The organism is Mesobacillus sp. LC4, from assembly GCF_053543455.1.
The window spans coordinates 1-461373 of sequence record NZ_JBGCUB010000001.1 but is presented as its reverse complement, the minus strand read 5'-3'; the positions used below and the strand labels follow the sequence as shown (position 1 = coordinate 461373).

General features: G+C 43.4%; 456 protein-coding genes, 2 tRNA genes, 1 other RNA gene, 7 pseudogenes, 3 riboswitches and 8 other annotated features (1 of these 477 only partly in view). Of the genes and pseudogenes, 75 read left to right on the top strand and 391 right to left on the bottom strand.

What is annotated here, in order from left to right:
* On the bottom strand, nt 1-215 hold the start of the coding sequence (locus tag AB5I83_RS02330) for a helix-turn-helix domain-containing protein (protein ID WP_448972535.1). The gene continues 832 nt to the left of window position 1, outside the view; the window shows 215 of its 1047 coding nt (coding positions 1-215); its start codon is at nt 213-215; the stop codon falls past the left edge of the window.
* Nucleotides 216-508: 293 nt separating this feature from the next.
* Between AB5I83_RS02330 and AB5I83_RS02325 the strand changes: the two genes are divergently transcribed.
* Nucleotides 509-757 (top strand): ferredoxin, encoded by a 249-nt coding sequence (locus AB5I83_RS02325; protein WP_023627496.1) that lies wholly within the window; start codon nt 509-511, stop codon nt 755-757.
* Between the two features lie 177 nt (nt 758-934).
* Here AB5I83_RS02325 and AB5I83_RS02320 read toward each other — a convergent pair whose 3' ends face one another.
* Complete coding sequence (locus tag AB5I83_RS02320; RefSeq protein WP_448972533.1) at nt 935-1516, bottom strand: ECF transporter S component; 582 nt, start codon at nt 1514-1516, stop codon at nt 935-937.
* Nucleotides 1517-1681: 165 nt separating this feature from the next.
* A riboswitch (FMN riboswitch) is annotated at nt 1682-1814 on the bottom strand.
* A 295-nt stretch (nt 1815-2109) separates the two neighbouring features.
* Between AB5I83_RS02320 and serA the strand changes: the two genes are divergently transcribed.
* Complete coding sequence (gene serA, locus AB5I83_RS02315) at nt 2110-3684, top strand: phosphoglycerate dehydrogenase (RefSeq protein ID WP_448972531.1); 1575 nt, start codon at nt 2110-2112, stop codon at nt 3682-3684.
* Between the two features lie 80 nt (nt 3685-3764).
* Here serA and AB5I83_RS02310 read toward each other — a convergent pair whose 3' ends face one another.
* From AB5I83_RS02310 to AB5I83_RS02230, 17 genes are all read right to left on the bottom strand, one after another.
* The gene (locus AB5I83_RS02310) at nt 3765-4577 is read right to left on the bottom strand and encodes a histidinol-phosphatase (protein ID WP_448972529.1); all 813 of its coding nucleotides are present in this window, start codon (nt 4575-4577) and stop codon (nt 3765-3767) included.
* A gap of 67 nt (nt 4578-4644) precedes the next feature.
* On the bottom strand, nt 4645-5607 hold the full coding sequence (locus AB5I83_RS02305; RefSeq protein ID WP_448972527.1) for a peptidoglycan DD-metalloendopeptidase family protein: 963 nt from the start codon (nt 5605-5607) through the stop codon (nt 4645-4647).
* Between the two features lie 211 nt (nt 5608-5818).
* The gene (locus AB5I83_RS02300) at nt 5819-7054 is read right to left on the bottom strand and encodes a hypothetical protein (RefSeq protein WP_448972525.1); all 1236 of its coding nucleotides are present in this window, start codon (nt 7052-7054) and stop codon (nt 5819-5821) included.
* Nucleotides 7029-7580 carry an RNA polymerase sigma factor SigX gene (gene sigX, locus AB5I83_RS02295; protein ID WP_448972523.1) on the bottom strand — a complete coding sequence of 184 codons (552 nt, stop codon included), beginning with the start codon at nt 7578-7580 and terminating at the stop codon, nt 7029-7031. The genes AB5I83_RS02300 and sigX overlap by 26 nt, the downstream gene beginning before the upstream one ends.
* 673 nt (nt 7581-8253) lie before the next feature.
* Nucleotides 8254-10041, bottom strand: a complete 1788-nt coding sequence (locus tag AB5I83_RS02290; RefSeq protein WP_167831412.1) for an ATP-binding protein — start codon at nt 10039-10041, stop codon at nt 8254-8256.
* Complete coding sequence (locus tag AB5I83_RS02285; RefSeq protein ID WP_448972521.1) at nt 10038-10754, bottom strand: response regulator; 717 nt, start codon at nt 10752-10754, stop codon at nt 10038-10040. The genes AB5I83_RS02290 and AB5I83_RS02285 overlap by 4 nt, the downstream gene beginning before the upstream one ends.
* Before the next feature lie 112 nt (nt 10755-10866).
* Nucleotides 10867-12054: a c-type cytochrome biogenesis protein CcsB gene (gene ccsB / locus AB5I83_RS02280; protein ID WP_448972519.1), complete on the bottom strand. Its 1188-nt coding sequence runs from the start codon at nt 12052-12054 to the stop codon at nt 10867-10869.
* Nucleotides 12055-12067: 13 nt separating this feature from the next.
* Entirely contained in the window at nt 12068-13693 is a 1626-nt protein-coding gene (gene resB, locus AB5I83_RS02275; protein WP_448972518.1) for a cytochrome c biogenesis protein ResB, read from the bottom strand.
* Between the two features lie 30 nt (nt 13694-13723).
* Nucleotides 13724-14245: a thiol-disulfide oxidoreductase ResA gene (resA, locus tag AB5I83_RS02270; RefSeq protein ID WP_448972516.1), complete on the bottom strand. Its 522-nt coding sequence runs from the start codon at nt 14243-14245 to the stop codon at nt 13724-13726.
* Between the two features lie 63 nt (nt 14246-14308).
* On the bottom strand, nt 14309-15034 hold the full coding sequence (gene rluB, locus AB5I83_RS02265; protein WP_448972514.1) for a 23S rRNA pseudouridine(2605) synthase RluB: 726 nt from the start codon (nt 15032-15034) through the stop codon (nt 14309-14311).
* A gap of 504 nt (nt 15035-15538) precedes the next feature.
* On the bottom strand, nt 15539-16072 hold the full coding sequence (locus tag AB5I83_RS02260; RefSeq protein ID WP_167831417.1) for a spore maturation protein: 534 nt from the start codon (nt 16070-16072) through the stop codon (nt 15539-15541).
* A 5-nt stretch (nt 16073-16077) separates the two neighbouring features.
* Nucleotides 16078-16665: a nucleoside recognition domain-containing protein gene (locus tag AB5I83_RS02255; protein WP_448972512.1), complete on the bottom strand. Its 588-nt coding sequence runs from the start codon at nt 16663-16665 to the stop codon at nt 16078-16080.
* The gene (locus AB5I83_RS02250) at nt 16658-17794 is read right to left on the bottom strand and encodes a D-alanyl-D-alanine carboxypeptidase family protein (protein WP_448972510.1); all 1137 of its coding nucleotides are present in this window, start codon (nt 17792-17794) and stop codon (nt 16658-16660) included. Before AB5I83_RS02250 ends, AB5I83_RS02255 begins: the two co-directional genes overlap by 8 nt.
* A 170-nt stretch (nt 17795-17964) precedes the next feature.
* A complete protein-coding gene (locus AB5I83_RS02245) occupies nt 17965-18453 on the bottom strand; it encodes a YpuI family protein (RefSeq protein ID WP_167831420.1) in 489 nt (162 codons plus the stop codon).
* Nucleotides 18454-18613: 160 nt separating this feature from the next.
* Nucleotides 18614-19033 carry a hypothetical protein gene (locus AB5I83_RS02240; protein WP_448972508.1) on the bottom strand — a complete coding sequence of 140 codons (420 nt, stop codon included), beginning with the start codon at nt 19031-19033 and terminating at the stop codon, nt 18614-18616.
* A 146-nt stretch (nt 19034-19179) separates the two neighbouring features.
* Nucleotides 19180-19770 (bottom strand): SMC-Scp complex subunit ScpB, encoded by a 591-nt coding sequence (gene scpB, locus AB5I83_RS02235; RefSeq protein ID WP_448972506.1) that lies wholly within the window; start codon nt 19768-19770, stop codon nt 19180-19182.
* 4 nt (nt 19771-19774) lie between these two features.
* Nucleotides 19775-20518 (bottom strand): segregation/condensation protein A, encoded by a 744-nt coding sequence (locus AB5I83_RS02230; protein WP_448973869.1) that lies wholly within the window; start codon nt 20516-20518, stop codon nt 19775-19777.
* A gap of 199 nt (nt 20519-20717) precedes the next feature.
* Here AB5I83_RS02230 and AB5I83_RS02225 point away from each other — a divergent pair, with 199 nt between their 5' ends.
* Together AB5I83_RS02225 and AB5I83_RS02220 are read left to right on the top strand one after the other, a co-directional pair.
* Nucleotides 20718-20813, top strand: coding sequence for a YjcZ family sporulation protein (locus tag AB5I83_RS02225; protein ID WP_079509612.1), 96 nt, complete (start codon nt 20718-20720; stop codon nt 20811-20813).
* Between the two features lie 133 nt (nt 20814-20946).
* Nucleotides 20947-21480, top strand: coding sequence for a DUF309 domain-containing protein (locus tag AB5I83_RS02220; protein WP_448972504.1), 534 nt, complete (start codon nt 20947-20949; stop codon nt 21478-21480).
* Nucleotides 21481-21493: 13 nt separating this feature from the next.
* Here the strand turns inward: AB5I83_RS02220 and AB5I83_RS02215 are convergent, their stop codons facing one another.
* From AB5I83_RS02215 to AB5I83_RS02120, 20 genes are all read right to left on the bottom strand, one after another.
* Complete coding sequence (locus AB5I83_RS02215; RefSeq protein ID WP_448972502.1) at nt 21494-21871, bottom strand: GNAT family N-acetyltransferase; 378 nt, start codon at nt 21869-21871, stop codon at nt 21494-21496.
* A gap of 433 nt (nt 21872-22304) precedes the next feature.
* A complete protein-coding gene (gene lysA / locus AB5I83_RS02210; protein WP_448972500.1) occupies nt 22305-23624 on the bottom strand; it encodes a diaminopimelate decarboxylase in 1320 nt (439 codons plus the stop codon).
* A 216-nt stretch (nt 23625-23840) separates the two neighbouring features.
* Nucleotides 23841-25319, bottom strand: a complete 1479-nt coding sequence (locus AB5I83_RS02205; RefSeq protein WP_448972498.1) for a spore germination protein — start codon at nt 25317-25319, stop codon at nt 23841-23843.
* Entirely contained in the window at nt 25303-25881 is a 579-nt protein-coding gene (locus AB5I83_RS02200) for a stage V sporulation protein AE (RefSeq protein ID WP_448972496.1), read from the bottom strand. Before AB5I83_RS02200 ends, AB5I83_RS02205 begins: the two co-directional genes overlap by 17 nt.
* A gap of 105 nt (nt 25882-25986) precedes the next feature.
* Nucleotides 25987-26409: a stage V sporulation protein AB gene (locus AB5I83_RS02195; RefSeq protein ID WP_448972494.1), complete on the bottom strand. Its 423-nt coding sequence runs from the start codon at nt 26407-26409 to the stop codon at nt 25987-25989.
* Nucleotides 26399-27016: a stage V sporulation protein AA gene (locus AB5I83_RS02190; protein WP_448972492.1), complete on the bottom strand. Its 618-nt coding sequence runs from the start codon at nt 27014-27016 to the stop codon at nt 26399-26401. The genes AB5I83_RS02195 and AB5I83_RS02190 overlap by 11 nt, the downstream gene beginning before the upstream one ends.
* A 118-nt stretch (nt 27017-27134) precedes the next feature.
* Nucleotides 27135-27359: a hypothetical protein gene (locus tag AB5I83_RS02185; protein WP_448972490.1), complete on the bottom strand. Its 225-nt coding sequence runs from the start codon at nt 27357-27359 to the stop codon at nt 27135-27137.
* A 6-nt stretch (nt 27360-27365) separates the two neighbouring features.
* The gene (gene sigF, locus AB5I83_RS02180) at nt 27366-28124 is read right to left on the bottom strand and encodes an RNA polymerase sporulation sigma factor SigF (protein ID WP_167831430.1); all 759 of its coding nucleotides are present in this window, start codon (nt 28122-28124) and stop codon (nt 27366-27368) included.
* Between the two features lie 13 nt (nt 28125-28137).
* Nucleotides 28138-28578, bottom strand: coding sequence for an anti-sigma F factor (spoIIAB, locus tag AB5I83_RS02175; RefSeq protein WP_226085269.1), 441 nt, complete (start codon nt 28576-28578; stop codon nt 28138-28140).
* 3 nt (nt 28579-28581) lie between these two features.
* Nucleotides 28582-28932, bottom strand: coding sequence for an anti-sigma F factor antagonist (spoIIAA, locus tag AB5I83_RS02170; protein ID WP_167831432.1), 351 nt, complete (start codon nt 28930-28932; stop codon nt 28582-28584).
* 142 nt (nt 28933-29074) lie between these two features.
* Entirely contained in the window at nt 29075-30247 is a 1173-nt protein-coding gene (locus tag AB5I83_RS02165) for a D-alanyl-D-alanine carboxypeptidase family protein (protein ID WP_448973867.1), read from the bottom strand.
* 141 nt (nt 30248-30388) lie between these two features.
* Nucleotides 30389-31693: a pyrimidine-nucleoside phosphorylase gene (locus AB5I83_RS02160; protein ID WP_448972488.1), complete on the bottom strand. Its 1305-nt coding sequence runs from the start codon at nt 31691-31693 to the stop codon at nt 30389-30391.
* A gap of 45 nt (nt 31694-31738) precedes the next feature.
* A complete protein-coding gene (locus AB5I83_RS02155; RefSeq protein WP_448972486.1) occupies nt 31739-32557 on the bottom strand; it encodes a purine-nucleoside phosphorylase in 819 nt (272 codons plus the stop codon).
* A gap of 12 nt (nt 32558-32569) precedes the next feature.
* Nucleotides 32570-33751, bottom strand: coding sequence for a phosphopentomutase (gene deoB / locus AB5I83_RS02150; protein ID WP_448972484.1), 1182 nt, complete (start codon nt 33749-33751; stop codon nt 32570-32572).
* A gap of 266 nt (nt 33752-34017) precedes the next feature.
* A complete protein-coding gene (gene xerD / locus AB5I83_RS02145) occupies nt 34018-34911 on the bottom strand; it encodes a site-specific tyrosine recombinase XerD (RefSeq protein ID WP_448972483.1) in 894 nt (297 codons plus the stop codon).
* A 5-nt stretch (nt 34912-34916) separates the two neighbouring features.
* Entirely contained in the window at nt 34917-35144 is a 228-nt protein-coding gene (locus tag AB5I83_RS02140) for a YqzK family protein (protein WP_167831437.1), read from the bottom strand.
* A gap of 183 nt (nt 35145-35327) precedes the next feature.
* A complete protein-coding gene (gene fur, locus AB5I83_RS02135; protein ID WP_167831438.1) occupies nt 35328-35789 on the bottom strand; it encodes a ferric iron uptake transcriptional regulator in 462 nt (153 codons plus the stop codon).
* Nucleotides 35790-35904: 115 nt separating this feature from the next.
* On the bottom strand, nt 35905-36546 hold the full coding sequence (gene spoIIM, locus AB5I83_RS02130) for a stage II sporulation protein M (protein WP_448972480.1): 642 nt from the start codon (nt 36544-36546) through the stop codon (nt 35905-35907).
* A 251-nt stretch (nt 36547-36797) separates the two neighbouring features.
* On the bottom strand, nt 36798-37961 hold the full coding sequence (locus tag AB5I83_RS02125; protein ID WP_448972478.1) for an endonuclease Q family protein: 1164 nt from the start codon (nt 37959-37961) through the stop codon (nt 36798-36800).
* Entirely contained in the window at nt 37962-38513 is a 552-nt protein-coding gene (locus tag AB5I83_RS02120; protein ID WP_226642380.1) for an NUDIX hydrolase, read from the bottom strand. It lies immediately after the preceding gene.
* A 75-nt stretch (nt 38514-38588) separates the two neighbouring features.
* On the opposite strand from AB5I83_RS02120, the gene mciZ reads away from it, so the two are divergent.
* Both mciZ and AB5I83_RS02110 read left to right on the top strand, forming a co-directional pair.
* Nucleotides 38589-38735 carry a Z-ring formation inhibitor MciZ gene (gene mciZ / locus AB5I83_RS02115; protein ID WP_167831442.1) on the top strand — a complete coding sequence of 49 codons (147 nt, stop codon included), beginning with the start codon at nt 38589-38591 and terminating at the stop codon, nt 38733-38735.
* A 60-nt stretch (nt 38736-38795) separates the two neighbouring features.
* Nucleotides 38796-39707 carry an aldo/keto reductase gene (locus AB5I83_RS02110; protein WP_448972476.1) on the top strand — a complete coding sequence of 304 codons (912 nt, stop codon included), beginning with the start codon at nt 38796-38798 and terminating at the stop codon, nt 39705-39707.
* 59 nt (nt 39708-39766) lie between these two features.
* Here the strand turns inward: AB5I83_RS02110 and AB5I83_RS02105 are convergent, their stop codons facing one another.
* From AB5I83_RS02105 to AB5I83_RS02080, 6 genes are all read right to left on the bottom strand, one after another.
* Nucleotides 39767-40501 carry a hypothetical protein gene (locus AB5I83_RS02105; protein WP_448972474.1) on the bottom strand — a complete coding sequence of 245 codons (735 nt, stop codon included), beginning with the start codon at nt 40499-40501 and terminating at the stop codon, nt 39767-39769.
* 79 nt (nt 40502-40580) lie between these two features.
* Complete coding sequence (locus AB5I83_RS02100) at nt 40581-41108, bottom strand: GrpB family protein (protein ID WP_448972472.1); 528 nt, start codon at nt 41106-41108, stop codon at nt 40581-40583.
* Nucleotides 41105-41353, bottom strand: coding sequence for a YqkE family protein (locus AB5I83_RS02095; RefSeq protein WP_167831445.1), 249 nt, complete (start codon nt 41351-41353; stop codon nt 41105-41107). Before AB5I83_RS02095 ends, AB5I83_RS02100 begins: the two co-directional genes overlap by 4 nt.
* Nucleotides 41354-41699: 346 nt before the next feature.
* Nucleotides 41700-42368 (bottom strand): CoA transferase subunit B, encoded by a 669-nt coding sequence (locus AB5I83_RS02090; RefSeq protein ID WP_448972470.1) that lies wholly within the window; start codon nt 42366-42368, stop codon nt 41700-41702.
* Nucleotides 42369-42397: 29 nt separating this feature from the next.
* Nucleotides 42398-43087: a CoA transferase subunit A gene (locus AB5I83_RS02085; protein ID WP_226085277.1), complete on the bottom strand. Its 690-nt coding sequence runs from the start codon at nt 43085-43087 to the stop codon at nt 42398-42400.
* Between the two features lie 90 nt (nt 43088-43177).
* Nucleotides 43178-44365 carry an acetyl-CoA C-acetyltransferase gene (locus AB5I83_RS02080; RefSeq protein ID WP_448972468.1) on the bottom strand — a complete coding sequence of 396 codons (1188 nt, stop codon included), beginning with the start codon at nt 44363-44365 and terminating at the stop codon, nt 43178-43180.
* A gap of 150 nt (nt 44366-44515) precedes the next feature.
* On the opposite strand from AB5I83_RS02080, the gene AB5I83_RS02075 reads away from it, so the two are divergent.
* The 3 genes from AB5I83_RS02075 to AB5I83_RS02065 all read left to right on the top strand — a co-directional run bounded on the left by AB5I83_RS02075 (nt 44516) and on the right by AB5I83_RS02065 (nt 46652).
* A complete protein-coding gene (locus tag AB5I83_RS02075; RefSeq protein WP_448972467.1) occupies nt 44516-45418 on the top strand; it encodes a hydroxymethylglutaryl-CoA lyase in 903 nt (300 codons plus the stop codon).
* Between the two features lie 72 nt (nt 45419-45490).
* Nucleotides 45491-45622 carry a hypothetical protein gene (locus tag AB5I83_RS02070; protein WP_448972465.1) on the top strand — a complete coding sequence of 44 codons (132 nt, stop codon included), beginning with the start codon at nt 45491-45493 and terminating at the stop codon, nt 45620-45622.
* Between the two features lie 94 nt (nt 45623-45716).
* The gene (locus AB5I83_RS02065) at nt 45717-46652 is read left to right on the top strand and encodes an alpha/beta hydrolase (RefSeq protein ID WP_448972463.1); all 936 of its coding nucleotides are present in this window, start codon (nt 45717-45719) and stop codon (nt 46650-46652) included.
* A 422-nt stretch (nt 46653-47074) separates the two neighbouring features.
* On the opposite strand, the gene AB5I83_RS02060 is transcribed toward AB5I83_RS02065, so the two are convergent.
* A complete protein-coding gene (locus AB5I83_RS02060) occupies nt 47075-47620 on the bottom strand; it encodes a hypothetical protein (protein ID WP_448972461.1) in 546 nt (181 codons plus the stop codon).
* An 85-nt stretch (nt 47621-47705) separates the two neighbouring features.
* Nucleotides 47706-48035 carry an iron-sulfur cluster biosynthesis family protein gene (locus AB5I83_RS02055; protein WP_226642396.1) on the bottom strand — a complete coding sequence of 110 codons (330 nt, stop codon included), beginning with the start codon at nt 48033-48035 and terminating at the stop codon, nt 47706-47708.
* 112 nt (nt 48036-48147) lie between these two features.
* Here AB5I83_RS02055 and AB5I83_RS02050 point away from each other — a divergent pair, with 112 nt between their 5' ends.
* Nucleotides 48148-48396: a CDGSH iron-sulfur domain-containing protein gene (locus AB5I83_RS02050; protein WP_448973865.1), complete on the top strand. Its 249-nt coding sequence runs from the start codon at nt 48148-48150 to the stop codon at nt 48394-48396.
* 100 nt (nt 48397-48496) lie between these two features.
* Here AB5I83_RS02050 and AB5I83_RS02045 read toward each other — a convergent pair whose 3' ends face one another.
* Nucleotides 48497-48835: a YolD-like family protein gene (locus AB5I83_RS02045; protein WP_448972459.1), complete on the bottom strand. Its 339-nt coding sequence runs from the start codon at nt 48833-48835 to the stop codon at nt 48497-48499.
* Between the two features lie 21 nt (nt 48836-48856).
* Complete coding sequence (locus AB5I83_RS02040; protein ID WP_448972457.1) at nt 48857-50116, bottom strand: Y-family DNA polymerase; 1260 nt, start codon at nt 50114-50116, stop codon at nt 48857-48859.
* 226 nt (nt 50117-50342) lie between these two features.
* On the opposite strand from AB5I83_RS02040, the gene AB5I83_RS02035 reads away from it, so the two are divergent.
* Nucleotides 50343-50534, top strand: coding sequence for a YqzH family protein (locus tag AB5I83_RS02035; RefSeq protein WP_448972456.1), 192 nt, complete (start codon nt 50343-50345; stop codon nt 50532-50534).
* Nucleotides 50535-50584: 50 nt separating this feature from the next.
* Here the strand turns inward: AB5I83_RS02035 and AB5I83_RS02030 are convergent, their stop codons facing one another.
* The 4 genes from AB5I83_RS02030 to AB5I83_RS02015 form a co-directional block, all read right to left on the bottom strand.
* Nucleotides 50585-51934, bottom strand: a complete 1350-nt coding sequence (locus AB5I83_RS02030) for a DUF4179 domain-containing protein (RefSeq protein ID WP_448972454.1) — start codon at nt 51932-51934, stop codon at nt 50585-50587.
* Nucleotides 51927-52448: a sigma-70 family RNA polymerase sigma factor gene (locus AB5I83_RS02025; RefSeq protein ID WP_448972452.1), complete on the bottom strand. Its 522-nt coding sequence runs from the start codon at nt 52446-52448 to the stop codon at nt 51927-51929. Before AB5I83_RS02025 ends, AB5I83_RS02030 begins: the two co-directional genes overlap by 8 nt.
* Before the next feature lie 134 nt (nt 52449-52582).
* The gene (locus AB5I83_RS02020; protein ID WP_448972450.1) at nt 52583-53374 is read right to left on the bottom strand and encodes an SDR family NAD(P)-dependent oxidoreductase; all 792 of its coding nucleotides are present in this window, start codon (nt 53372-53374) and stop codon (nt 52583-52585) included.
* An 11-nt stretch (nt 53375-53385) separates the two neighbouring features.
* Nucleotides 53386-54351, bottom strand: coding sequence for an MBL fold metallo-hydrolase (locus AB5I83_RS02015; RefSeq protein ID WP_448972448.1), 966 nt, complete (start codon nt 54349-54351; stop codon nt 53386-53388).
* 535 nt (nt 54352-54886) lie between these two features.
* On the opposite strand from AB5I83_RS02015, the gene proC reads away from it, so the two are divergent.
* The 3 genes from proC to namA all read left to right on the top strand — a co-directional run bounded on the left by proC (nt 54887) and on the right by namA (nt 58041).
* On the top strand, nt 54887-55732 hold the full coding sequence (proC, locus tag AB5I83_RS02010; RefSeq protein ID WP_448972446.1) for a pyrroline-5-carboxylate reductase: 846 nt from the start codon (nt 54887-54889) through the stop codon (nt 55730-55732).
* Between the two features lie 57 nt (nt 55733-55789).
* Complete coding sequence (locus AB5I83_RS02005) at nt 55790-56938, top strand: glycosyltransferase (RefSeq protein WP_448972444.1); 1149 nt, start codon at nt 55790-55792, stop codon at nt 56936-56938.
* An 80-nt stretch (nt 56939-57018) separates the two neighbouring features.
* On the top strand, nt 57019-58041 hold the full coding sequence (namA, locus tag AB5I83_RS02000; RefSeq protein WP_448972442.1) for an NADPH dehydrogenase NamA: 1023 nt from the start codon (nt 57019-57021) through the stop codon (nt 58039-58041).
* 227 nt (nt 58042-58268) lie between these two features.
* Here the strand turns inward: namA and AB5I83_RS01995 are convergent, their stop codons facing one another.
* The 4 genes from AB5I83_RS01995 to rnz all read right to left on the bottom strand — a co-directional run bounded on the left by AB5I83_RS01995 (nt 58269) and on the right by rnz (nt 61236).
* On the bottom strand, nt 58269-58889 hold the full coding sequence (locus AB5I83_RS01995) for a class I SAM-dependent methyltransferase (protein WP_448972440.1): 621 nt from the start codon (nt 58887-58889) through the stop codon (nt 58269-58271).
* A gap of 206 nt (nt 58890-59095) precedes the next feature.
* Nucleotides 59096-59380, bottom strand: coding sequence for a hypothetical protein (locus tag AB5I83_RS01990; protein ID WP_448972438.1), 285 nt, complete (start codon nt 59378-59380; stop codon nt 59096-59098).
* A 360-nt stretch (nt 59381-59740) separates the two neighbouring features.
* A complete protein-coding gene (locus AB5I83_RS01985) occupies nt 59741-60289 on the bottom strand; it encodes a histidine phosphatase family protein (protein WP_448972436.1) in 549 nt (182 codons plus the stop codon).
* A 17-nt stretch (nt 60290-60306) separates the two neighbouring features.
* Nucleotides 60307-61236, bottom strand: a complete 930-nt coding sequence (gene rnz / locus AB5I83_RS01980) for a ribonuclease Z (protein WP_448972434.1) — start codon at nt 61234-61236, stop codon at nt 60307-60309.
* A 257-nt stretch (nt 61237-61493) separates the two neighbouring features.
* Here rnz and zwf point away from each other — a divergent pair, with 257 nt between their 5' ends.
* Nucleotides 61494-62999, top strand: a complete 1506-nt coding sequence (gene zwf, locus AB5I83_RS01975; protein ID WP_448972432.1) for a glucose-6-phosphate dehydrogenase — start codon at nt 61494-61496, stop codon at nt 62997-62999.
* Between the two features lie 148 nt (nt 63000-63147).
* Here the strand turns inward: zwf and AB5I83_RS01970 are convergent, their stop codons facing one another.
* On the bottom strand, nt 63148-63354 hold the full coding sequence (locus AB5I83_RS01970) for a zinc ribbon domain-containing protein (protein WP_167831468.1): 207 nt from the start codon (nt 63352-63354) through the stop codon (nt 63148-63150).
* 188 nt (nt 63355-63542) lie between these two features.
* On the opposite strand from AB5I83_RS01970, the gene AB5I83_RS01965 reads away from it, so the two are divergent.
* Entirely contained in the window at nt 63543-64277 is a 735-nt protein-coding gene (locus AB5I83_RS01965) for a YwaF family protein (protein WP_448972430.1), read from the top strand.
* A 72-nt stretch (nt 64278-64349) separates the two neighbouring features.
* Here the strand turns inward: AB5I83_RS01965 and AB5I83_RS01960 are convergent, their stop codons facing one another.
* The 3 genes from AB5I83_RS01960 to AB5I83_RS01950 form a co-directional block, all read right to left on the bottom strand.
* Nucleotides 64350-65096: an alpha/beta hydrolase gene (locus AB5I83_RS01960; protein WP_448972428.1), complete on the bottom strand. Its 747-nt coding sequence runs from the start codon at nt 65094-65096 to the stop codon at nt 64350-64352.
* Between the two features lie 133 nt (nt 65097-65229).
* Nucleotides 65230-66639, bottom strand: coding sequence for an NADP-dependent phosphogluconate dehydrogenase (gndA, locus tag AB5I83_RS01955; RefSeq protein ID WP_448972426.1), 1410 nt, complete (start codon nt 66637-66639; stop codon nt 65230-65232).
* Between the two features lie 130 nt (nt 66640-66769).
* Nucleotides 66770-68050, bottom strand: a complete 1281-nt coding sequence (locus AB5I83_RS01950) for a DNA polymerase IV (RefSeq protein ID WP_448972424.1) — start codon at nt 68048-68050, stop codon at nt 66770-66772.
* Between the two features lie 190 nt (nt 68051-68240).
* On the opposite strand from AB5I83_RS01950, the gene AB5I83_RS01945 reads away from it, so the two are divergent.
* The gene (locus AB5I83_RS01945) at nt 68241-69953 is read left to right on the top strand and encodes a methyl-accepting chemotaxis protein (protein ID WP_448972422.1); all 1713 of its coding nucleotides are present in this window, start codon (nt 68241-68243) and stop codon (nt 69951-69953) included.
* A 53-nt stretch (nt 69954-70006) separates the two neighbouring features.
* On the opposite strand, the gene AB5I83_RS01940 is transcribed toward AB5I83_RS01945, so the two are convergent.
* The 4 genes from AB5I83_RS01940 to mce form a co-directional block, all read right to left on the bottom strand.
* Nucleotides 70007-70489 carry a chemotaxis protein CheW gene (locus AB5I83_RS01940; protein ID WP_448972420.1) on the bottom strand — a complete coding sequence of 161 codons (483 nt, stop codon included), beginning with the start codon at nt 70487-70489 and terminating at the stop codon, nt 70007-70009.
* Between the two features lie 448 nt (nt 70490-70937).
* Nucleotides 70938-72059, bottom strand: a complete 1122-nt coding sequence (locus AB5I83_RS01935; RefSeq protein ID WP_448972418.1) for a tripeptidase T — start codon at nt 72057-72059, stop codon at nt 70938-70940.
* A 74-nt stretch (nt 72060-72133) separates the two neighbouring features.
* Complete coding sequence (locus AB5I83_RS01930; protein WP_167831475.1) at nt 72134-73684, bottom strand: acyl-CoA carboxylase subunit beta; 1551 nt, start codon at nt 73682-73684, stop codon at nt 72134-72136.
* Between the two features lie 2 nt (nt 73685-73686).
* Nucleotides 73687-74100, bottom strand: coding sequence for a methylmalonyl-CoA epimerase (gene mce, locus AB5I83_RS01925; RefSeq protein WP_448972416.1), 414 nt, complete (start codon nt 74098-74100; stop codon nt 73687-73689).
* A 263-nt stretch (nt 74101-74363) separates the two neighbouring features.
* Between mce and prli42 the strand changes: the two genes are divergently transcribed.
* Entirely contained in the window at nt 74364-74459 is a 96-nt protein-coding gene (gene prli42, locus AB5I83_RS01920) for a stressosome-associated protein Prli42 (protein ID WP_167831477.1), read from the top strand.
* Nucleotides 74460-74502: 43 nt separating this feature from the next.
* Here prli42 and AB5I83_RS01915 read toward each other — a convergent pair whose 3' ends face one another.
* From AB5I83_RS01915 to AB5I83_RS01830, 18 genes and pseudogenes are all read right to left on the bottom strand, one after another.
* The gene (locus AB5I83_RS01915; protein WP_448972414.1) at nt 74503-75018 is read right to left on the bottom strand and encodes a L,D-transpeptidase; all 516 of its coding nucleotides are present in this window, start codon (nt 75016-75018) and stop codon (nt 74503-74505) included.
* Between the two features lie 26 nt (nt 75019-75044).
* Nucleotides 75045-76049, bottom strand: coding sequence for an aromatic acid exporter family protein (locus tag AB5I83_RS01910; RefSeq protein WP_448972412.1), 1005 nt, complete (start codon nt 76047-76049; stop codon nt 75045-75047).
* Nucleotides 76050-76360: 311 nt separating this feature from the next.
* Complete coding sequence (locus AB5I83_RS01905) at nt 76361-77083, bottom strand: amino acid ABC transporter ATP-binding protein (protein ID WP_448972410.1); 723 nt, start codon at nt 77081-77083, stop codon at nt 76361-76363.
* The gene (locus AB5I83_RS01900; RefSeq protein ID WP_226642440.1) at nt 77076-77735 is read right to left on the bottom strand and encodes an amino acid ABC transporter permease; all 660 of its coding nucleotides are present in this window, start codon (nt 77733-77735) and stop codon (nt 77076-77078) included. The genes AB5I83_RS01905 and AB5I83_RS01900 overlap by 8 nt, the downstream gene beginning before the upstream one ends.
* An 82-nt stretch (nt 77736-77817) precedes the next feature.
* Nucleotides 77818-78609 (bottom strand): transporter substrate-binding domain-containing protein, encoded by a 792-nt coding sequence (locus AB5I83_RS01895; RefSeq protein ID WP_448972408.1) that lies wholly within the window; start codon nt 78607-78609, stop codon nt 77818-77820.
* Between the two features lie 218 nt (nt 78610-78827).
* Nucleotides 78828-79265: a BrxA/BrxB family bacilliredoxin gene (locus AB5I83_RS01890; protein WP_448972406.1), complete on the bottom strand. Its 438-nt coding sequence runs from the start codon at nt 79263-79265 to the stop codon at nt 78828-78830.
* Nucleotides 79266-79478: 213 nt separating this feature from the next.
* Nucleotides 79479-80606 (bottom strand): methylmalonyl Co-A mutase-associated GTPase MeaB, encoded by a 1128-nt coding sequence (gene meaB / locus AB5I83_RS01885; RefSeq protein WP_448972404.1) that lies wholly within the window; start codon nt 80604-80606, stop codon nt 79479-79481.
* The gene (scpA, locus tag AB5I83_RS01880; protein WP_448972402.1) at nt 80606-82837 is read right to left on the bottom strand and encodes a methylmalonyl-CoA mutase; all 2232 of its coding nucleotides are present in this window, start codon (nt 82835-82837) and stop codon (nt 80606-80608) included. Before scpA ends, meaB begins: the two co-directional genes overlap by 1 nt.
* Entirely contained in the window at nt 82773-84728 is a 1956-nt protein-coding gene (locus tag AB5I83_RS01875) for a methylmalonyl-CoA mutase family protein (protein WP_448972400.1), read from the bottom strand. The genes scpA and AB5I83_RS01875 overlap by 65 nt, the downstream gene beginning before the upstream one ends.
* Before the next feature lie 195 nt (nt 84729-84923).
* Nucleotides 84924-85898: pseudogene (locus AB5I83_RS01870) on the bottom strand (dihydrolipoamide acetyltransferase family protein); the annotation flags it as partial.
* Nucleotides 85899-86069: 171 nt separating this feature from the next.
* Nucleotides 86070-86171 (bottom strand): annotated as a pseudogene (locus AB5I83_RS01865) (biotin/lipoyl-containing protein); the annotation flags it as partial.
* 114 nt (nt 86172-86285) lie between these two features.
* Nucleotides 86286-87269: an alpha-ketoacid dehydrogenase subunit beta gene (locus tag AB5I83_RS01860; protein WP_144476445.1), complete on the bottom strand. Its 984-nt coding sequence runs from the start codon at nt 87267-87269 to the stop codon at nt 86286-86288.
* A 12-nt stretch (nt 87270-87281) separates the two neighbouring features.
* On the bottom strand, nt 87282-88277 hold the full coding sequence (locus AB5I83_RS01855) for a thiamine pyrophosphate-dependent dehydrogenase E1 component subunit alpha (RefSeq protein WP_448972398.1): 996 nt from the start codon (nt 88275-88277) through the stop codon (nt 87282-87284).
* A gap of 69 nt (nt 88278-88346) precedes the next feature.
* The gene (gene lpdA / locus AB5I83_RS01850) at nt 88347-89768 is read right to left on the bottom strand and encodes a dihydrolipoyl dehydrogenase (protein WP_448972396.1); all 1422 of its coding nucleotides are present in this window, start codon (nt 89766-89768) and stop codon (nt 88347-88349) included.
* A 77-nt stretch (nt 89769-89845) separates the two neighbouring features.
* Nucleotides 89846-90931 (bottom strand): butyrate kinase, encoded by a 1086-nt coding sequence (gene buk / locus AB5I83_RS01845; protein ID WP_448972395.1) that lies wholly within the window; start codon nt 90929-90931, stop codon nt 89846-89848.
* A 209-nt stretch (nt 90932-91140) separates the two neighbouring features.
* Entirely contained in the window at nt 91141-92235 is a 1095-nt protein-coding gene (gene bcd, locus AB5I83_RS01840) for a branched-chain amino acid dehydrogenase (RefSeq protein WP_448972393.1), read from the bottom strand.
* A gap of 28 nt (nt 92236-92263) precedes the next feature.
* Nucleotides 92264-93169 carry a phosphate butyryltransferase gene (gene yqiS, locus AB5I83_RS01835; RefSeq protein WP_448972391.1) on the bottom strand — a complete coding sequence of 302 codons (906 nt, stop codon included), beginning with the start codon at nt 93167-93169 and terminating at the stop codon, nt 92264-92266.
* A 134-nt stretch (nt 93170-93303) separates the two neighbouring features.
* On the bottom strand, nt 93304-95364 hold the full coding sequence (locus AB5I83_RS01830) for a sigma 54-interacting transcriptional regulator (RefSeq protein ID WP_448972389.1): 2061 nt from the start codon (nt 95362-95364) through the stop codon (nt 93304-93306).
* 213 nt (nt 95365-95577) lie between these two features.
* Here AB5I83_RS01830 and AB5I83_RS01825 point away from each other — a divergent pair, with 213 nt between their 5' ends.
* Complete coding sequence (locus tag AB5I83_RS01825) at nt 95578-95841, top strand: DUF2627 domain-containing protein (protein ID WP_448972387.1); 264 nt, start codon at nt 95578-95580, stop codon at nt 95839-95841.
* A gap of 76 nt (nt 95842-95917) precedes the next feature.
* On the opposite strand, the gene AB5I83_RS01820 is transcribed toward AB5I83_RS01825, so the two are convergent.
* Entirely contained in the window at nt 95918-96652 is a 735-nt protein-coding gene (locus AB5I83_RS01820) for a glycerophosphodiester phosphodiesterase (RefSeq protein ID WP_448972385.1), read from the bottom strand.
* A gap of 41 nt (nt 96653-96693) precedes the next feature.
* On the opposite strand from AB5I83_RS01820, the gene AB5I83_RS01815 reads away from it, so the two are divergent.
* Nucleotides 96694-96834, top strand: a complete 141-nt coding sequence (locus tag AB5I83_RS01815; RefSeq protein ID WP_167831497.1) for a YycC family protein — start codon at nt 96694-96696, stop codon at nt 96832-96834.
* Nucleotides 96835-97035: 201 nt separating this feature from the next.
* Here AB5I83_RS01815 and spo0A read toward each other — a convergent pair whose 3' ends face one another.
* The 14 genes from spo0A to accB form a co-directional block, all read right to left on the bottom strand.
* Nucleotides 97036-97833 carry a sporulation transcription factor Spo0A gene (gene spo0A, locus AB5I83_RS01810; protein ID WP_448972383.1) on the bottom strand — a complete coding sequence of 266 codons (798 nt, stop codon included), beginning with the start codon at nt 97831-97833 and terminating at the stop codon, nt 97036-97038.
* Between the two features lie 320 nt (nt 97834-98153).
* A complete protein-coding gene (gene spoIVB, locus AB5I83_RS01805; RefSeq protein ID WP_448972381.1) occupies nt 98154-99440 on the bottom strand; it encodes a SpoIVB peptidase in 1287 nt (428 codons plus the stop codon).
* 124 nt (nt 99441-99564) lie between these two features.
* Complete coding sequence (recN, locus tag AB5I83_RS01800) at nt 99565-101256, bottom strand: DNA repair protein RecN (protein ID WP_448972379.1); 1692 nt, start codon at nt 101254-101256, stop codon at nt 99565-99567.
* A gap of 16 nt (nt 101257-101272) precedes the next feature.
* On the bottom strand, nt 101273-101722 hold the full coding sequence (ahrC, locus tag AB5I83_RS01795; RefSeq protein WP_041967930.1) for a transcriptional regulator AhrC/ArgR: 450 nt from the start codon (nt 101720-101722) through the stop codon (nt 101273-101275).
* Between the two features lie 196 nt (nt 101723-101918).
* Nucleotides 101919-102767 (bottom strand): TlyA family RNA methyltransferase, encoded by an 849-nt coding sequence (locus AB5I83_RS01790; protein WP_448972377.1) that lies wholly within the window; start codon nt 102765-102767, stop codon nt 101919-101921.
* 3 nt (nt 102768-102770) lie between these two features.
* Nucleotides 102771-104663, bottom strand: a complete 1893-nt coding sequence (gene dxs / locus AB5I83_RS01785; RefSeq protein WP_448972375.1) for a 1-deoxy-D-xylulose-5-phosphate synthase — start codon at nt 104661-104663, stop codon at nt 102771-102773.
* A 344-nt stretch (nt 104664-105007) separates the two neighbouring features.
* On the bottom strand, nt 105008-105901 hold the full coding sequence (locus AB5I83_RS01780; RefSeq protein WP_448972373.1) for a polyprenyl synthetase family protein: 894 nt from the start codon (nt 105899-105901) through the stop codon (nt 105008-105010).
* Between the two features lie 2 nt (nt 105902-105903).
* A complete protein-coding gene (locus AB5I83_RS01775) occupies nt 105904-106137 on the bottom strand; it encodes an exodeoxyribonuclease VII small subunit (RefSeq protein ID WP_167831504.1) in 234 nt (77 codons plus the stop codon).
* Nucleotides 106127-107485 carry an exodeoxyribonuclease VII large subunit gene (gene xseA, locus AB5I83_RS01770; RefSeq protein ID WP_448972371.1) on the bottom strand — a complete coding sequence of 453 codons (1359 nt, stop codon included), beginning with the start codon at nt 107483-107485 and terminating at the stop codon, nt 106127-106129. The genes AB5I83_RS01775 and xseA overlap by 11 nt, the downstream gene beginning before the upstream one ends.
* Before the next feature lie 139 nt (nt 107486-107624).
* Nucleotides 107625-108497 (bottom strand): bifunctional methylenetetrahydrofolate dehydrogenase/methenyltetrahydrofolate cyclohydrolase FolD, encoded by an 873-nt coding sequence (gene folD, locus AB5I83_RS01765; protein ID WP_448972369.1) that lies wholly within the window; start codon nt 108495-108497, stop codon nt 107625-107627.
* Between the two features lie 54 nt (nt 108498-108551).
* Nucleotides 108552-108944 carry a transcription antitermination factor NusB gene (gene nusB, locus AB5I83_RS01760; RefSeq protein ID WP_226085316.1) on the bottom strand — a complete coding sequence of 131 codons (393 nt, stop codon included), beginning with the start codon at nt 108942-108944 and terminating at the stop codon, nt 108552-108554.
* Nucleotides 108945-109984: 1040 nt separating this feature from the next.
* Nucleotides 109985-110395 carry an Asp23/Gls24 family envelope stress response protein gene (locus AB5I83_RS01755; RefSeq protein WP_167831508.1) on the bottom strand — a complete coding sequence of 137 codons (411 nt, stop codon included), beginning with the start codon at nt 110393-110395 and terminating at the stop codon, nt 109985-109987.
* Nucleotides 110396-110410: 15 nt separating this feature from the next.
* Nucleotides 110411-111766, bottom strand: coding sequence for an acetyl-CoA carboxylase biotin carboxylase subunit (gene accC / locus AB5I83_RS01750; RefSeq protein WP_167831509.1), 1356 nt, complete (start codon nt 111764-111766; stop codon nt 110411-110413).
* A 12-nt stretch (nt 111767-111778) separates the two neighbouring features.
* Nucleotides 111779-112285: an acetyl-CoA carboxylase biotin carboxyl carrier protein gene (gene accB / locus AB5I83_RS01745; RefSeq protein WP_167831510.1), complete on the bottom strand. Its 507-nt coding sequence runs from the start codon at nt 112283-112285 to the stop codon at nt 111779-111781.
* Nucleotides 112286-112492: 207 nt separating this feature from the next.
* On the opposite strand from accB, the gene AB5I83_RS01740 reads away from it, so the two are divergent.
* Nucleotides 112493-113974 carry a methyl-accepting chemotaxis protein gene (locus AB5I83_RS01740; protein ID WP_448972366.1) on the top strand — a complete coding sequence of 494 codons (1482 nt, stop codon included), beginning with the start codon at nt 112493-112495 and terminating at the stop codon, nt 113972-113974.
* Between the two features lie 37 nt (nt 113975-114011).
* Here AB5I83_RS01740 and AB5I83_RS01735 read toward each other — a convergent pair whose 3' ends face one another.
* From AB5I83_RS01735 to spoIIIAA, 8 genes are read right to left on the bottom strand one after another with little or no spacing between them, the layout of a single operon-like run.
* Nucleotides 114012-114557, bottom strand: a complete 546-nt coding sequence (locus AB5I83_RS01735; protein WP_448972364.1) for a SpoIIIAH-like family protein — start codon at nt 114555-114557, stop codon at nt 114012-114014.
* 3 nt (nt 114558-114560) lie between these two features.
* Nucleotides 114561-115220 (bottom strand): stage III sporulation protein AG, encoded by a 660-nt coding sequence (gene spoIIIAG, locus AB5I83_RS01730; RefSeq protein ID WP_448972362.1) that lies wholly within the window; start codon nt 115218-115220, stop codon nt 114561-114563.
* Entirely contained in the window at nt 115210-115839 is a 630-nt protein-coding gene (spoIIIAF, locus tag AB5I83_RS01725; RefSeq protein WP_167831514.1) for a stage III sporulation protein AF, read from the bottom strand. The genes spoIIIAG and spoIIIAF overlap by 11 nt, the downstream gene beginning before the upstream one ends.
* A gap of 13 nt (nt 115840-115852) precedes the next feature.
* Nucleotides 115853-117052: a stage III sporulation protein AE gene (gene spoIIIAE, locus AB5I83_RS01720; protein ID WP_448972360.1), complete on the bottom strand. Its 1200-nt coding sequence runs from the start codon at nt 117050-117052 to the stop codon at nt 115853-115855.
* Between the two features lie 29 nt (nt 117053-117081).
* Nucleotides 117082-117471, bottom strand: a complete 390-nt coding sequence (gene spoIIIAD, locus AB5I83_RS01715; RefSeq protein WP_173401223.1) for a stage III sporulation protein AD — start codon at nt 117469-117471, stop codon at nt 117082-117084.
* Nucleotides 117472-117485: 14 nt separating this feature from the next.
* Nucleotides 117486-117692 (bottom strand): stage III sporulation protein AC, encoded by a 207-nt coding sequence (spoIIIAC, locus tag AB5I83_RS01710; protein ID WP_009794945.1) that lies wholly within the window; start codon nt 117690-117692, stop codon nt 117486-117488.
* Between the two features lie 19 nt (nt 117693-117711).
* Nucleotides 117712-118227, bottom strand: a complete 516-nt coding sequence (gene spoIIIAB, locus AB5I83_RS01705) for a stage III sporulation protein SpoIIIAB (RefSeq protein WP_167831516.1) — start codon at nt 118225-118227, stop codon at nt 117712-117714.
* A gap of 2 nt (nt 118228-118229) precedes the next feature.
* On the bottom strand, nt 118230-119153 hold the full coding sequence (gene spoIIIAA, locus AB5I83_RS01700) for a stage III sporulation protein AA (RefSeq protein WP_448973862.1): 924 nt from the start codon (nt 119151-119153) through the stop codon (nt 118230-118232).
* Between the two features lie 210 nt (nt 119154-119363).
* On the opposite strand from spoIIIAA, the gene AB5I83_RS01695 reads away from it, so the two are divergent.
* The 3 genes from AB5I83_RS01695 to AB5I83_RS01685 all read left to right on the top strand — a co-directional run bounded on the left by AB5I83_RS01695 (nt 119364) and on the right by AB5I83_RS01685 (nt 120795).
* Complete coding sequence (locus tag AB5I83_RS01695; RefSeq protein WP_167831517.1) at nt 119364-119516, top strand: hypothetical protein; 153 nt, start codon at nt 119364-119366, stop codon at nt 119514-119516.
* Between the two features lie 112 nt (nt 119517-119628).
* Nucleotides 119629-120297 carry an SIMPL domain-containing protein gene (locus AB5I83_RS01690; protein ID WP_448972357.1) on the top strand — a complete coding sequence of 223 codons (669 nt, stop codon included), beginning with the start codon at nt 119629-119631 and terminating at the stop codon, nt 120295-120297.
* A 135-nt stretch (nt 120298-120432) separates the two neighbouring features.
* The gene (locus tag AB5I83_RS01685; RefSeq protein WP_167831519.1) at nt 120433-120795 is read left to right on the top strand and encodes a rhodanese-like domain-containing protein; all 363 of its coding nucleotides are present in this window, start codon (nt 120433-120435) and stop codon (nt 120793-120795) included.
* 457 nt (nt 120796-121252) lie between these two features.
* Here AB5I83_RS01685 and efp read toward each other — a convergent pair whose 3' ends face one another.
* From efp to AB5I83_RS01665, 4 genes are all read right to left on the bottom strand, one after another.
* Nucleotides 121253-121810, bottom strand: a complete 558-nt coding sequence (efp, locus tag AB5I83_RS01680; RefSeq protein ID WP_226085323.1) for an elongation factor P — start codon at nt 121808-121810, stop codon at nt 121253-121255.
* Nucleotides 121811-121831: 21 nt separating this feature from the next.
* Nucleotides 121832-122893, bottom strand: a complete 1062-nt coding sequence (gene pepQ, locus AB5I83_RS01675; RefSeq protein ID WP_226085324.1) for a Xaa-Pro dipeptidase — start codon at nt 122891-122893, stop codon at nt 121832-121834.
* A gap of 3 nt (nt 122894-122896) precedes the next feature.
* Nucleotides 122897-123343: a type II 3-dehydroquinate dehydratase gene (aroQ, locus tag AB5I83_RS01670; protein WP_226642486.1), complete on the bottom strand. Its 447-nt coding sequence runs from the start codon at nt 123341-123343 to the stop codon at nt 122897-122899.
* A gap of 77 nt (nt 123344-123420) precedes the next feature.
* Nucleotides 123421-123936, bottom strand: coding sequence for a YqhR family membrane protein (locus AB5I83_RS01665; protein ID WP_167831523.1), 516 nt, complete (start codon nt 123934-123936; stop codon nt 123421-123423).
* A 295-nt stretch (nt 123937-124231) separates the two neighbouring features.
* On the opposite strand from AB5I83_RS01665, the gene AB5I83_RS01660 reads away from it, so the two are divergent.
* A complete protein-coding gene (locus AB5I83_RS01660; protein WP_226642488.1) occupies nt 124232-124603 on the top strand; it encodes an SA1362 family protein in 372 nt (123 codons plus the stop codon).
* A 114-nt stretch (nt 124604-124717) separates the two neighbouring features.
* On the opposite strand, the gene AB5I83_RS01655 is transcribed toward AB5I83_RS01660, so the two are convergent.
* From AB5I83_RS01655 to AB5I83_RS01630, 6 genes and pseudogenes are all read right to left on the bottom strand, one after another.
* The gene (locus tag AB5I83_RS01655; protein ID WP_448972353.1) at nt 124718-125602 is read right to left on the bottom strand and encodes a patatin-like phospholipase family protein; all 885 of its coding nucleotides are present in this window, start codon (nt 125600-125602) and stop codon (nt 124718-124720) included.
* Nucleotides 125603-125695: 93 nt separating this feature from the next.
* A complete protein-coding gene (gene splB, locus AB5I83_RS01650; protein WP_448972351.1) occupies nt 125696-126721 on the bottom strand; it encodes a spore photoproduct lyase in 1026 nt (341 codons plus the stop codon).
* 221 nt (nt 126722-126942) lie between these two features.
* A pseudogene (locus tag AB5I83_RS01645) lies at nt 126943-128691 on the bottom strand (vitamin B12-dependent ribonucleotide reductase); the annotation flags it as partial.
* Nucleotides 128692-129104: 413 nt separating this feature from the next.
* A complete protein-coding gene (locus AB5I83_RS01640; protein ID WP_448972349.1) occupies nt 129105-129977 on the bottom strand; it encodes an LAGLIDADG family homing endonuclease in 873 nt (290 codons plus the stop codon).
* A 223-nt stretch (nt 129978-130200) separates the two neighbouring features.
* A pseudogene (locus AB5I83_RS01635) lies at nt 130201-130989 on the bottom strand (ribonucleotide reductase N-terminal alpha domain-containing protein); the annotation flags it as partial.
* A 353-nt stretch (nt 130990-131342) separates the two neighbouring features.
* On the bottom strand, nt 131343-132179 hold the full coding sequence (locus AB5I83_RS01630; protein ID WP_448972347.1) for a lipoate--protein ligase family protein: 837 nt from the start codon (nt 132177-132179) through the stop codon (nt 131343-131345).
* A 234-nt stretch (nt 132180-132413) separates the two neighbouring features.
* On the opposite strand from AB5I83_RS01630, the gene AB5I83_RS01625 reads away from it, so the two are divergent.
* On the top strand, nt 132414-132734 hold the full coding sequence (locus tag AB5I83_RS01625) for a rhodanese-like domain-containing protein (protein WP_167831691.1): 321 nt from the start codon (nt 132414-132416) through the stop codon (nt 132732-132734).
* A gap of 793 nt (nt 132735-133527) precedes the next feature.
* Here the strand turns inward: AB5I83_RS01625 and gcvPB are convergent.
* From gcvPB to gcvT, 3 genes are read right to left on the bottom strand one after another with little or no spacing between them, the layout of a single operon-like run.
* A complete protein-coding gene (gene gcvPB / locus AB5I83_RS01620) occupies nt 133528-134991 on the bottom strand; it encodes an aminomethyl-transferring glycine dehydrogenase subunit GcvPB (RefSeq protein ID WP_167831531.1) in 1464 nt (487 codons plus the stop codon).
* Nucleotides 134984-136330, bottom strand: coding sequence for an aminomethyl-transferring glycine dehydrogenase subunit GcvPA (gene gcvPA / locus AB5I83_RS01615; RefSeq protein ID WP_448972345.1), 1347 nt, complete (start codon nt 136328-136330; stop codon nt 134984-134986). Before gcvPA ends, gcvPB begins: the two co-directional genes overlap by 8 nt.
* A 22-nt stretch (nt 136331-136352) precedes the next feature.
* Nucleotides 136353-137459, bottom strand: coding sequence for a glycine cleavage system aminomethyltransferase GcvT (gcvT, locus tag AB5I83_RS01610; RefSeq protein ID WP_448972343.1), 1107 nt, complete (start codon nt 137457-137459; stop codon nt 136353-136355).
* Nucleotides 137460-137656: 197 nt separating this feature from the next.
* A riboswitch (glycine riboswitch) is annotated at nt 137657-137745 on the bottom strand.
* Between the two features lie 174 nt (nt 137746-137919).
* Here gcvT and AB5I83_RS01605 point away from each other — a divergent pair.
* Together AB5I83_RS01605 and AB5I83_RS01600 are read left to right on the top strand one after the other, a co-directional pair.
* A complete protein-coding gene (locus AB5I83_RS01605) occupies nt 137920-139608 on the top strand; it encodes a DEAD/DEAH box helicase (RefSeq protein WP_448972341.1) in 1689 nt (562 codons plus the stop codon).
* Entirely contained in the window at nt 139586-140374 is a 789-nt protein-coding gene (locus tag AB5I83_RS01600; protein ID WP_448972339.1) for a YqhG family protein, read from the top strand. Before AB5I83_RS01605 ends, AB5I83_RS01600 begins: the two co-directional genes overlap by 23 nt.
* 52 nt (nt 140375-140426) lie before the next feature.
* Here the strand turns inward: AB5I83_RS01600 and AB5I83_RS01595 are convergent, their stop codons facing one another.
* From AB5I83_RS01595 to comGA, 9 genes are read right to left on the bottom strand one after another with little or no spacing between them, the layout of a single operon-like run.
* Nucleotides 140427-140609, bottom strand: coding sequence for a YqzE family protein (locus tag AB5I83_RS01595; RefSeq protein ID WP_167831536.1), 183 nt, complete (start codon nt 140607-140609; stop codon nt 140427-140429).
* A gap of 41 nt (nt 140610-140650) precedes the next feature.
* Entirely contained in the window at nt 140651-141151 is a 501-nt protein-coding gene (locus AB5I83_RS01590; protein ID WP_448972337.1) for a shikimate kinase, read from the bottom strand.
* A gap of 16 nt (nt 141152-141167) precedes the next feature.
* Nucleotides 141168-141479 (bottom strand): competence type IV pilus minor pilin ComGG, encoded by a 312-nt coding sequence (comGG, locus tag AB5I83_RS01585; RefSeq protein WP_448972335.1) that lies wholly within the window; start codon nt 141477-141479, stop codon nt 141168-141170.
* 59 nt (nt 141480-141538) lie between these two features.
* Entirely contained in the window at nt 141539-142015 is a 477-nt protein-coding gene (comGF, locus tag AB5I83_RS01580) for a competence type IV pilus minor pilin ComGF (protein WP_448972333.1), read from the bottom strand.
* Entirely contained in the window at nt 141966-142301 is a 336-nt protein-coding gene (locus AB5I83_RS01575) for a hypothetical protein (RefSeq protein ID WP_448972332.1), read from the bottom strand. Before AB5I83_RS01575 ends, comGF begins: the two co-directional genes overlap by 50 nt.
* Complete coding sequence (comGD, locus tag AB5I83_RS01570; RefSeq protein WP_448972330.1) at nt 142285-142725, bottom strand: competence type IV pilus minor pilin ComGD; 441 nt, start codon at nt 142723-142725, stop codon at nt 142285-142287. Before comGD ends, AB5I83_RS01575 begins: the two co-directional genes overlap by 17 nt.
* Nucleotides 142722-143048 (bottom strand): competence type IV pilus major pilin ComGC, encoded by a 327-nt coding sequence (gene comGC / locus AB5I83_RS01565; protein WP_448973860.1) that lies wholly within the window; start codon nt 143046-143048, stop codon nt 142722-142724. Before comGC ends, comGD begins: the two co-directional genes overlap by 4 nt.
* A 35-nt stretch (nt 143049-143083) precedes the next feature.
* On the bottom strand, nt 143084-144115 hold the full coding sequence (gene comGB, locus AB5I83_RS01560; protein ID WP_448972328.1) for a competence type IV pilus assembly protein ComGB: 1032 nt from the start codon (nt 144113-144115) through the stop codon (nt 143084-143086).
* A complete protein-coding gene (gene comGA, locus AB5I83_RS01555; RefSeq protein WP_448972326.1) occupies nt 144102-145178 on the bottom strand; it encodes a competence type IV pilus ATPase ComGA in 1077 nt (358 codons plus the stop codon). The genes comGB and comGA overlap by 14 nt, the downstream gene beginning before the upstream one ends.
* A 135-nt stretch (nt 145179-145313) precedes the next feature.
* Here comGA and AB5I83_RS01550 point away from each other — a divergent pair.
* A tRNA-Gln gene (locus AB5I83_RS01550) sits at nt 145314-145385 on the top strand.
* A 36-nt stretch (nt 145386-145421) separates the two neighbouring features.
* Here the strand turns inward: AB5I83_RS01550 and AB5I83_RS01545 are convergent.
* Nucleotides 145422-145775 (bottom strand): Spx/MgsR family RNA polymerase-binding regulatory protein, encoded by a 354-nt coding sequence (locus tag AB5I83_RS01545; RefSeq protein ID WP_226085337.1) that lies wholly within the window; start codon nt 145773-145775, stop codon nt 145422-145424.
* A 193-nt stretch (nt 145776-145968) separates the two neighbouring features.
* Here AB5I83_RS01545 and AB5I83_RS01540 point away from each other — a divergent pair, with 193 nt between their 5' ends.
* Nucleotides 145969-146670, top strand: coding sequence for a helix-turn-helix transcriptional regulator (locus AB5I83_RS01540; protein ID WP_448972324.1), 702 nt, complete (start codon nt 145969-145971; stop codon nt 146668-146670).
* 79 nt (nt 146671-146749) lie between these two features.
* Nucleotides 146750-146995 carry a DUF2626 domain-containing protein gene (locus AB5I83_RS01535; RefSeq protein ID WP_023627332.1) on the top strand — a complete coding sequence of 82 codons (246 nt, stop codon included), beginning with the start codon at nt 146750-146752 and terminating at the stop codon, nt 146993-146995.
* A 56-nt stretch (nt 146996-147051) separates the two neighbouring features.
* Here the strand turns inward: AB5I83_RS01535 and AB5I83_RS01530 are convergent, their stop codons facing one another.
* A complete protein-coding gene (locus tag AB5I83_RS01530; protein ID WP_448972322.1) occupies nt 147052-148140 on the bottom strand; it encodes a class I SAM-dependent methyltransferase in 1089 nt (362 codons plus the stop codon).
* 168 nt (nt 148141-148308) lie between these two features.
* Nucleotides 148309-148944 (bottom strand): MBL fold metallo-hydrolase, encoded by a 636-nt coding sequence (locus AB5I83_RS01525; protein WP_448972320.1) that lies wholly within the window; start codon nt 148942-148944, stop codon nt 148309-148311.
* A 184-nt stretch (nt 148945-149128) separates the two neighbouring features.
* Between AB5I83_RS01525 and AB5I83_RS01520 the strand changes: the two genes are divergently transcribed.
* Together AB5I83_RS01520 and AB5I83_RS01515 are read left to right on the top strand one after the other, a co-directional pair.
* Nucleotides 149129-149608 (top strand): hypothetical protein, encoded by a 480-nt coding sequence (locus AB5I83_RS01520; protein ID WP_448972319.1) that lies wholly within the window; start codon nt 149129-149131, stop codon nt 149606-149608.
* A 111-nt stretch (nt 149609-149719) separates the two neighbouring features.
* Nucleotides 149720-149893, top strand: a complete 174-nt coding sequence (locus AB5I83_RS01515) for a DUF2759 domain-containing protein (RefSeq protein WP_448972317.1) — start codon at nt 149720-149722, stop codon at nt 149891-149893.
* Nucleotides 149894-149940: 47 nt separating this feature from the next.
* Here the strand turns inward: AB5I83_RS01515 and AB5I83_RS01510 are convergent, their stop codons facing one another.
* From AB5I83_RS01510 to AB5I83_RS01485, 6 genes are all read right to left on the bottom strand, one after another.
* Nucleotides 149941-150258, bottom strand: a complete 318-nt coding sequence (locus AB5I83_RS01510) for an MTH1187 family thiamine-binding protein (protein ID WP_448973858.1) — start codon at nt 150256-150258, stop codon at nt 149941-149943.
* A 24-nt stretch (nt 150259-150282) separates the two neighbouring features.
* Complete coding sequence (locus AB5I83_RS01505) at nt 150283-151443, bottom strand: YqgU-like beta propeller domain-containing protein (RefSeq protein WP_448972315.1); 1161 nt, start codon at nt 151441-151443, stop codon at nt 150283-150285.
* Nucleotides 151444-151691: 248 nt separating this feature from the next.
* Nucleotides 151692-153581 carry an LTA synthase family protein gene (locus AB5I83_RS01500; RefSeq protein WP_448972313.1) on the bottom strand — a complete coding sequence of 630 codons (1890 nt, stop codon included), beginning with the start codon at nt 153579-153581 and terminating at the stop codon, nt 151692-151694.
* Nucleotides 153582-153854: 273 nt separating this feature from the next.
* Nucleotides 153855-154832, bottom strand: coding sequence for an ROK family glucokinase (locus tag AB5I83_RS01495; RefSeq protein WP_448972311.1), 978 nt, complete (start codon nt 154830-154832; stop codon nt 153855-153857).
* Between the two features lie 16 nt (nt 154833-154848).
* On the bottom strand, nt 154849-155055 hold the full coding sequence (locus AB5I83_RS01490; RefSeq protein ID WP_226085342.1) for a YqgQ family protein: 207 nt from the start codon (nt 155053-155055) through the stop codon (nt 154849-154851).
* A 792-nt stretch (nt 155056-155847) separates the two neighbouring features.
* Nucleotides 155848-157308 (bottom strand): spore germination protein, encoded by a 1461-nt coding sequence (locus AB5I83_RS01485; RefSeq protein ID WP_448972309.1) that lies wholly within the window; start codon nt 157306-157308, stop codon nt 155848-155850.
* 261 nt (nt 157309-157569) lie between these two features.
* On the opposite strand from AB5I83_RS01485, the gene AB5I83_RS01480 reads away from it, so the two are divergent.
* Nucleotides 157570-158451 (top strand): hypothetical protein, encoded by an 882-nt coding sequence (locus tag AB5I83_RS01480; protein WP_448972308.1) that lies wholly within the window; start codon nt 157570-157572, stop codon nt 158449-158451.
* Here AB5I83_RS01480 and AB5I83_RS01475 read toward each other — a convergent pair.
* The 9 genes from AB5I83_RS01475 to AB5I83_RS01435 form a co-directional block, all read right to left on the bottom strand.
* Nucleotides 158423-159970, bottom strand: coding sequence for a rhomboid family intramembrane serine protease (locus tag AB5I83_RS01475; RefSeq protein WP_448972306.1), 1548 nt, complete (start codon nt 159968-159970; stop codon nt 158423-158425). The two genes, AB5I83_RS01480 and AB5I83_RS01475, sit on opposite strands and share 29 nt — an antisense overlap.
* A 138-nt stretch (nt 159971-160108) precedes the next feature.
* Entirely contained in the window at nt 160109-160306 is a 198-nt protein-coding gene (locus tag AB5I83_RS01470) for a hypothetical protein (RefSeq protein ID WP_448972304.1), read from the bottom strand.
* Nucleotides 160307-160461: 155 nt separating this feature from the next.
* A complete protein-coding gene (locus tag AB5I83_RS01465) occupies nt 160462-161406 on the bottom strand; it encodes an L-lactate dehydrogenase (protein WP_448972302.1) in 945 nt (314 codons plus the stop codon).
* 129 nt (nt 161407-161535) lie between these two features.
* Nucleotides 161536-162324 carry a DUF92 domain-containing protein gene (locus AB5I83_RS01460; protein ID WP_448972300.1) on the bottom strand — a complete coding sequence of 263 codons (789 nt, stop codon included), beginning with the start codon at nt 162322-162324 and terminating at the stop codon, nt 161536-161538.
* Nucleotides 162314-162883: a 5-formyltetrahydrofolate cyclo-ligase gene (locus tag AB5I83_RS01455; RefSeq protein ID WP_448972298.1), complete on the bottom strand. Its 570-nt coding sequence runs from the start codon at nt 162881-162883 to the stop codon at nt 162314-162316. The genes AB5I83_RS01460 and AB5I83_RS01455 overlap by 11 nt, the downstream gene beginning before the upstream one ends.
* Before the next feature lie 158 nt (nt 162884-163041).
* Nucleotides 163042-163191, bottom strand: coding sequence for a 50S ribosomal protein L33 (gene rpmG / locus AB5I83_RS01450; RefSeq protein ID WP_084221782.1), 150 nt, complete (start codon nt 163189-163191; stop codon nt 163042-163044).
* Nucleotides 163192-163247: 56 nt separating this feature from the next.
* Nucleotides 163248-163880 carry a hypothetical protein gene (locus tag AB5I83_RS01445; RefSeq protein WP_448972296.1) on the bottom strand — a complete coding sequence of 211 codons (633 nt, stop codon included), beginning with the start codon at nt 163878-163880 and terminating at the stop codon, nt 163248-163250.
* Entirely contained in the window at nt 163877-165088 is a 1212-nt protein-coding gene (locus tag AB5I83_RS01440; RefSeq protein WP_448972294.1) for a glycosyltransferase family 4 protein, read from the bottom strand. The genes AB5I83_RS01445 and AB5I83_RS01440 overlap by 4 nt, the downstream gene beginning before the upstream one ends.
* On the bottom strand, nt 165085-165528 hold the full coding sequence (locus tag AB5I83_RS01435; RefSeq protein WP_448972292.1) for a DUF4912 domain-containing protein: 444 nt from the start codon (nt 165526-165528) through the stop codon (nt 165085-165087). Before AB5I83_RS01435 ends, AB5I83_RS01440 begins: the two co-directional genes overlap by 4 nt.
* A gap of 329 nt (nt 165529-165857) precedes the next feature.
* On the opposite strand from AB5I83_RS01435, the gene AB5I83_RS01430 reads away from it, so the two are divergent.
* Both AB5I83_RS01430 and AB5I83_RS01425 read left to right on the top strand, forming a co-directional pair.
* Entirely contained in the window at nt 165858-166232 is a 375-nt protein-coding gene (locus tag AB5I83_RS01430) for a hypothetical protein (RefSeq protein ID WP_167831563.1), read from the top strand.
* Nucleotides 166229-166705, top strand: a complete 477-nt coding sequence (locus tag AB5I83_RS01425) for a hypothetical protein (protein ID WP_448972290.1) — start codon at nt 166229-166231, stop codon at nt 166703-166705. Before AB5I83_RS01430 ends, AB5I83_RS01425 begins: the two co-directional genes overlap by 4 nt.
* Nucleotides 166706-166779: 74 nt before the next feature.
* On the opposite strand, the gene phoU is transcribed toward AB5I83_RS01425, so the two are convergent.
* From phoU to AB5I83_RS01385, 8 genes are all read right to left on the bottom strand, one after another.
* Entirely contained in the window at nt 166780-167439 is a 660-nt protein-coding gene (phoU, locus tag AB5I83_RS01420; protein ID WP_167831565.1) for a phosphate signaling complex protein PhoU, read from the bottom strand.
* A gap of 33 nt (nt 167440-167472) precedes the next feature.
* On the bottom strand, nt 167473-168243 hold the full coding sequence (gene pstB, locus AB5I83_RS01415; protein ID WP_448973856.1) for a phosphate ABC transporter ATP-binding protein PstB: 771 nt from the start codon (nt 168241-168243) through the stop codon (nt 167473-167475).
* 66 nt (nt 168244-168309) lie between these two features.
* Complete coding sequence (gene pstA, locus AB5I83_RS01410) at nt 168310-169194, bottom strand: phosphate ABC transporter permease PstA (RefSeq protein ID WP_448972288.1); 885 nt, start codon at nt 169192-169194, stop codon at nt 168310-168312.
* A 1-nt stretch (nt 169195) separates the two neighbouring features.
* A complete protein-coding gene (gene pstC, locus AB5I83_RS01405) occupies nt 169196-170170 on the bottom strand; it encodes a phosphate ABC transporter permease subunit PstC (RefSeq protein ID WP_448972286.1) in 975 nt (324 codons plus the stop codon).
* A gap of 113 nt (nt 170171-170283) precedes the next feature.
* Nucleotides 170284-171237 (bottom strand): PstS family phosphate ABC transporter substrate-binding protein, encoded by a 954-nt coding sequence (locus AB5I83_RS01400; RefSeq protein WP_226085351.1) that lies wholly within the window; start codon nt 171235-171237, stop codon nt 170284-170286.
* Between the two features lie 223 nt (nt 171238-171460).
* A complete protein-coding gene (locus tag AB5I83_RS01395; RefSeq protein ID WP_448972284.1) occupies nt 171461-173638 on the bottom strand; it encodes a peptidoglycan D,D-transpeptidase FtsI family protein in 2178 nt (725 codons plus the stop codon).
* A gap of 139 nt (nt 173639-173777) precedes the next feature.
* Nucleotides 173778-174998: an MFS transporter gene (locus AB5I83_RS01390; RefSeq protein ID WP_448972282.1), complete on the bottom strand. Its 1221-nt coding sequence runs from the start codon at nt 174996-174998 to the stop codon at nt 173778-173780.
* 143 nt (nt 174999-175141) lie between these two features.
* On the bottom strand, nt 175142-175750 hold the full coding sequence (locus AB5I83_RS01385) for a superoxide dismutase (RefSeq protein ID WP_167831572.1): 609 nt from the start codon (nt 175748-175750) through the stop codon (nt 175142-175144).
* Between the two features lie 421 nt (nt 175751-176171).
* Between AB5I83_RS01385 and AB5I83_RS01380 the strand changes: the two genes are divergently transcribed.
* A complete protein-coding gene (locus AB5I83_RS01380) occupies nt 176172-176864 on the top strand; it encodes a Crp/Fnr family transcriptional regulator (protein WP_448972280.1) in 693 nt (230 codons plus the stop codon).
* Nucleotides 176865-177601: 737 nt separating this feature from the next.
* On the opposite strand, the gene AB5I83_RS01375 is transcribed toward AB5I83_RS01380, so the two are convergent.
* The gene (locus AB5I83_RS01375) at nt 177602-178081 is read right to left on the bottom strand and encodes a DUF456 domain-containing protein (protein ID WP_448972278.1); all 480 of its coding nucleotides are present in this window, start codon (nt 178079-178081) and stop codon (nt 177602-177604) included.
* A gap of 63 nt (nt 178082-178144) precedes the next feature.
* Nucleotides 178145-179776, bottom strand: coding sequence for a Na/Pi cotransporter family protein (locus AB5I83_RS01370; protein ID WP_226085355.1), 1632 nt, complete (start codon nt 179774-179776; stop codon nt 178145-178147).
* 219 nt (nt 179777-179995) lie between these two features.
* Here AB5I83_RS01370 and AB5I83_RS01365 point away from each other — a divergent pair, with 219 nt between their 5' ends.
* The 3 genes from AB5I83_RS01365 (at nt 179996) to ispG (ending at nt 182553) form a co-directional block, all read left to right on the top strand.
* Complete coding sequence (locus AB5I83_RS01365) at nt 179996-180772, top strand: DUF1189 domain-containing protein (protein ID WP_448972276.1); 777 nt, start codon at nt 179996-179998, stop codon at nt 180770-180772.
* A gap of 215 nt (nt 180773-180987) precedes the next feature.
* The gene (locus AB5I83_RS01360) at nt 180988-181338 is read left to right on the top strand and encodes a hypothetical protein (RefSeq protein WP_448972274.1); all 351 of its coding nucleotides are present in this window, start codon (nt 180988-180990) and stop codon (nt 181336-181338) included.
* A gap of 126 nt (nt 181339-181464) precedes the next feature.
* A complete protein-coding gene (gene ispG, locus AB5I83_RS01355; RefSeq protein WP_226087921.1) occupies nt 181465-182553 on the top strand; it encodes a flavodoxin-dependent (E)-4-hydroxy-3-methylbut-2-enyl-diphosphate synthase in 1089 nt (362 codons plus the stop codon).
* 61 nt (nt 182554-182614) lie between these two features.
* On the opposite strand, the gene AB5I83_RS01350 is transcribed toward ispG, so the two are convergent.
* Nucleotides 182615-183160, bottom strand: a complete 546-nt coding sequence (locus AB5I83_RS01350; protein WP_413231353.1) for a DUF4190 domain-containing protein — start codon at nt 183158-183160, stop codon at nt 182615-182617.
* 160 nt (nt 183161-183320) lie between these two features.
* Here AB5I83_RS01350 and AB5I83_RS01345 point away from each other — a divergent pair, with 160 nt between their 5' ends.
* Nucleotides 183321-183890, top strand: coding sequence for a 5' nucleotidase, NT5C type (locus AB5I83_RS01345; RefSeq protein WP_167831579.1), 570 nt, complete (start codon nt 183321-183323; stop codon nt 183888-183890).
* Nucleotides 183891-183937: 47 nt separating this feature from the next.
* On the opposite strand, the gene AB5I83_RS01340 is transcribed toward AB5I83_RS01345, so the two are convergent.
* The 3 genes from AB5I83_RS01340 to AB5I83_RS01330 are packed head-to-tail and all read right to left on the bottom strand — an operon-like array spanning nt 183938 to nt 185990.
* On the bottom strand, nt 183938-184351 hold the full coding sequence (locus AB5I83_RS01340; RefSeq protein WP_214778268.1) for a Fur family transcriptional regulator: 414 nt from the start codon (nt 184349-184351) through the stop codon (nt 183938-183940).
* A gap of 12 nt (nt 184352-184363) precedes the next feature.
* Complete coding sequence (locus AB5I83_RS01335; RefSeq protein WP_226085359.1) at nt 184364-185206, bottom strand: metal ABC transporter permease; 843 nt, start codon at nt 185204-185206, stop codon at nt 184364-184366.
* Nucleotides 185199-185990 (bottom strand): metal ABC transporter ATP-binding protein, encoded by a 792-nt coding sequence (locus AB5I83_RS01330; RefSeq protein ID WP_448972270.1) that lies wholly within the window; start codon nt 185988-185990, stop codon nt 185199-185201. The genes AB5I83_RS01335 and AB5I83_RS01330 overlap by 8 nt, the downstream gene beginning before the upstream one ends.
* Before the next feature lie 145 nt (nt 185991-186135).
* On the opposite strand from AB5I83_RS01330, the gene AB5I83_RS01325 reads away from it, so the two are divergent.
* The gene (locus tag AB5I83_RS01325) at nt 186136-186390 is read left to right on the top strand and encodes a DUF2624 domain-containing protein (RefSeq protein ID WP_102263613.1); all 255 of its coding nucleotides are present in this window, start codon (nt 186136-186138) and stop codon (nt 186388-186390) included.
* 236 nt (nt 186391-186626) lie between these two features.
* Here the strand turns inward: AB5I83_RS01325 and AB5I83_RS01320 are convergent, their stop codons facing one another.
* Complete coding sequence (locus AB5I83_RS01320) at nt 186627-187517, bottom strand: deoxyribonuclease IV (RefSeq protein ID WP_167831583.1); 891 nt, start codon at nt 187515-187517, stop codon at nt 186627-186629.
* Between the two features lie 22 nt (nt 187518-187539).
* Nucleotides 187540-188856 carry a DEAD/DEAH box helicase gene (locus AB5I83_RS01315; protein WP_448972268.1) on the bottom strand — a complete coding sequence of 439 codons (1317 nt, stop codon included), beginning with the start codon at nt 188854-188856 and terminating at the stop codon, nt 187540-187542.
* A 325-nt stretch (nt 188857-189181) separates the two neighbouring features.
* On the opposite strand from AB5I83_RS01315, the gene vrrA reads away from it, so the two are divergent.
* Both vrrA and AB5I83_RS01305 read left to right on the top strand, forming a co-directional pair.
* Complete coding sequence (gene vrrA, locus AB5I83_RS01310) at nt 189182-189748, top strand: VrrA/YqfQ family protein (protein ID WP_448972266.1); 567 nt, start codon at nt 189182-189184, stop codon at nt 189746-189748.
* 110 nt (nt 189749-189858) lie between these two features.
* Nucleotides 189859-190812, top strand: coding sequence for a 4-hydroxy-3-methylbut-2-enyl diphosphate reductase (locus AB5I83_RS01305; protein WP_448972264.1), 954 nt, complete (start codon nt 189859-189861; stop codon nt 190810-190812).
* A 201-nt stretch (nt 190813-191013) separates the two neighbouring features.
* On the opposite strand, the gene AB5I83_RS01300 is transcribed toward AB5I83_RS01305, so the two are convergent.
* The 15 genes from AB5I83_RS01300 to era form a co-directional block, all read right to left on the bottom strand.
* Entirely contained in the window at nt 191014-192129 is a 1116-nt protein-coding gene (locus tag AB5I83_RS01300) for a Nif3-like dinuclear metal center hexameric protein (protein ID WP_448972262.1), read from the bottom strand.
* Nucleotides 192126-192836 (bottom strand): tRNA (adenine(22)-N(1))-methyltransferase, encoded by a 711-nt coding sequence (locus tag AB5I83_RS01295; protein ID WP_448972261.1) that lies wholly within the window; start codon nt 192834-192836, stop codon nt 192126-192128. Before AB5I83_RS01295 ends, AB5I83_RS01300 begins: the two co-directional genes overlap by 4 nt.
* A gap of 123 nt (nt 192837-192959) precedes the next feature.
* Complete coding sequence (cccA, locus tag AB5I83_RS01290; RefSeq protein ID WP_448973854.1) at nt 192960-193322, bottom strand: cytochrome c550; 363 nt, start codon at nt 193320-193322, stop codon at nt 192960-192962.
* 185 nt (nt 193323-193507) lie between these two features.
* Nucleotides 193508-194647: an acyl-CoA dehydrogenase family protein gene (locus AB5I83_RS01285; RefSeq protein ID WP_448972259.1), complete on the bottom strand. Its 1140-nt coding sequence runs from the start codon at nt 194645-194647 to the stop codon at nt 193508-193510.
* 98 nt (nt 194648-194745) lie between these two features.
* On the bottom strand, nt 194746-195186 hold the full coding sequence (locus tag AB5I83_RS01280) for a hypothetical protein (RefSeq protein ID WP_448972257.1): 441 nt from the start codon (nt 195184-195186) through the stop codon (nt 194746-194748).
* A 200-nt stretch (nt 195187-195386) separates the two neighbouring features.
* Nucleotides 195387-196517 carry an RNA polymerase sigma factor RpoD gene (gene rpoD, locus AB5I83_RS01275; RefSeq protein ID WP_102263622.1) on the bottom strand — a complete coding sequence of 377 codons (1131 nt, stop codon included), beginning with the start codon at nt 196515-196517 and terminating at the stop codon, nt 195387-195389.
* A gap of 44 nt (nt 196518-196561) precedes the next feature.
* Entirely contained in the window at nt 196562-198367 is a 1806-nt protein-coding gene (gene dnaG, locus AB5I83_RS01270) for a DNA primase (RefSeq protein ID WP_448972255.1), read from the bottom strand.
* Between the two features lie 15 nt (nt 198368-198382).
* Nucleotides 198383-198790 (bottom strand): DUF188 domain-containing protein, encoded by a 408-nt coding sequence (locus tag AB5I83_RS01265; RefSeq protein ID WP_448973852.1) that lies wholly within the window; start codon nt 198788-198790, stop codon nt 198383-198385.
* A gap of 339 nt (nt 198791-199129) precedes the next feature.
* Nucleotides 199130-199948, bottom strand: a complete 819-nt coding sequence (locus AB5I83_RS01260; RefSeq protein WP_167831592.1) for a pyruvate, water dikinase regulatory protein — start codon at nt 199946-199948, stop codon at nt 199130-199132.
* A 29-nt stretch (nt 199949-199977) separates the two neighbouring features.
* On the bottom strand, nt 199978-200607 hold the full coding sequence (locus tag AB5I83_RS01255; protein WP_167831593.1) for a helix-turn-helix transcriptional regulator: 630 nt from the start codon (nt 200605-200607) through the stop codon (nt 199978-199980).
* 265 nt (nt 200608-200872) lie between these two features.
* The gene (gene glyS / locus AB5I83_RS01250) at nt 200873-202948 is read right to left on the bottom strand and encodes a glycine--tRNA ligase subunit beta (protein ID WP_448972253.1); all 2076 of its coding nucleotides are present in this window, start codon (nt 202946-202948) and stop codon (nt 200873-200875) included.
* The gene (gene glyQ, locus AB5I83_RS01245) at nt 202941-203831 is read right to left on the bottom strand and encodes a glycine--tRNA ligase subunit alpha (RefSeq protein ID WP_311071749.1); all 891 of its coding nucleotides are present in this window, start codon (nt 203829-203831) and stop codon (nt 202941-202943) included. The genes glyS and glyQ overlap by 8 nt, the downstream gene beginning before the upstream one ends.
* A 105-nt stretch (nt 203832-203936) precedes the next feature.
* Nucleotides 203937-204108, bottom strand: a binding site (T-box leader).
* 110 nt (nt 204109-204218) lie between these two features.
* Entirely contained in the window at nt 204219-204971 is a 753-nt protein-coding gene (gene recO / locus AB5I83_RS01240; RefSeq protein WP_448972251.1) for a DNA repair protein RecO, read from the bottom strand.
* A 31-nt stretch (nt 204972-205002) separates the two neighbouring features.
* On the bottom strand, nt 205003-205146 hold the full coding sequence (locus AB5I83_RS01235; protein WP_023627269.1) for a YqzL family protein: 144 nt from the start codon (nt 205144-205146) through the stop codon (nt 205003-205005).
* Between the two features lie 170 nt (nt 205147-205316).
* Nucleotides 205317-206246, bottom strand: coding sequence for a GTPase Era (gene era, locus AB5I83_RS01230; protein ID WP_167831597.1), 930 nt, complete (start codon nt 206244-206246; stop codon nt 205317-205319).
* A gap of 227 nt (nt 206247-206473) precedes the next feature.
* Between era and AB5I83_RS01225 the strand changes: the two genes are divergently transcribed.
* The gene (locus AB5I83_RS01225) at nt 206474-206680 is read left to right on the top strand and encodes a hypothetical protein (protein ID WP_448972249.1); all 207 of its coding nucleotides are present in this window, start codon (nt 206474-206476) and stop codon (nt 206678-206680) included.
* A gap of 361 nt (nt 206681-207041) precedes the next feature.
* Here AB5I83_RS01225 and AB5I83_RS01220 read toward each other — a convergent pair whose 3' ends face one another.
* The 11 genes from AB5I83_RS01220 to rpsU all read right to left on the bottom strand — a co-directional run bounded on the left by AB5I83_RS01220 (nt 207042) and on the right by rpsU (nt 217400).
* Complete coding sequence (locus AB5I83_RS01220; RefSeq protein WP_448972247.1) at nt 207042-207422, bottom strand: diacylglycerol kinase family protein; 381 nt, start codon at nt 207420-207422, stop codon at nt 207042-207044.
* Nucleotides 207412-207882 (bottom strand): rRNA maturation RNase YbeY, encoded by a 471-nt coding sequence (ybeY, locus tag AB5I83_RS01215; RefSeq protein WP_448972245.1) that lies wholly within the window; start codon nt 207880-207882, stop codon nt 207412-207414. The genes AB5I83_RS01220 and ybeY overlap by 11 nt, the downstream gene beginning before the upstream one ends.
* Nucleotides 207879-210062, bottom strand: coding sequence for an HD family phosphohydrolase (locus AB5I83_RS01210; protein WP_448972244.1), 2184 nt, complete (start codon nt 210060-210062; stop codon nt 207879-207881). The genes ybeY and AB5I83_RS01210 overlap by 4 nt, the downstream gene beginning before the upstream one ends.
* Nucleotides 210063-210688: 626 nt before the next feature.
* Entirely contained in the window at nt 210689-211648 is a 960-nt protein-coding gene (locus AB5I83_RS01205; RefSeq protein ID WP_448972242.1) for a PhoH family protein, read from the bottom strand.
* The gene (yqfD, locus tag AB5I83_RS01200; RefSeq protein ID WP_448972240.1) at nt 211599-212837 is read right to left on the bottom strand and encodes a sporulation protein YqfD; all 1239 of its coding nucleotides are present in this window, start codon (nt 212835-212837) and stop codon (nt 211599-211601) included. Before yqfD ends, AB5I83_RS01205 begins: the two co-directional genes overlap by 50 nt.
* Nucleotides 212838-212852: 15 nt before the next feature.
* Nucleotides 212853-213137 carry a sporulation protein YqfC gene (gene yqfC, locus AB5I83_RS01195; RefSeq protein ID WP_167831603.1) on the bottom strand — a complete coding sequence of 95 codons (285 nt, stop codon included), beginning with the start codon at nt 213135-213137 and terminating at the stop codon, nt 212853-212855.
* 117 nt (nt 213138-213254) lie between these two features.
* Nucleotides 213255-213827, bottom strand: coding sequence for a hypothetical protein (locus AB5I83_RS01190; protein WP_448972238.1), 573 nt, complete (start codon nt 213825-213827; stop codon nt 213255-213257).
* A 34-nt stretch (nt 213828-213861) separates the two neighbouring features.
* Nucleotides 213862-214857, bottom strand: a complete 996-nt coding sequence (floA, locus tag AB5I83_RS01185) for a flotillin-like protein FloA (RefSeq protein ID WP_167831605.1) — start codon at nt 214855-214857, stop codon at nt 213862-213864.
* Between the two features lie 133 nt (nt 214858-214990).
* Nucleotides 214991-216304 carry an NfeD family protein gene (locus AB5I83_RS01180; RefSeq protein ID WP_448973850.1) on the bottom strand — a complete coding sequence of 438 codons (1314 nt, stop codon included), beginning with the start codon at nt 216302-216304 and terminating at the stop codon, nt 214991-214993.
* Nucleotides 216305-216763: 459 nt separating this feature from the next.
* Nucleotides 216764-217210 carry a GatB/YqeY domain-containing protein gene (locus AB5I83_RS01175; RefSeq protein ID WP_226646731.1) on the bottom strand — a complete coding sequence of 149 codons (447 nt, stop codon included), beginning with the start codon at nt 217208-217210 and terminating at the stop codon, nt 216764-216766.
* A 16-nt stretch (nt 217211-217226) separates the two neighbouring features.
* Nucleotides 217227-217400: a 30S ribosomal protein S21 gene (gene rpsU, locus AB5I83_RS01170; protein WP_015595024.1), complete on the bottom strand. Its 174-nt coding sequence runs from the start codon at nt 217398-217400 to the stop codon at nt 217227-217229.
* Nucleotides 217401-217610: 210 nt separating this feature from the next.
* Between rpsU and AB5I83_RS01165 the strand changes: the two genes are divergently transcribed.
* Nucleotides 217611-218543 (top strand): Na/Pi symporter, encoded by a 933-nt coding sequence (locus AB5I83_RS01165; RefSeq protein ID WP_448972236.1) that lies wholly within the window; start codon nt 217611-217613, stop codon nt 218541-218543.
* Between the two features lie 193 nt (nt 218544-218736).
* On the opposite strand, the gene mtaB is transcribed toward AB5I83_RS01165, so the two are convergent.
* The 9 genes from mtaB to lepA all read right to left on the bottom strand — a co-directional run bounded on the left by mtaB (nt 218737) and on the right by lepA (nt 230405).
* On the bottom strand, nt 218737-220089 hold the full coding sequence (gene mtaB / locus AB5I83_RS01160; protein ID WP_448972234.1) for a tRNA (N(6)-L-threonylcarbamoyladenosine(37)-C(2))-methylthiotransferase MtaB: 1353 nt from the start codon (nt 220087-220089) through the stop codon (nt 218737-218739).
* 5 nt (nt 220090-220094) lie between these two features.
* Nucleotides 220095-220844, bottom strand: a complete 750-nt coding sequence (locus AB5I83_RS01155) for a 16S rRNA (uracil(1498)-N(3))-methyltransferase (RefSeq protein ID WP_448973848.1) — start codon at nt 220842-220844, stop codon at nt 220095-220097.
* 152 nt (nt 220845-220996) lie between these two features.
* The gene (gene prmA, locus AB5I83_RS01150; protein WP_167831610.1) at nt 220997-221935 is read right to left on the bottom strand and encodes a 50S ribosomal protein L11 methyltransferase; all 939 of its coding nucleotides are present in this window, start codon (nt 221933-221935) and stop codon (nt 220997-220999) included.
* A gap of 19 nt (nt 221936-221954) precedes the next feature.
* A complete protein-coding gene (dnaJ, locus tag AB5I83_RS01145; RefSeq protein ID WP_448972232.1) occupies nt 221955-223082 on the bottom strand; it encodes a molecular chaperone DnaJ in 1128 nt (375 codons plus the stop codon).
* Nucleotides 223083-223605: 523 nt separating this feature from the next.
* Complete coding sequence (gene dnaK, locus AB5I83_RS01140) at nt 223606-225438, bottom strand: molecular chaperone DnaK (RefSeq protein WP_448972230.1); 1833 nt, start codon at nt 225436-225438, stop codon at nt 223606-223608.
* Nucleotides 225439-225473: 35 nt separating this feature from the next.
* A complete protein-coding gene (grpE, locus tag AB5I83_RS01135; RefSeq protein ID WP_448972228.1) occupies nt 225474-226061 on the bottom strand; it encodes a nucleotide exchange factor GrpE in 588 nt (195 codons plus the stop codon).
* Between the two features lie 162 nt (nt 226062-226223).
* Nucleotides 226224-227255, bottom strand: coding sequence for a heat-inducible transcriptional repressor HrcA (gene hrcA, locus AB5I83_RS01130; protein WP_226087924.1), 1032 nt, complete (start codon nt 227253-227255; stop codon nt 226224-226226).
* A 76-nt stretch (nt 227256-227331) separates the two neighbouring features.
* Nucleotides 227332-228474 (bottom strand): radical SAM family heme chaperone HemW, encoded by a 1143-nt coding sequence (hemW, locus tag AB5I83_RS01125; RefSeq protein WP_448972226.1) that lies wholly within the window; start codon nt 228472-228474, stop codon nt 227332-227334.
* A gap of 95 nt (nt 228475-228569) precedes the next feature.
* On the bottom strand, nt 228570-230405 hold the full coding sequence (gene lepA / locus AB5I83_RS01120; RefSeq protein WP_448972224.1) for a translation elongation factor 4: 1836 nt from the start codon (nt 230403-230405) through the stop codon (nt 228570-228572).
* 289 nt (nt 230406-230694) lie between these two features.
* On the opposite strand from lepA, the gene AB5I83_RS01115 reads away from it, so the two are divergent.
* On the top strand, nt 230695-231504 hold the full coding sequence (locus tag AB5I83_RS01115; protein WP_448972222.1) for an NERD domain-containing protein: 810 nt from the start codon (nt 230695-230697) through the stop codon (nt 231502-231504).
* Between the two features lie 700 nt (nt 231505-232204).
* Here AB5I83_RS01115 and AB5I83_RS01110 read toward each other — a convergent pair.
* From AB5I83_RS01110 to gpr, 3 genes are all read right to left on the bottom strand, one after another.
* A complete protein-coding gene (locus AB5I83_RS01110) occupies nt 232205-232537 on the bottom strand; it encodes a YqxA family protein (RefSeq protein ID WP_448972221.1) in 333 nt (110 codons plus the stop codon).
* A gap of 21 nt (nt 232538-232558) precedes the next feature.
* Nucleotides 232559-233764, bottom strand: coding sequence for a stage II sporulation protein P (spoIIP, locus tag AB5I83_RS01105; RefSeq protein WP_448972219.1), 1206 nt, complete (start codon nt 233762-233764; stop codon nt 232559-232561).
* Nucleotides 233765-233872: 108 nt separating this feature from the next.
* The gene (gene gpr, locus AB5I83_RS01100) at nt 233873-234997 is read right to left on the bottom strand and encodes a GPR endopeptidase (RefSeq protein WP_448972217.1); all 1125 of its coding nucleotides are present in this window, start codon (nt 234995-234997) and stop codon (nt 233873-233875) included.
* 223 nt (nt 234998-235220) lie between these two features.
* Here gpr and rpsT point away from each other — a divergent pair, with 223 nt between their 5' ends.
* Entirely contained in the window at nt 235221-235481 is a 261-nt protein-coding gene (rpsT, locus tag AB5I83_RS01095) for a 30S ribosomal protein S20 (RefSeq protein ID WP_167831619.1), read from the top strand.
* A 71-nt stretch (nt 235482-235552) separates the two neighbouring features.
* Here rpsT and holA read toward each other — a convergent pair whose 3' ends face one another.
* The gene (holA, locus tag AB5I83_RS01090) at nt 235553-236575 is read right to left on the bottom strand and encodes a DNA polymerase III subunit delta (protein WP_448972215.1); all 1023 of its coding nucleotides are present in this window, start codon (nt 236573-236575) and stop codon (nt 235553-235555) included.
* Between the two features lie 351 nt (nt 236576-236926).
* Here holA and AB5I83_RS01085 point away from each other — a divergent pair, with 351 nt between their 5' ends.
* A complete protein-coding gene (locus tag AB5I83_RS01085) occupies nt 236927-237061 on the top strand; it encodes a YqzM family protein (protein WP_167831621.1) in 135 nt (44 codons plus the stop codon).
* A gap of 107 nt (nt 237062-237168) precedes the next feature.
* Here AB5I83_RS01085 and AB5I83_RS01080 read toward each other — a convergent pair whose 3' ends face one another.
* The 3 genes from AB5I83_RS01080 to AB5I83_RS01070 all read right to left on the bottom strand — a co-directional run bounded on the left by AB5I83_RS01080 (nt 237169) and on the right by AB5I83_RS01070 (nt 240677).
* Nucleotides 237169-239514, bottom strand: a complete 2346-nt coding sequence (locus AB5I83_RS01080; RefSeq protein ID WP_448972213.1) for a DNA internalization-related competence protein ComEC/Rec2 — start codon at nt 239512-239514, stop codon at nt 237169-237171.
* Nucleotides 239515-239534: 20 nt separating this feature from the next.
* Nucleotides 239535-239948: a deoxycytidylate deaminase gene (locus tag AB5I83_RS01075; protein WP_448972211.1), complete on the bottom strand. Its 414-nt coding sequence runs from the start codon at nt 239946-239948 to the stop codon at nt 239535-239537.
* A 111-nt stretch (nt 239949-240059) separates the two neighbouring features.
* Nucleotides 240060-240677, bottom strand: a complete 618-nt coding sequence (locus AB5I83_RS01070; protein WP_448972209.1) for a helix-hairpin-helix domain-containing protein — start codon at nt 240675-240677, stop codon at nt 240060-240062.
* Between the two features lie 88 nt (nt 240678-240765).
* Here AB5I83_RS01070 and comER point away from each other — a divergent pair, with 88 nt between their 5' ends.
* Nucleotides 240766-241587: a late competence protein ComER gene (comER, locus tag AB5I83_RS01065; protein WP_448972207.1), complete on the top strand. Its 822-nt coding sequence runs from the start codon at nt 240766-240768 to the stop codon at nt 241585-241587.
* 91 nt (nt 241588-241678) lie between these two features.
* Here comER and AB5I83_RS01060 read toward each other — a convergent pair whose 3' ends face one another.
* The 8 genes and pseudogenes from AB5I83_RS01060 to AB5I83_RS01025 form a co-directional block, all read right to left on the bottom strand.
* Nucleotides 241679-242425: a class I SAM-dependent DNA methyltransferase gene (locus tag AB5I83_RS01060; protein WP_448972205.1), complete on the bottom strand. Its 747-nt coding sequence runs from the start codon at nt 242423-242425 to the stop codon at nt 241679-241681.
* A complete protein-coding gene (gene rsfS / locus AB5I83_RS01055) occupies nt 242425-242778 on the bottom strand; it encodes a ribosome silencing factor (protein WP_448972203.1) in 354 nt (117 codons plus the stop codon). The genes AB5I83_RS01060 and rsfS overlap by 1 nt, the downstream gene beginning before the upstream one ends.
* A gap of 4 nt (nt 242779-242782) precedes the next feature.
* Nucleotides 242783-243349 carry a bis(5'-nucleosyl)-tetraphosphatase (symmetrical) YqeK gene (gene yqeK / locus AB5I83_RS01050; protein ID WP_448972201.1) on the bottom strand — a complete coding sequence of 189 codons (567 nt, stop codon included), beginning with the start codon at nt 243347-243349 and terminating at the stop codon, nt 242783-242785.
* Nucleotides 243339-243908, bottom strand: a complete 570-nt coding sequence (locus AB5I83_RS01045) for a nicotinate-nucleotide adenylyltransferase (protein ID WP_226646701.1) — start codon at nt 243906-243908, stop codon at nt 243339-243341. The genes yqeK and AB5I83_RS01045 overlap by 11 nt, the downstream gene beginning before the upstream one ends.
* A gap of 18 nt (nt 243909-243926) precedes the next feature.
* A pseudogene (gene yhbY / locus AB5I83_RS01040) lies at nt 243927-244220 on the bottom strand (ribosome assembly RNA-binding protein YhbY).
* 3 nt (nt 244221-244223) lie between these two features.
* Nucleotides 244224-245054, bottom strand: a complete 831-nt coding sequence (gene aroE / locus AB5I83_RS01035) for a shikimate dehydrogenase (RefSeq protein WP_448972199.1) — start codon at nt 245052-245054, stop codon at nt 244224-244226.
* Nucleotides 245055-245088: 34 nt separating this feature from the next.
* Nucleotides 245089-246192: a ribosome biogenesis GTPase YqeH gene (yqeH, locus tag AB5I83_RS01030; protein WP_448972197.1), complete on the bottom strand. Its 1104-nt coding sequence runs from the start codon at nt 246190-246192 to the stop codon at nt 245089-245091.
* Nucleotides 246193-246195: 3 nt separating this feature from the next.
* Nucleotides 246196-246717, bottom strand: coding sequence for a YqeG family HAD IIIA-type phosphatase (locus AB5I83_RS01025; RefSeq protein ID WP_448972195.1), 522 nt, complete (start codon nt 246715-246717; stop codon nt 246196-246198).
* A gap of 421 nt (nt 246718-247138) precedes the next feature.
* On the opposite strand from AB5I83_RS01025, the gene sda reads away from it, so the two are divergent.
* Nucleotides 247139-247279, top strand: coding sequence for a sporulation histidine kinase inhibitor Sda (sda, locus tag AB5I83_RS01020; protein ID WP_102265137.1), 141 nt, complete (start codon nt 247139-247141; stop codon nt 247277-247279).
* A gap of 85 nt (nt 247280-247364) precedes the next feature.
* Here the strand turns inward: sda and AB5I83_RS01015 are convergent, their stop codons facing one another.
* Nucleotides 247365-248153, bottom strand: coding sequence for a phosphatidylserine decarboxylase (locus AB5I83_RS01015; protein WP_448972193.1), 789 nt, complete (start codon nt 248151-248153; stop codon nt 247365-247367).
* 190 nt (nt 248154-248343) lie between these two features.
* Here AB5I83_RS01015 and pssA point away from each other — a divergent pair, with 190 nt between their 5' ends.
* On the top strand, nt 248344-248883 hold the full coding sequence (pssA, locus tag AB5I83_RS01010; RefSeq protein WP_448972191.1) for a CDP-diacylglycerol--serine O-phosphatidyltransferase: 540 nt from the start codon (nt 248344-248346) through the stop codon (nt 248881-248883).
* Nucleotides 248884-248964: 81 nt separating this feature from the next.
* Here the strand turns inward: pssA and AB5I83_RS01005 are convergent, their stop codons facing one another.
* Together AB5I83_RS01005 and AB5I83_RS01000 are read right to left on the bottom strand one after the other, a co-directional pair.
* A complete protein-coding gene (locus AB5I83_RS01005) occupies nt 248965-250746 on the bottom strand; it encodes a M3 family oligoendopeptidase (protein WP_448972189.1) in 1782 nt (593 codons plus the stop codon).
* A 204-nt stretch (nt 250747-250950) separates the two neighbouring features.
* On the bottom strand, nt 250951-251097 hold the full coding sequence (locus AB5I83_RS01000; protein WP_167831637.1) for a hypothetical protein: 147 nt from the start codon (nt 251095-251097) through the stop codon (nt 250951-250953).
* Between the two features lie 175 nt (nt 251098-251272).
* Between AB5I83_RS01000 and AB5I83_RS00995 the strand changes: the two genes are divergently transcribed.
* Nucleotides 251273-251944 carry a response regulator transcription factor gene (locus AB5I83_RS00995; RefSeq protein ID WP_448972187.1) on the top strand — a complete coding sequence of 224 codons (672 nt, stop codon included), beginning with the start codon at nt 251273-251275 and terminating at the stop codon, nt 251942-251944.
* Between the two features lie 91 nt (nt 251945-252035).
* Nucleotides 252036-252392, top strand: a complete 357-nt coding sequence (locus AB5I83_RS00990) for a group I truncated hemoglobin (RefSeq protein ID WP_167831639.1) — start codon at nt 252036-252038, stop codon at nt 252390-252392.
* Nucleotides 252393-252498: 106 nt separating this feature from the next.
* On the opposite strand, the gene AB5I83_RS00985 is transcribed toward AB5I83_RS00990, so the two are convergent.
* The 4 genes from AB5I83_RS00985 to AB5I83_RS00970 form a co-directional block, all read right to left on the bottom strand.
* A complete protein-coding gene (locus AB5I83_RS00985; RefSeq protein ID WP_448972184.1) occupies nt 252499-253059 on the bottom strand; it encodes a DUF1641 domain-containing protein in 561 nt (186 codons plus the stop codon).
* Nucleotides 253060-253073: 14 nt separating this feature from the next.
* Nucleotides 253074-254210 carry an NAD(P)/FAD-dependent oxidoreductase gene (locus AB5I83_RS00980; protein WP_448972182.1) on the bottom strand — a complete coding sequence of 379 codons (1137 nt, stop codon included), beginning with the start codon at nt 254208-254210 and terminating at the stop codon, nt 253074-253076.
* 62 nt (nt 254211-254272) lie between these two features.
* The gene (locus tag AB5I83_RS00975) at nt 254273-254512 is read right to left on the bottom strand and encodes a sulfurtransferase TusA family protein (RefSeq protein ID WP_023627220.1); all 240 of its coding nucleotides are present in this window, start codon (nt 254510-254512) and stop codon (nt 254273-254275) included.
* A 120-nt stretch (nt 254513-254632) separates the two neighbouring features.
* A complete protein-coding gene (locus AB5I83_RS00970; RefSeq protein ID WP_448972181.1) occupies nt 254633-255034 on the bottom strand; it encodes a DsrE/DsrF/DrsH-like family protein in 402 nt (133 codons plus the stop codon).
* 269 nt (nt 255035-255303) lie between these two features.
* Between AB5I83_RS00970 and sigK the strand changes: the two genes are divergently transcribed.
* Entirely contained in the window at nt 255304-256026 is a 723-nt protein-coding gene (gene sigK / locus AB5I83_RS00965; RefSeq protein ID WP_023627218.1) for an RNA polymerase sporulation sigma factor SigK, read from the top strand.
* Between the two features lie 444 nt (nt 256027-256470).
* Here the strand turns inward: sigK and AB5I83_RS00960 are convergent, their stop codons facing one another.
* The 4 genes from AB5I83_RS00960 to AB5I83_RS00945 all read right to left on the bottom strand — a co-directional run bounded on the left by AB5I83_RS00960 (nt 256471) and on the right by AB5I83_RS00945 (nt 259791).
* Nucleotides 256471-256812, bottom strand: coding sequence for a YrzI family small protein (locus AB5I83_RS00960; RefSeq protein ID WP_448972180.1), 342 nt, complete (start codon nt 256810-256812; stop codon nt 256471-256473).
* Nucleotides 256813-256961: 149 nt separating this feature from the next.
* A complete protein-coding gene (locus AB5I83_RS00955; protein ID WP_448972179.1) occupies nt 256962-257219 on the bottom strand; it encodes a YrhC family protein in 258 nt (85 codons plus the stop codon).
* 488 nt (nt 257220-257707) lie between these two features.
* On the bottom strand, nt 257708-258412 hold the full coding sequence (locus AB5I83_RS00950) for a 5'-methylthioadenosine/adenosylhomocysteine nucleosidase (RefSeq protein WP_448972178.1): 705 nt from the start codon (nt 258410-258412) through the stop codon (nt 257708-257710).
* Between the two features lie 83 nt (nt 258413-258495).
* Nucleotides 258496-259791, bottom strand: a complete 1296-nt coding sequence (locus AB5I83_RS00945) for an amidohydrolase family protein (protein ID WP_448972177.1) — start codon at nt 259789-259791, stop codon at nt 258496-258498.
* A 161-nt stretch (nt 259792-259952) separates the two neighbouring features.
* Between AB5I83_RS00945 and AB5I83_RS00940 the strand changes: the two genes are divergently transcribed.
* A complete protein-coding gene (locus AB5I83_RS00940) occupies nt 259953-260159 on the top strand; it encodes a YrzA family protein (RefSeq protein WP_167831645.1) in 207 nt (68 codons plus the stop codon).
* A 30-nt stretch (nt 260160-260189) separates the two neighbouring features.
* Here the strand turns inward: AB5I83_RS00940 and AB5I83_RS00935 are convergent, their stop codons facing one another.
* From AB5I83_RS00935 to cymR, 21 genes are all read right to left on the bottom strand, one after another.
* Nucleotides 260190-260876: a DUF1510 family protein gene (locus AB5I83_RS00935; protein ID WP_448972176.1), complete on the bottom strand. Its 687-nt coding sequence runs from the start codon at nt 260874-260876 to the stop codon at nt 260190-260192.
* An 85-nt stretch (nt 260877-260961) separates the two neighbouring features.
* Nucleotides 260962-262743: a peptidoglycan D,D-transpeptidase FtsI family protein gene (locus AB5I83_RS00930; protein ID WP_448972175.1), complete on the bottom strand. Its 1782-nt coding sequence runs from the start codon at nt 262741-262743 to the stop codon at nt 260962-260964.
* A 55-nt stretch (nt 262744-262798) separates the two neighbouring features.
* On the bottom strand, nt 262799-263275 hold the full coding sequence (gene greA, locus AB5I83_RS00925) for a transcription elongation factor GreA (RefSeq protein ID WP_041967730.1): 477 nt from the start codon (nt 263273-263275) through the stop codon (nt 262799-262801).
* A gap of 205 nt (nt 263276-263480) precedes the next feature.
* On the bottom strand, nt 263481-264116 hold the full coding sequence (gene udk, locus AB5I83_RS00920; protein ID WP_448972174.1) for a uridine kinase: 636 nt from the start codon (nt 264114-264116) through the stop codon (nt 263481-263483).
* Between the two features lie 4 nt (nt 264117-264120).
* Nucleotides 264121-265389: a peptidase U32 family protein gene (locus tag AB5I83_RS00915; protein ID WP_448972173.1), complete on the bottom strand. Its 1269-nt coding sequence runs from the start codon at nt 265387-265389 to the stop codon at nt 264121-264123.
* 27 nt (nt 265390-265416) lie between these two features.
* Nucleotides 265417-266346 (bottom strand): peptidase U32 family protein, encoded by a 930-nt coding sequence (locus AB5I83_RS00910; RefSeq protein WP_448972172.1) that lies wholly within the window; start codon nt 266344-266346, stop codon nt 265417-265419.
* 5 nt (nt 266347-266351) lie between these two features.
* Nucleotides 266352-266990, bottom strand: coding sequence for an O-methyltransferase (locus AB5I83_RS00905; RefSeq protein ID WP_448972171.1), 639 nt, complete (start codon nt 266988-266990; stop codon nt 266352-266354).
* Nucleotides 266991-267298: 308 nt separating this feature from the next.
* A complete protein-coding gene (gene mltG, locus AB5I83_RS00900) occupies nt 267299-268441 on the bottom strand; it encodes an endolytic transglycosylase MltG (protein ID WP_448972170.1) in 1143 nt (380 codons plus the stop codon).
* Between the two features lie 475 nt (nt 268442-268916).
* Nucleotides 268917-269204, bottom strand: coding sequence for a DUF1292 domain-containing protein (locus tag AB5I83_RS00895; protein WP_167831652.1), 288 nt, complete (start codon nt 269202-269204; stop codon nt 268917-268919).
* Nucleotides 269205-269219: 15 nt separating this feature from the next.
* Complete coding sequence (ruvX, locus tag AB5I83_RS00890; protein WP_209437884.1) at nt 269220-269636, bottom strand: Holliday junction resolvase RuvX; 417 nt, start codon at nt 269634-269636, stop codon at nt 269220-269222.
* 1 nt (nt 269637) lies between these two features.
* Nucleotides 269638-269907 carry an IreB family regulatory phosphoprotein gene (locus AB5I83_RS00885; protein ID WP_448972169.1) on the bottom strand — a complete coding sequence of 90 codons (270 nt, stop codon included), beginning with the start codon at nt 269905-269907 and terminating at the stop codon, nt 269638-269640.
* A gap of 79 nt (nt 269908-269986) precedes the next feature.
* A complete protein-coding gene (gene alaS / locus AB5I83_RS00880) occupies nt 269987-272620 on the bottom strand; it encodes an alanine--tRNA ligase (RefSeq protein ID WP_448972168.1) in 2634 nt (877 codons plus the stop codon).
* Between the two features lie 75 nt (nt 272621-272695).
* Nucleotides 272696-272907 (bottom strand) — a binding site (T-box leader).
* Nucleotides 272908-272971: 64 nt separating this feature from the next.
* The gene (locus AB5I83_RS00875; protein ID WP_448973846.1) at nt 272972-274051 is read right to left on the bottom strand and encodes an AI-2E family transporter; all 1080 of its coding nucleotides are present in this window, start codon (nt 274049-274051) and stop codon (nt 272972-272974) included.
* A gap of 168 nt (nt 274052-274219) precedes the next feature.
* Nucleotides 274220-274345: a YrzQ family protein gene (locus AB5I83_RS00870; protein WP_448973844.1), complete on the bottom strand. Its 126-nt coding sequence runs from the start codon at nt 274343-274345 to the stop codon at nt 274220-274222.
* A 33-nt stretch (nt 274346-274378) separates the two neighbouring features.
* Complete coding sequence (locus tag AB5I83_RS00865; protein ID WP_102263688.1) at nt 274379-274570, bottom strand: hypothetical protein; 192 nt, start codon at nt 274568-274570, stop codon at nt 274379-274381.
* A gap of 9 nt (nt 274571-274579) precedes the next feature.
* Nucleotides 274580-275056, bottom strand: a complete 477-nt coding sequence (locus AB5I83_RS00860) for a PRC-barrel domain-containing protein (RefSeq protein WP_167831655.1) — start codon at nt 275054-275056, stop codon at nt 274580-274582.
* A 108-nt stretch (nt 275057-275164) separates the two neighbouring features.
* Nucleotides 275165-277630: an SF1B family DNA helicase RecD2 gene (gene recD2, locus AB5I83_RS00855; protein WP_448972167.1), complete on the bottom strand. Its 2466-nt coding sequence runs from the start codon at nt 277628-277630 to the stop codon at nt 275165-275167.
* Nucleotides 277631-277662: 32 nt separating this feature from the next.
* Nucleotides 277663-278322 (bottom strand): tetratricopeptide repeat protein, encoded by a 660-nt coding sequence (locus tag AB5I83_RS00850; protein ID WP_448972166.1) that lies wholly within the window; start codon nt 278320-278322, stop codon nt 277663-277665.
* A 148-nt stretch (nt 278323-278470) separates the two neighbouring features.
* Nucleotides 278471-279586, bottom strand: coding sequence for a tRNA 2-thiouridine(34) synthase MnmA (gene mnmA / locus AB5I83_RS00845; protein WP_448972165.1), 1116 nt, complete (start codon nt 279584-279586; stop codon nt 278471-278473).
* A gap of 43 nt (nt 279587-279629) precedes the next feature.
* Nucleotides 279630-280784: a cysteine desulfurase family protein gene (locus tag AB5I83_RS00840; RefSeq protein ID WP_448972164.1), complete on the bottom strand. Its 1155-nt coding sequence runs from the start codon at nt 280782-280784 to the stop codon at nt 279630-279632.
* Between the two features lie 77 nt (nt 280785-280861).
* Nucleotides 280862-281284 (bottom strand): cysteine metabolism transcriptional regulator CymR, encoded by a 423-nt coding sequence (gene cymR / locus AB5I83_RS00835; protein WP_167831660.1) that lies wholly within the window; start codon nt 281282-281284, stop codon nt 280862-280864.
* A 210-nt stretch (nt 281285-281494) separates the two neighbouring features.
* Here cymR and AB5I83_RS00830 point away from each other — a divergent pair, with 210 nt between their 5' ends.
* Nucleotides 281495-282769 (top strand): replication-associated recombination protein A, encoded by a 1275-nt coding sequence (locus tag AB5I83_RS00830; protein WP_448972163.1) that lies wholly within the window; start codon nt 281495-281497, stop codon nt 282767-282769.
* A 34-nt stretch (nt 282770-282803) separates the two neighbouring features.
* On the opposite strand, the gene AB5I83_RS00825 is transcribed toward AB5I83_RS00830, so the two are convergent.
* The 4 genes from AB5I83_RS00825 to hisS all read right to left on the bottom strand — a co-directional run bounded on the left by AB5I83_RS00825 (nt 282804) and on the right by hisS (nt 287609).
* On the bottom strand, nt 282804-283565 hold the full coding sequence (locus AB5I83_RS00825; RefSeq protein ID WP_448972162.1) for a tRNA threonylcarbamoyladenosine dehydratase: 762 nt from the start codon (nt 283563-283565) through the stop codon (nt 282804-282806).
* A 727-nt stretch (nt 283566-284292) separates the two neighbouring features.
* A non-coding RNA gene (gene ssrS / locus AB5I83_RS00820) (6S RNA) lies at nt 284293-284480 on the bottom strand.
* 65 nt (nt 284481-284545) lie between these two features.
* On the bottom strand, nt 284546-286318 hold the full coding sequence (gene aspS / locus AB5I83_RS00815; RefSeq protein ID WP_448972161.1) for an aspartate--tRNA ligase: 1773 nt from the start codon (nt 286316-286318) through the stop codon (nt 284546-284548).
* A gap of 13 nt (nt 286319-286331) precedes the next feature.
* The gene (hisS, locus tag AB5I83_RS00810) at nt 286332-287609 is read right to left on the bottom strand and encodes a histidine--tRNA ligase (RefSeq protein ID WP_448972160.1); all 1278 of its coding nucleotides are present in this window, start codon (nt 287607-287609) and stop codon (nt 286332-286334) included.
* A gap of 177 nt (nt 287610-287786) precedes the next feature.
* Nucleotides 287787-288024, bottom strand: a binding site (T-box leader).
* Between the two features lie 425 nt (nt 288025-288449).
* Between hisS and AB5I83_RS00805 the strand changes: the two genes are divergently transcribed.
* Nucleotides 288450-290219 (top strand): SH3 domain-containing protein, encoded by a 1770-nt coding sequence (locus AB5I83_RS00805; RefSeq protein WP_448972159.1) that lies wholly within the window; start codon nt 288450-288452, stop codon nt 290217-290219.
* 540 nt (nt 290220-290759) lie between these two features.
* Here AB5I83_RS00805 and dtd read toward each other — a convergent pair.
* The 8 genes from dtd to AB5I83_RS00765 form a co-directional block, all read right to left on the bottom strand.
* Nucleotides 290760-291200 carry a D-aminoacyl-tRNA deacylase gene (gene dtd / locus AB5I83_RS00800; RefSeq protein ID WP_448972158.1) on the bottom strand — a complete coding sequence of 147 codons (441 nt, stop codon included), beginning with the start codon at nt 291198-291200 and terminating at the stop codon, nt 290760-290762.
* Between the two features lie 34 nt (nt 291201-291234).
* Nucleotides 291235-293427, bottom strand: a complete 2193-nt coding sequence (locus tag AB5I83_RS00795) for a RelA/SpoT family protein (protein ID WP_448972157.1) — start codon at nt 293425-293427, stop codon at nt 291235-291237.
* A 304-nt stretch (nt 293428-293731) separates the two neighbouring features.
* On the bottom strand, nt 293732-294244 hold the full coding sequence (locus AB5I83_RS00790) for an adenine phosphoribosyltransferase (protein WP_448972156.1): 513 nt from the start codon (nt 294242-294244) through the stop codon (nt 293732-293734).
* Entirely contained in the window at nt 294235-296601 is a 2367-nt protein-coding gene (gene recJ / locus AB5I83_RS00785; protein ID WP_448972155.1) for a single-stranded-DNA-specific exonuclease RecJ, read from the bottom strand. Before recJ ends, AB5I83_RS00790 begins: the two co-directional genes overlap by 10 nt.
* 153 nt (nt 296602-296754) lie before the next feature.
* A complete protein-coding gene (locus AB5I83_RS00780; RefSeq protein ID WP_448972154.1) occupies nt 296755-297069 on the bottom strand; it encodes a LapA family protein in 315 nt (104 codons plus the stop codon).
* 20 nt (nt 297070-297089) lie between these two features.
* Nucleotides 297090-297971 carry a cation diffusion facilitator family transporter gene (locus AB5I83_RS00775; RefSeq protein ID WP_448973842.1) on the bottom strand — a complete coding sequence of 294 codons (882 nt, stop codon included), beginning with the start codon at nt 297969-297971 and terminating at the stop codon, nt 297090-297092.
* A gap of 204 nt (nt 297972-298175) precedes the next feature.
* Nucleotides 298176-300446, bottom strand: a complete 2271-nt coding sequence (secDF, locus tag AB5I83_RS00770) for a protein translocase subunit SecDF (RefSeq protein WP_448972153.1) — start codon at nt 300444-300446, stop codon at nt 298176-298178.
* Nucleotides 300447-300629: 183 nt separating this feature from the next.
* Complete coding sequence (locus AB5I83_RS00765; protein WP_448972152.1) at nt 300630-300926, bottom strand: post-transcriptional regulator; 297 nt, start codon at nt 300924-300926, stop codon at nt 300630-300632.
* A gap of 123 nt (nt 300927-301049) precedes the next feature.
* On the opposite strand from AB5I83_RS00765, the gene spoVB reads away from it, so the two are divergent.
* On the top strand, nt 301050-302603 hold the full coding sequence (gene spoVB, locus AB5I83_RS00760; protein WP_448972151.1) for a stage V sporulation protein B: 1554 nt from the start codon (nt 301050-301052) through the stop codon (nt 302601-302603).
* A gap of 32 nt (nt 302604-302635) precedes the next feature.
* Here the strand turns inward: spoVB and AB5I83_RS00755 are convergent, their stop codons facing one another.
* Entirely contained in the window at nt 302636-303298 is a 663-nt protein-coding gene (locus AB5I83_RS00755; RefSeq protein WP_448972150.1) for a DUF421 domain-containing protein, read from the bottom strand.
* A gap of 187 nt (nt 303299-303485) precedes the next feature.
* On the opposite strand from AB5I83_RS00755, the gene AB5I83_RS00750 reads away from it, so the two are divergent.
* Nucleotides 303486-303872 (top strand): TIGR04086 family membrane protein, encoded by a 387-nt coding sequence (locus tag AB5I83_RS00750; protein ID WP_448972149.1) that lies wholly within the window; start codon nt 303486-303488, stop codon nt 303870-303872.
* Nucleotides 303873-304105: 233 nt separating this feature from the next.
* Here AB5I83_RS00750 and yajC read toward each other — a convergent pair whose 3' ends face one another.
* The 13 genes and pseudogenes from yajC to nadB all read right to left on the bottom strand — a co-directional run bounded on the left by yajC (nt 304106) and on the right by nadB (nt 316944).
* The gene (gene yajC / locus AB5I83_RS00745) at nt 304106-304381 is read right to left on the bottom strand and encodes a preprotein translocase subunit YajC (protein WP_167832838.1); all 276 of its coding nucleotides are present in this window, start codon (nt 304379-304381) and stop codon (nt 304106-304108) included.
* Nucleotides 304382-304452: 71 nt separating this feature from the next.
* Nucleotides 304453-305592: a tRNA guanosine(34) transglycosylase Tgt gene (tgt, locus tag AB5I83_RS00740; protein WP_448972148.1), complete on the bottom strand. Its 1140-nt coding sequence runs from the start codon at nt 305590-305592 to the stop codon at nt 304453-304455.
* Between the two features lie 59 nt (nt 305593-305651).
* Nucleotides 305652-306680 (bottom strand): tRNA preQ1(34) S-adenosylmethionine ribosyltransferase-isomerase QueA, encoded by a 1029-nt coding sequence (queA, locus tag AB5I83_RS00735; RefSeq protein ID WP_226646625.1) that lies wholly within the window; start codon nt 306678-306680, stop codon nt 305652-305654.
* Nucleotides 306681-306724: 44 nt separating this feature from the next.
* Nucleotides 306725-306931, bottom strand: a complete 207-nt coding sequence (locus tag AB5I83_RS00730; RefSeq protein WP_448972147.1) for a DUF2905 domain-containing protein — start codon at nt 306929-306931, stop codon at nt 306725-306727.
* Nucleotides 306928-307929 (bottom strand): Holliday junction branch migration DNA helicase RuvB, encoded by a 1002-nt coding sequence (gene ruvB / locus AB5I83_RS00725; protein ID WP_448972146.1) that lies wholly within the window; start codon nt 307927-307929, stop codon nt 306928-306930. The genes AB5I83_RS00730 and ruvB overlap by 4 nt, the downstream gene beginning before the upstream one ends.
* Before the next feature lie 66 nt (nt 307930-307995).
* The gene (gene ruvA, locus AB5I83_RS00720) at nt 307996-308604 is read right to left on the bottom strand and encodes a Holliday junction branch migration protein RuvA (protein ID WP_226085419.1); all 609 of its coding nucleotides are present in this window, start codon (nt 308602-308604) and stop codon (nt 307996-307998) included.
* Nucleotides 308605-308752: 148 nt separating this feature from the next.
* Nucleotides 308753-309310: a BofC C-terminal domain-containing protein gene (locus AB5I83_RS00715; RefSeq protein WP_448972145.1), complete on the bottom strand. Its 558-nt coding sequence runs from the start codon at nt 309308-309310 to the stop codon at nt 308753-308755.
* Between the two features lie 130 nt (nt 309311-309440).
* Nucleotides 309441-310151, bottom strand: coding sequence for a YhcN/YlaJ family sporulation lipoprotein (locus AB5I83_RS00710; protein ID WP_448972144.1), 711 nt, complete (start codon nt 310149-310151; stop codon nt 309441-309443).
* A 104-nt stretch (nt 310152-310255) separates the two neighbouring features.
* The gene (locus AB5I83_RS00705; RefSeq protein ID WP_448972143.1) at nt 310256-311236 is read right to left on the bottom strand and encodes a phosphotransferase; all 981 of its coding nucleotides are present in this window, start codon (nt 311234-311236) and stop codon (nt 310256-310258) included.
* Nucleotides 311237-313090: 1854 nt separating this feature from the next.
* Nucleotides 313091-313238: pseudogene (safA, locus tag AB5I83_RS00700) on the bottom strand (SafA/ExsA family spore coat assembly protein); the annotation flags it as partial.
* Nucleotides 313239-313405: 167 nt separating this feature from the next.
* Nucleotides 313406-314512 carry a quinolinate synthase NadA gene (gene nadA / locus AB5I83_RS00695; RefSeq protein ID WP_448972142.1) on the bottom strand — a complete coding sequence of 369 codons (1107 nt, stop codon included), beginning with the start codon at nt 314510-314512 and terminating at the stop codon, nt 313406-313408.
* Nucleotides 314484-315365: a carboxylating nicotinate-nucleotide diphosphorylase gene (nadC, locus tag AB5I83_RS00690; protein ID WP_448972141.1), complete on the bottom strand. Its 882-nt coding sequence runs from the start codon at nt 315363-315365 to the stop codon at nt 314484-314486. The genes nadA and nadC overlap by 29 nt, the downstream gene beginning before the upstream one ends.
* Entirely contained in the window at nt 315334-316944 is a 1611-nt protein-coding gene (nadB, locus tag AB5I83_RS00685) for an L-aspartate oxidase (protein WP_448972140.1), read from the bottom strand. The genes nadC and nadB overlap by 32 nt, the downstream gene beginning before the upstream one ends.
* Before the next feature lie 653 nt (nt 316945-317597).
* Between nadB and AB5I83_RS00680 the strand changes: the two genes are divergently transcribed.
* Together AB5I83_RS00680 and AB5I83_RS00675 are read left to right on the top strand one after the other, a co-directional pair.
* Nucleotides 317598-318737, top strand: coding sequence for an IscS subfamily cysteine desulfurase (locus AB5I83_RS00680; RefSeq protein WP_448972139.1), 1140 nt, complete (start codon nt 317598-317600; stop codon nt 318735-318737).
* 57 nt (nt 318738-318794) lie between these two features.
* A complete protein-coding gene (locus AB5I83_RS00675) occupies nt 318795-319334 on the top strand; it encodes a transcription repressor NadR (protein ID WP_167832826.1) in 540 nt (179 codons plus the stop codon).
* A gap of 37 nt (nt 319335-319371) precedes the next feature.
* Here the strand turns inward: AB5I83_RS00675 and pheA are convergent, their stop codons facing one another.
* The 28 genes from pheA to AB5I83_RS00535 form a co-directional block, all read right to left on the bottom strand.
* Nucleotides 319372-320214: a prephenate dehydratase gene (pheA, locus tag AB5I83_RS00670; protein WP_448972138.1), complete on the bottom strand. Its 843-nt coding sequence runs from the start codon at nt 320212-320214 to the stop codon at nt 319372-319374.
* Between the two features lie 30 nt (nt 320215-320244).
* Entirely contained in the window at nt 320245-320697 is a 453-nt protein-coding gene (locus AB5I83_RS00665; RefSeq protein ID WP_167832824.1) for an ACT domain-containing protein, read from the bottom strand.
* A 130-nt stretch (nt 320698-320827) separates the two neighbouring features.
* Nucleotides 320828-322120, bottom strand: a complete 1293-nt coding sequence (obgE, locus tag AB5I83_RS00660) for a GTPase ObgE (RefSeq protein ID WP_167832823.1) — start codon at nt 322118-322120, stop codon at nt 320828-320830.
* 48 nt (nt 322121-322168) lie between these two features.
* Nucleotides 322169-322708: a Spo0B C-terminal domain-containing protein gene (locus AB5I83_RS00655; protein ID WP_167832822.1), complete on the bottom strand. Its 540-nt coding sequence runs from the start codon at nt 322706-322708 to the stop codon at nt 322169-322171.
* Between the two features lie 177 nt (nt 322709-322885).
* Entirely contained in the window at nt 322886-323176 is a 291-nt protein-coding gene (gene rpmA / locus AB5I83_RS00650) for a 50S ribosomal protein L27 (protein ID WP_023627149.1), read from the bottom strand.
* A gap of 12 nt (nt 323177-323188) precedes the next feature.
* Nucleotides 323189-323521 carry a ribosomal-processing cysteine protease Prp gene (locus tag AB5I83_RS00645; protein WP_448972137.1) on the bottom strand — a complete coding sequence of 111 codons (333 nt, stop codon included), beginning with the start codon at nt 323519-323521 and terminating at the stop codon, nt 323189-323191.
* A 15-nt stretch (nt 323522-323536) separates the two neighbouring features.
* A complete protein-coding gene (rplU, locus tag AB5I83_RS00640) occupies nt 323537-323845 on the bottom strand; it encodes a 50S ribosomal protein L21 (RefSeq protein ID WP_023627147.1) in 309 nt (102 codons plus the stop codon).
* 15 nt (nt 323846-323860) lie between these two features.
* Nucleotides 323861-323938 (bottom strand) — a sequence feature (ribosomal protein L21 leader region).
* Between the two features lie 89 nt (nt 323939-324027).
* Nucleotides 324028-325482, bottom strand: a complete 1455-nt coding sequence (locus tag AB5I83_RS00635; RefSeq protein WP_448972136.1) for an Rne/Rng family ribonuclease — start codon at nt 325480-325482, stop codon at nt 324028-324030.
* Nucleotides 325483-325545: 63 nt separating this feature from the next.
* Nucleotides 325546-326412: a M50 family metallopeptidase gene (locus tag AB5I83_RS00630; protein ID WP_448972135.1), complete on the bottom strand. Its 867-nt coding sequence runs from the start codon at nt 326410-326412 to the stop codon at nt 325546-325548.
* Nucleotides 326405-327184 carry a M23 family metallopeptidase gene (locus tag AB5I83_RS00625; RefSeq protein WP_226085429.1) on the bottom strand — a complete coding sequence of 260 codons (780 nt, stop codon included), beginning with the start codon at nt 327182-327184 and terminating at the stop codon, nt 326405-326407. The genes AB5I83_RS00630 and AB5I83_RS00625 overlap by 8 nt, the downstream gene beginning before the upstream one ends.
* 409 nt (nt 327185-327593) lie before the next feature.
* Complete coding sequence (gene minD, locus AB5I83_RS00620) at nt 327594-328397, bottom strand: septum site-determining protein MinD (protein ID WP_448972134.1); 804 nt, start codon at nt 328395-328397, stop codon at nt 327594-327596.
* The gene (minC, locus tag AB5I83_RS00615) at nt 328398-329078 is read right to left on the bottom strand and encodes a septum site-determining protein MinC (protein WP_226085430.1); all 681 of its coding nucleotides are present in this window, start codon (nt 329076-329078) and stop codon (nt 328398-328400) included. It lies immediately after the preceding gene.
* 264 nt (nt 329079-329342) lie between these two features.
* Nucleotides 329343-329861 (bottom strand): rod shape-determining protein MreD, encoded by a 519-nt coding sequence (mreD, locus tag AB5I83_RS00610; RefSeq protein ID WP_226085431.1) that lies wholly within the window; start codon nt 329859-329861, stop codon nt 329343-329345.
* Nucleotides 329858-330748, bottom strand: a complete 891-nt coding sequence (gene mreC / locus AB5I83_RS00605) for a rod shape-determining protein MreC (protein WP_448972133.1) — start codon at nt 330746-330748, stop codon at nt 329858-329860. The genes mreD and mreC overlap by 4 nt, the downstream gene beginning before the upstream one ends.
* Nucleotides 330749-330822: 74 nt before the next feature.
* On the bottom strand, nt 330823-331845 hold the full coding sequence (locus tag AB5I83_RS00600) for a rod shape-determining protein (RefSeq protein WP_167832813.1): 1023 nt from the start codon (nt 331843-331845) through the stop codon (nt 330823-330825).
* Between the two features lie 158 nt (nt 331846-332003).
* Nucleotides 332004-332675 carry a RadC family protein gene (gene radC / locus AB5I83_RS00595; RefSeq protein WP_226087927.1) on the bottom strand — a complete coding sequence of 224 codons (672 nt, stop codon included), beginning with the start codon at nt 332673-332675 and terminating at the stop codon, nt 332004-332006.
* An 83-nt stretch (nt 332676-332758) separates the two neighbouring features.
* Nucleotides 332759-333331 (bottom strand): Maf family protein, encoded by a 573-nt coding sequence (locus tag AB5I83_RS00590; protein ID WP_448972132.1) that lies wholly within the window; start codon nt 333329-333331, stop codon nt 332759-332761.
* A gap of 172 nt (nt 333332-333503) precedes the next feature.
* The gene (locus AB5I83_RS00585; protein ID WP_448972131.1) at nt 333504-334625 is read right to left on the bottom strand and encodes an SPOR domain-containing protein; all 1122 of its coding nucleotides are present in this window, start codon (nt 334623-334625) and stop codon (nt 333504-333506) included.
* Between the two features lie 117 nt (nt 334626-334742).
* Complete coding sequence (locus tag AB5I83_RS00580) at nt 334743-335522, bottom strand: pilus assembly protein PilO (protein ID WP_448972130.1); 780 nt, start codon at nt 335520-335522, stop codon at nt 334743-334745.
* Nucleotides 335519-336157, bottom strand: coding sequence for a PilN domain-containing protein (locus AB5I83_RS00575; RefSeq protein WP_448972129.1), 639 nt, complete (start codon nt 336155-336157; stop codon nt 335519-335521). The genes AB5I83_RS00580 and AB5I83_RS00575 overlap by 4 nt, the downstream gene beginning before the upstream one ends.
* Entirely contained in the window at nt 336158-337150 is a 993-nt protein-coding gene (gene pilM / locus AB5I83_RS00570) for a type IV pilus biogenesis protein PilM (RefSeq protein ID WP_448972128.1), read from the bottom strand.
* An 18-nt stretch (nt 337151-337168) separates the two neighbouring features.
* A complete protein-coding gene (locus tag AB5I83_RS00565; RefSeq protein WP_448972127.1) occupies nt 337169-337921 on the bottom strand; it encodes a prepilin peptidase in 753 nt (250 codons plus the stop codon).
* 18 nt (nt 337922-337939) lie between these two features.
* Nucleotides 337940-338356, bottom strand: a complete 417-nt coding sequence (locus AB5I83_RS00560) for a prepilin-type N-terminal cleavage/methylation domain-containing protein (protein ID WP_448972126.1) — start codon at nt 338354-338356, stop codon at nt 337940-337942.
* A gap of 125 nt (nt 338357-338481) precedes the next feature.
* Nucleotides 338482-339687 carry a type II secretion system F family protein gene (locus AB5I83_RS00555; RefSeq protein WP_448972125.1) on the bottom strand — a complete coding sequence of 402 codons (1206 nt, stop codon included), beginning with the start codon at nt 339685-339687 and terminating at the stop codon, nt 338482-338484.
* A gap of 1 nt (nt 339688) precedes the next feature.
* Nucleotides 339689-340729: a type IV pilus twitching motility protein PilT gene (locus AB5I83_RS00550; protein WP_448972124.1), complete on the bottom strand. Its 1041-nt coding sequence runs from the start codon at nt 340727-340729 to the stop codon at nt 339689-339691.
* Nucleotides 340730-340742: 13 nt separating this feature from the next.
* Nucleotides 340743-342407 carry a GspE/PulE family protein gene (locus tag AB5I83_RS00545; protein WP_448972123.1) on the bottom strand — a complete coding sequence of 555 codons (1665 nt, stop codon included), beginning with the start codon at nt 342405-342407 and terminating at the stop codon, nt 340743-340745.
* Between the two features lie 24 nt (nt 342408-342431).
* A complete protein-coding gene (locus tag AB5I83_RS00540; protein WP_448972122.1) occupies nt 342432-343781 on the bottom strand; it encodes a VanW family protein in 1350 nt (449 codons plus the stop codon).
* A 35-nt stretch (nt 343782-343816) separates the two neighbouring features.
* On the bottom strand, nt 343817-344365 hold the full coding sequence (locus AB5I83_RS00535; protein WP_448972121.1) for a hypothetical protein: 549 nt from the start codon (nt 344363-344365) through the stop codon (nt 343817-343819).
* A 144-nt stretch (nt 344366-344509) separates the two neighbouring features.
* Here AB5I83_RS00535 and AB5I83_RS00530 point away from each other — a divergent pair, with 144 nt between their 5' ends.
* From AB5I83_RS00530 to AB5I83_RS00520, 3 genes are read left to right on the top strand one after another with little or no spacing between them, the layout of a single operon-like run.
* On the top strand, nt 344510-344926 hold the full coding sequence (locus AB5I83_RS00530) for a type IV pilus modification PilV family protein (protein ID WP_448972120.1): 417 nt from the start codon (nt 344510-344512) through the stop codon (nt 344924-344926).
* Nucleotides 344927-344930: 4 nt separating this feature from the next.
* Nucleotides 344931-345359, top strand: a complete 429-nt coding sequence (locus AB5I83_RS00525) for a PilW family protein (RefSeq protein WP_448972119.1) — start codon at nt 344931-344933, stop codon at nt 345357-345359.
* 15 nt (nt 345360-345374) lie between these two features.
* Nucleotides 345375-346322, top strand: a complete 948-nt coding sequence (locus AB5I83_RS00520) for a hypothetical protein (protein WP_448972118.1) — start codon at nt 345375-345377, stop codon at nt 346320-346322.
* Between the two features lie 36 nt (nt 346323-346358).
* On the opposite strand, the gene AB5I83_RS00515 is transcribed toward AB5I83_RS00520, so the two are convergent.
* The 3 genes from AB5I83_RS00515 to AB5I83_RS00505 form a co-directional block, all read right to left on the bottom strand.
* Nucleotides 346359-348074 carry a sensor domain-containing diguanylate cyclase gene (locus AB5I83_RS00515; RefSeq protein ID WP_448972117.1) on the bottom strand — a complete coding sequence of 572 codons (1716 nt, stop codon included), beginning with the start codon at nt 348072-348074 and terminating at the stop codon, nt 346359-346361.
* Between the two features lie 84 nt (nt 348075-348158).
* Nucleotides 348159-349472 (bottom strand): bifunctional folylpolyglutamate synthase/dihydrofolate synthase, encoded by a 1314-nt coding sequence (locus AB5I83_RS00510; protein WP_448972116.1) that lies wholly within the window; start codon nt 349470-349472, stop codon nt 348159-348161.
* 63 nt (nt 349473-349535) lie between these two features.
* Entirely contained in the window at nt 349536-352178 is a 2643-nt protein-coding gene (locus AB5I83_RS00505) for a valine--tRNA ligase (protein ID WP_448972115.1), read from the bottom strand.
* Between the two features lie 45 nt (nt 352179-352223).
* Nucleotides 352224-352468 (bottom strand) — a binding site (T-box leader).
* Between the two features lie 179 nt (nt 352469-352647).
* Here AB5I83_RS00505 and AB5I83_RS00500 point away from each other — a divergent pair.
* Nucleotides 352648-352842, top strand: coding sequence for a hypothetical protein (locus AB5I83_RS00500; protein ID WP_448972114.1), 195 nt, complete (start codon nt 352648-352650; stop codon nt 352840-352842).
* Nucleotides 352843-352860: 18 nt separating this feature from the next.
* Here the strand turns inward: AB5I83_RS00500 and ysxE are convergent, their stop codons facing one another.
* From ysxE to hemA, 8 genes are all read right to left on the bottom strand, one after another.
* Nucleotides 352861-353898 carry a spore coat protein YsxE gene (ysxE, locus tag AB5I83_RS00495; RefSeq protein ID WP_448972113.1) on the bottom strand — a complete coding sequence of 346 codons (1038 nt, stop codon included), beginning with the start codon at nt 353896-353898 and terminating at the stop codon, nt 352861-352863.
* A gap of 318 nt (nt 353899-354216) precedes the next feature.
* Nucleotides 354217-355374, bottom strand: coding sequence for a stage VI sporulation protein D (spoVID, locus tag AB5I83_RS00490; RefSeq protein ID WP_448972112.1), 1158 nt, complete (start codon nt 355372-355374; stop codon nt 354217-354219).
* 523 nt (nt 355375-355897) lie between these two features.
* Complete coding sequence (gene hemL, locus AB5I83_RS00485) at nt 355898-357190, bottom strand: glutamate-1-semialdehyde 2,1-aminomutase (RefSeq protein WP_448972111.1); 1293 nt, start codon at nt 357188-357190, stop codon at nt 355898-355900.
* A 69-nt stretch (nt 357191-357259) separates the two neighbouring features.
* Nucleotides 357260-358240: a porphobilinogen synthase gene (hemB, locus tag AB5I83_RS00480; protein ID WP_448972110.1), complete on the bottom strand. Its 981-nt coding sequence runs from the start codon at nt 358238-358240 to the stop codon at nt 357260-357262.
* 3 nt (nt 358241-358243) lie between these two features.
* Nucleotides 358244-359020 (bottom strand): uroporphyrinogen-III synthase, encoded by a 777-nt coding sequence (locus AB5I83_RS00475; RefSeq protein WP_448972109.1) that lies wholly within the window; start codon nt 359018-359020, stop codon nt 358244-358246.
* Entirely contained in the window at nt 359017-359952 is a 936-nt protein-coding gene (hemC, locus tag AB5I83_RS00470; protein ID WP_448972108.1) for a hydroxymethylbilane synthase, read from the bottom strand. The genes AB5I83_RS00475 and hemC overlap by 4 nt, the downstream gene beginning before the upstream one ends.
* Before the next feature lie 12 nt (nt 359953-359964).
* Complete coding sequence (locus AB5I83_RS00465) at nt 359965-360798, bottom strand: cytochrome C assembly family protein (protein ID WP_448972107.1); 834 nt, start codon at nt 360796-360798, stop codon at nt 359965-359967.
* Nucleotides 360799-360812: 14 nt separating this feature from the next.
* On the bottom strand, nt 360813-362159 hold the full coding sequence (gene hemA, locus AB5I83_RS00460; RefSeq protein WP_167832788.1) for a glutamyl-tRNA reductase: 1347 nt from the start codon (nt 362157-362159) through the stop codon (nt 360813-360815).
* Nucleotides 362160-362419: 260 nt separating this feature from the next.
* On the opposite strand from hemA, the gene AB5I83_RS00455 reads away from it, so the two are divergent.
* Nucleotides 362420-362905 carry a LiaI-LiaF-like domain-containing protein gene (locus tag AB5I83_RS00455; RefSeq protein WP_448972106.1) on the top strand — a complete coding sequence of 162 codons (486 nt, stop codon included), beginning with the start codon at nt 362420-362422 and terminating at the stop codon, nt 362903-362905.
* A gap of 56 nt (nt 362906-362961) precedes the next feature.
* On the opposite strand, the gene yihA is transcribed toward AB5I83_RS00455, so the two are convergent.
* The 28 genes from yihA to AB5I83_RS00315 form a co-directional block, all read right to left on the bottom strand.
* Nucleotides 362962-363546, bottom strand: a complete 585-nt coding sequence (gene yihA / locus AB5I83_RS00450) for a ribosome biogenesis GTP-binding protein YihA/YsxC (RefSeq protein WP_167832786.1) — start codon at nt 363544-363546, stop codon at nt 362962-362964.
* On the bottom strand, nt 363543-365870 hold the full coding sequence (gene lon, locus AB5I83_RS00445; RefSeq protein WP_448972105.1) for an endopeptidase La: 2328 nt from the start codon (nt 365868-365870) through the stop codon (nt 363543-363545). The genes yihA and lon overlap by 4 nt, the downstream gene beginning before the upstream one ends.
* A 473-nt stretch (nt 365871-366343) precedes the next feature.
* Nucleotides 366344-368011, bottom strand: coding sequence for an ATP-dependent protease LonB (gene lonB, locus AB5I83_RS00440; RefSeq protein WP_226085444.1), 1668 nt, complete (start codon nt 368009-368011; stop codon nt 366344-366346).
* Nucleotides 368012-368764: 753 nt separating this feature from the next.
* Complete coding sequence (gene clpX / locus AB5I83_RS00435; RefSeq protein WP_226646536.1) at nt 368765-370027, bottom strand: ATP-dependent protease ATP-binding subunit ClpX; 1263 nt, start codon at nt 370025-370027, stop codon at nt 368765-368767.
* Between the two features lie 475 nt (nt 370028-370502).
* Nucleotides 370503-371792, bottom strand: a complete 1290-nt coding sequence (gene tig, locus AB5I83_RS00430) for a trigger factor (protein WP_448972104.1) — start codon at nt 371790-371792, stop codon at nt 370503-370505.
* A 157-nt stretch (nt 371793-371949) separates the two neighbouring features.
* Entirely contained in the window at nt 371950-372972 is a 1023-nt protein-coding gene (locus AB5I83_RS00425) for a tetratricopeptide repeat protein (RefSeq protein WP_448972103.1), read from the bottom strand.
* A gap of 141 nt (nt 372973-373113) precedes the next feature.
* Nucleotides 373114-373710: a 3-isopropylmalate dehydratase small subunit gene (gene leuD, locus AB5I83_RS00420; protein ID WP_448972102.1), complete on the bottom strand. Its 597-nt coding sequence runs from the start codon at nt 373708-373710 to the stop codon at nt 373114-373116.
* Nucleotides 373711-373971: 261 nt separating this feature from the next.
* Nucleotides 373972-375381 carry a 3-isopropylmalate dehydratase large subunit gene (leuC, locus tag AB5I83_RS00415; protein WP_448972101.1) on the bottom strand — a complete coding sequence of 470 codons (1410 nt, stop codon included), beginning with the start codon at nt 375379-375381 and terminating at the stop codon, nt 373972-373974.
* 102 nt (nt 375382-375483) lie between these two features.
* Nucleotides 375484-376596 carry a 3-isopropylmalate dehydrogenase gene (gene leuB, locus AB5I83_RS00410; protein ID WP_448972100.1) on the bottom strand — a complete coding sequence of 371 codons (1113 nt, stop codon included), beginning with the start codon at nt 376594-376596 and terminating at the stop codon, nt 375484-375486.
* Between the two features lie 32 nt (nt 376597-376628).
* Nucleotides 376629-378167, bottom strand: a complete 1539-nt coding sequence (locus AB5I83_RS00405) for a 2-isopropylmalate synthase (RefSeq protein WP_448972099.1) — start codon at nt 378165-378167, stop codon at nt 376629-376631.
* Complete coding sequence (gene ilvC, locus AB5I83_RS00400; RefSeq protein ID WP_448972098.1) at nt 378154-379176, bottom strand: ketol-acid reductoisomerase; 1023 nt, start codon at nt 379174-379176, stop codon at nt 378154-378156. The genes AB5I83_RS00405 and ilvC overlap by 14 nt, the downstream gene beginning before the upstream one ends.
* Before the next feature lie 137 nt (nt 379177-379313).
* Nucleotides 379314-379829 carry an acetolactate synthase small subunit gene (ilvN, locus tag AB5I83_RS00395; protein ID WP_448972097.1) on the bottom strand — a complete coding sequence of 172 codons (516 nt, stop codon included), beginning with the start codon at nt 379827-379829 and terminating at the stop codon, nt 379314-379316.
* Nucleotides 379826-381535: an acetolactate synthase large subunit gene (ilvB, locus tag AB5I83_RS00390; RefSeq protein ID WP_448972096.1), complete on the bottom strand. Its 1710-nt coding sequence runs from the start codon at nt 381533-381535 to the stop codon at nt 379826-379828. The genes ilvN and ilvB overlap by 4 nt, the downstream gene beginning before the upstream one ends.
* An 85-nt stretch (nt 381536-381620) precedes the next feature.
* Nucleotides 381621-381874, bottom strand: a binding site (T-box leader).
* Between the two features lie 33 nt (nt 381875-381907).
* Nucleotides 381908-382810 (bottom strand): branched-chain-amino-acid transaminase, encoded by a 903-nt coding sequence (gene ilvE / locus AB5I83_RS00385; protein WP_448972095.1) that lies wholly within the window; start codon nt 382808-382810, stop codon nt 381908-381910.
* Between the two features lie 369 nt (nt 382811-383179).
* A tRNA-Arg gene (locus AB5I83_RS00380) sits at nt 383180-383256 on the bottom strand.
* Nucleotides 383257-383378: 122 nt separating this feature from the next.
* Complete coding sequence (locus AB5I83_RS00375) at nt 383379-383903, bottom strand: metallophosphoesterase (protein ID WP_448972094.1); 525 nt, start codon at nt 383901-383903, stop codon at nt 383379-383381.
* Complete coding sequence (locus AB5I83_RS00370) at nt 383896-384501, bottom strand: XTP/dITP diphosphatase (protein ID WP_448972093.1); 606 nt, start codon at nt 384499-384501, stop codon at nt 383896-383898. The genes AB5I83_RS00375 and AB5I83_RS00370 overlap by 8 nt, the downstream gene beginning before the upstream one ends.
* Nucleotides 384502-384514: 13 nt before the next feature.
* Complete coding sequence (gene rph, locus AB5I83_RS00365) at nt 384515-385270, bottom strand: ribonuclease PH (RefSeq protein ID WP_448972092.1); 756 nt, start codon at nt 385268-385270, stop codon at nt 384515-384517.
* A gap of 124 nt (nt 385271-385394) precedes the next feature.
* Complete coding sequence (locus AB5I83_RS00360; protein WP_448972091.1) at nt 385395-386465, bottom strand: GerMN domain-containing protein; 1071 nt, start codon at nt 386463-386465, stop codon at nt 385395-385397.
* 423 nt (nt 386466-386888) lie between these two features.
* Entirely contained in the window at nt 386889-387686 is a 798-nt protein-coding gene (gene racE, locus AB5I83_RS00355; protein WP_167832769.1) for a glutamate racemase, read from the bottom strand.
* A 10-nt stretch (nt 387687-387696) separates the two neighbouring features.
* Nucleotides 387697-388155: a MarR family winged helix-turn-helix transcriptional regulator gene (locus tag AB5I83_RS00350; protein WP_226646503.1), complete on the bottom strand. Its 459-nt coding sequence runs from the start codon at nt 388153-388155 to the stop codon at nt 387697-387699.
* Between the two features lie 188 nt (nt 388156-388343).
* Nucleotides 388344-388568 (bottom strand): spore germination transcription factor GerE, encoded by a 225-nt coding sequence (gerE, locus tag AB5I83_RS00345; RefSeq protein ID WP_019154738.1) that lies wholly within the window; start codon nt 388566-388568, stop codon nt 388344-388346.
* 138 nt (nt 388569-388706) lie between these two features.
* Nucleotides 388707-389174: an acyl-CoA thioesterase gene (locus AB5I83_RS00340; RefSeq protein ID WP_448972090.1), complete on the bottom strand. Its 468-nt coding sequence runs from the start codon at nt 389172-389174 to the stop codon at nt 388707-388709.
* A gap of 123 nt (nt 389175-389297) precedes the next feature.
* A complete protein-coding gene (locus AB5I83_RS00335; protein WP_448972089.1) occupies nt 389298-389879 on the bottom strand; it encodes a class D sortase in 582 nt (193 codons plus the stop codon).
* 152 nt (nt 389880-390031) lie between these two features.
* The gene (locus AB5I83_RS00330; RefSeq protein ID WP_448972088.1) at nt 390032-390217 is read right to left on the bottom strand and encodes a hypothetical protein; all 186 of its coding nucleotides are present in this window, start codon (nt 390215-390217) and stop codon (nt 390032-390034) included.
* A 52-nt stretch (nt 390218-390269) separates the two neighbouring features.
* Complete coding sequence (gene sdhB / locus AB5I83_RS00325) at nt 390270-391031, bottom strand: succinate dehydrogenase iron-sulfur subunit (protein ID WP_167832764.1); 762 nt, start codon at nt 391029-391031, stop codon at nt 390270-390272.
* 6 nt (nt 391032-391037) lie between these two features.
* Complete coding sequence (gene sdhA / locus AB5I83_RS00320; protein ID WP_167832763.1) at nt 391038-392795, bottom strand: succinate dehydrogenase flavoprotein subunit; 1758 nt, start codon at nt 392793-392795, stop codon at nt 391038-391040.
* Nucleotides 392796-392893: 98 nt separating this feature from the next.
* On the bottom strand, nt 392894-393502 hold the full coding sequence (locus tag AB5I83_RS00315; protein WP_226085448.1) for a succinate dehydrogenase cytochrome b558 subunit: 609 nt from the start codon (nt 393500-393502) through the stop codon (nt 392894-392896).
* Nucleotides 393503-393957: 455 nt separating this feature from the next.
* Between AB5I83_RS00315 and AB5I83_RS00310 the strand changes: the two genes are divergently transcribed.
* Nucleotides 393958-394410 (top strand): YslB family protein, encoded by a 453-nt coding sequence (locus tag AB5I83_RS00310; protein WP_448972087.1) that lies wholly within the window; start codon nt 393958-393960, stop codon nt 394408-394410.
* A 442-nt stretch (nt 394411-394852) separates the two neighbouring features.
* On the opposite strand, the gene AB5I83_RS00305 is transcribed toward AB5I83_RS00310, so the two are convergent.
* The 21 genes from AB5I83_RS00305 to zapA all read right to left on the bottom strand — a co-directional run bounded on the left by AB5I83_RS00305 (nt 394853) and on the right by zapA (nt 419595).
* Nucleotides 394853-396085 (bottom strand): aspartate kinase, encoded by a 1233-nt coding sequence (locus tag AB5I83_RS00305; RefSeq protein ID WP_448972086.1) that lies wholly within the window; start codon nt 396083-396085, stop codon nt 394853-394855.
* Nucleotides 396086-396236: 151 nt separating this feature from the next.
* A riboswitch (Lysine riboswitch) is annotated at nt 396237-396414 on the bottom strand.
* Between the two features lie 69 nt (nt 396415-396483).
* Nucleotides 396484-398256, bottom strand: a complete 1773-nt coding sequence (gene uvrC / locus AB5I83_RS00300; protein ID WP_448972085.1) for an excinuclease ABC subunit UvrC — start codon at nt 398254-398256, stop codon at nt 396484-396486.
* A 15-nt stretch (nt 398257-398271) separates the two neighbouring features.
* On the bottom strand, nt 398272-399843 hold the full coding sequence (locus AB5I83_RS00295; protein WP_448972084.1) for a hypothetical protein: 1572 nt from the start codon (nt 399841-399843) through the stop codon (nt 398272-398274).
* Between the two features lie 101 nt (nt 399844-399944).
* Entirely contained in the window at nt 399945-400874 is a 930-nt protein-coding gene (locus AB5I83_RS00290; RefSeq protein ID WP_448972083.1) for an FTR1 family iron permease, read from the bottom strand.
* A 35-nt stretch (nt 400875-400909) separates the two neighbouring features.
* Entirely contained in the window at nt 400910-401662 is a 753-nt protein-coding gene (locus AB5I83_RS00285) for a hypothetical protein (RefSeq protein ID WP_448972082.1), read from the bottom strand.
* A 50-nt stretch (nt 401663-401712) separates the two neighbouring features.
* Nucleotides 401713-402486 (bottom strand): glycosyltransferase family 2 protein, encoded by a 774-nt coding sequence (locus AB5I83_RS00280; protein ID WP_448972081.1) that lies wholly within the window; start codon nt 402484-402486, stop codon nt 401713-401715.
* Complete coding sequence (locus AB5I83_RS00275) at nt 402487-403953, bottom strand: alkaline phosphatase family protein (RefSeq protein ID WP_448972080.1); 1467 nt, start codon at nt 403951-403953, stop codon at nt 402487-402489.
* Entirely contained in the window at nt 403950-404870 is a 921-nt protein-coding gene (locus AB5I83_RS00270; RefSeq protein ID WP_448972079.1) for a lysylphosphatidylglycerol synthase transmembrane domain-containing protein, read from the bottom strand. The genes AB5I83_RS00275 and AB5I83_RS00270 overlap by 4 nt, the downstream gene beginning before the upstream one ends.
* A complete protein-coding gene (locus AB5I83_RS00265; protein ID WP_448972078.1) occupies nt 404854-405804 on the bottom strand; it encodes an NAD-dependent epimerase/dehydratase family protein in 951 nt (316 codons plus the stop codon). The genes AB5I83_RS00270 and AB5I83_RS00265 overlap by 17 nt, the downstream gene beginning before the upstream one ends.
* Before the next feature lie 90 nt (nt 405805-405894).
* Nucleotides 405895-407109, bottom strand: a complete 1215-nt coding sequence (locus AB5I83_RS00260; protein WP_448972077.1) for a hypothetical protein — start codon at nt 407107-407109, stop codon at nt 405895-405897.
* 230 nt (nt 407110-407339) lie between these two features.
* Complete coding sequence (gene trxA, locus AB5I83_RS00255; protein ID WP_448972076.1) at nt 407340-407654, bottom strand: thioredoxin; 315 nt, start codon at nt 407652-407654, stop codon at nt 407340-407342.
* Nucleotides 407655-407815: 161 nt separating this feature from the next.
* A complete protein-coding gene (locus AB5I83_RS00250) occupies nt 407816-408793 on the bottom strand; it encodes an electron transfer flavoprotein subunit alpha/FixB family protein (RefSeq protein ID WP_448972075.1) in 978 nt (325 codons plus the stop codon).
* Nucleotides 408794-408831: 38 nt separating this feature from the next.
* Nucleotides 408832-409605 carry an electron transfer flavoprotein subunit beta/FixA family protein gene (locus AB5I83_RS00245; protein WP_448972074.1) on the bottom strand — a complete coding sequence of 258 codons (774 nt, stop codon included), beginning with the start codon at nt 409603-409605 and terminating at the stop codon, nt 408832-408834.
* 89 nt (nt 409606-409694) lie between these two features.
* Nucleotides 409695-410468: an enoyl-CoA hydratase gene (locus tag AB5I83_RS00240; RefSeq protein ID WP_226085453.1), complete on the bottom strand. Its 774-nt coding sequence runs from the start codon at nt 410466-410468 to the stop codon at nt 409695-409697.
* A 129-nt stretch (nt 410469-410597) separates the two neighbouring features.
* Complete coding sequence (locus tag AB5I83_RS00235; RefSeq protein ID WP_167832747.1) at nt 410598-411200, bottom strand: TetR/AcrR family transcriptional regulator; 603 nt, start codon at nt 411198-411200, stop codon at nt 410598-410600.
* A gap of 219 nt (nt 411201-411419) precedes the next feature.
* The gene (locus AB5I83_RS00230) at nt 411420-413123 is read right to left on the bottom strand and encodes a long-chain-fatty-acid--CoA ligase (RefSeq protein ID WP_448972073.1); all 1704 of its coding nucleotides are present in this window, start codon (nt 413121-413123) and stop codon (nt 411420-411422) included.
* A gap of 626 nt (nt 413124-413749) precedes the next feature.
* Nucleotides 413750-414154: a DUF350 domain-containing protein gene (locus tag AB5I83_RS00225; protein ID WP_448972072.1), complete on the bottom strand. Its 405-nt coding sequence runs from the start codon at nt 414152-414154 to the stop codon at nt 413750-413752.
* A gap of 119 nt (nt 414155-414273) precedes the next feature.
* Entirely contained in the window at nt 414274-416631 is a 2358-nt protein-coding gene (locus AB5I83_RS00220; RefSeq protein WP_448972071.1) for an endonuclease MutS2, read from the bottom strand.
* A 197-nt stretch (nt 416632-416828) separates the two neighbouring features.
* Nucleotides 416829-418550 carry a DNA polymerase/3'-5' exonuclease PolX gene (gene polX, locus AB5I83_RS00215; RefSeq protein WP_448972070.1) on the bottom strand — a complete coding sequence of 574 codons (1722 nt, stop codon included), beginning with the start codon at nt 418548-418550 and terminating at the stop codon, nt 416829-416831.
* Between the two features lie 231 nt (nt 418551-418781).
* Complete coding sequence (locus AB5I83_RS00210) at nt 418782-419324, bottom strand: CvpA family protein (protein WP_448972069.1); 543 nt, start codon at nt 419322-419324, stop codon at nt 418782-418784.
* A 7-nt stretch (nt 419325-419331) separates the two neighbouring features.
* A complete protein-coding gene (gene zapA, locus AB5I83_RS00205; RefSeq protein WP_371931994.1) occupies nt 419332-419595 on the bottom strand; it encodes a cell division protein ZapA in 264 nt (87 codons plus the stop codon).
* A gap of 139 nt (nt 419596-419734) precedes the next feature.
* On the opposite strand from zapA, the gene rnhC reads away from it, so the two are divergent.
* Entirely contained in the window at nt 419735-420664 is a 930-nt protein-coding gene (gene rnhC / locus AB5I83_RS00200) for a ribonuclease HIII (RefSeq protein ID WP_448972068.1), read from the top strand.
* 39 nt (nt 420665-420703) lie between these two features.
* Here the strand turns inward: rnhC and pheT are convergent, their stop codons facing one another.
* The 3 genes from pheT to AB5I83_RS00185 all read right to left on the bottom strand — a co-directional run bounded on the left by pheT (nt 420704) and on the right by AB5I83_RS00185 (nt 425298).
* The gene (gene pheT / locus AB5I83_RS00195; RefSeq protein WP_448972067.1) at nt 420704-423118 is read right to left on the bottom strand and encodes a phenylalanine--tRNA ligase subunit beta; all 2415 of its coding nucleotides are present in this window, start codon (nt 423116-423118) and stop codon (nt 420704-420706) included.
* Between the two features lie 19 nt (nt 423119-423137).
* Nucleotides 423138-424175 carry a phenylalanine--tRNA ligase subunit alpha gene (gene pheS / locus AB5I83_RS00190; RefSeq protein WP_167832739.1) on the bottom strand — a complete coding sequence of 346 codons (1038 nt, stop codon included), beginning with the start codon at nt 424173-424175 and terminating at the stop codon, nt 423138-423140.
* A 53-nt stretch (nt 424176-424228) separates the two neighbouring features.
* Nucleotides 424229-424472, bottom strand: a binding site (T-box leader).
* A gap of 70 nt (nt 424473-424542) precedes the next feature.
* A complete protein-coding gene (locus AB5I83_RS00185; protein ID WP_448972066.1) occupies nt 424543-425298 on the bottom strand; it encodes a TrmH family RNA methyltransferase in 756 nt (251 codons plus the stop codon).
* 124 nt (nt 425299-425422) lie between these two features.
* Between AB5I83_RS00185 and sspI the strand changes: the two genes are divergently transcribed.
* Entirely contained in the window at nt 425423-425638 is a 216-nt protein-coding gene (gene sspI / locus AB5I83_RS00180) for a small acid-soluble spore protein SspI (protein ID WP_167832737.1), read from the top strand.
* A 145-nt stretch (nt 425639-425783) separates the two neighbouring features.
* Here sspI and AB5I83_RS00175 read toward each other — a convergent pair whose 3' ends face one another.
* A complete protein-coding gene (locus tag AB5I83_RS00175) occupies nt 425784-426869 on the bottom strand; it encodes a M42 family metallopeptidase (RefSeq protein WP_167832736.1) in 1086 nt (361 codons plus the stop codon).
* A gap of 75 nt (nt 426870-426944) precedes the next feature.
* Complete coding sequence (locus AB5I83_RS00170; RefSeq protein ID WP_448972065.1) at nt 426945-427436, bottom strand: dUTP diphosphatase; 492 nt, start codon at nt 427434-427436, stop codon at nt 426945-426947.
* 939 nt (nt 427437-428375) lie between these two features.
* On the opposite strand from AB5I83_RS00170, the gene AB5I83_RS00165 reads away from it, so the two are divergent.
* Nucleotides 428376-428777 (top strand): sigma-w pathway protein ysdB, encoded by a 402-nt coding sequence (locus AB5I83_RS00165; protein ID WP_448972064.1) that lies wholly within the window; start codon nt 428376-428378, stop codon nt 428775-428777.
* A gap of 42 nt (nt 428778-428819) precedes the next feature.
* On the opposite strand, the gene AB5I83_RS00160 is transcribed toward AB5I83_RS00165, so the two are convergent.
* The 5 genes from AB5I83_RS00160 to infC all read right to left on the bottom strand — a co-directional run bounded on the left by AB5I83_RS00160 (nt 428820) and on the right by infC (nt 431037).
* Nucleotides 428820-429431, bottom strand: a complete 612-nt coding sequence (locus tag AB5I83_RS00160; protein WP_448972063.1) for a TVP38/TMEM64 family protein — start codon at nt 429429-429431, stop codon at nt 428820-428822.
* A gap of 18 nt (nt 429432-429449) precedes the next feature.
* Nucleotides 429450-429725, bottom strand: a complete 276-nt coding sequence (locus AB5I83_RS00155) for a DUF1294 domain-containing protein (protein ID WP_448972062.1) — start codon at nt 429723-429725, stop codon at nt 429450-429452.
* 194 nt (nt 429726-429919) lie between these two features.
* The gene (gene rplT, locus AB5I83_RS00150; RefSeq protein ID WP_102263819.1) at nt 429920-430279 is read right to left on the bottom strand and encodes a 50S ribosomal protein L20; all 360 of its coding nucleotides are present in this window, start codon (nt 430277-430279) and stop codon (nt 429920-429922) included.
* Between the two features lie 37 nt (nt 430280-430316).
* Nucleotides 430317-430517: a 50S ribosomal protein L35 gene (gene rpmI, locus AB5I83_RS00145; RefSeq protein ID WP_023627047.1), complete on the bottom strand. Its 201-nt coding sequence runs from the start codon at nt 430515-430517 to the stop codon at nt 430317-430319.
* Between the two features lie 16 nt (nt 430518-430533).
* Entirely contained in the window at nt 430534-431037 is a 504-nt protein-coding gene (infC, locus tag AB5I83_RS00140) for a translation initiation factor IF-3 (RefSeq protein WP_144477486.1), read from the bottom strand.
* Between the two features lie 132 nt (nt 431038-431169).
* Nucleotides 431170-431296, bottom strand: a sequence feature (ribosomal protein L20 leader region).
* Nucleotides 431297-431550: 254 nt separating this feature from the next.
* On the opposite strand from infC, the gene AB5I83_RS00135 reads away from it, so the two are divergent.
* Entirely contained in the window at nt 431551-431754 is a 204-nt protein-coding gene (locus AB5I83_RS00135; RefSeq protein ID WP_144477483.1) for a hypothetical protein, read from the top strand.
* A 75-nt stretch (nt 431755-431829) separates the two neighbouring features.
* Here the strand turns inward: AB5I83_RS00135 and thrS are convergent, their stop codons facing one another.
* The 21 genes from thrS to AB5I83_RS00030 form a co-directional block, all read right to left on the bottom strand.
* Nucleotides 431830-433761, bottom strand: a complete 1932-nt coding sequence (gene thrS, locus AB5I83_RS00130; RefSeq protein ID WP_167832732.1) for a threonine--tRNA ligase — start codon at nt 433759-433761, stop codon at nt 431830-431832.
* Nucleotides 433762-434120: 359 nt separating this feature from the next.
* Nucleotides 434121-434996 (bottom strand): sporulation protein YtxC, encoded by an 876-nt coding sequence (gene ytxC, locus AB5I83_RS00125; protein WP_448972061.1) that lies wholly within the window; start codon nt 434994-434996, stop codon nt 434121-434123.
* Nucleotides 434997-435130: 134 nt separating this feature from the next.
* Nucleotides 435131-436063 carry a primosomal protein DnaI gene (gene dnaI / locus AB5I83_RS00120; RefSeq protein ID WP_448972060.1) on the bottom strand — a complete coding sequence of 311 codons (933 nt, stop codon included), beginning with the start codon at nt 436061-436063 and terminating at the stop codon, nt 435131-435133.
* A gap of 5 nt (nt 436064-436068) precedes the next feature.
* Entirely contained in the window at nt 436069-437478 is a 1410-nt protein-coding gene (locus AB5I83_RS00115) for a replication initiation and membrane attachment family protein (RefSeq protein WP_448972059.1), read from the bottom strand.
* A 254-nt stretch (nt 437479-437732) separates the two neighbouring features.
* Complete coding sequence (nrdR, locus tag AB5I83_RS00110; protein ID WP_102265147.1) at nt 437733-438194, bottom strand: transcriptional regulator NrdR; 462 nt, start codon at nt 438192-438194, stop codon at nt 437733-437735.
* Between the two features lie 126 nt (nt 438195-438320).
* Nucleotides 438321-438725, bottom strand: coding sequence for a hypothetical protein (locus AB5I83_RS00105; RefSeq protein WP_448972058.1), 405 nt, complete (start codon nt 438723-438725; stop codon nt 438321-438323).
* 106 nt (nt 438726-438831) lie between these two features.
* Nucleotides 438832-439212 (bottom strand): adenosylmethionine decarboxylase, encoded by a 381-nt coding sequence (gene speD, locus AB5I83_RS00100; protein WP_041967626.1) that lies wholly within the window; start codon nt 439210-439212, stop codon nt 438832-438834.
* A 398-nt stretch (nt 439213-439610) separates the two neighbouring features.
* Nucleotides 439611-440642, bottom strand: a complete 1032-nt coding sequence (locus AB5I83_RS00095) for a glyceraldehyde-3-phosphate dehydrogenase (RefSeq protein WP_226085467.1) — start codon at nt 440640-440642, stop codon at nt 439611-439613.
* Nucleotides 440643-440921: 279 nt separating this feature from the next.
* Nucleotides 440922-441530 (bottom strand): dephospho-CoA kinase, encoded by a 609-nt coding sequence (coaE, locus tag AB5I83_RS00090; RefSeq protein ID WP_448972057.1) that lies wholly within the window; start codon nt 441528-441530, stop codon nt 440922-440924.
* A 25-nt stretch (nt 441531-441555) separates the two neighbouring features.
* Entirely contained in the window at nt 441556-442188 is a 633-nt protein-coding gene (gene ytaF, locus AB5I83_RS00085; RefSeq protein ID WP_226646433.1) for a sporulation membrane protein YtaF, read from the bottom strand.
* An 82-nt stretch (nt 442189-442270) separates the two neighbouring features.
* Nucleotides 442271-443101, bottom strand: coding sequence for a DNA-formamidopyrimidine glycosylase (mutM, locus tag AB5I83_RS00080; protein ID WP_448972056.1), 831 nt, complete (start codon nt 443099-443101; stop codon nt 442271-442273).
* A gap of 37 nt (nt 443102-443138) precedes the next feature.
* Nucleotides 443139-445769, bottom strand: a complete 2631-nt coding sequence (gene polA, locus AB5I83_RS00075) for a DNA polymerase I (protein ID WP_448972055.1) — start codon at nt 445767-445769, stop codon at nt 443139-443141.
* Between the two features lie 337 nt (nt 445770-446106).
* Nucleotides 446107-447039, bottom strand: coding sequence for a protease modulator HflC (hflC, locus tag AB5I83_RS00070; RefSeq protein WP_448973841.1), 933 nt, complete (start codon nt 447037-447039; stop codon nt 446107-446109).
* A complete protein-coding gene (hflK, locus tag AB5I83_RS00065; RefSeq protein WP_448972054.1) occupies nt 447032-448000 on the bottom strand; it encodes an FtsH protease activity modulator HflK in 969 nt (322 codons plus the stop codon). The genes hflC and hflK overlap by 8 nt, the downstream gene beginning before the upstream one ends.
* Before the next feature lie 354 nt (nt 448001-448354).
* A complete protein-coding gene (gene pnpS, locus AB5I83_RS00060) occupies nt 448355-450124 on the bottom strand; it encodes a two-component system histidine kinase PnpS (RefSeq protein ID WP_448972053.1) in 1770 nt (589 codons plus the stop codon).
* Nucleotides 450121-450837 (bottom strand): response regulator transcription factor, encoded by a 717-nt coding sequence (locus tag AB5I83_RS00055; protein WP_167832721.1) that lies wholly within the window; start codon nt 450835-450837, stop codon nt 450121-450123. The genes pnpS and AB5I83_RS00055 overlap by 4 nt, the downstream gene beginning before the upstream one ends.
* Before the next feature lie 322 nt (nt 450838-451159).
* On the bottom strand, nt 451160-451636 hold the full coding sequence (locus AB5I83_RS00050) for a MaoC/PaaZ C-terminal domain-containing protein (protein WP_448972052.1): 477 nt from the start codon (nt 451634-451636) through the stop codon (nt 451160-451162).
* 136 nt (nt 451637-451772) lie between these two features.
* Nucleotides 451773-452711 (bottom strand): malate dehydrogenase, encoded by a 939-nt coding sequence (gene mdh / locus AB5I83_RS00045; protein WP_226646424.1) that lies wholly within the window; start codon nt 452709-452711, stop codon nt 451773-451775.
* Nucleotides 452712-452802: 91 nt separating this feature from the next.
* Nucleotides 452803-454071 (bottom strand): NADP-dependent isocitrate dehydrogenase, encoded by a 1269-nt coding sequence (icd, locus tag AB5I83_RS00040; protein WP_448972051.1) that lies wholly within the window; start codon nt 454069-454071, stop codon nt 452803-452805.
* 198 nt (nt 454072-454269) lie between these two features.
* On the bottom strand, nt 454270-455385 hold the full coding sequence (gene citZ / locus AB5I83_RS00035; RefSeq protein ID WP_448972050.1) for a citrate synthase: 1116 nt from the start codon (nt 455383-455385) through the stop codon (nt 454270-454272).
* A 372-nt stretch (nt 455386-455757) separates the two neighbouring features.
* Nucleotides 455758-456216, bottom strand: coding sequence for a DUF441 domain-containing protein (locus AB5I83_RS00030; protein WP_167832716.1), 459 nt, complete (start codon nt 456214-456216; stop codon nt 455758-455760).
* 371 nt (nt 456217-456587) lie between these two features.
* On the opposite strand from AB5I83_RS00030, the gene ytvI reads away from it, so the two are divergent.
* The 3 genes from ytvI (at nt 456588) to AB5I83_RS00015 (ending at nt 459447) form a co-directional block, all read left to right on the top strand.
* A complete protein-coding gene (gene ytvI / locus AB5I83_RS00025) occupies nt 456588-457715 on the top strand; it encodes a sporulation integral membrane protein YtvI (RefSeq protein WP_448972049.1) in 1128 nt (375 codons plus the stop codon).
* A gap of 365 nt (nt 457716-458080) precedes the next feature.
* Complete coding sequence (locus AB5I83_RS00020; RefSeq protein ID WP_448972048.1) at nt 458081-459094, top strand: DUF3231 family protein; 1014 nt, start codon at nt 458081-458083, stop codon at nt 459092-459094.
* Nucleotides 459095-459138: 44 nt separating this feature from the next.
* Entirely contained in the window at nt 459139-459447 is a 309-nt protein-coding gene (locus AB5I83_RS00015) for a hypothetical protein (protein ID WP_448972047.1), read from the top strand.
* Nucleotides 459448-459577: 130 nt separating this feature from the next.
* Here the strand turns inward: AB5I83_RS00015 and AB5I83_RS00010 are convergent.
* Nucleotides 459578-460141, bottom strand: a pseudogene (locus AB5I83_RS00010) (thioredoxin family protein).
* A gap of 346 nt (nt 460142-460487) precedes the next feature.
* Entirely contained in the window at nt 460488-460874 is a 387-nt protein-coding gene (locus tag AB5I83_RS00005; protein ID WP_448972046.1) for an FxsA family protein, read from the bottom strand.
* Nucleotides 460875-461373 lie beyond the last annotated feature (499 nt).

The window sequence follows — 461373 nt, the reverse complement described above, 5'->3', positions numbered from 1 at the left end:
TCCTCCACCAGCCCCCTTTGCTGCAGCCTATCAATCATTTTTTCGAGTGCAGTACGGGTAACTGTTGGATATGTATGAAAATATGGGGTGATTTTATACAAATGAGCATCTTGAATCGTCTGCGAGGAACGTTTGCCCTGAAGAAGGTGAAATAATGAATATATAGTTCTTTCGCCATTGATTTTATTCAAAATAGACAAAACAACTGTTTCCAAATAGGTTATCCCCATAAAATCACCCTTGAATGAAAAATTAAGCAAAGGGCAACATAATATTCGTTGCCCACTATAGCAGAAAAATAATATACCCTTATTTTAACATGAAAATATCTTGTAAAATGTTTTATTTTCAACGAAAAAATCACTCAATGCCTTGTGTGATAAGCATTCTCAATACTTTTTTTATTGAAATGTTTGCGATACAGTTTTACAATAGGTATGAGGAATACGTTTTCACTAATTCGGTGGAAACAGCATATTATTGTTAAACACTTGGGAGGAATTATATCATGGCTAAGTACACAATTGTTGACAAAGAAACTTGTATTGCATGCGGAGCTTGCGGTGCAGCTGCTCCAGATATCTACGACTACGACGATGAAGGCATTGCATTCGTAACACTTGATGAAAACGAAGGGATCGTTGAGATTCCTGATGTATTAATTGACGATATGATGGATGCATTCGAAGGCTGCCCAACAGACTCAATCAAAGTTGCTGATGAGCCTTTCAACGGAGATGCTACTAAGTTCGAATAAGTAAATACATAATTCCCGCTTACAAGCGGGAATTTTTTGTTTTTTATACTCCTTATTGCTTTCCCAAAGACCGCAATTGGGTAATTACAAGTGCTAAAGCGATCTTTATTCAGTCCTATTATAAATCAAAAAGCAACGGTGCAGGCCGTTGCTTTTTGATTATCAATCTATTTAAGTTTATGCATTTTTAAATGTTTGCTGTCTCTCGATCCATGTTTTCATTCTTGTGAACATCAGCATGAAAATGACAGACATCAATATGCCTTTTAAAAAGTTAAATGGTAAAATCCCTGCAACGATCATCGCCTTGGCTTCTGGGCCAGACATGGCTGGCATATTCAAGAACAATGTGTAGGCAGGAAGGAACACGTAGTAGTTAAGCACACTCATCAGGATGGCCATACTTGTTGTCCCAGCCACGAGAGCAAACGTCATTCCTTTATTTGATTTCATACGCTGATAAATATAGTAGGTTGGCAGGATGAATAAAACCCCTGCTACAAAGTTGGCAACATGGCCTACGGGAACACCCGTATCACTGCCCGTCATAAAATAATCAAGCGTATTCTTCAAGAATTCTACTAAAATACCGGCTGCCGGACCAAAAATCAACGCAGCTATCAATGCAGGAAGATCGCTGAAGTCGACCATTAAGAATTTTGGAAATGGCGGCAGCGGAAAATTCAACAGCATCAATACATAAGAGATACTGCTAAGCATTCCAATCGAAACCATTGCTTTGACACTAAATTTTTTCATTTTTACTCTCTCCTTATAGAGATCCATCTCACATAAAGAAGAAAGATTCGGCAATCACATACCCATAACAAATAAAACCCCCAAGTTTTCTGAACTTGAGGGAGACTTGTGAAAGGCATGCTTAATAAACGATCAAAACCTGCATTTTTTGACCGTCTGCAGAACCTCCATCTTCTCCCATCCAGACTATACTGTCGGCTTTGGAATCGCACCAAATCCTGCCCTTGCAGGCTCGCGGGCTTAGAGAATTGATCTCATTACCGCCGATCGGGAATTTCACCCTGCCCCGAAGATAGACCATATTTATTTAACAGGTTTATTATACTGAAAAAAAAATCATTTGTGAAGGTGTATGCTTGTGAAGATTTTTTGACCGTTCTGTAAAGAAGCCAACCTGCCCTTGATTGCCCACATTATTTATAATTAACTTCTGCTAAATTCGGAATAACAGAATATATTTATAATAAATTAGTTATTTTTGAGAGCGCTTGCATTGTATTTATGAACAATCCCGCAGTTTGACAAAAGAATATTCGTTTTGTAAAATAATCAGAAAATTAACACTTTGTTTTACTAAAAGGAGTGGGTAAAGGATGTTTCACGTTCTAGCGGCAGATTCAATTAAGGAAGAAGGTTTACGGCCCTTATTAGAACAGGATGGGATCCAGGTACATATCGGGGGTGTAGATTCAGGAATTATCGATTTACAAAAGGTTGACGCCCTTCTTGTCAGAAGCGCAACAAAAGTCACCCAGGAACTGCTCGATCTGATGCCTTCACTAAAAATCGTCGGCCGTGCAGGTGTGGGGGTAGATAATATCGATATCGCCGAGGCGACAAAAAGAGGAATTGTCGTCGTCAATGCTCCGGATGGAAACACCATTTCTACCGCAGAACATACTTTTGCGATGATGTCAGCATTAATGAGAAACATTCCGCAGGCACACGCTACTGTAAAAAATGGCGAATGGAAGAGAAATAAGTTTATTGGGAATGAACTGTACGGAAAAATATTAGGAATTATCGGTTTGGGAAGGATTGGTTCCGAGCTTGCAAAAAGAGCCAAGGCTTTCGGGATGTCGGTAAAGGTATTTGACCCGTTCCTGACAAAGGAGCGCGCAGCAGTTTTGGGCGTTCAATTATCGTCTTTCGATGAGGTCCTTGCCGAAACAGATATCATTTCGGTTCACACACCTTTAACGAAGGAAACGAAAGGACTTCTTAACGAAAAGACTTTGAGCCAAACAAAGAAAGGTGTCTATCTCCTGAATTGTGCAAGAGGAGGAATAATTGACGAGATGGCACTCGCCCATTACATTGAAAACGGTCATGTTGCCGGTGCTGCACTGGATGTATTTGAAGTTGAACCCCCAGAGAACCACCCTTTACTTAAGTTTGATTCAGTTATTGCCACCCCACACCTAGGAGCCTCAACAAAAGAAGCACAGCTGAATGTGGCCACCCAGGTCGCAAGCGAAATCAGAACATTTTTTAAAAATAACCCTGTTGCCAACTCGATCAATCTTCCGGCTATGTCTAAAGAAATATATGAAAAAATCCAGCCTTATCACCAGCTAGCCAAAGAAATGGGGAAGATTGTTTCTGAATGCCATAACAAAGGAATCAATGAGCTTACAGCCACGTATTCAGGAACTGCGGCGGAACTCGAAACATCTTTTTTAACAAAGGCCCTGCTTGCAGGATTCTTTGAAAACCGCATTGATATGAAAGTCAACGAAGTGAACGCCATCCACATTGCAAAAGAACGAGGAATTATGGTCGGTGAAAAAGTGACCGGAAACTCCTATGGTTACGCAAATACGATAACAGTTACCGCACGAGGGGATGACGAATCTTTTACAGTGAGAGGAACTTACATTGACCATTACGGGCCAAGGATTGTCAATCTCGACGGCTTTAATATCGATTTCCATCCGTCAGGAAACCTTTTGTATATCCAGCATATGGACCGACCTGGTGTAATCGGGCATGTTGGAAAGGTGCTGGGTGACCATGGCGTGAACATCGCGACCATGCAGGTTGGCAGAAAAGAGGCCGGCGGCGAAGCCATCATGGTTCTCTCGTTTGATAAGCCCCTTTCAACAGATATGATCGGCAAGCTTGAATCCTTGCAGGACATTGTCACAATCAATAGTATCGTTCTATAAACACGGCAAACAGGCCTCCACTTATTGGGGCCTGTATTTTTTTGTGATGCGTTTCCTGCATCACAAGGATATTCCCTATCTTATCCCAAAGGATAGGATTTTCGCTCACCTTTGGAAAACGTCATGATTTCCTTATAGCCAACTTCCCTTGCAAGTTCAAGAGCCTGATCGAAATCAGCACCGACATGCTCTGGTACATGGGCATCTGAAGACAAGACGATCGGTATTTTCTTATCAAAACACATCTGCAATAGCCTTTTATCCGGATACAGAGTCTGGGTAGGCTTTCTTAATCCCGCCGTGCTGATTTCCACACAGGTCTTGGATTGTGCCAACGCTGAGGTCGCGCGGTCATACTGTTCCATGAGGAAGCTCTCATCTTCAGGTACATACTTAAAAATTTTCACAAGGTCAATATGACCGATGATATCAAACAAATTGGATTGAGCCAACGTTACTACCTGATCAAAATAACTTCTATAGACTTCGTAAACATCTCTTCTGTCCCATTCCTTGCGATACTCCGCAAGGTCGATTCCAAAATCACCAATCCAATGGATCGACCCAATAACATAATCAAAATCATAGCTTTGAATGAACTGTTCCATCTCCTTATGCTTGCCAGGAGTGTAGTCCATTTCGATTGACATTTTTACGTCGATTTCATTTTTCCAGGCTTCCTCAAAAAGGTGAACGTAATCAGCCATATCATAAAATCTGCGTTCATCCACCCAGCTATTGCGTAAAATATCCGCAGTCTGATAGAAATGATAAGCATGCTCAGAAATCCCGAAATGCTGGATCCCTTTGTTACGAGCTGTATCAGTGAACTTCTTCATGTAGTCCAGTGTCAATGTGCCTCTCTCAAGATGGTTGTGGTAATCCGTCAGCATAGTATCCATCCCCTTTGCACTCTTTTACCTATTATACTTTCATAAATCAGCATGGTACAAGGGGAGATTATTCAGTAATTAAGATTTGCTGTGGCTGTATGGTGTCAGATGTCAAATTGTTCAGAGCCTTTAATTTTTCCACAGACGTGTTTGTCTTTCTTGCTATTGAGATGAGAGTATCCCCTGAAGAAACGACATAGCTCTTTTTAGATGAACTCTTAATTGTTAAAATGTCACCCACTGAGATATGGTTACTGCTGATATTATTTTCTTTTTTAATGGTCTCTACTGTGGTGTCATATTTCCCTGCGATTGACCAAAGAGTCTCCCCTTTTTGGACGGTGTGCTTTTCTGAAGAGCGCTGCTCAACTGCAAGTGACGTCTCTACATTTTTATTTTCATCGTCAGGATGTATGCTTTCACCTTTATTACTAATATCGATATTATCCATCAATCGAAGCTTGGCGACTGTCTCCAACGTCACTTCACTTCCTTTTTTCTCCATAGCTAAAATAGGCTGTCCCACTACAGCTTCACCTAGTGCCAATACAGGATCGATCGCATTTTCCTTTTCATAGGTCCAATTATCTTTATGAATCTCAAAATGGAGATGAACCCCAGAGGAATCGCCTGTATTTCCCATTAATCCGATTACATCACCTTGCATGACGACCTGTCCTTCTTTTACGTTTCTTTTATTCAAATGGGCGTATACAGTTTCAAGGTTGTTATCATGCTTGATAAACACAACATGTCCATAGGAACCAGAAAAATATGATTTTGTTACTATCCCTTTATCAACACTATGTATAGGTGTCTTGAACTCACCAGCAATGTCAATTCCCTTATGATGGCCATGACGGGTTCCATATAAGTCTGTTATAACTCCATCAGCAGGCCATACCCAATCTGAAGTTAATTCTGTTAAATCGAGCATTTCCGCTTGAGAGTGCTTTCCGCCAAGAAATAGCAAACTGATACAAAGTGCCATGATCCCGGCAATGAGTAAACGCTTTATGTAATCCTGCATTTTCTTCCTCCTTAACTTTTTGCTCCCTTTCCATCCCTATGACAGCCTGTACAAAAATAGAACTGGATAGTGGAAAAGAAGCAGCTAAAAAAAGCACATTCGTTATAATTGGTGGGAAACTGCTTTTTTATGCAAAAGAAGGAAAATTTGTTTATGTGCTAGCGTTTTGAAGTGCTTAAGCAAAAAAAAGAAAGACCAGATGGCCTTTCTTTTAGTCAATGTTTTTCTTGTTCGGAGCGAGTGGCAGCGAGAGGACTTCGTTCATATTGAAAGGTCCAATCTGGTCAATGTTGGCATTTGTGAATTTAACACCTGTATATTCGAACTCGCTCGCTGTCATCAAGATGGCCTCGAGATGTGGCAGGAAACTTTCGTTCAAAGTCGTATCATCAGTTAAAGTGATTTCTAACACTTTATCTTTTGATTCAGTTTTTGCAAGCTTGAAATCATCCGGCAGGGAAGGTGAAAGGTACCCTATCTCATCACTCTTCCACATCTGCGCAAAAGCCTCGCCAATTGTTTTAAACTGTTCTTTAGTTGGAACAAGGTACGGATTCTGTACCTCCTCCACAGTCAAAAATAAGTACGCCCGCCTCTTTTTTGTTTCTGAGTTAATCGGAAGCTCCTCCATGGTGCCAAAGTTCCCTAGATTAATCCCCAGTTCGCCCTCTGTCGTCAACACCATTTTATTGATCCCTGCTCGTGAGAAATTCTGTGTCATGGAATCAACAAAAATAATGTTTGCAGCACTTCCATATTGAAATGGGTGATCTGGTTTTACATCCATTGTCAGTGTCTTGGTCGCTTCATCGTAATTCCAGGATGCATCTATTGGATAGTAATCGGTCAATCCCCATTCCTCTTCTTTAAGCTTAGGCATCATTTCTGTATAACTGTCTATCCATCTTTTCCCTTCTTGCTTTGGGATTGTAACCGTAACTGGAACAACAGTCATAACCTTCGGGTCAGGAATGGCATAGCTGAGGAATTCCGTAGTCTCGGTGTCTATTTCCTCTGGATATAACGAAATCAGTCCCTCATATGGATTTACTTGATCCATGGCGGCAAATTCATTTGCTTTTTCTTCACCAGCTGCTGAATCCGCCATGAAAGTACTCTCTTCCTTAGCAGCACTTTTATTTGCCGAATCATCCCTGACAGCTGTATCCATCTCCATTGACGACTTGGCTTCTGTTGCGGAGTTTCTGTCCATACTTTCCTGTGATGCGTCGTTAACACCTAGCAGTCCAGGAGAAAGGATGAATGCGAGGAAGAGTACGGCAGCAAGTGCAGCGCCCGGTATAACCCATGCTGGCATTTTCTTTCTTTTTTCAACACGATGGGCGATATTTGAATAAATGTCACGAGAGTCGCGATGATCTTTTATCTTTGGCATCTGGCCGAGGATTTCTTCTAGCTGCTTATCGCTTAGCTGTGACTTTTTCACTAGTCATCCCTTCCTTTACAATCATTTCTTCCATAAGCTTTTTCAGCGTCTTCAACCCGCGGTGCTGGGTTGTCTTCACTTTGCTTTCTGTCCATGATAAAGCTTCTGCTGTTTCACTTATGGATAGCTCATGTATATAGCGCATGATGATGACCATTCGCTGGTCAACCGTGCATTGATCGAGGCACTTGTACATCATTTGAATTTCTTCACTTTGGAGCGCCATTTCCTCAGGTAATGGCTGGTCATCCCTTACCTGGCGCGCAGACATATCGAAGGATTCAAGCAATCGCTGTTTCCAGCCCTTATGTTTTCGGAAATGATCAATTGCGACATTCTTCGCAATCGAAAACAGCCAGGTCTTCTCACTGCTCTTGCCTTCAAACCGGTCGTATGCCTTCAATACGCGGATGTACACTTCTTGCACAAGGTCTTCGGCCAACTCCCTGCTTTTTACCATATAAAATAAAAATTGAAAAACGTCATGATGATATTTTTGATACAATTCATCAAAAACGGAGTTCATAGGTCTTTTCGCCTCCGTATTCATTAGATTAGTCGTAAATAATTAATTAAAGTTTCATATTAACTATATTATTTTTAGAATGGAAATGGAAGGAATTTTCGAGGACAAAATAATCGAAAACAGAATCCCATTCATTAAAACAAACTTTATCATCCTATGAGGACTTGAAAACCACTTTCCACTTAATTACCATTGATCATGCCCGGGAGGTGGTGATCTAATGGACACTTTCCATTGAATTCTGTCTCTGTTTGGCCAATAGAGGCGTTCTAATTGACACTTTTCTCTGGATTTCGCTTCTGTTTAACCGTTAGAGGCGTTCTAACGGACACTTTTCTCTGGATTCCGCTTCTGTTTGGCCGATAGAGGCATTCTAACGGACACTTTTCTCTGGATTCTGCTTCAGTTTGGCCAATAGAGGCGTTCTAACGGACACTTTTCTCTGGATTTCGCTTCTGTTTAACCGTTAGAGGCGTTCTAACGGACACTTTTCTCTAGATTCTGCTTCTGTTTGACCGTTAGAGGCGTACTAACGGACAATTACCCCTCTATTCTGCTTGAGGTTGTCCGATAGCGGGAACAGAATTACCTTTTTCAAAAACACAAAAAAGTCCACCCACAAAACGGGATGGACTTGTTCTTTGTTCCTTGTGAATCAAGATTAGTCGGCAAGTTATTCAATATTTCGAGGGATGAAAAAGGAAAATGTCGTTCCTTGTCCGAGTTTGCTTTTTACAGAGATATTCCCTCGATGGGCGTCGATAATATTCTTAGCGATAGCCAGTCCAAGACCGGTTCCGGATACTCCTCGAGTTCTGGACTTATCGCCTTTATAGAATCTTTCGAACAAGAATGGCAAGTCTTCCTCGGGAATACCTGGTCCTTGGTCGCTCACCTCAAAGTATATGCCTCGTTCATCGGTTCTTCCTTTGATGACAATAGATGCCGAATCGGGGACATGCCTGATCGCATTATCTATCAGATTGGTAAGAACCTGTTCGATACGGTCCGGATCAAAACGGAAATCACGTTCTTCTGAATCGAACTGGACTGATAACTCAATCCCCTTCTCTTTCACCAGACCATGAAATTTACGGATAATCCGATTTACATAAGGATTGATTTCAACATTTTCAAGGTTCAGAAGAATATGACCTGCTTCCATACGGGCTAAATCGAGCAGTTCATTAACAAGGCGGCCCATTCTTAGTGATTCATCGTAAATAACTTTGGCCATTTCCTTCTTTTCTTCATCTGTTTGGGCGATGTCATCGACAATGGCTTCACTATAACCTTGCATCATCGAAATTGGTGTCCGCAATTCATGTGAAACATTGGCGATGAAATCTTCTCTCATTTTATCGAGCTTTCTTTCCTCTGTCATATCACGTACAACAGCTACAGCTCCACGGATGAACCTTTTATTATAGAGCGGGCTGACGATGATGACCCAGGTACGTCCCTGCGCTGTGATTTCCCCAACCTGCTCTTTCTCCGTATTGACCGCAAGCTGGAATAACTCCATGACCTCGGATGGGACGGCATCTGTATTCTCGGAAGCCAGGCCCTGCTCATAATACCAGTATCTTAAGAATACTTCGGCAGGCGGGTTCGTGATGAGGATGGTTCCATCGCGATTAAAGGTGATCACTCCATCTGCCATACTGCTAAGAATGCTAGTCAGCTGTTCTTTTTCCTGACTTAATGCATTCATATTGAATTTCAACTGTCTGCCCATCTGGTTGAAGGCAGTGGCCAGTTCACCAATTTCATCATGAGTGAGGATGGGTACCTTCGTATCAAACTTTCCTCTGGCGACTTCGAAGGCAGCCTCCCTCATTTTTCGCAAAGGGGCAGTAATCCTCGTAGACAGGAAGAAAGCAAAAATTGTTGTCAGGACTATGGCGACGCCTGCAGCAAGCAAGATGAACTTGGTTGTCAACCTTGTCGTCTCTTCCATTACTTCAAGCGACTGGTATATGAAGACTGCTCCATTTTCATTTTCAAACTGGTGAAGCGGAACACCAATCATTAAATACTGGGTATCATCCACTTCGTTTGAAACACCTGGCATGGAAGTAATCATATCTACAGTCTGGTCGTTCTTAAAAACAGCAGAAAGATCGTCATCATTCATAAAAAATGAAATGGGCACATGTGTCGTGTCTTCTCCACCAGGTGAGTAAAAATAAGTATTCTTATCCTTAACGATCGTTACCCTAGAATCATCGTCGACCATTTCCCATGCGATCTCTATGCCTAATTGTTGTTCCTGGCCAGGGTGATCTTCCAGCACCCTGGCTATTTTTTCAGCAGTATTGGTCATTCCTCTCCTGGTTTCATTAATATGATAATTTTCAAAGAATTCCATCAACATGACTGTCAGGATGAATAACACAAATGAAACGAGCAAAAGGATGGTAATCCAAAGCTTACCTACTACACTGCGCCAAAACATCATTCATTGACTACCTCGAACTTGTAGCCAACCCCCCAGACTGTCACAATCATCTTAGCAGCCTGTTCTGATACTTTATTCAGCTTCTCGCGCAATCTTTTAACATGAGTGTCAACGGTACGCAAATCACCGAAAAATTCATAATGCCAAACTTCCTTCAATAATTGCTCACGGTCAAAAACTTTATCTGGTGCTTTCGCAAGGAAGTAGAGCAGTTCATATTCCTTAGGCGTGAGGCTGACTTCTTTTCCATCTGCCAAAACCCTATGGGCATCATTATCAATGGTTAAATGAGGGAAAACAATCACATCTTTTGCCGACGTTTCTGTCTGCAAATAACTAGTGCTAGACGAACGGCGAAGCATTGCTTTGACCCTCAAAACAACTTCACGAGGGCTGAACGGCTTGACGATGTAATCATCAGTCCCAACCTCGAAGCCTTGTACCCTGTTCACTTCCTCACCCTTCGCGGTAAGCATGATCACGGGCGTTGACTTCTTTTCACGAAGGTCACGGCAGACCTCGATGCCGTCTTTACCTGGCATCATCAAATCCAGAAGAATGACATCGTAATCGTTTGCAAGCGACTTCGCCAGCGCTTCATTTCCATCTTCTGCTTCATCAATTATATAGTTCTCTCTTTCAAGATACATCTTCAATAAACGTCTGATTCTTTCTTCATCATCCACTACTAAAATCTTTACGTCTTTTTCCATAAGGTATATCCCTCCCTGCGATTATTTTACATAAACAAGAGTCTTCTTTCCATGCTTTTTTAAAAAAGGCCTTCACTAAAGACAGTGAAGGCAGCCATAAAATTGACACAAATTAAGATCCTGCATAAGAATGCAGACCTGCGATAACAAGGTTAACTGCTACCAGGTTGAACATGATAATGATAAAACCGATGACCGCAAGCCATGCGGATTTTTCGCCATGCCAACCTTTTGAAAGACGTAAGTGAAGGAATGCAGCATAGAAAAGCCAGGTAATCAATGCCCATACTTCCTTCGGATCCCATCCCCAGAAACGCGTCCAGGCAATCTGCGCCCAGATCATTGCAAAAATCAACCCGCCAAGCGTGAATACCGGGAAGCCGATCAGTACCGAACGATAACCTATTTCATCGACGAGATCCATATTGATGTTTTTCGTCCATGGCTGCAATACAGCAGCAATGCGCTTGCGCAGGATAGCTCTTAATAAAACATATAATACTATACCCGCTGCTAGCGACCAAATAACCGTATTCAGCTTCTTCGCACTGATGATAGCAGGTGTCTCGAACAATGGTTCAAAGCGATTTTTATCCGTCAGCTCATATTGATGTGGACCAACCAAAGCAGGAATTGTGTATTCCTCTGTTGCTGGCTGTCCATCCTTATTGATATAGTTGAAGTTCGCTGAATAGTCTGTTGCTGCAAAGAAGCTCGATACAAATACAAAGCCAAGAGTACTGATCAATCCAAATAAGACAATTTCAAGCCATAATGTGCTTTTGCTTTTCTTCGACTGATCAACACTTCTGACAAGATAAATCAGTCCTGCAGCAAAACTTACTGCCAAGATTGCTTGTCCAATCGCTGTTGTCGTTACATGGATATGGAGCCAGTAACTTTGCAAAGCCGGAATCAACGGGGTTACTTCCCTCGGGAACATACTTCCGTAGGCAATGATCAAAGCCGCTACTGGCAAGGTGAACAAGCCAAGCAATGGCGTTTTATAAATGAAATAAATAGCGATAAATGCCCCAACTAAGGACATTCCGAAGAATGTCGTAAATTCGAACAGGTTGCTGACCGGTGCGTGCCCTGAAGCGACCCACCTTAAAATAAAGAATGTCAATTGGGAAAGGAAGCCTGCAATCGTTACTAGGATCCCAATTTTCGCCCATTTATTAGGGGCATTTTTTTGATCTGCATGCCTTTTATCCTTTATTGCTCCCCCAAAAAATAATATACCAACTAAATAGAGGATAAACGCTGTAAACAGAAAGTTAGAACTCAACTCAACCATTAATTTTCCCTCCTTACTCCTTCTTGTCTTCGGCTGCCTGGTCCTCCGGAGCCTCTATTCCTGAATCGGAGAAGACATCTTCTAGTTCTCTCTTCAAACCATGCCAGTTTTTATTCGTATGTGCTGCTGTCCAAACCTGGCCATTCACACGTCTTAACCATACACGTCGATGGTTCCAGTATGCCCCCTGGATGACACCGATCATGAATATTAATCCACCAAGCCCAATGATCCAAAGGGTATGGTCTTTTCTGACAGTCAGGGCAGTAACATTTTTCGTTTCAATCCCTGCGAATGTCATCTTGTAATCATTTTCGCCTAAAGGCTCGAGATTCTGCCTGATGGCTACGAAACTGACTTCACCTTCCGTATTCTCAGGAGAGAACATCTTGAAAATAAAAGCAGGATTATTAGGAATACGAGACTTCGTAGCTGGTTCCCCATCATCATTGAATTCAAAATCCGGAAAATAGCTCATTATTTCAACTTTATAACCATTTCCTAAATCGTAATGCATTTCCGGATCATATAAATCTACTTCTACAGTACCGAATTGTTCTTGTGTTTCTTTATTCTCAAGATTTAATGACATTTTGTTCATTTCATCAAGCTTGTAATCAACCTGGTATAAAGCAAAACCGTCTACCTTCAGAGGTTTATTAACCTGGATTGCCTGGTCACGGACCTTTTCAAGCTCAGGTTTTTCCCCGGGGATTATTTCCCCCTGCCTTTGATAAAGAGTAGCATTGGTCTGATAGTTTTTTACAACAGTCCCTGCCTTGTTGATGGCATCCTGGAAGACTTCCTCATCTTTATCTTTGTCGTATACTTCAAAGATGAATTGATTGTTTTCAAGATAATATTGGCCTTCTGTACCTGGGATTGCTTTTGTTTCGCCTTCCCTTAACCAGAGGATTTCATCCACATACATTCCAGGTACGAACCTGAGCATGCCCCCAATCAAAAAGATGATCAGGCCAAGGTGGTTTACATAGGGACCCCATCGAGAAAAGCGATTTTTCTCAGCGAGGATATCTCCATTCTCCTCACGCAGTTTATAGCGCTTTTTCGTCAGATTCTCTTTAATTTTACCTACTGCTTCATCTGACAACTCGGCATCTGACATACCGAACATTCTCTGGCGCTTTAAAAAGCTTTCATGCCTTGATACTCTCTGGTTTTTCAGAGACCTGTAAAGCGGAACCACCCTGTCGAGGCTTGCAATCACAAGTGATATTCCTAGCGCAGCGATTAGAAGCAGGTACCACCAGGAGCTGTAGAGGTTGTGGAATCCCAGATCGTAATAAAGTTTACCAAGCCAGCCATATTGCTCTTCATAATATTCCCATGCCGGCATGACTGGCGGAATATACATTTCCTGTGGAAAAATCGTACCCAATGAGGATGCGATCAAGAGGATGACAATCAGCCATACCCCCACCTTCACTGATGAAAAGAAATTCCATATTTTATCAATGATTGTCTTGTTATAAGTTTGGGACCGGCGCGCGCTACCTTCATAGCGCATATCAACGAGCTGCTTTTCTTTCTCTTTTTCTTCCAGCAGTCTTCCGCAAGATTCACATAGGATCGTTCCCTGCGGATTTACATGGCCGCACTCACATTTTACTTCGTTCATAGTAAAAACTCCCTGTTCCCCTTACTATTTTTAAGGTTTTATCTGTTCCATGAAGTCACGGACTGTTTTTTCATCTAGTTCCCCTGTATGGCTTTTTAAGACAATGCCTTCTTTGTCAATCAAGAAAGTGATTGGCAGCGGGTTAATACCATAAGCCGCCTGTACTGGTCCATCGTCGATCATGACCGGGAAAGTCATCCCTTTTCGCTCAATGAACCTATTTACAGCAAGTTCTGATTCACCGGAGTCAATTGCCAGGACCTGGACACCTTTATCCTTGAACTGCTGGTACTGATTTTCAATATAAGGCATCTCTCTCTCGCAAGGTTTGCACCATGTTGCCCAAAAATTAAGGAAAACTCCTTGTCCTTTATAATCAGAAAGCCTGTGTTTATTGCCTTCCATATCCACAAGGACAAAATCAGGAGCAGGTTTTCCAATCACAATCTTCTGGTTTTTATCCTTATTCATGTTGGCGTATAATGTATAGCCAACAGCCAGAACCATAACCGCAAGAATAATAGTTCGAGTGATTAGACGCTTCTTTTTCATTCCTAAACCTCCCACCGTATTTCTCCCTCATTATAACATTACAACTGCCATTAGTCGGTAAGTCTATGATTTTTTCATAGCCAGGACACGGAGCTGCTTAACCTCATGATGTGTAAGCTCCCTGATTTCCCCAGTTCTTAAGCCGTTCAGCGTCAGGAATCCATATTTTTCTCTTTTCAGCTTTAATACTGGGTGCCCAATTGCCTCAAACATCCTCCTGACCTGTCTGTTCCGGCCCTCATGGATGGTAATTTCAACGATTGCGGTATCTTTCTTTTTATCGACACTCAGCATTTTCGTCTTTGCAGGCGCCGTTTTCCCATCTTCAAGCATGACGCCACGAGCCAGGCTCGTCAGCTTTTCTTTTGAAGGAATCCCCTTCACCTTCGCCACATACACCTTATCTATTTCATTACTTGGGTGCATGAGCAAATTCGCAAATTCACCATCGTTCGTCAACAATAGCAGTCCCGATGTATCATAATCCAGCCGTCCTACAGGATAGATCCGCTGTTCGATTGTCTGGAAAAAATCCGTAACCACTTTGCGTCCTTTATCATCCTGTACGCTCGAAATAACTCCCCGGGGTTTGTAAAACAAGAAATAAACCGGTTCTTCCCCTTCAATCTGCACTCCATCCACTTCAACTCTGTCAGATGAAGTCACCTTCCGGCCAAGTTCTTTGACAACACTGCCATTTACCCTGACTCTTCCTTCGAGGATCAATTCCTCGGCTTTTCTTCTCGATGCGATTCCTGCATGAGCAATCACTTTTTGCAGTCTTTCCATGAAGGTCACTCCTATTTAATATCAATTACCTATGGTTAATATTAATATCTAATCCATCCCTATGAATTATGACATAAGTCTCGCTGTTTTCAAAGTAAGCAATGGCGTAAAAAGTGAAAAATAAATAGTGAATGTTAATTGTTCTTTAACATTGTTTCGTTAAGCTCACCTGCTAAACGGATATTTTCCTTATATATTGTTGCTTTAGAATAGGGTGTATTACCATTCGTTGTTGATTGCGAAGGTATGAGGAATCTTAAGAGGAGAATTTCCTGCTATTGTAGATAGATGGTGCTTATGAAGCTGGATTAAGAGGAGATATTCCGGTTAACTGCTAAAAATCAGACAAAATCTAGCAATTTAGATTAAATAAGCGGAAAAACAACCCTTATTTTTAAGAAAAGAAGGGTCGTTTCCATTTTAACCGGAATTCTTCCGTTTATTTCAAATACAACATTCCGGCTTCAAGGGTCAAAAAAAAGATACCCTCTAGAGGTATCTTCTTTATTTTGAAAACATGAATGTGACGACGATGATTGCTGTTATGATGGCAACTGCGTCAGCAAGGAGGCCGACTTTAAGTGCATCTCCCATTTTTTTGATACCGACTGCTCCGAAATAAACGGTGAGGACATAGAAAGTTGTATCGGTGCTTCCCTGAAGGGTCGCTGCCAGAGTGCCGATAAAAGAGTCCGGCCCGTGTACACCAATCAGGTCGCTGGTAATTCCGAGTGCCGCTGTACCTGAGATTGGCCTGATCAGCGCGAGCGGAACAATTTCTGCCGGAATTCCCACCATCTCAAGTCCAGGGCGAATCCAATTCACCATTACATCAAGTGCGCCGGAGGCCCTGAAAACCGCAATGGCGACCATCATCCCTACCAGGAATGGCATGATGGACACAGCCATTTTGATCCCTTCCTTGCCGCCTTCTACAAAACTTTCATATGTGGGAACTTTTTTATACGTTCCATAGATCAGGATAAAAGCGATCAAAACAGGGATGAACCATAATGATATCGCAGACACAATTTCCATTTGATTCACCCCTTCTTGCTTCTTCTATAGTAAAAGAAACGATCTATTAATATTGCTGCAAAAGCAGAGACAGCAGTTGCTACAAGCGTCGGTCCAACGATATCTGTCGGGTTGGCGGAATCATAATTCATTCTGATTGCGATTACAGTGGTTGGAATGAGGGTGATGCTTGCTGTGTTGATCGCAAGGAATGTGATCATAGACCGGCTTGCTTCATTTTTCCCATCATTCAAGTCCTTTAGTTCTTCCATTGCCTTAATTCCAAGAGGTGTAGCAGCATTCCCAAGCCCAAACATGTTCGCAATCATATTCGATAGTATGTAGCCCATTGCTGGATGGCTGGGAGGAACTTCAGGGAACAGCTTTGAAATGAACGGCTTAAATAATGTTGAAAGCTTGGATAATAGCCCTGAATCTTCAGCGATTCTCATCATGCCGAGCCAGAAAACTAGGATGCTGATCAATCCGATACTAAGTGTGATCGCTTCCTTTGCACCGGTAAAGACAGCTTCATTCACTTCAGCCATTGTGCCATTCACCATCGCAAATCCAAGGCTGATTAGAATCATGAACACCCATATATAATTAACCATGTCCATTGACCCCTGCTATTGAGGTAAAGATGTTTTTAAAAAGATCAAAAAATGACTTTTCTTCTTCTTTGTCTACTTTGTAATAGACCGGTAAACTGGCAATCTGCTGATCGTTTAGGTAAACATTCGCACGGCCAGCGATAGGGTCTCTCATATCCTCCTCATTCGGAGCCAACTTTTTCAATCTGTACTCTACTCTGACCAGATCTTCTTCTTCGGAAGTCAGCGGGTAAACAAATGAATGATCCAGATAAACTTTATCTTTATAGTGGGATTCTTTAATCCCTTTAACTTTTCCTTTTGAAAGAAGTTCAGCAATATCGTAATTTGAAAATGCTGTTTCAAACATCTGGATGTGGTCATTCCAATCATCAGGTGCATTTAGAGTGACAGCAATTAATCCAAAATCATCCTTTTGCGCGGTTGAGACTAATGTTCGTTTCGCGCGCTTTGTATAGCCCGTCTTTCCTCCGGTACTATATTTATACTTTTCTGTCAGAAGCCTGTTCTTATTTTTCCAGACCCTGTCCCATGTTTCAGTTGGATTTGGAGCTCTGTGAACTTTTGTCCCAGAAATCTCCTTGTACACTTCACTTTCCATTGCATAGCGAGTCAAAATTGCCATGTCATAGGCTGTGGAAACATGATTCTCATGATCATCCAATCCGTGGGGGTTCGCAAAATGCGTATTTTGCATACCGATTTGCTGGGCTTTTTCGTTCATCATGTATACAAATCCATCGAGGCTGCCACCTACATGTTCCGCGATGGCGACGGCAGCATCATTACCAGACCTCAGCATCAATCCATACACAAGATCCTCCAGCCTGATTTTTTCTCCCGGCTTCAAATAAATAGAAGATCCTTCGGCACGGACCGCCTTCTCGCTTACTTTCACCTTCTCATCCAATTTGCCAGATTCTATCGCAAGAATCGCCGTCATGATCTTTGTAATACTGGCAATCCTGCTTACTTTGTGTGCATCTTTCTCAAATAATACCCTGCCAGATTCCTGTTCTATCAAAATAGCGCTTCGGGCACTTACTGAAACAGTAGCCTGTGCTGTTTGAGGAATGCTGTAAATCAACAGAGTGGCAATTAACAATAATTTTATCGAAATCCTTTTCATTGAAAGACCCTCGTCTCCTTTGGCAGTTTGTACAAGTTTATGCAGGACAAGGTGTGTTATGACATAAATCGGAGGGAGAGAACAGCGTGGCCTTAATATTCCCCTTGATTTTAATAAATCAAGTCATGAAAAAAGGAACAGCTTTTAAAATAGCTGTTCCCTGAAATTCATTATCTGGATTGAAGCATTTTTGTCCGGTAATCTGTTTCGTAATATTCAAGCTCTTCGCGGGCTCTTTGAAACCCGCTTTCAAGGCTGACCATCAGTTCATTGAGGTGAGCAGGCACAGTCTGCCTGAACTTGATTGCATTTTTACCAGTATAGGCGGCTCTGCTGTCTTCATACCAAGCATCACTTTTAGGAGAGAAGAACTCTTCGATGCATTGATAGTAGATACGGTATAGCGTTTTCTCAGCTGCCGGCTTTGAGAATACTTCTGCCTGGAGGATCACCTTGCAAGCGTCCAGGCCTTCATCGGAGTATACAGCCAGCTTTCGAAGGCTGGAAAGAACGATTTTATAGTATTCTTCATCTGACGTCTGCCCTTGTATTAGTTCTTCAAGGGTTGTTTCATTCAGGTAGTTTTCTAGCTTTACAACGGTATCCGCCAGAAATCCCCTTACTTCCTCGATTTGTGTTTTTACTATTGAATTCCCCAAACTGACACCCCCAATGGATTTTAACCATTCCTTATTGCGAGACTTGCTGCCCTCCTATGGCTCTAATGAAGAACATCATTCTGGAATCGGTTCACATAGATGTATACCCGCAACCAAGAATGTAAAGAACCTGTGAGAAAAGATTTAAAGTTTTACGGAATTAGACTGGCTGGACAATATAATCTAAAGGAGAGCGCACTTCATATGACCCTTTTTGCTCGATGCCTTCATAGATCCCCGGAATTTTATTGAAATCTAGGCCGTTGAAAAGTTCCGCAAATTCTCTTTGTTCATTTATATATACCCTTTTGCGGTGTCGATATCCAGGATTTTTCAACAATGCAGCCAGTGCCACCAAATCCCTCATGTATACTTCCTTACTTCCTGCTTTGAAGATGGGGTCCTGAGCAAATGGAGTGATACTTCCAGCCAACTCATCAAAAAACCTTACATAAAGGACATGCAGGGTTTTCTCCTTGCCATCTTCTACAAAAGTTACTTCGCTTCGGTTGAAAAAATCCTCCGAGGTGTTTGATTTTTCTTTTTCAAGTTCATAACCAATACATTGCTTAATAAGCATGGTATTCCTCCCGTTGGACATTCATTCTTAATTAAATCCTTATGTAGAAAAAATGCTTTTAAATGCCTGTAAACTGGCACCCGTCCAAGCATTTCACAAATAATTATTTTGATTTTATCATAAATTCTAAACTTTGTGCACAAAAGCTATTGATCTGCTTCCATTGTTTCCTGGAATTTCTCAAAGAATAAATCTGCGTCATCCTGCACATCGTCCTCCACATGATCGGGAAGAAGAGGAAGCTCGCTTATATTTTTCAAGCCAAAGTAATCCAGGAATTCTTTTGTTGTTCCATATAGGATAGCTCGTCCAGTACCCTCTGCTCTGCCAACCTCTTTAATCAGCGCTCTTGATGAAAGCGTATGAAGCGGCCTTTCCGTTTTCACTCCGCGGATTTCTTCAATTTCAGCTCTAGTAATTGGCTGCTTATAAGCTACAATCGCCAAAGTTTCTAAGGCAGCTTGTGACAAATGAGCAGTTCCCGGTGATTCAACAAGCTTCTTTAAATAATCAGCATGTTCTTTTTTCGTGGCCAGCTGGTACACACCGGCCAGCTGTACGATTGTTATGCCGCGGTTTTCGTCTTTTTCATAATCCTGTTTAAGTTCGGTAACAATTTCATTTGCCTGGATTTCATCCACTTCAAGCACAGCTGTAATTTGCTTCATGCTCAAACCCTCATCACCGGCTGCAAACAGAAGGCTCTCCAATATTCCTTTCCACTTCACTATTCCCACGAGTTTACTCCTTTCTGGCTGTCATGTATATTTCAGCAAAGTTCCGCTCTTGCTCAATGTCGATTTCTTTCCGTTTAATCAACTCTAAAATCGCCAGGAATGTAACGACAATATGCTCGCGGTCAGATTCGGGAAACAAATCATTGAATTTTTTCCTTTCGCCGCTTTTTTTCAAGAAGCTTAAGACCTCATCCATCCTTTTTTCAATGGAAATTTCCTGACGGGCGATTTTAGTTGACATTGGCCTTTGCAGCTTTTTTCTTCTTAATAGCTTTTGAAATGCACCCAGCATGTCATACAAAGAGATATCCAAGTCTGTATTTTCACCCTTGGTTTCGAGGGCATATTCCGTAAGGTCACTTGGGGGCTTGGTATACATAAGTCCCCGTTCCTCTTCAAGTGATTTCAGGTCTATCGCTGCCTCTTTGAACTTTTTATATTCAATCAATCTCTCCACAAGTTCATTTCGCGGATCGCCATCATCATCAAATCCAAAATCATCTTCCAGTTCTTCCTCATGCTTAGGGAGGAGCATCTTGCTTTTGATTGCCAACAGGGTCGCTGCCATTACAAGATATTCACTTGCGACATCCAGCTGCAGTTCCTTCATTGCATGAATGTACATCAGATATTGTTCCGTTATTTCAGCTACTGGTATATCGTAAATATCAATCTCCAAAGTATTGATCAAGTGCAGAAGTAAATCCAACGGACCTTCAAAGGCCTCGATTTTCACATTATATTGCATCATTTCCCACCAAAATTCCTATATTGAACTGCATCATTATATAAGTATAGTAGATTCACTTCATGTTATCCATTACTAATTTACATCGTTAAAACTGAAGTTATTGTAAAAAGTAGGCGATGCGCCCAAACCATTCTCCTTGTTCCTGCATATGCTGTGATTGAATACTAGGCTATTTCACTAATAGGAGGTATGTTAAATGTCTGATGGAAAAGGTTATGGTTACGGTGCAGGATTTGCTTTAATCGTCGTGCTTTTCATTTTGCTCATCATCGTTGGTGCTGCCTGGTTATAAGCTTGTGCAATCCCAATGAAGAAGATGCCCGGCACTGGCCGGGCTTTTTTATTTCCAGCTGAACGGCACTTGTTCCTTTTATCATTTTACTGATTATATGCTAAGCTAGTAGTACTTGATAGGGGGTTAATTCATGATTAAATATCCAATATCCTATATACAATATCTCGCTCATTTCCATGGAGACAGAGATTATTTTGAATGCCATGAAATACTGGAAGAATATTGGAAAGCGACAGATGCCGGCAATAAAAAATCCATTTGGGTGGCACTAATCCTTTTGGCGGTATCAAATTACCATCATCGCCGGAAAAATTTCTCCGGAGCTTTACGGACTTTAGATAAATCACTGGAAATCTTCTCAAACGATAAAGATGCGGTTAATCAGTTGGGAATTGATCCTGACCTTTTGTCAGGCACACTGCGTAAAAGAAAAGAAAACTTACTTAACAAGATCCCTTATACAAGCTTTAACCTTCCTTTACTTGACAAGGAACTTGAAAGACTTTGCCTTGAAGAATGCAGACAAAACGGATTTACTTGGGGGACCTGCAGCAATCTCGAGAACCTTGATTTAATCCATCGACATTCTCAACGAGATCGAAGCGATGTCATTACAGACCGGCAAATGGCTCTTGAGGATAGGAAAAAAAGAGACAAAAAATAAAAGGCAGTTGGATTTAACATCCACTGCCTTCTGCACTATTGTCTACCTCACTGCACTTTTCAAAAAAGGATGCTGTTTCAGCATTAGCAACTGCTGTCCATTCAGGAAACATCTCCTGCAGGGAGTTGACCATACGCCTTCCTATTCCCTGGTGGCGGTGTGATGGGTTCACTGAGATGTGCATAAGCTGCATCAGTTTATCCTCAGTGAAGTTAACACCCAAAAGCCCGATGATATCTTCTCCGTCCTTCCACAAAAACAGCTGCCATGAATCATCACTTTCATAACTCCTCATCGTCTGCTGAAGTTTTTTCAAATCCTTTTCATTTGGCATAAAAGATAATAATCCCATCGCGATCTTTTCAAATGCCTTTTTATATCGAATTAACATAGATATCCCTCATTGTGGTTTGCCAATAATAATGGAATGATAACAAATCTATTTTTTCCATTTTTCATCCAACTTAAACCCTTGACTCCCCCTTTTAGTGGAAGCGAAAAAATCACTTGTAATAACACGGTTTTAATAATATATGTTTTTCCTCGAATGATGGTTCAATATTTTACTTGAATTGATAATATCATACATAATCTAAAACGATACTTCAAATCTTTTCTGAGACTTATTGTCCCGGTACGATGAAAAACCAGTAATAGGCTCCCCAGCCAACAGACATCAAAAGCAATAACAGGAATAACAGCCAATTGTTCTTTCTCAAACGGAATCCCTCCCAATCTGTAATTCTACAACAAGACCGGGTTTTTCGCCAACCTAGCGAAATTTCCACTTTTTAGCCTTTAAAAAAAGCTGCGCAAAAGCAGCTTTAATATCTTACCTTTTCTTTAAAAGGAAGATCTAATTTTACCATATCCTCGAATGTTTCGCGGCGCACGACAAGGGTGTCCTTTGAATCTTCCAGGAAAACCACTGCCGGTCTAGGCAAGCGATTATAGTTATTGGCCATTGAATACCCATAGGCTCCAGTGCAAAAAACAGCCAGAACATCCTGGTCTCCAGCCTTTGGCAGCGGAAGGTCCCAAATCAGCATATCACCTGATTCACAGCACTTACCAGCAATCGATACAGTTTCATCAGGTTTATCCATAACTCTGTTCGCAAGGACTGCTTCGTATTTAGCCTGGTACAAAGCAGGTCGGATATTGTCGCTCATTCCTCCATCGACAGCTACGTACTGGCGGACATTCGGTACATCCTTTCGCGAACCAACTCGATAAAGTGTTGTTCCTGCATCCCCTACCAGAGAACGACCTGGCTCGATCCAGATTTCCGGCATTGCCATTGAAAAATGCGAAGCTTGCTTTTTCACTTCAGCAATGATTTCCTCTACATATTGAGCTGCTGGGATTGGATCATCTTCGTCTGTATAACGGATCCCAAAACCTCCGCCAAGATTAAGGACTGTAGATTCGAATTTAAGTGCCTGTTTCCACTGATGAAGTTTTTCAAAGATTTTCTGTGCAGCAAGGATGAAGCCAGTTGTTTCAAAGATTTGCGATCCAATATGGCAGTGCAGACCAAGAACTTCGATATGTTGATCCTCCAGGCAAAGTTCAATCGCCTTATCTGCTTGTCCATTCTGTAAATCGAATCCGAACTTGGAGTCTTCCTGGCCCGTTAAAATATAATCATGGGTATGCGCTTCAATGCCGGGTGTAACTCGCAGTAAAACCTTTATTTTCGTATTTTTTTCTTTACAGATTTCCTTGAGCATTTCCAGCTCATAAAAGTTATCGACAACAATGCAGCCGATATTGTGTTCGATGGCCATGATCAGTTCTTCACGGCTTTTATTGTTGCCATGAAAATGGATACTTTCTGTCGGGAAGCCAGCAGCAAGAGCTGTATAAAGTTCTCCGCCTGATACAACATCCAGCGAAAGATTTTCCTCAGCCGCCAACTGCACCATTGCCACAGTTGAAAAGGCTTTGCTTGCATACGCCACTTGAGCGGTTATACCAGCATTCTCAAACGTTTTTTTGAACGCTCTTGCCCTGTCCCTGATTAAGGCAACGTCATAAACATACAGCGGAGTTCCATACTTCTCAGCCAGCTGGATTGTATCAACACCGCCAATTTCCAAATGTCCTAGTCGATTAACTGTTGCAGTTCCATGAAATTCCATGTTGTCCCCTCATCCCTTGCCATTTAAGATCATAATTTTCATTGTTCAGTCAATTTAGCATAACCTGTTCTTTCGCGCTGTTAAGCTATCCATCTGAAAAAGATAAACAAATAGACAGTTCATCTGGTGAACTGTCTATTCTATTTTTCGCTTTAAGTCTTTAGTAAATTAAAAACACTTTATCATAATTTGAGGGAACGTGCAATTGCTTCCTGGTCAGGATTTTGATGGCTGCTTATAGCGATTCCGCGCATGGACGATGCTTGGACGGATTTTCGAACCTGGCACAGCTCTCCTGATCAAAATCTGCATAAAGGCAACAGGATGAAAAGGAATGAATGGCCATAAATAAGGTGTGTTCAAGGATTTGATATTAGCAAGCAGCAACAGCCATATTGTGGTGCCGGCAACAAAGCCGGGGATATGGAAAATGGCCGTCGTGATCAACAGAAATACCCTTCCTATTTTATTCGCTATACTAAGTTCATAACTTGGTGTCGCATAAGTTCCGATTGCCGCCACAGCTACATATAGGATAACTTCTGGCACAAACATCCCTACATCGATGGCAATTTGCCCAATCAGGACTGCAGCAATTAAACCCATCGCTGTCGATAGAGGGGTCGGAGTGTGAATGGCCGCCATTCTCAGGAACTCTATGCCCCCATCCGCAAGCATGATTTGCAAGAAAATCGGAATATTGGATTCTTCATTTGGTCCGATAAAGGAAATTTTTTCAGGAAGCAGGTCCGGATTCTGAACAAATAAGTACCATAACGGCAATAGCAATAGGGATGCAAGAACACCAAGAAATCGGATCCAGCGAACCATCGTTCCGACCCCAGGGGATTGCCGATACTCTTCAGCATGCTGAAGATGGTGAAAATAGGTTGTTGGCGTAATGATGACACTTGGTGATGTATCGACATAAATGAGAACATGTCCTTCAAGCAGGTGGGTTGCAGCCACATCGGCTCTCTCCGTGTACCTTACAAGCGGGTATGGGTTATAGCCTTGTTTCACTAAAAATTCTTCGATGGTTTTATCAGCCATCGTGATTCCATCAATTTCGATTGCCTTTAGCTCTTTTTTGATGACATTGATCAAGTCGGGATTTGCTATATCTTTAATATAGCCAATGGCAACATCTGATTTTGACCTTTCTCCTACCTTCATCATCTCAAAACGCAGGTTCTCGTCTCTGATTCGCCTTCTTGTCAGTGCTGTATTGACAATAATATTTTCAACAAAGCCATCCCGGGAACCACGCACAACCTTTTCTGTATCTGGCTCTTGCGGCTGTCTTCCTGGATAGCTTCTGACATCAACGACTAACCCTATTCCTTCCCCCTCGACCAATATGACAATGAGTCCCGAAAGAACCTGATCGACCAGTTCATCCATCGTTTTGATTTTTTCGACAGACTGGTGGGTAATCCGATTTTCGACAATCTCTTGCAGATGGGTAGAAAGTTTTTCATTATCGTTGATATCCACTAGTTCTTCAACAATATGTACGATGAAGCTAGTATCACACAAACCATTCACATAATAAAAATGGACATTCTTTTTAAGGATTTTCAGCTTTCTGACTCCAAGGTCAAAACTGGCTTCCAGGCCGACGTGTTCTTTCATATACTTTTCGGCTTCGTCCAATGATTGCGGGATAGGAAGCTTGTCATTCTTCTTTGGCATAGAATCCACTCCTTTCAAGGATGATTTCCACTGCTTTCTTCGTAATTGGGGAACCTATTTTATAATGGTCTCGCCTGGCCATTTTACCGATATCACCTATCCCAATTATTAATGGGACATCAAGCGTATCCAAACAGTACACCGTATCTCCGTTAATTCTGCCCATTTCAAGTTCCGGTATGCCATGTTTGTCAACACCATAGGGGGTGAGTTCACCATCCCGATCAATGCAAAAATCCACTCTGCTCCATTCTGCCATATGCGTTTTCGAAGCGACTGCAATCGCTCCAAGCACCTCAATGTCATCGTGCTCAGCGACATATTTGAGCGCCTTCTCCCCTGCTCCTTCTCCAAGAAAACCACTATCATCGAACATGACCAATACAGGGTCCTTTGCAGCCTTTTTGATTAATTTAACAAGATGTGGTCCTGAAAGGACAGAAGGATTGCCATGAGAAAGAGAGATGCAGCGCCCGCCTACTTCTGCAGCCACGTGCTCAACTGCACGCCGGGCATAATCATCGCCATCTGTAATTAAGATTACCTTCCTTTTTTCGGCCATTCTTTGCCGTCCTTTCTGCCACTCATTTTTTCAAATATCATTAATAAATTTTACCGAAACCGTTGCAGGCACTAACTCCAGTGTAAAAACGACTGAGCCCATTGGTTATCGTCCTACAAAGTAAATCCAATGGAATAATGAACCGAATATTTTTCCCAGTACAATTGCCATCAGCAATGTCTCAAGCTTATCATCTACCCTGACTCTTTTAGCAAGGATTGGCAGTACATTCAAGACTTCTGTCAACGCAGCTGCCAGCATACCGACAAATACTCCCCCCGCCAACCCAAGAGGGATCGTGACGTAGGGAGAGAAGCTCATCACAGGGTCTCTCAGGCTTCCGGCTGTTCCAAGCATGGCACCGCATACCACCGCCCACTCATACCAGGAAATCAGCTTCATCGTCTTTGTCAGCTGTGTGAGTCTGGGAATCACTCCGAGCACCGATAAGAAAGCTACAAAACCAGAACCTACAGCAAGCCCGCTCGCCAGCCCGATGAGAATAATCAACAAGACACTAATCGTCATGAATATGTTTCACGCTTTCCTTGTTTTCGTGAAGGATCACATATTGATCGAGAGATTGCTGATAGTTGAACATTTCTACTTCAAGCGGGCTAGGTTCTTCATTCAGCCTCTTTTTAAATACATGGTTAAAGAACAGGATCATGCCGAGGCCAATGCCAATTGAGTAGGGAATCTGGAATAGCAGCGGCTTCGCAACCTCTTTCCCTGTCATGATAAAGTAAAGCCGCTGATGCACCGTCTGCATGCTGACATCTTCATGGAAATTCATGATGGTCAACGCTGCACCGAAAAATAACAGGAACCATACAAGGATAAAAAAGGGGATTGACATCCCTTTCTTCTTGTAAATCACCTCAATAATCGTTTGCGGAGGGCCAACAGTCTGGATTTCATGATCAGGGTATATCCCTGAAATGAAACGAATGACCTTCATGACATCGACAATGTGTATATGGTCCTTTGGCAAGATCTTTTTAACCTGAAGAGCAGCCAAATCCTGATAAATCTCTTCACTAGCGATGATTTGCGCAATATCTTTCATTATTAGGGATTGCTCAGGTTTGACCTGGACGCGATTCCGCATACGGATATAAATCGTTTTTTCCATCAGATTCACTTCCAACACAGTGTTTTCCTCGTATATTTAGTATGTATTCCAGCAGTTATTTCATGAAGTCCAATAATTGGTTAAGGTGCCAGGCTTTCTTTTTGGGATATGTGCATTATTAGAGATCTGTTTTTCCATAATCTTGGTTTTTAGGATGCCAATGGGCTTCATTGGTGACCTCTTTTTCCGGTATTTTGATTTTTTGGCGCCAATGCGCTTCATTAGTGACCTCTTTTTCCGGTATTTTGATTTTTTGGTCACCAATCTGCTCAATAGGTGACTTAATAGAAGCTATTTTTCCCCTCGAAAGGTTGTTAGTTAAAGGGAAACAAAAAAAAGCCATATGGATTCAAAGATCCATACGGCCTTTCATTTGCTGCAGTATTTTCTTTTCGAGGCGTGAGACTTGAACCTGGGATATGCCCAGTCGGACTGCGACTTCGGATTGAGTCTGATCCTTATAGTACCTCAAGTACACGATCAGCCTTTCCCGTTCGTCCAGCTCGTTAATCGCCTCTTTTAACGCAATTTTATCAAACCAGCGCCCTTCCTCCCCGTTGTCTATCTGGTCCAGCAGGGTAATGGGGTCGCCGTCGTTCTCGTACACCGTTTCATGGATGGATGCTGGACTGCGGCTTGCTTCCTGCGCCATGATCACATCTTCCGGTGATAGTTCCAGAAACTCGGCTATTTCGTTGACAGTCGGTACCCTGCCCAAAGTTTTGGAAAGCTCGTCTTTCGCTTTCCGTATCTTATTCCCGGTTTCTTTTAGCGACCTGCTCACTTTCACGGTGCCGTCATCCCGGATGAAACGCTGGATTTCCCCAATAATCATTGGGACGGCATACGTTGAAAATTTTACGTCATACGAAAGGTCAAATTTATCAACTGATTTTAAGAGGCCGATGCTGCCAATCTGGAACAGGTCGTCCGGTTCATATCCCCTGTTGAGGAAGCGCTGAACGACAGACCATACGAGCCGCATATTCTTCTGGACGATTAAATCTCTGGCAGCCTGGTCACCCTGCTGGCTTCTCAAAATCAGTTCTTTGACTTCATGGTCCTTAAGATACGTTTGGCTATTATCCTTTTTTACCTCCACATCCATAGGCAGAACTCCCTTAATTGCACAGCGCTTTGCTCTTTGACAGGTGCTTTTTCAAACGAATCTCTGTCCCAAAGCCGGGCTCTGATCTCACTTGTACTTCGTCCATGAAATTTTCCATAATTGTAAAGCCCATACCGGATCTTTCAAGCTCAGGCTTAGAGGTATACAGTGGCTGCATGGCTTCATCGATATCCGGAATCCCAATTCCTTCGTCCCTGATCACCATTTCTACCATTCCATCCTCAAGCATCACAGAAATGAACACTTTTCCATCTGGATTGCTTTCGTATCCATGAATAATCGCGTTCGTTACCGCTTCAGATACTACTGTTTTAATTTCCGTCAGTTCGTCCATCGTTGGGTCCAGCTGCGCAATGAAGGCAGCGACAGTCACGCGGGCGAAAGACTCGTTCTGGCTTAATGCGCTAAAATGAAGATTCATCTCATTCTTCATGGATCAAGCAACCCCCAATCTCTCTAAAGCATATTCTTCTGTCGGTTCAAGACGGATAATCTTGAATAGCCCTGACATATCAAATAATCTCTTGATTGGCGGAGAAATTGCGCATACAACCATTTCTCCATGAAGTTGCTTGATTTGTTTATACCTGCCTAAAACTACCCCAAGACCTGAACTATCCATAAATGTGAGATGTTCGAGGTTCAAGACAATGTGGCGGACTTCTTCGTTTTCAAGGGCTTTTGTTGCCTGCTCGCGAAGCTGGTCTGCAGTATGGTGATCCAATTCACCACTTACTCGAATTAATAAGACGTCATGCTTCACTTCGATATCAATGTTAAGACTCACTATCCAAAGCCTCCTTATCTGGTATAGTGAGTCAAATTCTCCATTGATTCGGGCAAATCCTTCTTAAGAACAAAACTAGTGCCCATTCGCTAAAACTAGATGGAATGGCAGAGTTTTCGACATTCTCTTTCAAAAATCCCCATTATTGCTGGCTTCCCGCTCTTGTAAACATTCCAAATGAGCGTTTATATAAGGTCCACCAACTAGCTTTTTCCACCGTCGCAGCAGCAACAAGAGGTGTTTCAGCAAGAGTTTTGCCGTCTTTGACCAGTTTCAAAGTCCCTACCTTGTCACCTTTTTGGACAGGTGCTTTAAGGCTCTTATTCAAAGTGATTTTCTGCTTTACATCCTTGACGTCTGCACCTTTTTTAGTCAATAGTGAGACACTTTCAGATGTGACAGCGTTGATTGTCTTCTTGTCACCTTTGCTGATGGCTGCTTTGCCAAGTGCATGGCCTTTCTTGAACATAGGATGTGTCTGGTATTGGCTGAAAGCATAATCGAGCATTTTCGTTACCTGTGCGTTCCTTGCCTTGGAGGTCGGGGCTCCAAACACGACAGCAATCGCACGCATGCCATCCTTTTGAGCTGTAGCCGTCAGGCAATATTTCGCCTCGTTTGTAAATCCTGTTTTCAGTCCATCCACTCCCGGATAAAAACGAACAAGCTTATTCGTATTGACCAGCCAGAATTTCTTTTCAGAATCCTCCCGGAGATAGTCTTCATACGTTCCGGTGAATTTCGTGATTTTTTCATATTTCAGCAACTCTTTTGCCATCATGGACATGTCATATGCTGAACTGTAATGTCCATCGACAGGCAATCCGGTCGTGTTCTTGAATACTGTATTCTTCAGGCCTAGCTCTTTTACTTTCTCATTCATCATTTTGACGAAAGCTTCTTCAGACCCGCCAATTCGTTCAGCCATGGCTACTGAAGCATCATTTCCTGATCCGATTGCAATGCCTTTCAGCATTTGCTCAACTGTCATTTCTTCTCCTGGCTCAAGGAAAATTTGTGAACCTCCCATAGAAGCAGCATATTCACTGGCCCGGACTTTTTCGTCCATTTTCAGCTTACCTTCATCCAATGCTTCCATGATTAAGAGCATAGTCATGATTTTTGTCATGCTGGCTGGCGGGAGTTTTTCATGACTGTTTTTATCAAATAAAACCTGACCAGTATCACGTTCAATCAAAATAGCTGAACTGGCATCATCAGCCAGTCCTGGGTCACCCTCATTTGCGTACCCTATTGGAGATGTAATTGCAGCGCCCATCATAAAAACAAGCAGTATAGTCGTCAACTTTTTCAGATTCATGGCCATAACCCTCCTATCTTTATAGGGTCTATTTTTTCCAACGAATCCATTTTTATACAATCAAGGTATATAAAACCTTGATTTTCTGCACACAAAAAAGCGAAGAGTTGCCTCTTCGCTTCTTCCTGCATCTATTTATTCAGTGATTTCTTCATGAACCAGAATAGGTGCATCTACATGTTCACTTGTTACCTTAATATTTTCATACAGCATTTCCTTCACTTCATTTACATCCTCAAAGTTGCTATAGATTGTAAGAAGTGAATCGCCTTTTTCGACTTTATCGCCAATTTTCTTGCGCAATACCAAACCTACTGCCAGGTCGATCACAGATTCTTTCGTAGCTCTTCCTGCGCCAAGAAGCATAGCTGCTGTTCCTACTTCGTCAGCAATGATTTCAGAAACATATCCTGCCTCTTTCGCCTCAAGCTCAAAGGTGTATTTTGCCTGAGGAAGCCTGCTTGGATCATCGACAACCGAAGCATCTCCGCCCTGGGATGCCAGGAACACTTTGAATGTTTCAAGTGCGGTACCGTTCTTGATCACTTCTTCCAGCTTGCTGCGTGCTTCTCCAAGCGATTCAGCTTTTCCAGCAAGGAATACCATGTGGCTGCCAAGCGTCAAGCAAAGTTCAGTCAGGTCTTCTGGACCTTCACCCTTCAATGTATCAATTGCTTCCTTAACTTCTAAAGCGTTACCGATGGCATATCCAAGCGGCTGGCTCATATCCGAAATGACAGCCATCGTCCTGCGGCCAACATTATTACCGATTCGGACCATCGCCTTAGCCAATTCACGAGAATCATCGAGAGTCTTCATGAATGCGCCTGCCCCTGTTTTAACATCAAGGACGATCGCGTCAGCTCCTGCAGCGATTTTCTTGCTCATGATTGAGCTCGCAATCAATGGGATGCTGTCCACAGTAGCTGTTACATCTCGCAATGAATAAAGCTTTTTATCAGCCGGAGTAAGGTTTCCGCTTTGGCCGATAACGGCAATTTTATTTTTATTTACAAGATTGATGAATTCATCATTATCAATTTCAACATGGAAGCCTTCAACAGCCTCCAGCTTGTCGATTGTCCCTCCTGTGTGGCCAAGCCCGCGTCCGGACATTTTCGCGACCGGTACACCTAAAGCTGCTACTAAAGGTCCTAAAACAAGAGTCGTCGTATCACCTACACCGCCTGTAGAGTGCTTGTCGACTTTCACGCCTTCAATGGCTGATAAATCAATCTGGTCCCCAGATTTCACCATGGCCATTGTAAGGTCTGCGCGCTCTTTTTCAGTCATACCCTGGAAAAAAATCGCCATTGTCAGGGCACTTACCTGATAGTCTGGAATCGATCCATCCGTGTAGCCTTCAACAAAAAATCGGATCTCTTCAGTTGATAATTCATGCCCGTCACGTTTTTTCTCGATAACGTCAACCATTCTCATCCTTATCACCACTTATCATTATTTAGCCGGTAAGCTATTGATTTCTTATCCTAACGTTTTTACAATCTCATTTACGAGTAAAAGGAAGCTTGATTTCACTTTTTCAGTCGTTTCGATTACTTCATCATGGCTTAAAGGCTGATCAAGGATCCCTGCTGCCATATTAGAGATACAAGAAATGCCGAGCACTTCAAGTCCTGAATGCTTAGCAACGATCACTTCCGGTACTGTGGACATTCCGACTGCATCACCGCCCATTGTACGGATCATTCGTACTTCTGCAGGTGTTTCGTAAACTGGTCCAGGGTTACCGACATATACTCCCTCTTTGAGTGTGAGGTTGTTCTTATCAGCAACTTCTTTCGCAACTCCTCTTAATTTCTTGGAGTAAGCTTCGCTCATATCCGGGAAACGTACGCCAAAACGGGAATCATTAGGCCCAATAAGCGGATTCGTTCCCATATTGTTGATATGGTCAGTAATGATCATTAAATCGCCAGGCTCGAAGCTTTCGTTCACACCGCCAGCTGCGTTCGTAACAATCAGCTTATCAATTCCCAGTTCCTTCATCACGCGCACTGGAAAAGTAACCTTATCCATACTATAGCCTTCGTAATAATGGAAACGTCCTTGCATCGCAATCACTTCCACACCGCTGAGCTGTCCGCAGACCAATTGTCCTGCATGGCCTTCTACAGTCGAAACCGGGAACCCCGGGATTTCGTTATAAGGGATCTTAACCGGGTTCTCGATATCATCCGCAAGTACGCCTAGCCCGGAACCGAGAATCAACCCAATTTTCGGCTGCTTCTTCAGTTTGTCATTAATAAAAGATGCTGCATCTTGAATGTAATTGTAATCCATAACATCCACTCCTTATTTCAATTCATTTAGAAAGCTTGTTCCGTGGTCCGGCATTTTCACATTGAAGTTTTCCGCAACAGTTGCACCGATATCTGCAAATGTTTTACGGACAGGCAATTCTTTTCCTTCGTTCATTCCTTTTGAATAGACGAGGAGCGGCACGTATTCACGTGTATGGTCTGTTCCGTGATGAACTGGATCATTTCCGTGGTCAGCAGTTATGATGAGAAGGTCATCTTCTTTCAACTTCTCGAATACCTCAGGAAGTCGGGCATCGTATTCTTCCAATGCCTTGCCATACCCTTCAGGATCGCGGCGATGTCCGAACAAAGCATCAAAGTCTACAAGGTTCAGGAAGCTCAAGCCTGTAAAATCCTGATCAAGCGTTTGAAGCAATTTGTCCATTCCGTCCATGTTTGACTCAGTGCGAAGAGATTCAGTTACCCCTTCTCCGTCATAAATATCGGCGATTTTACCGATAGCCAGTACGTCAAGACCTGAATCCTTCAATTCATTCATGACGGTTCTGCCGAAAGGTTTCAGCGCATAGTCATGGCGATTGGATGTGCGTTTAAAGTCTCCTGGTTCACCGATAAAAGGTCTTGCAATGACCCTTCCGACCATGTACTTCTCATCAAGCGTCAATTCCCTGGCAATTTTACAAATATCATAAAGCTCTTCAATTGGAATGATCTCTTCATGTGCAGCGATTTGCAAAACTGAGTCAGCAGATGTATAGACAATCAGCGCTCCTGTCTTCATATGCTCTTCACCAAGCTCAACAAGGATTTCCGTTCCGCTTGCAGGCTTGTTGCCGATAACCTTCCTGCCAGTACGTGATTCAAGCTCAGATATCAATTCATCCGGGAATCCTTCAGGAAATGCCTGGAATGGTGTCTCGATATTCAGCCCCATGATCTCCCAGTGGCCTGTCATTGTATCTTTGCCGTTAGAAGCCTCTTCCATCTTTGTGTAGTAAGCCAGTGGCTTATCTGCTGGAGTGATTCCTTTGATCGCCTCGATGTTACTGAGACCGAGTTTGCCCATGTTCGGCATGTTCAAGCCATTCATTCTTTCTCCGATATGGCCAAGTGTATGTGACCCTTTATCTCCAAACTTTTCCGCGTCAGGAGCTTCGCCGATCCCGACTGAATCCATGACGATCAAGAACACTCTTTTATATGTATTCGACATTCTTTCTCCTCCTTAAAATGGTGAATGCGTTAATAATCTTTTTTACAATTTTTATGATACCCTTTTTTGTTTCAGATAATCGAATGCTTGCGTTTTCATTTGTCAGAAGTCTGACATCCTCATTGTACTAAATAAAATGAAAAATACAAGAAAAAAAGCCGACTTTTAGCCGGCCTTTTATGACAATTCTATGAAACTATTATCCTATTGTGTGAATCGCAGCCTTCTTCGGTCAATGCATTAAACACGGAAGGCATCCCGCTGTGTTAAGCACGGGGGTGGAATTTTGTATAGACGTCCTTTAATCTTGTCTTCGTGACATGGGTATAGATCTGGGTTGTCGAGATGTCCGCATGGCCCAGCATTTCTTGTACAGCGCGAAGATCGGCGCCATTTTCCAGCAGGTGAGTGGCAAATGAATGTCTCATCGTATGCGGGGTCAGCTCTTTTTCAATTCCCGCTTCTGTCGCGAGCCGTTTGAGGATTTTCCAAAAACCCTGACGTGATAGGCCCTTCCCATGGTGATTTAAAAATAAAGAGCCATCTTTGTGTTTTTTGGATATAAGTTTCGGACGGCCCTTTTCAAGATATTGCTCAATTGCATCTGAAGCAGTTTTGCCAATAGGAATGATTCTTTCCTTGCTCCCTTTCCCCATGCAGCGGACAAACCCCATAGTTAGATGGACATCAGCTAATTTTAGTCCGATCAGCTCGCTCACACGGATTCCGGTAGCATACATCATTTCCAGCATCGCCTTGTCCCGATAGCCAAAATGGTCAGTCAGTTTCGGGCTGTCGAGAAGTGTCTCTACCTCTTCCATGCTCAATACCTTGGGCAAGGACCGTTCATGCTGAGGACTCTCGATGTGAACCGTGGGATCATGGTCGACTGCCTTTTCCCTCAGCAGGAAATGATGGAAAGCCCTGATTGAGGCAATATGTCTTGCCAGTGTCTTTGACGATTTTCCTGTGTCTTTCAAATGACCCAGGAAATGAACAATCTGGGGACGTTGTACACCGTTTAAATCCCCAAGCTGTTCAACATTTTTAAGGTATGTGATATAACTGTTCAAGTCACGTTTATAGGACACGATCGTGTTATTCGAAAGTCCCTTTTCAACAACTAAAAAGTGGATAAAGTCGTCAAGCCTGTCTTCCATTCTTATTACTCCCCATTCAGATAAAACAGTAGAAGCCTTTCAAACATACTTCCCTTTTCTTCATCAAAAGTTCCTGACACCTTTATAGCCGCTCCTTCTGGTGCGTCATATCGATGATAACTCTCATACTCTTCGTTAATCCACATGATACCATAATAAAATAAGATTGTGCATCCGGTGAATAATATAAACACCTTTAATGTATGCAGGACCAATCCAAACCACGATTTCATTTTTCTTGCCTCCAAACCGACACATAGAACAAGGGATGCCCCTTTTTCAGAGTCCGTCATGTTCTATTCGACTATACTTATTTACTAATCTGTATGCCAATTTGGACAAGAATTATACCTAATGCTAAGGCAATTTCACGAGAAAATAAAAAACCCTTCTTCAATGGAAAAAGGGTTTTGGAATCATTCATCAGTTTCAGTTGTTTCTTTTTCCTGACATCTATGGCAAATGCCGTGGAAAGTCAGGCGGTGATCTTTGATTTTAAAATTCCAGTCTCTTTCAACGATCTCTTCCACATCTTCAAGAAGGTCGTCCTGGATTTCATCCACTGCTCCGCATTCGATGCAGACGAGATGATGGTGGAAATGGGCAGCGCCTTCCTGGCGGAGATCGTAACGAGATACACCATCGCCGAAGTTGATCTTATCGACAATTTTCAGTTCAGTCAGCAGTTCAAGTGTCCGGTATACTGTTGCCAAACCGATCTCAGGAGATTTCTCTTTGACAAGCAAATAAACATCTTCCGCGCTCAAGTGGTCTTCTTCATGTTCAAGCAACACGCGAACAGTAGCTTCACGCTGCGGCGTTAATTTATAGCTGGACGAATGCAGCTGTTTCTTGATTCTCTCAATTCTGTTTTCCATTTCGATAACTCTCACTCCCCCGCCACTATTCTTATATTATATCAGAAGGGGAATGAGATTCAAAATAAAATTATTACAAATAAGAAACAATAGTTATTTTTATTTAGTAATTACTTTAATTAACGGAGTTGATGACCGCCTTCAACAGTGCTGGAGACAAATACGCCTCCACTCCTGCCGCCAGAGCCAGGAAAACAAGCGCAGCGACAAACGCAAAGATATATCTGAAGAATTGCGGCATGATTGGCTGGTTGATTTTCTTCATAAATTGGTTCCTGATCATTTTCAATGAAAAAGTCACCGCCATTGTTGCTGTTATGATGAATACCGGAATAATAATGAAGTTTTGCGGAAGGATGGAAACAAAAGATAAAAGAAATCCGTCCCATTGCATCTGGTTAACAAGAAAGCCGACCGTGAAGCCAACAACCATCCCTTTCATGAAAAGCAGAATCAGTATGACTGGAAGCCCTATGATTGAAACTCCAAGAATCCAGATCAGTCCAATGAATTTCCCATTGTGTAAAAAGCTTTGCAAAAATAAATCTTTTCCGTCCGCTACTTTTCCGGATGCGGCCTGGCCAAAGAACTGCGATAAATAATAGAATAAATCCTCTTTTTGAGTGAAGCTGAGGCTATTCACTATTATGGCCCCAAATATGACTCCCATCAAAAACAGGACAATGACAAAAAGATAGATTGAGGAATATTCTCTTAAATGGGTTACTGCGACGTCCTGGTACCTTCGTTTCTTCATCTCTTTTCCTCCTGCATATTGGTTACTATCATCATATGCATGGACAGAGAGTCTATGACTGCAAAGCTTTCATTTTAAGATTTAATAGAAAACGAAAAGCGTAAGCTCCTTGTCAGTCCCGACAAGCGTCTCGAGCTGCTCAAAGCTAACGCTTTTCGCAAGAGACTCGTGGGAGCACTCTCGGGGATGAAAGCTGGCTAGACGCTGGAGCTGGAAACAAAAATCCGGCCATTTCACATGACCGGATTCATTTAATCAGTTATCTTACCGTATTTTCCTCCACCGCCTGCGTGAAACGCAAGTTGGCCTTTTCTAGCCTTATCTATCGTTATAGCAGTTTTTTCAGGAATGACCTGTTTTAAGTAGTCAAATGGCACTGAATGAAGGACGGCCATTTCTGTACCAAAATGATTCATGAGCTTTTTTAGCATTTTCGGACCCAGCCCTGGTATGAATTCGAGCGGCACCTGGTGGATATATGGGGGCCTTTCATAATTATTTCCCTCAGAAGTCCTTAGTTCCAGTATTCTGTCAGCAACACCTTTCACCTTTTTAACAGATCCACAAACAGTGCATGCCTCATCGAATGCGGAATTGTATGCCAGGCAATCTGCACAGACGGTCCGGTGATACTTACCGAGCTGAGGATCCAGACCATAATTTGCTCTGATCCCCCTGCCTTCCGCTTTGCTTAGTGCAAGTCCCAGTTCTTTGAAAGATGGTTCAGCCATTACAATCTTCTGGTATTCTCTCGCGATTTTTGCAAGTGAATGGGCGTCGGAATTCGTCACGAACGTATAACGGTGAAGCTCAGCCAGCTGGTCTGCCATGTTTGTATCTGAGCTTAAGCCTAATTCAATTCCATCGATCAGGTCTGCATCGAACACCTCTGCAAGAGAATTCCTGACCCCTTTTCCGTATAAGCTTTTAAAGGGCGTAAATACATGAGCAGGAATGAAAATACCACCAAGTTCCTTAACCTTTTTTTGCAAAACACGGCCAGAAACATACACTCTTTGAGAGCTCAAATGAATATTTTTCAAGTGGTTTGCGAGCCAATCTGAAAAAGCTCTCATCTTTTGGAGAGTTGGCAGATAGCATAATACATGAATTGGTCCCTGAGTGCTTTCATCATTTATCTCAAGCTCGGAACCAAGGATCACACTCATCCCGCCATAATTCAGTCCACCCTCTGGATGTTCCTGCAGCTCACCTGATTTAAGCAACTCTTCCATTTCATCCAACACTTCCGGTGAATGGCTGTCAATGACCCCGATCATATTCAATCCTTTATAATCCCTTGCGTGGCGGATTATATTGCTGAATGTGAGTGATTTTGCACCCGTGATTTTAACAGCTCTTCCTGATCTCGTCCTGCCAATATGGATGTGCAGATCAACGAAGTATTCCTTCATTTACTTTTCCAACGCTTCCTGCAATTGCAGATGCTGGACTGCATATGCTGTTTTGGCATCAAAGATTTTTTGTTCTTTCACAAGCTGGATCGCCTCTTCAAGGGTTATTTCCAGCAAATTGACAAACTCATCCTCGTCGGCTGCCGCTGGATTGGCCTTTTTAGCAAGCCCAGTTGCTCTATATACATGGATAATCTCATCTGCGAACCCCGGGGAAGTATAGAAGGAGATCAGCCATTCCATGTTGGCACATTCATAACCAGTTTCTTCCTCAAGCTCACGTGCAGCACAAATTTCTGGATTTTCTCCTGCCTCCAGCTTGCCAGCAGGGATCTCAATGATTGTCCGTTCAAGAGCCTTCCTATATTGTTCGACCATGATGATTTTATTATCAGCAGTGACCGGAATGACCGCTACTGCCCCTGGATGCTTAACGATTTCCCTTTTTGATGTTTTTCCATTCGGCAATTCTACATCGTCTACCTGCAGGCTTATGACCTTTCCTGTGAAAATCTGCTCTGTCTTCAATGTTTTTTCCTCAAGCGATTTCATACATGTCCACTCCTGTTCTAATCCGATATCAAATGCTCATACATTTTACCATACTTATCTGAAAGGAGTATGCCTATGAAAATTTACGTCCATGGCCAGGGTATCACTCTTGCTGGAAAGGCGTGGGAAATCAAAACCATCTTAAAAGAGTATGGAAAAAAACATGAGCTTGTTAAAGATTGGGTAGACGCTGTCAATCAGCATACACGCCGGCCTGAATAGTTGAATACACTCCTTTTTTTCCGTTAAGATGGAATCAATATTGGAACGGAGTGATTTTATATGAAGAGACGGAAACTGGGTACATCTGATCTGTTTGTCAGCGAAATCGGCCTCGGTTGTATGTCGCTTGGAACGGATCTTTCAAAGGCACAGGGGGTCGTTGAAGCTGCCCTAGAAGAAGGAATCAACTATTTTGATACCGCTGATTTGTACGACTTCGGGGAAAATGAAAAGATAGTCGGACAAGTCTTAAAGAATGTCAGAGAGCAAGTCGTCATCGCTACAAAGGCCGGCAATCGCTGGACTGACGCGAAAGACAGCTGGACCTGGGATCCCTCAAAGGCTTATATCAAGGAAGCCGTCAAGCAAAGTTTGAAAAGACTGGATACCGATTATATTGACCTGTATCAGCTGCACGGTGGGACAATCGAAGACAATATTGACGAAACAATCGAGGCTTTTGAAGAATTGAAAGATGAAGGCTATATTAAATTTTATGGGATATCTTCCATTAGACCAAATGTCATTCGAGAATATGCTCAAAAATCAAATATAGTCTCGGTCATGATGCAGCTCAGCATACTGGACCGCCGCCCGGAAGAAGTTGCGCTCCCGCTCCTTCAGGAAAAAAACATCAGTGTGGTAACAAGAGGGACGGTCGCTAAAGGCATGCTCAGTGACAGGATGCTCGAGAAAGCAGCTGCCAAAGGGTATCTCGATTACAGTTATGACGAATTGGCAGTGATCCTTCCTTTATTGAAAGAGAAGGTCGCTTCATCAAGATCACTTGCTGAAGTCGCCATTCAATATAATTTAGCCCAACCTTCCGTAGCTTCCGTTGTAGCAGGAGCAAGCACGCCTGAACAAATCAAGGAAAATGCCAGGGCTGCGAGTTCCGCTTCACTGTCTGCTGAAGAAATCAAGTTAATTAAGTCCATTACAAAGGCAAATAAATATGAACAACATAGATAAAAAAGGAACACCTTCGCTTGCAAAAGCGAAAGTGTTCCTTTTTACTCTGGATCCAGTATCTATGCCAGCGTCAATAAAAATGTGTAGCCTGCCATTCCAGCGGCAAATGCCCAAAAGTTACTCTCCCTTTCCTCCGGGAGCTCTTCTTTCATTACATTTAAAATGACTCCGCCTGCAAGAAGGGCAAAAAGGACAGCAATAATGTTTTCATTCACTTCCCAGATAATCCCGATTGCCCAGCCTGCCAATATTGCGGCTGCCAGAAGCCATCTCCCTATAACATCATACATGTCCTTGTGTGCTTCCCTGAGCGCATGGTCACTGGTGATGAAGTGGACGGCCAGTGCGATAAAGTAAAAAAACAGTCCCATTTTTGTTTCCTGCTCTCCATGTAGCAGCAAATACCCAATCAAGCTGTTATAGAGAAAAAAAGAAACGATGTGGATCCAAAATACTCCTTTTGAAGCCCGATCCATATTGTGTTTCTCTTGCTGCCTTTTTTTTGAGGTCTTTACCATGCGTTCCAGCCCATAAAAAATGGCCAAACCAATCATAGCAACAATATATGTATGGTTTTCAAAGAACTTTAAGGCACCTGATTGGATACTCCTGTCAAGGACCTCGTTATGTTTATTCAACTCAGGGAGCAGGTGGATGAACACATAGGCTACAGAGATGCCTCCTGCAGCTGATAGCAGTCTGCTTCTAGGCACACTGTCGAGAAAAGGTAAATATCTTGAAAATAAATGGATGGAAACAAATCCAGCCGCCAATATGAAAGTGATAAGTAACAAATGCTTTGCTCCTTTGCTTTTTTTACCTAATTGCCCTTTCGTACACGAAGCAAAACATTTTATCCAGGTGCAAAACCCTTTATCTTTCAGGCCGCCACAACATTGCTTTTTGCTCAAGCTCCTTTACGATTGGAGACTTTTCAGCAATATAAGAATCAATATCGTATTCATATTTAAGGGCAGCTTTTTCTTTTACCCCAGCATACTTGCTGGCTTCCGATGGGTGAGCCCTTAAGTAATCACGAAAAACAAGATGCCTGTATAATTGATGGCTGCCTTTTTCAAAAGAGTGCAAATGAACTTTTCGAATTCCGTTTTCGTCATGTTTTTGGAAATAACGCCGCCCAGGGATGCCGTTTTCCCCTTTCGCCTCGTACCCTGCTGCCACAATCGCGGGTGCCGCCTTATCAACTTGTTCAAGGGTGTCTGCTGCTAACATGATGTCGATGATTGGCTTGGCGCTAAGGCCCGGGACAGATGTACTGCCGATATGATGGATTTCAACATCTCTTCGGTTAAAAATGGATTCAAGAAGATGCTTCTCATTTTCAAAAAGAGTTTCCCACTCGGGATTGTATGGAACAACTTCCACTCTTCTCCGGGTCATTTGAACTTCTTCCAATCCATGTCGCTCTCGGAAAGCAATTCTTCAAACGATTTATTCTTTTCCCTTAAACGCTTCTCCTCCTTCTTGCGCTCCAGTTCTGCCTGCTTCTTCTTTTCTTCTTCGTCCTTTAACTCTTGTTGCTGGGCTTTTAGCTTTTGCATGATATCCTGATTCAGGAGATCGCCAAGTGTTGCTGGCTTATCTTCTTTTTTCACTTGTTGCTGGCGTTTTTGTTTCTTTTTCATCGTTGATCCCTCGGTTCTATGTTTTTGGTAACTTGGTTTAAATTCTGAGAGCCTATTTTGGATTGTTAAACTAGTCTGTTGATTTCCGTTCCAGGCGCTTCGCTTTCCGCGGGGCTGGCGCTGAGCCTCCTCGTCGCTTTGCTCCTGCGGGGTCTCACCTGACCAGCTAAGCCCGCAGGAGTCTACGTGCCTTCCACTCCAATCAACAGGGCTTATAAAATAAAAATAAATTTAATACAAACATTTGTGATGAAATTATACCATCGGATGCTAACAATTAAAATTTTTCTGAGTTTGCTGCTCTTTAAAGCAAAAGGAACGCCTTTTTAAGGACGTTCCCGTTTTATCAATATGCGTCTAGGATGACTGAGTCGTCTACTTGTAATTCAGGTTCTGTTGATTTGATGACATCGTCGACTGTGTATCCGGAAGCTACTTCAACTAGTTTCAATCCGAAAGGTGTCACGTCTATGACCGCCATGTCAGTGATGATCCGATTGACGACGCCTTTTCCTGTGAGCGGCAGGCTGCATTCCTTAAGGATTTTCGCCTCACCGCTTTTGTTCACGTGCTCCATGATGACGATGATTTTTTGGGCACCGTGGACAAGGTCCATCGCTCCGCCCATTCCTTTGATCATCTTGCCTGGAATCATCCAGTTTGCCAGATCACCTGATTCAGCGACCTCCATCCCGCCGAGGATCGCTATATTGATGTGTCCACCGCGAATCATGGCAAAAGACTCAGCAGAATCGAAATACGCTGCACCTGGAATGGCAGTGACCGTTTCCTTACCTGCATTGATCAAATCAGGATCGACTCTTTCTTCCGTTGGGTAGGGGCCGATACCGAGCAGGCCGTTTTCTGATTGAAGGACAACTTGCTTGTCATCAGAGATGAAGTTTGCCACTAGCGTCGGCATTCCGATTCCAAGGTTTACGTAAAAACCATTTTGAATTTCTTTTTCCGCCCGGCGCGCGATTTTCTCCCGGACATTCCCTTTGTTTTTAATCATAAGCCTTCTCCTTTCATGTTCAGCCAGAGTTAACCTCTCACCGTCAGCCTTTCAATTCGCTTCTCCTGATTTCCTTCAATCAGCGTTTGGACATAGATGCTTGGAGTATGGATACTGTTCGGCTCCAATTCCCCAACTTCATATAGATTTTCGACTTCGGCAATCGTGACCCTGCCGGCTGCTGCTATCATTGGATTGAAGTTTCTTGCCGTTTTATGGTAGACAAGGTTGCCCATCTTATCGCCCTTCCAAGCCCTGACAATGCTGAAATCCGCCGTCAGTGACTCTTCCAGGAGGTATTCCTTGCCATTGAACATACGGGTTTCTTTTCCCTCCGCGATTGGAGTGCCCACTCCTGCAGGTGTATAGAATGCCGGGATTCCAGCACCGCCAGCCCTGATTTTTTCCGCAAGGGTTCCTTGAGGAATCAATTCGACTTCGATTTCGCCAGACAATACTTGTCTTTCGAACTCTTTGTTTTCTCCAACATAGGAACCGACCATTTTCTTGATCTGCTTGTTTTTAAGCAAAAGGCCAAGCCCCCAATCGTCGACACCGCAGTTATTTGAAATGACTGTCAGGTCTTTCACTCCTTTTTCAACAAGCGCGAGGATGGCGTTTTCAGGGATACCGCAGAGCCCGAAGCCTCCCACCATCAAGGTTGCACCGTCTTGGATATCCGCTACGGCATCTTGAAAGGATGTGCAAATTCTTTTCATCGTTTTTCCCCCTTTTACTATGGATAGCACTGGCCGGCGTCTTAATGACAGTCAGCCAGAGTTTTTTAATAGAATGAAAGATTCATTGTTTTATGCCAGTTCCACTACAGTGGCGACACCCTGTCCGCCTCCGATGCAAAGCGTAGCAAGACCTTTTTTTGCTTGTCTCCGCTGCATTTCATGGATCAGCGTAACCAGGATCCTTGCACCGCTGGCCCCAATCGGATGGCCTAGAGCTATTGCTCCGCCATTCACGTTCAGGATTTCCTTATTGAAATTCAACTCACGGTCGACAGCGAGTGACTGTGCGGCAAACGCTTCATTCGCCTCGATCAGCTCCATGTCTTCCATCGTCATGCCCGCTTTATTCAAAGCTTTTTTCACTGCGTCAACCGGTCCGATGCCCATGACACTTGGATCAACACCAGCACTTGCGTTTGCCCTGATTACAACAAGCGGTTTCAGGCCAAGCTCCTCTGCTTTTGCCTTGCTCATTACAACGAGAGCTGCAGCTCCGTCATTGATTCCTGACGCATTCCCTGCTGTTACGCTCCCATCCTTTTTGAATGCAGGACGCAGTCCGCCAAGCTTTTCTGCAGTTGTTCCTTTTTTCGGATATTCATCTGTATCAAAAACAACCGGATCCCCTTTTCGCTGAGGAATTTCAATCGGTACGATCTCATCTTTGAACTTTCCTTCTTCAATCGCTTTTGCAGCCTTTTCCTGGCTGGATGCTGCGAACTCGTCCTGTTCTCCACGGCCGATATCGTATCGAGAGCATAAATTCTCTGCGGTCACTCCCATGTGGTAATCATTGAACGCACACCACAGTCCGTCCGAGATCATACTGTCGACAAGCTTTTGGTCACCCATCTTGAATCCATCACGTGCGTTTTTCAATAAATATGGAGCCTGGCTCATATTCTCCATTCCGCCGGCTACGACAACCTCAGCATCTCCGGCGATAATTGCCTGTGCTGCCAGATGTACGGCCTTCAATCCTGAACCACATACTTTATTGATCGTCATAGAGGAAGCGCTTTCAGGAATGCCCGCCTTAATCGCTGCCTGCCTCGCCGGATTCTGCCCAAGACCTGCCTGGAGGACATTGCCCATGATGATCTCATCCACTTGATCAGGCTGGACACCCGCCTGCTTCAATGCATCTTTAATTACCGCAGCACCTAGATCTGGTGCGGAAATATTCTTCAAACTCCCATTAAAGCTGCCAATAGCCGTTCTTACTGCAGCTACGATTACTGCTTCAGTCTTGCTCAAACTGCTCACCCTTTCTCTGATTCTCACATTTTATTAACTTCTATTGCTTTTGATAAAATCCCTTTTATTTTATCAAAATTTTATTTATTCTTGCATTTTTAAAAATATTCTATTTACAATTAAGATATCTTAAGAGGAGGGGTATATCAAATGCTTCAGCTTCCCAAGAAGGTTGAAATAATTGAAGTAGGCCCGAGAGATGGGCTCCAAAATGAAAAGAGTTTTGTTCCTACGGAAGTAAAAAAAGAATTTATCACTACGCTGAAGGGTGCCGGCATCAAAGAGATGGAGCTTACTTCCTTCGTCTCCCCTAAATGGGTGCCGCAGATGGGGGATGCAGCAGAAATCGTAGCTGACTGCCTTGATAGCGACACCAGGAATATCGTCCTCGCTCCTAATAAAAAGGGGATTGAGCGCGTCTATATGACCGAATGCAAGGCAGTCGCTGTCTTCGTTGGTGTCAGCAATACGTTTAACGAGAAAAATATTAACAAATCAACTTCTGAGAGCCTTGCCGAGGTTCTCCCGCTGATTGTTGAGCTTAAAGAGAAGGTCTATTTTGTGCGTGCATGCATCTCCACTGCTTTTTATTGCCCATATGAAGGCAAGGTAGATGAAGATGAAGTGCTTGCACTTTGCGGTGAGTTCGTTCGTGCCGGGGTCGATGAACTGAGTGTGGCCGATACAATTGGCATGGCGGCACCTCATGAGTCCTATTCTTTATTTGCCAAATTGAAGGATGCCTATCCCGATGTGCTGCTGACTGCGCATTTCCATGATACAAGGAAGCTGGCTCTATCAAATATTCTCGCCTCTCTCCAGGCAGGAGTCACCCGATTCGACACTTCTGCAGGCGGCCTTGGCGGATGCCCATTCGCCCCAGGTGCTGCAGGCAACGCCGCTACTGAGGATGTCGTCTATATGCTGCACAGGATGGGGATTGAAACCGGGGTTGACCTTGAGAAGATGCTCAATGCCATCGAGGTGGTCAAGCCTCACCTCTCAAGGCCGATTGAAAGCACCTATTTCAAGCTGAATTCTGTTACTGTTTAACTTTTTGCATAAGCTCCTGATTTAAAATCCATCTTATTAGATGAGGTAATTTAGAAGAAGGGAGCATGTTGCATGAGCCAAAAACGGGACAAAGGCTACAGCCAGCAAGGCAAGCCAAATGCAGATAGTGTAAAACAGCAGATTGCCGTCGAAGATCTTGAAAAAGCGCTTCATCCGACAAAGCGCCAAAATTCACAACAATAAGTTATAGTGGACCGCCGGTTCGGCGGTCTTTTTCCTGTTTGTATTACTGATTCTAATGGTAAAATAAAGAAAACAGATTATCGGAGGGTTGAGCTTGAGAAGAGCGTTCCGCGTGCTATTTTCTTTCTTGTTGATTCTTACCTCGCTCGGGGTTTTCATATCCAATAAAGTCATGTTCTTAAAAAGGAAAGACGACGAAGAAATCTTCAATCGAGAAACGGAAGCCGGGCATCTGGTGCCTGATGAATACGAATCCCTGCCAAAAAGGGAAGTCACGATTCCATCCTCTTTTGGTTACTCATTGAAGGCTGTCCTTGTTGAGCCACATGACACAAACCGCTACATCATCATTGCTCATGGGGTAACCCAGAGCAAGACCAATTCTGTAAAATATATGAATTTGTTCCTGAACAGGGGCTTCAATGCGGTTATCTATGACCACCGCCGTCATGGAGAATCCGGCGGGAAGACCACCAGCTATGGATATTATGAGAAGTTCGACCTGAAATCGGTGGTAGACTGGCTAAGGGAAGAAAAAGGTCCCGATTTGCTTCTGGGCATCCACGGGGAGTCAATGGGAGCCGCAACCCTCCTACTTTATGCTGGCATGCTTGAGGACGGTGCGGACTTCTATGTGGCCGATTGCCCATTTTCCGACTTCAGCGAACAGCTCGCATACCGCATCAAGGAAGAGGTCAAGTTTTTGCCTCCAAAACTATTGCTGCCAGTCGCCAGCATGTTCGTCCGTATCCGTGATAAATATTCTTTAAGTCAGGTATCGCCTATTGCGGTTATCGAAAATATTAAAAACCCGATCCTGTTCGTCCACAGCCGTAAGGACGATTTCATCCTGCCATCAATGACTGAGGCATTGTTCGAACAGAAACAAGGACCGAAGAAGCTGTTCATGGCCGAAAACGGACTCCATGCCCAATCCTATAGTGAGAACCGGGAGCAGTATGAAAAAGTGCTCGATGAATTCCTTGAGGAGTATGTCTTTGCTGACCATGAAACCACAGGTACGGATTGAGCGAGTATGTAACCTAAGCTGTGGTTCGTTATCAACTCAGATGTATTCGATAGACTCCTTCTATCTATCGGACATTTTTCTTCCGTTCCAGCTTCCATTTGTCCGATAGAGCCCTTCTATCGGACACTTTTCTTCTAGTCCGGCTTCCGTTTGTCCGATAGAGCCTTCCTATCGGACATTTTCCTTCCGATCCGGCTTCCGTTTGTCCGATAGAGCCTTCCTATCGGACATTTCCCTTCCGATCCGGCTTCCGTTTGTCCGATAGAGCCTTCCTATCGGACATTTTCCTTCCGCTCCGGCTTCCATTTGTCCGATAGAGCCTTTCTATGGGCATTTTCCCTCTTTCGCTAGGCCTCATTAGGCGCACTGTCACTTGTCTATTGAGCGCAAAAAAAGATTGGCTCATCTGCTGAGCCAATCTTTTATTGTTTTTCTCCCTGGCGATCCACTTCTTTTCCTGCGCCGTCTAATGCCCTGACTTCCTTGTAATCGCCAATTGCGTAGTAAAAGCGTTCGTTTTCTTTTTCTAAGATTTCTATTTTGGTAAACTTGCCATCTGGTCCTGCTGCTTCAATTGTTTTGATATCCGGATTCACGACCTTACCGAAAATCACGGGAATCTTTGTGTCCAATGTTCCGTCTTCATCAAAGGTTGTGAAAGTGTCGGCATAAAGGATCATGAAATCACTTTTATAATAAGTCCAGTGGTTATGCCCCGCATTTTCCCAGCCTTCTTTTTCGCTGCCTTTGATATAGGCGACTGCCAGCGCGTCAAATCTGTTTGAGCCTTCTTTTTGCTCTGTTGTGTAAAAGATGAGATATCCATCCTCCACCTTTTCCTTGTGGACGATTTGTTTGATGTTGAACGGAATATCGTTTTGGATTGCTTCCCCTGCAGTTTTATAGGCACACGCCGATAGCACCAGCACGCATAAAATGGTGATCGCTGACCTCCACAATTTCCCCATCTTTCTCCCCTGCCTTTGCGTCAAACTTCTATGTATTTCTGCATTCCTCTCTCTTATTTAACCTTTTTTTCAATTTTTTGTAAACTCATAACCTTCTTTTATCATGAAAGCTCATTCTTGGATTTAAATATTCATTCGGGCTCTTTAACTGGAAACATCCATTGCTAGCTTTATAATCCAGCGTCATTTCCTCATCAAAAAAGACCTCTTTGGATTTTTCAATGTAAATCGGAATTCCGCCCGTTTCTATTTGATGTTCTTCCACATTTTTCTCGCTTTCAAACCAGAGGGCAGCTACTCCATTTACTGCACAGCCGCATCCATCTATATCGTATTTCAATTTTACATATCCTTGTTTGCCTGACATTTTTTCGTTTAATTTGTTCGATGCTGCTTCGGTGATTTTCAACTTCATGCTCGCCATCCCCTTCCGATGCTTCATTTTATCATAGTGAGGAAATTTTTACGTTTCAGAACCCTTTGCCGAAATGTCTTGCTTTTTTTCCGTTTAACTCTTACTATCAAATATAATTCTGACAATTTGGAAAGGAGTGCTTTATTTGTCAAAAGTAACGATTAAAGTAAATGATAATGGTTCATTAAGGATTACTGGTGATGTTGAATTGCTGGATGGTGCCGGCAATAAGTATGAAACAAAGCCTGTTTTCTCGCTTTGCCGCTGTGGCATGAGCAAGAACATGCCGTTCTGCGATGCTTCCCATAAAGGGAAATTTGAATCGGCTGTCCGTGCTCCGCAAGCGGATGAAACGGAATAATTCATTTGAGGGCAATGGTTCATCCATTGCTCTTTTTTATGGGGATTCATTTCACCGAACCACTCTTATAAGAGGGCCCGTGGAGTTGCTTGAGATTTGATTACCATTCTTCCGTAAGCCTGACATCGGCAATGCTGGAAATCCCGATCCGATGGATTTCTTCGAATCGGTCAACTATATGGAGCTTCTGCCCAAGTTCATTCCAATAATGGATTTTTCCGATCACCAATTCATATTTTCTTTGCCTGTAATAGGTGATGCTGAGCGGGCGGTTATACTCCATTGCTTCGAGGATCGTATCATTCAATTGCTCCAGCTGCTGTTCATCCAGCTGCTTTTCCTTTTCATATTCGTCCTCCTGTGACCAGTCACGCAGCATCTTGACATGTTCAGGAAGCATCATTGATGTCCATTTAATTCTTCCGCGGTCGCGAATCATCTTGCTCTCCTCCTCCTTTTATCAACCCTTATGCCCGCCAACGAGTGCGGCGCGATGCCTTGCTGTTCCGGCTGCCGTATAGGATACTGCCCTTAGGAGCGCTGTCGAGCCGTAACGGCTGCGGATCCGGTCCATTGCGTAGCCAAGTTCTTTCTTTTTCCAGCCGTTTTTTTCAAAAAGATTCAATTGGAATTCGCTGTCAGTGACGAGATTCCCGAGTGCGATGGAAATACTCCGTACCGTTTTTCCTGCATAATTCTCGGCAAAAAGCTCAAGGCAGACACGATATAAATCCATCGTGATATTTGTCGGCTCATCAATTGTCCTTGAACGATGGAAGCCTCCGCCAAATTCATCCTGGCTATAGCCAACTCCGAAGCTGATGGTCCGGCCTGCTTTCCCATGGCTCCTTGCCCTGCGAGCGACCTCCTCGCACATTTCGAGGATGACATGCTTGATTTCCTTTTCTTCCTTATAGTCGCGAAGCAGGATCTGGCTTTTTCCGAAGCTGACCTGCCCTTCCATGATTGGCGCGCCGATATCCGAAAAATCGATTCCCCATGCATGCCAGTACAGCTGGTTGCCCATGATGCCGAACTTTTTCTCCAACTTCTCAAGATCATAGCGGGCCAGCTGGCCGACTGTAAAAATCCCCATGCTGTTCAAAGTTTTCTCGACGCGGCGGCCGATTCCCCACATTTCCCTAAGAGGTGAGACGTTCCACAGCTTTGTCTGGACATCGTCATAGGTCCATTCAGCAATGCCCTTCTTCTTTGCATCAAGGTCGAGACAGAGCTTCGACATCAGCATGTTCGGCCCGATTCCAATTGCACAGGGAAGCTGGAATTCGCGCTCAATATCGTCTTTGATTTTTTTTGCGATTGAAGCCGCGTCTCCCCAAAGCTTCGAAGCTCCGTCTACCTTTATGAAGCTTTCATCGACACTGTAGGTATGGATGGCTTCCTTCGGGACATAGCGATTGAATACGCGGGAGATTTCTGTAGAGATTCGCAGGTAGGTGGACATCTGTGGATCAACGACAACAATCCGCGGATCATCGGGAATTTCAAATTTCCGTGATCCAGTCTTGATGCCAAACTCCTTTTTCAAACGCGGTGAGGCTGCGAGGACGACGCTTCCCGGGCGGTCAAGATTGCCTACGACAGCCAGGTAGCAGTCAAGAGGGTCGAGGCCGAGCATCACGGCGGAACAACTCGCATAGAAGCTCTTCATATCCACACATAAAATTTTGTTTTGCGGCATTTCGCTGTAATCGACCATGCTTTCTCTCCTTTCCGCAGGGCATCTGCCAAAAATAAGAACATCTGTTCTGTTTCATTATACCCATTATATTAAGCGAATATGCGTTCGGTTTCAATGGTAATTTTCCGGGTGACTGACTTAATTAAGGTGTAAATGGTGAGTGATGCCAGGAATGGAGATTTTTACGGAAGGGTGTTTCCAGAGCAAGCTTCCGAGTATAATCAGGTGGAGAGGTGCTGTTTAGATGGATAAAGAACTCATTCGTAAAATGCTCCAGAAATGCTTCGTCCAGTACCGTCATGAAGGTTCACTGCCGTTCAGCGAGGCGGAATTCGATGAGATTCACATAAAGATTGTGGAACAGAAAAAAGAGGAACCTGAGGCAGATTTTCATGACATCATCAATGATGCGGTATATGAATTTTTATCAACGTAAAAAAATTTCCGGAATGGCAAAGGCTGCCCTGCAAACAGGACAGCCTTTGATTATTTTAACTTGATATTTGCTTCGCCTTTGATTGTTGCGGGATAGTCATTCAGCTTTAGGGTAATAGGGCCCGGTGCTGCTCCTTCACCGAAGTAAGGGATTAAAATATCAACCGGCAGTTCATTCGTGCTCCATCTGAAAGACGCAGAGCCGTCACCAATTTCATCTCCATTCGAATCGACTGCCTGTTCAAAAGAAATATTGGTATGTCCTTCCTTTGAATTCCTTTGGAAGGTAAGCATCAACTGATCTTCTTCCCTGCTGACTTTAAGTAATCGGCCATCACTTGGAGCCTTCACGATTTCCAGGTTATCGGGATCAACAATGATCTCAAGCTCCTTTTTATCAAGTGCGCGCACAGAATTGAAGCGAAGGAAAAGCTCCTTTGGTTTTTTAAAATAATTGCTCTGCAGGTAAAACTCTTTCGTGTTCTCCTCCGAATGGCTGATGATGGTTCCATTGTTGGTCGCAGCCCATTCTTCTCCTGTTTCATCCACAAGCCTCAAATCCTCAAAGCCAAAAACATGCTTGGTGTTCTGTTCATCAAAATGGGCCGTAACCCCAATTCTCGTAGGGTAAATGGACACTTTTTCAATAGTGATTTTCTGTCCTTCGAACTCGACTGTCTCGTTTAACTCAAACACTTCTTTTTTATTCTTGAATGCTTCTTTATCAATCGAAAATGGAAGTACCCACGTGTCATCAAGCTTAGCCAGTGGCTGGCCATCTTCTGCTTCTCCTTCAGCAAGCTCAATACTGAGTTTCAAATTTTCCGGAAGGTTGTTTCCATAAAACTCATATGTTGCCTGAAGCAGCTGCTCGTTATTCTGTGAATCATCTATCCATCCGCCAAAAGAAGAGATGGTTTCTTCGATGTTATTTCCATCACTGTCGGTCAATCTCAGGCTCTCAACCGAAATTTTCTTGTGCCCGCCTGAAGAATCAATCTTATAAAACATCACCATCATCTGCTCATCGACAATGACCGAATCTAATGTGACCTTAAGGCCGTCATGTTCATCAGATACACCGATTTTTTGCGCAAAATCATTTTCAACGGCTGCTGTCAGCCCTTTATCATAGCGGACAAGCTCGACAACCTTTTCCATCCCAGGTATCGCGGTGACATACGTAGCAAATGTTTCTGACGTCCTCAGCAACGCGGTAAAAACAAATACCAGGATCGCTGCTGATGCAAATGTCCTAATGACGAAAAGGTTTTTCTTCCGCTTCCTTTTCCCCTTGCTGATTCCGGCTGCGATGGCCCCATCCAGCTGCAATTCCGGAACTTCGATATTCTCAAGTGCGGCCTGAGCCTGTGTCAGCTTTTTTTCTTCGGCATTAAGCATAGCCCAATCCTCCCTTATCTTCGAGCTGCCCGCGAAGTTCCTTCAGCCCTTTATTCAGCCAAGTCTTCACGGTGCCTTCTGGACATTCGAGTATCTCGGCGATTTCCTTGATTTTAAAATCATGAACATATTTTAATTCGATGACCTGCCTTGTTTTGGAATCAAGCTTGCCGATGACTTCCTCGACCTCAAGCCAGCTGGACTGGTGATCGGCGCCCATCAAGCTGATGAGATCATCGCTGATGAGGATTCTCTTCCTCTTTTTTAATTCATCATTGCAGTAATTCAACAGAATCCTGGTCAGCCATGTCGTGAAATACTGCGGTTCCTTCACTTTCCGGATTGAACGGAACGCTCTGTAGGTTACCTCCTGCAGCGCTTCGACCGCATCCTCGCTATTTTTCAGATAGCTGAGGGCAATCCGGTACAGGCGCACTTTATGAAGCTGCATCAATTCGTAAAATGCCGCTTCATCTCCTTTTTTTGCTCTCTGTACGAGTTCTTGAAGCTCCAAAATGTCTCCCCCTGACTTTGTCTCTATCAATTAGACATCGAACCCGGAAAAAAGTTTTAAAAAATTGAAAAAACCGCCAAAAATTTTCCAAGGCGGTCATCAAAGGTATTCTTTTGGAACAGATCATCGACGGCTTATTTCTGATTGAAAACCCTTTTGCCGAAAAGTTCAAATGTGCGTGGAAACAAAGAATAAAAAATGCTTCCTGGACTCATCCAGCGAGGCAGGTTGATTTCACGTGTTCTCGTCATCATGTGATTGACTACTTGTTTCGCCACGTATTCTGGCTGCAGCATAAAACGTTTAACGTTTTTGACGTAGGTTCCTTGTTTATCCGCGACCTCAAAGAAGTTCGTCGCGATTGGGCCAGGATTGACTGAAGTGACATAGATATTGTCATCAGCAACCTCCATCCGCAGACTGTTTGTGTATCCAAGCACGGCATGCTTTGTGGCTGAATAGACACTTGACTTAGGCGTGGCAATCTTGCCAGCCTGGGAAGCAATATTGATGATATGTCCGCTTCTTCTCTGTTTCATTGCAGGCAGCACCATCGAGGTACATGCCATCAAGCCGACGACATTGACATCGAACATCGTTTTGATATCATCAATTTTCGCTTCGTGTGCATAGTCAAAAATGCCAAAGCCTGCATTGTTGACCAGTATATCCACATAGCGGATATCTGAAAGCACTTCTGTGAAGACCCGCTTGATTGCTTCAGGATCTGACACATCCAGCTGCTGGGCATGGACATTGATTGCATACTTCGATTGTAATTCCTTTTTTAAATTCTCCAGTTTATCGATGCTCCGGGCCAAAAGGACGAGATTCGCACCGCGCGCTGCACAAAGTGTGGCAATCTCGGCCCCTATTCCCCCGGAAGCTCCGGTAATGATAATATTTTTCCCTTTTAAGGATGGCATCTTCATTCACCTCATTTTGCTGTATAAACGAAGGAGGTACCTTCTTCCCTGACTGAAATTGCGTCCAGGGATTGTAAATAATCAAGCTGGCCGACTGTTTCCGAAATGGTCAGATTCAGCTCACGCTCATAAACTGTCGGGAAGAGCAGTTTGCAAATCTCAAATACAGTGAGCTCCCTGCCTTCAAGCATTCCCCTTACCTGCCATGCCCGGTCATGCTGGCGGGCCAGCCTTTTTTCAATCAGGCTTTGCAATTCTGTTATCTCCGTTCCATGACCGGTGTATACTAGTCCGATCGGGTACTGCTGCAGTTTTTTCAATGACATATTATATTGGACCAGCGGCTTTGGCCTGTCCGTTTCGCCTGGCAGCGGCGGCTCAAGCAATGGGTTCGGTGAAATCCCCGCAAGGATTGTATCCCCGGCAATCATTGTGCCGTCTTTTTCGCGCAAGAGCACGATATGGCTTTGGGCATGTCCCGGTGTCTCGATCACCCTCCACCCTGGCAGCGCTGGCGGAACGTCATTTTCCGAAATAGTCCCAGTCAACGAGCGATTGCATGAAAATACCAATGTCTTTTTCATGATTTTCATCGATGGCACGAAATATTGTTGTGGTATTGCTGATTGCAAAAAGAATTCCTCATAAAACTCCTGATGTTCTTTCTCAAATTCAGAAGTCCTGTTGATCCACCTTTCATTCAGGTAGTGGCCAAATACGCTGAGATCTGGCGATAAATAATCCAGCATTCCTACATGGTCCGGATGATCATGTGTCAGGATGACCTGTTCAATATCTTCCGGCTTCAGTTTCAAATCCGCAAGCTGGGATTTGAACGACTCCCAGGACTGCTCCGTTTTCGTACCGGCATCCACAAGTGTCAATCTGTCCCCTTTAATTAAATATGCGTTCACATCACCGACCGGAAAAGGCGTCGGCAAAGTCAGTTTGGCAATTCCATCTTTCCATTCAGCCATATGATCCATACACCCCAAAATATTATTTTTCTATAAGATAAACTGATTGACTATAAAGATAATCAATTAACCTACCGGGTCTTGGTATTTTTCCAATATAAAAATAAGTTTACATTTAAAGCAGTCAATTGTCATTATTTTGACTTTATATTTTCTGAAAAAACTAAAAATTAATTAAAATACTACTTGACATAAGGGTTGTCCATCTTGCATAATCACTATTAAAATTTCGTAAACTTTTAAAAGCATTTGAGCAAGACGAGTAGACAGGAATGGTGCCAGAGAGTGGAGTCCGCCGGCTGAAAGGCTCCGCCGCCCTCTTCATGTTGAACCCTACCTTGCGAGCTGCCAGGCAAACCTGGACGTAAGCCGGCGTTAACGGATATTGAGCTGCACTTATTCGGCGCTGGCCGAGGAAGTGAATGAAGGTGGTACCACGGAAGCATGGCCTTTCGTCCTTTTTTGGGATGAAGGGCCTTTTTGTTTTTTCAGTGAAAGTTGTAACAAACGAAGAAATATTATGGAGGCGATCTTGATGAAGAAGCTTGTTTTTGTTGGGGCTGGTTCGATGGCAGAAGCGATGATTTCCGGAATAGGGGCAAGCGGGCTTCTTCCGGGAGAGCAAATGTGGGTCACGAATAGACAGGATACAGACAGATTAAAAACTCTGAAGCAGAAATACGGAATAAAAGCGACATATGACTATGAAATGCTTTTTAAAGACGCTGATGCAGTCGTCCTGGCCATGAAACCCAAAGATGCAGCAGGTGCGATTGAGGAGATTAAATCTTATTTACCCGAGGGGATGCTGATCATTTCGGTACTCGCTGGAGTTTCGATCGATGCCATTGAAAGGGCTGCAGAAAAATCGCTCGCTGTGGTAAGGGCGATGCCAAACACCTCGGCAGCAATTGGCAAATCGGCAACTGCCCTGGCAGTGAACTCCCATGTAAGTGAAGCACAAAGGATGCTGGTGCAGGAGCTTTTTAACACTGTAGGCCTGACGACGATTGTAGAGGAATACCAGCTCGATGCCGTTACAGGGCTATCAGGAAGCGGCCCTGCCTATATTTATTATCTTGTGGAAGCGATGGAAAAAAGCGCGGCTGAAATCGGTCTCGAAAAGCAGACAGCAAAGCAGCTGATTATCCAGACGCTGCTGGGCGCAGCTGAGATGCTGACGCAATCTGACAAAGAGCCAGCCCAGCTTCGCTTTGAGGTCACCAGCCCGGGAGGCACGACGGAAGCAGGCATCACCATTCTCGAGCAGCATGGCGTCCAATCAGCTTTCGTATCCTGCATCAAGGAAGCCACCGCTCAATCAAAAAGGCTTGGCCACCTGCTTGGCGATCAACTGGCAGCTGCAAACCGCCCGCTATAAGAATTGAAAAGTGCCCCCTGTTTCTCTACAATGGAGAAAAACAACAGGGACGTGTACATGGTGATTCTAACCTTACTGTCGTTAACTTTAATCATTTGGATTTTGGCGACAATCGATGCCTTGATTGGTTTCAGGAAATTGGATTCGCTCGAAAAGGCCGAGACTGTCGCGCAGGGACAAAAGCTAAGCGTGATCGTGGCTGCCAGGAATGAAGAAGAACATATTTCACAAAGCGTTCGCACGCAGCTGAACCAAACCTACAAAAATACTGAGTGGCTCCTGGTCAATGACCGGTCCGAGGATGGCACCGGAGAAGTGATGGAAAACCTGAAAAGCTTCGATTCGAGAATCAAAGTAATCCATATCGAGAGTTTGCCAGATGGGTGGCTTGGCAAGAACCACGCACTCTATAAAGGCTATCAGTATGCGACAGGGAATCTAATCTTATTTACAGACGCCGATGTTTTGTATCATCCAGAGGCTTTTTCTAAAGGAGTTGGCTATTTCGAGAAACATGGCCTTGATCATTTGACCGCCGCCCCAAACCTCAGCGCAAAGCCGTTCTGGCTGAAGGCCTTTGTTGCTTTCTTCTTATTCGGCTTTTCTTATTACAAGCGGCCATGGCTCGGCAATAATCCACGTTCGAAAACGGGAGTCGGGATCGGTGCATTTAATATGATTACCCGGTCGGCCTATGAGAAAGTCGGTACACATGAATATATAAAGATGCGGCCTGATGATGATTTGCAGCTGGGAATGATGGTAAAGCGACTAGGCCTCAAGCAGCGAATTGTCACCGCTATGACGCTCATCGAAGTGGAGTGGTATCAGAGCTTAAGGGATGCTTTAGCAGGCCTGGAGAAGAACACCTTCGCCGGCCTTCACTACAGGATCAGCATGGTGCTGTTTTCGGTGTTCGGGGTCTTTGTTTCCCAGGTGGTACCTTTCTTTACTCTTTTTTCAAGCAATCAATCAGTTGCACTCCTCAGTGCCGTTAATCTCGTATTCCTGGCTTTTCTTTATGTGATGGTAACAAAGAAGATGACACGATTTTCACCATGGCTGTTCTTTGTCCTTCCGTTCACTGCCCTGCTGTTCATATTCTCCATCCTGAGAGCCAGCTACCTGACTTTTAAAAGAGGTGGCATCATCTGGCGCGGGACGAAATATACGCTTGCCGAATTAAGAAAAAACACATTGCGTTGAGTACAATTTTTCCTTTCCTGATTGAGCCCTGTTATACTTAAAATATATTTTGTATACCGAAATAAAAGGAGGCTTCTGGATTGGAAAAGAAATTGTTTTCCCCATATAAAATTAAAAATTTAACCTTAAAAAACAGGATTGTCATGGCTCCGATGTGTATGTACTCATGTGAAAAAGAAGACGGAATCGTCACTGACTTTCATATGACACACTATGTAAGCCGCGCCGTCGGCCAGGTTGGCCTGGTCATTCTCGAAGCAACTGCAGTCACTCCTCAGGGCCGGATATCGCATCAGGACCTGGGTATCTGGAGCGATGAACATGTGTCCGGCCTGACAAAATTGACGGAACAAATCAAGCAGAGCGGTGCCGCGGCTGGCATCCAGCTGGCACATGCCGGCCGAAAAGCAGCATTACGTGATGAAATCATCGCCCCTTCTGCCCTAGCCTTTGACGAGAAGTATAAAGAACCGAAGGCGATGACGGTTGAGGAAATCAAGGAAACCATCGAGGCGTTCAGACTGGCTGCCGAGAGATCAAAGCGCGCTGGTTTCGAAGTCATCGAAATTCACGCTGCACATGGTTATTTGATCAACCAGTTCCTCTCCCCGCTTACGAATAAACGAGAAGATGAATACGGCGGCACTGCCGAAAACCGCTTCCGCTTCCTTCAGGAAATACTTGAAGAAGTAAAAACGGTTTGGGATGGGCCACTTCTTGTCCGGGTTTCCGCAAGTGATTATCATGACGAAGGCTTGACTGTCGATGATTATGTAACAATTGGTGCGTCACTAAAGGAACTGGGAGTTGACCTGATTGATGTCAGCTCAGGTGCCGTTGTACCTGCAAGAATTCATGCCTATCCAGGCTACCAGGTTAAATTCGCAGAAAAAATCAAGCATGAAGCCAATGTGGCTACCGGCGCGGTCGGTTTGATCACCACAGGGATCCAGGCTGAAGAAATCCTCCAGAATGAACGCGCCGATCTGATATTCATCGCACGCGAATTACTGCGTGACCCATACTGGCCAAGAACAGCAGCCAAAGAGCTTGGCACAAGCATTGAACCACCTAAACAATATGAGCGAGGATGGATATTTTAATCTATAAAAATTATTTATTCTTAAGAGGCTTTTCCAGAGTATTACTTTGGATAGCCTTTTTTTGCTTAAAACCAGTTTCATGGATTTCTTCCGTGTCACCTTGATGATGGACACTTCCCTGTGTATTTCCTGAGTTTGTCCGTCATGGCCTTAAAGCGAGACAACTTTATACATCCATAGAAAAGAGGCTGTCTTCAAACAGCCTCTTTTCTATGGAATCCTTCATTTTAACAGACTTTTTCCAGTAAAATCCTCCGGTACATATTACCGAACATAACTCCTTCATCTGCAATCAGCTTTACTCTGGCTCTTTCTGTTGAGCTGATGTCATCGAATGACACGCCGATGTCCGTACCGAGCAGCTTAATCACATGTCTGAGTGTTTTTTTGCCAATAGATAGTGCTTTGCCGGGTTCTGCAAATTTATCGAAAACTACCACTAGACCTTCCCTGCGGCAAACTCTGACCATTTCGCGAAACGCCTTTTTGCTGTCGGGCACTACTGATAAAATCAAGCTACCGATCACATAATCGAATGATGCATCGGCAAATTCAAGCTGTTGGGCATCCATTTTTAAAAAGGTGATCGAAGTATCCCTGAATTTATCTTTTGCTTTCTGCAGCATATCCTCAGAGTAATCGATTGCCGTAATCTCCAATTGGTCATATGGTAATCTCTCGATGTCTGCCCCAGTGCCAACCCCTACGAACAGTACTCTGTCTCCCGGACGGAAATGAATCTCTTTAAACAGGCTGTCTCTTGCTTTTGAAAATGGACCAGCATTGAAAAACTGATCATAAATTGGGGCCCAGCCCTTGTAAATTAGCTTATTCCACGAATTGTTCATGTTATCCTCTCCACCCAGAATCATAGTATGAAACAACTATTTATCTTTCACTCTCAAAAGCCTCAGACTATTCAGAGTGACACTTGTTGAAGGTACAGGATGTCTGTCAGGTATCATTCAAATGATCTTTTGATTATATCTTATTCAAATGAGTGTTTGATTGTCAAATAAAATAAAAAAACCAGGAAATCTCCTGGTTTTAAAGGTTAGGCTATTTTCTCACCCTGCCTGTCGGCAACCTTTTTGAAGTAAAATCCCAATTTGACGAGGCCTACTGCGGTCAAGGCGAGAATCATATTGAAAAACACAGCAAATATCGCAAGGTCCATTACTTCAAAAATGTAGGCATACAGAAAACCAACTATTCCGAATAATGATATGGTGATGAGAAAATTTAACCTTGGAAAAAGAAAAGTGATGATCCCGCTGAGCAAAAGGACCAGCGAACCCATGATAAAAAGATGAAGACCGAATAATAGCAAAAACTCCATATCAATTCCCCCAGTTCTCATGTTGTTGGCTTGATGGAAATAGTCCCATCACTTTCCAATTCCCTCTGGGTTCCGATCTTAAACTCTAGGCGCTGTAAAAACTGAAGGTGGCTTTCACCGTATAAGAAAAATAAACGGAGAAAATCCGTTTATAATGGAAAAGCCCCATATTTTCATAAAATAAAGGGCATTTTTCCGTTTACTTAATCAAAATCGTTGGAATTCATCTTATTTATATCAGTTAACCGGAATGTCTCCGCCTAGTTCTGCTTCAAAAGCGGTCTCTCTATACAATAGCCGAAAATTCTCCGCTTATGGATTTCTCATACCTGGCCGAAAAACGACGAGCCAAACAATAACTCAAATTCTATCATCCCAAATTCGATTAAGCATTGTTTCTTCACTAGAAACGACCAGTTCGAAAACATCTGGATTCGTCATTTCCAACAGGCAGTCGTATCCGAAGCTCTCATTGAAGTACCTCATGAGCAATGTGGTCATGTTGCCATGGCTGACCAGTAGAATATGGTCATCATCTGAACATAATAAATCCTCAATCAAGGATTTCGCTCGATTCATCGCTGTTGAATGGGATTCCCCACCTTCGAATACAAGCTCGAAGTCTTCAAAACTTTGTCTTAATTTATCCCGCCAGTCCTCAAAATTGACCGTGCTGAGCACTCTTTCTCCGAGTCTGTCATCTTCTTGAACTCTTATTCCTCTTGAATCAGAAAGTGGCCTGATTGTATCGACCGCTCTTTTAAAAGGACTTGAATAGATGATATCTATTTCTTTTTGCTTGAAAAAGTCAACGAGCGCCAGCGCCTGTTTCCTTCCCTGTTCAGTCAGGGGAGAGTCAACAGGCTGTCCAGCTGCACTTGCATGTCGTACAAGATAGATTGTTTTCAATCATTACACCCCTTCACTCAGTCATGGTCATAAGAGACGGAGATTTCCATAAAATCTTCCGATACTACAGTATTGGCAAACACTGTCCGGGCTTCCGCTTCAAGCTCCTTCCAGTCATTCCGGTCATACCTCGAGCTAATATGAGTCAGGCAAAGCTTTTTCACATTGGCATTCAATGCTGATTCTGCAGCCTGCAGAGTGGTCGAATGAAAGTATTCATAAGCAAGTGTGCCTTCATCTGCTGAAAAGGTTGCTTCGTGGACGAGAAGGTCTGCATTTTGCGCAAGCAATCCAGCATTTTCACATACTCTTGTATCACCCAGAATCGTGACAACTCTGCCTTTTTGCGGCGGGCCGACGAAATCCGCAGGGTTGATGACACTTCCATCATCCAGTATGATTTCTTCACCATTCTTGATTTTCCTGTAGTCCGGACCTGGTTTAACCCCTGCTGCCTGTAGCTTGTCAGCAAGGAGAGTCCCTGGACGGTCTTTTTCTTTTACTCTATACCCATAGGAAGGAATTCCATGCTCCAGCAGTTTTGCTTCCACTATGAACTGTTCATCTTCAAAAATGACGCCTTCTTCCAGCTCGATGATTTCAATTGGATATTTCAAATAGGATTTACTAATTTTCAAAGACACCTCGATATACTCTTTAATCCCGGGAGGTCCATATACGGTAACCCTCGACTCCCCTCCCTGGAAGGAACGGCTGGACAAAAGTCCCGGCAAACCATAAATATGGTCTCCATGGAGGTGGGTGATGAAAATTTTCTCAATCCTGCGAGGCTTAATGCTGGTATGTAAAATTTGATGCTGAGTTGCTTCTCCACAGTCAAATAACCAGACAGCTCCCCGTTCTTCCAGCAATTTCAAGGCGATTGAGGTTACATTCCTCAGCTTGGCAGGAACACCCGCACCTGTTCCAAGAAAAAATACATCCATATTGCTAACACCCTCTCGTACAAACACCTGAAATCCTTACAGGCAGGTTCATTTTTCTTTCAATATATCACAACCCCCTGAATACATCTAAACTAAACGACGGATTTAACCACAATGGGATAGTTCCAGGCAATTGGAAGAAAACTAAATACAGTTCAAACAGTTGCTAATTGTGCTTGAAACAGATAAAATTTTGTATTTGTAAAGTGTTTTTTTCTACATACATTTAAATTCACATAAAAGAGAGGTTCTATATTGTGGCACATACCGAAAAACCAACAGCTTTAATCATGATCTTCGGGGCTACGGGAGACCTGGCAAACCGTAAATTGTTTCCTTCCCTCTATAATTTGTTTAAAAAAGGAAAACTGGACAAATTCGCGGTCGTAGGCGTTGCCCGCCGAGCACTTTCTAACGAGGAATTCCAGCTTAAGGTAAAAGAATCCGTCAAGGAAAATGGGGACACAAAGACAAATGCGGATATCGACGAGTTTGTCTCCAAGTTTTATTACCATTCACATGATGTAACTGACTCTAGTTCTTATCTTGCCCTAGGAAAGCTTTCGGAAGAATTGGACAGCCACTATGGACTTAACGGCAATAGAATTTTTTACCTGGCAATGGCACCAGAATTCTTTGGAACAATTGCTGAGCATTTAAAGAAGGACAAGCTTACCGATGTTTCCGGGTTCAAACGCCTAGTCATTGAAAAGCCGTTCGGACATGACCTTGAGTCAGCCAAAGTGTTGAACAAACAAATCCGAACCGCTTTTACCGAGGATGAAATCTACCGGATCGACCACTACCTTGGAAAAGAAATGGTCCAAAATATCGAAGTTATCCGTTTTGCGAATGCGATGTTCGAACCACTCTGGAATAACCGCTACATTTCAAATATCCAGGTTACATCAAGTGAAACTCTTGGAGTCGAAGAACGCGGAAGATATTACGAGAAAAGCGGTGCACTAAGGGATATGGTCCAGAACCATATGCTGCAAATGGTTTCTTTGCTTGCGATGGAGCCGCCGATCAAGTTGACAACTGATGAAATTCGTTCGGAAAAAGTTAGAGTATTCCGTGCCCTCCGCCCAATAAAAGACGGTGAAGTCAATGAATACTTTGTTCGCGGACAGTATGACAAAGGCGTCATGAATGAAAAAGACGTACCCGCTTACCGCAACGAGGAAATGGTCGATCCTGAATCCAATACAGAAACATACGTAGCAGGAAAGTTGATGATTGATAACTTCCGCTGGGCTGGAGTGCCATTCTATATCCGTACTGGAAAAAGAATGAAGGCCAAGTCAACGAAAATCGTGATTCAATTCAAGGATATCCCAATGGATCTGTACTATCAGCCTGAAAAGACGGTCAACCCAAATTTACTTGTGATCCATATCCAGCCTGAAGAAGGAATCACGCTCCATCTGAATGCCAAGAAATCCGGCCAGGGCACAGATGCGACCCCTGTAAAACTGAATTATGCCAATAAAGGCATTGACGGTCTGAACACACCTGAAGCTTACGAAAAGCTGCTGTTTGATTCATTGCGCGGTGATGCAACTAACTTTACACATTGGGATGAAGTCGCATTATCCTGGAGTTTCGTTGATAATATTTCAGAGGTCTGGGAAAACACGAAGGAAGCGTCATTCCCGAACTACGCATCCGGTTCAATGGGTCCTGACGCAGCAGACAAGCTGCTTGAGAAAGATGGATTCTTCTGGTGGCCAATCACTGAAATCGACGTGGAAAATTGTTAAAAAGGACTCTTTTCGAGGGAACTGCTGAATATAGATTTGTTTTTATAATTGGTTGAGAAAGCAATAAAGTTTAAGTCTATACACCAAAAATCCCGCCCATATTACAGGCGGGATTTTTGGTGTTTCCTTAGCTGAAGTGAGACGATCATCAGCCTCCAAAAAAGAAATCAAGAATATTGGATCCAGCAGATGCATTCTTATTGTAGAACTCCGAGTATCCGCAATTCTTGCAATAGACAACGGTGAACTGGTTGTTTTGGATATCAAACATCTTGGACAAGCCCGTCCCCGTCATTGCCACATCTTTCTGCCCTGCATCCCTGCTTCCACATTTAATACAGCCATTACCTTGCATGAAATTCATCTCCCTGTTTTAAGCTATAGTACTATTACGCATTGAATATATTTTGGTTTCACTTTTTCCTCTTCTGAAATGAATATTCCTTGTTTGCGTCAACAGCAAGTTTATTGGTATGAGCCTACATAAAAATGACCGAAAAAGGATAACTTATGTTTGTTCTATTTCAGACTAGAGGTGTAAGCATGGAGTGGTTTGGTCATAGCAATAAAGCTTTTAACTTTGATATGTTTTCTTTGAGTCATTATGTGACCCTAACGATCTTTTTTTTGGTTTGCTCTCTCATTTTCATTCACCGAAAGAAATTAAGTCTTGAGCGGTGGAGAAAAGCAGAACTGGGTACAGCCCTGTCATTAATATTGATAGAGATCACCAACCACCTTTGGATGTACAAGCATGCTGTCTGGAAATTAGGACGGTCAATGCCTCTGGAATTATGCAATATTGGGCTCTTGCTCGCGATTGGTTTATTACTGACCAGGAAAAAAATACTTTTTGAACTGTTATTTTTCATTGCTTTATTAGGGGCAACACAAGCCATAATAACACCCGCATTAACCTATGATTTTCCTCACTTCCGATTTTTCCACTTTTTCTATGCTCATATGATGATTGTATGGGTGACTCTTTATTTTCTTTGGGCTAAAGGTTATTACCCTACCTTCAGATCGGTCATAAAAGTTGTGCTCTTTATCAATATGTTGCTGCCAGTCATCCTGTTCATTAATACGACAGCTGACGGAAATTACTGGTTTTTACGTCATAAACCGAAAAGCCCAAGTTTCTTGGATTTACTCGGCCCTTATCCATGGTATATTTTTTCTTTGGAAAGTTTATTGGTGATTTTGAGTTTAATCACCTGGCTCTGCATGCGGAGCTGGCTAAAAGGCGAGAAAAGATCCTCTTATTCAGAGTCATGATTGGTTTATCTTCTGTAGAACTGGATCAAAAAAGCTTGCGGATCACTCCGCAAGCAATGATACATTCACCTCTTAACCTAGTGTTTTTTTGATGAATGCGAGCGTATTATCAATGATTTTTTTTTGGTCATTATCGAGAGTAGCCACATGAAAGCTATCTTTCAAGTAAATGATTTCTTTTAATTCAGAGCTGATCTCCTCATGAATCTTTTGTGAATTATCAGGCGGGACAACATGGTCTTCGTCCGAAACAAGGATTAAAGCTGGACAAGAAACCTTGGATAGGTCTTGTTTTACGGCTTTCATAAAAGGCAATATTTCTTTAATGGATTGAACAGGAGTTTTTTCGTAAGCAAGCTCGGTAATTCCCGGTTTCTTGATATCTGAACCAATAGCATCCAGAAATCTTGTTCCTTCCAGCTGGAGGACCGGCTCCATTGCGGGAATGTCAATGGCCGCATTGATCAAGACAATTCCCCTGATTTCAGGATAATTCTCAGCCATGTATAGAGTCAATGTTCCTCCCATTGACAGCCCAGTTACATAAACCTTATCGCATCGTGCTTTTAACCATTTAAATCCTTCTTCTACCGATGCGATCCAATCCTGATAGGTTGTTTGTTCCATGTCCTCATAATGTGTACCGTGACCTTTCAATCGTGGTCCGCAAACAGTATATCCTGCAGCAGCAAATGCCTCTCCCAGCGGCCGCATACTCTGTGTGGATCCGGTAAAACCATGCGAAACCAATATGCCTACAGAATTCCCTTCAAAATAAAACGGTTCTGCCCCCTGTAAAACTGGATAATCTTCTGCCATACTGAATCCCTCCAATCATAATACCATCCAATAAAGGTTTCGACTGGCCCTTTTAAAAACCCTCCCTGCAGCTGAATTAACTTTTTTATAATATAAAAAACACAGCGAACATTGAATTCGCTGTGCCTCTTTGTTATTCCATCCACTCAGTGTGGAAGATTCCTTCTTTGTCAATGCGCTGATACGTGTGGGCACCAAAATAATCGCGCTGTGCCTGGATCAGATTGGCAGGCAGTGTTTCAGTACGGTAGCTGTCAAAATAAGAAAGTGCTGCGGAGAAGCTAGGCACCGGTATGCCGTTCATGACGGCTGCCGAAATAATTTCTCGCAATGATTGCTGGTAGCTTTCTGCGATTTCCTTGAAGTATGGATCGAGCAGCAGGTTTTTAAGAGCTGGATCCCGATCGTATGCTTCTTTGATTTTTTGAAGGAACTGAGCTCTGATAATGCAGCCTCCACGGAAGATCATCGCAATGTCGCCGTAATTCAAATCCCAGCCATACTCTTCAGACGCCGCTCTCATTTGCGCAAATCCCTGAGCATAAGAACAAATTTTGCTCAAATAAAGTGCCTTTCGAATGGATTCAATGAATGCATCGCGATCGCCATCAAATAATCTTGCTTCAGGGCCAGAGAGGACTTTGCTTGCTTCGACACGCTCTTGTTTCATTGCTGAAATGAAGCGAGCGAAAACAGATTCAGTGATGATTGGCAGCGGCACCCCTAAGTCAAGCGCACTTTGGCTCGTCCATTTTCCAGTGCCTTTCTGGCCAGCGGTATCAAGAATCATATCAACAAGTGGTTCGCCGGTTTCATCATCCTTCTTTGTAAAAATATCAGCCGTAATTTCAATCAGATAGCTATCAAGCTCACCTTTATTCCATTCTGCAAATACTTCATGCAGCTCGTCAGCATTCAATCCAAGTACATGCTTTAACATAAAATAGGATTCAGAAATCAGCTGCATATCTCCGTATTCAATTCCGTTGTGTACCATTTTCACATAATGTCCTGCTCCATCAGGGCCAATGTAAGTGGTGCAAGCTTCTCCATAAACCTTAGCAGCGATATCCTGGAAGATTGGGGCCACGAGGTCATACGCTTCTTTTTGTCCGCCAGGCATGATGGAAGGTCCGTGAAGTGCCCCTTCCTCACCGCCAGATACACCAGTGCCGATGAAGTGAAGTCCAAGCTCGCTCAATTCCTGGTTTCGACGCTGAGTATCAGCAAAATATGTATTGCCGCCGTCAATGATGATATCTCCCTTTTCCAGATGAGGTTTTAATTGCTCGATCGTCGCGTCCGTTGCTGCTCCAGCTTTCACCATCAGAAGGATCTTTCTTGGTTTTTCAAGAGATTGAACAAATTCCTCGATAGAATAAGTTCCGACGACCTTCTTGCCTTTCGTTTCCTCAAGCATTTCATCCGTCTTTTCCCTGGACCGGTTATATACTGAAACAGAATAGCCTCTGCTTTCGATATTCATGGCAAGGTTTTTTCCCATGACAGCAAGGCCAATGACTCCGATTTGCTGTTTTGACATATGATAACTTCCCTTCATTTTAAAATAGTTTTTTAGACATACACACTAATTTAACAATGAAAACAAACTGGTGCAAACAATCTGGTTTGTCCCTTTTTATTTTGACGTAACCCGGTTATGCTAAACGTCATTAAAAATCTTTCTTATCTTTTTTACGCCCCTGGAGGAAATCCTTATTGAAGCTCGTCCCAGCCCCCGGATTCTCGCTGGTTCTGGGCTTGTTCACCTGAGAACCCGCACTTTCAATGATGCTCTTGCCGTATTTCTCACGCAACTGGCTCATCGTATTGATCAGCGGCTCCTTTTTGGCATCCTGCTCATAAGAAAAAAGGTCAAGCTGCTTGACTGCTTTGTCTGCTTCAAGCAAGTCCGTTCCCGTGATTCCCAGCAGCCTGATAGGATCTCCATTCCAATGCTTCAGGAAAAGCGTTTTCGCAGCCGCGGCTATTTCGTCCTGCTTCGATACGGGGTTCTGCAGCTTTTGGCTCCTGGTGATCGTCTTCCTGTCCTTGAAGCGGATCATCACGCTAAGGCTAGTGGCGACAGCTTCCTTCCTTTTCATCCTTGCCGCTACTTGCCCTGAAAGGACATCAAGAACTTTCAGGAGCTCATGCTGATTTGAAATATCACGGGGCAGCGTTGTCGAGTTGCCGATACTCTTGAAATCGTAGACAGAATCGGGATCCACCCGGCGGTTGTCCTGTCCATTTGCTCTTTCTTTCAATCGTAATCCATTTATGCCCAGCAGTCCTTTCAGCTGGATTTCATTTGCAGCTGCCAACCCGCCTATTGTATTGATTCCAATACTTTTTAGTTTGTCCGCTGTTTTTGTTCCTACTCCATGCATTTCCCCGACCTCGAGCGGCCAGAGAATCCGCGGGATGTCACGCTTTCTTAGAACAGTGATTCCCATTGGTTTCTTCATATCGGAAGCCGTTTTCGCCAGGAATTTGTTTGGTGCAACCCCGATGCTGCAAGGCAAGTCAAGTTGCTCATAAATTCTCTTTTGGATGCTTTCTGCGATTTCAAGAGGGGCGCCCAGTTCAGAGCAATCCGTTATATCCATATACCCTTCATCAATGGAAACAGGTTCTACAGCTTCTGTATACTGGCGCAAAATATCGAACATTGCCGCAGATGCTGTACGGTATCTATCAAAGTTCGGTTTCATTATGATTAATTCTGGGCAAAGCTTTTTTGCTTCCCATAAAGGCATTGTTGTCTTGACGCCGACCTTTCTCGCTTCATAACTGCACGTGACAATGATTCCGCGTCTTTCTTCAGGATTGCCGGCAATAGCCAGTGGCTTTCCCTTCAATTCAGAATCGTAAGCCATTTCTACTGAGGCATAGAAGCTATTCATATCAACATGCAAAATGACTTTGCCGTTTTTTGGATACATTTCTTTCATGATCCCACTTCCCAAATATACGTTCCCTTCTAGTGTATCAAAAAAGCTCATTGATTACTTATATCGGGATTGAATTTAGATCAGGGTACAGTTTTGAACATTATGTGAAGAAAAGCCTCAAAACGTTTAATATTCTTTTACCGAAACCGATAAATAACCATGAGGATAAAGAAAAGATGGGGGAATTTTTATGCAGCATTGGTCAATTGGCAGAAAGTATGCAAGCGTTTTCGCATTTATAATGGTCATATTTCTGGGCAGCTTTATTTATTTATCAACGGTTTTAACAAATCTTCAAGGAGCGATTAATCTTGCTGAGGAGAAAAGTGATTATGCAATCATGATCAGTGAAATGGGAGCGACATTTCGTCAGAAGTATATCATTATCACTGACTACATAACCGAACCAAAACCAGAGCTTCTTACACTATACAAAAAAGAAACGGATCAATTTAACAGCTCTGCTGACAAGTTAAAAAACAACGTAAAAACAGAGGAAGCCAAAAGCTTATTCAATGCAATTGTCCAAACAGATAAGCATATGGACAAAATCTGGGAAGATGAAATTTTAAGGACCGTTGAAGAGTTCAAGACTAACGGCGAACAGGTAGATATTTTCACCCAAATCAGTCTGGCCAACAAGGCTGAAACCATTCGCGATATGAACATCGATAAGCTTAATGAACTCAGGAAATCGATTCTTGATGACCGTACCAGCATCATGAAGGAAACTCATTCTACGATTGCCTCGATGATCCGAAATACGTTCATTCTTATCATAATAGCCTTCATCCTCTCTTCAGTAGCAATGTACTTTGTCTCTCGCAACATAAGCAAGAACCTCAAAAATGTGGTCGCTTATTGTAAGAGACTCGCTAATGGTGAATTGAATGTCCAAGCATTGGAAGCGAAGAGTAAGGATGAAGTTGGGCAAATCATCATCGCCATGAACCAATTATCAGGGAACTTGAAAAGTTCGATTACCAGTATACTGGCATCATCGGACCAGGTAAATGATATGTCCAGGAACTTAAAACTTAATGCGGAGGCAACGACTGAAGCCAATAATGAAATTACAGCATCCATCATGCAGGTGGCTTCTTCATCTGACGAACAAGTGAAAATCTCAGAACGTACAAATGAAGCGGTTGAAGATGTTTCTTCCCAATTAATTGAAGTCACTGGTTCACTAAAAGATACACTTCATACAACATCAAGCACGAAGGATAAGATCGAGGAAGGCAAACTATATGCATTTAGCGTCACAGAACAGATGGACCAGATTAATGGAAAAGTTTCAGAATTAGCGAGTGTGATTCATTCACTGAAAAACAATTCCCTGGAAATTCATAGAATCATTGAAATCATCACAGATATTTCCAATCAAACCAATTTGCTTGCACTAAATGCTGCAATCGAAGCAGCAAGAGCTGGAGAGCATGGGAAAGGTTTTGGTGTCGTGGCGCAGGAAGTCCGCAAGTTGGCCGAACAATCAGCTGGGGCGGCAGACAGCATCCGCACCATTCTTGAACAGACAGGAAAAGAAACGAACCAGGCCGTAAACGTCATGGAGGAAAGCCAAACGACCGTACAAAAAGGAAATGAACTTGTAGAAAAAGTGGCAGAAATCTTCACGGAAATAGCACAATCGATTGAAGAGGTCAGCTTGAAGGGAAACACTGTTAGCAGTGCCGTCATGAATGCAAATGAAAAAATGGAATCAATGATGCAGTCAGCCAATGAAGTGATAACTGCTTCCTCAAGATCCGCATTATTCCTGGAGCAGGTAGCCGCAACAACCGAAGAACAAAATGCTACAATGCAAGAGCTGTTGGAATCATCCAACAAGCTGTCTGACATGGCCGAAGACTTGAGAAAGTCATTCTCCAGCTTCAAACTATAAAAGAAAACAAGCTGGCCCAGTTTAGATGGGGTCAGCTTGTTTTGTTGATGCCATTAATTATGTATTTCCTGCTTTTGCTGTTTCATATAGTCTTTGATTTCTTTGATTCCTTCTAGTGAAGTGATCAGGGTTTGCGGGTCAATGATCATGATAATTCGTTTATCCAAATTGGCGATTCCCGTAATGAATTTTGTGTTTTGGTAGGCGATAAGTCCTGGCTGCTTCATGTTTTCGTCGGGAATTTCAAGGATTTCCTTTGCATCTCTGACGAGGACTCCCAAAGAGATATCCGAAGTCTCCAGCACGATCAGTCTCGTCTTGTCATCCGCCTGAATATCCCGATGGTAAAGGACCTTTTCAAGATCAATGACCGGTATCAAATCTCCCCTTACCTTTGTGATTCCGGTGACATAATCAGGCATATGCGGAATCGCTGTCATCCCTTCCATTTTTTCAATTGAAACGACATAAAGAATCGGAAAAGCGTATTCTTCATTTCCTGCCTGGAATACAACCGTCTTATTGCTATCAGCCATTTGGAGTACACTTCCTTTAATTTAATTTCCATCTATTGCTCTGTTAATCGTCATATGATTTCAGATTGTTATTCTGTGGACCATTCCAAGTATTATATCGGATTCTTCAGGGCCATCTTTAGGATTATTGAAGAATGAGCAAGTTTAATGGACATTTTGCCTTCTTCTTCAACCCGAAATGTCTATTAAAACATGGTTCTTGGACATTTTGACTTCTTGCTCTCTCCAAAATGTCTATTAAAGCATGGTTCTTGGACATTTTGACTTCTTGCTCCATCCGAAATGTCTATTAAAGCATGGTTCCTGGACATTTTGCCTTCGTGTTCCATCCGAAATGTCTATTAAACTGCCGCACAAAATTGTCTGCAGAATTCTTAACACTCCAATTCTTCCCCAATGGTTTTTCCGTGTTTAAAAAGGACCTCCCAACTGGGAGGTCCTTAAGGTATTATTGTGCTGCTACTTCTTCAATCAATGCAATGACCATTTCAGCAAGCTTGTTGAGCTCTTCGATTGGCATTCTTTCATTCGTTGTGTGGATTTCTTCATATCCTACAGCAAGGTTGACGGTTGGGACACCAAAACCTGCAATGACATTTGCGTCGCTTCCGCCGCCGCTATGGAGCAATTCGGAGCTTCTGCCGATTTTTACAGCTGCTTTTTTAGCAAGCTCAACAACCAGGTCGCCTTCTCCGAATTTGAAGCCAGGGTACATGACCTGGACATCGACATCTGCCTTGCCGCCCATTTCCTGAGCAGCTGATTCGAACGCTTCTTTCATTTTTGCCACTTGCGCTTCCATCTTTTCAGGAATCAAAGAACGCGCTTCAGCAAGAATCTCTACATGGTCGCATACGATATTCGTCTGTGTTCCACCCTGAAAACGGCCGATATTTGCTGTTGTTTCTTCATCGATACGTCCAAGCGGCATTCTCGCAACAGCCTTGGCAGCGATTGTAATCGCGGACACACCTTTTTCAGGAGCAACGCCTGCATGAGCCGTTTTTCCATGGATGACAGCTGCTACCTTTGCCTGTGTAGGTGCAGCAACAATAATGTTTCCTACCTTGCCATCGCTGTCGAGTGCATATCCATATTTGGCTTTTACCAATGAAGAATCCAATGCCTTTGCACCAACTAAACCGGACTCTTCCCCAACTGTAATGATGAACTGGATTGTACCATGCGGGATTGATTGTTCCTTCAAGACGCGCACTGTTTCAAGCATGACAGCCAGGCCGGTCTTGTCATCCGCACCAAGGATCGTCGTTCCATCTGTCACGACATAACCATCTTCAATCGATGGCTTAACTCCTTTTGCAGGAATGACCGTATCCATATGGGAAGTAAAGTAGATTGTATCTACTCCTTCCTTTGTACCTTGTAAAGTACAGATCAGGTTTCCGGCACCATGACCAGTTTGAGCAGTTGTATCGTCCTCGAAGACCTCAACACCGAGGTCCTCGAATTTTTTCTTAAGGACGCGTGCGATTTCAGTTTCATACTTTGTTTCAGAGTCAATTTGGACAAGCTCTAAAAACTCATTCAATAAACGTTCGTTATTTATCATCCTAGCCGACCTCCAATTATGTATATACTTCTAGAGTATAACGCTAATTGAATCCCAATACCAAACACAAAATCCTACAGTGGGATATTGCCGTGTTTTTTGCCTGGTCTGTCTTCCTTCTTTGTCCGGAGCATTTCAAGAGACTGAATTAATTTGATCCGTGTTTCCCGCGGATCGATGACATCATCGACCATTCCCTGACTTGCTGCGACATATGGATTCGCAAATTTTTCACGGTACTCATCGATTTTCTGCTGCCTGGTCTGCTCAGGATTATCGCTGTTCTGAATTTCCTTCGCAAAAATAATATTGGCAGCTCCCTGTGGCCCCATGACGGCAATTTCAGCATTCGGCCATGCAAACACAAGATCCGCTCCGATGGATTTACTGTTCAGGGCAACATATGCTCCCCCGTATGCTTTTCGTAAAATAACGGTAAGCTTCGGAACAGTTGCTTCTGAATAGGCATAAAGGATTTTCGCGCCATGACGGATAATGCCGCCATGCTCCTGCTTGATACCTGGGAAGAATCCTGTTACATCCTCAAAAGTGATGATTGGAATATTGAAAGAATCACAAAATCTGATGAAACGGGATGCTTTATCGGAAGAGTCGATATCAAGTCCGCCTGCCATCACCTTAGGCTGGTTGCAGACAAGACCGACGACCTCGCCTTTAATTCTTGCCAGACCAATGACAATGTTTTTGGCAAAATCCTTCTGTATCTCAAGGAATGAGCCGGCATCGACTACCTGCTCAATCACTTTACGCACGTCATACGGCCTTATCGCATCGAATGGAATGGCATCTGTCAAATCCGGCCTGTAGTCATCTTCAGCATCTGCCTCCAGTCTCGGTGGCTTTTCTTCATAGCTTTGCGGCAGATAGCTTAACAGCAGCCTTACCTGCTCTAATGTTTCTTCTTCTGACTGCCCATGAAAATGAGCATTCCCACTGATCGTGTTATGTACAATTGCACCGCCGAGGTCTTCCGCAGAAATTTTCTCACCGGTAACCGTTTCAATTACTTTAGGACCAGTGATGAACATCTGGCTCGTTTTTTCGACCATGAAAACAAAATCAGTAATGGCTGGAGAGTAAACCGCACCACCGGCACACGGACCCATGATCACGGAAATTTGTGGGATGACCCCCGAATAGATAGAATTGCGGTAAAAAATATGCCCATATCCATCAAGTGAAACGACACCCTCCTGGATCCTCGCTCCCCCAGAGTCATTCAACCCCACGAATGGAGCACCATTTTTAGCTGCCAGATCCATTACATTGGCGATTTTCTTTGCATGCATTTCACCCAAGGCTCCTCCAAACACGGTGAAATCCTGGGAAAACAAATAAATCGGCCTGCCATTCACCTTACCGTAACCGGTTACAACTCCATCCCCAGGTCCCTTCTGGTTCTCAAGTCCAAAGTCTGTGCTCCTATGCTGGATGAATGGATTCAACTCCACAAAACTGCCTGGATCGACAAGTAAATCGATTCTTTCACGAGCAGTCAGCTTGCCTTTTTCATGCTGCTTTTCGATTCGCTCGTCACCGCCACCCAGTTCGATTTCCCTGCGTTTATCATATAATTCATTGATTTTTTCATAGATGTCTGGCATTTCTATTCCGCCTCCCCGTTCTTCTCGCAAAGTTCGTATAAAACACTTCCTGTCGATTTTGGATGCATGAATGCGACCAACGCTCCCCCTGCACCTTTCTTAGGAACATCCTGAATCATCCTGATTCCATTTTCCTTCATATCATTGATTCTTTCCTGGATTGAATCTACGCCAAGTGCGACATGGTGAATTCCTTCCCCTCGCTTTTCTATAAAACCTGCGATGGCACTCTCCTCAGATAAAGGTTCAAGGAGTTCAAGTTTTGTTTCCCCTGCTTTCAGGAATGCTACTTTGACTTTCTCACTTTCTACATCCTCTATCCCAAGTAATGGCAACTTCAGCACATCTGTATAAAATGGGAGGGCATGCTCAATAGATTTGACAGCAATGCCGATATGGTCGACCTTTTTAATCATGTAATTCCCTCCAAATATTATTTAAATATATTTAACTGTTTTAATATTCGACAAAAATGTCATAATTCCTCCTTATTTTAATGAACAATACATTCATTAGAACAATTAGGATTATCATGCTATTAAGATCACTTTACTTTTACACTATCATAAATTTTATCAAAGGTTGGCATTCAAGCCTTGCTAAAAGGGTTGTCCAAATCAACACTGGGATGTAAAATAGTAGAGGAAGAATGCTTGAGTTTTGGAAGGGGGATTCCTTAATGCGTAAAACCAATGTCAGGAAGGTCGTAGTATACATCATGCTTTTTACTATGCTTGCTTCAACCCTTCTTATGGGATTATCAACATTTCTATAATTAATATAAATATTAAAAGGGCTGTCGCTGTGACAGCCCTTTTCTATTGGTCGATTGCTCCATATTCCTTGCCTAATTCTAGAAAATCTTTAGAGGTCGATGTGATCAGAATCTTTGTTCCTAAAGGTATGTACTCGTACAATGATTCAACTGCCTCATTTTGAAGGCGGACACAGCCCTGTGATACCCTTCTCCCGATGCTTGAGGGGTCGTTCGTCCCATGGATTCCATATGTCCGGCCATCTGTATTTTCAGCGTCAAATCCGATCCATCTGCTGCCGAGAGGGTTCTTGGGGTCTCCACCCGGGATGTCCTTTTTACGATAGTAGGGATCAGGTGCTTTGACAGTGACGGTGAAAAGCCCTTCAGGAGTCAGGTCCTCGGATTTGCCAGTAGCCGCACTGACAACTGTCTGCACTCTATTTTCATTGATCAGAGCGACCTCGTTCGTTTTTTTATTCACAATCACGAATGGGTCCCCGGGAAGCGGATTTTGTCCCAGAGGCCAAATAGGTGAAAAGACGAGAGCTGCTAGAAGCATAGAAATAAACACTGGCATGATGATTCCTCCGCGGTCTTTTTCCGTTAGTTTGTCACGACAGCTTCCTTTTTATCCTCGCTCGTTTTCAAACCTTTAAAGGACCGTTTCAGCAAGAGAAATTGTTCCATCTCATTCACAAAATGAAGCAGGGCCGCCCTTGCCTCGAATTCCTCCCGTGTTTTTGGAAGCTCCATATTCTCAAATTCCGTTTTCATCCTCAACAATTTTTCAAGATAAAACAGAACCGTATTCCCCGGGTGAATTCCTTTAGCGAGCTCCTCGACAAAACCAGCGACCATATTGGCCTGCTCTACATGCCGGGGAATCGAAGTGACGGAAGGCAGTACCCTCTCTATTATTTCAAATTGCTTTTCCCTGATTTTAAAGTATTGATAATACAAATTTTCGTCCCTCAAGAAATGATTTTCGACATCCTGGATTGCGAGACTCTTTGCTTTTTCAATCATTCTTGCAGTCTCTGTCAATTCCCTTCCATCCCAATCTGAATCGTTTTTTCTAAGATAGAGGGCAATCTCCCTGAATATCTTTTTGAATTGTGCTTCGATGTCTCTTTGGTATGCCTCCAGCTTGTTGTCGACACTCGGCATGTACAAGTTCATGATCAGCGCAACACCAATTCCGATCGTGATGATTCCTAGTTCATTAAGTAAAAGACCTGTTGTTACCTTCCCAGCAGAGTATATATGCATGATGATGACACTGCTGGAAACGACTCCTTCCTTTGCCCTGAACATGACGACAGTCGGAATGAAAAAGAGCAGCAACACTCCGATGACAATAGGGTGGTACATGATTCCCTCAAAGAACACAGCGGAGAACGCCATAGCAATGACACAGGCCAGGAATCTATGCCAGGATGCCTGAAGCGATCGCTTCTTTGTCACTTGGATACAAAGAATCGTCAAGATGCCCGCAGAAACATAATTTTCAAAACCGAGAAACTGGGCAATGACGATGGCGACCGCCGTCCCAAGCGCTGTTTTTAACGTACGATAACCAATTCTGAATTTCACAATGTATTCTCCCATCAAAAAACTTAAGGTCTAATAACTTTCCAGACCATCCAAAGCGGATTTCCTTTATGAAATGCTCCTTTTACCTAAATCAATTTAAAATTAGACAAACGGGCAATGCAGAGCCTTTCCTTTTACCAAAAAACATTCCAAAAATGAACAACAGGCATTGCAGCGCGCTTTCTTTTACCGAAATTCATTCCAGAAATAAAAAACGGGCAATGCACGATATTTATTAATAAAAATGAAAAGATGACCACATCCCAGACATGGTCATCCATTAGTTTATCAGATTCGTTATCCTTTATAAAAGCAATGGAAGTGAATCATAGCATTTTTTCAAGAAACTCTTTTGCCCTTCTGCTTTTCGGGTTGCTGAAGAATTCTGCTGGAGGTGCATCCTCGACCAATACCCCGCCATCAAGGAAGAGCACTCGATCCGCAACTTCACGGGCAAAGCCCATTTCATGGGTCACGATCGCCATTGTCATCCCGGTATGGGCGAGCGACTTCATTACCTCAAGTACTTCTTTAACCATTTCCGGGTCCAATGCGGAAGTAGGCTCATCGAACAGCATGACTTCCGGGTTCATCGCGAGCGCCCGTGCGATGGCTACGCGCTGCTTTTGGCCTCCTGACAGCCTGTTTGGATATTCATTTGCCTTTTCGGAGAGTCCTACTTTTTTCAGAAGCTCCAAACCTTGTTTATCTGCTTCGGCCTTGCCTGCACCTTTAACCTTAATCGGTGCATACGTAATGTTTTGCAGCACGGTCATATGCGGGAACAGATGGAAGTGCTGGAACACCATCCCGACATTTTCACGGACTTTCATAATGTTCGTTTTCTTGTCGGTAATATCCTCTGACCCAATCAATATCTGGCCGCCTGTCGGCTGCTCCAATAGATTAAGACAGCGAAGGAAAGTTGATTTTCCTGAACCTGAAGGCCCGACGATGGCAACAACTTCTCCGTTTTCGATTGTGGTTGAAATTCCTTTTAATACTTCCAGCTTGCCAAATGATTTATGAAGATTTTGTACTTTAATCACTTTGTCTCATTCTCCTTTCAACCAGCTTGCCAATGAATGTCAAGGAGATGACCATGAGATAATAGATCAGGCCGGCAAAAATCAGCGGCTCGAAAAATCTATACTGCTCTCCGCCAACAACATAAGCCCTGCGCATGATATCATTTACTGCAATAACCGTTACGATTGCCGATTCCTTTGTCAGGGTGATGAACTCATTCATTAACGCAGGAAGGATATTTTTCAGGGCTTGAGGAAGGATGATGTCACGCATCATTCGATTGCCAGGAACACCTAGAGCCATAGCTGCTTCTTTCTGTCCTTTGTCCACTGCTAAGATTCCTGCACGGATGATTTCAGAAATATAGGCTGCCGAGTTTAAAGAAAAAGATGCGACGGCAGCTGTGTAGGATGAAATTTCAAAGCCGAGGATCTGCGGAGCTCCATAGTAAATAATCATCAATTGCAAAATGAGCGGTGTACCGCGGAAGATGGATGTATAAACATCAGCGAACCAATGGAGCGCTTTGTATTTGCTGATTTTAAAGATTGCAAGAATAATACCAAACGCAAAGCCCAGAAGCCCTGCTACCAAAACTATTTTCAGAGTGACGCCAATTCCCTCCAGAATATATGGCAACGAAGGAAGGATGGCGGTAAAATCTAGATCCATATTCTAACAGCCCTCTCTGTCTATTTCATGAAGGAGAAAGGCGCCCAGAAAACAATAGCATTCTGAACGCCTGTTTTGATTCTTACTTTTCTCCGCCGAACCATTTAACGATCAACTTATCTACTTCACCGTTTTCCATTTTTTCTTTCAGGACCCTGTTGAATTCCTCGGTAAGCTTGCTTCCTTTAGGGAACGCGATTGCTGAACCCGCTTCTTCTTCGCTTCCGTCTTCAATCGTGAATCCTTCAAGGTCGGGATTATTGTCGAAATAGCCTTTTGCCACTGTATCTTCAATAATCGCTGCATCGATGCGTCCAGCTTTGATTTCCTGGACCAATTCTGGGATTCTTGTACGTTTCTCAATCTTGATCTCTACTGTTTCGGCAATTTTTTCAGCTTCTTCTTCCTGGATGGATGAAAGCTGGACACCTACAGTCTTACCTTTTAAATCTTCAATTGATTTGATATTGCTGTCCTTCGCAGAAACGATCATATGCTGTGCTGTATAGTAAACATCTGTGAAGTCTACGTTCTCTTTACGTTCTGGAGTTGGAGTCATCCCTGCCATGACAAAGTCAACGCGATCTGCCTGGATTGCTCCGATAAGGCCATTGAAGTCCATATCCTTAATTTCTACTTCGTATCCTAATTCACTTGCAATCAGATTGGCTAAGTCTACGTCAAAACCAATGATTTCATCGCTTGTTGCTGTTTCCACGTATTCAAATGGCGGATAGTCAGCTGAAGTCCCCATTGTAAGGACTTTCTTTTCCTTACCGCCGTCACCTGAAGTTTTCTCAGTGCTTGTCCCGCATGCAGTGAGAATGCCCATTAATAAAATGCTCATCATAAAAACTGAAATTGCTTTTTTCATCTGTTGTTTTCCCCCTATAATGTCCATTCTGTTATTTTTATACAACTTTATTAATATATTAGCTATTAAACTTGTAAATTAATGAATAACTACTAATAATTATTAACTAAAATGTATTTTAACACATATTAATAAATATGCAATAATATTTTTAAATATAAATAACAAGAGTTTTCACCACAAAAAAAGAACCCCGGCAATGCGGGGTTCTTCAGTCATTATACTTCTTCGCAATATTCTTCGAATGCGTTTTGCAGTTTGTTCACTACCTGCATTGGGTCATGGCCTTCGATTTCGTGGCGTTCGACCATTGTGCAAAGCTTGCCGTCTTTAAGCAAAGCGAAAGATGGAGATGATGGCGGATAGCCAGTGAAATAACTGCGCGCCTTTTCTGTCGCTTCCTTATCCTGGCCGGCGAAAACTGTTACAAGGTTGTCAGGGCGCTTATCAAAATGAACAGCATGTGCTGCTGCAGGGCGAGCAATTCCTCCGGCGCAACCGCAAACTGAGTTTACCATTACAAGTGTTGTGCCTTCTTTAGCCAAAGCTTGTTCTACTTCCTCACCGGAAGTTAATTCTGTATATCCTGCTGCCACGATTTCCTGGCGGGCCTGGCGGACTACATCATTCATGAAAAAATTGAAATCCATACTCATCGATACATCTCTCCTCTGCTGAATAGTAACTAGTACATAAATATATGATACCAATTAAAATTAATTTTTCAAAGTATGTTTAACTCTCAAGAATTCCGGGAAAGGTAACAATACAGCTAGATCCATACCCCTAAACTCCCTAGATGAAGGACAACAGAACATTCTGTTGTCCGCTTTTTTTACCAGCAAAAAAGCTGCCCAAAATCGGACAGCTTATTTCTTTGCCTCAAAAAATGCTTTAAATAATTCCTCGACTCCAGATGCGACTGGCCTGTTTCCTGAGATGACTTCATTTTCCACCTTAGGAAGAAGGTATTTAACTTCCGGGTGATGAAAGAAACTTGCCTGCAGCTGATCGATGATCATATCATTCAGCCACTGTTTTGTCTGAAGTCGCCTTCTTTCATCAAATATCCCGTTATTTTTGGTAAAACTCTCAAAGGCTCTGATTGTTGTCCATATCTCTTCAATTCCTTTGTCCTGTAACGCCGAGCTGGTCAGGGCCGCTGTCTGCCATCCCTTTGTAGCAGGCTGCAGGAAATGAAGGATTCGGTTATACTCTTCTTTCGTCTTTTTCGCTGATTGTTCATTTGAGCCATCTGCCTTATTCACAATGACGGCATCCGCAAGTTCCATGATTCCTTTTTTCATTCCCTGGAGCTCATCTCCGGCACCTGTCAGGACGAGAAGCATGAAAAAATCGACCATATCCCTGACAATGACCTCACTTTGCCCAACTCCAACCGTCTCAACCAGGATGATATCGAAGCCGGCTGCTTCACATAACAGCATTGTTTCCCTTGTTTTACGGTGGACTCCGCCAAGCTTTCCTCCTGAAGGGGATGGCCGGATGAATGCCCGTGGATTTCGGGCCAGCTTTTCCATCCTCGTCTTATCTCCGAGGATGCTGCCGCCAGTCAGGCTTGATGTAGGATCTACCGCAAGCACAGCAACTTTATGACCCATGCCGCATAAATAGCTGCCAAAGCTTTCGATGAACGTGCTCTTGCCCGCCCCCGGCACACCTGTGATTCCAACACGGATGGACCGTCCTGATTCTGGCAAAAGCTTCTGCAAAAGAGTTTGGGCCGTTTGAAAGTCATGCTCCGCATTGCTTTCGATCAATGTGATTCCTTTTGCCAGCGCTGTCCTGCCTCCCGCCTTGATGTCTTCAGCTAAGGAAACTGGATCAATCCTTGGTACATTCTTTTTCTTGACGAAACGCCCGGATTTCACAGCGGAACTTTCGGTATTTCCTGCTGCCACTCCTGGTTTCACAACGCTGGAGAACGAATCCGCCTTTTCGGGATCGAACCATTCGGGCTTTTTTTCATCAGTCATTAACTAGACACTTCCTCATAGCCCAGGCGCCCATAAATCGTCCGTAAAACCTTCTGAGCCGCAACTGGGATGACCGTTCCAGGTCCAAAGATCGCGCTTGCCCCATTTTCGTAAAGGAATTGATAATCCTGAGCAGGGATTACGCCCCCGACAATGACAACAATATCCTCGCGGCCTAATTTTTTCAGTTCCTTCACAAGCTGAGGCAATAATGTTTTATGTCCAGCCGCCAAAGAACTGATTCCGATGGCATGGACATCATTTTCAACTGCCTGGATTGCTGTTTCTTCAGGCGTTTGGAAAAGCGGGCCGATATCCACGTCGAAACCTAAATCAGCGAAAGCGGTAGAAATGACCTTTGCTCCGCGGTCATGTCCATCCTGTCCCATTTTCGCTATCATGATGCGGGGCCTGCGTCCTTCATTTTCAAGGAACTCTTCAGTCATCTGCTGAACCTCGGTTATTTCCTCTCCATTTGTGAAGGCCGTGCTATACACTCCGCTGACGGAACGGATGACCGCTTTATGCCTTCCAGCCGCCTTTTCGATTGCATCTGATATTTCTCCAAGTGTCGCTCTTGCCCGAGCAGCCCTTACTGCAAATTCCAGAAGGTTGCCTTCTCCACTCTCAGCCGCCCTTGTCAAGTCATCAAGAGCTGAATGGGCTTTTTCTTCATCACGGCTATCTTTCAACTGCTTGAGCCTTTCTATCTGTTTCGCACGAACGGCGGTGTTATCAATATCCAGGATCTCGAGAGGGTCCTCCTGCTCCAGCTTAAACTTATTCACGCCGATGATTGTTTCTTTTCCAGAATCAATTTGGGCCTGGCGCCTTGCCGCTGCTTCTTCGATCCGCATTTTTGGAAGTCCGGTTTCAATTGCTTTCGCCATGCCGCCAAGACTTTCGATTTCTTCAATATGCTCCCAGGCACGATCGATCAGCGCATTTGTCAAACTCTCAACATAGTAACTGCCTGCCCATGGATCAATGACCTTTGTAATCCCCGATTCTTCCTGAAGGAATAGCTGTGTATTACGCGCAATGCGTGCTGAGAAATCTGTCGGCAGCGCAATGGCTTCATCAAGGGCATTGGTATGCAGCGATTGAGTGTGGCCCATTGCCGCTGCATGTGCTTCAATCAATGTCCGGATCACGTTATTATAAGGATCCTGCTCGGTTAGACTCCAACCTGATGTTTGCGAGTGTGTCCTCAAGGCCATCGACTTTTCATTCTTCGGATTGAATGTCTTGATCATTTTTGCCCAGATAAAACGGGCAGCCCTCATTTTTGCTACTTCCATGAAATAATTCATGCCGATCGCCCAGAAGAAGCTTAGTCTTGGTGCGAAAGAATCGATGTCGATCCCAGCCTTAAGGCCAGTTCTTACATATTCAAGCCCATCGGCGAGCGTGTATGCCAGTTCAATATCCGCAGGAGCCCCGGCTTCCTGCATATGGTAGCCTGAGATACTGATTGAGTTAAATTTTGGCATATATTTTGAAGTATACTCAAAAATATCAGCAATGATCTTCATCGACATTTCCGGCGGGTAAATATATGTGTTCCTGACCATATACTCTTTCAGGATATCATTTTGAATCGTCCCGGATAACTGGTCCTGTGTCACACCTTGTTCCTCGGCCGTCACAATGAAAAACGCCATGATAGGAAGCACAGCACCGTTCATTGTCATTGACACGGACATTTGGTCAAGCGGGATTCCGTCGAACAGAACCTTCATATCCAATATCGAATCAATTGCTACTCCAGCCTTTCCTACATCACCCTCAACCCGGGGATGGTCGGAATCATAACCTCGATGTGTAGCCAAATCAAAGGCTACAGACAAACCTTTTTGTCCCATTGCGAGGTTGCGCCTGTAAAACGCATTGCTTTCTTCCGCAGTGGAAAAGCCTGCATACTGTCTTACCGTCCATGGACGGTTAACATACATGGCTGGATACGGTCCCCTTGTAAAAGGAGGGAGACCCGGCATACCTTCCATATGTTCTGAAGAAGTTACATCTTCTTTTGTATACACTGATTTAACCTTGATCTTCTCATTCGTTTCAAACAAAAGATCATCGATTTCCTGTTGTACCTGCTGATCAACTTGCTCCTTGCTGACTTCCTTTTCCTCAGCAAACAAACGGACTTTCTTAAAATCAGGCTTTTGCACTTGATTCCACCTCCATATCCTGAAGCATTGATGATAGAGTTTGTAATGCATTGCTTCTTACATGTAAAAACTCCTTAATTCCGGCAGATCTCCATTCACTTTGATTTTCATCAGGGATGCCTGCCAGATAAAGTTTTACATCGTGCTCTCTCTTAATGTCCTTTGCTAGCTCAGGCCCAAAAGAATGATAGGAAGACTGATCGCCGCATATAACAAACTGTTTGGCTTTTGAAGAGTTTATGAACTCAATAGCTGCTGAAATGGAGTCCACTTCCCGGCTACTCTCAGCATGAATCCCTCCAGCAGATAATAATCCGGAAATGAAATCTGCTCTTGCCTTATGCTTCTTCAACTCATTAAGGCAAATCAAGCCGACCTTGGGTTGAACACCTTGGCTTTCCAGCTTTTTTGCCTTAAACCTTAATTCCTCATAAGGTGCTGCTAGTCTATTTAATTTTAAAGATGTAAAGCTTGGTTTCACTTCTTTAAAGCTCTCTAATAGAGAACTGTCAGACGTTATTTTACTGATGGCAGAATCAAGGGAGTCTATCATATAATTGCTTTTTAACCCCTTCACTCCAGATTCAGCGATAACATCATAAAGGTTGGCATAAACATTCGTCCCAATTACGCTCTTTTTACGCGTAGCAATGTCCTGTTCACGGGCTTCCGCAGTAAGCGAAATCTGCTCCTGAAGCCAGCCTGATTTCAGTGTTTCATATATACCGCCCCTGCTGTCCATTTCTAGGAATAGTTCCCACGCTTTTTCAGCCAATTCCTTTGTCAGTGACTCGACATACCAGGAACCGCCTGCGGGATCGGCTACTTTTTCAAGATGCGCTTCAGATTTAAGCACCAGCTGCGTATTTCGGGCAACTCTTTCGGAAAAAAGATTCACCGTACCCGAAGGTTCATTAAAGCTATCGGTATGAAGATACTGGATTCCTCCTAAAACAGCAGCAAAGGCTTCATTCCCAGTCCTAAGTATATTCACGTATGGATCGAAAATAGTTTTAGTGAACTTTGAGGTTTCTGCGGATATGACCATTTTACGCTCTTCTGGTTCTGCACCGAAAGCTTCTGCCGTTTTGCTCCACAGAAGCCTCGCTGCCCTAAGCTTGGCAGTTTCCATGAAGAAATTAGAGCCAATCGCAAAGTGGAACACTATCTTTGATAACGCTTTCTTTAACTCCCATCCATTGTCCAGCAGCTTTTGGAGTAGATAAACTCCTGTGGCAACAGTGATTGCCAGTTCCTGCACAGCATTGCCTCCGCTGTTATGGTAAGGGACACTATTGACGAGTACCGTCTTTACTTCTGGCAAATGCTGAGCTGCTTCTTCAAGCACCTTTGCCCAATCCGCAAAAAATTCATCTTCCTCTGTTGGCAGTCCGCCAATCACGCTTGCCTGTGCAATTGGATCCGCTGCAACGAAACCCGTTGGCTTTTCCGACGTGCCAGCTTCCTTGCTGGCAATTGTCAGAGCTGCCAGCAATGGCGTCTGAAGCAATCCAGCATCCAAGCTCATGGGGTACTTATTATCTATGGAAGAGATGAGTGTCATCAATGCTGAATTATCGGAAAACAATTCTGGTTTTACCTCAAAAGAAATGGCAGTTTGTCCTTTTGATAGCGCCTGATCGATTTTTTCTTTCAGTTCACCGAGATTGTTGTAGAATAGGCGGTTTGCTATATGCCAGGACTCGGACTGGTATCCAAGAGAATGGATCCCTCTTCTATAATCTCCCTGACCAGGCAGATCTCCTGCCAGTTCACCTGGAAGATCTCCTTTTGTATAAAGTGGTTTAAGAGTAATATCTTCATATGTATTCGTATAAAGTGAATCAATCGGTTTGCCTTTCAATGAAGCTGCAGCTTTTTCCTGCCAATCTTCAAATGTTGCATCTTTGAACGAGGTCGCCTTCATATTTTCAATCGTCATAAACCCTACTGTCCATATTTCAGACAGCTTTCCCCCCTTCACTGAAATTGTAGTAAAATTCTAATTTTTACACTCTTCTATTTTAGTATACGAATCCTTTTCTAGCAACGAAGGACATTTGCATGAGTTGGCAGAATAAAAACGAAAACGCCCAGAAATTTTCTGGGCGCTTTCTGTTTGCAAAAACAAACTTTATTAATAAATAGATGTTGTCTCTTTTGAGGTGTTTTCAAGAATTTCTTTGATTCTTGCTAAGAAACGGCCGCAAACGAGGCCATCCAGTACACGGTGATCAAGTGACAGACAGAGGTTCACCATATCACGGACAGCAATCATGCCATTATTCATGACCACAGGACGCTTAACGATTGATTCTACCTGGAGAATCGCTGCCTGCGGGTAATTGATGATTCCCATTGATTGGACAGAACCGAAAGAACCTGTGTTGTTGACAGTGAAGGTTCCACCTTGCATATCCTCAGAACGAAGCTTGCCTGCTCGTACCTTTTGAGCAAGCTCATTGATTTCACGGCCAATGCCTTTAATTGTTTTTTCGTCAGCATTCTTGATGACAGGTACGAAAAGTGCATCATCGGTCGCTACTGCAATGGAGATATTGATATCCTTTTTCTGGATGATCTTATCGCCAGCCCACATGGAATTGATTTGCGGGAATTCTTTCAACGCTTGAGAAACGGCCTTCACAAAGAAAGCAAAGAAAGTAAGGTTGAAGCCTTCTTTTTTCTTGAAGTCATCTTTAAGGCCATTTCTGTACTCTACAAGATTCGTCACATCCACTTCAACCATCGTCCATGCATGCGGAGCTTCATGCTTGCTGCGAAGCATGTTAGCGGCAATCGCCTTCCGGACACCTGTTACAGGAATTTCAATGTCACCGGCAGCAACCGGAACTGAAGGTGCAGGTGCAGCAGGCTGGGATGGGGCTGCTGATTGAGCTTGTGTTGCAGGCTCTGTAGCGGCCGGCTGAACTTGTGAAGTTTCTTTTACTGCTTCTTTCTGGCTTGAAGCTTGTGGAATATTGCCGGATTCAATGATTTGCTTAAGGTCTTTGCGTGTGATCCTTCCACCCGCTCCAGTTCCCTTAACCAGGGATAGGTCGATATTATTTTCTTGAGCCAGTTTCAAGACTGCAGGTGAATATCTAGCCTTGCTTCCTTCTTCCGCTGCTGATGCAGGTGCTGCACTTGCACTTGCAGAAGATGCAGAATCTGAAGCAGCATCAGCTGCTGGTGCTTCATCAGACGATCCGCCTTCAATTTCAATGGTGCAGATGATTTCCCCTACTGCCAGCGTGTCTCCTTCACCAGCAATCAATTCTTTGATTGTACCTGAAAATGAAGATGGTACTTCAGCATTTACTTTATCGGTCATGACTTCTGCAAGTGGATCGTATTTATTTACTTTGTCACCAACGGAAACCATCCACTTGCTGATTGTTCCCTCCGTTACACTCTCACCTAATTGAGGCATTTTAATTTGTTCGATTGCCACAGTTTGACCTCCTTCTCCAATCATTCTATTTTCAACATGAATATGTTAAAATTCAGCAAGCTCTCTCATTGCTTTTTCAACTTTATCCGGATTGATCATGAAGTATTTCTCCATTGTTGGAGCATAAGGCATTGCCGGTACATCCGGTCCTGCCAGTCTCTTGATTGGTGCATCCAATTCAAATAAGCAATGTTCAGCAATAATGGCAGACACTTCACTCATGATGCTTCCTTCTTTATTGTCTTCCGTCACAAGAAGAACTTTCCCTGTCTTAGAAGCAGCCTCGATGATTGCTTCCTTATCCAGTGGGTATACCGTACGCAAATCAAGGATGTGAGCAGAAATTCCGTCCTTGGCAAGCCTTTCAGCTGCCTGCAGTGCAAAGTGGACTGCAAGACCGTAAGTGATGACGGTGATATCTTCTCCCTCACGCTTCACGTCTGCTTTGCCAATCGGCAGAACATAATCATCCTCAGGAACTTCTCCCTTGATCAGTCGGTAAGCACGCTTGTGTTCGAAGAACAATACCGGATCTTCATCTCTGATTGCTGCTTTCAATAATCCTTTTACATCATAAGGTGTTGATGGCATAACAATCTTCAAACCAGGCTGATTTGCGAACACGGCTTCAACAGACTGAGAATGGTAAAGCGCTCCGTGGACACCTCCGCCATAAGGAGCACGGATGACCATTGGACAGCTCCAGTCATTGTTAGAGCGGTAACGGATTCTTGCCGCTTCTGAAATGATCTGGTTTACTGCAGGCATGATGAAATCCGCGAACTGCATTTCTGCGATAGGGCGCATGCCATACATGGCCGCACCGATCCCGACACCTGCAATAGCCGACTCTGCCAACGGTGCGTCGATCACCCGGTCTTCTCCGAACTTTTCGTACAACCCCTGTGTAGCTTTGAATACTCCGCCTTTTTTACCTACGTCTTCACCGAGGACAAAAACTCTCGGATCTCTTTCCATTTCTTCTTTGATTGCCAATGTCACTGCATCTATATAAGAAATTACCGCCATTTTCGTTCCCCCTTACTCTTCCGCATATACGTATTTCAGAGCATCTTCAGGCTCTGCATACGGTGCATTTTCAGCATAATCGGTTGCTTCATTGACCAGCTTCATGATTCGATCGTTGATTTCCTTTTCACTTTCATCATTCATGATGCCATTTTCCTTTAAATATGCGCCGAAGGTAATGATCGGATCCTTCGTCTTTGCCTGTGCAACTTCATCTGGCGCGCGGTAGCTTCGATCATCATCATCTGATGAGTGCGGAGTCAGACGGTAGGAGACAGCCTCGACAAGTGTAGGCCCTTCACCACGGCGTCCGCGGTCAGCAGCTTCTTGGACCACTTTATATACTTCTAAAGGATCGTTTCCATCGACAGTGACACCTGGCATACCATATCCGATCGCACGGTCGGAAACCTTTTCAGCAGCAACCTGTCTTTCGTAAGGTATTGAAATTGCATATTTATTGTTCTCAACCATAAAAATAACTGGAAGTTTATGGACGCCAGCAAAGTTTGCTCCCTCATGGAAATCTCCCTGGTTGGAAGATCCTTCTCCAAACGTAACGAATGTTACCAGGTCCTTCTTCTCCATTTTTCCTGCAAGAGCGATTCCGACAGCATGAGGAACCTGTGTAGTTACCGGTGATGAACCTGTTACGATCCGATTTTTCTTTTGCCCGAAATGTCCAGGCATCTGGCGTCCGCCAGAGTTCGGGTCTTCCGCTTTGGCAAAACCAGAAAGCATCAGGTCTTTTGCAGTCATGCCAAAAGTTAAGACCACACCCATATCACGATAGTAAGGAAGCACATAATCCTTTTCACGATCCAGAGCAAAAGCAGCTCCTACCTGTGCCGCTTCCTGTCCCTGACATGAAATAACAAACGGAATTTTTCCGGCACGGTTCAACAGCCACATCCGCTCATCCAGCCGGCGGGCCAACAGCATTGTTTCATACATTTCCATAACTTTTTCATCACTTAAGCCAAGTGCAGCGTGACGATTTTCTGCCATCTTTATACCTCCCAATTGTTCGTACAAGGCCCTTTTCGCAGGGAAAAGAGCTCTTGTTGATAATCTATATTAAGAATGGATTGCTTTGCCATCCACAGCCAGGGCAGCTTCGCCGATGGCCTCTGACAATGTCGGGTGCGGATGGATTGTATGGGCAATTTCCCATGGTGTTGCATCTAAAACTTTAGCAAGTCCTGCTTCAGAAATCATATCGGTTACATGCGGCCCAATCATATGGACACCTAAGATATCATTGGTTTCCTTGTCAGCAACGATTTTTACAAATCCGTCAGACTCTCCATATACAAGCGCCTTTCCGATTGCTTTGAAAGAGAACTTCCCTGTCTTTACATCATGGCCCTTTTCTTTTGCTTCATCTTCCGTCAAACCGACGCTTGCCGCCTCAGGAGAGCTATAGATGCATTTGGAAACAAGGGTATAATCAATAGGATGTGGGTTTTCATTAGCTATATGTTCGACAGCGACGATCCCTTCATGGGATGCAACATGAGCAAGCTGCAGGCCGCCGATGACATCGCCAATTGCGTATATATGAGATTCCTTCGTCTGGAAAAATTCATTTGTCTGGATGAAGCCTCTCTCAAGCTGTATTTCAGTGTTTTCAAGGCCGATTCCTTCAACATTTGCCTGGCGTCCAACAGAGACTAGCAATTTTTCAGCAGTGAATTCTTTCGTTTCACCTTTAACCTCTGCGCTGATCGTGACTCCATCACCTTTTTGAAGTGTCTCAGATAAGACTTTTGCACTTGTAATGATTTTCACGCCTTTTTTCTTCATCGCCCGCTGCATCTCTCTCGAAACTTCCTTATCCTCAGTTGGAACGATACGGTCCGCATATTCAATGACGGTAACTTGAGATCCAAAATCAGCAAGCATGGACGCCCATTCAATTCCGATTACGCCACCTCCGACGATGATGATGGACTTTGGCAGGTCTTCCATGACAAGTGCTTCATCGGATGTCATTACATATTGGCCATCTGCTTCAAGTCCAGGCAATGTTCTTGGTCTAGAACCTGTCGCAACAATGACATTCTTAGGAATCAGCATTTCATTTTCCTCGCCACTGTTCATTTCAACAGAAATGGTTCCCGGCATTGGTGAGAAGATGGACGGACCTAAGATCCTTCCGAGTCCCTCATATACATCAATCTTCCCTTGTTTCATCAGGTGCTGTACACCACGGTGCAACTGCTCAACGATTTTTTCTTTTCTTTCCTGTACCTTTACGAAATTGACGCCAACTTCTCCTGTCGTCACGCCAAATTCTTCACTTTTCTTTGCGGTCGCATATACTTCAGCGCTGCGGAGCAATGCCTTGCTCGGGATACAGCCCTTATGCAGGCATGTACCGCCTAGCTTTCCTTTTTCAACGATGGCAGTCTTCAAGCCAAGCTGAGAAGCTCTGATTGCTGCAACGTATCCGCCTGTACCGCCTCCGAGAATGACCAAATCATATTCTTGAGCCATCTCATTCCCTCCTCTATCTATGTTTTTTTGTATTAATTGACTTACCAATCAGGCATGCCAGCCCTTTTGCGAGCTAGCTACTTGCCAGGATATTCTTTCACTTCTTCTTCGCCGCGAAGAATGCGAATCGCACCTTCAGCGAGTGCCTGCAATTCGTTTTCACCAGGATGGACAATAACATCCGCAATCCAGTTGATTCTTTCAGAGATTGCCTGAACGAACTCTTTACCGTACGCAAGACCCCCTGTAAGAACAATCGCGTCTACTTTCCCAGCAAGGACGGCACTTGCAGAGCCAATTTCCTTTGCTACCTGGTAAGCCATCGCATCATAAACAAGTTTTGCTTTTTTATTTCCCTGGTTAATCATTTTTTCGACCTTCACTGCATCATTCGTTCCAAGGTACCCAACCAGGCCACCCTGTCCGACAAGTTTCTTCATGATTTCTCCCCGGAAGTAATCACCAGAAAAACATAGCTCCACAAGGTCGCCTGCCGGTACTGTGCCTGCACGTTCCGGACTGAAAGGACCATCCCCATGCAAACCGTTATTCACATCGACAACCCTTCCCTTTTTGTGGGCCCCTACAGTGATCCCGCCTCCAAGATGAGTTATGATCAAATTCAGCTCTTCATATTTTTTGCCGAGTTCTTTCGAAACCCTGCGGGCAACTGCTTTTTGGTTCAATGCATGGAAAATGCTTTTTCGTTCAATAAGGGAGAATCCTGATACCCGGGCAACCGGATCAAGCTCATCCACCACGACTGGGTCGACAATAAAGGAAGGTATGTTTAAACCTGAGGCGATTTCGTATGCAAGAATACCTCCCAGGTTCGAAGCATGCTGGCCGGAATAACCTGCACGCAAGTCTGCGAGCATAGTATTGTTCACTGCATATGTTCCGCCCTCGATGGGCCGCAAAAGCCCTCCGCGCCCACAAACAGCACTTAATTTTGAAATGTTGATCCCTTCCGTATCAAGCGTTTCAAGTATCGTATTCTTCCTGAATTCGTATTGATCGATGATGGTTTCATAGGAGTTGATGACAGCTGAATCGTGACGGATCGTTTTTTCAAAAACCGAAACCTCATTGTCAAAGACTCCAATTTTCGTTGATGTAGATCCTGGATTGATGACTAGAATCCGATGTTCTGTTTGTTGCACAGTTAAACCTCCAATTAGCTTGCGGAATAAAAAAGATCCGCAATACGTCAGTAGCATATAGGAAACAGCAGAGGCGCCGAAACAAATATTCAGCGCTCTCTGCGTAAGCCTTGTTTTAGGCTGCTTCAAATAAATTGTTGCCATAAAGTCTTCTTTAAAATCGAAAACCGTTATCTATTCAGCAACTAAAATTATGAACAGAGCCTTTATTAACGGCGGCTTAGGATATGATGGCCGTTTTGCAGGAATTGACTGCGAGAATTGCGCATACTTTCAATTCGCTCTTCTGCCATACGGTCAGCCGCTTTATAAGTAGGAATCCCATCTCTTTTTGCAATCTCGATTACTTTTTCGATATTGTTGTAAATGGTTTCAACCTTTTTCATTGCTCTTTCGGCATTGTAGCCGTAAAGCTCATCCGCAACGTTGATGACGCCTCCTGCATTGATGACATAATCAGGTGCGTATACAATACCCATTTCATGGATGATATCTCCATGCTTTGTATCCTTAAGCTGATTGTTGGCAGCTCCGGCAATGACCTTCGCTTTTAGCTGAGGAATCGTTTCGTCGTTGATTACTGCGCCTAATGCACATGGTGCGTAAATATCACAGTTCACGCTGTAGATATCATCCGGTTCAACTGCTTTAGCCCCGAACTCTTCAACAGCTCTTTGTACTGCTTCCTTATTAATATCTGTAACAATCAGCTGAGCACCTTCTTCATGCAGATGACGGCAAAGGTTAAATGCTACATTGCCCACACCTTGGACAGCGATTGTTTTTCCTTCAAGGGAATCCGTGCCGAAGGCTTCCTTAGCAGCTGCCTTCATCCCTCTGTACACGCCGTATGCAGTAACAGGTGAAGGATTGCCTGATGAACCGAATGCTGGTGAGATACCGGTTACATAGTCTGTTTCTTCATGGATTAAATCCATGTCTGCCACAGTCGTGCCTACATCTTCTGCCGTGATATATCTTCCGTTTAAACCCTGGATATAACGACCGAATGCACGGAACATTTCTTCATTCTTATCTTTGCGAGGATCACCGATAATAACCGTCTTACCACCGCCAAGGTTGAGGCCAGCAGCAGCATTTTTGTATGTCATGCCTTTAGCAAGGCGAAGTGCATCTTCGATCGCCGCTTCTTCTGATGCGTAAGTCCACATACGAGTTCCACCCAAAGCTGGTCCAAGAGTTGTATCATGAATTGCGATGATTGCTTTCAATCCTGACTGTTTATCCTGGCAAAATACAACCTGCTCATAATCGTACTGTTCTAGATACTTGAAAATTTCCATTTCTAATTCCTCCCCTGTTTTATGTAAATTATTTAGAAGCAGAGCATAACGCTAATGCAAGTGAATATAGTTTACTTTCAGCAGTGTCCGCTCTGGATGTTAACACGATTGGAGCTTTAGCTCCGCTAATGACTGCGCCAACTTTTGCATTGGCAAAGTAAATCAATGATTTATAAAGGACGTTTCCAACCTCGATTGCAGGGACCAAGAGTATATCCGCCTTGCCGGCAACCTCACTTTTGATTCCCTTATGCTCTGCAGCAATCTGCGAAACCGCATTATCAAGGGCAAGCGGACCATCCACAATACACCCCTGAATTTGTCCCCTTTTGTTCATCATCGTTAATGATGCAGCATCTACGGTTGCCTGCATCGCAGGATTGATCACTTCCACGGCTGCAAGCGGTGCCACTTTCGGCATTTCAATACCTATAGAATGAGCTACCTTTACTGCATTCTTGATGATTTGGGCTTTTTGCTCAACGTCAGGCGAAATGTTCATCGCTGCATCGGTTACAATTGTAAATCGATCGTAGCCAGGCACCTCGAATACCGCCACGTGAGAAAGAACAGCCCCAGTCCTAAGTCCATATTCTTTATTCAGGACAGCCTTTAAAATCACCGCAGTAGGGATATTCCCCTTCATTACGACATTGGCATCATTATTTTTGACTGCTTTCACAGCCATTTCTGCAGCGGCATAATTATTTGGTGCGGAAATGATTTTAACACCTTTGCTGCCTCCAAGGCTCGGATGCTTCGCCGCAATCATCTTCTCAATTTCTTCCTCGTTTCCATAAAGAAGGAAATCGGCAAGCTTCAGTTCAACAGCTCTGGCAACTGCATTTAAAACCTCAGAATCTTCAGCGGCTGCAACGGCTACTGTTTTCCTGCCCTCTTGGGATGCCATGCTGATGAGTGAGTCTAGTTTCATGACCTGTTTCAACCCCTTCTGTTCTTCTCGCATCGCCACTATATTAAGTATGCAAGAACTGTGCCAACTTAAAATAGTGAAAACGCTTTACTTTTGCCCGAAAACTTTGTGCAACATATTGCAGAGTGTGAAATTTATTGCATGCTATCTGCTTCAATTCTGTATTTTTCAAGCTTATAATATAAATTCCTCACTGAAACACCTAAAGCTTTCGCGGCAGCCGTTTTGTTCCCTTTTACCGCCTTAAGAGTTGACAGAATGACTTTCGCTTCGTACTCCTCAAGTTGGACTGCAAGCGTTTCGGTCGGGATTGACGGACCAATGTTATCCTCCTTATCCTTAACCTGGCTGTTCTGCAATTCCGGTAAATGTTCGATTCGAATGATCGTCTCGCTATAACTCAAAAATATAATCGCGCGTCCAAGGACATTTTCGAGCTCCCTTACATTCCCTGGCCAATCATATTCCATCAACTTCCTAATGGCTTCTTCTGAAACTCCTTCGACGTTACGTCCATAATCCTGATTGATTTTACGGATTAACCTTTCACACAGGAGCGGAATGTCTTCCTTCCTCCTTTTAAGTGGAGGTATATGAATCGGCATCCTGTTTAGCCGATAATATAAGTCTTCTCTAAAACTGCCATTTGCAATCGCCTTTTCAAGGTTCATATTTGTCGCGGCTATGACCCTGACATTGATCGGTACGGGTTTTGTTCCACCCACCCGGACTATTTCTCTTTCCTGAAGGACTCGGAGCAGTTTTGCCTGGGTATTGGCAGGCAATTCGCCGATTTCATCAAGGAAGATACTGCCATTATTGGCTTCCTCGAAAAATCCCCGTTTCCCGCCGCGTTTTGCGCCTGAAAAAGCACCTTCTTCGTATCCAAAGAGTTCGCTTTCGAGCAGTGATTCTGAAATTGCTGCACAATTAACCCGGATGAACTTGTTGAACCGCCGGTCGCTCGCATTATGAATCGCATGGGCAAACAATTCCTTTCCTGTTCCTGACTCCCCGCGAAGGAGGACAGTTGCAGGGGTTTTAGCCCCAAGCTTAGCTTGTTCAATTGGAATCGTCATTTCTTCCGATTGGCCGATAATATCCTCAAATGAGTATTTTGCTTCAAGTGTTCTAATAATCTGCCTCGCTCGTGTCAGCTCACGGTTCAAGCTCTGGATCTCCGACATATCATGGATGACCCCGACACTTCCCTTAAGCTTCCCATCTACGATGATCGGCGCAACATTGACAACAACCTCTTTTTTATTCGGTCCAACCCGCATCGCCGTACCACGGACAGGCCGTCTCGTCTTAAGCACCTTCATATGCATGCTCTCGCCCTCAGAAATATCAGCGGTTGCCGGCTGTCCGATTACTTCTTCTTCCTTCAGCCCGGTTATCCTTGTATAAGCTGGATTGATCATGATTCCCCGGCCATCTTCATCTACTACAGAAATAGCTTCATCACTGGAGTTGATGATCGCCTGAAGCATGGTTTGGATTTCTTTTAAGTTCGTTATCTCTTCCGCAAGGTTCACAACTTCAGTAATATCCTTAAATACAGAGAACGCGCCAATCAATTGATCATTTTCGTCAATGATCGGGATCCTTGTCGTGATGATTTTCGACCCATTAGGCAGCAACAATTCCCGATTGGACTCTACCTTCCTGGTGTTGAGCACTCTTGGAAGCTTGCTTGTGGGTATGATTTCGGAGACATGTTTCCCTTCTGCCTGTTCCTTTGTTGTTCCAATTATTTTTTCTGCGCTTTTATTGAACAAGGTTACGATTCCTTCTGTATTGATGACCACCATGCCATCACCAGAAGAATTGAATATCAAATCATGTTCATATGTAATTTTCCTGAGAGTTTTTATTAGTTCTTCCTTTTCTTCCAAAAGGGTAGCCAAAAGGAACGCGACACTTCCTGGTATCAGCACAGTGTTTTTACCGCGAGCATCCCTTAATTCCCTGAAGACATCGTCTTCACCGGTCACTTCAATGATGATATCCAACTGATCTGAAATGTACTTATGCCAGTCTGCCCCTGTCTGAATCCCTGCATTACGTGCTGCGATAATCCCTGGAGCATCAGGGTTTATATCAATCACAGCAACCACATCTGCAGTCTGTTTGAAAATATCGAGAATAGCCGTGCCGCCCTTACCTGCTCCTACTATCATTACTTTTTGCATAATATCCACCACATATCTAGAAAAATATTTCACGGAAGATCTTTGAAGTCTGCAAAATCTTTCAATATCATTGTAATTCTTTTTGTATGCGCTGACAAATTTCTTTGTTTTCTAACTCTTCTGTACATAATTCACTAAGAGGAACTTATATTGCGGAAAAACACAGGGTTAAGTATACTTTTTAAATAAGGACAAATATCGAGGGGAAAATAAATGATCAGGATCATAGCATTAATCATTATGTTGATACCAGGTGTCATTGCTGCTTTAGGGGTAAAACTGATGCGCGATATGGTGTTTGGAATCTTGCAGTCACCTTTCCCATTTTTGTGGCTTCAATTCCTTGCCGGCCTACTCTTTTTCCTGGCAGGACTGGGTTTCATCGCTGGTTTTATCCTGCATCGTGATCGAAAGAGAAATAAAGTCCAGGCAATTTTCCGGATTCCTGATAGCAATAAAAAGCAAAACAGGCCTTGATTAGAAATCAGGCCTGTTTTATTTTTTCTCTAACTTTAAAAACTAAAGTGAAAACAGTTTTTGGCTTTTTCTTGTTCTACGGCGTAGACTGCATTTCTCTAATTCTTTTAGCCTTGGCTGGGTCGTCCGTTATAACAGCACTGCAGTTTACCTTGAACAATCTTTCCAGCTCAGATTCTTTATTTACCGTATAAGGTCTGACTTCGATTCCGCTCTCAAGGGACGCACTGACAATTTGATCCGGCGCTGCCCTCCAGTGAGGATGAAATCCCCTAGCCTTGATTGACTGCGCATATATCCACGGCATATATAAGCCTTCAGATAGTAAAGGGGCGATTTCAATTTCCGGAGCCAATAAATAGCTATGGACAATGCTGTAATGATTGAAGGAAGAAATGATGATCCTGTCAGATAAATTATAGTGCCTAACCTTATTTATAACCTTCTCTTCCATTCCTGTATAAGGAATAATACTGTTTTTCAATTCAATATTGCAGATCATCCCGGTTCCAGATAACCATTCAAGGACTTCATCCAAAGTAGGAATCTGTTCTTTCTTTGGTGATTCCTTGAATTTGAAACGGGCATCCAACTTTCTTAAATCCTTTAAACTGAAGTCCTTTACCAGCCCAGTTCCATCGGTAGTCCGATCCACCTTTTCATCATGAATCACAACAAGCTCACCGTCTCTTGTCATTTGGACATCGAGCTCTAAGCCATCTGAACCTGCTTTTTCGGCTTTTTTAAAAGCAAGCATTGTGTTTTCCGGGTATTCTGCCGCAAAGCCACGATGTGCTAAAATAAGAGTCATGAACCATCACACCTATCTTTTCAATTTGGAGGTAATAAACAATGAGACCATTGCATATTTCTGCTGAAACTGCTGTAAAGCTTTCAGAAAAACTGGGAGTACCAATAGAACAAATCATGCATATGCCCCAGCATATCCTCATTCAAAAATTATCCGAGCTAGAAAAAGACAAAGAAAAATAAACTCAATGCGCCTTTTAAGGCGTTTTTTAATGGATGGGTTTTACAGAGATTCCCCACTATAAATACATGATAATGTTCAAACTCGAAGAATGCCAATATACAGGCATTAAAAAACACCTTACTTTAGCTCGATAAGTCAGTGCTAAAGTAAGATGTTCAATGTAATAATATGAATAAATAGCTAAATATTGCCTAACTCTTTCAAGAAGCTTTGTGTTCCAGACGAAGTTTGTCTGCGACCATGGCGATGAATTCAGAATTTGTCGGCTTTGCTTTTGACATCGAAACAGTATATCCGAACAAAGAAGAAATGGAATCAATATTCCCTCTGCTCCAGGCAACCTCAATGGCATGACGGATGGCACGTTCCACACGGCTCGCAGTCGTATTGAATTTCTTGGCGATGTCTGGATAGAGGACTTTTGTGATCGAGCCAAGAAGTTCAATATCGTTATATACCATTGAAATGGCTTCTCGCAAATACATATACCCTTTAATATGGGCAGGGACGCCAATTTCATGGATGATGCTTGTAATGCTTGCATCCAGGTTTTTAGGCTTCTGTTCGGCATTTGACCTGCCATAGTTGATGGATGAAGAAGGTTTTCGGGCTACTGATTTCGCCTTGCCGCTTACCTGGCGGATATGCCCTGCGAGATGCTCCATATCGAACGGCTTTAGGATGAAATAGGAAGCCCCCAGCTCTACCGCTTTCTTCGTAACATCTTCTTGGCCAAATGCTGTCAGCATGATAACATTCGGCATGATTCCCTTCTTCACATCACGAAGTCTTTCAAGGACCGCTAATCCGTCAAGGTGCGGCATAATAATATCTAAAAGCAAGACATCAGGATCTGTATCTTCAAGCATCTCCAAACATTCCTGGCCATTATGGGCAACTCCTACAATTTCCATATCATCCTGTGAAGAAATATATTCTTCTAGAAGACCTACTAATTCTCTGTTGTCATCAACAACGCATACTTTTATTTTGTTCACTACTTGGTTCCTCCTCAAATCCAATTATGATCACAAATATTTCTTCTCTAAATTCTATTCTAAATGACTAATTCGACAATGCAACAGAAATTCCTCTTATTTTTAATTTTTTCTTAAAAAAGGAATATTTTCTTATAAATGCTTCATTTTCCTTTGTTTTTCGACTTATTTCGATAGTTGACAAAAAAAGGTTGGTGATTTTGTCGAATAATCTTGATTTTTGCGTGTATTGGTCTGTTTTTCGTTACAGGAACTTCGCTTTTCATGGGCAGTTGAACACAAAGAAAAGGCGGCTGTATGCCGCCGCCGAATTCCTGATATTAACTTGCCTGCTCTCTTGGCTTTTCGTATATGTCGATGCCTGCTTCATTCAGCATCCACTCTATATGAACTCCATATCCACTGGTTGGGTCATTTACGAAGACATGAGTGACAGCGCCTACCAGCTTGTCGCCCTGGATAATTGGACTTCCGCTCATCCCCTGGACAATGCCACCTGTCTTTTCCAACAACTCTGGATCAGTCACTTTAATCACCATACCCTTCGTTGCTGGGAACTTTTGCGGGATGGTGCTGACGATCTCTATATCAAAAAGATTTACTTCGTCATTATTTACAACTGTCAAAATTTTTGCCGGACCTTCTTTCACTTGATGAGAAAGAGCTATTGGAAGAGGCTTATCAAAAACTCCATTTGTAATCTCCTTGTTCAGTTCTCCAAAGATACCAAAAGGACTATTTCTTTTAATATTCCCAATCACTTCCCGATCAGATGAGAAACGAGCCAGCTTTTCACCGGGGTTTCCTTTCCCGCCTTTTTCAATCGAAGTTACCGTTGATCTGACAATTTGCCCATCTCCAACGACAATAGGTTTTTTCGTATCCATGTCCGATATGACATGTCCGAGGGCACCATATTTTTTGGACTGCGGGTGATAAAATGTCATTGTTCCAATACCGGCAGCTGAATCGCGTATATACAATCCAAGCTTATAGGTGTTCTCATTTACATCTTTTTCAGGCTGGAGTTGAGTTTTGACTATTTCATTTTCCCTTTTGATTACAACATCCAATGGCTTGCCGTTTTCACCCGCCTGCTTTACAAACGGACCGACATCGGCCATTTTTTCAATTTGCTGCCCATTGATTTCAGTGATAATATCGCCTTTTTTTATGCCAGCCTTTTCACCTGGCGACACTCTTCCTTCATCAGCCTGCACTTGGTGATGTCCGACCACAAGGACACCAACCGTATTCAATTTTACTCCTATAGATTGACCGCCTGGCCTGACCTTGAAATCCTTAAGGACATTGACATCGACTTTTTTAACAGGGAAGCCTGCTAATTCAAGGACCATTTCATCCTTACCATGTCTTTTTGCCTCAAGGGTGAAGGTCTCTTCTTTTTGGTCCACAGCGATGCTTGAGTCTTTAACTGGGGCAGTAACCTGGACTGCATTTGCCTGGAAATCAAGCTTTTGCCCCTCGAATAACGTTATATCCCCTGGAATGGATAAATATTCTTGTACTGGCTTTGCAAATCCTAAAGCAATTAATGAAACAAGGAGAATTCCACCAATAAATTTTCTGAGAAAATCTTTCTTCAAATCATTTCACTCTCCTCGCTTCTAGTCCACACACATCGAAATGGCTACATCTTTAATTTTGCCTCGTCTCCCCGCATTTATAACCTGTATAAAAATAAAAAAGCTACCCTTTATGGATAGCTTTTCATGTAACTGCCTTCATATTCTGTGCAAGCTTCAGCAATTCTTCTGCATGTTGTTTCGTCAGGTCAGTAACTTCGACTCCTGAAATCATCCGGACAATCTCCTTTACCTTTTCAGATGAGGACAGCGGAGTGACGGAAGTTTTTGTCCTGCCATTCTTGATGACCTTTGCGATATACAGGTGGGTATCAGCCATTGCGGCAACTTGAGGCAAATGGGAAATGCAAAGAACCTGTGACCCAGTCGAGACATTGTAAATTTTTTCAGCGATTGATTGAGCCACCCGACCGCTGACTCCTGTATCCACTTCATCGAAAATGATGGAGGTGACACCTTGATGTTTTGAGAAGATGCTTTTTAAGGCTAGCATGATCCGTGAAAGTTCCCCGCCGGATGCAATCTTTGACAAAGGCTTCAGAGGTTCGCCCGGATTTGTAGAGATATAAAACTCGACCTTATCGGAGCCATTTTTATGGAAATGGTCAGGATCTGCGTCAATCCTAAGGTCGAATACCGTCTTCTCCATATACAGTTCCTTTAATTCTTTATGAATTAATTTCGTCAGTTTTTTAGCATATTTCCTGCGGGTTTGAGTCAAATTATTGGCCTCGATTCGCAGATCCTTTTTAAGTGAGGTGAGCTCTTTTTCCATCTGACCAATATGGACTTCCTTGTTTTGAAGCGTTTCGATTTCTTCCTCTATTTTAGAGGAGTACTCAAGAATTTCTTCGATCGTATTTCCATATTTCCGTTTTAATTGGTTGATCTCGTTCAGCCTGTCTTCAATTTCATTTAAGCGCTTCGGATCATATTCAAGTGAATCCAATTCATTCCTGATTGTCCTTGCAGCATCTTCAAGCATATAAAAGCTGTTCGCTACTGTGTCGGCAACATTCTTATAGTCGGGATCAAGATCTGCTGCATTCTGAAGATTATCCATGACCAGGCCAATCCAATCAAGGCCCTTTTGCTCACCCTGCAATGCCGAATAACTGGTCTGGATACTCTCATAGATCTTTTCGAAGTTGCTGAGCTTACGCTTCTCTTCAAAAAGTTCCTCGTCCTCATTTAACCTTAGGTCAGCCGAGAGGATTTCATCATGCTGAAATTGAATCAAATCGAGTCTGTGAGCCATTTGCTGCTCATTTTCACTTAAGTTTTTCAGCTTTTTCTGTGTTTGTTCAAAAGATCGAAAAACGTGCTGGTATTCTTGCAGCGCAGGCAGGATTTCCTCTGCACCGAATTGGTCAAGAAGATTGATATGCTTTGTCTCATCCATTAATTCCTGGTGCTCATGCTGACCATGGATATCGATCAGTGTCGAGCCCACTTCACGCAGGACTGCAATCGTGACCAGCTTGCCGTTGATGCGGCATACACTTTTTCCAGACGCCGAAATATCCCTTCTCAAGACAATCATCGCATCTTCAATTTCAATGCCAAATTCGGCTGCCTTTGCATAACTTGGATGATTCTCCCCTTCAAGGTGGAACAAACCTTCAATTTCAGCTTTATCTTCACCATGGCGTACGAATTCCGCCGAGCCTCTTCCTCCCACAAGGAGATGAACGGCATCAATGATGATGGATTTCCCGGCCCCTGTTTCCCCGGTTAGTACGGTCAGTCCTTTATTAAGAGAAACGGATAATGATTCAATAATTGCGAAGTTGCGTATCGATAATTCATTTAACAAGCAAACGTCACCTCATTTACAGCATTTCGAGAAAACGATTTGTGACTTGCTCAGTATCCTCTGGAGTACGGCAAATAATCAAGATTGTATCGTCTCCACAAATCGTGCCAAGAATATCTTCCCAATCGAGATTATCAATCAATGCCCCGATCGCATTGGCATTGCCAGGCAAGGTTTTCATCACTAAAAGATGGCCGGCCTGATCGATGCGGATAAAAGCATCCATTAACGACCTTTTTAGTTTTTGCAGTGGATTGAAACGCTGGTCCGCCGGAAGGCTGTATTTATATCTGCCATCAATCAAAGGAACCTTCACAAGATGCAGTTCCTTGATGTCACGAGAAACTGTCGCCTGTGTAACATTAAAGCCTGCAGCTTTCAGCCGGTCCACCAATTCATCCTGCGTCTCGATATCCTTACTCGCGATTAATTCGCGGATTTTAATATGTCGCTGTCCTTTATTCATTAATATCACCCCTGGATATATCCGAAACATTTCATATACTCATATGTTAGCCGATTTCTACAGAATGTACAATCATTCGTGGACTTTCGGCAAAAGTTATCGATGGAATTGACAAAGTGGTGAACTGTTTTTTAAAAAATTTATAATAAATTTCAGTACTTTCAAAACCACACAAAAAAGAACAGGCAGATTCTGCCTATTCTTCTTCAGTAGTTTGTTTTGATTTTAGTTCAGAATGAGCTTCTGTGACGACTGCTTCTAGCTGGGTCTTCAGCATCAGCTTCCCTTTTTCTTCTTCTGTGCCGTTCCACTGAAGATGCAGCAGGAATTCAATATTGCCATCTCCGCCTGTGATCGGCGAGAAACTCAAATCCAGCACATCATAGCCCTCTTCTATTGAAAAAGAAATAATCCTGTCCAGAACTTGTTCGTGCACCTTCCTGTCACGGACGATTCCTTTTTTGCCAACCTGTTCTCTTCCAGCCTCAAATTGCGGCTTGACGAGAGCAACGATATCGCTGCCTGTTACCAGCAAGGTTTTGAGCACAGGCAAAATGAGACGGAGGGATATGAATGATACATCAATGCTTGCGAAATTCGGCATCCCCTTTATAAGGTCCTCCGGTTTCACATAGCGGAAGTTTGTCCGCTCCATCACAACGACACGTTCATCCTGTCGCAGCTTCCATGCAAGCTGATTGTACCCGACATCCAAAGCGTAGGACATCTCAGCTCCGTTTTGAAGGGCACAATCGGTAAAGCCGCCTGTCGAAGCACCGATGTCCAGCAGTGTTTTACCTTGAACATCTAGGTCAAAAACCTTCAATGCCTTTTCAAGCTTCAAGCCACCGCGGCTAACATACGGAAGTACATTTCCTTTTACTGTCAATGGTATGTCACTGCTAACCTTTTCGCCAGGTTTGTCCAGCCGATTCTCATTCGTGTAGACAAGACCAGCCATGATCGTCCTTTTGGCTTTTTCTCTTGTCTCCGCAAGACCGCGTTCAACCAGCAGTACATCTAATCTTTCCTTTTTGATTTTCATTTGCTACGCCCTTTTTTGTTTCTGTCTCGCCAGCTTTTGCAAACGCAAGACGACATCTTCTGTTGTCATGCCAATTTCCTCAAGAAGCTTATCGACACTGCCATGTTCAATGAATTGATCCGGGATTCCCATCCTGTCAATCTCTACATGCTGGTAGCCCAGATCATGCGATGTTTCGAGCACGAAGCTTCCGAATCCACCCTGCAAAACCGCTTCCTCGATTGTTAAAATCGGCATATTTTCTTTCAGGATGCCAATCAGCAACTCTTCATCGAGAGGCTTGATAAAGCGGGTATTGACTACTTTTACAGATACTCCCTGTTTTGCAAGTATTTCTGCTGCTTCCATTGCCATTGGAATCGTTGTCCCGAATGTCAGAATCGCCGCGTCTTCCCCTTCACGAAGTACCTCCCAGGTACCTATCGGGATTTCTTTCAACTCTTCATCCATCGGCACACCTAGTCCATTCCCTCGTGGATAACGCATTGCAATCGGGCCATCGTCGTACTTAATTGCGGTGTATACCATATGCTGGCCTTCGTTTTCATCTTTCGGCATCATCAATACCATATTAGGCAAATGCCTTAAAAAGGCGATGTCAAACACACCCTGATGTGTTTCTCCGTCTGCGCCGACCAGTCCTGCACGGTCGATCCCGATGAATACGTTCAAGTTTTGGCGGCAAATATCGTGGACGACCTGGTCATATGCACGCTGCAGGAAGGTTGAATAGATCGCCAAGAATGGCTTCATATTTTGCGTCGCCAGTCCGGCTGCAAAAGTCGTTGCATGCTGTTCAGCAATTCCAACGTCAATCATCCGGTCAGGGAATTCACTGGCAAAGCCCTCAAGCTTTGAACCAACAGGCATCGCTGGTGTCACAGCCACGATCCGTTCATCCGTCCTCGCAATTTTCCTTACTGTTTCACTAACCAGCTTGCTCCAGGCTGGAGGTGCAGATTCAGGCTTCACAAAATCACCGGTTTCCATTTTATAAGGTCCCGTTCCATGCCATGTGCCAATTTTATCGTTTTCAGCTGGATTGTATCCCTTGCCCTTTTTCGTAATGACATGCAATAAAACAGGTCCTTCCTGCTTTTTAGCATATGCAAGGTTTTCAAATAGATCGTCATAATCATGTCCATCTACAGGGCCAAGATAGGTGAACCCTAATTCCTCGAAGAAGATTCCTGATACAAAGAGATATTTTAAGCTGTCCTTTATTCTTTCAGCAGTCGAAGCAAGCTGACCGCCAATTGCAGGCACCTTTTTCAACAAATATTCCAGTTCATCTTTTACCCAGTGGTACTTGCCAGCAGTGCGAAGGCGGCCTAGTACACTGTGCAATGCTCCTACATTAGGGGCAATTGACATTTCATTATCATTCAAAATGACTATAAGCTTCTTTTTTTCATGCCCGATGTGATTCAACGCCTCTAAAGCCATTCCACCTGTAAGGGCACCATCACCGATGATCGGAACGATGTGCGTGTTTTCGCCCTTCAGGTCACGGGCAATCGCCATTCCCATAGCAGCTGAAAGCGAAGTAGAACTATGCCCAGTTTCCCAGACATCATGTTCACTCTCGACCATCTTTGGAAAACCGCACAACCCTTTATGCTGCCTTAACGTGTCAAACTGGCACGCTCTTCCCGTCAGGATTTTATGCACGTAGGATTGATGACCAACATCCCATAGAAACTTATCCTTCGGGCTGTCAAAACACTTATGGAGGGCAATCGTTAACTCGACAACACCCAGGTTAGGTCCTATGTGTCCTCCCGTAACTGATAACTTTTCTATCAAGAACTGCCGAATCTCCCTGCTTAACTCCTCCAATTCCTTTTTCGAAAGATTCTTCAGGAAGGAAGGGTCTTTTATTGATAAAAGATCCATTTTCGGACCACTCACTTTCATTTCTGACTTATTATTCCGCAATTTTTTCCATATCTCAAAAAGTTGTTAGTAATAACATATATTAAGTAATGAAGGCTTTTCAAGCTATACATGGAAATATGGCTGATTTATGTAGTGAACTTCTCACTATCCTGAAATAGCATGGAGGCTCATCACTGTCAAGAAGCCTCGACGTAAAGAGTCACGTCCCAATTAAATCACAATGATTTATGTATATACTGCCAATGCACATCAAAGCGAAGCATCCTTATGTAAAAAAAGCTGCCAACACTACCGTGCTAACAGCCAATTATAGCACACTATCGAATAATTCTCAATGACTGCTAATGATTGCGCAGTCCGATCAAATCAGTGATTTGATCAAGTAACCCAACATCAAGACCGCTATTGCCGAGGGATTCTTTCGCGCTTCGTAAGTGGTAATCAAGCGCTTCCTTTGCTCCCGCTATTCCAAGCAGTGCGGGATACGTGCTTTTTTCATTTGCTGTATCGCTTCCAACCGGCTTGCCGATCATTTCCTCACTGCCCTCAAGGTCGAGGATATCATCCCGTATTTGGAATGCTAGGCCTATATGATAAGCAAACTTTGACAGTATTTCCTTTTGCACGGCAGTCGCCCCGGCAATTTCAGCTCCGGCAATAATACTGTATTCCAGTAACTTACCCGTTTTGTTGATATGTATATATTCTAGCTCCTCCAGTGTGAGCTTCTTATTTTCACCTTCCATATCTGCAACCTGACCGCCCACCATACCATGAGCACCTGCAGCAGCTGACAGCCCTTTGATCAACGCCAGTTTAATGTTGGCTGGTACTGATTCTTCAGGAATTTCAGCTAGTAGGTTAAAACTTAATGTCAAAAGGGCATCCCCTGCCAATATGGCAGTGGCTTCACCGAATACTTTATGATTCGTCGGTTTTCCCCTTCTTAGATCGTCATCGTCCATACTCGGCAGGTCATCGTGAATCAAGGAATACGTATGGACCATTTCGATCGCCGCTGCTGCATCTACTCCATTTTCCGGATCCTTTCCGAATGCATCGATAACTGCGAAGACCAGCAGCGGGCGGATTCTTTTCCCGCCTGCTTCCAACGAATAAAGCATCGCCTTCGCGAGATTTTCCGGTGTCTCCAGGGCACCGACCGCCTCCCTTAACCGTTCCTCGACAAGAGCCTTATATTTACTGGTAAAAGAATTAAGTGAAATAGAATGCAATACTATTCCTCCTCGTTTATGGAGAAACCTTCAGTCCGTCCATCTTCAGTAATGATTTGGGCTAGTTGTTCTTCCACATTCTTTAGCTTATCATGGCAAAGTTTGGATAATTCCATTCCCTCTTTATAAAAAGAGATCGCTTCTTCCAAAGGCACATCTCCCTCTTCCAGCTTTTCTACAATGCTTTCAAGTTGATCCATTGCCTGTTCAAAACTCAGTTTTTTTTCATCTGCCATTGTTTTCACTCTCCTCGATATCTGTGACGATACATTGAATGCTTCCATCAGAAAGCTTTACGTTTATTTTCCGTTCAGGCTTCACCTGGTTGACTGTCTTTATCAGTTCCCCTTCGTCTGTGTACGCAAGACTGTAGCCACGGTCCATGATTTTCAGCGGGCTTAATGCTTCAAGCGTAGAAACGATACCGTTGAATTCTTTTCGCTTTTCAGACAAGACGGACGTCATCGCACGGTTCAAAGCTCTTGTTGTCCTTAAATGCCTGTCAGCTGAAAGCTTCCTCAGCTCTTCCGGGTGGCTTCGATCCAATCTCCGCTTCAACTGAAGAAGCGCATCATTTTTCGAAGAATACAATTTCCCAGCTCCGCGGGTCAGCGATTCTGTCAGCTTATCGACTTGCTCAAGCTTTTGCTCATACAGCTTCCTTGGATAGCGAAAAGCGTAAGACCTGATGAACCGCTGGTATCGCTCCTGCTGGAAGAACACTTTCTCCCTCATTGCTCGCATCAGCCTGGTTTCCCGGTTCATTACCCTTTCGATCAGTTCCTGGATATGAGGAACGGCCAACTCAGCCGCACCAGTTGGCGTCGGTGCTCTCATGTCTGCAACGAAATCGGCAATAGTGAAGTCTGTTTCATGGCCCACAGCAGATATAATTGGGATTTTAGAAGCAAAAATCGCTCTTGCTACGGACTCCTCATTAAAGTTCCAGAGTTCCTCAATCGATCCGCCTCCGCGTCCGATAATCAGAACATCAATGTCTTCCCTTTCATTTGCCTTTTCAATTGCTTTGACTATGGAAGGGCCACCCTGCTCTCCCTGTACCAGGGCCGGGAAAATGAGCACCTTGGTAATGGGATATCTTCTCTTGATTGTCGTTAGGATATCGCGGATTGCTGCACCAGTTGGAGAAGTAACGATTCCGACAGCTTTTGGATATTTTGGAATAGGCTGTTTGTATTGCGATGAGAAAAGGCCTTCCTGTTCAAGCTTTTTCTTAAGCTGCTCGTATGCGACAAATAAGTCGCCTACTCCATCGGTTTTCATTTCCTTAATGTATACCTGGTACTGGCCACTGCCTTCGTATACGGAAATATCTCCTCTAACCAGGACCTTCATGCCATTTTCAGGCTTGAACTTCATGGATCTCGCAGCACCCGCAAACATGACAGCAAGAATCCTTGCTTTCTCATCCTTAAGCGTAAAATACATATGTCCGCTTGAATGCCTTTTGAAGTTGGAGATTTCCCCTTTGATATAAACCCCTTGAAGATGCGGATCTGCATCGAATTTTCGCTTTATGTATTTGGTTAACGCGTTGACTGTTAGATAACGCTGATTATCCATTTAGAAACTCCTTTTTGTAAAACATTGATCTCATAAAAAAACTGCCCATACCCATTATAAATTTAGAATCCCGATTCGTCACTTAACATAAGTGGATTTTCAGTTTCTAACTTATAACAGATATGGACAGAATCACGCCTTATAGATTTGAGTTTTGAAGTCTATTCATATGGTTCTTTGCAGACTTCAACGTGTTATACATCAACATGGCGATCGTCATTGGACCGACACCGCCAGGCACAGGAGTGATATACCCAGCTTTTTCCTTGACCTCGTCATAAGCTACATCCCCGCAAAGCTTGCCTAGCTCGTTGCGGTTCATACCAACATCTATGACCACAGCCCCTGGCTTTACATGGTCAGCTGTAATCAAGTCCGCTTTCCCAACTGCAGCTATGATGACATCTGCCTGTTTTGTATATTCCTTTAAGTCTTTTGTCCTTGAATGGCAATATGTAACAGTTGCGTTTTCGTTCAGGAAAAGTTGGCCTGCCGGTTTTCCGACAATATTGCTCCTGCCAACGACAACCACATGCTTTCCGGCAAGATCCATCTCGATCTCCTTCATCATGACCATGACACCATATGGTGTGCATGGCAAAAAGGCATCCTGGCCAGTCATCATTCGCCCGATATTGATTGGATGGAAACCATCAACATCTTTATCAGGTGAAATGGCTTCAATCAGTTTCTTTTCACTTATATGTTCTGGAAGCGGAAGCTGCACTAAAATCCCATGAATCTCTTCATCCTTGTTGAGTTCATCAATTTTAGCCAGAAGCTCTTGCTCAGTAATGGAAACAGGATACTCAATCAAGACATTATGCATACCTAGTTCTCTTGCGGTTTTTTGCTTGCTATTGACATACGTTCTTGATGCCTGGTTGTCACCGACAAGAATTACCGCCAGACCCGGAGTTACTCCCTGTTTTTTCAACTCCTGGACCTGGTCAGCGATTTCAAGTTTCTTTTTTTGGGCAATTTCTTTTCCATCAATAATTATAGCAGCCATACTTTCTCCCCCTATATGATCAGGGAAGGTCCAACCTGCCTGCTCCCAATGGTCTTAGGAAATGCTCTGCTTTACTTTGGACAGAACACCATTAATGAATCGGCTGGATTGGTCATCCCCATATAATTTAGCAATTTCGATTGCTTCATCAAGAACGACATTCATCGGTACTTCATCGTTGCAATACTTCAATTCGTATACGGCGAGGCGAAGGAGATTCCTGTCAACGGCTGCAAGACGATCAAGTGACCACTTTTCTAAGTATACTTTGATCTCCTCATCAATTTCCTGCTGGTGCTCTACTGTGCCGTTCACAAGCTTGTTCAGATAATCATCTCCTGGCGCTTCTTCAAGCACATGCTCAATTGCGTCTGAAACCTCCACCTTGCTTATATCAATCTGGAATAAGGCTTGTAACGCCTTTTCTCGTGCTGTTCTTCTTTTCATTGAATTCCTTAGCTCCTTTATGGCTTGTCTGATTCTAACAAAATAATAGCATATCATATCTCTTTACGCATGATTTCCTATTATTTTTCACTTTTTAGAAAAAAGTTAATCAAAACAAACGTAAATAGTTCTTATAAGCTAAGGGAGTTTTAATGTTAGAATGTGTGCTGGGAGTAGTTTTGACAGCTTTTGCAGGTGAGCTTGGGATTTTGTCTTGAACTCGAGCTCACTTAGGACAGCTTTTTCTCTTCAGTACGAAATCTTGTCCGAACTTGGACCTCCTTCGGACAGCTTTCCCTCTTCCACACGAGATCTTGTCCGAACTTGAGGCTACTTCGGACAACTTTTCCTCTTCAGGACGAGATCTTGTCTGAACTTGAAGCTACTTCAGACAACTTTTCCTCTGCCGCACGAGATCTTGTCCGAACTTAAGGCTACTTCGGACAACTTTTCCTCTTCCACACGAGATCTTGTCCGAACTTGAGGCTACTTCGGACAACTTTCCCTCTTCCACACGAGATCTTGTCCGAACTTGGGGCTACTTCGGACAACTTTTCCTCTGCCGCACGAAATCTTGTCCGAACTTGAGCTTACTTCCGACAGCTTTCCCTCCTCAGCACGAGATCTTGTCCGAACTTGGGGCTACTTCGGACAACTTTTTCTCTTCAGCACGAGATCTTGTCCGAACTTGGGCTTACTTCGGACAGCTTTCCCTCCTCAGCACGAGATCTTGTCCGAACTTGGGGCTACTTCGGACAACTTTTTCTCTTCAGCACGAGATCTTGTCCGAACTTGGGCTTACTTCGGACAGCTTTCCCTCCTCAGTACGAGATCTTGTCCGAACTTGGGCCTACTTCGGACAGCTTTCCCTCTTCCACACGAGATCTTGTCCGAACTTGAGGCTACTTCGGACAACTTCTGCACAAACCATGAAACTTTGTCCTAACCCATATCTACTTAGGACAACTAAATCCTGAGCACTTGAAAAAACAGTACAAAAAAAACCAAAGGCATGCATATTTATGCCTTTGGTTTGATGGTTAAACTTCTTGTTCGATTTCTGGTTCTACTTTTTGGTTTTCGAACTGGACACCGACTACGTGGATATTGACTTCCGTTGCATCAAGTGCCGTCATGTTCAATAATGCCTGGCGGATATTGTCCTGGATTTTCTGCGCAACCACAGGAATCGATACACCAAACTTCATGACACAGTACACGTCAACCTTGATTCCTTCTTCGACTAGCTCGACTTTTACACCTTTGCCGTGGTTTTTCTTGCCAAGTCTTTCAACTACTCCTGCTGCAAAGCTGCCGCGCATTTGCATGACACCTTCTACTTCGGATGCAGCGATGCTGGCAATGACTTCAATTACTTCAGGTGCAATTTCCACTTTACCCAGGCCGTTTTCATCATGGCTCATTTCAAGTAAATTTTGCTGTTCACTCATGGCTAGAACCTCCTATTATTCTTCTGACATCACATCATACATTTCCAAGAATTTCGTATTGAACTGCCCTTCCACGAACTTTTCATGGTTGAGCAGCTTAAGGTGGAACGGTATGGTTGTGTGGATGCCTTCAACCACAAACTCACCAAGCGCTCTCTTCATGCGGTCAATCGCTTCTTCCCTGCTGCTTCCATAAGTAATGACCTTCGCGATCATTGAATCATAGTAAGGCGGGATTGTATAACCAGGATATGCCGCTGAATCTATTCTAACACCAAAACCGCCTGGAGGGAGATACATTTTGATTTTGCCTGCAGATGGCATGAAATTTTTCGCAGGATTTTCTGCGTTAATCCGGCATTCAATCGCCCATCCGTTGAACTGGACGTCTTCCTGCTTAAGGCTCAGCCTTTCGCCGGAGGCAATCTTGATCTGTTCCTTGATCAAATCGACACCAGTAACCATTTCAGTTACAGGATGTTCAACCTGGATGCGGGTATTCATCTCCATGAAGTAAAATTTGCGATTGCGGTAATCATATATAAATTCTACCGTGCCAGCACCTGTATAATCAACTGCTTTCGCTGCTTTGACTGCCGCTTCACCCATCTCGGCCCTGATTTCGCCATCAAGGGCTGGTGATGGTGTTTCTTCAAGCAGTTTTTGCAGTCGCCGCTGGATTGAACAGTCACGCTCTCCAAGATGGATGGTATGGCCGTAACTGTCTGCAAGTACCTGAATTTCTACATGGCGGAAATCTTCGATATATTTCTCGATATATACACCTGGATTTCCAAACGCCGTCATCGCTTCCTGCTGGGTAATATTGATTCCTTTGATCATCTCTTGTTCCGTTCTGGCAACACGGATTCCTTTACCGCCTCCGCCAGCCGTTGCCTTGATGATCACCGGGTAACCGATGTCATTTGCCAGGCTGACCGCATCCTCCGTGCTTTCAATGATTCCCTGCGAACCTGGCACAATCGGTACATTGGCCTGCTTCATCGTTTCCCTTGCAACATCCTTCGTCCCCATCTTTTGGATCGCTTCAGGGGATGGACCGACAAATGTGATATTACACTCCCTGCAAAGCTCTGCAAAATCAGCATTCTCGGCAAGAAAGCCGTATCCCGGATGGATTGCGTCACATCCTGTCAGCTTGGCTACGCTGATTATATTGGTGAAATTCAAATAGCTGTCCTTTGAAGCCTTTGGGCCGATGCAGTATGCCTCATCAGCAAGCTGAACATGGAGAGATTCCTTGTCAGCTTCCGAATAGACAGCTACGGATTCAACCCCCAATTCCCTGCAGGCACGGATGACCCGGACTGCTATTTCTCCTCTGTTGGCTATCAGTAATTTTTTTATCATCAATATCGCTCCTTATTCGGGCTTAACCAGGAATAAAGGCTGGCCGTATTCTACAAGCTGTCCATCTTTAACAAGAATTTCTACGATTTCCCCATTGACTTCTGCCTCAATTTCGTTGAAAAGCTTCATTGCTTCAACGATACATACAATCGAATCCTTGCTCACCTTCGAGCCCGTCTTGACATATGCATCCGCTTCAGGTGAAGAAGATTGATAGAAGGTCCCGACCATCGGTGAGACGATCTTATGTAAGTTGGATGTATCCTGGACTTCCTCCTGTTTCAATTCTTGGACCGCCGCTGCCTCTGCCTTTGGCTCTGGTCTTGGAGCTTCCTGCACGACCGGAGCCGGCTGTGGAGATGGTGCTGGAGCGGCTGGCTGTACATGCTCAACTACAGATTTAGCTTCTCCGCGCTTCTTCATTTTAATTTTTGATCCTTCAAATTCATATGAAAATTCGTCAATGCTTGATTGGTCTACTAGTTTGATTAATTCTCTGATTTCTTGTACTTTTAACATCTTTGGGCACCCCTTGTCCTTTTCGATTATTAAGACTAGATACTAATACTATACGATAATACCATGTAAAACTTCAATATGTAACAATGTTTCTTGTCTTCCTTCTCTATTTTAATATTTTCTGAAAAAAAAGTGAATTCATACGACAGGAATCCCAAAATTTCTATCGAATATTACATTAGCTTGAATATGAGGAGAATACAATTCATGAAAAATATTGAAGAAATTAAAAAAGAGGATTTGGAAAGGAAAAATTCTTTAATCGTCAAAGCCACTCTCGTATCTGTCATTTTGGCGGCAGTAGTTGATATTGCCATGCAGAAAGAACTTGCCGTAATCCTCTCCATCATCGCCGGCGGGGGTGCAGGGGTAGCAGCAGTTGCATTGCTCCACTATACAAAAAGGTTAACAACTCTCATTCCTTATCTTTCCGTTGTTATCGTTTCTGCGGTTTTGTTCCTGATCATGGAAACTAGCGTATCGCCAACCGCCTATACCCTTCTTTATTTCATCCTTGCTACAGCAGCAATCTATATGGACAGGAGATTGCTATTCCTGGCATCTGGTCTTGGATTTATGATCATCTCCTTGTTCACATGGCTGCATCATGACTCGCTGCCGCTGGAAACAAAAAACTATGTAACAATCTATCTTTTGTACATGCTGGTCACCGTTATGCTCGGCTTTCAGTTTTCCATTTCTAAAAAGCTTTCTCAAACGATTGAGTCTGCAAAGCTGGATACGGAGAATCTATTAAACAAGGATTTAGAGACAAGGGCAGTAATCGAAAGTAATACAAGAAGCATCGCAAACCTGATTGATGACGTAAAATTCAAGAGTAAGGAAAATTATCAATCTTCAAAGGAAATGACACAGTCTGTCGCAGAGATTTCTGCAGGAATCCATCTCCAGTCAGATTCAGTCGTGGACATTACTCAATCTCTTGAAAAAACAAATCAGGTCATCACCAGGACATCAACCCTTGTCGAAAAGCTGCATCATGACGCAATGGCTGCTGAAAGGGTTTCAGATAAAGGTGATGATCTAATGTCCAATCTGATATCAGAATTGACAGCATCGTATGAAAACATGCAGAATGTCAATTCACACATTCTATCTCTTTCCGCGCTGATTAAAGAAACAGTTAACTTTGCAGCAGATATCCAGGGAATCGCATCCCAGACTAATTTGTTAGCACTGAATGCATCCATCGAAGCTGCTCGTGCCGGAGACAGCGGCAAAGGATTCGCTGTCGTTGCAGAAGAAGTAAGGAAGCTTGCGGACATCACCAGTCATACAGCGACCCAGATTACCGAAAACTTAACAAACGTCATGAGCGATACCTCCAAAACAAAGGGAGGAGTCAACCTAACCGCTGAAAAACTGACACAGAACCTTGAACTAGCAGCAGAAACAATGGAAGCATTCCAATTAATTCATCAAACTTTCAAAGATTTAAAGGGTGATATATCTGAGCAGGAAGAACTGATAAAGACAATCGTGGATTCTTCGATGGCGATCGAAAGTTCCATTACCGGCTTCAGCTCCGTCATCCAGCAGGCAAGCGCGGCGTTGGAAGAGATTTCATCAGCTGCTTTATCTCAAAGTGAACATCATGAACAATTATTTAAATCTGTGGAAGCAGCACACCAATCATTAGATAACCTGATCAAGCTGCAAAATAAATAAAGGGAAGGCGATGAGCCTTCCCTTTTGCATTTCCCCATTACTTTACTGGCTCAAATTGAACTGCTACATTCTGCAGGGAGCCTAGCTCTGTACGAACCATCTGGATGATTTCGTTCGCGGCTGATTTTGAATGTTCCTGAGCTTTTACTGTGATCCGGACATTCTCTCCGTCCGCACGTACAAGGGCATCTTCATAACCCATGGACTTGATCAATGTCTCAAGAGTGAATTCTTTTTGAGCTACTTCATCAAGCTCGTTCATCTTCTCAATTGCATCGCTGCGGTCTTGAGCTGGCAGGTCAGTGGAAGCGACGATTGACTGAAGGTCTTCCTTCATTTTCGTGCGTTGTTCTTCAAGCTTCATGCGAAGTGCTTCGAACTTTTCATCACTTGCAATGCCAGAGATCACTGTTTTTCCATCCTTGGATTCAGTTGCTGCCGTTTCTGTTCCTTCAGCCTTCTGTTCTTCTACACCGGCCAAATCCGATTTTTGCTGTTCAGGTGCAGTGATATAATACACCGATAACACCACTACAAGACTCAACATTGTCAATAGCCACACTGTTTGCTTTTTTAATAACATTTATTATTCCCCCTTAGATTTTTTAGGCATGACTGCCACCCGGTGATTCGGAACATCCAAAGCCCTGGTGACGGCCTCGATAATCCATTTTTTCACTTGTATATTCTCAGCGCCCTTTGCTACCACTAGGACACCTCTGATTTCTGGTTTCTTGGTCTCGAGAACGATTGGAACCTCTTTTTCGCCGTTGCGGATGATGACCAGCTGTTCATCTTGTGAAGCATCCTGAACCTTACGTTTACCGCCTTCACGGTCGGTTTCATCCGTCGTCTGTGACTGGATGACCGTATTCTTCTCAAGAACCTTCTTGTCCGTAGCATCCACGTTTACAAAAACGGTGACCTCACCGACCCCATTGATTCCTTCCAGCATCTCGGTCAATTGGGCTTCATATGCTTCTTCATACTCGGAAATGACGTCATTCCCTGCCGATTTCTTTTGCCCGAATACGGCAGCATCCTCTTCAGCTCCTGATTCCTTCGAAGCTGTAACTGCCATTTCAGGTTTCTGGTCTCCAAGGATATTGCCTATGAGCATGATGGCTGCGCCAAACAAGACGACAATCATTAAGTATTGGTATTTGCCAGATTTCTTTTCTGGCGGCCCGTCTTTGCTGTTCAATTGCTTCTTAAGCCAGCTTAGGGGACCTTTCTCATTGTCCATGCTCGTCACTCCCCCCTTCTATCATGATTTGAATTGATTTTTCAGGAACATTCCATTTCTCTGACAGAAGAGAAGATATTTGATCTGTATTCTGAGAGGTTTGTTTTGATGGAAGGGGTGCGTTCGTATCAATTTCTACTTCTCTTACTACTGCCACAGTCTCTCCCTCATCTTCGGCTTTTTTCAGGTGCACGATGACATACTCCAGGTTTTCAGGGAAAGGCCGCTGATCCTGATCATTTACTTCAAGCTCGATATTAGCAATCTCCATTCCTTGCTGCTCCATCAACTCCTCCTCTGCGGCTGTTTTCAATTGGACAGCCATTGTTTCTAAAATATATGCATGCTGGGATGCTTGTATTTCTTTTTTCTGAAATTCTATTGAATTTTTTATCTTTTCATCCTCAAAACTATTGAATTGGCCCATTGAAGCGATTGCTGTTTCAAAGTCAGAAGTGAATAATTTCATCACTGGAGACAGGATGATGGCGATCAAAATCAAGCCTGTAACGATTTTCGTATATTTCTGGAAACTCGAGTTTGGCAGAAGCATGTCAAGGACAGTAGCCAGGAGTATGAAGATGATAATATTGGTAATCCATTCTTTTATAAAATCCATTCCTTCTCCCTCCTTACCTCACCATCATCGTAAGATTTCCAGCGGCAATAATCACAGTGATTGTCAGGAAAAACATCAGGGAAACAATCCCCAGGGCTGCAAAAACATAGATGATGCTTTTGCTGATGATGTCCAGACAAGTAATGACCGGTCCGCCACCTAAAGGCTGCAGGATGGCAGCAGCAAATTTATAAATAAATGCAACCATAAGGATCTTTACTGCTGGAAACGCGGCAATGATCAACAGAATCGCTACACCTGCGATACCGACTGTGTTCTTAAGCAGCATCGATGCACTGATGACCGTATCCGTCGCATCCGTGAATACACGGCCGATTACCGGGACAAAATTGCCAGTGATGAATTTTGCCGTCTTGACCGTGACTCCATCCGTTACCGCTGAAGATGCCCCCTGAACAGAAATGACCCCAAGGAACACTGTCAGTAAAATCCCCAGAAGTCCGACACTCCAATTACGGAGCATGCTGGCCAGCTGTGTGACCTTGTATTGCTCTGACAATATGCTGACGATACTTAACAGTGTTGATAGGAATAAGAGCGGCAGCACTACATATTGAATGAACATGCCGCTTGTGTTCATCATGAAAAGGATGACTGGATGAAAGAAAGCTGCGGATATCAGCCCTCCTGATGTAGCCATCAGTGCCAGGAGCAGCGGGATCAATGCCAGGATGAATTGAATCATCGTCCCGATTGCGTCATTTGTATAATCAACCACGACGTGAAAGCTATTAAGCGCTATGATGATCAAAACCATAAACACAATCGAATAAGCAACCTTGCTGATGGTGCTTTTTTCAAAAGAATTCTGCAAGGCCTGAAGGAACATGCTGAAAACAGTTAGCAAGATTAGGGAACCCAATAGTTTCCCATTGACGATAAACTCATGGAAAGCGAAATTCAGGATCCCTTTGAACCATTCTTTCAGCGAAAACTTTTTTTCACCGCTGATAAAATCATATAGACTGCCTTTCTGGCTTACTGGTAAATATCCATCGTATTTGTTGATAATATCCTCCCAGAATCCTTTAAGTTCATCGATATTCAAATCCTCAAGCTGGGCACCGGCGATTTTATCTGGATTGATCAATGTGTTGGCTGCTTCTTCGTCACCAGCAGCTTGTACACCCGGAATGAAAAAAAATAACTGGATCAATACAATGCCAAGTATGAACTGCAAACGCTGCTTCAACTATATTCACCTCTTTAAAAAGCTCGCGATCAGCCTGGAATCAAGCGAATGATTGTTTCGATCATGACTGTGAGAATCGGAATGGCCATGGCGAGAATTAGAATTTTACCGCCTAATTCAATTTTGGAAGCTATAGCCCCCTGCCCTGCATCCTTTGTGATCTGTGCAGCGAATTCGGCTATATAGGCAATTCCGATGATCTTAAGGATCGTTTCTACATAGACAAGATTTACCTTGGCATTTGCCGCCAGCTTCTGGATCATTGAAATGATCTGATATATTTGGTCTACCAGAAATAAGAAGATTGCTGAACCCGTGAACACGATGAGCAAGAAAGCAAAGTTTGGCTTTTGTTCCTTAACAATGAGGGCCAGGAAAGTCGCGATCAGTGCTACACCTGTTATTTGAAGGATCTCAATGGCAAAGCCCTCCCCTACCCTTGAAATAGGAATACTGATTTAATTTTTTGAAAGAGGTCGTCGACAATAGAGGCAACCATGAAAAGGATGTAAATGAACCCAAATAAGGTTACCCACTGGGCATATTCCTTCTTTCCCACCTGATCGAGTATAGTGTGCAAAAATGCTACGACGATGCCTACCCCTGCGATTTTAAAAATAATATCCACTTCAAGACCCATCTTGTCCTCCTCCTAAACGCTACATCAGTAAGATGATTAATAATAAGCCTGATAAAAAGCCGATACTTTTCACCATTTTTTCGTATTTCATTTGTTTTTCGCAGGCATCCGCTTCTTCTCTTTCCAGATGGGAGATCGTCAGCAGGATCTGTTTTTGCTGAGAATGACGGTCATGCCTGCCGAGCGTCTCACCAAATTGTTTCATGATCTCGAACTCTCCCTGTTTAAATGCGGTCATTTTCCAGACCTCTTTCAGGCTGTCTTCCCACGCGGCTTTTACCGTCGTATCAGATTCTGTCAGCTTTTTAGAAAAAGATTCAAAGAACCAGGATAAAGGCTTGGACATCTGTGCAGCCAGCTTTCTTGAGGCATCATGGAGCGGTGTATGGCCGTACATGATTTCAGCCTCCAAGGATTGCAGGGCTGACTTCAGAAGCCGAAGCTGCCTTGGACGCTCGCTAAGGTGTCTGGAAGCCTCGAAACCTGTCCAAGTCGTTGCCAGGATAATCAATATCGCACCAATTATTTTGATCATTTTTATGTCACTCTCACTTTATGGCGCATTTCTTTGCCGTTGGCTTCTCTGATTGCGGTGATGGTTCCCGGGCCAGAAATTCTTCCGAGCTCCACAAATCGATCAAAAATCCCCATCTCAAGGATTGGTTTCAAAGTTGGCCTTTTTTTGATATCCTCGAGCGAATCTCCATGGGTAGTCATGATTAATTTAATGCCTGCGTTAACGGCTTCAAGAATCGCTTCTCCGTCTTCCTTTCGGCCTATTTCATCAACAACCAGGACATCCGGGCTCATCGAGCGAATCATCATCATCATCCCCTCGGCCTTCGGGCAGGAATCCAGGATATCTACTCTAGGTCCGAATGTAAGCTGTGGGACTCCCTTCACGCATCCAGCTATTTCTGATCTTTCATCCACAATGCCCGCCTTAAGAGGAGGCAATTTTTTACTTGGAACTCCGCTTGAGATCATTCTTGCTATATCCCTGAGCAGCGTTGTTTTTCCTGTCTGTGGCGGCCCGATGATCATCGTATGCTTCCAGCCATTCTCATAAATATAAGGAAGCAAAGGCTCTGCAATCCCAATTTTTTCCCTCGCAATCCGGAAATTAAAGGATGATATATCCCGAATTGCTTTTACAAAGCCATTTTCAAGAATTACCTTGCCTGCCAGTCCGACACGATGGCCTCCGGCAATAGTGATATAGCCTCGCTTTAATTCTTCCTCCAATGTATACATAGAAAAATGCCCTAGCTTGTTCAACAGCTGGACAGCATCCTCAGGCGGAATGATATACGGCAGGAATTGAGGTTTTCCTCTTACCGTTATTTCAAGCGGCCTGTTAATCCGTATCCGCACTTCTTCCATCCCATCTTGATCATTAGGAGGAACTGCATCCAGCAATTCGGCAATTCGTTTCGGCAAAAAAGATAAGATATCCTCCATCATTAATCCTCCTGACAATACGCTTACTTAATATGTATGCCTGCTTGGACACTTTATGACGAGCAGATTCGTGATTGGCTGAGACGCAGATTTGTTTTGTGATGGTTTAAAAATGATATCCAGGTGTTGATAGGTTAGGAACTGTCTTGACACAGAGGAAATAATATCGCTTTTAATCGAAAAGAATAGTAATGAAAGGAGTTGATAAAGATGAATAATGATCACCAGAAGTTCCAAAAAGCACAGAGAGCCGACCGTGCTTCCTACCTTGGAGGCGGAAGAAGTCCTAAGGAATCGCCGACTAATGATACAAAATACAATAATAAGAATGACACGGACAAAGCACCTGGAGCCGGAGAGTAAGTTCTTTCTATATCCTCTTATCCATTCCATGCTTTTTTCTATGAACGTTATTTGTTTCTCCAAGCCGACATAGAAATAGGTAATAGAAAAAGGAAGTGTGGAGGGATCATGGATGGTTAATGGTTTGAATACTGGCTACCGTGGCAATGGTGCTGGAAATGGGAGAAAAATTACCGTTAGTGGGGAAGGCTCGGTATTCGCAGCGCCAAACCGTGCAACCGCAACGGTTGGCGTTCGTACCGAAAATCAAAATTTGCAAAGTGCACAGGCCGAAAATGCCGAAAAATCTAATGCTATGTTAGCATCCTTACGCAATCTCGGGATTGCAAAGGAGGATATGAAAACAGCAGATTTTCGTATTGATCCGATCTATACCTATGAAGACGGAAAACAATTATTCCAAGGATATCGAGTTACACATTTATACAGTATCACAATCAGGGATCTCGCAAAGGCTGGCCTGATTATTGACACAGCCGTTGAAAATGGTGCCAACGAGATCATGAACATTCAATTCTCAGTTGCTGAGCCGGAGGAGTTATATAATAGGGCTCTTTCAATGGCAGTGGTGGACTCCTTTAACAAAGCCCAAACAGTAGCACGGACTTTGGGAATCCAAACTCCAATTTCCCCACTTTCGATTACCGAGGAAACTCAGAAAGGTTCGCCAGGTCCATTCCTGGTAGCATCACTCAGTACAAGCAAAGAAAGCGGAACTCCGATTGAGCCGGGAAGATTGGAAATCAAAGCAACTGTGACAGGAACGTATATAAGTCAATAGATGTTTAAAGCCAGGCATACTGCCCGGCTTTTTTTATGTATAAAGAAAATACTGCTCCCTGACACAAATTGTCTATACCCACTTTTGAATTTTTAAGTTAAAATACCTCTATAAGTATACGAAGGAGAGATCACCATGAAAAAAATATTCGCGGCATTTATGTTTATCTTGTTGATTACCGGCTGTTCCGGCGGTTCCTATACAGATGTTACAGTCGACGAAGCAAAAGAACTGATTGACAGTGGAGAAGTTCAGGTTTTGGATGTGCGCACTCCTGATGAATTCGCTGCTGGACATATTCCGGGCGCTAAATTGGTCCCCTTGCAGGTCATCGAAAGCATGCTTTCCGAGCTTGATCAAGACCAAAAATACTTAGTAGTCTGCCGCAGCGGCAACCGCTCAACCCAGGCAAGCGGAATCCTCGTAGAAAACGGCTTCAAGAACATTTACAATATGACCGGCGGAATGAATGAGTGGAAATATGAAATAGAGCAATAAACCTAAACAATTCAATAGTACTCCAGGAAGCATCTCAAAAATTAGAGATGCTTATTTTCATATGGCTCAACTATAACGGGTTGTTAATTTCACAGCCTTGAAAAATAACCGGAATAATTCCGGTTAAATTGGTAACGACCCTTATTTCCTAAAGAATAAGGGTCGTTTTTCCGTTTATTTAATCCGCATCGTTGAATTTTTGCCTATTTACATCAGTTAACCGGAATAACTTCGCTTATTTCTGCTTACTATGGGTCATCCATTCAATAGCCGGAACTTCTCCGCTTATAATTTCATATTATTTACACCATAATCAACAATGGCTATTAACAAAGCTTTTATCAAATAAAAAAACCTGCTTTTCAGCAGGCTTTTAGATAATAGAATATGTCAAATTCACTTCGAAAATTGTCTAGCTCCAGCGCTTGTCGGGGCTGATCAAGGCGCTTAAGCTTTTCTATGCACGTGATACATAAGATGCATCTGTTGTATTGATGATCAGTCTGTCGCCCTGGTTGATGAAGAATGGAACCTGTACTGTAAGGCCAGTTTCCAATGTCGCAGACTTAGTACCGCCAGAAGAAGTGTCACCTTTGATACCAGGTTCTGTTTCTGTTACTTCAAGTTCTACAGAGTTTGGAAGTTCGACACCAAGAGTTTCGTGGCCGAATTGCATGATGTGTACTTCCATGTTTTCCTTAAGGAATTTCAACTCATATTCAATAGAAGAACCTGGCAATTCGATTTGCTCATAAGATTCATTATCCATGAATACGTGCTGGTCACCGCTCGCATAAAGGTATTGCATTTTGCGGTTCTCAATTTGTGCTTTCGCTACTTTCTCACCAGCGCGGAATGTTTTTTCCTGAATCGCTCCAGTACGAAGGTTACGAAGCTTTGAGCGAACGAAAGCTGCTCCTTTTCCTGGCTTTACGTGTTGGAAATCAAGTACTCGCCAAATGCCATTGTCCACTTCGATTGTTAAACCTGTACGGAAATCGTTAACTGAAATCATTGTTTGTCCTCCTAATGTGTCCTATAGTATGATGAGTTCCTTAGTTGAATGTGTCAGTGACTCATTATGGTCTTTAGTTATAACAGTATCATCCTCTATCCTTACCCCGCCCAGACCAGCAATATAGATTCCAGGCTCGACAGTCACAACCATACCAGTCTCAAGCACTGTATCAGATCTGAAAGACAGACCAGGTCCTTCATGTACTTCGAGACCGATTCCATGGCCTGTAGAGTGGCCAAAATACTCTCCATAGCCTTTTTCAGTGATAAAGTTGCGAGTTAGTGCGTCAGCTTCTTTGCCTGTCATGCCCGGCTTGATGCCTGCCATTCCACGCAACTGAGCTTCAAGTACAATATCATAGATTTCCTTTAACTTATCTGAAGGGCTTCCTACGGCTAATGTACGTGTGATATCAGATACATACCCATTATAATAGGCACCATAATCCAGGGTTACAAAGTCCCCTGTTTCAATAACCTTGTCACTTGCTACTCCGTGCGGAAGTGCGGAACGGTAGCCTGAAGCTACAATGATATCGAACGAAGAGGATGTTGCTCCCTGTTTTCTCATGAAGAATTCCAGTTCATTTGATACTTCCAGCTCTGTCCTGCCCGGACGGATAAACTCAAGTATATGTGTAAACGCAGCATCTGCGATGGCTGCTGCTTCCTTTAATATCTTAATCTCTGAATCAGTCTTAATCAAGCGTAACTTTTCGATTTCGCCTGATACAGGCACTAATTCAGCTTCCACAGCCTTATCAAAGGTTTTGTAAGCAGAATATGTAACATGATTTTCTTCAAAGCCAAGCTTTTTGATCCCCAGCTTTTTGGCCTGCTCTGCAACCTCATCCTGGATCAATCCTTTGTGCAGGACGACTTCGTAGCCTTCACATTGTTTTGCTGCCTGCTCAGTATACCTGAAATCCGTGATGAATAGTGCTTTTTCAGCGCTGATCAGCACCATACCTGCGGAACCAGTGAAACCAGTCATATATCTGCGGTTGAAATCACTAGTGACAAGCATTCCATCGATTCCGAGCCTATGAAAGCTCTCACGTAATTTTTGAATTTTTTCCATAACCTATTCCTCCCCTTCTGTTTCCCTTACAAATGCTTCAAGCGCCAATTCATAGCCAAGAACGCCCAGACCGGCAATTTGACCAACAGATACTGGAGCAATCACTGACTTGTGCCTGAATTCCTCTCTTTGATAAACATTGGAAATATGTACTTCGATAACGGGACAATCAATTCCTGCAATTGCATCCCTGATGGCATAGCTATAATGCGTGAAAGCTCCTGGGTTAAAAATAATGCCGTCCATACCAGTGTCTTCTGCTTCATGGAGTTTGTCAATCAGTTCTCCTTCATGGTTCGACTGAAAGCAAGTAACCTCAACCTTGCTTTCCTCTCCAAGACGGATGATCTTATCTTCTAAATCCTTCAGTGTCCTGACACCGTATATCCCCGGCTCCCTTTTTCCCAAGCGGTTCAAATTTGGGCCGTTTAGCAAAAGTATTTTTTTCATGGCAGCTCCCGTAAAAAAAGAATGTTCAATAAGAACATTCTATCATAATTGATTTCCTTAACACTACCTCGAGAGCCTTAAGAGTTAACTTCGTGCTGATTTTTCTCCAGGTTACGATTTTCATTTTCCTCATATGATATGGAGTAACCAACAAACACACCATATAGGACATAAAAGCAAATCGATGTGACCAATGTATCTTTTGATAGGTCCCAAAACGGTTTGATCCCGGGAAAGAGAGGATTCAGCACGTAGAATACAAGGAAAAACAAGGCCAACCCAAATGCTGCACCAGCCCAAATTGATTTAAGCTTCCTCATCAAGGCATAATACACCATGGCCGCACCAATTGAAAAAAGACCAATCACAACAATGGATATGACTGTACCCAGCCACTGTTCCTTCCAGGCCCCTAATGCCCAAGGCTCAAGAATGACATTGGGACGAATTTCTGTAAAGTTGAAGATATAAGCTAAATAGGCAAGTGAACTCCAAAAAATCCCTCCAAATAAACCGGTTACTATGCTCATCGCGATGAAAGACATTGGTTTTTCCCTTTGATTTTGTTCAAGGTTTTCATTATTTTCTGCCATTGGTTGCACCTCCAACCTTAGTATGTCCCGGACTCCCCAATGAATTGCACAACAGGAAAAATTGTTCAGGAAGCGACCTTGATATAGAGGTTTTTGTTCATTTTTAGTAAAATAAAACTAACAGATCATATGGACGCGAATAATGAAGAAAATGTAAATCATCGTTTAAAGCGCATTTAAATAGGAAAAAGTAGCAGGAGAAGCGTATAAAATCGGAGAATTTGTATAAAGTAATCGTTGGCAAGTTTAAAAGCTGGAAAAATTGCTCATGATGCTAGTAGGGAGGTGGCTTTCATTGAAGAATCGTGCTTCTACGTATATTGTTTCAGGACTGATCGTTCTTGCAATCTTTGGTTTCGCCTTTACATTATTGACCGATCCCCTAAGTATCCTTACCATGCTTGCAACAATCGCCCTGGTTGGTGCGTTAATTTATTTCCTTGTCACCCGCTTGACAAGTTCAAGCTCGGGACGTCAGCAGCAACGTGCATTCCAAAAAGCAGCAAAGCGATCTAAAAAGCGGTTCCAGACTAAAGACGCTAACGTCTCTTCTAAACGTTCAAAAATAAGGTCGCTCGCATCCGCTCGCAGCAAAAAGAAGGATGCGTCGCATTTAACGGTCATAGACGGTAAAAAGAGCAGAAAAAAAAATCGGGCTTCGTTTTAAGCTCGATTTTTGTGTTTTATAAGGCTCTTTGCGTAAGCTTTGTTACTTTTATACCTGAAGAAAAAAACGGCTTCTGCATTGTTACGATCGATTTGCCTCTCTTCGGAAGCATGGTTAATAACACCAGGATTTAAAAAACTTCTCCGCACTCGTCTTTCCCAAATCGATCAATTCCTGTTTCTTTTCATCTGAAAGCTGAAATTCAGTAGTCAAGTTCCCTTCCGTCGGAACGAAAATGATATTTTTTTCATGTTTCCTCGAGATGTATCGGGAATCATGGGCATCCTTCATCGTTTCAAACAAGGCTTCGAACATATTAAGGGCGTTTTTTATTTTGTTGGTAGGCTGCTGGATCAGATTCTGGCTGAGTTTGACACCAAGTACTGGGCGAACTTTTTTTACATTGTCTTTATCAAATAACCACATCGGAAAATTGCTTAGCACTCCCCCATCGACGACAATATTAACTCCGACACGGTCACGCAGCTTCACTGGTTCGAAAAAGAATGGGAGACTGCAGCTCATTCTGATTGCTCTTGCCACCGGGAAAGTCCGTGGATCAACACCATACTTGGGGAGATCATCCGGCAGAATAAGCAGCCGTCCATTGGTGAGATCTGATGCAATAATCCTCAATGCATCCGGAGCGAGGTCACCAAAAGTGCGCAGACCTCTGGAAGCAAGCTTTTCCGCTATCCAACACTCCAATTCGTCCCCTTTATAAAGACCCAGCCGCCAGTAAACAAAAAGCCATTTTGTCAATGCTGATGGGAAGATCGTTTTTCTTGAATCGAGAAATTTTTTCAAGTCAAGGTCATCCAAGATTCCTGCCATCTCATCACTCGTATATCCAGCTGCTAGCAAGCCAGCAATCAAGGAACCCGCACTGGTCCCTGCGACCCTTTTAAAACGGAACCCTCGCTCTTCAATTGCGGCACAGGCACCAACCAATGCCAACCCTTTGATTCCTCCGCCGGAAAAAACGCCGTCAATATACATATGAGCCACTCCCGTCGATGTAATCCCATCTTTACATCTTTAAGCGGTTCATTTGCAAAATAGTACGGCGTACAAGTTAAAAAAAATTTATGATTATGTGAAATATTGAATCTCTGCTTCCGGAAAAAACGAATGGATATAACCTCGGATCGTTTCTTCAAGTTCCTTTGCTTCATCCTTCTGGTAGACGTACTTACCAATGCCATATCGTCCCCATTTATATTTGCGCTTCTCTTCATCCATTTCTAGCTTGGACTTAGGATATCTTTTTTGGATCACATTTTTAGCAGGCTTCGTAAATCGATGCTGGATGAGTTCAAAACTTAAACCTGTCAAGTCGATGCCTTCAAGTGAATGGCTAAGTCTTTCAAATAATTCGTGATAGCCCTCTCTCCAGCCTTCATGAATATAAATTGGGGCAACGATGAAGCCAAGCGGATATCCGGCTTGGGCCACCTTTCTTGCAGCCTCCAGTCTTTCATCAAAGGATGATGTTCCAGGTTCGAAGTTTTTAATCACATAACGGGCATTGACACTGAAACGGAATCTCGTTTTGCCATTATGCTTTGCATCAAGCAGGTGATCGACATGATGATACTTAGTTACAAACCTTAATTGCCCATATTCCGACTCCCCGAAAAATTCGATTGTTTTCTTTAAGGCGTGGGTTAAATGGTCAATTCCGACAATATCGGATGTACAGGCGGCTTCAAATCTGGTGATTTCCGGCTTTCTTTCATCCATATATTTTTGTGCCTGGTCGAATATTTCATCGAGATTCACGTAGGTACGGATATAAGGCTTGCTTCCAAGCGTTGTCTGCAGGTAGCAATAATGGCAATGTCCCATGCACCCGGTAGCAAGCGGAATCGCATACTCAGCTGACGGCTTGGAGGTATCGAATTTCAATGTTTTCCTGACACCGACAACAAGAGTTGATTTAGCATTCCGGTACTGCTGAAGTTCATTGTCACCAGGGATGCCACGAACCTGGTTATGCGAAGTCGTCTCCCTGATTTCCAGCCCCATTTTCTCGAACTTTTCCTTCAGTTCTCGTCCTAGCGGATAGTCCAAAGCCCTCGGTTCGATGTACACAAGCTGTGGTTCAAAAGCTTTCATCTTCCATTCCTCATTTCATTTCCATAAGTCAGTATTGTTAGTATGGGCAGAAATGAAAAAAGAGGATGGAAAAAATATTTCCATCCTCCTTACGCTTTTCTTGGCCAGCTCCAGCGCCTAGCCCCTCGAGTCGCTTCGGTCCGCCCGATGAAGTCAAAGGACGACTTCAACGGGCGGACCTCCACCGCTTGTCGGGGCTGAACAAGGCGCTTACGCTTTTCTTATAATCCACACTTTAACTGTGCGTTGCAGTTTGTGCATGTATTGCAGCCGCCGATTTCTTTTACTTCACCTTTGCGGCAGACCGGGCAGGTGTTGCCGACTTCAGAGCCGATCGTTACGTTGGTAGAACGCAATTCATTGATCGTGTCGACAAGGACAACATGCTGCTTTTGCTTTTCTTTTTTGTCGATTTCCTCTTCCATCGTGTTTTCTTCCGCTTTTAGCGTCAGTACTTGAGAATCGCGGGAGCCGTCAACATAAACGGTACCGCCCTTCGCTCCGCCTTTATACAGACGCTCATATACCTTTTCAACCTGTTCTACACTGTAGCCCTTCGGCGCATTGACCGTCTTGCTGATCGAGCTGTCGATCCAGCGCTGGATGACACATTGAACATCAGCATGAGCTTCAGGCGCCAATTCCATCGCTGAGACGAACCAATTCGGCAGGCTCTCAGGATCAGCTTCCGGATTACGGTCAAGATATTCCTGAACGATATCAGCTTTTACTTCGATGAACTTGCCAAGACGGCCGCTGCGGAAGTAAGAGAAGCTAAAGTAAGGCTCAAGGCCTGTTGAAACGCCAACCATTGTACCAGTTGATCCCGTGGGAGCAACAGTCAGCAAGTGAGAGTTGCGAATCCCGTTTTCAAGGATTGACGCGCGAATATCTTCCGGCATTTTCTTCATGAAACCAGTGTTCGTGAATGCCTGGCGAAGTCTGTTTGTTTCTTCTTCTGTACCGCCTTGAAGGAATGGGAAGCTTCCTTTTTCTTTCCCGAGTTCAACGGATGCACGGTAAGCCGAAGTCGCGATTGTTTCAAACACCTTATCAACAAGCTGGTTTCCTTCTTCTGAACCGTATTCTGTTTCACAGTAGATCAGAAGATCGTGCAGTCCCATTACTCCAAGACCAACACGGCGTTCACCTAATGCTTGTCTTTTATTATCTTCAAGGAAGTAAGGAGTCGCGTCGATGACATTGTCCTGCATGCGCACGCCAACTTCAACAGTGCGTTTTAATTTTTCAAAGTTCACTGTCTTTGTATCCTTGTCCGCCATTTCTGCAAGGTTCACAGCAGCAAGGTTGCAGACAGAATTTGGTGCGAGAGGCTGTTCCCCACACGGGTTTGTCGCTACTACCTTTTGTCCATATGCCTGTGCGTTTGTCATATCATTGGCATTGTCGATGAAGAAAATGCCTGGTTCTGCAGAGTAGGTAGCACAGATATTGATCAGGTTCCATAATTCTTTAGCTTTGATTTTTCTGTAGGTGCGCACTTTATATCCGAGCTTTTCCCACTCGCGGACGTCGCCGATTTTATGCCATTCTTCGTTATATTCCTTCATTGTATCAGCATCATAGCTTTCCACGTCTGGGAAACGAAGTTCATAATCAACATCATTTTCAACTGCGTCCATGAAATCCTTTGTCAGGGTGACTGAAATATTCGCACCTGTAAGGAATTCTGAATTATGGACGGTATACGTTCCGCCTGTTGCAAGCTTTTCTTCAGCAGCTTTGATTATATCTGCGCTGAATCCGCCATAACCCGGGATGCTCTTATAGTTAACGATTCCCTGGTACATTGCTTCTTCCTGCAACGTCATAGGAGTGAATTTAAGCTTTTCCTTCGCCATTTTTTTGATTGAATCATCGTTTGTGTTTTCAATCAGGAAGCGAAGGATCCTTGGATTTTGCATTTTTGAAATGATGAATTCTACAATGTCAGGATGCCACGTACCTACCGTTCCTTTCGGAATATTTCGCTGCTCTGCAGCCGGACTAGACTATATCATCACCCTCAGCATGGTCTGTTAGGGGTCGGGCGCTTATGAGAGTTTATTGTTGGGACTCACTCTCTAGTCGTTGAACCTTCGCCATCACCTTTGCCCAATGACGCTTGGCTGCAGATTGTCCAATGCAAGCAATTTTTAGGCCCTCACGCTCACCGTTTCCAGTCACGTTGTGGCTTGCCTGCCTCTAAGGAGTTCCCTGCAATTCACCCGATTTTCTAGTCGTTCATTTTCTAAACGACGCGGACTAGTGCATCTTTCAATCCGCTAACATTATCATCTGTGCTCCACGCTTTTTGTTACTCGTTCACTTGAACGGGCCTGGTCATTTCTGCCAGGCTCTCACACTTTCATGCGAGATCAGACTATATCATCAAAGAAGAAAATTTATGAAATTTGCGATTAAGTTTTAAATCTCCATTTTGATAAAGGTAACCATAAATCTTTTTCGCATCACCAATACTCGAAAAGTACAAATCATTACAACCCTGTTTAGCACAAATTGCATTAACTTTTAAGCCAATATTATGAGATTTCATATAACCCAAGATCGACTCCATCATAAAGATGGATCCAGTAAAGCCTATTCTCACTTTAAGAAATCCATTTCGACGATAAACTCTTATATGTCCATCAGCATCAAAGAAACCTCTTAGAAAAGCCCATTGAAGATTGCTATTGTTGAAGTCTATCCATTTTTCATTACCTGTTTTCCTAGGTGTTATACCAAGATTTATTAAGTCGTTACAAATCTTGGTAGAACTTATTGGTAATGTAAACTTATTTTGTTCTCTTAATGTGGTCGACTTCCGGAACTTAACTTGATTAACCATGTTTAGTTCCTTAGCAATATCAAAAATCAATTGTTTATCTACTTCAGCTAAGCTTAATACTAATCGTTTAGATTTCTTTCGATCAATTAGAGTACCATCGCCCAAAATGTATCCAACAAGATAAGCTTGATTAGGCGTCCTAATATCCGAAAAATAATTTTCATCATAATGGTGAATTTTATTTTTCAGCTTCCCCGCATCCCCAGGTAATCTTGGTGTTAAAAAACTCAACTCTTTGTTCCATCTCAAAATTGTTCCACGGCTTAAATTAAGTTTTTTTGCAATTTCGACTTGGCTGTAACCTTTATCGTGATAATCAGTAATCGCACTTATCAATTCTTCCTTGTCTCGTGCCCCATAAGGTCGTCGCCGACTCTCAAGGTTTACTTTCACCATAGATTCCATAATAGCTACCTTCTTTCATAATGTTTATGATTATCTGGTAATCCTTAGGTGATTTCAATAGTCGTTGAACGTTCATCTTTGTTTCCAAAGATGCTTCGCTGCTGATTGCCCAATCCATATTATTTTTCAACATTCACGCTCACCGTTACCAGTCACGTTGTAGTTAATATGGCTCTAAGGGTGTTCCAGCAATTCACGAGATTTTAATCCCGCCATGGTTTTAACGGGATCCACCTTGCTCTACAAGATGCGTCAGCTTGGCAATGTCATCAAGCCATGAGACTGATCCGGATGATTTTCCATTTACGCCCTTGGCAAGTGTGTTGCGCGGTCTTAGCGTCGATCCATTCGTTCCTACTCCGCCGCCGCGGCTCATGATTTCCATGACCTGCTTGCGGTGCTCGGAGATGCCTTCACGGGAATCTTTTACAAACGGCATAACGTAGCAGTTAAAGTAGGTAACATCTGTTTCTGCACCTGCTCCATAAAGGACGCGGCCTGCCGGGATGAAATTCATCGATACTAGTTCCTGATAGAACTTCTCAAACCATTCCTGGCGCTTTTCCTCTGTTTTTTCAACTGCTGCAAGCCCTGTCGCATTCCGTTTCGCAATTTGCTCGTAAAATACTTCGAGCGGCTTTTCAATGACGTCCAGTGAACGTTTGATCACACCGGTCGAAGCTTCTTCAGGATCATCAAGCACCCCGCGGAATTCTTCGTCTACAAGCACTTTACCTGTTTTGTTCTCCCAATCAATATCTAGTATGAATCCAAGTCCACGGGCTGGAAACTTTGGGTCCTCTTTGATGGTGAGAACGACGAAATCACCATTTGATAGAGTAATTTTTTCAGTGTCTTTAAAAGTATAGCGGTCCAGCATGACTAATCGGGAGACGCCTTTGTGGGTAAGTTTCATGTCAGAGGTAATCGGGTGAACCTGCGGGAACAGCTTGATATCCTTGTTCAGGCTTTCTACATCCAGGCTCATTTTTTGTCCAATAGTTACAGACATTTCTACAACTCCTTCTACGGTTATATCTTTTCTCTAATGTCTTACTAGAAGTATGTAATTCTAGCTGCATTTTTGAATTACCCTTACGTTATCATATCGAAACATCAAAAATCAATATATAGTATATATTTTATTTTCGACAACACTATATATGGTGTTTAGGTCAGATGTTATAGAATTTGTCAAACATGAAAACTATTAAAAAATCGAGGTATTCAGAGAGAAAAGTAGAATTTCTTCAGTAAATGATAAAAAACAACAAATTTCGAGGGTTGCACTTTTTATAAATCCTCAGAGCCTAGAAAATACTGGATAAAAACAAAAAAAGCGGGAAATCCGCTTTTAAAATATTTTTATCGCTTAAAATTCCACTCATCAGATTCATACTTATTTTTAGCCAGTGCATTTACATAATCCAGTTCTTCGTCACTTAAAGTATATGGCTCCAAAGTAATGCCCAAGCCATCTTCAAAACCTTCTTTGAATGCTTTTTTTGCTTCTTCAAGGTCGATCTTGCGGCTGCTGATTTCATTGATTGCTACAGCTTTAGTCTTGAAGGCTCGCTGCATCCTTTCCTTGACCCTGTCATTCGGATACTTGAACAGACTGAATAGCTTATCCTCATCCAAATCAAGCAAAATGGAACCATGCTGGAGGATAACCCCTTTTTGCCGGGTCTGGGCACTGCCTGCCACTTTACGGCCCTCAACTACAAGCTCATACCAGCTTGGAGCATCAAAACAAACTGCAGACCGTGGGTTTTTCAACGCTTCTTTATCAGCAGAGGTTTTTGGTACAGCAAAATAAGCTTCCAGACCTAACTTCTGGAATCCTTGTAAAATCCCTTCTGAAATCACCCTATATGCTTCTGTTACTGTCTTTGGCATTTCTGGGTGCTCCTCAGTTACGATCACGCTATATGTAAGTTCATGTTCATGCAGAACGCCCCTGCCACCAGTAGGTCGCCTTACAAAACCAAGACCGTGCTGCTTCACAGCATCCATGTCAATTTCTCTTTCAATCTTTTGGAAATAGCCAACTGAAAGTGTCGCCGGGTTCCATCCATAAAAACGGACCACCGGAGGAATTTTTCCGGCACCATGCCATTCAAGCAAGGCCTCATCAAGCGCCATGTTAAAAGAAGGTGAACAGTCACCTGAATCAATAAATCCCCATACCTCTTTATTCATACTAAGTAACCCCATTTAAAAAAGTTTTAAGCTAAGATTTTTTTAGTCTAACAAAATAAATTTCAAAAGCAAAGCAAGATGATTTAAAGAAATTTACGAATTTCCTTTGCTCTCTGCCATGAAGGCTTATATAATTATAAGTGGCTCAGCTAAGCTTGAAAGGAGAAATATGTTTTGGATACACTTATCTTTTTAATCGTCCTGACAGTTGCGGTAATTCTATACTCTGTGTTTATGTATTTCCGCCAGAAAAAAATTCTCAATACCCTGACAGAGGAAGAATTCAAAGCCGGTTATCGTAAGGCGCAATTGATTGATGTCCGTGAACCGAATGAATTCGCAGGTGGACACATTCTAGGCGCAAGAAATATTCCGCTTACCCAACTTAAAGCTCGCCTGAAGGAAATAAGGCCGGACAAGCCTGTTTACCTTTACTGCCAGAGCGGTTCCCGCAGCGGACGTGCTGCACAGCTGCTTTACAGAAAAGGCTACAAGGATCTGAATCATCTACAAGGCGGCTTCAAAAAATGGGGCGGCAAAGTCAAAGCTAAATAAGAAATCTTCCCATAAAATTACCCCTCAGCAGGAATGCTGGGGGGTTAGCTTTTTTACTCTTATCGGTTTAGCTTCTTCTAATAAAAATGTTTAGGTACCTCAAGTTCAGACAGCTTTCCTCTGTTTTCTTCCAAACCTGTCTGAAGCTGCTTCGAGTTCGGACAGCTTTTCTCAGATTTCCTTCAAACCTGTCTGAAGTTGCTTCGAGTTCAGACAGCTTTCCTCTGACTTGTTCCAAACCTTTCTGAAGTTGCTTCGAGTTCGGACAGCTTTCCTCTGTTTTCCTTCAAACCTGTCTGAAGTTACTCCAGATTCAGACAGCTTTTCTCAGATTTCCTTCAAACCTGTCTGAAGTTGCTTCGAGTTCAGACAGCTTTCCTCTGACTTGTTCCAAACCTGTCTGAAGTTGCTTCGAGTTCGGACAGCTTTCCTCTGTTTTCCTTCAAACCTGTCTGAAGTTACTCCAGATTCAGACAGCTTTCCTCTGTTTTCCTTCAAACCTGTCTGAAGTTACTCCAGATTCAGACAGCTTTCCTCTGATTTCCTCCAAACCTGTCTGAAGTTGCTCCAGATTCGGACAGCTTTCCTCTGTTTTCCTTCAAACCTGTCTGAAGTTACTCCAGATTCAGACAGCTTTCTTCTAATTTCCTTCAAACCTGTCTGAAGTTGCTTCGAGTTCGGACAGCTTTCCTCTGATTTCCTCCAAACCTGTCCGAAGTCGCCTTAGATACGCCACCACAACAGAATCAAAAAAAGTCCTGCCAATAACAAAACTGGCAGGACTCACATCATTCTATTCAGCTTTCTGGTAACGCAATACCGGTTTCCTTGCAGCTGTTGTTTCATCCAGACGGCCTATTACTGTAGAGTGTGGGGCTTCCTGGACGATTTCCGGATTCTCTTCTGCTTCTTTTGCAATCTGGATCATTGCGTCGATGAAGGCATCAAGAGTTTCCTTGGATTCTGTTTCTGTTGGCTCGATCATGATCGCTTCTTCTACATTCAATGGGAAGTAGATGGTTGGCGGATGATAGCCGAAATCTAGCAAGCGTTTTGCAATATCCAATGTGCGGACGCCAAGTTTCTTCTGGCGCTTGCCGCTGAGGACGAATTCGTGTTTGCAGTGTCTGTTGAATGGCAGATCATAGTACTCTGCAAGTCTTCTCATCATATAGTTCGCGTTCAGTACGGCATACTCCGTAACGGCTTTCAAGCCATCTGGACCCATTGTGCGGATATACGTGTATGCACGGACATTGATGCCGAAGTTTCCGTAGAAAGGCTTAACCCTTCCAATCGACTGCGGACGATCGTAATCGAATTTATAAACGCCATCCTGCTTCGTCACGATTGGCTTAGGAAGGAATGGAATCAAGTCTGCTTTTACACCGACTGGGCCTGAACCTGGTCCGCCGCCGCCATGAGGGCCTGTGAATGTCTTGTGTAGGTTCAAGTGAACAACATCGAAGCCCATGTCGCCAGGGCGCGCCTTTGACATAACGGCATTCAGGTTCGCTCCATCATAATAAAGCTTTCCGCCTGCGCCGTGGACAATCTCTGCCATCTCAAGGATATTTTCTTCAAATAGACCAAGTGTGTTCGGGTTTGTCAGCATCAATGCAGCTGTATCTTCACCCACAACCTTCTTAAGGTCTTCTAAATCAACCAGACCGTTTTCATCTGATTTAACCGTGATTGTTTCAAAACCAGCTACTGTTGCTGAAGCTGGATTCGTTCCGTGCGCAGAGTCAGGAACGATTACTTTTGTACGGTTCTGATCGCCGTTCGCTTCATGATAGGCACGGATCATCATCAAGCCCGTCCATTCACCGTGAGCACCTGCAGCCGGTTGAAGAGTCACCTCGTCCATACCAGTGATTTCAATCAGATGTTCCTGCAGGTCGTACATTAATTCAAGAGCACCCTGGACAGAGCTTTCATCCTGCAATGGATGCAAATGCGCAAAACCGTTGAAGCGTGCCACATTTTCATTCATCTTAGGATTGTATTTCATTGTACAAGAACCAAGCGGATAGAATCCGGAGTCTACACCGTGGTTACGCTTGGATAATGCAGTGTAATGGCGCATGATATCAAGCTCGGAAGCTTCAGGAAGTTCTGGCTCTTCTTCACGAAGGAAACCTTCTGGCAAAAGCTCTGATAAATCTGTTTCCGGAACATCCATTTCCGGAAGGCTGTAGCCGACACGGCCTGGTGTGCTTAATTCAAAAATGAGTGGCTGATCTTCCTTATGCATTGATATCCCCCATTTCCTTTACAAACATATCGATTTCTTCTTTTGTTCTTAACTCTGTTACCGCAACAAGCATATGGTTGTCGAGATTGGAATCATCACGTCCAAGGTCATAACCGCCGATAATGCCCTTTTCAAGCAGCTTTTGGTTCACTTCTTTTACTGGTTTATTCAGCTTGACGACGAACTCGTTGAAGATCGGGCCTTCGAATGCGATTTCAAAGCCATTTTCTTTAAAAGCTTTTTTCGCATAATGTGCCTTTTGGATATTGGCAACAGCCATTTCACGAACACCTTTTTTACCTAGAGCAGTCATCGCCACTGAGGCAGCTAGCGCATTCAAGGCCTGGTTCGAACAAATATTGGAGGTCGCTTTATCACGGCGGATATGCTGTTCCCTCGCCTGAAGTGTCAATACGAATCCACGGCGTCCCTGATCATCCTTCGTCTGTCCGACTAGTCTGCCCGGAACCTTTCTCATGAGCTTTCCAGAAACAGCGAAGTATCCGCAGTGAGGACCTCCGAATGCTGTCGGAATTCCGAATGGCTGTGCATCTCCGGCAACGATATCAGCACCGAACTTACCAGGAGGCGTCAATGCACCTAATGCAAGAGGATTGCTGGATACGACGAATAATGATTTATTTTCATGAACGATGGCTTCGATTTCCTTCATTGATTCGATGCCGCCAAAGAAGTTTGGATACTGGACGATGACAGCTGCTACTTCTTCACTTGCCATATCCTTCAGTGCTTCAAGGTCAGTGACGCCATCATTATGCGGTACTTCGACAACATCAATGTACTGGCCCTTAGCATAACTCCTGACTACGTCCTTATATTCAGGATGGACAGCACTAGAAATCAATACTTTCTTTCTTTTCGTATGGCCCGCGCTAAGCATTGCAGCTTCAGCCAATGCTGTGCCGCCGTCATACATAGAGGAGTTCGCAACTTCCATGCCAGTCAATTCACAGATCATCGTCTGGAATTCAAAGATCGCCTGAAGCTCACCCTGAGAGATTTCCGGCTGGTATGGCGTATACGCAGTGTAAAACTCAGAACGTGAAAGGACATGGTCAACAATCACTGGAATGTAGTGGTCGTAGACACCTGCGCCAATAAATGAAGAATTCATTTTCAAATCGGCATTTTTCGCAGCCATCTGTGCCAGCTCTTTCATCAGTGCTGTTTCTGACTTGGCTGGCTTGATGTTGTATTCTCCGGCAAAACGGACTTTTTCAGGAATATCGCTGAACAATTCATCGATCGATGAAACGCCAATGCTTTCCAACATTGCGTTTTTATCACTTTCAGTCAGCGGTAAATAGCGATGCTTCATAACTTTTTCCCCTCTCCGGCTTTTACTTTTTATCTCTTTTATAAAAAGGTGTAGCAGAAACAGCAGCTTTTAAACGCTTGCCGCGGATTTCAACTTCCACTTCATTGCCTAACTCAGTTTCTCTTGTATCAATCAGTGCAAGCCCAATGTTCTTCTTGAGCGTCGGGGATTGCGTGCCTGTAGTGACTTCGCCAATCTGAGTATCCCCTTTGTAAACTGGATACCCATGGCGAGGAATCCCGCGGTCGATCATTTCAATGCCGACAAGCTTTCTAGGAAGTCCATTTTCTTTTTGCTGCTTAAGCGCTTCTTTTCCAATAAAATCAGCTTCTTTATTCAGCTTAACTGCGAAACCAATCCCAGCTTCAAGCGGGCTGATTTCTGATGAAAGCTCTTGGCCGTATAGTGCCAGATTGGCTTCAAAGCGTAATGTATCCCTGGCACCAAGGCCGCATGGGATGACTCCCTCTTCTTTTCCTGCTTCAAGGATTTCCTTCCAGAGGCTTACAGCATCCCCGGCATCGCAATAGATTTCAAATCCATCTTCTCCTGTATATCCAGTTCGTGAAACAAGCGCTTTCTTGCCGTTCAGGTCTACTTCCTCACTGAACTTGAAGAAACCGATTGTGCTTAGGTCATGATCCTTTGCAAGCTTTTGCAGGACTCCTTCACCAAGCGGGCCTTGTAACGCAAGCTGCGCCATGCCTTCGGACAAATTCTCGATTTGAACATTCCCTTCAAGGTGATCATTCATCCAATCGAAATCTTTTTCTATATTGGATGCATTGACTACAAGCAGATAATGCTCATCTTCAAGTTTATAAACCAATAAATCATCAACAGTGCCACCTGTCTCATAACACATCGCTGTGTATTGGGCTCCGCCGTTTTTGAGTTTTGAAACATCATTCGTCATCAACTTTTGTAAATAATCCAGACTATCGGGGCCTTTTACCTCGATCTCTCCCATATGAGAAACATCGAATAGACCAGCTTTTGTCCTAACTGCTTCGTGCTCTTCCTTGATGCTCGAAAACTGGACAGGAAGTTCCCAGCCTCCGAAATCAACCGTCTTTCCACCGTATTCCTTATACACATTAAATAGCGGTGTCCGTTTTAATTCAGTCATTATGTATCCCCCTTCGTCCTATAGCTAAAAAATCAGTTTGTGAACGTTTTTAGTTGAGGCAATTGCCATTGGAGCCATAAAAAAGGACAGAGCACCCCCTCTGATTCTGAGAAGGTCTCTGTCCTTTCACCTGAAAGTTTACCTGTAAAGGCTTTCCCCTTTGGTGGCTCCCACTAAAAAAGCGCTCTCCAGAGATGCGTCAAACAAGAGTTCTTTTGCCTGAGAGATTCACAAAGTCTGCTTGCTCCTTCGGCGCTACTAAAGTAGTCTCTCCCCTTGTTGTCATCCGCATTTATATTATTTTCACAATTGGGCATGCTAGACGTTATTACACATGTCTGCAAACTGACTATTTAAGACTATAAAATGACAAATTTCAAAACATTCAAAAGCTAACTTCATCCTACCATTAGAGAGCTAATTTCGGCAATATATTTATACTTAAAAAGAGGTGGATAAAATGACTCTGGAAATTAACTTTGATTCTTCCTGGCAGGACGAAATGGCTGGGAGAATTGAAAATGACGGGCCCTGGGGAAATTGGGAGCTATACAAACTGGCCGTGGAGATAGAAAAACATACCATCATCCCGGAATTCGAGGGACTTCAGGCACCATCGCATCTACCGGAACTCACTCCCCTTCCGCATCAGCTGGAGGTAGCGAAACAGGTCGTTGAAAACATGAACGGAAAAGCCATACTTGCCGATGAGGTCGGTCTTGGAAAAACGATAGAGGCTGGATTGATTTTGAAAGAATACATGATCAGGGGGCTTGTCAAAAAAGTATTGATTCTTGTTCCTGCTTCCCTTGTTTCGCAATGGGCCATGGAGCTGAATACCAAGTTCCATATTCCTGCAATAGCCCAAAAGAAAAGTTACGTATGGGAGCAGTGTGATGTTGTCGTATCTTCAATCGACACAGCTAAACGTGTGCCGCACCGAGATATCATCAATAATTTAAATTATGACCTTATCATTATTGATGAAGCTCATAAGCTTAAAAATAATAAAACAAAAAACTATGAATTTGTCCAAAATCTCAAGAAAAGGTTTTGCCTGCTTCTGACTGCCACGCCAATACAAAACCGGATTGAAGAAATTTTCAATCTCGTTTCTCTTTTAAAACCTGGACATTTAGGCAGTGAAACGGCATTTTTTGATAAATATAAAAAGGACGCCAGGTCAGTAAATGATGACGAACACCTCAGGGAACTGGTCAATAAAGTGATGATTCGCAACAGGCGGGCTGATACTGGAATCGAATGGACCAAGCGCCATGTCGAAACCATCCCTATACAGTTCTCGGAACAAGAACGGGCACTTTACGATTCGATTCAATCATTAAGAGGTTCTGAAAGCGGACTAAACTCAAGCCAATTCTCATTAATGACGCTTCAGCGGGAAGCATGCAGCAGCAGGGAAGCAGTTTTCTACACACTCAGGAACATGCTTCAAAGACAGGAGAATCCATCGGTCGGCTTCCAAAACACCATCGCACAGCTGATCAAACGTGTAGAGGCCGTAACAAAGAATTCCAAGGCTGAAAAAGCGCTGGAATTAATCCAGCAGATTGATGACAAGGTCATTATTTTTACCGAGTACAGGGCCACCCAACTGTACCTTCAATGGTTCCTTAAGCAAAATGGCATCACATCAGTGCCCTTCCGAGGAGGATTCAAACGCGGCAAGAAGGATTGGATGAGAGAGCTCTTCCAGAAGAATGTCCAAGTCCTGATCGCAACGGAAGCTGGCGGTGAAGGAATCAACCTGCAATTCTGCAGCCATATCATCAACTTCGACCTTCCGTGGAATCCGATGAGACTTGAGCAGAGGATCGGAAGGATTCACCGCCTTGGGCAGGAGAAGGATGTAAAAATTTACAATTTCGCGACAAAAGATACAGTCGAAGAACATGTACTGAAACTGCTATACGAAAAGATCAACTTGTTTGAGAAAGTCATCGGAGAACTGGATGACATCCTGACCAAATTGGAGTTTGGCAATATAGAAGATCATCTTACCGATATTTTTGGAAAGTCGGCTTCTGATGGTGAAATTCGGATCAAGATGGAGAACCTGACATCGATGATTCAGTTCGCAGAGGAAATGAAGGAGGGAAATCAGCGTGCAGCAACAGGAAATCCATAATTTTCTCGAAAGATACTTTACCGCGAATAACTGTGAATTGGTTGAAAATAACAAGGGTTATATGACAGTGCAGCTGACGGTGGATCTTGACAAGGAGTTGATGTACAGACCATTTTACTGGCATTATCTTGAGAAGACTGGCGGCGTCCCCAACCCAATGAAGCTGACCTTCATAACCAATAAACAGCAGGCGCCGGACGATATGAAAGGTGAGGTCATCCACTTTGGATCACCGCGGCTTCATCAAATTTTTGCATCGACCAGAAACCTGGCCGGTTATATCCGTTTATACCAAAATAACCAATTTCCAGTCCAGACACCACTTATCCCCTGGATTGGTCTGAATATGAAAATATCCTATCAGTGTGACAGAAAGCGTGATGTTTTCCATTCAATCGGACTGCAGCTGATCAATGGCAGGATGGTAGAAGACTTTCATGACAAATTACTGAAGCTGCCGCTTAGTTCAAAAATACCGGACTACGCCTATACACTCTCTCCACTAATCAAGCCAAAAAGCGGCGTGAACAGAATCCAGTCATTTCTGAATGCCGGGGTCGAGCAAGAGGATCATACGTGGGCGGAAGAGGCAAGAAAACGCTGGCAGAAGGATCTGGAACTGCTTCATCACTTCTATGAAAATGAAGAAGAAGCGTCTGACAGCTATAACACGGAAAAAGCTGCATTACAGGAGCAATATGAACCCAAAATCAATATCGAAATTGTCAATGGGGGATTGTTTTATTTAACAGATCGTGCTTTATGATGACAAGTCCCTAAAAAACAAACCCGGCTATAGTTTAAGCCGGGTTTTCCAGTTAGTTCTTTTTCTTTTTGATGCTCGACATCAGCATAAATGGCAGGATGCCAAACCACCTGAACATAAAGGTAGCTTCTGCTTCTTTTTTTGCCTGCTTCATCTTCTGGCGTTCTTCTTTCGGTTGGTCAATATATTTTACAACAGTCTGGGTAAGATATTTCACATAATCATTGGTTTTCATAGTTACACCATCCTCCGTACGTTATCAAGTATAACCAGGAGTTAGTTTTTCATACGCTGGATGATTTCATCGACAATCCTAGAAACTGTTTTCTCGGAAGTATCAATCTCAATATTTGCCGTTTCTTTATATAAAGGAAGCCTGCTACTGTACAGTCTTTCCGCAGCTTCCATATTATTTTTGCTTAATAAAGGCCTGGTGTCGTCACCCTTGAGCCTGCCCATAATAGCGCTGAAATCTGCATGGAGGAAAACAACATTCTTTTTTCCTTTTAAAAATCCCCTGTTCTTTTCCGACCCAATAATTCCACCCCCGGTGGCGACAACGGCATCTGCATTCGGCATTGAATATAAGACCTCTGACTCCAGACCACGAAATTCCTCTTCGCTTTTAATAGTGAAGATTTCATTGATTGTCATTCCGGCCTTTTTGACAATTTCCAAATCTGTGTCGTAAACATCCACTTCCAATTTTTTGGCCAATTCCTGTGAAACAGTAGTTTTCCCCGATCCCATGAACCCAATCAGATAGATTGCTTCCATATCTCTTTATCACCTATCATTTCTTTTCTCTCCATCTTATCATTGCCCCAGTATTCTTGTCATATTGCGCGATACCCAGAGCTTTCTCCCCGCCTTCAAGTTTAAGATTAAAAATGACCTCTTCCACGCTGCTTGAAACATCCTGCTTTTGAAAGCTAACATATCCTAACTTATACTCCAATGTACCTGAAGCAGGTAAAGAGCCTTCGCTCCTCATGTTCTCCGTCTGTTTGACCGAGCATAGCATATAGTATTCCTGCAGCCGGATCGCTTCTGTTTCCTTCGCGAATTTTTTGCCAGCGACATAATTATCTGTCAATATCAGCAAAGAAAATGACATCAACAGCAAAAAAATCATCGTCAGTGGATAAACAAAACCTTTTTGATTTATGGTTCCACACCCCCTGCTTGGTAAAATCGTTGAACCCTGACCGAATAATAGGTTCCTTCTATATCCCTAGCTTTTATCTCTACGCCATCAGCTATTTTGCTAAAACTGAAGCTTGAAATGTTTTGTATCAAAATTTCATGCCCCTGATAGTTCACCCTCCTGCGCATACTGTTAGCATATTTTTCATAAAGAATGACCTGCTCATCCACCTTCATCAGCAATTTGTCTGGCTGGACAGTCATTTGCTGTGCTGAGCGGATTTCTCTTTTCACCTGGCTGCTGAAGATCTCCCACTCCATTTTCCTCTCCATACTCTCTGTAACTCGATGATCAAGGATGATTTTCATCCCTAAAGGCAGCATCGAGGCAATCAACAAAAATAGAAGGACAGATAAAAGCATCTCAGCCATCGTAAAGCCTCGTTCACTCTGAAGGCACACATTTTTTTTGCTGCTGATTAGCGTAATCAACATATAGAACGCAAACCTCCCACGAGGTATCTCCCTCATTACTAGTGACCTTGATATCATAGCGGTCGCCATTCTGAATGATATATTCTCTACCCGAATATGTTCCTTCAATTTTCAAATACATCAGTTCGTCATATATTAAATGGCTGGCTGTAACACTCTTTTCGGACTCTATTGTCTGATTGACAATTTGTATGGCAATCGGCAGCAAGATGGCAGTACCCATGAAAAAAGCGGCAAGCGACAACAGCATCTCACTCAGAAAAAAACCATCATTCTTCCAAAACATAAAATCTGCCCTTTCCAATCTGAAACATCATCTTATATTTTTTCGAACCTGCAATGATGTAAATAGACCCAAAGCTATCGATATTCCCATCCGGCTTATATTGGAACATCAAATTCATCGTTCCTTTTTCCACGATGATGTCGGGTGAGTAGTGTCTTTTGGCCAGGTATGGCGCAGTATAATCCATTCCGCGGATATAGTAGTAATTATTTTCCGGCATGATATGAACGGTAATGGTCTCTTGATGGGAAATTGCGTATTGCTGGCCGTAGAGAAGGTCGGACTTTAATTGAGAAAAGAACATCTCCTTTTCGAGCAAGTCCTTCTGGGGTGAAAACAGGAACGCAGATATAAGGGAGAGCATCAAGAAGGCTGATAGCACGATCAGCATTTCAACCATAGTAAACCCGCCAGAGTGATTCATGGTCCGGTGACAGTGCTCTCTTCTTTCTTCAGCACCGAACCATCAGAATTAATCACAAGTTCAGTTTTACCGTCTGGACATTGGGAACCGGTGTTTTTCAGGTATTTGTCCGTTTTAAGCTGATCAAAGGTAGGAATGCTATTGTTGTCGATCTTATATGCTTGCACTTGAGCCTCTACCATTTTTATATAACCCTCGCAGCCCTTTGAATTGATATTTGAACTATGTGTAGCGATATTCGGGACTGTAATAATTAGCAGAACAGAAATCACGAGCAAAACAATCATCATTTCTATCAAAGTGAAACCTTTTTGGTTTTTCATCATGCATTCTCCTTTTTTTCCGCATCAATAAATGCTTAAATACCTTTCATCATCTGGAACATTGGCAGCAATATGGCGAGGTACAATGAAACGACGAGCAAGCCGATGAAGCTATACAAAATCGGCTGCACTGTCTTCATCGCTTTTTCCGATTTTTCTTCAAGTTCTTTCAGGCAATGCCTGCTATAAAAATAAAGTTCCTGGTCAAGCTTCCCGTTCTCCTGCCCATGTTTGATAATCCTTGGCAGCTCTGCCTCAAAAAACAGATACTCTCCAACTGCTTTGTCAAAATCCTGGCCGGCAGCCAGTTTTGAAATCATATCCTTCCCTATTTCCCTTGCGAATGGTTCATGCACGTTTTGCTCAAACACCTTCAATGCCGCAAGCACGGAAAGTCCGCCAGAAAACAAATAGCTTAACTGGACAGAGAAATAGTGTGAGTAAAGAAGCCTGACAAATTTTCCGGCAATCGGCAGCCTGACAAGCATCATTTTTTGTTTCATTGGATGGATGTTTTTAAAGCTCGAGAAGTAGTATAAAACAAGCAATGTGAGGAGGCTGAGAAGAATATAGAGCAAGTTTGGGAGAAATGAGGCGGTTGCCCCGATGGTTTTCATAAAGATGTTCGGAGCAAGGTTCATGTCTAAAAAGAGTGAGTTGAATTTCGGAAGCAAGATTCTGTTGACGAAAAAGAATAGGCTGAATGTAAGCATCAAAAGCAGTAATGGATAAGCTGCAAGCCTTTTTAATCTCTGGTAATCTGCGTCTCGCTTAATGACCATATCACTGCCTTCAGTAAGGGTCCGGGCCAGGCCCCCATGCTGCTCAGCAAAATAAACATAGCTGACAAGATCCCTTTTAAAATTCAATTCTTCCAGAATCAAATAAAGAGGAAATCCTTCGCGCAGCTTTTCTAGGCTTTTCCTAACCTCAGCTTTTCTCTTCTTTTCCAAATAAAAAGTCATGGATTCAATCGCTTCAGCCAGTGAATAACCGCGCGACAGCAATTCCCCTGTCCGTTTGAGAAACCTGGCCTGTTCAGCGACAGGCCATTTACTCTCCATCATTGAGAACCCACCTCTGGTATTCGGACTCCTTGATGAACCCCAGAGCGATTCCTTTCCGGATCGCATCTTTGAGTGTCTTGTAATGATAGCTTTGGCTCTCCCCCTTTGCTTCCTTCAGTACAGCAGATAAATCCTTCCCCGTAAGGATTTCGAAGACATTCCCTCTTTTTCCGTTGCCCGATGAATAGCAAAATGGCGAACAGCCCCCTTCACAGTACGGACACTTCAATTCAACGAGCCTCTGTGCCGTCACTGCAATCAATGTCTGTTCAATTTCAAGCCAATTGATCCCGAATTCAATTAGCCTGTAAATCGCTCCTCTGGCATCCCTTGTATGCATCGTCGTCAGTACGAGATGACCTGTAAGCGAGGCCCTGATAGCCGTTTCCGCGGTCTCTTTATCCCGAATTTCCCCAACCATGATAATATCCGGGTCGTGCCTGAGAATGGCCTTCAAGCCTGCAGAATATGAAATGCCAGCCCGTTCATTGACCTGGACCTGGAGAACTGTATCACTCGGTTTTTCAATCGGATCCTCAAGTGTAATGACATTACGATTGACTATATCCGAAGTTTCGGAAAGCATGGAATACAAGGTAGTCGTCTTTCCACTGCCGGTCGGTCCAGTAAAAATGATTAAACCATGTGCGTGTTTTAAAAGGGAAATCAGTTTTTTTGATGTGGATGGAAATAAAGAAATTTGGAAAGAAGGAGATTGATTTTGTTTGGGAAGGAGTCGTATGACCATGCTTTCGCTCTGGTAGGCTGGAAGCGTGGAAATCCTTAAGCCGATTTTCATTTCTTGGAATTGATACGTGAAAGCACCGCTTTGAGGACGTCTTTTTTCACCAATATCCATTGAAGCTGTGAATTTGAAGTGGGAAATGAGGCGCTCACAATCAACCTGTTCAAGTGTGTACCGGGGGAGTAGCTGATTGCCTAGCCTGAACTTAATCAGTGTGTCTTTCTCGCGAGGGATAATATGTACATCCGACGCGCCACTTCTTAAAGCATCTTTCAGGACGTTGTCCGCTAGCTGTTCAATTGATTTGACAATAATCATGCACCACCTTTTTGGGTTATAGAAAAGGAATTCGCCACACCCCCTTCTCTTCCTGCAAAAAATCGATCTTAAATATGTATAAATAGTGACAGTTCTATTTATACTAACTACCGTAACGTCAACAAGTCATATTATTGGGCTATAGCCAAGCGGTAAGGCAACGGACTTTGACTCCGTCATGCGTTGGTTCGAATCCAGCTAGCCCAGTCCCTATAAAAAACGGAAGCATAGCGCTTCCGTTTTTTATTTAGCAATTTTTTTCAATGCATCAGGGTTAAAACCGACTATAAGCTTTTTCCCATCTGTCAAGATTGGGCGTCTAAGCAGCTTCGGTTCTTCAATGACTAGTTTAATTACCTCTGAAAGTGGCAGGTCTTCCATGTCCATATTTAGGTTTTTATAGGTTTCTCCTCTTGTGGCAAGCAGTTCATCCAAGCCTTCAGTCGTCAGTGATAAAATTTCCATTAATTCTTTTTTCGATGGAGTATCTTTGAACATATGACGTTCCTTGAATTTCACGCTGTTAGAGACCAGCCACTTTTTTGTTTTACGGCATGAAGTACAACTTGGATATGAATAAAACGTCAGCTCTTCCATTAAGTTAACCTCCTGGCGAACAAAATTATCTTATATACACATTGTATAACTTTTGTATAACATTTGTATAGTATTTTGTCATCATTTCGCCATTTAGTTGTGAACATTTTCTAAACATATAGTGTAAACAGTGTAAACCTTATTTTCCTCTGTATTATAATGAAGGCAAATTAGTGGTCTGAGGTGAACTAAGGTGGAGCAAACATTAAAAATTACAAGTGTTTTGTCTGATCCAACGCGTTATTATATTTATCAATACATCACAAAAAGGCATAAGGATGTAACTGTTCAGGAAATCGCCGATAATTTCGATATTCATCCAAATGTAGCAAGATTGCATCTATCAAAACTGGAAGATGTCAACATGCTGATATCCGAAACGAAAAAGACTGGCAAGGGCGGCCGTCCAAGCAGACTTTACCGTCTATCAGATGAAGTGATCCAGCTGCACTTCCCTTTCCGTGATTATCAGTTATTGTCCAAAATCGCAATGACCACCATGATGTCACTTGGAGAAGCTGGAAAAAAGGCATTGTACATGACAGGTAAACGTTTTGGTGAAGAACTGATGGATCAGGAACTAGCACGCCACCCGCAAATGTCCGCTGAAATGACGTTTGAACATAAGTTGAATTCGATCAAAAATGCGGCAACTCTAGCTGGGTTTTATCCTGAATTCGAACCTAACAGTGAAAAAACTAAAATTTACTTTCAGATCTTTAACTGTCCATTCAAGGAAGTGGCAATGGATCATACAGAAACAGTCTGCAATATGCACTATGAATTTTTGCGCGGAATGTTCGAATCCCTCTTTGGTGAGATTGAATTGATCGAAAAAGAGAATATGTTCACGGGCTGTGACTCTTGTTCATATCAAGCAGTTATTGCACAATAATCAATCCTTGTTTACTTTTCACTCCACTTTACTTTATAATATGATAGTGATGGACTTGTAGGGTAAAGGAGGGATATCTTTGGATCGTATGTACAGAGTTTTAGGATTCTGGACGGGAATCTTTGCTGTCATGTTTTTCTTGGGTGACATGTATACGACGTCCTTGATTTTCTTTGGTCAAACTGGATTTTTCTTGTTATTAAGCTACTTGAAACTGTCTGAGCGTATGTACATATACGTCTTCGGCGCATACTTAACAATTTTCTTTGCTGGATTTACTTACTGGTCAACATTTATGATGCCATTAGGTGGAACTGGACATTGATCGATTGTTAAACCCAAATAAAAAAAGCGATGGCGATCCATCGCTTTTTTTATTTTTTAAAATAGTTTTTTCATGCCGCCCATTCCCTTAGCCTGTACGATAACATGAAATGACTGGCTGATCCCTCCTGGCAAGATCAGGCTCCGAATTGCACGATTGCGCTTGCTTGCTTCAGAAAAAGGATTAGGATCGTTGTGCTCCGCAAGCTCTTCTAATATCCCCGCAGCCATCAGGAATTCATCCTGCCTCATTTTTTGCAGAAAGCTCAGGCCGTATTTTTCACCAATGAATTTAAGTGCATCAAAATGCACATGGCTTGTAATATCCATTTCACCTGGATGCTGCAAAACATCATGATGCATCTGATGCTGGTAATATCCTCTCAAGCTTCCGCGCCTGCGAGCTGGGTGCTTCCATTCTTCTTTCGTATAACCGTAATCTACACTCAACATGATTCCCTTTGTCATATTCTCTGAAATCGATTTAATGAAAGGTTCATACGAAAGAGGTATCTCCATCCTTTGCCCTTCAGCCAATTCTATTCCCTGGTCATTTATGAAAGCTTTCATTTTTTCGTTCACTACCGGAATCATGACTTCTTCAAGTTGTCCATTTTCATATCTTACAAAAACTTCGTTGACTACACTCTCACACTTTTCGATGACATGGATCGGGAAAGCATCAAATAATTCATTAGAAAAAACCAGACCTTGCTTCATGCCAGTGTTTTCAAATGCATCTCCATAAAGGATGTCCACGTTTTCCAAGCCATTCAACTCTGCTGTTTGAAGCTTTCGATGATAAGGACTCGCTTCCACAATCCAATAGCAAAGCGTTTCCTCATTTACCTCATTCCAGCCTTGAATGAATGCCCTGGCAAATCGCCCATTGCCAGCGCCTATTTCACAAACAGACGGCGGCAAGCAAAGGGCTCTGGCATTTTTCGCATACCACTTTCCTATCAATTTGCCAAACACATCAGCTACATTGCTGGATGTATAAAAGTCGCCTTCTTTGCCTATTTTCTTGCGTTCCATTATGTAATAGCCTGCCTCAGGATGATAAAGTGCAAGCTCCATATACTCAGCATAAGAGATCATTTTTTCTGGAGAGGCTTCAATATACTGTTTAATTATTTCTTTCATATTAACTCCTTGAAAAAAGTTTTCACTATTGACATAGTGTTTTCGATATTATATTGTTTTAGTAGTAGCTTAACTATATCCCCTCCCATGATATGAATAGAACATCCCCCAGGAAAGCCCTTCTCTTTGAGAAGGGCTTTTCTAGTCTTCTTCATCATGCTGCGATCTTTAAAATCCGTTTAAAAACGGATTGGAATCCATTTCAAAACCAATCGTAGTCGTCGGTCCGTGTCCAGATAGCACCTCTGTTTGTTCTGGAAGTACCAGAAGCTTATCATGAATGCTTCTGATTAATTGATTATGGTTTCCACCCGGCAAGTCTGTCCTTCCGATGCTTCCATTAAAAAGGGCATCACCTGCCAGTACAAATTCTCCTTCTGGAAAATACATTGAGATACTTCCTGGAGAATGCCCTGGCGTTTCATACACTTCGAACTTAAAACTCCCAATTGACATGGTACCCTCATCTTTAATCAAGTAGTCAGCAGCCCGCGCTTTTATCGGCTCGTTCAACATGAAATGCCTGGAACCATTCAGGGCAGGATCTGGTAACCAGTCTTTCTCGTTTTCATGGATATAAACTTTGATACCATACTTATCCCTTATACGATCCACCGCACCAATATGATCGAAATGAGCGTGTGTCAGAACAATTGCTTCCGGCTTTAATTCCAGCTGTTCAATCACTGTTGCCAGCTTTTTCGGATTATCTCCTGGATCCACAATCAGGCATGATTGGTTTTCATCGTATACGATATAGCAATTTGTTTGTAAAGGACCTAAGGGAATCTGTTTCCATTTCATTAAAGTAGCCTCCAGCTTCTAGTGGTATTATTAATATATTTATTTTACACTATTGTCAGGCAAGTTTTCAGGGGTTGCGATTGAAACAGCTTGTAGCCATCTTCTGAACAAACGGTGTTTAACCTAAATTCACACATTCATAATGGTTAGGTGTTCTCCAATAAAACACTAAGGAGACGATGAAATGCAAATTTTCTTTGCTATTGAGGCCGACCCTATAATCAAGGAACTGCCTGAATTTGAACAGTTACTTCTGTCAGAAGCCCCTCCGCAACTTGTTCATGGAAATATCTATATTTATGGACAGCAACAAATGGCGGAAGCAGCCTCAGCATTGCTGACAGAAGCTGACCTTCATGAAGATACACATCAACTGATAAAAGTGGAAGGATCTGCCGGAGCGGATTTTTATGATTATGGATTTCACACTGGTACTGATACTTATTTATATACTAATGATCTTTCAGCCTACAGGATTATAGATGGCAGTAATGCCCAGATTAAGATGGCTCTTATTCAGCTGGAGGAACATCTCGTGTATACCTCTTCGGAAAGTATTTATTTTTCCATCAACCATTATACTGACCTGATATTGGGTATAGTAAAGGCATATGAAGTAAAAGTTGAGTTTTTAGACCTCGACAAATGGTGTAAAAAAATATAAAATATAAAACGAGTGTATGCTTGTCATTACATAACAGGCTGCCGCCTAATTTCAATCAACTTTTTCAACAAACAGGCTTATGTCTGCCTAATTATGAAGGGGGCTTTTATCATGGGATTGGCAATTATCTTGGCTTTAGTCACACTGCTTGCCGGTTATGCAACTTTCTCAGCGCTTAAAAACAAAAACATTCTTGGAATCGTCTTTGGTGGAGGAACTTTCTTGGTTATTGGCTGGTTCACAGTCATGACGGTCCTTAACAACGGCTTCCCAGTAGCGCACTAATTTTATGACACATGAAAAGACCACCTATAGCAGGTGGCCTTTTTCATTTACTGCTTTTTCAACAATTCGTTTACTCTGTCTACCTTATCCTGCATCCTTCTTTTCACATCACGCCTGTCATCAATCCTGATATTTGTGGCCACACGCTGGATTCCTGCATTGAAGGGTGCTTCATGAATCGCCTGGATCACCTCAAACAAAACCGGCAGCTCACCTTCAATCAAAGTATTCATCGGCGTAAGCTGATATTGAATTTCCCCTTTTTCCTCATATTGCTTAAGTATCTTTTGGATATCTGCTACATAAGAACTCACACTCGGTGTTTCCGTTCCGATTGGTATAACTGTTACATCGACGATTGCCATCATAATCTCTCCTTGCAAATTCAATTAGTAAACGAGGTCAAACATCTCGTTTGTCTCAATATTCAAGACTTTTTCGAGCTGGAATCCATACAGGCACATCTCTCCCGAAGGTGAACAGGAAAGTGGTTCGTTAGCCAGCTCGCTAAGCACCACTTCTTCTTTTTGGGATTCTAAGTGATAACGCATCAAGTTATATCCGCCCTCATATAGATCGGCATCTCCCATACTGTTTGCCTTCAGATAGATAAAACCCTTCCCATTTTCCATTAAATCATAAAATGGAACGACCCATCCAGAAAAAGAGGTTAGCAAAGGTGCTGTAAAACTGGCCACCTGTCTGTCCCCACTCCTGAAAAATGAATACAATCCCAAACCTGGATTTTTTTCATCATCCACTTTGACAGTCATTAAATACGGCCCTAAAGAATCGAACTGATAAATACCCTCAAACAAAGTTTCCGTCTTGCTTTCATTAAGTGATAAGGAATTTAGTGGTGCTGTTAGCTCCATCCCTTCTTCGTCCCATTCCTGATAAACAAGTTCATCCTCAGAAATCCACCTGACAAAAGGTTCTGGAAGTTTAATCTCATCTAGCTTATTGTTCCTCAAATCCAGCAAATAACTTTTGAAGTCCCATTCTTCTGTAAAAGCAGATATCATAATCAAATTTTCATCGAACGGATTCCACTCAAATGTTATTTCATATGATTGAATGCTTGTAGAGTACAATTCTTCACCTGACAAATTGATGATCGTCAGAAGGCCTTCTTCTGATGCAGAGCTATGGATGAGAACCTTTTTCCTATCTGGACTTGGTACCGCTGTTATGATTGGCTCATCACTTCTATAAAGCAATGCTCCCTTTCCTGTCCCGAGGTTGTAGGAATAAAGCAAAGAAGTTTGTTCTCCTTTATTTGAAACATAGAGGATTTCTGAACCACTCAGCCACCCTGCTGATTTATAGAATTCCTCCTCCTCACCAATCTCAATAGGAATAATTCCTTCTCCTAAAAACGAAGGAGACGGCAGTTCTCTTATCCTATCCACACTATGGTCCGCTCTTTTATGTAATGAACCTTCAAGTTTCTGAGTGCAGCCAGAAAGGGCCGTTGCAGAAGTGATGATGATCATGATCCCCCATATAACCAAAGGTATACGATATGTACTTTCCTTGATGTTCTTCACCTCAGCCCCCCCTTTTTTAAACAATGTATATATCTGTACGTTAGAAACGCCGAAATGTTTCAATCAATTTTGAAAAATTAGTAAATCATTTTACACTGCATGAAAACCTGTTTTTTTATAAATTCTCCCATTATTAAAAAACTGTTATTCTGCACTATGTAATATCTCATTGATTCAGGTTAATTTCCACTATAAAGTTAGCAAAAAACCTGCACCCAAATTATATTCAGGCGCAGGTTTTCTATTGATTATTCATTTGACTTTGATGAACCATTTTCTTTGTCAGTATCTTTCTCGTCATAAAATCTCAGTAAGTCACCGTAAATGATTTTATCGGAGAATTCAAGCTCGTTCTTTGCTTGATCGAAGTAACGCTCACAAGATGCGTTATCAGTCGGTTCACCAGTTGCTTTATCATAGCAAGTTTCTCTTGTGAATACATTATCCTTCGTTATGAAGCTGCCATCACGAAGAACAGCGAAATCATTTCGGTCCTTCGAGAATAGGTCTGAACCAAAATCGATGTTATTTTTTGTATCGATTCCTAATAGGTGAAGGATTGTCGGCTTAAGGTCAATCTGTCCGCCAACCGTAGGCATGACTTTGCCTTGTTGCCCAGGAATATGGACGATCAACGGCACTTGTTGAAGCTGGGTGCTTTCAAAAGGTGTGATATCCTTGCCAAGGTATTCACTCATCGCTTTATTATGGTTCTCTGAAATCCCATAATGGTCACCGTATAAAATAATGATTGAGTCTTCGTAAAGTCCTTCATCTTTCAATTTTTGGATGAATAGCTTAAGAGCCTCATCCTGGTAACGTACAGTTGGGAAATAATTATTGACTGTCTTATCATTTGACGTATAAGGGTCGATAAAACGGTCTTCCTCATTCAGTTCGAATGGGAAATGGTTCGTCAACGTAATGAACTTTGAATAGAACGGCTTTGGCATAGCCTTCAAATGGTCAACAGATTGCTGGAAGAACTCAATGTCTTTCATGCCCCAGCCTACTGAATTTTCTTCTTTCACTTCATAATCCGGCAAGGAGTAAAAGCGCTCGTAGCCCAGTGATTGATACATGATATCACGGTTCCAGAAGCTCTTATTATTCGCATGCAGAGAAGCCGTGAAATAGCCATTTTCGTTCAAGATTTCTGGTGTTGCAGAATATTCATTGCCAGAGTGGGTAAAGAAAACAGCACCTCGGCTTAATGGATACAGTGAATTCTCAACCAGGAATTCAGAGTCTGAAGTTTTACCCTGGCCAGTCTGATGATAGAAATTATTGAAGTAATAACTATCTTTGATGAAATCGTTCAGGAATGGGGTAATTTCCTGTCCATTCACTGTTTGGTTTATGACAAAGTTCTGGGTGGATTCCATTGATATTAGAATGACATTTTTCCCTTTTGCTATACCAAACATCTCATCGTTAGGCGGTAAATAGTTTGCACGCACATAGTTGTCAATGTCTGCAAGCTCGCTGCCATCAGCCATTGCTCTCTGTGCGGATGACTTAGATTGTAAGTAAGCATCATACAGGTGGTAATTGTACGTTCCGATATTTTTAACAAGCATTTCTCTATCGAATGTTCTTGTCAATAGCTGAGGCCGCTCAGTTTCAGCCATTCCCAGGTTAAAGAATGCAATCGCAATCGCGATAAGGAAGAAAGATCTGCGGTCCACTTTTGTATATTCACGAAATACGATTAGATTTGGTTTGAATTTTAAAAGAACAGCCAACACGAGCAAGTCTGCAAAATAAAACAAATCGCTGATGTTGATGAGTTCGGTTACACTGCTGCCCAGATCACTCATATTACTCGTCTGGAAAAGCACAGGGATTGTCAGGAAGTCATTGAAGAAACGGTAGAATACTACATTAGCGAACAAGATAGCTGAAACTATGAAACTTGTTATTAAAATGTAGCGTTTCTGAGCCTTCTCCTTCATGAACATGCTGATTCCCAGGATGATCATCAGGAAACTTAAGGGGTTCATGAGCAGAATGATTTCCTGTCTCCAGTTTTCAATCTTTATATCAAAGCTAGTTTTATAGGCAATATACGTCTTTAGCCAAAGCAGGATCGTCGCAATAGCAACAATGGATGCTTTAGTCCATGTATTCTTCTTCATTTTGCTTATTACCTCCCTGTCAAATATAACAGATGTGGGAATTTTTAGGTTATTTTTTCCACTTGCTCAAGAATCAAAGATAATCTTAATACTTTTTTTTCTAAAAAGCAAACAAAATTAAAGTAAAAAAGTATAGACCAATTATTGTGATTTTCCACTACTTTAGACGAATTAAACCTTAAAAAGTTTCAGGAATGCCCAAATTCCGAAAATTGAAACTTTTGTCTCATAAAAAAACAGGGAGTTTTCTCACTGAAAACTCCCTGCAGCTAGTTATTCTTGTCTAATTTTGTTCTTGACCAACCATGCAGCCCCAATCACGCCTGCATCATTTCCCAATGTAGCGATACTTATTTCGGTTGATTGAGCAACTCGAGGAAAAGAGTTGCGCAAAAACTCTTCTTTTATCGGATTGAGAAGGACATTCCCTGCTTTGGAAACTCCTCCGCCAAGGACGATTTTTTCCGGATTAAGTGTATTGGCGATATTGGCAAGTGCAATTCCTAAATGCAAAGCCACTGAATCAATGACTTTCATCGCCAATTGATCGTTCCTTTTCGCAGAATCAAAAACATCTTTCGCCGTTACAAAGCCTGTTTCCTTATACACTGTTGCCAGTTCTCCGGTTGAAGATTCTTTGTTCAAGGCTTCAGTAGCAATCCTGACAATTCCAGTTGCAGATGCAATGGTTTCCAGGCAGCCAGTTTTGCCGCAGTTACACGGCGCTCCACCTTCAGCCATTGAAGTGATGTGGCCGATTTCACCTGCAGCGCCACTCACTCCGTGAACGATATCCCCATTTGTGATGACACCGCCGCCTACTCCTGTTCCCAGGGTGACACACACAAGATCTTTGGCACCATTTCCTGCACCCTTCCACATTTCACCCAGTGCGGCACAGTTCGCATCATTATCGATTACAGCCGGAAGCGAGGTTTCGACTTCAAGCAGGTCTTTCAAAGGATATGGCTCTCTCCATCCAAGGTTCACTGCTTCAAAAATCACACCGGTCGCAAGGTCAACCGGGCCAGGAGCGCCCATGCCAATCCCAATGATTTCAGTTTTGGAATGGCCTAACTCCTCAAGTTTTGCGTCAATAGCCTTGGCGATATTGACTGTTATATTTTTTCCTTCGTTTGAAACATCTGTTGGAATCTCCCACTTATGAAGGATTTCGCCATACATGCTTATGAAAGCAAGCTTGGTTGTTGTTCCACCTAGATCTACCCCTACAAGCCATTTTTCAGCCATTTTCTGTCACCTTTTCTCATTTGCGTTTTTTTTCTGTTTCCAGACGGATTTCTTGTCTTAAAAGTAAAATCGCAGACTGGTAATCTTTTGTCTCAATCAATTGGGAATTATAAAGTTCTTTCAGTTCGGCAGTCATGAGTTCTAAGTCCGCCACCCTGTCACCTATGTAAATAATTGTCCCGAATTTTTTCAGGAACTGCTGGATGTCATAAATCGTCTTCAACGTAATCCCCTCAATGTTTGTGAAAATAAGAACATGCTTTCATTACTTTAGTATAAAGGATACTCTATGCCTCCTCAAGTATGCAGGAGAAGATTTTATGACAAATAAGAAAGCGCATTACACATTTGTAAAGATTTTCGAATATGATTCATACCGAATATCCCCTATGGGATGCAATTTTACCTCAAGGGCACATTTCTCGCCTAATTGTGCCCTTAGGGAATGGAATTCCCCTTCATAAGTGTACATTTCTCGCCTAATTGTGCCCTTAGGGAATGGATCTACCCTTCATAAGTGTACATTTCTCGCCTAATTGTGCCCTTAGGGGATGGGATTCCCCTTCATAAGGGTACATTTCTCTCCTAATTGTACCCTTAGGGAATGGATCTCCCCTTCATAAGGGCACATTTCTCACCAAATTGTACCCTTAGGGGATGGAACTCCCCTTCATAAGGGCACATTTCTCGCCTAATTGTGCCCTTAGGGGATGGGATTTCCCTTTATAAGGGTACATTTCTCGCCTAATTGTGCCCTTAGGGGATGGGATTCCCCTTCATAAGGGCACATTTCTCTCCTAATTGTACCCTTAGGGAATGGAACTCCCCTTCATAAGGGTACATTTCTCGCCTAATTGTACCCTTAGGGGATGGGATTTCCCTTCATAAGGGTACATTTCTCGCCTAATTGTGCCCTAAGGGGATGAATCCCCCTTCTCGCCTATTTCAGCTCTTTTGTGCATTTAAAAAACACCTGACAATGCTGTCAGGTGTTCAGATTGAGCGCTGCTTTTTTCTATCGATCTGGATCCTGTGGTTTGAGTATTCTTGGCCGCCTGTTCTTTAATGGAATCGGTGACCGTAGGAGCACGTCTCGGAACGCCCTTGGGTTAAATGGAATGAACGGCCACAGGTATGGTACACCGAAGGATTTCATTCTTGCGAGCAAGATGAAGAACAGCAAGACGCCGATCAGGAATCCATAAAGCTGGAATGCCGCAGTCAGCACTAACAAGAATATTCTCACTAGCCGGTTTGCCAGGCTCATTTCATAGCTTGGCGTTGCGAAGGTCCCGATTGCGGCAATGGCAAGATAAAGGATGACCTCATTTGTAAGAAGGCCGACTTCGACCGCCACTTGTCCAATCATCAGAGCAGCGACAAGTCCTAGCGCTGTTGCCAGGGAGGTCGGTGTATGGATGGCGGCCATCCTGAGCACATCGATTCCAATTTCAATCAGGAAAAACTGTAGAAATAAAGGAATTTGTCCTGGATCATTCGGCCCAATAAAGGCCATCTTCTCTGGCAGCAATTCTGGTTTGACTGCGAACAAATACCATAGTGGAAGTAAAAACAGTGATGCCCACACAGCCAGGAACCTTACCATTCGCAGGTAAGCTCCGACTACCGGCTTGTTACGGTACTCCTCAGCATGCTGCAAATGGTGCCAAAAGGTCGTTGGCGTAATCAGGACACTTGGTGATCCATCCACAATGATGCAGACATGCCCTTCATACAGATGTGTGGCCGCGGTATCTGGCCGCTCTGTGTACCTTACTGTGGGAAATGGATTCCAGTGATGGCCAGAGATGAATTCCTCAAGGGTCTTCTCCCCCATCGGCAATCCATCCGTATCTATTTTACTGATAGAGTCCTTTACTTTCTTGACCATATCCGGATCGGCAATATCTTCTATGTAACAGACGACGATATCGGTTTGGGACCTCCTGCCGACCTGCATATACTCCATTCTCAAGGTGCGGTCACGGATTCTCCTTCTTGTAAGGGCGGTATTGAATACCAGTGTCTCCACGAAACCATCTCTCGAACCTCTGACTACTCTTTCTGTATCCGGTTCCTGCGGTCCCCTGACAGGATATGTTCTTGCATCGATCAGAATGATTTCTGCCACGCCATCCACAGCCAGAGCAGTTGGACCAGCGAGTACCATATCCGCAACCTTATCAAGATCATCAGTCGTTTCTACCTCTACATAAGGTATGTACGTCTTGACCAGCTTTTTGAGGGTTTCAACGTCCAGTGCTCCTGGCTCGAGCTTCGCCAGCAATTGCATGATATACAGCAGGATATCATCTTTTACGAAGCCATCCACCAGAAACAATGCCATGTCTCTGCCAGCGTACTCTACATCCAGCTGGATGACATCAAAACTCTTGTCGATTCCAAGTTCTTCTTTCAAAAATTCAATATTCTTTTTTAAGCTTTCATGTACGGGATGCTTTGGTTTTTCTGCCATCTCTATTCAAACACCTTTCATTAAGGCTCTTTTACAAACTTTTCCCATTTATTTTTCGTTCACTTGGAACAGGATTGAATTGAAATGAGTATCCTTCTATGCAGGAATCACCTTTACCATTCATACAGGCCAATATTTTCCTGTCCACTTCTTTCACCATCTTAGACAAATAAAGAGAAAATCATACTTCATTGCATGTGTTAAGGACAAGTATCATATAGTGGTTATACCGACTCCTGATAATTTGAAAAGGGTGAGCTGATGAAAAAGTATTTATTTTTGGGTATTAGTGCACTGGCTATAGCCGTCTCAGCTTTGATGATCCAGCTTCAGAATATAAACAGTACGGAGGAGACGATCACTTTTTTTCCATTGAATGAAGCAGTAAAGTACAAAAGTGCAATCACATCGTTACATTTGCAAAAAGATAAAAAGGATAATAAACATATTGTTGATTGGAAGGTACAGTCAACATTGGACCAGAAAGCATACTTGAGACAGGATATGGGTCTCTTGTTTGTTAACGGCCTTTTGAAAGGGAAGTTTGCCAAGTGGGAGGAAGAGACTGCAGGTGTAGAGCAGCAAGACTTCATATCAAGCGGGGAAAGTGCAAAATATGACGCCATCACTTTTCATTATTCAGAACTTCATGGGGACGGGGACAAAATCACAAGCGCGCAAAGAATGTCTGATGACATGCTGTATGTGATTGATTCTCCTTTCAGCCCACTCCAGTCTTTTTCGGTCGCCAAAAGCAAACAGGAGAAAGAATGGAAAAAGGTACTGGATCAGAGTGTAAGCAACAAACTAAGTAAAAGTCTGAAAAAGGCTGAAAAAACGTTTGGGTTTAGGATCGAGAATTATATTGTAGTCCCCCTCGATACAATCAGACAGTATGAGGACCAGCCTCTAAATGGATTTACACAAAAGGATACAGCCAATATTATTGGAAAGCTATGGGAGGGGCTATATAAGAATTATTATCTGGGCATAAAAAAAGGCGATGGCACTGTCGTAGACCCGATTGACAGTACCATGCCTTTGATTCTGGTATCAAAAGATAAAAGCCATCTACTAGTTGTGACACAAACTGGTGCTGGAGAGAGCATCGTGCTCAAGCAGCTTCTTCAAGGTAGTGATTGATCTGCTCAAGTGTTTTGCGGTAGCTTTCCTGCCCAGGGTTTAATTCTACTGCCTTTTCTGCATAGGTTTGGGCTTCCTCCAGGCTTTTTTCATCTAAATATATTAACGCGAGATTATAATAAGCTTCGTGAAAATCCGGAGCCAATTCAACTACCTTAAGTAGATTCCTTTTTGCGTCTTCAAGCCTGCCAAGCTTGATTTCAGTATAAGAAAGCATAAATAATGATTCGGCCGAAAGTGTCTCCGACTTGCGATAGTCTGACAGCAGATCATTAGCCTGTTCATACTCTTCCGCTTTAATATGCTGTTGGGCAAGCACCAAGATCGAACTTTCATCCACTATATTGGCCTTGCCGCTAAAGCCATATTGCAATGTTAAAGCTATTGCTGAAATCGTAACGAATAGAAAGGCGGTTTGCAGCAATGGCCGTTTCTTTTTAGGGAGGTGGAAAATGCCTGCTGAGACGAATCCGCCAACAAGTCCTCCAATATGTCCTGCATTATCGATCCCAGGAATCGTGAAACCAAAGGCAAGGTTGATGCCAAGCACTACAAGGATATTCAGCCCCAATGTCCTCCAAAACAGCCTTGGCTTCGCAACACCGAAATAAAGCAATGCGCCAAAGCAGCCAAAGATTGCGCCACTCGCCCCAGCCGAAAGGTTAGGACTGAAAATGAAACTGGCCAACACCCCGCTGAAACCAGAAAGGATATAAATAAATAAAAACCTCATGTTCCCGTAAAGCCTTTCAACCATCGTCCCCAAATAATATAAAGCCAGGGTGTTCATAAACAAGTGGAGCAGCCCAATGTGGAGGATAATCGGTGTGAAAAAGCGCCACCATTCTCCCTCTAGAATGAGCGGGTTGAATTTGGCACCGAATTTAATCAAGGTTGATGTATCCGTGCTGCCACCAGCTGCCTCGAGAACGAGAAACATTAATACTTGGATTGCAATGAATATATAGGTAAAAAAAGGCTTCCCATAATTGAAGATGGATTGCTCTTCCTTTGCCCGGCTAACCGCACTGGACAGGGCATTCTTCTTTATGGACTCTACATCATCCTCCGAAAACTCCTCTGCCAGCTCAATCTTTATTTCATCATCGAATCTTTTTTCTATTTTACTTAAAGCATCATATACATTAGATCTTTCCACTAATATGGTATCAACCGTCACCTTGCCGTTATCCGAGAGAGCTGGTTCATCAATCCTGAATTCATAATCATCCACAGGTGGATAGGCGCTAAAGTAAAGGTTTAGAATCTTCAACTCTCCTTTAGCGAGCTTCCTGCGGATTCTGTCTCCATTCTCAGAAGTCATTTTGATATCACGATGGAGCCAGTTGCTCCAATCAAGATTATAGTGCAACAGGCGAACTACCTGCGAATGCTTGTTTTCTGTCTTTTCCAGCCACAACTCCCCATGGTCCTGCGATAGCTGGAGGATACGATACTCCTTTTTCACAATCAGGAATTCCGTGACCTTCCAAAACAAATACTCTTCCAAAAAAGCCAACTTCTCCCCTACTTTCCTGCTCCGGTCCCTGCCGTTAATATGTATCTTGTTTTTCCTCTATAAAATGATTATAAACTAAAGCTCCGTCTTCAAGATATCATGAACGCTTTAAAACAGAAAAAGACCTGACAAGGTCTTTTACTGAAACTCTGAAGGTCCTGAGAATAATGAATTCATCATTTTGATTCTGATACCTGGCATCCCCATGATTGAACCCACAGCCACTCGGCGTAAAAACCTGTTGCCAAGAAGCATATTCATGAGCCTGTACCTATTTTCAATAACAAAGTAGCCAGCCAGTCCAAGCATAAAGATCGAGACCATTTTCCTTGCCATATTAATCCCTCCCTTTTTATTTTGGTATTTAATCCAACTTTTTATCCACTCAACTTTTAAGATTACTTGCAAAAGATGCATATATAATAGAAGAAAGCGGTTACAAAATTGCAAAATAAAAGGGCTGCATTGATCAGCAGCCCATCCATCCATACTTATATGATGGAATCCATTACTTTTCTCAATACTCCCACAGAATGGTCAAACTTCTGTTGTTCATCTTCATCAAGGGAAAGCTCAACAATTTCCCTGATTCCGTTGCGGTTAACGATAGCTGGCACCCCGATATAGATATCTTCATGGCCATATTCGCCGCTTAGTTGGGCTGAAACGGTCAAAATAGAGTTTTCATCCTGAAGGATCGCCTTGGTCAAGCGGACAAGACCCATGGCAATTCCATAATAGGTAGCTCCTTTACGCTGGATGATATGATAGGCAGCATCACGTACATTGGTGAAAATCTCCTCTAGATCATCATGCTTATAATGTTCCTGATCTTTCATCATTTTTGCGATTGGCTTGCCGCCTATATCAGCATGACTCCAAACAGGCAATTCCGTATCTCCGTGTTCTCCAATGATATAGGCATGGACATTCCTGGTATCGACTTTGAAATAGTCTCCCAGCAAGAATCGGAATCTTGCTGTATCCAGAATCGTCCCCGAACCGATGACACGTTCCTTTGGCAGGCCGGAGTATTTCCAGACAGCATATGTTAGGATATCAACCGGGTTTGTTGCCACTAGGAAAATCCCATCAAAACCGCTTGCCATGATTTCATCAACAATACTCTTAAAAATTCTTGAGTTTTTTTCCACAAGATCAAGCCTTGTTTCACCAGGTTTTTGATTGGCACCTGCGCAAAGGACAACCAAGTCTGCATCCTTGCAATCAGCATAGGAGCCAAACCATATTTTCGTCTGGGAAGGAGCGAATGCCATTCCATGGTTTAAGTCCATCGCGTCTCCTTCAGACTTTTCCTTGTTGAGGTCGACAAGCACTAATTCTTCAGTTACTCCCTGATTGACCATCGCAAATGCATAACTCGAACCAACAAAGCCTGTTCCAACAAGGACAACACGATTCACGTGATTTTTCATCTAGGATCCCACCTTGCATAATTATTTGTTAATTTGATTGTACTTTTTCTTCTCATCTGAATATATAACTTTTCTTCCTTAGTAAACGTTATCATTATAAACATTTTGTTACATTTCAATTCGGCTGGTTTAAAACAGGTTATATAATGACATTCCCAACATAGCCACTGTGAAACATGAGATGAAATTCACAGCGTCGTTGTTCATTCTGCTAAAACCTGAAACCTGCTTGGTTGGCATGGAGCAATGGGTTAATTTTTCAGTAAGAACATTACATCGAACGCATTTGAATTCGGATTGAATATAGGCACCAAGCAATGTGTCTACCAACGACCCTGAGAATCCGAAAATAAACACAAATAAAGCCCGACCAGGAGCCCAGTCGAAAAGTAACAAAGCGGTTAAAGCAATCAACAAGGAACCTGCTGCTGAAGCTGCCGTGCCAAAACCAGAAACCGCACCTGAGGTTCCCCGTGGCACCCTTATAAATGATTTAATTGATATTGGCTGCTGTTTGCTCAAAACACCAAGTTCAGAGGCCCATGTATCTGCATTGGCACTGGCAAGGGAGATGGCAAGTACAAGTAGCCAAACCGGATCAGGTGAAATAAAATTGGCCACACCTGCAAACGCTGCGGTTCCACCATTTGCAGCTACCTGGGCCCAATCCCTCGCTGAACCTTTTTCATGTATTTCTCCCAGCTGTTCCTTCACTTTACTTTTATACCTGGACAGAAGGCTGGAGGTGAGAAAAAAAACTCCCATTAAGGTAAGCCCCTTCAAACCGAATCCTGCCCATACGGACAAACCGGTGAAAAAAGCAGCAAAAGCTCCCGATGGTTTCAATAATTTTAAAAACCCTGAAGCCGCGGAGAATATAGCAATAAACCCAATTACCAACAGCTGGTCAATCCCCAATGATGATGACTCCTTCGCTGCTGACTATTTTTCGTACCGGGATATCATGGCTTTCAACAGGAACTTCTGGAACAATTTGGTTTACGAAAGCCAGAGAAACCGTATTTCCTTGATAGTTTGCCAGAAAACGGTCGTAGTATCCTCCTCCGAACCCGAGCCTGTATCCTTCATTTGAAAAAGCGAGTCCAGGCACAACCACTAAGTCGATTTCATCAGGGTTTATTGACTCCGTTTCGGAGACGATCGGCTCCAATAAACCATAATAGACTGATTCCAGTTCAGAAAATCTCTTCAGTTCCCTGAAGTTTAATTGACGTGTCTTTGGCTCGCATTTTGGGACGACCATCCTTTTCCCCTGTTCCCAGCCTTTCCTGATAATCTGGAATGTATCAACCTCTGGAGCCTTGGAAACCGTAATAGCGATTGTTGAAGCTTCAATCCACTCTTCGGTTTGAAACAACTGTTGTCCAACCCGGTAAGACAGATCTTCATATTCAGGTTTGCCCAGCTCTGCTAGTTTCTCTTTCATGCCCTTTCTCAGGGCTTTTTTTGCATCCATTCATGCTTCCCCCAAACGTTATAGGCTACTTTATGTATTGATTTCTGCACATCTGTATGGACTATATATATATTAACAATACCATTCCTGGAAGCATCGAAGAAATGATTTTTAGATTTTTAGACAAACAAAAAAGCAGCTGGGAAAAATCCCGCTGCTTATTTTGTTTCGCGATGTACTGTTGCGCGCTTATCTCTAGAGCAGTATTTCTTAAGCTCAAGACGATCTGGGTTGTTACGCTTATTTTTTTTAGAAATATAGTTGCGCTCTCCGCATTCTGTGCAAGCTAATGTAATATTTACACGCATGTAATTTCCCTCCAAACTATTCAAGCTAGGTTCGTGCATACGACTTTTCTATAATATCACTTTTTGTCGGGAATTGCTAGTGTGTTTTTTAAAAGCATTGTATTCAGGTGAACTACTGTATTTTTTTCATCCCCTTCAATCATCCAGCAGCTGCTTTTTTGTGTTTCACGAGGGTTCATTTTCAGATCAAGTGAGAACAGACTTGCTGCTGAACCCTTTGCCATTGGCTGATAATTAAGCTTCCCTGTTTTCCGGCAATTCCAAAGCCGTTCAGTGCTCACATTCCATATCGGCTGCACTGTACACTGCTTCATCCTTCCATTGCCATTCACTCCATTTACGAGGTATACCCTCTTATCCGCAAAATGAAAAATCACATTTTCATTTGGTGAAACAAAGCTGAATTGTTCGGTGGCACTTTCTGCATGGCGCTGCATCAAAATCAGCCTCGCTTCTTTTTCCACTTTCGAATGGTTGGTGACATATAGATCGAAAAAATCAACCTTTGAGTGGACATTTGCTTGTTTGATTCGTATCGATAGATCTTCCTGGGGCAGAAGTTTCTCCGTCATATTACCAAGCCAATACACTTTACCATTCACCCAAATGCCTGGACTGAAAATCAGTGGTTTTCTGCTCCGTTCGTAGTTTTCTTCATTGTCGATTTGGAGATAAGCATTCACCTTCATCTAACACCCTCCTTTTGGCAATTTTTTGATAACGCACTTATATATAGTGTATCTGTATCCTTCGCATTTTGTGCCCAGCTGAATTTCTCATTGATGGATTCCTTAGCTCTTCGGCCGATTACTTTAGTCAAGGCTTCATTTTCAAGAATCCATTCTATAATGTGGACAAGACTTTTTTCATTCTCTGGCTGCATATAGAATCCGGTTTGATAATCCTCGATCAATGTTTGCATTCCTCCGGTTTTCGCGACGACAGTCGGGACACCTGCAGCAAGTGCCTCAGCAGCCGCAAGTCCAAATGGCTCATAACTGCTTGCAAAAACAGCGAGATCGGCTCTCATCATCATGCTTGTCCGGATATCTTCATTTATGAAGCCAATAAAATGGACAAATCCATCGAGTCCCAGCTCCCTGACCTTTTCCCTGTACCAGTCTAATAGAGGCCCATTACCAGCTATCACAAAACATACTTCCATTTGCTTATGCTTCAACAGGCCTGCAGCAGCAATCAAGGTTTGGAACCCTTTTTCTTTAACAATTCTTCCTAAGGAGAAAATCAGCTTCTTACCTTTTATAAATGGATATAACTCCTCGATATCGAAAGCTGGCTGCTCCACTGTGCCTGAAACTGCCCCATTTGGAATGACAGTAACTTTTTCGATCGGGACTTTGAATAAAGAGATGACCTCAGCTTCCATAAAATCACTGCATACGATGATTTCATCTGCATCATGGCAGAGTTCATTCTCTTTGTTTGCAATAAATTGCTGAAGATCCGAAAAAATACCTTTATTCCGCCCAAACTCCGTACCATGCACTGTTGCAATCAGTGGTATCTCCAATTTTTTGCTCAGAAAAGCTGCTGCAGCTCCCGTCATCCAGTCATGGGTATGAACAAGATCGAATTCAATATGGTTTGCGATATTCAATCCCTCTTGGATGATGGCAACATTCAACCCTGCCATCCAGGAGAGGAAATCGGAATCCTGTTCGTTGATGGGATTTACACGGTGAATGTGAACATTCCCTTGTTTTTCATAGTCTGTGCTATCATTTGGTTTACTCGTGAGAACATGTATTTGCTGATTTCTTTTGGAAAGCTCATCTGACAATGCATGTACATGTCTGGCAAGCCCGCCTATTATATGGGGTGGATATTCCCATGAGAGCATTAAAATAGTTTTTTCTTTATTCTCGATGGCTTTCACTTGTGGATGCTCCCTTCCAGATTCTCATAATAGGTGTAGGTGCTCACCTTACCAACCCACCCGGGTGCAGGTGGCTGAACTGTTGTTAATTGGTTGCTGCCATCCAGAATAATCGAATTGGATTGTAATAATGGCAAAAACGTCTCGAGACTGCGTTTAACTCCCAGCTCAACATAATAATTACCGTTGTGCTTGATTCCCTTGAACATCCAGCTTGACACATCTGGACGAAGAATCACCTCCTGGAGGACTCTTCTGGAACCCTGTTCAAATAAGCGCAGGCTCCTGATAATCTTGTCTTCCGGTATATAAAAGTAATCACCAATGAACTTCACTTTTTCATCCTGCAGCTGCCAGTAAACCAGCAGCTTTCCAGGCGAAAGGCTTCTCGCAACTAACTGATCCTGAAGCTTGTATAATTTATGTTGCCTCTCTGTCACGATGCACCTCCAAATGAACTATTATATGAATAGAAGTGAAAATATATTCGTTAAATTTATGTTAGCATGTTCCTCTGCCCGCTACAATGAACGCAAATTGTCGCAATTTGCAGCTTGCTTGGTATTCTGTGCCGAACTCTCCAATTATTTTTCAGTAGTCTTTTAGGATTACAAATTTGGAGGGGATTCGACAGCCTTTACAACGATTGGAAATCATAATAAGACAAAACTATCATTTTTTTTCAGGAAAAAAATATCAATCGAATTATCCAAACTTGAATGGTAAACTAATTCTATGTGTTCTAATAACAGCTCGGGAGGAATAACAGATGGGCTATATAATCACCAGCCTTTTTGTCCTGGCCGTGCTTCTTTTCGTCATTTCATTCTTTTTAAAGGATCCTTACAAAGAATTGCGAGAAGAAATCGACCAGCTGACAATCCAACAAATCCAGGATCTATACCAAATCAAGAAAAAGCTTAAAGTATTGGAGGAAGAATTGCTTGTTAGTGATACCACTCTGGAAAAGCAATCTTCATTTCATACTGGGAAAAAGCAAATACACGAAATCATTAAAAACCAAGTCTGGTCACTTGCCCAGCAAGGGATGGATATAAATCAAATTGCTAAGCAATCATCTCTCACAAACCAGGAAGTCCAGGAAATCATTAATGAATTTGTTGATAAAGGACAGATCGTATGAATAAACGAACAGCTCAAGCATTCGCATTAGGACTAATTTTTGCAGCGATTTTTCTCTGGGCGGGCAGCAGCGTGATCGCCAAAAAAGAGCCAGAGAAGGAAGTTGGCGTTACAGATGCCAAGAAGATTCTTGAAGAAAAAGGCTATAAAGTGTTGAGCAGCGGCGAATATGCCAAACTTAACGAGAAAAAAGCAGAAGTGGTAAAAGAAGAAAAACCAAAAGAAGAAGCTCCTGCTGAGAAAGCAGAAGAAGTAAAGGAAGAAAAGAAGTTCACCCTCATAATCGCCGGCGGGATGTCACCAGGTGATGTCGCGACCATGCTGGCAAGCCAGGAAATCATCGACGACGAAACAAAATTCGAGCGATTCCTGATTGATCAGGGTTACCATACTAAGGTTCAAATCGGCAAATACGAATTGACCAGCGGCCTGGATTATCACCAGATCGCCAAGATCATCACAAAAAATAGATAATGATGAAGGCCCTCTTTCGGAGGGTCTTTCTTTTAGAATTTAAAAAGGAGCAGGGAATCCCTGCTCCTTCATCCTTATTGATTAAGATCATATCTCTTTCCTTTTACAAGGTAAAAGACATTCTCGGCTATATTCGTTACATGGTCTGCTGATCGTTCAAGATAACGGCTGATAAAGGAAAGCTGAGTGATCTGCGCCAGCTGTTCAGGCTTCGTTTGCGCAAGTTTCAATAGTTCCTTTATTGTTTCTCCATAAAGGTCATCTACCTGGTCATCCATTTGTGCAACCTGCCGCGCCTTTCCCAGATCCTCTTCATTATATGCCTCTAATGACAGTTTAAGCATTTCAAGAGAGATTTGGTGCATTTGCTTAATATGCTCAATTGGCTTTACAAGCGGCTCTTTTCCAATCCTGATCGTCGATTTCGCAATGTTAACGGCGAAGTCTGCCATTCTTTCGATATCTGTCGCAATCTTGATCGCGACAATCAGCCTTCTTAAATCCACAGCTACAGGCTGCTGCTTCGCAATCAAAAGGATAGCAAAGTCATTGATTTCCTCTTCAAGGAGATTCGCTTGGGCATCATCTTCAAGAATTTTCAAAGCAAGTTCAATATCCTTTTTCTCGAGAGCTTCTAATGACTGGTTAAGCGCACTGACCGCAAAGTTACCAAGTTCGAGCAACTTTCCGTGCAGTGTCTTCAGATCTTCATCAAATTTCCCTCTTACTACCATCTATCATCATCCTTCCAAATGAAATAAATTCGATCAACCGAAACGTCCAGTTATATAATCTTCTGTTCTCTTATCCGATGGATTTGAGAAAATCTTATCAGTCTCAGCAAACTCGATGACTTCACCATTCAAGAAGAATGCGGTTTTATCCGAAATACGTGCGGCCTGCTGCATGTTATGTGTAACAATGATGATACTGTAGTCTTTTTTTAGTTCCTGGACAAGTTCTTCAACCTTCAAGGTCGAAATTGGGTCAAGTGCTGACGTTGGTTCGTCCATCAGGATGACATCCGGTTCAATGGCAAGCGCACGGGCGATACAGATACGCTGCTGCTGGCCGCCAGACAGGCCATAGGCATTCTGGTTCAACCGATCTTTTACGTCATCCCAGATGGCAGCCCCTCTTAAGCTTTTTTCAACAATTTCATCTAGAACCTTTTTATCACGGATACCATGAATCTTAGGGCCATATGCGATATTATCATATATGGATTTAGGGAACGGATTTGGCTTTTGGAATACCATTCCTACACTCGTCCTTAAATCTTCAACCTGATAGGATTTTTCAAGGATGTTTCTCCCCCTGTATAAAATCTCACCAGAAATTTTCACAGTCGGAACAAGTTCAACCATTCGGTTCAACGTTTTAATATAGGTTGACTTACCGCAACCAGACGGTCCGATGATGGCTGTTACCTCATTCTCATTGATCGCAAGGTTGATATTTTTCAACGCGTGACCTTCTCCATACCATAGGTTAAGATCCTTTGTTTCATATACAACCTTTTGAGCTTCCTCTTTCATTGTGTTTGTATTTACAGTAGCCTTTTCCTTATCTGTTACTAATGACATAAGTTCAATCCTCCCAGACTAATATCTCTTTTGGAATTTATTACGGATCAAAATGGCAATTGAGTTCATCACAAATAAAACGAGCAACAGAATGACAATCGTTGCAGCTGCCAGGTTGGCATATTCAGCAACAAGAGCTGAGTCAATTGTCCAGTAATAAATTTGCACTGGCAATATCGTGAATTTATCAAAGATTCCGTCTGGAATAGGTATTAACAGTGCAGGAATGCCTATAACGACAAGAGGTGCAGTTTCCCCGATTGCACGCGAGAGTGCAAGGATGACACCAGTAAGAATCCCAGGCAATGCAGCTGGCAAAACAACATTCTTGATTGTCTGCCATTTAGTCGCACCCATGCCAAAAGATGCTTCGCGGAGGAATTGAGGAACAGCCCGAATCGCTTCCTGGCTTGCCACAACCACGACAGGAAGGACAAGCAAAGCCATAGTCAATCCACCGGCCAGTACTACAGAACCTAAATCAAGAGTTCTTGCAAATACAGTCAATCCAAGGATCCCGAATACCACGGAAGGAACCCCTGCCAGATTAGAGATGTTCGTTTTAATAAAAGAAGAAATACGGCCTTTTGTTGCATATTCTTCAAGATATATCGCTGTTCCGATTCCAAGGAGCATTGTTACCGGAGCCACTACCACCATCAACCAAAGTGTCCCTGTGATCGCTCCCCATATACCGGCTCTTTCTGGGTCAGTTGATAGTCTATTCATCAGGAAATCCACGTTTACCCATGGTAAACCATCTTTTAAAACACGGTAGATTAAAACAACCAAAACAATCAGACCGAAAAGTGTGGCAAAAAAGAATAACCCTTTTGCAAGGTTATTTGCCAATAACCTGGAACCCATTTTTTTCTGGACTTGAGTTGAATCTACATATTTCATTTTAATATTCCTCCCTGAACTTGCGAGAGATATACTGAGCTACAAGGTTCATGATCAGCGTGAACACAAATAATGTCATCGCAACAGCATAAAGGCTGTAATACAGAGTTGTTCCAGCAGCTGCCTCGCCGCCAGTTACTTCTACAATATACGCCGTCATAGTCTGCATCGATTGTGTTACGTCGAAGGTGAAGTTCTTTGAACTGCCGCTAGCAATCGCAACAATCATCGTTTCGCCAATTGCCCTTGATATCCCGAGCACAAATGAGGCAATGATACCTGAAATAGCTGCCGGTATGACAACCTTCCATGTTACCTCAAGCTTAGTGGCACCTAGAGCCAATGCACCTTCTCTCATGGCATTCGGCACAGAACTCATTGCATCTTCCGATAAAGAGGCAACCATCGGAATGATCATGATTCCCATTACGATCCCTGGGCTCAATATATTTGTCGGTTCAAGACCGGGAATAAATGATCTTAGTAATGGTGTTACAAAAGTAAAAGCAAAGAAACCATAAACAATTGTCGGAATCCCTGCCAAAATTTCAAGGATCGGTTTCAATAATCTGCGAGTCTTCTCAGAAGCATACTCACTCAGGAAAATCGCTGTCATCAATCCAACCGGAATGGCTACAAGCATCGCAATTACCGTGGATATGAGTGTACCAGTAAGCAAAGGCAATACGCCAAATACAGCATTCTCACCGAGCGGCTTCAATTTAGTGCCTGTGAAGAAATCAATAAAGGGAACATCCTTAAAAAAAGCGATCGTCTCGGTCAATAATGTAAGTACAATTCCAATTGTCGTAAAAACGGATATTGCTGCAATACCAAATAGTATTTTAGGAATTAATTTTTCAGTTGTATTGGTGATGCTCTTGGTACTTTTCTTTTCCTGTATGAGTTCACGAACATTCAACTTCTGGCCGTGAGCTCGGACAACACTTTTTGCCACGTGAATAACCCCTTTCATTCTTCTCATCCAAGGAAGAATTTTCCTAATAGTACCCAAGGGAAAATAATATTACATATTCACACGCAAGAAGATGAGAAGGTTAGACCTCTCATCTTCTCGTGTGTCTGGCATTACTTCTTCATGCCATTCAATGTATCAAGAACAGCTTTTACATCTTCGTCAGATAATGGTGCAAAACCAGTTTCTTTTGCAACATCCTGTGCATTGTTCATTGTGTAAATAGCATAATCAAGTACTTGCGGTTTTTCTTTAGCATTGTTCACATTTAAATATGTGAAAACCGGACGAGTAAATGGAGCATAGTCACCATCTTCTTTGATAGTGTCCAAAGACGGCTCAACAGGGCCATTGCCGAAGTCGACTTTTACCGCAGAAAGCTTGTCTTGGTTGCTTTCATAATAACCATAACCGAAGAAACCAATTGCATTCTTATCCTTAGAAACAAGGTCAACTAGAGTTGAGTAGTCCTGCTGAAGATTAATGTCTTCTGGAAGATCCTGTTCTTCAAGGATTTTTTCAAACATGAATTCGTATGTTCCATGGTTTTCATTTGGACCATAGGTTTTTATTTCTTCATCCGGGAAGTCAGCACGGACATCAGACCATTTTTTCTTTCCAGCACTAGCAAGGAATATATCTTTAACTTCTTGTTCAGTAAGCTCAGTAGCCCAGTCATTATCTTTATTGATGACAATTGTAATACCATCAAGTGCAACTTTCATTTCCTGTACTTCAATACCAAGTTTTTCTGCTTCTGCTTTTTCTTCTTCCTTAATCTGGCGGGAAGCATCATTGAAGTCTGTTCCATCTTCTGCAAGGAACTTCTTGAAACCGGCCGATGTTCCGGAGCGGCTTACTTCAACAGAGACATTTTCTTGTTCTCCCATATAATTTTCTGCCATACGTGCCATGAATGGATAAACAGTACCAGAACCATCGATGACGACGCTGCCTTCTAGTTCTTCACCGTTTCCACCTTCATTATCTCCACCACCACAAGCTGCAGCAAATACCATAACAGCTGCCAGCATTAAAAACAGACTCATCTTTTTAAAACTTTTCATTCTTCAATTCCCCCTAAGAGATGTGAATGTATGTTATGTCCTACAGAAATAAGAATAACTTTATTTTTTTAACGTTGTTTTAACTGAATGTAAAGGTTTTGTAAATTCGGGTGTATTTTGTGTAATTCTGTCGATTTACATACAAAGGATTTTCCGGTTGCTGATAGTATGCCCAGCATGAATAAAAAAAACTGCCTCATCTGAGACAGTTTAAGAATAGGATTTATTGTTCTGTTTCCGCTTCGATTTCCTCTAAAAGCTCCGTTCCTTCTTCTTTTTCTTCAATTTCCTGGACTGGCTGTTCAGGATTCATGTTTCCTTCAAGTCGCTTCTTCTTCAGTTCGAAGTACGTATCAAGGACTCTCCGTCCGATATCATTGTTCGCATGATGACCCTGATTTCCTTCATACGCCCAAGGTACCATGACAGCCATGGCAATTTCCGGATTTTGATATGGGGCATACGCAACCAAACTCAAGTTCATTACTTCTGGTGGCAATTCATAATTCTTTCTCTTTGGCCCATCATAATAAGCTTGTGCTGTCCCCGTTTTGCCAGCCGGTTTGTAATCGGCCGTATAAAATGCTCCATAGGCTGTACCGCCACGCTCCTGCATAACCCTTCTGAAACCCTCCTGGACTCTGTCAAACCATTCTGGTTTGCCATCGACCTTATTCAGGATGACAGGTTCAAATTCATTCAAGACTGGTCCCACTTCATTATTTTTCATAACTGGCTCTCTGATTTCTTTGACGATCCTTGGCTGAAGTCTGTTGCCTCCATTTGCGATCGTTGAAACATATTGTGCCAGTTGAAGGTTTGTATACGTATCATACTGGCCAATGGCAAAGTCAAGCAAGAGACCAGGACCTGTATCTCCGCCCTTGAAACCGACCATTTCATTTGGCAGGTCTATACCTGTCCTTGTGCCAAGGCCAAATTGACTGAAATAATTCCTCATTGTGTCAAACGCTTGGGGCTCAAGGTACAAAGGCTGATCATATTTGTAATTTCCTTTTCCGATATTAATCGCCGTTCTGAACATGTATACGTTAGACGACACCTTTAGAGCATTGCGGTCATCAAGAGTACCCAGGCCTGCTTTCCATGATTTTTTTGGATTCGTGCCTGCAATTTTAATTGGTGTATCGTAAAACTGTGTACCCGGACTGATTGCCCCGGTATTGAATCCTGTTAAAATCGTTGCTCCTTTAACAGCTGACCCAACGTTGTAAGAAGTTGTAAAATTTCCGCTCGCAAAATCTTGCATGACCGTTTTTCCAGTATCTTCATCCCTAACGATCTGCTTTCCAGCAAGCGTTAAGACCTCACCTGTATTAGGGTCCATCAATACAACAAATGCCCTATCCAGAAGCCCAGTTCTAGGCTGCTGCTTCGCATTTGCCAATTCTTCTTCGATGATTTTCTCCACAGCGAGCTGAAGGTCCATATCGATCGTCAGCACAAGGTCTTTTCCTCGCTGTCCGTCAGTAATCACCTGTGTGTCAAGAACGTTTCCGCCTTTGTCCGTAATGTTTTTCACCTTTGCCTTCTGCCCGTGCAGCACATCCTCGTATTGCTGCTCGATATAGCTTAGACCCACTCTGTCGTTCCGGCTGTACCCTCGAGCCAGATAATACTCTAGCTTTTCTCTCGGAAGACCCTTCTCTGAGTCACTTACTTTCCCTAAAATGGATTTCAGCGTTTTATCATAGCTATATTGACGCTCCCAGTCCGTGGTTGTGTCGACGCCTGGCAGCATTTCGAGATTTTCACTGACTATAGCGAACTCCTCAGGTGTTACATCCTTCTTGACGATTTGCGGAGATAGTGCGTATCCGCTCATCATCTCACGTAGAATAGCGAGAATCTCCAGGTCATCCTTCGTTAGTTCATTCAACTCTTTTTCCGTTATCCGATCAAGCTGCAGATTATAAAGTGCTTTATCATCCAGTTTCTTTTCATCATACTCTGCCCATTCTTTTTCATTTATTTTTTCTTGGGCACGCTCTTCATTCCTTAAAATCCAGTAATCCTTTTTATCCCGTTCCCTGACCTTCTTTAAGTCATCCTCGGAATCCTTAGATATCAGTTTTGCAAGTCGTTCTGCGACCAGCAGCATCTCCTTTGTATCAGTGCTCTGGCTCTTTGTATACGTTATTGCCTTACTAGGCGTATTATCAACAATCGGCTTCATGTTCCGGTCATACATCTTCCCTCTAGGAACAGGATTGTTCACGGTCACATCTTCCGTCCGCTCTATTTCCCGTTTGAAATCCTCACCGTAAACAATTTGAACAATGCCAAGCCTTAAAATCAGCATTGAAAATAAAACAAATACCGCGAAAAAAACCATATTCAGCCTGAATGGAACATGTGTCTTTTTTTTCTTTTTGTTCAAGCCTCTCCCACCTCTTCAGTCTGTATGTCCCAAAATATGCACTATATATTATTTTATCGAATATGGATGTCTTTTACTATCAATAAACCGCGTCAGAAATATTTTCCATTAATAATAAAAAAACCGGGAGTCATCCCGGTTATGCTGGTGCCTTCAATTGGATTTTCCTGATAAAAAGGTAAATCAATGTATGGCCGCTCCCAAGAATGACAAGGAGGATCGGTATTGCCTGCTCTTCATTGAAGATACGGATCGAAGCCAGGAATAGTAATATAGAAGAAACCCGGCCAAGATTCAAAAATAACTCGCGGACAACTACATATTCGATTCTCATTTCAGCCGCCTTCCAGCCGCGCCCTATAACGTCATAAGTCATTGAAACATACGGGACGAGAAGCAATGGATAAGCAACTGCAATCAGAGCCGCATACAGCAACAGCCGGAAATATGTGACCTGGAAAACAATCAGGAATATGGCGAGGAAAAGAAGGATTCCTCCCACAAGGATTGCTTTTTTTCTGTATTCCTTTTTCAACATTCTTGAGACAAAATAATAGGCAAGAAATGAAATCCCCGAATTGATCAGTCCATAAGTACCCAACGCCATCTCACTGTCAGTGGCAATGAAAACAAAAACCGATACAATGAAAACAAATACTCCCTCTCTCAGGCCTTGGAAAAAATGAGCATTTGTAACCATTCGCCAATTTTTATCATGTTTTCTTTCTGCTATGATTCGCTGGAACCAATACTTCCCGTGTGCTGGTCTGCGTTTCAGGAAGAAACTAAGCAATACAGCGATTGAAAACAGTCCCAATGAAAGTCCGAATACTACTGTATAGCCGGTCAATTTTTCAAGCCTGGAGATAATGAATCCTGCAGCTACTGGTCCAATCATCCCTCCGACTGAACCGAGGATTCCCAGAAAACCATTAAAGAAATCTCGTGTTTCCGGTTCAGTAATTTCAAAAGTAAGGACATTGTAGGCTAACCAATAGAAACCATATCCTATACCGAGCAGCACACCTAATAGCAGCAAAAATTCAGAAGCTTTGGTGCCAACAAGCAAAACTGTTACATAAAACAACGCCAGAAAAATGACACCGATTCGAAGTACTATCACCCTGTCGACTTTCTTAGCCCACCTTCCAGCAAGTATAAAAGTGAGCGGCTGGGCTACAACAATTGATAAATTATACATTGCGAGATCAGCCAGTTCACCTGATTGCTTCCATAAATAAATGTTAACAAAGGTATTCGAAAGGGCAATGCTCAATGAGTACAATCCCCCAATAATCAATAGGAGCGCTAAATCCTTTGTCAGTTCAATGTCTCCTAATAATTTGTTTACTTTGCTCATGATCGACTCCCCTTTTCTCTTGGGTAGTTTCTAACAAAGTAAAGGGGGTTATTCAGTTTTTCCCGACAGTCTTTAAGGACCGTAAAAGGGCATGAAAAAGAGAGGCTGCATCAAATTACCAGCCTCTCTAATATCAACGATTATTATTTTGCAGAAGCGTAACGCTTGCTAACTTCTTCCCAGTTAACAACGTTCCAGAATGCACCAATGTATTCAGGTCTTCTGTTTTGGTAGTTCAGGTAGTATGCATGCTCCCAAACATCAAGTCCAAGGATTGGAGTCTTGCCTTCCATTAATGGAGAGTCCTGGTTTGGAGTGCTAGTCACTTCAAGCTCACCGTTGTTAACAACAAGCCAAGCCCAGCCTGATCCGAAGCGAGTAGTTGCAGCTTTAGAGAATTCCTCTTTGAAGCCTTCGAAGCCGCCAAACTTAGAGTTGATTGCTTCTGCTAATTCTCCAGCAGGCTCGCCGCCTCCGTTTGGAGAAATCACTTGCCAGAATAGAGAGTGGTTCGCATGTCCGCCGCCATTGTTGCGAACTGCAGTGCGTGCTGCTTCAGGAACCGCATCAAGGTTTGAAACAACTTCTTCAACAGACTTAGAAAGAAGCTCTTCGTTTCCTTCCAAAGCGTTGTTAAGGTTTGTAACATAAGTGTTGTGGTGCTTCGTGTGGTGAATATTCATTGTTTCTTTGTCGATGTGTGGCTCAAGTGCATCATATGCGTAAGGTAATTGTGGTAATTCAAATGCCATTTTTAACATCCTCCTATGTATCGTTTTCACTTTCCGAACAAATCTATCTTACAATTCAGTAATTAGAATTGTTCTAAAAGTGCTTCTAGTTTAGATTACCAAAGAACGGTAATCGTTTCAAATAAAATGCTTTATAGAACGAGTTTAATATCCCCTTTTCTTCGAAGATTATGCCTTTTATTTTCATTAGCATCATAATTATTGAAAATGTGTTCTTTAAATGGATCCGTACCAGTGATCAAATCCTCTTTCCCATTAAAGTTTCAGAAAATCGTCAATATTGCCAGAAAGCCGTCCTGTCAACGATATAAGTCGCATCCCAAGGATTAAACTTACATTTATTACCAATACACCATTGACACAGTAACAACAATTCTTTTAAATCAAAAGTATAGAAAGGCTTAATAAGGAGACGACCTTGATGGACAAAAACATATCATTATACAGCTTAATTTTGCAGAACTTCATCGACCGGGAAACAATCCAAAAAATCAAGCCAGACACGATGCTTTTTCAGGAGGATGAACATGTAGAGAATGTTTATGTCATCTTGAGCGGAAGCGTTTCGGTTGGACGTATCCATATGAAAGGAAAGGAATTCATCCTCAAAATCCTGAATGGCGAAGAAATGATCATAGAGTATGAGTTGTTCAAACACAATCCACGTTATCATTTTTCTGCAAAGACACTAACAGAATGCGAAATCCTCATGATAAAAAGGGAGCAATTCGAGGAATTCATCATCAATGATAGGACCGCTATGAACGCCATGGTCAATTGGCTCAGTACCAGGTATCTCAAAGCTCAGATGAAATGCCAGGACCTGATCATGAATGGTAAAAAAGGCGGTTTATATTCCATTCTGATAAGACTGTGCAACAGTTATGGCGTGATGACAGACGAAGGCATCCTGATTGATTTGCCCCTCACCCATCAGGAGCTGGCGAACCTCACATATGGAACACGCGAAGTGATTCAAAGGATGCTCAAGGAATTACGCGAAAAAGACATCATCGCTTACGATCAGCTTAAATTCACAGTGAAAAACCTCGCCTATTTAAAAAGAGAAGTCGATTGCCAGAACTGCTCCTTCGAAATTTGCGGGCTTAATTAATCAACCGTGCTAATAATGCCCATATGGAAACAGAAACACTCAGAAAGGGTTTTATCCTCTTAAAGGAGCCCTTATGGACATCGACAATTCGTTATAATGATACGATTCGCTCTGAATTGTTACCTTATGGGATGCGATACTGCCGCATAAGGGTACGATTAGCTTTGAATTGTTACCTTATAAGATGCGATACTGCCACATAAGGGTACGATTCGCTCTGAATTGTTACCTTATGGGATGCGATACTGCCGCATAAGGGTACGATTCGCTCTGAATTGTTACCTTATGGGATGCGATACTGCCGCATAAGGATACGATTCGCTCTGAATTGTTACCTTATAAGATGCGATACTGCCGCATAAGGGTACAATTCGCTTTGAATTGTTTCCTTATAAGATGCGATACTGTCGCATAAGGGTACGATTCGCTCTGAATTGTTACCTTATAAGATGCGATACTGCCGCATAAGGGTACGATTCGCTTTGAATTGTTACTTTATAAGATGCGATACTGCCGCATAAGGGTACGATTCGCTCTGAATTGTTACCTTATAGGATGCGATGCTGCACATAAGGGTACAATTCGCTTTGAATTGTTTCCTTATGGGATGCGATTCTGTCGCATAAGGATACGATTATGAAGGTTCTTCCTTCTGCATCTCAAATAAATGTAAATACCCTTAAGGACGAAACTGCCGTCCATATAAAAAAATCGTGCTGCACACCAGCACGATTTTTTTATATAAGTATGAAGAAATAAACAATCATGATGGTCATGATGATTCCTTTTGTCACCACACTGCTGACAAAACCAACGACAGAACCGAAGCCAACCTTAATCGCTTCATTCAGGTTCTTTTTATTAACGAGCAGTTCCGCAAGTGCCGCTCCCAAAAATGGACCAACCAGGATTCCGAGGATCGGAATGACAAAGGGACCGACTAGCAAACCAATTGTGCTTCCCCACATGCCCGCTTTGCTCCCGCCATATTTTTTTACCCCTATAATATTAGCAACATAATCAGCTCCAAATAACAAAGCAACAAAGAGTCCCTGAATGGACCAAAATAACCAGTTAAAAGGCTCAAATGAAAAAAACAAGCCGTAAAGGATGAAGCCGCCTAACATTAAAAGGACACCAGGCAAGATTGGCACGACCAAACTTGCAAAAGCTCCAACGAATAACACTCCAATGATTATCCAATAAATATATTCCATTCATTCCATCCTTTTTGATTGTGAAATAAAATAAGCAAAGGTTTCCCTTTGCTTATTTTACCACTATTTCTGTTCGCCTAAAACGTATTCAGCGATGTTTACTGCATGGTCACCGATTCGCTCCAGGTTGCTGATGATGTCTACGAATACGATTCCAGCCTGTCCTGTACACTGACCTTCGTTCATGCGAAGGATATGCTGCTTTCTAAGCGTACGTTCCATTCTGTCAATCTCATCTTCTTTTGTGACTACTGCTTTGGCAGCTTCCGGACTCTTTTGGTCCAATGCCTGAAGCGCTTCTTCCACAGTACTAACAGTCAGGTTGAACATCACTTCCAGGTCTTCCATAGCCGTATCGGTCATCTTCACTTTATTGGCTTGCTGATACTCAATCAGTTCTACAATATTCTCGAAATGATCTCCGATTCTTTCAATATCTCGAACTGTGTCCATCAGCATACTATGCTCTTCTGATTCATGCTCTGATAAAGAGCTTGTTGACAAATCTACAAGATAATCTGTAATTTTCCTATCAAGATTATTGATCGCTTCTTCCAGCTGCAAAGCATTATTAGAATGCTTTGTATTTTTTGTTTTTAGGAATTCATTCGTTTCTTCTAGTCCTTTTAACGCAAACTTACCCATGCGCAGGACTTCTTCCTTGGCCTGCCCAAGAGCAATAGATGGAGATTGCTCAATAAAAACAGGATCAAGATGCTGAGCCTTATAGTCAACGATTGAATCCTCACCAGGAATAAGCTTCGTTACAATCAATGCAAGTGCTGCAACAAAAGGCAGCTGGATCAGCGTATTAGTTGTATTGAAAAGCCCATGAGCAAATGCTATGGTCATTTCTGGATTCAAAGAAAGATTGTCTCTTAGAATCTCTATTATAAAAGTAAAGGGCTTTAAAAGAATTAAAAACAGTGTCGTACCGATCAAGTTAAATAACACATGAGTTGCAGCTGCTCTTTTTGCTGCTACAGAAGTACCAATTGCTGCAAGTACAGCAGTAATCGTCGTTCCAACGTTATCACCAAATAAAACTGGCAGAGCTCCATCAAGGTTAATCAGGTTTTCAGCATGCAATCCCTGAAGAATACCAATCGTCGCACTTGAACTTTGCACGATTACAGTGAAAACTGTACCGATTACAACTCCCAAGAATGGATTAGAGCTGAGTTCGACTGTCAAATCATGGAATGATTCGAGACTTCGAAGCGGCTTCATTCCTCCGCTCATCAACTCGAGACCATAAAATAAGGCACCAAAACCGAAAACGATTTGTCCGATATTATGTACCTTCTTACTTTTAAAGAAGAACAAAAGGATAGAACCAACGGCAATGATTGGCAACGCATACTCACCCACATCAATACCAATAATAAACGCGGTAATAGTCGTTCCGATGTTTGCGCCCATGATGACCCCAATCGCCTGGCGCAGTGTCATGAAACCTGCACTAACAAGTCCTACAGTTATGACCGTCGTGGCAGAACTGCTCTGGACCAATACAGTAACAATAAGCCCAGCTAAAACACCCATGACGGGGTTTGTTGTAAAGCGGTCCAGGACATCACGCAATCGATCCCCCGCTGACTTCTGCAAACCATCACCCATGAATTTAATGCCGTATAAAAAGATACCAAGTCCACCAAAGAACTCAAACAGCATTTCTTGTAAATTCAATTCCATTTTTTCAACCCCTAGATTTATTTCGACAAACATCTACAAACATGATTATTATGAAGGAAATATTAATGAAAAGTAAACTATTTAAGCAGCGAATTTACAATACCTTAACATTTCCTCCTTATGTTACAGAAATGTTACAAAGCAATTTTAAAATGGTTGTTATTCAACTGCTTCAAAAGCTAAAATAGGGAGTGTATCTCTATTAAAGGACGTGTAACTATGAATATCTTCACACAAATCGCAAAAAGCATGTATTCCCCTAAGGTAATAGCGGACGCAAGATTTCAGGGAATAGGCAAAACTATCTTATTCGTCTTCTTGCTTACACTTATTTCTATCTTGCCAGTTGTCTATTATATGTTTGCGGGTATCTCAGAAGCTGTAGGCACGGTAAAGCAATCGATCCAAAAAGACCTTCCCTCCTTCACAATTGAAGAGGGTGTACTGCAATCCGACATAAAAGCACCTTTAACCATCAAAAATGGAAGTTTCACGTTAATTTTTGATCCAACCGGCGCGATTGATCAAGGAGAGCTGACTGGAATGGATGCGAATGTTGCCATGCTTCAGGAAGAAATCGTTCTTGCTGCCGGTGGAGAAACCAATGCTGTTCCTTACTCTCTGTTCTCTAGTGAAACGATGACAAAGGATGACCTCATTTCACTTGTCGACACCGCTGAATCTTCACTTCCCGTGTTGCTGGTCCTATTGTTTATTGTCGTCTATGTTTTTTCAAGCGGGATGAAATTCATTGAGGTGTCTCTACTAGCCCTTTTTGGACTTCTTTTAAAAAATCTCGCTGGCAGAAAGCTGCAATACAGACATTTATGGAGAATGGCCGCATATAGTACAGCACTCCCTACTATATTTTTTACGATCATGGCATTTTTAAAAACAGAAGTGCCCTTCAGTTTCTCAGTCAATTGGTTTGTAGCTTCAATGATGCTGCTTTTAGCCATTAAAGAACTGCGTGCAATTGACCCTAAGGAAAGTTAAAAATGCGCCTCTGGCGTATTTTTTTTGCCTTATCCTATGGTTTTCTTTCTTTCTGCCCCTTTATTCATTTTCTTAAACAAATGAAGTCTCTCAATTAGAATGCATCCTACTTATTCAATTCTTTTTTTAAAACTTTCATTTTTTCTATCAAATTGGTTCTTAACTCTATTCCACCCGCATAAATAATGATATAAGCATTAAAGGAGGAAGGTCCCATGAAAAAACTGGCAAGTTTATTTCTTTTCTTGATCTTAGCTTACGCAGTCTACAATGATTTGAGCATAGGGACCCTTCCAGCGGCAAAAATGCAGGAACCTGAAATGGCGACAAAACATAAGGCAGAGAAAGCAGAAGTACAAAGTTCACAAGAAACTCCATTTTTCGAGCATGAAGTACTTCCTGGTGATACAGTACTATCAGTCATTGACAGATATTTAGAAAGTCCACTTGACGTTCCTGTCTCACAAGCGGTGGAGGACTTCAAAAAGTTGAACAATGGAACAGATCCCCAAAAGATCAAGTTCGGAAACACCTATAAATTCCCGGACTACAGCAGCCAAAATTAGCAAAGGCTAACAATTGAAGTCTTTCCTTGTCAATTTGAGCAAAGAATTGATAAAATGGGGTTATGCAACTTTAGGAACATTTTCATGAATTCCATTTTTCAAAGGAGCGAATCACTGTTGAGTGAAATTATACATCGTACCAAAACCCGCCCAATTAAGGTAGGGAATTTAACCATTGGAGGCAACAATGAAGTTGTCATCCAGAGTATGACGACAACCAAGACGCATGATGTCGAAGCGACCGTTGCTGAAATCATGCGCCTTGAAGAAGCGGGCTGCCAGATCGTCCGCGTGGCCTGTCCAGATGAAAGAGCAGCCAATGCCATATCAGAAATCAAAAAAAGAATTAACATACCTCTTGTTGTAGATATCCATTTTGATTACCGTCTTGCACTTAAAGCAATTGAAGGCGGAGCTGATAAAATCAGGATCAACCCGGGAAATATCGGCAAGCGAGAGAAGGTAGAGGCTGTCGTAAAAGCTGCAAAAGAACGCGGTATCCCGATCAGAATCGGTGTTAATGCGGGCTCTCTTGAAAGAAGGATCCTCGAAAAATATGGCTACCCTACAGCGGATGGCATGGTAGAGAGTGCTTTGCACCATATTAAAATCCTTGAGGATCTTGACTTCCACAATATCATCGTCTCAATGAAGGCTTCTGATGTAAACCTGGCGATTGAAGCATATGAGAAAGCAGCAAAGGCTTTTGATTATCCGCTTCATCTTGGGATCACGGAATCAGGGACTTTATTTGCAGGTACTGTGAAAAGTGCTGCTGGCCTTGGAGCGATTCTCAGCAAGGGAATCGGAAACACTGTCAGGGTATCTTTAAGCGCCGATCCAGTGGAGGAAGTAAAAGTTGCGAGAGAATTGTTAAAGTCATTTGGCCTTGCAGCCAATGCTGCAACATTGATTTCATGCCCAACATGCGGACGGATTGAAATCGATCTAATCAGCATCGCCAACGAGGTGGAAGAGTACATCTCAAAGATTAAGGCACCGATCAAGGTCGCTGTCCTTGGATGTGCTGTTAACGGCCCTGGAGAAGCACGTGAAGCTGATATCGGCATTGCAGGGGCAAGAGGCGAAGGACTTCTTTTCAGAAAAGGAGAGATTGTCCGTAAAGTGCCTGAAGAAACAATGGTTGAAGAACTTAAGAAAGAAATCGATAAAATTGCTGAAGAAAAGATTCGTGAAGCTGCTCTTCAGCAATAACCAATCAAAATGCCCGGGAAATGATTCCCGGGCATTTTTTGTTGGCAATCTTATATCACCGTCAGAAGAACGGCAGGATAAAGATACCGACTAAGATTGAGATTGTCCCAATCCCTATGGCCCAGCTTCCGATAGCGGATCCTCTTCTGCGAGCCATGAAACCAAGGACAATCCCTGCTGCTCCAAAAAGAACAGGTAAAATAAACAGCGACAAGATCGATAGAGCAAGAGCTGAGTAAGCAAGCCCTCGTCCTCCAGTTGTACTTTCCTCTTCTGACCTTCTGTTAATCGCAGGTGGGGCAGGAGCAGCAATTTCTGCCGCTGTTTCTTCCTGGTACTGTCCAGGACGGGCAATTGCTGTCATCTCCTGATAGTACTCATCACGTCCAGGTCCAGCGATTGCCGTCATTTCCTGATAGTGTTCATCACGTTCAGGTCCGGCTATCGCAGTCATTTCCTGGTAATGTTCATCACGTGCAGGAGCATACAGTTCTGTTGCTGTTTCTTCCTGGTATATTTCATCACGCGCATCCCTGATCGTGATGACATCCTGCTTAGGTTCAGTGATATATTCGGTACCTCTCTGTTTTCGTTCTTGGTCTGCCACTTTAATCCCTCGCTTTCTTAAGTGGAGCATTTATTATTGTTTACGAGCAGAGAGGATTTCATCATGGCAATGTTTGACTAAATCTTGAGAAAGTAAATCTTTTGTGGACTATCCATATTTGGTAAGATGAAAGAAAGAAGAATGTTTAAGGAGAAGATGGATGAAAAAACGTTTCGGCATAGATATTGACGGTACAGTCACTTGTCCCACTACATTTGTACCTTATTTAAATGAAGGATTCGATTTGAATATTACACTGGATGATATCAAGCAATATGATTTTATGCCCTTGGTATCGGTTTCCGAAAAAGAATTCGCAGCCTGGTTTAAAAAAATGGAACCTGTCATTTATTCTAAATCTCCTTTAGCAGAAGGAGCCAAGGATATTCTAAAGAGCTGGGAGAATGAGCACGAACTATATTTTATCAGTGCAAGAGGCAGACATTTACTCGACCTGACGAAAGAATGGTTCTCCGTAAATGAACTTAAATATCATGACATCCACCTGATTGGCTCACATGATAAAATCGAGGCAGCCCGCAAATACGATGTGGATATATTTTTCGAAGATAAACATGATAATGCAGTAAACCTCCATGAAGAACTGAGTATCCCGGTGATTCTTTTCAACACTCCTTATAACCAGGAACCGATTCCTGATGGAGTGATTCGTGTCAACAATTGGCAGGAAGCGAATGAATGGGTAGAAAATTGGCACAAAAATAGTTAAAACGGCCATTTGCATGGCCGTTTTTTTATTTTTTTCTTCATTATAAGTTATTGGACGCAATCAGGGCATCGACCATATATTTCGAACTTATGTCCCGATATATCATAGCCTTTGAAGCTTGCTTCGATATTCCTCATCGGACAGGTCTCAATTTCCTTCGTTTTCCCGCAGTCAAGACAAATGAAGTGATGATGATGCTCTTTGTGAGAGCAGGTGAAGCGGAAATGCTTTTCACCAGATAGCTCTGTCATTTCAAGAATCCCCAATTCAGCAAATACGCTCAAATTGCGGTAGATGGTATCGAAGCTCAGGCCTGGGTAATTTCCCTTCATCTGTTCAAGTACATCACGAGCAGTCAAATATTTGTCATTATCAGAGAACAGCTGGAGCATATCCTCACGTTTACCGGTATGTTTGTATCCCTGTTCCTTCAACAGGTTCATTGCTTCATTCACATTCATGAAATCACCCCGTTAGATGGATCTTGTTGCTGCACGTTTTTTTAGCCAAATCGCCAGCACAAGGATGAGTACTGCTATCATAACAATCGTTCCGCCTGGAGCAAGGTCCAGATAATAGGACAGGAATAAACCGCCCAATACTGATACCTCACCAAATAGGATGGAATAGAAGATGGTTTGCTTGAAGCCTTTCGCGAAACGGATGCTCGCAGCAACTGGCAGAGTCATCAGGGAAGAGACCAGCAAGATACCCACGATTCTCATTGATGCTGCGATCACCAATGCCACCATAACAATGAAGATAAAGTGGAGCGTCTTTGCGGCAATACCCGTCGCCCTAGCATATTCCTCATCAAATGATAATAGGAAAAGTTCTTTATACAATAAAACAACAAGCGCTATGACCAGGATGCTGATAATGAGGATAGTCCATAGGTCAGCCCTGCTTACCGCGCTCACGCTTCCGAATAAATAACTGAACAAATCTGTATTGAAGCCATCAGCCAGCGAAATGAAAATGACCCCAAGTCCGATTCCCCCTGAAAGGATGATAGGAATCGCGAGTTCCTGGTAATGTTTATAGACAGTACGCAGCTTTTCGATGAACAATGAGCCTCCAACTGAAAAAGCCATTCCCATGTAAAGAGGATTCAACCCACTGAAAATCAAGAATTTTTTCTCGAGCAGCAGACTCGCCGCAATCCCCGCCAGTGTCACATGACTGAGGGCATCCGCTATAAGAGAAAGTCTTCTGACGACGATAAAAACACCGAGAAGCGGAGCAATAACGCCAATGATCATACCAGTCAAAAAAGCATTCTGCAAGAATTCATATTGCAACAGTCCGCTAATCATGAAGGTGCCCTCCTTCGTGATGGTGATGATCGTGTGTCAAGACATGGACATCATGTCCATAAATCTCTGAAACATCATTGAGCTTCATTTGTTCAAATTCCTCGGCACTTCCATGGAAATGCATGTTTTTATTCAGGCAGGCAACATTCGTGACTTTTTCTGAAATCGTACCAATATCGTGAGTGACCAAAAGTAAAGTGATCCCTTTCTCTTTATTAAGCGTTTCGAGCATTTCATAAAAAGAGTTGACGTTTTGAACGTCCACACCTACTGTTGGTTCATCTAAAATCAGGAGTTCAGGCTCACTGACCAAAGCCCTTGCGATGAAAATCCGTTGCTGTTGGCCACCAGAAAGCTCTCCAATATTCCTGTCGAGAAATTTCCCCATCCCGACCGACTCGATAGCATGCTTTATTTTTGCATGATCACTTTTCTTTAAAAAGTTGAAAAGGCCTAGCTTCTTCGTCAGCCCACTGGCCACGACCTCAAATACAGTAGCAGGGAAGCCTGTGTTGAAAGAATTTGCCTTCTGAGAAACGAAGCCAATTTTATGCTGTTCCTTAAATTTGCTAATATCATGTCCAAACAGGGAGATAGAACCTTTCTGTGGCTTGATCAATCCCAGCATCAGCTTAAGCAATGTCGACTTGCCTGAGCCATTGGGTCCGACAATCGCTAAAAAGCTTCCCTTTTGAATAGACAGATTTATATTTTCAAGAACATTTTCTTTATCATATCTATAATAAAGATCCTGCACCTGGACGATGTATTTATTAGAGTCCATTTTTTATCACCCGAAAAATAAGAATCATTCCGATTTACCTTTAGTAGTATATCTCTTACAGACCATATTGTAAACAAAATAACTCGAGAAAATTGTCACGAATCCAGAACTGGGCACATACCCTACTATGAAGGAGTGATGATCTTTGGCTATATTTGAAAATATCATTAATCACAAAATAGGCAACATTACGGCTGATGAACTGCTGAAATACGCAAAACAATTCAACATCTCCATTACCAGGCCACAAGCAGAGAAAATCGCCGGATACTTAAAAGGCAAAAAAGTGAACATCTTTATTGATTCAGAAAGAACTGCCCTTATCAAACAAATTGCCAGAATCACCAGCCCTGAAACAGCAAAAGAAGTCAACAAACTTTTTGTTAAATTCACTAAATAAGACATGTGTCCGTCATCACCCTTATGACGGACACTTTTTCCTTTTGCGCGACCGTTTTTGTCCGTCATCACCCTTATGATGGACACTTTTTCCTTTTGCCGGCCTGTTTTTGTCCTTCATCACCCTATGTTGATGTTTGCATTATTACCAGACATGTTAATTTATTGCGCATCCATTTATAAAACAAAATAAAGCTGTGGAATGCTTGTTCCACAGCTTTAATTTCATTTATATGATTAACTATTCTTGATAAGTTCAAGCAAGTTCTCATCAAATTGTTTGTTTCTCAGCATGTCAATTTCATGCTTGTAAGGCGCTTTCTTATTGTTTTTGTCCTCACCAACATAAGGGGTTTCGAGAATTTTAGGTACATGTGCCAATTGCGGATGGTGGACAATGTAGTTTAACGCGTCAAATCCGATATGGCCAAATCCGATATTCTCATGACGGTCCTTCCTCATCCCGACTTCATTTTTGCTGTCATTGATGTGAAGCACTTTTAATCGATCCAGACCGACGATCTTATCGAATTCATTCAGGACACCATCAAAATCTTCAACGATTGGATAACCGGCATCATGTGTATGGCAAGTATCGAAGCAGACAGACAGCTTGTCATTATGGGTGACGCCTTCCATGATCATCGCAAGTTCTTCAAAGGATTTTCCACACTCCGAACCTTTTCCGGCCATCGTTTCAAGTGCGATTTGAACCTTATCATCGCTTGTCAGAACCTCATTGAGTCCTTCAATGATTTTTTTTATGCCCTCTTCTGTGCCAGCCCCAACATGTGCACCTGGATGGAGCACGATTTGCCTAGCCCCGATTGCTTCTGTGCGATCGATTTCGCTCCGTAGGAATCTTACTCCTAAATCAAAGGTATCAGGATTCTGTGTGTTCCCAATGTTGATGATATAAGGAGCATGTACGACAATTTCATGAATGCCGTTCTGCTCCATATGCAGGCGGCCTGCTTCTATATTCAGGTCCTCGATTTTTTTTCTTCTTGTATTCTGAGGTGCCCCTGTATAGATCATGAAGGTATTTGCTCCATAAGAGACAGCTTCCTCGCTTGCTGCCAGCAGCATTTTTTTTCCGCTCATGGAAACGTGTGAGCCAATTAACATCTTGATCTCTCCCTAACGTCCATTATTTATTTCTTTTTTGGATACGGCTTTCACGCTTTTTAATCTTATCCATTTCGTATTTCATTTTCTTTTTATAGCCTGGCTTTACTTTTTTAGGCTTGGAAACGAGCGACTTCGCCTTTGCTTCGCCTGCAGTTTCCTTCTTCTTTCTGTTCAGGCGTCTGTTCCGCTCTTCGATTTCGGTGAACTCACCTTTTTTCAAATCGATATTTTTAAAATCGATGCCCATTTTTTCGAGACGCACCAATGCATCTTCATCACTCTGCTCATAAATTGTGAGAGCAATTCCTGAGGAACCTGCTCGTGCAGTCCTTCCTACCCTGTGGATATAAAAATCAAGATCAGTCGGCAGCTCATAGTTGATCACATGGCTGATTCCCTGGATATCGATTCCTCTGGCGGCCAGGTCAGTCGCCACAAGATATTGGAACTCCAGGTCCTTGATTTGCTTCATGACGCGTTTACGTTCACGCGGGCTCAGGTCTCCATGGATACGGCCGACCTTCAGTCCTTTTTGAATCAGACCATCAGCAATCTCATCAGCTTTTTTCTTCGTATTGGCAAACACAATTCCTAGATAAGGGTTGAATGCCAGAAGAGCTGAGTGGACTAGCCCGATTTTATCCCGATGCCTAGCAGGCAGAAGGATATGTTCTATTTTCTCTGCAGTAGCCTGTTTCGGATCGACTTGAACATATTTCGGATTTTCCATATACTTTTTCAAAAATGGTTTTAATTTCTCAGGGATCGTCGCTGAAAAAACAAGCATTTGGATTTTTTCAGGCATGCGGGATGCAAACTGGTCAATGTCCTCGATGAATCCCATATCAAGCATCAAATCTGCTTCATCAACAATTAGAATATTGGCTGTATGGACGAACAAGGCGTTTTCCTGCACCAGGTCATTGATCCTTCCTGGTGTGCCTATAACGATTTGCGGCTGTGTCTTAAGCTTTTCAATTGTTCTTTGCTTGTCCGTTCCGCCAATATAGCAGCGGGCAGTAATCTGTTCGCCTTCCGGAGCGTGTTCAGCGATTTTTAAGACTTCATGGTAGATCTGATTTGCAAGTTCACGTGTTGGAGCAGTGATCACTGCCTGAACTTCATTTCGGGAAGGATCTAGCTTGTCCATGATCGGAAGTACATAGGCATGCGTCTTTCCAGTTCCTGTCTGCGATTGACCGATTGCGCTATCGCCTTTCAGCACAGTCGGGATCAGACGTTCCTGGATCTCAGTCGGCTCGTAAAAGCCTAGTTTATTGATTGCATCTATAATGAACGGCTTCAGTTCATAACGTTTAAATTTTGTTTCACTCATTGAAAATCTCCTTCTTTTACCCTGTCCCGCCAATGTATCCGGGAGTACAGCTTGTTCCGAAAGCTGTTCTTTTTCAGGTTCATCCTGTAATTATAATAAAGATTGCAGAAAATCTCCAATCAGTACTATCTTAACCTTTCCTATAAAAAAAACAAACCTGTTGGCAGCAGACTTTTTTTCTTTAAACCATTCCTGACTTTTTGCATACGCTAATAGGAGATGAAATATAGGGAAAGGAGGGGTCACGATGCTTCAAGGACCCCGTATGAATATGCGCGGAATGCAAAATCGCTTTCAGGGCCCCCGCATGATGGGAGGCCCGCGAATGGGTCAGCAACAGATGTATTCGAACCCATTCGGCCCTGGTCCTGGTCCCATGATGCCACAGGGCCAGATACCGCGGATGGCGGGCAGGAATCAGCGTGCAAGGCAAGGCGGCGGACTGCTTTCAAAAATACTCGGAAAAGGAAATAACCAGCGGAATGGTGCCGCAGGTTTGTTATCAGGGGGAAATCCAGCAACACGGGGGGCAGCATCCGGCGGTGGAATCCTTAAATCGCTCGCTGATCCATCTGCGTTGAATGGGTTTCTCACCAACACTCAAAAAGTTCTTAGCACAGCACAGCAATTCGGACCGATGATTCAGCAATACGGTCCACTTGTCCGAAATCTGCCTTCGATGTGGAAGTTGTACAGAGGATTGAAAGACCTCCCAGATGCTGATGAACAAACGCCTGAAACAGAAACGGCTGAAACAGAGACGAATGAAAAGGTTGAAAGAAAGAAAAAACCACAAAAATCCAAAAAGAATGGTTCTAGTTCCCCAACACACCAAAAGCCTATAAAAAAACAAAGCAATAACTCAGGTTCTTCTCCAAAATTGTTCATATAAATCAGTAAATAGTTAATTCATTCCTTCTGGAAAGTCGCTTTTGTATTCTTTCTGCAAGTCTTATATAATAAAAGAAAGAATCAGAGGTGTATTCTTAGGAGGATGACTCAATGAATGTAATTAAAATATCGCCACGCGGATATTGCTATGGTGTTGTTGATGCCATGGTCATTGCACGTAATGCTGCATTGGATAAAAGCTTGCCGCGTCCAATATATATACTTGGTATGATTGTCCATAATAAGCATGTCACTGATGCATTTGAGGAAGAAGGCATCATTACATTAGATGGAAACAACCGCAAGGAAATCCTTGAAAAAGTTAATGGCGGAACAGTTATTTTCACAGCACACGGAATCTCACCTGAAGTCAGGGAGCTTGCCAAGGAAAAGGGGCTAGTCTCGATCGACGCGACATGTCCTGACGTGACAAACACCCATAACCTGATCAGGGAAAAGGAAAAGGAAGGTTTCGAGGTTATTTACATCGGCAAAAAAGGCCATCCCGAACCTGAAGGAGCAGTTGGTGTCGCACCAGGAATCGTTCATCTTGTGGAAACGGCATCAGATGTGGAAGCTTTAAATCTTCAAGCTGAAAAGTTGATTGTCACTAACCAGACAACGATGAGCCAGTGGGACGTTGCCGACATCATGAAAAGCGTGAAAGAAAAATATCCTCATGCAGAGGTCCACAGAGAAATCTGTATGGCAACACAGGTACGCCAGGAGGCAGTCGCGGAGCAGGCTAAGGAAGCAGATGTCCTTATCGTCGTTGGCGACCCTAAGAGCAATAATTCAAATCGTCTCGCTCAAGTATCCGAAGAAATAGCTGGTACAAAAGCATACCGGATTGCTGATATTACCGAGCTGGATATCGAATGGGTAAAGGATGCTGACACAGTCGCAGTCACTTCAGGAGCATCGACTCCGACTCCGATCACAAAAGAGGTCATTACTTTCCTCGAACAGTTTGATAAAGAAAACGAGACAACCTGGATGAAAGAGAAAAAAGTACCCCTTCACAAAATCCTTCCAAAGGTCAAAAAGACAGGGGCAAACGTATAATTGGACGAAAGCAGCCTGAATGGAATTTCAGGCTGCTTTCTTGTATTTTCGTTATTGTGGGATCACCTAGCTGAAGGCCCAATCGACTTTTGGCCGGCATATATCCCTCTGCCAGAATGGTGCTCAAAACAGGTTTCGGGCGCAGCTGGTATCATTCTGCCGAAACTGATGCCAACAAGGTATCCACAATCAAATTACTGTCTAAATAAAGGTGAATGGATCTGTCCCAATTTCTGATGGAATGAACTTGACATCGTATCCTTTCTCTTTACATAGTCCTTCCATCACAACAGCTACTCCATGTTTCATGATTTTCTCTACATTATGCCCCGGATCAATCATATTCAAGCCTGCCATCAGCGCGTCATGTGCAGTATGGTAATAAATATCCCCTGTTACATAGACGTCAGCCCCGCGGAATTTCGCCTGTGAGTAATATTTGTTGCCATCACCGCCAAGGACAGCTACTTTTTTCACCTTTGCATTCAAGTCACCGACAACGCGTACTTTATCGACACCCAAAGCTTCCTTTACAACATCGGCAAACTGGGACAGAGTCGTCTCATCCACCTGTCCGATTCTGCCAAGTCCCAGTTGCTCTCCTGTATTTTCAAGTCGATATATATCGTAGGCGACTTCCTCATAAGGATGGGTTTTTATCATAGCCTGAATGACTTTTTTTTCCATACTTTGGGGAAATACAGTTTCTACACGTACTTCTTTGACTGCTTCAAGCTTCCCTTGTTCGCCGATATGAGGATTTGTATTCTCTCCTGGGAGGAACCGTCCCTCTCCCGCTCCGGAGAATGAACAATGGCTATAATTGCCGATTGCTCCTGCACCTGCATTTCCTAATGCCTCACGGAGGTTCTCAGCATCCTCCTCCGGCACGAAAACGACAAGCTTCTTCAGTTGATCTTCATAAGTAGGTATAAGTACTTGAGCATTCTTTAATCCTAGCGCAGCAGCCAACAGGTCATTCACTCCGCCTTTTGCTACATCCAAATTTGTATGTGCTGCATAAACCGCGATGTCATGTTTGATCAGCTTGGCAATCATTCTTCCTGCAGGAGTGTCCGTTGCGATTTTTTTCAAAGGCCTGAAAATGGGCGGATGGTGGGCGATGATCAATTGAGCGTTCTTGGCGATCGCCTCCTCCACCACTTCCTCTGTTACATCAAGAACTACGAGGACATTCTCGACGGGCTGGTTCAATGCTCCGATTTGCAAACCGACCTTATCGCCTTCCATCGCAAATGCTTTAGGGGAAAACTGTTCAAAAAGCTGAATCACTTCATGCCCATTCACTTTTTTCACTGTAACGCCTCCTCTGCCATCTTCAATTTAGCTTTCAATTCCTGCCTCTTGCTCTCTGTATCATCATTTTGCACAGCATCATCCAGCTGCTTTAGGATACGCTCCCAATTCCGCTTTTCTGCATTCCACTTATCCTTGAATACTGCTGACTTCTCCTTAAGCAAAAATGGACCAAACAGAATGCCAGAATCAAGGTTAATATCCTGATACGGCTTAAACGATTCCCCCTTGTCAGCTACAAGGACCTCATAAATTTTCCGATCTTCTTCAAGGATTTCTTCTTTGACTAGCTCCCAGCCATTGTCAATCAGCCATCTGCGCACAGCAAAGCTGCCAACATTAGGCTGGAGGACAAGCCTGCTGACTCCTTCTAATTTTGATTTCCCCTTTTCCAGGATCGTTGAGATCAATGTACCGCCCATACCGGCGATGGTAATGCAATCCACTTCTCCGGGGGCAATGACTTCCAGTCCGTCCCCTTTTCTGACTGAAATCTTGTCAGTGAGTTTTTCTTCCTGTACTTGTTCAATGGCAGATTGAAATGGACCTTCAGCGACCTCACCAGCAATCGCCATTGGAACCACTCCCTTCTTTACAACATGACAAGGAAGGTACGCATGGTCAGAACCAATATCAGCCAGCTTCGCCTCCTGGGGAATATTATTTGCAACGGCTTCAAGCCGGTCAGAGAGTCTTTCAGTATTCATACAAGTCACCTACTAAATCGTATTTTGCTTTTTTAAGTATATGAAACACGATGCCTATTGTCCAATTATGCAGGAGTGAAAAAAGTAAAGGCCCTTTGCTGCTATGCAAAGAGCCTTTAAAGATTACTTCAATTCATTGACAATCCATTCTGCCATTTCTGCTTCCTTGCCTGCAGCCATTCCTGGTGGCATGTTTCCTTTACCATTAACCAAAATGTCCTGAATTTCTTCTTTGGAATACTTGCTGCCAACACCTTTTAAGGCTGGGCCAGATACACCTTCATACTGGTTTCCGTGGCAGCCTGCGCAAGATTGCTGGTAAAATTCCTCAGGGTTCACTTCAGCTGTTTCTTCGGTCTTTTCGCCGCCTTCTTTTTCCTTTGCAAGGTCCTTGGAATCCCCTACACCCTTGAAAGAAAGCAAGAACATCAAGCCGATCCCCATCACCATGATCAATACGAACGGGATAATTGGATTACGATTCATCATATACCCTCCTTTATGTACAACATCAAATCTTAAATAATGATTTCACACAGATATTATTTTACTTGAAAAACGTTTACAGGGAAAGTAAAAAAGCAAACTTTGTCACACTTGTTCACAATTTAGACAAAAAACTCCATCGTTTGATGAAGTTTTTCTGTACAAAGCATATATAGGATACCCTTTTAGCAGCCAATTAATCTTGCAATCACCATTCTTTGGACTTCTGAAGTGCCTTCACCGATCTCCAGCAGCTTCGCATCCCTCATGTAACGTTCTACTTCGTACTCTCTCATATAGCCGTAGCCTCCATGGATCTGGACAGCCTGGTCAGCCACTTCCATCGCAATCTCAGAAGCATACAGCTTACACATCGAAGCTTCCTTCGAGAATGGGCGCCCTTGATCCTTCAGCCAGGCAGCCTTGTAGACCATATTGCGTGCAAGTTCAATTTTCATTGCCATGTCAGCAAGCTTGAACTGGATAGCCTGGAACTGTGATATCGACCTGCCGAACTGCTGTCTTTCTTTCGCATACTGCAAGGCTTTTTCATAAGCGGCCTGAGCCACTCCGACAGCCATAGCGCCTATTCCAATCCTGCCGCCGTCCAGCGTGACAAGGAATTGCTTGAAGCCTTCTCCTTTTTTACCAAGAAGGTTTTCAACCGGAACATGTACGTCCTCCATCACAAGCTGAGTCGTGTTGGAAGCATTCAATCCCATTTTTTCATAATTATCAATGACAGAAAAACCAGGTGCATCGGTTGGCACGATAATCGCACTGATTTCCTTTTTCCCATCGACATTGTCCGTGATCGCTGTCATTGCGAGATGTTTGGCATAGCTTGCATTCGTGATAAAGTTCTTGCTGCCGTTGATGATGTACTCTCCATCCACTTCTTTCGCTGTTGTCTGTGTACCTCCAGCATCCGAGCCTGCATTAGGTTCGGTCAGTCCGAAAGCCCCCAGTGATTCACCTGAGCAGATTGGTGCAAGGTACTTTTGTTTCTGTTCCTCTGTACCAAATAGATTGATAGGTGCGCCACCGAGAGATATATGGGCTGAGTATGTAATCCCGGTTGAAGCGCAAGCCTTGCTCAATTCCTCCGTTACAATCGCAAAACTAACCGTATCAGCACCGGCTCCGCCATATTCCTCAGGGAACGGCAAACCCAGCATTCCTAGTTCTCCGAGCTTTTTGAAGATTTCTGTCGGGAATTGTTTTGTTTTATCTCTTTCAATCGCTCCTGGAGCAACTTCTTCCTCCGCAAATTCTTTAATCGTCCTTTTAATCATGGCTTGTTCTGATATTAAATCAAAATTCATTTCCATCCCCCTTAAAACATTGAATGCGTTTACATTCTTCATTATAAAGGTGAATAAACAATTTTCTCAACATTTAAAAACTTTTAAATTGTTAAAAATTATATAAATATAGCAATTACTAGGACAATTAACCCTAAGGTTCCGGAGAGTTTAAAGCTCACCATGTTCCACTTCGTCCCTGCTGCAATCCACAATATACAGTTCAAGCCCGCAACGATGTACAACAACAAGGGGTGCTCAGGAAATATTATTTCAGCTGCCTGAACTGATGTGATCAATAACAAAAGTGCTGAAGTTAATAATGGGATCAAATCAAAAAAAGATTTTTTCAACATGTACAGAACTGCTGAAAGGGTCGTAATTCCAAAAAAAATGATGAAGGCAGTTTGCAAAAAGAGCGACAATTCAGTAAAATAAAATAAAAAAACTGAAAGCGATAACAACCCTACCAGGATAAAACTTCCCAATCCTGTAGTGCTTCTCGGTCTTTTTTGCTGAGGCAGTTCAGCTTCCTCACTTCCTTCTGTATACAAGTTCAAAAGGAAGTCACAATAGTGCTCCGGCAACATCCTGTTTTGCTTCCAGTACTTAATCTCATTGGTGATGATTTTCCTGCGATGGTCATCCATATTTGGGCACATCCTGTCTTATTGATGATCTGAACTTAGAAATGATATTAGCTCATAAAAAAAGGAATAATTTACTTTTATTTTAAAAAGTAAATTATTCCTTGGCAATCCTATTCTAAAAAGTCTTTCAATCGTTTGCTGCGGCTTGGATGTCTTAGCTTACGAAGTGCTTTCGCTTCAATTTGGCGAATACGCTCGCGTGTAACGCCAAAAACTTTACCCACTTCTTCCAAAGTGCGTGTGCGTCCATCATCAAGACCGAAACGGAGTCTTAAGACATTCTCTTCACGGTCTGTAAGCGTGTCAAGGACATCTTCCAGCTGTTCCTTCAAGAGCTCATATGCGGCATGTTCTGAAGGAGAAGTAGCATCCTGGTCCTCGATGAAATCCCCAAGGTGGGAATCATCCTCTTCACCGATTGGTGTTTCAAGGGATACTGGCTCCTGGGCAATCTTCAGGATTTCACGTACTTTTTCAGGGGAAAGGTCCATGTCTTCACCAATTTCTTCAGGTGTCGGTTCGCGTCCCAAATCTTGAAGGAGCTGCCTTTGCACACGAATCAATTTGTTGATGGTTTCCACCATATGGACAGGAATCCTGATTGTCCTCGCCTGGTCAGCGATGGCACGTGTGATGGCCTGACGAATCCACCATGTCGCGTAGGTACTGAATTTAAAACCTTTACGGTAATCGAACTTTTCTACAGCCTTAATTAAGCCCATGTTTCCTTCCTGGATCAGGTCAAGGAATAACATTCCACGGCCAACGTAACGCTTGGCGATACTTACTACCAATCGAAGGTTAGCTTCTGCAAGCCGTCTTTTCGCTTCTTCATCGCCTTGTTCGATTCTTTCTGCCAGATTGATTTCTTCTTCTGCAGAGAGCAGGTCGACACGGCCAATCTCTTTTAGATACATCCTTACCGGGTCATTGATCTTTACTCCCGGCGGGACACTTAAGTCATTCAGGTCGAATTCTTCATCGTCTTTTGCAAGCTGTTTGATGTCAGGGTCTTCAACCTCATCGCTTTCACCTACGAGTTCAATCCCTTGTTCACCAAGGAACTCATAGTATTCATCCATTTGATCGGAATCAAGATCAAAGCTTGATAGCCTTTCTGCGATATCATCATAAGCAAGGACACCTGTTTTCTTGCCAATTGCTGTTAACTGGTCTTTCACTTGTTCAACTGTCACTTCATTTTCGGTGACTTCTTTAGAACGGGCTGACTTTTCAGCCATATGTCCCCCTCCTTCCAAAAATCAAAAACAATCAGCATAAGCTTCTATAAGGTCTTGCGCAATTGGATAATTTCAGTGGCAATCGCCGCAGCGCGCAAGAAATCGTTTTGTCGTTCTGCCTGTTTTTGTTCTGCCATTTTTTCCTTTATTTTTAACATTTTTTGATAATTCAAGACCTGCTTGATATAATCAGATAATTCCTGGTCACTGATTTCCTCATTAAGAGGCATCATTTCAATATCAGCAACGACCCTTTTTAGCTTATTATCCTGAAGATAATTTAAGAACGCTCCCGGGTCAGGATCATGTCCTTTTTCATAGTATGCAAATAAATAAGTAATAATAGCCTGGTGTTCATCAATGTTCAATGTATTTCCTGCAAGCAGCTCCTGAACCTTATATGCCACATCGGCATCTTTCATCATATGGAAGATCATTCGCCTTTCGGCCGTATGATAGGCAGGCTTTAGTTCCGTCTTCCTTGTATAGCTTACAGGTCTTGATTCCGGTCGCGGTTGATTTTGCTTTTTTGGAGCCGATACCTGAACCAACTGATTGAGCTGCTGGATCAATGCATCTAAAGAAAGCGAAAACTCAGTCGCAAGCTGCCTCAAGTACAGGTCTTTTTCGACTGCTTTATCGAGTGTACTTATTTCTTTAAGTACTTCTTCGATATATTGAAGTCGATCTCCTTCATTCTGAAGGTTTTTCCCACGGCGATAATATATTAATTTAAATGCCATCAAAGTGGCACTGGAACCAATTATTTCGTTCCTGAATTTGTCCTCGCCATGCACTTTTATGAAATCGTCCGGATCCATTCCATCAGGCATCATGGCAACCCTGACAGAAACCCCTGCTTTTGACAGCATGTTTGACGCCCTGAATGCTGCTTCAATACCAGCTTTGTCCGAGTCGTAACAAACCGTTACAGCTTGAACGTTTCTTTTGAGCAAGGAAATATGTTCCTCGGTCAAAGATGTTCCCATTGTGGCAACACCGTTTTCTACGCCTGCACGGTTAGCGGAAATAACATCGGCAAAGCCTTCGAAAAGTACAGCCTGCTGCTGCTTTCGAATTGAGCCGCGGGCGAGATGAAAATTATATAAAATTTTACTTTTATTGAAGATTTGCGTTTCGGGACTGTTCAGGTATTTGGGCTCTTCGTCCCCCATTGCTCTCCCTGAAAACGCAATCGTATTTCCCTGATGATCCAGGATCGGAAACATGATCCTGTTCCGGAACCTGTCAAAGTAGGTACCTTCGTTTTCCCGCTGAATGATCAATCCTGCTTTGGAAATCATTTCGAGCGAGAATCCCCGTTTCTCCAGCAGCTTAACCGCAAAATCCCATGATGGCAGCGCATAGCCAATCTGGAAGGTGTCAATTGACTCCTGTGTGAATCCTCTGTTCAGAAGATATTCCAGGGCATCCTGACCCTCTTTTGTGTTTACAAGCAAATGATGATAGAATTTACGCAATAGTTCATGCGCTTCAATCATCTGCTTGGAACCTTCAGGCAGTTGTGGATTTCTGCCTGCAGCCTGACCTTCAAGTTTCAGTTCAATGTTAGCCCTTTCCGCGAGCTTCACTGCAGCTTCTTGAAACGACAGACCATCGATATCCATCAGGAATGAAAAGACATTCCCGCCGGCTCCACAACCAAAACAGTGAAAAATCTGCTTATCAGGTGAAACTGAAAATGACGGAGAGTTTTCCCCATGAAATGGACAAAGCCCAAAATAATTGCGGCCTTGTTTTTTCAATTGGACATAATCACCAATGACATCGACTATTTCAACCGCTTGCCGGATTTCATTTACTTTTTCCTCGGCAATCCTCTCTGCCATAAGCATGACCTCTAATTAGTTGTGATTCGTTGAACATACCTTAAAATTCAATAAAAGCTTGTTCAATTCCTTTATAAACTTTTCCCTATCTCTTTCAGTAAAGGGCTTTGGCCCTTTTCCATAGGATCCTTGCCTTCGTGCCCGCGCAGAAAGATATCTTAAGTCAAGAGCAGTCTGAATGTCCTTTTCTTCAAATAAATTTCCCCTTGGAGAGATGGCATAAACCCCTTTCGCAATAAGCGTAGAAGCAAGACCAATGTCCTGCGTCACCGCAAAATCACCTTTTTTCACGTGGTTCATTAAATAAAGGTCTACAGCCTCCTTATGAGAATCGACAAAAACCCAGTTCTGCCCTTGAAGATCGTTCTTCATATGAGCATATGAGGCCACAAAAACAGCTTCGATGGAATACTTCGAAGCAATTTCGACAATTTCCTTAATAACCGGGCAAGAGTCTGCATCAACAAAAAGGGTCTGACTGTTGATTTTACTAGTATTAATTCTACATCACTCCGCATATTCCTTCTTAAGGAATGGATTTTTTTAAGGGAATTTTGTCGAATTTTTTCGCGGTCAATATCTTGACAACTGATAGTAAATAGTTTATTCGTAATCTGTCCAGTCTAAACCTAAACAGATACATTTTTATCACAATTTTTTATTATAGTATAAGAAAGCCTATTTTTCCATTATTTTTTCTTGGCTAATGCATTAATTCAGTAAAGAGAACCGTCAAAAAGAAAAGCACATAAAAAATATGTGCTATTCGTCCATTTTCTTGTTACGGACCATATTCAGGATGACATTTGCTGTTTCTTCAACCGCTTTGTTCGTTACATCAATGACTGGACACCCTATTTTTTCAACAATCCCATCAAAATATTCAATCTCTTCCTTGATTCTTTCGATATTGGCATAGATTGCCTGATCGTTTAAACCAAGCGAAATCAGCCGCTCTCGTCGAATTTGATTCAACTTATCAGGCGTAATTCTCAGTCCAAAACACTTTTCCTTTGGAACAAGGAAGAGTTCTTCTGGCGGATCCACTTCAGGTACAAGCGGTACGTTCGCGACTTTATAGCGTTTGTGGGCCAGGTATTGTGATAATGGGGTTTTTGATGTTCGTGAGACTCCCACGAGGACGATATCCGCTTTCAGTATTCCTCTTGGGTCTCGCCCGTCATCGTATTTTACTGCAAATTCAATTGCTTCGACTTTTTTGAAATAATCTTCATCCAGTTTCCGGACAAGACCAGGTTCATACAAAGGGGTCTCGCCACTAAGGACCTGTATTTGCTGCATGAGCGGGCCAATAATGTCACAGGCATAGATGCCCTCCTTTGCAGCAGACTCTTGAAGGTAATCGCTGATATCAGGCTTGACCAATGTATACGCAATCATCCCTCCATCATGCTTCGCCATCGCAATAACTTCATCAATATGTACTTTATCTTCCACATAAGGAAACCTTTTAAGTGAAACATCCAAATGCTCGAATTGGCTAATGGCAGCCTTCGTAACAAGCTCTGCTGTTTCGCCGACTGAATCAGAAACCACATAAATAATAGGTGTTTTACTCATCTTTGACCAACCCCTTCTCTATTTGCTTCTTATTCTTCAGCCAAGGCTACGAAAGCCTTTGTAATGTTTGTCTTGGTCAACCTTCCTACTAGCTCGTATCCATCATCGGTATCTTTAATGATTGGAAGGGCATCAATCTGCTTTTCAATCAATTCCTTGGCAGCATCTATAAGCAGGTCTTCACGGCGGCAAACAGTTATATTGGGCATCCTTGTCATGATGATATTAACCGGCAAGGTCGTCAGCTCCTGCTTTCCGATGCTTGCTCTCAATAAATCTTTGCGAGAAAGGACACCTACTAGCTTTGAACCTTTATCGACCACAAATAAAGTGCCGACATCTTCTAAGAACATCGTAACGATTGCGTCGTATACAGATACATTTTCAGGGACGACTACCGGGATAGACTGATAATCTCTGACGAGAATTTTTTTTAGGTTCTCTGAAAGCAGCTGATTACCAGATTTGCCCGTATAGAAATAACCAACACGTGGTCTGGCATCCAAATATCCCGACATCGTCAGGATGGCAAGGTCTGGCCTGAGCGTAGCTCTTGTCAGATTTAACTTTTCAGCAATATGCTCACCTGTGATTGGTCCATTATCTTTTACGATTTGCAGAATTTGCTCCTGGCGTTTATTCAGTTCGATTGTCCTCACCACCCATCGGGAGATTTTAATATAGCTGGTTCTCGCACTGTTTCTCAAATCTCACAATCAAACTACGATTGTGCTTCCTCATGAAATCAATTATTACGCTCCTGAGATTGCGCTATTAAAATAATTATATACCACAAGAGGTAAACAGAAGAGATAAATTTTCAAAACCTTTTACAGCTTTATGACGATTTCTACAAGATCATAGTTGTTAAAGTGCCTTCCCCTTAAGGAAGGCACTCAATTGCATCGATTGATCAGCGGATGATCACTTGACTACAATATCATTTACTTTCGCAAGTTTCATGATTAACACCGCGAGTGCTGCCATTTGATTCAGGCGATTTTCACGTAGTTCGGCCTGATCTGCCATGACCATCGTATGCTCGAAATAGTCATTGATTGCCGGCTTGATGTCAACCAGTAACTGATAATAGGAGGCTGCGTCCATTCCGTCCTCAGCCTTCTTGCCAAGATCCAGGTACTTTTCGTACAGCTTTTGTTCATAATCGCTTTCGAATATCTCAGGATCGATATCACCTAGTACATCTTTCTTGCTTGCAATGTTCAGAACCCGGCTCAATGCCTCGATGCTTTCTTTGAAGCCTTCATTCCTGCTGGCATCCTGGAGAGTATCCGCTTTTTCAATAAGTTTTGACACAATACCTATTTCACCGCCAAGTACTGCATCGATTAAATCGTAGCGGATGCCTCGCTCTTGCAGCAAGTGCTTGACCCTCAGCTTAAAGAATTGGATAAGGTCGTGATACACTTCTTCGTCATTTCGTTTGATGATTCCTGCTTCTGTTACAAGATTTAGCGATAGGCCTACAAGGTTTTCCAGTGAGATGTTCCATTTCTTTTCAATCAGCGTCTGGACAATCCCTGTTGCCTGTCTTCTCAAAGCATAAGGGTCCTGGGAGCCACTTGGGATGATGCCAAGTGAGAAGAACGCCACGATGGTATCCAGTTTATCCGAAATCGCAACCAACGCTCCAGCTGGAGACCCTGGAATTGAATCTTCTGCGTTGCGAGGCATATAATGCTCATTGATTGCCGCTGCTACCTCTGGTTTCTCACCTTTTTGCAAGGCATATTTTTCACCCATGATCCCTTGCAGTTCCGGGAACTCATAGACCATCTGAGAAACCAGGTCGAATTTGCTGATTTGGGCTGCCCGATCAGCATTTTTCAAGATTTCAGGCGAAAACTCCATTCTATCAGCAATCAAGCCTACAAGCTTGCGAACACGTTCTGACTTTTCAGCAATCGTTCCAATCTCTTCGTGGTATACAACATTTTTCAATTTGTCCAATGCTGCATCAATCTGCATTCTTTGATCCTCTCTATAGAAGAATGCTGCATCCGCGAGTCGCGCCCTAAGAACTTTCTCATTTCCGCGAGCTACTTTTTCTATATGGAGGTGGTCACCATTTCTGACTGTAATGAAATGAGGCAGCAAGTCGCCGCTCTTTGATTTCACCGGAAAGTACCGTTGGTGCTCCTTCATGGAAGTGATCAGGACTTCGCTCGGAATTTCCAGGAATTCATCTTCAAAACGGCCATATAAGGCTGTTGGATATTCAACGAGGTTATTGACTTCTTCCAGCAAATCTTCATCAACCGGAACTGCCCAGCCATTCTCCTCCTCGATTTTTTCGAGCTGTGAAATAATCGCCTCTTTGCGCTTTTGAGCATCAGCAACTACATATTGCCCTAATAATGCTTCTTCATATTCCTGAGGATTGGATAAGACAATCTCTCCTTCCCCAAGGAACCTATGGCCTCTGGTTGTGCTGCCAGTTTCAGCACCAGCGATTTCAAATGGAATGATTTCATTTCCAAACATCGCAACAAGCCATTTGATCGGACGTACATAACGAAGCTCACGATCGGCCCAGCGCATATTTTTAGGGAATGTCAGTCCAGATATAATCCCTTTCAACTCTACAAGCAATTCAAAGGTTTCCTTCCCTTTGATGAATTTCTTTACGTGAGCATATTCAACACCATTGATTTCTTTAAAATAAATATCCTCAACACTCAATCCCTGGCCGCGTGTGAAGCCGATTGCTGCTTTAGACCACTCTCCACCTTCAGCCATAGCGATTTTTTTAGCAGGGCCCTTCGCTTCTTCCTCACTGTCTTCCTGACGCTCATCAACATTCAGGACAAGCAATGCAAGCCTTCGCGGTGTGGAATAAAGCTTGATTTCTTCGAAGCCGATATTATTCGTGTTCAGCCACTTCTCCACCTTGGAAGCAAGCTGGTTTATGGAGTCAGTAATAAATCTTGCAGGCATTTCTTCCAGACCGATTTCAAGTAATAAATCACGTTTAGTCATTTTCCACCTGCTCCTTCCGTTTAATGATTGGGAAGCCTAATTTCTCTCTTTCCTCGTAAAAAGTTTTCGCTACTTTCTTCGCAAGATTTCGGATACGGGCAATATAGCCGGTCCTTTCAGTTACGGATATCGCTCCGCGGGCATCTAGAATGTTAAAAGTGTGGGAACACTTCAGGACATAGTCATAGGCAGGATGGACAAGACCTTCATCCATCTGGCGATTTGCTTCTTTCTCATAAATGCTGAAAAGATTAAAAAGCATATCTTTATCGGATGTCTCAAACGTATATTTTGAGTGTTCATATTCTGGCTGTCCAAATATATCTCTTACAGTAAAACCTTCTGTCCATTCCAAATCAAAGACATTTTCCTTGTCCTGGATATAGGATGCAAGACGCTCGATTCCATAAGTAATTTCAACGGATACCGGTTTGCAATCCAGGCCGCCTACTTGCTGGAAATAAGTGAATTGCGTGATCTCCATCCCGTCAAGCCATACTTCCCAACCAAGACCAGCACATCCTAGTGATGGATTTTCCCAATTGTCTTCTACAAAACGGATATCATGTTCAAGGGGATCGATTCCCAATGCTTTTAGCGAATCAAGGTACAGTTCCTGGATATTGTCCGGTGACGGCTTCATGATCACCTGGAATTGATGATGCTGATAAAGCCTGTTTGGATTTTCTCCGTAGCGGCCATCAGCTGGGCGGCGTGATGGCTCAACGTACGCGACATTCCATGGTTCAGGTCCAATCGCCCTTAAAAATGTGTATGGACTCATCGTTCCGGCACCCTTTTCGGTGTCATATGCCTGCATAAGGACGCATCCTTGTTCAGACCAATGTTTTTGCAATGTTAAAATCATATTCTGGATATTCATCTTTAAACACCTCCGAAAATTTTGAATCGAGTTTTCTAATCATTTTTCTGTGAATAACCTATATCCAAATAAAAAAACTCTCGCCCCCTATGCATCTAATTCATGCATAGGGACGAGAGTTTACCCGCGGTTCCACCCTATTTGCTGCAAAGAGCAGCCTCTTTAAATTCGATGTCGCTCCGGAACGCCTTCCTTAATTTCTGCAATCCGGCTCACACCATACCCGGACTCGCTAATACAGAGGGATTTAAGTACTATTTTCCTTCACCGCAACATATGTAATTATGATGAAATCTTTTCCTTGTACGATGGCTTACAATGATCCATCGGCAAATAAGAAAAGCTTTTGATTTGAATGATAGCGAAAAGAGAATGCAATGTCAATAGTTACAGTTGGTCCCTGAAAGAATCCATTTGATCGAGGAATTTCCTTGTTTTTAAATACAGTCCAGAATATTCATCGTAATATGCCGAAATAACCTTTTTCAGCTCAAGCTTCGTTTCTGGCTTAACTGATATATTGCCAAGACGGCTTAAATCCAGCAAGTAAAATAAGCGGAGCAGCCTTACAGTACCTGGCGTGGTCTTGATCCTGTATGGATCCATTTCAAAACAGCGATGGCACAGCAGACCGCCCTCCCTGATTGAAAAATTGAACTCACCCTCTGTATTGCCACAATTTGCACACTTGTCCAGAATAGGATAGAGTCCCTGGACATTCAGCATTTTCATTTCATAAATAAAAGTGAGAATTTCCATATCATAGCCTTCATTCATGAAATTCAGCGTCTGAAGAAGCAATTCGAACAGAAATGGGTTGGATTTCTTTTCATCCGTCACTTTATCAGTCAAATCGACAATATAGCTGGCATGCGCAGTAAGGAAAATATCCTCCCGGATCGATCTCATTGATGAAATCATTTCCCCCTGCTGCAGACTGCCCAGACCTGAACTTGCCTGAAAAAGAAACTGTCCGTAAGTAAAAAGTTGGGTGACAGCAGAAAGCCTACTATTAGGCTTTTTAGCACCTCTTGCCATCACACCAACTTTACCAAATTCCCTTGTATATAAGGTAACTATTTTATTGTTCTCGCCATAACTTGTCGTTCTAATGACAATGCCTTCACATTTCTGCAGCATTTTTTGTCACCATCCATTACTACAGACAAACCTATGAGATTGGAAAATCAATTTCTGCTAGTTCTTCCTCCTGATAACCGGGTATTTCTTGATCGTCTTTCTCTAATTCCTTAAAGAGAAGATATGTGTCAATGTTACCTGTCTGCGAAAACACCTTCCAGGTAAAATCCAACATCGAAAACCCCACCTTTCGTTTTTTCACTAGCAATTTATCTATCCCAAATCCTTATGAATATCATAGCCTGTCAATCAGATTTTCATGTCACGTAAAAATTGTAAATCCTATTAATGAATAATATTTGCGGACCGTTAATATGTTAATGAGGGAGCATTCGCCAAACAGGCTTAATACTCATCTTCCCTGAATCCGAAGTCACGAAGCTGTGTAGCTTTGTTTCTCCAATCCTTCTGCACCTTTACCCACAATTCCAGAAACACTTTCGTACCGAGCAGATTCTCGATATCATGACGTGCCCTTTTACCGATTTCCTTCAGCATACCGCCCTGCTTGCCAATGATGATTCCCTTCTGGGAGTCCCTTTCAACAATAATAGTTGCCATGACATGCACCATTTCCTTTTCCGGCTGGCGTTCCATTTTTTCAATGACAACAGCAAGCGAATGAGGAATTTCTTCCCTTGTCAAATGCAGTGCTTTTTCCCTGATCAATTCAGAAACAATGAAACGTTCAGGATGGTCCGTTACCTGGTCAGCGGGATAGAACTGTGGCCCTTCCGGCATTCTCACCTTGATTTGCTCGAGAAGCTTTTCGACATTGTTTCCTTCAAGAGCAGATATCGGAACAATTTCAGCAAAATTGAACTTTTCATTGTAGGACTCAATTAGTTTGATTAGCTCATCAGGATGGATCAGGTCGATTTTATTGATGACAAGGAAAACGGGTGTTTTTACATTCTGAAGTTTCTCAATGATAAATTCTTCACCGCGTCCATATCCTTCCTGGGCATTGACCATGAACAATACCAGATCCACTTCTTTCAATGTGTTTTGTGCTACCTTCATCATGAAATCGCCAAGACGATGCTTTGGTTTATGGATTCCTGGTGTGTCTATGAATATCAACTGTGAATCATCAAGCGTAAGGACACCCTGCACCTTATTTCGGGTCGTTTGCGGTTTATCGCTCATGATCGCAATCTTTTGCCCGATCACCCTGTTAAGAAAGGTCGACTTTCCTACATTAGGTCTTCCGATAATGGAAATGAAGCCTGATTTGTGAGATTTGTTGTTACTGCCTTGATTATTAAAATTCATACTGTATTTCCCTTCTCCACTTTATTTTAACTTATTTTCAGTGTGATTTCATCGTTTGTAGCAAAAATGAAATATAAAATTTTAAATTTTCTAAAAACATACAAGCATTGTTTTTACACTGTGATGATATTTTACTTAAGTTTTTCCCTGTTTTCAAATTTGTTCAAACATGATAAGAAAAGCGCAAGCGCCTAGGTCAGCCCCGACAAGCGTTGGAGGGCCGACCAGTGAAGTCGTTCTTTGACTTCATTGGGCGGACCGAACTCGAAAAGTATAGCCGACTGTCCAGAAACGCAGAAACTGGAGACTCCGACAAAGAAGCGCTTTTTGCTTCTGCCGGCGGAGTTGAAGTTTCGGAGTTTCTAGGCGGCGACACTAGACAATTCGAAAAGCGGAGGCGACTGCCCAACTCCGACAAGCGTTGGAGGGCCTGACAGTGAAGTCGCTCTTTGACTTCATTGACAGGACCGAAACGTCTCGAGGAGTTAGGAGCCGCAGCTAGACAAACGTCTCGAGGGGCTAGGCGCTGGAGCTGGACAATAAGAAAAGCGCAAGCGCCTTGGTCAGCCCCGACAAGCGTTGGAGGGCCGACCAGTGAAGTCGTTCTTTGACTTCATTGGGCGGACCGAAACGTCTCGAGGGGCTAGGCGCTGGAGCTGGACAATTCTCGAAGTTGAAATGATATAAAGTCTAATATGGTTAAAAAAACATCAAAAAACTTTTGTTGAGATCGCCAGGGCAAATCGTATTTTTCATAGGACTATCATGATAAAAAAAGTTGCCCTAAACGGACAACTAATTAAACCATGCTAATAATCTTGGCAGAAAAATAAGAATTCCAATCATGACACTTGCAAGCGCAAAAACCAGGACGGCACCGGCAGCGATATCTTTGGCCTGCTTGGCAAGCGGGTGATATTCTTTCGTATACATATCAACCGTTCTTTCTATTGCCGTATTCATCATTTCCATCGAGATCATGCCGCCAATGGATAATATGATGGCAATCCATTCGAACTTGTTAATCGAAAAAACAAATCCCGCTATAATGACCAAAACGGAGATCGTTATGTGGATTCGGACATTTCGTTCTTTTGCTGCCGCTTCTGCGATTCCCTCGAAACCAAATTTGAAGGAGGAAGCAAGTGTATGCTTCCTCTGTTTATCAGCGGCCAAGCCCAAACCCATCCAGGATTTCTTTTTGTCTGTCAAACATCTGTTTTTCATCCTGTTCATTCATATGGTCATAGCCTAATAAATGCAGGAGGCCATGGACCGCAAGGAAGCCAAGTTCCCGCATGAATGGATGGTTATATTCTTCCGCCTGTTCCCTAGCTTTTGGAATGGAAATAATGATGTCACCCAGGATCCTTGGCATATCCACTCCCACAATCTCCAACTCTCCTTCACCCATTTCCTCAAGAGCAAATGAAATGACATCTGTCGGCCGATCCTTGTCACGGTATTCACGGTTGATTTCCTGAATTCTGTCATTCGACACGAATGTTACGGAAAGTTCACTGCCCTCCTGGACATTCTCCTTCTCTGCCGCATAATTCAATAATTTTTCTATTTCATTTATTTCCTGATCAGATAATTCATTTACTTCATCCAAAAAATCGATTTCTAAACTCATGCCTGCTTCACCTTCTGCTTATTCATTTCTGGATATTCAATTCTAGAATGGAAGATTCCCTTTAGTGTTTCACAAAGCGTATCAGCGACGGTATCCAGCTCTTTCAAGGTGATATCACATTCACCCAGCTGGCCATCCTGCAACCGGTCCCCAATAATATTGTGTACAAGCGTTTCAATTTGCTCATGTGTCGGGTGCGCCATTGATCTCACTGCAGCCTCCACACTATCCGCAATCCCAATGACTGCAGATTCTTTTGTTTGCGGCTTCGGTCCTGGATAACGGAAATCCTCTTCTTTCACCTCATGCCCGCCTTGCTTCGCCTTATGATAAAAATATTTTAACAAAGTTGTACCATGATGCTGTTCTGCGATATCAATGATCTCTTTTGGCATCCTGTGCTTACGAAGCATCTCAGCTCCGTCAGTAGCATGGGCGATAATGATATTTTTGCTTGTCAAAGCCGGCAATTTATCGTGTGGATTATCCATATTAATCTGGTTTTCAATAAAGAATTGCGGGCGTTTCGTCTTTCCGATGTCATGATAATAGCATCCGACCCTGGCCAGAAGCCCGTTCGCTCCTATTGCCTCACAAGCCGCCTCTGATAAGTTGGCAACCATGACACTGTGATGGTAAGTACCCGGAGCTTCTGTGAGAATTTTTCTTAAGAGCGGGTGGTTCGGATTGGAAAGCTCGATCAGCCTTAATGTTGACAGAATGCCAAACCCTGCTTCGAAGAATGGGAGCAAACCGATTGTCAAAACAGCCGAAACGATTCCGGAAACAAATGCAGCAGTAAAATAAAAACCGTATTCCAGACCAGAATACTGGCTGTTCCTTAAAAACAAAATCGAAAGGATCACAACCAGATTAACCACCGATACAAACATTCCTGCCTGAAGGATTTTCGAACGACGATTTTGTTTCTGCAGAAATAAAATTGCCGTCAGGCCGCTGATTAAAATATAGATTCCGATGGTAACATTCAGCGTTCCAGTTATCCCCTCATTAAAGATGATTGATCCTGTTACGGCCAGGATTGCCATTTGAAACAAAGCCAGTCTTTCATTAATCAGCATCTTGATCAGCATTGCTCCCATTGCAGCCGGAAAAAGATAGCCAATCTCCGAGTACTCGAATTCATCAAATAGACTGACAAGCTTCATCAACAGAATGGAAGTAATGAATATGATGCTGAAAATCAAAAGATTCTTCTGCTTTTTATCCACGTTTTCCATTTCGTTAAAAATAACAAACAAGGAAAAAAGAATCAAAGCTACAAGCATAGCCAGCCCGATAAAAGGCTTATAGGAGTTTTCACTTTCTAACAGACCTACAAGCTGGAGCTTTTTATAGACATCCCTGCTGATGAGCTGGCCTTCATCGACAAGTATTTGACCTTCAAGGATCCTGACAGGTTCCACACTGTCCATAGCCTGCTGGCGCTGATCTTCAGTTGCTTCCGGATCGTAGAATTCATTCTGGACGACTGCATAGCGGCCAAGCTCAATCACAGCTTTTTTTAAACTGCTGCTTAAACTGGTATACTTCAATTCTTCCTCTACATTTAACTTCGCATTCTCCACCTCATCTGCTGGAACACTGTGCTTCATCGTATTATTAATTGCCGTAACCGTAAGGTCCTTGGCAACCAGCAATTCTTCCTTCGGTGCTTGAAGCAAAGCAATGAACACTTCGTCTGATAAACTTTTTGTTTCACTCTCAGTCAACTTCGTTTTTAACATAGCCAGTTTTTCTTCTTTTGAAGGACCTTCAGGAACAGGAGCATCTTCCACACCTGCTTCTTCAGCTGTTTTCTTCTTCTGGTTGATCTCTTCCTGCACTTCATTATTGACTTCTGAAACTGAGCCGAAAATGGAAGTGATTAAATCCACCCTGTTCTGAGCATATTCACTCTTGACTCTGTAAACATCATTGACTTGCTCGACAGCATCCCTGCGGTTCGCTTCCGTGCTTTCCTTATCCTCGATGGTAATAGGCGACCTGATGGTTTTCTCCGCCACAGAGAATAACTCCAAATTAAGCTTTTCAGGTTTTACATTGCTGTACATCGCTGAATACATCACAACACCAATCAGCAAAAATAACAAAACCCTGAAAATCTTTATATTCAACAAATTCAATATGGCAGTTAACTGGACCTGCAGCTTTTCCATATACAGCCCTCCTATAAGAAAAGCGTAAGCGCCTTGACCAGTACCGACAAGCGCTGGAGGGCCGACCGGTGAAGTCGTTCTTTGACTTCATCGGGCGGACCGAAGCGACTCGAGGGACTAGGCGCTGAAGCTAGACATTAATCTTAGTTCAAAAAGTTCATACATTTATAAAGCGAAAAGCGTAAGCGCCTTGACCAGTCCCGACAAGCGTTGGAGGGCCGACCATTGAAGTTGCTCTTTGACTTCATTGGGCGGACCGATACGACTCGAGGGGCTAGGCGCTGGAGCTAGACATTAATCTAAGTGCAAAATTCCCTTTATAAAGGAACAGGCGTAAGCGCCTTGACCAATCCCGCCTTTGACTTTTTTTCAGGACAGAGTCGAGGGCCTATGCAACTAACCTAGACACTTCTCAATGGGAAATATAGACTTTCTTAAATAAAACCATAGGAACAAGTTTGAGAATAACTGGGAAATAGACTAACTTTATGTTCCATCATATCAGTTTTCCCTGGAATTTTCACCACTATTTGAGATTACGTCTGTCAATATCAGTTCTAGAACCGTTTTACCCTCAATAATTGCAAAAATCCGCCCTCGTTTTATCAAGAGCGGACTTAGATGGTTTATTCGTTTTTACCATATGCCTCGATGATCCTGCCGACAAGTGGATGTCTTACTACATCAGCCTGTTCAAGATGAACAAAGGATATTCCAGAGACATTCATCAGTACTTTTTCTGCTTCAACCAAACCTGATTTAGCACCCTTTGGCAAATCAATTTGTGAGGTGTCCCCAGTAATGATCATTTTAGATCCGAATCCCAGTCGAGTCAGGAACATCTTCATCTGGGCTTGAGTCGTATTCTGTGCCTCATCCAGGATCACAAATGCATCATCGAGTGTTCTTCCTCTCATATAGGCAAGAGGCGCAATTTCAATTGTACCTCTTTCAATCAGGCGCGTTGTATGTTCCGTACCAAGAATATCGTGAAGGGCATCATATAATGGGCGAAGATAAGGATCAACCTTCTCCTTCAAGTCTCCCGGAAGGAAGCCAAGGCTTTCTCCTGCTTCTACAGCCGGCCTGGTCAGGATGATTTTGGACACTGTCCCATTTTTAAGCGCTGTGACTGCCATTACGACCGCAAGATACGTCTTACCAGTACCAGCCGGCCCAATGCCGAAAACCAAGTCCCGGCTCTTGATTGCATTCACATAATGCCTTTGGCCAAGAGTCTTGACCCTGATCGATTTACCCTTAACGTTCTTACTGATTTCTTCATCATATAAATCCTTGAAATATTCCAGAGTTCCCTTTTCAGCCATTTGAATTGCGTAAACAGCTTCTCTTTGACTGATGCTGATCCCTTTGCGGATCACAGCGAGCAGATTTTGCAAAACAGCCTGTGCCATTTCCACTTTGTCCTCTGGTCCAGAGATACCTACTGACTCTCCCCTGGTCACAATCGAGACACCAAGCTCCTGCTCAATCAGTTTAAGGTTCATATCTGCATTGCCAAATAATGAAATGGCTTCAGTTGGGTTCGCTAGTTGTATTTCCATCGTTTTTAAGTCTTCTGTCATTCTCAGTCTCCTTGATAATTGGTTGTCCTTCTGCTATATCTTCAATGATTGTAAAATGTGTTGTTAGCTTTACTTTATCATTCTCAATTGACTGATGTAAAATTTTTTCCCCTTTAATGATAGCATTTTCAGGAAGGTAGTTTTTTATATCCTTTCTCGCCAAATCTTTTGCACTTTCGATTGCTTCTTCCTTCGAATATATGCGAGTTACCTGCTCCCTCTCCCTGAGGGTCTTTTTTCCCACCTTTAAAGGGAGTTCCCATCTAAAGAATTTCACCGGCTGTTCACTCACTTCGGTTTCATATTCACTGAACTCAGGTTTGCCGAAACCCCATACAGGCAAAGCCTTACCCGCGACTATAATTGAATATTTCTTTTTTTCATTTCCGTTATAAACCTGAAAGGTGCTCTTCAACGGCAATTCCACCTTTGTTGTATACCAGGTCTCACCAAGAATTTTCCCTTCAGCGGCAACTACCTTCAAATCATCTTCTTTACCATAAAGACCGGAAACAAGAAGTTGGCCAGGCTTAACATAATCATTCACTTCAACAACAGGTTCCCCTTTTTCGACAAAGATCTTGTAGATGGCTGCCTTTCGTTTTGCGACCAGGTGCCTCGGCCCTATGGCTTCTGCTTTTTTCGGTTCGCTTTTTTCCACAGCCTGAAAATGATAGGTCGTCCCTTTCAACTCCACACCGATCCAAGTAAGGGCCCCTACTTTATCTGTCAGCTCCTTCTGGATGCTTTCCACACTATCTAAAGAAAACTGCAATTTGCCGACGCCAATCCCCAGTCTGTCCAGTTCCTTGCGAATCTGATGTTCAGTCGCAGGGCTCGCTCCTTTTATCTCGATGCCCCAAACCATATTTGACAGGAGGATCATCAAAGCTAAAAATAAAAATGCACCGGCCAAAAAACCACTGTTTGTCCATAATTTCCTTAAAAAGAAAGGGCCGCCTGCCCTCTCTAAAAAACGGATTTTACAGTTGCTGTCCCTTGCCGGAATCCTGAGTTTTTTCACATCCTGAAGATTGACATAAAAGGTGACAGCCTCAGATCCATGTTTTTTCACATTCCATATCGAAACACCATTTCGTGTCAGCTGATTTAAAAATCTTTCTATTCCCTTTCCTGTCAATTTCACTTTAACTGTGCCAGAAAAGGTGTGGATCCATTGGTTTTTCATTATGCTCCCCCTTAATCAATCATTTATATAAATAACCTGATCTATTTTTCCTTCGAGCAAAATTTCCTCAGGCAATATTGTCTTGATCACAAATGCCTTTCCCTTGACGAGAAGCTGGCCCCCTTTTATCATCAGGCGCACTTCTCCATCCGAAAACGCAAGCAGACCCCGGTGATTTTCTATATAAATATGGACTTGCCCAATCATCGTGATTCTAGGGAGATCCATCATGACATCTTGAGGAAGATCCATCTTTTGTGTCATCCATTTTCGTACGTACTGGCCCCATTTTTTTGCCATAAAAAAAGAACCCCCTTTCATCTCATATGTATGAGAAAAAAGGAGGTTCTAGCACTATTTTTAACTTTATGGCTGCGCATTCTTCCAAGACTGCAGGATGGCAGGCAAATCCTTTGCCTAATTTCTCCTGACCGGGTTGTACGGCCTTTTTGCCCTTGGCTTGCCAAGGACTTCAGCCCAAATTATTCCCTCTACCAGCGTGTCCCTGTCTGGCTGGATGACCACCTCTGATACTTTTTGGTCTCTCTTTTGATTCAATCGACCTGACGATTCACCAGCAGACATCCTGCCTTTACTGGATCTCTCTTTGTTGGTAAGATCCTCTGCCTGAAGCTTTCTCTCTAGATAAACCTGCTGGAGATCATTAATGATTTCAACACCAGTTTCACCAGAATTGCGCTTTCCAGATTCGCGGCTTCGTTCGGTTTCCCTGCGAGAATCCTGACGAGGCTCATAATCTTTTTCGACTGGAGGCGCAGGCTCAACCCTTGCCTCTGCCGGCTGTCTCCTGGCAGGCGCAGGACGAGGCTGCCTTACTGGTCCAGGCTGTTGCATCGGACCAGGCGGCCTGACCGGACGGCGCTGTGGCTGCTGACCATCCGTCTTCTTTTTGTTAAAAAGACTGGAGATGACCCCGATCAAAATAAACAGGGCTATAGGATTGCTGAACAATTCAAATAAAAGTTCCATGAGCAGCCCCCCTTTCTTTTAACGGGTTCTTCCATCAATTATTATTTTTATCATCTTTTTTATTGTTTGTAAGCTTGCCAATAGAGCCTCTCATATCTGTATCTGCTTCGATATTCTGGATATTCATATAATCCATTACACCGATGTTGCCTTCACGAAGCGCTTCTGCCATTGCCAATGGTACAGTTGCTTCCGCCTCGACAACTTTCGCTCTCATTTCCTCTACGCGCGCTTTCATTTCCTGTTCTTGTGCTACAGCCATTGCGCGACGCTCTTCAGCTTTCGCCTGGGCAATCTTCTTATCGGCTTCTGCCTGCTCTGTCTGAAGCTCGGCACCGATGTTCTTGCCGATATCAACGTCCGCGATATCGATCGATAGAATTTCAAACGCCGTCCCCGCATCAAGACCTTTTGATAGGACTGTTTGCGAAATCATATCAGGATTTTCCAACACTTTTTTGTGGTTATCAGAAGAACCGATCGTCGATACAATACCCTCGCCTACACGGGCAACGATTGTCTCTTCACCAGCACCCCCGACAAGACGGTCGATGTTCGCTCTAACTGTAATCCTGGCTTTCGCCTTTACTTCGATCCCATCCATGGCCACACCAGCGATGAATGGCGTTTCAATTACTTTTGGATTTACACTCATTTGTACGGCTTCCAGTACATCACGGCCAGCAAGGTCAATCGCTGCCGCTCTTTCGAATGACAGCTCAATATTCGCACGGTGCGCTGCAATCAGGGCATTTACTACCCTGTCAACATTACCTCCCGCAAGATAGTGACTTTCAAGCTGGTTCGTCGTTACATTTAAACCTGCCTTGTGCGCCTTGATCATCGGATTGATGACCCTGCTTGGGATAACCCTTCTCAATCTCATACCAATCAGCGTGAAAATGCTGACCCTGACACCTGCTGCCAATGCTGAAATCCATAGCATTACCGGAACGAATGTCAGTAAAACACCAAGGAATATGATCCCAAGTGCAATGGCAACTAAAACAAATGCTGTACCTGCTTCCATATGAACTGCCTCCTAAAAATATTATTCCACAGTCTTTGAATCTCAAAGACCTCTGGTTTTTTTATCTCTACTTGTTGCTCCATTGATTCGTTGCGGCATGAGTACCCCATTGAACCCTTAATGAAAGAACAAATTAGATATCCGCAATTTCTCTAACTACAATCCTTGAGCCTTCGGTTTTGACAATCCTGACTCTCTTCCCCTTTGCTATAAAGCCACCTTCACTGACTGCATCTATGCGTTCATCCTCCACAACAATCGTTCCAGATGGCCTGAGGGGAGTCAATGTGACTCCTTCTACGCCTATCAATTCCAGGCGGTTTTTATTGGATACATAACCCTTTTCAGTGCTTGTTGAATCGGTCAGTATGATTCTTTTGAAAAATTTCATCTTTTTTCCAAACACCCTTATCATCAGAATAGATAAAACGATGGACGCAGTCAATGCGATCAGTAACGATATTCCCATATGGATCACATTGGCGGAGGCCATGAAAAAGCTCGCTATGATCGCTAATAAACCAATAGTTCCGGCTATCCCACCTGGTATGAAGAGCTCGAGCAAGATTAGCCCGACACCAAGTGCGAATAAAATCAATGTCTCGAAACCAGCGAGCCCAGCAACCATATGCCCATAGAAAAATAATAACAATGCTGATAAACCGGCAATACCCGGCAGACCAAATCCCGGAGAGTAAAGTTCAAGAACCAACCCAAGGCTGCCGACTGTCATCAGGATTGGAATCACTACAGGATGTGTAATGAATCTCGCTAGCTTTTCCGCGAAAGTCTCATTCACATTCTTGATTTCAGCATCCTCATAACCCAGTTTATTTAATAATTCGTTAAGATTTTTTACCGTTCCTTCCGAATAACCGACTTCAAGTGCCTGATCTGCCGTAAGAGTCAGAAGCTTACCCTTGCCTGCCCCGAGTTCAGGAAGATCAATGCTGTCATCAGCCATCGCCTGGGCATAGATCGGATCCCTTCCACTTTCAACGGCAGCCGCCTTCATGGCAGCGAACCAGTAAGATTCCGCTTTCTTTCCAGCAGTATTGCCCTGCTGGTCGATTATTGCAGCTGATCCCATAGTTGCCCCAGGAACCATATAAATCTCGTCTGTATTCAAGGAAATATAGGCACCGGCGGATAACGCTTTTTTATTGACGAAGGCAACAGTTTTCAAGTCAGTACCAGTCAACAGTTTGCCTATCCCATCAGCGGCATCAACGACTCCACCAGGTGTATGCACATCAAAAATGATTGCTTCCGCACCAGCCTCTTCCGCCTCCTCCACCGCTCTTTCCAGGAAGGCAAGCAGGCCCTTTTCGACTGTTTCTTCAATCGGCACCACATAGACTACTTTTTGATCAGCATCTGCAGTAAACGGATTGATCCAGCTGGCAAGTGACAAGAGGATGATGATGCTCGCAATCACTGATTTTATTTTCAATTCGGCACCTCCATTCATTAAAATAAGGCCATAGCGGTAATACGCATTTGAACACCAAAAGGTTTCAAAGATTTCCTACAGATTTTTAAATTATTTAACTTGAATTGAAATGTTCATTTTTGATGTTAAGATATTCCGCCAATCCTTTCATACCATGGATATTGAATGTTCAATTTAGCCCATTGTGGAGCTGGAGCACAAATGGGGCTCATAGAACCTTTTTCTATGACCTTTTTAGGAACTCGAGCCTCTGTTTGGGCTTATAGAATCTTTCTATGTGACCTTTTGCGGAGGCAGAGGCTCAAGTTCGCCATATAAATTCCAAACTGTGTAGAAATTACAAGAGAATACGCAACTTTGTATAGACAATTACATAGCAAAATTAATTATGTTAGGACAGCTTTTAGTATGCGCTAAAAAGGCCGCAAGAATATCCTGCGGCCTTCGAGCTTTTTATGAAAGGTGTTGTTGTACAAGTTTATTAACGAGAGATCCGTCTGCTTTACCTTTTACTTTAGGCATAAGGACAGCCATTACTCTACCCATATCGGCTTTCGATGCCGCACCGGTCTCCGCGATAGCTTCTTTGACGATTTCCGTCACTTCTTCTTCGCTAAGCTGCTGTGGCATGTAAATTTCGACATGCTTTAGTTCTGTTTGTATCTTTTCAACGAGGTCTTGACGACCAGCTTTTTCAAATTCCTGGAGGGAATCTTTGCGTTGTTTCACTTCACGAGAAAGTACAGTTAACTCTTCTTCTTCGGATAATTCCTGCTTGCCCTGCTTGATTGCTTCATTCTGCAGGGATGCTTTGACCATCCGAATCGTCGTGAGTCTGTCCTTTTCTTTGTTCCTCATCGCTTGTTTCATATCATTATTTAAACGCTCGAGCAGGCTCAAGTTATTCCACCCTCTCTTAGAACTTGCGTTTTCTAGCAGCTTCAGACTTTTTCTTACGCTTTACACTAGGTTTTTCGTAGAATTCGCGCTTTCTAGCTTCTTGGATAGTACCTGATTTAGATACAGTACGTTTGAAGCGTCGAAGAGCATCTTCAAGCGATTCGTTTTTACGAACGACAGTTTTAGACATTCTCTTTCCCTCCCTCCGAGCACAACACACTAACACCAAAACACATGGAAACCATGTACCTTGCAATTATAATATAACACTGGCAGGAGGTCAACTGTATTTAGCCCTTGTTTTTAGAATATGTACTTTTGCACAATAACATACTGTCTGCAAATTTTATTAGCATGTCCTGTCTGCCTCTTCATACATATAAATGGGAGGGGGAGTACGATGGTCTATCTATTATTTTTCCTATTATTCCTTGCCGTCTTCATCGGAGGAATGACATTGCTTCGAAAAGGCTTATTCGATTTATCCGCAAGCAGGATGAAGAATTGGCTGGCCCACATGACCGATACACCAATAAAAGGGCTGATTGCCGGAACCATCGTTACAGCCCTCCTGCACAGCAGTTCGGCTGTCATGGTCATCACGATCGGCTTGATTTCTGCAGGCCTGCTGAAGTTCTCGAATTCAATCGGTATCATTCTTGGCTCAAATATCGGGACAACCTTCACACTTGAAATCATCACGTTCAACATCGACGCCTTTATCGTGCCTTTTGCTGTCATCGGCGCTATCTTAATGGTAATGAGAAATAAAACCTGGCGGAATATTGGAGCCATTTCATTTGGGATTGCAGCTGTTTTTGCAGCAATGCGAGGCTTCACCTTCCTCGCTGATCCTGTGACCAGCCTTCCAATTGTCGATCACGCCCTCGCCAATTTGAACAATAGCCACTTAATAAGCATTTTTACAGGCATGGTTGTTACAGCTATGATCCAGTCCAGTACAGCGATGACTGGAATAATCATGGGGTTTCTGTCTGAAGGAACTTTAAGCATGGATTCAGCAGTAGCCTCGATGCTTGGTGCCAATATAGGGACATGCATTACCGCGATGCTGGCGTCGATTGGTGCTGGAAAAGAGGCCAGGCTAACAGCATTTGCCCATGTATGGCTGAATATCGCTGGGGCTGCAGTCTTCTATCCATTCATTGACCAAATTGCCTCATTGGCTGCCTTGACTGCCACAAGACCAGAAGTCCAGCTGGCGCATGTGAGTGTCATCTATAATATAATCGCTTCCTTGCTTGTACTGCCTGTCGCCGAGAAATTCGGCAGGATGATTGAATTCATTCACGGGAGGGAGAAACGTGTTTAGGTTTTGAAAACTCATTTGGACATCAAAAAATGAAATGTGGTCGATATATCTATTTTTTCGCCGATATATTCTAAAATGTGGTCGATATATTTATATTTCCGCCGATATATCTTAATCCTGGTCAATACCTATCTAAATGTACCCTTAAAAACATTAAAAGAGCTGGCATTTTTGCCAGCTCTTTCACAACTCTTTATATAACGGCGTGTTCAGCTACAGTTTCATCGTCCAGTACGCGGACGAATTGTCCTTCATTAAAAGGATAGCCTGCTTTTGCGATTTTGACCTTCACGATTTTTCCAATCATATCTTCGGTAACAGGGAAAACCACTTTCAAGTAGTTGTCTGTATAACCTACATATAGTCCGCTCTCTGGTTCTTCCTTGTAAATCTCTTCAGGGATGACTTCTAGCACTTCATTTTCAAACTGAGAAGCATATTCCTTAGCCAGCTGGTTGGAAAGCTCGATCAACCTGTGTACGCGTTCGTTTTTCACTTCTTCGTCCACCTGGTCTTCCATTCTTGCAGCAGGAGTACCTGTCCGTTTGGAATATGGGAAGACGTGCAGCTCTGAGAATTGATGTTTCTTGATGAAATTATAGGTTTCCATGAATTCTTCTTCCGTTTCACCAGGAAAACCAACAATGATATCAGATGTCACGGCAAGGCCTGGCAATACTTCCTTCAGTCGGTCAAGACGCTCTCCGAAAAATTCCATTGTGTATTTGCGGCGCATACGTTTTAAAACTGTGTCAGATCCGGATTGAAGCGGAATGTGCAAGTGACGGACGATGATATTCGATTGATCGATTACCTCGATCACTTCATCTGTAATTTGGCTTGCTTCAATAGAGGAAATGCGCAGGCGCTTTATGCCTTTTACTTGAGCCTCAAGATCCCTAAGAAGTGCTGCAAGGTTGTAATCCTTCATATCTTCACCATATCCGCCTGTATGGATACCGGTTAGGACGATTTCCTTGTAGCCTGCATCAACAAGCTGCTGCGCCTGGCGAATGACCTCTTGTGGATCACGGGATCTCATCAAACCGCGTGCCCATGGAATGATACAGAAAGTACAAAAGTTGTTGCAGCCTTCCTGGATTTTCAATGAAGCTCTTGTACGGTCTGTAAATGCCGGTACATCCAATTCCTCATAAACACGGTTCTTCATGATATTTCCTACAGCATTGATTGGCTGGCGCTCTTGCTTGTACTGTTCAATATACTCAAGCATTTTAACACGGTCCTGTGTTCCAACGACAATATCTACTCCAGGAATCGCCATGATTTCTGCAGGGGAGGTCTGCGCATAGCAGCCCGTAACACAAATAACAGCGTCCGGATTCTTACGCACAGCCCGGCGAATGACCTGGCGGCTCTTCTTGTCCCCTGTATTCGTTACCGTACAAGTGTTGATGACATAAACATCTGAGGTAGATTCAAATTCTACCCTCTCGTATCCTTGTTCCTTAAATAATTGCCAGATGGCTTCTGTTTCGTAGTGGTTAACCTTGCAACCTAGTGTATGAAAAGCAACTGTAGGCATTATCTTCACCTCAATAATTCAAAATGATAGGAAACAGCAGACAAGGCATATAGCGGTGCTGTTTCTGTACGCAAAATGCGCGGCCCGAGACCACAAACTAAAAATCCATTTTCACTTAATAGGACAACTTCCTCGGATGTAAGTCCTCCTTCAGGACCGAATACAATCAGGAGACTGTCTCCTTCCTGCAATTTCGCGAGAGTAGAAGAAAGGACCGACGCTTCGCCCTCCCTTGCCTCTTCCTCATAAGCAACCAGTTTATACGTATACTCATCGCTCAATTTAATTAATTCTTTGAGGCTGACAGGTTCCCTCACTGCTGGAACATGGCTGCGATGCGATTGCTCGGCAGCTTCCTTGGCAATCTTCTGCCAGCGTTCAACCTTTTTGGCAGCCTTCTTGCCGTCCCATTTAACAATTGAGCGGGATGCGGTAAAAGGGACAAATTCAAAGGCACCTAGTTCAGTACCCTTCTGGATAATCAATTCGAGCTTATCCCCTTTGGGCAGACCGCTCGCAATAACGACATGGACTGGAAGCTCGGTAGTCCCATCCTCCCATTTTACAACGTTTGCCACTACGATTTCATCGGTAATTTCTGCAATCTGGCAAACTGCGCTTTTTCCCATAGGCGTGACACAGATGATTTCATCCCCAGCCTTCATCCTCATGACACGTACAATATGATGATAATCGTCGCCGCTAATATTGAACTCTTCCATATTCGCTTGTTTTTCAATAAAATACCGCTGCACCATAGCACCTGCTTTCCTAAAAGCGCAAGCGCCTTGAGCCGTCCCGACAAGCTTCTAGAGGGCCAGGCACTGGAGCTAGACATCTAATAGATTGAATACATAACATTTAACAAGATAGAAAAAAGGGGATAAACCGTTCCCCTTTTTCTACATTATTTCTTTTTGCTGATGATCGCAACCCAGTCTTCCATAGATATTATCTCCTCTATTTCAAAGCCAGCATTGATCATTGCATCTTTGACAACTTCTTTCTTCTGTTGGATGATGCCAGAAGTGATGAAGTACCCGCCATTTTTCACGACCTTGCCTGCATCATCAGCAAAACGTAAAATCACTTCTGCCAGGATATTCGCTACGACAATATCTGCCCCTTCTTCAACACCGTCAAGAAGATTGTTTTGTGAAATGGTTGCCACATCGTGGACTTTGTTCAGTTTAAGGTTGAGTTTTGCCACCTGCACTGCTACATCATCCAGATCCATAGCTTCCACTTTTCCTGCCCCCAGCTTAGCTGCTGCAATACTAAGGACACCTGATCCTGTACCAACGTCCACGACACGGTCACCAGGCTGGACAGTTCTTTCCAGGGCCTGGATACACATGACAGTTGTCGGGTGCGTTCCTGTACCGAATGCCATTCCCGGGTCAAGCTCGATGATCAATTCATCTGTGTTGACTGGAGTATAATCCTCCCAAGTTGGAACGATCGTGAACTTCTCAGAGATTTTCACAGGGTTGTAGTATTTCTTCCAGGCAGTTGCCCACTCTTCCTCATTCACTTCACTGATTGATACCTTATTCATCCCGATATCGATATTGTAGATGATCAGGTTATTGATCGCTTCTTTTATCTCATCGACTGTTTCTCCAAGAAAACTATTTACCGGCAGATAAGCTTTTACGATAACTCCTTCTTCCGGATAATCATCTGGATTAAGCTGGTATATTTCCCCGAACTGGTCCTCTCTTTCCTTCTCAAGCTCCAGCGGATCTTCTATTACAACCCCGCTCGCGCCTGCTTCGTGCAGGATATTGGAAATCGGCTCAACCGCTTCATTTGTAGTTAAAATGCTGATTTCAGACCATTTCATTTATACCAACTCCATTCGATTAATCACCTTTAAAGGCACGTTTTACTTTGGAAAAAAAGCCTTCTTCCTGCTCTCCAAGAGGAGACTGACCGCTCACTTCGGCGAACTCACGGAGAAGCTGCTTTTGCTTTTCAGACAGTTTGGTTGGAGTCACGATACGGACAAGGACATGTTGGTCTCCTGTACCATACCCGCGGACGTTCGGTACCCCTTTTCCTTTCAAGCGGAACTTTGTACCTGTCTGTGTTCCAGCAGGAACTTTCAATTTCACTTTACCATGCAGTGTAGGGACTTCAACTTCATCACCAAGTGCTGCCTGGACAAAGGTAATCGGCATTTCACAGTATATATCATCGCCGTCACGCTCAAAAAATTCATGAGACCTGATGTGGAAGACAATATAAAGATCACCTGCAGGTCCACCATTGATACCGGCTTCTCCTTTTCCTGCCACTCTCAGCTGCTGGCCATCATCGACACCAGCTGGGATTTTAACATGTATCTTGTTCCTTCTTGTAACCTTTCCTGTTCCGGAACATGTCTTACATCTTTCTTTGATTTCTTTCCCTGTTCCATTACAGTGGTGACAAACTCTGCGGTTAACAATACGTCCAAATGGAGTGTTTTGTTCCACGCTGATCTGGCCGCTGCCATGACAGTGTTTACATGTATCCACTTTAGTTCCTGGTTTTGCTCCAGTTCCGTCACATGTATCACATTCTTCTTCACGAGGAATTTCGATGTCCGTTTCCTTGCCAAAAACAGCTTCCTCGAACTTCAAGGTCATTGTGTACTGGAGATCGGCACCCTGCCTTGGCGCGTTAGGATCACGGCGTCTGCCGCCACCGCCGCCAAAGAAAGAATTGAAAATGTCTTCGAAACCGCCAAAACCGCCTCCGAAGTCACCGCCGCCGCCAAATCCCTGGTTAGGGTCGACATGGCCGAACTGGTCATAGTGAGCGCGCTTTTGATCGTCACTTAATACCTCGTATGCTTCTTTAACTTCTTTGAATTTTTCATCTGCTCCCGGCTCTTTATTGATGTCCGGATGGAATTGCTTAGAAAGCTTGCGATAGGCTTTCTTTAATTCATCCTTCGTAGCCGATTTACTGACTCCGAGGACTTCATAGTAATCCCGTTTACTCATGATTACCACTCCCGAATCTTTTCACATAAAGATAATTCTAACATTCCCGTACATTCATACGCAATATTTAAAGTATCTGATATGCAGTATTTTGTGACTCTTTTTTATTTCATTAGTTTTGAAATATTAGACTGTTGATTTCCGTTCCAGGCGAATCAATCAACAGGTTTTTACCTAAACAACTTCTAAGATTTTATAGCAGTACTGTAGACATTAAAAAAGCCAAAGCCAAGTATGACCTGACTTTGACTTTTGGGATGGTTCTTTATACAGGGCTGTTGATTTTCGTTCCAGGCGCTTCGCTTTCCGCGGGCAGTCGGGGAGCCTCCTCGGCGCTTTAAGCGCCTGCGGGGTCTCCCCATGACTTTCTCATCCCGCAGGACATTGATTGGGCATCATCGAACTTGCCCACGCACGAAGGAAATGCGGTAGCATTTTCGAGGAGTCTTCGCGCCTTCCACTACAATCAACAGACGTTTAAAAAGTAAGACTGTAAATAACAGAGCCTCTGAGTATCTATAATTTATTTATCGTCGTTGACTTCTTCGAATTCTGCGTCTACGACATTGTCGTCTTTCTTTGTTCCTTCTTGGCCTTCTGCGCCTTGCTGTGCCTGTTGTTGCTTGGCTGCTTCTTCGTAAAGCTTGACGCTTAGGTTTGTAACGATTTCTTGAAGCGCGTCCTTCTTAGTGCGGATTTCTTCGATTTCGCCTTTTTCGATTGCAGCCTTCAGCTCATCTTTTGCTTCGTTCGCTTTCTTGACTTCTTCTTCATCTACCTTGCCTTCAAGGTCCTTCAAAGTCTTTTCTGTAGTGAAGACTAGCTGATCGGCTTCATTGCGAAGTTCTACTTCTTCTTTCAGCTTCTTGTCAGCTTCAGCGTTCTCTTCCGCTTCTCTTACCATACGGTCGATTTCATCATCAGACAAGCCAGTAGAAGACTTGATAGTGATTTGTTGTTCCTTGTTTGTTCCAAGGTCTTTCGCACGAACGTTTACAATACCGTTTTTGTCGATATCGAATGTAACTTCGACCTGAGGTACTCCGCGTGGTGCCGGCGGGATATCCGTCAACTGGAAGCGGCCAAGTGTCTTGTTGGCAGAAGCCATTGAACGCTCACCTTGCAGCACGTGGATGTCAACAGCCGTCTGGTTGTCAGCAGCTGTAGAGAATACCTGTGATTTTGAAGTTGGGATTGTTGTGTTACGGTCGATCAGCTTAGTGAACACGCCACCCATTGTCTCGATTCCAAGTGAAAGCGGAGTAACATCAAGAAGAACTACGTCTTTCACGTCTCCAGAAATAACGCCGCCCTGGATTGCAGCACCCATGGCTACAACTTCATCAGGATTCACACCTCTGTGAGGATCTTTTCCTGTTTCCTTCTTGATTGCTTCCTGAACAGCCGGGATACGTGTTGATCCACCGACAAGGATAACTTTATCCAGTTCAGATGGGCTCAAGCCAGCATCTTTAAGTGCCTGGCGAGTTGGTCCCATAGTACGCTCTACCAAATCTGCAGAAAGCTCTTCGAATTTAGCGCGAGACATGTTTAATTCAAGGTGAAGCGGTCCAGCTTCGCCTGCAGTGATGAACGGAAGGGAAATCTGTGTAGAAGTTACACCAGAAAGATCCTTCTTCGCCTTCTCTGCTGCATCTTTAAGACGCTGAAGAGCCATTTTGTCTTTAGAAAGGTCGATGCCGTTTTCTTTTTTGAATTGTTCTACCAAATAGTCAATGATGACCTGGTCGAAATCGTCTCCGCCAAGACGGTTGTCACCTGCAGTAGATTTTACTTCGAATACGCCATCGCCTAATTCAAGGATGGAAACGTCGAAAGTACCGCCGCCAAGGTCATAAACAAGGATTGTCTGGTCTTCATCCATTTTATCAAGGCCGTAAGCAAGTGCTGCAGCTGTTGGCTCGTTGATGATACGCTCAACTTCAAGACCTGCGATTCTTCCTGCATCCTTTGTTGCCTGACGCTCTGCATCATTGAAGTAGGCTGGTACTGTGATGACAGCCTTCGTTACAGGCTCACCAAGATAGTCTTCAGCATAAGACTTCAAGTATTGAAGAATGACAGCTGATAATTCCTGTGGTGAGTATTCTTTGCCTTCAGCTTCCACTTTATGGTCTGTTCCCATGTGGCGCTTGATGGAGATGATTGTATTTGGGTTAGTGATTGCCTGGCGTTTTGCTACTTCACCCACCTGGCGTTCGCCGTTTTTGAATGCGATGACAGAAGGAGTCGTTCTGTTACCTTCTGGATTAGGGATTACTTTTGGTTCGCCGCCTTCTAATACGGCTACACAAGAGTTAGTTGTTCCTAAGTCAATACCGATGATTTTACTCATTTTCAATTACCTCCTGGATCTTTTATGTAGGCTCTTTATTGGTTCACTTTTACCATTGCTGGACGAATGATGCGGTCCTTTAGCATATAGCCTTTTTGGAATTCTTCAACCACAATGTTAGGACCGTAATTTTCATCTTCAGCCTGCATCACTGCCTGATGAAGATGCGGGTCAAATTCTTTGCCTACAGCTTCAATGACTTCAACGCCTTCATTCTTAAGGGCGTCAAGCAAGCTGCGGTAAACCATTTCCACTCCCTGTTTAAGGGATTTCGCCTGTTCATTATCCACATCCATCTTCAGTGCACGTTCGAAGTTATCGATGGCCGGAAGCAGATCAGTAATAATGTTTTGGGCTCTATATTTAGCGCTCGCTTCAAGTTCAATCCTTGAACGGCGGCGGAAGTTGTCAAAATCAGCCTGAAGGCGCAGGTAACGGTTGTCAGCTTCCTCAAGCTTGCCTTCCAATTCAGCCACTTTCTGCTCCATTGGGTCTTGCTGATCTTCATGAGCTGGAATTTCTTCCGTTTGTTCAGAAGCTTCGTTTTCGGCAAAAACCTCTTCAACCGTTTCTTCTTCCGTCTGGCTGTTCAATTCTTGCTCAGTGTTTCTCTCTTCTGTCAAGTTAACTCACCTCCCTAAAAGTGTCGCGGCATTTGATGCCTCATTGTTCCAGGCAGTGCCCGGATTGATTTATATTTCAACGAAGCAAACATGCTTCAGTAGAAAACACATGAGAATTCAGGATGGAACAGGCTGCTCCACCCTTAATCAATATTTCCATGCTTATTTATTTTGATACAGCTGCGTAAGCACCTTGGACAAATCTGTACTGATCAATTGAAGCAAACTGATGACTCTTGAATACTCCATTCGTGTTGGTCCTAAAACCGCGATGGATCCAAGCTTTTCCTCTCCCATTGAATACGTGGCCGTGATCAGGCTGCAATTTTCCATTGCAGAGTTATCATTCTCCGTGCCAATCTTGATATTGATTCCGGCTGAATTTTGTCTGATCAGATGGTATAAACCATCTTCATGTTCAATCATATTCATCAGGTTGCGGATTTTATCGACATCGTTGAACTCTGGCTGGCTGAGAATATTCGTCTTACCGCCAAAGAACACCTTTTCACTTGCCGGCATGTTCAGTGTATCCATGATGGTATTGAGGAGCGTGTCATAACTGCTGATATGCTGGCGGAGCAGCATAGCGATTTCCTTGTAGATCTTCGAATTCAGATTGGTAAGCGGAACGCCTGCCAGTCGGTCATTCAGGATATTGACCATTTTTTCAACATCTGATGGATCAATGCTGGTCGGGAAATGGAACATCCTATTTTCTACATGCCCTGTATCGGTTACGATGATGGCGATAGCCGTGTCCTTATTCAAGGGGACAATCTGCAATTTCTTAAGCCTGTTGTCCTTTACAGCCGGTCCAAGAACAATCGACGTATAATTCGTCATTTCTGATAAAATTCTCGCTGATTTCTGGACGATTTTCTCCAGTTCGTATATACGCTCAGCAAAAATGGATTTGATCGCCGCCATATCGGAGCGATTCACTTTCTGTGGCAGCAGAAGGTTATCCACATAAAAACGATATCCCTTCTCGGATGGAATCCTTCCAGATGAAGTATGGGTTTTTTCAATGAATCCCATGTCCTCCAAATCCGCCATTTCATTTCGGATTGTTGCCGAACTGAAATTAATTTCTTCCTTTTTCGACAAGCTCCTTGAACCTATCGGTTGAGCTGAACGAATAAAGTCATCAACAATCACCTGCAAAATGAGCACCTGACGATCTGTTAACAACATCATCACCTCTGTTAGCACTCTATAAGAACGAGTGCTAATTCTAAAAATAATTTATCAATAAACGCTGAGGATGTCAATGATTTGATACCCCGATGAATGATTGAAAAACTTCATTGCCGAGAAGACGCCCCTGTCTTGTTAGGGAGATGGTGTCGTTATCGGTTTTCAGCAGACCTTTCTTTGTCCAATCATCAAGTTGTTCAGAGAATATTTGGATGGGGTTCCGGCCGAATTTTTCTTCGAATCGTCGAACACTGACACCTTTTGTCTTTCTGAGACCGAGGAACATTTCTTCTTCCATCTGCTCTTCAAGCGTTGTCTTATGGGCATCCATGATCGGCAGTTCACCTCTGGAGATAGGTTCCATATACTTTTTGAGCGGCCCGTAGTTCGACTGTCTCATCCCACTTACATAACTATGGGCTCCAGCACCAAAACCGTAGTACTCCTCGTTGTTCCAGTAGGTGAGATTATGTCTGCTTTCGAAGCCAGGGACCGCGAAATTGCTGATTTCATATTGATTTAGACCGTGTTTTTCCATTTGATCCATGAGTGTTTCATACATTTCCGCTTCGGCATCTTCGCCAGGGATTGCCAATTTGCCTTTTTGCATTAAATTGTAAAACACCGTCTTTGGTTCAATAATCAATGAGTAACCAGAGTAATGGACTAGTCCTAGGGAAAAAGCCGTTTGAATCGACTCGATGAAATCATCCTTTGTCTGGCCAGGAAGGCTATAGATCAAATCGATGCTGATATTTTCGAAACCTGCTGCTTTCGCATTTTCAATCGATTCGAACACATCTTTTGCCCGGTGGCTGCGGCCGATTTTTTTCAAAAGCTCATCATTAAAAGTTTGTACTCCAAAACTCAGGCGGTTGACTCCTGCATCCTTCAGGATGGCCAGCTTTTCTTTTGACAGATCGCCTGGATTCGCCTCGAATGTATACTCTGTTTCATTATTGAAGTTCAACTGATTCTGGATCGACTGAACCAACTTTCCTAATTGCCTTTCATCCAGCGCGGTCGGTGTTCCGCCGCCAACGAATATTGTATCGAGCATATCCCGGTCACTTTGGACAGTCAGTTTCATTTCTTTAGCGAGGGCATCGAGGTAATCATCGACAGGCTGGCCTTTCATAAAGACTTTATTAAAGTCGCAATAATGGCAAATATGATGGCAGAACGGTATATGGATATAAGCTGATTTCATCAATGATTCACTTCCTATGAGGCAACTTTGCCTTGATTATTGAAAAAAGAGGCTAGAATCGCTTGGTTTAACAAGCACATCCAGCCTCCCCTGCTATTTTATTTCTTCGTATTGTTATCGTCCATCTTGAGGACTGCCATGAAGGCTTCCTGCGGCACTTCAACAGAACCAACCTGCTTCATGCGCTTCTTACCTTCTTTTTGTTTCTCAAGAAGCTTACGCTTACGTGAGATGTCCCCACCATAACATTTAGCCAATACGTTTTTGCGCATTGCTTTGATTGTCGAGCGGGCAACGATCTTTTGGCCGATAGCCGCCTGGATCGGCACCTCGAATTGCTGACGCGGAATGAGGTCTCTCAGCTTATCCACGATTACCTTGCCGCGTTCATATGCAAAGTCTCTGTGAACGATGAAGCTCAATGCGTCCACTTTTTCAGCGTTAAGCAAGATGTCCATCTTCACGAGCTTGGAAGGCTTATAGCCAATTAATTCGTAATCGAAAGAAGCATAGCCTTTCGTGCTTGATTTTAGCTGGTCGAAGAAGTCATAAACGATTTCTGACAGCGGGATTTCGTATACGATGCTGACACGTGTTTCATCCATGTATTGCATATCGATGAAGATGCCGCGCTTTTCCTGGCAAAGCTCCATGATCGCACCAACATAGTCATTCGGCGCCATCATTGTTGCTTTTACATAAGGCTCTTCAACACGGTCGATCTTCTGAGGATCTGGCATGTTAGACGGGTTGTCTACCTTCAATTCAGTTCCATCAGTCATGATGACATCATAGATAACACTTGGCGCAGTCGTGATTAAATCGATCTTAAATTCACGCTCGATACGCTCCTGGATGATTTCCATGTGAAGGAGTCCGAGGAATCCACAGCGGAAACCGAAGCCTAATGCCTGGGAAGTTTCCGGTTCGAATTGTAGAGCTGAATCGTTAAGCTCAAGTTTTTCAAGAGCTTCCCTCAGGTCATTGAATTTGGCTGAGTCAATCGGGTACAGACCGCAATATACCATTGGATTCAAGCGGCGGTAACCAGGCAGTGGCTCAGAAGCTCCATTTTTCGCATTGGTGATCGTATCACCAACACGGGTATCGCCTACATTCTTAATTGCCGCAGTTAGGAAGCCTACATCCCCGACAGTCAATTCTGCTGATGGAGTCGCTTTTGGCGTGAATACGCCAACTTCCGTTACTTCGAACTCTTTGCCTGTCGCCATCATCTTGACTTTGTCGCCTACTTTTACCGTGCCATCAACGACACGGATATATGCAACTACTCCGCGGTAGGCGTCATATAAGGAGTCGAAGATCAATGCTTTTAAAGGAGCTTCAGGGTCTCCCTGCGGTGCAGGCACCTTCTCGACGATTTGTTCGAGGATTTCTTCAATTCCGATACCTGCTTTTGCGGAGGCAAGAACAGCCTCAGAAGCATCCAGACCGATCACTTCTTCAATTTCATTCCTGACACGCTCAGGATCCGCACTTGGTAAATCGATTTTATTGATGACCGGCACGATTTCCAGGTCATTGTCGATAGCTAGGTAAACGTTCGCTAAAGTTTGTGCTTCAATTCCCTGCGCAGCGTCAACAACGAGGACGGCTCCCTCACAGGCTGCCAGGCTTCGGGATACTTCATATGTGAAGTCGACGTGTCCTGGGGTATCAATCAAATGGAACGTGTAGATTTCCCCGTCCTTCGCCTTATACTTCAACTGGACGGAATTCAATTTTATCGTGATTCCACGCTCGCGCTCAAGATCCATGGAATCCAAAAGCTGATCCTTCATTTCACGCGCAGTCAATGCATTCGTCTTTTCCAGGATCCGGTCAGCCAAAGTGGACTTACCATGGTCAATATGGGCGATAATCGAAAAATTTCGTATTTTACTTTGTCTATTCAGTCTATCTTCTCTGCTCATTGCGTTCACTCCTACTATACTCGCGCATGTACACTATTGTTGATTATATCAGCAGGAATATCAAGATTCAATAAATTTAAGAGGAAGGGCAGCGGAGGGGGGCCTGAATTGGGCTGGCCTGTGAGTCCACAGAATGTTCACAGAAAATTGGGAACTTATTAGGTAGAATGTATTGTAAGAAGGGAGATGGATTATGTTTATAAAAGAACGCTATGAGTCTGATGAATTAAAAGTTCTCAAGGCCTTGAACACACGGATGGATTTACCAGAGAAAGAGAAGTAGTATTATTTGAATCTTCAAAAAGGGTTTGAAGGCGAGGTGATTTTTGATGGGTACCTGAGACAAATAGTTATTCAATCACTGATCCTTAATGATTTGCTGCTTGAACAGAATCATTCACATTATCAAATTGACTCACTGATGATCTCCCAGAGACTCTCCTACCTTTTCGAAGTGAAGAATTTCGAAGGAGAGTATTATTTTGAAGATAATAAGTTCAAGACAATCAACGGGAACGAAGTTAAAAATCCACTGCTTCAACTAGACAGAAACGTTTCACTCCTGAGACAATTCTTTAATAGTTTCGGAATTAAAATCCCCATCGAGCCCTATCTCGTTTTCGTCAATCCCGATTTCACATTGTACCAGGCCCCTCTTAACAGCCGTATCATTCTTCCAACAAATCTCAACCGTTTTATCCAAAAAATGAATAAGCAGATGTCTGCTTTGAACCACCAGCATGTAGGATTGTCCGAAAAGATATTAGCCTCACATATTACGAAATCCCCTTTTAGCAAGGTGCCGCATTATGAATATTCACAGCTTCGAAAGGGTGTATTTTGCCAGGCATGTGGGACGGGAATAGCAGAATATCACTCACTGATCCTAACATGTCCAAAATGCGGAAAGCCTGTGAATACAAAAAGCGCGTTGGTGCGAAGTATTGAGGAGTATCAGGTTCTGTATCCATCTGAAAAGTTATCAACCAACACAATCTATGAATGGACTGGCGATTTATTTCCAAAGAGAACCATCAGACAGACACTAAAGGAGAACTTAATAATTTCAGGTTATGGCCAATGGTCATATTATGAATGAATTTTCGGTCACCAATTATTCGTTGGTGACCTATTTTTTTGTTTTGGGGGCAAATAGGTTTATTGGCGACAACATTTACCAGTATCTGGTTTTTCAGGGTTCCAATACGCCTTATTGGCGACATCACTTTCCAGTATCTGGTGTTTCGAGGTCTCAATACGCCCTATTGGTGACATCATATACCAGTATCTGGTGTTTCAGGGGTCCCAGAAGCCTTATTGGTGACACCACTTTCCAGTATCTGGTGTTTCGAGGTCTCAATACGCCCTATTGGTGACATCATATACCAATATCTGGTTTTTCAGGGGTCCAATACGCCTTATTGGCGACACCGCTTTCCAGTATCTGGTGTTTCGAGGTCTCAATACGCCCTATTGGTGACATCATATACCAATATCTGGTTTTTAAGGGGTCTCAATACGCCTTATTGGCGACACCGCTTTCCAGTATCTGGTGTTTCGAGGTCTCAATACGCTCTATTGGTGACATCATATACCAGTATCTGAATTTTCAGGGTTCCAATACGCCTTATTGACGACACCTTTTACCAGTAAATGGAGTTCTGAGGTCCCAAGCCGCTCTATTGCTGACCCCCTTTCCCAGCATGTGGAGTTTGCCAGCTACATCCCTCCTTAATAGGCATCCGTAAAAGACGATCTCCGCACAAGAAAAAACAGCGGGCCAAAGCCCGCTGTTCTCTTCACTTCCCGGTAATCAATTCCACTGTTTTCTCGACGACGGTGGATATTCCGTCTGCCAGCTTTTTTCCTAGTGATGAGAAGAGATTGAATGCTTTCATTTCTTCTAGTTTCTTCCGTTTTCGTTCGAGGTCATGGCTGGAAATGTCGTTTCCTAAGATGGCGGTTTCGAAGCTTCCGTTTTCCTTTTCGTTTACGCTGAACGCACTTTTGAATTCAGGGTCTTCGTAGCCTTTCATTTTATGGATGCCTTCGTTTGCCTGTTGCATGCCGAACAACACGGATAAGAACATTAAAGAAGCAAGCATGAAGCTTTTTAGCATAAACATTTTCATCTCGATCACCTTACCGATTCGTTATTGTTTGTCTGCAGATTCCTGCGATGGGGCATCTACTTTTTCCGCCTGCCAGTAGAATTCGCTGAAGACATCTGCAAGTGCTTCGGCGGATCTGTTCAGCTCTTCGAAGGTGTTGTCAACGCCGCCAAACTCTATTAGTAATGCATTTCCGGACAAGTCCTGATTGAATTTGCCATTCGTTGAGGCACCCTTTTTCTCGATGATTCCCCTGCTTAAGCCCTTGCCATATTTTTTATCAAGAAGATTGTGCAGTTCCCGTGCGAGCGCAAGGTTCTTTTCGTAGTTGGCATTTTCCCCGCCGATGACAAATGCAAGTTTTGCGTATGGCTTGCCATTGATCTGGATCGTCGTTTTATCTTTGCGGTATCCGTCCCGATGGATATCGATGAAGTATTGAAGGTTCCGATCCCCGGCCATCGCAGCTTGCACAACCGGCCGCGATTCCTGATAGGCTTTTCCAAACCCAAGCCCCTTCTTGCTGAGAGTAGCCATAACATCAGTTTTATCTACCGTTGTGCCGATTCCCCGCTGTTCCAGGCTGGACTTTAGATGATCGCCTATCTTCGTGACATTCACCTGTGAGTGATAGGCCATGTTCGGATCGGTCACTCCTTTTAAATATGGAAGGTACGACTCTCTAGTATGTGTAAAGTAAATATAGACGGCTTTACGGTCTCCGGTGGATAGCGGCGGTGCTGTCGTATTTCCCTGAGATCCTGATGTGAGGTCTTCAGTATTCTGCAATGCGGCTTCCTGCTCTGCCTTCAAAACATCCACGGGCGGGGCCGATTCCATCGGCATATTCGTATAATTCGTCCCCTCACCTGCAACTAATATTTTTCCATCAAAAAGGGAGAATCCCGGAAGCTCCCTTCCTAGCAAGCTGCGAGGGTCATCCAAATTGATATTAGTAGAAAGCTTGAACATAACATTCGACAGCTTCGGTGTCTTATAGTCCTCTGGCAGCGCCTGAAGGAATTGATGATTTTCCCAGCCCATCAGGCTGAACAGCAGCTGGCCATTCAGGTTATTCGCGGCCTGGTTAACTGAATCTGAAGTGATCCGATATTCAGGCCGCAGTGAAGTCATCGCTCCGCTAATTGAAAAAATCCCAATGAGAAAGAACACAAATGCTAAGGCTGCTTTTACAACTTGAGTCCCTTGGACAGCTACAATTATTCCAGATCGTTTATTAAGTCTCATTGTTCCACCTCTCTAGTGCAAGTCTAGTAAATGTTATGACTTTGCTAGAAAAGATAGAACTCCGAATCCCAACGTAACGAATTTGAAATAAAACTGGATGAAATTCCCCTAATGTGTGTACATGCCTGAATTATCCTGGTCGACCTTTGAATGGAGCGCCGAATTGAGACCGCTCGCGATCAAGTTGGCCATATCTTCAATGAACACATCCACCTCTTTAGGAGTCACCATCAGGTTGTGTCCCAATGGAGAGAGAACCTCGTAAATCAGCTTCCTTTTTTCTTCATCTTCCAGTGTTCCTATCATTCCGAGGAAGGTTTGACGATGTTCTGCTTCCGGCAAATCTTCTTCTGTCAGCTTCCTCCTCTTCCCAAAACTCATTCCTGCCGGCACAAGTGACCTTGAGGGCTTGTCGCCTTCTCGCATTTCCTTGCCAAAATGTTTTAAAATGAAATCAATCGTATCACTCGTGATTGAGACAGCATCGACAACTGTAGGGACTCCTATGGCAATCACAGGAATCCCAAGGGTTTCCTTGCTTATTTCCTTCCTCTTATTGCCTACGCCCGATCCAGGGTGGATACCTGTATCTGAAATCTGGATTGTTGAATTGACCCTTTCAATCGATCGAGATGCGAGCGCATCGATTGCAATCACAAAATCCGGCTTCGTTTTCTCGACGACGCCAAAAATAATATCAGAGGTCTCGATACCCGTTAACCCCATCACCCCGGGAGAAAGCGCGCTAACAGAGCGATATCCATCCTCCACATATTCTGGCTGGAGGTCAAATAAATGCTTAGTTACCAGCAAATTCTCACAAACGATCGGGCCTAAAGCATCTGGGGTCACATTCCAGTTCCCAAGGCCAACAACAAGGCAGGATGCATTCTCCTTGATTCCGGCCTGTTTGATGAAATGGGCAAATTCGTTTGCGAAAACTTTTTCTACTTTCCCTTGCAATTCGGTGTCCTGCTGGCGTATGCCCACCACTTCAATTGTCAAATACTGCCCCTGCTTCTTGCCAAGGTTCTTTTCACCCTCAGCCGTCACCTCTACCAGGGATATTTTTATATCATTTTCTTCTTTTTCTTTTATAATGACTCCTTCAATATGGGAGAGATTTTCCTGGGTGTGAACGGTTGCTCCCTGGTCTGCCAGCACCATCTCCCTGGCTTCCACAGCCAGGTCAGTCCTGATTGAATACATGCTCAAGTCTACTGGTTCCTTCATTATCGCATTCCTCCCAACGCAGTTTGGCTGCTAAACAGCATACTATTGCCTATCTTTTCCTTTTACATAAAAAAACATTCACGATACACTAGACTTAAATTAAAGCAGAGTATTGCATTATTAACCCCTGTTTGATAAAATATCATTTGTTCTTAATAAATAAGAAATGTACTGGAAATGTCGAGTTCCATAAAATCTCGATGCTTTTTAGGAGGTGAACGGAATGCCAAACATTAAATCTGCAATTAAACGAGTAAAAACAAGTGAAGAGAGCAGAGCTCACAACATCACTGTTAAATCTACTATGCGTACAGCAGTTAAAAAAGCTGAATCAGCTATCGTGAACAACGACGCTGAAGCTAAAGCTTCTTACGCTCAAGCAGCAAGCAAGCTTGATAAAGCAGCAGCTAAAGGTCTTATCCACAAAAATGCAGCTGCCCGCAAAAAAGCCCGTCTTATGAAAAAATTGAATGCTAACGGCTAATTTTTTTCATACAGCAAATAAAAAAACGACCAGTCACGGTCGTTTTTTTATTTTGTCTCCTATGTAATTGATCATTTCCTGCCATTGATCTGGAATAAAATCATTTCAATCAGCATTTCTTTTTTCATGCCGCCGGTTTTCATCTGATAATCCGCGTCGGCAAGAAGCTTCATGATCCTAGTCAGTTCCTCATCTGAAAATGCGCCTGCCTGACCGGCTGCCAATTTCACCCTGAATGGATGGATTTTCAGAGACCCGGCAATCTGCTGCTGGCCATAACCCTTGCGTGCCAGCTCCTTCACCTGATAAATCAATCTGAATTGCCCTGTAATCACGGCAAGAATCTTGATCGGTTCCTCATTTTGTTTCAGCAGATCATAATAGATCCTTAAAGCTGATTCAACATTTCGGTGAACAACCTTGTCAACGAGTGCAAATATGTTCTGCTCCAATGACCTTGAAGTCAGGCGGTCGACAATCTCCCTGCTGATTGGCTCGTTTACACCAGCATAAAGCGCCAATTTATCAATTTCAGAAGTCAGCATGAACAAGTTCGTCCCTGCGAGTGTCAATAGCAGCTCAATTGCATCGTTATCAATTACAGCGCCGTTTGCAGCAGCGCGTTCTTTAACCCAGGCTTTTGTTTCCTGTTCACTCAGCTTCTTTGCTTCGATCACTGTAGCCTTCCGCTTCAATTCCTTGGTCACTTTTTTTCTCTCGTCCAGTTTCTCATATGGAGCAGTAAAAACAACAATTGAATAAGGTGCTGGCTGGGAAAGATATTCTTCCAGTTTCGCCAGATTATGTTCAACCTTTCCTTTTGACTTTTCTGATGTCAAAAAGACTGGATTCTGTAGGATGACCAAGCGCTTTTCTCCCATGAAAGGGAAAGTTTCGGCATCTTCCAGCGCTGCCTCGATCGGGGTTTCTTCTAAGTCGTAAACCGAGAAATTGAAATCTTTTTCTTCTTCATCCAATACATTGTCCACGAGAAGCTGTTTTGTTTCATTTATCAGGAAGGTTTCTGTTCCAAACATTAAATAAACAGGGTCCACCTGTTTTTTGCTGATTTTTTTCCAAATGTCCAATACCACTGTTTTCGCTCCGTTCAATCCAGTTTTGCCATATATCTATCGTAAAGAAGCTTGGACATTTTGACAAGCATTCTAAGGGAATTGACCCTCGATTCGGGCCAATTCCCCTATTTATATTGAACGCTGCGGTATAAGACCTAGGATACTTATATCGCAGCGGTGCATCGAAGTTAAGATTATTTTAGCCGCAGACGGGAAAAGTATTTGTGACAACTCTTGGTACATGGCACACAATATAGGAAAGCGCCCAAAATAGTTCTGGAATTTCCAATAGCACAGTAAGCAGACAAACACTGGATTTTTTAATTTGAATCGCTTATACTATTATAGAATTAATAGGGGGGATTGACTGTGAATCAATTCGAAGAAAATGTCCAAAGCAATCGTAATGACGCTGTTGACTCAGGTGTTGGATTCATCGTTTCTTTTGGATTCTTTGCAACAATGTTCATTATTGCGACAGTCGTGCAGTTAATCGCGGGTTAATCACGGCTACATAGGATAAAGTCACGGAGACTGCATTTTATTAAAATGCAGTCTCTTTTCATGTTTTTGTGATTATCAGGGGAGAGAACGGTTCGTTCTTCTATATACTATGGAAGTTGTGTTGAAAAGGTTCCTGAATCTCCTTTGAACTTATAAATGATTGCTCCATTTTCATCAGTCCTGAAAACCCGGGTGCTGTGTCCCTCCAACCTTGTTAGGACTTCTTTCCCCGGGTGACCATACCGATTTTTCTCTCCGACAGAAATGACTGCAAAATCAGGAGTTGTTTCCTCCAGAAATAGCTCTGAACTGGAATATTTACTGCCATGGTGGCCTACCTTTAAAACATCAATATCGATTTCACTTATTTTCTGACTCAATAACTTTTCTCCTTCGATACCTAAATCTCCTGTAAAAAGCCATTCTTTCCCGCCAATCGATGCGTTGAGAACTATGGACTGCTCGTTTCTGTCTCCAATGACTTCACTTGGGTTCAGAATGAAGAAGCCTCCTTGGGATGTATTCCATCCAGTTCCCATGCCGGCATAATAAACATCCGTCCCTTTTTTCCTCGCTATGTTCATTATATCTTGCTCTAAATCTGAACGGTCCGATACACGCGGTACGATCAGCTGCTGTACTTGTATTTCCTCCAATAAAGCTCTCGCTCCACCTATATGATCTGCATCACCGTGTGTCAAAATCAATTTGTCCACGGTCCTGATCCCTTCACTTTTCAAAAAGGGAACGAGAATTTTTTTGCCTGGATCATAAGGGTCTCCGCTCTTCTGCCAGTTTTCTTTTACAAAAGGAACGACACCACCTGTATCTATTAGAAAATTCCCTTGATTATACGGCATCTGAATGAAGATGCTGTCACCCTGACCGACATCCAGAAAGACTACCTGCCCGTATGGATTTAAATAGGGCAATACAATTTGCATTACTATCGGCATTAATGGAACAGCAAAAAGCCATAGAGGCGGTTTTGATTTTTTAAAAACAAATTCTTCCCACTTGAAAAAAAATACCGGAATCAGAATGATTAGCGCAATCAGGAAGATTGGTTCCAACTTTCCTATGATGAGTGCTGACATTGGAAGTTCAGACAGTCGCATGGCTAGAAGATTAACACCGTGTATCAGGTTCTCCAGTAAATATAAATAGAATTCAGGCAACGCTCCTGCAAAAGACAAAATGATATAGGAAATCAATAAAAGCGGTAACAGAACGAATGAGAATAGCGGCACGAACAGGAGATTGGCGAAAACCGAGATGGCAGAAACTTCGTAAAAGGTCGAAAGGATGACCGGGAGGCTTGAGAGTTGGGCTATAAAAGAAGCTGCAGCTGTTTGTTGTAAGAATGAGTGAAAGGCTTTCAGAATGACTGGTGCTGAAATGACCAGGGAGAAGCTGACTGCGAAAGAGAGTTGAAATCCAGTATCGTATATTATTGAAGGCTGGAAGAGCATCATGATCATAAAGGCAGCACATACTGCGTCAAGCGGCGTCATTCTCAGCGACAAACGCCGTGAGCCGATCAATATCATCAGCATCGCAGCCGCCCTGACTACCGGAGGAGCAAGCCCGGTTATTATAGCGTAAATCGGCAGGAAAGCCATTAGTAAAATATCCGTTTTCTCCTTTGTCACCCCCACCCTGATAAAAATAAAATACATCATCCCTGTGAGCAAGCCGACATGAAGGCCGGAAATGGCAAGCAAATGAACGATTCCGATTTTCTGGAATGAGCGCTCTGTTTCAGGGTCGAATAGATTCCTTTCACCAAAGATGAGCGCTGCAGCAAGAGCTGAAGTCTCCTTCGGCAACATATCTTTTATCCTGGCAATTTCTCTTTGCCTGAATGCTTTCAAAGCTGTTAAAGTACTTGTTTGTTTAGAGCAGGTTTCAAGAGATAGTGTATCGACATCCAAGGTCCAGGATATTTTATTATGTTGAAGATATTTTTGGTAATCAAACGCGTTGGGGTTTCTGGCAGGTGATGGACTATTGAGGCTCCCGAAAGCCTGACAAGACATTCCAGGAATGAGGAGTTCTTGAATTGACTGTTGTTCTGATAATGACTTGATTCTGTATCTTACAGCAAGCTTTTCATTGGATGGCATTGCTTTCGCATAGACAAAAAGCAGATCACCTTCCACATGGATTTCTTCATCAAAAAGAATTAAGAAGCTTTTTTCCATGCCGGTATATTCTGTTTCAAAATGAACAGAATCAATATATCCTGCTGTTATAAATAAAAGATAGCAGCTTCCCACTAACAGCAGATTGCCATGAGGAAAATTCTTCAGTTTTTTTAACAGGATGATGACAAGCAGGAATAATGAACCGTATACGAACTGATTGCCCGTCATTGTCATCAGCCCCAATAAGGAGACAGCTGCAAAATAAAACAGCTGCCCTTGGATTGGTCCAAATGTAATTGGCTTCATGTTTTTATTCCTTATTCTATTTATTTAGATAGGTGGACAACCTCTACATCCCTTAAGAATAGCTCATTATACTTGTTAGGATAGGCACTGCGGTACACGATCCTTGCAACCCCTGCCTGCGCGAGCGTCTTGGAGCATTTTTCACAAGGCTCGTGGGTTACGAATGCTGTTGCTCCTTTTAAAAGACCTCTGTCGGCATGAATGACTGCATTCTCTTCTGCGTGCAAGGTCCTGATGCATCGTCCTTGCTCGTTGATCAGGCATCCGACATCCTCACAATGGTCATGTCCGTGTATGGAACCATTGTAACCGGTTGATACAATATGCTTGTCCTTTACGATCACACATCCTACATGCAGTCTTGGACAGGTGGAGCGTGTGCCAACTCCCTCTGCAATATCCAGGAAGTACTGATCCCAACTCTTTCTTTCCATGTTGTTTTCCCCCTCTTGAAGACTCTAAATATGTACAGGCTTAGCAAATAAAATTCTCTTTCCTTTTCTCTAATTTTAATACTTATCAGAAAAGAGTCAATTTCAATGCAGCTATTTTACCGAAATGTGATCCTTCAATTTTTCAAACGTTTTATCCCCGATCCCACTAATTTCTTTTAAATCATCAATCGATTTGAATGGACCATTGGTTTCACGGTGCTCAATAATAGCTTCTGCTTTTGCAGGGCCTATACCTGGCAATGTCTGCAGCTCTTCGGATTGCGCAGAGTTCAGGTTCAATTTGCCTTTTCCTGCACTCTCACCCGATTGAGCTGGCAATACAGCATTCAACTCCTCACCGATCCTCGGTATGTATATCACCATTTCATCATGTACATGCATCGCAAAATTGATGGCGGCTGTATCAGCATCCTGTCCAAGCCCTCCCGCGAGTTCAATTAAGTCAATCACTCTTCCTCCCTCTTCAATTTGGTAAACGCCCGGATTGACGACAGCTCCTTTAATATCGGCCATCATGGTAATTGTTTCTTCTTCGGCTTGCGTTTTGTCCATTTCTTCTGTGCCCATTTCCTCGTTAACAACCATCGCAGTTCCTCCTTCATTCACTTCAGTCAATTCTGTTTCTTTACTGAAGGAGGAATAGAAAAAAAATAAGAGTACACTCAATCCGGCAATAATATAGATTTTGTTTTCCTTGATCCAGTCCACAAAGGGTCAACACCTTTCTATATGTCATAATCTAAAATTTGAAATCATATGGATATAGGAGAATAAATGTATGGAGGAGGGAAGGGTTATGAAATTAGGGATTATAGGCACAGGGAATATGGGGAGAATTCTCGCCGAAGCTCTCATTGATGGGAATGCCGTTTCCCCTTCTTCAATGACGATCACAAACAGAACATTATCAAAAGCTTTAGAGATTCAAAAAATATATCCAGACTTATCAGTTGGAAAGGATGCAACAGAAGTTGCTAAAAATGCTGACGCCATTTTCGTCTGTGTGAAGCCTCATCATGTATTGGGAGTCCTCGAGTCCATTAACCCTGTGCTGACAAGGGATAAATGCGTGATTTCGATAACGAGTCCGATCAGTGTGGAGCAAATTGAAAGCAAAGTGAATTGTTCTGTCATGAGAATAATACCAAGCATCACGAATAGGGCCCTTGCCGGTGTTTCCCTATTCTCGTTTGGAAGCCGATGCAGTACAGAATGGAGGGAAGCACTGTTTACTCTCTTCAAGAAGGTATCCGTACCTTTGGAAATCGAGGAGAAGATCACTAGAGTGGCATCTGATATTGTCAGCTGCGGTCCGGCTTTCTTCAGTCATCTTGTCCAGAGTTTTATAAATGGCGCTGTCAAGGAAACGGAAATTGACCAGGAAACTGCCACCAAGCTTTCAAGTGAGATGCTCATTGGCTTAGGAGAACTTCTGAAGCAAAACCATTATACGTTACAAACATTACAGGAAAAGGTTTGCGTGAAAGGCGGCATAACAGGAGAAGGAATCACGGTACTCGAGAGTGAAACGGGAGATATGTTTGAAAAATTATTCCAGGCCACACATAAGAAATTCGCTAAGGAACTTGAAAAAACGGAAGAACAATTCCGTCCTTAAAGATTTCTCTATCGGTCTTTTAAATCCTTCTTTATAAATGTGACAAATTTAGCACAAGAAAGGCTCCCAAAGAACTGGGAGCCTTTCTAATTCACTTTTTTATCATCGCAAAAAACAACCGCTCTGCTGTTGGTTCTGGAGACTTCATGGTGTAGTCCCCGGTTACTTCAACATTTGCAAAGCCTGCTTGTTCTAGCCATTTTACATAAGTATTCTCGGGATATGTACGCTGGTAGTGCAATTCATCGACTCGGTCATATTTCCCTGACGATTCATCAAGGACGAAGAAGGTGAGCTCATGTTCCACGCTTTGGGTACCTTCGCCCCTGAAGCTATTCCAAATATAAGTGATTTCCTCATCATCCCAGGTAAAGGTCGCATCTGCAAAAATATGCTCCATTTTATAGACTGAATGAACATCAAACAGGAATAAGCCCCCTTTTTTCAAAAGACGGTGGACACCTTCGAAGGTGTGCCGGACTGCCTGCTCATTTTCTAGATAGTTCAGGGAGTCACAAAAGATGCCAATGATATCGAATTCACCTAAATCATCAAGCTCGGTCATGTCCTGTTGAAAAAATTGTATGTTCAGCGATTGTGCTTGAGCCTTTGCCTGGGCAACGGAAAGCATATCACTTGATAAGTCTGCGCCAGTCACTTCATAGCCCTTTTGTGCAAATTTAACAGACAGCTCCCCGGTTCCGCATGCGAGGTCGAAGAGCTTCATTCCGTTCACTTGATATTTCTCTTTGTATGCCTCTACAATCGAAACCCATTCATCATAGGGAACATCCTGCATGAGTTCATCATACAAATAAGCGAAACGTTCGTAAGACATTAATTTAACTCACTCTGCACGTTTTCAATCGGAGCATCTCCCCATAGGCGCTCAAGGTTATAGTAGCTTCGCTCTTCTTTGTGGAAGACATGGACAACCACATCACCAATATCGATCAGCACCCATCTCGCTTCATCAAAGCCTTCCATCCTCTTAAGGCTATGTCCTTGTTCTTCTGCTTTTTCTCTGATTTCACGGGCAATAGCCTGTACCTGCTTATCTGAATTCCCGTGGCAGATGACAAAGTAATCGGCAATCAATGAGATGCCTTTCATATTCAGTACCATAATATCTTCTGCTCTTTTATCGTCTGCTGCTTTTACCGCTGTAATAAATAGTTCGCGCTCACTCATTAAATCAACCTCCTGAATTTTGTACGATGCTGTTGTATGCATTGAATGTATCCGGATAGACCGGCTGGTTTTTCTTCATTAAAAATTGGATCGTATTTTTCATTGATTGGACCAATGCGCTGTCCAGATCTTCTTCTGCCATTTTCCTGACTTCATCGACACCTGGAAAATGTCGGCCAGGTTCAATATAATCGGCCAGATAGATGACTTTATCCAGGAGCGACATGCCGATCCTTCCTGATGTGTGATAACGGATTGCATCAAGAACTTCTTTGTCGTCAATACCAGCTTCTTTTTCTGCAAGGTAGGCTCCTACCGGGGCATGCCATAGCTCGCTGTTAAACTCAAGCAGGATTGCAGGCATTTTTTGTTCTTCGATGATCCGCCTCATTTCATCCTTTGGGCGGAATTTTGCGTAGTCATGAAAAATAGCAGCCATTTCCGCTTTCTTTATATCTGCTCCATATTTCCCTGCAAGCTTGATGGCTGTCTCCATCACACCAAGAGTATGCTGGTAGCGATGTTCAGTTAGTTGCAGCTTCACAATTTGAAGCGCTTGTTCACGTTCCATATAAACCATGCTCCTCTATATAAACCCTCACCGCATCGGGCAGCAGATAGCGAATACTTTTGCCGCCTTTTACTCTTTCTCTGATCATACTAGATGAGATATCCATCTGCGGTGTCTCTGCGTAAAGAATATCATAAGATGATTCAGTGCTGTATGAAGGCCGGCTGACTCCCACAAACTTGACCATTCTCACTAATTCATCAATTTTATGCCATTTGGGCAGATATTCAACCATGTCGCCGCCAATGATAAAATGAAAATCAATTTCTTTATACATATCTTTCAATATTTTCATCGTTTCATACGTGTAAGATGGGCCGCTTCTCTCGAGTTCTGCTTTTTCAATTCTGAATTGCTTGTTATCAGCAATGGCAAGCTCGAGCATAGCCAGCCTGTCTGATTGGCTGATGGGCTCATCCACTGTTTTATGAGGCGGCACCTGATTCGGCATGAACCAAACCTCATCCAGTCCATAGGCATGCTGCACTTCATTCGCAATCACTAAATGTCCGGTATGCGGCGGGTTGAAGGTTCCGCCTAAAATGCCAACTTTCTTCAAACAGGCACCTCCCAGTCTTTATCTTGGAAGAACGATTTGCTTATTTTCACGAGACTCTTTATATAAAACAATGGTGTTTCCGATTACCTGGACAAGCTCTGCCTTCGCACCGCGAGACAACTGTACAGCCACAGTATCCTTATCCTCATCACAATTTTGGAGGATACTCACCTTGATCAGCTCTCTTGCTTCTAGCACGTCAGCAATTTGTTTGACCATATTCTCATTTACCCCACCTTTACCAACTTAAAAAATTGGCGTAAGATGATGGGCTTTCGATCTTAAAAAACGTTTCTGCTTACCTGTTAACATATGTTAACCTCCTAAATTTCTTAAAACATTTGCTTCCATTCTTTCGATATCGGGGAATATCCCTGTCCATATTTCAAAAGCAAGCGCCCCCTGGAAAACGAACATTCCAACACCATTCTGGACGGCGGCGCCCCTTTTGGCCGCTTCTTTTAAAAACTTTGTTTGCAATGGATTATAAATTATATCACTAACGATCGTATTCTGCTTTAAGTTTTCCGGTAAAAGCGGCAAACTTTCTGTATCAGGCACCATCCCGATTGAAGTTGTCTGGATGATCAGCTGATAATCGGCCAGTGACTTTTCAGCTGTTTCCTTATCAATAACTTTGGATTCGACCTCGTATGGACAAGAGCCGACAAGCTCTTTCGCTTTTTCAGCAGTCCGATTGTAAAGGTCAATCTTTTCAATACCGGCCTGTGCCATTGAGAAATAAATAGCTCTTGCAGCACCGCCCGCACCAATAATCAAAGCTGACCTTGAACCAAGGTCAGCAGCCAAGTATTCAAGCCCTTTAACGAATCCAGGACCATCCGTATTAAAACCTACCAGGAGGCCATTTTCATTCTTGACTGTATTGACCGCTCCGATTGCCCTTGCTAATGGATCAACTTTATCAAGGTGCGGGATGATCTCTGTCTTATGCGGAATGGTCACATTGAATCCACTCACACCAAGCGCTTTCAACCCCTTAACTGCAGCCTCAAGATTTTCTTTGCTCACATGGAAAGGCAGATAAACGGCATTGATTCCATAAAGCTCAAATAAATCATTGTGCATGGCAGGAGACATCGAATGCGCAATCGGATCGCCAATGACACCGAATAATTTTTTCATTTCATCTCCCGCCCTTCCTCTTTAAATTTGGTTCCTATATAAGTGACCTTCTCAGCATCACATTGACGCCTTTAGGGACATGCGCGGCAATTTTCGCGCCTGCATCGTTGACCGTTACCCAGCCCAAACCTGAGAAAACAACATCTGTTTTGGCTTCCTTGATGGTAAACTCATGGCGGACAAGTTCAGGGAACTCGTCCATTTGCTCACGGCGTGGAGGAGTCAGAAGCTCCCCGGCATGATTTTTATACAGCTCATCAGCATTTTCAAGCTTTGTCCGATGAATGTTTATTTCATTCGGGACATAGCAGGAGAAAGATCTTCTGCCTCCCGAGATGTAATCGAATCGGGCCAGTCCGCCGAAAAACAAAGTCTGCTGTTCATTCAGTTGATACACCTTCGGCTTGATTTCTTTTTTAGGCGTGATGAACTTCAAATCCCGCTTATCCACGTAGTGTGCCATCTGATGGTGATTGATGATACCTGGTGTATCGACAATCGCCTTGCCATCCTCGAGCGGAATTTCAATCATATCAAGGGTCGTTCCAGGAAAGTGTGAAGTAGTGATTATATCACCTTCGCCTGTCACTTCCTTGATGATCCTATTGATAAAAGTAGATTTCCCTACATTTGTACAGCCGACAATATAAACATCTTTGCCATTACGGTATTCGTCTATCGCCGCAGCTGATTCCCTTATATTGAAGCCTCTTGCTGCACTGACGAGGAATACATCAATCGGATTGAGCCCCAATTCCCTTGATTCCTTTTTCATCCAGTCAATCAGTTTTTGCTGTTTGACTGATTTAGGTACGAGATCAGCCTTATTGCCGATTAGTAATACCGGGTTTTTCCCGGCAAAACGATGGATACCAGGCAGCCAGCTCCCATTGAAGTCGAAGATATCGACAATCTTGACAATCAAGGCATCCCTGCTGCCTAGTTCATTCAATATCTTTAAAAAATCGTCATCCGTCAGGCTTACATCCTGTATTTCATTATAATTCTTCAAACGGAAGCATCTCTGGCAGACAACCACCTCTTTTTCCAATGAAGAAGCTGGAGCATAGCCTAATTCCTCTGGATTCTCTGTCTGGATGATGACGCCACAGCCTGTACAGTTTATTTGCTCACTCAAATCTTAGTCCTCCCAATTCAGCTTTCCTTTTTTCCTGAACCAATTTAATATTCTTCTTTCCACTTTCCTGTTGAATCTAGTCACAAACCCATCTGTCTGCGCAACAGGAACAACAAGAATAGTATGGAAACCGCTTCTGTTGCCGCCAAGTACATCGGTTAAAAGCTGGTCACCTATTACAACCGTGTCTTCTTTGCGCAATCCCATTTCTTTTAATGCTTTATTAAACGCACGGGTCATCGGTTTTCTCGCTTGAAAGATAAATGGAATTTGCAAAGGATCCGAAAATGCCTTTACTCTTTTCTCATTATTATTTGAAACAATTGTTACGAGTATTTCATTTTTCCTCATATTATCAAACCACTCAATAAGCATCGGCGTCGCATAGGGACGATCCCACTCAACGAGTGTATTGTCAAGGTCAGTGATGATACCCTTCACACCTTTTTCATGCAGGCTTTCGGGGGTGATTTCAAAAATATTTTTCACATGCTGATCGGGCAAAAAATGCTTTAGCAATTTCATTACACCTCATTAATTAAATTCCTATCATACCGTTAACATCATACCCAATTTTATCCTCGTATTCAAAACAAACATTTAAATGTAGATAAATTAAAAACAAAACCTCTCTATTGGTCGATAAAACCAAACTCAATTCGCTTTAAATTTGAACTTTTTTAAAATATCCCAAAAAACTTTTCGACAAAATCCAGGCTTTTCCAGCCCTGTGGATAACCTTATGCACAAAATACACATTGATTCTATTACTAATTTCCCATTTATAAACAAATTAATCACAGGTTATCCACCGCTGTATGTGGATAATTAGAACAGTTGTTCTCCAAGTTTCATTCTGATAGAGTAAGGGTAGAACAAAACAACTTACAATTATATGCAATTAACATCTGTTTTAGTATAACCTTTTTGGGGGTGAATGACTGGAATGCGTAAACTGTCGGACGAGCTGTTGATCGAGTCATATTTTAAAGCAAGAGAATTGAATTTAAGCTATGAGTTTATTCGTTTGATTGAAACCGAAATCCACCGGCGTTCATTATCTAACCGAATTAAAGCCTCATCCTGACAGCCCCCTAAAAGGGCTTTTTTTTTGCAATAAGAACTTATTAACATTGGTGAAGGGCACAGATTCAGCCTGTGCCCTTCAGTCTTCAGCCTTGTCCCATTAATGTGCCGATTTTTTCACCATACCTAATAGGATAGGGAGGAGCTATTTCCGGCATCAGGTTAATCGTACCTTTTTCGAACAGCAATACTACAGTCGAGCCGAAGGTGAAGTATGCCATTTGATCACCTTTGTCCAGCTTCGATCCTTCATGTGTTGTTTCAATCGAATTGACAAACATGGCTCCTACTTTAATGACAGCTGCCATGCCAGCATTATGCCTGATCTCAGTAATTTTCCGGTAGTTTTTAGACAATGGGTAGTTTCCATACTTCAACCCCATTTTATTTACGGGGTATGACTTCAATCCCAAAGTCCATTGATTGGTTACCTCTCCATTCACCGGGCTATGAATTTGATGGTAATGGCTTGGACTCAGGTAAAAAATCATATAAGTTCCCTGCTCATATCTTGCCATCGCATCATCATTGCCCAGCATTTCGGAGATGGAATAAACCTTTCCTTTTACCGTAATGGTTTTATCAGCTGCAATTTCGCCCACCTCTTCGATTACTGAATCAACTGGACTAACGACTGACAGAGGATCCTGATCTATTTGCCTTGCTCCCTCTTTCAGATTCCTGATGAAAAAATGATGAAGACTTTCATATTCCCCGATAGGCTTTTCCATTTCTTCCTGATTGATGTTATACGTTTTGGCAAAGGAAGGAATAATTCTTTTACTGCTTTTGGATTTTGCGAATTTATGCAAAATGGCAGAAGTCCATTTCCCATTCGTCAATTCTATAAGAATACGATATATGGATTGCAACAATGTTCATACCTCCGATTTCATCTATGGTCGCACCCGAAAATGTGTTTTTATTTTCCGAAATACATCAAACATTTCGAAAAGTATCAAAAAGAAATCTTTACGAAAAAGCATAATCAGCTTAGAATTATATATTATTATATAATAACCCAATGTGCTAGTTCCCTTTCCGATTATGAGGAGTGAAATCTATATGTTTCTTCATGGTGTACTTGACACAACTGTCAAGAAAGTAAAATCCCAGACAGCCAATCTGCTCACATTGGCAAATCTTTCTTTGGGCGGATTTGCCATCATTTTTGCCATTAACGGCAATCTGAATTTAAGCCTCTTGCTGATCTTCATAGCCGCCCTGGCCGATCGTTTTGATGGCATGGTCGCAAGAAAACTCAACATTGAATCTGAACTTGGAAAGCAGTTAGATTCAATGAGTGATATTATATCATTCGGCGTTGCGCCCGCACTTTTAATCTATCAGGGCATCTTATCCGATTTTGGCGCACCTGGAGCCTTCTTTATCGTTTTCTATATAGGCTGCGGGGCCTTCCGCCTTGCACGATTCAATATAACCGAGAATACAGGGTATTTCACAGGATTGCCGATTACTGCAGCAGGAGTGCTGGCAACACTGAGCTTCCTGGCCATTCCTCACGTTCCTCCTCAAACATTCCTGTTCATAATGATGGCTCTCAGTCTGTTGATGGTCAGTCCCTTCAAGCTGAGAAAAGTATAAAAACCCAGCCTCATGGCTGGGTTTTCGTACGTTTTTAGAAATTGGAACATGAAAACTGATGTTACATCCCTGGCAAGCTGATTACTCCTCAATCAAGGCGATAAATTCCTCGACATCCTCCACGCACATACGGACAGCTTTTTCCCAGAACTCCTTTTTCGTCAGATCGACGTTCAGATGCTTTTGGGCAAGATCCTCAACTGTCATAGAAGCGGAGTCCTTCAATAGAGCAATATATTTCTCTTCGTACCCCTTGCCTTCTTCCTGTGCCAGCGCATAAATCCCTAGTGAAAATAAATAACCGAAGGTATACGGGAAGTTGTAAAAAGGTACTCCCGTGATAAAGAAGTGCAGCTTTGAAGCCCAAAATAATGGGTGATACTCATCCAGTGCACCACCATATGCTTCTGTCTGGGCATTCTTCATCAATTCTCCCAGCCTTTCTGCGGTGACAACTCCCTCTTTGCGTTCTTCATAGAATTTCGTCTCAAACAGGAACCTTGAGTGAATATTCATCAGAAGCGCTACCGAACGTTGAATTTTATCTTCCAACAGACTCAGCTTCTCATCTTTTGTTTTCGCGTTCTTGACAGAAGCATCGGAAACAATCATTTCAGCGAAAGTAGAGGCGGTTTCAGCAACATTCATCGCATAATTACGATTAAGCAAGTGCAAATCGCGCATGGCATAGGTGTGGAAACCATGTCCAAGCTCATGGGCAAGTGTAGAAACATTGGATGGAGTGCCTGAGTACGTCATGAAAATCCGCGATTGGCTGCTCTCCGGGAAGAAAGTGTGGAATCCGCCTGGAGCCTTACCAGGACGATCCTCTGCCTCAATCCAATTGTTTTCAAACGCCATTCTCGCAAAGTCAGCATTCTCCTTGCCAAATTGTTCAAAGTTATCGACGATGAAATCTGCACCTTCCTGATAGGACATTTTCGATTCGGTGCTGCCAATCGGTGCATCTAAATCGAACCAACTCAGTTTGTCCAGTCCAAGCAGCTTTGCTTTGCGGTTCAGGAACTGAACAAATGGCTCCTTATTGTCGGAAATAACCTCCCACATGGCATCGAGTGTTTCTTTTTTCATCCTATTTATGTCTAGCGGCTCTTTCAATACAGCTTCCCAGCCGCGGAGCTTATAGACATTCAAGCGAAAGCCTGCAAGATGGTTAAGTGTCTTCGCAAAAGCTTCCTCATTCTCTCCCCATGCTTTTTCCCATTGAGCAAAAACCTCTTTCCTAACAGATCGGTCAGCATTAGAAAGCTTATTGGCTGCCTGTCCTACAGATAGACTTTCGCCGTTAAAATCGATTTTCGTGTTGCCAACTAGAAGGTCGTACATTTGCCCCCAGCCATGATAGCCATCCACACTCAATGCATTGATGACCGATTCTTCTTTTTCGGAAAGCCTTTCCGCTGCCCGTTCGCGACGTTCTGTAAGCACAAAACGAAGTTCCTGTAAAAGCCCTTCCTGGACAAGCTCACTCCAGACAGAATCCGAAAAACCGGATAGCTTCTGATCAAATTTGGTAAGTGCTGTCTGCAAGGACGCACTAAGTTCAGTGACAGCTGCCTTTAATTGTCCAGCCTTCTTATCGTTTGTATTTTGAGCATGCAAACAGCTGACAAAAGCTCCTGCCTGCCTTACCTTCCTTGCCGCATTATCAAACATTCCTACGAGGCTCTCCAGTCTGGTTCTCTCGCTTTCTTGGTCAGCAGGCTGCCAGTTTTCAACTTCCTTTTTAAATTGCTCGATTTCCACTCCTGCTTCCTTTAGATGTGCAGCAAATTCCGGAGAAGCACTTCCTCCTTCAAAAAATACGTCTAGGTCCCAGACTTCTGAGTATGTATTCGACATTGATTATCCCCCTTTTTTTCTATCATATTATTATAATGTTATTTTTCTAAAATTTCTATTTTTTCGGATATTTTTCCGAATCTGTTGTTTTGGGCTTCTATAGTGATGGCCTTGACCAGAATATTAAATGATTCGAAATGGGGGATATATGGGCAGAATCAAGAATAAAGGTTTACCCCTTTTCAGGATAAACCTTTGAACCTTCTAACTGTAAAAATACCACCATCCGCCAAAAATCAGGACGATGACCAGCAGGATGATGAACAGCGCAAACCATACACCACTTCCGCCGTAATAACCCGGATAACCTCCATAAGGGGCACCGTATGGTGGATAGTAACCGTAAGGCATACTTTCACACTCCTTTACTGTATCCTGTTATTACTTTATGGGGATCTGTCCATTTTGGTTTGGGCTTTTCGCGGACCTTTTCAAAAATTTTATGTAAAACTCGTTATATATGCACAGTTTTTCCTTACTTTTCATGTAGGATGAACTTAACAATCATTTTGCAAGGAGTTTTGAAATGGCTACGATTCTGTTAGTAGATGATGAAACGCGTATGCTTGATTTGCTTGCGCTGTATTTAACACCATTAGGATATAAATGCATCAAAAAAAATTCTGGTACCGAAGCCATCAGCTTTCTTGAGGACTACACTGCAGATCTTGTCTTGCTTGATGTCATGATGCCTGAGATGGATGGCTGGGAGACATGCAATGAAATTCGCAAACATTGGGATATTCCCGTCATCATGCTTACTGCCCGGAGTGAGAAGCCTGACATTGTGCGTGGCTTGAAAACCGGTGCCGATGACTATATCACCAAACCATTTGATGAAGGTGAATTGGTTGCAAGGATTGAGGCAGTACTGAGGAGACAAAATAGTAAAAGCCCTCTGCTCTCTTTCAATGGATTAAAACTGAACATAGATTCCTATGATGTTCAGTTCAATGGCACATTAATTCCTCTTACCCCAAAGGAATTTGCCCTTCTCAGCCTTTTCCTGCAAAACGTCAATAAAGTCTTCACAAGAGAACATTTAATCTCCACTATATGGGGCTATGGTGTCGATACCGAAGACCGGACGATCGATTCACACGTCAGGAACCTCCGGGATAAACTCCGCAAAGCTGGTTTTGCGGCGGACGATTATCTGTCTACCGTTTGGGGCGTAGGCTATAAATGGATAAATTAAGATTAGTTTCCTCCTCTTGAGGTTTCGTTCATAATCTATTGGTTATAGAGAGATAATAGAGACGTTATCTTTTAGACAGGAGGATTAACTTTTGGAAACTTTATATGATCGCCTGGGCGGACAGGATGCCATTTCAAAAGTAGTGGATGTGTTTTACGAAAAGGTTTTGGCTGATGAAACAGTGAACAAGTTTTTCAAGGAAACCGACATGGAAAAACAGCGCCGGCACCAATCTCTGTTTATAAGCTGGGCGTTAGGGGGACCTAACCAATATTCTGGAAGAAGCATGGAGCTCGCACATAAAGGGATGAACCTGAATGACGAGCACTTTGGTGCAATCGCCAACCACCTGGCTGCCAGCCTCAGGGAATTCGATGTCTCGGAACAAGACATCAATGAAGTCCTTGCAAAACTGACAGAGATGAAAAACGATATACTTTATAAGTAAGGCTCTTTTTACCTTCTATTCTAGGACATGTACGAAAAGCGATTATCAAAACCAAACAGCCTATAATAATAATGAAAAAAGGAGAAGGGAAGTCCCCTCTCCTTTTCTATTTATTTAATTGTTTAGGCAGGTTTTGCAGGAAGGAGATCATTAATGTCATGCCTTCCCTAGTTTCTTTCTGTGTGACAGCCTTCATAAGCTGCATGGATGACAACGGTTCTTTATCCTTTGTTTCCTCTTGAGCATGATGGAAAGCAGCAAGAATTCCATCTACCAGGTCAATGGCTCCCAGCTGGACGAAGGAATCGGCAAGTTCTACGCCTTTAATTGCCTTCTCAGCCATATCGGTCACCATCGGGCCAGTCATCGCACCCTTCATGGCAGCTGCCATATCCGCAAGCTGCATCAAAGATTTCAAGACACCTGTTTCTTCCATGCGTTTCACTTCCATCAAAGTACGCTCGAGGTTCTCAGCCACCTCAGGAAGGGTCTTTAATAAGGAAAGTGTTTCAGGCTGAAGCAGATCATCGGCCATCTCGACCATCTTTACGCCTGTTTCGGCAATCGACGAGACCATTTCCCCGGTCACCGCATTCATGGCTGCATCTGTGAAGCTGACGATTTTATGTTGAGCATTTTGTTGAGCTTGAGGTGTTTCTGTAGCCATCTCAACCACCCCTTCTATAAAATCCCTTTGGCATTTAACCAGTAAAGCTCATTGTATACTGCTTTGAACCAGTGAAGCAGGTCAGACGTTTCTGCTGGCTGCGGCGGGTTATTGTAATCGAATGTAATCATGCTGGCATCTTCAAGGCTGTTTTCAAGGAAGCAAGCTACCTTGCCATTGTAGACAGCAGTTTCCGGTCGTCCAGTCAATCTGCTAATGATGTTGGCAACTAACGATTCAGACTGATAGTGTGCTGTTGAACCAGCTTTGCTGATTGGAAGGTTCGTCGCATCGCCAATTACATATACATCATCCTGGCCAATCATTTTCAAAGTTGTACGATTCGTCGGAATGAAACCGGACTCATCTCCAATACCTGAATCAATCACTGCTTTTGCGCCAGTATGTGCCGGGATCGTAATAAGCATGTCATATTCGTGTTCAGAGCCGTCCATCGTAATCGCAACCTTGCGTTTTGGATCCACTTCTTCAAGATTGAAGAATGTTTCATATTTGATATCACGCTTCTCAAACTGTGGCAATCCCCACTCAGCAACTGGTACTAGTGAGTGAATACGGCCGATAGGATAAGCGTATTTAATTTCAATATCCTTGCGACGGCCATTCTTGCGGTAATAGTCATCCAGCATCAATGCCAGCTCAAGCGGAGCAGCTGGACATTTATGAGGCACATCGATGGTGATCAGGATTCTTCCTTTTTCCATCGCTGCAAGATCTTCGCGCAGACGTTCAGCACCATCCAGTGTATAGAAGTTATGCGCTCCCTCTTTTAAACCAGGTACACTATCGAAATCAGGATGTGATCCGGTTGCGATGACAAGATAGTCATACTGATACTGCTTCTTCCCTTTGACTGTCTTCTTTTCGACGTCGATTTTCTCAACGTCATCATACACAAGGTTCACATGTCGATGAACGAGTGTTTCCTGTTTCCTGATGAAGTGCTCTGATGGCTTTTCATTGAAAGCGATGAATAAGTATCCTGGCTGGTAGATATGCTTTTCTGTATTGGAAATCAAAGTCACTTCGACTTCACGCTTCTTTATCTCTTCCCCAAGCTGGCGGGCTAATCTGTTTGCGACCATTGTACCCGCGCTGCCGGCCCCAAGAACCACAATTTTCTTTGTCATTTGGTCCACACCTCTTTATTGGTTTCTTTGATGAAGGCTGTTACTGAATAAACAGCAATCTTTTACTTTACCTTTTTAACTGCGATCTTGAATTCATCGCCTTCATTCTCGAGGTAGGCAATTTCGTGGCCCATTTTATTGACCCATTCAGGAATATCAACTGCTGAGCCTTTATCAGTGGAAAGTACTTCTACCACATCTCCAACTTGTGCTGTTTTGATTCCTTTTACCAATTCCATTAGTGGTCCCGGGCAATATGCCCCTCTTGCATCGATTGATTTAGTCACTTGTACTTCACTCATGATTTTTTCCTCCTGTATAGTTAAGTTTTATGTTAGAATAAGAGAAGATTTTTTCATTTTGCATGAATGGGAAATGGTTGAAAGGCCTGCACGCCGTTTCACTTTTTCCCTTTATGCAGCTTACATCGTAATAACTGTTGCTCCTTGAGTCATTCCCAGGAATTTTGTAACCCCGATCACTCCATCGAACACATCGATCATGTCTTCTTCTTGCCAATCCATGATGTCCATTGCTAATGCGCAACCGTAAATGTTAAGTTCTCCCATATCCTTTCCTTCCTGTAAAAGTGAATCGAATAATGGAATTTTCTTTGCCAGCATTTCCTTGCCAATCGTTCCAGTGATGAAATCAGTGCTATCAAAGCTGTCTTTGCGGAAGGATTTCAATGCGTTCATTGTGACGAATACATTCACAGTCATGCCTGACATTGAAGCAACCGATCCTACCAATGCACCAGCGTGTAACTTTTCAAGATCCTCAGATAATAAAATAACGGCTAAAGATGGGGCTTGCTGTTCCATAATTTATTTCCTCCTAATGAAATCGAATGATTTACCTTACACTTGAATTATACCCATACCCCCATATCTATGTCTGTTTCTTTTATGTGAACGTTCTTAGTCCAAAAAGTGACAAAACAAGGTGTCCATAGAATTAACTCTTGATTCTTCCGAACTATAATATCCCTTAAATTTCCAACATAAAATATTTATAAGGACAGACACAATCGTCCCCCTTCAGACATAGGAATTTATTATAGGCGAAAGCCTAAAAAAGCGGGGGTGGAAACATGTCGGGCATACTTACAGCACTCGGGTACTTAGTTAAAGAAGTGATCCTTCTTGTTTCGTATGTAAAAAACAATGCATTTCCTCAACCGTTATCTGCAGCTGATGAGCGAAAGTACTTAAGGTTAATGGCCAATGGCGACCCACACGCCAGAAACATGCTGATTGAGCACAACCTGAGACTTGTCGCACATATCGTGAAAAAATTCGAAAACACCGGCGAGGATTCAGAGGATTTGATTTCCATTGGAACAATCGGCCTGATCAAGGCTATCGAGAGCTATTCGGAAGGCAAAGGCACCAAACTGGCAACCTATGCTGCCAGATGTATTGAAAATGAAATCCTCATGCATTTGCGAGCATTGAAGAAAACCAAGAAGGATGTATCCTTACACGATCCAATCGGCCAGGACAAAGAAGGAAATGAAATTTCACTGATCGATGTCCTGAAGTCCGAATCAGAAGATGTCATTGATACCATCCAACTCAATATGGAGCTTGAAAAAGTAAAAGAATATATCGATGTCCTCGATGAACGTGAAAAAGAGGTCATCGTTGGCCGCTTTGGTCTTGATTTGAAAAAGGAAAAAACACAGCGTGAAATTGCCAAAGAACTCGGCATTTCAAGAAGTTATGTATCCAGGATCGAGAAAAGGGCATTGATGAAGATGTTCCATGAGTTTTATCGGGCGGAGAAAGAAAAGAAGAAGAATAAAGGGCAATAACGAAAACCCGGGGAGGCTACCCCGGGTTTCTTTTTTATGCTATTTAAGCAAGAAAAAAGGCATCAACCCAGTATTGGCTGATACCTTTTGAACATCCTATTCTACGCTCACTTCTGCAGCAACTACAAGACCGACAGCTCCGCAGATTACCAATCCCATGACAATCAAAAACATGCCTATCACCCCTTTAGCATTCACCCGTGTTTACACCAAATTTATCATATAAAGACGGTGCTAAAAGGAAGAGGTTGTGAACATTTTGTTAACGATGAGATTTCTTTTTCTTAAAAATTAGTGTTAAGAGCAAAATATGCAGTGACATACAATTTACCTCCCGACTCCGTCGTTAGGTGGTGTCCTTCTCCACCCATAAGCTAGCCAGTCTTCTTTGAATTACATAAATCATTTTCTTTCCACCTTTCTTTAGTTAATTATTCAAATGAATTAAAACGGGCGCAGCATTGTTTGACGAGTTTTATTGTCTTCAACCATTTTTTCAACCATTTCGTTATGGCGAATTTCTTCTAAAGACATTTGGCGTTTGTTAATCGTAATTGTAAAAAACAAGATATTTAAGGTCATGATGAGTTCACCTCCTTTAAATTTCCACCCCAAAAAGCCGCAAGGATTCCTCCCCTGCGGCAAAACGGGCACAAAAAAGCCACAGGGCACGATTCTCCCTGCGGCCATGGATGTATAAGTGTCAAAAAACAGCTTAAATAATCCAGTCCGATCCGGTCGAATGCGTATTGCGATATGAAGATTGTGCGTTATTCCAGTATCCATTCATGATCATTTCACTCGACCTCCTTTGAATTATTTAACCACATTGGTAAGTATATCCACTTCAGATTAGTTTGTAAACCTTTTTTGGTCACTTTTTCCAAAAAAAGATTCGTCAAATTCCAACAAAAAAAACGCCCCCGCAAGGACGTTTATTTCTTCATCAGCATTTCCTGGCCTTCTTCTGACTCAATCAGCAGATTGCGGTATTTTTTGGCGAAAGAAAAGAATACGATGGAACCAGCAAGGAATCCAGCGGAAGCTCCAGTAGCAATATATATATCTGTCATCACTTTCGTTTCAGACGGAATGATCGTGCCTAGATAAAAGAACACTCCCACAGCAAGCAGGACTGTAGCAAACTGTTTGAAATCAACCATTTTTTCATAGAGTTGTTTAGCCTTCATCATTATCACCTGCATTTTAATAGACTTAACCACAACCCTACTGTAACATCTTTTAAACGTATTTTATGTATGTAATTTTTGGAAAAAGAATGAGTTGAGATATGATTTGAGGTGATTTAAGGTTATGCTATTCTATTTGGATGCATCATAGCTGCTACTTCAGACAAAACTGGCGGCTCCTCCTGGGATTTTGTCTGTACCTATGGCTGCTTCGGACATAACTGCCTGCTTCTGCTGTGATTTTGTCTGAACCTAGGACCACTTCGGACAAAAACCAGCTTCTCTTCCTGGGATTTTGTCCGAACATGCCACTACTTTGGACAAACGAAACCGCTCCTCCTGCGATTTTGTACGAACCTAGGGCTATTTCTCAGAAAGCTAGCGAGTCCCACTGGTTTTTTTTCTAACCTGCGCCCCTCCCAAGTTTTCCCTCAAGAAAAAATAGCGTGGAATAATTTCCACGCTAAAAAAAGATTTGTTTTTCAGATTAATTAAAGCTTCCAGTTCTTGACCATCTCATTGACGATTTCAAACGAATTCTTTGACGCGAGTTTCGTGAATTCCAGGAAGTTCACGTCTGCTGAGCCATCGGCCTGGTCGGACATTGACCTGATGATCACGAATGGGATGTTGTTCATGCTGCAAACCTGTCCTACTGCTGCACCTTCCATTTCTGTACAATAACCATTGAGCTCCTCATACAGGAACTTCACTTTATCGCGGTCGGCGATGAATTGGTCGCCTGATAAAATCCTGCCGCTGACGATTTTCTTGTCCTCGACTATTTCTTTGCTTGCTGAAATGGCCAAGTCTACCAATTTCTCATCTGCTTTAAATACAGAAACTTCTGTATAAGGGATTTCCCCTAGTTTGAAGCCCAACGCACGAACATCCATATCATGCTGTACACAATCAGTGGAAATGACGATATCGCCTATTTTCAGTTCAGGGTTCACTGCACCCGCTACTCCTGTGAAAACAATCTGTGATGCAGCAAATTCATCGATCAGGATTTGAGTACATACACTTGCATTCACTTTCCCTACTCCAGATTTACACAATACAACGTCATATCCATTGAAAGTGCCGACATAAAAAGTAATGCCTGCTTTCTTTTTTTCATCATAATCTTTCATGGCGTCAAGGATATGCTGTATTTCTTCATCCATTGCACCAATAATACCAATTCTGCTCATTATTGAGACCTCCAATGTTCTTATTACATTCTGTTTTTAGCTTTCCGCTATACTTTCCAGACCTCGAACTTATTTTTAAAATCCTATGAAAGGAGCTTTGACATTCGATTTGCTTCATAAAGGACTTTTTCTTCATCAATCGTCTTGAATTGTCCATTATCCAGGATTTGTTTTCCCTGGACATAGACATCCTTTACATCCCGTCCTGAGCCAGAATAAACAAGGTGGGATAGTGGATTATGCTTAGGATAATAGAATGACTGATTGGAGTTCACGACAATGAAATCTGCATCTTTGCCTGCTTCAAGAGATCCAATCCGTTCTTCCAGCCAGAGGGACTCTGCGCCATTGATTGTTGCCATCCGTAAAGCTTCCTGAGCAGTGATGACCGTCGCATCCTGGGCAAGCCCTTTATGGACAGTTGCTGCAGCTTTCAGCTCTTCAAATAAGTCGAGGTTATTGTTAGAAGCAACACTGTCTGTACCAAGGCTGACGGTGACTCCCTTTTCCAGCATTTTGCTAACTGGTGCAATTCCGCTGCCCAATTTAAGGTTGCTGATGATGTTATGTGATACTTTGACGTCTTTTTCGGCCAGGATTTGAATATCCTCGTCATTCACATGGACCGCATGGGCAACAAGCGAAGGGAGGTCAAAGAATCCAAGCTTCTCTAGATGACGCACCGGTGTAGCACCATATTCCTCGATATTCTTGTCTACTTCGAATTTCGTTTCTGACATATGCGTATGCAATGGAACATTCAGCTCAACCGCTTTGTCAATGATCTGAGTGATATACTCTGGTGAGCAGGTATATGGGGAATGCGGTGACAGCATCGTCGTGATCCTCCCATTTGCACCGTTATTCCAGCTCTTCGCAAAATCTGCTGCTTCTTTAAGCTTGCTCTGTCGAAGCTCCTCTGAACCAAAGCCGATTATACCGCGGCACAGAACTCCACGAATGCCTGCTTCCTCAACAGCCTTGGCGATTTCGTTCATATTGTCATACATATCAACAAATGTGGTAGTACCTGTGCGAATCATTTCAAGAATGGATAGCTTTGCACCCCATTTTGCATGCTCCGGTGTATATTGGGCTTCAAGCGGCCAAATTTTGTCCTCCAGCCATGTCTGTAAATGCAAATCATCCGCATAGCCTCTCAGCAATGACATTGGCGTGTGTCCATGCGTATTGACGAGGCCCGGGAGCAGGATATTCCCTTTTAAATCTATTTTTTCATCATAAGAAGCAAGATCATCAGGCGTAGTGCCCACATAGATGATTTTATCTCCTTCAACGCCAATGGCACCGTTCGTAAAAACTTCATTGTTTGTATTACCGGTAATAATTGTGCCATTATAAAATAACTTTCTTGTCATATTTAATCTCTCCTATGTAAAAAACGCTTACTTACTAGAATTCGGTGGTAGTACCGGAAATATGCCTATCGTTTTAATTTATCAAAAAATGTATCATTTTTATAGAGAATTTGCTATTTTATTTGTGTCGATAAGTTGAATACGAAAGGGGAATGGAATCTATGAACTTCCAGTTTGAACTAATAGAAGACAAGGTTGAATTTTTTGAAGCGGTCGACCTGAAATCTCTGGAACAAAAAATCAATAAGCAAATTGAAATCAATAAAGCAATCATGCTATCAGTCCACCATGTGTCCCACCAGATGCATTTAGATGATAAAGGCAGACTGTTCTATTCCGCAGTGGTCCACTTCAAGGCAAAAAAATAAAGGGGCCGCTTCTTCAGCCCCCTTCCAGCTTTACGATTGTTTTTTATCATTTTGAATCAGTTCTTCCACTTTTACCGGTTTCCAGCCTTCGCCGTCCACCCACTCAATCCAAACTCTGAATGTCTGGTCACTGCCCTTCTGAGAGATCGTTCCGACCGCTGTATTAGGCGCACCGCCATTTTCATTCCACCATACTGTCATGTTATCTTTATCGATTCCTGTAGCATAGGAATAGGCTAAGATCATTTCCTGCCAGTCTGCTGCATTCTGGTCAAATACGGTATTATGTTCACCCGATTGGGTAGTGCCAACCGGTTTCCACTCAGGATTCTCGATCGTTTGTTTCACATTGGCATCACTTCCGCCTTCTGTCACAATTGGATCAGCCAATTCTTCATCCTCTGCAGACTCCTCGTCTGCTTCTTCTGAAGCTGATTCATCCTTTTTATCGGAATCCTGGCTATCGTCTTTTTTGTCATTAGCCTTGCTGTCCTTTTTTTTATCCGGAGAGGCTGCGGCCTGTTCCTTCTCAGCACCAACATCGTTTTGGTCGGCAACCCCTTCATCATTACTGAAGAAAATGTTAAATGAGACAATTCCAATCAACAGGATAACGACAACAATCAAGCTATTTAAAATAAGGTTCGTTTTTCTGCGTTTTGCCCTCATTTGAGAACGTGACCCCTCATTTAGGTTCTCATAATCATCGTGCTTCAAGATCTTTCCCTCCCTTATAAGGTTGTCAACATTCTACCATGACTGGGGGCAAACTTGAAGGATTTTATATTCATCTAATGATGGTTCAATTGTTTTCAGGACCTTCAGCCGAGCTACCATGATTGAATGCATAGACCTCTTTTACTATATCTGCAAAAAGAGGATTGACCCCGCCTTCATTTTCTAAAACCCCTAAGTTGACCGTTACAAGAGCATACTTTGGTTTCTCGTAGGGAAAATAGCCGGCGAACCATTTATTGTGCAGCTGTTTGTCGTCTATGTAAATCCCTGTTTCTGCAGTCCCTGACTTTCCAGCCACAGCATATGGCAAATCCTTGAACCATCTTCCAGTACCTTGCTCGTTCACAATGACCTCTCGTAAAAGTTTTTGGAGTTTCATTGCGGTGAATGGTGATAGTTTGTCTCCTTCAAGCTGCTGTCTAGGAAATGCCTTCATTTCAGCACCATTTTGATACTGGATCGACAGTACTGCCCTGACCATATCCTTTTCCCCGCCCCTGGCGATCGTTGCCATCATGTTTGCCACAGCAAGAGGGGACACCCTCACTTCATGCTGGCCAATTCCGGACAATGCGGCAAAATTCTTATCCTTCCTCGCTTCATCCGATAAAAATACCCTGCCTTTTTCCTCGTCCTGGATCTGGCTGAAATCTTCTAGATGGAAAATGTCTCCTTTCCACCCTACACCTCCAGTGATTGATAGCTTCTCTGCGTATTTTTCAAGGATATTGGGGTCCTGCTCCTGGAGCTCGCGGGCTACTTCTCCAAATGTCCGGTTGCAGCTCACTGCAAAGCTATCTTGAAAATTAAGCAATCCATAGTCATATTTCAAATCCGGTGCCCCGCTGATTGTCTTGCTGCAATCAAATTCCCTGGCAGGATCATCAAGCCCCTGATCAATCGCTGCTGCTGCGACAACTGTTTTAAAGACGGAACCAGGGATATGCTGCTTGACCATCATATTTTCAGTTCCCTCGTCGTTAAAAGGTTTTTTACGGTCAATGACAGGCCTTGACACCATTGCCAGTATACTGTTCGTTTCAATATCCAGAAGCACCACGCCGCCTCTATTGATCTTGTGCTGATCCACCTTCTCCTCTAGCAGCAATTGCAGGTCTTTGTCTATCGAAGTCTGCAGATTGATTGGATAGAATGGGTTTGCAGGATCTATGTATTTAACATTGATCCCGAATAATGGTGCTCCTTCGCCATCGACATGATAAACCAGCTTTGATTTTCCTTCAGCAACGAGGAACTCGTCAAAACTTTTTTCCAGTCCAGAGAGACCAATCAAGGTCCTTGGCAGCAAATCTTTCTCTCCATATCTTGACTTCAGAAGAGTCTCATTCTCCCCAATGATTCCTAGAAGTTGGGCAGCCGGTACTTTCTCCATTGGGTACTTTCGCTCCACAGCAAATACTCCCGGAATTTCCATTTCATTAATGGTTTCCATTTGACTCTTGGTCAAAATAACCGGATCCGGATTACCAAAAGCAAATGGTTCCTTGGAATTTTCCACTGCATTTTTCAAAGAGTAAGCAGATACACCTAATGTCCTTGCCACCTTTTCTGCTTCCCAGTCGATCTTTTTCAAAAATGGGAACAGGACGAGTACGGATGAAGTTTCAAAGGATAATGGGTCTCCTGTCCTGTCTAGGAAATTCCCACGGCCGTTGTCTACAACCATTTCCTGTGACCTTTGCTTGACACTCGCTTCAATCAAATTTATTTCATGCTTGGAAAAGGACTCTGTATCAAATAATTGCAGCTGCGCCAGCCGTAACATCAGCAGAGCAAAGACAGCGATACAAATCGAAATCCAGGCCACCATTCTTTTTTTACGCATAAAAAACACCTCGTCAAAAGTGTTGACGAGGTGCTCATGTTTCAAACATATGGTATTACTTAATTGTTGTAATGCGGACGTTCATTTCACCGCCAGGAGTCTGGACAGTCACTTCGTCTCCTACTTTTTTGCCCATTAGGCTTTTCGCAATCGGAGAGTCGTTTGATATTTTGCCTTCAAATGGGTCAGCTTCTGCGCTACCGACGATTGTATACGATTCTTCATCGCCATCAGGAAGCTCGACGAATGTCACTGTGCGGCCAAGGCTGACTGCATCTGTGCTCACTTCGTCTTCCTGGATGATTTTTGCGTTGCGGATCATATTTTCAAGAGTGGTGATACGGCCTTCAACAAAGGCTTGCTCTTCTTTGGCTGAATCATATTCAGAGTTCTCTGAAAGGTCGCCAAAGCTGCGTGCGATCTTGATTCTTTCAACCACTTCTTTGCGTTTTACCGTTTTCAATTGCTCTAATTCTTGTTCCAGCTTTTCTTTTCCTGCCTGTGTCATAGGAAAAACTTTTTCTGTAGCCAAAATACTTCACTCCTTCTAGTCTTCACAATTCCCCAAAAAATAGATTGTGTACTATTATATTATGTATCCTGAAAAATATACAGGAGCGCGACCTTACAAGGGCGCGCATGTTAAATAGGGCCGTTATGGACCATTTCCTTTTCCTTGGACAAAAGGAAGCACTTTATTCAAGTACTTCCATGTCCATATTATCTATGCTATTGTGTCACAAAAATGATTTTTGTTCAAGAATTGTTTGAATTTTTGTTACCATCAAGTCAATCGCCACATGGTTATGGCCGCCCTCAGGAATGATGACATCAGCGTAACGCTTGGTCGGTTCGATGAACTGGTTATGCATTGGCCTGACAACATTCACATACTGTTCAATGACCGAGTCCATTGAACGTCCGCGCTCCTTGATGTCACGAAGGAGCCTGCGGATAATCCGCAAATCAGCGTCTGTATCCACATAGAGCTTGATATCCATCAAGTTCCGCAATCTTTCATCCTCAAGAATCAGGATCCCCTCAAGGATGATGACATCTTTTGGTTCAACATGGACAACTTCACTTGAGCGAGTGTGGATGGCATAATCATACACTGGCTTTTCAATCGCCTCGTGGCGGAGCAGCTTTTCGATATGCTGTATCAACAGATCGTTGTCAAATGCAAGCGGATGGTCATAATTCGTCTTCAAACGCTCTTCCATTGGAAGGTGGCTTTGGTCTTTATAATAGTAGTCTTGCTCAATCATCAGGATTGATTGGCTTTTAAAGCTATCGTAAATCGCTTTTGTTACAGAAGTCTTTCCTGAGCCGGAGCCGCCGGCTACACCAATTACAACAGGTTTGCGGTCCATGTATTTACTTCTCCTTCCGCATCATGTTATTTGGGTAGACAGGCTTGTCCATCTTGAACTTCACGATTTGCAGTGGGTGGCGGGCAACATCCAATTCATTGCCATCTTCATCCCAGATCTTATCAATCACATGCGTGAAGTTCTCGATTTCAGGTCCAAAGAATTCAACCTCGTCGCCAGGCTTGAAGTAGTTCCTTTGCTGAAGTGTCACCATTTGTGTCTCAGCATTGTAATCAAGCACTAGACCAGCAAAATCGAAAGTTGTCTTTTTGCTATGGTTTCCAAACATTTGCTCTTTATACCCAGGAACTCCCTCAAAGAACGCTGTTGCTGTTTCACGGTTCGCACATTTGTCCAGTTCTTCAAGCCATTCCTGATTGATGACAAAGTTTTCCGGATCCGCGCAATAAGCATCAATCATTTTACGGTATACACTTACTACCGTTGCAATGTAGTGGATAGACTTCATGCGGCCTTCAATTTTCAAGCTGTCTATTCCAAGCTCGATCATGCGAGGGATGGACTCAATCAGCTTAAGATCCTTAGGACTCATCGCAAAAGGTGAGTCGCCTTCTGAAAACATTGCGTTCTCTTCATTTCCTTCTAGTGTGTACAAATCATAATCCCAGCGGCAAGACTGGCAGCAGCCGCCACGGTTAGAATCACGTGCTGTCATGTGATTGCTCAAAGTACAACGGCCTGAGTAGGCAATACACATTGCGCCATGGATGAAGGTTTCGATTTCGATGTCGACTTTTTCCTTCATTTCCTTGATTTCATCTGCACTCGTTTCACGAGCAAGAACGACACGCTCAAGTCCTTCTTCCTTCCAGAACTGAACAGCCTTCCAGTTTGAAAGGGATTGCTGTGTGCTCAAGTGGACTTCAATTTCCGGAGCGACCTTGCGGCAAGTTTCGATGATCAGAGGATCAGCGACAATGATGCCATGCACTCCTGCTCCCTTCAAGCCTAATAGATAGTCTTCAAGACCATCGATGTTTTCATTGTGGGCAAAAATGTTTGTTGTAACATAGATTCTCGCACCGTATTTCTTGGCGAATTCAACGCCTTCCTTCATTTCCTCAAAAGTGAAATTATCTGCGTTCGAGCGCAGGCCATACTCCTGTCCGCCAATAAAAACGGCATCTGCACCATAGTGGACGGCAATCTTCAATTTCTCAAGATTACCGGCTGGCGCGAGCAGTTCTGGTTTTTTCACGATAACACGCTTACCGTCAACAATCTGCGAGATTTTATCTGCTACTGCTGTCATTACGCAACCTCCTCATAATTCTTACTGTTAATAAACCGTCTCTTTGAAAAAGAATCCTGTATCCAGCGGGCGGTTTGGCGGCTGCAGTTCTTCCGCTGCTTCCAGCAAGCCATCTTTTTCGTCGTCGTACTGCTCTGGACCCTCAACAGCCAGGTCAATGGCTTTGCGGTAAAGCTTCGTGACTTCAAGAATATATTCAGGGCTCTTCAGGATGCCGTCAATTTTAAAAGAATCGACTCCAGCTTCCACAAGCTCCGTTAGTTCATCAATAATGCAAATATCGTTAGGACTCATGATATGAGTGCCATTTTCATCCTCGAAAATAGGATATTTATTTTCACGCTCTTTATCGTGCAGGAACATATTACGTTCTTGTTTACGGTTCTCCACTTCAAGCGCTTTGCCTTGATATTCAAAGTAATGTCCAAGCAATGGTCGTTTAGACTGGAACATGTTCATCATTCCGTGAACCTGCACCTCAATTTCAACCTCGGCATTTTCCTTGATTTCAACAATAGCATCCATATTGATTTCCCTTGCAAGAACAGCGCGTTTTGCACCTTTTCTACCCCAATAGTTGCAAGTATACCAGTTAGTTCCTGTTGTTTCCGTGCTCCAATGAAGCTTCAGATCAGGAGTATATTCCTTTGCAGCCATCAGTACTGCCGGGTCGCCAAATGTGACTCCGTCCACATTGGCATCCTTAAGGAATGTAAGATACTCACCAAGCAAATCGATTTTTTCATTGTGGAACAAAGCATTCATCGCGACAAAAACTTTCTTGCCCTTTGAGTGTGCCAGTTCGATAGCCTGCTTTACGTCTTCACGGCTAAACTCGCCAGCAAGACGCAGACCGAATTTCTGTTCACCGATCAAGAAAGCATCTGCTCCTGCCTCTGCCAGTGGAATAATATCCTCAACGCTCTTTGGAGTTACCAATAATTCAGGTTTATTCATTCCGTTCACCTCTTCTTACTAACCGCTATACCATCGCCTATCGGCACGATGACAGTATCGTACTCCTGATTGGCTGCAAGCCAGCGGTTGAATTCGTCTATTTTTTTTACCAGGCTGCGCAATCTTCTGCTTTCTGCTTCCTGATTATATACAAGCCCTTTAAATAGGACATTATCCGTAATGATCATTCCTCCCGGATTTAAATACCTGGAGTACATTTCAAAAAATCGCTTATACTGTCCTTTGGCTGCATCAATAAAAATAGCATCAAATGGACCATGGCCGGCGACTTCGTCTTCCAATTCAAGGGCATCTCCTTGAATTTGGATAATCCGCTCCTGCAGTCCTGCCCGCTTAATATACTCAACAGCAAGCTCGAACCTTTCATCATCACGCTCTAAAGTGACTACTTTTGTTAGCGGGAGGGAGTATGCCATTCTTAGCGCGGAATAGCCAATTGCTGTCCCTACCTCCAGGATCGCTTGCGGCTGCTGGATTCTCAACAGCTGGAGCATAGTTTCAATACCTGCAGGCTCCATGATTGGGACACCATTTTGATCTGCATATTCCTCCATCTCTGTAAGGAGGGCATTTCTTGGCTGTATTAAAGAATCTATATAATTTTGCAGCTCTTGATTTAGCAAGCTGCTTCACCTCTATTCAATGGCTTAAACTCAGCCAGAGTAGATATATTAGAATGACTGTCCAAGCATGAAAAAAATAGCGTTCACAGTTTAAGAGGGCACACCTAAAGGCAACGTTGCCTTACAGGATCATCAGCTAAAAGCTACAACTCCTACTTCTGCAATACACGCTATCAATAAATCTAAGCTCACATTTAGAGCCTTTGCTAGACAGTGACATACTATTGAACCTAGAAAAAACACTTGTATTATTTTATCACAATAAGAAGGGAAATGCTAACCTTTCTGCATTTCCCTTTCATTTACTGTTATTTTTTATTGGTGATATGTTCATCCACTTTGCGATTATGCTCTGCCAATGTCTTGGAGAACAGCACCTCTCCGGTAGAGGTTGCCAGGAAATACATATCATCCGTATCAGCCGGTGCCAGGGTAGCTTCAATTGATATTACCCCAGGATTAGCGATTGGACCAGGTGGCAGACCCTGAATTTTATAGGTATTATACGGATCATCAATTTCCAGATCCTTAAAGAATACCCGTTCTTTATGTTCGCCATGTGCATACAGGACAGTCGGATCAGTTTGCAGCATCATCCCCTCTTCCAGGCGATTGTAGAAGACGCTTGCGATTTTATCGCGGTCTACTTTCTCTGTTGCTTCCTCTTCAATCAGTGATGCCATCGTCATCAATTCATGTGTCGTCATTTCCTTTTCTTCCATCTGGCCTCTGAATTCACCAAGCACTTCTTTTGTCTTTGTCAGCATGACGGTCACGATTTCCTCGACAGTCGGCTTTTCAGAATAAAAAGGATAAGTTGCAGGGAACAGATAGCCTTCAAGTGGATACTTCACATTTTCTTTCAGGATTTCTTCTGTAAGAACATCAGGGTATTTGCCCATCATTTTATTGATGAATTCTTTATCGTTCAGCTGTTTGAAAATCTCTTCCTCATCCTGCTGTGTCTTTTCGGCAATAATACCCGCAATCTGCTTTAATTGCTTACCCTCAGGAATCGTGATTTTCATGACAACTTCTTGCATGACCTTCCCTGTTTTCAAGCTTGTGACGATTTCAGGAAGCGTCATGGAAGGCTTCATTTTATAGTCGCCCGCCATAAAGCCAGCTTCGTTTTTGAACTTCACATAATATTTAAAGACTCGAGCATCTCTGATGATTCCTTTATCCTCGAGAATCTGTCCGATACCAGTTGTTGATGAACCGATCGGAATATTGACATCTACTGTTTTCTTGCTGTTTTCATCCACCGGCTTCAGGGCTTCTTTAATATAGTAATAGCCACCCCCGCCAATTGCCCCAATGAGCAAAATTGCCATGATGGAAGTGATGAAAACAATTTTCCTCACAATTCTCGCTTCCTTTTGCTGCTCTACTAACTTCTCAGTAATCAGCTTCTTTTTATCTGTTTTTATATTTTTTTCGTCAGACATAAGTTCCCCCTCCAGTTAACAATACGAACTTCCTGGATACTCCCTATTATCACATCTCGAATCATTATACTATATTTTCTATTTCTATTTGCAAATAATTACGAAAAAATACTCATGACGACAAATAAACTGAGGATTCGACAGCCGGACCAGGAGGAACACATCATACTATCGAGTGGTTGTTTGTAGGGGGAGGCCAATGCTGTGCGTAAAAAATGGTCTATTGGACAATTTCCAGTGGTACTCCCTTGTGTTTGTCCGATAGAGCCACTCTATCGGACACTTTCTCTGGTTTCTTCTCTCAATTTGTCCGATAGACCCTTCCTATCGGACATTTCCATTGTTTTCTTCACTCTATTTGTCCAATAGAGTCTTGCTACGGTCTCTTTCTAGTGATTCTTCTTCCTGTTTATCACATTGTCCTATCCACAAAAAAAAGACCAGGCATCATCCGCCTGGTCCCTGTTCTACTATTTTATTCTTCGTCCTGCTCAGCAAGGAATGTTTCCAGCATTTCCTCGATCATGTCCCATTCTGCATCAGTTTCGATTGGCATTAGTTCGCCATCTTCGTTGTCTTCAGAAGGTGTGAATGCAGATGCATGGATTTCGATTTCTTCGTCATCGTTATCCTCTGCACCTACTGGATAATAAAGCACATATGATTTACCGAATTCTTCGGAATCAAATGTGAAAAGTACTTCGCATAATTGTTCGTTGCCGTTTTCGTCTACTACTGTGATGTTGTTTTCGCCGTGATCCATTGTAGTCACCTCAATTTAATTTTGGCTATTTAAATAGCCTTGTAAAATCATTACTGCAGCCATTTTATCAATGACCTTTTTTCTTTTTTTGCGGCTCATGTCCGCCTCTAGCAAAACTCGCTCGGCAGCCACTGTCGTCAGGCGCTCGTCCCAAAGAATGGCAGGGACTCCGAACCTTTCCTCCAATTCACGTGCATAGAATTGGCTAGCTTCTCCGCGCGGGCCAATAGTGCCATTCATGTTTTTAGGCAGCCCGACGACAACTTTGCCGACTTCGTACTCTTTTATTATTTTACCAATTTCATCAAAACCAAACACATTTTCTTCTTCGTTGATTTTCAATGTTTCAAGACCCTGAGCCGTCCATCCCAGTTCATCGCTCAGGGCAATGCCGACTGTTTTCGAGCCGACATCGAGTCCCATGATCCGCAATTTATTTCCCCTCTCGCTGGTTCCTTAGATAGGATTTAACCAGTTCCTCGATAATTTCATCCCGCTCCAACTTGCGGATGATGTTGCGGGCATCCCGATGGCGGGGAATATAGGCCGGGTCGCCAGAGAGCAAATAACCGACAATCTGGTTGATCGGGTTATATCCTTTTTCCTGCAATGCTTCATACACCTGAAACAGGACTTCATTTGCATCATGCTCAAAAGGCTCTTCGGGAAAATTAAATCTCATCGTCTTGTCAAACGAGCTCATCGAATGCACCTCACTTTTAAAAAATGGCCGGTAAAATTTTCTTCAAGATACCTTCATTCTACACTACTTTACTTTTATATCAAATTGATTTTACCCATTCTTCGGCAAATTGAAGCGCATTTTCGAGTTTTGAAGGGTCTTTTCCGCCAGCCTGGGCCATATCTGGACGGCCTCCACCGCCTCCGCCGCAAATTGCTGCTGCTTCCTTGATCAATTTTCCAGCTTGATAGCCTTTCTTGATCAGGTCATCTGTCACAGCGGCAATCAGGTTCACTTTATTGCCGTCAGTCATGCCAAGCAGGATGATTGCTGAACCAAGCTTCTGCTTCAAGTCATCAGCCATATTCCGCAGGCTGTTCATATCAGCTGCTTCAACACGGGCTGCCAGCAATTGAACTCCTTTCACTTCTTTGACCTTCGAAGTTAGGCTTCCAGCTTCAATATTCCCCAACTTAGCTGAAAGAGATTCATTTTCGCGCTGAAGCTGTTTCATTTCTGCAAGCATTGAGTCAATTCTGTTTGCAACTTCTTTTGGAGATGTCTTTAATTTAGATGCTGCATCCTTCAGAATCGTAATCTGATCATTCAGCACTTTGTATGCTGCTTCTCCTGTTACAGCTTCAATCCTTCTTGTTCCTGCACCGATTCCGCCTTCGGATACAATCTTGAACAGGCCGATCACGGATGTGTTTGGAACATGGCAGCCGCCGCAAAGCTCAAGGCTGTAGTCGCCAACTTTTACAATGCGGACGATGTCGCCGTATTTTTCACCGAATAATGCCATCGCGCCCATTGCTTTAGCTTCAGCAATCGGCTTGAAGCTCGTTTCGACCTGGATGCTTCTCCAGATTTTTTCATTGACGATTGCCTCTACTTGCTCTAGTTCTTCAGCAGTCACCTGGCCGAAATGAGAGAAGTCGAAACGCAGTCTGTCAGGTTCCACAAGAGACCCAGCCTGGTTTACATGACCTCCAAGCACATCTTTCAATGCCTGGTGCAGCAAGTGTGTTGCTGTGTGGTTCTTAATGATTCGCGCACGATTTTCCTGATCCACTTGAGCTGTGACTTCAAGGCCTTTCGTTACCTTGCCTTCTTCCACAACTGCATGGTGAAGGTTTTGTCCGTTCGGAGCTTTCTTTACATCCTTTACAGATACCTTGATCCCATTTGCTACAAGGGTTCCTTTATCGGCAATCTGGCCGCCGCTTTCTGCGTAGAATGGCGTAACATCAAGGATGAAATGAATCTCGTCGCCCGCGCTCGCTTCCTCAACACGCTCGCCTTCCTTGACCAAAGCAACGATTTTGCTGGTTGTTTCAAAATTATCATATCCGACGAATTCGCTGCTTTCCTTAATGTCCCCGAGAATGCCGCCCTGCACCTGCATGGAACCGACATCCTGACGTGCAGCACGTGCTCTCTCACGCTGAAGCTCCATTTCTTTTTCAAAGCCTTCATGGTCGACCTTCAAGCCTTCTTCTTCGGCATACTCTTCTGTTAATTCAACAGGGAAACCGTATGTGTCATATAGACGGAAGACATCCGCACCCTGAACCATGCCGCTGCCTTTTTCTTTCTCCTTCTTGATCAGCTCGGAAAGAATCGCAAGGCCTTCGTTGAGCGTTTCATGGAAACGGTCTTCTTCATTCTTGATGACCTTCTGGATGAAGTCTGTCTTTTCTTTTACCTCAGGATAGAAGTCATGCATGATTTCGCCAACAACAGGCACAAGTTCGTACATGAATGGACGGTTGATGTTCAGCTTTTTCGCATAACGTACAGCGCGGCGCAATAGACGGCGAAGTACATAGCCTCGGCCTTCATTCGAAGGAAGTGCACCGTCACCAACAGCAAAGGCTACCGTACGGATGTGATCGGCAATAACTTTAAATGCTTCATCCTTCTCTTTGGACTGTCCGTATTTTTCACCGGAGATTTCTTCAGTCGCATTGATGATTGGCATGAACAAATCTGTTTCAAAGTTTGTCGGAACGTCCTGTACGACAGAAGCCATACGCTCAAGCCCCATGCCTGTATCAATATTTTTCTTCGGCAGCGGAGTGTAAGTTCCGTCAGGATTATGGTTGAATTCAGAGAACACAAGATTCCAAACCTCTAAATAACGATCATTTTCCCCTCCAGGATATAGTTCTGGATCTTCAGGGTCATTGCCGTACTCAGGTCCTCTGTCATAGAAGATTTCTGTGTTCGGACCACTTGGACCTTCACCGATATCCCAGAAGTTCCCCTCAAGGCGGATGATGCGTTCTTCAGGAACACCGATTTTCTCTCTCCAGATATTGAATGCTTCGTCGTCCTCCGGATGAATGGTCACGGAAAGCTTTTCAGGATCAAAACCGATCCATTTTTCATCTGTAAGGAATTCCCATGCAAACTCAATCGCTTCTACCTTGAAATAGTCACCGATCGAGAAGTTTCCAAGCATCTCAAAGAAGGTGTGGTGGCGCGCTGTTTTGCCGACATTCTCGATATCGTTCGTACGAATCGATTTCTGTGCATTTGTGATTCGCGGATTTGCCGGAATCACACGGCCGTCAAAATACTTTTTCAAAGTGGCTACACCACTGTTGATCCAAAGAAGGGAAGGATCATCATGAGGTACGAGTGATGCGCTCGGCTCAATTGCGTGGTCTTTCTCCTTAAAAAAATCAAGATACATTTTTCTGATTTCAGCACCTGTCAGTTTTTTCATAAAACTAACCTCCTAAACCCAAATGAAATTTAAGCTTTCAGGGATTTTAGGCAACAAAAAAAGCCCTCATCCCTGGACAGGGACGAGAGCTTGCTCGCGGTACCACCCTGATTATGGACGCAAAGTCGTGCGCCCATCTCTCAAAAACGCTTTAACGCAGCTGCTACGGCAGGTTTTGCCTGCACTCCGGAATAGCCTTCTGTTATCCTTCACCGGGAATTCTCTCAGCCTGGGAATCCCTCTCTGGACGATGGTCTATAACATACTCGTTCCTTCTACATTTTTCGAATTATTAATCTATAGCCGAATTATATATAGCCTGTTGCACTTTGTCAAACGACTTGGCAAAAATTATGAGGGACGCTCTTTCTTTCTCTCAAGTATGATATGGTCTTTTGCATGAATGAGTGCCGCTCTTAGGACCACCAGGACAGGAACGGCAAGAATAAGGCCAAGGATGCCGCCTACCTCTTCTCCAGCCAGCAGCGCAAACATGATCATCAGCGGATGCATATGCAGGCTTTTGCCGACAATGAGCGGGGACAAGATATTTCCCTCGAGAAACTGCAGTGAAAAGACAATTACGAGTGAAAGAAGCACCATTTTCACGGACATTGTCGCTGCGATGATCACAGCAGGAATCGCTCCGATAATCGGCCCGAAATATGGAATCACATTCGTGATCCCGACGATCGCTCCTAACAGCAGGGAATATCTAATTCCAGCCATCCAAAAAAACAAGGAGGAAAGGACACCAATGATAAGACAAATGAGCAACTGCCCGCGGATATAGCTTCCGAGCGATTTATCGACCTCGTGAAGGAACTTTGTGCCTGGCTGCCTCCACTGTCGCGGTGTCAGATACCAGGCCGCTTTTTTCATGACATCAAAGTCCTTCAGCATGTAAAAAGCAATGAATGGGATGACTGCAATCGTCAAAATTGAATTAACGATATCCATCAGGAATGTCATCGCACCTGCGAGCACACCATCAAGCCATTGTTCCAACCGGGTAATGCCATCTTCGATCCTTTCGTGTATTCCTGCCGGCCAAGTCGAGGTCTGATCAACAATGTTATTGACCATTTGCCTATATTGCTCGGCAAAATACGGAGCATTCTCCGCTAAATCGCCCAGCTGTCGAATCATTGCTGGTATACCTTTGTAAAAAGCAAAACCAGCTCCGCAAAAAAATAAAATATAGATGATCAAGATCGAAACTCCGCGATGAAGCCCTCTTTGGTGAAGGGCTTCCACAATAGGGTGGAGGAGATATGTAATGAAGGCAGCCACAGAAAAAGGTACAAGCAGTGAAATCAAAATTTCCAAAAACGGAACCCATATGGCCTGCAATTTGATGAAAACAAAAAGCACAATAAATAAAAGGAGAAGGAATCCAAGCCGGTAATACCATTTCATCTGGATATTCATCATCTTCACCCTCCTTCCTGTTTATTCTTGAAAGAAAGGCGGCGGATTATGCATTTTAGTCGGTGTGTAGGGATTTTTATGCTTATTAGAACGTTCACACTGCATTCAAAGTAGAAAAAACCCCTGCATAAATTACAGGGGTTTTATCGTTAAAACTGTCGCTGCATCTTAAAATAAAGCTTTGGTCATCTTCTTGCCTAGCTTTTTCATCTTCCTGCCAGACATCATATTATTGTTGGACGTATAGTTGTACACTGCCATGCCAGCACCAAGAGCAATTACGGAGGTTAACATTTTATTCAATGTGCTTCACCTCTTCGATTTATTTTACATGCCATATTGACGTTGATCTTCTTCAAATAAATCATCAAGTGAGCTCAATGTTCCATCTTCTTCGACTTGATGGGTATGGATCAAGCCTTTGTTCAGAGACAGTTCGATGAAGCAATTCCAGCAGTAATATTGGTTGATGCCAATTTTACCGATATCCTTGCTCCTGCAATTGGGACAACTTAACATAAGGACACCTCATCTCGATTTGACAGTGACGACGATGGCATCCTTTCCGATTGCAGGCGGACCAGTGGTCTTAATGACACGCTTCCCATTCGCGATATCCGAAAAAAAGCCATCCGTTAATTCGTACCCTACAATCGTGCCCAATTCTTCCATGAAATATACATCTTCCAATAAGCCCAGCTGCTCCCCATCTTTCGTAAGAAGCTTCTTCCCAGCAAGGCTCTCATTATGCTCGAATGTATACTCGGGCTCTGTCTCCAATCGCTCGAGGGCTGACTTGTCTTCCACCATAATTCCATCTTCCCCGAAGGATGAAACCTGATCCACTTTGACCTGAAACGTTTTCTTGATGAACGCACCCTTTTTTACAAGTAAGCCTACTACGCTTCCATTGCCAGAAATGCTCACATCACAAACTTCGCCCAGTTTTTGACCACTCGCCAATTCATATACAGGCAGTCCTTTTAAAAGTGAAAATGTCCGCAAAAGTGTGTCCCGCCTTTCCGAACACCCTTAGTTTCCGCCGCAATACTAAATTCATGTGGTGTAAGGATTTCCATTCTAAAAAAAAGAACCTGCAATTGCTGCAGATTCTTAAGCCTCATTCTCCTCCATAAAATCATAAGGAGTCAGGTTTCCCATCCCGATCATCGGATCTGCTTTTTTGATGATGTCGATAAAATCGACTTCTTCGTCTTGATCGATGTGTTCTTCAGTTTGAAGCTTTTGTTTCGACTTTAGCTTGTCTTGTTCCCCTGTTCCCTCTTCATCATTTAATTCAGGAAGCAATTGTACAAGCTTCTCGACGAGCGTTGTATTCCTTGCTGTATCTTCACCGCGTTCAATCCCCATTTTCAGTGCATCCTCTTCGCCGACTAGTATGAGGAATTGCTTACTCCTGGTAATCGCGGTATATATCAGATTCCTGCGCAACATTCTGTAGTAGCTTTTGACCACCGGAAGGACGACGATTGGAAATTCACTCCCCTGGGATTTATGCACGGAACAGCAATATGCATGAGTGATTTGCGATAGGTCTGGCCTGTTGTAGGTGACTTCAATTCCATCGAAAGAAACGATCAGCTGATCTTGTTTTTCGGTGTTTTCCTTAGCATAAAATATCGCGACAACTTCACCCATATCGCCATTGAAGACATTTGCTTCAGGCTGATTGACCAACTGGAGGACCTTATCACCGATGCGGTATTTCACTTCGCCAAACGCAAGCTCTTTCCTGGTCCCATCATCATTCGGATTGAACAGTTCCTGCAGTAGTTCATTCAAACGGTCAATGCCTGCAGGGCCCCGGTACATTGGAGCCAGCACCTGGATGTTCCTTGGGGAATACCCTTTCTTTTTGGCATTCGCGACAACCTTTTCAACTACCTGGGGAATCTGGCTCGTTGTACATTTAATAAACGAACGGTCTGGCTGTTGTGAGGAAATATCCTCTGGCATGGACCCCTTCTTGATTTGGTGGGCGAGTTCGATGATCGAAGAGCCTTCAGCCTGTCTGTAGATATCCGTCAGCCTGACGGTCGGGACCCTTCCTGAATCCAATAGATCTTTCAAGACCTGGCCCGGCCCTACAGATGGGAGCTGGTCTTCATCTCCGACCACGATGACCTGAATATTATCAGGCAGCGATTTGAACAATTGATGAGCCAGCCATATATCAACCATTGATGTTTCATCGATAATCAGAATTGTCCCATCAAGCGGCTGGTCTTCATCATGGTCAAATCCTTCTGCACCATTCCAGCGCAGCAGCCTATGGATAGTCACGGCAGGCAATCCGGTTGACTCAGTCATCCTCTTAGCCGCCCGGCCGGTCGGAGCTGCCAGCAAGAACGGATATGGCTCTTCTTTTTTATAGTCTTTCGGGTCCAGCGAACATCCGTGAAGCTCAGCATATAGCTCAACAATTCCCTTGATGACCGTCGTTTTCCCCGTGCCAGGACCTCCTGTCAGAATCATCATCGGTGACATCAGCGCAGTCTGGATTGCTTCCTTCTGGCTTGGTCCGTACTGGACACCCAAACGCTCCTCAAGCTCTCCAAGCGCAAGAAGGAACTCCGATTCAGGAAATTGATTTTCATATTCTGTTTGCTCAAGAATCCTTTTGATATTCACAACCAGTCCTTTTTCCGAATAATAAAGGGACGGCAAATAGATTCTCTGCTCTTCAGCAACCAGCTTACCTTCTTCACCAAGCTTAATGATTTCATTCGAGATATCAGTGAATTGTATTTCTATATTCTGATTGTCCTCAAGTAGTTTTTTCACATCAACGAGCAGCTCTTCTGCTTCCATGAAGACATGCCCGCCCTGGATGCTAGAACTCTCGAGAGTATATAGACAGGCCGCCTTGATCCGATCCGGATGGTTACCCGTAAGGCCGAGCTGACTCCCCAGCTCGTCCGCCCTGCCGAACCCGATGCCTTCGATATCCTCCACCAGCTTATAAGGGTTGTTCTGAATTACTTCAATCGCCTTTTCTTTATAGACCTGATAAATTTTCATCGACAGCTGAGGACCAAAACCATATTCGTTCAATGCCACCATCACTTGTTCAAGGCCCTGATGCTCCATCAATGTGTCATACAGCTCCTTTGCTTTTTCAGATGCCAGCTTCGGAATCTGTTCAAGCACTGACGGGTTCTCAATTATCCTTGTTATCGCCTTTTCTCCGAGCGTATCGACAATTTTCTCAGCCGTTTTTTTTCCGATGCCTTTGAATAGATCACTTGACAAGTAGCTGATGATACCCTGCTTTGACTGTGGCAGATCCTTGCGGAAATGAGTCGCATGGAATTGTGCACCGAACTTAGGATGCTCTTTGATCTCGCCAAAGAATACGTAAGACTCTTGTTCATGAATCCGGGGGAAATACCCTGTTATGACTGCTTCTTTATCCTCGTACTGCTCATTTGTTTCCTCAACCCTGATTCTAAGGACTGTATAAAGATTTTGTTCATTATGAAAAATGGTAACAAGATGCTTTCCTTTCATAAACTTACCCTGTTCTGAAAACAAATCGAGCGAGTCCTGTTTATCCAAAGTACTTCCCCCTTCCTTCCAATGGCTTTTAATTAATGAAGGTCCTGACCTTCAATCAATTTCTTTCCGTGTCCTGCCAGCAAATGGTCTGGCTGGATTTCCAATGCCCGGTTGAACATTTCAAGTGCCTTATCCCCATTTTCTTTGTAACCATAAGCTACCCCAAGATTATACAGGGCATCTGCATGTTCCGGGTCTAGCGAGATTGCCTGCTCAAGCGCTTTAATCGCTTCATCGATAAATCCTTCCCTTGCTAAACATAGTCCATATTGGAAATGGGCTTCCGCATCATTTTCGAGAAGCTCGGTGCTTCGCTGTAAATATGGCAGAGCCAATTTACTGCTGCCTAACTGCGCAAGGCTCATCCCCAGCATAAAAAAGTTGTCTCCATTGTCCAGTCCTTTTTTCATGGCCAGTTCAAACATCTTTCTGGCTTCATCGAAGCTTTGGTTATCGTAATACACGCTTCCCTTACTGTAATAAGCTGCTGTAGCATTTTCATCAAGGCTGATTGCTTTATCGAAAAAATTCATGGCTCTTTCGGTGTCACCTACTGCGGTAAGAACGTTCCCGAAATTTATGTAAGCAACTGGGTCCTCTGGATGATCTTCAATCGCTTCGGCAAATGTCTTGGCCGCCTCTTCCCAGTTTCCTTCTTGCATAAACTGAATACCTGTTTGATTTTTATCCATTTTAACACTCCATTCTCCATGAAAGTATACCATATTAAGGGGGGTTAGACTCTTAGTGGGTGCCTTCATAAACCCGGAAATATTCCCACTAGATTCTCGTCAAAAAATAATCCCCGGCGAAGCTGTCCCGCCGGGGATTTGATCAGGATTAGCCGACATATGTCAGTTTTTTTCCGTTCTTGAAAATCTCGTCAATCGTACCGCCGCCTAGACACTCATCACCATCATAGAAAACGACGGCTTGTCCAGGTGTCACAGCACGAATAGGTTCTTTGAACAGGACTTTCGCAGTTCCGTCATCCTGAAGCTCGACCGTTACAGCATTATCAGGCTGGCGATAACGGAATTTCGCTGTACATTCAAAAACCCTTGGCTTCTCTCTGTCAGATACAAAGCCGACATTAACCGCCGTGATGCTGTCTGAATACAGCAGTTCATTGTGGAAACCTTGTTCAACAAGCAAAACATTGCGTTCAAGGTCTTTGCCGACAACAAACCAAGGTTCGCCCGAGCCGCCGATGCCAAGCCCCTGGCGCTGACCGATTGTATAATACATGAGGCCGTCATGCTTCCCTTTCACCTGGCCATCCATCGTTTCCATATTGCCTGGCTGTGCCGGGAGATAATTTCCGAGGAACTCCTTGAAGTTCCTTTCACCTATGAAGCAGATGCCAGTACTGTCTTTTTTAGTTGCCGTGGCAAGGTTTGCTTCTCTGGCCAGCTCCCGGACTCGGGATTTTTCCAGATTGCCGATCGGAAACAGAACCTTTTCAATCTGGCTTTGACTCAGCTGGTTCAAGAAATAGGTCTGATCCTTATTTTCATCAAGACCGCGGAGCATCTTGCGTTCCCCGTCCCGATCTTCGACTCGCGCGTAATGGCCTGTCGCCAAATAATCCGCCCCAAGGTTCATTGCGTGTTCAAGGAATGCTTTGAATTTAATTTCCTTGTTGCACATGACATCTGGATTCGGTGTCCTGCCTGCTTTATATTCATCTAGGAAATAAGTGAAAACTTTATCCCAATATTGTTTTTCAAAATTAACTGCATAATATGGAATGCCTATCTGGTTGCAGACGCGAATCACATCCTCGTAATCCTCGGTAGCCGTGCAGACACCGTTTTCGTCCGTGTCATCCCAGTTCTTCATGAAAATGCCGATCACATCATAGCCCTGCTCCTTCAAAATAAGCGCAGCAACTGATGAATCAACACCTCCGGACATTCCTACCACCACTCTTGTATCCTTAGGTGATTTTTCCATTATGCTTCACCTCTTTTCTCTTCCTTTAAAACTTATTCTTCCCTCAAGCCTGGTTGATTTTTGCAAGCCGGCGAACAATTTTCACTGTATCCTCAGCTGCCTTTTCAATCTGTTCCCTTGTATTGTGCAGCCCGAAACTAAAGCGGATCGAATTTGTCAGTTCATCAGCTTCTTTTCCGAACATAGCGACCAGCACATGGGAAGGATCAATTGACCCAGCAGTGCAGGCCGAGCCGCTAGAAGCAGCAATGCCAGATAGGTCAAGGTTGACCAGCATCGCTTCGACATTAGTGCCCGGAAAGCTTAAGTTTAAAATATGAGGAAGTGATTTATCAAGCAATCCGTTCAGCTGGAAAGAGATTCCGCTCATTTCGAGTTGATTGATGAACCTATTCCTTAAATCATTATAGTAACTGCGCTTTGTTTCAAGTTCTTTTTGAGACAGCTCAACCGCTTTGCGGAATCCGGCAATTGCCGCGACATTTTCAGTACCGGCACGGCGTTTCCTTTCTTGTTCACCACCGAAAAGCTGCCTGGACAGCTTGATTCCTTCCCGGATATAAAGAAAGCCAATCCCTTTGGGACCATTGATTTTATGGGCTGAAACTGACAGAAGGTCAACCTTCAGTTCCTCTACATCCAAACTTTCAATGCCATACGCCTGGACTGCGTCTGTATGGAAAACAGCTTGATGATCAGCTAGCATACCACCAATCTCTTTGATAGGCTGGATTGAGCCAACTTCATTATTCCCGTACATAATTGTCACAAGAATCGTATCGTCACGTAATACTTCTTCTATTTTTCCAAGAGAAACCAGTCCATTTTCATCTACTGGCAAATACGTGACCTCGAAACCACGCTTCTCCAATTCCTCACAGCTGTGCAGGACAGCATGATGTTCAATCTGGGTCGTGATAATATGCTGACCTTTGGAGCGATTGCTTTCAGCATAACCGATGATAGCCAGGTTATCTGCTTCCGTTCCCCCGCTCGTAAAAATAATATTGTTTCCCTTCGTTCCGATGCTTTTTGCCAATTCATCACGGGTATCATCAAGGATTTTCCTTGCCTCACGACCGAAATGATGGATGCTTGAAGGATTGCCGTATTCCGCTTCCATTACCTTGACCATTTCAGCCAGAACGTCTGGGTGCATTGGTGTTGTTGCTGCATGGTCCAAATAGATTCTTTCCAAGGTCTTACCCTCTCTTCAGAAGATTTTTTAAGATTGTCGTTGTTGCCAGGTGCAAGAACAAATTTCTCAAAGCAAACCTAAATATAAAACATATAAGCGTCTGATTCGCCAAAGTTGTCGGAGTGGTTGGCGAGGTCTTCAATTGTGGTATTGTCGAGCACGTCCTTGACTGCATCCCTGATTCTAGTCCAGAGTTCGCGTTTGGCTGGTTCCTCGTCCTCTATCCCTTCGACAATGCTGATTGGCCCCTCAAGGACACGGATGATGTCCCCAGCTGAGATGGCAGAGGGTTCTGAGCTAAGTATATAGCCTCCATATGCTCCTCTGATGCTTTTCACTAGGCCGGCATTCCTGAGCGGTGCAACCAATTGCTCCAGATAATGCTCTGATAAATCATTTGTTTGCGCAATGGACTTCAGTGAGATCGGGCCTTCTCCATATTTTTTGGCAAGCTCGATCATGATCGTCAATCCGTAGCGTCCTTTCGTCGATATTTTCATATTGCACCTCTATTCCATTTTTTAAAAGTTGTGGTAATAATCAGATATATTTAAATGCCCCATATGGCATTCTCTCACTATAAATAGTATCAAAATCCTTAGTCAATAGGTAGGCTTTTGCAATTATAGCACAAATTGCGTGTACCATGCGCAAGTCCCTCGTTCGTGTTATTGTATATATACGAAATATGCGTTATTGGAGCGATGAGCATGAATCTTAAACCTCTTGCTTTCAGGATGCGGCCGAGGACCATTGAGGAAGTGATTGGCCAGTCCCATCTTGTAGCTGAAGGAAAAATCATAAATCGGATGATCAAGGCTCGGCAATTATCGTCGATGATCCTTTACGGTCCGCCTGGCATCGGAAAAACCTCGATTGCCAGCGCCATTGCGGGAAGCACGAATTTCGCATTCAGGACACTGAATGCTGTTACCAATAATAAAAAAGATATGGAAGTTGTTGCTGCTGAGGCAAAAATGTCCGGGAAGGTGATCCTGCTTCTCGATGAGGTTCACCGCCTTGACAAGGCGAAGCAGGACTTCCTTCTTCCTTACCTCGAAAACGGGATGATTGTCTTGATTGGAGCGACGACAAGCAACCCTTATCACGCAATCAATCCCGCAATCCGGTCAAGGTGCCAGATTTTCGAGCTGAAGCCACTTGAACCAGAGGATATAAAAAAGGCATTGCGTCGGGCCATTACCGATGATGAGAGAGGCCTGGGGGACTTGAAGATTGAGATTACCGAGTCGGCGCTCACCCATTTTGCCACAGCCTCAGGAGGAGATGTGAGAAGCTCACTGAATGCTCTTGAACTCGCAGTGCTTTCCACCGAACCAGATGAAGACGGGGTCATTCATATAGATGAAGCCGCTGCAGAAGAATGCATGCAGAAAAAAAGCCTTTCACACGATAAGGACGGCGATGCTCATTATGATGTGCTGTCAGGCTTCCAGAAATCTATCAGAGGAAGCGATGTGAATGCCGCCCTCCACTATCTTGGCAGATTGATCGAAGCAGGCGACCTCGTCAGCATTAACCGGAGACTCCTTGTGATTGCCTATGAAGATATTGGACTGGCAAGCCCTCAGGCAGGGCAAAGGACGCTGGCGGCCATCGAAGCAGCGGAAAGGGTTGGCTTTCCGGAAGCAAGAATACCGTTGGCCAATGCGGTTATAGAGCTATGTCTGTCACCAAAGTCCAATTCTGCTTATGTTGCTCTTGATTTGGCACTGGCTGACATCCGTTCTGGAATCAGCGGCGAAGTCCCTGACCATCTAAAGGATGCCCATTATAAAGGCGCCAAAGACCTGGGAAGAGGCGTTGATTATTTATATCCGCATGATTATGAAGGCGGATGGGTCAAACAGCAGTATCTCCCGGACAGGATCAAAAACAAGGTCTATTACAAACCTAAGAAAACCGGTAAATTCGAACAAGCAATTGCGGCGATTTATGAAAGAATTACAGGGCAAAAAAAATAAGCGGAAGGGCCCTCTATGGCTCTTCCGCTTATTTTTAACTATTCACACGTTCAATTTCAATATCCTTCAACAGCTCTTGGACAACATGGCTAGCCATGATTAGCCCTGCTACTGATGGAACAAAGGCATTTGAGGATGGCGGCATTTTCGCTTTCCGGATTTCTGCATTATCATTGCCGACCTCTTTTCGGACATCTTCGCGGATCACGATTGGACTTTCATCAGAAAATACAACCGGAATCCCCTTCTTGATGCCTTCTTTTCGCAGACGAGTACGAATCACTTTAGCAAGTGGGTCTGTGTGCGTCTTGAAAATATCAGCAATCTGGAAGCGGGTCGGATCCATTTTATTTGCTGCTCCCATACTAGAAATCATCGGGATGTCGCGCTTGATCGCTTCCTTGATCAAATGGATTTTATAAGAAATCGTATCCGATGCATCAACGATAAAGTCCAAGTCATAGCCAAAAATCTCTTCATATGTTTCTTCTGTATAAAACATTTTCAACGCAACGACTTCGCATTCAGGATTAATATCCATAATCCTGTCGCGCATCACTTCCACCTTTTGCTTGCCAACAGTTGAAAGAAGCGCTATCAGCTGTCTGTTGACATTCGTGATGTCAACATCATCCTTATCAATCAAGATCAGCTTGCCAACTCCAGACCTTGCCAGAGCTTCTGCGGCAAACGAACCAACCCCGCCTATTCCTAAAACCGCGACGGTACTATTCTTCATTATATCCAGGCCTTCCTTGCCGATGGCCAATTCATTGCGAGAAAATTGATGAAGCATCCATACTCACTCCAAATTTAAGATTAATGTTACTATCTATACCCGCTTTTGAATATAACATACCCTTCATTAATTTCAAGTATTTTTATAGGAATTAGTGTGTATGTAAGTCTTGGCAGTGCTACTGAGTGAAAGTAGGATGAATTACTAATAAGTGTTTGTTAGTGGAGTTCTATCGGACAAATCGAAGGCTGCTTTCCTTTAATTTGTCCATTAGAGGGGCGCTATCGGACAAAACGAAGTCTGTTTTCCTGAAATTTGTCCATTAGAAGGGCGCTATCGGTCAAACAAAAGCCTGTTTCCCCTAAATTTGTCCTTTAGAGGAGTTTTATCGGACAAAACGAAGCATGATTCCCTATTATTTGTCCATTAGAAGGGTGCTATCGGACAAACAAAAGCCTGATCCCTTATTATTTGTCCATTAGAGGAGCTCTATCGGACAAACTCAAGCCTGTTCCCTTATTATTTGTCCGTTAGAGGAGTGCTATCGGACAAATCCAAGCCTGTTTCCCCTAAATTTGTCCATTAGAGGGGTTCTATCGGACAAACTCAAGCCTGATCCCTTATTATTTGTCCATTAGAGGAGCTCTATCGGACAAATCCAAGCCTGAAATTTTAAAAACTGGCCGTTATGAAGATATCCTTCCAGATACATATTTTGTCCTTAACAAGCTTGAGACATCAAAAAAACCATGCATTTCAGCATGGTTTTAATTACGTATGTAGGAAGAGTCCCAATCGTGCCGTCGTGTTGGTTGCCTTCGTCTTGAACCCGCTCTCAGCAGGTGGGTGCCCTGTTCCGGATTTCTGTAAGTCCTCTAGCCAGAGGCATTTACGCGGCCCGGAAACGCGAACTCCCGAAGGATAGATGTTAGGTCAAAACTTCAGGTTAAACAACGAACACATCAGGACTCTTCGTTTGTTGTTATTATAGTACCACAGCCTCGAATGAACTTCAAGAATATGGCCACTGGATATTACTAGTCTTTTTTAACATTTAGTGACAAGTGCAATTCATCAAGCTGTGATCCGCTTACCTCACCAGGAGCATCTGTCAAAAGATCGCTTGCGCTTGCTGTCTTCGGGAATGCAATGGTATCGCGCAGGTTTGAACGGCCAGCAAGAAGCATAACCATCCTGTCAAGGCCGAGAGCGATCCCACCATGTGGAGGCGTTCCATATTCGAATGCCTCTAGCAGGAATCCAAACTGTTCGACTGCCTGTTCCTTTGTGAAGCCAAGGACAGAGAACATTTTTTCCTGAATGTCTCTTTCAAAAATCCTTAGAGATCCGCCGCCTAGTTCATAGCCGTTCAGTACAAGGTCATATGCCTGTGCCTTGACACTTGCCGGATCACTTTCCAGTAAAGGCAAGTCTTCGCGCGCTGGCATCGTGAAAGGATGGTGAGCAGCGAAATAACGATCTGCTTCCTCGTCGAACTCCAATAGCGGCCAATCTGTGATCCAAAGGAAGTTGAATTTGCTCTGGTCAATGAGGCCAAGCTCTTTACCAAGCTTTAAGCGCAATGCTCCAAGTGCATCTGCCACCACGGACATTTTATCTGCAACGAAAAGAAGGAGGTCTCCAGCTTCGACTTCAAGCTTTGTCTTGAGCGCCGTTTGCTCTTCTTCCCCGAAAAACTTGGAGATAGGCCCTTTAAGTCCATCTTCTTCCGCTTTCAACCATGCAAGGCCTTTAGCGCCGTATACAGATACAAACTCTGTCAAAGCGTCGATATCTTTTCGAGAGTAGTTCGCTGCCGCACCTTTAACATTGATTGCCTTTACCTGACCGCCATTTGCGACTGCTGAAGCGAAGACTTTGAACCCTGATTCCTTCACCGTTTCTGAAAGGTCAACCAGTTCCATGCCAAAACGAGTATCAGGCTTATCAGAACCAAAGCGGCTCATTGCCTCTTCATAGCCCATGCGAGGGAATGGCTCTGTCACATCCAGGCCTTTTACATCCTTCATGACCTTTTGCATCATTTTTTCAGTAAGGCCCATGATTTCTTCCTGGCTCATGAAGCTTGTTTCAATATCGATTTGTGTGAATTCCGGCTGGCGGTCAGCTCGCAAGTCTTCATCGCGGAAGCAGCGGGCAATCTGGTAATAACGCTCAAAGCCGCCAACCATCATCAACTGCTTAAAAATCTGCGGTGATTGTGGAAGAGCGTAGAATTCACCCGGGTGTACCCGGCTTGGTACCAGATAGTCACGAGCTCCTTCCGGTGTGCTTTTAGTCAAAATTGGTGTTTCTATATCAAGGAAGCCTTCTCCGTCTAGGAAGTCACGAATCGCCTTTGTTACCTGATGCCTCATCTTGAATGTTTCGAACATGACCGGACGACGGAGGTCAAGATAACGATATTTCAAACGGACATCTTCTGATACATCTGTTTTATCAGCAATCACGAAAGGCGTCGTTTTCGCTTCGTTGATGATTGTAAGCTCTTCAGCCTGGACTTCGATTCTTCCAGTCTTTAGATTTTCATTGACGCTTCCTTCGCTGCGGGCAATGACCGTTCCTTTCACATCAAGAACGTATTCTGTACGCACCTTCTCAGCGAGTGATAGCGCCTCTGGTGACACATCAGGATTGAAAACAATCTGGACAAGTCCTGTCCTGTCACGCAAGTCGATGAAAATCAGACCGCCAAGATCCCGGCGTTTCTGCACCCAGCCTTTCAACGTTACCTTTTCACCGATAGCCTCTTCCGTTACTTCACCGCAAAAATATGATCTCCCAAACATCGAAACTCCTCCTCTACTTACAAATATCCTTGAATTTTTCAATGAAACTCTCAAGCGGCAGTTGAATTTGTTCCCCATCCGCCATTGATTTCAGGTTAATTTTCTTCTCTTTTAATTCGTCCTCACCAAGCACTGCCACATATCTTGCATTCATTCTGTCAGCAGCCTTGAATTGAGCTTTGATTTTACGATCCTGATAGTCTCTTTCCGCAGAGAAACCTGCCATTCTCAAATTGTGGAGCAAACCAACAGTATAATCCTTGGCTTCATCTCCCAATGCAACGAGGTAGCAATCGATTCCTTCATTAACAGGAAGCTCAACACCCTCTGCATCCAATGCTGCAAGCAATCTTTCAATACTCAAGGCAAATCCAATCCCAGGTGTTTCCGGTCCGCCGATTTCTTCGACAAGGCCATTGTATCTGCCGCCGCCGCAAAGAGTCGTGATTGCGCCAAAGCCTTCAGCATCGCTCATAATTTCAAAGGCTGTGTGGTTATAATAATCCAAGCCGCGCACTAGATTCGCGTCGACCTCGAATTCAATCCCAAGATCAGTCAGGTACTTTGTGACTTTATTAAAATATTGAGCAGAGTCATCTGTCAGATAATCGATGATGGATGGAGCTGATTTCATTAATTCGTGGTCACGGTCTGCCTTGCAATCCAGGATACGCATAGGATTTTTTTCTAAGCGGTTCTGGCAGTCACTGCAAAATTCTCCGATCCGAGGTTGAAAATGGCTGACCAAAGCATCCCTGTGAGCTTTTCTGCTTTCCTTATCACCCAGACTGTTTACGACCAGCTTAAGCTTTTTCAAGCCAAGTTCCTTATACAGAGACATGGCAAGGGAAATCACCTCAGCATCGATTGCTGGATCCGCGCTTCCCATCGCCTCGACACCAAACTGGACAAACTGGCGGAAACGTCCAGCCTGCGGGCGTTCGTAGCGGAACATTGGTCCCATGTAATAGAGTTTCACTGGCTGATTAGGACTTCCAAACATTTTATTTTCGACAAAAGATCGTACAGCCGCTGCCGTGCCTTCAGGACGAAGCGTCAGGCTGCGGTCACCCCTGTCAGTGAATGTATACATTTCTTTCTGGACGATATCCGTTGTATCTCCAACGCTTCGTTTGAATAAATCTGTATGCTCGAAAATCGGTGTCCTTAATTCCCGATATTGATATCTTTCACAAAGTTCTCTCGCCTTCACTTCAATGAGCTGCCATTTCTCTGTCTGGCCTGGCAAAATGTCCTGTGTTCCGCGTGGGATATTGATTTGATTAGACACAGTGCATCCTCCTCCATTCATTTCAAATCATTTTTATAGGCATTTTTACTGTTCTCGTTACTTAAACCTGAGCAGGGCTTAACGCATAAAGCCCTTTTTAAAAAGCAACACACTATGCAAAACCAGCCTTATGTAAAAAAAAGAATACAAAAAAGCCCCCAATCCCTTGCCATAATAACAAGGGACGAGAGCTTTGTATTCCCGTGGTGCCACCCTAATTGAAGCGCATGAATGCACTTCCTCTTTAACAGTTAACGCCTGATTACGTCTTCTTCTAATGATGGGACTGCCCATGTTCAAAGAAAATCCTACGGAGTGTTCATTCACCAAGTCATCATGCAGAAATGCTTTCAGCCAAGGCATTTCCTCTCTTTTCACGTGTTTCACGGCTACTATGCTCCATCAACGGTATGTTTTCTATATAACATTTTATTTATATTATAATACGGAGTCCAAATGGCCTTGTCAAGCACAATTCAAGAACGTTCAATCTGTTTTTTAAGTTTTCTAACATCACGGAGAGAAAGCCCAAATTCCGAAGCTAATTCTACTGTGTTGGCGCTCTGTTCTTTCTGGATAAAATCGTGGAAATCGACTCCGAATAATTGATTCTCCCCGAAAGATGCAGAATTTCCTTTTTCACTGAACCGCATGGTATCACCTTCCAATGTTTATTGCTTACTATTCTTCCCATCGACTGTGAAATTTTTTCATGTTTTTTGATATTCTTTTTCACTTGATATTTTTTCAATCAATACCGATATAAGAGAAAAGTCCTCGTGATTTTAACGGAAAAATCAGGTAATATATTTTTATAGAGAATGAGAGGGAGGGAGATCATTGCCCAGAAATAAAATGGTTCCTGTCATCCTTTGCTTGATGCTCATTTTTGGGAGCCTTCCAGCTTTTGATTCTGCTCAAGCCGATAATGGGAGCGTCTCCATCACGGCTACGAGCTTGAATGTACGATCAGGGCCTGGACTAAGTTATCCGATATCAGGGTCAGTGAAAAAGGGAGAAAAGTATTCGATTATCAAGAAAGAAGGCGATTGGATCCAGATCAGCCTTGGCGGCAGCAAGAAGGGATGGGTTGCCGAGTGGTTCACTGCTAAGGAAGCGCCCACGTCTGTAGCTTCACCAGCTGTTTCATCAAATTCCAACGGTTCAGGAAGCGTCACCGTCAATGGCTTGCGAGTTAGAAAAGGCCCGGGCACCAATCACCAGGTAGTAGGCTCGTTTAACAGTGGACAAGCTGTCGAAATCCTTAGCTTCAACGGGAATTGGGCAGAAGTGCGCACGAGTAGCATACAGGGTTGGGTTTCAAAGGAATACATATCTGTAAAAGAGAGCAAAGCAACTGAAGCGCCGGCAGTCAGTAGTAAAACAAGCGGGACGGTAACGGCTACCTCCTTGAATGTAAGGGAAAAGCCTTCATTGAACGCTGCAAAAGTAGGACAATTAAATTATGGCGCTGCAGTTACAGTCCATTCCCAGTCCAATGGATGGGCCGAAATTACCTACTCAGGAAAAAATGCCTGGGTAAGCGCTCAGTATCTGAAAATTGGCGGAAAATCAACTCCAGACAACGGAAAGCCGTCAATCCCTGTTGACCAGTTCACAGGGACGGTAACAGCTTCACAGCTGAACGTCCGTGATAAGAACTCGTTGAATGGAAGCGTGGTTGGTTCAGTTTCGAAGGGGCAAAGCTTCAAAATTCTCGATGAACAAAACAATTGGGTCAAGATTGAGTACAAGCCAGGCAAAACAGGCTGGGCAGCTGGCTGGTTTTTCGAAAAGAAGAAAAACGGGTCAGCAGCGGCACCTAGTCAGTCCGTTCAAAACAGCAGCGTGTCTATGCTCCATAATGGGACAAACATACGCAAGGGCCCTAGCACAAGCACAGCCGTCATTTTCCGGGCGAATCAGGGAGACAGCTTTGAAATCCTAAGTGCCGAAAAAGATTGGTACAAAATCGCACTGCCAAATGGCTCTAGCGGGTTTGTAGCAGGCTGGATCGTTTCTGTACAAGGAACTGCACCGCAGATAGAGAGACCCGGAGCAGAAAAGCACACAAAAAATAAAACAATTGTCATAGACCCAGGGCACGGCGGGCGGGATAATGGAACAACTGGTGTAAGAGGAACTTTGGAAAAGACGCTCACCTTGAAAACAGCCCAGCTTCTATACGACAAACTAAGAGCTGCCGGCACAAACGTGATCTTAACGAGGAACAATGATCATTATATTTCACTTGCGTCAAGAGTCAGCAGCTCCCATTACCATAATGCCGACGCATTTATCAGCATCCATTACGATAGCATCAACGACCGGTCCGTCAGGGGCATGACGACATACTACTATAATTCAAAACAAAAACCGCTGGGTGAACAAATTCACTCAGCTGTAGTCAGCAAAACAATGTTGAAGGATCGCGGCACCCGATTTGGCGACTATCACGTCATTAGGGAAAACAAGCAGACGGCCGTCCTCGTGGAATTAGGTTATTTAAGCAATCCTACTGAAGAGGTGCTTGTCAACACACCTCAATATCAGGAAGCAGTAGCTAACGGGATATTTGAAGGACTTGCCCGCTACTTTAAAAATAATTAAGCACGGTTCCCGGACTGAAGACACCTAACTGTCTTCAGTCTTTTTTCTGTGTGAAGATAAGGGAATAACTTTCTTTACCTATATGATTGGAGGGTACTAACTCTTAATTTTTGAAAAAGGTACTCTTATGTCTCAACAAATTGACACATAAGGATGCCGTTCAATTTGATAGATCCCCTTATGCCTTCATTCACTGACTCATAAGGGTCCCGTTCCCCTCGTTAGATACCCTTATGCCTTCATTCACTGACTCATAAGGGTGTCGTTCCCCTCGTTAGAGACCTTTATGACTTCATTAGCTGACTCATAAGGGTGTCGTTCCCCTTGATAGATACCCTTATCACTTCGATCACTGACCAATAAGGGTGCCGTTCCCCTCGCTAGATACCCTTATGCCTTCATTCACTACCTCATAAGGGTGTCTTTCTGCTCGATAGAGACCTTTATGACTTCATTCACTGACTCATAAGGGTGTTTTTCCGATCGATAAGTCCAGTTATACTAAAAAAAGAATCCCACTCTTGGGATTCTTTTTTGGACTTATTTACTATCGATAATCAATGTAACAGGACCGTCATTTGTCAATTGGACGTCCATCATGGCGCCGAATACACCGGTTTCGACCTTGATTCCTTTTTCGGCAAGGAAGGTGTTGAATGCTTCATATACAGTTTCTGCATGGTCTGGCTTTGCTGCATCCATGAAGTTAGGGCGGCGCCCTTTGCGGCAGTCACCATACAGGGTAAACTGGGAAACGGAAAGAATCTCTCCTCCTACATCGAGGAGGGACAAGTTCATCTTCCCTGCTTCATCTTCAAATACCCTGAGATTGGCAGCCTTTTCGGCAAGAAAAGTTGCATCTTTTTCGGTATCATCATGGGTAACACCCACAAGGATGACAAATCCTTTGTCTATGGAGCCTGTTACTTCCCCATCAACTGTCACTTTTGCTTCTTTGCTTCTCTGTATCACTAAACGCATCAGTAATCTCCTTACACTTTTCGAAAAAATGGGTTTAACTCATTACCCTTCTGACAGCATAGATGTCCGGAATTTGCTTGATCCGGTCGACGACTCTTTGCAGGTGGCTGACATTATGGATGGCGATGGACATATTGATAGTTGCCATTTTATTTTTGTCAGATTTCCCGGAAACGGCGGTGATATTGGTTTTAGTTTCATTGACGGCCTGCAGGACTTCGTTCAGCAAGCCCCTGCGGTCATAGCCGCTGATTTCAATATCAACATTATACTCCTTGCGGTCATTCAAGCCGGTCTCCCATTCTACTGGAATCAATCTGGCCTGGGCATCCTCCGTGTGGATGTTCGTGCAATCAGAACGATGGACTGATACACCCCTGCCTTTTGTGATAAAACCTACAATATCATCCCCAGGTACAGGGTTGCAGCAGCGGGATAACCTGATCAACAAATTATCAATGCCCGACACCCGAACACCAGACTCCCGCTTTTTAGCAGGTGTAAATGATTTAAGCTCGGAGACAGCATTCGAAATATCCTTTTCCTGTTCCAGGTCACGCTGCTTGCGGAGCTTTTCTGTCAGCCTGTTCGCAACCTGCAGGGCTGTTATTCCGTTGTATCCAATGGAAGCAAACAGATCTTCTTCATTGGTGAAATTGTATTTCTCCGAAACCTTTTTCAGGTTCTCAGATGTCAAAATTTCTTTTACGTCAAAATCCATATTGCGGATTTCTTTTTCTAATAGCTCCCGGCCTTTTTCAACATTTTCGTCCTTCTGCTGCTTCTTGAAGAATTGGCGAATCTTGTTTTTGGCCTGGGACGTCTGAGCAAGCTTCAACCAATCCTTGCTCGGTCCATAGGAATGCTTCGACGTGAGGATTTCAATGATATCCCCCGTCTTCAGCTGGTAATCGAGTGTGACCATCTTGCCATTCACTTTGGCGCCAATCGTTTTATTGCCGATTTCAGAGTGAATCCGATAGGCAAAATCGATTGGTACGGATCCTGAAGGCAATTCGATGACGTCGCCTTTAGGAGTAAAAATAAATACCATATCCGAAAAAAGGTCGATTTTCAGAGATTCCATGAATTCTTCCGCATTCGCAGTGTCATTCTGGAATTCAAGGATTTCCCGGAACCATGATAGCTTCGTTTCAAAGTTTGATGCTTCCGTTGGCTTGCCCTCTTTATATGCCCAGTGGGCGGCAACCCCGAATTCAGCAATCCTGTGCATTTCATCTGTCCTGATCTGGACTTCAAGCGGATCACCTTTCGGACCAATTACCGTAGTGTGCAGTGATTGGTACATATTCGGCTTTGGCATCGCAATATAGTCTTTGAAACGGCCAGGCATCGGTTTCCAGCAAGTATGGATGATTCCCAGGATGGCATAGCAGTCTTTTATGCTGTTGACGACAATCCTGACAGCCAGCAGATCATAGATTTCATTGAACTGCTTGTTCTGCAATACCATTTTACGGTAGATGCTGTAAATATGCTTCGGCCTCCCTGAAATTTCAGCCTTGATTGAAACTTCATTCAGCCTTTCCTTTACTTCGTCAATGACTTCATCAAGATATTGCTCGCGCTCCGCCCTTTTCTTTTTCATCAGGTTGACGATGCGGTAATATTGCTGGGGATTCAGATAACGAAGAGCTGTATCTTCAAGTTCCCATTTGATTTTTGATATACCAAGCCTGTGGGCCAAAGGCGCGAAAATTTCCAGTGTTTCATTGGAAATCCTGCGCTGTTTTTCACTCGGCAAATGCTTCAATGTCCTCATGTTATGAAGACGGTCAGCAAGCTTGATCAAGATGACACGTATATCCTGAGCCATTGCAACAAACATCTTGCGGTGATTTTCCGCCTGCTGCTCTTCATGCGACTTGTACTTTATTTTACCAAGCTTCGTAACGCCATCAACAAGCATAGCCACTTCGTCATTGAAGGCCACTCTAATATCATCAAGAGTTACATCCGTATCTTCGACGACATCGTGAAGAAAACCAGCAGCAACCGTCGCTGGGTCCATCTCCAGGTCGGCCAGGATGCCTGCCACCTGAATTGGGTGGATGATGTACGGTTCACCCGACTTTCTGAATTGATCATGATGAGCCTGTCTGGCGAACTCATATGCCTTCTTTACCAATTCAACATTTTCATCATTCAAATATGATTTTGTACAGTCAATGACTTGTTCTGCGGTCATTACCTGGTCATTCGCCATAGGATCACCTTATTTAAATTTCTTTATATTAACCCGCATTTTCTCTCCAGCGGGAACCAAGGACAAAAAAGTGAAGATCCTCTATATTCAATAATTATTCTTATAAAGGATTGTTACTATTATCAAAGAAAAAATCGAAGATGTAAAGAGAAAGGAAGAGATTTTACAGCAGAAATTAAAAAAATTGTCGAAAGATATTTTATTTCGATTAATAATAGGCTGTTCTCTCATTGGTTATCACTTTTTGTACATGGTCTGTTTTTCTATAAAAAAAGGGCACTTCGCAATGAAGCACCCTGTCAGATTAATATTGCATCAAGGTTAAAATATCATACCCATCCAGCTTATTACGGCCATCAAGGTAAGTAAGTTCAATCAAGAAGGCGATTCCTGCCACAACTCCACCTAGTTCTTCAACTAGCTTGATCGTTGCTTCAATCGTTCCGCCAGTTGCCAGCAGGTCATCGGTAATCAGGACTCTTTGTCCTGGCTTGATCGCGTCTTTATGGATCGTCAAGACGTCACTGCCGTATTCAAGACCGTAGTTGACCTTGATTGTCTCGCGTGGAAGCTTTCCTTCTTTTCTGACAGGAGCGAAACCTACTCCATGTGCATAGGCAACCGGGCAGCCAATAATAAAGCCGCGTGCTTCAGGTCCGACTACAAGATCAATTTGCTTTTCACGGGCATAGGACACGATTTGGTCTGTTGCATATCTATAAGCATCGCCATTGTCCATTAAGGTTGTGATGTCCTTAAATTTAATGCCGGGCTTTGGCCAATCGGGAACGATTGTTACAAATTGTTTCAAATCCATTGAATAATTGCCTCCTCATTTTTCACCGACTCTTGAATGAACTGGTCAAACCAGTTCTTCAATTGCTCATACGAAGAGTAGAGCAACTCATTTTCAAGAGTGAATGCTTGCACCTTGTGCTGATATGTTTTGGATTCAGTCAGATCCCTTTTGGGGACATTTTCTTCTAGTGAAATAAACCCATTGTTTATTTTAACAAAATCTAGTTCAAAAAACACCTGCGACATGAAATCTACTGTTTCTTTTGTCCACCCTCTATGCTTGGCCAGGTCGTCGCCATACCGTTTTAGATCAAATGGACCTTTTTTGGCAAGGAATGCGTAGAACCATTTGAAGTGTTCACGGGTTGGCATTGTTGTGAAGAAATCACTGCTTTCTTTATAAAAGTGGACATATACCCTTCCCGGATTTTTACCGGAAAATAAATTCTCCAGTATCTCCTTGGAAGGAGGCAGATCCAATAGAACAACATATGATTGATCAAGTTCGATTTGTTGAGCCTGGTCATCGGCAGTAACGACTTCCAACGAGTCTCCGATAATAGGTGAAAACTTATTTTTCAAAACAGGATTAAAGAGAATCCATTTGATATGATCCCCTGGAATCATGTCAGGAAGTTTTTCCAATCTTTTAAGTCCGCGGAAATCGAATAGCTGCCAGGATTTGACCGCTACATCCCTGAGAAAAATCTGCGGCTTCTTGATATTGTTCCATTCATTGATGGACAGTTCGCCAATGACCGATAGCTTTGAGCTAGGTGAAATATGATCATGAAGATGGCCGAATCCGAATCCGATCCCATCAATCACAGTACCTTCCTCTTCCAGCGCCAGCTTAAGATGTGACTGATCTGCTCCTATCTTTCTCAGGGTTGAAATATTAGCTTCATTAATCATGACCTTTGGCTTAGGATTGCTCACACCATATGGAGAAAGCATTCCAAGTTCATTTATTGTTTCAATCGTAATCTCTTTAACTTCAATACTGGCATCGATATGCGATACCGGAACTAAATCTTCCTCTTTAAGCTGCTCTTTTGCGAGTGAATTCAATCTTGCCCTTAAATCATCCACATCGCTTAAATTCAATGTCATGCCCGCAGCCATTGGGTGCCCGCCAAAATGCGGCAGAATATCCCTGCAGGTTGATAGATTTTTAAAGAGGTCGAAACCGGCGATACTGCGTGCTGAACCCTTGGCAAGTCCCTTTTCATTGTCAAAACTAAGAACAATCGTTGGACGGTAGTATTTTTCAACAAGCTTGGATGCTACAATCCCAATGACTCCTGCGTTCCAGCCTTCTTTGCCAACGACTAGGACTGAATTATCATGAATTGGATAATTCATTTCTACTTCAGCAACTGCTTCTTCGGCAATTTGTGAGACTATGTTTTGACGCTCTTTATTGATTGAATCTATTTCTTCCGCAAGCATCATCGCTTCTTCCGGATCTTGTGTCATCATCAATTGCACGGCAGGATCCGCGCTGCCAAGTCTCCCGGCTGCGTTAACCCTCGGTCCAATCATGAACCCGATCGTTTCTTCATCTATGGAAGCTCTATCAGTCTTAGCGAGTTTAAGCAGCGCATTCAAACCATGCGTCTGGCTCGACTTCAATTTCTCTATTCCCTTCATGGCAATCAGCCTGTTCTCTCCCATGAGAGGTACAAGGTCTGCAATTGTCCCGATAGCCGCAAACTCCAGCAAATGCTCAGGGATCCTTCCTAGCAGCGCATGGGCAACCTTAAAAGCGACGCCGACGCCAGCCAAATCCTTGAAAGGGTATACACTGTCTTCCAGCTTTGGATGGATGATCGCAAATGCATCTGGCAAGACCGGTCCAGGTTCATGGTGATCCGTGATAATCAAGTCGATGCCTAACTCTTTGGCAACAGTTGCTTCATGAAGAGCAGAAATGCCCGTATCGACAGTGATGATCAATCCAACTCCGCTGTCTGCGGCACTTCGGAATGCTTTTTCATTAGGACCGTATCCTTCTGTAAAACGGTTCGGTATGTAGTAGTCGGCGTTTGCCCCAAGCTCATCAAGGGCTTTCATCATGACCGTCGTACTGCTCACACCATCTGCATCATAATCACCAAATACTAATATGGGCTCCTGCGTTTCGATAGCCTCATTGATCCGCTCAACCGCCTTATCCATGTCCTTCAGCAAAAAAGGATCATGGAATTCGCTTTTTTCTCCAAATAAAAAATACCGGGCATCTTCCACGGTATCCAGTCCGCGATTGACTAGCAGAGAAGCAGTCAGATGAGTTATGTTCAAATCCTTGGCGAGTGAATCTATTATTGTCTGGTCGGATTTTTTTACAATCCACCTTGATTTTGGCTTTAACATACGTTCACCTCTCAGCTTTTTCATTATACAAAAGCAGCGAGAGTGTTTCAATGACAATGAATGCTAATAGGGGGCTTTAGTGCCGTGGGATGAATGTTTTAGTAGCAAATATATTAAAATGGCAGCATATTGAATGCTGCCATTTTAACCGGTTTAATGGATATCTTCTATTTGATGCTGTGCTGAGTCTTCCTGGGTTGTTTCTTTTTGCGCCAGCTGCTCTTCTAAGGTTTTGTTTTTCTTCCTCAATGATTTTACTTCGCGTTGAAGCACAAACATCCTGAACAGGCCGACAGAGCCAACAATGATGCCGCCCATCAATACAGAACCCAAGATAACCAATATTAACGGCCATTCAGATTCCCCGAATAAATAGTTTACTGTTACTGAGTCGACATTGATGACGGCAAAGACAGCGACAATCAATGCAAAAGCAAGTCCCAGCAACAATGTCCATTGAAACTTCATACAATCTCCTCCCTCGAGAACTATTGAATATCTACGCCATCTTCGGAAGTTCCATTCTCACTGTACGGATTTATATGGACTAGAACATTTTGGACATTTTTATTTTCCATCAGTTTCTTCTTTACATTTTTTCCAATCCGGTGGCCCTGTTCCACGGTAATATGTGGATCAACAGATATTTTCAAATCAATGATAACATAGTGGCCGTGTTCCCTGGCATGCAATTCATCCAATTTTTTCACTTCTGGTATGGACTGTACAACCGTTCTGAATTCTTCCGTATCTTCATCGTGCAGGACATGGTCAAGCGTGTTGTGGATCGACTCCTTACCCAGTTTCCATGCCATCCTGATGACCAGCAAGGCAACCAGCAGACCGGTAACCGGGTCGGCGTATTCAAGCCAGCCTATCCCAAATATCCCGCCTAGGACAGCGGCGCTGATCCCTATGAGTGCTGCGATGGAAGAGTATACATCCGAACGGTGCTCATAGGCATTGACAATCAGGGCATCACTCTTCAGTTGTTTTCCCAATTTGAACTTGTATCTGAACATTCCCTCTTTTACGATGATTGAAACGACAACAGCTACAATTGCGATGGATTTCGGTGCTTCTATAGGATGGAAGAATGCCTCTATCGAAGATCGGCCAATCTCGACACCTACAAGCATCAATAACACGGCCACAATGATAGCAGCGATGGATTCAGCCTTTCCATGACCGTAAGGATGGTCTTCATCTGGTGGTGCTTTCGCAGCCTTGAGACCTATGTATACAGCTAATGAACCAGCAACATCTGAAGCAGAATGAACAGCATCCGCTACAAGCGCTTTACTGTTCGCATATATCCCGACACCCCACTTCAACCCTGCCAGTACAATATTTCCGACTACGCCAACCATTGCGGCAAATTCGGCTTTCTTGAAACGAACATCTTTTTCCAATAGCAAAATCCCTCCCTTTGTAAAGGTTGTATGATAATCCCATGCTATTCTCAACATAGTTAGTCTGGCGGCATTTCTTTTATTTTATCCTGAAAAATGGGTGTTCTAACCAAGAATAAAAAATACCACGGAAAATTCCGTGGTATTTTGATCGTGCTTATTTTAAACTTGCGGCTCATCTGAGTAGACTTTCTTTTCCTTATAAGTCTTGATTGAGCCCTTCTTCTTAAGCTCTTTATTTTTCCATACATACCACAGCTGTGCTGCGATGAAGATGGAGGAATACGTACCTGCAATCAGGCCAATAAGCAGAGCGAAAGAGAAATTCCAGATGGATGCACTGCCAAAGATCAACAGTGCCACGACAGTTATGACTACAGTCAGAATGGTGTTGACCGAGCGGCCAAGTGTTTGGCGAAGTGATGTATTCACGACCTCGGCAATGTCTTCCGGTGTCTTCAAACGCCTTTTCTTGACCATGTTTTCGCGCATCCTGTCGAAGGTAACAATCGTATCATTGATCGAGTAACCTACAATCGTCAGAACGGCAGCGATGAAGGTAATGTCTACTTCAAGCCTTGTGAGACTGAATAGGACAATGATAAAGAATGCGTCGTGTAGAAGTGCAATGATGGCAGCCAGCGCCATATAGATTTCGAATCGGATCGTTACATAAATAATGATACCGACCGAAGCAATGGCAACAGCGATCATTGCATTTTTAGCCAATTCTTTACCGATTGTTGGTGAAACTGTACCAACATTCGGCTCAGCTCCGAATTCTTCCTTGAAGTGTGATTTAAGCTCAGAAATTTTATCTTTGGATAAAACCGTCTTAAATCTAGCGACGCCAATTTCGCTATTATCACCAGAGATGACAATATCGCTTGTTTCCAAGTCAACTTGCTTCAGTTCTTCTTTCAATTGTTCGGCTGTAAGCTTGCTGTCAGACATGACTTCTACCCTTGTCCCTGCAGCGAAATCGATTCCAAGGTTCAGGCGGAACACGAGAAGTGCAATTAAGCCAAGACCAATCAATACAGCGGATGCCGTAAAGAACTTGTTACGGCTCTTAATAAAATCAAATCGATCGAACCTGGTTTTTAAGTCAAGAGTATCCAAACCTTCTGAAATATCATGGACTTCGCTTTGCTTCACCCCGAACAAGCCCGGCTTGTTTTTAAACAGACCGCTGTTCACAAGTAATCCCAGGAACAATCGAGCTCCGAAAACTGCAGTGATGAAGCTTGCCAGGATACTGATGATCAGCATGGTTGCAAAGCCTTTTACAGAGCTTGTACCATATGCGAATAACACAATCGCTGCAAGCAATGTCGTAATGTTGGCATCAAAAATCGTAGACAGTGAGCCTTTGCTCCCTGCGTCGAATGCAGCTTTGATATTCCGGCCAACTTTTAATTCCTCTTTGATTCGCTCATATGTGATGATGTTTGCATCAACCGCCATACCGACCCCGAGGATCAAGGCTGCAATACCTGGCAGTGTGAGCACCCCGTTCATCCAATCGAATACTAGGAGGATGAGGTAGACATAAATAGATAATGTAACAACTGCGACAATTCCAGGGATACGGTATAAAGCCAGCATGAAGACGAAAACGGCAAGGATACCGATGATCCCAGCGTAAACCGTCTCATTTAGGGCCTGTTCTCCGAACTTCGCTCCTACAGATGTAGAGTATGTTTCTTCTAGATTAACTGGCAGTGATCCGGCGTTAAGAAGTGAAGCAAGCTGTTGTGCTTCTTCAATGGTAAAATTACCAGTGATTTCAACATTCTTTTGATTCAGGATCTTATCAACATTTGGATTGGAAAGGAATTTAGGCTCTGGCTTCATCCTTTCTTCCTTATAGGAATCTACCCCTTCTTCGAAATCAAGCCAGATGATCAGCTGATTTTCAGGGTACATGTCACGGATTTCCTTCGTGATTTCTCCAAATTGGTCTCCATCTTTTAACGTAATCGAGATACTTGGCTTGTTCTGCTGGTCAAAGCTTTGCTTTGCACCGTTTTCTGCCAGGTCACTTCCATCCATCATCACCCGGTCGTTCACGTCACGGAATGTCAGGTGCGCTTCGGTGGATAGAATTTCACGAGCTTTATTCTGGTCTTTTACACCAGCAAGCTGAACACGGATTCTATCATCACCCTCTATTTGGATGTTCGGTTCGCTGACACCAAGCACATTCACCCTTCGTTCAAGCGCTTGTGCTGTACTCTTCAAGGTTTCCCGGTCCACTTTCTCGCCTTCTTTACCATTTAAAGGCGTCACTTCATAAAGAACCTCAAAACCACCCTGCAGATCAAGGCCGAGCTTGATATCTTTCAATATATTCTGGGTTGTTGCACCCATGGCGCTTCCGATTAAAATAACCAGCAAAAAGAAGGCCACGATGCGGCTGCGTTTTACCATTATGTATAAATCCTCCTTATTCTTCGCACAAACATGCTGCCAGACAAATTAAACAATAAGACTTTTAAAAAAACGATAGCCAATTTATAGCATTCTAATTATGTAACAGTTTAAAAAAACTGTCAATTAAGCTTTTCGGTTCCTTGAAAGAATATTAGTATGACCTCATGAACAAAAGTCCCATCATTTAAGCAGCTCTTTCCGTTCTTGTTCGTCATCCATTGTAAAATCACCTAATTTAAATGCTTCGACTGTTGTGAAATTCATGATATCACCAATTTTGGCTGATAAGATATCAGCTACTAATTCGTACATCTGTATTTCATCCTTCGGTTTTTTCCACTTTTTCTTCGTGAGGTAATCCCATAATTCTTTTTCACCAACTTGTTCATAACCGAATATTTTGAATTCTTCAATTTTGCTTTCCAGAGCTGGTTTTATCTGCTTATAAAACCGCCCGTATTGATGGCTTGGATTCATCCCTTGGCCTCCTCGTCCAATTTTCTAGTCTTTTAATGTTTTAACCTTGTCATGCTTTGTCCACTTTCTTGCATATAGTTAATTGTATATGAAATAAGCATTTTTGAGAAGGCAGGGAGCGGAATGTCGAAGTTTTTAAAAGGAACATTTATTTTACTTATAGCCGGGCTTGTCACGAGGGTGCTTGGTTTCATAAATCGGATTGTCATCGCTCGCTTCATCGGGGAGGAAGGTGTTGGTCTCTACATGATGGCCTTCCCTACCATGGTGCTTGTCGTGACGATTACTCAGCTGGGTCTGCCAGTCGCCATTTCAAAGAATGTGGCTGAAGCTGAGGCAAGAGGCGATTTCCGCAAAATCAAGAAAATCCTTGTCGTTTCCCTTGCTACCACTATATCTCTATCGATTATCTTTACGCCGGCGCTGATTCTCCTTGCTCCATACTTATCCGAGACATTATTCACGGATCCAAGGACGCAATGGCCGTTGCTTGCCATCGCTCCAATTGTTCCGATCGTAGCAATTTCATCTGTTCTCCGCGGCTACTTCCAGGGAAGGCAGAATATGCGCCCTTCTGCAATTTCCCAAGTGATCGAGCAGCTTGTCAGGATTACCTTGATTGCTGTACTGACAAAAACCTTTATGCCATATGGTATTGAATATGCTGCCGCTGGCGCCATGATTGCGTCTGTAATAGGAGAACTGATTTCATTAATCTATTTAATGACAACCTTTAAGCTTAGGAAAAGTTTCCGCCTTCGGAAAAATTTCTTTCAATTTGTCAATTCCGGCAAATCGACTTTTAATGACCTTATGAAAATTGCGTTGCCTACTACTGGTTCAAGACTGATTGGCTCGGTTTCCTGGTTCTTTGAACCAATCGTGGTGGCGCACAGTCTGGCGATTGCCGGTGTTGCCGCGGTAGCTGCCACCAAACAATATGGCGCTTTGACTGGCTTCGCGATGCCATTGCTGTTATTGCCATCCTTCATCACGTATTCGTTGTCCACCTCACTGGTACCGGCCATCAGTGAGGCGAACTCCCAAAAGAAAATGAGGGTGATTGAACATCTTTTGCAGCAATCTTTGCGATTTTCTCTTTTGACAGGCGGCCTGGCGATCGTCGTTTTGTATGTACTGGCCGAACCGCTAATGACATTGATGTACGGCACCTCAAATGGTTCGCAATTCATCAAGCTCATGGCGCCATTCTTCTTGTTCTACTATTTCCAGGGGCCGCTGCAGGCAGCATTGCAGGCTCTTGACTTGGCTAGAGCCGCGATGATCAACAGCTTGATCGGAAATCTTGCCAAGACGGCTGTCATTTTCCTGCTGGCGAGCCAGCCTGCTTTTGGCATTAATGGCGTGGCACTCGGAATGGTGATGGGAATCGTCCTCATTACCCTCCTCCATTTCGCAACCATGCTGAAGGCTGTTTCATTCACCTTTTATGTAAAAGATTATCTAAAGGTATTGGCAGTCATCATTCTTTCAGGTTCACTAGGCTTCATGCTCTGGGATTGGCTTGATGAGAATCTTTCATTGGCAGTAAGGATTCTTATAAATATAGGGACTGTAAGCATCCTGTACGTTTCGCTTTCGGTAGCACTTGGTTTGATCAGGAGGAACGAGATTTCAAAATTGAAATCTGTGCTAACATCATTTTTTAAGAAGTAATTAAAAAAAACGTGGACATTTTCTCCACGTTTTTATTTGTCCTTTAAATCAATATAGAATTTTCCATTTTGGTAGCTGCAAAAAGAAATTTCACCTGGATTTTCATACCCCTGTTTTCGCAGCTGCTCCAGAAGCCAGGAACTCGATTTGTCGATCATTCCCAGATTGTCTTCCTGGACCTCGCCATCAATGATTAACGGAAGTGCGAGGCTGCTGCTGTCCTGCTGCCCTTCCTGTTCTCCCTGTTTCTTTTGAAAAATGGATAAGGTCCCTGATGGCTCCAGAATGGCATACTCTACATCAGCAATATCGCCTACATCCTTTTCTCGCAATTGAAGAAGCAGATCGTCGAAATTATATCTTTGCGAACGCATTGCTTTCTCATCGATTTTTCCATCATTGATGATAATTGTCGGCTTCCCATCGACAATATCCCTGAACTTTTTGCTTTTAAGAGACATCATCGCCAATGTAATCTGTATAATGACAAGCACACTGATTGGCAGCAAGGTGTCAACTAATGGGTCTTTCGTGTTCTCAATGGCTAGGGAAGCCATTTCTGCGATCATAATGTAGACAACTAAATCCAGGATGCTTAGTTCACCGATTTCCCTTTTTCCCATTAAACGAAAAATTAACAGAATCAATAAATAAAGGAGAACTGTCCTAAAAAGGATGATGACATATTGTTCCACGTTTCTCCCGCCCTTCACACAGCATTCCTCTTTAGTCTTTAACTTACAACTTAAAAAATACTTATCCTTTCGGTATTTTTTAACGATATTCCTGAATAAAAACTGATTCTAATTGTCCAATTCCGTGAATATGCTTGTACTAGGCAATTCTCGTTTAGAGGGATTAGATCAGAGAGGAGAGGGGTTAATGGAGTCCAAAAGTTTAGGAAAGGCCGTCCTGTACGGGGTGATCGCCATATTTCTTCTGGCAATCGTGAGCAGTTTGATATTTTCTCTTCTTTTAAAGTTCACTTCCGTCCAGGAATCTTCACTTCAGTACGTCATGACATCTATTTCTTTTTTATCCATTTTCATCGGCGGCTTTATCACTGGCGGGAACGGAAAAGAGAAAGGCTGGATGATTGGAGGAGCTACAGGCCTGGTTTATTCTTTAATTATTTTCCTGTTCCAATACCTGGGTTATGACAGCCTGTTTTCAGTTGAACAAATCATCTATCATATCTGCTATATTCTTACAGCAATGATGGGCGGCATCCTCGGTGTAAACATCGTCGGCGGGCCATCGAAGGCATAAAAAAAGAAGCGAACCGGGTTCGCTTCTTTTTTCGTTTGGTTCTGTTAAACTCGGCTGTTGATTTTCGTTCCAGGCGCTTCGCTTTCCGAGGGCAGTCGGGGAGCCTCCTCGGCGCATTATGCGCCTGCGGGGTCTCCCCATGACTTGCTTATCCCGCAGGAGTCTACGCGCCTTCCACTACAATCAAGAGGGCTTAAAAACACCATTGCCTTTAACAAAGCCATTCGTTTAAATTATACTCCTGCTGCTGATTCTCTGACGTCGCGGATTGCCGCGCGGTCATATGTAAGACGGCTTCCGTCTCCACATTTGATGACAACAGTGCCTTCATCAAGTGCATCGACAATTCCATGCAAACCGCCGATCGTTACTACCTTGTCACCTTTTGCAAGATCACTCTGCATTTGCTGAACCGCTTTCTGCCTCTTTTGCTGAGGGCGGATCAACAAGAAGTAGAATAGTACAAACATCAGCAATAGCGGGAATACTGTACCTACTAATCCTTCCATTCATTTCCCCTCCTTTCATGTCATAAGCTGTTGACGCTATGCGAGAACAGCGTTATTAAAAAGCAGTTTATTTAGAAGTTTTTGGCATTCGGCTTATTGTAGCCATATTGCTCAAAGAACTCTTCTCTAAAGTCCCCCAGACGGTCTTCACGGATTGCCTGTCTGACCTGCTCCATTAATTTTAGCAGAAAATAGAGATTATGGTAAGAAGTAAGTCGAATTCCAAACGATTCATCCGTTTTAATTAAGTGGCGGATATAGGCCCTGCTGTAATTTTTGCAAGTATAGCAATCACAGTTTGGATCCAATGGGCCGAAGTCGCGCGCGAACTTCGCATTTTTGACAACTAGCCTTCCCTCACTCGTCATCAATGTGCCATTCCTGGCAATACGAGTTGGCAGTACACAATCGAACATATCAATTCCGCGGATGGCACCATCAATCAATGAATCTGGTGAACCTACCCCCATTAGATAGCGCGGCTTGTCCGTTGGCAGCCATGGTGTGGTGAATTCCAGCACTCTGTCCATGACATCCTTCGGTTCGCCGACTGACAGTCCGCCAACTGCGTAACCAGGGAAGTCCATTGAAACAAGATCCTTTGCGCTCTGCTTTCTTAATTCCTCATATTCCCCGCCCTGGACGATCCCGAATAATCCCTGGTCCTGTGGACGCTGATGAGCTGTAAGGCAACGCTCTGCCCAACGAGAGGTACGCTCTACTGATTTTTTCATGTAATCATATTCAGCAGGGTATGGCGGACATTCATCGAATGCCATCATGATGTCTGAACCAAGAGCGTTCTGGATTTCCATTGCCTTTTCCGGTGATAGGAAAAGCTTGTCCCCATTTAAATGGTTGCGGAAATGGACGCCTTCTTCTTCGATCTTTCTGAACTCGCTCAAGGAAAATACCTGGAAACCACCTGAATCAGTAAGGATGGCACGGTCCCAGTTCATGAATTTATGCAGGCCGCCTGCTTCCTTGACAATCTCGTGTCCCGGCCTAAGCCACAGATGATAGGTATTGCTCAGGATTATCCCAGCACCCATCTGGACCAGTTCCTCAGGTGACATCGTTTTGACTGTTGCCAGTGTACCAACGGGCATGAAGACTGGGGTGTCAAAAGAACCATGCGGTGTGTGGACACGTCCAAGCCTTGCTCCTGTCTGCTTACAGGTTTTAATTAATTCATAACGGATTGCTGACAATGTTTAAGCTCCTTCCAGAAGTCCAATTTCAATTATGTGTTTATTTTACAATGATAGAACTATAAAATCAGCATCGCATCGCCGAAGCTGAAAAAGCGATACCTTTCCTCCACTGCTTTATTATAGGCATTCAGGACATTTTCCCGTCCAGCCAAAGCACTTACAAGCATGATCAATGTCGACTTTGGCAAGTGGAAGTTGGTGATCATCCCGTCAATTGCCTTAAATTCATAACCAGGATAAATGAAGATATTCGTCCAGCCATTTTCAGCGACGAATTTACCATCATTGGCCGTTGCAATCGTCTCCAAGGTCCTTGTCGAAGTCGTTCCGACCGTGATGATCCGGCCCCCTTGCTCGCGGACTGTATTCAACAGCAATGCCGTTCCTTCAGTCACCTGGTAAAATTCAGAGTGCATATCGTGTTCCTCAATGGAATCGACACTGACAGGCCTGAAGGTTCCCAGTCCTACATGAAGGGTAATGAAGGCGATATGGACGCCCATCTCCTTGAGTTCTTCCAGCAATTCCTCGGTAAAATGCAAGCCTGCGGTCGGAGCCGCCGCGGAACCTCTTTCCCTTGCGAATACAGTCTGGTATCTGTCCTTATCCTCCAGCTGCTCCTTAATATAAGGAGGAAGAGGCATTTCTCCCAGCTGTTCAAGCACTTCATAAAAGATGCCGCTATATGAAAACTTAAGATTCCTGCCACCGTGTTCTGCTTCTCCGGTGCATTCTGCAGTTAATAGGCCGTCGCCAAAGATAATTTTCGTGCCTTCCTTTACTCTCTTTGCCGGTTTCACAAGTGTTTCCCATTCATCTCCCTCAAGCTGCTTCAGAAGAAGAACTTCAATTTTAGCACCCGTGTCCTCTTTCATGCCAAAAAGCCTTGCCGGAAGAACTTTCGTGTCATTCAAGACGAGGCAATCACCCGGCTTCAGATAGCTTTTGATATTCTTGAAAATATCATGTTCTAAATGGCCCGATTCTTTATTTAAGACCATCAGCCTGCTTTCCGCTCTTTGTTCAAGCGGAGTCTGGGCAATCAGTTCCTCAGGTAAATGGAAATCAAATAAATCTACTTTCATGTTGTCACCCTTACTAAGTTTCTATTTATTTTTTGATGAATTTATCATCTGAATCGGCCCATAAAGTAAAAGATTGCCGATAGGATGATGCTTGCCAGAATAGACGTTACAATGGGGAAGTAAAAGGTTGTATTGCCCTTTTTAATGACGATGTCTCCTGGCAGTCTTCCCAGATTGACAAACTGCATGATGAACCCGATGGCGAAAATCACTGCACCGGCGATCATCACGAACTTAGCTGCACCTGTCATCGTTCAGGCACCTCCATTTTAAAATATCGATATACAGCCTCTGTTACAATTCTTCCCCTAGGCGTCCTTTGCAAAAAACCGATCTGCAACAAATATGGTTCATATACATCTTCAATTGTCTGCGATTCCTCTCCGATGGTTGCGGAGATCGTCTCTAAACCGACAGGGCCCCCACGGTATTTTTCAATGATGCCCTTGAGCAATTTATGGTCTATATGGTCAAGACCCAGGGTGTCAACCTGCATCAATTCCAAAGCTTCCTGGGCAAGAGTTTCCTCTACAGCACCATTTCCGCGCACCTGAGCAAAGTCGCGCACTCTCTTCAAGAGGCGGTTTGCAATCCTCGGTGTGCCTCGGGACCTTCTCGCCAGCTCCTGAGCGGCAGGCCAGTCAATGTCGGTTTCCAAAAGCTCAGCCGTTCTGACGACAATATCAGTAAGCTGTTTCTCATTATAGTATTCCAAACGGCTCAAAACTCCAAACCTGTCTCTTAAAGGAGCCGACAACGAACCGGCACGGGTAGTCGCGCCCACAAGCGTGAACGGCGGAAGGTCAAGCCGGACTGACCGGGCACTTGGCCCTTTGCCGATGACAATATCAAGGCAGAAGTCTTCCATAGCAGGATAGAGTACTTCCTCGATCGTTCTTGGGAGCCTATGAATTTCATCTATGAACAGGACATCGCCCGGTTCCAATGCCGTCAGGATGGCTGCCAGGTCACCAGGCCTCTCAATGGCCGGTCCTGAAGTCGTCCTAAGATTGACGCCCATTTCATTGGCAATGATGGCTGCCAGTGTCGTCTTGCCCAGACCAGGCGGTCCGTAGAGCAACACATGATCCAACGTTTCCCGCCTCATTTTGGCGGCTTCAATGAAAACCTCAAGATTTGCTTTCACTTTATCCTGGCCGATATATTGCCTGAGTGTCTGTGGACGCAGGCTCTGCTCAAATGAAACATCCTGGTCGCCCGCTTCACTGGAGATGATTCGTTCTTCCATCAGTTTCTCACCCTTCTAATAAGCTGATTGACCGACCTAATCGTATCAGTCTATATTAACTCAGCATTATCGTAATAGCTTCTGTAATGCTTTCTTGATATATTGATCCGTCGTCAATGTTTCCTTCTTTAACTCAGGAGTGATTTTGCGTATTTCCTTTTCAGAGTAACCAAGTGCCTTGAGTGCCAACACCGCCTCATCAAATTCGGTAGACTGGCTTATGGTTGCTGCTACCTCGTCCGCATTGAACAGGTTAGGGAAATAATCTGGAACAAGGTCATGCAGTTTCCCCTTCAAATCAAGGATCATTTGCCTGGCTGTCTTCTTGCCTACACCTGGGAATTTGACCAGGAACGTCTCGTCTTCATTTTCGATTGCCTGAACCACTTGACCGGGTTCTCCTGACGCCAGGATGGCCAAGGCCCCTTTCGGACCGATTCCCGAAACATTCAGCAGCCTTGTGAAAAGTGCCTTTTCTTCTCGATTCTTAAATCCATAAAGAGCGATGAGATCTTCACGGACATAATGATATGTATAAATACAAATCTCTTTCCCTGCTTCTTTTGTAAATACAAATGGGTTTGGTGTCATGATCTGGTATCCAATCCCGCTGTTTTCAATCACTATATATTCAGGACCGACGAAATCGACGGTACCTTTTATGAATTCATACAATACTCTCGCCCCTCTGCTTTGCTGTAACTCATTTTAACATACTCCTTTTATAGGTATGAATAAAAATATGCGAAAAGGCGAACGTATGTACATTTTTTTTAGAAAGCAGACCTTTCTGAAAACCTTGTGAAACACAAATAAGAGCCAGTCAGCCCGGCTCTTCACTGTCTTCAATCACTGTATAGGGTTTAAAAGTCTCCAATACCTCTTCATAGCACTGCTTATTCCGGATTGGTATACCCTTTTTCAATTGATCTCGTTTTATACTTTCAAGTCTGCCGAGGTCAATCTGAAAGAAAGATTGAATAATATTCGAACCTTCAGGTCTCCCATTAAAGATTGTAAGGACCCCTTCATCCGATAAACCGAAATAACCATTTGCCTTCAATAGCGGCGAAATATCATCATATTCCTGCCTGAACACCGCCTTATTGGCTTCCATGTCGACTAGCTGCCATTCGTCATATTTGGCCCAGAAGTCCTCCATGGACCAAATGGTTTCCACAATCCGTTCCTCACTCATTTCACCATCCAGATAGACTCTTTGCAAAATGATGGTGACTTTTAGAGGTTCGCTTTCCTCGACTGATTCTTCAGGCTTCTCAGCAAAAACCGGCTCTGTCTGAAGTACTAAACTGTATCCCGATAGACTGATTAGGAGAATAACAGCTGAGCTTAATACTTTTAATAATTTGATTGAAGCCATTGCTGTCCACCTCTCTTATTTGCTAAAATTTGTTCTTTTTCACTAATAGTGTAGCCAAAATAAACTTATTTATCCTTTAAATAAATACATGAAAATAGAAGGCAAGAGGATACTCTGCCTTCTATTTTGATTAAGGATTGAAGTTTATGCTTTCCCTTGGATTTCCATTTCGCCGGTCATAGTCTATATTCCTTGATCTGCTGAAGGTACCTTCATCCTCAATGACACGAAGCACCCTGCCTTCCGTATATGGAAGGACAGCCTTTTTGATTTTCTTATCTGTCTGTTTTTTCTGTGACTTGTCCTTATAGCTGACTGCTATTTCTACTTCCCTGCCGAATAAAACAGATCTTACCTTGTCGACATTCTCGACTGATTCAGCTGCAATCCCGACTTTGCGGGCCATTTCGTTATCTTGTTCGTTGTTCGAATAGATCCTTGCCTTGCCGCTGCCCCTATGCTCGCTCAAATGTCCATGGTAATTCAAATCGCCGCGGCTGTATTTATTATCCCTCTGAAAAAAGTTATGGTCATGATCTGAACGCGGGATAGTTGGATTTGGAGGGTTGCCGTTTTCATCTCTGGACTGGAGCATCGCCCGTTTCCGATTCTCTCCGGCTAGACCCTCTTTACCAAAATTGTGGTCAAAAATTTCCGTGATTCCACCTTCCCGGTCATCCATCACGTCTATTTCATTTCCTTTTTCATTCGAGTAATAGCCAAGTGGCTGCCCACCGTCGGCATTCCTGTCCTGTATAGCGGCATCATTATTACCATTACAAGCCGCCAGCCCAATCGTAAGAAGGGAAGCTATAGGTACGAACAACATCCTCCTGTTCAATCAAAAAACCCCCATCCTAGCTATAATGAGCACTTTTACATGCTCATTATTAGAGTGCGGATGGGGACAGATTTTCATTCTGACAGATACGTCCAAAATCTAACCTAAAAACCAAGTCTTGCTTTCACATCCTCCTGGAATTGTTTCCTTTGCTGAAACTGGCTGACAGTCATTTCCACGATTGGTGCCAGGCTATACGGATTTGAATGATTTCGATCTCTCACTAAGCGGTTCCACTCCCTTAAAATATCAGCAGGGTACAGAAGCCCGAAGAGGAAAGCCTCAGAATCCAGCCATTTGTTCAAATGTTTTATTTTTACCAGTGATTCAAACTGCCAATCCAAAAAAGGCAGAATCCGATTAGCATACTGCAGCATATCATATGCTCTTGACCCAGAGCTGATCAGATCAAAATCAATGATCATCAGCTTTCCTGCCTTAGATCGCAAAAAATTGTGATGGGCTACATCCCCGTGGAGGATAGCTGGAGACTCTGTCTCAAGCTCTTTCTTCAAGTCCGCAAAATTCCTCAGGGAAAAATCCGCCCATTCCAGCAGTTTTTCGGTACTGCCCTTATTTATATAGCTACTAACGATTGGAAGGTTTTTCGTGAATTCATTCTTTCGATGCAGCCACTTTCTCGCTAAATCCGTTTTCGGAAGCATGCCTGCATAAGAGGGGTGGAGAACCGTGGTATAGTCATGGAATCTATTCAGCAATTCAACTCCTTCAGCCCTGTCTGATGGCATTCCATAATTAAAACGCTTCTCATGATGCTCAATAAATTCTATACATCCATAGAATGACCCTTCAAAATGAAGAGGATCTTTATCTTGATTATAAAATTGGTAAGATTGATCAAAACCAGATTTTCTTAAAGATGAAGCGAATGCTTCTTGAATCTTTAATTTACGAAGGTCTTTATACCCTTTTAAAATAAACCGCTGCTTACTTGTTTCAACGAGATAAACATTCCCTCGCAATGGGGTCATTTCTTTGATTTCAACTTCAAGTTTCCTGGTTAAATAGGAGAAGAGACGATTGAAAAAGTAATCGTCTCCCCCTCGGTTAATGTTAATATTCATTGCTCTCTTCATCTTCGAACCGAGGCATCGGCATACCATAACCTCCGCCCATTGGACCTGCTCCATAAGGATTCATGAACCCCTGCGGACCCATCCCCATCTGATACCCTTGGTGCGGATGCAGATGCATGCCCGGGGCTCCCGGATAGCCTTGATGCATCATGTGGTGAGGATGGTGCATTCCTGCTCCCATCATACCGTAAGGAGCACCGCCTCCGCAGCCACAATCTGTTCCTGCGCCCTGGACTGCCTGCTTAGGCATCATTGGAGGCTGCATCATACCACCGACTTGTGGCATTTTGTTATCCATCATGCCTCCTACCTGCGGGTATTGATTATCCATCATGCCTCCGACTTGCGGGTATTGATTATCCATCATACCTCCAACTTGCGGGTATTGATTATCCATCATACCTCCGACTTGCGGCATCATTGGCATTTGCCCTTGCATCATTCCGCCCACCTGTGGCATTTGATGCGGCATCTGATTTTCCATCATTCCGCCTACTTGCGGCATCATTGGCATCTGGCCTTGCATCATTCCGCCCACTTGAGGCATTTGATGCGGCATCTGATTTTCCATCATTCCGCCTACTTGTGGCATCATTGGCATCTGGCCTTGCATCATTCCGCCCACTTGAGGCATTTGATGCGGCATCTGATTCTCCATCATTCCGCCTACTTGTGGCATCATTGGCATCTGACCTTGCATCATTCCGCCAACCTGCGGCATCTGATACGGCATCTGATTCTCCATCATTCCGCCTACCTGCGGCATCTGAGGCATTGGCATTTCCGAAGATTCGTCATCCATCATACCTCCCACCTGTGGCATTTGATTATCCATCATTCCGCCAACTTGTGGTTGCATTGGCATCTGATCCTCCATCGCACCTGCTACCTGAGGCATGTATGGCATCTGTTGCGGATATCCCTGCTCATACGGCGGGCAGTAGCCTGGTCCAGGCATTACCGGCGAAATTGGCATACCATGGAAGACAGGACCTGTCATTTGTGGAGAAGCTTGATGAGGCATATTTTCCATAGCCGGGCTCAACGGCATTTGCATGTTCGCAAAGGATGAAGATTCGATATCTTCTGCAGGCAGCGCCATGTTCGGCATCATCCCTGGATATTGTGAAGCTCCCTGTACCTGTGGATAAGGCATTTGCTGGGCTCCTGGATAGCCATAAGCTGGACCTGACATGGAAGGCGCCCCTGGATAACTGTTATAAGGGTAAGGGATCATTGGCTGCTGGTAACCTCCTTGAATGAATGGCATCATGGATGGTGATTCATCCATAAAATCATTCTTTTCAATTTTAATTTCTGGTTTAATTTCATGTTTCACATTCGGTTTCATCTCAGTTTTCGGCAGCTGCGGTTTTACCTCCGGTTTCATTTCTGGCTTTACCTGCTGCTTTACAGGAGCTTTGACTTCTGGCTTTACCTCTGGTTTGACTTCAGGGAAAATATTATCTGGCTTAGGCGGCAGCTTTGGTTGTGCTTTTGGTTGCGCTTTTGGCTGGGGCTTTGGCTGCGGTTTTGGCTGCGGCGGCATCTGCATATTAGCCATATTCATCATATAGTAATTGTTGATGTCAATCTCAGGCTTAATTTGCACTGGCATTTTTGGTTTATAGGGTTTAACTGGCTCTTCCTTTGGAACAGGTTTTGGCATCTCCTTCTTCGGCTGTTCCTTAACTGGAGCCTCTTTTGGAACTTCTTTCTTCACTTCTGGCATTGGCATTGGTTTCTCTTTGGCAATTGGCATTTCCTTTTTGCCACCCATATTGATTTTTGCTTGAGGCGTTCCACCTGCGATTGGAGCTTCTTTTTTTACTGTTCCTCCAGCAGTTGGAACTTTTATTTTCATACCGGGCATAATCATATCAGGGTTGCTGAGCTGCGCGTTCATCTTTTTCAGCTCTTCAAAGTTCACGCCGTACTTCTTGGCGATCTTCCAAAGAGTATCCCCTTTCTGTACGATATGGATTTTCACTCTGATTCCCTCCTATGGCATAAGTCCATATATTCTATGTTGGTGTGGGCAAATTGCTAACAATCTTCAAAAAAACTTATGCTTCTATGTAAATAATTATGTTTTTCAGCGGGAGATTAAGCTTTTCCCATAAAAAAAATCCTCCCCAGTCCGGGAAGGATTGATGATTAGGATTGTTGAAGCATACGGTTCAGCGCAAGTTTCGCGTTATAGGAAGTAGCTTCATCCACTTTTATAAGATTGATTTCCTGTCCCTGGTAAACACTATCCAGACTCCAGGCAAGATGCTGCAGGTCAATCCTGTTCATTGTCAGGCATGGGCACATATGGGGGTTCAAAGAAATGATCTTCTTATCAGGATGCTGTGAAATCAGGCGGTTTACCAAATTCATTTCTGTTCCTACCGCCCAGGATGAACCAGCAGGAGAAGCTTCGATGTTTTCAATAATATAATTTGTAGAACCAGCCATATCAGAAAGACCAACAACCTCACGCGTGCATTCAGGATGGACAATGATTTTCATGTCCGGGTAGGTGCTGCGGACTTGAGCGATATTTTCCACTGTGAAATTCTCGTGAACGGAGCAATGTCCTTTCCAAAGGATTACCTTCACATTTTCAAGCGGGCCATCATACTCAAGAATGTTGTCAATCGGATTATAAACGGCCATTTCGTCCAGGCCGATTCCAATGTTAAAAGCTGTATTCCTTCCTAAATGCTGGTCTGGAAGGAAGAGCAGGCGTTCTTTTTTTGAAAAAGCCCAGCGTACCATCTTTTCTGCGTTGGAGGACGTTACAGTCGCACCGCCATTTTCTCCGACAAAGGATTTAATGGCTGCTGTCGAGTTCACGTATGTCAACGGCAAAATGGTGTCGCCGAACAAGACCTGAAGGTAATCCCATGCCCTTTCGGTTTGATATATATCTGCCATATCCGCCATTGAACAGCCAGCTCTCATATCTGGCAGATAAACCTTCTGTTTTTCAGTTGTTAGAATATCTGCGGTCTCCGCCATGAAGTGGACTCCGCAGAAAACAATATGCTCGGCTTCCCTGTTATCCGCAGAAAGCTGGGCAAGCTTCAAAGAATCACCTGTCGCATCGGCAAATTGGATGACTTCATCTTTTTGATAGTGATGACCGGGTATGAACAGTTTCTTACCCATTTTTGCCTTGATGTCCCTGATCATGACCTCAAGCTCATTGTTGGACATATTCCTGTATTTCTCTGGAAGCATCTTCGATTTAGCTTCTAGCGTCTCCAATATATTCATACTGTACATCCCCTTTCGTATCTGCCATCACTTTTGCGCTAATATCCAAAGATTTTACGGAATGGGTAAGGAACCCAAGCGAAATATAGTCCACACCGCAATCACTGTAGCTTTGGAGGTTATCGAGGGTGATGCCTCCAGATGCCTCTGTCAAAATTCCTGCTGGCACATTATGGATCCAATCCTTAATCTGGTCAGGGTGTCTATTATCGAACATGATGCAGTCAACATTTGCTTCAATCGCTTCAAGAAGCTGGTCTTTCGTTTCAATCTCGACCTCTACCTTCACCATATGCCCAAGGTTCGATTTCACGGCATTTACTGCATGGCTGATCGAGCCTGCAAAAGAGATGTGATTATCCTTGATCATCACGGCATCATATAACCCATATCGATGATTGAAGCCGCCTCCGCAGCGTACCGCATACTTTTCAAGCATCCTGAGGCCCGGAGTCGTTTTACGTGTGTCACAGATTCTTGTTTTCGTGCTGTTCAGCACGGAGACAGCTTCATTGGTTTTCGTCGCGATCCCGCTCATCCGCTGTACAAGATTTAAGACGACCCTCTCCGCTTTAAGCAGGTCTGAAACCCTGCCGGTGATTAAGGCTAGTTCCTGGCCCTTGGCGACTTTCTCGCCATCTTTTACATTCAGGATGATATGACTGTTTTCATCTAGCAGCCTGAATCCTGTTTGGATGATTTGCTCCCCGCAGAAAATACCATCATCCTTGGCGATCAGCACCATGCTTCCTTTGTTTTCTTTTCCGAAAATCAGTTCACTGGTGACATCGCGTTCACCTATATCTTCAATAAAAAATTGTTCAAGTAGCAAGCGCAGTTTGATTGTATTCATGCTTACCATCCTTTACTTTTTTTCGTTGATGGATGATTTGTTTTTTCATCCAATTGGCGTTATCCTCAAGCGGGAAATCTTCTCGGTAGTGCCCGCCTCTGCTTTCTGTCCTTTCCAAAGCCGACTTTGTGATCAAAGTAGCGGTGATGTACATGAACAGCCTGTTTAATTCTGATGGCTGCATGTGGTCCAGCCCAGCGTCAAGCCATTCATCCATATTAAACTGGGCAAGCCACTCACTTTGTTTGATTAGCAATTTTTTTGAACGTACAATCCCCGTTCTGTCCATCATTGTTTGTTTCAGCAGGGCGATGTCAGGAAGTTCACCGCAGAATAATCTGTGATTACGCTTATCTGTAAAACTTTTACCGGAATGGTTATAGACCTTCCATTCTTGCTCTTTTGCTGCAGGATGGCTGTTGATCCACTCCGCAAGGTTTCCGCCAACAAACATACCTTCTAATAAGGAATTGCTCGCCAGTCTATTTGCACCGTGAATACCTGTACATGCCGCTTCTCCAATTGCATACAATCCTGGTATACTCGTCCTGCCCTGCAAGTCCGTCTTGATTCCTCCCATGATAAAATGGCTACCAGGGACGACGGGTATCAGCCCTTTTTCAATATCAATCCCATGCTCTGCACACAGGCTGCTGATCGTCGGAAACCTGATGCCGAAATCCTGGAGGTTGGTAATATCTAAAAAGATTTGACTTCCTCTTCGCAAATAATCATAAATTGTCTGGGAAACAATATGCCGTGGTGCCAGGTCCTTCAACGGATGTACTCCATCCATGATCCGCTTTCCCTCTGCAGTCACAAGCACGGCTCCTTCGCCTCGTACGGCTTCTGAAATAAGCCCTTTCGTCTTTCCATCTACATAAAGAAGCGTAGGGTGAAATTGGATGAACTCCATATCGGTCAGCTCTGCACCTGCTCTATAGGCCAGCGCCATTCCATCCCCGGTTGCCGTCTCGGCATTCGAGGTGAGACTGAAAACCTGACCGCACCCCCCTGTAGCAAGGACAATGTGGTGCGCCAAATATTCTGCATTCCTACCATCCGCCAGCTTCGCCTTCACTCCGATACATCTCGTTTCCTCACTATTTAAAATCAGTTCATAAACAAATGTGGATTGTTCTATTGAAACATTGGCATCCAAATCTGACCGCAAAAAGTCGACCATATGCTTACCAGTCGCATCCCCGCCGCTGTGGACGATCCTCTTTTCACTATGTGCGCCTTCCATTCCCAGAAGCAATTTCCCATTTCCATCCTCATCAAAGCGACAGCCTGATAGCCATAAGCCTTTTATCAATTCCGGCGCTTTTTTGGTCATTTCAAATACAGCTTCTGCGTCATTATGATGAGCTCCGGCCTCTATTGTGTCAAGATAATGGAAGTACGGATCATCACTCGGAGAAACCGCCGCCGCAACTCCTCCCTGTGCGAGATAAGAATTGCCCGCTGTCATTTCATCCTTTGTGAGAATTATCACATTTAATTCCTTTGATAATTTATTGGCCAATTGCAATGCGGCAATGCCGCTGCCAACAATGATGACATCTGATTGATTCATATTTTGATAGCCTCCTGGATTAACAGGTGTCTTGACATCTATATTTACACAGTTTTACACTGTTGACAAGAACTTTTATTTTGACAAAGAAGATAGCAAGAATGGCATGGAGCGTAAAAACTTTAAGAAGACAGTTTGTTTTCGGATAGTTGTTGGTTCAACTTGTTACCGAAATCCGTTCGGATGCCTGTCTTCGGGTGCATGTTGCCTTATCTTGTTACCGTGATCCGTTCGGATACTTGTTTTCGGGCACATGTTGACTCAACTTGTTACCGTGATTTGTTCGGTTGATTGTTTTCGGGCAGATGTTGACCCAACTTGTTACCGTGTTTCGTTCGGTTGACTGTTTTCGGGCACATGTTGACCCAACTTGTTACCGTCATTCATTCGATTGGCTGTTTTCGGGCACATGTTGACTCAATTTGTTACCGTGATTCGTACAGATACTTGTTTTCGGGCACATGTTGACTCAACTTGTTACCGTGATTCCCTCGGTTGACTGTTTTCGGGCACATGTTGACCCAACTTGTTACCGTGATTCGTTCGAAAGACTATTTTCCGTAACATGTGATTCAACTTATTACAGTAATTCAATTGAAATCAGCCTTACGGGGATAGGTATCCCCGAAATAATAATGGACTGGAGCGAACCTATGAAATACTTCGACTACGCGGCAACTTGCCCGCTTGACCGGGACGCGGCCAATATTTTCATTGAAGCGTCTACAAAGTACTTTGGAAATAGCCAGAGCATTCATGAAGCCGGCAGTGCAGCTGCCAATCTCCTCGAGAGCTGCAGGCAGGAATTTTCACGCCTGCTAGGTGTCGAAGAAGCGGGGATTTATTTTACAAGCGGAGGTTCTGAAGCGAGTTATCTCGGCATCATGGCCCTCCTCTCTGCTAAAAGAAAACAAGGAAACCATATTATTACCGGGGCAGCTGAACATTCTTCTGTCTACAATCTTATGAAAAAGCTTGAAAAAGAAGGATGGGAAATCACTTACCTGCCATTGAACAGAGGTGGCAAAATTGAGTTTGCCAGTTTTACAGAAGCTGTCCGGCCGGATACTGTGCTTGTTTCGGTCCAGCACGGAAATCCGGAAATCGGGACTGTCCAGCCGGTAAAAAACATTGCAGAATACTGCTCCTCAAAAGAGATCCTGATTCACACTGATTGCGTGCAAACCTTCGGAAAAATCCCAACGGCGCCACTGGCACAGGCAGTAGATGCCCTGTCCATTTCCGGCCATAAATTTTATGGACCAAAGGGAACCGGAGTGGCTTATGTCAATCCTAAGCTTGCCCTGAGGCCATACATTGAAGGAACTGTGCACGAAAAGGGCTTCAGGCCTGGCACAGTGAATGTACCAGGAATCGCTGCCATGACAACTGCAGCGCAAAAAGCGCAATCCCTCATGGCAGCTGAGTCAGAAAGAATGAGTAAGCTCAGGTCGGCTTTCATTGAAACCTTTAAAGATGCCAAAGACTCATTCGAGATTTTCGGCTCTGTAGGAGAGGAACAACTCCCAGGAATCCTCGGAATGGGGGTCAAAGGCATCGAGGGGCAATTGGTTCTGCTAGAATGCAACTCCAGAGGGTATGCAATTTCAACGGGAAGTGCTTGTCATACGGGGATGCTGTCGCCAGCGAAGACGATGTCTGCGATGGGAATCATCGGAAAAGAGGCAAAGGAATTTTTCAGGATTTCATTCGGGAGGGGAACTAGTCAGGAGGATGCAGTCGAACTCGCGAAAATTCTTGCTGCTATCACGAAACAGGTCCCGTCCGTTTAACTTCCAGCCGATTTTATGGTAAAATTCTCGAATGAAGAAGTCGAAGGAGAGATCGGTATGAAGGAACCTACGAAAATTCTCGGAGATGAACGCCGCGCCTATATCCTTAAGCGCTTGCAGGAAAGCAGTGAGCCTATTACTGGAGGTGACCTTGCGACCATCACGAATGTAAGCAGACAGGTCATTGTTGGCGATATCACCTTGCTTAAAGCTAAAAACGAGCCTATCATTGCGACTAGTCAGGGATATCTCTATATGCATGCCTCCCGTCCTACTGCAGCGGAAAGGACCATTGCCGTTTCCCATGGCCCAGAAAGGACAGAAGAAGAACTCCTGCTTCTTGTTGATCAAGGTGTCACAGTAAAGGACGTAAAAATCGAGCATCCCGTGTATGGGGATTTGACTGCATCGATCATGGTCTCAAACCGGAACGAAGTAAAGCAGTTCATGGAAAAAATCAGAGCAACCAATGCCGCTTACTTATCAGAGTTAACAGGCGGAATCCATCTGCACACGATCTCCGCTCCGACTGAAAAAGCGCTGGATGAAGCAGAAGAAACACTTAGAAAAGAAAAATTATTAATCGACCTGGAATAGATGTAAAAAGATCCATCACATAAGCGATGGATCTTTTTTATACCTTATAGCTTGAATAGCTTCCGAGCAGCTTCACTGTGCAGCCTAATGCTTCCAGTTCTGCAATCGCACCCGGAATCAATATATCATCCATTTTCAAATTAATATCGATAATGAAAAAGTATTTGCCTAAGCCTGTTTTCATCGGGCGTGATTCAATCTTTGACAGATTGAGCTTACGCCATGAGAAAGCAGATAACACTTGATGCAGCGCACCAGCCCGATCTGATGGCAAGGTTATCACAAGGCTTGTCTTGTACTCTTCAGTTGATGCAATGTTTATATCATGGCCTTCTTTTGCCAGCACAGCGAAGACAGTATGATTATAGCTGTAATCATGGATGTTTTGCGTAATCGCCACTAATCCGTACTCCTCTGCAGCAAGGCTATTTGCGATGGCAGCGATGTTTCGTTCTGGATGTTTTTTGATATATTTTGCCGCAGCGGCTGTAGAGGACATATTTTCGAGCGGAATTCCTTTGAATTCTTTATGTAAAAATTTATGGCATTGCGCAAGCGCGTGTGGATGGCTGAATATTTGTTCAGCTTCCCTCCATTTTTCCATATTGTCTGGGTGAATCAGCAAATGCTGCCTGATAGGCACCACCGCTTCCGCAACAATCTGCAGATCTGTTTCATGGACTAAATAATCGATGGTAAGATTGACTGAACCCTCGATTGAGTTTTCAAGCGGAACAATCGCTGCGTCAATTTCTCCTGTTGAAGCGGCATCCATGCATTCTGGTATACTCACAAACTGAATTCTCTTAGCCTCTTTAAACAATTGCCGGGCAGCATAATCTGTAAATGTCGCTTCCGGCCCAAGATATCCAATATTCAAGCCAATCCCCCCTCCTACAAACGCTCGACGTTAAGCACCTGATCCGAGCACTTCGACTTTTTCTACGAACTCCAGTCTTTTCAATCTCGCGAGCAATTCGTCCATTTCGACACTCATTTCGGTGACATTCAGGCTCAGCGTTACATTCGCCCTGCTTTGCAGAGGAATGGTCTGATGGATGGTCAAAACATTGCAGCCTGCTGCAGCGACGGTGCTCAGCAGTTCAGAAAGTGTCCCAGACCGATCTTCAAGCTGAAAAAACAGCGTAATGATTCGTTCCTTCACAACCGTATGGAACGGAAACACGGTATCTCGGTATTTGTAAAATGCACTCCGGCTCAAATCGACGCGTTGAACTGCATCCCAGACTGACTCTGCCTTACCGCGCTCGATCATTTCCTTCGCCTCAAGTGTCTTCTTCATCGCTTCAGGCAGGACATCTTCACGAACAAGGTAAAACTTCCTATCTTGATTTTGCTTCATCTCCAACACCCCATTAGATTGAAAGCTTCTTTATCTTTTCTGCCGAATCATTAATTAAAATAACCATTTTTTTATAAAGGAAAGCCGATTAACCTGTTCCTGGCTAATCGACCTTTCAATTCCTTTAAGGCTATTCCACGAATTCAAATTCATATTCAAGCAGCTTGACTGTATCTCCGTCTTTCGCGCCTCTTTCACGGAGTGCATCGTCAATGCCCATTCCGCGCATCTGGCGGGCGAACCTTTGGACAGATTCATCCCTTGAGAAATCAGTCATCTTGAACAGCCTTTCAATACTGTCACCCGAAATGACGAATGCTCCATCCGACTCACGGGTGATCTGGAATTCCTGTTCAGCTTTCTCATGCTTGTACATTACGCGGTTTTCATCTTTTTCCAATACCTCTTCATCAATGAGCGGGAACTCCGGTGTTTTTTCAATCAGGTCAGCTACCGCGAATAATAACTCACGCAGACCTTCTCTTGTAACAGCCGAAATTGGGAATACTGGATGTTCATCCCCGACTTTTTCCTTGAACACTTTCAGGTTTTCTTCCGCATCTGGCATGTCCATTTTATTGGCGACGATGACTTGCGGTCTTTCTGTCAGCCTCAAGTTATATTCCTTCAATTCATTATTGATTGTCAGATAATCCTCGTACGGATCACGGCCTTCAGTTGCCGCCATGTCAATTACATGGATGATGACTCGTGTACGTTCGATATGGCGCAGGAATTGATGCCCAAGGCCCACCCCTGAATGTGCACCTTCGATAAGTCCAGGCAAGTCCGCAAGAACGAAGCTTCGGCCGTCTTCTGTTTCGACCATTCCCAGGTTCGGTGCAATCGTCGTGAAGTGGTATTCTGCAATCTTCGGCCTGGCTGCTGAAACAACTGACAATAACGTCGATTTCCCTACGCTTGGGAAGCCTACCAATCCAACATCCGCAAGGAGCTTCAATTCCATGACAATTTCTCTTTCCTGTCCAGGCTCCCCTTTTTCTGAGAGCTCTGGTGCCGGGTTGGCTGGTGTAGCAAAGCGTGAGTTACCACGACCGCCTCGGCCACCCCTGGCGATAACTGCCTTCTGGCCATGCTCTACCAGGTCAGCAATGATTGCGCCAGTCTCAGCGTCGGACACGATTGTCCCTGGTGGCACTTTTACGATCATATCCTTGGAATTTTTACCATGCTGGTTTTTAGACATTCCGTGCTCTCCGCGAGGTGCCTTGAAATGGCGCTGATACCTGAAATCCATCAGCGTACGCAGTCCTTCTTCCACCTGGAAGACCACATTTGCGCCGTTACCGCCATCGCCGCCAGCCGGGCCGCCCTTCGGTACGTATTTTTCACGTCGGAACGCGACCATTCCATCGCCGCCGTCCCCGCCTTTTACATAAATTTTAACCTGATCGACAAACATTATGTCATTACCACCTGTCTGAAATTTGTTATCGCTTAATATGTTTCCCTAGAGTGATTCTATAAAAACTTCTATTGTCAATTCGCCATCGACCACGCCATCCGATATCACTTTCATTTTTTCACCGTTCTGCTGGTCGAGGAAGCTTTCTAAGCGATTTTTATCCTTTATTATTCCGCTAAAATCAAAAAAGAACCCGATTCCTTTCTCCTGCGGTTCAATTGTGACGGAGAGATGATTTTCCTGATATGGTTCAATCGAAGAATTCAATGTATCAAAAAGCTGCTCTGTCCAGCCAGTCAACAGCTGGTCATCTAATCTGTGGAAGTTCTGGGAGTCCATTACTTCATATTCCAATTGGAAATGATGATTCTCCCAATTGCAGGTTAACAAGGTAGAGGCAAACTGAGGAAGATGTAAATTAGATAGCTTTGCATCCTGCCTGGCTTCCATGATAATTTCTTCAATGATCTCTTTAGCCCGGTCCACTTTATTCAGCGATAAATTCCCTTTTATTAATTGAAGCTGATTCATCCAATCATGGCGTGCATGGCGCAAAACCTCGATTGTATCCCACTCTTTTTTCATACACATACTCCTACTCATAAGACTGCTTGGTGTAAGTATAACAAAAAAGCCATTCTGCGTAAGCTAATTATGTATTTAAGTTGGATTGCTTTTAAAAATCCTATTTCATACCCTGAAGCTTCAAAGCCATAAAATACAAGAAAACCCTAACCGCAGTGGTTAGGGCTTCTCTTTGGCTTACGCTTCTTGAGCTGCAGGATAAACACTTACTTGCTTGCGGTCACGGCCAAGACGTTCGAATTTAACGACGCCATCAACCTTAGCGAATAGAGTGTCATCTCCACCTTTACCCACGTTTACACCTGGGTAGATTTTAGTTCCGCGCTGACGGTAAAGGATAGAACCACCAGTTACGAATTGACCATCTGCACGCTTAGCGCCAAGGCGCTTAGAGATTGAGTCACGTCCGTTCTTAGTTGAACCTACACCCTTCTTAGAAGCGAAGAATTGAAGATCTAATCTTAACATTTGTTCCACCTCCTACTTTTTGAAGGTTAATTTTATGTGCTTTCCGTACTCTTTTTCCATCGATTGCAATGTAATGACCATGCTTTCGAGGAGCAACTGAATTTTCCCCTGTGTATCCTCAGGCAAATTGTCCGGGATTTCACAGCGGAGAAAGCCATCTGCACCCTGTTCAATGTCCGGGGTGATACCTGTCAATCCAATAATGGAATTGACTGTTCCGATCGAGATGGTCGAAACACCTGCACAGACAATGTCGCTGCCATGGGCAGCGAATCCAGCGTGGCCGCTAATCGTAAACGATTGGATGCTTCCGGATTTTGTACGATTAATCGTTGCACGAATCATGGTAATCCGCCTTAATTAAGCGTTGATCTTTTCGATAACAACTTTAGTGTAAGGCTGACGATGACCTTGCTTCTTACGATTGTTCTTTTTCGCTTTGTACTTGAAAACGATGATTTTCTTTTGACGGCCATTCTTTTCAACTTTAGCAGTTACAGTTGCGCCTTCAACTACTGGGCTACCAACTTTAACGTTATCGCCACCTACAAAAAGAACCTTGTCAAAAGTTACAGTTTCGCCTTCAGCAGCGTTTAGCTTTTCAATGTAGATTGCTTGTCCTTCTTCTACCTTTACTTGCTTGCCGCCAGTTTCGATAATTGCGTACATTCCAGTGCACCTCCTCATTAGACTCAGACTCGCCATCAACAGGCGTTGCAAAATGCAATCTTAATTACCTGGTGTGAGCGGTTGTAGCACGGGTGCTACAAACAATAACATTAAAATACTACCATATGCCGAGCGAAAGTGTCAACATAATAATCGGTGTTCTTTTAAAGGCCAGCTTTGGTTCAACCGTGTTCTGTCGAAGCACCAACCTTAAGGATTTCATAAAAAGGTTTCGCCGCGTCTGACACAGAAAATCTTATCTTAAAGCCTAATGCTTTTTCAAGCCTCAATTTATGGATGTCAGCTTCACCGGAAAAAGAGAGCATGACCTCCTTCGTCGCGGCTACATGAATTTCTTCATAATCAGAATTTTTGTACTCCCACAGAGCGCGCTCGAGTCTGTATGCGACAGATTCCGTGCTTAGTACCTCTCCTGTACCCCCGCATGTCCAGCATTTCTCAGTCAGAGTCTCGGCCAGCGACTGCTTCGTCTTCTTTCTTGTCAACTGGAGGATGCCAAGCTCGGTAAAGCCGATGATCCTTGTCCTGCGATCATCCTGGTGCAGCTCTTTTTGAATGAGTTTCAGCACCTTGTCCCGTTCACTATCGGTCTTCATATCAATAAAATCGATCAGAATGATGCCAGCAAGATCCCTGAGCCTGATTTGCCTTGCAGCTTCGGCCGCCGCATTCAAATTCGTTTTCATGACCGTGTCACGCAAATCGGTTTTGCCGGAAAACTTGCCTGTATTCACATCAATCATTGTAAGTGCTTCTCCCTGGTCAATGACCATATAAGCTCCTTTTTCCAGCCAGACAATCCTTTTAAGCAGCCGCTCGATTTCCTGTTCGATTTTATAAAAAGAGAAAATATGATCTTTCCCATTATAAAACTCTATCTTTATATCTTCTGTGATATAGTGCTCCATTCTTTTTTTAAAATCAAGGCAATCCGTAATCACTTCTCCATTTGAAAAAGAAAGAAGTGCTGCCACAGCCTGCTCAAAAAAATAATCGCGGCTGTGAACGATTCCGGGCTTCTTCATTGCCGACATGGCCTTTTTCAATTGAATGTATTGAAGACGCTGCTCATCAAGCTCTTGCATGATTGCTTCCTCGGTCTGGCTCAGGCTTTCGGTCCTGAAAATGAGACCTTCCTCGGGCGTTTTGACCTTGCTGGCGAATTCTCTCCATTTATCCCTCGTTTCGGGTGATTCTGCCTTTTTAGATACGGCTATGTATTTTCCGTGAGGCATATAGACAAGGTTCTCACCTTGTATTTCAACCACTGCCGTCAGTCTTGCCCCTTTTGTGCCGGCCGCATCCTTTTCAACCTGGACAAGCAGCTTTTCACCTTGATGCACATAGGAAGAGATCGAGCGGTTGTTTTTCTTTTCGTCATCTGAGAGTACATAGGAAGGGAGCTTTTCTTTTTGAAGGAAGCCGCTCATTTCTTCGCCAAAATTGACGAAGGCCGCGTTCATCCCCGGGATGACTTTTTCGACGATGCCCAGATAAATATTCCCGACTAGCGATTGCTGGCCAGGCTGTTCAATATATATTTTTTCGACTTCGCCATCCTTGACCATAGCAAAGCGCTTTTCTCTCGAATTTGCATTAATGATTAACTTGTTCATTGTTTCTCCTTACGAAAAAAAATGCAGCGCAAAAGGTGTCTGCGCTGCATTCATTATCCTATTTTAAAAGGTGTAAAGCAAATCTCCAATTTTAGCTGATAATAGCTTCTCACTGAAAAAAGCATGGAGCAATTCATTCTCATCCATGACCATTTCTTTGCCGTCCTTTTGCTTGACGATGATGGGATGCTTGCAGCCGCGCTGGAATTTACTCAGTACCTGTCCGACCATTTCGTTCTCGTTTGCGTTGATCGGCTTAAGCTCTCTTAAATCCACCTTCTTTCCATAGTGCCTTTCCATCAAAAAGCGCATGAATGTGAACCGTCGCTGCTTCCATTCAAAGTACAGGGAGAAAGCCAGGAAACCGATGATGACCCAGACATTCAATGTCATTGGTGCCATGACGATAAGGATAGCCGAAAAAAGCGCCAGTATTCCTGCTGAGACATACAGTGTCCGCACATGGGCTTCTTGAAAGGAAGTGGACAACGATAGCAGGATGAATAACAGCTTGCCTCCATCCAATGGCCAGATTGGAATCAGATTGAACAAAAGGACCATCATATTATATTCGATGAACAACATATGCCATTTTTCCGGAACAAACCCTGCGGCAAACAGCAAATAGGAGAGGGCCATCATCCAGACATGCTGCAGGGGGCCTGCAAGGACGACAATCAGTTCCTCTTTTAACGGTCTGTTTCCGTGCTCATCCATTTCCGCTACACCGCCGAATGGCAGCAGGGCGATTTTCTTGATTCTCCACGAAAAAAAAGAAGCTGCAGCACCATGTCCCATTTCATGAACAAAAATAATCAGCAGCACCATCATCAGCTCTATAAAATGCGCGGTCGCAACAGCAAGGGCGATGATCACCCACAACAAAGGATGGATGTGTATTTTTCGCAATAATTCAATGGCTTTATTCAAACTTGATCACCTGGACAGGATCAACGAAGTCATCCCCTTTTTTAATAGCGAAGTAAAACGAACCTTTGATTCCATCCGTACTGTCCATCGCACTTCCTACCTTTGTGCCCTTGGAAATATATTCATAGAGGCTTACGTCGATTTTGTCGAGGTTTCCGTACCATGTTTCACTCTTGTCTGCATGCTGCACAATGACCGTTTTGCCGAACCCTTCCTTCATGCCGACAAAGTGGACAAGGCCTTCATCCATGGCTTCAACACCGGCACCTTTGCCCGTTTCAATCATGATTCTCTGCCCATTGTCGCCAAAATCTTCAAGGATTTTACCGGAAGCAGGGAGTGCATACTGGTTGTCTGGAGCCAGATCCTGTTTATTTTCTTCCTCACCACTTTCTTTGGCTGGAAGCAGAGCCAGAGGCTTTCCAAACTGATCTTCATACCAGTTCGAAACGGCAGCAAACTGGAATTCCTGTTCCATCGTATGCTTCACGTATTGCTGGATTGTTTCTGCTTTCTCAGATGGACTGCGGTAAATGATCGCAATGATCAAAACGAGGCACGCCGAAGCAAGCACCTTGAATAAAAAAACTTCCTTTTTGAATAGAGGGTGTCCACCTTCCCCCGGACCCATGTCATAAGATGGAATCCGGTCAAAACCATGCCGCTCTTCCTCCGTCGAAAAAAAGCGATTATGGTTCATTTTCTCCATTCTTTCCCGCTCTCTTTTCCTCTTCATCATCCTTCTGCGTATATCATCAGCTCTCGAGTTCATACAATCCCACCATTCCCCTTGTACTCTAAGTTAGTACAAGTCTATGACCTGTCCAACGAGAGTATGACAAAATCAATGAATGGAAAATGTGATGGGAATTGGAGAAAAAAGGCTCCGAAACTAGGCTGTTGATTTTCGTTCCAGGCGCTTCGCTTTCCGCGGGGCTGGCGGTGAGCCTCCTCGCCGCCGCTGGCGTCTGCGGGGTCTCACCTGACCAGCTAAGCCCGCAGGAGTCTTCGCGCCTTCCACTACAATCAACAGGAGTTAACAAACAAAATTTTTCTATAACAGAACCAATAAAAAAACAAACGACGTCGGCACAGAAAAAGTTACTAGAGTAAGGAACGGAATCATTCTTTCTTAATAAAAAAACACCTGCCCTCGGACAAGCGAGAGCAGATGCCATTGATTAGCGGACGCCGAAGAACTTTTTGATCTTCGAAAATACGCCTTTATTATCATTATCCAATTGCTGCAACGGAACAGACTCACCAAGAATCCTCCTAGCGATATTCCTGTAGGCAATGGATGCTTTGCTATTTGGATTCAGTGCGATTGGCTCGCCGTGATTCGAAGCTTTGATGACTTCATCATCATCGGCCACAATCCCGATTAAATCGATGGATAGGTGTGTCGTGATTTCATCCACATCAAGCATATCGCCATTTTTCATCATATGGCTTCGGATCCTGTTGATGACTAGTTTTGGTGATTCAACATTTTCTTCTTTTTCAAGCAGTCCGATGATCCTGTCAGCATCCCTGACTGCGGAAACCTCTGGTGTTGTGACGACAATCGCCTTGTCCGCACCAGCAACAGCGTTTTTATAGCCCTGCTCGATTCCAGCCGGGCAATCGATGACAATATAATCATAATCCTGCTTCAGTTCATTTACCAATTTCCTAATTTGTTCCGGCTGGACCGCAGTTTTGTCACTAGTCTGTGCAGCTGGAAGCAAATATAGGTGATCATCGAAGCGTTTATCTTTTACAAGTGCCTGATGAATCTTGCATCTTCCTTCAATTACATCGACGAGATCATAGATAATGCGATTTTCAAGCCCCATGACAACGTCCAGGTTACGCAAGCCGATATCTGTATCGACAAGGCAGACTCTTTTGCCTTGAAGGGCCAAAGCTGTACCAATATTAGCAGAAGTTGTCGTTTTGCCAACCCCGCCTTTTCCGGATGTAACTACTATCGCTTCTCCCATTTAGAGGCCTCCTTCGAATCTAGTTAAATTAGGTCTTTTCTTCATTAAAACTTGTAATCTATCAACAACAATCTGTTGACTGTCTGATATGTATGCACATTCCATCACACGGTTCTCTTCATCTGGTACATGGTCTGGAGACCGATTGATGCAATCACTGATGCGTAGTTGCGAGGGTTTCATGACTGATGCCGCAATAACTGCTTCATCATTGCCTTCAGAACCTGCATGAGCAACCCCTTTTAAAGCACCCATGATAAAAATATTCCCTGTCGCCTTGACCGTTCCGCCGGGATTGACATCTCCAATGAGCAGCAAGTCCCCAGTTATTTCAAGAACCTGTCCTGAACGGATCACTTTGGCAACAGGCACGATTTCCGTTTCCTGGCGAAGCTTGTCAGCCTCCTCCCTGGTGATCACATTTGTCACCAGCTCCTCGACGATCAAATTCCTCTTCTGCCGGATCAGGTCTTTCAGCTCTTCTTCCTGAGCTTTTGTAAGATACCTATTGCCTACTTTCACCTTAACGGAAAGCAGCTGTTGCTCTTCCTGGACACGTGATGAGTTGGATAGCTTCCTGTCAAGCTCCTTCTTCAGTTCATCATAGGAGCAATTATCATCCAGATGGAGCGTAAGTCCATCTTTTGTTCCTTTTATCGTCACATTTTGTGATTTCTTCATACTGGATGTTCACCTCATAAGAAAAGCGCAAGCGCCTTGGTCAGCCCCGAATAGCGTTGGAGGGCCTGACATTGAAGTCGTTCTTTGACTTCATTGAGAGGACCGAAACGTCTCGAGGGGCTGGGCACCGGAGCTGGACATTTATCTGCTGTTTTGTAATAAAATTATTTACCTGAAAGAAATTCGACATCCCTCCGCCAAATTCCTTTAATCGGGATACATGTACGGTATTTTTATAGCTCCGATAAAAGTTTGGCAGCGAATTCAATCGATTCTTAGCCGGTCTGCAGCATTCTCGAACTGCTTTTTAAATGGATAGGCAGCCAATATGATAAATGCAAGGTTTAGAATCAATGTAGGGACTAGTCTTATTTTAACATAGGTAGAAAAGTCCAGGTCAGTAATTTTTATCAAAAGCATCAACTCGTAAACTCCTACCTCAAGAAGCGTAATGCCAAGAAGGGATAGGATTGATACGATCAAAATATTGGTCTGCAGGATTCTCATCATATTCGCGATCAAGTAAGCAATGAACGGAAACATGAATAAATAGATTCCGATGATTTCGGTGTAGACAATATCAAAAAGAAGCCCAAAAATGATTCCGTAAAGGATTCCATGCTTTGGACTCAAGTAGGCCGTCAAAAACAAGATCCCGGCCATGAGAAAATGCGGTACAAGAATCCGGTCACTGTTGAATAACTCAGCAGGCAGCAGTTCTACGAACAAACTTTCCAAAATGAATAAAAAAGCGAAAAGAGCAGGGAGCAAGAATCGGATCAATTGCCTTCCTCCTCGCCTTCGCTATCTTCCAAGCTTTCCTCTATATCAACTGATATCATCGATTTTTTCACTACCATGACATGTTCCAAATCATAGAGATTTGCTTCAGGCTTAATGTATGCGGTCTGATTCAAACCAAATTGATCCGGGACAACCTTGACAACCTTTCCGATTGGAAGATCTTTAGGGAAAATGCCACCCATACCAGTAGTGACGACGTTCTGTCCTTTTTCAATTTTCGCATCAAATGGCAAGCCTTTTAATAAAAGAAGCTCATTTTTCTTGTCATATCCTTCAATCGTGCCATAAAGCGGCTTTTCGGCCTGCAGGATGGCAGAAATCCTATTGGTCGGGTCAATCGAGCTGATGAGCTGCACAGTTGCTGAAAATGGTGTCGTACTTTTAATTTTGCCAATCAATCCTTTTGAAGTGATGACAGCCATATTTTTTTCAATACCGTTAGAAGCACCTCTATTGATGATGATCAGCTCATTCCAGCGCTCGGGACTTCTGGCAATCCTGACAGCCTGGATCGGCTCATAGTCTGCTAGTGATTCTTGCTTATCTAAAATTTCCTGAAGCTCCTCGTTTTCTTTTTCAAGGGAGTATACTTTCGCTTCAAGGCGGGCCATATCATCAACGCGTTTCTTCAACTCTTTGTTTTCCTGATATGTATTTTGCAAGTCTTGAAGGTTTTCGATCAAACCAGCGATATAATTCGTAGGTCTTGAAACAACGGACTGTACCCAGCTTGTCGAGTCTTTGATAAACTGCTCGGGCCATGTCAATTCTTCTCTTTCCCTTAAAGAAAATCCAATCAATGCCACGAGGAAAATAATGCTCACAAGCAGCATTATCAGGCGTTTATTAAAAAAGAACTGTGGCATGGATGTACACCTCTAATCTAAAAAAATAGTTTACAGAAGAGGAGGGAAGTGGATGATCCCGCTTCCCTTCCTTATTACCTTGATTCTTTTGCTTTTGTTTTGAATAAATCGATATGATCCAATGCCTTTCCTGTACCAATTGCAACACAGTCCAGCGGATCTTCGGCAATCAAGACGGGCATTTTTGTTTCTTCACTAATGACCTTGTCCAAATTACGCAGCAAAGCTCCTCCGCCAGTAAGGACAATACCACGGTCCATGATGTCAGAAGCAAGTTCTGGCGGTGTTTTTTCCAGTGTCAGCTTGACAGCATCTACAATGGCGTATACTGTGTCACGCAAAGCTTTTGCAATTTCTTCAGCGGTGATTTCAATTGTCTTCGGCAATCCTGTCAGCAAGTCACGGCCGCGGATTTCCATATTTTCAATGCCATCCGAATCTCCTGCAGAACCGACTTCCATTTTAATTGCTTCAGCCGTTCTCTCACCAATCATCAGATTATAGGTTTTACGGATATAGTTGATGATTGCGTCATCCATTTCATCACCAGCGATGCGAACTGATTGAGATGTTACAATTCCGCCGAGTGAAATGATCGCGACTTCCGTTGTGCCGCCACCAATATCGACAACCATGCTTCCAGTTGGTTCCCATACAGGAAGGTTTGCTCCGATTGCTGCAGCAAAAGGCTCCTCAATCGTAAAGGCATCCCTTGCGCCTGCCTGGCGAGTCGCATCGATAACCGCACGCTCTTCAACCGCAGTGATTCCGGATGGAACACATACCATGACATATGGCTTGCCGGCAAACCAGCCTTTATTCTTCGTAGCTTGTTTGATGTAATATTTCATCATTGTCGCTGTTGTCTCGTAATCAGCGATGACGCCATCCTTCATTGGTCGTAATGCTACGACATTCCCAGGTGTACGTCCGATCATGTTCTTTGCGTCATTACCGACTGCAACGATATTTTTTGTATCCGTCTGAAGGGCCACAACCGAAGGCTCTCTTAAAACGATTCCTTTTCCTTTAACATAAACAAGTGTATTAGCAGTACCAAGGTCGATTCCAAGGTCTCTTGTACCAATCCCAAACATAGTGTATCTCCCTTTCTTAACAAAAAATGCAATAAAAGAACAGGCAATCTATAACAAAATTAGTTGAATGTTCATAGGCAGATTTTCTGACAAAATTTTAACTTGTCCGCAAAAATCATAAATTATATTATATCGTAACGTCAATCAAAATCCTAGTATCATACATACCCTTTTTCCTTCAAACTAACATATTTATTTTCCCCAATGATCAAATGATCTAGCAATTCAATTCCGACTATTTTCCCGGACTCGGCAAGCCGCTTGGTGACTTCAATATCTTCCCTGCTCGGAGTCGGATCACCGGATGGATGATTGTGGACGCAAATGACTGATGCTGCCGATCTCCGGACAGCTTCCTTGAACACCTCTCGTGGATGGACGATCGAAGCGTTAAGGCTGCCAATGAAAATCGTCTGCCTGTGAATCACTTGATTTTTTGTATTCAAGTACAGGCAGACAAAATGCTCCTGTGTCAGGAAGCGCATATCATTCATTAAATATTTCGCTCCGTCTTCCGGTGAGCGAATCACATAGCGTTCATCTAGGGTATGGTTGGCGATGCGCCTGCCGATTTCAACAGCCGCGAGGACATGGATCGCTTTTGCTTTTCCGATCCCTTTAATTTGTGTCAACTCTTCCAAGGTTGCATCTTTAAGAAGCCGGAGGCCCTCAAACTGGGAAAGCATTCGGTTTGCAAGCTGGAGAACTGACTCCTCCCGTGATCCTGTTCCTAACAGGAGGGCAAGCAATTCATGATTGGAGAGGCTCTGGGGACCATTTTGGACAAATCGCTCCCGCGGCCGCTCATTTTGCGGATAATCTCTAATCATTAATGAATGTGTAGTCAATACATTTTCCTCCCAGTCATGGATAATGACGAGGGAAGTGTAGAAGAAGTTTCTGTGGTTTTCTTTTAATAAGGAAGGTTGTATCCGATTTTTCTTAACTCCCTGATCAATCTTGATACAGGAAGTCCAACAACTGTGTAATAATCCCCACTGATTTCTTTAACAAGCATGCTGCCGAATCCCTGGATTCCATAGCCGCCCGCCTTATCGAATGGTTCACCGCTCTTTATATAGATGTCGATTTCTTCATCTGACAATTCCCAGAACGTCACATCTGTTTTTTCATAGAAACGCGTTTCCTTCTCAGGGGATATGATCGATACTCCTGTGTAGACTGAATGAGTGTTCCCAGACAGCTTTTTGAGCATCTGTAAGGCTTCTTGTCCGCTTTCAGGCTTCCCAAGGATCATGCCGTCATGGACAACGACAGTATCTGATCCGATCACGAAACAATCAGGAAAATTCTGCACCACCGTTCCCGACTTTCTGGAAGCAAGCTCCATTACCGCGTCGGCCGGGCTTAAAGTCTCACTGAAACTTTCGTCTGCATCACTGCTCGAGATTTCGAAATTCAAGCGGAGGTTTTTAAGAAGTTCTTTTCGCCGTGGAGAAGAAGAGGCTAAAATGAGGCGTTGCATAAAATCACCTTTCTTTACTTTTTGCATCAAAGGGAGATACAAGCTAATACTAACAAAGTTCAGTAATTGTAACAATCTTTAGTCATCAAATTGCCAAAAAAAATCAGAGCCTGGCGAAATTTGCCGAAGGCTCTGTTAATTTGTACAATTTCCCGGAAAATATTCTGGTATATTACTTTCCTATCATCTGATATGCGGAAAGGAATGCCAGTAGGCTTTTTTCCACTTCCACCAGCTGGTTCGCATCCTTTGTTTTTTGGTAGCTTGTAAAAGCTCCACTTGCTTTCTCCATGCTCGCTTTTGCTTTTAGGACAGCCTTATCTGCTATACTCTTGTCTTCCATTTTGGATAGCTTTGCCTGGTAATCTTCAACTTTTTTTACCTCTTCCGCTGCAGCTGCGGAACCGTTCAACAGGATCGTATAGATTTCCGGCGCCTGCTTTAGGAATTCTGATTCAGCTGCTGTTAACCCGGCTGCTGTTCCCCCTGCGATTTCGAAAGGTTTTGCGAAAACTTCTACTCCTTTAGCCTTCAGTGCCTCTGCCTGTTGTTTGGCAGCCTCAATGCTTCCTGCAGTCCCTAAATAGACGGCGAACTGTCCATTTACAGGAAATAATTCAGCAGTTATCCCCTGTCCAGCAAGGGCTGTCATTCTTACCTTAGCGTCAGCCTCTTTTGTGAAAATACCATTTTGCACAATAAAGGTAGGGATTGATGTTAACTCCAGAGACTCCTTCCCCCCTGCCGGCTTTTCTTCTGCTTGCCCAGCTTTTGGCTGGGTCACTGCTGGTGCTGCCGTATCTGGCTCAGCCGGCAGGAACTTCAGGAATGTCACTCCAAACGCGGTTCCAATCAAAACGGCAAAAAGGACATTCATGATGATTGTCGTATAAAGGCGGTTATTACGTTTCATTTTAGGATTCCATACCGAAATGCCAATGCTTTTCTTTTTCTGCTTTTTCTCGTGTGTCGGGGCAATCTTATATTCTTTAACGATTTCCTCTTCGACGGGATCAGGCAAAATCCAATCAAAACTATCCTCGTTTTGTTCCTGTGCAGCAGCACTTTCATTCAGTGCTGCCTCATTTTCCAGCGGATAAACCTTACTTCGGTCTTCGCGAACATTATTGATTTGATAGTTATTGCTCTTTGGTTGATCAACTTGACGATTCTCATCAGCGCCTTTTTGACTATATTTCTTACTGTTTTTATCATCCTGCACTTTTTTATCAGCCTGAATCGGACGGTCTTTGCCATTAATCTTGATAGTGATGGTCTTACCTTGCTTGTCCAATGCTTGTACCTCCCCCTGCCCGTTCGTGTTTTGTCCATCCTATCATAATGGCAAAAAAAAATAACAAGACTTTTGTCGTCTTGTTATAGAATGCTTTCGTCAATTTTTTTACTAGATTTAGTCTTCGTCCGTTCCTTCGGTGTCATCAACTTCCGACTGCTCTTGTTCTACTAGATTATCCTCTGAGTAATCGCCGAAAGTCGGGAATGGGTTGCGCTTGTTCGATGGGGCTGGGGTTTCGATTTTTGGGTTGTGTTCCTTTAGATCATCCAGTCCTGATAGGTAATAAGAATTGATTGTAAGAGTCATGACAATCGGGCTTTTTTCATCCGAAAGGGAACTAATTTCCTCTGGACCGCTGAAAGAAATAGAATCAACCATAACCAGGCGCTTCAGGTTTTCGAGTGTTTCTATAAATTTCTCCAATTCAAAATAGCCATCTGCTTCAACTGTAATCGTGACAGCTGTCTTCTCAATCCCTTCAGGCATCTTGAAAGGTTCCACTGCTTCTCCTGTGACTGTTTCAGTCCCCTGAGTTTCACCCGCTTCTGCCGTTGGAGCTTCACTTGGTTCCTGGTTGAATTCCATTGATTTTATGTAGCTATTCGAAACAACTTCTGCTTTTTCAAGATCCAGCACAAGTTGTTCAACCATTGGGTCAACCGGGAGCTTCTTTTGCAGTTCAATTGTGCTTGCATGGTCGTCCTTTGCAGCTGCAAGGCGTGTTTCAAAGCTTTCACTGAGCTGCTGCTCAGATTTCAATTGATTCTCTTTTAAAGCAAGACTATCCTTTAATGGATTAACAAAAAAGAAATATGCTCCAATGTAAACCAAGACTGACAGTAATACAGCAATCGCCAGGATCATGATATTTTTCTTTTCAAAACGGAGGTTCATGTCTCATCCCCTCCCTTTGAAGCGACACTGCCATTTTTCAAGAAAACATCAGCTTTAAAAGTGAGTTCATATTCCGCTGTGTAACGAGGCAGAGTCATTTCTTCATCTTTTTCAAGATCAGTGGCATTCGTAGTACTTTCATTGCTTCCAGCACCTTGAACCGCAATGACATTTAAGAGTGAGACCTTCTCAACCCAATCAGAACCCTTCAATGTGCTTAAATAATACGCAGCATCTCTTGAAGCATCAAACTGGATGGTGATCAGGACAGAATTAGAGTTGCTGTATTCAAAATTCTTGATAAATCCCCGTTCCGGCAACTGGGAAATGACGTTCCGGAGCAGCGGTACTGTTTCCACCGGGGCTTGCTCTGCCCACTTTACTGCTTCCTGCAGTTTCAATGAAGAGTTGCCAGTGTCTCCTTCGGCAATTTCCGCCTGCTGTGCCTCGTTGAGTTTTTGGACAGTCTCAATTTGCTTATCTATTGATGCCATTTTATTATCATAGCTATTTCCCTGAATGAAAGCGACTGTAGCACTCACAGAAAATAGGGCAAGAATCAAAAGGGCGGTCATGAGCGACGAGGATTTCTTATGTTCTTTTTTAGGTAAAAGGTTAATCTCTACAAGCATCATTTACACCTCTTTCAATCCAAGTCCCAATGCAAGATGAAATGCTTTCGGCAATTCTTCGGTTGCTTCTCCCTGAAGGGGAACTTTCAGTGTATCTACCTGGATACCGAATCGTTCTTTCATATCGTTGAGAATACGGTCAAGCAAAGGATGGTCTCCATTAAGCAATATTCTTGTGACCTCGTTTTTCCCTTGAGTCAGTGAATAATGATAGAAATCCATCAATTTTGCAATATCGCGGTAGATATCTTCAAGCTGGAATGTAATCTCATTAACTTCCCCTTCATACACCAATTCCTGATCAGAGAACCGTCCCCTGCCGTTCTTTACCTTCCAATTCTCTTTCAAATCACCAGGAATATGACGCATAAAAACCGGGATATGCTCTTCAAACACACACATGCTGACAACATCAAGGTCGAACTGGACGGTCAGCAGGATTTCATTTTCACTCTTCAATGCCTGCTGATAGTATAGCCTGTAGATCGACAGTGGTGAGATATCTGCGGCAATTGGTTTAAGTTTGATAGCTTTGAACAGATCAGCATATTCTGTTACATATTGCTCTGGTGCGGCAAAAACAAGGATTTGCTGTTTCTGGTCCTCTATTCCAAGAGGGATGATATCGAAAACAGGATCCTCGAACGGGAGGTGGATGGAAGTACCTAATTCCAAATATAGATAACCATGGATTTCATCTTCCTTAACATCAACTGGAATGGAAACCTTCCTAATGATCACAAGTGAATCTGGGACCGTAAAACGGATTTCCCTTCTGGAAATCTTCCAGTCATCAAGACATTCATCAAGGATGTTTTCCAATGTATCGAAGTCCTGAATTTTGCCATCCAGTATAATTCCAGGCGGCAAGTATCGCTGGCCATAATGAAGCGGAGTAGCCGGATTTCTTTGTTTCAATTCAACATAACGGATAGAATGGTCATTGACCACGATATTAACAACCTTACTTCTACCAGAAAAAAGAGATAATGTCATGGTCTGAAACTCCTTTGTTTAAAAACCAAAGTTTAATAGATAAAGATACCATTGGATAATCTGCGCTCCGAAAAAATAGGCGGTGATTGTACCAAGCGCTATAAACGGACCAAATGGGATAGGCTGCTTTTTTTTGACAAAACCAAGAAGCATGGCAATGATGCCAAAAAAAGCGCCAAAAAAAGTGGCGAAAAAGAAGGATAGCAGCATCATCTTTAAACCGACGGCAAAGCCAACCAAGGCAAAAAGCTTAATGTCGCCGCCGCCCATGCCACCTCTGCTTACAAAGGCAATCAGCAAGAGGAGAGTGAATCCCGCTGCTGCACCGGTAAAAGAATCCCACCAGGGAGCAAGAGGAATGAAAATACGTTCAATAATGAAGATTCCCGCGAACACAAGAAGCACCTTGTCCGGGATAATCATATACTCTAAATCAGAAACAGTGATAATGATGAATAACGAGATCAAAGTCAAAGCAATAATCAGCTCGCCGTTCCAGCCAATCATCCAGGCAGCACCGGCAAAAAGCACACCAGTCAAAAGCTCAAACAGCGGATAAACAGGAGAAATGCCTACCTTGCACCGGCGGCATTTCCCTCTTTGGAATACATATGATAAAACTGGAACCAACTCTAGTGCCGTCAGCTGATGCCCGCAGTTCGGACAGGATGACCGAGGTGCTACAATTGATTTTCCTTCTGGCACTCGCAGGCCTACTACGTTGTAGAAGGAGCCTAGGATGAGGCCGTACGTAAAAAGTAAAGAAATCAAAATATTACCTCAAATCTATTACGGCTCAATTGTTGTTGCTCCACGTGCTGCTGTTTCAATTAATGTCTTAGTCGCGTCATCAAAAGTTATGGAGATCCCACCTTTTGTACCAGTTCCATCTAATGTATAAGTAGTTCCATTAACTGTCACACTATAGGTTGTAAATGTAGATACCTCATCAATATAATTTGGTTCTAGTTGTCCTTGAGTTAGAGCAGCAGATGGGACACCATTTTCTGTTACATGCATTTTTGCAGCATGGAGAATTTGAAGTGCATCTGCTTTAATTGCATCTTCTCTTGATTTATTAATTATCCCACCAATACTCGGGATCGCAATCGCCGCAATAATCCCCAAAATAACAATAACTGCCAATAGTTCAATCAGTGTCAAACCTCTTTGATCTTTCAATTTTTTCTTTAATGATTTAAACATATTTACCTCTCCTTTTTAGTTAATTTTACCTACGACTAAAGAAATATGTATCTATCAATATTATAATGGATAGATTGGTAATTTCATATATTTTTTTAGTAGATTTTGTCTATTTTTCGCTAATCTTAATTTACATGATTGAAGATGTCGAACATTGGCACCATGATGGATGTGACGATGGTACCAACGAGGCCTGCGAGTACGACGATCATAAGTGGTTCAATCAATGATTTTAGCTGATCGGTGCTAGTTTCCACTTCTTTTTCATAGAATTCAGCAACTTTTCCGAGCATACCGTCAAGGGAACCTGTTTCTTCCCCGATGGAAATCATCTGTGTGACGAGCGGCGGAAAGGCCCAGTGCTGTTTCATCGGTCCTGTCATCGATTGCCCTACTTCCAGCGCATCTCTGGATTGACGAACTACACGCGAAATCACTTCATTTTCAACAACATTTTCAACAATAGATAAAGCTTGAAGTATCGGTACCGAGCTCGTGAAAAGAGAACTCAGTGTTCTCGTCATCCTGGCCAGTACAGCCTTCTGCATCATCTTTCCGAATAGCGGCATTCTTAGCAGAGCATAATCAAGGTAATATTTTGTCTTCTTGTTTTTGTTCATTGCAATGATAAGGACTACAATAACTAAAACGAAAAGGATGATCAGCCACCAGAATCCTTGCATGAATTCACTTGCACCGAGTACGAACCTTGTGATGGCAGGCAATTCCCCGCCAAAGTCAGAGAACATATCCACAAAGGTCGGTACAACAGAAACCAATAAGAAAATGACGACACCAATTGCGATGAATGCAATTACAGCTGGATATGTTAAAGCGGCCACTACTTTCTGCCGGGTATTATGCTGTTTTTCATAATGGTCTGCAAGGCGTTCAAGTGCTTCGTCCATATTACCGCCCGCTTCTCCTGCCTTGATCATGTTGATATACATTGCTGAGAAGATCCTCCCGTGCTTGGCAGAAGCCTGGGATAACTGGTTCCCTTCCCTGAGTTCCGCTTCTATATCCAGCAATGTTTTTCTCAGTGCTTTACTATCGGTTTGATTCGCCAGTATTTTCGTCGATTCAACAACTGACACGCCTGCTTTTAAAAGGGTCGCAAACTGTCTGAGATAGATCACCAAATGCTGAAGCTTGACGGGATTACCAATCGAAATATCCTTTGTCAACAGTGTTTCAGGAACCTCAACAATTTCAGTCGTCCTGATTCCTTCTTCTCGCAGCCTTTCTAGCGCTTCACGTTTAGAGCCTGCTGTAATTGTGCCTGCACGTTTTTTTGTCCGGTCACGGCCGGAATATTTGAATCTTGCCATGTTACACCAACTTCTCTAGTAAATATGGTTCAGCAGATTCTCTCGAGATAATACCTTGCTGAACCAGCTCTTTAATACTCATCTCAAGTGTATGCATGCCAAAAGCCTTTGAAGTTTGCATAATGCTCATGATTTGGTGGATTTTTTCATTGCGGATCAGATTGGCAACAGCCGCGTTATTAATAAGAATTTCAGTTGCTCCTCGGCGGCTTTTCTTGTCAACAGTCGGTAACAGGCGCTGGGAAATAACAGCCACCAGTACTGAAGCCAACTGGATGCGAATTTGCGCTTGCTGGCCTGCAGGAAAGACATCAATGATACGATTGATGGTCGCAGGCGCACTTGATGTATGCAAGGTTCCGAGCACAAGGTGTCCTGTTTCAGCAGCGGTAATCGCTGTCTGAATCGTATCTAGATCCCTCAATTCCCCAACGAGGATCACATCAGGGTCCTGTCTGAGTGCCGCTCGTAATCCGTTTGCAAAGTTGTTGGTATCAAATCCTACTTCACGCTGGTCGATGATACTGTTTCCATGCTTGTGCAGATATTCAATCGGATCCTCGAGGGTGACGATGTGCTTGCGCATATTCTTATTCATATACTGGATCATAGCGGCAAGTGTTGTTGATTTCCCACTTCCTGTAGGCCCGGTAACAAGCACGAGTCCCTGCGGTTTTTCCGCAATACGCTTAAGAACCGAAGGCAGTGCAAGTTCCTCAAGAGTAGGAATGGTTGTTGGGACTACACGTGCTGCTAGCGAGACGCATCCCCTCTGGTGATAGGCATTCACCCTGAATCTGGAGATTCCTGGAATTCCATAAGAGAAATCCAGTTCACCCTTTGACTTAAATTGATCCCAAAGTTTTTCAGGAATAATCGCCCTGGCCATGCCCTCTGTATCTTCAGGTAATATGACCTCTGTGCCATATCTTTTCAGTTCCCCATGGACTCTTAAAATCGGTGGCACACCGACAGTGATATGAATGTCGGAAGCCTTAAGTTCGAAACCGGAACTAAGCAAATGCTCTATTTTTTCTCTCATCCCATTTCCCCGCTTACTCTGTAATAGCTACCCTCAATACTTCCTCAGTCGATGTCAAGCCCTGTTTTACCTTCAGCAAGCCATCATCGATCAGGAAGATTGTTTTATTTTTTATCGCTATATCCTTTAAAACAGACACTGGTTCTTCGTTCATGATCGCTTTCCGAAGATCTTCATCGATTGTCAGCACTTCATGAATAGCGATCCTGCCTCGATATCCTGTCATATTGCATGAAGAACAGCCTTTGCCTGTCCAGACTGTTTCAATCTGGATCCCTCTTTTTGAAAAAATATCAATTTCCCGTTTGGTTGGCGTTTGGGATTCTGCACAGTCACGGCACACCTTTCTTACAAGTCGCTGGGCAACGACACCGCTCAATGATGAAGCAACAAGGAATGGTTCAACCCCCATATCAATCATCCTCGTAACCGAGCTAAGCGCATCATTTGTGTGAATCGTGCTTAAAACCACATGCCCTGTCAAGGATGCCCTGACTGAAACCTCCACCGTCTCCTTGTCACGAATTTCCCCGACCATGATGATATCGGGATCCTGACGAAGAATGGAGCGAAGCCCTGCAGCGAATGTCATTCCGACATTCTGGTTTACCTGAATCTGGTTGATACCTTCAAGCTGGTACTCAACCGGATCCTCGATAGTGATGACATTTACTTCCTCACTATTCAGCTTGTTAAGCGCCGCATAAAGGGTAGACGATTTCCCTGATCCTGTCGGGCCTGTTATCAGTACAATCCCATTAGGCTTGGAAATCATATCCATGAACCTTGAAAGATTGTGCTTATTGAATCCAAGCTTCTCAATATCATTCAGCGTACTGCCCATATCGAGAATACGCATTACCACCTTTTCTCCATAAACAGTTGGGAGTGTTGATACACGGAGATCGACTGGATGGAAGTCTATATTCACCTTGATCCTGCCATCCTGTGGAACTCTATTCTCTGTGATATCAAGATTAGCCATGATTTTGACCCGAGCGATCAGGACATTTTGCATATGCTTAGGCAGTACTCTCTCAGTCCTAAGAATGCCATCTATCCGGTATCGAATGACAACCTTTGTCTCTTGAGGGTCAATGTGAATATCGCTGGCCTTGCTCGTTGTCGCATTTGAGAGAAGCTGGTTGACCAGCCTGATGATTGGTGAATCTACCTCATTCACTTTTTCTTCTTTTACAGCTTCTTTAGTCAAATTATTCGCACTTAAAAGTTCTTCAAAGCCTTCGTTGCTATCATAATACTTATTGATCGCCCTCAGAATATCATCTTTGGTGGCGATGGCTGTTTCAATATGAAAGCCTGTTGACAACCTAAGGTCATCGACCGTGAAAAAGTCCATCGGATCCGCCATTGCAACGAATAGCTTGTCCCCTTCCTTTTTCAGCGGGATGACCAGGCGCCTTTTAGCAATTTCTTTCGGTATTAGAGTGAAGAGCTTTGTATCGAATGGATACCGAAATAGACTGATGTGCGGGATGCCGAGCTGGAACTCAAGAACCTCTATCAGTTGCTGTTCGGTAATAAACCCTCTCTGGAGGAGCACATCTCCAAGCTTTTGCCCTTCTGATTTTTCAGCAAGGGCACTTTGCAGCTGCTCTTCCGTGATGATTTCCGTTTCAACCAATAGATCCCCAAGCCGCTTTCTTGTTTGTCTCATTTATCATCGCTCCCGGTTAAAAGATTACTTAGGCTGTTCGTCCGGCTTTCCCCAGAGGCCGCCTTCATCATCATTCTCATTGGCGATTCCATCCTGACCTGATGATCCACCACTGCTATTATCCGTAGAGTCATTAGTATCCATTGTTTGCTCACCCGGAACAGCAGGAGGTAAAACCTGCACTGTATCAGCTCCAGTCACAGTTCCAGCATCAGTAGCAGGTGGAGTTTGCTGAACGGGCGGCGCAATCGGATAAATTTCAACCCTGTGTACAGGTGGATAAAAATCTTCTGAGATGAATTCAGACTCTAACAGTTCCCCTTTTCGCCCATGAATTTCACGGGAAACTGTAATGAGAAAACCTGGCTTTCCTTCACTCTCAACTGATTTTTGGCCAGTCTTGAGCAATGGGGAGTATTGCTTTATAGTTCTTGGTTTGAACTCCTGTTTATTCGATGTCTTTACAGTATATTCATATAACAGCGGTGCCCCAGTTATTGTCACCAGTAATTCCTCGTTGTCTATACTAAGTTCAAGGGTGTAGGATGTTTTGTTAGGATTATAGAATTTAAGGTCAAGATTCTTGGAGAGATCAACCTTTGATTCGAAGCCAAGCTCGATATTACCTGCTAATTCTGAGCTAATATGTCTTTCTCCGATTGTAAAATTCGTTGATAGTAACGCTTTATATAAAGCGGATGCTATTTGACTATACGCGTATGCAGACGTCTCTCTCAGGTTATTTTCCCTGGCATAGTTTGCTAATGAAAAATGAGACTCAGGAGCAATTTCCATCTTTTGAATCGCTTCTGCCAGCTCTTTAATCTCACTGTTTTTTTCAGGAAGTTTTAGAGATGATTTTGTAATCGTTACTGGTTTCTCTTCAGGAAGGTAATTTTCCAGACTGAAATCAGATGCAAGAACCAGACCTTTTCCAACAGTACTTAAATCATTAACCAGGCTTTCGTCATCCAGTTGGCTGCTCACTGTTTCTGGTATTTCCAATGAACTAAAAGCCTCTCTTTTCAATTCAACTAAAAGGTCATTTTGCACACCGCTTTGAGCGGCAGCAATCGATTCGTCCAACAAGAAAACAAAATGCAATGGATCGATTGTATAGGTCTCACCTTTATAAAGTAATTTAATTTGTGCTGCTTGAGCCCACTCATTTACTTTGGCTTCGATCAGAGCCTTTGCTTCTTCAGGTGTTTTAACTGATACGTCCACGTTTCCTATAGATGTTTTCTCTGAAAAAATCTGGTTGCTGGATGCACGGGAGCCAAAAGCAGATGCACCAAAATATGTAAAACTGAAAATAAAAATAGAAAAAACAGAAAGGATCAGCGAAAACTTAATAATATGCTGCTTTTTCACGAACTTGTCCTCCCGGCAGATAATTTTAATAGTTTCTAAGAGTGGATGCTGGCATACGCTTTTTCTTTTTCAGGCTCAACCATCCAGTCTTCCAATTCCATATTTGGAGCTGGATTGACCCATTCCACTTGAGGTATATGCACGCCATTTCTTTCATCCAAAAAAGAAGTATCTTCGTCAAAAGAAGGTTGTATCTCGTTTAAAGTCTCATGATTTTTATTATTGGCTGGAAGAACCTCAATCGCAGAATGGTCTTTTTCATCAACAAAGTTACTCACCTTGCCGTAAAGGTCTAATGATTCATTGTCAACATTACTATGTAATCGCTCGTTTAACTTTACAGGTACTTTAGTAACAGATAACCGGCTTACTATTATATAACCCGCACTCATTCCAAGCAATACGATCACCAACAAAACTTGCCATAAACCAACAAAGTTCACAGAAACTAGTCCAAAAGAACCAAAAAGAACTGAACCTACTATTGCTATATTCTTCTCTTTCCTTGTCAGCCCCATGGGAACTGCATAAATCAAGATACCTGTTAAAACTATTGATATTAATAAAAATACCAGATTAGCCATTATTCCACCCCTTTTTTTCTAAAAAAAACTAAAAATTATACAATTATTTTATAATTACAACTGAAAATCTCAAAATATGACAATTTTCATTTTTTTATATTGTATAATAAAAGTAATAGATTTAGAAGATAGGGGAAGAAAGTATTGGGAAAAAAGTTGGATAACCAAGATGGTTTGACATTGCTTGAAGTTTTATTATCAATTGTCATACTGACAATTGTACTTACTTCATTTGCCGGTTTTTTCAGCCAGTCAGCATTATTCGTCAAAAAAAATGAAGAAAAGCTTTCTACATCACAGACTGCTCAGCAGGTTGTGAATTTGATTGAAGTTAATGTCACTAAAAATATGTTATTAGCAAACCCTGAATGCGCTGATTTCCAATGTAGCTTTGAGAAGAATGCCTTGGAATCCTTTTTAGGTCAAGCCATAAATAGTTCATATAAAATATCGGTTGATTTTACACCAAGTGTAGAAGAATTAGTCAATGTAAAAGTAGCAATTATTGACAATGATGATCCTGACAGCTCTTCAGAAACATTTACATATATAAGAAGGTGACCATATGAATAACGAAAAAGGATTGTCATTGGTAGAGCTTCTTGCAGCTATTGCCATACTATTCATCGTTTCAGGAATTATCTATGGAGTGTTTTTTACATTCAATAATAACTACGATCGTATTTCGCATAAAAACAGTATGGACCAGACAGCGAATCTCATACTGACAACCATTAAGCAATACCACCAAAAAAATGAGTCGTACTGGATCAAATATGATGCTTCTTCAAAGAAGTCATATATAGGGGTAACTACGGCAGATAATCTAGTGGGAGATACTGATTATTCAATGGATCTGAAGGTTGGATACCCAACACCAATAACAATAAGTAATACAAAGATTGATGCTAAACAACCTTTAACAATTAAATTACTATTAACTGATCAAAAAGGGCAGACGTACGAAGTGGAAACAACTGTAAAAAGGTATTAAGGAGGACGATTTAAATTGATAGTACGAAATGAAAAAGGTTATGCATTAGTACTTGTCTTAGTGATTATAACTATCACCTTCACCCTTGCCCTTTCAATGACTGGAATGGCCATGTCTGCTCGAAAGCAAATCAATAAGACAGACGAAATTAACAAAGCAACCGATCTTGCAGAGATGGGGGTGGCACATTACGAGACGCTTTTGGCTGGAATTGTTCTTGATTCTAATGCTGCAGCCGATGCAGCAATAGAAGTTATCGGGAACGGAAACGGAAACGGGAATGGGAAAAAGAACCGAAATGCACCAGAGTATGATTCCTATTTCTATACAAGCTTGCAAACAGCATTAAGCCAGACTGTTTATACTAACGTATCAAAAAATGTGGAAGGACTTAACGAATATAAGGTAACCCTCGAGTCATTATCGGCAATCAAGCCTGACAAAACGATTCTTGTAAAGTTTAAAAGTAAAGGAAATACAGGCAAAGAAACAAAAGTATTAAGAAGTACAATTACTATTGGAAAGAATGGAATCTCCAAAGTCGGAGAGACAGCTCCTGAAAAAAGTACTTTTGATATTAAGGAAAATAATAGAATTGAATTAATTGGGCATAAGAGCACAAAAATATATCCAGGCTCTACTTATTTCGAAAGAGATGTCGATTTGAGAGGAAAAAACCAATTGACTGTAAATGGAAATGCCTATTTTAAAGATAAAGTAGGACTCCGAGGTACTGATACTATATTAATTCATGGAGATGCAATCTTCTTTACAAAGATTGATAATCCTTATGTAAACGGTAATTCATCATTATGTGTATATGGAAACACTTATTATATTGATAATAATAATAAGCTAGTTGAATACAATCCTTTCCCTTCAGGCAAAAACAAATCATGTCCTCGCCCCCAGGACGATGAATGGTACATCAACCCTGACGATGGTATAAAAGTGCAGTACTAATAATGTGAAAAGGCTGACCCTCAGGGATCAGCCTTTTCACTTAACATATTCCGCAACCCTATTCCTACCCGATCTCTTCGCACCAACATATAAAGCCCTGTCTGCATGCCTGATCAATGCCAAAGAATCGTCCGCATCTTGCGGGGCGGTTGCCACTCCAATTGAGGCAGTAATGCTAACTAATAATTGTTTTCCTTCTTCATCCATCGACTGCAGCAGTGTAAAAGGCTCGTTGGCAATCATCAGCCTGATTTGTTCTGCGAGTTTAAGGGCGTCGCCTTTCATCATTTCCGGCAGGAGGATGACGAATTCTTCTCCTCCGTAGCGGGCAACGGTACCGATGCCGCCGATTTTTTTCCTCAGTCGTTCTCCTAACTCTATTAAAATCTCGTTTCCACTTTGGTGGCCGTATGTATCGTTGACGGATTTGAAGTGGTCAATGTCGAGCAGGATGAGTGATAAAAGGTCCCTGTGGCCAAATTGTAATTTTTCGAATTCGGCAGTCAGCATGTTTTCAAAATAGCGATAATTATACAGTCCAGTCAACGCGCAACGTTCACTGTATTCCTTTGTTTTTTCATGGTGTCTGGCATTTTCCACAGCAATAGCAAAGTGGGAGCATAGTATGTCGATGATCATCAGCTGTGATTTTTCGAATGCCCTTTTTTTGTTTGCGGCCAGGACGAGGACACCGATCACCTGGTTGTTCCTGACGATTGGCACACCGAGAATGCTTTCAGCACCTGCTGGGATATAGCCTGAATTAATATGCTTCCATTGTTTTTTTGAATGGAAGAGTACAGGCTGTTTCTCAGCCCAGACAAGCCCGCTTATTCCCATGCCTTTTCCAAGAGGATCGGCAACTGGCTCCATCACTTCTCCAAACTCTACCTTATGGATCAGCTTTAGCTCTTTCTCATCCACTACATCCAAAATGTAGGCATAGTCAACCGGAAGCATCTCGATCACCTTTTGGACGAAGAGGTCAAGAACATCATCCGACTTCAGCCTCTCAGCCAACTGGTGGCCGATCTCAGCGGCACTCTGTAAAAAATGGTTCACCTTTCCGCTTGAATAATAGAGACTGAGAATGATAGACAAACTGGCGAAAGGAATTCCAACAAACAGTAGGGAATAGAGTCCCATTTCACTTTGGTATAGTTCATAAAGGATGAATCCTACAGGGAATGTGATCAAAGTCGTAACGGTTTCCCAAATGAAATCTTTTCCGAAATAAGGTCCCTTCAGTTTAAGGACGATGGCTTGCAGAAGGATCAGGAATAAAGTATTCACTCCATAATTGCTAATTCCATAGACCGTTCCCAAAATATAAGTATATGGATCGTCGGCCAAATGTTCTCCATGTGTCCCTCCAAGGGCGTAAAAAATTAATCCGCTCACTAATGAAACAATAAAGAACATTAACGAATTCAGCGGGAACCTATATGTGTCGGACTTTTGGACACGAAGTCTCATTAACAATATCAGCACAGAAATTTGCATCAAAACCATTTCCACAAAGATGCCGTATGTCAGGAATACTGCTAGCGACACCCATTGGATCAGGAAGATTGGCGTATTGTTGACAACCATTGGCATGGCAGCCACGACAGCCATCAATAAAAGGAAGGCAAAAACTTCCCACACAGGTAGATCACTTGGAGGCGGATAGACTTGATAAGTCACCCAGAGTCCAACCGGCACGATCAGCAGCCAGCTGAACCATATTGATTTTTTGATCATGGGAGTCATCTTTATCTATCCACCTCCTTCCTGGGTAAAAAGTCGCACTTTTTAAATAGTTTAGCAAACTTTTTGTTCAATGTCATAATTTTCTTATTTATTTTTCAACACGTTCATTATGAAAGGCTTTGCCTCGGATAAAAAGTAAAGAGAGCCTGTGACAATCAGGATTTCATCTTTAGTCAAATCATTTATTTTCATAGAGAGAAAGTCTTGATAATCATTTGCGATTTGTTTATTTCCATCGTTCGGTCCAACTTCCATTAAATCTTCCGCAGAAGCTGCACGAGGAAAGTCGAAGGTTGTAAAAGTAAGTTGGTCAGCAGCCTCTTCTAGACTTGCAATCATCTTGTCCAACTTTTTATCTTTCAGGGCTGCAAATAGGATACTAATCTTTTTATCGGCAAATCGAGATTTAATTTCACTTGCGAGCGCATTGATTCCTTCTTCATTATGAGCCCCATCGATCAGGACTAAAGGATCCTCACTTAAAACCTCAAGACGTCCAGGCCAGTAAGCTTGAATAAGCCCATCCCTGATATGCTCTTCCTCAATCATAAACGAATAGTAGCTTGCAAGGACCTGGCTGGCCATTACAGCACAGGCAGCATTGTCCACCTGATAGGAACCGATCATTGAGGTACTTAGGTCCTGAATTTGGCCGAACATGCTTGAAAAAGTGAATTTTTCTCCACGCTCCAAAGATTCCCTAGAACTTGCTGTGAATTCATTCCCCAGATGGTAGATGGGGGACTTACCTTCTAGTGCTTTTCTTTTAATAACATCAAGTGCTTCAGGCTGTTTCACTCCAGTTATGACGCTTACACCGTTCTTGATGATTCCTGCTTTTTCAAACGCTATTTGTTCATATGTATCACCGAGGATTGCCGTATGATCGAGGCCGATGCTGGTGATGATCGATAGCAGCGGGTGAATGACATTGGTCGAATCAAAACGCCCGCCAAGTCCCACTTCATAAATGACGACATCAACAGGAGACATTTTGGCGAAATAATAAATGGACATTGCGGTGATCACTTCAAATTCAGTCGGTCCGCCTAATTCGGTATGATCCAGCTCATCAGCAAGCGGCTTGATCACATTTGTCAGCTCAACCAATTCTTCGTCACTGATTGGGTGGCCGTTAATACTGATACGCTCATTGAATTGTTCAAAATATGGCGAAGTAAACGTGCCGACCCTGAATCCAGCTGTCTGCAGGATCGAGCGCAGAAAGGTGACGGTCGAGCCTTTTCCGTTCGTGCCGCCAACATGGATGGTCTTGATCCTTCTTTCAGGATGCTCCAGCCTTTCAAGCATCCATTCCATTCTGGAAAGGCCTGGCTTCATTCCCAGACGCAGCCTTGCATGGATCCATTCAATTGCTTGCTCATATGTTTCAAACATATATAAACACCTCAATTCAAGATGAAGACGAACCAAAATGGTTCGTCTTCAGAGTTACTATTTTTAGTTTCTTAATTCATTGATGCGCGCTTCGACTGCTGCACGTTTTTCCAGATAGTCTTTTTCCTTCGCGCGTTCTTCATCGATGACCTTTTCAGGAGCTTTCTTGACAAAGCCTTCATTAGCCAGCTTCTTCTGGACACGTTCTACTTCTTTATCCAGCTTCTCTTTTTCTTTTTGAAGGCGGGCGATTTCTTCATCAATATTGATCAAGCCTTCAAGTGGCATGATGATTTCAAGTCCTGTAGCAACTGCTGTCATCGCTTTTTCAGGAGCGTTGACTTCAAGTCCGATTTCCAGGTTCTCTGGATTACAGAAACGAACGATATAGCCACGGTTACTTTCAAGCATGCTTAATGTCTTTTCATCCTTTGCCTTCAGGAACATATCTACCTTCTTGCTTAGAGGTGTGTTCACCTCAGAGCGAATATTCCTTACCGCACGGATGACTTCAACTAGAAGCTTCATATCATCTGCTGCTTCTTTATCAGTTAAAGCAGGGTCAACCTGCGGCCAGCTTGCAACCGTGATGGACTCCCCTTCATGAGGCAGGTTCTGCCAGATTTCTTCGGTAATGAATGGCATGAAGGGATGCAACAGGCGCATCGTGTTGTCTAGAACGTATGCAAGAATGGACCTTGTCGTCTTCTTGGCAGCTTCGTCTTCGCCGTAGAGCGGAAGCTTTGCCATCTCGATATACCAGTCACAGAAGTCATCCCAGATGAAGTTGTAAAGTGCTCGGCCAACCTCACCAAACTCATAACGGTCTGAAAGTCTTGTCACAGTCTCGATTGTTTCATTCAATCTTGTCAAAATCCACTTGTCGGCAACTGATTTCTCGCCGCTCAAATCGATTTCTTCATATTTAAGGCCATTCATATTCATCAACGCAAAACGGGATGCGTTCCAAATTTTATTCGCGAAGTTCCAAGTTGCCTCAACCTTTTCGGTGCTGTAACGAAGATCCTGCCCCGGTGAGCTTCCTGTTGTCAGGAAGTAGCGGAGCGAGTCGGCGCCGTACTGGTCGATGACATCCATCGGATCAACACCGTTTCCTAGTGACTTACTCATCTTACGGCCATCTTCTGCACGAACGAGTCCGTGGATCAATACATCCTTGAATGGCCTCTGTTCTGTGAATTCTAGTCCCTGGAAAATCATCCTTGAAACCCAGAAGAAGATAATATCATAGCCGGTTACTAGGGCGGCTGTCGGGTAATAGCGCTTGAAATCAGCTGCTTCTTCATTCGGCCAGCCCATTGTCGAGAATGGCCATAGCGCTGAGCTGAACCATGTATCAAGAACGTCATTATCCTGTTCCCAGTTCTCAGGGTCTGCCGGCGGTTCATGGTCAACGTATACCTCACCTGTTTCTTTATGGTACCAGGCAGGGATGCGGTGGCCCCACCATAGCTGACGGGAAATACACCAGTCACGGATATTTTCCATCCAGCGCATATAGGTGTTTTCAAAACGCTCAGGGACAAAGTTGACCTTCTCTTCTTTACTCTGAAGAGCGACTGCTTCATCGGCAAGCGGCTGCATTTTAACGAACCATTGAGTGGATAGATATGGCTCGACTACTGCACCACTGCGCTCAGAGTGACCTACAGAGTGCATATGCTCTTCAATCTTGAACAATACGCCAGCATCCTGAAGGTCCTTGACGATTTGCTTGCGGCACTCGAAGCGATCCATTCCCTGATACTTGCCGGCTTTAGCATTCATTGAGCCATCTTCGTTCATGACAAGAACTCTTTCAAGGTTATGGCGGTTGCCGATTTCAAAGTCATTAGGGTCATGTGCAGGCGTGATTTTAACGGCGCCTGATCCAAATTCCATATCGACATAATCATCGCCTACAATCGGGATCTCACGGCCGACGATTGGCAGGGTGACAGTCTTGCCGATCAAATGCTTGTAGCGGTCATCTTCTGGATGGACAGCAACCGCTGTATCGCCAAGCATCGTTTCCGGTCTTGTCGTTGCGATTTCGATATGGCCGCTGCCATCTGCCAGAGGATATCTCATATGATAAAAAGCACCCTGGACATCTTTGTGGATAACCTCGATATCAGATAAAGCCGTTTTCGCTGCCGGATCCCAGTTGATGATGTATTCGCCGCGGTAGATCAGGCCTTTGCGGTATAAAGAAACGAAAACTTCTTTTACAGCCTTTGATAATCCCTCATCCAAAGTAAAGCGCTCACGGCTGTAATCAAGCCCTAATCCAAGCTTTGACCATTGTGTGCGGATATGTTGTGCGTATTCCTCTTTCCACTTCCAAGCTTCGTCAAGGAATTTTTCACGGCCCAGTTCGTAGCGATTGATTCCCTGGCTGCGCAGTTTTTCATCAACCTTTGCCTGTGTTGCGATGCCCGCATGGTCCATTCCCGGGAGCCATAATACGTCATATCCCTGCATGCGCTTCATTCGTGTCAGGATATCCTGAAGCGCTGTATCCCACGCATGGCCAAGATGCAGCTTTCCAGTTACGTTTGGCGGCGGGATGACAATTGTATAAGTCTTTTTCGTATCATCGTCCTTCGCTTCGAAAAACTTACCTTTGATCCACCATTCATAACGTCCTTGCTCGATCGAAGACGGATCGTATTTAGTCGGCATAGACAAATTCTCTTCCATCATTTTTCCTCCATTCATTTCCTGAAAAATAAAAAACTCCATTCGCCATAAAAGGACGAATGGAGTTTGTTCGCGGTACCACCTTTTTTCCCAGCAACGGTAAAAACTGAGTTCTGCTGCTGGCTCAAATACGGATAACGGTTCTTCACCGTCGCCTGTTACTGAGAGAAATCCGTTCCCAGGCGATGCTCAAGGGCGACCTTCCATGGTTCCGGCTTAGAAGTCCTCCCAGCTAATGGACTCCCTCTCTTGAAGCTGGCTGCTCATGTACTCTTCCCTGTCAAAGCTTTGCTTTATTATGTGTTTTGTATACTAGATATACTACCCAAAAAAGTGGATTGACGTCAATCATCATTTCCTATTTTTTATTATTTTATACTTTTTGAACCTTAATGTGCGAGCAATAAGCACATTTTGGGCAAGTCACTCATAGAATGGAAAAAGGGATACCTGATTGTTTGGAGGGATGACGATGAAGAGACGAAGGTATAATCCTTATACACTCCCGAAGTGGGCGAGGACAGCACGGGCAGTATGCGCTCAGCTCATTATTCCTTTTTGTGTTTTCCAGGGTATACGCACCCTGTTTTTTCCGTCAACATTTGATGTATTCTTGCTAACAATTTTCATCCTGATTGCACTGGCAATCAAATTCGAAATGATTTAAGGAGCCCTGGAGCATCTTTTAGCTCTGGGCTCCTTCTTGTTTTGCCTGTTCTTTTTGTTTTTCCATTTCGTCAATCTTGGTCACCACGTAGCCTGTATTGCTCAAAAGCCAATACTGCCGCTGCAGTTTTTGGACAAACTTCCTTTCATCCACTTCCACTTTGCGCTGATGGTACATTTCCGCAACACGGATAATGCCTGACGGAAAAGCCAGATAACTCATGAACAGCTGCATTTCATCCTCTCGGAATGGAAAGTATTTTAAATAGACATAGATCCAGTCTATGACTTCATCTCCATACTTCGGCTGGGTTTTCAGCGACCTTGCCAGGAATGGAAGCAAATCCTGGATTGGCGAGCCTTGCCTGGCCTTCTCGAAATTGATGAAATATCCGTAGCCCCTTTCATCGAACAGGAAATGTTCAGGAGATACCTTACCATGAAGAGTTACCGTCCTCGTTTTCTTTTGCACCTTCGTCTTTTCATTCCATGACTCCAGTTTTTGCTTAGCGAACTGCATTGCCTGGCGGATCTGTATATAATACAGGCAGAACGTCAGTTCAAACGGTGACATATATACTCTGTCCTCACAGCTTTCAAGGAATCCGTTGATGAATTCTTCTTCCTTTTCCCATTCTTTTAACGTCTTTTCATAATGCTCCTGCTTCACTTCTTCACTGATTTCCAGTTCCTTGACTGATAAAGTATGCATCCTCGCCAATTCCCTGAACAGCTGCTGGTGTCTTTGTGACTGGTCCTCTCTCGTCTCATTCGGGATCCACGGCATTAAATAGTACAGTGACTTATTATGCAGTACCGCATAACGTCCGTCATTTGCCGGGTAGACTGGAACAATCCTGTTATAGCCTTTTTGGTAAAGATGCTGGATATGTTTGATAAAATCTGTTGATTCATGCGGGTGGATTTTCTTCAAAGCGTAAGTGCCTGAATTCGCATAGACCTTTTTCACTTTGCCAAAATCCTCTGCAAAATACGGATTAATAGGGTATTGTTTTAACACTGCCGATTCTTCTTTTAAAAAATTGCGATCATCCATCGGTCTCTCGCCTACTTTCTGAATTTCATATTTAGAAAGCGTAAGCGCCTTGGTCAGCCCCGACAAGCGCTGGAGGGCCGACCGGTGAAGTCGTTCTTTGACTTCATTGGGCGGACCGAAGTGACTCGAGGGGCTAGGCGCTGTAGCTGGACAATTCTCGAATTAACGATTATACCTTTTTATTCTCGAATAAATACAGCTGGGCAGGTGTCAGACACCTGCCCATGCTAAAAGCTATAGCAATCCCAGCCAGCAGCCAAGCCAGCCCTGACAACCAGCCTCCTTTTGGACAAGGCGTTGCTAAATATAAATGTTTATTTAATTATTATGAACCGCTACTCCAGGAACATATAGTACCTGGCCTTCATGAACTTCATGGTCGATGCTCAGATGATTGACCCGGAGAAGCTGCTGGACTGGCACATCATAGCGTTCGGAAATCGATTGAAGCGAGTCGCCTTGCTGAACAATGCATACTCTTATTTTAGCAACTTCTGTTTCTTCTTCCTTACGCGCTAAGAATTCAGCAATGGAAATGCCTTGTTTCATGTTCGGCTTCTTCTTTTTCAATACTGGAGAGGATGAGCTTTCGGGAGACTCTTCCACTTCGGCTGGCATACTTTCTGAGACTGGCTCTTCTGGTGCCTCCAGCTCGACCTCCTCTTCCTCAACCTCGACTTCCATTATGGGCTTCTGTTCACCTCTGAAATCACTTAGAGCATATTCCAGCTCTGGTTCTCGTTGAGCCTGTTGTTCGGATTCCGAGGCGCCCTCTACGGCAGCAGTTTTCTTCGCTTCAGCCCTGAAAGGGGCATAAAGTTCTTCTTCATAGGTATCTTCTTCTTGTTGACTCAAAGTCTCATTTTGCTGGACAAACGAATAGGCTGGAGCTTCTGGGAAGTCTGCTTCCTCTCTTTCTTCCTGGCTATCATTTGCTGCACCTGCTTCTGTTTCAACCTCGACGTCAACTTCTGCAGTAGCCTCCCTGTAGCTGACTTCCAGTTCCTGTGCCTCTTCACTATCAGCATCCTCTTCGGCTTCATGCTGCTGTTCGCCGTACAAGCCCGTGATGGCTAGGTCTGCATTCAGCTTCAGGCGGTCTGATTCTGGGAACTCATAATCAAATCCTTCTACTTGAATATCAATGTCATAAATGCTCTCAATCCGATTTTTAGGAATTGTGATATCCACCGGGAAACGATGAAGGAACTCATAGACTCCTTCTTCCCTCTCCATCACAGAATGCACATACTTAAGAGCTGAGATCTGATCATCAACCTCTTGCTGCTGTTCACGGCATGTATAATCCCCAGTCAACTCCAGCGATCCGCGAATGGATACGTATTGTTCATTTTCCTGGATGGTTATATTCGGATCGAGTGAAATCGAGACAAGCTCCGCGACTTCCTGTCCTCTTTGAAACCACACAGACTCTTCTAATGAAAATCGCAGGCACGATTGATTCCCCTGAGACAAAGCGACTCCTCCTTTCATTCCTTAAACGTAAAATCACTATGTCATTAACACTTTATGAGTCTGTATTTACTTTTATGATAATTTAGAACATAAAAAGGGGTTGGCTGTGTCCAGTACTTGACACATAGAATGATATATTCTTTAGAAGTCATGATAGATCCCTTAAAACAAAGTATTCTTTGCTCTGTTAATCAAGGCTGTTGATTTTCGTTCCAGGCACTTCGCTTTCCGCGGGCAGTCCGTGAGCCTCCTCGGCGCTTTCGGCGCCTGCGGGGTCTCCCGATGACTTGCTGATCCCGCAGGACTTTGAATTACTTCCTTGAACTTACCCACGCACGAAGGAAATGCGTTAGCATTTTCGAGGAGTCTTCGCGCCTTCCACTACAATCAACAGGATGTAAAAACGACATTTAGCTTTAACAGAGCCTATAAATATATTCCTTAAAAACCTATTATATTCCCAACTCATCACATTTTCATGAAAAGAAAGAGACACCCTTCAATCGAAGAGTGTCTAATGAGCTTATTTATTCTGCAGCTTAGCAAAAGCTTTTTCGGCTGCTTGTATTGTTTTTTCCAGGTCTTCTTCTGAGTGTGCTGTGGACAGGAATAATCCTTCGAACTGTGATGGCGGTAGGAATACTCCTTCGTTTGCCATTTCACGATAGTAGCTTGCAAAGAATTCCAGGTTCGATTGTCTGGCCACGTCATAGTTGATGACATTTTCATTTGTGAAGAAGATGCCGATCATGGATCCAGCGCGGTTGATTGTGTGCGGAATCCCGTATTTCTCAGCCGCAGCCTTCAGTCCATTTTCAAGAATGTCAGCTTTGCGTTCAAATTCTTTGTATGACTCTGGCGTCAGCTGCTTCAATGTCTCGAGGCCAGCTGTCATCGCCAGCGGGTTTCCTGATAGTGTGCCTGCCTGGTAAATCGGACCGCTTGGAGCGATTTGCTCCATGATTTCTCTCTTGCCGCCATATGCGCCAACCGGAAGCCCGCCGCCGATCACCTTTCCAAGGCAAGTGAGGTCTGGCGTTACATTATAATAGCCTTGTGCGCAGTTATAACCAACGCGGAAGCCTGTCATAACCTCATCAAAAATAAGTACTGTGCCATTCTGAGCCGTGATTTCACGCAAGCCTTCGAGGAAGCCTTCAACAGGAGGAACGACTCCCATATTCCCAGCTACTGGTTCAACAATCACACCAGCGATATCATCACCAAACTGTTCGAATGCGTAACGGACGCTTTCAAGATCATTGTAAGGTACTGTAATCGTGTTTTGGGCAACTCCCTCTGGAACACCCGGGCTGTCTGGCAAGCCTAGTGTAGCGACGCCTGAGCCAGCTTTAATCAGCAATGAGTCTCCATGACCATGGTAACAGCCTTCAAATTTCAAGATTTTATTGCGGCCTGTATATCCGCGCGCCAGTCGCAATGCACTCATCGTTGCCTCAGTGCCCGAAGATACCATCCTTACCATTTCGATTGATGGCACGCGGTCAATGACTAGTTGCGCAAGCTCATTCTCAACAAGTGTCGGTGCTCCGAAGCTTGTCCCAAGCTCTGCCACTTTCTTGATTCCCTCAACAACCTTTTCGTTCGTGTGTCCAAGGATCAGCGGTCCCCATGACAGTACATAGTCAATATACTCATTGCCATCAATGTCATAGATTTTTGAACCTTTTCCTTTTTCCATGAAGATAGGATCCATATCAACAGACTTGAATGCGCGAACCGGACTGTTTACTCCTCCTGGCAAAAGTTCTGTCGCTTCCTTGAATGCTTGAATCGATTTATCATATGAGCGCATACTATCCCTCATTTCCATTTAATAGACTCTGGCGTTTCAGTTCCAGTCTTTATTAAGGCAGCTTTAAAATTATTGCTCCTTAAGCCAGCGAGCTGCATCCTTTGCATGATAAGTGATGATCAAGTCTGATCCGGCACGCTTCATGCCTGTCAGCATTTCCATGACGATGCTTTTTTCATCGACCCAGCCGTTTTGAGCTGCTGCTTTAACCATTGAATACTCGCCGCTGACATTATAAATGACAACTGGCAGGTTAAAGTTATTTTTCACATCACGGACGATGTCCAGGTATGGCATGCCCGGCTTGACGATAAGGAAGTCTGCTCCTTCCATGACATCTGATTCAGCTTCCCGCATCGCTTCGGTACGGTTTGCCGGATCCATCTGGTACGATTTCCGGTCACCGAACTGCGGTGTACTCTCCGCCGCTTCACGGAATGGGCCGTAAAAGGCAGAAGAATATTTTACAGCGTAAGACATGATCGGCACATCTTGGAATCCTGCTTCATCTAATGCAAAACGAATCGCAGTAACAAAACCGTCCATCATATTGGACGGGGCGATGATATCTGCTCCGGCTTTTGCCTGGCTGACAGCCGTCTTCCCAAGAAGCTCAAGGGATGGATCGTTCAGAACTTTGCCATCCTCGATGACACCACAGTGACCATGGCTTGTGTATTCACACAGGCATGTGTCAGCGATGACGACCATTTCAGGAAAATCCTTTTTGATGACTCGGATTGCTTCCTGCAAGACCCCGTGGTCATGGTAAGCCTGGCAGCCTACTTCATCTTTTTCGTCAGGTACGCCGAAAAGCAGCACGGATTTAATGCCTAATGAATCCACTTCTGTCATTTCTTCTTTTAAGTTATCAAGGGATAATTGATAGACTCCCGGCATTGAAGAAACTTCTTTTTTCACATTTTCTCCTTCAACGACAAAAAGCGGGTAGATCAAGTCTTCAGTGCGAAGATAGTTTTCACGTACAAGCGCGCGCATATTCGCTGTTTGGCGAAGACGGCGGTGACGGCTAAATTCAAGGTGTTTCATGGATTACCCTCCAATATTCATAAAATTAGCAACACTTTTCAGCATCTCTTCAACGGTGTATTTTTCTGGCACGGCATGGACCTTCAATCCCCGCTGCTCTGCCTTCCTTTTTGATACAGGACCGATGCAGGCAACGATGCAGTGCTCCAGCTTGCTCCTTAAATTATGTTCCTCTACGATTTTCATAAAATGATCGATCGTGGAAGGGCTTGTAAATGTAAGTATATCAAGAGTTTCTTCCGTTAGCATCTTAACGAGCCTGCCTCTGCTTTCTTCAGGCAGGAAAGTTTCATAGATAATGATTTCATCCACAATCGCGCCTTTTTCCTTCAAAGCGGACGAGATATAATCCCTGGCCAAGTTCCCTTTTGGGATCAAGACCTTCTCGCCATGATGGACATGTGGTAAAAACTCTTCAATAAAGCCTTCGGCAACATATTCTCCTGGTACAAAGTCTACCTTAGCACCTTTGTCCACAAGGATTTCTTTTGTTTTTTCGCCAATCACGGCAACTTTGGGCAGAAGAACCTCTCCCTTTTTAAAAAAAGTATAAAAGGTTTCCACCGTCACATTACTCGTAAAAATGATCCAATCGTACGTATGTATATCAGTAAGTGTTTTAAGTAATTTTTCAGAAGCTTTGACCGGCTGAAAGGCAATAAGAGGGATTTCCACCGGAACCCCTCCATTTTTTGCAACCAATTCGGAGAAAGACTTCGCGTGAGCCTTTCCCCTTGGAATCATGACCGTTTTATTTTGCAGCGAATTCGCTGAAATCATTCACTATCAAGCTCCTGTTTGACCTTGTCGATCAGGTCCTTCGCTCCCTGGCTGATGAGTTTGTCAGCTGCAAGCTCACCAAGCTCTTCTGGATTTCTTCCTGTTACCTGCTCCTTGAAGATGGTCTTTCCATCCGGAGAACCGACTAGTGCTGTCAGGACGATTTCTTCGTTCTCGTTAAGATAGGCATATCCGGCAATTGGCACCTGGCAGCCGCCCTCCATCTTATGAAGGAACGCTCTTTCTGCCCCAACTGTCGCGCTTGTTTCCGCTGATGTGAATTTTTCAAGAAGCTGAAGCAGCTCCTCGTCGTCACCGCGGCACTCGATTGATAGAGCACCCTGGCCGACAGCCGGTACACAAACATCTTCATCAATGAACTCAGTTACTGTATCACTGGCCCATCCCATGCGCTTCAAGCCGGCAGCAGCAAGGATAATACCGTCATAGTCTTCTGTTTCGAGCTTTCCGATTCTTGTATCAATATTCCCGCGGATCCACTTCATTTCAAGATCAGGGCGCTGTGCCAGCAGCTGGGCACTTCTGCGCAGACTGCTTGTTCCGATGACTGAACCTGGTTTCAAATCTTTAAAAGCAACATGATCGTTGGAGATCAGGACATCACGATGATCTTCCCTCTCTGGGATTGCACCGATGACTAGTCCTTCCGGCAGAACTGCAGGCATGTCTTTCATGCTGTGGACAGCCATATCGATTTCTTTGTCCAGCATTGCCTGTTCGATTTCTTTTACGAAGAGACCTTTCCCGCCAACCTTCGATAAAGTGACATCTAGAATTTTGTCTCCTTTTGTAACGATTTCTTTCACTTCAAACTCAAAAGGAGCACCTAGTTTTTTCAGCTGATCTATTACCCAGTTTGTTTGTGTCAATGCTAACTTACTTCGCCTTGAGCCAACGATAATTTTTCTCATGATAGCCTCCTATTATTGGTACCAAAAATGGAAAGATGATAATTTTCCAAAAAGGAAAAAGTTGATTAAAACAATTAGGAACGATGCGACATTCCAAAGGGCAAGCGATTTTCCATACATCTCTCTGCCAACCCTTAAATACAGGTAGATGCTATAAACAGCGAGAACGATGAATGAACCTATCAGCTTGGCATCATACCAGGCAAGGTCAGGTACTTTGATCCACGCCCACTGAAGCCCCAGGATCAAGCTCAGAATCAGCATCGGTACTCCAATGACATTCAATATGTATGACCAATAATCCAGTTTTGTCAAATCCGTGATCCTCCATAACAGCTTACCCCACTTTTTCCTCTTTAAAAGGTCATATTGAATGAGATAAAGCAGTGAAAAGACCACCGAAATCGAAAATGCCCCATATGACAGGATCGCCATGGTGATATGGATTAGCAGCAGTTCCGATACAAGCTGTTCTGACATCACATTGGAATCATATTGCACGGGCGCGAAGGTATGGATCGCCATGATGATGAATCCAAGAATATTTGTAAAAAAGACAATGAAATCTACTTTTAAGAGTTTGTTGATTGCCAGCGAGAGGGTTACCAGCACCCATGCATAAAAGTAAAGCCCTTCAAACAGCGTCAATACTGGGAACCGGCCTTGATCGAACATGTAAAATAGCAGAAAAATCGTCTGGAATCCCCATACAAATGCAAGTAACCAGAAGGCAATTTTGTTCGCCCTCCGGTTACTGTTAAGAAAATCGATAAAGTATAAGAGCACGCTAGCCGCGTAAATCACAATGGTTATTTCATGGAGACGTGTAATATAAAGATCACCCATGGGCATTACCTCTCTTACGGCTGAAAAGAAGCCTGAGGCGAAGGAACTTTTACCTGCTTGGTTTCAGCTGTTTTCATTCCTTCTTGTTCAGCGACGAGCTGTTCAATATTGAAAATCTTCACGAATAAATTCAGTGCTTCATCAGCATCCGGTCCAGCTGCAAGCTCTTTTGCCTGAAGGATTGGATCTTTAAGGAGCTGGTTGATGATGCTCTTTGTATGTTTATTAAGGACTTTAATATCACGATCAGATAGATGTGGCAATTTGCGCTCGATGCTATTCATCGTCTCTTGCTGGATTGAAAGGGCTTTGACCCTCAATGCAGAGATAACCGGAACGACACCTAGTGTATTCAGCCACTGTTTGAATTGGACGATCTCGCTTTCAATCATGATCAAGATTTTCTCTGCTGCCTTCTGGCGTTCCTGCAGATTCGCTTCAACAATGCCCTCAAGATCATCAATATCATAAAGGAATACATTTTCAAGCGTCGCGATTTCAGGATCAAGATCGCGCGGTACAGCGATATCAACCATGAATAATGGTTTTCCTTTTCGCTTTTGCTCGACCTTTGCCATCATATCCTTAGTGACCACAAAGTTCTTCGCACCTGTCGAACTAATCAGGATATCCGCATCCACAAGCGCAGTTTGGAGTTCATCCAGAGTTTTCGCCATGCCAGAGAAACGATTCGCCAAATCCTCGGCTTTCTGGTAAGTACGGTTGATGACCGTTACCTTCTTCGCACCATTGGCGTGAAGGTTCTGGATCGCAAGCTCACCCATTTTCCCGGCACCAAGAATCAGGACATGCTTCTGGTCCAGAGTCCCGAAGATCTTTTTGGCAAGCTCAACAGCCGCATAACTTACAGAAACAGCATTCGCGCCGATATCGGTTTCGGAATGGCCGCGCTTGGCAATCGTGACTGCCTGCTTGAACAGCTGGTTGAAGACTGTCCCAGTCGTATTCTTTTCAAGGCCAAGCATGAAGCTTGAACGCACCTGCCCAAGGATCTGGGTTTCACCCAGCACCATGGAATTCAACCCGCAAGAAACCTTGAATAAATGTTCAATTGCACCGTCTTGCTCGTAAATGAACAGGAACGGAGTAAATTCTGCCTGAGGGATCCCGAACCATTCAGATAGAAACTCTTTGATATAATATCTGCCTGTATGAAGCTGATCCACCACGGCATATATTTCTGTACGGTTGCAAGTTGATACGATGACATTCTCGAGGATGCTCTTCTTTTCCTGAAGGGCACTCATGGCTTCACCAAGATTCGCCTCGTTGAATGTCAATCTTTCGCGGATTTCGACAGGGGCAGTTTTATAGTTTAGACCGACAACGATAATATGCATTATGAATTGACACCCCCACATAGAAATTGCATAATTGGCTAAGGCAATTATACATGACGTTTTTTTCCTTCTTACGTTGTAAATGTGAACAACTTTCGAAAAAACATATATATATAAATGCAGTGATTAAATTGAACTATCTGTTCTGTTTATTTGTTATACTTTTATACTATATCAAAAGCAAATAAACATACTCCCTAATGTACCTTATCAAAGTTTGTCCTTTAATTCAAGTGAGCCTTTCTGGAAGTGGTGATAGAATGAAAAATCAAAGAATTATACCCGGAATGATATTGATTGGATTCGGAATATATTTTTATCTTCAGCAGGAAAATGTTTCGTTGTTCAATGAATTTTATACGTGGCCGACACTTCTGATCATCGTAGGAGCTGCCTTTTTAGTTCAGGGATATTGGGGCAGGGATTATGAAGCTATCTTTCCGGGCGTGATACTCGTTGGATTCGGTGTCCACTTTCATGTGGTCAATAAATTCTCACTCTGGCCGGATCATCTTGGAGCCTTAATATTAATCATAGCCCTTGGCTTTTTGCTGCGATACCAGAAAACAGGCAACGGCTTGTTCCACGGTGTCCTCTTTCTCATTTTAGCAGCATTGCTGCTGTTTTATGACAGAATCAGCGGATGGCTTGGTTTATTGGAAAATGGAGTTTCGACCGCATGGAGATTTTGGCCTGCAGCATTGATCCTGATTGGTGTCTACCTGTTATTCATTAAAAAGAAATAAGAAGACCCTCACTATGATCTGACTCACGGTGAGGGTCTTTACTCTTTTAAGATAGATTATCTCATGAAACTTCCTAATACTGACCAGGCTTTGTCTTTTCCTTCGCCAGTTTCTGATGAGAAAAGAATGATTGTATCATCCGGATCGAGATCAAGAGTTTCTTTGGTAATCTTTAAGTGTTTTTGCCACTTTGATTTCGGAATCTTATCCGCTTTGGTCGCAATGATAATGACCGGGATGTCGTAATGCTTGAGGAAATCATACATCATCACATCATCCTTTGAAGGCGGGTGCCTTAGATCAACGATCAGCAGCATCGCTCTCAACTGTTCGCGTGAGGTGATATAAGTTTCGATCATTTTGCCCCAGGCTTCACGTTCCGACTTGGAAACCTTCGCATACCCGTATCCTGGAACATCAACAAAATGAATCATTTCATTGATCAGGTAAAAATTAAGGGTCTGTGTTTTGCCTGGCTTGGAAGAAGTCCTTGCAAGGGCTTTTCTATTCAGCATTTTATTGATAAACGAAGATTTACCAACATTCGACCGGCCTGCAAGGGCGAATTCCGGAAGATTTCCTTCCGGATACTGATTCGGCCTTACAGCACTGATCACGATTTCTGCACTATTTACTTTCATTGAGAATCACCGCTAGCAAGAGCGTGCTTCAATACTTCATCAACATGGGATACTAACACGAATTCAAGCTCCTTACGTACACTTTCAGGAATATCATCAATATCTTTTTCATTATCCTTTGGACAAATAACCTTCGTAAGGCCAGCTCTGTGTGCACTCAATGATTTTTCCTTGAGACCGCCAATTGGCAGTACCCGCCCTCTGAGCGTTATTTCTCCTGTCATTCCAACTTCCCTGCGGATCGGCTTTCCTGATAAAGCAGAAACGAGAGCAGTAGCAATCGTTATCCCCGCTGAAGGACCATCTTTCGGTACAGCCCCTTCTGGAACGTGGATGTGAATATCATTCTTTTCATGGAAATCAGGATCAATGTCAAGATCCTTCGCTTTTGAACGCACATAGCTGAATGCAGCCTGCGCAGATTCCTTCATCACATCACCAAGCTTACCCGTAAGGACAAGCTTGCCTTTTCCTGGTGACAGGGAGACTTCGATCTGGAGTGTATCACCGCCGACTGTTGTATAAGCGAGTCCAGTGGCAACGCCCACCTGGTCTTCCAGCTCAGCCTGCCCATACCTGAATTTAGTCTTGCCAAGGAAGTCCTCAACATTCTTTTCACTGACAATCACGCGCTTTTTCTCACCGGAAACAACGATTTTCGCCGTTTTCCGGCAGATGGATGCAAGCTGCCTCTCAAGCGAACGTACACCTGATTCACGAGTATAATAACGGATCACCTTTGTAATGGCTTCATCCTTCATCTGCAGCTGTGATTTTGACAGACCATGATCCTTGATTTGTCTAGGAAGCAAATGGTCCTTGGCAATATGCAGCTTTTCCTGCTCTGTATAGCCAGCAATATTGATGATTTCCATCCTGTCCAGCAATGGACCTGGTACAGTCGAAAGATTATTGGCTGTTGCGATGAACATGACCTTTGATAGGTCATATGCCTCTTCAATATAATGATCGCTGAAATTATGGTTCTGTTCCGGATCCAGTACCTCGAGCATCGCAGCAGATGGATCACCGCGGAAATCACTGGACATTTTATCGATTTCATCCAAAAGGAATACAGGGTTAATCGTACCTGCCTTTTTCATCCCCTGGATGACCCGTCCTGGCATAGCGCCGACATATGTCCTTCTGTGCCCGCGGATTTCTGACTCGTCACGGACTCCGCCTAAAGAAACCCTTACAAAATTACGGTTCAGGGATTTCGCGATCGACCTTGCAAGACTCGTTTTACCGACTCCTGGAGGTCCAGCCAGACAAAGAATTGGTCCCTTCAAAGAGTTTGTCAGCTTCTGGACTGCCAGATATTCAAGAACTCTTTCCTTTACCTTCTCAAGTCCATAATGGTCCTTATCAAGGATTTTTTCTGCCTTGCTGATATCAAGGTCATCCTCTGTCGATTTTGACCACGGCAAAGCAACAAGCCATTCGATATAGTTCCTGATAACGGCACTTTCTGCTGATGTTGTCGGAACCTTTTCATAACGGTCAAGTTCCTTCAAAGCTGTTTCCTTCACATTTTCAGGCATGCCAGCAAGCTCGATTTTTTCGGTCAGCTCAGCAATTTCTCCTGTCTTCCCTTCCTTTTCACCAAGCTCTTTTTGAATTGCCTTCATCTGTTCACGCAGATAATATTCCTTTTGGGTCCGTTCCATCGAACGCTTAACCCGCTGGCCAATCTTCTTCTCAAGGCCCAGAACTTCTTTTTCATTATGGATGATTTCAATGACACGATTCATCCGTTCCTTGATCTCAATCGTCTCAAGAATTTCCTGTTTCTCTTTTAACTTAAGAGGCAAATGGGAGGCGATGATATCCGCCATCCTGCCTGGCTCCTCAATGTCTGAAACAGATGCATACGTTTCCGCAGAAATCTTCTTGGACATTTTTATGTATTGTTCGAAATACTCAAGCATCGTTCTCATCAATGCTTCATCTTCGACATCCTTGGATTCATCGTCTTCGAACGTCCTTACCTTACAGGAGAAATGGTCATTTTCATCAGAAATTTCAATGATTTCAGCTCTCGACAATCCTTCAACCAATACACGGATCGTTCCGTTCGGGAGCTTCAGCATTTGCTTGACGCGAGTCAATGTACCCATCTGATACAAATCCTCTTCGCCTGGTTCATCTATGGATATATCCTTTTGGGTTGTGAGATAGATTAAATGGTCATCCACCATTGCCTTCTCCAGTGCCTGTACCGATTTTTCACGCCCCACATCCAAATGCAGGACCATCGTCGGATATACAAGTAAACCGCGCAGCGGCAGGAGAGGGACAGTGTGTTCGTTTTTATTCGCCATGACATTGCACCTCCAACATGCATTGTATCAAACCATAAGTATAATAATACTTTGTTGTTCAATTCTATCGTATTTATTTTCAAGTGTCTAATATCAGCACCGATAAGCCTCATTGATTAGTATCCTGATATTCATGTGAAAATATGTCCACATCTGAAGTTACTTTCGAAAGCAGACGAGATTATTTTTGGGAAGGATCTGATATACCGTCCCATACCCTCTTTCCTTTTTCATGGAAAAATAAACCCACTTTATTGCTGTGCGAAATTTTTTAAGAGAGTTTGGAGATTTGTAGCTACCTGATTAGCAGATGCCATCTTGACCCATAATGCACGCTGATTAGGAAAAAAGCCTTAAAAAAGAACGCCGGCAAGCGTTCTTCTTTAAGGGCTCTATTCTCAAACTATTCTGCTAGGATTAAATTACCTAAGTTCCTTCACAAAATGAATGCTTTTTAGGAGAAAAGAGCTTGATTAGCTCGTCTCTTTTTGAGTCAATTCATCGGCTGCTTTAATGATTTGCTCTCTTGGATGATCTTTTACAAGGGCAATTTCAAATACTTCATTCAGGTGGGTGACGGGAATGATCTCTATATCGGTGATTTCATTCAGAATCGTCTGGACATTTTCTTTTGGAATGATCACCTTTTTGGCACCTGCTTTTTTTGCTGCCTTCACTTTAGGAAAGACACCGCCAATTGGCTTCACATTGCCGTGAATGCTAATTTCACCTGTCATCGCGACCGTATTGTCCATCGGGATTTTATAGATGGCTGAATAAATCCCTGTCGCCATTGCGATTCCGGCAGAAGGGCCATCGATTGGAGTGCCGCCAGGGAAGTTGACATGGATGTCGAATTCATCGGCTGGAACGCCCATCGACCTAAGGACAGTGATGACATTTTCAATCGAACCTCGCGCCATACTCTTACGTCGTATTGATTTTCCCTGTCCGCCAATACTCTCTTCATCGACGATACCAGTTATATTGATGGACCCTTTTTCCTTTGCTTTGATGACCGTCACTTCGATTTCGAGAAGTGCGCCTGTATTGGGACCATACACAGCCAAGCCATTAACTAGGCCGACTGCTGATTTTTCATTAATCCGTCTTTCCATCCTTGGCGTCAGCTGGCTTGAATGGACCACCCATTCAATTTCCTCTTCTTTAATATAGGTCCGTTCATCTGTTATTGCCAATCCTGCGGCAATCTGCACCATATTAACGGCTTCACGTCCATTACGGGCATAATTCGATAAAATCTCAATCGCTTTTCCACTCATAGTCAGCTGTACTTTTTCTGCAGCATTCCTTGCTACTTCAGAAATTTCCTCCTGGGTTAGCTCACGGAAAAATACTTCCATGCATCTCGACCTGATTGCCGGAGGGATTTCACTTGGAGTTCTCGTCGTTGCTCCGACAAGACGGAAGTCTGCCGGGAGCCCATTTTTGAAGATATCATGGATATGGCTTGGTATTTGCGTGTTTTCTTCATTATAATACGCACTCTCCAAGAACACTTTCCTGTCTTCCAATACTTTTAAAAGCTTGTTCATTTGGATAGGATGCAGTTCACCAATTTCATCAATGAATAATACTCCGCCATGTGCATTGGTAACAGCACCTTGTTTCGGCTGTGGAATACCCGCTTGGCCCATCGCACCGGCTCCTTGATAAATTGGATCATGAACAGATCCGATCAATGGGTCGGCGATTCCTCTTTCATCAAACCTAGCCGTCGTGGCATCCAACTCAACAAATACTGAAGATTTTTTGAAGGGGGATTTTTCGTTTTGCTTAGCTTCTTCCAATACCAGTCTGGCCGCAGCTGTTTTCCCTACTCCAGGCGGTCCATAAATGATGACATGCTGAGGATTCGGTCCACATAAGGCAGCTTTTAGTGCCTTAATTCCATCTTCCTGTCCAACAATATCCCTGAAGCTTGATGGTCTGACTTTTTCAGCTAGCGGTTCACTCAAGGAAACCGATCTCATTTTCCTTAACTGTTCCATTTCCTTTCGGGATTCCCGATCAATTGATACCTTTTGAGTCCGCTGATTTTTAAGTAAATTCCAGAAATACAGCCCGATGATGATTCCAAAAAACAGCTGTATGAACAAGGCGATTCCGGTCCAACTCAATTATATTCCCTCCCGTAAGTTGATACTATTGGCTTTAACCTAGTATCTCCCTGAGAGTGTTGGAATAAACAATATTTTCAAGTGAATTTTCCCATCTGGAGAGACACTGGTATGGCAGTGAAATGAATAGATTTTCCGATTCTCCGGTAGATTTGAAGAAGATTCGGACACCATTTCAGCCCACACCACTATATCTGTCTTAAGCTGACCTTACTTTTGACAGCTTTTCCTCTTTTAGCAACAAACCTGTCTTAAGTTGCCCTTTCTTCTGACAGCTTGTCCTCCTTTAGCAACAAACCTGTCTTAAGTTGCCCTTTCTTTTGACAGCTTTTCTTCCTTTAACACCCAACCTGTCTTAAGTTGCCCTTTCTTTTGACAGCTTTTCTTCCTTTAACACCCAACTTGTCTTAAGTTACCCTTTCTTTTGACAGCTTTTCTTCCTTTAACACCTAACCTGTCTTAAGTTGCCCTTTCTTTTGACAGCTTTTCTTCCTTTAACACCCAACTTGTCTTAAGTTGCCCTTACTTCTGACAACTTTTCTTCTTTTCATCCCAAACCTGTCTTAAGTTGCCCTTTCTTTTGACAGCTTTTCCTTCTTTAACATCAAACCTGTCTTAAGTTGCCTTAACTTTTGACAGCTTTTCTTCCTTTAACACCCAACCTGTCTTAAGTTGCCCTTTCTTTTAACAACTTTCAATGCGGGGTCCTCTAAAGAAAAAAATCCCGGTGAATATTCACCGGGATCTGAGTTATTAAGCTGAATTTCTTTCGTCTTTAAGTACTGTTCCGTCTTCTAGCACTAGCTTTGGCGGCATGCTGTTTTCGATTGTTTCTTTTGTGATGATACATTTAACAATGTCATCACGTGAAGGAAGGTCGAACATGACGTCCAGCATGATGCCTTCGATGATTGAACGAAGTCCGCGCGCACCTGTTTTGCGTTCAATTGCTTTCTTTGCAATTTCAATCAGGGCATCGTCTTCGAATTCAAGCTCGACATCATCTAGCTCAAGCATTTTTTGATACTGCTTTACAAGAGCATTCTTCGGTTTTGTCAGGATTTCGACTAGCGCTTCTTCATCAAGTGGAGTCAAGCTGGCAATTACCGGAAGACGACCGATGAATTCAGGGATTAACCCAAATTTCAGCAAGTCTTCAGGAAGTACTTTAGACAGCAATTCCTTCTTGTCTAGATCTTCCTCTTTCTTTTCTGAACCAAAGCCAATGACTTTCTGGCCAAGGCGGCGCTTGATGATCTGCTCGATTCCGTCGAATGCTCCACCGCAAATGAACAGGATATTCGTCGTATCGATTTGGATGAATTCTTGATGAGGATGCTTTCGTCCACCTTGTGGCGGTACGCTCGCAACTGTTCCTTCAAGAATTTTCAATAGTGCCTGCTGTACGCCTTCACCGGAAACATCTCTAGTAATAGAAGGGTTTTCGGATTTTCTGGCAATCTTATCGATTTCATCGATGTAAATGATTCCTTTTTCGGCTTTTTCTACATCGTAATCAGCAGATTGGATCAGTTTCAGAAGAATGTTTTCAACATCTTCTCCAACATAACCCGCTTCCGTCAATGATGTTGCATCCGCAATTGCGAACGGAACATTAAGAATACGTGCCAATGTTTGGGCAAGTAAAGTTTTACCGCTTCCTGTCGGCCCAATCATCGCAATATTACTCTTTGACAGTTCCACATCATCGATTTTGCTGTTCGAGTTGATACGCTTATAGTGATTGTAAACGGCTACAGATAAATTTTTCTTTGCCTGATCCTGGCCAATTACATACTCATTAAGAATATCGCGGATTTCCTGTGGCTTCGGAACATCCTTGAACTCCACTTCTTCTTCGGTGCCAAGTTCTTCTTCAACGATTTCTGTGCATAATTCAATACACTCGTCACAGATATAGACGCCTGGCCCTGCCACCAATTTGCGGACTTGATCCTGCGTCTTGCCGCAGAAAGAACATTTGAGCTGCCCTTTTTCATCATTAAATTTGAACAATGCCTTCACCCCTTGAGTACTTCTAAACATATATAAAGCTGCGATTCATAAGCAAACGATCAGTTAAGTAACAGTTTTTCTGCTGCTATCGAGCAGGTATGTATTGCATTGTATCACATTTTGCCATAGTACAGGAAATAATAACCCTCGGCCGTTTTTGTTTCGCGCTTATGAATCGAAAAAAATATGTACTAACTCATCTTATCCATAAATCGAGCCGTTAAATCGACTTAGAGCAAATTGCTAAAAAATTATGTATGTATATCGGTGTTAATTGTAGAAAACAAGGCACGATTTACTCGCGCCTTGTTTCTATCTTATAAACTAAGTATAAAATTCACTTCGAGAAATGTCTAGCTTCAGCGCCTAGCCCCTCGAGTCACTTCGGTCCGCCCAATGAAGTCAAAGAACGACTTCACCGGTCGGCCCTCCAGTGCTTGCCGGGGCTGACCAAGGCGCTTACGCTTTTCTATTATTATGCAACAGTTTTACTGTTTTCTACAAGGAAATCAACTGCTTTTTTCAATTGAAGGTCGCCTTTGATTCCATCCAGGCTTCCGCCTAGTGCTGCTTGGATTTGATCAGCAGTCATATTGTACATTTCAGACATTTTTTGAAGCTCTGCACTTACTTCTTCATCAGTAACTTCGATGTTTTCAGCTTTTGCGATAGCTTCAAGAGTCAGATTTACACGAACGCGTGTAGCAGCTTCTTCTTTCATTTGTTCGCGAAGAGCAGTTTCATCTTGACCAGAGAACTGGTAGTACAGGTCAAGGTTCATGCCTTGCATTTGAAGGCGCTGTTCGAATTCGTTAACCATACGGTCGATTTCAGTGTTGATCATTGATTCAGGAACTTCGATTTCAGCGTTAGCTGCTGCTTTTTCTACAACAGTGTCACGTTCGAAGTGTTCTTTTTGGTGTGCTTTATCGTGTGCAAGACGATCTTTGATCTTCGTCTTAAGCTCATCTAAAGTTTCAACTTCTTCGTCAGCATCTTTAGCGAACTCGTCATCTAGAGCTGGAAGTTCTTTTCCTTTGATTTCGTGAATTTTCACTTTGAAAGTTGCAGGCTTACCAGCAAGTTCAGCTGCATGGTATTCTTCTGGGAAAGAAACCTCTACATCTTTTTCTTCGCCAGTAGCTGTTCCAACTAGCTGTTCTTCGAAGCCAGGGATGAATGAACCTGAACCAAGTTCAAGTGCATAGTTTTCAGCTTTGCCGCCTTCGAAAGCTTCGCCATCAACGAATCCTTCGAAATCGATGACCACACTGTCGCCATTTTCAGCTGTGCCTTCTTCTTTAACAACAAGCTCAGCTTGCTTTTCTTGCATTGCTTTCAATTCGTTCTCTACTTCTTCATCTGTTACGTTTGTGTCGAATGCTTCTACTTCAAGTCCTTTGTACTCGCCAAGCTTTACTTCAGGCTTAACTGTAACAGTTGCCTTGATGATCAAGCTCTTGCCCTTTTCGATTTGTTCTACATCGATTTCAGGGCGGTCAACTGGCTCGATTCCAGTTTCGTCGATTGCATTTGCATATGCTTCTGGAAGAAGGATATCAATTGCATCCTGATATAAAGACTCTACGCCGAAACGCTTCTCGAACATTTGGCGAGGCATTTTCCCTTTACGGAATCCTGGTACGTTAATTTGCTTAACGACTTTCTGGAATGCAGCGTCAAGACCTTTATTGACCTTTTCTGCATCTACTTCAATTGTTAGAACCGTTTGGTTCCCTTCTCTTTTTTCTACCTTTGCAGACATATAGTTCCCTCCAACAATAATCTATTGTCATTTTAATTCGACGATGAATACTCTTGTTTACCAAGCAATATTCCAGATTAAATGTAAAATAGAATGATTTTTACATAATACAACCACTACATTATAACACAGGATTATTTCGTTTCAACAGCTTGGACTATATTATCGGGTAAGAAATTTCTTCTAGCTTCCGGATAAAGTCCAGAACCTGTTCAGTCTCCTCAACTTCGCTTTCGTATATTTCAGCAAATGACTCTAGCGGATCTTCAAATCCGTAATACTCATTGGCGATATAATGGCAGGTAGCGGCCCATGCCGAAGCCTTGCCGAGCGGCAGGTCAAAAGGATAAACCAAAAAGAAATATCGCTCGATCAATCTTTGTACATTTTCAAATAGGACAGGATCATCACTTTCGATTTCATCGCTTAATAGCTGGATGACTCCACTGGTCTCGATATACTCCTTTAGTTCAGGTAATTGATCTGGTCTGAAGGATGCTGTCCAACTGAATTTATGGACCGGAATTTCTTCAGCATATTCTTGTTCTTTCAATATATTAAGCAGCATGGTTTTCAAGAAGGGATGGCCTTCCTCGGATGCGATATACTCCCTTACCTTTTTAATGTAGGGACGGATATTCACTTTTGCGAGACCCGCAGCCGCCATTACCTGGTCGTTCGGATTCTTGTAATTAAATAGATTAAGTTCTTCCTCTTCAGGTTCCTCTTCAAAACTATCAAAGGACTCGATTTCCGTTTCGCCATTCAGCATCCGCTTGGCAAATTCAAGCATGGTGATGAAGTGCTCATGCTTTTCAGCCGGGATCTCTCGTTCTTCCAGAAGAGCTTCTATGGTCGTAACAATTTCGTTGTACTCATTCAACTGGACCAGGATCATGAGATACATGTCAATCACTTGTATGTAGTCACCCAGCCCTCCTCGGAGCATCTTCGCAACGATTTCCTTCGCCTGTTGGGCATTGCCTGCTTCATAATTTGCAAGAGCAAGGCCAATGAATACGTCACTATTCTCAGGATCATGCTCCAAGGCTTGTTCCAGATACTGAATTGCATCCCTGTACCTATGCTCTTTTAAATAATCCAGGCCCTTTTCCAACAGACGTTTTTCCAGGCCGGGAAACAGGATCACATTATCCTTATTTGATTCCTGTTTTTTCATACACATACCGCCTTACATATATTAGTTCACTCTAGAAATTTCAATACTCTATTCTTCATTTGTTCCGCTTTTTTAGAAAGTTTAGCACGAATTCCTGAAAAAACAAAAAGATTCACAAGCATCGCCTGTGAATCCATCTTATTAGATTACTTTTTCTATATACTTCTGCTCATAGTCTCTAATGCTTTCTTCAAGCTGGAGGGTGAGTTCAATCTCATCCCAGCCATTCAGCAGCATATTATACCAGTATGGACTGATATCAAAATTCGCCTCAAATCCCTGATTGTCATAAACTCGCTTTTGTTCAAGCGATACAGTCATTTCATACTCACGACCGCTTGCTTTCTCCAGCAAAAAGGATACATCTTCTAATGGCAGTTCAATCGGCAGGATTCCGTTTTTCAGGCAATTTTGTTTGAAAATATCAGCAAATGACGGGGCGATCACCACCTTGAAACCGTAATCCAATAACGCCCATGGCGCGTGCTCCCTGGAAGAACCGCAGCCAAAATTCTCATTCGCTGCTAAAATGGATGCACCTTCGTTATCTGGATGATTGAGTTCGAATTGGTCATTAAGCTCTCCGTTTGAATGATAGCGCCAGTCATAGAACAGGTACTGTCCAAAACCCGTTTTTTCAACTTTCTTTAGGAATTGCTTTGGAATGATTTGATCCGTGTCCACATTAGTCCTGTCCATTGCAGCGACTTTTCCCTTTAGTTCTGTAAATCCAGACATTGCAGGCTCCTTTCATTGCAAAATATATTTTTGTAAAACTACATTCAGCAAATTAGTACTAAAATGACCCGAAAGATACCGTTTCGGGTCATTTTTTACAGGTGAATTCTTTGCTGGAAAAATTATTCTCTTACTCAATCACGGTAATTGCACGAATAAATCCGTTAATTGCACGCTCAAGGCTATTAATTGAACGAATTACTCCATTAATTGCACCATTGATCTTATTAATTGCACTATCGACCTTAATTTGGAAAAAATTTAAACCGTTATTCCGGCCATTGACCTGACATCGACAAAATGTCCATGAAGTGCGGCAGCCGCTGCCATTGCCGGGCTGACTAAATGGGTACGTGCGCCTGCACCCTGCCTGCCTTCGAAATTGCGGTTAGAAGTGGAAGCACAATGCTCGCCAGCTGGCACAGTGTCTGCGTTCATGCTCAGGCACATGCTGCAGCCGGATTCACGCCATTCAAATCCCGCTTCAATAAAAACCTTGGCAATTCCTTCTGCTTCTGCTGCCTTCTTTACTTGCTGAGAACCAGGTACGACAATCGCATTGACTCCAGAGGCAACTTTTTTCCCTTTAACCACCTCGGCGGCTGCCCTGAGATCCTCTATTCTTGAATTGGTGCAGGAACCGATAAAAACTTTCGTTACATTAATATCTGTAATCAACTGCCCCTCCGTCAGCCCCATATATTCGAACGCTCTTTGAACGGACTTTCTTTCTGCCTCACTAACGCATTCAGCCAGATATGGCACTCTGTCCGTAACCGGCGCAGTCATTGATGGATTAGTACCCCAGCTGACCATCGGCGCGATGGAATTGCCATCTACCGTGATGGTGTAGTCATACTCAGCGTCATCATCAGAGCTGAGCTGCTGCCATTCAAGAATTTGATCGAGAAAGGCATCTCCTTGCTCAACATATTTCCTTCCATTTAAATAAGCAAAGGTTTTATCATCAGGGGCGACAAGAGAAGCCTTAGCCCCTCCTTCAATCGACATATTGCAGATGGTCATCCTTTCCTCCATCGACATCTTCCTGATGGCCACGCCGCAAAATTCAATGACATAACCAGTACCGAAATTGACTCCATACTTACTGATAATGGATAGAATGAGATCCTTTGCGCTCACTCCCGGTGCAAGCGAGCCTGTCACCTCGACCTTCAGTGTCTTCGGCTTCATTTGCCAGAGCGTTTGAGTGGCCAGCACATGCTCAACCTCACTCGTACCAATTCCGAATGCCAGTGCTCCGAACGCTCCATGCGTCGAAGTGTGGCTGTCCCCGCATACAATCGTCTTTCCAGGCTGAGTCAGCCCCAGTTCTGGCCCGATGACATGGACGATGCCTTGTTCAGGACTGTCAAGGTCGGCCAGGGTAATGCCGAATTCAAGACAATTATTCCTTAACGTATCCATCTGGGTTTTGGCAACAGGGTCATTGATTTCAAACCGGTTGACGGTCGGTACATTGTGGTCCATGGTCGCAAACGTCAAATCCGGCCGCCTAACTGACCTATTTTTCAGCCTCAGTCCCGAAAAAGCCTGCGGGGAGGTTACCTCATGAACAAGATGCAGGTCGATATACATCAGGTCCGGTTTGCCTTCTTCCCGGCGCACTACATGCTTCTCCCAAATTTTTTCGATGATTGTTTTCCCCAATAATACCCTCCCCTTTTTAGATGCATTTGTATTTGTACGAAAAGCCATCGCTGTAAAAATCGCAAAATTGACAAGTTTAAATTTTCGAGTTGGACTCTTTCATCATGCGTAAGCACTCATGATATTCAGGATCGCTTCATTGTCCAGCAGTGCGGCTTTGATTTCCTCGACCATTCCTTCAGTTGTTAAAAATGGTGTGCCAAATACGGCAATGTCGCGGGTTCTGCTGCCAGCGTCCAGTACCTGCTGTACGGCATTCTCAATCGCTTCAGCTTCTTCTTCAAGACCGAAGGACAGACGAAGCATCATTGCGGCTGACAGGATCATCGCGATTGGATTAGCGGCATTCATACCAGCGATATCTGGTGCGGAACCATGGATTGGCTCATACAGATAGGGCCCAGCAGCCGAAACGCTGGCAGATGGCAGCATGCCTAGCGAGCCGGTCAGCACGGATGCTTCGTCGCTTAAAATATCACCAAACATATTTTCAGTAACCAGCACATCGAACTGGCGCGGGTTCTTGATGAGCTGCATCGCGGCATTATCGACCAGCATATGCTCAAGCTGGACATCTGGAAAATCCTTAGCCACCTCTTCTGCTGTCTCGCGCCACATTCGGCTCGATTCTAAAACATTCGCCTTATCTACAGAAGTGACCTTACTTTTTCTCATGGCAGCTAGCTCAAATGCATAGCGGATGACTCTCTCCATCTCGTTTTTCTGATAATACAATGTATCTACCACAGATGCCTCGCCTTTTTGGATCGATCTTTCACTCGGTTTTCCAAAATAAAGTCCGCCGGTCAATTCCCTGACCACTATCATGTCAGCTCCTTCAACGACTTCCTTGCGCAGCGGCGAGATTTCGGAAATGCTAGAGTAGTATTGAACCGGGCGGACATTCGCATAAAGCCCGAGCTCTTTCCGGATTTTCAACAGTCCTTTTTCAGGGCGAATATGACCAGGCATCCGGTCCCACTTAGGGCCGCCGACAGCGCCTAACAGGACGGCGTCACTTCCCTTGCAGAGATCAAGGGTATGCTCCGGGAGCGGGGTTCCAAATTCATCGATTGATGCTCCGCCGATATCTCCATAAGTAAACTGGAACTTATGGTTGAAAAGCTCAGCAACTGCCTGGAGGATGGTAACCGCCCCCCTGCTTACTTCTTTGCCTACGCCATCTCCTGGCAGGATTGCGATCCTTTTTTCCATTCCATTCGCCTCCGAATTCTTAAATGTATTTTTTAACCGTTGACTGCGACTTTCTTTGTTTCTTCCATATATAGAACTCTATTGACTGCATTTAAGTAAGCTTTTGCTGAAGCTTCGAGTACATCCTGTGCAAGGCCTCTGCCACTCGTCTCGATACCGCCGAAATCCAGCTTTACATACACCTGGGCGAGGGCATCCCTGCCGGCTCCAACAGACTGAATCCGGTAATCAAGCAATCTTGCTTTTTCGTTCATGCAATTTTCAAGCGTATTGTATAAAGCTTCAATACTGCCTGACCCTGTGGAGGCTTCTTGGATTTTTTCATTTTGGCAGCCAAACAATGTAACGGTCGCCGTGGGTACCTGGTTCGTTCCATACTGGACCTGGATGGAATCAAGACGATAATATTGCTGTTCTTTTGACAGCTTCTCTTCGAGGATGATGGCCACGAGGTCGTCATCCGTCATTTCTTTCTTCCTGTCTGCAAGTTCCTTGAATACGGAGAATAATTGATTGATATCATCATCTGGAACTGACAGTCCTATTTCGTTCAGCCTGTTCCGAAAAGCGTGGCGTCCAGAATGCTTTCCGAGAACCATCGAGTTATTTTGCAAGCCAACAAGTTCCGGTGAGATGATTTCATAGGTTGTTTTCTCCTTCAGAACCCCATCTTGGTGGATTCCCGACTCATGGGCAAAGGCGTTTCTGCCAACCACGGCTTTATTCGCTGGTACCGTCATACCCGTCAATTTGCTGACAAGGCTGCTTGTTCTGCTGATTTCTTTAAGGTTCAGTCCCGTTTTCGCCTGGTAGAAATCTTTGCGGATATGGAGCGCAACAGCAAATTCCTCGAGTGCCGCGTTTCCTGCCCTCTCACCGATACCGTTGATCGTTCCTTCAACCTGCGAAGCCCCTGCTGACACTGCTGCAAGCGAGTTGGCAATCGACATGCCTAGGTCATCATGACAATGTGCCGAAAGTTCCACTTTACTAATAGAAGGAACATTCTCTCGCAAGTAAGTGAATATTTGGCCGTATTCCTGCGGAGATATATAACCGACAGTGTCAGGAATATTGATGACCTTTGCACCAGCCTTGATGACCTCTTCCACGATTTCAGCAAGGAAATCAAGCTCTGTGCGGCAGGCATCCTCAGCAGACCATTGAATGACCGGAAACTTGGCTGCCGCATATTTCACGGTTCTTACCGCTGTTTCTACCACCTCAGCTTTTGTCTGCTTTAGCTTGTGTACCCTGTGGATGGGTGAAGTAGCGATGAATAGATGAAGCCTTGGCTCTGCTCCATGCTTCAATGCTTCCCAAGCAGCGTCGATATCCGTTGTAACCGATCTTGCCAGCCCTGTAACCGAACATCCTTTGATTTGGCGTGCAATTTCAGCCACAGAAGCAAAGTCCCCTTTGGATGCAGCCGGAAACCCCGCTTCAATAATGTCAACATTCAATCTCTCCAACTGCCTGGCAATCTCAAGCTTTTCGGAAAAATTCAGATTGACCCCGGCTGACTGCTCACCGTCCCTCAATGTCGTATCAAATATTTTAATTTTTCGCACTGGCAGCCACTTCTCTCTGCTTTTGTTTGTTGACAAACGGCATCATCTTTCTCAGTTCTCTTCCCACCTCTTCAATCTGGTGGCGATTTTCTTTTTCATTGATGCTATTGAAGACCGGTCTGTTGTTTTCATTTTCCTCAATCCAGCCCTTGGCGAAAGTTCCTTCCTGGATATCACTCAAAACTCTTTTCATTTCCTCTTTCACCTGGTCATTTACCACTCTCGGCCCGCTGACAAAATCTCCCCATTGAGCAGTGTCAGAAATTGAATAGCGCATTCCTTCGAGTCCGCCTTCATACATCAAGTCGACGATCAGCTTCAATTCATGCATCGTTTCAAAATAGGCCAGTTCTGGCTGATAACCTGCCTCGACAAGTGTTTCGAAGCCTGCTTTCACGAGCGATGTCAAACCGCCGCATAATACAGCCTGCTCACCGAAAAGATCTGTTTCGGTTTCTTCCTTGAAGGTTGTCTCCAGTGCCCCTGCCCTCAGCGCACCAATCGCTTTCGCATACGCAAGTGCAAGTTCCCTTGCACTGCCTGACACATCCTGATGGATCGCGAACAATGCCGGCACGCCTGCTCCTTCTTGATACGTCCTCCTTACCAAATGCCCAGGTCCTTTTGGTGCGACAAGCAGTACATCACAGCTTTCAGGAGGGACAATTTGGTTAAAATGCACGTTAAAACCGTGGGCAAACATAAGTGCCTGGCCTGACAGCTGAGGCTCGATTTCATTTTTATAAACAGCAGTCTGCCTCTCATCCGGCAGCAGAATCATGACTACATCTGCTGCTGCCACAGCTTCGGCAACTGTTTTAACATCGAAGCCATCCTGTTCCGCTTTCTCCCATGACTTCCCTTTTCTCAAACCGATGACAACCTCAACCCCGCTGTCGCGAAGATTCTGGGCATGTGCATGACCCTGTGATCCATAACCAACTACTGCCACTGTTTTTCCGTTAAAATAAGCCTCATTTGCATCACCGTTATAGTACATTTTCTCCATTTTACCTCTCCCTTTCCGAAAAAAAATTTAGTTTCTGATTGATTGCTGATTTCTACTCGGTTATTGCACTTCTATTAATGCTGATTTCTTTCGAATTAGCATCATCGTAGTTGTTTGTGAAAAGCTAATGAATTTCATCAAACAAAAGAAAACGATTTTTGCTGTCCGGTCCGCTGGTTCCCTCTTGGGAATGCTGTCGTTCCTGTACGAGCCAACTCTCTGATTCCATATGGTTTAATCAAATCGATAAACGCCTCGATTTTTTCCGTTTCGCCTGTCAATTGGATGATGATGCTATCCTTGCTGACATCGATGACCGAGGCCCGGAATGGTTCTATGATCGAATAGATCTCTGCTCGATTGTGCGGCAGGACGGGCACCTTCAAGAGGACGAGCTCCCGGGCGACAATCGCCTGGTCGCTGATGTCCGCAACCTTCAGGACATCAATCTGCTTATTGAGCTGTTTGGTGATCTGTTCGACCATTCCATCATTCTCCACATGGACAACACAGGTAATGCGCGAGACTCCCTTTTGTTCTGTAAGGCCTACCGAAATGCTCTCAATATTGTAGTTCCTCTTAGAAAATAGATTTGTAATCCTGTTAAGTACTCCTGGCCGGTTCAACACGGTCATTGTTATGATTCTTTTCATTTCTTCACTCCCACCATTTCGTGGATTCCTTTCCCGGGTGCAATCATCGGGTAGACATTTTCAGCTCCATCGACCCTGAAATCGAGCAGCACCGGTTCTTTGTCGTGCATCACCTTATCCAGGATCATGTGCGCTTCTGCTTCGGAGTGGATTTCAAACCCTTTGATTCCATAGGCCTCGGCCAGTTTTACAAAAGATGGCTGTACCGGATTTTTACTGTGTGAATATCTTTCTTTATAAAAAATTTCCTGCCACTGCCTAACCATCCCAAGCGCCTTGTTATTGAATATCGCTATTTTGATAGGAAGCTGAAATTCAGCAATGACCGCGAGCTCCTGTGTTGACATCTGGAAGCCGCCATCTCCTAGCACGGCCACAACACAGGCTTCCGGGTCTGCCAGCTGTGCGCCGATGCTGGCAGGGAGGCCGAATCCCATTGTCCCGAGCCCTCCTGATGTCACCCATCGATCTGAATGCTGGAGTTGATAATATTGGGCCGCCCACATCTGATGCTGGCCGACATCTGTCACTACAATCGCTTCGCCCTCCGTTTTTTCGTAAAGGAGTTCCATCACCTTTTGCGGTTTAAGTACTTCGCTGTTTTCGTAATGATATGGGAAATCCTTCTTCCAGGCTGATAGCGATTCTGCCCAATCTTCCTGTTGAGGTGGACTGCCTTCAAGACCAAGCAACTGTCTTAACGCCTCTCCGGCATCACCGACGACCGGAATTTGCGTTGGCACATTTTTACCGATTTCAGCCGGGTCGATATCAATATGGGCAACAGCAGCTTTTGGAGCGAAATGCTTTAGATTTCCAGTCAGACGATCATCGAATCTTGCTCCGATATTGATCAGCAGGTCACAATGATAAAGCGCCATATTGGCTGTATAGCAGCCATGCATGCCCGCCATCCCAAGGAATAATCCATGATTAGCCGGGAAGCCTCCCAACCCCAGTAAGGTGTGGACAACATGAAGGTCTTGCTGCTCTGCATATTCTTTTAGTAGATTTGAAGCCTTTGCATGGAGAACACCTGCCCCGGCGAGAATGACCGGCCGTTTTGCCCTGCTTACTGCTTCCGATAGTTTTCTTACCTGAAGGTAATTAGGCTCCGTTGTCGGCTGGTAACCAGGAAGCTGGATTTCCTCCTCAGCTGGCACTGCCGCTACACCCGCTGCAAGGTCTTTCGGAAAATCGATCACCACAGGGCCAGGTCTTCCGCTTGTCGCGATATAAAATGCTTCCTTGATAATCCTCGGAATGTCTTTTATATCCCGGACTTGATAGTTGTACTTTGTTATTGGTGTGGTGATCCCAAGGATGTCTGCTTCCTGGAAGGCGTCTGTACCAATCACCCCTGTCGCAACCTGGCCAGTGAAGACGACCAGCGGCAAGGAATCCATCATCGCATCGGCAATGCCGGTGATGATATTGGTCGCTCCCGGTCCAGAAGTAGCTATCACCACGCCAGGTTTCCCGCTGACCCTCGCATATCCTTCAGCTGCATGGATCCCTCCCTGTTCATGCCTTGGCAGCACATGAAGAATTTTAGAATCATAGAGTTTGTCGTAAATCGGAAGGACAGCTCCTCCTGGGTAGCCGAAGATGACTTCGACATTTTCCTTTTCCAGGGCCTTAATCAGTAAATCTGCACCGCTTACCTTTTTTGTTTTCGCCTTTGTTTCCTGCAAGGCTGCTTCCATTTATCGAACCTCCCACTTTTAACTCACTTGATTTTTACAAAATAAAAAAGCCCATCCATCTCCATATGCCTAAGGTTGCCCTAGGCAAAGGGATGGAATAGGCTTTATCTCCTTGTTCCACGGTACCACCCTTCTTCACGCTTTAAGCGTGCGCTCGTGACAGCCTCAGCTGCCGGTTTTGATAACAAGTGCCAAGCACTCGACCAGTTTTACTAGGATTCCTTTCAAACTGGCGCTCCAGGGTGAGTTCATTTATTGCGGCATCACCGGCTTCCAGCAACCCCGGCTCTCTGTGCATGCTGATCGCAATAAATTACTTGTCCCTGTCCTCGCTTTATCCTTATTCAATTATTGCTTTTGGCTTTTAGATTATTAACTAACCTGATGCGCTTTTTCCGAATAAACCTGAATTCCGTCTGCCACTACTTTCGCCCTGAACTCACGCAAGATATTCTGTGTATGCGCTCCTGGTTCTCCATCGCCGATGACTCTTCCATCCACTTTGACGACCGCGATCACTTCTGCTGCCGTTCCTGTAAGGAAAACTTCGTCGGCTGTGTATACATCATGGCGGGTAAATGGTTCCTCCTTTACCTCGTACCCTAGATCTTTAGCAATATCGATAACCGCATTCCTGGTGATGCCTTCTAAAGCTCCTACATAACCTGGCGGTGTGAGGAATGTATTGCCTCTCACGATAAAAATATTATCCGCGGAACCTTCTGCAACATATCCCTGATCGTTCAGCATTAGCGCTTCACTTACATTTGCCAGATGAGCTTCGATTTTCACAAGAACATTATTTAAATAGTTCAGCGATTTCACTTTCGGGCTCAATACGTCTGGACGATTTCTTCTTGTCGCGACTGTCACGATCTCCAACCCTCGGTCATACAACTCTTTCGGGAAAATAGCCAGTGGCTCAACGATGATGACCACGTTCGCGCTCGGACACTTAAAAGGATCAAGTCCTAAGTCACCGACACCCCTGGAGACAACAATTCGGATATAAGCATCTCTCAGTTGATTCCGTTGCACCGTTTCAACAACCAGGCCGGTGAAATCCTCCTTGGAGTGTGGCATGTTCAGCATGATGGACTTGGCTGACCGGTAAAGCCGGTCCATATGTTCTTCCATCCTGAAAATATTGCCGCTGTATACCCGTATCCCTTCAAAAATACCGTCTCCGTATAAAAATCCATGATCATATACTGAAACTTTAGCATTTTCCTTGGTGACGAATTCCCCGTTTAAGTAAATCCACTGATCGGGCACAATAAACACTCCTTTAACAAATAGACGCTTTAAATTATTAAATTCACAGGTTAAAAAAATACAGTTTTACATTATCCAAAAATTGAATAGAAAACTATGACTCACTTTCGATGCATTTAACTTGTTTTTTTATTTGAGGATTATCTTACGCCCAATTCACCCCCTCGTCAACACCCTTTTTCTAAATTATTTGATAATTTAGATTAGTTAGTTAATTTGTATCCGCTTACATTGTTGATATATTCACATTTACAAAAAAATAAATTTTTTATTCAGGATGTGTTTTGACCTCAGTTCCTGAGGATGGACAAAACTTCAAGGCATAAAAAAAAACTCACCCAAAAGGTGAGTTAAGGTATGTAGTTTAAATGGCGTCCCAGGAGAGATTCGAACTCCCGACCGTACGCTTAGAAGGCGTATGCTCTATCCGGCTGAGCTACTGGGACGTGGTTGTTTTTTAAAGACAAGATTTATTATATTAGCCAAATAACTAAATGTCAATAAAAAATCAAAAACTTTTTTCTGAGGGAAACCTGCTGGCTCCCCTCAGAAAATCATTATAGTAGTTTTAATTTGTTTTGTGAAGTGAAAACTCTTGTCTCAACGCAGAAATCTCGCCATTTCCAAAGTCATAGATTCGCAATATCGCTTTTCCGCTTTCCAGCTCGAGTATGGCATAACTCTTTTCAGTTCTGCCGCGTGGAAGCCTGATGCTTCCAGGGTTGATGAACAGTACATCATCCACCATTTCTGCTCCCAGCAAATGAGAATGCCCAAAGCAGACGATATCAGCCTGCAGTTCTTTTGCCTTATAGTACAAGTTTACCAGTGTGGATTTCACTGAGTATAGATGCCCATGTGTCACGAAAATTCTCACGCCATTAATCACATGAATCTCCTCATCAGGGAAATTGCCATAAAAATCGCAATTCCCCTTCACCGAACTGAAATTCACAATCGCAGCATCACTTTCAGAAAGCTCTGAGTCTCCGCAGTGAATCATCAAGTCCACATCATTGCCATGCAGATTCTCAATTCCTTCAAGCACCTCAGTCGACCCGTGGCTATCACTGACAATCAGCACCCTACTCATTGCGTTCCTCACGCTCTTTTAGGAGCTCATCCAGCTTCCTGATCGCATTTGCCCTATGGCTGATCTTGTTTTTTTCGTCTGATGCCAATTCAGCCATCGATTTCCCTTTCGTCTCAACGAAGAAAATCGGATCATAGCCAAAACCATTGGTACCGCGTCTCTCCCCGAGGATTCTTCCTTCACACGTCCCGAATACAGTCACCGTCTCCTTGCCAGGCTCTGCCATCGCAAGTGCGCAGCAGAATCTTGCAGTGCGCTCGCTATCAGGGACACCCTGGAGTTCATCGAGAACTTTGTCGATATTGTTTTCATCATTTTTTTCAAGACCTGCGTATCGTGCCGAATAGACACCCGGCCGGCCTTCCAATGCATCAATTTCAAGCCCGGAGTCATCCGCGATCACTCTCACACCAAGGCTTTTAGCAATCGTTTCAGCTTTTAGTATGGCGTTTTCCTCAAAAGTTGAACCTGTTTCTTCCACATCTTCTAGCTCTGGATAATCGAGTAGAGTTTTCACCGCCAACCCTTTTGGTAAAAAAAGGTTCTCAAACTCCTTTGCTTTTCCGCTATTTTTTGTCGCGATAATGACTGAGTCCATTTTGAGATCTCTCCTATCTCCGTTTTCCGCCCTCAATTTTGGCAGTCAATTCTTCTCCGAGTGCTTCCTTTTGTTTCTCGAAAAGTTCTGAAATTCCATCTTGTGCAGCCTTTAAAAGATCCTGCAGCTGGCTGTATGAAAAAGTCGCTTCTTCCCCAGTGCCCTGCAGCTCAACAAATTCCCCATTTCCAGTCATGACAACATTCATATCGACATGGGCAGCAGAATCCTCGACATAATTCAAATCTACCACAACCTCACCGTTCTCTAAAACGCCTACACTCGTTGCAGCAAGGAAGTCTGTCACTGGAAAAGCAGACAACTTCTTTTGCTTGCTCAGCTTCTCAAGAGCCATAGCCATCGCAACAAAAGCACCTGTGATCGAAGCGGTACGCGTTCCGCCATCTGCCTGGATGACATCACAATCGACCCAAACTGTCCGCTCTCCTATAGCCTCGAGATTGACGACAGCGCGCAATGCCCTGCCAATCAAACGCTGGATTTCCATCGTTCTTCCGGAAATCTTACCTTTTGCCGCCTCACGTATATTCCTTTGTTCGGTAGCACGCGGGAGCATCGAGTATTCTGCCGTGATCCAGCCTTTGCCCGCTCCCCTCATGAATGGCGGAACGCGGTCCTCTATGCTGGCAGTGCAGATCACCTTCGTATCCCCAACAGAGATCAGTACCGAACCTTCTGGATGTTTCAAGTAATCCGTTTCAATATGTATTGGTCTTAATTGCAATGGTTCACGCCCATCAAATCGCATTATAAGTGTCCTCCTTCGCATGATAAAAGGCAGGCAGCCTGCCTTTGAACCACAATATAAATAAGAGGCAGGAAATACGCCTGCCTCTTTGGATGTCTTTAATTAGTATATCAAAATTTAGCTATTAAAAACTACCTGTGTTTACTTTTTCAGGCCTTGTGACTGGCTCTGCCAGTTTTTCTCCCGATTCTGTAAGGACATCAGCCTTTCCGTTCACCGTAAGGGCTACACTCTCTACACCCGTCTGTTCAGTAAGTGAAAGCACAAGCGAATTCAGCAAGTGTTCAGAGACCATTTTTTCTTCAAAGCTGCCGTAAATGGATTCATTGAAGTTCAATGTCACCTTGCCATCCTCAACCTTAGGTGCGTCAAGCAGCTTCACGCCTGACTGGAAGTCGGAGAGAAGATTGGATGCATACGCCGGCCCTTCAACAAGCTCGTTGACGATCGTGGTGATATTATCCTTAACAGCATTGCTGATACGCTTCGTTACTGGTACATAATAATACGCACCTTCTTCACCGCCAATATAATAAACCGTGACTGCTTTCGTGTTTGTGATATCAACAACATCGGAATTGTCCACATTGATGCCATCCGCACGGCTCAGCTCTCCTCCAATCGGAGTGCCGCCTACAGGCATTACTTCAAGAGGAGTGCCATTCATCTGAAGCTTCACTTCATCGACAGTATCGAATTGGGTGAGCGTCCATGTTACAGCCTGAAGGATCTTCTTTTCATCCTCTTTTTTATAGGTTGCAAATTCCTTTGAAAAATCAACGGTTGCTGTTCCGTCCTTGATGTTCACTGTCATTTGTGTGTCAGCTGGAAGGACGGCCCTGAAGCCATTTGGAAGCATTTGTTCGACAGGCCCATTTGCCACAAGGTACTCCAGAGCCTGCTGGGCGACTCCCTCTTTTTTCGGAAGTCCCATCGTCTGCGAGACGACATAACCATTTTTATCAATCAAATACAATTCTGTCTGAATGGATGTTTCAACCGCTTCTTTTCCATCCTCAGCTGTTTCTGTAGTAACATTTTCATCAAGTGCCTCTCCATCTTCCATGAGCGTGACATCCTGAGGAGGATCAATCTTTTTCTTTTCCTCGCCCCCGAACAGCCCACAGCCAGATAGGAATACCGTAGTTGCCAGTGTAGCAGCTGTAACGACCACAGCCTTTTTATTTTTTGACATATAAATCCCTCCAAAGACAGTTTGTACTAATATGTATACGAGCCTCTGGATATTTTAGACCGCCTTTGAGAAGATTTTAGTAATTAATTGATGATAAAGAAAACGACTCGGTTATAACCGATTGTTAATCTCAAAATGTTTCAAAAAGTAAACGGAAAAATTGCGCTTAAATTGGGAAATATCCTTATTTCCTTAAGTATAAGGGGAGGTTTTCCGTTTATTTAAACCAAAAAGCTGAATATCGTCTTAGTTAGTGCAGTTAACCGGAAATTCTCCGCTTATTTCTGCAGAAAAAGCGTCCGCTTTACACAATAGCAGAAAATTCTCCGCTTATGAGTTCTCATACCTACACCAAAATCAACAATGAATGATAACGAGTCAAAAAAATAAAAAAGACCTCCGTCACCGGAAGCCTAGTTAACCTTAACCTAATCTAATTTTTTCAACATGTTCAATCGGTCTCTCGAGCCACTGTGATGCTATGGATGAGAAAATCGTCCTTGAGCCCGTCATGTAATAATAATGCTCCGGAAGTTCCTCCCTGTCGGCAAACATATCGTTATGCCCGAGGATGGTGCTCACCTCACGCGCTGTTTCCTCGCCTGAGCTGATCACCTTGACATCTGGCCCCATCACTTCTTTAATGAGCGGCTCAAGCAAAGGATAGTGGGTACAGCCCAGGATTAATGTATCCAGCCCCTGGCCCCGCAATGGCTGAAGCGTTTCAGTTACGACTTTCTTTGCAACCCGTCCATCGTATTCTCCACTTTCTACGAGCGGCACGAATTTTGGGCAAGCAAGTGCTTCAATCGCCGTCCTTCGATTGATGGATTTCAATGCATGTTCATATGCACGGCTTTTTACCGTGCCTTCAGTTCCAATGATGCCAATTTTATAATTGTCCGTTACCTTGATCGCTGTCCTCGCACCTGGCTGAATGACACCTAACACTGGAATCGAGAGTTCATTCCTTATTTCGTCAAGTACCACGGCAGTCGCTGTATTGCATGCGATGACAAGCATTTTAATATTCTTTTCAAGCAGGAATCGGGTCATTTGCCAGGTGAACCTCTTTACTTCCTCAACTGGCCTTGGTCCGTACGGACAGCGAGCCGTATCACCGACATAGATAATCTGTTCATACGGGAGCTGCCTCATCACTTCCTTGGCAACCGTTAACCCACCTACTCCTGAATCAATGATTCCGATTGGTCGATTCAAAAAACTCGCCTCATTCTTCTCGCATTTCTTGATGTAATTTCGCTAAGCCCTCTTTAAGGGATAATATTTCATCACCTGAAAAGTCCTTCAAAACTTCTTGAAGGTATAACTGTCGTTTCTTGATCACTTCATCGATGATCCTTTCACCTTCGTCCAAAAGATGGATGCGGACTACACGTCTGTCATTGGGATCCTTCACCCTGACAACAAGTTCATTCTTCTCCATCCTGTCCACTAGATCTGTGGTTGTACTGCAGGCAAGGAACATTTTATTCGACAGTTCCCCGATCGTCATATCTCCGTCCTCAAATAGCCATTGCAGGGCAATGAACTGGGGAGGGGTGATCGTGTAATTGCTAAGAAGTTCGCGTCCCTTCTGCTTAATGATGCCTGATATGTACCGTAAATCCTTTTCGATATCAGCTACTGTCTCCAGCCCCTGATTCTTTTCTACCCCTTCAAGTTTCATCCGTAACAACTCCTAAGAATTCTTTTTCCTTTATCATAAAACTTGTTTCCAAGCTGAGAAGATTTTATCTATTGCCCTTATTTTCTACTTTTTTCGAGCAAATTTCAAGACAGAATTAAGTTTCCCTTCTGTTTTTACCCCTTTAAACATCTTAACCGGCCCCCCTTATCCAGGTCGGCCGGTCATGATTAAAGTTCTAGCTCTCCCATACGCAGGAGCTCTACAACAGCTTGGGAACGCCCCTTTACACCAAGCTTTTGCATGGCGTTTGAAATATGGTTCCGAACCGTTTTTTCGCTGATAAATAATTCACTAGCGATCTCTTTTGTTGTTTTGTCTTGTACTAACAGTTCGAAAACTTCTCTTTCGCGTTTAGTGAGTAATGGCTTGTGAGTATATTCATTTTCCTTCAAGTATTGTAACCCTCCTTGCCTTCGCCAGCTGTGAACTGCGGGGTGGGTATAAATTTAGTCAAAATATCATATGTGAAGGAAAGAAGTGTAGTGACAACATTTAAGGGACTTCATGCCAATTTTTTTTAGACGTAAATCTTATTTAAGAACTGATTTTTTGCTTTCCAAAAATAATTGCCTCATTTCCTCTGTCCAGGATACTCCCTTTCCCGTCCTCTTGGAAATTTGTACAATTGTCCCCCTGCCAGTCAGACAAATCGAGCTATCGGCTTTTTTGACCATATAGTGAAGGTCCACTGAGGAATTCCCAATGTAGTTGGCTTTCACAAATATTCTAAGGTCTTCATCAAAGAAAATCTGGCTTACATAATCACATTGCAGATCGGCAACGACCGGAATCGTCTCATTCTCTGGTTTCACCCAATCCTGCATGAATCCCCGGCTCTTGAAGTATTCAATCCTCGCCTGTTCAAAATATGTAAAGGGAACGGTGTTATTTAAGTGCCCGAACATATCCGTTTCCGAAAATCGAACCTTCACCGGATAAAAAAAATCAAATTCCTCTTCCCAGCTTACAATCTCATTAATGTACTCCATCTTTTTCATGCTGAAACCTCCCGTAAAATGAATGAACATTCATTCTTTTCTTTATTATAAAATTATTTCTTTGTTTTGGGAATAAAAAAGGAAAAACAAACACCAGCACAGGAAAGTTCCAGGCTGGTTTATCTAGTTTTTATCCAATATTCTTTTTGCATAGATGATATATCTTTCGGGTGCATCGCCAACATAACTGAACGGGTAGCAGGTTGTTAAAATGAGCTCTTCTTCGGTATTTTGGAGGGTAATGATACTGGTATCATCTGCGCTGACAATTTTTGTGCCCGTTATCTCATACGTATAATCACCATAAGGCATTTTCATCGTAAGTTGATCACCCAATTCGAGGTCCCCTGCTTTTCGGAAAACTGTATCACGGTGGCCGGAGAGAACGATTTGTCCATTTTCCTCAGGGTAGAAGGAGCCTTCATAATGGCCAACACCCTTCTCGAGATCGTCAGCATCCGTTCCCTCCACTATAGCCAATTCCGCTTCTATCTTCGGTATCACCAGCAATCCGGAAGCCTCTCCGATTTCAGGCATGAATTCTTCTTTTGAAGCCTTTGGCTTATCTTCCTTAACCAATTCTTTCGCCGTTGCCAGGGAAATCTTCTCCTGCTGTTTAATGTCCCACAGCTGAAATAATCCTACCCCTAGGACAATCACTCCACTAATGACAATCAGGATTGCCAATATTTTTGTAAATTTCATATACCGCTCCTATTCATGACTTTTAAGAAAAGTATATCAAGAGAACCAGACTGGAAAAAGCACTATTTTAGCTAAAAGGAAAACCTCCTTTCCAGGGAAAGGAGGTTCGTTTTTATACAAAGTATAAATTTTTTTCACACCTGGATTAGTGTCTAGCTCCAGCGCCTAGACCCTCGAGTCGCTTGTTTAGTGTCGCCTCCTAGAAACTCCGAAACTTCAACTCCGCCGGCAGAAGCAAAAAGCGCTTCTTTGTCGGAGTCTCCAGTTTCTGCGTTTCTGGACAGTCGGCTATACATATCGATTTCGGTCCGCTCAATGAAGTCAAAGAACGACTTCACTGGTCGGCCCTCCAGCGCTTGTCGGGTCTGAACAAGGCGCTTGAGCTTTTCTTTAAACTTGATCGCTTCCGAAGAAGTTCTTGAATGACTGGAATGTAGTATCACGGTTCAAGGCTGCGATTGATGTGGTCAATGGAATGCCTTTAGGGCAAGACTGGACACAGTTCTGTGAGTTACCACAGTTTGCAAGTCCGCCGTCTCCCATGATTGTTTCAAGTCGCTCGCCTTTGTTCAAAGCACCTGTTGGATGGGCGTTAAAGAGACGCACTTGTGATAATGACTGCGGCCCGATGAAATCGGACTTGTCGTTTACGTTAGGACAAGCCTCCAAGCAGACACCGCAAGTCATACACTTGGAAAGTTCATAAGCCCACTGGCGCTTTTTCTCTGGCATACGAGGGCCAGGGCCAAGATCATAAGTTCCGTCGATTGGAACCCATGCTTTCACGCGTTTCAATGAGTCGAACATACGGCTGCGGTCAACCTGAAGATCACGGACAACCGGGAATGTTCTCATTGGCTCAAGCCTGATCGGCTGCTCAAGCTGATCAACCAGTGCTGAGCATGATTGGCGCGGGCGGCCATTGATGACCATTGAACACGCACCACAAACTTCTTCAAGACAGTTCATATCCCAGGAAATAGGTGTCGTTGCTTCACCTTTTGAATTTACAGGATTACGTCGGATTTCCATCAGTGCCGAAATGACGTTCATATTTGGACGGTAATCTAATACAAACGTTTCCTCATAAGGGGCTGAATCAGGAGTATCCTGACGGCTGATTACAAAAGTAACAGTTTTATTCTCTGACATGCCTTATTACTCCCCCTTCTTCTTAGAGTAATCGCGCTTACGCGGTTGGATTAATGAAGTATCTACTTCTTCATAATGGAATGCTGGAGCAGAGTTTGCATCAACAAACTTCGCCATAGTAGTTTTCAAGAAGTCCTCATCATTACGATCAGGGAATTCCGGTTTATAGTGAGCCCCACGGCTTTCGTTACGGTTATAAGCACCGATTGTGATAACACGTGCAAGCTGAAGCATGTTTTGAAGCTGGCGTGTGAATACAGCACCCTGGTTGCTCCACTTTGCAGTATCGTTAATATTGATATTCTTATAGCGCTCCATCAACTCGACGATTTTCTCGTCTGTTTTCAGAAGTCTGTCGTTGTAGCGAACAACCGTTACATTGTCCGTCATCCACTCGCCAAGCTCTTTGTGAAGGACATATGCATTCTCAGTGCCATCAAGTGACATGACGTTGTTCCATTTCTCTTCTTCCATCTTGACAGCATCATCGAATAGAGCAGAAGAAATAGCGTCAGAGCTCTTCTCAAGTCCATTGATGTAACGGATCGCATTTGGACCTGCTACCATTCCGCCATAGATTGCTGACAATAATGAGTTGGCTCCAAGACGGTTCGCACCGTGCTGTGAATAATCAACCTCACCTGCAGCAAACAAGCCAGGAATATTGGTCATTTGATCATAGTCCACCCATAGTCCGCCCATAGAATAGTGAACAGCAGGGAATATTTTCATAGGAACTTTTCTTGGATCATCGCCCATGAATTTCTCATAGATCTCAATGATACCGCCAAGCTTGATATCAAGCTCTTTAGGATCCTTATGTGAAAGGTCAAGGTAAACCATGTTCTCACCGTTGATGCCAAGCTTCTGGCTTACGCACACATCAAAGATTTCACGTGTCGCGATATCACGCGGTACAAGGTTTCCATAAGCAGGATACTTCTCTTCAAGGAAGTACCACGGCTTACCATCTTTGTACGTCCATACTCGTCCACCTTCACCACGGGCAGATTCACTCATCAGGCGGAGTTTATCATCCCCAGGGATTGCTGTAGGGTGAATCTGGATGAATTCACCATTAGCGTAATAACCGCCCTGCTGGTAAACGATCGCTGCAGCTGATCCGGTATTGATAACAGAGTTCGTTGTTTTACCGAAAATGATCCCAGGGCCGCCAGTTGCCATGATGACAGCATCAGCAGCAAAGGATTTGATTTCCATTGAAGTCAGGTTCTGTGCTACGACTCCACGGCACACACCTTCCTCATCCTTAACTATTCCAAGGAATTCCCAGCCTTCGTACTTTGTGACCAAACCAGCCACTTCATGGCGGCGAACCTGCTCATCCAAAGCGTATAGAAGCTGTTGTCCAGTTGTCGCACCAGCAAATGCTGTACGGTGATGCTGAGTTCCTCCAAAGCGGCGGAAATCAAGCAAACCTTCTGGCGTACGGTTGAACATGACACCCATACGGTCAAGAAGGTGGATGATACCAGGCGCTGCTTCAGCCATTGCCTTAACTGGCGGCTGGTTCGCAAGGAAGTCCCCGCCGTATACTGTATCGTCAAAGTGCTCCCATGGAGAGTCACCTTCACCTTTTGTATTTACTGCACCGTTGATTCCGCCCTGTGCACATACAGAGTGGGAACGTTTTACCGGCACTAGAGAAAACAGTTCAACAGGAGTTCCTGTTTCTGCAACTTTAATTGTAGCCATTAAGCCAGCCAAGCCGCCGCCGACTACGATCACCTTACCTTTACTCATCGTGACTCACTCCCTTAAATCCATGTCTGTCTTTCATATCCGTTCAATAGTAATTCTTTTTCCAGCATAGGCTTCGGATTGCAGCCCGTGGAAACAGCTTATACAAATGCCAGGATTGCGCGGACACCTACGATGGAAAGCGCAATGAAAACTCCGATCGTTACGTAAGTGGAAATCACTTGTGAACGCGGTGTTACTGTAATTCCCCAACTCACGAAGAATGACCATAATCCGTTCGCAAAGTGGAAAGTTGTAGAGATGACACCAATCAAATAGAACCATAGCATGAATGGAGAAGATAGGATCGTCTCCATCATCTGGAAGTTAACTTCTGCACCAAATGCTGCCGCGATACGAGTTTCCCATACATGCCAAGCTACGAAAATCAATGTAATCACACCAGAAACACGCTGTAGCATGAACATCCAGTTCCTGAAATAGCTATATTGGCCTATATTGTTTTTCGCTGTAAAAGCAATATAAAGACCATAAATCGCATGGAATAATAATGGTAAGAAGATAATGAAAATTTCTAAAAAGTACCTAAAAGGCAACTGCTCCATAAAATGTGCTGCGCTATTGAATGATTCTTCTCCCCCTGTAGCGAAATGGTTGACTACAAGGTGCTGCATAAGGAAAAGACCCACTGGAATGACACCCAGCAAAGAATGCAGCCTCCGCCAATAAAACTCTTGTCTACCTGCCATAAGTATACCCCCCTGAAATTTGGCCGTGATGTTCGGGCTTTTCTCCCCATCTCTATTAACCTAATAGACTGATTCAACCCAACACCGTAAAATAAGCATTTCTTACAATTATGTGACATGTTCATTTTACTCCCATCATAATAGAGCGTCAAGAAAACGGATACATAAAAATGCTTATATAAATAAAATTTTTAAAATATATTGATATTGTAAAAATCCCTCTTTCTAATTATTTAAACGTATGAAAGAGTATATTAAAATAATACTATTGCCTATAGGAACCGACTGATTAAAAAATTCTCAATACAATAATTTTGACGATCCCAGTTTCGGGTATGGTATAAATATGGAAAAAGTTTATAGAATTTCATAGACCATACAAAATTTAACAACTTTTTAATTTAATGTTTTCGCGGCAAATTGTTTATAATAGAGTGATAGAAAGAGGGGAGAACATGAGTGAAATAACTACTTCTGAGCAAAAAAACGATAGCGATCCACTGGCTGTCCCTGCGTTTGGATATGAATTGATCAGGGAAGTCCTCCTGCCGGAACTGCTTGGCAAAGACACAGCTGAAATCCTGTATTGGGCCGGAAAACGCCTCGCCCGAAAATATCCATTATCAACCCTTGACGAAACCATCCGCTTTTTCCAGGATGCCGGCTGGGGCACACTGACCATCAAAGAAGAATCCCGAAGAGAAATGGTGCTTGAACTTAGCAGCGAGCTCATTTCCTCCAGACTGAAAAACAACCCTAACGCTACATTCCAGCTAGAAGCAGGTTTCATTGCCCAGCAAATGGAACAGCAGAAAAATGTTACAACAGAAGCCTTTGAACACCCCAATAAAAAATCAGCGAAAATCCTGTTCACGATCAAATGGGATAAGGGTGATTTGATTGACTAGTAATGAATTATGCCAGGGCACAGCAAAACCGTTGCTGTGCCCTTATTAACGCTAATGACCTTTTCCATGTATTATTTCGAATCCACAGTTGTCTCGTTTTCGCTCCATGTTCCGTCTTAATGTGACGATAATTCTTTGATTCTCCCTTTTATCCGCACATTATTCGCTTTAATGTGACGGTAGTTCTTCGATTCTCCCTTTTATCCGCAAATTATCCACTTTAATGTGACGGTAATTCTTCACTTCTCCCTTTTATCCGCACATTTTCCGCTTTAATGTGACGGTAATTCTTCACTTCTCCCTTTTATCCGTACATTTTCCACTTTAGTGTAACGATAATTCTTCGATTCTCCCTTTTATCCGCATATTTATTGGCTTTTACGTTTCCGTATCATGCATGATACATAAAAGCTTTCCTGGCCACACACCAGGAAAGCTTTTCTTAATTCGTCTTAACCGCTTCTGAGTATAATTCAAATGCTTCGTGCAGTGATTCTACTGCGTTTACCATTTGTTTTTCATCAACGACGGTTGAAACCTTGATTTCGGATGTGCTTACCATTTTCACCTGGATGCCGTTTCCTTCGAGGACTTCAAACATTTTTGCGGCCACGCCAGGATTGGAAACCATGCCTGAACCGACGATGGACACTTTTGCGAGGCCTGTTTCAGATTCAACGGCCTGGTAGTTCAATGTTTCTTTATTACGTTCCAATACATCCAGTGCCTCTGGAAGGTCGTTGCTCTTGATGGAGAACGAAATGTTGGCTAACCCTGCTTCAGTTCTGCTCTGAACGATGATGTCGACATTGATGTGGTTCTGTGCAAGTGTTGTGAATATGGTTGAAAGTCCTTTTAATGAAGTGCTGACTCCAAGGACTGATACTCTCGTGATTTGGTCTTCAAACGCTACTCCGCGTACGATTAGATTCTGTTCCATTTCATTCTCCTCCTCGATGATCGTGCCTCTTTCTTTTTCCATGCTGGATCTTACTTCAAGTGGCAATCCATAGTTTTTCGCGAATTCCACCGCACGCGGATGGAGCACGCCTGCCCCTAGATTGGCCAACTCTAGCATTTCATCATAGGAAACGCTCAGCAGCTTCCTCGCACTTTTCACATATCGTGGATCGGTCGTGAACACGCCGGTCACATCTGTGTAGATATCGCATTTATCAGCTTTCAGTGCCGCTGCTAAAGCAACTGCCGTTGTATCTGAGCCGCCGCGGCCAAGTGTCGTGATTTGACCGTCATCCGTAACACCCTGGAATCCGGCGACAATGACCACCTTGCCAGTCTCTAAGTCCCTGGCAATCCTGTCTGTGTCAATATCGACAATCCGGGCGTTGCCGTGGACAGCTTCCGTTTTGATTCCAGCCTGCCAGCCTGTATAGGAAACGGCATCAATGCCATTTTGCGCCAATGCCATTGAAAATAGCGCGATCGTAATTTGCTCGCCTGTTGTCAGCAGCATGTCCATCTCTCTTTTCGATGGCGCGCTTGAAATATCATTTGCCATATCAACAAGATGGTCTGTCGTCTTGCCCATTGCTGATACGACTACGACCACATTATTGCCATTCTGCAATTCTTCTGCTGTCCTGCTTGCCGCATTCCTGATTCTTTCAACATTGCCGACCGATGTTCCACCGAATTTCTGTACAATCAATCCCATAGGTTTCCCCTGCCTCTTCATTCTGTATTTTGCCTCTAATAGAGTTTCCATGACTCCGCCGCATATGTAATTCTGTCAAAAATAGCCCTTAAAAACAGAAAAAGCAATGGAAGTGGCTCCCATTGCTTGATAAACGTGTATATACGCTGCAACATGAGATAGCACTCCAAGATGGCAATCTTGACAATCCAGCGTTTGTTCAACGAAGGACCAGCGTGAAAATGGATAGGCATTTTCTCACTTCGGCGAACATCCCCTTTCAAAGCCCATCTCTGAATCCTAAAATTCTCCAGACTTTTACTCTTGAAGCTCGCACCTCTATCTTCACTTTAATGCTCTAAAGTGATAGCTATATGAAATTTTTATCATTATAGCACACCTAAAAATAGAATGCTACATTAATTCTGCAATTTCTGAAAGAGTTCCTCTGCAACATTTGCCGGAAGACCAGCAGCATTCAACTCTTCCACAGAGGCTTCCCTCATTTTTTTCACCGAACCGAAATGCTTCAACAGGGCTTTTTTGCGCTTTTCGCCTATGCCTGGAATATCATCGAGCAATGACTGAAAAGCACTTTTGCCTCTTAGCTGGCGGTGGAAAGTAATCGCGAACCGGTGGACTTCATCCTGGATTCTCTGCAGCAGGTAAAATTCCTGGCTGTTACGAGGCAGTTCGATCACCTGCAGCGGGTTTCCATAGAGCAGCTGGGAGGTCCTGTGCTTGTCATCCTTGGCCAGCCCAGCGATTGGAATATCAAGTCCCAGCTCATTTTCAAGTACATCCCGAGCGGACTCGATATGGCCTTTTCCGCCATCGATGATAATCAAATCCGGGAGGGGCAACCCCTCTCTCAAGACACGGGTATACCTGCGCCTTACGACTTCCCTCATTGATTCATAATCATCCGGGCCCTTGACCGATTTAATCTTGTATTTGCGGTACTCCCTTTTTTCCGGCTTGCCGTCGATAAAAACAATCATCGCTGATACCGGATCGGTTCCCTGGATATTGGAGTTATCAAAAGACTCGATCCGGTGAGGAGTGTAAATGCCCATTTGTTGGCCAAGATTTTCAACAGCCTTGATGGTACGCTCCTCATCACGCTCGATTAACGAGAACTTTTCTTTCAGAGCGATCCCTGCATTCTTGGATGCGAGGTGGACAAGCTCCTTCTTCTTTCCGCGCTGCGGCTTCAGGACCTTTACTTCAAGCAGCCCTTCTGCCAGTTCAAGATCCACGCCCTCCGGAACCAAAACTTCCTTCGGTTTGAAATGCTCGTTTTTCGAATAAAATTGTCCCAGGTATGTGAGGATATCCTCTTCGGGTTCATTGTGAATTGGGAACATGGAAACTTCTCGCTCAATCAATTTCCCCTGACGGATGAAGAAGACCTGTACACACATCCAGCCTTTGTCAACAGCATAGCCAAACACATCGCGATCCGTAAAATCAGTCGTTGTCATCTTTTGCTTTTCCATTGTTGCCTCGATGTGGGCGATTTTATCGCGGAATTCCTTCGCTCGTTCAAAGTCCAACTCTTCGGCAGCGGCGGCCATTTTAGCACTCAAATCTTCCTTGATATCCTTGTAGCCGCCATTCAGGAACTTCGTGATTTCATCCGTGATCTGCTTATACTCATCCTTGCTGACGTCCTTGACGCAAGGCGCAAGACATTGTCCCATATGATAATAGAGGCAGACTCGGTCGGGCAGCGTCGAGCATTTCCGGAGCGGATAAATCCTATCCAGCAGCTTCTTCGTCTCGTTCGCCGCCTGGACATTCGGATATGGCCCAAAATATTTGCCGCTATCCTTCTTGACTTTCCTGGTAATGATCAGCTTAGGATGCCTTTCAGCAGTCAGCTTGATGAACGGATATGATTTATCATCTTTAAGCATGATATTGTATTTCGGGTCATGCTTTTTGATTAGATTGATCTCCAGCAGCAAAGCTTCCATATCGGAGGACGTGACGATATACTCAAAATCCTCGATTTCATTGACAAGTCGAAGCGTTTTACCATCATGTGATCCTGTAAAATAAGAGCGCACCCTGTTCTTCAATACTTTGGCTTTCCCCACGTAAATGATGGTCCCCTGCCTGTCCTTCATCAAATAACAACCTGGCTGAGCAGGGAGAAGCGCAAGCTTATTCCTAATTTGGTCATTCATGCCGTTCACCTCCTGTTACGGTGTCCATTTATATAAAATAATCTCATGATAGATTGGGTCGAAAATTTCATCTGATTTAAAGGTCTCTACCTTCTCGAGATTCCCGCCAAGGTCATAACCCTGGGAAGAGAAACCATCGATAACACTGTTAGTAAGATAAATTGTCTTACCTTTATATAACCCTTGGTCATGAAGGAAATTCCTGTAGGTGAAAATTCTTTTATGTGGGTAAGACATTCCCAAATATTGAAGGACTCTTGTTTCTTCCCATGTATACAGGATGAAATCCTCCGGTTGCTCCTCCATATAATGAGCAAGCTGATAGACTGCGGGCTCATTTTTGGCCTGTTTTTGTATATAAGTCGAAGAAATAATTGCCTGGGCAATGATGACCAATACTATGAGAAGCCTTGCGTACGTCCCTGCCCTTTTTTTTAAAAAGACAATAAGGCCAAGAAACACCAGTAATAGCGCCAGCGGCAGTATATGTCTTGGCTTATCGATATTCTGGGCAAAAAGAGCCCAAACACTGTAAGCGAGAAGCAGTAATATCCCGAGCTGAAGAGTGTTTTTCTCCTCAACGAGGTGTTTCTTCTGAAAGGTATTCGTCTTGTTAAAGGCGTTTTCCTTCTGAAAAGTATCTTCCTTCTTAACAGTATCTTCTTTTTGGTCACTGATTTTCTTATAATCTTTTCTATTTGCTCCCGGCAATAATAGAACGATGCCGATAACTATATATAATACCATCAAAACAGTTGTTCGTGAAAACATTCCCCACCACAAAATATTGGTAAACAGGAAAGCGTCCAGCCTTGCCAGGAAAGAGAGTTCATTCGTTGCCGATGTACCGCCCCATTCCTGGAAATGCCCGCCGGTAAATCCAAAAGCAAGTTCGAGAAAGCTGGTTAGTCCTCCTTCAGAAATAACCAGACCGCCAACCCAGATCAACTGGAACAATCCAGCGATGAGCACATATTTGATCACCCCGCCAAAGGCAATCTCACGTTTTGCATATTTTTTATACAATAAATAAAGGATGCCGATTCCCATCGGAATATAGCTCAGCCTGATACCCAATAGGACACTGAACAAAATCAGGGGAAGCAGCATCCATTTCCCTGTGGGTCTTGATTCAGCAGCTGTGACACTCCAGAAGTACCACCAAAACGCAGCAAGCGCAGCGCCCTCCGACATTGGCTGGTTCACGATGATGAGCGGATAACTGGCAGTATAGATAGCAGCGGCAATAAGAAAAGCATTCGTCCTGCTTAAGCTTCTTGTCCCGATGAAATACACAGGCAGAATGGAGCTGGTATACACTAATACATTGAAAAGAACCAGAGCCTGGTTTGGCTCGTTCACGAAATACTTAAGGAACATACCGCCCAATATAAAATAAGGATATCCCGGGAAATGAGGCTGCATCGCTCGAAGGTCATACCTGTCCAAAGCCAGGGAAAAGTCCACTTGGTCCCAAGAGGCTGCAAATGGATTTAGTGAACTCAATTGGACTATGAAAATGTATAGTACCGCCAGGGAGCTTAATCCAAGAATGCTTACTTTTTTTAGTTTTTCTCGATTCATCATTTTACACCAACTAACTTCCACCTTTTTTTACGTATGAAAAAAGTACAAGGATATTCCCTGTACTTTTTTGGAGAGAGGATCGTAAAGCCTCGAATAATAATTTATTTAACTTGTGGATTCAATACTACTTGCTTATTCTCAGCAGACTTCTTTTCAGCAGCCTTTTCTTTCCTAGGGCTTCGTGATGAAGTCAGCAGGAAAATCGCAGCAAAGTATCCGATATATGCAATGACTTCTTCAATCGAAGGCATTGATGAGTATCCAAACAAAGCCTTCAGGAAGATGCCCACATCGCCTGAGATAAGCGGTGCGACGCCAGTGTCACGCAGGTAATGCGCATAGTCGATTGGATGTTCAGGCATTAGCCATGTAATATCGTAAACATGGTACATAACACTGCCAATCATGTTGACATCCTGCATCATTGAAATCGCCTGAACAAGCAATCCCGCAGAAATCAGGATGATGAATGCGCCCGTGATCTGGAAGAAAGTCTTAAGCTTAACCTTCATCGTTCCTTTGAAGAACATGTATGAAACTGCGATCGCAATCAGTGTACCCGTGATTGCTCCCCATCCCTGCATGGCAGCACCGATGTTCCCTCCAGTGATTGCCGCAAAGAAGAATACAGTCTCGATCCCTTCACGCAATACGACAAGGAATGAATGGATGACCATGCCGACAATATTTCCAGTCGAAATGAACTTGTTCATTTTGCCTTCCATATTGCCTTTAAGATCTTTACTGTGGCTTGCCATCCAGAATACCATCTGGGTCAAGAGGATGGTCGACACAATCATGATTCCTATTTTCAGGTAAATCTCACTGCCCATTGCCGCGAATCCAGTGAATACTACCTGGAACAGGATCGCTACCCCGATGCTTGCCAGGATCGCAAGTGCTGCCCCTAGCCAGACATACTTCGTATACTTTGGATTACCTGTCCTCTTTAAATATGTTGTGATGATTCCAATGATTAATAACGCTTCCAATACTTCACGAAATGTAATCAGTAAAGCTTGAACTTCCATCGCTGATTCTCCCCTCTCCAAGGTGTCCTCTAGATTTAATGTCTTCTTCTCTTTATGCCAATAAAGACAATTGCACCAATGACTGCAACAATCAGGATCAATGGAATCCAGTTACGGATATTCGATCGATCTGTCCAGTCCTTTTTCCCGGTGCTCTCTTGTTCTTCTGTATCTGTAAAATGGCCTACTTCCAAGCTGGGAAGATCGAATTCATCTTGCAATGTATTCAGGATTTCCTCTTTCTTCTCTTTAAAAACTTCTATATTAGAAGGTTTCTTCCCAACCCCAAAGAGTCCTGGATTTCCTAGTGCTTCTAATGCAGCATCAAAGTCGGCTTTTATTGTTTTATCAACTTCAGGATTATTTGCCTCAACATTTGGCGATAGTGCTTGGTATGTAGCATATCCCTTTGCCAGGAGCTTCTTAGAAGTGTCATACTCCTCAAAGCTCTTTTCAATGCTTTCAAGTCTTCTCGCAACATTTAATACAAGGAGTTTCTCCATATTCTCAATCGTTGCTTCTTTATCTTCTTCATTTAAACTTTCCATGATCACTTCACCCGGCTCGGTTCCCATGTGCATATCGATTTCTTCTTTCACCGTTTCAAACAGGGATTTCGCCGCCGAGAAGTTTGGAGGGTTTTCATCCAGCTTCAACTGCATTTCCTTATAGACCTCCGCGACTTTCTCTTCATTGGGATCACCATATGAATAAGCGCTGGCAGTCTGAGGAATGCCGTTAATGAGAATTAATATCAATGAAAAACAAAAAAATATACCTTTTTTCATCTACTCTTTCCCTCCTACAATGATAATGATAATGATTATCATTTTGAATGTCAATCATATTTGATAATCGTCACTTTATTGTCACTATTTTCACTGCTTCTAAGTTGTGATTTTTTTTCTCCAGCAACCTTAAACACCGGCCTGGTCATTTCCCGATACACGGCGGGCACGACATTCGTCATATATTTTTTGAATGAGATAAACGATGTCCCAGTTGTCCTTACTCGGTATTGAATCGGTACTTCCAGAACCCTGAATCCCTTTCTGACAAGGTTCAGCGTCAACACTTGAGCATAATTGTAATCATGGATGATTTCAGCATGCTGTAGAACTTTTCGAGAAAAAGCCCTCATCCCGGATTGGCCATCATACAGCCACTTCCTCAACAATAATGTTTGCAGGAAGGTGAAAAAATAGTTCCCCATCCTGCGATGAAATTTCATCCCTTTTATCGTTCCCATAAACCGGGACCCCATCGTATAATCTGCTTCCCCATTTATAATGGGTTTGACTATGTCAGGAATCTGCCATGCTGGGTACTCTCCGTCCGCATCGATCATCACCCCGACGTCAGCACCCATTAGGAAGCATGCTTCTATTCCTTTTCGGACCGCGGCACCCAGTCCGCGGTTTTTTTCAAAGCTTATTATATGGTCGGCTCCTGCTTTTTTCGCTTCAGCAACAGTACCGTCCGTCGAACCATCATCAATGATCAAAACCTCCACTTTGTCTGCACCTGCGAAACGGCGCGGGATGTTTTCAATCACTTCCCCAATGGATTCTTCTTCGTTGAAAGCCGGCAAAAACACGATAACTTTACTCAATTACTTCTCATCCTTCTCTGCTTTTATTGCATCCATTAGAACTTTCCCTCTGCTGTTGGCCGGATATGGCGCACCCATTAAGTACGAAATCGTTGGTGCCAGTGAAACGAGGCTGTGTTTTTCCTGGACCTTATTTCCTTTGGCAATATGGGGACCATGCATGAAAAATGGAACGAACCTTTCACCTTCATCGAGATGTCCATGACCACCGATGCCGTCAGCCTGTCCGTGGTCCGCACAGACTACAAGTGTCGTGTTCTCCATCTTCCCTTCGTTTTCCAGCCATTGAACGAACTCTTGGATCAGCGCATCTGCTTCCTCGATTTTTTCAATATAATCATCATAAAGAACGCCGCGGCTGTGGCCAACCTGATCCGTTCCAATCATTTGGACGATAAATAAATCCGGATCCTGTTCATCCATGATCTTTCTTGCCCTGGCAAGCATGTTTGTGTCTGCTTTATCCTTATGCATGACAGCGGTCACTGTCTCGACATCACTGCCCATCGCATCAACGAGGTGAGCAATGCCAAGGAGCCGCCCTCTTTTGCCCACCTTGCGAAGCGAGTCAAATATTGTTTCTGTATTAACTCCCAGTTTGTAGACCATATTCGATTTAATGCCATGTTCAAACGGATAGGTTCCAGTGAACATCGAACTAAAGCAAACAACAGTCCTTGCAGGATAGACTGTTTCCATATTCAAATACTCAGTGCCATTTTCTTTTAACTGATCGAGAAACGGTGTATTTGCTTCATAAAATCGTTCCTTGCGCATCCCATCAATCACAATGACGATAACCTTATCTGACAGGCCATTCTCCGGGACTTCAAGTCCAGCGTCCTTCGTATAGCCCTCATAGGCCTTTGGCTTCCAGTCGAATAAATATCGGTGCAGGATATAGGTGAAAAGAAGAACAAAGCCGTAAAATATGGCGATATCAAAGAACGGTAAATTTGCACCGGCGGTAAGGGTTCTGAACGACAATTCCCAAAGAGAGAGCAGCAGGAATACTTTCGGGAGCTGTTCCTGGGCATTCCCGCTGGTGGAGTCACTATTTTTCAAAACAAGCTTCCAAAATCTTGTGAAGTTAAGCCATGATGTACCGATTCTTAAGTGATAGTAGAGCGTTCCCCAGAAAAACACGGTAAAGAAAAAGTACAGTCCAGCCGCAAATAGCAGCAAATTAATATTGAGTTCAGGCCAGACAACCACAAAAACGATGAATGGTATCCACAAATAGTTTCTCAAAAAAAGTGGAAAATCATAAATAAAATAGATAATGAACAATGGAAGTACAGTAAGGAAGGCTAGTAAAAAATCCACCAAACTGTCAGGACTCCCAAACTCCCCAAGATGAAATAATACCATTGTGCCAACTGTGAAAATTGGCGTAAAAGGCTTCCCCTCATTAAGCAAATTCCAGCTTCGGGCCGCGAATTTTTCAAACTTTGAAGCACTTTTCATGATTCGTTGCCCCTTTCTCTAGTCCATTTTTTCAATAAATGCGCCGGTATAGGATAAGCTGCCAATGCAATCCCTCCGACAATGAAAGAAAATAAATATTTCAACCCATGCGTGATGACCGCTGCTGAATAGGCATTCTCTGCAGCAATTCCATTTGCCCCTAACGCAAAAACCATAATGGCCTCATAGCTGGCAATCCCTCCGGGGGTGATTTGGAAAATCTGCCCGGCAACCGTAATGCTATTTACCCAAATTGCCTGTATAAAGCTAATGATGCTGCCCCCATTCGGTACGACACCATAAATCACTGCAGCTTCCAGGATCCAGCTTATCAGGGTTAATCCAAAGATCCAGATTCCACGCCAGCCTGTGAAAGCATTTTTCATGATGATTAATTGTCTTTTAAAGAAAGCTTGAAATTTATAGTAAAGCAGTACTATGAGAACAAATCCAATTACTCCGAGCCACAGCAGCAGCTTTCCATTCATAGGCAGCTTAAGAAAAGCCAAACCCGCTGAAGCCATTCCGAATAAAATGACCGTATCCATTACCCTTAGGATGATCACAGAGTTAAACGCTTCTTGTCCGGTAATGTCAGGCTCCCTTGCTTTCATGACCCCTATCCGCACAAAATCCCCCGCTTTGACAGGGAGGAGGTGATTCAGTAATAAGCTGTAAAACAAACCGTACATGCATGTTGAAAGCCTTACTCTATTATTCAAATAAAGCTTCCATGCCACTCCTCTTGTCAAAAAGGCGAAAAAGTAACTGGTGAAAATAAACAACAGGATCCCAGGTTTGGTTAAAATGGCTTTTATTTCTCCCGTAATCATGCCCACATCAAGAAAGTAAAACGTCATAATTAGAAATAGGATGATCAGCAGTAGGGAAATCAATTTCTTAAAGGAAGTCTTCATACTGCTCTGCCCAGGCCACCGTTTCTGCAATTCCTTGGCTAAAGTCCATCTCTGGTTCATATCCAAGCAATTCACGCGCAAAGGAAATATCAGCCCAGGTCGTATCGACGTCTCCGGCGCGATTTTTTTCAGTTTTGATTTTCATATCAGGATAGAAAACCCGGAGCTCGTCCAAAAGCTGTTCCATTGAAATAGGCCTGCCTGATCCGATATTGATAATGGCGCTCTGTTCCAAATTTTTCAGAGCAAGGTCCATGCCGTTCACAATGTCACCTACATATGTATAATCACGGGAACCACCCTGGCCAAAAATCGTGATCTCTTCGCTGCTTTTCAATTTCTTAATAAAATTGGCGATTGCCATATCTGGCCTTCCCCATGGGCCGTATACGGTAAAAAACCTAAGGATTTTAACATCCATCCCATATAGATGGCCATACACATGACAAAAGGATTCAGCTGCGTATTTTGAAGCTGCGTAAGGTGAGATAGGTTTGCCAGCGGCCATCTCTTCCTTAAACGGTACATTCTTCATCATTCCATATACAGATGAGGAAGAAGCAAAAATGATCTGCTTCACCCCTGCCATTCCGGCACCTTCAAGTACGTTAACTGTAGCTTTCACATCATAATCTATGTATTCCAGTGGACGAAGAATTGAATAGGCGACTCCCGGCAATGCCGCCAAATGCACAATCGCTTCTGGTGAAAATCTTTTGATGATGTTGATCGTTTCATCACGATCAAGAAGATCCGTTTGATAAAATTTAAATTCGCCAGCTTTTTTAATGATCTCTAGATGCTGCTTTTTTCTATCAACAGAATAGTAGGGATGCAAGTTATCGATGATTGCGACCTCATGCTGCTCCCTGAGCATTTTAACAGCAAAATGGCTTCCGATGAACCCTGCTCCTCCAGTAATTAATATCTTCAAGATGACACCTCTTTCTTCCTCAAGCCATTTTATCATAGTATTTCATGAAGAAAGAAAAAATAGAGCCGCATTGCTGCGGCTCCCATTTTTTTAAAGCAAACCATCTACTGCTGAAATTACTGCGTCGCCCTTAGCTTTTGCATCTTCCGGCTTATTTTCCGCGATTGCATTATACCATGCTTCAGCATCAGCAAAAACGGCCTGAGTTTTTTCTTCACCTAGTTTTTCATTCATCTGGCCTTGAAGCATCTTCAGGAACATATTCCCTTCCATTGCGCTTACTTTAGCTTCTACCGTATTGTTTTCTGCTAACAGGTTCGGAGCTTTCTCATAGTAACCTTTGATTTTACCAGCGATAGCTTTTGCGAATAACGCGTTTGTTTCTGCAGCTTTGATTGTAGCAGGATCCGTTGTGTTAAGTGTGAAAAGCTTGTCTAGCTCTGCAGCAGCCGCTTCATCTCCACCGCCAAGAGAGCCTTTGATTGCCTGGAAGAAGCCCCAAGCTTCTGCTTGCATGATGGACAATTCTTTTGAATCTTTTCCTTCTTTCGCTCCTGCTTCCATCTTCTCAGCGTATGATTTTGATGCAAGGTAGTAGCTTCTGTAGATTGATTTGTCTGTTACCTGAAGGAATACCTGGAAATCTTCTGCATTTCCTGAATTAAGTGCCTCTTCCTGTGCGCTTAATCCTGAATTGATATTTTCAACAAGGCTTGAATCACCGCTGAGTTCATAATACTTATCACGTTTTTCAGCAGTTGGGATGAACACTTTTTCTGCAAGGTGTTTGATTTGTGCGAAAGCAAGATTTGCATCTTCCTTCTTGTCCTCAGTCAGTGCAGCTACCGCTTCCTTTTGAAGGGCCTTTTGATTCTGGTAGAAATAGGATTGAATAGTCTTATCGGTCAATTGAACAGCGATAATTGGTTCCATTTCTCCACTTTTTCCAGCTGTTAGCGCTGCCTGGATGGCCTGATCAAAATCCGGAGCAAGCTCAGCTACATCTTTTTGAAGACCTGCATCATATTTTTCCTGGACTGTGTCCCAGTTGACTTCCTGGTCTTCCTTCGCCTTCACAAGCTCTGCCATCATGTCAGCATAAACCGCAGCCTGCTTTGCTGCATCCGTATCCTCTACATTTACTTCTTTCGCTTCATCAGACTTTGACTCTTCGGTTTCTTTATCAGTTTCAGCCTGTTTGTTCTCTTCAGGCTTTTCTGTCGTTTCGTCTCCACCGCAAGCTGCTAATACTGTGCTTGCCATTAAAAAACTTGCGAAAATTGCTTTAAGGTGCTTTTTCTTCATTGTTGGTATCCCCCAATATTAAATGTTTTGATGAAAAAATTAAATGATAATGATTTTCATTGACAGTTGTTATTATAGGCGAGAATGATTATCACTGTCAACGACCTTTATGCGAAAACTTTGACAAACTATTGAACAATGCAATTATTATGTCCAAAATGGGAGAGTTTCTTGATTAAAACAAAAAATCCCGCCATTCAAAGGAATGGCGGGACTTTGTTTCTGTTAGACTAGATATGCTGTTCAAGACGACCTGCAAGTGCCTCTTTTGGCTGGAAGCCAACCACTTTGTCGACTGGCTGACCATCTTTAAGGATAAGCAATGTCGGAATGCTCATGATTCCGTATTGAGCTGCTGTCTGCTGATTGTCATCAACATCAAGCTTTACGATTTTTACTTTATCGCCCATTTCTGAATCTAATTCTTCAAGTACAGGAGCGATCATTTTACATGGGCCGCACCAAGGTGCCCAAAAGTCAACAAGCACTAGGCCTGATCCTGTTTCGTTAGCAAAAGTTGCGTCAGTAGCATGTGTAATAGCCATTTGAATGCCTCCTAAATAATCTGAATACTAACGTCAGTATATCATCGTTTACCAATTGATGCTATTTATCTGCTCTTGTTGTAATTTACCCTTATCACATATGAATATTCCTGTAAAAATTGAAAAACGGACGTTGTTGACGTCCGTTTTCATGTGTTATTTTATGCATTTACTTTAAGTTTTTTGAACTCTTCAGTTAGCATTGGAATGACTTCGAATAAATCGCCTACGATACCGTAGTCTGCAACTTTGAAGATATTTGCTTCAGGGTCTTTGTTGATTGCGACAATGACCTTGGAGTTGGACATTCCGGCAAGGTGCTGGATTGCTCCTGAGATACCGGCAGCGATATATAAGTCTGGAGTTACGACTTTACCCGTCTGGCCGATTTGCAGTGAATAATCACAGTAGTCGGCATCACATGCACCACGTGAAGCTCCTACAGCTCCGCCAAGAACATCAGCGAGTTCCTTCAGCGGCTCGAAGCCTTCTTCGCTCTTCACACCGCGTCCGCCTGCTACGACAACTTTTGCTTCAGAAAGATCTACACCTTCAGTAGCTTTGCGGACAACATCTTTAATGATCGTTCTTAAGTCTTTGATTTCTGCAGAGACTGTTGAAACCTCTCCGGATTTACCTGCATCTTTTTCCAATGGAGCGATGTTGTTTGGTCGGATTGTCGCAAACACTAGTCCATCAGTAACAATCTTCTTTTCAAAGGCTTTACCAGAATAGATTGGACGAGTGAAAACAAGGTTGCCGCCTGCTTCTTCAACCGCTACCGCATCCGAAATCAGGCCGGAACCCAATTTGCTTGCGATTTTAGGTGCAAGGTCTTTTCCAAGTGATGTATGGCCAAAAATGATACCTTCAGGGCTTTCCTGTTCAATCACAGCCATCAATGCTTGTGAAAATCCATCTGGTGTATATTGTGCAAGCTTGGCATCTTCTACTGCCACAACTTTGTCAGCACCATACTGGTATAGGTCGTTTCCTAAAGAACTTACAGACTCTCCGATTAATACTCCAACTACTTCTCCGCCCTCAGCAACTGTTTTTGCAGCTGCGATTGCTTCGAAGGAAACGTTTCTAAGTTGTCCGTCACGTGCTTCTCCCAATACTAATACTTTTCTCGCCATTTGATTTACCTCCTGCGTATTTATTCTTCCTTTATGTGTTAAACGACTTTCGCTTCTGTGTGAAGCAGGTTGACAAGTTCCTTAACCTGGTCAGCAAGTTCGCCTTGCAGGACTTTTCCTGCCTCTTTTTTCGGAGGAAGATAAATTTCGATTGTCTTTGTCTTAGCTTCTACATCGTCCTCATCCAGATCAAGATCATCAAGCTCAAGCTCATCAAGCGGCTTTTTCTTTGCTTTCATGATTCCTGGAAGAGATGGATAACGAGGCTCATTCAGACCCTGTTGTGCTGTTACAAGAACAGGAAGGCTTGTCTCAATGACTTCTGAATCCCCTTCTACGTCTCTAGTAATCGTAGCAGTAGTTCCGTTGATTTCTAGTTTCGTGATCGTTGTTACATAAGGCATTCCCAGTTGTTCAGCAACACGAGGTCCTACCTGGCCAGAACCGCCATCGATTGCGACATTTCCGCCAAGGATCAAGTCAACTTCTTTATCCTTTAGGTATTCAGCAAGGATTTTTGCAGTTGTGAACTGGTCACCGTCTTCAACGTCATCCTCGATATTGATCAATACTGCTTTGTCCGCTCCCATAGCTAACGCTGTGCGCAGTTGCTTCTCTGTTTCTTCATTGCCTACAGAAACGACAGTAACTTCGCCGCCATGAGCATCCCTTACCTGGATCGCTTCCTCAATCGCATACTCATCATAAGGATTGATGATGAACTCAGCGCCATCTTCATTGATCTTGCCGTTTGCGATCGTGATTTTTTCTTCTGTATCGAATGTCCTTTTCATTAGAACGTAGATATTCATTTGTTCCCCTCCTAAGTATTCAAACATTTTAGCTGTTCTAAAGATTAGAAAAATTTATTTCAAAAAAATTTTATTGCTAAAAGGTTTGCTTATCTGCCTTTAAAATCAGGCGACCTTTTTTCCAGGAATGCCTGGATTCCCTCTTGGCCGTCCTCAGACAAGAAGACATCTCCAAAGTACTTGGCTTCTTCCTTAACTCCTTTGTAAAAGGACTCATGCTTGGAATAATTCAATAGTTTAATAGCTGCCCCAAGGGAAACTGGACTCTTTTTCGCAATTTTCCCAGCAAGCTTGTATGCGTTTTCAAGCAACTGCTCTTCTGGGTAAGCATGGTTGGCCAATCCATACTGGACAGCTTCCACACCTGTGATCGGGTCGCTCGTAAACAGCATTTCGGCCGCTCTTGCAACACCTACATATCTTGGCAGACGCTGGCTGCCTGCAAACCCCGGAATCAATCCAAGCTGCAGCTCTGGTAATCCCAATTTCGCATTCTCTGCTACCAGGCGGAAATGGCATGCCATTGCAAGCTCCAGTCCGCCGCCCAATGCTGCGCCGTGAATGGCAGCGATAATAGGCTTTGGAAAATGCTCCATGCGCTCGAAAAGGTCCTGTCCATACTCAGCGAGTTTGGCAAAATCTTCTCCGGTTTTAATGGTGGTGAATTCTTTGATATCTGCACCTGCAGAGAAGAACCTTCCTTCACCGTGGATTAAAACTACCCTGATTTCTTCATTCCCCTCGATCTCATCCAATACTCCTGAAAGTTCTTTCAGCAGCCCGGATGCAAGGGCATTCGCCGGCGGACGGTCAATCGTAATCGTTGCGATCCTGTCCTCCGAAGACCATTTAAGATATTCCACATTTTCCCCTCCTTTTACATGAAGGCAGGTTTCGCATCATGGATATCTCCTTTCTGCGAAACATGCCTTTTTACCCTGCCTTGTCCCCTTCAGGCCATTCGAAGTGCCGGAAAGTCAGGAAAGACGTGATTAAAGGACCGGTTTGGTGTCCTGGTAACCGCAGCCGTTTATCAACAGCTGGTGTACCGCTTTAGCCAGGTCAGTAAGATTGTATTTCTGTTCATTCATTACCCATGAAGTCGCAGTTTCATCTACTGTACCAAAAATCATCTGCCTTGCAAGACGCAAATCAAGGGAGCTTGAAAACTCACCATTCTCTATGCCTTCCAAAATGATTTTGTCGATCAGCATTAAGTAGCCCTTAAGCACCTCGTTGATTTTATGTCTGAGATCCTTATTTGACTGCCTTAGCTCCAGCTGGGTTACAATTGCAAGATGCCGGTCATCTGATAGAATCTTGAAATGTGTTTCGACCAACATATATAATTTCTCTGTTGCTGTTTGTTTTCCTGCAATTTTTTCTTCAATACTTCCCACGAAGTAACCCATTTTCTCCTGGAACAGAGAAATCAGTATGTCTTCTTTATTTTTGAAATACAAATAAATGGTCCCATCAGCCACTCCAGCCTGCTTTGCTATTTTAGACACCTGCGCCTGGTGGTAGCCGTTTTCTGCGATAATGACCACTGCTGCGTCAATTATTTGCATATATTTCGGCCTGTTCTTCTTCATTTCTTTCACTCCCGCTCCAGGAAAAGCACAAGCATTAAATGCTACAGCGGCACACTCCCGTTTACGATTTTTTGTCTGCAATACTATTCACTGAATGAATCGTCATTCATATTTTTATAATAGTATTTCACTCACACTTCTGTCAAGGAAATGTGTTTCATTTGGACAAGCCTTCTTTTTCAAAAAGAAAGAGCCGATATTGGGAGCCGGCTTTTAAAATTAAGCTCGCTTCTGCTGGTCTTCCTGATTCTTTGCTTTCTCTTCATCTACCAATGCTCTTCTGAGAATTTTACCTACCGCGGTCTTTGGGAGTTCTGCCCTGAATTCATATAATCTTGGCACCTTGTATGCAGCAAGATGCTTTCTGCAATATTCATTCAGTTCTTCCTCCGTCGCTTGGGCACCATCCTTAAGAACGATATATACTTTTACCGTTTCACCTCGATAAGGATCCGGTATGCCTGCTGCCACTACTTCCTGAACAGCTGGATGCTCATAAAGTACTTCTTCGATCTCACGCGGGTAAATGTTAAAGCCTCCTGCAATGATCATATCCTTCTTCCTGTCGACAATGTAGAAATATCCTTCCTCGTCCATATAGCCAAGGTCTCCAGTCAGCAGCCAGCCATCCTTGAGCACTTGCTCTGTTTCTTCCGGCCTGTTCCAGTAACCCTTCATTACCTGCGGGCCTTTGACGGCAATCTCTCCAACTTCTCCAGAAGGCAGCGGTTCACCTGTTTCCATTGATAGAACAACAGAATCAGTATCTGGCCAAGGTACACCAATGCTCCCTTTCACCCGTTTTTTGTCCCAAAGGAAATTCGCATGAGTGACTGGGGATGATTCCGTTAGGCCATACCCTTCAACAAGCTTCCCACCAGTGATCTGTTCGAATTTCTCCTGTACCTCGACCGGCAGTGGAGCAGAACCGCTAATACAGGAATCAATTGACGATAAATCATATTTTTTCAAGTCCGGATGATTCAGCAGACCGATATAAATGGTTGGTGCTCCCGGGAACAGTGTAGGCTTCTGCTTCTGAATTGTCTTTAATGTAGTTTCAGGATCGAACTTCGGCAATAGGACCATTTTCGATCCCTGCATTACCGATAGAATCAGGACAGCAGTCATCCCATAGACATGGAAGAAAGGCAGGATTCCCAGGACGGTCTCTTCACCTTCTTTGCATTTGTACAGCCAGGCATTGCTCATTGCCGCATTCGCAATCAGGTTTTTATGAGTCAGCATGACCCCTTTTGGAAACCCAGTTGTTCCACCGGTATATTGCAATAATGCCAGGTCTTCTTCAAAATCCATCTCATATTCTTTGATATTGCCAGCCGGATTTTTCATGATTTCGGTAAAAAGATGATTCTGGCCCTCATGCTTCACATTTACAATGATGCCATATTGTTTTTTCTGGATGAATGGATAGACAAGATTTTTAGGGAAAGGAAGATAGTCCTTGATAGCGGTTACAATTACATTCTCTAAATCCGTGTTGGCAATGACCTTTGACACCCTAGGGAATAAAATGTCGAGCGTGATGATGGCCTTAGCCCCAGAGTCCTTCATCTGGTATTCAAGCTCTCGCTCCATATACAGAGGGTTTGTTTGGACGACAATTCCGCCGGCCATCAGGATTGCATAGTAACTGATGATAGACTGAGGAGTATTCGGGAGCATGATCGCTACCCTGTCCCCTTTTTCGATTCCCAGGTCCTGCAAATAAGCAGCCAGCTTTTTCGCATAGTTGTAGACTTGCTTATACGTCAGTTCTTTGCCCATGAAGTGGATTGCAATCTTCTCAGGGTATTTTTCAGCAGTATGCTTCAAATAGTCCTGGACCGTTGCTTCCTTAAGATCCAAATGAGCTGGGATTTCTGGAGGATATTGCGACAGCCATGGCTTTTCAACTTCCATCTTGTTGCCTCCTTATTTAAAATTTTTTGAAAATTCTATCTCCCATTATAATATAATGGTCTTTTTATGACAATTAGAATAGTTTTTTGGAGGATTATAGGGACAAACTCCTAATTTCATCTGAATCTAACATTTTTATTTTCTTCTAAAATGCTATTAGTTCTAGCTTATTTACAGTTCTTATCCTGATTGGAGGAAAGATGGGGCTGTTGATTTCCGTTCCAGGCGCTTCGCTTTCCGCGGGAAGTCCGGGAGCCTCCTCGGCGCTTTCAGCGCCTGCGGGGTCTCCCGAGACTTTCTCATCCCGCAGGACATTGATTGATCTTCTTTGAACTTGCCCAGGCACGAAGGAAATGCGTTAGCATTTTTGAGGAGTCTTCGCGCCTTCCACTACAATCAACAGGGCTTCAAAACTCTATGTGAAACGTCACCAAAGCTTTAAATGAAATCTTTTGACCAATTTTTTACAAAGACCGATTGGTCCGCTAACCGAAAAAACCGCCATGTTGGCGGTTTTTATCGTTTTTATACAAAAAACATCATATAAACAATGCCGACTAGCAGGAATACTCCACATAGAATCAGCAATATTTTAGCCAGTTTTTCCACTCTTCTAGATCCCCCTGTTAAATTCCTGCGCCGATGATATATGAAAGGCCGATTGAAATGACCATGGAGATCAGGCCGACTGCTCGGTTGTCGCTTTCTATTTCTTTATCGATGTTGAACTTTGGTGTCAGGAATTCAAAAATAAAGTACCCGATCAAAAGCAGGACAAAGCCGAAAACTCCCCAACTGATCATCGTGAGCAGTGAATCATGCTGATTGATGGAATGGCGGAATATATTAGCTACACCAAAGATTTTTCCGCCTGTGGCCATCGCGACGGAAATATTGCCTTTTTTGATTTCTTCCCAATTGCGATATTTGGTCACTAGTTCAAAAACAGCAAGGAATACCACGATGCAGAGAATCGATACACTGTAATAACCAGCTGTCACTATAAATTCATTTTCCCAAAAATGGTCCATATCCATTCTCCCTGATAAAAATTTACCCCAATGCCTATTATAAAGTGTTCAGACATGAATTTACATCTATTTAAGATTTTTTCGAAACGTTGAGAGCCTTAAAAATAACAAAGGGCGTACTACTTAAATTCTACTACAGTCACACCTGTTCCGCCTTCTCCTGCATCTCCGAACCTTATTTTCTTGACAGAGCGATGGTTGCGAAGGTATTCCTGGACTCCCTGTCTTAAAGCTCCAGTTCCTTTTCCGTGGATGATATTTACCCGCGGATAACCGGCTAGCAAGGCATCATCAATGTATTTCTCCACTCTCATCAGTGCATCTTCATATCGCTCGCCCCGGAGGTCTAGTTCAAGGCCAACGTGGAAGTCCTTGCCTTTTACGATAGCGATTGGCTTTGTTTCAACCGGCTTTGGAGTATTCATATATTCCATGTCAGACTCTTTCACTTTCATCTTGAGAATGCCGATCTGGACTTGCCATTCTTTCGCATTAACACGCTCAACAAGATGGCCTTTTTGGTCAAATGTCAGAATCTTGACCTCATCCCCCGGCTTGAACTCGTGCTTTGCAGGTTTCGCTTTGCCGCCGCCTTTCTTCCCCTGGCTGAGCTCTGGAGTCGCCTCGCTAAGGCGCCTTTTGGCGTCAATCAATTCATGCTCTTTGATCTCGGCTCCTTTTTCAAGCCGCAATTTGCGAAGGTCACGGATGATTTCTTCCGCTTCTTCCTTTGCCTTTTCCACAATGGATGCTGCTTTTCCTTTTGCCTTTTCCGCTAGTTGATCTTTCTTCTCATCATACTCTGCCATCTGTTTTTGCAGATCTTCATGCAGCTTTTCGGCATCCTTCAGCAACTCGTGTGCCTCTTCACGTTCTCGTTCGGCCTGCTTCCGGCTGGATTCAAGGGATGCAATCATATTTTCGACTTCATTGCTGTCAGCGCTGATATAGGATCTTGCTGTATTAATGACAGATTCTCTCAAGCCCAGCCTCTTGGAAATTTCGAAGGCATTGCTTCGGCCTGGGACTCCAATCAATAATTTATAGGTCGGGCTCAGTGTTTCGACATCAAATTCTACGCTCGCATTTATGACGCCTTCCCGGTTATAGCCATAAGCCTTTAACTCTGGATAGTGAGTTGTCGCAATCACTCTAGCTCCGCGATGATACACCTCGTCCAATATGGAAATTGCCAGTGCGGCTCCTTCCTGAGGATCCGTTCCGGCGCCCAGTTCATCGAATAATACCAGGCTATTGTGATCCACTTTTTCCAGGATTTCAACGATATTGACCATATGAGATGAGAAAGTACTCAGGCTTTGCTCAATCGACTGTTCGTCACCGATATCTGCATAAACCGAACCAAAAACAGCCACTTCCGAGCCATCAAGAGCTGGGATCTGCAAGCCCGCCTGTGCCATAAGCGTACAAAGTCCGACTGTTTTTAAAGTAACGGTCTTACCCCCGGTATTCGGACCGGTTATGACAATAGTCGTATAATCACTGCCTAAAGTGACGCTATTAGGGACTACTTCGTCCATCGAAATCAATGGATGCCTTGCCTGAAAAAGGTTGATGCGCCCCTCATCATTGACATTTGGCTTGGAACCTTTAATCTTGCTTCCGTATCGTGCCTTAGCAAACATGAAGTCCAACTCACCCATGATGCTGACAATATCAAGCAGCTCATCATGGTGTTCGGCAGTCAGGGCCGAAAGCTCTGCGAGGATTCTTTCGATTTCCTGCTGTTCTTTTACCCGGATGCTCTGTAGTTCGTTATTGAGCTGAACGACAGATTGAGGCTCAATGAACAGCGTCTGGCCTGATGAGCTTTGGTCATGGATGATTCCGCCGTAATGTCCGCGATATTCCTGTTTAACAGGAATGACAAATCGGTCGTTTCTGATGGTGATGATGGCATCTGAAAGCATTTTGGATGCGTTGGATGAACGAATCATGCTTTCCAATTTTTCACGAACCCTTGCTTCTCGCGTACGCATCTGCTGGCGGAGCGACCTTAGTGCTTCACTCGCACCGTCAAGAACTTCGCCGCCTTCATCGATTGCATTTCGGATCGATTCTTCGAGGTTAGCAAGCACGATGATTCCCTCAGTGTAGCTTAGTAAAATAGGGACTTCAGTCACTTCCTGCAAATCTTCAACAAACCGTTTCATCTGTCTGCTTGCGTGCACGGTGCTTGCCACCTGCACCAATTCCAGAGGACTCAGCATCCCGCCAATCTGGGCTCTTTTCACATGTGGCCTTATATCATGAATGCCGCCTAGCGGTACATTCCCCTTTAACCTTAGAACCTTGGCTGCTTCATCCGTCTCTTCCTGTAAGCGGGATACTTCTGCGAAATCGACCGAAGGCATCAAAGCGCTGGCCTTTTCCCGTCCTAATGAAGATGATACATGTTCAATCAGCTGGTTCCTGATTTTATCAAATTCAAGTGTTTTCAAAACTCGCTGCTGCACAAAAATTTCCTCCTTCTTCTTTAGCGAAGGTTATTAGAAAAGCGGAAGCGCCTTGGGCAGCCCCGACAAGCGCTGGAGGGCCGAACAGTGAAGTCGTTCTTTGACTTCATTGGGCGGTCCGAAGCGACTCGAGGGGCTAGGCGCTGGAGCTAGACATTTCTCCAAGAGCATTTAAATCATCTTATTTAAAAGGTACTTTATTCATTTCGGCCGTGCAGGAAATCAAGCAATCCGTTCAGGTCCAATGCATTCAGAACGGATGATTCCTTGACCCAGCCTTTTCTTGCGGCTGTTACGCCTATTCCCATATGCTCAAGTGTATCCACTTTATGGGCATCCGTATTGATGACAAGCTTGACTCCTTCTTCCTGTGCTTTTCTTAGATATTCGGATGCAAGGTCTAGTCGGTTTGGATTTGCATTCAGCTCAAGTGCTGTATTCGTTTCTTTTGCCAGCTGAATCAGCATGTCGATATCAACTGAATATCCCTCACGCCGGCCGATCAGCCTGCCAGTAGGATGGGCAATGATATCAACATGGGCATTTACAAGCGCCGTCTTCAAACGGTTCATAATTTTTTCGGTTGGCTGGGAAAAGGAAGAGTGGATGGATGCAATGACCAAATCAAGGTCAGCAAGCAAATCATCTTCAAAATCCAATGTACCATCCGGCAGGATATCCATTTCAATCCCTGTCAAAATCGTGAAATCATCGAACTTCTTGTTCAGTTCCTTCACTTCTTCAATTTGCTTCCTAAGGCGTTCCGGCGTCAGACCGTTTGCTACCTTCAAATACTGAGAATGATCAGTAATCGCCATGTATTTATAGCCTCTTGCGATACAATCTCTGGCCATTTCTTCGATTGAATGGCCGCCATCGCTCCATGTTGAATGCATATGGAGATCGCCTTTTATGGCATCAAGGGTTACGAGTTTCAAGTCTTCTTTATATAATTCAACTTCTGAGCCATCTTCCCTTAACTCTGGCGGGATGAAAGGAAGTGCGAAATACTGGTAAAAGTCCTCTTCCGATTTGAATGTGGTGATTTCACCTGTTTCTACATTCTCCACGCCATATTCGCTGATCTTCTCTCCTTTTTCCTTCGCAAGCTGCCTCATTCTCACATTGTGGTCCTTTGAGCCAGTAAAATGATGAAGGGCAGTTGCAAATTCTTCTGGATCAACAAGGCGGAAATCGACGTTCACATCATAATCCAGACCAAGAGTGACCGAAACCTTCGTGTCCCCAGCCGCGATAATCTCTTTGATATTCGGCAGCTTGACCAGTTCATCTTTTACAGCCAGTGGTTTTTTCGACGCAATGATAAAGTCCAGATCCTTGATCGTCTCTCTCATCCTGCGCAGGCTGCCAGCTTTTGAAAATTGTTCGATATCCTCTATCTTTTGAAGATATGATTCGATTAATTCAGCAACAGGAAGCATATAGGCAAGCGGCAATCGATCTGGCCTTGTGCCGAAGTTTTCGATTGCAGCAAGTATTTTTTCTTCCGATTTTTTGCCAAAGCCTGCAAGATCACGAATCTTACCAGCCTTCGCTGCCTCCTCAAGATCATGGATATTCTCTACACCCAATTCTTTATACAGCTTGGCAATCTTTTTGCCGCCCATTCCCGGCAGTTGAAGAAGCGGGATTAGCCCGCTCGGTACTTCTTCCTGTAATTCCTTGAGTTCTGTTGATTGCCCTGTTTCCATGAATTCCTGAATGACACCGGCTGTTCCCTTTCCAATTCCTTTTAGCTCAGTGAGCTCGCCCATTTCGGACATGCTGCGCTCATCGCCGTCAAGAGCTGCTGCGGCCTTACGGAAAGCCGAAACTTTGAATGGGTTTTCACCTTTCAGTTCCATATATATAGCAATCGTTTCAAGTAATTGTACGATATCTTTTTTATTAACAGACATGATGTCCACCTGCCTTTTAAATTTCTCGACCGGAATATGCCGGACGCAGTCATTGTCTTCTATTTTATAGAAAACAAGCCCTGCTGTGAAATCAAATGAAAAATTTTCAGGGTGAAGATTTTATAACATCGTGTTATTAAGCGGTTTTCGGCATGATTATTTCTTAAGCACAATGGCCAGGCTTTTGAACATCCCCATGTAAAAGAAAAAAACTTCTCCGCAACAGAGAAGTTATGCAGCCACGTATTCAATCCAAAGTTGTTTAATTTGCTGGGAAAATACCGGGGTATTTTTTATGATATTTTCGGCTAAAATTGAATCGTTAAGCGGTCCCTGTATTGCCTGGATTGGCAGTAAGGCAGCAATATACAGTACGATGAACAAGAGCAGGTATACTTCAACGAAACCAAGGAACCCGCCTGCCCAGACGTTCAATTGCTTAAGTACTGGAAGGTGCGCCACAAAATCAAGCATCGAACCGATGATCTGCAGCAGGATTTTCACAGCGAAGAAGATGGCCGCAAAAGCAATGGCCCGATAATATGCATCTTCTAAATTGGCATTCTCAAATAACAGATTCAAAGTCGAATTGCTGCCAAGGTTCGGATATGGAATCCACAAAGTCAGCTTCGGCGCCAACTGGTCATAATATATGTACGCTACGATGAAGGCAGCGATGAATCCAACCAAATGGATGGTTTGCAGGATGAACCCCCTTTTCAATCCTACAATGAAGCCAATAAGCAAAATAGCTAATACAGCGAGATCAAGCATGCATTTTTCAGTCCTTTAACCTTTTAATTTCCGCTTCGAGCGATTCAACACGATCTTTCATTTTTATGTAATCATTAACGGCATTCACAGCAGTTAATACTGCTAATTTACTAGTATCAAGTGAAGGATTCGCTGAGCCGATCTCACGCATTTTATCATCTACCATCGAGGCAATGAGCCGGATATGGCTGGTGCTTTCTGTGCCGACGATCGTATATTGCTGTCCGTATATATCGACAGTCGACTTATTTTTTTTTGTGTCTGACAACATTTATGCCCCCATTCATAAGAATCCTATTTTATACTATAACATGAACGTAAAAGGCTGGGAAGTACTTGCCTGTCAGATCAGTATGATTTTTGGAAGAAAATGTCTAACTTTGAAAATGTAAAACAGGGAGTGTAGAGCAATGGGAAATAGCGTCCTTCAGAAAAGTACGGAAGAAGTCAAAAAGATGAAAGAGTATTATGGTAAGTATCTGATTGATAAGCTTCCGCCTGGCAGCGTCTTTGCCGCAAAAACACCTTCCTGTGCCATCACTGCCTATAAATCAGGAAAAGTATTATTCCAGGGTAAAGACGGTGAGGCCGAGGCAGCAAGGTGGGGAACGGCTCTTGCGCCTTCTGCTAAAAAAACAGCTCCAACAGTGCCAGGTTCCCATTTACCCAAAAATATCAGCGAAATGTCCATCATTGGTTCGGACGAGGTTGGCACTGGCGACTTTTTCGGCCCGATCACGGTTGTTGCGGCCTACGTCAGGCGTCAGGACATCCCCGTATTAAAGGAACTCGGTGTCCAGGATTCAAAGAATCTCAAGGATGACAAAATCATTGAGATTGCCAGGCAGCTTGTCACCTTTTTGCCCCATAGCCTGCTGACTCTGCATAATGAAAAGTACAACCAGATGCAGATGAAGGGCATGTCTCAGGGGAAAATGAAAGCTTTGCTGCATAACCAGGCGATCAACCATGTGCTTGAAAAAATCGCCCCTGAAAAGCCTGAAGCGATTTTGATCGATGAATTTGCGAAAGAGCAGATCTATTACGCCCACTTGAAAGGTCAAAAGAAGATTATCAGGGAAAATGTCCTGTTCAGCACAAAAGCAGAAGGAATCCATCTAGGTGTCGCTGCTGCATCGATGATTGCCCGCTACGCCTTTGTCCGCCATTTCGAAAACCTTAGCAAACGTGCTGGATTCACGATTCCAAAAGGTGCTGGCGCAGCTGTCGATAAAGCAGCAGCAAGACTCATCCTCGACAAAGGTTTAGATGTACTGCCAGAATTCGTTAAGCTTCATTTCGCCAATACGGAAAAAGCGAAGAAGATCGCGAGAATATAAACAATATGAAAAAGGCAACCCGCGGGCTGCCTTTTTATTTTATCCTCTTAATACTGCTCCAGCTTTTTCTTCAAGAGCTGCAAGGACTTTATTGTGAACTTTTGCAATGTCTTCATCTGTCAGTGTTTTCTCGGGATCGAAGTATTTCAGGGAGAATGCCAGTGATTTCTTGCCTTCTTCCATTTTTTCACCTTCGTATAGGTCGAAAACATTTACTTCTTTTAATAAAGATCCACCAGCTTCAGTGATGACCTTCTCCAGGTCGCCCGCAGCAGTTCCTTTATCAACAACAAGGGCAATATCCCTTGAGATTGATGGGAAGCGTGGGATTGCTGTGTATTGCAACTGTGCTGTTTCTGCTTCCAGTAAAGATTTAAGTGAAAGTTCGAATACATAAGTCTCTTTCAAATCGAGTGATTTTTGCATAGTTGGATGAACTTGGCCGATGAAGCCGATGGTCTTTCCATTCAGCAAGATTTCAGCCGTACGCCCCGGGTGCAATCCATCAAGCTCAGCCTTCACGAAACCTAACTGACGATCTAAGCCAAGCTTTGAGAATAAACCTTCCACGATGCCTTTTAAGACGAAGAAATCAACAGGCTTCTTCTCTCCCTGCCATGGATGACTTTCCCACAGGCCAGTAATGGCTGCAGCAAGATGTTCGCGTTCTTCCGGAAGCTCTTCATTGCTGGTTTTCAGGAAGACTGCGCCTGTTTCATAAACAGCGACACTTTCCATCTGGCGAGCATTATTGTATTTTAATACTTCGAGCAGCTGTGGCACGATGCTTAAGCGCAACAGACTGCGGTCTTCACTCATCGGCATTGCCAGCTCAACAGGCTCGCGCTTATCCAATGCGTATTGTGTTGCTTTTTCCGCGCTTGTAAGGGAATACGTCACTGCCTGGTAAAGACCAGCGCCTTCCAAATAACGGCGAACAACACGGCGCTTTTTCTGGTATTCAGAAAGGTGTCCCGGTGTTGACTGACCTTCAGGAAGGGTTGTCGGCAGATTGTCATAGCCATACAGACGGCCAACTTCTTCAACTAAATCTTCTTCAATTGTAATGTCCCCACGGCGCGTAGGTACTGTTACAGTAATTGTGTCATTGTCGACAGAAGTTTCGAATTTCAGGCGGGCAAAAATATCCTCAACCTGCTTCATTTCAAGTTCTGTTCCAAGTACTTTATTGATTTTTTGGATTGTTGTTGAAACAACAGCTGGCTTCACATTAAGTGAGTCTGCTTCCACTTTGCCGCCAAGCACTTCTCCGCCGCACAGCTCGATCATCAACTCCGCTGCGCGTTCTGCAGCTGGACGGACTCTTTCAGGATCAACGCCTTTTTCATAGCGTGAGCTCGCCTCGCTTCGCAAACCATGGTCCTTTGAAGCCTTTCGGATAGCACCGCCTGTAAAATAAGCGGACTCAAGCAAGACAGTCGTTGTATCGTTTCCTACCTCGGAATTCGCTCCACCCATAACGCCCGCAAGCGCCACTGGCTCTGTTCCGTTCGTGATGACAAGATGGTCCGGAGTCAAAGTACGCTTAACATCATCCAGCGTTTCGATCACTTCGCCATCCTTCGCGCGGCGGACAAGGATTTCTTTTGAACCAAATTTATCGTAGTCGAATGCGTGAAGCGGCTGTCCATACTCCAATAAGATGAAGTTCGTGATATCAACTACGTTATTGTGAGGGCGAATGCCGGAAGCCATCAATTTTGTTTGCAGCCAGACTGGTGATGGACCCACTTTTACATTCTTGATCACTTTTGCAACATAGAGAGGATTATCTTCTTTTGCTTCGACACTTACTCTGATATAGTCACTTGCCAACTCTGAAGATGTTTCAGGCTGCGGGTTTGGCAACTTGATTTCCTTGCCAAGAATCGCTCCAACCTCATACGCAACACCCAGCATGCTCATCGCATCAGCACGGTTTGGCGTCAAGCCAAGCTCAAGGATTTCGTCATCCCTGTTTAGGACTTCCAGCGCGTCCTGCCCGATTTCTGTGTCAGGAGTGAAATTGTAAATACCCTCAGCATACTCCTTCGGCGCCAGTTTGCCTTCGATACCAAGCTCCTGAAGCGAGCAAATCATCCCATGGGATTCTTCACCGCGAAGCTTTGCTTTTTTAATCTTGAAGTTGCCAGGCAGTACAGCACCCACTGTCGCAACGGCCACCTTCTGTCCTTTGCCGACATTTGGTGCACCGCAGATAATCTGGACTGTCTCACCGTTTCCAAGGTCAACGAGTGTTTTGTTCAGTTTTTCTGCATTTGGGTGCTTCTCGCATTCAAGGACATGGCCGACAACTACGCCCTTCAAACCTTCATTTAATTTTTCAACGCCTTCTACCTCGATGCCGCTTTTCGTGATTTTTTCAGCGAGCTCTTCAGCAGATACGCCTTCCAAATCGATATATTCCTGCAGCCATTTATATGATACCAACATGGTTTTGCCCTCCTAATACTTATTCTTCAACTGAAAATTGCTTCAAGAAACGGACATCGTTTGTATAGAAATGACGGATGTCATCGACTCCATACTTGAGCATCGCGATTCGCTCAGGTCCCATTCCAAATGCAAAGCCAGTGTATTTCTTCGAATCATATCCAGCCATTTCCAGCACGTTCGGATGGACCATCCCAGCTCCGAGAATCTCAATCCAGCCAGTTCCCTTACATACGCTGCAGCCTGATCCGCCGCAAATCTTACAGGAAATATCCATTTCGACAGACGGCTCAGTGAAAGGGAAAAAGCTTGGGCGCAGACGGATTTCGCGGTCTTCGCCAAACATTTTCTTTGCAAAAACTTCTAGCGTTCCTTTTAGGTCGCTCATTCTCACGTTCTCATCAACGACAAGTCCCTCAATCTGCATGAACTGGTGGGAGTGTGTTGCATCATCGTTATCACGGCGATATACCTTGCCCGGACAAATGATTTTTACAGGACCCTTGCCCTGATGCTTTTCCATCGTCCTTGCCTGAACAGGAGATGTATGTGTACGCATCAAGGTTTCTTCTGTAATGTAGAAGGAATCCTGCATATCACGCGCCGGATGCCCTTTCGGAAGGTTCAATGCTTCAAAATTATAATAATCCTTTTCAACTTCAGGGCCTTCTTCCACTGTGTAACCCATGCCGATGAAAAGATCTTCGATTTCTTCGATGATGCTTGTAAGCGGGTGATGGCTGCCAGTCTTGACAGGTCTTCCAGGGAGGGTAACATCAATTTCTTCAGCTGCCAATTGTTTTTGGACGGCTGCTTCTTCAAGTTCCTGTTGCTTCACTTCAATCTGGCCGGAAATTGCATCGCGGACTTCATTGGCCAGTGCCCCCATTTTCGGTCTTTCTTCAGCGGATAATTTCCCCATTCCTTTTAGCACTTCTGTGATTGGACCCTTTTTCCCTAAATAGGAAACGCGAATATCATTCAATTCTTTAAGGTCAGCTGCTGCGGACACTTTTTCAAGAGCCTCAGCCTGCAGTTCTTTTAAACGATCCTGCATGTTAAATCCTCCTTCAATTTCTTTTTTTGAACACAAAAAGACCTCATCCCAGATAAAGGGACGAGGTCAGGTTATCGCGGTACCACCCTTTTTAACAGGCAATACAGTTATGTATTACGTGTTCGCTTCATTGGGATAACGGCTTGTGCCGATGCATCTTTACGCTTCATAAAGCGGTCCCGATGCCAACTCAGGAGGTGAACTTCACTTGTCTGATCCATAAAAATGCTTCCAGTCACCGGCATTTTCTCCCTTGATGGCCATCTTCAAGCTACTCTTCTCCGTCATCGTTTTTGAAATATTAATTTTGCTGTTTATTATATTATAATCTTGGCGCAGTATCAAATGGTTTTAAGTAAAAATGAGCCTAATTTGCTGTTTTCAAATAATAAAGCAAGATACCCGCGGCAACTGCGACATTCAGGGACTCGCTTTGACCGTAAATCGGGATATAGAGATTTTGAGTTGTTTTCGCCAAAAGCTCTTTGTTAACACCGCTTCCTTCATTCCCAACGAGCAGGGCGAACTCTTCCTTTACGGGCGCCTCTGTAAAAACAACTCCGTTTTCCAGGGCGGTTCCATAAACCGGAATGCTTTTATTTTTCAGCTCCGTGATCCATTCGGATAAATCGCCGCTTACAACTGGCAAATGGAAGTGGCTTCCCTGAGCTGATCGCAGAACCTTTGGATTATAAATATCGACACTGCCCTTCCCGACAATGACTGTATCAATCCCGGCTGCATCGGCAGTTCTGATCATCGTGCCAAGGTTGCCAGGATCCTGGACAGAATCGATCAGCAAATAGCTTTTCCCTATGTTTAACGTCTGCTTCGATTGCCGGCATACAGCAAATATCCCCTGAGTTGTTTCCGTATCAGCAAGCTGCCTGCTGATATCATCCGTTACAACCGTAACAGGAATGGAGCCATAATCGAGACTTGGCGGCAATTCCGTTTTTTCGCTTAAAATAATCTCTTCTACATCTTCTTTTTTCGTAAGTGCCTCTTCAACTAAATGGAAGCCCTCGACAAGAAACAGACCAGACTTGTCGCGTTCCTTCCGCGTCAGCAATTTTTTCCATTGTTTCACTTGTGGATTCTTATCAGATTGAATGTACTTCAACACGGGCTCTCCTTTAATATGGCTTGTTCAATTTTACTATTATAGCTCAAAACAGATACATAATAAAACCAAAATTGCAAAACCTATAACCAGTAATGGAAATTTGAAAGGAGTTTGAGCAAGGATGAACCTTAACCTAAGAAATGCTGTCATTTCAAACGTAGCAGGAAATTCACAGGATGAACTGAAAGATACAATTGTCGATGCAATTCAGAATGGTGAGGAAAAAATGCTTCCGGGTCTTGGAGTTTTGTTCGAAGTCATCTGGCAAAACGCCTCTGAGGATGAAAAGCAGGAAATGCTGAATGCACTGGAAGATGGTTTGAAAGGAAAGCAATAAGTAAGGAAGGACTCCTTTTATTGAGGAGTTCTTTTTTTCTTTTAACCTGTATAATGCAATCCATTATTCAGAAGTATTTCGGACAGCTTTATTAGCGAAATCACTAGAATAAAAAAGAGGAAGCCGTTGGCTCCCTCTTTTTTGCTTATTCAAAAGTGATTTTTTCAACTGTTTCTTTATCAAGACGCTTGATGACTTCAACGATCAGCTTTACAGCGTTCTCATAGTCATCACGGTGAAGCATTGCTGCGTGTGAATGGATGTAACGTGTTGCAATTGTGATGGACAGCGCTGGTACACCGCGATGTGTCAGGTGGATCGCACCAGAATCCGTTCCACCGCCAGCTACTGCATCGAACTGGTATGGAATGTTCATTTCATCAGCCAGGTCTGTGACAAAGTCACGAAGACCTTTATGTGACACCATTGATGCATCATAAATGATGATTTGCGGACCGTCACCCATTTTGCTGAGTGCTTCTTTTTCCGTAACGCCAGGAGTATCGCCGGCAATTCCCACATCAACACCGAAAGCGATGTCAGGCTGAATCATTTGCGCAGAAGTTTTCGCGCCGCGTAGGCCGACTTCTTCCTGTACTGTTCCAACGCCATAAACCACGTTTGGATGTTCTGCATCTTTAAGTCCCTTCAGGACATCGATTGCGATTGCACAGCCGATTCGGTTATCCCATGCTTTCGCAAGAAGCATTTTTTCATTGTTCATGACAGTGAATTCGAAGTAAGGCACGACCATGTCACCAGGAGTGACTCCCCATTCTTTTGCTTCGTCACGGCTTGAAGCACCGATATCGATGAACATATCCTTGATATCGACAGGCTTTTTACGTGCTTCTGCAGGAAGGATGTGAGGCGGTTTAGAACCGATGACCCCAGTGATTTCCCCTTTGCGGGTAACAATTGTCACGCGTTGTGCAAGCATGACCTGGCTCCACCAGCCGCCGACTGTCTGGAAGCGGATGAACCCTTTGTCATCGATGCTTGTCACCATGAAGCCCACTTCATCAAGGTGGCCGGCAACCATGATTTTCGGTCCATTTTCATTTCCGACTTTCTTAGCAACAAGGCTGCCCAGTCCGTCAGTCGTTACTTCATCAGCGAATGGAGTTATGTATTTCTTCATTACTTCTCTTGGCTCACGTTCATTGCCGGGAATGCCTTTGGCATCGGTTAAATCTTTTAGCATTGTTAATGTTTCATCTAATTTCGCCATTATTTCGACTCCCTTAATATGTAGTTTCGTAACCTATTATACTAGACATACGGGCTATTGTACAAAAAATTCTGCCTAATAGCCTTTTCGCTGCCTCTCATAATTTACTTCATTTTTCTTAATATATGCCTGCTCAATTTGATCCTCGTTCAAACCAAGCAGCTGAGCAAGCTTCAGATAACTGTGGAATAAATGAACGTAATCTTCTTTGCTGCGGCTGACCCTGAATTTCTGTACGTACTCGTAAATAGCAAGGAACTGCTTGGTAGCGTCCTGCTCATCCAATTGGATTTGCGGGATTGTCTCCAGTTCCTCAAAACCACACTCAATCCCCAAGGATAATATAAAATGCACTCCATCCACAAATTCCTCAAGGATAATGTCCTTTTCGGAGGCAGGCTTCACACTCCAAAACTTGAAACATCTAGTCTCGTTCGCAAGTTCGCTAATTTCAACAAGCAGCGCGAGGACCTTTCTGTCAAAAAGATCTTCCTGCTCTAAATTATGCTGGGATTCAATATGGCCATCCAGCGCTTTTTGCATTTTAAAAAGTGTTTGTGTATTCATTGTTCAGCTCCATCTAGTCATTTATCATTGAAAAAAATTCTGATTCTTGATTCAGACAGGTATTGCTTGTTTACTCCCAAATCTTTCACAATTCCGGGGGGTTATTGACAGCTTTTACTCGTTTCCACACAAAGCTGTCCGAAGTTGCTGCTTCTTTTGACAGCTTTTCTCGTTTTTCCCTCAAACCTGTCTTAAGTTGGCTCTTCTTTTGACAGCTTTTTTCGTTTTCCCCTCAAACCTGTCTTAAGTTGGCTCTTCTTTTGACAGCTTTTCTTGTTTTCCCTCAAACCTGTCTTAAGTTGCTGCTTCTTTTGACAGCTTTTCTCGTTTTTCCCTCGAACCTGTCTTAAGTTGGCTCTTCTTTTGACAGCTTTTCTTGTTTTCCTCTCAAACCTGTCTTAAGTTGGTTCTTCTTTTGACAGCTTTTTTCGTCTTTCCATCAAACCTGTCTTAAGTTGGCTCTTCTTTTGACAGCTTTTCTTGTTTTCCCTCAAACCTGTCTTAAGTTGCTGCTTCTTTTGACAGCTTTTCTCGTTTTTCCCTCAAACCTGTCTTAAGTTGGCTCTTCTTTTGACAGCTTTTCTCGTTTTCCCCTCAAACCTGTCTTAAGTTGGCTCTTCTTTTGACAGCTTTTCTCGTCTTTCCATCAAACCTGTCTTAAGTTGGCTCTTCTTTTGACAGCTTTTCTCGTCTTTCCATCAAACCTGTCTTAAGTTGGCTCTCCTTTTGACAGCTTTACCTTGTTTTACAGTAAAGCTGTCAAAACTCCTCCCATAACCATATGTAAATCACCGTTTGCTCCATTTACCCATTTAAACAGATATACTCTCGACCCACAATCATCCTCCGTATAAAAAAAGTATAAAACAATTATAAATTTGTTGAAACTATTTGCAATCTCATCCGTAAATAAGGAAAGTTCGCATTGGAGGGGCAGTCATGATCCTGCTTTTACGTATTATTATCCTGCTTTTATTTATTTTTTTGATATACAGCGCCGTGAAATATTTATTCCATCCGAAAAGGAAGCTGGAGCTGGCGCATGAGCAAAAGCGCTATTTCTTATTGGATGACCCAGACAATGTCCGGAAGAATTTCTTGTTAACATATAAGGGTGTTTTATTTGAAGGGGAAAAGTATTTAGGCACTACTCCGTCTGCTTTTGAAGTTGTTTCGATTTTCATTTGGCCTAAAAAGACGTCTGCTTTGAAGGGGCTTGTCCTCGAAGATTTTCAATTCATTGAACGGAAAATCCGTGAGAGCTACCCGGTCGCCAAAATCGACTGGAAAAGTCCAATTAAGGAGTTCATGGCAAAACATGACGGGGAAGAGGATTTATAGTTTAAAGCGTCCGATTAAAAACCGGACGCTTTCTTATGTTGCCTATTGTGTACTGTCAAAAAACTCACGCCACTTAATGAATGATATTTTCTCTCGCAACAAATACGCTAACATCAAGAAGACACTCATCAAAATGAGACCTGTTATTGTGTCGAATTCTCCGATATATTCCCCGAATATAGTATAAAAAATAACGAACGGAATATTCGCAAGGAAGGATGCGAACATAAAGTCTTTGAAACTATTTTTTCGCTCATAAAGGCAGAAGCTTAGCAACTGATAGTGAATCACCGGCACGAGCCTCAATAGTGCAACCTGAGCAACGGTTAAATCCCTGAAGCGGCCTACCAGCCTTTTCTTCAGCCTGCTCAGCTTATTCATCATCTCAGGAATCTGTCTCACTAAAAGGTAAAACAATATACTTGCTCCCGACAAGCCAAGCAGTGAATAAACGATACCGGGCACCACTCCAAATATCAATCCTCCCGCAATACAGACGACTGCAGGCGGCACGAACACAAATTGGCGGAAAACATGAAACAAGATGAATATAACCGGCGCATACCAGCCACCAGCTTCGATCACGACCAGAAGCATCGACCACGCATCATCCATTCCTATCACCTGCCCGCGAGTCTCTGATGCTACTAGCATATAAAATCAACCAAGCTGTTATGCCAAAAGCTTAAATATATATGTAAATACACCAATCTCAATGATAGCCAGAATCGGCAGTCCATATTTGAACTGAGCATGCTTCGTCTTATGCCTGTAATGCTTCATCCCAGCCGCTGCACCGATTGCCCCTCCAAGCAAAGCAACATTCCATAATGTTTTCTCGCTTATTCGATAATGATTGTTCCTTGCACGCTTTTTATCCATTCCCATGATGAAAAAGCCCGCAAGATTCATGATGATGATCAAACCTGCTATAATCGACAATTCCACTTCTCCACGTCCCCTTCAAGTTCCTATGAATCCATTATATCTAAAATAGGCTGTTCTGGCTCTGGCTGTTGTATTCAAACAATTACTTCTGCTCTGGAAGCATGACGATGATTTTCCCTAAAATTCAAATACACTTTCGTTGAAAGGCTACACAAAAATAAAAACCACTCTCAGCTAGAGAGTGGTTTGTTTGATTACTTGTTGAATTGTTGCTTAGCTGTTTCAGCCAATTGAGCGAATGCTGCTGCATCGCTTACTGCTAGTTCAGCAAGCATCTTGCGGTTTACTTCGATACCTGCAAGCTTAAGGCCGTGCATCATACGGCTGTAAGAAAGGCCGTTCATGCGAGCTGCTGCGTTGATACGAGCAATCCAAAGTTTGCGGAAGTCGCGCTTCTTCTGGCGACGGTCGCGGAATGCATACATTAGGGATTTCATAACCTGCTGGTTAGCAACTTTGTATAATGTATGTTTAGAACCGAAATAACCTTTAGCTAATTTAATGACTTTTTTACGACGCTTGCGCGTAACTGTACCGCCTTTTACACGTGGCATGTAATTTCCCTCCTATATAAATCGAGATCGCTCGAGTTTACTTAATGTTGTCAAGCATGTGACGAATACGTTTGAAATCGCCTTTTGAAACAATTGCAGATTTGCGAAGCTTACGCTTAGCTTTTGTAGACTTGTTAGCAAATAAGTGGCTAGTGTAAGCGTGTGAACGCTTAAGCTTGCCAGTTCCAGTTTTCTTGAAACGCTTGGCAGTGCCGCGGTGTGTTTTCATTTTTGGCATAGGGACTTCCTCCTCGTTACTTTTCAGTTTTAGGTGCTAGTACCAAGAACATGCTTCGGCCATCCATCTTTGGATGTGATTCGATTGTCGCTACATCTTTGCAAGCTTCAGAGAAGCGATCAAGAACACGCTGACCAATTTCCTTATGTGTAATAGCACGGCCTTTAAAACGGATTGATGCTTTAACTTTATCGCCTTTTTCCAAGAATTTAATAGCATTGCGCAACTTCGTGTTGAAGTCATGCTCATCGATTGTCGGGCTAAGACGTACTTCTTTTGTTGTGATGATTTTTTGGTTCTTACGTGCTTCTTTCTCTTTCTTTTGCTGTTCGAATTTGAATTTTCCGTAGTCCATGATTCGGCCTACAGGAGGCTTCGCGTTCGGAGCAACAAGCACAAGATCAAGATTGACGCGCGCTGCGATCTCAAGAGCCTCAGCTTTGGATTTGATTCCTAATTGCTCGCCGTTTTGATCGATCAGACGAATTTCGCGAGCACGAATTCCCTCGTTTAGTAACATCGCATCTTTGCTAATAATTAGCCACCTCCAGGGTTTTATCGAATACATTGTCAAGGAGAAGAAGTACATTGCAAGGACAAAGCCTTTATCTTGCTCACACAATGACATACGATATAGTCCAATTTTTATTTTGCAATAAAAAAAGTGCAGGCGACGACACCCACACTTACGGAAACAAAATAATTAGACGTTTACGTATTACCTGCCAACAGCTTAAAGGCGTCAGCCAGGTGAGAAGCGGGTGCTTCTTCTTTCCTAAAACTTGTATTCAGTTCACTCTTGCTAATATAGCATAAAGAAATTGATGTGTCAAACGAATCACTTTCGTTAACTGCAACAAAAAGTATTTTATCAGATAGAAATACATGCTGCAATACTTTTTTTCAGGCATCATTAAATTTATCCGTAAAAAGTATGTTGCGGAATCGTAACTATATGATAGTTTGTCACTGCCTGATTGCTTATTTCTTGCTATAATTATTGGTAGAAACAGACAAGAAAGCTGGTGTTCAAATGCTGATCGCGATTATCATCACTGGTGTGGTCACTGGACTGCTCGCTGGTACTGCATTGAAATTTTTCAGGACTGGCTATGGTTTTTCCAATGATATTGACAATACGCCCGTTAACATAAAATCATGCCGGAATTGCGGGGAAAGAATCCAACGCAGTTATACAAAAAATCTGTGTCCAACCTGTTCCAAACCTATTGAATAACATAAAAAAAAAGAGAGGCCATGGCCCCTCTTTTTTTTTGTCCAGCTTAGCGCCAAATAGTCGCTTCCACTTTTCTTATTTCTTCGCTTCCTTCCTGAATGACTCCAGGAATTCATCAAAGGCAATTGTTTCGGATTTCTGTTCGCCGTATTTACGGACGTTGACTGCTTTGTCAGCAACTTCATTGTCGCCGACAACGAGCATATAAGGGACTTTCTGCATTTGTGCTTCGCGGATCTTATAGCCGATTTTTTCGTCACGGCCATCGATTTCAACGCGGAAGCCTTCTGCTTTAAGCTTCTCTTTGATTTCTTTTGCATAGTCATAGTGGACTGCAGGTGAAACCGGGATGATTTGTGCCTGAACAGGAGCCAGCCAAGTCGGGAACGCCCCTTTGTATTCTTCGATCAGGAAGGCAACAAAACGTTCCATTGTCGATACAACACCGCGGTGGATGACTACAGGACGATGGTGTTTTCCATCTTCTCCGATATAAGTCAGGTCAAAGCGTTCAGGGAGCAAGAAGTCCAGCTGGACAGTTGACAGAGTCTCCTCTTTGCCAAGTGCAGTCTTGACCTGGACATCCAGCTTCGGTCCGTAGAATGCCGCTTCGCCTTCAGCTTCAAAGTAATCAAGCCCCATTTCATCCATCGCTTCCTTAAGCATGGCTTGAGCCTTTTCCCACATCTGGTCATCATCGAAATATTTCTCTTTGTCTTCAGGATCGCGATAAGACAGACGGAAAGAATAATCATTCATGTCAAAATCCTTGTAGACTTCAAGTACAAGCTCGACAACGCGTTTGAACTCTTCCTTGATCTGGTCAGGGCGGACAAAGAGGTGAGCATCGTTCAGAGTCATGCCTCGTACTCGCTGCAATCCAGCCAATGCTCCGGACATTTCGTAACGATGCATTGTTCCCAGCTCGGCAATCCTGATCGGAAGTTCCCTATAGCTGTGGATGCTGTTTTTGTACACCATCATATGGTGCGGACAGTTCATAGGTCTTAAAACAAGCTGTTCATTTTCCATTTCCATGACTGGGAACATGTTTTCCTGATAGTGGTCCCAGTGTCCGGAAGTTTTATAAAGTTCGACACTTCCCATTACCGGAGTGTAAACATGGTCATAACCTAGACTTACTTCTTTATCGACGATATAGCGTTCGATGATGCGGCGGATTGTCGCACCTTTTGGAAGCCAAAGCGGAAGACCCTGACCGACTTTTTGGGAGTTAGTGAATAAGTTAAGTTCTTTACCGAGCTTGCGGTGGTCGCGTTCCTTCGCTTCTTCCAGCAGCCTTAAGTGCTCTTTCAAGTCTTCCTTCTTGAAGAAAGCAGTACCGTAGATACGCTGTAGCATCTTGTTGTCGCTGTCGCCTCGCCAGTATGCACCGGCAATGCTCAGCAATTTGAATTCCTTCAGCTTTCCAGTTGATGGAACATGGACGCCGCGGCAAAGGTCAACGAAATCTCCTTGCTCATAAAGAGTCACTTTTTCATCAGCCGGGATTGCTTCAATCAACTCAAGCTTATACGGATCGCCAAGGTCTTTGAAAAACTTCACTGCCTCTTCACGACTTACTTCTTTGCGGACAATCTCGATGTTCTCATTGATGATTTTCTTCATTTCCTTTTCGATTTCCGGTAAATCTTCCGGTGACAAGGAATGTTCCATATCGATATCATAGTAGAAGCCGCCTTCGATTACTGGCCCTACTCCAAGATTAACATCTTTATAAAGGCGCTTGATTGCCTGTGCCATCAAGTGTGCAGAACTGTGGCGCAGGATTTCTAGTGCCTCTGGATGGTCCGGAGTGACAATTTCAATCGCTGCATCCTCTTCGATTGGTCTCTTGAGATCATATGGCTGACCATTGACCATACCGGCAATGGCTTTCTTCTTCAGGCCCGGGCTGATTGAGCTGGCAATATCTTCAGTTGTTGTGCCAGCCGGAAACTCCTTCACTGCTCCATCTGGAAACGATATTTTTAACATGTCTGCCATTGGCTTTTCCTCCTTTTAAAATGTGGCGCGTTTTTTTGGCGCAAAAATAAAAAAACCCGTCCCTGAAACAGGGACGAGTTTGATCACACGTGGTTCCACCCAATTCCCATTCATGCGCAAAATCACGCAGAAATGGCTCTGGTTGCGGTAACGGCTTCTGCCGCCAGCCAATACTTGCCGAAAAGGCGTTCACAGCTGGAGTTCAGAGGTGGTAAGCGTTTCTTTAGTGTTAGGAAGTTTTCAGCCTAGCCTTCCCTCTCTGCAAACCTTTCAAGAATGCCCATGTCCTCATCATTACATTTACTATTGATTTAGTATGTACGTAATTATAGTTTGTAATGTTTTGAAAATCAAGTGGGCTATTGTATATTTTCACGATTCTCTTTAAAAAAATTTGATCTTTCATCATGAAAAGCATTAACTGAACTGACTTTGACTCGTTCTTCAAAAAGATTGATGATTGTCCGCACCAACGGCTGGTGAGGATCATCAGTATATAAATAGATTGTCTCAGGTGCAATCGACAGCAATGGAGCAATCGTCCCCGAATCCACATAGACAGGGTGGTTGACAAGTAGCTTGCGGTCAATACTCCTGAACAACTCACTGCGCTTCATTTCTGTGAATTGTTGATTGTAAAAGACCATATTCTCCTCAATCACCAAATATAAGTGGGACATCTGCGGTTTTCGATCCTCAAGGAACCCCCTCAATGTATGCAGGAAAACCTGGTACTCCTGTTCCATCTTATATTCATCAATCGCAATTTCTACCCATTTGGAAAGCTGCTCAGTATAGCCTCTCAGCCTGAACATCACAAAGGAATCAAAAGAGAATGAAACTTTTTCATTGAAAATTTCATTGATACTGCTCTGGATGATCCCTTGTTCCTCGACACCTTCCATGAAAGGAACTAGTTCTTTACGGTTGCCTTCGATGACGGAATAAATGATATCCAGGATATGATCCTGCTCCTCACTATCACTATAACAATAGGATTCTGCCAGGATTCCCCTAAGCCAGTCATCACGTTTCACCTTTAAAATAAATTCATAAACACTCTTTTTGAGAAACGGCAATTTTTCCTTTTTATAAAACTCTTCTGGAATAAGCACTCTATTTCGATCTTCATTAAGAAGAATTGAATTCGTTTCCTGCCACGAAGCAAGCCTGGTAACTAAATGCTGATACAAATTCCAGGCATCTTGCTTTTTTTGGAAGATGATTTCAATCAACCATATCCCCCCTCTTAAATAATCCCTGATTATATATATGGGGGACTTGGACAATTTAGAAGTATCCATATGATGTATAAATGGTTTTAAGTGCAAAAAAAATGCGCCGCAGCTTGATTAGCGGCGGCACATTTTTATATTCTGCGATTTTTGCCTTCAACTTTTACCGGCTCAGCAAGATATCTAATCCGTTCCATGATCCTTGCCGCCTTCAATTGTTCTTCTTCTCCCCGCTGGCTGTGTGTTAAATGATGCTCCAGTCCTTTAAGGTCGAAATTGGAAGTAAAGAAAGTAGGAAGGTTCTCAAGCATCCGGAACTGCAGGATGGTCCCGAGGATTTCATCCCTTGCCCAACTGCTCATCGTTTCTGCTCCTATATCATCGAGCATGAGAACATTTGCTTTCTTGATTGCTTCCAGCTTGTCATTGACAGTATGGTCGCCAATTGCATTTTTCATTTCCCTGAAAAATTCTGGCACATACACAATCAAGGAACTGATTTGTTTTTGTGCAAGTTCATTGGCGATTGCACCAAGCAGGTAGGACTTACCCGTACCAAACGGGCCATGAAGGAATAAACCCTTTTGCTTTCTGCCATGCTCATAATTCTCAACAAAATCTTTTGCCATCTTGATTGCCTTGAACCGTCCAGCGTCATCCAGCTCGATATCCCCGAACGATGCCTTCAAGATTTCCTTAGGCACAAAAATGCTATTGATCAGGCGTGCATTCTTTTGCTGCTCATCATGCATGACCTTCTTCTTGCAGCGATCATATTTTATGTCAATGAAGTTTCCTTTTATGAAAAGCTCCGGTTCGTATCCCTTGATCATGTTCTTGCAGCTTGCGAGGCTCTCGCAAGCTTCACAGCCTTTACTCTGGTTGGAAAACTCATACAGCTTTGACATACTGCCGTCAAGCATTTCCCGGGTGATATAATCCGCATTCTCATCCAGGAATCCCTTGATATGCTTATCCTGCATAACCTGCCTCTTAATCGCTTCATAGCGCTCCTGGAAATTCTGGTTATTCGCCAGTTTCTTCAATGTTTCATTAATGTTTTGCAAAAGGATCACCTCCCAGATTTGAATTTCTTCAGTTCTTCTTCAAGCTTTTTCTTTTCTATTTCAAAATCAGGATCTCCATTTGAGCCTGTTTGACCTTGAGGTTCATCCTCGTTCTTTTTCCCAAACCAATCCGGCAATACTTCCTTGCGGACAGGCTTTCTTTTTCCTGATGACGAAGGTGCTTTCTTGCCTTCTGCCCATTCCAGGTACTGCTTGTGCTCGCTTTTAGCCAGCTGCATCGCATCCCTGACCGTCGAGATTTTTTTTCGCGACCAATGGCTGGCAATCTTTTCGATATACCCTTTTGTCAGCTTCATATCCGTCTTGAGCATAACATATTGAACTAAAACATTCACGACTCCCGGCAGCAGCTTTTGCTTGAACATAACCTCTTCGATGATCTGCAAATCCCCTTTTGATGGCTCGGCACCGCCTGTAAGATCGATCAGCAGCTGGCGAGGGGACGTTTTTTCAAGATAAACGACCAATTCTTCTTCCTGCGTTTTCGGTTTCTCGATCCCGGCTTTATGCTGGAAGGGCTGTGTCCGGTCCAGAAGTGAAGGTAGCTGGTCCTGGTGCTCAAATTGATACCAGTCACGGGCTGCCTTTCGCAGTTCCTCAATATCGATTTCATTTTCAGCATTTACAGAACCCAGGACGATGTTCTTCATCTTAAGGGCATCAATTCCATAAAGAAAGGCAAGATTGCTGATTGCTTCTTTAACCTTCGAGGTAAAAGCCTTATTGGGGATGAGTGATTCCTGAAGTCCTCCCAGAAGCAAATCAAAGTTGAACTCAGCAGGATCGATTTGTATTTTGGCAACTTCCTCCCTGCCAATAAAAACATTGCCTTCCTCCGCTTCCAGGTCGGCAGCTGAATCTTCATTATGGATGAGTGCCTGAGGAGGTACAGACAGGAACACGTCCTGGAACGCCTTCGTAATTTCCTCATATCCAGGCTCTGAGTCAGCCCTTTTATCGCTGAAAAATCGCTTGAGCCGCAAAAATTGATTTTTGCCAACCTTGCGATATAAATAGACATTCAACATGCCATCCAGGAAGAATTGTTCAGGAGTCAGGGGCGGCTGCAGTTCATAAATGAATGAACGCCCTTCCTCTTCATTTTTGACATAGGTCTTCAGCAATCCCATGCCTTCAAGCTTTTGGCGGGCATGGTAAATATCCTTCAGGTTCATATCCATGATTGTCATCAAATTATGGTGTGTGACAGGCTGGGACCAAAGCCGGTTCTCTTCCAATTCCGCCCATAAGGTCATATAAAGACTTAAACAAGCTGGCCCAATCAAAGGCTGGTATAAGAAAGTGAGCACCTTGCGATCGTAATCATGCAATAAGCCGCCGGACGCAACAATATATTGGTCCACAGGCAAAGTCTCTTGCCAATGCTGAGCCATCCTATTCCCTCCATTCTAAATTGTAAAAAAGAACGATGTTCTCAAATTGCATTATAAAGCCTTAAAAAGAGCTGAAGTTCCCTTCAGCTCCTTCAGAACAAAAAGCAAAAGCGCCTTGGTCAGCCCCGACAAGCGCTGGAGGGCCGACCAGTGAAGTCGTTCTTTGACTTCATTGGCGGACTGAAGCGACTCAAGGGGCTAGGCGCTGGAGCTAGATTATAAATACTTTATGCAATTATACAGAACTTCAGCTGTTATGATTGTTCTTTCTTCAATAACTCCTTCAATTCATCAATAAAGACATTGATATCCTTGAATTGGCGGTATACAGATGCGAATCGGACATAGGCGACTTCATCAATCTTAGCCAGCCTGTCCATCACCATCTCACCAACGGCTTCGCTCTTAACTTCTGAAACTCCGTGGCTGCGAAGTTCTTTTTCTACTTCTGAAACCAAATCTTCAAGCTCCTTCAAAGCAACCGGCCGCTTTTCACAAGCTTTAATCAAACCGCGAAGGAGTTTTTCCCGATTGAACTCCTCACGAGTACCTTCTTTTTTCACAACAATCAATGGAATTTCTTCAACCTTCTCAAATGTGGTAAAGCGAAATCCGCAAGCTTCGCATTCGCGCCTGCGTCGAATTGATCGGCTATCATCAACAGGTCTTGAATCAAGAACCCGGGTAGAGTTATTTTGGCAAGTTGGACATTTCATCTCGATCAGCTCCGAATATTTTGAAATATAGAAATAGCGAAGGTCCATTCACTTTTTCCATCAATACGTCCCTAAGCATTATCCTAATATTATCTTATTAAAAAGATTGGAACGGGACAAGAGGAACTATCGATTCCCGTATTTGCCTGAACCAATAAATGTATGTGTGGAGTCCAGTTTTTCATAAATCTTCACTAGTTCCTGCTTCAAAGCAGGGTTGATGCCTCCCAGAGAAAATCTCTCCGTGGAGATATGTAAGTCGACCGCTGTCTCAAACGGTTTTGTCGTGACCACCGTGGCAGTTAAAAAAGCAGTAAGCTTTCCTGTTAACTCGGCTGATATTTCTCCATGTTCCTTTGAAACACTCGTAATCTTGTATGAGGAGTCAGCCTTCAGCAAGTCTTCGACACTTTGGAACATCTGGTTGAAGTTCGTTTTATAATAATGCGTTTTAAGCTGATCATCCCTGTTGTTTTCACTTGTCCCGCTGAATTTCTCGTACCGTCCTGATATGGATTTTAATAAAGACATCAAAAAATCCTCCTGCAAGTTATTTCTATTAACAGTTTACCTTATTTACAGGTAAATTAAAAAGAGGTGTATCGCTACACCTCTTGTGAATTTTTCATATTTTCAATTATAGAGCTTTAGCTTGTGCTTGCTTCACATGCACAGGACCCATGCCGCGCGGAATTTCGATATTCTCACGAGTTTGAGCGCCAAGAGCTTCTGCAATATAGTCAGCTGCAATGTTAGGATCAAGATCGCCGCAAGTGTATACATCGATGCTAGCGTATCCGTGTTCTGGGAAGCTATGAATAGTTAAATGAGATTCAGAAATAATGACAACTCCGCTTACACCTTGTGGCGCAAATTTGTGGAAAGCCACCTCGCGGATTTCAGCACCCGATTTCAATGCTGCTCCAACAAAAGTTTGTTCAATAAAATCCATATCATTCAATTTTTCAAAATCGCAACCCCAAAGTTCAGAAATTACATGACGTCCCATTGTTTCCATATTAAATTTCCCCCTCTAACAATATTAGAATGAAATCCTTAGCTTCAATGGTATCTTAACTACCACGGGGGAAAGTTAGTCCAGAGAGGTCCTAACCCTTTAAGTAGCCAATTGGTACCGTTATTAAGAAGTTCACGATGACTAGTATACTTTGTTTATATTTTTTTTGCAACACATGAAATCAAATTTTTTTCGTGAATTTCAAGCTTATATTCTTATAGTTTGTTAGATAGCTATTCCATAGCCTTTTTGAGGGTCTTACGCTAAAAAACCTTTACATTTCACACTGTTTTCTTTGTTTGCCGGCAGCAAAAAAACAGCTTGAACATTATACGAAAATAAAGATCAGAACAAAAATAAAAAGCCTGCCAATGAGCAAGCTTTTTACGGTTATGAAGTTATCCTACTTTTACAGTTGCAGAATTAGACATTTCATGTGCTACATGCTTAGTCAGGTCGACAACCCTGCTGGAATAGCCCCATTCATTGTCATACCAGGCAAGAACCTTTACCTTGTTGGCTCCAATGACCATTGTAGACAGGCCATCAATGATCGCAGAATGTTCATTCGTGTTAAAGTCGATTGAAACAAGCGGATCTGTCGTGATATCAAGAACGCCTTTGAGCTTACCTTTTGACGCTGAGTAGAATGCGTCATTGATTTCGTCCACTGTTACCTCACGCTTCAGGTCGACAACCAGGTCAACGAGCGAAACATTCGGAGTAGGTACTCTCAGCGCCATGCCATGCAGCTTTCCTTTAAGCTGTGGAAGCACAAGTGAAAGTGCCTTCGCTGCTCCAGTTGAAGTTGGGATGATGGATTGGCCGCAAGAACGAGCCCTGCGCAAATCCTTGTGCGGGTTATCGATATTATTCTGGTCATTCGTATACGCATGCACTGTCGTCATCAAACCGTTTTCGATACCGAAAGTATCATCAAGAACTTTCGCAACCGGAGCCAGGCAGTTTGTCGTACATGATGCATTCGAAATGATATCATGTTCTTCAATATTTAATGCGCTTTCATTTACACCCATAACGATCGTAATGTCCTCATTTGTACCAGGTGCTGTCAAAATGACTTTCTTTGCACCAGCATCAAGATGAAGAGCAGCCTTATCACGTGAGTTGAATTTTCCAGTAGCTTCTATGACGATATCAATCTTCATTTCCTTCCATGGAAGCTCAGCAGGATTTCGATTGCTTAATAGCTTAACAGTCTTTCCGTTCACAATCAGGTGATCGTCAGCCGGAATCACTTCTCCAGCAAATTGTCCATGAGTAGAATCATATTTTATTAAATGTGCAAGAGTTTCAGCTGGATAGCTTGCATTTATCGCAACAACTTCAAGATTTTCTTCAAGAATGGCTCTTCTGAATACCATTCTTCCAATTCTCCCAAAACCGTTAATCGCAATTTTCGCCTTCATTGTACGGCCCCTTCCGAATTAGTGTTATACTCAATAACCCCTTTGTATGGTATTAGTATAACATATTAAAAATTATTTGTGATAAATAAATGCACACATTTAAAATATAAAATAATTCTGATAATAATAATCATTTAGAGGGAACCAACTCGGGATACTTTTTGTATTAAAACCGGGATTATAATGGCGGAAATGAGGATTAACATTCGGGAAACCGTGATGAAATCGACCAATAACGGGATAACTATGCCCGTCGATTCAAGGAAATAAAAAAAGAGCCTACTCGGCTCTTAAAACATTCCATTCACTTAAAATATTCATCAGCTGCTGCTTCGATTCTTCGATGCTGCCGCTGTTATCGACCACAGCGTCCGCCAAAGCAATTTTGGCTTTCAACGGCATTTGTGAGTTGATCCTCGAATAAGCTTCCTCTTCCGAGAACCCGTTCCGCTTCATCAACCGTTCCAGCTGTGTTTGCTCATCCACGAATACGACGATGATTTTTTCGACGAGACCTGTCAGCTTGCTTTCAAACAAAAGCGGAATGTCCAGAACAACTGCTTTTTCATCGGCCGCCTCAGCTTTTTCTCTTTTCTGTGCCATCCGCTCCCTTACGGCGGGATGGACAATCGAATTAAGCAGCATCCGCTTTTCTTCATTGTTAAAAATGATTTCACCCAACTTAGGTCGGTTTATCGTGCGATCTTCTTCTAAAATTTCATTGCCAAAATGGCTGACAATATCATTGTAAGCTTTTTCTCCTGGTTCAACAGCAAGCCTGGCTTCGATATCTGCGTCGATCACCGTGATGCCCATTTCAGTGAACATAGCGGATATTGTACTTTTCCCGCTTGCTATACCTCCTGTCAATCCGATAACTAATGACATTCTCACTTTATCCTTTCAAGGGCCATCATAGCTTCATCAGCCCGATTATGATCAATAAGATACCTGGTACAAAAGAAAACCTTTGCATCCATCCACTCTCCGAAAAATAACTGCCCATTCTCATTCCTGCATACACAAATAATGAACTCATGCAGGCAACCGTCAATGCCAGATAACCCGGGGAGAAGCCTAGAAATGCTGCCCCTACCCCTGCACCGAATGCATCTAGCGACAGAGCAAGACCGAGCATGACAGCTTCAATTCCATTGATCGTACCTGATCGGTCAAAATCAGCTGTCATTGGCTTTTTCAAAATGTTGATAACAATCCCAAGTGATTTGATTTCAAGATTCAGGATGATTTTTTCGTGACAAAGCAGATCTGTTTTGTCTTCACGGAAAAATTGGAACAAGACCCATCCGCCTAAAACGATCAAGACAGTGCCACCCAGTGTCTCTGCCATTCCTGGTGATAAAAAGCTCTCGAGAAAATGCCCAATCATCATGGCAGCCATCAGGACGACAGCCGAACATATCGCTATCACAGATATCGATTTAATCGGTATTTTCATTTTCCGCAATCCATACGTTAACCCTACACTGAAACTGTCAAGGCTGACAGCGAATGCAAGTAAAAGCAGGGAAATTGTTTGTGCCATAAACTGAGCTCCTTCCTGTCAATCGCTACGTTAGTATATGGAAGGAGCCCAATTATGGTGAGAAAATCAACAAGCTAATATCTTATTTAAGCTTCTGGCATGACGGGCAGTAATGCGTTCCCCGTCCGCCAACGACGGTTTTTTCCAATGGTGTTCCGCATACCTTGCATGGTTCGTTTTTACGGCCGTACACAAACAGCTGAAGCTGGAACATGCCAATCTGTCCTTGTGAATTCACGTAAGAGCGGATGGTGCTGCCGCCTTTTTCAACAGCTTCGGACAGAGTGCTGACGATTTCCCTGTGAAGCACAGACTCCTCTTCTGGAGTTAAGGAGTTGGCAATCCTTTCAGGATGGATCTTCGCACGGAAAAGTGCTTCATCTACATAGATATTCCCAAGGCCAACCAGGACTTTTTGGTCCAGCAGGGCCGGCTTTATTTTCCGATTCGTTTTCTTCAGTTTTCCCGACAGCCATTCCACAGTAAAATCTTCCGAAAAGGGTTCAGGCCCTAAATCGGCGAGTGGCTGGGTTTCAAACTCTTTCCCTTTTTCATAAAGGTGCATCGTGCCGAATTTCCTGACATCCTTGTAACGCAGTTCCGTTCCATCGGTAAAATGGAAAATGACATGCGTATGCTTATCCACAGGATCCTCTGAGCTGAATAAACCATACTTTCCTTCCATCCTTAAGTGGGAAACAAGCGCATAAACGTCCGTGTAAAGGATCAGGAATTTACCTCTCCTGCCAATTTCTTTAATCGTCTGGCCTTTCAGCGCATCATTGAACTGCTCTACTTCACTCGGAGTCTTGATCATCTTAGGCCAGGAAACAGAGACCTCTTTCATTTCTTTTCCGATTGTCAGAGCCTCTAATGTTCGCCTGACGGTTTCGACCTCTGGTAATTCAGGCATTTAATCCCGCCTTTCTCTGTAAAAATCCTTTGTGACGCTATTTTGCGTCATACCAGGTTGGGCCATATGAGAAGTCCACCTTTAACGGCACCTTCAATTCAATGGCATTTTCCATGACCTCTGGTACTATTTTCTTCAATAGCTCAATTTCATCCTCAGGTGCTTCAAAAATCAATTCATCATGTACTTGAAGCAGCAGTCTTGTCTTAACGCCCTCTTCACGAAGTCTCTCTGCCATATCAATCATTGCCTTCTTGATGATGTCTGCAGCACTTCCCTGGATCGGGGTATTCATAGCGGTACGCTCGGCAAAGCTCCTTAAGTTGAAGTTTCGTGCCGTGATCTCCGGAATGTACCTGCGGCGATGCAATAATGTCTGGACATATCCCTTTTCCTTTGCATCCTTGACGATATCATCCATGTATTCCTTTACTCCAGGATAGCTTTCGAGGTAGCGCTCAATGAATTCGCCAGCTTCTTTTCTTGTAATGTTAAGACTCTGGGACAACCCATAATCGCTGATTCCGTATACAATCCCAAAGTTGACCGCCTTTGCATGCCGGCGCATATTGGAGGTGACTTCAACTTTCCCGACATTGAACACTTCCATCGCGGTCTTTGTATGGATATCCATATCATTCTGGAAAGCGTCGATCAGTTTTTCATCACCCGCAATATGAGCGAGGACTCTAAGCTCGATTTGCGAATAGTCGGCAGCAAAGATGACCCAGCCTTTTTCTGAAGGAACAAAAGCCTGCCTGATTTTCCGGCCTTCTTCAAGCCGGATCGGGATGTTCTGCAGGTTAGGATCTGTTGAACTTAATCTTCCAGTTGCTGTTAAAGCCTGATTGAACCTTGTATGGACTTTTTCAGTCTCTTTATTGACGACTTTTTGCAGTCCTTCAATATAGGTCGACTGCAGTTTTCCAAGCTGGCGATAGTTCAGGATTTCTTCAATGATTTTATGTTTAGATGCCAATTTTTCAAGGACGTCGGCTGAGGTAGAATAACCTGTCTTCGTCTTTTTCGCTGCAGGCAGTCCCAGTTTTTCAAAAAGAATGACACCTAATTGTTTAGGAGAATTGATATTGAATTGTTCTCCTGCCATTTCGAAAATCTTTGTTTCGATTTCAGCAAGCCGGCCTTTGATCTCTTCACCCATATGATCCAGGCGCTGCATATCCAATTTAACTCCCTGGTATTCCATATCGGCAAGTACGAGTGATAATGGCATTTCCAGGCTGCTGAACAAATCATGCTGATCATTGTCCCAAAGCTCCTGCTCCAGCTTCTCTTTTAACGACACAAGAACAGCTGCTTTGCGCACCAGATGCTCTCCAAGGATGCTTTCTTCCGGAATTTTTCTTTTAGCACCTTTTCCATAGACTGTTTCGTCTGCCTGCACGCTCGTGAATCCATGCTGTTTCGCGATGGCTGCCAGGTCATCTGGGGACTGTGAAGGATTGATGATATAAGATGCCAGTGACACATCGAACTCAGCCCCCTTCAAATGGATGCCATGATGGCGCAGTGACACCTCAGATCGTTTCGCATCATAGACTGTTTTTTTGCTGGATTCATCCTCAGCCCATTTCTTGAATTCTTCAGATTCAAGGGCTAATTTTACAGGCAGGTAGAAACTGCCATTTTCATTTACAACACCAAAGCCGATGATATCGGCATAATGATAGTTATCTTCGAGTACCTCAACATAGAACCCGTTTTCTTTTGCAAAAGTATCTGCATTAATTTTATCCAGCTGCTTGAACTCGATGTCTTCAAGCTCGGCTTCTTCTGTTTCCGCAACTGCTCCCAGCTTGTCCAACAAGGAATTGAACCCGAGCTCCTTGAACATTTTCACAAGCTTCTCATTCTCCGCACCTTCATACTCAAGCTCGCTCAGCTCTAGTCCTACAGGGGCTTCACGAGTGATGGTCGCGAGTTCCTTGCTCATGACTGCCTGATCCTTGAATTCCTCCAGCTTCTCCTTGAGCTTTTTCCCGCTGACTTCATCAATCGAATTCAATAGATTCTCAAGTGTGCCATATTCCTTCAACAGCTTGATTGCCGTCTTTTCGCCTACACCAGGAACACCCGGAATATTATCGGATGCATCCCCCATGAGACCTTTCATATCAATGATCTGCTCAGCAGTCAGGCCATATTTCTCCTTGATATGCTCAGGTGTATATTCCTCAATATCAGTTATCCCTTTTCTGGTGATACTGACCGTCGTTTTGTCAGAACTTAGCTGCGTTAAGTCCTTATCACCGGAAATAACCTTGGTTTCGAAACCTTCTTTTTCAGCATGCAAACTCAATGTACCGATAATATCATCCGCTTCATAGTTCTCAAGCTCATACTGCGAAATGCCATAGGCTGTCAGCAATTCACGGATAAACGGAAACTGCTCCGAAAGCTCAGGCGGAGTTTTCTGCCTTCCGCCCTTGTACTCACTGAAGGTTTTATGCCTGAAGGTCGTTTTCCCTGCATCAAACGCAACCAGAATATGCGTAGGCTTCTCATCATCGAGAATTTTCATCAGCATCATTGTAAAACCATAAACTGCATTGGTATGTATCCCTTTTTCATTATTCAACAACGGCAAAGCGAAAAACGCTCGGTAGGCAATACTGTTGCCATCTATCAACACAAGCTTTTTAGACATGTCATTCCTCCTCTATTTTAAAGAAGGCTCTGTTTTTCAAGGATGTTGATTTTCGTTCCAGGCGCTTCGCTTTCCGCGGGCAGTCGGGAAGCCTCCTCGGCGCTTTAAGCGCCTGCGGGGTCTTCCCATGACTTGCTGATCCCGCAGGAGTCTTCGCGCCTTCCACTACAATCAACAGGAGTAAAAACACCATTGGCTTTAACAGAGCCTAAAAGAATATCCAGTTCCATACTCATTTCCATTGCATGATTTTTATAGAAAAAAACCGTTAGATTCCTTCCTATTTTATCATGAGAGATGATAGAAAGAAAAATAACGGCCTTTTCATAAGGACTTATTAATTTGTGTAACCCATCAGCATTCTTGCGTATGGGGAATCAGATGGGAGGACAATGACGGTTTCGCCATTGATGGTCTTTTTATAAGATTCCAGCGTACGGAACATCGTATAAAATTCCGGATCCTTAGAGAAGGTCTGATTGTATACTTTTGCCGCTTCCCCTTCTCCTTCGCCTCGGATCGTCTCAGCGTCTGCAGATGCTTTTGCAAGCAGTTCCTTCACTTCTCTGTCTGTCTGGGCAATGATCCTGTTCTTCTCAGCATCCCCCATTGAAAGATATTCCTGAGCCTTTGATTCACGCTCGGAAATCATTCTCGTAAAAACAGACTTTTCGTTTTCTGCTGGGAGATCGGTCCTCTTCATGCGGACATCTGTCACTACGACACCATAGTTACCATCACCAAGCAGCTCATTGACTTTTTCTGTCACCCTGTCATTCAAGGATCCACGGGATGATTTTTCATCATTGATGATTTCATCATAGTCCAGCTTACCAAGCTCAGAACGGACAACCGAATAAATGAATTCCTCCATTCTAGATTCGGCACCCTCAAGCGTCCTGGCATTGGAGATCATTTTCTTAGGGTTTTCAATCCGCCAGATCGCATAATTGTCGATTAACATTCTCTTTTTATCCTTTGTGTTAATTTCCGCTTGGGAAACATCATAGGTCAGCTGGTATTTAGGCAGCGTCGTGACACTCTGGATAAACGGAACTTTGTAATTCAAGCCCGGCTCTTCGATGATTTTTACAACCTCTCCAAACTGCCTGACTACTTTATACTCCCCTTGCTTCACGATGAAAACATTTGTAAAAACAAAGACAAGCAAAGCAATAAGAATGACCAAGAAGATTCCTATTTTAGTATATTTACGCCAGGATCCTCCACCACCGCGTTCATTTATATCAATCACGTTTTGATCAGCCATTATTCTTATCACTGCCTTCCTTCTCTGTCTTCGGTTTATCTGCTTCAAGCGGGCGAATCGGGAAATACTTCATGGTATTGCCTTCATCGTTCATGATGTAAATCTCAGAACCAGGCAAGACTTGCTCAAGCGTCTCCAAAATCAAACGCTGCCTTGTGATATCAGGATTGGATTTGTATTCAACAAACAGCTTGTTAAATACCGCTACGTCACCTCTGGCACGTTCGATCCTCGCGGCTTTTTCCCCTTCAGCTCTAGAGATTAGCGCATCCTTTTCACCTTGCGCTTCGTTCAGTTTTTGGTTACGGTATTTCTTGGCTTCATTTATTTTCGTGTTCATTGTTTCACGGGCATCCGTAACATCTGTAAAAGCTTTGCGCACTTCTTCATTTGGCAATTCAACATCCTGCAGCTTGACACCAAGAACAGAAATACCCATATCGTATTTACCAATCAGAGAGGACAATAAGTCCCGGACTTCTGCTTCAATTTCTGCTTTCCCTGATGTCAGGGCCTCATCAATTTCGGAACTTCCGATTATGCTTCTTACAGATGCTGAAGTCGCATCATACAAGATTTCCCTCGGATTATCAGCATTGAATAAATATTTTTCAGGATCGGTTATTTTCCATTGAACAACCAGGTCAGCAAGGACAATGTTCTCGTCACCCGTAATCATTTTGGTTTCATCAGGAAATTCTTTGATTTCTCCGTCCTTTTCCTCATAACCAAACTGGAGGCTGAACGTTTCTTTTGATAACTTCTCGACACTCTGGATTGGCCAAGGAAGTTTAAAATGCAAGCCAGGTTCGCTGATTCCTTCTTCCACTTTTCCAAACGTCAAAATGACAGCCTGCTCAGATTCATCGACCGTATACCATGTCGTGAACGCCGAAACACCTAAAATAATGGCCAGGACGACAATCCCGCTCGTCACGTAAATTTGCTTTAAGCTCACCATCTCATTCCCCTCTTCCTATATTTCTATCTATGTTTGTTTTTACGTTTAAAAACCGTAAAAGTTTCAAAAGAATGATAACTGAGTAACAGATTTGAAACAATGGTGTTTTTTGGCTTTAGTAAAGGGTCTAAAACCGGGGTCAAGGCAAATGAAAGAAGCACAAGCGGGGTCAGCTTGTGCTTCTTTCTCACTCCTTGGATGAAGGGGTTTTCATAAAGATTGTAACAAGGAAGTGTTAAGGAAAAATAAACCTGTTGTTAAGTGAATGTAAATTCTTTTTTTAAAAAATGAAATAGCCCAATTCAGTTTCGAATTGGGCTCAGTGGCTTGCAAATTGTATTTTACCTTTTATGTCTACTGAGGCAGCTTTTTAAATAGCTTGATCGTGAAGGTTGTCCCTTTTCCGATCTGGCTGTCGACTTCGATATGTCCTTTATGCGCTTCAATTATGTGTTTGACGATGGCAAGGCCCAGTCCTGTTCCTCCTGAATTACGGCTCCTTGCCTTATCGACCCGGTAAAATCGCTCGAATATCCTCGGTATTTCACTCTTCTCAATGCCAATACCAGAATCCCTCACCACAAGCATAACGGAATCTTCCTGGACAGTTAACAAAATATCCACACTGCCGCCATTCGGTGTATAAGTGATGGCGTTGCTCACTAGATTGATCAGCACTTGTTTGAGCCTGTCTGAATCCCCTTCAATAACAGCCTCCTCACTTGTGGACTGTTTCAGAGTCAGAAGGATATCCTTTTGTGCAGCTTTTCGTTGTAAAATCTCAATGACTTCACTTGCCTCTTTAACGAGATCCACGCTTTCCCTTGTCAGCCGGAAGCCGTGCTGCTCAATCTTTGAAAGGTCGAGCAGTTCCTGGATCAGTACCTGGAGACGGTCGCTTTCCTTTAAAATGATTTCCAGGAACGCTTCCAGTGAAGCCTTGTCATGCATAGCGCCATCCAGCAGTGTCTCCGAAAACCCCTTTATCGAGGTTATCGGTGTTTTAAGCTCATGCGAGACATTTGCAACGAAGTCCTTCCTCATCTGTTCCAGTTTCTTCAGCTCGGTGATGTCATGGAAGACGAGCAGTATACCCTTCCAGACATTGTTTGTACCAATAATCGGTACTCCATATACTTCGAAATGGCGTCTTTCAATTTCCACTGGCAAAACAACCTGCTTCCGGACTTTTTGCTCGGTCATGAAGATTTCTTCTACCATCTGGATAATTTCTTCATGGTCGATTACTTCATAATAAAGTTTGTATAAGTATTCGGAAGCCTCAACATTGAAAATTTCTTTATATGGCTTATTAATCAAGTTAATAAAACCCCTGCTGTCAATCAGAATCAGGCCGCTGCCCATATTTTCAATCAGGGTGCTCAATCTGTCTTGCTGGGACTCTTTCAGCTTCATCAGTTCCTGAAGGTTTCTGGCAAGGATGTTGATTGACGAACTAAGCATTCCTGTTTCATCAATATGATCTTCGTAAGTCCTGGCCCGGTAATTCCCTTTAGCCAGCTCGATTGCGACGTTTGTCGCCGATTCAATCGGTTTCGTATAGCGGTTAGTGATTCTTGTTCCAAGCAGGATGATGAGAATCAATGCCATTCCAAGGCTAACGGTCAGAATCCACCAGATTTGCCGATAAGCTTTCTGCAGTTCATTGATCTTTGTAGTTAAGAAAACATAGCCTTCTTTTTCACCATCTTTTATCAGCGGATTCCAATAATAATGCAGATCGAAACCTCCACCAACTTCCAGGTCGCTCTCCTCTTCAGGAGGATTTTCTACAATATCGCCAATGATTTCTCCGTGCCTGCTGATTTTCGTGCTTGATAGTTCACCCGTGTCATACCGGATATCACCCTCAAGATCAACAAGGGTGATTCTCGCGTTTAGCACTCTGCTCATCTTTAAGATTTCTTCAGTGTTGAGGGATGCGAGCCCTCCATTTTGTTCAATATTGGAGGTTAAAAGATTCATTTCAATCTTCAGCCGTTCATTGAAAGAATTGATATAGTAGTTCTTGAATAACTGCCCTAAAAGCAGGCCAAGGCCCAACAATACGATGATGATCAGGGTAATGAGGGCAAACAAGAGACGTGTCCGGTACTTTGTCATTCTCCCTTTGGTTCCTCCAGCTTATATCCAAGGCCTCTTATTGTTTTGATATAGGATGGTTTTTTCGTATTCTGTTCGATTTTTTCCCGTAAGTGGCTAATATGTACGTCTACGATTCTTGTATCCCCGGCAAAGTCATAATTCCAAACAGCGCTGAGCAACTGGTCACGAGTGAGTACCCTGCCCTTATTCTTTGCCAGGTACAGGAGCAATTCGAATTCCTTTGGAGTCAATTCAAGCAAGTCTTCCATAAAGTAAGCCTCATAGAAATCAGGGATGATTCTCACATCACCAATTTTTATTTGGCCCTCATCCTCCGGCTTCTCCACGACTGCTTCTTGCTGTGTCTGTGTTCTTCTGAGGATAGCCTTTACTCTTGCTACAACCTCACGCGGACTGAACGGCTTCGTCATATAATCATCCGCGCCAAGCTCTAGGCCTAGCACTTTGTCAAATTCATCATCCTTTGCGGTAAGCATCAGAATCGGCACATTGATTTTCTGCTGCCTTAGCTGCTTACAAACTTCCATTCCGTCCAACTTCGGAAGCATCAAGTCCAGAACCATCAAGTCCGGCTTTTCCACTCCAGCAAGACGAATGCCCTCCTCACCGTCCATTCCAGTTACCACAGAATAGCCAGCCTGTTCGAGATTATACTTCAGCAGTGTCACAATTGATTGTTCATCATCCACAACCAAAACCTTCTTGTCCATATGAGCCTCCAAAAAAAGTTATTACCCCTGTTTTATCCAGGCTCTTTTCTCAAACTTTGCTGCTTATTGAGTACAAAATTGGATTGAGTAACCAATGTTTCTCAACAAAATTAAAGCTTATTATGAGAAAGGAGCTCTCAAACTTAATACCGACCTACAAATTGGCTTTTCATCACGTTAAAATCGGTTTTAGGATTTTAACATCAGTCTTACGAAGACAACCTTCATCCAATAGCTCTATTTACATTATAATATCAACCCATCCTGTAAAATCAAATATAAAACTAAAAGGGATGCACAATTATTGTACATCCCTTTTAGTTTAAAAGTTTTCTAATGCTTTACCGTCCATACGCTGAACTGGGTATGGAGGACAAACGAGCAGCTGTCCCTTTACAACTGTCTCTTCTTCTTCATTCTTTCCTGTAACCGTGATTTCAATGTTATGCTTGCTTTTCATCACTTCGGTTACTTCAAAAAAGAATTGGACTGTTCCGTAATGGTAAACAGGCTTCACATACTCAATATCCTGTCTTAGAATATGACTTCCAGGTCCCGGAAGGTATTTGGAAACAGCAGAAGTGATGATTCCATTCAGCATGATTGCCGGAACAATCGGTTTTTCATAAGGTGTCTGCGACGCATAATCATGCTGGATATATAAAGGATTGGCATCATTCGTCAATCCCAAATACAATAGGAGATCCTTATCTTCTATTTTTTCTGTTAGTGTCAATTTTTCTCCGACAGTGATTTCTTCTATTTTCCTGCCAAGCTTACGTTTTCTTCCAAGCAGCATAGCATTTACCCCTTTGCAATAGAAGTTCAGGAAGGTTATTCCCATTTCTTGTCCCATATTCGTCTACTTAATAACTTGTGTAAAAAAATCGGGGAATATCCCCGATTTTTTACTTTTACTAGTAATCTGTTAATGATTAAGCAAGAACTGCCATAACGTTGCGGACAGCTTCTGCAGACTTATCAAGTGCTGCTTTTTCTTCAGGAGTCAACTCAAGCTCGATTACTTTCTCGATACCGCCGGCGCCGAGGATGGTTGGAACTCCCAGGTAAATTCCTTCGTAACCATACTCTCCTTCTAGATATGCAATAGAAGGCAATACACGTCGTTGATCTTTGAGAATCGCTTCACACATTTCAACAAGGGAAGCTGCCGGCGCATAGTAAGCGCTGCCATTCCCAAGTAGGTTGACGATTTCGCCTCCGCCTTTGCGCGTCCGCTCTACAATGGCATCAAGGCGATCTTTCGGAATAAGCGTTTCAAGAGGAATGCCTCCTGCATATGAATAACGCACAAGTGGAACCATGTCATCGCCGTGTCCTCCAAGAACGAAACCTGTAACATCTTTAACAGACAGGTTTAATTCCTGAGCTACGAAGGTTCGGAAACGAGCCGTATCCAATACGCCCGATTGGCCGATTACGCGATTTTTAGGAAAGCCGGACTCTTTGAAAATAGTATAAGTCATTGCATCGACCGGATTTGTCAATACAACGATAAAACTATCTGGAGAGTGCTTGGCGATTTCCTGGGCTACACTTTTCATGATTTTTTGATTCGTCTGAACAAGGTCATCTCGGCTCATGCCAGGTTTGCGCGCAATACCAGCTGTTACAACAACGATATCTGAGTCTTTCGTATCTTCATAGCTGGAAGTACCGGTAATGTTTGCGTCAAACCCCTGGACCGGGCTTGCTTCAAGCATATCAAGCGCCTTCCCCTTTGTAGGGTTTTCCATTTGCGGGATATCGACTAACACTACATCCCCAAGTTCCTTCTGTGCTAACAAGAATGCTGTTGTTGCTCCTGTGAATCCTCCACCAATGACGGAAATCTTTTTGCGTTTTAATGACATAAGGCTTCCTCCTCAGAACGAATATATTTTTTAAAAATATATGTTATTTATGTAAAGGCTATCCTTAAAAAGGATAGCCTTCAGCACACTTTTAGCCCATGTTCTTGATCAGTACATCGCCGAACTCAGAAGTCTTCACTTCTGTAGCGCCATCCATCAAACGAGCAAAGTCATATGTTACAACCTTTGAAGCGATTGATTTTTCCATTGATTTAACGATCAGGTTCGCAGCTTCAGTCCAGCCAAGGTGTTCAAGCATCAGGACGCCTGAAAGGATGACAGATGAAGGGTTAACCTTATCCAATCCAGCATATTTCGGAGCAGTTCCGTGAGTAGCTTCGAAAATAGCATGGCCAGTTTCGTAGTTGATGTTTGCTCCAGGAGCGATACCAATACCGCCAACCTGTGCTGCAAGTGCATCAGAAATGTAGTCACCGTTAAGGTTCATTGTTGCAACAACGTCAAACTCTTTCGGACGTGTAAGGATTTGCTGTAGGAAGATATCCGCAATCGCATCTTTAACGATGATCTTGCCAGCAGCCTCAGCGTCAGACTGAGCTTTGTTCGCTGCATCAGTTCCTTGTTCATCCTTGATCTTGTCATACTGAGCCCATGTGAAGACCTTGTCGCCGAATTCCTTCTCAGCAAGTTCATAGCCCCAGTTTTTGAATGCGCCTTCTGTGAACTTCATGATATTGCCTTTATGTACAAGCGTTACTGACTTACGGCCTTCAGTGATGGCGTAATTGATCGCTGAACGTACAAGGCGCTCTGTTCCTTCTTTGGAAACAGGCTTGATTCCGAGACCTGAAGTTTCAGGGAAGCGGATTTTATTTACGCCCATTTCATTTTGTAGGAATGCAAGAAGCTTCTTGACTTCGCCAGATCCGCTTGCATACTCGATACCAGCATAGATATCTTCAGTGTTTTCACGGAAAATAACCATGTCAGTGTCCTGTGGACGTTTTACAGGTGAAGGAACACCTTCGAACCAGCGAACAGGACGCAGGCACACGAATAGATCCAATTCCTGGCGCAATGCAACGTTAAGAGAACGGATTCCGCCACCGATTGGTGTTGTTAAAGGACCTTTGATCGCGATTAAGTATTCGTTGATCAACTCTAAAGTTTCGCTTGGCAGCCATTCACCAGTCTGGTTGAACGCCTTTTCTCCAGCTAATACTTCTTTCCAGACAATCTTTTTCTCACCCTTGTATGCTTTTTCAACTGCTGCATCAAGAACGCGGACAGAAGCTGCCCAGATGTCAGGACCTGTACCGTCACCTTCGATAAAAGGAACGATTGGATTGTTTGGTACGTTTAGAACTCCATCTTTTACTGTGATTTTTTCACCTTGCATATTATTCTCTCCCTCCAAAATCATGTGAGCCAGACATTTAATCAAAGGTCAGCAGGCCTGGTTGCCACTAACCTTGCACTCGGAAGCCAGGCACCCTTTCACCTATAAAGGTGCTGAAAAGGGTGCTTAACTTCCTTACTCTCCTATTACAGCAATTTTTCACTGAAAAGTAAAATATTGCTCCTCTATCTCTTAAAATTATCTCATTTCAATGGCAACATATTCCTGTTTGCCAGGACCCGTATAATCAGCACGAGGGCGAATCAGACGGTTGTTGTCATACTGTTCAAGGATATGTGCAAGCCATCCAGATACTCGGCTTACAGCAAAAATCGGCGTGAACAAATCATGGTCGATTCCAAGGCTGTGATATACAGATGCAGAGTAGAAGTCAACATTCGGCGGAAGGTTCTTCTCGCCAGTCACGATTTCCTCGATCTTTGTTGACATTTCATACCAGTGAGGTTCGCCTGTCAGTTCAGTGAGCCTCTTCGACATTTCTCTCAAATGCTTCGCACGAGGATCTCCCTGGCGGTATACACGGTGTCCAAAGCCCATGATCTTTTCCTTATTCGCAAGCTTTTGACGGATTGCCGGCTCTACATTTTCAAGAGTGCCGATTTCTGTGAGCATTTTCATAACTGCTTCATTTGCTCCTCCGTGAAGAGGTCCTTTTAAAGCACCGATTGCAGCTGTGACACCTGAATACACATCAGAAAGTGTCGCAACACAGACACGGGCAGTGAATGTTGAAGCGTTAAGCTCATGATCAGCATGAAGGACCAATGCTTTATTCATTGCTTCTACTGCAACTTCTTCGGGCTCGTCGCCAGTCAGCATGTATAGGAAGTTAGCCGCGAAGTTGAGGTCTTCTCTAGGCGCGATAGGCTCAAGACCCTTTCTTACTCTAGCAAAGGCCGTAACGATAGCCGGCATCTTAGCCTGCAGGCGGATCGCTTTACGGTAATTCGATTCTTTTTCCATTACATCCGCTTCATCATCATATAAACCTAAAAGAGATACAGCTGAGCGAACCGCAGCCATCGGATGGACTTTATCAATCGGGTACATTTTGAAATGTTCCAATACTTCTTTCGGCAATGCCGCATTCTCTGCAAGCTGCTTCTTCAATTCGTCCAATTCTGCTGCTGTCGGAAGCTTGCGGTGCCATAATAAGTAAATCACTTCTTCGAAACTAGCATTTTCAGCTAGATCGTCGATGTCATAGCCAACATAAGTCAGCGTGTCATCGATAATAGAGCTGATAGAAGATGTTGTTGCTACTACCCCTTCAAGACCACGTGTTACTGTCATACTCAATCTCTCCTTTGTAGTTAATTTCCCCATATCCCATTTTGTCTGTATGTTGGATTGCTGTTGAAAACAGCGTTATCAGAAAATAGAAATTTCTGATACTTTATACGAAAAGCCGGACCATTCGCCGACGACAGACCGATTCCAGCCGAAATGCCCTTTTGATGTTTCTATGGGTATCGAGCGCTTGCTCAGGCAGCCGGCAAAAAGAAAATGCTTACATTTTATAATATTAAAAAACCGTGAATACTCACTCCACCCCAGGCCTATGTAAAAGGATGGAAGCAGTTACAAGTCCTATTATAAACAATTATCTGACATTTGTGAATGAAAACAACTTAAATCAATATAAAATATTATTTTACAAAAAGGCTATTTAAATAATTCAAAGATTTTCATAGCTGCAAATGCGATACCGGCACCAATCAAAGGGCCTACTGCTACGCCTTTGAATAATGATACGGCCAAGATTGTTCCCAGAACGAGAGCTGTTGTAATATGGGGGTCTTCAGCCAGCAAGGTAACTCCACCTTTTGCCAGCAGAGCAACCGCCATTCCGGAGATCAGGGCAATCCATGCATAAACCGACTTGAAAGCACCACCTAAATCTTTAAAACCAATATCACCGCTGGCGATTGGTGCAAGGACAGCAATGGTAATAATGGTTACACCCCAATTGATTCCCTTTCCCTGCAGCAGCGAAAATGTCTTGGCTTCAAATCCAGCAATCTTCATTACAAGCAAGACTAGCACCGCAATGATCAATGATTGGTTTTTCGCCAGAAAAGCAATTGCCAATAAAGTTAGTAAAAAAAGCATAGGCTCTAGCATAAATTTGACATCCTTCCACGGTTAAAACTATTGTAACATAATTTAAAATATTACACCAAGTAAGTAGGATTTAGAGAACTGCTCCTGCTGATTATACGCATCAGATGTTTGTATTAATTCCAATGTTCTTATATATAATACGGTTTCCGTAAAATTCATTATATAGTATTTCCATTTCAATAGAAGAGAAGGGTCTTTCCGACTCCAGAGACAGACTGCAACAAGTATTTGGCCGCTTTAAAGGATTTTCGAAAATTAAATCGAATCTTTTAAAAAGATACGCCGTATATTTTAAGAGACTCTCAAGACAGGCTTCAATGTTGTGATGTACAAATAGTTTTGGCTGCCGCATCCCAAAAGGAGGAACCCGCTTGAACCCCGTATACCTATATAGAACTTTGCGTTTCATATTTGTAATCGGCCTAGTTGTGGCCGGAGCGTTTGCACTTTTTTTCGTATCTAAGGTAACTTATCCATTCATCATCGGCTTTCTTATTGCTTTCATGATGAATCCGCTCGTCAACTTTTTCCAGGAGCGTGCAAAAATGCCCAGGTTCCTGGCAGTATTGATTTCCCTTTTGCTGATCATGCTGGTGTTCGCGGGATTGATCACACTGCTTGTGGTCGAAATCGCTTCAGGCGCTGAATATCTTGCTAAGGTAGTCCCTGAACATCTGATTACCTTGATCGATTATATTGAACATTTATTTGCAGCACAGCTCATTCCCATTTACAACCAGCTTACCGGTATGTTCCAAAGCCTTGAGTCAGGTCAGCAGGATACGATTATGGATAACATCCAAAATGTAGGCGCAACCATCGGGACAACAGCAGGAAATTTCATTAAGAATTTTTTCGAAAAGATTCCCAACATACTGTCCTGGTTCCCTAACGCAGCAACTGTGCTCATTTTCTCGTTGCTTGGTACTTTCTTTATCAGTAAAGACTGGTATCGATTATCGGCTATGGGGACTAAGTTTTTGCCTAATCGGGCAAGGACAAGCAGCAAAACCGTTTTTAATGATTTGAAAAAAGCCTTATTCGGGTTTGTCAGGGCGCAGGCAACATTGGTTTCAATCACTACCGTGATCATCCTGATTGGTTTATTGATCCTTCGCATCGATTATGCGATTACGATTGCCCTGGTTACCGGCATAGTGGATATCATTCCATATCTCGGTACGGGTGCTGTTTTCGTCCCGTGGATCATTTATGAAGCAATTGCCGGCGATATGAGTACGGCAATCGGTTTAGGTATCCTGTATGTCGTTGTATTGGTCCAGAGACAGATTATGGAGCCGAAAATCCTATCATCAAGCATCGGACTTGACCCTCTCGCAACCTTGATAGCCCTGTTCGTCGGCTTCAAGACCATCGGCTTCCTGGGACTGATTGTCGGTCCAGTCATCCTGGTGATTTTCAATACCCTGCAGCGCGCAAATGTATTCCAGGACATTTGGTCATTCATAAAAGGAAAAGACGAATTCATCATAAAGTAAGATTATCGCAGGGCTGTATGACATGTCATGAAATTAACTGAATACAACTCAAAAATAGCTATAAATTAGCTTTAAAAATGCTAGGAGCAGTTCACCATTGAACTGCTCCTAGCATTTTATCTTTTATATTAGCACCCTTTACTTTAAGTGAAGGGTTTCACAATTTTAATGCAAAAAGATGTTGTTTTGAGTGTATAGTATCATTGTACTGCCAAGAGATAGCATCTTGTTTTTCCGCCTTTCTTAAGGTTATTCCAAAGAATCACACATAAATAATTACAATTTACCCTCTTTTACTAAAATGAATAAATTCCCTAGCCAAGTGGATATTACTTAATGACAATACATATGGAGGATTACTAAAAATGCGAGAAGAAAGAAATCTAAGGTTAACATCTTCTGAAATATCAGTGGTTTGGAGCAGCTATCAAAACAACAGTTTTTCAATTTGTATTTTAAAGTATTTTCTAGCAAATGTTGATGATCCTGGAGTAAAGTCAGTATTACAACTTGCACTCGATATATCAATAAAAAATTTACATCTTAGTAAAGAAATACTGCATAATGATAACCAACCGATGCCAATTGGATTTACGGATGAGGATGTAAGCCCAAGTGCTCCACGATTGTTTTCAGATTCTTTCTATCTATATTACATTAAAAACATGTCTAAAGTTGGTTTATCCATTTACGGTGTAGCTTTAGCAACTAGTGCCCACTCGGATGTCCGTGCATTTCTAAGTCAAGCAATACAAACTTCAACTGATTTATATAATAAAACAGCAGAAACATTATTATCAGAGGGATTATTTGTAAGACCTCCTTATGTGACAACACCCGATCATGTGGAGTTTGTTGGCGAAAAGAGTTATTTAGGTGGATTCCTAAATATGGCTAACAACAATAGACCCTTAAATGTTATAGAAATTACTCATATAGAAGCGAACGTTGAAACGAATACCCTAGGTAAAGCTCTTATGGCGGGATTCGCTCAGGTTGCAAAGTCAAAAAAAGTTCGGAATTATTGTCTTCAAGGAAAGGAAATTGCAACAAAGCATGTGCAAATTTTTACAACTATGTTAACGGATGATGACTTGCCCTCCCCAATGCCTTGGGACTTGGAAATAACCGATTCAACAGTAACCCCATTTTCAGATAAATTGATTATGTTTCACACATCTTTAATCATTGCTTCAAGTATATCCAATTATGCAACTGCTTCAGCAGCCTCCTTAAGAACAGATATTGCAACTTCTTATGTCCGCTTAACAACTGAAGTTGCTCAATTTGCGAAAAACGGTACGGATATAATGATTAAAAATTCATGGTTAGAACAACCTCCGCAAATCCCAAATCATAAAAAGTTAGCAAAAGGTTGATGTGCATAACTTTTATAATTTAAAAGAAAGTTGATGCTTAAAGAATGAACAACAATCAGATTGAAAATTTACTATGGTCAATTGCACTGCCAGGATTTGCTCAACTCTTAAAAGGAAAATATCTAAAAGGAATTACCTTTATAATATTGGATATTATTGTAAATATTAAATCGAACTTTAACTTGGCGATTATGTTTAGTTTTCATGGAGATATTTTAACTGCTATTGAAAAAACCAAATATCAATGGCTCATGTTTTATTTTTGTTTATTTTTTTCTATGTGGAATGCACTTAAAGATGCTAAAGGTATTACTCCCCCCTTTAGCTTCATCCTAGTTCAAAAAATAGGGTAGACTCCACACTGGCAGTCTACTCTCTATCCACTTAACTCTTTAATGAAGCCCTTGCTTATCTTTAAAAATAATCCCCCTTAATAAAAGCTATATTTAGAAATTCAACAACGATCATTGATGAAGTTGATGTCTATATCTGCTTCAAAACTGTTAATATTGTCTGCTTAAAACTATCATAAACATATGACCAAAGAACTTGATCCTCAGTAGCCATATTTGTTAAAGAATGAAAGACTTCTTTTTGTTTCTCTGCAAAGGAGGCATCCTTTTTCGTTGGTAATGTTGCACGAACTTCATCAACTATTTGCTGAACTTTTGGTGCACGGGCCCCCACTTTCCGAGTACATGTTCTTGACTATTAAAAATTAGAATTATTGGAATTGCACGTCCACCGTTTGTTTAATAACGATCAATCAAGTCTTTATCTGCATCTCGTAATGCGACGCGCATTTCAATATCGGCAGCTTCAGCATAATTTGCGAGTAACGGGATTAATCATCATGGCATCTCCACACCAATCTTCTGTAATCGCTAGGAAATGAAGATGGTTTTGCTTTAACTTTTCGGTAAATCCATCTGCAGGGAGATGGATTTGTTCATTAACGCCGAAACTCTCCTCTTTTAATGTGGCCATTTCATTCATATATGTTTGTATTGATTTTCCCTCTTCAAAATACTGATGTTCTGTTTTTATGTAAAATCCTCCCCCATTACTTTGTAAATGTACACCCTGTATCCACCAAAATTTAATAGCTTCCTTATTTATTCATAGTTGGATCAACTCTATTTGATTTTAAAATAAATAGCCAATTATCCATTTTATTTAAATAACTAACTTGTATCGCTATCTTTACACCAATTAGCTCAATAATGCTCTGTCATCCCCTTTATAGAGAAGGGGGGATTTAGATGAAAGTTAACCATGAACATATCTATATCAACAAAAAGAAGCAGTCCAATTTAAGCTACTAGTTGGACTGCTTCTTAAACATGCTATTTTTCATTCTCGAACTAAACCCCATACGATGTAGTCGGCTATGTTAACGAATAACTTTGATCGTACCTTTATCAATCCAGTTACGGAATAATTTCATCATTAGTGCTTTGAAAAACTTCCTGGTCGGTGGTGCCAGTAGTAAAAAACCAAGAATGTCCGTAATGAAACCAGGTGTGAGCAGAAGGGTACCACCAACGAGAATGCTCACTCCATCAAGGATAACATCCCCAGGCATCATGCCTCTTCTTAATTGATCCTGAGTTCTTCTTATCGTTTCCAACCCCTGCTGTTTCGCCAAAAAAGCTCCTAGGAAACCCGTGAGGATGATGATCAGGATGGTCGGCCAAATGCCGATTGTTTGACCTGAAAGAAGTAGGACGCCAATCTCAGCAGCCGGAACAATAACTAAAAACAAAAAAATATATTTCATTCTCCACCTCAATGTTTTGAAATAACCTGTCCTCCTATTATACGTGCCCAGTTGAAGAGAATACAATAATATGATTGCTGAAAACGAATGGAGATCACACGATAAAAGGATTTCGTTTAAGGTTTGTCTGAACCATTTTCGAAGGAGATTAGCGGCATGGGCTGACGCACTTGGGCTGAATTCAGACTGCTTTTCCGCATTTCCTGTGAAAGCTGTCTGAACTTGGTCTGTCTTCGGACAGCTTTTCGTCATTTCCTGTGAAAGCTGTCTGAACTTGGGCTGTCTTCGGACAGCTTTCCATCATTTCCTGCGAAAGCTGTCTGAACTTGGACTGTCTTCGGACAGCTTTTCCTCATTTCCTGTGAAAGCTGTCTGAACTTGGTCTGTCTTCGGACAGCTTTTCTTCATTTCAAGAGTCAAGCCCATTATTCTGTGTAAATTCATTCCTTATGAAAAACAAGTTAAACAGCTTATATGTTTTTGATGTTCTGGAAGGGGA

Excerpts from the sequence above, each read along its gene's own strand:
- AB5I83_RS02325 (WP_023627496.1), top strand. The coding sequence starts at position 509 with ATGGCTAAGTACACAATTGTTGACAAAGAAACTTGTATTGCATGCGGA.
- AB5I83_RS02320 (WP_448972533.1), bottom strand. The coding sequence starts at position 1,516 with ATGAAAAAATTTAGTGTCAAAGCAATGGTTTCGATTGGAATGCTTAGC.
- serA (WP_448972531.1), top strand. The coding sequence starts at position 2,110 with ATGTTTCACGTTCTAGCGGCAGATTCAATTAAGGAAGAAGGTTTACGG.
- AB5I83_RS02310 (WP_448972529.1), bottom strand. The coding sequence starts at position 4,577 with ATGCTGACGGATTACCACAACCATCTTGAGAGAGGCACATTGACACTG.
- AB5I83_RS02305 (WP_448972527.1), bottom strand. The coding sequence starts at position 5,607 with ATGCAGGATTACATAAAGCGTTTACTCATTGCCGGGATCATGGCACTT.
- sigX (WP_448972523.1), bottom strand. The coding sequence starts at position 7,580 with ATGAACTCCGTTTTTGATGAATTGTATCAAAAATATCATCATGACGTT.
- AB5I83_RS02290 (WP_167831412.1), bottom strand. The coding sequence starts at position 10,041 with ATGATGTTTTGGCGCAGTGTAGTAGGTAAGCTTTGGATTACCATCCTT.
- AB5I83_RS02285 (WP_448972521.1), bottom strand. The coding sequence starts at position 10,754 with ATGGAAAAAGACGTAAAGATTTTAGTAGTGGATGATGAAGAAAGAATC.
- ccsB (WP_448972519.1), bottom strand. The coding sequence starts at position 12,054 with ATGGTTGAGTTGAGTTCTAACTTTCTGTTTACAGCGTTTATCCTCTAT.
- resB (WP_448972518.1), bottom strand. The coding sequence starts at position 13,693 with ATGAACGAAGTAAAATGTGAGTGCGGCCATGTAAATCCGCAGGGAACG.
- resA (WP_448972516.1), bottom strand. The coding sequence starts at position 14,245 with ATGAAAAAGAAGCGTCTAATCACTCGAACTATTATTCTTGCGGTTATG.
- rluB (WP_448972514.1), bottom strand. The coding sequence starts at position 15,034 with ATGGAAAGACTGCAAAAAGTGATTGCTCATGCAGGAATCGCATCGAGA.
- AB5I83_RS02260 (WP_167831417.1), bottom strand. The coding sequence starts at position 16,072 with ATGGAAATTGTGTCTGCGATATCATTATGGTTCATCCCTGTTTTGATC.
- AB5I83_RS02255 (WP_448972512.1), bottom strand. The coding sequence starts at position 16,665 with ATGGTTAATTATATATGGGTGTTCATGATTCTAATCAGCCTTGGATTT.
- AB5I83_RS02250 (WP_448972510.1), bottom strand. The coding sequence starts at position 17,794 with ATGAAAAGGATTTCGATAAAATTATTGTTAATTGCCACTCTGTTGATT.
- AB5I83_RS02240 (WP_448972508.1), bottom strand. The coding sequence starts at position 19,033 with ATGCTTATTAAGCAATGTATTGGTTATGAACTTGAAAAAGAAAAATCA.
- AB5I83_RS02230 (WP_448973869.1), bottom strand. The coding sequence starts at position 20,518 with ATGCAATATAATGTGAAAATCGAGGCCTTTGAAGGTCCGTTGGATTTA.
- AB5I83_RS02225 (WP_079509612.1), top strand. The coding sequence starts at position 20,718 with ATGTCTGATGGAAAAGGTTATGGTTACGGTGCAGGATTTGCTTTAATC.
- AB5I83_RS02220 (WP_448972504.1), top strand. The coding sequence starts at position 20,947 with ATGATTAAATATCCAATATCCTATATACAATATCTCGCTCATTTCCAT.
- AB5I83_RS02215 (WP_448972502.1), bottom strand. The coding sequence starts at position 21,871 with ATGTTAATTCGATATAAAAAGGCATTTGAAAAGATCGCGATGGGATTA.
- lysA (WP_448972500.1), bottom strand. The coding sequence starts at position 23,624 with ATGGAATTTCATGGAACTGCAACAGTTAATCGACTAGGACATTTGGAA.
- AB5I83_RS02205 (WP_448972498.1), bottom strand. The coding sequence starts at position 25,319 with ATGCCAAAGAAGAATGACAAGCTTCCTATCCCGCAATCATTGGACGAA.
- AB5I83_RS02200 (WP_448972496.1), bottom strand. The coding sequence starts at position 25,881 with ATGGCCGAAAAAAGGAAGGTAATCTTAATTACAGATGGCGATGATTAT.
- AB5I83_RS02195 (WP_448972494.1), bottom strand. The coding sequence starts at position 26,409 with ATGACGATTAGTGTCTTGTTGATTATTCTCATCGGGCTGGCGAGCGGG.
- AB5I83_RS02190 (WP_448972492.1), bottom strand. The coding sequence starts at position 27,016 with ATGGAAAAAACGATTTATATCCGTATGCGGAATCGCGTCCAGGTCAAA.
- AB5I83_RS02185 (WP_448972490.1), bottom strand. The coding sequence starts at position 27,359 with ATGGCTTTTTTTTGTTTCCCTTTAACTAACAACCTTTCGAGGGGAAAA.
- sigF (WP_167831430.1), bottom strand. The coding sequence starts at position 28,124 with ATGGATGTGGAGGTAAAAAAGGATAATAGCCAAACGTATCTTAAGGAC.
- spoIIAB (WP_226085269.1), bottom strand. The coding sequence starts at position 28,578 with ATGAAGAATGAGATGAATCTTCATTTTAGCGCATTAAGCCAGAACGAG.
- AB5I83_RS02160 (WP_448972488.1), bottom strand. The coding sequence starts at position 31,693 with ATGAGAATGGTTGACGTTATCGAGAAAAAACGTGACGGGCATGAATTA.
- AB5I83_RS02155 (WP_448972486.1), bottom strand. The coding sequence starts at position 32,557 with ATGGATTACAATTACATTCAAGATGCAGCATCTTTTATTAATGACAAA.
- deoB (WP_448972484.1), bottom strand. The coding sequence starts at position 33,751 with ATGTCGAATACATATAAAAGAGTGTTCTTGATCGTCATGGATTCAGTC.
- xerD (WP_448972483.1), bottom strand. The coding sequence starts at position 34,911 with ATGGAAGACAGGCTTGACGACTTTATCCACTTTTTAGTTGTTGAAAAG.
- AB5I83_RS02140 (WP_167831437.1), bottom strand. The coding sequence starts at position 35,144 with ATGAAATCGTGGTTTGGATTGGTCCTGCATACATTAAAGGTGTTTATA.
- fur (WP_167831438.1), bottom strand. The coding sequence starts at position 35,789 with ATGGAAAACAGAATTGAGAGAATCAAGAAACAGCTGCATTCGTCCAGC.
- spoIIM (WP_448972480.1), bottom strand. The coding sequence starts at position 36,546 with ATGAAGAAACGAAGGTACCAGGACGTCGCAGTAACCCATTTAAGAGAA.
- AB5I83_RS02125 (WP_448972478.1), bottom strand. The coding sequence starts at position 37,961 with ATGAAGGAATACTTCGTTGATCTGCACATCCATATTGGCAGGACGAGA.
- AB5I83_RS02120 (WP_226642380.1), bottom strand. The coding sequence starts at position 38,513 with ATGAAATCGCTTGAGGAAAAAACATTGAAGACAGAGCAGATTTTCACA.
- mciZ (WP_167831442.1), top strand. The coding sequence starts at position 38,589 with ATGAAAATTTACGTCCATGGCCAGGGTATCACTCTTGCTGGAAAGGCG.
- AB5I83_RS02110 (WP_448972476.1), top strand. The coding sequence starts at position 38,796 with ATGAAGAGACGGAAACTGGGTACATCTGATCTGTTTGTCAGCGAAATC.
- AB5I83_RS02100 (WP_448972472.1), bottom strand. The coding sequence starts at position 41,108 with ATGACCCGGAGAAGAGTGGAAGTTGTTCCATACAATCCCGAGTGGGAA.
- AB5I83_RS02095 (WP_167831445.1), bottom strand. The coding sequence starts at position 41,353 with ATGAAAAAGAAACAAAAACGCCAGCAACAAGTGAAAAAAGAAGATAAG.
- AB5I83_RS02090 (WP_448972470.1), bottom strand. The coding sequence starts at position 42,368 with ATGATTAAAAACAAAGGGAATGTCCGGGAGAAAATCGCGCGCCGGGCG.
- AB5I83_RS02085 (WP_226085277.1), bottom strand. The coding sequence starts at position 43,087 with ATGAAAAGAATTTGCACATCCTTTCAAGATGCCGTAGCGGATATCCAA.
- AB5I83_RS02075 (WP_448972467.1), top strand. The coding sequence starts at position 44,516 with ATGCTTCAGCTTCCCAAGAAGGTTGAAATAATTGAAGTAGGCCCGAGA.
- AB5I83_RS02070 (WP_448972465.1), top strand. The coding sequence starts at position 45,491 with ATGAGCCAAAAACGGGACAAAGGCTACAGCCAGCAAGGCAAGCCAAAT.
- AB5I83_RS02060 (WP_448972461.1), bottom strand. The coding sequence starts at position 47,620 with ATGGGGAAATTGTGGAGGTCAGCGATCACCATTTTATGCGTGCTGGTG.
- AB5I83_RS02055 (WP_226642396.1), bottom strand. The coding sequence starts at position 48,035 with ATGAAGTTGAAAATCACCGAAGCAGCATCGAACAAATTAAACGAAAAA.
- AB5I83_RS02045 (WP_448972459.1), bottom strand. The coding sequence starts at position 48,835 with ATGATTCGCGACCGCGGAAGAATTAAATGGACATCAATGATGCTTCCT.
- AB5I83_RS02040 (WP_448972457.1), bottom strand. The coding sequence starts at position 50,116 with ATGGTCGATTACAGCGAAATGCCGCAAAACAAAATTTTATGTGTGGAT.
- AB5I83_RS02035 (WP_448972456.1), top strand. The coding sequence starts at position 50,343 with ATGGATAAAGAACTCATTCGTAAAATGCTCCAGAAATGCTTCGTCCAG.
- AB5I83_RS02030 (WP_448972454.1), bottom strand. The coding sequence starts at position 51,934 with ATGCTTAATGCCGAAGAAAAAAAGCTGACACAGGCTCAGGCCGCACTT.
- AB5I83_RS02020 (WP_448972450.1), bottom strand. The coding sequence starts at position 53,374 with ATGCCATCCTTAAAAGGGAAAAATATTATCATTACCGGAGCTTCCGGG.
- AB5I83_RS02015 (WP_448972448.1), bottom strand. The coding sequence starts at position 54,351 with ATGGCTGAATGGAAAGATGGAATTGCCAAACTGACTTTGCCGACGCCT.
- proC (WP_448972446.1), top strand. The coding sequence starts at position 54,887 with ATGAAGAAGCTTGTTTTTGTTGGGGCTGGTTCGATGGCAGAAGCGATG.
- AB5I83_RS02005 (WP_448972444.1), top strand. The coding sequence starts at position 55,790 with ATGGTGATTCTAACCTTACTGTCGTTAACTTTAATCATTTGGATTTTG.
- AB5I83_RS01995 (WP_448972440.1), bottom strand. The coding sequence starts at position 58,889 with ATGAACAATTCGTGGAATAAGCTAATTTACAAGGGCTGGGCCCCAATT.
- AB5I83_RS01990 (WP_448972438.1), bottom strand. The coding sequence starts at position 59,380 with ATGGAGTTTTTGCTATTATTCGGTCTTCATCTTTTTATCATGGGTTCG.
- rnz (WP_448972434.1), bottom strand. The coding sequence starts at position 61,236 with ATGGATGTATTTTTTCTTGGAACAGGTGCGGGTGTTCCTGCCAAGCTG.
- AB5I83_RS01970 (WP_167831468.1), bottom strand. The coding sequence starts at position 63,354 with ATGCAAGGTAATGGCTGTATTAAATGTGGAAGCAGGGATGCAGGGCAG.
- AB5I83_RS01965 (WP_448972430.1), top strand. The coding sequence starts at position 63,543 with ATGGAGTGGTTTGGTCATAGCAATAAAGCTTTTAACTTTGATATGTTT.
- AB5I83_RS01960 (WP_448972428.1), bottom strand. The coding sequence starts at position 65,096 with ATGGCAGAAGATTATCCAGTTTTACAGGGGGCAGAACCGTTTTATTTT.
- gndA (WP_448972426.1), bottom strand. The coding sequence starts at position 66,639 with ATGTCAAAACAGCAAATCGGAGTCATTGGCCTTGCTGTCATGGGAAAA.
- AB5I83_RS01950 (WP_448972424.1), bottom strand. The coding sequence starts at position 68,050 with ATGAAAGAAATGTATCCAAAAAACGGCAAAGTCATTTTGCATGTTGAT.
- AB5I83_RS01945 (WP_448972422.1), top strand. The coding sequence starts at position 68,241 with ATGCAGCATTGGTCAATTGGCAGAAAGTATGCAAGCGTTTTCGCATTT.
- AB5I83_RS01940 (WP_448972420.1), bottom strand. The coding sequence starts at position 70,489 with ATGGCTGATAGCAATAAGACGGTTGTATTCCAGGCAGGAAATGAAGAA.
- AB5I83_RS01935 (WP_448972418.1), bottom strand. The coding sequence starts at position 72,059 with ATGATAAATAACGAACGTTTATTGAATGAGTTTTTAGAGCTTGTCCAA.
- AB5I83_RS01930 (WP_167831475.1), bottom strand. The coding sequence starts at position 73,684 with ATGCCAGACATCTATGAAAAAATCAATGAATTATATGATAAACGCAGG.
- mce (WP_448972416.1), bottom strand. The coding sequence starts at position 74,100 with ATGATTAAAAAGGTCGACCATATCGGCATTGCTGTCAAATCTATTGAG.
- prli42 (WP_167831477.1), top strand. The coding sequence starts at position 74,364 with ATGCGTAAAACCAATGTCAGGAAGGTCGTAGTATACATCATGCTTTTT.
- AB5I83_RS01915 (WP_448972414.1), bottom strand. The coding sequence starts at position 75,018 with ATGCCAGTGTTTATTTCTATGCTTCTAGCAGCTCTCGTCTTTTCACCT.
- AB5I83_RS01910 (WP_448972412.1), bottom strand. The coding sequence starts at position 76,049 with ATGGGAGAATACATTGTGAAATTCAGAATTGGTTATCGTACGTTAAAA.
- AB5I83_RS01900 (WP_226642440.1), bottom strand. The coding sequence starts at position 77,735 with ATGGATCTAGATTTTACCGCCATCCTTCCTTCGTTGCCATATATTCTG.
- AB5I83_RS01895 (WP_448972408.1), bottom strand. The coding sequence starts at position 78,609 with ATGAAAAAAGCAATTTCAGTTTTTATGATGAGCATTTTATTAATGGGC.
- AB5I83_RS01890 (WP_448972406.1), bottom strand. The coding sequence starts at position 79,265 with ATGAGTATGGATTTCAATTTTTTCATGAATGATGTAGTCCGCCAGGCC.
- meaB (WP_448972404.1), bottom strand. The coding sequence starts at position 80,606 with ATGACTGATGAAAAAAAGCCCGAATGGTTCGATCCCGAAAAGGCGGAT.
- scpA (WP_448972402.1), bottom strand. The coding sequence starts at position 82,837 with ATGCATTACAAACTCTATCATCAATGCTTCAGGATATGGAGGTGGAAT.
- AB5I83_RS01875 (WP_448972400.1), bottom strand. The coding sequence starts at position 84,728 with ATGACGATTGAAAATATGAAGGCGACCTCGTTCAAAGATGCAACATTT.
- AB5I83_RS01860 (WP_144476445.1), bottom strand. The coding sequence starts at position 87,269 with ATGGCGGTAATTTCTTATATAGATGCAGTGACATTGGCAATCAAAGAA.
- AB5I83_RS01855 (WP_448972398.1), bottom strand. The coding sequence starts at position 88,277 with ATGGCAGAAAATCGTCACGCTGCACTTGGCTTAAGTGATGAAAAAGTT.
- lpdA (WP_448972396.1), bottom strand. The coding sequence starts at position 89,768 with ATGGCTCAAGAATATGATTTGGTCATTCTCGGAGGCGGTACAGGCGGA.
- bcd (WP_448972393.1), bottom strand. The coding sequence starts at position 92,235 with ATGGAAATTTTCAAGTATCTAGAACAGTACGATTATGAGCAGGTTGTA.
- yqiS (WP_448972391.1), bottom strand. The coding sequence starts at position 93,169 with ATGAAACTAGACTCACTCATCAGCATGGCATCCCAAGAGGGCAGGAAA.
- AB5I83_RS01830 (WP_448972389.1), bottom strand. The coding sequence starts at position 95,364 with ATGCAAAAAGTAATGATAGTAGGAGCAGGTAAGGGCGGCACGGCTATT.
- AB5I83_RS01825 (WP_448972387.1), top strand. The coding sequence starts at position 95,578 with ATGATCAGGATCATAGCATTAATCATTATGTTGATACCAGGTGTCATT.
- AB5I83_RS01820 (WP_448972385.1), bottom strand. The coding sequence starts at position 96,652 with ATGACTCTTATTTTAGCACATCGTGGCTTTGCGGCAGAATACCCGGAA.
- AB5I83_RS01815 (WP_167831497.1), top strand. The coding sequence starts at position 96,694 with ATGAGACCATTGCATATTTCTGCTGAAACTGCTGTAAAGCTTTCAGAA.
- ahrC (WP_041967930.1), bottom strand. The coding sequence starts at position 101,722 with ATGAATAAAGGACAGCGACATATTAAAATCCGCGAATTAATCGCGAGT.
- AB5I83_RS01790 (WP_448972377.1), bottom strand. The coding sequence starts at position 102,767 with ATGAAAATCAAAAAGGAAAGATTAGATGTACTGCTGGTTGAACGCGGT.
- dxs (WP_448972375.1), bottom strand. The coding sequence starts at position 104,663 with ATGGATCTTTTATCAATAAAAGACCCTTCCTTCCTGAAGAATCTTTCG.
- AB5I83_RS01775 (WP_167831504.1), bottom strand. The coding sequence starts at position 106,137 with ATGGCAGATGAAAAAAAACTGAGTTTTGAACAGGCAATGGATCAACTT.
- xseA (WP_448972371.1), bottom strand. The coding sequence starts at position 107,485 with ATGGATAATCAGCGTTATCTAACAGTCAACGCGTTAACCAAATACATA.
- folD (WP_448972369.1), bottom strand. The coding sequence starts at position 108,497 with ATGGCTGCTATAATTATTGATGGAAAAGAAATTGCCCAAAAAAAGAAA.
- nusB (WP_226085316.1), bottom strand. The coding sequence starts at position 108,944 with ATGAAAAGAAGAACAGCACGAGAAAAGGCGTTACAAGCCTTATTCCAG.
- AB5I83_RS01755 (WP_167831508.1), bottom strand. The coding sequence starts at position 110,395 with ATGAGTGAACAGCAAAATTTACTTGAAATGAGCCATGATGAAAACGGC.
- accC (WP_167831509.1), bottom strand. The coding sequence starts at position 111,766 with ATGATAAAAAAATTACTGATAGCCAACAGAGGAGAAATAGCAGTCCGG.
- accB (WP_167831510.1), bottom strand. The coding sequence starts at position 112,285 with ATGTTAAAAGTACAAGAAATCAGAGAATTAATCAAACTAGTAGACCAA.
- AB5I83_RS01740 (WP_448972366.1), top strand. The coding sequence starts at position 112,493 with ATGAAAAATATTGAAGAAATTAAAAAAGAGGATTTGGAAAGGAAAAAT.
- AB5I83_RS01735 (WP_448972364.1), bottom strand. The coding sequence starts at position 114,557 with ATGTTATTAAAAAAGCAAACAGTGTGGCTATTGACAATGTTGAGTCTT.
- spoIIIAG (WP_448972362.1), bottom strand. The coding sequence starts at position 115,220 with ATGGACAATGAGAAAGGTCCCCTAAGCTGGCTTAAGAAGCAATTGAAC.
- spoIIIAF (WP_167831514.1), bottom strand. The coding sequence starts at position 115,839 with ATGGATTTTATAAAAGAATGGATTACCAATATTATCATCTTCATACTC.
- spoIIIAC (WP_009794945.1), bottom strand. The coding sequence starts at position 117,692 with ATGGGTCTTGAAGTGGATATTATTTTTAAAATCGCAGGGGTAGGCATC.
- spoIIIAB (WP_167831516.1), bottom strand. The coding sequence starts at position 118,227 with ATGATCAAAATAATTGGTGCGATATTGATTATCCTGGCAACGACTTGG.
- spoIIIAA (WP_448973862.1), bottom strand. The coding sequence starts at position 119,153 with ATGGAGGATATCTTATCTTTTTTGCCGAAACGAATTGCCGAATTGCTG.
- AB5I83_RS01695 (WP_167831517.1), top strand. The coding sequence starts at position 119,364 with ATGAATAATGATCACCAGAAGTTCCAAAAAGCACAGAGAGCCGACCGT.
- AB5I83_RS01690 (WP_448972357.1), top strand. The coding sequence starts at position 119,629 with ATGGTTAATGGTTTGAATACTGGCTACCGTGGCAATGGTGCTGGAAAT.
- AB5I83_RS01685 (WP_167831519.1), top strand. The coding sequence starts at position 120,433 with ATGAAAAAAATATTCGCGGCATTTATGTTTATCTTGTTGATTACCGGC.
- efp (WP_226085323.1), bottom strand. The coding sequence starts at position 121,810 with ATGATTTCAGTTAACGATTTCCGTACAGGTTTAACAATCGAAGTGGAC.
- pepQ (WP_226085324.1), bottom strand. The coding sequence starts at position 122,893 with ATGGAAAAAATTCAAAAATTACGTGAGAGCTTTCATAGGCTCGGAATC.
- aroQ (WP_226642486.1), bottom strand. The coding sequence starts at position 123,343 with ATGAAAAAAATACTTTTGCTAAACGGCCCAAATTTGAACCGCTTGGGA.
- AB5I83_RS01665 (WP_167831523.1), bottom strand. The coding sequence starts at position 123,936 with ATGGCAGAAAATAATGAAAACCTTGAACAAAATCAAAGGGAAAAACCA.
- AB5I83_RS01655 (WP_448972353.1), bottom strand. The coding sequence starts at position 125,602 with ATGTATATTGACGGCGTTTTTTCCGGCGGAGGAATCAAAGGGTTGGCA.
- splB (WP_448972351.1), bottom strand. The coding sequence starts at position 126,721 with ATGAAAGCTTTTGAACCACAGCTTGTGTACATCGAACCGAGGGCTTTG.
- AB5I83_RS01640 (WP_448972349.1), bottom strand. The coding sequence starts at position 129,977 with ATGGAATCTATGGTGAAAGTAAACCTTGAGAGTCGGCGACGACCTTAT.
- AB5I83_RS01630 (WP_448972347.1), bottom strand. The coding sequence starts at position 132,179 with ATGAATAAAGAGGTATGGGGATTTATTGATTCAGGTGACTGTTCACCT.
- AB5I83_RS01625 (WP_167831691.1), top strand. The coding sequence starts at position 132,414 with ATGTATTTCCGCCAGAAAAAAATTCTCAATACCCTGACAGAGGAAGAA.
- gcvPB (WP_167831531.1), bottom strand. The coding sequence starts at position 134,991 with ATGCATAAGGAAGATCAGCCACTCATTTTTGAATTAAGCACACCAGGC.
- gcvPA (WP_448972345.1), bottom strand. The coding sequence starts at position 136,330 with ATGAAGCATCGCTATTTACCGCTGACTGAAAGTGATAAAAACGCAATG.
- gcvT (WP_448972343.1), bottom strand. The coding sequence starts at position 137,459 with ATGACTGAATTAAAACGGACACCGCTATTTAATGTGTATAAGGAATAC.
- AB5I83_RS01605 (WP_448972341.1), top strand. The coding sequence starts at position 137,920 with ATGACTCTGGAAATTAACTTTGATTCTTCCTGGCAGGACGAAATGGCT.
- AB5I83_RS01595 (WP_167831536.1), bottom strand. The coding sequence starts at position 140,609 with ATGAAAACCAATGATTATGTGAAATATCTTACCCAGACTGTTGTAAAA.
- AB5I83_RS01590 (WP_448972337.1), bottom strand. The coding sequence starts at position 141,151 with ATGGAAGCAATCTATCTGATTGGGTTCATGGGATCGGGGAAAACTACT.
- comGF (WP_448972333.1), bottom strand. The coding sequence starts at position 142,015 with ATGTTGATTACGCTAATCAGCAGCAAAAAAAATGTGTGCCTTCAGAGT.
- AB5I83_RS01575 (WP_448972332.1), bottom strand. The coding sequence starts at position 142,301 with ATGTTTTGGAAGAATGATGGTTTTTTTCTGAGTGAGATGCTGTTGTCG.
- comGD (WP_448972330.1), bottom strand. The coding sequence starts at position 142,725 with ATGAATCACTCTGGCGGGTTTACTATGGTTGAAATGCTGATCGTGCTA.
- comGC (WP_448973860.1), bottom strand. The coding sequence starts at position 143,048 with ATGAAAAACCAAAAAGGTTTCACTTTGATAGAAATGATGATTGTTTTG.
- comGB (WP_448972328.1), bottom strand. The coding sequence starts at position 144,115 with ATGATGGAGAGTAAATGGCCTGTCGCTGAACAGGCCAGGTTTCTCAAA.
- comGA (WP_448972326.1), bottom strand. The coding sequence starts at position 145,178 with ATGATTATTGTCAAATCAATTGAACAGCTAGCGGACAACGTCCTGAAA.
- AB5I83_RS01545 (WP_226085337.1), bottom strand. The coding sequence starts at position 145,775 with ATGGAAGAGCTGACGTTTTATTCATATCCAAGTTGTACTTCATGCCGT.
- AB5I83_RS01530 (WP_448972322.1), bottom strand. The coding sequence starts at position 148,140 with ATGAAAGAAATAATTAAACAGTATATTGAAGCCTCTCCAGAAAAAATG.
- AB5I83_RS01525 (WP_448972320.1), bottom strand. The coding sequence starts at position 148,944 with ATGAAATGGAAACAGATTCCCTTAGGTCCTTTACAAACAAATTGCTAT.
- AB5I83_RS01520 (WP_448972319.1), top strand. The coding sequence starts at position 149,129 with ATGCAAATTTTCTTTGCTATTGAGGCCGACCCTATAATCAAGGAACTG.
- AB5I83_RS01515 (WP_448972317.1), top strand. The coding sequence starts at position 149,720 with ATGGGATTGGCAATTATCTTGGCTTTAGTCACACTGCTTGCCGGTTAT.
- AB5I83_RS01510 (WP_448973858.1), bottom strand. The coding sequence starts at position 150,258 with ATGGCAATCGTCGATGTAACAGTTATACCAATCGGAACGGAAACACCG.
- AB5I83_RS01500 (WP_448972313.1), bottom strand. The coding sequence starts at position 153,581 with ATGAAGAAGAATACATGGACTAAAGCATCCATTGTTGCTATTGCGACG.
- AB5I83_RS01495 (WP_448972311.1), bottom strand. The coding sequence starts at position 154,832 with ATGGCTGAAAAATGGCTTGTAGGGGTAGATCTAGGTGGAACAACAACC.
- AB5I83_RS01485 (WP_448972309.1), bottom strand. The coding sequence starts at position 157,308 with ATGGCAGAAAAACCAAAGCATCCCGTACATGAAAGCTTAAAAAAGAAT.
- AB5I83_RS01480 (WP_448972308.1), top strand. The coding sequence starts at position 157,570 with ATGAAAAAGTATTTATTTTTGGGTATTAGTGCACTGGCTATAGCCGTC.
- AB5I83_RS01470 (WP_448972304.1), bottom strand. The coding sequence starts at position 160,306 with ATGGCAAGGAAAATGGTCTCGATCTTTATGCTTGGACTGGCTGGCTAC.
- AB5I83_RS01465 (WP_448972302.1), bottom strand. The coding sequence starts at position 161,406 with ATGAAAAATCACGTGAATCGTGTTGTCCTTGTTGGAACAGGCTTTGTT.
- AB5I83_RS01455 (WP_448972298.1), bottom strand. The coding sequence starts at position 162,883 with ATGGATGCAAAAAAAGCCCTGAGAAAGGGCATGAAAGAGAAACTAGCA.
- rpmG (WP_084221782.1), bottom strand. The coding sequence starts at position 163,191 with ATGCGTGTAAATATTACATTAGCTTGCACAGAATGCGGAGAGCGCAAC.
- AB5I83_RS01445 (WP_448972296.1), bottom strand. The coding sequence starts at position 163,880 with ATGAAGGTGAATGCTTATCTCCAAATCGACAATGAAGAAAACTACGAA.
- AB5I83_RS01430 (WP_167831563.1), top strand. The coding sequence starts at position 165,858 with ATGGGCTATATAATCACCAGCCTTTTTGTCCTGGCCGTGCTTCTTTTC.
- AB5I83_RS01425 (WP_448972290.1), top strand. The coding sequence starts at position 166,229 with ATGAATAAACGAACAGCTCAAGCATTCGCATTAGGACTAATTTTTGCA.
- phoU (WP_167831565.1), bottom strand. The coding sequence starts at position 167,439 with ATGGTAGTAAGAGGGAAATTTGATGAAGATCTGAAGACACTGCACGGA.
- pstB (WP_448973856.1), bottom strand. The coding sequence starts at position 168,243 with ATGAAAGAGGAAGCTCAAAAGGTTGTATATGAAACAAAGGATCTTAAC.
- pstA (WP_448972288.1), bottom strand. The coding sequence starts at position 169,194 with ATGAAATATGTAGATTCAACTCAAGTCCAGAAAAAAATGGGTTCCAGG.
- pstC (WP_448972286.1), bottom strand. The coding sequence starts at position 170,170 with ATGAAAGGGGTTATTCACGTGGCAAAAAGTGTTGTCCGAGCTCACGGC.
- AB5I83_RS01400 (WP_226085351.1), bottom strand. The coding sequence starts at position 171,237 with ATGAAAAGTTTTAAAAAGATGAGTCTGTTTTTAATGCTGGCAGCTGTT.
- AB5I83_RS01390 (WP_448972282.1), bottom strand. The coding sequence starts at position 174,998 with ATGAGCAAAGTAAACAAATTATTAGGAGACATTGAACTGACAAAGGAT.
- AB5I83_RS01385 (WP_167831572.1), bottom strand. The coding sequence starts at position 175,750 with ATGGCATTTGAATTACCACAATTACCTTACGCATATGATGCACTTGAG.
- AB5I83_RS01380 (WP_448972280.1), top strand. The coding sequence starts at position 176,172 with ATGGACAAAAACATATCATTATACAGCTTAATTTTGCAGAACTTCATC.
- AB5I83_RS01375 (WP_448972278.1), bottom strand. The coding sequence starts at position 178,081 with ATGGAATATATTTATTGGATAATCATTGGAGTGTTATTCGTTGGAGCT.
- AB5I83_RS01370 (WP_226085355.1), bottom strand. The coding sequence starts at position 179,776 with ATGGAATTGAATTTACAAGAAATGCTGTTTGAGTTCTTTGGTGGACTT.
- AB5I83_RS01365 (WP_448972276.1), top strand. The coding sequence starts at position 179,996 with ATGAATATCTTCACACAAATCGCAAAAAGCATGTATTCCCCTAAGGTA.
- AB5I83_RS01360 (WP_448972274.1), top strand. The coding sequence starts at position 180,988 with ATGAAAAAACTGGCAAGTTTATTTCTTTTCTTGATCTTAGCTTACGCA.
- AB5I83_RS01345 (WP_167831579.1), top strand. The coding sequence starts at position 183,321 with ATGAAAAAACGTTTCGGCATAGATATTGACGGTACAGTCACTTGTCCC.
- AB5I83_RS01340 (WP_214778268.1), bottom strand. The coding sequence starts at position 184,351 with ATGAATGTGAATGAAGCAATGAACCTGTTGAAGGAACAGGGATACAAA.
- AB5I83_RS01335 (WP_226085359.1), bottom strand. The coding sequence starts at position 185,206 with ATGATTAGCGGACTGTTGCAATATGAATTCTTGCAGAATGCTTTTTTG.
- AB5I83_RS01330 (WP_448972270.1), bottom strand. The coding sequence starts at position 185,990 with ATGGACTCTAATAAATACATCGTCCAGGTGCAGGATCTTTATTATAGA.
- AB5I83_RS01320 (WP_167831583.1), bottom strand. The coding sequence starts at position 187,517 with ATGTTAATTGGCTCACACGTTTCCATGAGCGGAAAAAAAATGCTGCTG.
- AB5I83_RS01315 (WP_448972268.1), bottom strand. The coding sequence starts at position 188,856 with ATGAGTGAAACAAAATTTAAACGTTATGAACTGAAGCCGTTCATTATA.
- vrrA (WP_448972266.1), top strand. The coding sequence starts at position 189,182 with ATGGGTCAGCAACAGATGTATTCGAACCCATTCGGCCCTGGTCCTGGT.
- AB5I83_RS01305 (WP_448972264.1), top strand. The coding sequence starts at position 189,859 with ATGAATGTAATTAAAATATCGCCACGCGGATATTGCTATGGTGTTGTT.
- AB5I83_RS01295 (WP_448972261.1), bottom strand. The coding sequence starts at position 192,836 with ATGAATACTGAAAGACTCTCTGACCGGCTTGAAGCCGTTGCAAATAAT.
- cccA (WP_448973854.1), bottom strand. The coding sequence starts at position 193,322 with ATGAATCGTAATCCAATTATCCCGTTCGTATTGATCATGGTGATGGGG.
- AB5I83_RS01285 (WP_448972259.1), bottom strand. The coding sequence starts at position 194,647 with ATGAATTTTGATTTAATATCAGAACAAGCCATGATTAAAAGGACGATT.
- rpoD (WP_102263622.1), bottom strand. The coding sequence starts at position 196,517 with ATGGCTGAAAAGTCAGCCCGTTCTAAAGAAGTCACCGAAAATGAAGTG.
- dnaG (WP_448972255.1), bottom strand. The coding sequence starts at position 198,367 with ATGGCAGAGAGGATTGCCGAGGAAAAAGTAAATGAAATCCGGCAAGCG.
- AB5I83_RS01260 (WP_167831592.1), bottom strand. The coding sequence starts at position 199,948 with ATGAGTAAAACACCTATTATTTATGTGGTTTCTGATTCAGTCGGCGAA.
- glyS (WP_448972253.1), bottom strand. The coding sequence starts at position 202,948 with ATGACTAAACGTGATTTATTACTTGAAATCGGTCTGGAAGAAATGCCT.
- glyQ (WP_311071749.1), bottom strand. The coding sequence starts at position 203,831 with ATGAATATCCAGAATATGATTTTAACATTGCAAAAACATTGGTCTGAA.
- recO (WP_448972251.1), bottom strand. The coding sequence starts at position 204,971 with ATGCTGCAGAAATGTGAAGGCATTGTCATTAGAACGACAAGTTATGGC.
- AB5I83_RS01235 (WP_023627269.1), bottom strand. The coding sequence starts at position 205,146 with ATGTTGGATTTTACCTGGAAGGTGTTTTCGCAGACAGGTAACATTGAC.
- era (WP_167831597.1), bottom strand. The coding sequence starts at position 206,246 with ATGAATTTTAATAATCAAGGCAGTAACAACAAATCTCACAAATCAGGC.
- ybeY (WP_448972245.1), bottom strand. The coding sequence starts at position 207,882 with ATGAGTTTAGAAATCGATTTTTTGGATGAAGTAAATGAATTATCTGAT.
- AB5I83_RS01210 (WP_448972244.1), bottom strand. The coding sequence starts at position 210,062 with ATGGAAAAGCTGCAGGTCCAGTTAACTGCCATATTGAATTTGTTGAAT.
- AB5I83_RS01205 (WP_448972242.1), bottom strand. The coding sequence starts at position 211,648 with ATGACAGAAGACTTAAAAACGATGGAAATACAACTAGCGAACCCAACT.
- yqfD (WP_448972240.1), bottom strand. The coding sequence starts at position 212,837 with ATGAAAAACCAATGGATCCACACCTTTTCTGGCACAGTTAAAGTGAAA.
- yqfC (WP_167831603.1), bottom strand. The coding sequence starts at position 213,137 with ATGGCAAAAAAATGGGGCCAGTACGTACGAAAATGGATGACACAAAAG.
- AB5I83_RS01190 (WP_448972238.1), bottom strand. The coding sequence starts at position 213,827 with ATGGAACTTTTATTTGAATTGTTCAGCAATCCTATAGCCCTGTTTATT.
- floA (WP_167831605.1), bottom strand. The coding sequence starts at position 214,857 with ATGGAAGCAGGTACAGCATTTGTTTTAGTTGCCATTGCACTTGGGATC.
- rpsU (WP_015595024.1), bottom strand. The coding sequence starts at position 217,400 with ATGTCTAAAACTGTCGTTCGTAAAAACGAATCGCTTGAAGATGCTCTT.
- AB5I83_RS01165 (WP_448972236.1), top strand. The coding sequence starts at position 217,611 with ATGGTCTATCTATTATTTTTCCTATTATTCCTTGCCGTCTTCATCGGA.
- mtaB (WP_448972234.1), bottom strand. The coding sequence starts at position 220,089 with ATGCCTACAGTTGCTTTTCATACACTAGGTTGCAAGGTTAACCACTAC.
- prmA (WP_167831610.1), bottom strand. The coding sequence starts at position 221,935 with ATGAAATGGTCTGAAATCAGCATTTTAACTACAAATGAAGCGGTTGAG.
- dnaJ (WP_448972232.1), bottom strand. The coding sequence starts at position 223,082 with ATGAGTAAACGGGATTACTATGAAGTCCTCGGAGTCAGTAAATCGGCT.
- dnaK (WP_448972230.1), bottom strand. The coding sequence starts at position 225,438 with ATGAGTAAAATCATCGGTATTGACTTAGGAACAACTAACTCTTGTGTA.
- lepA (WP_448972224.1), bottom strand. The coding sequence starts at position 230,405 with ATGAGCAGAGAAGATAGACTGAATAGACAAAGTAAAATACGAAATTTT.
- AB5I83_RS01110 (WP_448972221.1), bottom strand. The coding sequence starts at position 232,537 with ATGAAAATGTTTATGCTAAAAAGCTTCATGCTTGCTTCTTTAATGTTC.
- spoIIP (WP_448972219.1), bottom strand. The coding sequence starts at position 233,764 with ATGAGACTTAATAAACGATCTGGAATAATTGTAGCTGTCCAAGGGACT.
- gpr (WP_448972217.1), bottom strand. The coding sequence starts at position 234,997 with ATGAAGGAACCAGTAGACTTGAGCATGTATTCAATCAGGACTGACCTG.
- rpsT (WP_167831619.1), top strand. The coding sequence starts at position 235,221 with ATGCCAAACATTAAATCTGCAATTAAACGAGTAAAAACAAGTGAAGAG.
- AB5I83_RS01080 (WP_448972213.1), bottom strand. The coding sequence starts at position 239,514 with ATGAAGCCAATTACATTTGGACCAATCCAAGGGCAGCTGTTTTATTTT.
- AB5I83_RS01075 (WP_448972211.1), bottom strand. The coding sequence starts at position 239,948 with ATGGAAAGAAAGAGTTGGGATCAGTACTTCCTGGATATTGCAGAGGGA.
- comER (WP_448972207.1), top strand. The coding sequence starts at position 240,766 with ATGAAATTAGGGATTATAGGCACAGGGAATATGGGGAGAATTCTCGCC.
- AB5I83_RS01060 (WP_448972205.1), bottom strand. The coding sequence starts at position 242,425 with ATGTCTTACGAACGTTTCGCTTATTTGTATGATGAACTCATGCAGGAT.
- rsfS (WP_448972203.1), bottom strand. The coding sequence starts at position 242,778 with ATGAGTGAGCGCGAACTATTTATTACAGCGGTAAAAGCAGCAGACGAT.
- yqeK (WP_448972201.1), bottom strand. The coding sequence starts at position 243,349 with ATGGAACGTGAACAAGCGCTTCAAATTGTGAAGCTGCAACTAACTGAA.
- aroE (WP_448972199.1), bottom strand. The coding sequence starts at position 245,054 with ATGAAAAAATTATTCGGTGTCATTGGCGATCCGATTGCGCATTCGATG.
- AB5I83_RS01025 (WP_448972195.1), bottom strand. The coding sequence starts at position 246,717 with ATGAAATTGCTAAAGCATTTTTTGCCCGATCAGCATGTGAAAAATATT.
- sda (WP_102265137.1), top strand. The coding sequence starts at position 247,139 with ATGCGTAAACTGTCGGACGAGCTGTTGATCGAGTCATATTTTAAAGCA.
- pssA (WP_448972191.1), top strand. The coding sequence starts at position 248,344 with ATGTTTCTTCATGGTGTACTTGACACAACTGTCAAGAAAGTAAAATCC.
- AB5I83_RS01005 (WP_448972189.1), bottom strand. The coding sequence starts at position 250,746 with ATGTCGAATACATACTCAGAAGTCTGGGACCTAGACGTATTTTTTGAA.
- AB5I83_RS01000 (WP_167831637.1), bottom strand. The coding sequence starts at position 251,097 with ATGCCTTACGGTTACTATCCACCATACGGTGCCCCTTATGGAGGTTAT.
- AB5I83_RS00995 (WP_448972187.1), top strand. The coding sequence starts at position 251,273 with ATGGCTACGATTCTGTTAGTAGATGATGAAACGCGTATGCTTGATTTG.
- AB5I83_RS00985 (WP_448972184.1), bottom strand. The coding sequence starts at position 253,059 with ATGGCTACAGAAACACCTCAAGCTCAACAAAATGCTCAACATAAAATC.
- AB5I83_RS00980 (WP_448972182.1), bottom strand. The coding sequence starts at position 254,210 with ATGACAAAGAAAATTGTGGTTCTTGGGGCCGGCAGCGCGGGTACAATG.
- AB5I83_RS00975 (WP_023627220.1), bottom strand. The coding sequence starts at position 254,512 with ATGAGTGAAGTACAAGTGACTAAATCAATCGATGCAAGAGGGGCATAT.
- AB5I83_RS00970 (WP_448972181.1), bottom strand. The coding sequence starts at position 255,034 with ATGGAACAGCAAGCCCCATCTTTAGCCGTTATTTTATTATCTGAGGAT.
- sigK (WP_023627218.1), top strand. The coding sequence starts at position 255,304 with ATGTCGGGCATACTTACAGCACTCGGGTACTTAGTTAAAGAAGTGATC.
- AB5I83_RS00960 (WP_448972180.1), bottom strand. The coding sequence starts at position 256,812 with ATGGATACTGGAATAACGCACAATCTTCATATCGCAATACGCATTCGA.
- AB5I83_RS00955 (WP_448972179.1), bottom strand. The coding sequence starts at position 257,219 with ATGATGAAGGCTAAACAACTCTATGAAAAAATGGTTGATTTCAAACAG.
- AB5I83_RS00950 (WP_448972178.1), bottom strand. The coding sequence starts at position 258,412 with ATGAGCAGAATTGGTATTATTGGTGCAATGGATGAAGAAATACAGCAT.
- AB5I83_RS00945 (WP_448972177.1), bottom strand. The coding sequence starts at position 259,791 with ATGACAAGAAAGTTATTTTATAATGGCACAATTATTACCGGTAATACA.
- AB5I83_RS00940 (WP_167831645.1), top strand. The coding sequence starts at position 259,953 with ATGAACTTCCAGTTTGAACTAATAGAAGACAAGGTTGAATTTTTTGAA.
- AB5I83_RS00930 (WP_448972175.1), bottom strand. The coding sequence starts at position 262,743 with ATGCGTAAAAAAAGAATGGTGGCCTGGATTTCGATTTGTATCGCTGTC.
- udk (WP_448972174.1), bottom strand. The coding sequence starts at position 264,116 with ATGGACCGCAAACCTGTTGTAATTGGTGTAGCCGGCGGCTCCGGCTCA.
- AB5I83_RS00915 (WP_448972173.1), bottom strand. The coding sequence starts at position 265,389 with ATGACAGCAGTAGCAGATAAAATCTCGCAGATTGTTGACGGTAAGCGT.
- AB5I83_RS00910 (WP_448972172.1), bottom strand. The coding sequence starts at position 266,346 with ATGAATAAACCTGAATTATTGGTAACTCCAAAGAGCGTTGAGGATATT.
- mltG (WP_448972170.1), bottom strand. The coding sequence starts at position 268,441 with ATGTCTGACGAAAAAAATATAAAAACAGATAAAAAGAAGCTGATTACT.
- AB5I83_RS00895 (WP_167831652.1), bottom strand. The coding sequence starts at position 269,204 with ATGGATCACGGCGAAAACAACATCACAGTAGTAGACGAAAACGGCAAC.
- AB5I83_RS00885 (WP_448972169.1), bottom strand. The coding sequence starts at position 269,907 with ATGAGCTCGTTTGACAAGACGATGAGATTTAATTTTCCCGAAGAGCCT.
- alaS (WP_448972168.1), bottom strand. The coding sequence starts at position 272,620 with ATGAAAAAACTGACAGGTGCTGAAATCAGAAAAATGTATCTTGATTTT.
- AB5I83_RS00875 (WP_448973846.1), bottom strand. The coding sequence starts at position 274,051 with ATGAATATCCAGATGAAATGGTATTACCGGCTTGGATTCCTTCTCCTT.
- AB5I83_RS00870 (WP_448973844.1), bottom strand. The coding sequence starts at position 274,345 with ATGTTAACCTCCGTAATTGCTCTTGGTGCTGGCATGGCAGTGTACAAC.
- AB5I83_RS00865 (WP_102263688.1), bottom strand. The coding sequence starts at position 274,570 with ATGTTAAGTTGTCCCAATTGCAGGAGCAAGGATATCGGTAAAATTGGC.
- AB5I83_RS00850 (WP_448972166.1), bottom strand. The coding sequence starts at position 278,322 with ATGGATAAAAATCAAACAGGTATTCAGTTTATGCAAGAAGGAAACTGG.
- mnmA (WP_448972165.1), bottom strand. The coding sequence starts at position 279,586 with ATGGAAAAATCACCTAAGGATACAAGAGTGGTGGTAGGAATGTCCGGA.
- cymR (WP_167831660.1), bottom strand. The coding sequence starts at position 281,284 with ATGAAAATATCGACGAAAGGACGCTACGGATTGACGATCATGATCGAG.
- AB5I83_RS00830 (WP_448972163.1), top strand. The coding sequence starts at position 281,495 with ATGAATCTTAAACCTCTTGCTTTCAGGATGCGGCCGAGGACCATTGAG.
- AB5I83_RS00825 (WP_448972162.1), bottom strand. The coding sequence starts at position 283,565 with ATGCTTCATCAATTTTCTCGCAATGAATTGGCCATCGGCAAGGAAGGC.
- aspS (WP_448972161.1), bottom strand. The coding sequence starts at position 286,318 with ATGTTTGGGAGATCATATTTTTGCGGTGAAGTAACGGAAGAGGCTATC.
- dtd (WP_448972158.1), bottom strand. The coding sequence starts at position 291,200 with ATGCGTTTAGTGATACAGAGAAGCAAAGAAGCAAAAGTGACAGTTGAT.
- AB5I83_RS00795 (WP_448972157.1), bottom strand. The coding sequence starts at position 293,427 with ATGGCGAATGACCAGGTAATGACCGCAGAACAAGTCATTGACTGTACA.
- AB5I83_RS00790 (WP_448972156.1), bottom strand. The coding sequence starts at position 294,244 with ATGGATTTGAAACAATTTGTAACAATCGTTCCCGATTGGCCAAAGCCC.
- recJ (WP_448972155.1), bottom strand. The coding sequence starts at position 296,601 with ATGTTAAAGCCAAAATCAAGGTGGATTGTAAAAAAATCCGACCAGACA.
- AB5I83_RS00780 (WP_448972154.1), bottom strand. The coding sequence starts at position 297,069 with ATGAAGTTTCAATGGACATTGTTGCTGGGACTTGCTTTTGCATTGATT.
- AB5I83_RS00775 (WP_448973842.1), bottom strand. The coding sequence starts at position 297,971 with ATGGTTGGCGTAGTCGGAAATATTGTACTGGCAGGGTTGAAGTGGGGT.
- secDF (WP_448972153.1), bottom strand. The coding sequence starts at position 300,446 with ATGGTAAAACGCAGCCGCATCGTGGCCTTCTTTTTGCTGGTTATTTTA.
- AB5I83_RS00765 (WP_448972152.1), bottom strand. The coding sequence starts at position 300,926 with ATGAATCCAAGCCATCAATACGGGCGGTTTTATAAGCAGATAAAACCA.
- spoVB (WP_448972151.1), top strand. The coding sequence starts at position 301,050 with ATGTCGAAGTTTTTAAAAGGAACATTTATTTTACTTATAGCCGGGCTT.
- AB5I83_RS00750 (WP_448972149.1), top strand. The coding sequence starts at position 303,486 with ATGGAGTCCAAAAGTTTAGGAAAGGCCGTCCTGTACGGGGTGATCGCC.
- yajC (WP_167832838.1), bottom strand. The coding sequence starts at position 304,381 with ATGGAAGGATTAGTAGGTACAGTATTCCCGCTATTGCTGATGTTTGTA.
- queA (WP_226646625.1), bottom strand. The coding sequence starts at position 306,680 with ATGAAAGTAGATTTATTTGATTTCCATTTACCTGAGGAACTGATTGCC.
- AB5I83_RS00730 (WP_448972147.1), bottom strand. The coding sequence starts at position 306,931 with ATGACAGGTGCAGCTAAGTTCGTGATGATCGCCGGTGCAGTGATTTTC.
- ruvB (WP_448972146.1), bottom strand. The coding sequence starts at position 307,929 with ATGGAAGAACGAATCATCTCCAGTGAAGCGGGCGACCAGGATGTTTCA.
- AB5I83_RS00715 (WP_448972145.1), bottom strand. The coding sequence starts at position 309,310 with ATGGCTTCAATCAAATTATTAAAAGTATTAAGCTCAGCTGTTATTCTC.
- AB5I83_RS00705 (WP_448972143.1), bottom strand. The coding sequence starts at position 311,236 with ATGAATATTAACATTAACCGAGGGGGAGACGATTACTTTTTCAATCGT.
- nadA (WP_448972142.1), bottom strand. The coding sequence starts at position 314,512 with ATGAATATATTGGAGACGCTAGAAGCTAAATCGAAGATGCTTCCAGAG.
- nadC (WP_448972141.1), bottom strand. The coding sequence starts at position 315,365 with ATGAATACAATCAAACTGCGCTTGCTACTTGAACAATTTTTTATTGAA.
- nadB (WP_448972140.1), bottom strand. The coding sequence starts at position 316,944 with ATGAATCAATCAGATGTCATCATTGTTGGCAGCGGCATTGCCGCATTG.
- AB5I83_RS00680 (WP_448972139.1), top strand. The coding sequence starts at position 317,598 with ATGAAATACTTCGACTACGCGGCAACTTGCCCGCTTGACCGGGACGCG.
- AB5I83_RS00675 (WP_167832826.1), top strand. The coding sequence starts at position 318,795 with ATGAAGGAACCTACGAAAATTCTCGGAGATGAACGCCGCGCCTATATC.
- AB5I83_RS00665 (WP_167832824.1), bottom strand. The coding sequence starts at position 320,697 with ATGAAGCAAAATCAAGATAGGAAGTTTTACCTTGTTCGTGAAGATGTC.
- obgE (WP_167832823.1), bottom strand. The coding sequence starts at position 322,120 with ATGTTTGTCGATCAGGTTAAAATTTATGTAAAAGGCGGGGACGGCGGC.
- AB5I83_RS00655 (WP_167832822.1), bottom strand. The coding sequence starts at position 322,708 with ATGAAAAAAGAGTGGGATACAATCGAGGTTTTGCGCCATGCACGCCAT.
- rpmA (WP_023627149.1), bottom strand. The coding sequence starts at position 323,176 with ATGTTAAGATTAGATCTTCAATTCTTCGCTTCTAAGAAGGGTGTAGGT.
- AB5I83_RS00645 (WP_448972137.1), bottom strand. The coding sequence starts at position 323,521 with ATGATTCGTGCAACGATTAATCGTACAAAATCCGGAAGCATCCAATCG.
- rplU (WP_023627147.1), bottom strand. The coding sequence starts at position 323,845 with ATGTACGCAATTATCGAAACTGGCGGCAAGCAAGTAAAGGTAGAAGAA.
- AB5I83_RS00635 (WP_448972136.1), bottom strand. The coding sequence starts at position 325,482 with ATGAACAAGTTAATCATTAATGCAAATTCGAGAGAAAAGCGCTTTGCT.
- AB5I83_RS00625 (WP_226085429.1), bottom strand. The coding sequence starts at position 327,184 with ATGAACTCGAGAGCTGATGATATACGCAGAAGGATGATGAAGAGGAAA.
- minD (WP_448972134.1), bottom strand. The coding sequence starts at position 328,397 with ATGGGAGAAGCGATAGTAGTTACATCCGGAAAAGGCGGGGTTGGCAAA.
- minC (WP_226085430.1), bottom strand. The coding sequence starts at position 329,078 with ATGAAGAAATCACAAAATGTGACGATAAAAGGAACAAAAGATGGACTT.
- mreC (WP_448972133.1), bottom strand. The coding sequence starts at position 330,748 with ATGCCACAGTTCTTTTTTAATAAACGCCTGATAATGCTGCTTGTGAGC.
- AB5I83_RS00600 (WP_167832813.1), bottom strand. The coding sequence starts at position 331,845 with ATGTTTGGGATTGGTACAAGAGACCTTGGAATCGACCTTGGTACTGCT.
- radC (WP_226087927.1), bottom strand. The coding sequence starts at position 332,675 with ATGATTAGAGATTATCCGCAAAATGAGCGGCCGCGGGAGCGATTTGTC.
- AB5I83_RS00590 (WP_448972132.1), bottom strand. The coding sequence starts at position 333,331 with ATGCAACGCCTCATTTTAGCCTCTTCTTCTCCACGGCGAAAAGAACTT.
- AB5I83_RS00580 (WP_448972130.1), bottom strand. The coding sequence starts at position 335,522 with ATGAACCTCCGTTTTGAAAAGAAAAATATCATGATCCTGGCGATTGCT.
- AB5I83_RS00575 (WP_448972129.1), bottom strand. The coding sequence starts at position 336,157 with ATGATGCTTGTAGAGATTAACCTTTTACCTAAAAAAGAACATAAGAAA.
- pilM (WP_448972128.1), bottom strand. The coding sequence starts at position 337,150 with ATGACATTATCTCTTTTTTCTGGTAGAAGTAAGGTTGTTAATATCGTG.
- AB5I83_RS00560 (WP_448972126.1), bottom strand. The coding sequence starts at position 338,356 with ATGTTTAAATCATTAAAGAAAAAATTGAAAGATCAAAGAGGTTTGACA.
- AB5I83_RS00555 (WP_448972125.1), bottom strand. The coding sequence starts at position 339,687 with ATGGCAAGATTCAAATATTCCGGCCGTGACCGGACAAAAAAACGTGCA.
- AB5I83_RS00550 (WP_448972124.1), bottom strand. The coding sequence starts at position 340,729 with ATGAGAGAAAAAATAGAGCATTTGCTTAGTTCCGGTTTCGAACTTAAG.
- AB5I83_RS00545 (WP_448972123.1), bottom strand. The coding sequence starts at position 342,407 with ATGAGACAAACAAGAAAGCGGCTTGGGGATCTATTGGTTGAAACGGAA.
- AB5I83_RS00535 (WP_448972121.1), bottom strand. The coding sequence starts at position 344,365 with ATGGCTAATCTGGTATTTTTATTAATATCAATAGTTTTAACAGGTATC.
- AB5I83_RS00525 (WP_448972119.1), top strand. The coding sequence starts at position 344,931 with ATGAATAACGAAAAAGGATTGTCATTGGTAGAGCTTCTTGCAGCTATT.
- AB5I83_RS00515 (WP_448972117.1), bottom strand. The coding sequence starts at position 348,074 with ATGACTCCCATGATCAAAAAATCAATATGGTTCAGCTGGCTGCTGATC.
- AB5I83_RS00510 (WP_448972116.1), bottom strand. The coding sequence starts at position 349,472 with ATGTTTGAAACATATGAGCAAGCAATTGAATGGATCCATGCAAGGCTG.
- AB5I83_RS00505 (WP_448972115.1), bottom strand. The coding sequence starts at position 352,178 with ATGATGGAAGAGAATTTGTCTATGCCGACTAAATACGATCCGTCTTCG.
- AB5I83_RS00500 (WP_448972114.1), top strand. The coding sequence starts at position 352,648 with ATGAAGAGACGAAGGTATAATCCTTATACACTCCCGAAGTGGGCGAGG.
- ysxE (WP_448972113.1), bottom strand. The coding sequence starts at position 353,898 with ATGGATGATCGCAATTTTTTAAAAGAAGAATCGGCAGTGTTAAAACAA.
- hemL (WP_448972111.1), bottom strand. The coding sequence starts at position 357,190 with ATGCGCTCATATGATAAATCGATTCAAGCATTCAAGGAAGCGACAGAA.
- hemB (WP_448972110.1), bottom strand. The coding sequence starts at position 358,240 with ATGAAACACCTTGAATTTAGCCGTCACCGCCGTCTTCGCCAAACAGCG.
- AB5I83_RS00475 (WP_448972109.1), bottom strand. The coding sequence starts at position 359,020 with ATGATTTCAGCGAATTCGCTGCAAAATAAAACGGTCATGATTCCAAGG.
- hemC (WP_448972108.1), bottom strand. The coding sequence starts at position 359,952 with ATGAGAAAAATTATCGTTGGCTCAAGGCGAAGTAAGTTAGCATTGACA.
- AB5I83_RS00465 (WP_448972107.1), bottom strand. The coding sequence starts at position 360,798 with ATGGGTGATCTTTATATTACACGTCTCCATGAAATAACCATTGTGATT.
- hemA (WP_167832788.1), bottom strand. The coding sequence starts at position 362,159 with ATGCATATTATCGTTGTCGGTCTAAACTATAAAACTGCCCCTGTCGAA.
- AB5I83_RS00455 (WP_448972106.1), top strand. The coding sequence starts at position 362,420 with ATGAAAAATCAAAGAATTATACCCGGAATGATATTGATTGGATTCGGA.
- yihA (WP_167832786.1), bottom strand. The coding sequence starts at position 363,546 with ATGAAAGTAAATAGTGCAGAAATCGTGATCAGTGCTGTAAGGCCGAAT.
- lon (WP_448972105.1), bottom strand. The coding sequence starts at position 365,870 with ATGGCGAATAAAAACGAACACACTGTCCCTCTCCTGCCGCTGCGCGGT.
- tig (WP_448972104.1), bottom strand. The coding sequence starts at position 371,792 with ATGTCTGCAAAGGTAGAAAAAAGAGAAGGGAACCAAACGGTTCTAACA.
- AB5I83_RS00425 (WP_448972103.1), bottom strand. The coding sequence starts at position 372,972 with ATGAAAAAACAGGAATCAAATAAGGATAATGTGATCCTGTTTCCCGGC.
- leuD (WP_448972102.1), bottom strand. The coding sequence starts at position 373,710 with ATGTCTGGATTTACAGAACTAAAGGGAAAAGTCGCTGCAATGGACAGG.
- leuB (WP_448972100.1), bottom strand. The coding sequence starts at position 376,596 with ATGGAAAAAAGGATCGCAATCCTGCCAGGAGATGGCGTAGGCAAAGAA.
- ilvC (WP_448972098.1), bottom strand. The coding sequence starts at position 379,176 with ATGGAGAAAATGTACTATAACGGTGATGCAAATGAGGCTTATTTTAAC.
- ilvN (WP_448972097.1), bottom strand. The coding sequence starts at position 379,829 with ATGAAAAGAATCATAACAATGACCGTGTTGAACCGGCCAGGAGTACTT.
- ilvB (WP_448972096.1), bottom strand. The coding sequence starts at position 381,535 with ATGGAAGCAGCCTTGCAGGAAACAAAGGCGAAAACAAAAAAGGTAAGC.
- AB5I83_RS00375 (WP_448972094.1), bottom strand. The coding sequence starts at position 383,903 with ATGAGTAGGGTGCTGATTGTCAGTGATAGCCACGGGTCGACTGAGGTG.
- AB5I83_RS00370 (WP_448972093.1), bottom strand. The coding sequence starts at position 384,501 with ATGGACTCAGTCATTATCGCGACAAAAAATAGCGGAAAAGCAAAGGAG.
- rph (WP_448972092.1), bottom strand. The coding sequence starts at position 385,270 with ATGCGATTTGATGGGCGTGAACCATTGCAATTAAGACCAATACATATT.
- AB5I83_RS00360 (WP_448972091.1), bottom strand. The coding sequence starts at position 386,465 with ATGTCAAAAAATAAAAAGGCTGTGGTCGTTACAGCTGCTACACTGGCA.
- AB5I83_RS00350 (WP_226646503.1), bottom strand. The coding sequence starts at position 388,155 with ATGAAACTTGAAGGGGTAGAAAAGAATCAGGGGCTGGAGACAGTAGCT.
- AB5I83_RS00340 (WP_448972090.1), bottom strand. The coding sequence starts at position 389,174 with ATGAAAAAGATGGAGTACATTAATGAGATTGTAAGCTGGGAAGAGGAA.
- AB5I83_RS00335 (WP_448972089.1), bottom strand. The coding sequence starts at position 389,879 with ATGAAATTTACAAAAATATTGGCAATCCTGATTGTCATTAGTGGAGTG.
- sdhB (WP_167832764.1), bottom strand. The coding sequence starts at position 391,031 with ATGTCAGAGAATAAAACTGTTACTTTTGTAATCAGCCGTCAGGATACT.
- sdhA (WP_167832763.1), bottom strand. The coding sequence starts at position 392,795 with ATGAGTAAAGGTAAGGTGATCGTAGTCGGCGGCGGCTTGGCTGGCTTA.
- AB5I83_RS00315 (WP_226085448.1), bottom strand. The coding sequence starts at position 393,502 with ATGGCAGGTAGACAAGAGTTTTATTGGCGGAGGCTGCATTCTTTGCTG.
- AB5I83_RS00310 (WP_448972087.1), top strand. The coding sequence starts at position 393,958 with ATGAGTGAAATAACTACTTCTGAGCAAAAAAACGATAGCGATCCACTG.
- AB5I83_RS00305 (WP_448972086.1), bottom strand. The coding sequence starts at position 396,085 with ATGGGATTGATTGTACAGAAATTCGGTGGAACATCGGTCGGCAATGTT.
- uvrC (WP_448972085.1), bottom strand. The coding sequence starts at position 398,256 with ATGAATGACCAAATTAGGAATAAGCTTGCGCTTCTCCCTGCTCAGCCA.
- AB5I83_RS00295 (WP_448972084.1), bottom strand. The coding sequence starts at position 399,843 with ATGATGAATCGAGAAAAACTAAAAAAAGTAAGCATTCTTGGATTAAGC.
- AB5I83_RS00290 (WP_448972083.1), bottom strand. The coding sequence starts at position 400,874 with ATGGAAGTTCAAGCTTTACTGATTACATTTCGTGAAGTATTGGAAGCG.
- AB5I83_RS00285 (WP_448972082.1), bottom strand. The coding sequence starts at position 401,662 with ATGAAAAAAGGTATATTTTTTTGTTTTTCATTGATATTAATTCTCATT.
- AB5I83_RS00275 (WP_448972080.1), bottom strand. The coding sequence starts at position 403,953 with ATGAAAAGTGCTTCAAAGTTTGAAAAATTCGCGGCCCGAAGCTGGAAT.
- AB5I83_RS00270 (WP_448972079.1), bottom strand. The coding sequence starts at position 404,870 with ATGAAGACTTCCTTTAAGAAATTGATTTCCCTACTGCTGATCATCCTA.
- AB5I83_RS00260 (WP_448972077.1), bottom strand. The coding sequence starts at position 407,109 with ATGAAGAAAAAGCACCTTAAAGCAATTTTCGCAAGTTTTTTAATGGCA.
- trxA (WP_448972076.1), bottom strand. The coding sequence starts at position 407,654 with ATGGCTATTACACATGCTACTGACGCAACTTTTGCTAACGAAACAGGA.
- AB5I83_RS00250 (WP_448972075.1), bottom strand. The coding sequence starts at position 408,793 with ATGGCGAGAAAAGTATTAGTATTGGGAGAAGCACGTGACGGACAACTT.
- AB5I83_RS00245 (WP_448972074.1), bottom strand. The coding sequence starts at position 409,605 with ATGAATATCTACGTTCTAATGAAAAGGACATTCGATACAGAAGAAAAA.
- AB5I83_RS00235 (WP_167832747.1), bottom strand. The coding sequence starts at position 411,200 with ATGAAGAAGAACAGGCCGAAATATATGCAAATAATTGACGCAGCAGTG.
- AB5I83_RS00230 (WP_448972073.1), bottom strand. The coding sequence starts at position 413,123 with ATGGAAGTTGAAAAGCCATGGCTGTCGCAATATCCTCCAGAAATCCCA.
- AB5I83_RS00225 (WP_448972072.1), bottom strand. The coding sequence starts at position 414,154 with ATGGACCATTTTTGGGAAAATGAATTTATAGTGACAGCTGGTTATTAC.
- polX (WP_448972070.1), bottom strand. The coding sequence starts at position 418,550 with ATGTCTGTTAATAAAAAAGATATCGTACAATTACTTGAAACGATTGCT.
- AB5I83_RS00210 (WP_448972069.1), bottom strand. The coding sequence starts at position 419,324 with ATGCTTGATCTCGCTGTATTAGCTATTTTGCTTATTGGCTTCATTGTA.
- zapA (WP_371931994.1), bottom strand. The coding sequence starts at position 419,595 with ATGTTGTCAGACACAAAAAAAAATAAGTCGACTGTCGATATATACGGA.
- rnhC (WP_448972068.1), top strand. The coding sequence starts at position 419,735 with ATGGGAAATAGCGTCCTTCAGAAAAGTACGGAAGAAGTCAAAAAGATG.
- pheT (WP_448972067.1), bottom strand. The coding sequence starts at position 423,118 with ATGTTGGTATCATATAAATGGCTGCAGGAATATATCGATTTGGAAGGC.
- pheS (WP_167832739.1), bottom strand. The coding sequence starts at position 424,175 with ATGCAGGATCGTTTAAAAGAACTGCAGGCTGAGGCTCTTGAAAAAGTG.
- sspI (WP_167832737.1), top strand. The coding sequence starts at position 425,423 with ATGAACCTTAACCTAAGAAATGCTGTCATTTCAAACGTAGCAGGAAAT.
- AB5I83_RS00175 (WP_167832736.1), bottom strand. The coding sequence starts at position 426,869 with ATGGCGAAATTAGATGAAACATTAACAATGCTAAAAGATTTAACCGAT.
- AB5I83_RS00170 (WP_448972065.1), bottom strand. The coding sequence starts at position 427,436 with ATGAATACACAAACACTTTTTAAAATGCAAAAAGCGCTGGATGGCCAT.
- AB5I83_RS00165 (WP_448972064.1), top strand. The coding sequence starts at position 428,376 with ATGATCCTGCTTTTACGTATTATTATCCTGCTTTTATTTATTTTTTTG.
- AB5I83_RS00160 (WP_448972063.1), bottom strand. The coding sequence starts at position 429,431 with ATGCTAGTAGCATCAGAGACTCGCGGGCAGGTGATAGGAATGGATGAT.
- rplT (WP_102263819.1), bottom strand. The coding sequence starts at position 430,279 with ATGCCACGTGTAAAAGGCGGTACAGTTACGCGCAAGCGTCGTAAAAAA.
- rpmI (WP_023627047.1), bottom strand. The coding sequence starts at position 430,517 with ATGCCAAAAATGAAAACACACCGCGGCACTGCCAAGCGTTTCAAGAAA.
- infC (WP_144477486.1), bottom strand. The coding sequence starts at position 431,037 with ATGTTACTAAACGAGGGAATTCGTGCTCGCGAAATTCGTCTGATCGAT.
- AB5I83_RS00135 (WP_144477483.1), top strand. The coding sequence starts at position 431,551 with ATGCTGATCGCGATTATCATCACTGGTGTGGTCACTGGACTGCTCGCT.
- thrS (WP_167832732.1), bottom strand. The coding sequence starts at position 433,761 with ATGGCAGACATGTTAAAAATATCGTTTCCAGATGGAGCAGTGAAGGAG.
- AB5I83_RS00115 (WP_448972059.1), bottom strand. The coding sequence starts at position 437,478 with ATGGCTCAGCATTGGCAAGAGACTTTGCCTGTGGACCAATATATTGTT.
- nrdR (WP_102265147.1), bottom strand. The coding sequence starts at position 438,194 with ATGAAATGTCCAACTTGCCAAAATAACTCTACCCGGGTTCTTGATTCA.
- AB5I83_RS00105 (WP_448972058.1), bottom strand. The coding sequence starts at position 438,725 with ATGTCTTTATTAAAATCCATATCAGGACGGTACGAGAAATTCAGCGGG.
- speD (WP_041967626.1), bottom strand. The coding sequence starts at position 439,212 with ATGGAAACAATGGGACGTCATGTAATTTCTGAACTTTGGGGTTGCGAT.
- AB5I83_RS00095 (WP_226085467.1), bottom strand. The coding sequence starts at position 440,642 with ATGAAGGCGAAAATTGCGATTAACGGTTTTGGGAGAATTGGAAGAATG.
- coaE (WP_448972057.1), bottom strand. The coding sequence starts at position 441,530 with ATGTCATTAGTTATCGGATTGACAGGAGGTATAGCAAGCGGGAAAAGT.
- ytaF (WP_226646433.1), bottom strand. The coding sequence starts at position 442,188 with ATGGCACAAACAATTTCCCTGCTTTTACTTGCATTCGCTGTCAGCCTT.
- mutM (WP_448972056.1), bottom strand. The coding sequence starts at position 443,101 with ATGCCTGAATTACCAGAGGTCGAAACCGTCAGGCGAACATTAGAGGCT.
- polA (WP_448972055.1), bottom strand. The coding sequence starts at position 445,769 with ATGTCTAAAAAGCTTGTGTTGATAGATGGCAACAGTATTGCCTACCGA.
- hflC (WP_448973841.1), bottom strand. The coding sequence starts at position 447,039 with ATGGCTGATCAAAACGTGATTGATATAAATGAACGCGGTGGTGGAGGA.
- hflK (WP_448972054.1), bottom strand. The coding sequence starts at position 448,000 with ATGGTGAGCTTAAAGCAAATTTACGTGACGAGCGGGATTGTCGTCCTG.
- pnpS (WP_448972053.1), bottom strand. The coding sequence starts at position 450,124 with ATGACAAAGTACCGGACACGTCTCTTGTTTGCCCTCATTACCCTGATC.
- AB5I83_RS00055 (WP_167832721.1), bottom strand. The coding sequence starts at position 450,837 with ATGGACAAGAAGGTTTTGGTTGTGGATGATGAACAATCAATTGTGACA.
- AB5I83_RS00050 (WP_448972052.1), bottom strand. The coding sequence starts at position 451,636 with ATGCTGCTTGGAAGAAAACGTAAGCTTGGCAGGAAAATAGAAGAAATC.
- mdh (WP_226646424.1), bottom strand. The coding sequence starts at position 452,711 with ATGTCATTAAAACGCAAAAAGATTTCCGTCATTGGTGGAGGATTCACA.
- icd (WP_448972051.1), bottom strand. The coding sequence starts at position 454,071 with ATGCAAGGTGAAAAAATCACAGTAAAAGATGGAGTTCTAAACGTACCA.
- citZ (WP_448972050.1), bottom strand. The coding sequence starts at position 455,385 with ATGACAGTAACACGTGGTCTTGAAGGGGTAGTAGCAACAACATCTTCT.
- AB5I83_RS00030 (WP_167832716.1), bottom strand. The coding sequence starts at position 456,216 with ATGCTAGAGCCTATGCTTTTTTTACTAACTTTATTGGCAATTGCTTTT.
- AB5I83_RS00020 (WP_448972048.1), top strand. The coding sequence starts at position 458,081 with ATGCGAGAAGAAAGAAATCTAAGGTTAACATCTTCTGAAATATCAGTG.
- AB5I83_RS00015 (WP_448972047.1), top strand. The coding sequence starts at position 459,139 with ATGAACAACAATCAGATTGAAAATTTACTATGGTCAATTGCACTGCCA.
- AB5I83_RS00005 (WP_448972046.1), bottom strand. The coding sequence starts at position 460,874 with ATGAAATATATTTTTTTGTTTTTAGTTATTGTTCCGGCTGCTGAGATT.